Source organism: Ruegeria sp. HKCCD6426 (genome assembly GCF_057221115.1).
Window position 1 is genome coordinate 283400 of sequence record NZ_JBWVBF010000001.1, and the last position, 453770, is coordinate 737169.

Genomic DNA, 453770 nt, shown 5'->3' on the forward strand with positions numbered 1-453770 from the left:
ATCCCCCTGAGGTGGACGTCTGTGCTTCGTTTTCGTGGGACTTCTTCGGGCGTTCAAAGCAATAAAAGCGGGCCTTTCAATTTGCCTAAAGCTGCTGCTTAGCCATCATTGCGCACCATGTTTGTGCGCTGGTGAACTTTGTCCCGCCTGCAGGCAGAGTTATATGCATTCCTGAACGATACACCCAAGGGAGAACAGGCATGAGTTGGAACCCTACCCACAGCGCTGACGGCAAATCGGATAACTCCGCGCTTCAAACACTGATCGTTCCACGCGCCCGCGACCTGGGCGGGTTCGAGGTGCGTCGCGCCTTGCCTTCGGTCAAGCGCCAACTCGTTGGGCCGTTCATTTTCTTGAAGTAAATTCGAAATGGCCCAACCAATTACACATGCTGAGGTTGCTTGGTGTGTGCTTGAGTTGGGTTGATCTCCTCTTTCGTTCATGTCCTTTCCAGCGTCCTCGGTCAAAGACTTAAACCAAGGGTAAAACCGCAGGTGCACTCGACCATGGTAGGCCTCATCTCCATGAGATTGCGGGGAGATATTGGGCCTATCACCCAGGGTGAACCTACCGGAACAAGTAGAGAGACACGAACATGGATGTCAGCAATAGAGGCAAGCCCCTAGCGTTCAGCTATCGGAGGTTCTCGTCTGCTCAACAAAGAGACGGTAATAGTATCAAACGGCAGACCGAGGCTGCGCAAGCGTGGTGTGATGCTAACGGTTATGAACTGTCATCGAGTAATTTCGAGGACCTCGGGGTGTCTGCCTTCAAGGGGGCCAATGCGGAAGTAGGGGCCTTGCGTGGCTTCTTAGAGGCAGTAGAGGAGGGTTCTGTACCGCAAGGCTCCACCCTCCTTGTGGAGTCGTTAGATCGCCTGTCGCGTCAACACTGGCAGCGCGGTCTAGCGTTGCTACAGGACATTGTTGAGAGCGGTGTGAACTTCGTAACGCTGTTCGACGAGAAAATGTTTAAAGCCAATGAGCCTATCGACTTTGCTGATGGCATCATGCTGCTAGTTGGGTTCCAGAGGGCGAATGAGGAGAGCGAGGTAAAGTCGAAGCGACTGACCGCTGCTTGGGGTGCGAACACAGACGAGACACTTGCAGGCAACCGAGTGCGCTCCTCTCAGACACCTGCATGGATCGAGGTAGTTGGTGATCCCAAGACATCCCGAGAGTTCGAGGTGATCGACGCCAAGGCCGCACTGGTCCGTGACGTATTCCAGAGGTTTGCCAACGGTGAACGCCCGGTAGGTATTGCCCGCGATCTGGCCTCTCAAGGTGTCCCCGCGTTGATCCGGGGGCAGTGGCGGGGGCAGACTGTCAGCCAGTTGGTACGCTCCGAGGCCGCGTATGGGACACTCGAGATAGGTCGCAAGATCACACCCAAGGAAAAGGACGGCTCACTACCTATCCCCAAGGGGTTGTACCGTAAGGGTGACCGAGTGATCATCGATAAGGTAAGAGACTATTTTCCGAGGATCGTAGACGAGGACACCGAACGTCGAGTGAGGTTTCGCTTGGAGCAACGCGAGGCCGCTGGTGGAGCCGAGGTCAAAACGACATCACCAGTTGAGCCCATGCGTCGGCAAACTAAAGCGGCACTGACGGGTGTACTTAAGGTTCCCGGTACGGACAGGAACGCCAAGCGCAAAGCCTACGCTCGAACCGCAGCCTACATCGATCCGGTCTTGAACACGTACATTGGAGCCGTGCCTCACATTGATGAAGTTCTTATCGACTACTGGCCGGAAATCAGGAAGGCCAATGCAGTGGAAACTACACCAGAGACCGAGGGCCTCGAGGCTGCACTGTTGGATGCTCAAGGCACACTTGAGTACCTCCAATCGAAACCCGCAGTAACGCCCCGTCTACTGATGGCTGCGCAGGCTGAGGTCGAGGAACTCGAGGCTGAACTGAAACGGATCGCCGAGAGCGTTGGTATGGGCGTAATCGATCTTCCCCGCGATGTGAGCGACCTCGAGCCTCATGAGTTGAACGCGTTGGTGCGGAGAGTTGTTGCTCGGATCGACGTACATAAGGGTGAGGAGATGCGCCTCTCAAAGACACCACGGAAACGCGCTAAAGGCATCAGAGTGCCACACCCCGTCTATGACCTCAGCGTCACCATGCGTAACGGTATTCAGTTAAGCATCGGCAAGGGCCTGAGCGGTCTTAAACCGAGGAGGCCATCAAACGAATTGATCCACTAGGCGACTGAAACAACTACCTTTTGATTGGGCCGAAAAGGCCCATCGAAACACAGCGAACACTTGCGATATAGAGGCGGTTAACATATTGAAAGGGTTGCAAAAACAGCCTTCAGTTGTTCTTGATTTGGTGACTCGCACGGTCTATCCGGGTTCCATAAACATGGTACGGAAGGACACCACAAATGAACCTGAAACATTTCTCGAGCGTCGAAGAAGTCATCAAGTTTGCTATGGATGAAACACTCGCGGAACTCCGCCTGTTCACCAGACCAGAAGCGATGTGCAGCGATGCGGTTAGTGACGATGAATACTACGCGTTGGACGCAAAGATCGACGACCTACAGACGGTGGGACGCGAGATGGGTCTTCGGGTGTGAGCCGGTCCAAACGCCACTCTGAATTGAGGCACTTCTCAAGCGTTTACGAAGTTCAAGAGTTCGCCTTCGACGAAGCAATCAACGCGACACAACGGAACATCCGAGAAAACGTTGAGCGTGATGGTCTCGTGGCAGATGATGATTACAAAGCCTTGCAACGGAAAATCGATGATCTCCTAACAGTAGCGCGGAGCCTGGGGTTACCGCAGTAGGTTACGGCTTGGGTCAATTACTGCGCACTTCTGATATACCCCGGAACGTCTCGACTGGTGTACTACTGGTCGGGACGGGACTACCGGAAGCCCAATGGGATAAGGGGTTTCGAATTACTGCTGACTTATGAGAGAAGAAGAAACGAAAAGTTATATCTATAGGTATCACTCAGAGTTACCCCATAGGTTCAACCCTCAGTATCTCCCGGTGTGATTGATGATGGTGATCACCACCTTTCAATAACACTCTACAACCACCCCGAGTTCTCATCAGGTCCTTAGCCTGATGCTATGGTCGGGAACACACGCTATGTTTCCCCTCTCAGTTCAGTGATCCTCACCGATCACCCATCATCCTAATTCCAACACCACATCGATCTTGGTCCTTTGTTCGATGCTGGTTCAGGTCCCACACGGTTCCCCTCAAAGTACACCCTGCGTGTATTGAGTGGTCGAGCTAGTGGGACCTTTTACCGTTTCACTCCGTCCGTGATGTCTGTTGTCAGCTTGGCACATGGGCGGGTTGATGGGGGTCTCTGTTCCTTGGTGACTGTTTCACAGAGACCCCCAAAGTAATCCCAACGCATAACCCAGCACTAGCATCTAGCGAGGTTATCTTCCAAGGCTACGATGCCGATGGGAATATCTTAGTTCTCGGAGGCAACCAGAGTAACGGTGTGAACATCAAACCGTACAACGCGGGCCGACTTCTGGGGTATCGCAGAGCGCCTGGAACTAACGGCACTGCGGAAACGCTACAAGCACTAAGTTAAACCAAGCAACCAGAGTGAAGGAAACGCAAGAGTCTCGAGGATTTTCCTTAAGCTCAATACCGAGAACTTAGAGGGAGCCAATCTGGCTCCTTCATTTCTCGCAGATCACACTCGACTTTCCGTCAGTCGGCGATGCGGTTAAAACATCTCAACTTAATGACCGCTGAGAGCCCTTTTTGACCGATGCTGCGCGCTTCGCGAATGTCCGGTGACGGGTTTCACGCGTTCAAAGAACTAACCGGTACTACGGAGCGATTAGAAAACCGGATTAGACGTTGGCACTGTGCTTTCAATCCAGCCAAAAGAAAATTATTCAATAACCAAATTACTCTTTTATATCAGATACTCACCCATCTAGACGGCTAGCAACTGCGGTGTTACGCAAACAGCGTAGCGCAAGGAGTTAAAGCTAGTGCAGACACCATTAGACGGAGAACTGGCGTTACTCATGCGCCCCATCCCAAGCACCATGGCAACAGACGAGGAACCTGTGATCATCGGTGGTTTGCCGCGTTTACCTGACGATATGGATTGGCCGCGTCAGGCGGATGGCACTCCAACTCATTTCTTTGCCCAATTCGATCTCAGTCGCCTAAAAATGCAACATGATGGGTGTCAAACCCCTGATTTTCCCGACAAGGGAACGCTCTTTGTGTTTATTCCTCTCGGTGATCAAGGATTTCACTCGGAGTATACCGCTCAGGTTCTCTATACAGCAGCTTCAACATCGGATCTGCCTGAGCGAAGTCCACCTCACGGCATCTACAATGTCCTGGAGCAAGACCCCAGCTATATGCACTCAGACGGAATGACACATGATGGCACAGTCCTATTACGCCGCCATGTTGACGTGTTACCCTTCTATTCACCTCTTCCTACCCTCCAAAATCGCGAACTACGGCAATCCGGAAACGAGGAAGAATGGAAACGCGGCCTTGACGCAGAGAAGGCGCAAGATGACCTCCACCGAAAGAACATCGCTGAGGCGTTGCGTGGGGCGAGGCCACTGAACTCATGGCTTGGCGACTACGCAGCCCAAACGCAGTCTGTTGATGTTCTTCCTTACAGTTACGACCGGCACTTGAGTAAAATCCCACGGAGACAGCGGTATTTCGATCTTGAGATGTTGGATTGGCGTTTTGTTTACGATTGGTCACACTTCTTCTACGGTCGTTGTCTGCGTCGAGCCCGTAAGGAAATGCGGCGCGCAGAGACCAACTGGTTGAGCAAGTGGTTTCGTCCCCGTATCCTGCGTCGTGTGGAAATCCACATCGCCGAGTTTGAGAGTATCAAATACAGTCCAAGTGATGAATTCACGCCACAAGCTTCAGTACAACCTCCTAACGCGTCGGCCCCTTTTGACGAGCAGGTAAAACACTGGCTGCACCTTGCGGCACAGCTAAAAGGACCGCTGTTGCCCCATCTGCGACAAGCTTTCGTAAACATGCTGATCGAGATCGACAGACGCGCAAAGATAAGTGGTTCTAATGGAAATCGACAACCTGCGGAAATTGGGATGCTAGAAAGCTATGTGCGTGGATCTCCGGTTAATTCAGACACAACTTTGACCTATGCATCAGACGCGTTCGCACATGCGTTGCCTAGTGAGCCTGTACATGTCCGGCGGCAAGATGACGGCCTGTCTCAGATCGACCGATGGGACTTGAATTTGGCAAAAGTCTACTCGTCTGCCGCAGCTAAATCTGATTACGCTCGTGCTGTACTAGGAACCACACCGCTTCAATTGTTTGGACGAGGCGATGCGGTTCAAAACGCTGTCGATGACCATATCGGTGATGTCTTATTGATGCAGATTGGCGAGGCTATTGGATTGCCGTTGGATATCGGACCAGACATGGCTCTGCATCTTTGGATCAAGCCTGAAGATCTAAAATCTGGGTGCTTTGATCACGTCGAAACAACTATCGAAATGACTTAGACAATCGGATTAAGGCGCGATTGCAGAGAAGCGGACATCGATGCAACCAGAGTAAACGGCAGGTTCGTCCGCACGGCAGACACAGGCGGATAGCCAAAGGAGCGATCATCAGGAAGGTGATTGTGTCCTACCGCAGGGCCGCTCAGGGTGAGTTCAAGCAACTCCGAGAGATCATCAGGGCCGAGAAGCAAGGTCGGGGTGAACTCTTGAAGGCCCAGGTCAGACGGAACCGCGAGTTGTTCCCGGTGACGGCTGGGGGTGGAACCGTGCGGGTGAAGCGCAGGACGTTTGAGGATTTGCTTAGAGAGAGACGTTGAGTGAACTTGGAGGGAGCCAGTAAGGTTCCCTCCTTTTTGCTATTTTGAGAACACTGCAATTATCTTAGCAGCAGCGGTAGTCAAACCTGCAACTTGTGGCAACGCTGATACTAGCGCGTTCCAGAATGCTTTTACTCTGCTGGGTTTCTGTTCGCCCTCTAGTTCGTCAACTAAATCTCCGAGAGCTTCGCGAGATTGATCGCTCCCGTTTTCGTTCACAAATCCAACGAGTGTTGCGATGGCTTGAGCAAGCTCGGTGTCGGTCTTTTCAATTACGCTATAGGAATTTTGTATGTTGTTTCCGATGACAACATTGGACTTTTCACCTGTGACAATCTTTATACCTGCGCCCAAGTAAGTGTCTTCGTTTATTCTCTCGTTTGCCTTGGCGGTCTCTTCTTTCATCTTTTTTTCCTCAGTCAATTTGCGCATTTCAAACGCATCAAGGATTTCTCCGGGTTTACCAGTATCTTCGAAGGCAACTTGGAGGCCAACCAACCCTACGCCCACAGCTAGAACAAATGAAATGATGGGCACTCCGATTGGAAAATCTTCATAGCTAGGTCCATTGATCCATCTGAGGAATGCAATCCCGCTTGGTAGGCATAAAATAGTCCAAAATAGACCTTGCAAAACAAGTGCCTTTTGGCTGGCTCTGACATAGACTTCGTAGGTCTTTGGATCGTCGACAGATAACTGCGAAGCAAGGTTTCGATAGCGAACCGCTTCCGCGACTTCATGTGCGCTTGGACCTTGATTACTAGACATTAACTAAGCTTTGCTCATTGTGAATGACAGTAATGTACCATAACTGTGAACGCGCCAAAAGTTACTTCGGGCCTGCTTTTGGCTATCTGGTTGGCAACGGAATGAACTCCTGATCATCACCGGGCGGCAGGTGGAACCGTGGATTACTCTCCCAAGCCTCAGCCCGCCATGCCTCCTTGGCTTCCTCGATACGCTCCTTGGAGGACGCCACGAAGTTCCACCAGATATGCCGGGGTCCCTCTAGAGTCTCCCCGCCCAACATCATCACCCGTGCGCCTCTCTCACCGGCCTTCATAGACACCTGGTCACCGGGTCGGAATACCATCATTTGTCCGGCTTCGAAGGTATCCCCAGAGACCTCCACCGACCCCTCTACTACATACACTCCGCGATCCTCATGGTCATCTGGCAGAGGAATGCTGGCACCCGCTTGAAGCACAGCATCAGCGTAAAACATCTCTGCAGGTGTCTTGACCGACGCACGTTCCCCGTAGGCGTTGCCAAGGATTAAACGCACCTCTTTGCCTTCACCTTCCATCAACGGCAGAGCGTCAGCAGGGGCGTGTTCAAAGGTAGGAGCTAGGTCCTCGTGGTCCTTTGGCAGCGCAACCCAAGTCTGAATGCCGAAGAATGGCATAGGGTCCACTTGAGTTTCATCGTCAGTTCTCTCTGAGTGAGTGATACCCCGACCTGCCACCATCCAATTGACGGCCCCCGGTTCGATCCAAGAGTCGGTCCCTAAGCTATCTCGGTGGTGCATACGTCCACGGTAGAGGTAGCTGATGGTCGCTAAGCCGATATGAGGGTGAGGGCGTACGTCCAAACCTTTTGTCGGGAGTAATTCAGCGGGTCCCATTTGATCGAAAAAGATAAAACTTCCAACCATCTGGCGCCTTGGCGCGGGCAGGGCGCGGCGTACCTCGAAGCCACCAATATCGCGGGCACGTGGGATGATCACGGTCTCTATGGCGTCCATGGCGTCACCAGTGGGGCAGTGGTGGTCTAGCGCAGGGTTCCAAGACATAGGGCGTACTCCTTTGGCTATACCCCTAAAATGGCGCAGACGGGAGAAGAGTGAACCCTAAGCATCCCTCAGGGTTCGACGATGATTTCGGTTGCAGGTGTGAGGCCTTTCTGATCGTGCTTTTCTAGAGGACGTTGTAAAGCCTTTGCACTTTTGCCCTGATATCGAAAATCTTTGGAGAGATAGTCCTTCATATGGTCCCGCAATAGCTGCATCTTTAGGTCAGTCCGTAGCTCGTAGATTTCCCGGTCTGTCAGGTCACCAAGGCCTTCTTGAGAAGAGTTGGAGACATCTGTTGCGATAATACTGACCTTCGAAAGGTTTAAGCGCTGCTGGTTGATCCGCATGATCTCAGAAATTAGGACTCTCGCTAGTTTGTATGAGGCCGCGATGATCGCACTCGTGATAACCACATATGGCATCCGAGTCACTAGTATGGATAGTATGCTTACCCCTTCGTTCCTATCTAGCACTGTCGTGAGGTTTGCGGCGTTAAAGACCAAGAGACCGGTGACAAGGACTAAGAGAAAAATCGGAACCGCAGCCATCTTCCAGTAGGTTCGGATGTTTTGCGCACCTTGAGAAACGAATGCGCCAATCTCGGTCGGAAACATGTTTACATCGTCTTGCAGGTCTCGGAGAATTTACCGTTCTTCGGCTATATCAATGGCAAGTTTCTCTCGAACCGTCGATCTCTCGGAAATGGTCTCTTGAATATTACTTCGCCGTTCATCAAGATCAGCAATCGCCTCTTCTCTTTTAGCGATATCTGCCACGAGTGCATTTCTCTCTTCCGTTAATCTTCCGACGTTATTACTCAGTTCGGTTGCATTTTTTTTCGCCTCGTTGATCTCGGCGTTCGTTTCCCGTAATTGTTCCTTTGCTTCCGAAATTCTATTGTTCGCCTGTTCCGCGTCTTCTATCGCTTGATCAGTATTTGAAACGATATCGGCCTTGTAGCGTCCTAAACGACCAACGAGGCGGACGAAAGACTCGAGTTCTCCAGTTTGGAAACCAACCAGTTGTACCCTTGTTATTTTGGTGTCGGTAAACCATTTCTTGGGCGGCTTGAAGGCGACTTCTCGTACCAGTTGGTTAACAGGTGCTCGATAAGTGTTCTGGTCTGATTTTGAAAACTCCTGAACAACTTCCCCTCCTTGAGCAAGGGTCCACTTGAATTCAAATTCATTGAATGAGCTGTAGTTTTCCTCGTTTACTATTACTTCGCTGAGAAAAACCGGTTCCTTGAATGAGTATTCATACCAACGGTTTGAGCCTCCGATAGGTTCAGTAGAACCGGAATTCGCGGCGAGTTTGGCCGTTTTGCGGTCTTTCCCGTGCAGCAAGTCGAATGGTAGCTGCGAACGCGCAGGGACTTTGATGTCCTTGAGTTCCTGCGCCTTTTCGTAAGCCCGCGTTAGGTCCGTTTCTTCTTCCACTGGATCGCCCTACCTAATAAACAATCTGAACGAACCCGAGATTATGACTTAACTTGCTCGGTTAAAACATAATTCTTCCTTGGGTTGGATTTTGAGTACAAAATTCGTGCAGGTAATAAATGCGCGATCCTTCCCGCGATCCCCCCGTGGCCCCCCTTCGATCACTCGGAGATAACTTGGGGTACACCCGCCAGGTACGCCGGATGCTCAGGTGCAGCCATGGAAACCGCCAATTACCTGCTAATTGATAGGTCCTGATGAAAAGATCGAATAAAACTCTTCAACCAGATGGGTCCCGCCGAATTCATCACAGAAGGCGGCATTGATGTCCGCCCGCATCCTCATATCGGGCTCGGTACGGTTACCTATCTGTATCAAGGAGAATTCGAACACCGCGACAGTCTTGGCACTCATCAGATGATCTATCCGGGCGAAGTCAACTGGATGGTTGCAGGGCGTGGTGTCACCCATTCCGAACGCACCAGCGCCGAAACCCGCGGCAAAAGGCATAACCTGTTCGGCATCCAGACCTGGATCGCCCTGCCTGAAGCACATGAGGACATGGCCCCTGATTTCGAACACCACAAACAGGGCGCCTTGCCGGAAATTGAAGACAATGGTGTCAGCGCCCGCCTGATCCTCGGATCTGCTTACGGCGAAACCAGCCCCGTGACGATGCTGTCGGATACCTTCTATCTTGACGTGCGATTGAAACCGGGCGCGTCCTTTCCGTTGCCCGACGACCACGAGGACCGGGGCGTCTATGTCACTCAAGGTTCGGTGGAGATTGTGGGAGACAGATTCGACGAAAGCCGCATGATGGTCTTCCGCCCCGGAGACCACCTCTCGGTCAAGGCTGGGCCGCTTGGAGCACGGCTGATGCTGTTGGGTGGGGCGACCCTGAATGAAGATCGGTACATTTGGTGGAACTTCGTCTCATCCTCGAAAGAAAAGATTGAGAACGCCACTCGTGAATGGAAGGCCGCCGATTGGGCAAACGGTGCATTTCACCTGCCACCGGGCGACGATCAGGAGTTCATTCTGATTTCCGAAGAACTGGAACGCACCCGTCCAAGACTGGCGCGGTAAATACCGTATTGCGCAACGTCAGTTAACGCGCATGCTTGCCTGCCCGAATATTCCCGGTGATCCTTCACCAACGGAAAGAGGGTCGTCATGAAAATCGTGATCGCAGGCGCTGGTAGTATCGGTTGTTTTTGCGGCGGCTTGCTGGCGACAGAGGGTCATGACGTGACCCTGCTCGGTCGCGCACGCGTGCTCGACCCGATACGCGTGCACGGATTAACGGTGACTGACTTTTCCGGATTTCAACGGATCGTACCAGCCAATCAACTGAAGCTGGCTGAACAGCCCGACTGTCTGGAACAGACCGAACTGGTCATTGTGACAGTCAAAACCGGTGCGACGAACCAAATCGCTGGCCTGATTGCCCAATTTGCACCCACCGGCGCTCCAGTTCTGTCCTGGCAAAACGGAATGGAGAATACGCGCATCCTGCGCGACGCCCTGCCGGGCCGTGACGTACGGGCGGGAATGGTGCCGTTCAATGTCGTGCCAACCAGGGACGCAACATACCACCGTGCTACGTCCGGCGACATCGTTATCGAGACCGGAGAAGGGACACTGGCCGCGCGTCTTTCCAATGCCGTTTTGCACATCTCGGAAAGCGACGACATCGAGGCGGTGCAATGGGGTAAGCTTGTCGTCAATCTCAATAACGCGCTCAACGCCCTTTCCGGGATGACCCTGCAAGAGCAATTACTCGACCGGGATTGGCGCCGTCTGATGGCGGATCAGATGACCGAAGCGCTTTCTGTTCTCAAAGCCGCCGGGCATCCCGTGGCCTCGACGACGCCTTTGCCCGCGTGGATGACACCGCATATCCTGCGCCTACCGACGCCACTGTTTTCTCGCATCGCGTCGCAAATGCTGACCATCGATCCCAGCGCCCGGACGTCGATGGCTTATGACCTGATGGCGCGCCGACCGACTGAAATCGACAGCCTGCAAGGAGAAATTATTCGCCAGGGCGCGGTGATGGAAATGCCAACGCCGATTAGCGACCGCGTGGCCGAACTGATCCGGCGATCCCCGACCACATCCTTATCGGTTGGGCAAATCAGGCGCTGATAGTCGCATCACCCGAGTTAGTTAAACGCGGTTAGTATCCAGAAGATCGCCCCGGACAAAACGGCTGCTGCAGGCACCGTCACAACCCAGGCTGCAACGATGGTCATGAAATGGGAGCGGCGCACAAGCTTGCGTCGCTGCCGCTCTTCACGCGCCAACCGCATATCTGCAGGTCGCTGACGATTGGAGTTTTTCCGACGACGGTCAGAGTGCCATTCCCGGTAGAAGCCAACACCGAAGACACCTCCGACGGCAATATGCGTCGAGCTGACCGGCAGCCCCAACCAGCTGGCAACAATCACGGTAATTGCGGCGGATAAAGCCACACAAAAGGCACGCATCGGGTTCAGTTTGGTGATCTGGCTGCCCACCATCCGGATCAGCTTGGGTCCGAATAAAAACAACCCGAAAGAGATGCCAAAGGCACCTATGACCATCACCCAGCTGGGGATAGTGACCTTCGCGGCAAAATCTCCGAACTCTGCCGCGTGTACAATTGCGGCTAGCGGTCCAACTGCATTCGCCACGTCATTTGCGCCATGGGCAAAGCTGAGAAACGCAGCCGAGATTACCAGCGGCAGACCGAACAGCGTCTTCAAAGAGCGGGTGCGGTTCTCCATGCCTTCAGATTTGCGACGCACCCACGGCACGGTCACGGCCCAGACCAGCGCACCCGAGCCCAGCCCGATCAGCAGCGCCATCTCAAGCTCGATCTTCGCGATACGTTTGAGGCCCTTGACCGCCAGATAAGTGGCAAACGCGCCAGCCATGAAGGCCACCAGAATGGGCACCCAGCGTCGCGCTGCGGCGATCTTATCGTCCTGATACTGAATTTTTGACTTTATCAACGCCAGAAATCCGGCGGCGATGACGCCGCCCAATACCGGAGAAATCACCCAGCTAGCCGCAATTTTACCCATTGTGGCCCAATCAACCGCGCCGAGGCCAGCTGCGGCAATACCGGCTCCCATCACGCCGCCGACGACCGAATGGGTCGTGGAAACAGGTGCGCCGATCCACGTTGCCAGGTTGACCCACATGGCCGAGGATATCAGCGCAGCCATCATCGCCCAGATGAATACATTGCTGTTTTGCACGGAAGCCGGATCGATGATCCCCTTGGAAATGGTCGAGACCACATCGCCGCCCGCCAGTAGTGCGCCCGCACTTTCGGCGACGGCAGCAATGGCAATCGCGCCGGTCATGGTCAGCGCATTTGCGCCAACCGCAGGTCCCATGTTGTTGGCTACGTCATTGGCCCCGATATTTATGGCCATATAGGCGCCAAATGCCGCCGCTGCAACGACGATAAGCCCGCCATCCGCACGATCAAACAAAACGGCCGCCAACAACCCGGCCAGTACGATAAACGCCAACGCAATTCCTGGCGCTACCAACGGGCGCGAGACATACGCGTTTGCGCGTTCAACATTTGTGATGCGGTGCAGGTCGCTGTCCAGTGCCTGCCAGCGTGACTTTGACGGGGTATCGGTCATATTCTTCAGAGCGCTGTTGCTTTGGGCTCGCGCGCTATAGCCTAATGGCCGTCTGAGCAAGGTGGTTTTCACAAAAGTGAAGTGAAACCGTTACATTTGCATAAGCAAATCCCGTAATTCCGGCTCACGTACTCGTCCGGCAGCTGTTTCCGGCGAAACCCAGCACCGTTTACGTTGATGGGCCTCGGGGAAATCCTCTGCCAGTTCGGCAACGTTAATGTGATAGACGCAGGTCAACACCTGTTGGGCCGAGCCATCCTTGAGGGTCTTGTAATAGCTGAACTGACCGACAGGTTCTTCTCCGATCGACTCGGCGTGTACACCCGCTTCTTCCCAAGCTTCCTGTCGTGCCGTACCCGCTCCGTCCAACCCATTGATCGGCCAGCCTTTCGGGATTATCCAGCGTCCGGTGTCCCGGCTGGTGATCAGCAGAACTTCGGGCCGCCCGCCCATGTTTCTTGTGCACAGCGCTGCACATTGCACCCGATGCGGGCGCAAGAATAGTGGCCTTGCCACTTCTTCCCATATGTTACGCAGCCATTTTGACATGTTCAGCCTGTTTGGCCTCCTTTGGAGTGCCGGATTACTGCCATTTAATCATACACCAAGAATATCTCAATACGATCGGCCGGATTTGCAGGAAATTGCCCGAAAACCGCTGATATTGTCCGGATATGTACCCTAAAATACATGGAAATCGTCCGCATTGGCAGATTTCGGGATCAACACCCCCGGCGTTTCGCTCGCAAGGTGGGATCGGCCTGTGTGGGGTCTTCGGGCCAAGGGTGTTTGGGATATTGCGCTCGCATATCCTTGCGCACATCCGCGTAGGATCCCGCCCAAAATCCCGGCAGGTCCCGGGTAATCTGTATCGGACGCTGCGCCGGGGACAGAAGGGTGATCTTCAACGGCTCGCCCCCCACGACAGGATGCCGGGTGACGCCGAATACTTCCTGCAAGCGCAGCGAGATTTCGGGCACAGCACCGCTGTAATCAATTGGCACTTTACGCCCCAGCGGCGTCTCGAATGCGCCCGGTGCGCGGCGGTCCAGTTCCTGCGACTGTGCCCAATCCAGCCGCGCGCGCAGGGCGGGCAACAGATCAAATCGCTTCCAGTCATCTGCGTTGCGCACCCCGGAAATCATGGGTAGCAGCCAATCCTCCAGTTCCGCCATCAAGCCCGCAGCCGAGAAATCGGGTAGGTCCACGCCTTCAGCGCGCACCAATTCAACCCGCGCTGCCAGCCGGGCGGCAGCTCCGTCCAACCGAAGGCCCAGGTCGCGCACGCCGTCCAGCATGGCTTGCGCGATGGCATCGTCGGGAACGCCTTTCCAAATGCGATCACTCAGGGTGATCGCGCCAAACCGCTCCTGTTGCCGGGCCACAACCCGACGCTCGCGCTTTGACCAATGGCAACTGTCGACCCATTCGATCTGATCCGCAAACAGGTCTCGGATTTCGCGTTCCGAGATTTGCGCGGCCATCCGAATACGCGCCTCTCGCGGGTTTCCGTCAGTGTCGATGGCAACCAGATAAGGGGCTGCAGCCAGCGTGTCGCCGTTGTCCAGTACGACTCCCTTGCCGCCGGACAGGATATAGCGGGGCAGGTCGCCCTTGCGGCGTTGCCCAATCCGGTCCGGATGTGCCAATGCCGCCATGGCCGCCGGGCTCAGGTCACGGTGCTCGTCCGAGTCCTGTACACGCAACCTTCTGGCTTCGGTCTTGATCCGGTCGACGGCGCCGGGGTTGACCTGCCAACGCCGATTGCGCTGGAAAGCGCGCAGGTCGCGCAGCACTTCCATTCGCAGAGTCAGATCCGCAGGTGCGCCCCTTAGTGGATCACGCTCCGCCATCAATGCGGCCAGAGGCGCAGCACGTGCCCCCGCCCGGACCAACATGTGCCCAAGCCGCGGATGCAGCGGCAGTGCGGCCAACGCGCGCCCGTGATCGGTGATCCGCCCCTTGGTGTCCAGCGCGCCCAGCATGCCTAGCAGGGTGCGAGCCTCTGCCATAGCCCCCTCGGGCGGAGCGGTCAGGAAAGCGAGGTCGCCGGGCCCTGCACCCCAGAGCGCCAGTTCCAATGCCAGTCCCGTCAGATCCGCCGCCTCGATTTCGGCGGGTGGGTAGGCCGCCAGCGCACCGTCTTCACCTTTTGACCAAAGCCGATAGCAAGCCCCTTCGGCCACCCGTCCAGCTCGGCCCGCGCGTTGCGTCGCTTCGGCGCGTGTCACCCGTTCCGTCACCAGCCGGGACATCCCCGAACCGGGATCGAACCGCGCCCTACGTGCCTGACCCATGTCCACGACAACGCGTATGTCCGGGATGGTCAGCGAGGTTTCGGCAATCGACGTGGCCAGCACCACTTTGCGGCCATCTTTGATCGGAGTAATCGCAGCCCGTTGTGCGGCAAAAGGCAGGGCTCCGAACAGCGGGCGGATTGTGCAGTTTTTTGGCAGCCGTCCGTCCAGAGCACCTTCGGCACGGCGGATTTCGCCTTCGCCGGGCAAGAAAACCAGCATCCCACCGCCGGTGCTTCGAGTGTCACGCTCGGCCTGAACAACCAGATCGACCAGCGCGTCTAGGCGCCGAGCTTGTACGCCCATGGGTCGGTCCAGCCAGCGAGTCTCGACAGGATAGCTACGCCCTTCCGAGGTCAACAGTGGCGCATCCATCAATTGCCCGACCGGTCCGGCGTCAAGTGTTGCCGACATCGCCAGTAGGATCAGATCGTCCCGAAGGGCACCCGCCACTTCAAGGCACAAAGCCAGACCCAGATCGGCATTCAGGGACCGTTCGTGGAACTCGTCGAAAATCACCGCACCCACACCGGGCAGATCGGGATCGGATTGCAGCATTCTGGTCAGGATGCCCTCGGTCACGACTTCAATTCGAGTGGATTTAGATACTTTGGCCTCACCGCGAACGCGGTACCCGACAGTCTGGCCGACGGATTCCCGCAGTGTTTCAGCCATCCGTTCGGCGGCGGCACGGGCAGCTAGACGCCGGGGTTCAAGCATCACAATCCGGCCCTGACACAGACCGGCTTTCAACATTTCCAATGGAACCCGTGTAGTCTTGCCCGCGCCTGGTGGAGCTTGCAATACGGCCCGGCTGTGGATGCGAAGGGCGTCCAGCAATTCGGGAATGGCGTCGTCAATGGGCAGGCGTGTCGTCATGCGCGCTTTATCCGCCATCCCATCCATGCCGTCCAGTTCTGCTGTGGCCTTACGATCAGAGCAGTCCCGGAATTGGCTTGAGCGCCGGTCCGGTCCAGAGCCAAACCTGTTGTTTGGTGTGGCAAGTGCTCATCGTGCACTTCAACTTACTCGCGATGGTGACACAGGATGTCGCTTTGCGACGGTGCGGGGCTGGACAAATCACCCGGCGGGGCTGCAAGTAGACATGCCGTTAGAAATTGGGGTTGAAATGAACGTGGACAGCCTTGGTGACAGGATCATAAATGGTGACCGGCGCGCACTTGCACGTGCCATCACGCTAGTTGAAAGCGGACGTGCTGATCATCGCGCGCAGGCCACTGAATTGCTGGGTCAACTGGCGGGGGCTGGGCGTCAATCACTGCGCATCGGTCTTTCCGGTACGCCGGGCGTCGGCAAGTCGACCTTTATCGAAAGCTTCGGCATGATGCTGACAGGGCAGGGATTGCGCGTTGCGGTCCTGGCCGTAGACCCCAGTTCGGCCCGGTCAGGCGGCTCGATTTTGGGCGACAAAACCCGGATGGAGCGACTGAGCCGCGAGAAGAACGCCTTCATACGCCCATCCCCGAGCCAAAGCCATTTGGGCGGCGTGGCGCGGCGCACGCGCGAAGCGATCGCACTGTGCGAGGCCGCCGGATTTGATGTTGTGCTGATTGAAACCGTTGGCGTCGGCCAGTCCGAGACCGTGGTGGCCGAAATGTCCGATCTGTTCCTGCTGCTATTGGCTCCTGCGGGCGGGGACGAATTGCAGGGCGTCAAGCGCGGCATCATGGAAATGGCCGACATGATATTGATCAACAAGGCCGATGGTGACTTGAAATCAACAGCGACTCGCACTTGCGCCGACTACGCCGGGGCATTGCGCCTTCTGCGAAAACGACCTCAGGATCCCGAGGGCTTTCCCAGGGCGATGACCGTCTCAGCTGTTGAAGAGCACGGCTTGGAACAAGCCTGGGACGAAATGCAAGGTCTCACTGCTTGGCGTCGCGAAAACGGTCACTGGGAGCGAAACCGCGCGGTGCAGGCGCAATACTGGTTCGAACAGGAAGTCCGCGCGGCGCTTCTGGCCCGCTTGTCTACCGCGCAGGCGCGGGCCGAAATGGACCGGCTAGGCGGCGAGGTCAGGGCTGGACAGCTCAGCCCTTCGGCTGCGGCAGACCTGATGTTGACCGGACTGATTGAGGATTAGGGACTGCGCATACAGAACTTGTTCGAACTACGGCCCGTCGCACGGCGGGCGCTGCAATCAGGGGTTGAACCTCGTTGCTGACCTGAACAGGGATTGATGATATATCTGTTCGTAAACGCATCTGACCCCAGCTTCAGGAGCCGTCGCCAATGCCGAATATCACCGGGACCAATGGCAATGACGATATCGATGTCACAGATGACAACGGCACCCTGAACGGCGCGCCGCAGGGAACGCCGATTGATAATGTCCGGGGCAGGGGCGGCGACGACCAGATCGATGTCACGGACAGCACGATCACAAACAATGTCCTTGGAAATGGCGGCGATGACACGATCACGGTCACCGACAGCACGGTCGGTGGTCGGGTCGCAGGCGGCGCCGGTTCGGATACGATTACCGTCAGCGGCTCGACCGTTGATGAAATCCGGCTTGGTGCTGATGATGACACGCTGAATTTCAGTAGTACCGATGTGGCCGGGTCGATCAATGGCGGCAACGGGACCGATACGCTCAACCTGCCGACCGGGACGGTGGTAGTCGATGACACGCACGGTACTTTCACGGTTCAGGACGGGGTTGGCTATTCCCTCTCGAGCGGTTCATTCACGTTACCTTCCGGTAAAACTGCCACCTATGATTCGTTTGACGCCGGCACAGGATTTCCCTGTTTCACCTATGGCACCGAGATACTGACGCAAAACGGGCCGGTTTTGATACAGAACCTCAGCATAGGTGATTTGATCCCGACACTGGGGGAAGGGGTGCACCCCATCCGCTGGATCGGGCGTCGTCGTCTGAATGCGCGGTCGCTGGACGACAACCCAAAACTCTTGCCGGTGCGAATCCTTGCCGGGGCGTTAGGCGAGGGTCTGCCGCGTCGCGATCTGCTGGTGTCGCGGCAACACCGGATGCTGGTGCAGTCGAGAATCGTTCAGCGCATGTTCGGTACGACCGAGGTGTTGATCCCGGCGATCAAACTGACTGCTCTGCCCGGAATTTTCGTTGATGAGAGTGTTGAGAGTGTCGAATATTTCCATTTGCTGTTCGATCAGCATCAGGTGATCTTTGCCGAGAATGCGCCAACCGAAAGCCTGTACACGGGTCCCGAGGCCATGAAATCGCTCAACCCTGCAGCGCGATGTGAAATTCTAGAGATTTTCCCTGAACTTGCACGTCTGGATTACACAGCCGACCCAGCGCGACTCATCCCGCGTGGTCAGCAGCAGAAACAGCTGGTTGCGCGGCATCTGAAGAACAACAAGCCGCTGTTGCAGACCCCGATAACGTGAGGAGCGTAAGATTGCGGCTTTGGTGCAAAGAATTCGCAGCATCCGACTTGACCCTTCTGGCGATTCCCACTACACGCATCCAACCAGTTTTCGGGCGCGACCTCGGTTTGCGCCCCTTGTGATTTGGCTGCGGATACAACGCCCGGCCTCCAGAAACAAAGGAAGAAACCATGTCGCGCCGTTGCGAACTGACCGGAAAAGGCCCGATGACTGGCAACAATGTCAGCCACGCCAAAAACAGAACTCGTCGTCGTTTTCTGCCAAACCTGAACGATGTCACCCTGCAGTCGGAAACCCTGGGTCGTGGCGTCAAGCTGCGCATCTCGGCGGCTGCCCTGCGCTCGGTCGACCACCGTGGTGGTCTGGACGCGTTCCTGGCAAAAGCCAAAGACGAAGAGCTGTCTGATAACGCTCTGAAAGTGAAGAAAGAAATCGCCAGGGCGCAAGCCACGGCCTAAGCCTTTCTCCATTTCCAAGATTTTGGCCCTGCACCCCTGTTGGTGCAGGGTTTTTGTTTTGCGCTAAGGGTACTGTCGAACAGTGTTTACGATTTAATATTAATTCGGACTTTTAGGTGACATTGTTCACATATCGCTCGCTGAATGTGAGTTAAGTTTGCTCATATTCAATTAGCGGAGACATCTCAATGCCTATCAAAGTCTTTGATTTTTTGGCTCTGCTACCTGCACTTCTGAGCAAAACCTTCAGTACGTGTGCTCGGATGCAGCGGCGGGTCAATCGGCAACATAACAGCCTGAATGTCGAAAACGTCAAACGCCACAGGCTGGACCCCTGACGCAACGCCGCAGGCGCGCGATATGTTCTTGAAGCCTGGGTTTTCCCCGACCTATACCGCAAGTCGACATGACAACCGTGTATCGCACATTTCTGCCCATGGTCCTGTCTCTGCTGGTCATACTGACCGGTCAGGGCGTTGCGGCTTCGCGTGGGGTTGATCGTACTGTCGGCCAGATGGTGCTGTGCACCGGAACCGGTCCTGTCGTCGTCTATATGAATGAAGATGGCGAGCCGACCGGTGCTCCGCACTATTGTCCGGATTATGCGCTGTCGTTGCTTGGCGCGATTCTTGCATTGCAGCCTGATCTGCCGGCTGCACCCGACCGACCCCGACACGAGTTATCACAACGTTCCGATGGCCTGATTGCCGCCCCGGTACCACAGACGCCGGCAAGGGCGCCTCCTCGCGCTGTCTGATTCCTTCCACTGAATTCAGACACTTTTTGCAAGGAGAGGCATAATGTCCTTCAAATCCAAACTTCTGGCCACGCTGGCCGCCGCATCGCTTGCCACCTCTGCCCTAGCTGGGGGCGAAATCAAGGTCGATGACGTCTATGCCCGGTCATCTGGTAAGAACGCTAAGGCTGGCGCCGCATTCATGATGATCGTCAACCAAGGCGATGCTGAAGACCGCTTGATCGGAGTGACATCGGATGTCGCCGCCCGGGTTGAATTACATACCCACAAGATTGATGAAAACGGCGTTGCCAAGATGGTTCATGTCGAGGAAGGCTTTGCCATTCCGGCAGGTGAAAGCCACATGCTGAAACGCGGCGGTGATCATGTGATGTTCATGGGCCTCACGCAGCCGTTTGAACAAGGTGCGATGGTGCCGGTCACGCTGATCTTTGAGCAGGCAGGTGAAGTGCAGGTCGAAATCCCGGTTGATCTGGAGCGCTAGGACAGCGGCGCGCATTCCAACTAAGGTCAGGCCTTTCTTCGGGCCGAAATCGGGCGTCATCCATACATCAGACCGGGCATTGCCCGGTCTGTTGCGTTATTGGTTGATAGAGCGCATTGCCAACCGGTCACCGGCACGTTTGAAACGAGCAGCCAGGAAGAACATGACCACCGCGATGGCCAAGGCCGAAAAAGCGATTGCCCACCCCAAAGCCACTAGGCCACTGCCGGGCCAAAACAACAGCACCAGCCCGATTATCAGCGCTACAAGGCCCGAGTTTCGCACTGTCGACCGTTCCGGGTCCTTTTCATGCATCTGTGACATGGCCAGCAAAGAACCGATTCCCATGATCAGCGCCCACGCTCCTAGTAGGAAGAAGGTCAGCCGGGCTGCACCCTCTGGCCAGATCAACAGCACCAGCCCAATCAAAATTGCCCCGATCCCCACACCACCGACGACTCCGCAGCGCCCAAATCCCAGCAGGGTCAGGCCTCCATCCAGAACCAGCAGCAGCCCTACTAATCGCAGCAACAATGATATGCTGCCGGTAGGCCAGAACAGCGCTGCAACGCCAACGAACCCTGCCAACAGGCCCCGCAACAGGAAGGTCCACCACAGATTGGCCAGATTATCGCTGAGCGCATCGCGCGACCGGATGCTGACATCATCAAGTATTTCACCACTTCTTGTCTCAGGCTCTGTCATGGGGCTCTCTCGTTTTGGGCTGACTGCAGCATAGACGACCAATTCCCGCTCTGTCTGCTGATTCTGCTGTCAGCGTCGGCCGAGATGCCTGTTCACCCAGCGGGGTACGGTTTCTGAGGCCGGTCCAAATACCGTTTCGTCAAAGCTGGACACTCCGACCGAGGGTTCCAGATTCAGCTCGATGGTCCGCGCACCGGCGGCGATGGCTTCGTGGACGAAGGCGGCAGCTGGGTAGACCTGGCCCGAAGTCCCAATAGCGGCAAAAATCCGGGCCTCGTTCAGGTGGTCATAGATTTCGTCCATGCGGTAGGGCATTTCGCCAAACCACACGACGTCTGGCCGGGCAGAGGATGAGTGACAGGCCGGACACCGCTCGCCCACAGCCATTTCCGGTGGCGCAGTCCAACGATGCTCGCAGGCCGCGCATAGCGCCCCGGCTAGAATGCCGTGCATGTGGATAACACTCTTGGCCCCACCGGCCTCGTGCAGGCCATCGACGTTTTGCGTCACGATTACGACTTCGCCGGGCCAATCACGCTGAAGCGTGGCTAACGCTTCATGCGCCAAGTTGGGCAGTGCCTTTGCTGCCTGAACCCGGCGTGCGTTGTAGAACCCGTGGACCAGCGCGGGATCGCGGGCAAATCCTTCTGGCGTGGCGACATCCTCGACCCTGTGTTTGGCCCATAATCCGTCTTCGTCGCGGAAAGTGCCCAATCCGCTTTCCGCGGAAATCCCGGCTCCGGTAAGAATGACGATCTTTTCCATGTCCCCTCCGCAGGTTAAACCATGCCCCATGACACACCGTATCCTTTTCGTCTGCCTGGGCAATATCTGCCGTTCACCTGCTGCCGAAGGCGTCTTTCGCGCCCGTGCACCGCATCATGAAACCGACAGCGCAGGAACGTCGGGTTGGCATATTGGCGATCCACCCTATGGCCCCATGATAAAAGCCGCGAGGGCACGGGGCATTGACCTCAGCGATCTCAGGGCGCGGCAGTTCACGGCAGAAGATTTCGACCGGTTCGATTTGATCATCGGGATGGACGCCAACAACTTCGCCGATATCGAAGAGTTGCGTCCTGCTGGCAATGACACGCCGGTGCGCCTGCTCACCGATTTTGCGTCACATTCCGGGGCGGACCATGTCCCCGATCCGTATTACACTCGCGACTTCGAGGGCGTGCTGGATCTTATCGAAACGGCGGTTGAGGGGTTGGCAACACACCTAAATCCCTAGGTAGCCATAACTTTCAATCTGTCGCTGAGCCACGGCAGTTGCGTCACCGCGGGGTCAATGATCTGGCTTTGCATCAGCCGCCGGATCATGCCCGCAACTTCCTGCGGAACCTGATCGGACCAATCCGAACGCGTGAACAGTGATATCGTGCGCGAGAACTCTCCGAACGGGGCAGGGTGCACCTCAAGCCCGTCATGGAACCTTGCTGCGCGCATATAGCCCAGCGGCGTGGTAATCGCCCAGCCCAGGCCCCGCGCGACCATCGCCATCAGTGCCAGATGCGAGCCAATCTCGAACCGTTCCTCAAATTCCAATTGCTTCCGCGCAAGGTGTCCTTCGATCTGGCGGCTGATTAGTTGTTCGCGTGCGTAGCGTAGGAACGGCAGATCCTGCATTGCGTTTCCTGCTCCTTTTGGAGCCACCAGAATGAAAGGGTCCTGCACCAAGGGGTACTCGACCACACCTTCCAGTACCTCGCCACTATGAGCCGAGACTGCCATGTGCAGGCGCTGTTCCTCCAAGGCCTGAAACAAATCGAGACTGGACAGGGTGATCAGCTTGAATTTCGACCGCGTCAAACTGTCGGCCAGCAATGTCGCCAACCGCGGCGTCAGATCATTGTCGAAATCGTCGATCAGGCCGATGGACAGAGTGGTCAGGTGCCCAAGATCCATCACGGCCAGTTCGCCTTGGGCCATCTGTAACTCGGCCAGAACCGTTTCCGCGCGCGCCAGAAAGCTACGCCCGGCCTGCGTCAGCCGCATCGGCCGCCGCCCGTGATCCACCAGTTCGGTGCCCAAGGCTTTTTCCAGATTGCGCAATTGCTGGCTGACCGAGGGCTGGCTGAGTCCCGTGATCTCGGCGGCTTGCGCCACCGATCCCGTCCGCGCCAGCGCCTCGAACACTTCAAGGCCCCGCAGGGTCAGCCCTTTCATCACCATCAGATACACCTTTCGCTGCGCCATTTCTGGGGGGCAGACGAGATCAGGTCAAGGATTGAAGGTGTCTTAGCTGCAAACAGCCTGTGCCATTTGGCCGAAGGCCTGATAGCGATCCCACAGCGCATCGTCGCGCGCGCTCTGCGACATCTTCAGCTCCTGCGCCTGATGCGGATCTTTGAACCACTGAGCTACCTTCTTCTGGTCGCTTCGCGTAAGTGCTTGATTGGCGACCCTCTGAATGCAGCTGCACCGATCCCGCGTCGCCGCCGACCGATCCGACGCCAGACACGCCCGTTTGATTTGCGCCGCGTCCACTGCCGGCGCCACTGCCGTCAGCGATGCCGCACAAAATGCGATTAGGAGGAACTGTTTCATGCTCATGCCTCTTTTTTGCCTGCTCGGAGAGATCTGACGCCTCTCTCGGTTTGCGCAGGACTATGAAACAAACGGGGGAAGGGATCAATCATGTGGTGAAATAAAGTGATGGGGCGAGTCGTGAACGTCTCACTCCGTAGGTCGGGCTTCAGCCTGGCATCAGCTACGACAGGAACGGTCGCCACCGCTCGATGGCTTCAATCAAGGCTTCGATTTTCTCTGGGTACTTTGCGGCATATCCCGCCCCGGTAGCGGGGATACCCCACTTGATCAAAGTATCGACCGCAAGATCGCCTTTGCTTGCGCACCACTTGAGAAAGCTTGCCAATCCGGATTTGAACTTAACTAGGATTACCTCAATCCACTCAGGAGGCGGGTTTTGCTCTTCCAGAACCGTTGAGAGTTCTTCGGTGGCTTCCCAGATCAAGGTTATTGAACCAGACAAAAGCTCGTCTTGAATGCTCTCTGGAGGGTTGTTCCCTCCAATGCCATGACGCGCCGTAGGCCGAATGCGAAGACTATCCTTCAAGCCCCGTAGAGCTTTCTCGACCGCCCATCGTGCCTTGATGCGATCGGCCCAAGCGCCTTCTATAGTTACTTGATGCAGAAGCTCACTGCTTATGGGCTCCTGTCCAGTAAAGCTCTTGTACCACTCGAGCCAAAAGGACCAATCCTCGTAGCCCGCTGAGTAAGGCCACTTATTTTCCGTTTCTAGAAAAGGCATTAGTCTTGCTTGATAGAGCGCTTGCCAAGCAGCAGGGGAAGGGCTGTATTCTTCTTTATTCAGTTGTTCGAGGTAAAACTGACGTTGAGGGTGCTCAAAAAGCAGGTCTTCAAGCTTTCTTTCTGCATAGGGCAAGTAACTGTCCAAATTATCTTGGAAAGAAAAACTTTCATCTTCGACAAAGCCATCAAATCTTTCGAGGAGATCGCCAATCCCGTAAAAGTAGACGTTGGTTTGTCGCTGATAAAATTGGCCGCGCTCTATGCCAGTCATTTCGTCAAATTGCCGGTCAGCGTCAGGTCGATAAGATGAGGCCCGGTCGGATGCCAAAGCGTTGTATAGCGCGATCCTTTGCGAACTTGCTGCATGGGAAAGTGCTTCGCGGGGTTTAATCTCATCGCGTTGAAGGAGTGAAAACTGGTGAAGGGTCAGAAGCCCGTGAAGAATACATGCGACTGTGTCGGGTCTCAGCCTGTTTACTTCACCATCTTGAGGGAAGCCGTCGGGTCCGGCCAGGCCAAACGCGAAGATCGTAAATTCACTGATGCGCTTAAGCCTGTTATCCATTTTACGAACCCCAAATCACCAAAATCAATCATGTTGGGTGCATCACGCCTTTGCCTGCTTGACCAACCCACGATTCCTCTACATATCCCCAACCCATGACAGACCTCGCTCATATCCGCAATTTCTCCATCGTCGCCCATATCGACCATGGCAAATCCACCCTTGCCGACCGGCTCATCCAAGAGACTGGAACCGTCAAGGATCGTGACATGAAGGAACAGCTGCTCGACAGCATGGATATCGAACGGGAACGCGGCATCACCATCAAGGCCAACACGGTCCGTATCGACTATACTGCCGACAATGGCGAGCAGTACGTGCTGAACCTGATCGACACCCCCGGGCACGTGGACTTTGCCTATGAGGTAAGCCGCTCCATGCGCGCGGTCGAAGGCTCGCTGCTGGTCGTCGACAGCACCCAAGGCGTCGAGGCGCAGACGCTGGCCAATGTCTATCAGGCCATCGATGCCGATCATGAGATCGTGCCGGTGCTGAACAAGATCGACCTGCCCGCGTCCGATTGTGACCGCGTGGCGGAACAGATCGAGGACGTGATCGGCATCGACGCGACCGACGCCATTCAGGTCAGCGCCAAGACAGGGCAGGGAATCCACGAAACGCTTGAGGCTATTGTTCAGCAACTGCCCGCACCGCAGGGTAGTCTCGACGCGCCGCTCAAGGCGATGCTGGTGGATTCGTGGTACGACGCCTATCTGGGCGTCATCGTTCTGGTACGCATCATGGACGGCACGCTGAAAAAGGGCATGCGGGTCAAGTTCATGTCGAATAACACCCTGCACCATGTCGACCGCGTTGGCGTTTTCCGCCCGGAGATGGAGATGGTCGACTCTCTCGGCCCCGGTGAGATCGGCTTCCTGACCGCATCCATCAAACAGGTCCGCGACACCCGCGTCGGTGACACCATCACCAACGACCGCAACGGCACCGAAGAAGCATTGACAGGCTTCAAGCCCGCGCAACCGGTGGTGTTCTGCGGCCTCTTCCCCGTCGACAGCTCCGAATTCGAAGATCTGCGTGACGCGATCGACAAGCTGGCCCTCAACGACGCCAGCTTTAGCTTTGAAATGGAAACCTCGGCAGCACTTGGCTTTGGCTTCCGCTGCGGCTTTTTGGGCCTGCTGCACCTCGAGGTCATCCGCGACCGCATCGAACGCGAATATGATATCGAGCTCATCACAACCGCACCGTCAGTGATCTACCACGTCTACATGAAAGACGGCGAGATGATCGAGCTGCACAACCCCGCCGATATGCCCGACCCCTCCAAGGTCGACCATATCGAGGAGCCGCGCATCAAGGCGACCATCCTTGTGCCGGACGAATTCCTCGGCGATGTGCTGAAACTGTGTCAGGACCGTCGCGGCATCCAACTGGACCTGACTTATGCGGGCAGCCGCGCCATGGTCGTCTATGACCTGCCGCTGAACGAGGTCGTCTTCGACTTCTACGACCGACTGAAATCGGTGACCAAGGGCTATGCCTCGTTCGACTACCAGATGACCGGCTATACCGAGGATAATCTGGTCAAGATGTCGGTGCTGGTGAATGACGAACCGGTCGATGCGCTCTCGACCATGGTTCACCGCGACCGGGCCGAGATGCGGGGCCGGGCGATGTGCGAAAAGCTCAAGGACCTGATCCCGCGCCACATGTTCAAAATCCCGATTCAGGCGGCCATCGGCGGCAAGGTCATAGCGCGCGAGACCCTCTCAGCGCTGCGTAAGGACGTGACCGCCAAATGCTACGGAGGCGACGCCACGCGGAAACGCAAACTGCTGGACAAGCAGAAGGCAGGTAAAAAGAAGATGCGCCAGTTCGGAAAGGTCGATATCCCGCAGGAGGCGTTTATTTCAGCACTCAAAATGGACAGTTGAATGGCGCGTAAAGCGCCCGTTCGGCTCTATCGTCACCGCGGTTATGTTGGCCGAGACTTGGTGGATTCTAGAATTGCTGACAGACTAAGGAAAGAACTTAGATCTGCTTTGTTAGGAAAAGTCTGGTTTTCCAAGCTAAGTACTCAGAATGATCCATTTGATACTAATCCTTTTTTTGAAGATAGCCCCGTTCGTGAAGTAAAGAATTTCATGGAGGCTTATCGGAGAAAAGCCGGGCGATATGCTTCTTTGCATGCACTGGACTTTGTCGATGCAGCGAAGCAACGAGGTCTAAAGAAATCGCATGCTAAAAGGCATCTAAAAAACTATCAGCTAATGAGGAGATTACTTCGAAAGACATTTGAGGAGTTTCAGGAAAACGCTCTCATATCATGTTTTACCGAAGACCCAGATAACATATTAATGTGGAGCTATTACTCCAATTCGCACAGTTCGTTTTGCTACGAATTCTCGTTAACCGAAGATTCGTTGGAAGCGGGTTCTACGGCTGTAGCGGACATTAGATATGTAACTGAGCGTCCCAGACTTACGACTATTGATATGATGAGGCGTTCAGCGCAGCACGGTGTGCCCTCTGAGTTTCAAGAGTCTCTGGATGATGAAAGACGCGTGGATGACGCTACACTATTGTGTAAGTCGGCTCATTGGTCTCATGAAAAAGAGTGGAGGGCACTAAGAACGCCTGCGTTCAAACCTGGGTTTCATTCAATTTCTCCCTACAGATTAACGCGGGTGATACTCGGTTGTCGAGCAAGCACCGAGCTTTCAAATTTCATACGATCAGAGCTTCCCGAACGAATTCCGATTTCGCAGCATCAATTGCACAACTCTGATTATCGTCTTGAGCTGGAGGAAAAAAACTAAATACGAAGGTGTTGGCAAGTCGGCTTTGAGAGAATGTCTACTAACCCACACGCCCGGCGGCACCGCCGGGCCGCGCCGACCCGCCCCCATGGGGCGGCGCGTTTGCGCCTCTCCTCGGGCCGGCGCTGCCCTCCGTTCTGCTGATCGACCGTCGCAAACGCGTTTGCGCCCCGGCGCTCCGCCCGTTCGAAAGCGAAATTGTCCCGCCGTCAGCCATCCCTCGCCGATCCGCTGCGTCAGATGCTGACGACCTCCGGGCCTGACCCGTTTCATGGTATTCTAATCACACCCCAAAACACGGGAGGATGAATCAATGAAACATCTGTCTCTGGCCGCTGCCTTCTGCCTGTTCGCCGCGCCCGCCTTTGCGGGGCAATGCCCCACCGATATTGCCGCAATCGACGCCGCTCTGGCTGCGAGTCCTGACCTGTCTGAAGAACAGATCACTCAGGTCGAAACATGGCGCGACGAAGGCGCCGCGCTGCACGATGCGGGCGACCATGACGCGTCGGTTGCAACTCTGGCCCAGGCGAAGGAACTGCTTGGCCTGAACTGACCTCATTTCGCCGGCCCGGTTTGGTAAAAGGGCGGCGCGATTGCGCCTCCCATCGGATCGGCGCTGCCCTCAACTCAATTGACCAACCGTTCTGCATAAAGCGCCCATTTTAGACCCACACATCGCAATGTGTTATTGTGTCCGCGAGGAGCCGCGTTCAAGCGGGCTTGATGCTTGTCCAGACGCTTGCAACGCCAGACCCTCAGATATGAGAGGTTATTATGCACAAGTTCTTTCTGACGACCGCAGTCACAGTCCTGAGCATCGGCCTGACCGCCTCGGCGCAGGCAGAAACCTATGATGGGGGCGCCAAGGGCATGGGTGTGAATGCGAACCAGGTCTATGGCATCTCGGATGACCATGCGGTGATCAAGGCTCAGACCGATTACGACAGTTTCGAGGTCGCCTCGGGCCACCCGCTGGAAGGGGCTGCGGGCTCGTGTTTCGGGGCGGTGTTGGTCAATGGGGCCAAGGTTTCGGGCACCGGAAATTGCGTGTTCGATGCGGCGTCGGGAGAAAAGGCGGTGATGAGCTGGACCGCCACGGGCATAGGTGCAGATGGCGCGTTGACGGGTGACTGGACCGTCTCGGGCGGCACCGGAAACTGGGCCAGCGCAACGGGCGGAGGGACCTTTTCGTCGCTTACCGATCCGGACACCAAGAAATTCGTAAACACGATTACCGGCAGTATCACGATCGACTGATTGTGGCCTGATCTGGCAGAAAAGCGCGTGGTCTCGAGACCGTTCGCGTGCCCTTTGCCATGCGACCAGGTTTGGAGTTCCTGCGAAAGATGATACAGTCCCTTCATTCCAAACAGTAATTTAGTGGGGGAAGTGTTATGGACTCGCAGCTACGTTCCGAACTCTCGATGGGTCGTCTGGATCACTACTATCACGTCATGCGGACAACGATCTTTGCCTATGTCGCCATTGCCGCGATCATCGGTTTCGGCCCCGAGGGGGTTTCGCTGGTCCTGATCGTTCTGGTGATTGCAACCGCCGCCTACGGCATTCTCGCCGGAAAGACTGCCCTTGAAGATGTCGAAAACCTGCGGGATGACATGGATGACGACTTTGCGCAGACGAACTTTGCCAAAGGGATAGCGGCCCGAAACATGAAGGGGTTGATCCTGACCTCGAACGTATTCCTCGGCCTCATCGGACTGGTTGAACTGATCGCGATCGTGTTTTGAACCCGGGGCTGGGCCGGTGCCTTTTCGATCAGGCCTGTGTTGAGGGGTAAGTCAGACGACCTTGAGCACGCGATGTCCACGTACCATCTCGACGCCGATGTCGTTGTCTCCGATGTGTTGGGCCATGCCCAGCTTGATTATTTGACGCATGCCCAGACGGACGGGCTTGGTGTGGGTGTCGTCCAGAATGATCTTTGCACTGTTGGTTAGGCAGGGATGGATGGCCAGAAACTCGCGCAGATGTGTGTCCTTGGCGCCGTCCAGATGCAGTAGATCGATCTGCTGTTCGGGATGATCCTGCGCATAACGGGGCAGCTCTATCAGGGAATTGCCGGTGATGAACTCGGCCCGTCCGGGAAACGCCACCTTAAGCCAATCGAAGGCCGCAGGGACATAGATGTCCACCCGCGCCCATGACGGGTCAACCTGATGGCAGATATCAACGCCGGTGACCCGCAAGTTCGGATTCGCGGACAGCGCCAGAAACAGCGAATGGCCGCCGTTCACGCCAACCTCGAACATGTGGCTGGACTGTCGGGCCAACGCGAACAGATTGCGGCGCTTGCCCTCGAAGGCGGGCAACAGCTCGTCCTGCTCGAAACTGGGTGACTTATGTGCGTAAAACAGGTTGCCGTTGAGAGTGGGTTCTGCCTGAGCCGTCCGGAGCGATGTCGCGAGATGCTTGTCCAGCAACCCCAGCGCTGCCTGCCACACAGGGTCGGCAATCATCTCGTCATACGTTTGGAAATTCGGGAACTGCAAATGGTCCAGCACTGTTGCCTCTTTGTCCGTTGCACGAAGCCTTCGGGCAGAGCCTTCAGCGCGTCATGATCTTTTTTGCGGTCCTACCATTCCCACAGGGGAGTGCCTAGTCAATGAACAAGGGACCGACTGGATTGCGTCAATACTGAACCAATTGTTAACCGAAAATGAACTTTACCTTAGGTAACTTGTAACGCATTCGGGCTCTCCCAATCTGTATGCCACACCGAAGATGTTCGCTTTTGAACTCTAAAGGGTCGCATTCAGGAGGAGAGCCCATGACCAGATATTTAACTGCCGGAGCAGCCGCTCTGGCCACGAGCCTCACGCTTGGAACAGCTGCACTGGCCGACAACACGCCAGACCTGCGTGGCACATGGCTAGGGTCGTATACGACCGTTTCGCCCAGCCATACGCACCGCGGCGAAGCCCCCCGGTTCAATCAGGCCGAATGGATGCTGGATGTCCAGATGCAAGAGGACAACGTCTTTTGGGGTCCAAGCAAGTGGCGTCGGGACGGAGATACCGAGTGGAATGAATACGAAGCCACTGGAACGATCAGTCTTGATGGCTCGGGTTCCATCGGGATTGTTGAAACCGCACCGCTGGTGATTGGCGCGAATGCGTTGATTGATGCCCGGTACGAAGACGGCAGGATCTATGCCGATTTCCGTAGCCTGCGTAATGGAACGACCTACAGCACAGTTCTGGAACGTCAGGTGAACTGAAGCTGTTCCGGCCCGGGCGGTTGTAGGGGGTAAGTACCGCTGTGGCGGAGTGTAGTAGGTTGCCCCGGCCGGGTCGGAACGCTTCTCAGAAACGGAACCATCGTCTCCACGGGGAGGAGACGGGCCGGGTGGCCACCGAGCCGCCCGCGATAGGGTTCAGGGTACCACGTGTCAGGATGCGGCGTTCCTCGGCACGAGTCATCTGGATCTTGCGGACCTTCAGCGCGACTTCGCGTGCGGTGAAAAAGGTACTGCCCGGCCCAGGTTCCATTATCGGATCAATACATTCACTGGGCTACACCTCGCGACAATGGCCTTTCCCGACATCCTGCGGATCTCAGCTTTGCTGCGCCTCGGAGACCTTCACTGGCTTGGCCAGCGGTTTGTGATTTCGTGTCAGTGCAGTCTTTGTTCTCGGGTTGTTTGCCGAAGCGGAGTGAAGCCCGGATTTGGCGCAGCTCAGCTGCGCATTGGCGATTCTCCATTCGCACGAATCGAAAAATTGGAGGCTCGAAAGTTGAAAAAGCTGAGCAGTTTTCGCCGAAACAACCGTGCGCAGACCTTCGCACATGCAGAAACGGCCGAGTTTAGTGGTGGTGACCAAAGCCTGAACTTTTCCGGCTTCAACCCTGTGGGGTTTCGCGGATTCTAGAGTTATCCACATCGCTTTCCCGCCGGATATCAACAGTTTATCCCCGTCTAATTTTCATGCTGCAGTGCTATTTTCTTGTCGGATCATGAGGTGAGTGCAACAGTCTGATCACCGCAACGGTTTTTCGGAACCTGAGTGGGACACAAAGGCCAAGGGGGTCGCAGCGGAGAAGGCAGATTTTAGGATTTGTCTGGTTTGCAGCAACTTACCGGTGGTTAATCAGCTGATTTGGGCTTTATGTCCGTATCAAGTGATCAGCCTCTCAGAAGGTCGATGTGTACTGCAGCGCGACATAGTACGCGAAGCAGCGGCTTTGGTCCTCTAGGGGGCTGGGCTACTGGATCGGAGCGCCCCTCGGGCGCGTCGACCCGGCAAGGCGTCAGGAGTGTCCGAAAGGATGCATGCAAAGACCGCGTCTGCGCACCTGACGCCTTTTCCTTTTTTGAACCTCAGGTTCATGCAGGCTACCACTCATCGTCCCTGAAATGGGAACGGGGTTCTTTCGCATGTGCAAAAGAACCCCGTAGAAGTGTCAGATGATGCAATGCCGCGTCTATGCACCTGTACGATTGATGCTACCCTGTTTGGGTGTCAGTCGCAACTATATATTGCGGGTTGCTACGCAGTACCCGCAATATTTCGGCGTAGACTAAATGTTCTCTTGAACGTCTGTGGCTGCGCCCTGAATGGCGTCACCGGCTTTTTCAATATCTTTGCCAGCCCCTTTGGCCGTTTCGCAGGCTGCCAGCGAGAACAGGGCCAGTCCAATCAGAAATGCGCGGATCATGTGTAACTCCATAAGTGATCGTTTCGGTTTGACTAGCAGTTTTCCAAGTTCAGAGCCACAGGTTTTGAAACAACTATTGCTCCCATGACAACAGACGGAACTTGGTGCTGGGTCAAGCTATCAACCCCAAGGCACGCGAGCCCTCAAACCCGCCATCTCCGGTCAGTGTCGGTGCCGGATTACCGCGCCGTGAGCAGTGCTATGCGTAAGGGTTCGTCGGTGCTAAGTTATTTTTCTTGGCAGAACAATTCGTAAACCACCTCGAGTATCCGAAGTGGGCGATCATCGGCCAGACGATAGTAAATGGCCTTTCCGTCGCGCCTGGGAACGACAAGCCCCTCCAGGCGGAGTCTCGACAACTGCTGGGATACAGCGGCCTGACGGGCAGAAAGCAGCTCTTCCAGCTGGGTTACTGATTTTTCTCCGGACACCAAATGGCACAGGATCATCAACCGGCCTTCATGGCTGATAGCCTTAAGGAAATTGGATGCTTTTGTGGCGTTTTCTACCATCTGATCCAAGTTTTGAGTGGTCGTGTCCTGTGAGAATTGGGGAAGAGCCATTTTTCTGTTTCCTTGCAAGTCCTGCGGGTGGTTGGTGCCAATCTGTCCACCCAATAGGCGAGCTATCTTGGTACATGGTTTGATCATGTATTTCCATATGCATGAATCAAAATAACGTGATGGATAGGACAAAATTTCGTGGGTTCGCGGTGACAAAGCTTTGGGGCACGCGCTCCAAGATGGTGCTTTCTTCCGTCCTGGTGTGAAGCGACCGGCGTTTGGTTCACCGCAGAATTCATTGATCGTTCCGGCACCCCTTGCAGCCCCTCGGTGGCGGCACTAAGACTCGGGTAACATCTCTTCGGGTAGGGTCCCGATCCATAGCAAAGCAGGCAGGTCCAGAATGTTCGATCCAGTTGACACTTACATGAACACGCTCGTCCCTATGGTCGTCGAACAGACCAGTCGGGGTGAGCGCGCATACGATATCTTTTCGCGCCTTCTGAAAGAGCGGATCATTTTCATCAACGGCCCGATCCATGATGGGATGAGCCATCTGGTCGTAGCTCAGCTGCTGCATCTTGAGGCGGAAAATCCGAACAAAGAGATCTCGATCTACATCAACTCGCCTGGCGGCGTAGTGACCAGCGGTTTGTCGATTTACGATACAATGCAGTATATCAAGCCGAAATGTTCCACATTGGTAATCGGTCAGGCGGCCTCGATGGGTTCTGTTTTGCTGGCCGGCGGGGAGAATGGCATGCGCTTTTCCTTGCCCAACAGCCGGATCATGGTGCACCAACCCAGCGGCGGCTATCAGGGCCAAGCCAGCGACATCATGATTCACGCAGCTGAGACGCAAAAGCTGAAGGATCGCCTTTATGATATTTACGTGCGTCATACCGGCCAGACCAAAAAGTCAGTTGAAAAGGCATTGGATCGTGACAACTTCATGAGCCCGGAAGAAGCAAAAGAATGGGGTCACATCGACGAAATCGTCGAGAACCGCGCCAAAATGGATGGCGACGAGGCCTGAGTTCAAAACCTCGCGCACGGGGCGTGAGGAACGATTTTGAGATTGTAGCTGCAACAGTGCTGTCCTAAGCTGCAGGCAAAGGCGGCAAACGCGGTCCGGGCGGGCCGCACGTATGGAGCCCGAAAGGTAGAACATGGCGACGAATTCAGGCGGTGACGGAAAAAACACGCTCTACTGCAGCTTCTGCGGCAAAAGCCAGCATGAGGTTCGCAAACTGATTGCAGGCCCGACCGTGTTTATCTGTGATGAATGCGTTGAACTTTGCATGGACATCATCCGCGAGGAAACCAAGGCCAGCGGCCTGAAATCCTCGGATGGCGTGCCGACCCCGAAAGACATCTGTGAGGTGCTGGACGATTACGTCATCGGTCAGGCCACGGCAAAACGGGTATTATCGGTTGCGGTTCACAACCACTACAAGCGTCTGAACCACGCTCAGAAGGCGGGCGGCGATATCGAGCTGGCCAAGTCCAACATCCTTCTGATCGGCCCCACCGGTTGCGGTAAGACGCTTCTGGCGCAGACGCTGGCACGGATTCTGGATGTACCGTTCACCATGGCGGATGCAACCACGCTGACCGAAGCCGGTTACGTAGGTGAGGATGTCGAGAACATCATTCTCAAGCTGCTGCAATCCAGCGAGTACAATGTCGAACGCGCACAGCGTGGCATCGTCTATATCGACGAGGTCGACAAGATCACCCGCAAGTCTGAGAACCCTTCGATCACTCGCGATGTGTCAGGCGAGGGCGTTCAACAGGCGCTGCTGAAACTGATGGAAGGCACTGTTGCCAGCGTTCCGCCTCAGGGTGGGCGCAAGCATCCGCAGCAGGAATTCCTGCAGGTGGATACCACCAATATTCTCTTCATCTGTGGCGGTGCGTTTGCAGGTCTCGACAAGATCATCGCGCAGCGTGGTAAGGGCTCGGCCATGGGCTTTGGCGCAGACGTGCGGGATAATGACGAGCGCGGTGTGGGTGAGATCTTCAAGGATCTCGAGCCGGAAGACCTGCTGAAATTCGGTCTGATTCCGGAATTCGTCGGTCGTTTGCCGGTTCTGGCGACGCTTGAGGATCTGGACGAAGACGCACTGGTCACCATTCTGACAAGTCCCAAGAATGCTCTGGTCAAGCAATATCAGCGTCTGTTCGAGTTGGAAGATGCCGAGCTGGCCTTTACGGAGGACGCTCTGACGGCAATCGCCAAGAAGGCTATCGAGCGCAAAACCGGTGCGCGCGGATTGCGTTCGATCCTCGAAGATATCCTGCTGGATACGATGTTCGAACTACCTGGTCTGAAAAACGTGACCGAGGTTGTGGTCAATGAAGAAGCCGTGACATCAGACACGCAACCGCTGATCATCTATGCAGATGCTGGTCCGGAGTCGGCTTCGGCCGGTTAAGCTCAGTCAGTTTTGAAACCTACGCGGCGCGGCCTTGACCGCGCCGTTTTCTGTATGAGGGTAATGTGGTGATCAAACGCGTATTTTCCGGCGGAGAATTCGAAGCCAAAGTGGGCTATTGCCGCGCCGTCGTGGCGGGTGGCTGGGTTCATGTTGCCGGCACGGTCGGGCAGGGTGATGACGTAGTTCAGCAATGCAAGTCGATCCTGACAACGATTGATAAAGCACTTGCCGAGGCCGGGGCGTCCTTTGCAGATGTCGTGAGAGTGACATACATGCTGCCGGATCGTTCGGAGTTCGAGCCCTGCTGGCCGATCCTGGCGGATGCATTCGGAGCAAACCCGCCGGTAGCTACGATGATCGAGTGCGGATTGATTGACCCCAAATATCGGATCGAGATTGAAGTGACCGCAATCCTGCCTGAATGACGCAGGGTGGCCTCGTGGCACTGGACCTTGGCTTGGCTTTGGTCCATATCTGCGGGGACAGAAATGCCGGAGGCAGCCAATGGGAATCCTGAATACTCTTTTGCGGGCCGTGACATGGTGGAACGGAGCCACCCTGAACACGCAATTTTATACCGCGCGCAAGGGCGTTAAGGTTGGCGAAGACAACGAAGGCAATGTGTTTTATCGCAATGCGGATGACAGCAAACGCTGGGTCATGTTCAATGGTGAGGCCGAGGCCAGCCGGATTGATCCCGATTGGCACGGCTGGTTGCACCGCACCTGGGACGAACCGCCGACGGACAAGCCTTTGCCGCATAAATCGTGGGAAAAGCCGCATCAGGAAAACCTGACGGGCACCGCGCTGGCCTATGCACCGGCTGGTTCGCTGCGTCGCCCTGATCCGATCAAGCGCACGGATTACGAGGCCTGGAGCCCGGAATAGGCAGACACGCATGTCGAACCATACTATGACCGAAGTCCTTGTCGGTGGGGCCGTACTTGCCGGTGCGATCGCCTTTGGTGTCTATGCCAGCCAATCCACCGGGTTGTCGCAGACAAGTAACGGCTACGAGCTTGGCGCGTCCTTTCGTTCGCTCGAAGGTGTGGGCGTCGGCACCGACGTCCGGTTGGCAGGTGTCAAGATCGGGACAGTGACGGATGTCACGCTGAATGCTGACACTTATCGGGCGGACACCAGTTTTTCCGTGGCTGATGACATTCTGATCCCTGATGACAGTGCCATTGTGATTTCCTCCGAAGGATTGCTGGGTGGGAACTTTGTCGAGGTCATGCCGGGTGGATCCCCTTTTTACTTCGAGCCGGGTGATCAGATTGAGGACACACAAGGTGCAGTCAGTCTGATTTCCCTGCTGGTGAAATTCGTGGCCGGGGATGGCAGCGAATGAAGTATGGTCTGCTGACGGCTTTGTTCCTGACTGCGTCCGGTGCCGCCGCGCAACAGAAGGTTGAATCCGGTCCAGGGGCGATGCTGCGTGGCCTGGATAAAGTCAGCGGCCAGACGGTCGATGTCGAAGTGCAAAACGGCCAGACCGCGACGGTCTTCGGGCTGGATGTCGCGCTGGGAGACTGCCGCTATCCGGCTGACAACCCGACCGGCGACGCATTTGCTTATCTGACGATCTGGGAACAGGATAAAGCGCAGCAGTTGTTTGATGGGTGGATGATCGCTACATCTCCTGCGCTGAACGCACTGGATCATGCCCGTTATGACGTCTGGGTAATCCGCTGTATGACGCCCTGAGGGGTCTGGTTCAAAACGGCCGTGAAATCGGCACTTGAATCCAGTGCTTGCTTCAACTCGGAATGATAGTCGGCGCGCGAAATCTCGATGGCGCCCAACGAAGCCAGGTGTGCAGTCAGAAACTGTGTGTCGAACAGGATAAAGCCTGTCTGTCGCAACCGGTCCACCAGATAAGCAAGTGCGATTTTCGAGGCATCGGTTCGCCGCGAAAACATGCTTTCACCGAAGAATGCTGCGCCCAGAACAACGCCATAAACGCCACCGATCAAAGTGGTGTCTTCCCACACTTCAAGCGAATGAGCGTAACCGCTACGATGCAGATGTTGGTACAAACGGCGCAGCTCGGGGTTGATCCATGTGTCCGCGCGATCCGCGCAGCCGTCAACGACGCCAACAAACTCCTGGTCTATCGTGATTGTATACCCACAGGCGCGGATACGGCGTGCCAGACTGCGCGAGATGTGGAACCCGTCCAACGGAAACACCCCCCGGATTTTGGGGTCAACCCAGAACAGATCAGGGTCATTGCGGTGCTCTGCCATCGGAAAGATGCCAATGGAATAACCGTGTAACAGAAGTTCAGGGGACAGGCTCATGCCGGGTTCACCAGGACCGGAGGGCGGGTGCCCTCCGGTCCTGGTTCCTATTGGGCCATGTTCTCCGCAAGCCAGTGCTCCAGCCAGTGGATGTTGTAATTGCCGCTGTGCAGGTCGGGTTCTTGCAGCAGGGCGTGGAATAGGGGCACGGTTGTGTCGATGCCATCCACGATCAGTTCGCCCAAGGCGCGGTTCAGGCGCGCCAGTGCCTCGTCCCGGTCGCGGCCCTGAACAATCAGTTTTGCGATCAGCGAGTCGTAGTAGGGTGGGATCGAGTATCCGTCATACAACGCCGAATCCATCCGCACTCCCAGACCCCCGGGCGCGTGGTAAGCTGTGATCTTGCCCGGGCAGGGCGAGAAGTTGGGCAGCTTTTCCGCATTGATCCGAACCTCGATGGCGTGGCCATTGATCACAAGGTCGTCCTGCCCGAACGACATCGGCTCGCCCGCGGCAACAAGGATTTGTTCGCGCACAAGGTCGACGCCGAAGATGCCTTCGGTCACCGGGTGTTCCACCTGCAAGCGAGTGTTCATTTCGATGAAATAGAATTCGCCGTTTTCATAGAGAAACTCGATGGTGCCGGCACCAATATAGTTGATCTTGGCGACCGCATCCGCACAGACCTTGCCGATCTTGGCGCGTTCTTCCGGTGAGATGCAGGGGCCGGGGGCCTCTTCGAACACTTTCTGGTGGCGGCGCTGCAAGGAACAATCACGTTCACCCAAGTGCACTGCGTGGCCCTTGCCATCACCAAACACCTGAATCTCGATATGGCGCGGTGTGGTCAAGTATTTCTCGATATAGACCTCGTCATTGCCAAAGGCAGCCTTGCCCTCGGCCCGTGCGGTCATGAAGGCACTTTCCATCTCATCGGCGCTCAACGCGACTTTCATGCCGCGCCCACCGCCGCCAGCGGTTGCTTTGATGATGACAGGATAGCCGAATTCCTCACCGATACGCTTGGCCGCAGCCACGTCAGGAACGCCACCATCTGAACCCGGAACGCAGGGCACACCCAGCGCTTTCATCGTTTCCTTGGCGGTGATCTTGTCGCCCATGATACGGATGTGTTCCGCTGTGGGGCCTATGAAGGTCAGGCCGTGATCTTCGACGATCTGTACGAATTCCGCATTCTCGGACAGGAAGCCATAGCCCGGATGGATCGCCTGCGCACCGGTGATTTCACAGGCCGAGATGATCGCGGGCACTGACAGATAACTTTGCGGGCTGGGTGGAGGGCCAATGCACACCGATTCGTCCGCCATGCGCACATGCATCGCGTCGCTATCGGCGGTGGAATGCACAGCAACCGTGGCTATCCCCATCTCGCGCGCAGCGCGGATCACGCGCAGCGCGATCTCGCCTCGGTTGGCAATCAGGATCTTGTCGAACATGGGCCCGCCTTACTCAACAATGACCAGAGGAGTGCCGAATTCCACAGCGTCGCCGTCCGTTACCAGAATCCGTTTGATAGTTCCCGACTTCGGTGCGTGGATATGGTTCATGGTTTTCATCGCTTCGACGATCAGCAGGGTGTCGCCTTCGGACACTAATGCGCCGACACTGATGAACGAAGGCGCGCCCGGTTCGGGTTGCATATAAACGGTCCCAACCATGGGCGAGGTCACCGCGCCGGGGTGGCTGGCCGGATCTTCTTGCGCTGCAGGGGCTTCTGAAACAGCGGCCGCAGCCGGAGCGGCGACAGGTGCGGCCGGAGCTGCTGCAGGAACGGCCACTTGAACCGGGGCGGTAACGGCTTGAGTTGCACGGCTGACACGCACGTTCAGACTGTCTTCCTCGCCATATTCACGCTTGACCTGCACCTCGGTCAGATCATTCTCGCGCAGCAATTCGGCCAATGCCTTGATGAACGCCACATCCGCTTCGTGTCTGGTATCTGTCATGAGTGTCCTCGAAGGTTCCCCTATGGCCCGTCTGTTCCCTGCGGGCTCGGTCTGATTACGCAGGGTTATAAGCCATGCTGTCGGCCATGAAAAGCGCAGTCTGAGCATGAAAAGCGAGGGGTTCGCAGCAATTTTCGGCCACAAATTCTGTCAAAGCGGGGTTCCGGACAATTTGGCCACCAATTCAGGCAATTTCCGCGCCCCGTATTTCTCCAGAAGCCGGGCCCGATAGGCTTCGATCGTGCGGTAACTCAGGCCCAGTTCAACCCCAATTTCCTTGGCAGACAGTCCGCGGCAGGACAAGATTGCGACCTCGCGTTCGCGGGCCGTCAGTTCGACCAGAGGGCGTTCCTCAGAGATGTCCGAAAAGCTCCAGATGCCATGACGGAACGGATCGTCAGGCGTCAGGGACCGACCGCGCGCGCGACACCAGAAAAGATCTCCGTCGCGGCGTCGCATGACCCGTTCGTCCGTGTAGTACCCGGTATCGCGCATCACCTGTAGACTGCGCGCGCCTATGCGTTCCCAGTCGGCCACCGACGGGTAAAGGTGCAGCAGGGGCATATTGCGGTATTCGGTCTCATCACCGCCAAACGTCCGAGCGAATTGCAGGTTGCACCGGCGAATGATCCGGTTTTCCAGTTCTACAAGGCCGATGGGTGCATATTCGAAGGCAGGATCGCTCATATACGTATGGTGACGGGTATTTGTGTGAAAGAGAAGGGGGGCTGACTAGAAACCGCGGATTTCCGGAACGCTGTAATGCTCAACAGGTGTTAAGTTTGTAAACTGTCTTTGAAAATTCAGTTGCAATACGCAATAAACACAAGGTTAATCTGAAAATCAGGGCTGCTTCTCTCACTAACGAGACGCGGTGACACATAGGACGTTGGCATAATGCGCGACACTCTGACCGGCAGTCGGATACGTGAAAGACGGCAGATATCAGGTTTGCGTCAGGCCGAACTTGCGCGGCAGGTCGGAATATCTGCCTCGTACTTGAACCTGATCGAACACAACCGACGTCGTATCGGAGGAAAACTGCTGGTCGACATAGCAGGCGCCTTGTCGGTCGAGCCTTCGGTGTTGACGCAAGGGATCGAGGAAACTCTGATCGCAGCCTTGCGCGAAGCGGCTGCGGATTCAGTAGGTCAACAGGCCGAGGTGGACGGGCTTGAGGAATTTGCCGGGCGTTTCCCCGGCTGGTCCGGAGTGCTGGCGCAGATGCATCGCCGGGTGGTCTCGCTGGAACGCACGGTGGAAACCTTGTCGGACCGTCTGACACACGACCCCCATCTGGCCGCATCAATGCACGAGGTTTTGTCGACCGCTGCTGCGATCCGATCGACTGCGGCCATTCTGGCTGAACCGGGCGAGATTGATGCCGAGTGGCGCAATCGGTTTCATAAAAACTTGAATCAGGATGCAGAACGGCTGGCTGAAAGTTCCAAAGCGCTCGTGACGTTTCTAGATGACAGCGATGGGCAGAGGGACCGGCGCGGTGCGCCTCTAGATGCGGTTGAGGCCTATTTCGCGGATCACGGATTTCACTTCCCAAGCATCGAAACCGGGGGGGATGCGCCCTCGCTTAAGGCATTGGAATCGGCGGCGGCCAAGGAACTCGCCGAGAACTTTTTCCAAGTCTATGCTTCCGATGCGCAAGCTTTGCCGTTGGATGCGTTTTTGACCGCGCTTGACAGATTGGGTCCTGATCCGATGGCGTTGTCCGTCGCGTTCTCTGTCGATTTGGCTGCGGTTCTGCGACGGCTGGCCTTTTTACCCGATGGCGTATTGGCGCGACCGGCCGGACTGGTGATCAGCGATGCCTCGGGCAGTATCCTGTTATATAAACCCACACCGGGTTTCGCTATGCCGCGTCATGGCGAAGCCTGTCCGCTTTGGCCGGTGTTCACGGCGTTGAATCGCCCTCTGGTACCGATCCGCAAGCGCATCGTTCAGTTGGGTCGGACGGCCGCCGAATTCGACTGCTTCGCAATAGCATGGCCGCAGCCGGCAGAGGATTTTGGGATCGAACCGGTTTATCGTTCAGTCATGCTTGTTTTGCCGGTCGAAAACACGGTGCAACCAACCGAAACAGCTGCGCAGGCCGGAGCCAGTTGCCGGATTTGTCCAAAACGCGACTGTGCGTCGCGTCGCGAACCGTCGATTCTGAGCGAAGGTTTTTGACAGTTTCCCGACACAACGCTTAATCTGTCAAAGACAGGTGGCCGGGCGCGCGACCGGTCATGGGGAGGGACTTAAAATATGAGCCGTAAGGTTCTGTTAATAGAGGATGAGCCCAACATTGCAGAGGCGATCCGCTTTCTGCTGACTCGCGAAGGTTGGCAGGTAGAAACCCACGCAGAAGGTGCGGACGCGATACACGTCATTTCGGCGGCCAAGCCGGATCTGGTCATTCTGGATGTCATGTTGCCTGGCAAGAGTGGCATGGATATTCTGCGTGACTTGCGTGAAAACGCTGAATTGCAGGAGCTTCCTGTGTTGATGCTGACGGCACGCGGTCAATCCCGCGACCGGGAAATGGCCGAGCAAGCCGGAGTTAGCCGGTTCATGACCAAACCTTTCTCAAACGCCGAGGTTCTGACGGCGGTCCGCGACCTGCACGCGCAGGCGTCGCGGTCATGAGCGTGTCAGACGGCGAGCAACGGCCATCACCGGCTCGCCCGTCGGTCTTCCTTGAACGGCAAAGCTATCGAAGGCGCCGGCTGGCGGATGCGGCGCGTCTGTTGCCGTTCCTTGGGGGCGCGATGCTTGCGCTACCGCTTTTATGGCCGGACGAAAACGGGGAAGCGGGGGGCGTGCCTCTTTCGTCGGCTATGTTCTATATCTTTGCCTGTTGGGGCGTTCTGATTCTGATAAGCGTGATTTTTGGTTTTGCCGCCAGACGTCTGGCCGCGCGGGAGGGCGCTGCGCAGGAGGCAGATAAATGGCAACGCTGAATGTCCTGATTCTGGTCTGCCTTGGATATGTGGTCCTACTGTTCGGGGTCGCCTTTGCCGCAGATCGCATGGCGGCTGTCGGGCGGGGCAAGTGGCTTCGGTCCCCTTTGATCTACACTTTGTCGTTGTCGATCTATTGCACCGCATGGACATTCTATGGCGCGGTTGGCAACGCCGCGCGGTCGGGATTGGAATTCGTGACCATCTATCTCGGGCCTACACTGGTCATGGTCAGCTGGTGGTGGGGCCTGCGCAAGCTGGTCCGGGTGGGGCGTAGTCAGCGCGTGACATCGATCGCTGACCTGGTCTCGTCGCGCTATGGAAAGTCAAATACGCTTGCTGTTTGTGTGACCGTTTTGGCCGTACTTGGCGGAACGCCCTATATCGCGTTGCAATTGCAATCGATTACGCTGTCCTTTTCGATTTTTGCAGAGGCAGACCCGACGGGCCTGTACCGCGAAGGCTCCAGTGTTTTCTGGGTGGCCGCAGGGCTGGCAGTATTTGCCATTCTGTTCGGCACGCGCAATCTGGATGTGAACGAACGTCACCACGGCGTTGTCACCGCCATCGCGCTCGAGGCGGTGGTCAAGCTGCTTGCTTTGCTGGCCGTCGGTATTTTCGTGGTCTGGGGTGTTGCGGGTGGTTTGGGTCCAATGATGGACCGGATCGACGCGTCCGAAATCGGACAGTGGAATGTGGACGCCGGTCGCTGGACAACCTTCATCTTTCTGTCAGCTGCCGCTTTTGTTTGCCTGCCGCGGATGTTTCAGGTCATGGTGGTCGAGAATGACGACGAAAGCCACCTACGTACCGCCGCTTGGGCCTTCCCCCTGTATCTGTTGTTGATGAGCATGTTTGTCGTCCCCATTGCAGTCGTCGGCCTGGACCTTTTACCCGAAGGTTCGAACCCTGATCTGTTCGTGTTGACCGTGCCTTTATCGCTGGGCAATGAAGCGTTGGCGATGCTGTCATTTATCGGCGGGTTTTCTTCGGCTACATCCATGGTCATCGTGACGGCGATGGCGTTGTCGACGATGGTGTCGAACCATGTGGTCATGCCGATCTGGCTGAATACGCAGGAAGGGTCGGGCTCGGTCTCGGGTGATGTGCGCACCATTGTCCTGATGGCGCGCCGGGTGTCGATAGCGGTGGTTATGGCGCTGGGTTTTTTCTACTACCGCCTGTCGGGCGGAGGGGCCGCGCTGGCGTCCATCGGTTTGGTAGCCTTTGCGGGGATTTCTCAAATTCTGCCGGCGCTGGTGGGTGGACTGTTCTGGCGCGGGGCCACACGAGCCGGAGCGTTGGCCGGGCTCAGCGTCGGGTTTTTTCTGTGGATTTATACGCTGCTATTGCCAGGAATGGGCGGTGGGATCATTCCAATTTCGGTCATTGAAAACGGCCCTTTCGGGTGGGGCTGGCTGCGGCCACAGGCCTTATTCGGGATCGAGGGGATCGACCCGATGGTGCACACGGTTATGTGGTCTCTGTCGCTGAATACCATCGCGTTCTGTGTCACCTCTCTGCTGAGTTTCCCCAGCCCACTTGAGCGTCTGCAGGGGGCGCAATTCGTTGATATATTTGATCATTCCATTGCGCCACGGGGGTGGACCGGATCCGTGGCGCAAAGCGAAGATCTGATGATCATGACCCAAAGGATATTGGGTACTGTCCCCGCACAGGAGTTCTTTCAAGCCGAAGCAGCCAAACAGAACGGTCGGGCTGGTCAACTACCTGAACCGACGCCCGGCTTTCTGGAGCGACTCGAACGCGAGCTCAGCGGCTCGGTCGGTGCGGCCACGGCCCACGCGATGATCGGTCAGATTGTCGGCGGCTCCTCCGTCTCGGTCGAAGACCTGCTGGCTGTGGCTGACGAATCCGCGCAGTTGCTGGAATATTCCAGCGAACTTGAGGAGAAATCCGCCGAGCTGAGCCGCACTGCGCGTCAATTGCGTGAGGCGAACGCGAAGCTGACACAGGTTTCCATGCAAAAGGATGCGTTCCTGAGTCAGGTCAGTCACGAATTGCGAACGCCTATGACCTCGATCCGAGCGTTTTCCGAGATCATGCGAGACACAGACGGGCTGAGCGCAAGCGAACAGACCCGGTACGCGGCAATCATCCATGACGAAGCGCTGCGTCTGACGCGGCTGCTGGATGACCTGTTGGACTTGAGCGTCCTGGAAAGCGGGCAGGTCAGCTTGAACATGGGCGACGGCACCCTGCGCGCGGTACTGGATCGGGCCGTTTCCAGTGCACTGGCAGGAGGCGACCGGGCGCTGAGCGTGCGGCGCGTCCGCTCGGCCGAGCGCATCGCACTGTATACCGACCTGGATCGTCTGGGGCAGGTTTTCATCAACTTGATTTCCAACGCGCAGAAGTATTGTGATGCGACAGAGCCCGCACTGACCATTTCAGCTCATGACGTGGGTGGTCAGGTAGTGATCGATTTCATCGACAATGGTGTCGGCATCCCGTTTGACGCGCAATCGATGGTGTTCGAAAAATTCGCCCGCGTCGGTTCGGATAAGGCCGGAGGAGCGGGGCTGGGGTTGGCGATCTGTCGCGAGATCATGCAGCGGTTGGGCGGCGAGATCACCTATTTGCCCGGACAGGGCGGTGCGGCATTCCGGGTCAGCTTGCCCTTAGCCTATCAGCAGGCGGCGCAGTAAGGGCATAAAGGTATTCGTAACCTTCGACGGGTTACACCGGTTACTGAATCACGAAAAGACGTGAGCGGTTCGATGCCATGACACAACATGCCAATGCAGCTTTGGTGCGCAAGCTTTCAGCGGGGCGAGATAGCGTCGGGGCCGATCCCCGCTCTATTTTGCGTGCGCTGCGTCTGGCCCTTGCGCGATCAGCAGGTGAGCAATTGAACCTGCCCTTGTCTGTGATTGGCATCAAACAGCGGTTGCGTGCTCAGGAAGACCTGCCAGATGTGATTACGGACGGTTGGATGATGCTGCAGTTCGCCTCTACCGAAGGGGCTGCCGCCGCTTGCGTCGACCCGAGCTTTGTCTCTGCCATCGTACAAACCCAAACGATCGGAGAGGTGATGGGTGATCAGCCGCATCCCCGGGCCTTCACGGATACTGACGCGGCCATGGCTGTGCCGCTGATCGAAAATCTGTTTGCCCAGGCGCAAACTCTAGTCGACGCACCGCGGGATATCGTCAGCCTTTCCGGTTACGAATTCGTCTCAAGGGCCGAGGATGCGAGAACGCTGATCTTGGGGATGGTGAATGACAGCTATCGGGTTTTTGACCTGACCGTTGATCTGGCTGGCGGGTTGCGGCAGGCTCAGCTTGCCATCTTTCTACCGGAATTGCCTGCCGCTGAAGGGGAACAGAACGCTGAGGTTTTGGGTGACGGTTTAAGCCTGAGGCAGGCTTCAGGCGTGATGCGGGCCGAGCTGAATGCGATAATTTGCCGGATGTCACTACCGCTTTCTACATTCTCAGGGCTTAAGGCAGGGGATTTATTGCCTCTTACTGGCGCAAGACTGGATCGAATCGACGTTCAAACCATCGACCGTGCAAGGGCATCGGTTGGACGGTTGGGGCAATGTGGCGGCATGCGTGCCGTACGGATCAACGAACAAGCGCCACTGAGAGCTTTACCTGATGAGGTCGACAAACCATTTCTGGAAAGCCGCCCGGAGCAGCCTCAACCGGATTTTCCCAAAGGTGTTTCACAACCCAAGTCCAGCACCGGAAACTCAGACATGCATTTACCAGCAGACATGACCGTCGCCCGAGATAATGGCATGACCAGTACCAGCCCGGATCACATGGTGGCGGAAATTTCCCAGCTGGCCGGCTTATCGGGGCAGGCGGACAACGATGATCTGACGCGCTGATCGGATCAGTCGCGTCCGTTACGTATTTGATCCAGTGCCGGGCGCAGATTGTCCAGCGCGTACCCAGCCTTGCCTGTAGCGTCCAGAATCTCATCGGTGCTCAGTTGGTCACATTGACCCAACGCCCACACGACAGAGCATCGCGTGCCCGAGGCACAATAGGCCAGAACCGGACCGGGGCAGCTTTCAGCCAGATTTTTTTGAAGCGCGACGTTTTCTGGTGTCATGGTTTGGTGCGTCAGTTCCAACACCTCATATTCCATCCCGGCGGCACGCACGGCCTCGCCGATGGCGTCCGACTGCAAGTCCGGTGGAACCTCGGTATTTGGGCGGTTGCAGATCACCTTGACAAAACCTGCCTTGGCAATGGCTGGCACGTCCTCGACCGAGATTTGCGGTGAGACGGCGTAGCGGGGGGTAATCGGGCGAATCTCCATGACGAATGCTTAGGCCGCGTTGGCGAGCCTGTCCAGTTTGGCGCCCAGTTTCGGGGCCGCGAACATTCCTGCGATCATCGCCACCAGAAAGACAGCCCCGCCAACACCGCCATAGCTGAGCGACGCCATCGCTGGACCAGGGCACAGACCAGCCAACCCCCATCCTACCCCGAACAAGACCGAACCAACAATCAGGCGGCGGTCCAGCTCGGGATTAGGTGGGGCAGGGAACTGTCCACCTGCTATTGGTATGCGGCCTTTGGTCAGCCGCCAGGCGACCAACATGGGCAGGATCGCTCCGCCCATCACAAAGGCAAGCGTCGGGTCCCAATTTCCGAACACATCGAGCCAGCCTTGCACCTTGGTGGTATCTGTCATGCCCGAGATCAACAGGCCCGTCCCGAACAAGGAACCGGCAATGACAGCAAGAACGATACGCATCAGATCACCCCCAGGACGTGCCGAAACAGGGTCAGGGTCAACCCGCCCGCAAGGATGTAAAATACCGTGGCCACGATCCCACGCAGCGAAAACCGTGAAATCCCGCAGACGCCGTGACCGGATGTGCAGCCATTAGCGATCCGGGTTCCAACGCCAACCAGCAGGCCCGCGATAACCACAATCGCCAGGTCGCCGGTCAGATGAGTTTGGGCCTGAGGCGCAATCAAGGGGCGCAGCAACAGCGGCATTCCAATCAGACCAGCGACAAAGGCCAGACGCTCGGCCCTGACCTGAACGTCGCTGCGTTGGATCAATCCGCCCAGAATTCCACTGGCGCCCATGATGCGCCCATTGCCCAGAAGAAACACTGCTGCGCCAAGCCCGATCAGCAGACCACCGGCGAGGCCCCATATCCATTCAACGTTCATCCGAATATCTCTTGTTTGCAGATCACAGCTTGTTGACCGGCAGTTTCAGGAACACATCACCCTTTTCATCGGCAGGCGGCATCTGACCTGCGCGCATATTCACCTGCAATGAGGGCAGTATCAGCCGGGGCATAGAGAGGGTCGCATCTCGCGCGTCACGCATCTCGACAAACTCTTCGACGCTTCGACCCTGGCCGATATGTACATTCAGCGCTTTTTGTTCGCCCACAGTGGTTTCCCAAGCGTATTCATCCCGCCCGGGGGCCTTGTAGTCATGGCCGACAAATACCCGTGTTTCATCGGGAAGTGAGAGGATTTTCTGAATCGACAAATACAAGTCCTCTGACGAACCGCCGGGAAAATCACAACGCGCAGTGCCAAAATCCGGCATGAACAGCGTATCCCCGACAAAGGCAGCATCACCGATGACGTAGGTCATGCAGGCGGGCGTGTGGCCCGGTGTATGCAGGACATCTCCACGCATCTGACCGATGTGGAAGCTATCGCCCTCGGAAAACAGCGCATCGAACTGGCTGCCATCGCGCTGAAACTCGGTCCCTTCGTTGAAGATCTTGCCGAAGGTGTCCTGAATCACCACGATGTTTTTGCCAATGCCAATCCGGCCGCCCAACTTCTGCTGTAAGTATGGGGCGGCGGACAGATGATCGGCATGAACATGGCTTTCCAGGATCCATTCGACCTTCAGGCCCTCATCGTTCACATACTCGATGATCTGATCTGCCGAACCGGTGTTTGTTCGACCTGACGCATGATCGAAATCCAGCACGCTGTCGATGATGGCACAGGCCGAGCCTTCGGGCTCTTTCACCACGTAAGAAACTGTGAAGGTGTCAGGGTCGAAAAAGGCTTTCACGATGGGCGTCATTGGGTCCTCCGGCGGGTCAATTCACATATTGATAGCGGAATATGAAGGATGTTCCAAATCACGAGTTGATGTCAATCAAGGCGATTGCCAACTTTTTCGTATAAGAATTAATCGACCCGTGGCGTATCGCCGATTTTTCAGAGAACAGGCGAAAATTTGCGCGATGTTCATCGAGTCTCATGCTGGTCTTAATGTTGTTACCTATATCAGGCAGACTGGCACCATGCGGGAGGATGCAAATGACTGCTCAGGATCTTTTTACCGAAGCGGAACAGCTTGAACGAAAGCTGCAGGATGCGTGTCTGGACACTCGGTTGGCTCTGCAACCAAGCGTCAGCAAAGTTCTCGACAGGATGCGCGCAACGGGTGTTCATATTCCATCGCGCCTGCGGCGTCTGGATGCTGCGCTCTGCGAGGACGCAATTGAGGCGCGATTTGACAATATGCCGGTTTGAACCGGTTTGGTCATCCAAAGGAAATGCCGAGGATGACCATCATCAAGCCAATCACAGACAGAAAAAGTGCGGCCATGTTCCATGGCAGCACACCTTGGACGGCTGCGCGTAATTCGTCGTCCGACAGGCCAGATTTACGTGCCTTCATAACACGTAGAATGCACCAGACCAAGCCAACCAAACCGGCCAAGGACAGGGCGGCCCCGCCCCAGACGATGATGTCGAACATGATTTCCAACGCTTGCCAAAATTCTTTCAACCGCGCTTAACGGATCGGCGTTGCCGGTACAAGTCCGGTGACCCGATTGCATGCTTGCGCCCCGCGCGGCGTCGATGTATCCGGCACATTGCCCGATGACATCGCATCACCAATCAGCCCGTGGGAGAGACGCAGATGGAAGACATCACCGAAGATCAGGCCGCTGCCAATTACCGAGTTACCGCAGGTGAACTGCGCCAATTCGTTGAGCGTATCGAGCGGTTGGAATTGGAGAAAAAAGATATCGCCGACCAGATCAAAGAGGTCTACGCCGAAAGTAAGGCGCGCGGTTACGACGTGAAGGCCATGCGCAGCATTATTTCCCTCAGAAAGCGCGACAAGGATGACATTGCCGAACAAGAGGCCGTCATAGAAATGTATAAAGAAGCGCTGGGGATGTCCTGACGCGTTCTGATTTCCGGCGCTATGCCGGATTCGAGACCAAGACATGATGAAGGCCACGCGCTGCGGTGATGTGTGGCCGACGGGGCGGCGGCCCCGGTTTGACAGGTGAATAGCGCCTCCGATTTCACTGCCAGGCGCGTTAACCGAAGCAGACTTGTGGTGATTTGCTAATCGTCCGTGATATTGTTGGACTTCCCGACGAAACTTCCTAAAGTCCCGAACCGAAGCTCCGGCCTGAACGGTTCGAGCACGATCCGCAGGTATCAACCGATGCAGGAAGTCGCCGAGAAAACCTATGCACTACAACAACAGACCATACGACCAACTGAAAGTCGGCGACCAGGCCGAGCTGACGCGGATCTGCACCGAAGACGACTTTATCGTCTTTGCCTCGAACTCGGGCAGCGACAATTCCATGCAGCCATCGACCGGCGAGGCAGACTCGGCATGTGAGGCCATCGCGCCCGCCTTGTTTGCGGGGGGGCTGATTTCAGCGGTGCTAGGGAATATCCTGCCGGGGGCGGGGACGTCGTACAAGTCGCAGAACTTCGAATTTGGTACACCTGCCCACGCGGGTGAGGAACTGAAGGTTCAGGTCAAGGTGTTGAAAAAGCAGGAGAACCGCGAGGTTGTTCTGGATGCCTGCGTGCTGCGACCCAGCGACGGTGCAGTGATCGTTTCAGGAACGGCTGTCGTCGTGGCACCGGATAGAGAGATGTCATTTCAGGACCTTGAAACTCCTGGTCTTGTGATTCAGCGGCACCGGCACTTCGACGCGTTGCTTGAGCGGTCGCGCGCCTTGGCGGCAATGCAAACAGCGGTGGTCGCGCCGGAAGATCCCAATTCTCTGGGCGGGGTATTGCTGGCTACGCAGGAGACGATCATCGAGCCCATCCTTGTCGGTGACCCTGACAAGATAGCGGCAGCGGCGCGTGAAATTGGCATACCTCTGGGCGACACCGAGATTATACCGGTAGAGGGGCATTTCAAGGCAGCCAATGTGGCCGTTGACCTCGTAGCGGATGGCCGGGCGAAGGCCGTGATGAAAGGCTATCTTCATACCGATGAACTGTTGCGAGCTGCTCTGCGGCGCGAACGGGGCCTTCGGGCCGGGCGGCGATTTACACACGTCTTCGTAATGGACGTGCCCGGACAGTCGAACCTGTTTCTGGTGACCGATGCGGCGATCAATATTGCGCCCGATCTTGAGACCAAGGCCGACATCACGCAAAACGCGATTGATCTTGCGATTTCGCTGGGGATCGAGGTGCCAAAGGCCGCTATCCTGTCAGCGGTCGAGACGGTAAATCCGGCCATACCGTCTTCGCTGGATGCAGCCCTTCTGGCCAAAATGGCGGATCGCGGGCAGATCAAAGGTGGTCTGGTCGATGGGCCGCTGGCGATGGACAACGCGGTCAGTCTGGCGGCAGCCCGGACCAAAGGGATCACTTCGGAAGTGGCAGGGCAGGCCGAGATTCTGGTCGTGCCCAATCTGGATGCAGGTAATATGGTGTTCAAACAACTGAGCCATTTCGCCAACGCTAAGGCGGCGGGTGTAGTTCTGGGGGCCAAGGTTCCTATCATCCTCAACAGCAGGTCGGACGATGACAAAGCGCGGCTTGCTTCCTGTGCTGTTGCGGCACTGCACGCGGAACGGTTGGCCGGCTGAGCGTGTGGATCATATCGTAACTCTGAATGCGGGTTCGTCTTCGCTGAAATTCGCGTTATTCGCGGCCGAAGGCGTCGAGCCCACGCTGATCTGCTCTGGCGCTGTCGAGCGGATCGGTCGACCCACCGCCAATGTCAGCGCGCACATGGCAGATGGCCGGGTGATCGCACATGAGGCCTCAAGTGCGTTGCAAGATCACACAGTCGCAATCGATAGTGTTCTGAGCTTGTTGCAGCGGCATTTTCCCGCGGCAAATGTTGTTTCTGTCGGGCATCGGATCGTGCATGGCGGGCCAGATAACGACGGGCCTATCCTGATCACTTCGGACAGTCTGAATATGCTGGATATGCTGGTGCCCTTTGCGCCCCTGCACCAACCTTTCAACCTGCAGGGCGTGCGTGCCGCGATGGAGACGTTTCCGCTTGCCAGGCAGGTTGCCTGTTTTGATACTGCTTTTCATCGTCACCACCCCTGGGTCAATGATACATTCGCCCTACCCATCGAATATTACGAGATGGGTGTACGGCGTTACGGGTTTCACGGGATTAGTTATGACTACATCTCGGGTCATCTGGCCGAGACGGAGCCGCAGACGTTTGCCGGACGGGTCGTTGTTTCGCATCTGGGTAACGGGGCCTCGATGTGCGGAATGAAGAACGGCAGCTCTATCGGGTCCAGCATGGGGTTTTCCGCCATGGACGGGCTGCCGATGGGTACGCGCTGCGGGCAGATCGACCCAGGCGCGCTTTTGTTCCTGATGCAGCAGAAGGGCATGGGTGCCTCGGAAATCTCGGATCTTCTGTATCGTCATTCCGGCTTGCTGGGCCTGTCTGGTGTGTCCAATGACATGCGCACGCTGGAACAATCCGAGTTGCCAGAAGCCCGGAAGGCTATTGAGTATTTCACTTTTCGCGCCCGTCGCGAACTTGGTGCGCTTACTGCCGTTGTCGGGGGCCTGGACGCTTTGGTGTTCACCGGCGGTATAGGTGAGAACTCAGCCCGGGTGCGAAGCCAGATTTGCGCGGATATGGGATGGTTTGGGATCGAATTGAACGAAGAAGCAAACCAAAGTAACGCCCGAGTCATTTCGTCCGAGTCATCTCGGGTCCAAGTGATGGTTATTCCCACGAATGAAGAGCTGGTCATCGCACGCGCCGCGCTGAACGTTGTGTCTTAGGATTTAGCGTCAATTACGTTGGCAAAAAACCGCCTGTGGTTGGCGAAGTAAGGGCTCTACGGGAAACCCCCAATTTCGCACCGTCGGTGCATGCGCTATCCATTGGGTATTACCAGGGCCGCAAGGCCTTACCACTCTCACTTAATTCCCCTATGGGGGGCTGGCTACTAACCCCCTCGGCCAGCCCCTCAATTTCATTTCAGGATGCCAGGTGATCTGGCGGCTCAAGCGGCCGGGTGTGGATTGTCTTGTAGTATCTGCAGGACAAGTTCTGGCAAATCGGCGCTGTGGGTATAGCTGGCCCGATGCGGCAGGTCCGCGACAGGGGATTTCCGATAACCTTCGGTAAATAGCAAAAACGGTACGCCAGCCCGTTGCGCGGTTTCGGCATCAACTTCGCTGTCACCGACAAAAAGTCTGGGCCCGGAGGCGGGCAAAGCGTCAAAGCTGGCGTGCAGATGGGCCGGGTCCGGCTTTCGCGTGCTCATAGTATCACCACCCAGAACGGCGTCGAAATACCCGGACAGGTTCAGCGCGTCCAATACGTGGCGGGCGGGGGCTTCGGGTTTGTTGGTGCAGACGCCCAGGCTGCAGCCCATCTCGCGCAATTGGGCAAGCGCTTCCGGAACCCCGGGATAAACTGTCGTCCGATCACAGGCGGCAGCGTTGTAATGGCCCAGTGTCACCTTTGTCAGTTCGGAATGACGGTGCCGCGGCAGGCCGCAATGATCCATCGTCCGCTCGACCAGTTTCGGTAGACCATTGCCGACGAATTGCCGGATCGTTGGCTGAGACAGCGGTGTAAGATCCACGTCCGCAAGCATCCGGTTCACCGCCTGTGAAAGGTCGGCCAGGCTGTCGATCAATGTGCCGTCCAGGTCGAAGACAATAGTTGCGCTCATTGAAGGGTCCGCCTCTGATTTCTGTCGGTCTCAGGCCTAAACCGCACAGGTGCCAGAGTGCAACCAGCAGGCAGACAAAAAGGTTTGGAGTCTGGCGCTTGACAATCCCGACTAAAATAATCAGATTAAGACTCAGGAACGGAAAGCCAGCCCAAAAGGGTCAGCCAGATCACGAAAACCATTAACAGATATGGCACTTTGCCCGAAACGCTCTGGAGATGTCCCGATGAACGCGCAAAATCCCACACCGACTCAAGGTTATGCTGTCTCGATGCTGCCGGCCCATAAGGCTGAAGAGCTGACCAAGGGTGGCAATCTGGCTCATATTGAGCTTGGCGATCAGCTCTACACCTTGCGTATCACCCGCGCGGGCAAATTGATCCTGACGAAATGAGCGCGCCATCTTCGCGCGGCGGGGCGGCTGTCGGTCGACTGGCCGATCTGAGCCCGGTTGAAGCCGGTGCGGTCATGTACCTGCGGCTTTGGAGCGACGGAGCGTCGGGTCGCGAGGATGCAGCAAGCGATTTCGATATCGCGCTGGGCTCGGACCGGGGGCAGGCCGCAATGCTTACGCTGGACCGCCTATGTACGCTTTGTTCGCAATATGGTCGCCGTCCGCTGATCCGACACGGGCGAGAGTGTTCCTGCCTTGGCGCGGACGAGAACTGTTTCGCTCAGATGATCGCCGCCGCCTCGGAAGGCGCGCGCGAGGATGCCATGATGATGGCTTCTCTGATCGTGCGACCTGATTTTGCGCCGGCTCTGGCATCCTTGTCCGAGGAACTTGGACTGGTGCTGCGCCGTATGATATCTGCACCCCCCGTGCCGACGACAGGGCATTCTGCACCCTCTGCGGTGTTGCACTGATCGGTACAACAAATCCCCGGCAATTTCCGCCGGGGTTTTGTTTTTCAAGCACTCACGAGACGTAAGGATGCGTCAGCAGCACCCGCATCCCGCGTGGTGATTATCATGCTCGCAAACCGGCGCAGGCGCGTAGTCTTCGACCTCCGACAGTACGTCGCGCAGCACCCAAAGAATCATATCCACATCCTCGGCTTCGATGGTCAGGGGCGGGCGGATTTTAAGGATATTGTCCTTGGGCCCTTCGCTGCCGATCAGGATGCGATGATCGCGCATCCGGTTTTTGACATAGCTACAGATCTCGGGGCTTTCAGAGCCGTCCGGATTAACCAGTTCGATGCCCAGAAACAGCCCCATGCCGCGGACGTCGCCGACATGCTGGAAATCGGCTTCGATTTGTTTAAGGCCGGTCATCAACCGCTCGCCCATGGCTTTGGCATTGTCCTGCAAGCCTTCGTCGTCAACGATGTCCAGCACCTCATTGCCGATCCGGCAGGACAGGGTTGAGCCGCCGAAGGTCGAAAAGAATTCAATCCCGTTATTGAAGCTTTCGGCGATGGCCTTCGTAGTCACTAGAACGCCCAGCGGATGGCCGTTGCCGATGGGTTTACCCATCACCACGATGTCGGGCAGGGCGCCTTGGTGTTCGAAACCGAAATAATAATCTCCTAGCCGTCCAAGGCCTGTCTGTACTTCGTCAGCGATACACACGCCTCCGGCGGCGCGAATTTTCTCATAAACCGCAGGCAGGTATCCTTTGGGCGGGATGATCTGCCCGCCGACCGAAGGGAAGGTTTCCGCGATAAAGCCGGCAAGACCTTGGCCCCTGTCTTGCAGCGCAGAAATCGCTGGGTCCACCAGATCCGCAAACTTCTGCGCACGGTTGGGATCATCACGCCTGAATGAGCCGCGATAATCATCTGCAACTTCGACCAGTTCGACCCAATCGGCCTGACCCACACCGCCGGGCTTGTTGAATTTGTAAGCCGAGATCGCCACTGCCGCGTTGGTGTTGCCATGATACCCGTGATCGGGCGTTACAATGCCCTTTGCCCCGGTATGGGCGCGGGCCAGGCGCAGGGCCAACTCGTTCGCTTCAGTGCCGGAGTTGACGAAAAAGCAGACCTCGAGGTGTTCCGGAAGTTTGGATAGCACTTTGTCGGCAAATGCGGTTTGCGCGGGGTGCAGATACCGGGTGTTTGAATTCATCCTCTTCAGCTGATCCGCCGCCACGGCCTGAATGCGGGGATGTGCGTGACCTACATGCGGGACGTTGTTATAGGCGTCCAGATAGGGGCGGCCCCATTCGTCAAACAGGTGGTGTTTCCAACCGCGTACCAGCATGACCGGGTCGTCATAGGTCAGGCTGAGATTGCCTCCGAAATGGTCATGCCGTCCTTGCAGGACGGCCTGTTTGTCGGTCGGGCGATATAGCACTTTGTCGTCTGGCAGGTTGAGCAGTGCCGCAGGGTTCGGGCATAAGGCGTTCCACAGTTCCATTTCGTCCGGGTCGGCAACGCCAGGCCAGTCTGCATCCATTCCGGCAGTGGTCATGGCCAGCTGGAAATGCACATGGGGCGCCCAGCCTCCATTCTGGCTGGCGTCCCCCAACTTGGCAAAGGCAGCACCTTGCGCCACTGGATCGCCCGGTTTCAGGCGGTCGCAGATCTCTGGGTCCAGATGGCCGTAGAGCGTATAGAAGGGATCCCCTTCAGGTGTTTCGTGATGCAGGATCACAACGCCGCCATAATCGAGGTGATGATCGCGGTTTTCCACAACTTCCACCCGCCCGCTTATCGGCGCGTGCAGGACTGTGCCCGCTTGGGTGAAGACATCCACCGCCAGATGCACCGTGCGCCGGTCCGAGGCCTTCCACGGCCCCTTGCGAAACCCGGGTTCGGCGTAAATCAGACGGGGCTCGTTGTAGTATCCAAGCCAGAGACCATCTCCGAATTCCTCGCCCACGCGCGCGGCCTCGGTTAGCGGCATATGAAACGGATTTTGCGGCCAGGTGGAGTTCTCGACGGATAAAGACCCCATAGGTGCGTCGCTCAGGCTCTGCCCGAATAAATGCGAGAAGTAACCGCGATGATCGGACAGATAGGCATGAATCCGTTCGACTCCATCAACGACGGGCAGCCCACATGCGGTCCTTAGCCGGGCGGACATAAGGCCGCCATTGACGCCGGTATTCTCCAGAAAGCGCCATGCAGGGGCCTGACTGATGGTGACATAAGGGTCATCCGGGTTTTCTACCGCCATCAGGGTCGAATTGACGACTGATACTGCCAATCGCATACGCAGTAGAGGCCAGATAAGATCAACTTCCTCGGGGCTTAGACGATTTGCAGCGTGGTAGCCACGAACCAACGATGCCAGAGCGCGTTCGGGTTTCGGGTGATCCAGCACGACATAAGCCCCGGCGATCGCCAGGTCACAGATACGCGGAGCTGCGCACATATCACCCAGATCGATCAGACCCGAGACGCTGCGGCGTTCACTCAGCTCGCCCTCGACCAGAATGTTGTAGTCGTTGGCGTCGTTGTGAATGGCCTGCACAGGTAAGCGCGAAAGCTCGTCGGAAATCGCGTCGTAATCCCGTACGATCTCCTCCAGTACTGAGCGCCGGCTAGTATCGGAAATGGCGCCTAGTTTGTCCGAAATCCATCCGCCCTGCATCAGATCCCACTTGAAATCTGATCTGTTCAGGCTGTCATGTGTGAACTCGTCCAGAGCCCGATCCGTCGCCCCCAGCACCCGACCCAGTTTGAGAATAAGGTCTTCGGACTTGGGCGCGACTTTGGCGTAACACCGCCCCGGAAGTCGCTCCAATAACCAGGCAAGGCGCGGTTGCCCGTCCTCGTCTGCAATCTCGGGCAGAACATCGCCAATCACGGTCGGAAACACTTTGGGAAATGGAAGCCCAGGAGCCTTCGCCGCGATGTGTGCCAGCGCTTTGATTTGAAGATCGACCAGATCGGGTGCGCAGCCTGCTCGCATGACTTTCAGGACGTAGTCTTGACCGTTTGTCGCCTGCACCAGGAAGTTGAGGTCATATTCCCCATCCAGCCGCGTCAGCCGCGCGTCCAGTCCCCAAACCCCGCTCAAGGCGTTCGCCCAGAATGTCGTCATCTCATTCATTCAAAACCCTGTCTTGTCTTCACCACTTCCCGCTTTCTTCTTTTCAAGAAACCATCGGGGGTAAATTGTCGATTGCGAAAAGGGAGGCGGTGCCCGCTTACCTTAATCCAGCGCCCGCAGACGCTTGAACAGCGAGGATGTATCCCATCGCCCGCCACCCAGTTTCTGCACATCCTTGTAGAACTGATCGATCAGTGCCGTGACAGGTAATGAGGCGCCGGTTTCGTTAGCCATATCCAGACAGATACCCAGATCCTTGCGCATCCAGTCGACCGCGAATCCATGCTCAAAGTGATCATCCAGCATGGTTTCATGCCGGTTCACCATTTGCCAGCTGCCCGCGGCGCCCTGACTGATAACTTCAACCACCGCGCGACCGTCAAGCCCGGCTTTTTCCGCAAAATGCAAGGCTTCGCTCAAAGCCTGGACCAACCCCGCGATGGCGATCTGGTTGCACATTTTTGTCAACTGCCCGGCACCGTTGTCACCCATAAGACGGCAGATTTTTGAATAGACCTGCATCAGGGGGTCAGCCGCGTCATAGGCGGCCTGATCTCCGCCGCACATGATCGAAAGAACACCATTTTCTGCCCCAGCCTGACCTCCCGAAATCGGCGCGTCGACAAACGCAATACCTTTCGCTTTCGCAGCCGCATAAAGCTCGCGTGTGACTTTTTCGGAAACGGTGGTGTGATCGACAAAAACCGTGCCCTCGGACATACCGTGAAAAGCCCCGTCTTCGCCAGTGCAGACCATGCGCAAATCGTCGTCATTGCCGACGCAGGAAATGACGAATTCCGCGCCCTTTGCGGCTTCCTGTGGCGTTGCAGCCATTGCGCCGCCGTGCTCGGCGACCCAAGCCTCGGCTTTGGTGGATGTGCGATTAAAGACTGTAACCTGATGACCTGCGGCCTGAAGGTGCCCCGCCATAGGATAGCCCATGACACCTAGGCCAAGGAACGCGACTTTTGCCATTTGGTGATCCTCTCCCTTGTCCTGCTACTGCTGCCAGCGCCGGAATGTTCAGCACTGACAAAGCAAAGCTCGGACCAAAGGGCAACCCCGAGTTACGCCTGCCCGCCGAGATCCTGAAGGATCGGACAATCCGGGCGATCATCACCTGCACAGGCGTCGATCAGGTGGCCGAGCGTGTCGCGCATTGCCTTCAGATCGGCAATCTTGGCATCAATTTGTGTCAGGTGCTCGCGCGCGATCCGCTTCACGTCTGCGCTGGCGCGGCTTTCATCCTCGTACAGCGCCAGCAGGGTACGGCAATCTTCGATAGTGAATCCCAGCGCGCGGGCGCGGCCCAGAAAGTTCAGCTTGTGAATGTCCTGCTCGCGAAATCGGCGATAGCCGTTGTCGTCGCGCAACGGTTTGATCAAGCTGATCTCTTCGTAATAACGGATCGTTTTAGCAGGCAGCCCGGTTCGGTTTGCGACGTCTCCGATATTCATGAATGAGCCTCCTGCGATGAGAGCGAGCCGTGCGTTTCCGGAACACTCGCGCGAACACGGCGCAGGCGCAGCGCGTTGGAAACGACGAAGACGCTGGACAACGCCATTGCGCCTGCAGCCAGCGCCGGCGACAACAGGTGCCCGCCGAATGGGTATAAAACGCCTGCAGCGACGGGGATCAGCAACGTGTTATAGCCAAAGGCCCAGCCCAGGTTCTGACGGATATTGCGCATGGTTCGGCGGCTGATCTCGACCGCATTTGCCACACCTCGCAAATCGCCCGACATCAGCACCACATCCGCCGTTTCAATCGCCACATCAGTGCCGGTGCCGATAGCAATTCCGATATCAGCCGCTGCCAGAGCCGGCGCGTCATTGATGCCATCGCCAACGAAAGCCACAGTTCCATACTGCTCTCGCAACGCAGTTATTGCAGCCAATTTGCCATCGGGCAGCACTTCGGCTGTGACATGGTCGATGTTCAGCTCATCCGCCAGCGCTTGGGCCGTGCGAGTGTTGTCTCCCGTGACCATCGCCAGCGTCATTCCCATCTCGTGCAGACGTTCCAGGGCGGCACGTGTGCCGGGTTTTATCGGATCAGATACCGCAAGTGCCGCGGCGGGTTGTCCGTCAACCGCGACATATAGCGGCGTAGCCCCTGCGGATGCCAGTTCCGCAGCCTCAGGCGCTAACTTGCTCAGATCGACATCGTTTTGCTCCATAAGACGGTCTGATCCAATCAAAACGTAGCGCCCATCGACCATCGCGCTCAATCCAAGCCCGGTCAGGGACTCGAAATCCGAAATACCCGGCAGTTCTGTCGGTCCGGCGCGTGTAATAGCAGAGGCTATCGGATGCTCCGATCGGGCCTCAACTGCCGCCGCCAGCCGCAGAACCCCGGCCCGGTCAAATCCGCTGTCGGTAATTACTTCAACCAATTCGGGCCGCCCAAGCGTCAGTGTTCCGGTCTTGTCCAGCGCAATAACTCGTGCCTGCTGCAATTGCTGTAACGCGTCGCCCTTCCGGAACAGAACGCCCAGCTCTGCCGCGCGGCCCGTACCTACCATGATCGAAGTCGGTGTCGCCAGACCCATGGCGCAGGGGCAGGCGATGATCAGCACCGAAACACCTGCCACCAAAGCTAGTGGCAGCGTAGGGGCAGGGCCAAACAGCAGCCAGGCCAACACGGTCAGCACGGCAACGCCAATGACGGCCGGCACAAAGCGATGGGTGATCTGGTCGACCAGTCCCTGAATAGGCAGTTTCGCACCCTGAGCCTGCTCAACCATCCGAATAACCTGCGCCAGCACGGTATCTGCGCCCACATGGGTCGCGCGGATTCGCAGCGCTCCGGTACCATTCACGGTGCCGCCGACAACCTCGTCACCGGTCTCTTTGCCTACGGGTACCGGCTCGCCCGTAATCATGCTTTCGTCCACATACGAACTGCCGTCCAGAACCAGCCCATCCACGGGAACACGTTCGCCGGGTCGGATTTGCAAGATGTCATCCACCACAATCTCGGCAATAGGGCGGTCGACGTATACTCCGTTGCGCTCTACGCGCGCGGTGCTGGGTTGCAGCCCGACAAGCTTGCGGATTGCCGCACCAGTCCGACCTTTGGCGCGTGCCTCCAGCAGGCGACCTAACAGGATCAGGACGACGATGACGGCGGCGGCCTCGAAATAGACATTGGCGGTGCCTTGCGGCAGTATCTGCGGTGCGAAAGTTGCGACGACGGAATAGAGATATGCCGCCCCGGTTCCCAGCGCGACCAGTGCGTTCATATCAGGTGCCCACCGCAGCAGTGATGGAACGCCTTTGGCATAGAACACCCGGCCAGGCCCGATCAGCAATACCGAGGTCAAAACGAACTGAATCAGATGGCTGGTCTGAGCGCCGATGTTCGCCTGCACCCAATGGTGAAATGCCGGGATCATATGTCCGCCCATTTCTAACACGAAAACAGGCAGAGCCAGCGCTCCTGCGAACAGTGTTGCGCGGGTGAGTGCGTTGATCTCTTCAGTTTTCGCGGACCGATCGTGATCGTCTTGCTCGCCTGCCGGGTGAGCCGGATAACCGGCTTCGGTCACTGCTTTTGCCAGCGCAGCCGGGTCGGTTACACCTTGGACGTAAGTCACCGTCGCGTTTTGTGCGGCAAGGTTCACGTTTGCATTGACCACACCCGGGCTGGCAATCAGCACCTTTTCAATCCGTGCAACGCAAGAAGCGCAGCTCATCCCATCGATGTGCAAAACGTCTTCCTGCGTGGCCGCTGGGTATCCAGCCGCATCCAGCGCTTTAGCGACGTCGGGAAATTGGCTGTCATATACGATCTGTGCGGTCTCGGTGGCAAAATTGACCGAAGCTTTGCTGACGCCGGGGACCGCCTGCAACGCGTTTTCCACACGTCCAACGCACGAGGCGCATCCCATCCCTGTAACCTTGATCTGAGCGTGGTTTCGTTCCGTCATCCGAGTCGTCCTGATACTGGCAGTTACCCTCAGATGGGGGTTCCAGTCACGGGAAGGTCAAGGGGTATTCGGTGATTTTCTGCGATGTTCTAGCCCGAAGCACCCTTCCGGTGATCCAATTCTGTCTTCAAACGCTCGTTTTCCGCTTGAAGCTGCGCCATCTGCTGCCCCAGATTGTTCAAATGGGGGCGCAACTCGGCTTCGGTAAATCTGGGCGTGATATGGCGCGGGCAGTTCCAATCCAGTGCATCGATATGGATAATCGCGGCGCGCTCTGCCTCGGTCTCTGTGCCTTTGGGGTACAGATCGACCGCGGCATCGGCTCCTTCGGTAAAGGAAACCCGACCCAGAATTTTCAGGCGGCGTTGATTGGCGTAATCCATCAGGATCATCGCAATGCGGTCATTACCATCCAGGTTTCCTCGCGAAATATATTGTTTGTTGCCAGTAAGATCCGCGTATCCGATTGTGTGGTCGTCGATAACCCTCAGAAAGCCGATAGGGCCACCGCGAAACTGCACGTATGGCCACCCCGTTTCAGATACCGTGGCTTGATAGAACCCATCCCGCGCTTCGATAAAGGCTTTTTCATTCGGGCCGATCTTATGGCCCTGTTGCGGGCCGCCCTGGATGAATTTGGCGTATGTCGCGGCAGACCCCATGCGATCCTGATGCGCGCGTACGGCTGGTGTGAAGGTCAGTTGGGAAAAGGCGCGTGGCATGGGTATTCCTTTCGTTGCCCCTGAATTCGGAAGGGATCGGTTCGCTCGACAGTCGATAGATAGGGCGCGATTCCCAGCCTTCTATCCCAGTAGGGTATTTGACCCGGCCTTTGACAAAGGTGTGATAATGCGAGGGGTGCACTGGGCGAATGAAAGACAGAACGTTGCGTACTGGCCTTCGCGGACGCCACGTCACATGGATTGGCTGGAAGCGCGGCAGCGGCTAATTTTGGTGCAATTCCAGTTGAACGAGGTCTCAATGTCTCTTTTTACCAGCACCGCAGCATGGGTCACTGATGAACACCGGATGTTTGCCGAAATGGCGGGCCGGTTCATGGATGATGCCCTTGTACCGAATACCGAGACCTGGGTCGAAAATGGTGTCGTTGATCGCGCGTTCTGGCTGAAGGCTGGCGAAACCGGCTTGATGGCGGGTTCGATTGCCGAGGAATACGGCGGTGTCGGCGGAGGCATGGGGTTTGATGCCGTAACGTTGTACGAGCAAACCGCACGCGGGGACGCCGGATGGGGTTATGGCATTCAGTCCATCGCAACCCATTATATTACCGCATATGGCAGCGACGAGCAGAAACGGAAATGGCTTCCGAAACTCGCCTCGGGCGAGATGGTCGGTGCGCTGGCCATGACCGAACCGGGCACCGGGTCGGATGTGCAGGCGGTGAAGACAACGGCCGAGAAGGATGGGAACTCATACAAGATCAACGGTTCCAAAATATTCATCACCAATGGCCAGTCCGCTGATTTGGTTATCGTGGCGGCGAAGACGGACAAATCTTTGGGGTCGAAGGGTATTTCGCTGATTGTAGTGGAAACCGAAGGCGCTGAGGGATTTCGCAGGGGGCGAAACCTCAAAAAACTGGGGATGAAGGGCAATGACACGGCCGAGTTGTTCTTTGAAGACGTAAAGGTGCCGATGACCAACCTGCTGGGGGCAGACGAAGGGCAGGGGTTTTACCAGCTGATGAAACAACTGCCGTGGGAGCGGTTGACCATAGGGATAATGGCCTTGGGCGCGATCGATTTTGCCATCGCCGAGACGGTGAAATACGTTCAGGAGCGCAAGGCTTTTGGTCAGCGCGTGATGGATTTCCAGAATACGCGTTTCAAGTTGGCAGAGTGCAAGACCAAGGCCGAAGTCCTGCGCAGTTTCGTAAATGAATGTATCGCCAAGCTTGAGGCGGGAGAGCTGGACGCTGCGACTGCCTCGATGGTGAAATACTGGGGCTCTGAAGTGCAGAATGAGGTCATGCATGAATGCCTTCAGCTGTTCGGCGGCTATGGATACATGATGGAATACCCAATTGCCCGGCTTTACGCGGATGCACGGGTTCAGATGATCTATGGTGGTACAAACGAGGTTATGAAGGAGCTTATAGCCCGTTCGTTGGATGTGTAACCGGAACCCGGCGGCTCCCGCCCGTCGTCGATTTTCCTGACGGAACATCTCCTCCCGTTGGGCCGGGCAGGTGCGAGCGCAGCCCGCACCTGCCCGGCCCTCCTGCCGCCCGCAAGACGTAAAGCCGAAGACTGCGCAGCGTCTGCCTGACGGAAGATTGCCGTCCTTCAGGTTGGATGGCATTCTGACCGGGCTTCGAAATCGTACTGAAATGGCCCAACATGACAGAAACTAACAAGGACCGAATCCGAGCCCTGCTCAAAAGCATCGAGACCGGTAACCCCGGCCCTGTCTCTGTGGTGAACGAAGCCAAGTACATTCAGCATAACCCTCAGACCCACGAAGGCAGCGAAGGTCTGGCCGCCTTGTTCAAGCGCTTGTCCGAAACGTCGCCGCGCGTAAATGTTGTGAGGGCATTCGAGGACGGAGCTTACGTATTCGCCCATACGGAGTACGATTTTTCACGCCGCAATATCGGGTTTGAGGTGTTCCGCTTCGAAGATGGGAAAGCGGTCGAACACTGGGACAATATCCAGAAACGGCAGGGCCCGAACAGATCCGGGCACAGCATGGTGGACGGAATTACAGAGGTTAGTGACCCGGACCTGACCGAAAAGAATCGTGCTTTCGTGCGCGCCTTTGTCGAAGCTGTTTTGATTGCGGGCGATATTGACCGGATTGAATCCGACATCGACGCCAGCGTTTTTGCCGAGCACAATCCGCGGCTTACCGACGACCTGGCAGAGTTGCGCCAATCCCTGTCGGCGATGCGCAATGGCGTCAAGATTGTCGACTATCAGCGCGTTCACCGTGTGCTAGCCGAAGGAGATTTTGTCCTGACTGTGTGCGAAGGCATGTTCGACGGCAATCACAGCGCCTTTTATGATCTGTTTCGCGTTGCGAGCGGCAAGATCGTTGAGCACTGGGATACGCTCGAGACAATCGCACCGCGCAGCGAATGGCGGAATGAAAACGGCAAGTTCTGAATGCGGTTGCCTGATGCGAATCTTCCGATCCTATTTGTTCCTGCAGCCATAAGTGGAACGAACTAAGTGGCTCGGACGCGGCCCGTTCCGCCGGCCTGACAAAGTGATAGGCGCCGAGGCTTACGCGTGGCCCGTCCCAAGCCAGCACCAGACGCTTCGTGTACAGATCATCTGTAACCAGATAATCCGGACGAAAAAAAAGCCCAACCCATGGATTGTCGCCTGGACCATGGTCGAAAAGTGATCGAACAGCATTCCGCTGGAGTGCCCTGGGTATCGAACCATCGCCCCTACGCGTCAGGATGGGTGTCGAGATGCAGCAGTGGCGCGGTCATATGAACAGACCTCATACCTTTGCAGCGAATATCACTGGCGAATCTACCCAGCCAGATCAAAGAGTGTCCGAAAGTCCAATTTCCCCAGCCTTGCAAATGAGGTTCAACACAGTGAGACAATTGTTTTGGGTATAAGGTCCAATGGACGCTTGTCACTGGATCCGTCTGCGCCGATGATCCGCCCAGATGCACGAGGTTCAAATTGAGCGATCACGACCAATCCCTGTGGCGAAAAACCTGCGCCGAACACGTCGATGCAATGGCGCTCTCCAGTGATCTGGCGGTAGATCTCGCGGTTATTGGTGGCGGCTACACGGGATGTACTGCTGCGCTGACTGCGGCTCAGGCAGGCGCGTCGGTCTGTTTGCTCGAGGCACAAGAGATCGGGCACGGCGGATCGGGGCGCAACGTCGGGCTGGTGAATGCCGGCCTTTGGATGCCACCGGATCAGATACGGTCTTCTCTGGGGCTTGAGAGCGGCGACCGTCTGATAGAATTACTGTCCACCGCGCCCAACGATGTGTTTCACTTGATCGACACTCACGGCATCGAGTGCGAGCCGGTTCACAATGGAACGCTGCACTGCGCACATTCCGCGGCAGGTTTCCGCGACCTGCAATCACGGTGGGCTCAGCAGACCGCCTCGGGTGCGCCCGTTGTGCTTGTCTCAGCAGATGAGGCGCAATCCAAAACGGGCAGTGCCAGGTTTCACGGGGCGCTTTTTGATCCGCGCGCTGGAACGATTCAGCCTTTGGCTTACGCAAAGGGTTTGGCAAGGGCCGCGACCTTGGCCGGGGCCAAAGTTTTCCAGAACACCCCAGTGCAGTCATTGCAGCGTCAGGATGGGGATTGGGTGCTGAAGACGCCCCAAGGGGCGGTGCGGGCAAGGGCGGTCCTTCAGGCTACCAATGCGTACCATCAAGACCTCGCGCAATCCGCCCCCGCCTATGTGCCGGTCTACTATTTCCAATACGCAACTGCTCCGCTGTCAAACAATTTGCGCGCAAGTATTCTACCCGGCGGGGAAGGGTGCTGGGATACGGGGCTAATCATGACGTCGTTCCGAATGGATCAGGATGGGCGGTTCATCATCGGGGGCATGGGAGACTTGGGGCAGATTGGTCAGGCTGTGCACTCAGGCTGGGTTCGGCGCAAGATGGCAGAGCTCTACCCTCAATTGACCGACCAGCCTTTGATCGAGGGCTGGCATGGCAGAATCGCGATGACTTCGGATCATCTTCCCAAGATTGCCGAGATTGGTCCCAATGCGCTGTCCGTACACGGGTTTTCGGGCCGGGGGATTGGGCCTGGCACCGTGTTCGGTCGAATGATGGCGGAAAGCTTGCTGAACGGGGACCCGTCGTACCTACCGGTGCCCGCCGTTTCGCAGTATCGAGAATCTTGGACAGGTGTGCGTCGCGCCTTTTTCGAAGCAGGCGCGGCGGCAACGCATTTGATAAAGGCGCGATTCTAGGGGCGGGGCCTGTTGTCAGACCGACCGCGTGATCCCTCCATCCACGCGAATGTTCTGACCCGTGATGTATCCACCCCCTTCAGAGGCGAGTAGCGCGACGACCGAAGCGATTTCCTCGTAGCTGCGGCCATAGCGGCCCATGGGGATGCGGGAGCGGAATTCTTCCTTTTCCGGCAGGCTGTCAATAAAGCCGGGCAGGACGTTGTTCATACGAATGTTGTCAGCGGCGTAATGGTCCGAAAACAGCTTGGTAAAGGCTGCAAGCCCTGCACGGAAAACCCCCGAAGTCGGGAATACAGGGTCCGGCTCAAACGCGGCAAAGGTTGAGATGTTGATGATCGACCCGCCGCCCTGAGCCTGCATGATCGGAGCCACGATACGCGTGGGGCGCACGGCATTCATGAAATAGACATCCATGCCAGTGTGCCAGTCTTCGTCGGTCAGTTCCAGAACCTGCGCGCGCGGGCCGTGCCCTGCCGAGTTCACCAGAACGTCAATGCGTCCCCAATGGGCTATGGCCGCGTCGACCAGCTTTTGCAAATCCTCATTTGACTGGTTCGATCCGGTGACGCCGACGCCACCCAACTCTTTTGCCAGTGCCTCGCCTTTGCCGGACGAGGACAGGATGCCGACCTTGAACCCATCTGCCGCAAGACGTCGCGCCGCGTCCGCCCCCATGCCACTACCGCCAGCCGTGATCAAAGCTACTTTGGTCATCTGTATTCTCCAATAGTTGTCAGTCTTGAAAATGGCGTGTGTTGGGCGGTTTGACCAATCAGTTCTTCTGACCGTATGCTGTAGAAAAACTATTGGTTTGGAAAATGGCAGCTCTTCCTCCGCTCAACGCATTGCGTGCTTTCGAGGCTTCGGCCCGGCATCTTAACTTTCGGCTGGCCGCAGAAGAACTGGGCGTTACGCAAGGAGCTGTGGCGCAGCAAGTGCGCGGGCTTGAGGCCCGCCTTGGCACGCCATTGTTCGAACGCATGCCGCGCGGCCTGAGGCTGACCGAGGCCGGGCGCCGGTTTCAAGCGCCGTTGCGCCGGGCATTTCGCCTGATCGAAGAGGCCGTGGATGACCTGTCGGGTCAGCGAAATATAACCATTTCGGTTACCCCAAGCTTTGCTTCGAAATGGTTGGTGCCTCGCCTCAAAGAATTTGTCCGGCTGCACCCTGATATTCTGGTGCAGATCGACGCGCGCGAACGGTTGGCGGATTTTGAAACGGACGGCGTTGATATCGCTGTTCGCCAAAGCCGGGTACCGATAGCGGGTGAAATGAACGCGGTCCCGCTGTTTTCCAACGAGTTTCTTGTCGTCGCGAACCCGGATTTGGCGGCGCAGGTTACAAAGCCCGCCGATTTGATCCAGCATATGCTGCTGAGCGACTCGCATGGGCTATGGCCGCTGTTTCTGGACCGTGCCGGTGTCGAAGGGCGTCCTCGTATGATGAGCTTCAGCCAGACAGCTTTGGCGATTGATGCCGCGATATCGGGCCAGGGGTTTGCATTGGCCAATGCGCCGTTGGTTTCCGCGGAACTTGCTTCGGGAAAGCTGGTGCAGCCTCTGTCTGAAGTGCTGGTCGAGGATTTGGGTTTTTATGTTGTGATCCCCAAACGGCCCCGGCAGCCCGACTTGGTGGCAAAAATGCGCGACTGGCTACTGTCTCAGGTCTGAAGGGTCGCGGCAATCGCTTCGATCCGATTTCGAAGCCAGCGATGGGCCGGGTCGTTGGCAGATCTTTGGTGCCAAACCATGTAAATCGCTACGGAGGGGCACTGAAAAGGGAGGTCTGCGCAGTCCAGCGTGGCCAATGGGCCTTCTTTCATCAGGGCTGTGTCAGTCGAAATCAGGTCGCTGCCTTTCACGAATGAAGGAATCGCGTTGAAATGCGGCAAGGTCACGGTTGGCGGGCGGATTTGACTTTGATCTACCCCACGCATGACTGCGCGTGCGTTGCGGCCATCCGAAAATCGCACTTCGACATGGTCGGCCTGGCAATAGGCCTGCCAGCTATCCGGTGGGTCGCGATGGGCGGCGTCGTAGAAGACCATCAACGGGCTGGTAAACAGCCGCTTCTGGAATATGTCCGGTCCGTCCGGTGGCAGTGGCGTTACCATCAACTGGCATCGGTCGCTGCGCAACAGATCCGGATCCGGCACACCTGAGGGGATGAATTCCAACCTCAGCCGAACACCTTCGGCCCGTGCGGTCCGCAAAAGGTCGGGAAAGATCAGTTCTCGCGGCATGTCGTTGGTGGCGATCTGGATATCGATCTCTTCCGACAGCGGATCAAATGGACGTTCTTCAGTCAAAGCACGCATTGCATCCAGAACCGTTTGCACGGGCTCTTTCAGGGATAACGCCCGTTCGGTCGGGGTCAGGCCCTGACCGGACCGGACGAACAGGGGATCACCCAGAACTTGCCGAAGCTTGCTCAAGGTGTGACTGATCGCCGACTGCGTGACACCAAGATGGTCGGCGGCCTTCGAGACCGAGCTTTCCTCGAGTATTGTCAGAAAGACTCGCAGGACTTTGCCGTCCAGTTCAGTGAAATCAGTTTTCTTCATACTATCTATGATTATTCATGAATGGTTTTGTTGTCTACGACAGGTTAGTGGACGGACAAGAACAGGAGGCGCACGATGGGATTCCGCTTTTTCTCGGACAAGAACAGGCCCGTTCACATGGGCCAGTACCCGCTGGAGCGCTTGGCGCGGCAGGGTGAAATGCCGGATTTGTCCGCAGTGGCAGCAATGCCCGAGTTGAGCTTTCATCGAACCGAACAGCCTGAGAGCATCGTCAACGCGATGGGTGAGTTTCAGGCGATGATGGACGCAATCCGCGATGGCTTTGTAAACTCCGCTTCGGCGGTCATTCCGTCTGATCCGAAGGTCCGGTCCAACCATTTGAAAGCGTTCGGGTATTTCAACGATGCCTCAATGATGGGATGCGGGCCACTGCCGTCAGAAGCTCTGCTGTCTGAACCTCGGCGTAACCCAGATATCGAACGGCTGGCTCACGCCCTGAAAACCCGACAGACCAAAACACTGGCTTCAGGGATCGACGTCATCATGGCCGACCTGAAGGAAAGCATGGAGGCCACGCCCGGTTCGATCGACAGTCATCGGCATGCCATTGTTTTCTTGTACGAATTCAATCGTGATCCGGATTCTGGTGAGCCTGGAGCGGAGTGGATCGTTGACGCGCAGGACCATCGCGCTTGTCTGTTGGCCACCGAAAATGCGGTCGTCATCGCAAATTATATTCGCCTGCTTGGGTTTGACGCACGGGCCCACACGGCAATGTCGTCCGAGGTTGATCTTGGGAAGCTGGCCGTTGCCTGTGGCCTGGCGACAGTCGAAGGCGGAGATGTCATAGCTCCCTGGCTGGGCAAACGCTTTGGTCTGGCTGCTGTCACAACCGAGATGGACATGGCGCATGATCAGCCCCTGCTGCCAATGGCGCAACAGCCATGGTTTCGCACGCAAGGTCCGGCGTGGTGGTTGGGAACGGGTTTTGCAAAGAACGCCCTGAACCGCGACCCCTATGCCAAACGCAGGTATATGGACGGCGCGCATCCGTTCGAGAAACTGAAACGGGTCGACGCCCCCACCACTTACATCGACGAAGAAAACGTTGCCCGCGTGCCCAAGCGGGCAGACATGTTCGCCCGCGCGCAGTTCGGGGATATGGGCAAATCGCTGCAGGACGCAGCCAAGGGCGGATACTATGTCCGTAAATCAGCGCCCAGTTTCGCACAGCGGCGCGCGCTTGGTGCGTTTGTTCTGTTGCAGGATGGCGATAGCGTCGAAGTTACCAAACCCACTGACGCCGAACGCAATGCGGCGAATATCAAGGCGGCGACCTATTTCCTGGGCGTCGATGCCGTGGGTCTTAGCCGTTGTCCGGAATGGAGCTGGTATTCCCACGACGCCACCGGAGAAGAGATCACTCCACCCCACGATCAGGCCATCAGCATGATCATCGATCAGGGCTATGAGACGATGGAGGGCGCCAGCGGTGACGACTGGATCAGCGTCGCTCAATCCATGCGCGCCTATTTGAGGTTTTCGTTGCTGGGCGGCGTAATCGCCCAGCAGATACGCAACCTCGGATACAAGGCCAAGGCGCACACGGTAATGGATGGCGAAGTGCTGCAACCTCCGCTGCTGCTGTTGTCAGGGCTGGGTGAGGTCAGTCGGATTGGTGAGGTTATTCTGAACCCATATCTGGGTCCGCGACTGAAATCCGGTGTTGTGACCACCGACATGCCGATGAACCACGATAAGCCCATAGATTTCGGCCTGCAGACCTTCTGCGAAAGCTGCAACAAATGCGCGCGGGAATGCCCGTCCGGAGCGATCACGGCCGGGCCGAAACTCATGTTCAACGGCTATGAAATCTGGAAATCCGACAGCCAGAAATGTGCCACATACCGGGTGACAACACCCGGCGGGGCCATGTGCGGCCGGTGTATGAAAACCTGTCCGTGGAACCTCGAAGGGATATTCAAAGAACGCCCGTTCCGCTGGGCTGCGATGAAGTTCCCGCAAACGGCCCCCACCTTGGCCAAACTGGATGATGCGGTGGGCAATGGCGGCCTGAACGACACCAAGAAATGGTGGTGGGATATCGAGTTGCAGGCGGACGGCGCGTACCGCCCTACGAACCATCCGCTGAACCGGCGCGACCTGCAAAAAGATCTCGATCTGAAATACGAAGATCAGACCCTGGCCGTTTACCCGGCTTATCTGGCGCCGCATCCCTGGCCTTACCCCTTTGCAATGGACCGCGAGGCCGGGATTGCCGCCTATGAGGCGATGGTCACGGCAGATGAGTACAAGGCCCGAAAGGCTGCCGGGGATATGTCGGTTGTGCATCGCTATCAGATTGCAGGCGACGCCCCGGTAATGCGTGTCGAGCTGACCAAGGTCGACAAGATGACAGCGGACGTGACCAAGTATGAATTCTCTGCCCTTGATGGCGCGCCTTTACCTGACTGGACCGCCGGGGCGCATCTGGACGTTCTAGTCGCGCCTGAATTCCTGCGGCAGTACTCCATGTCCGGTGATCCTGCGGACCGGGCGACTTATCAGATCGGCGTTTTGCGCGAGGACGAAGGGCGCGGTGGGTCCGCTTTGTTGCACCGCATTTTCAATGAGGGGCGCAAGGTCTTCATTTCGAAACCCATCAACCACTTTGAGCTGGATGAAAAGGCGACCAAAACCTTTCTGATGGGCGGCGGCATCGGCGTCACGCCAATGATTGCATTTGCCCATCGTTTGCATGCGCTGGGCAAGGAGTTCGAGCTGCACTACTCGGCCAGCACGCGGGCAGGGGCTGGGTATCTGAATGATCTGGCGTCGATGCCCTGGGCCGATCGAGTACACTATCATTTCTCGGATGAAGGAACCCGCGCTGATCTGAATGCCGTTTTATCTGGCTATCAGGATGGCTGGCATGTCTATACCTGCGGTCCGGATCGCTACATGGATGGTGTCATACGGGCCGCCGAACGGCAGGGATTCCCGGACGAGGCCCGGCATCTAGAATACTTCTCGGTTCCCGAGCAGCCGGAATACGAAAACCATCCCTTCACCCTGCGGCTGGCACAGTCGGGGCGTGAGCTGACGGTTCCGGTCGAAAAAGACGCAGCACAGGTTCTGATTGAGGCCGGGATTCACGTAGATGTAAAGTGCTCCGACGGGATTTGCGGCGTCTGCAAATGTGGTGTGATTTCAGGCGATATAGAGCATCGCGACTTTGTTCTTTCCAACAAACAACGCGAAGCGACGATCATCCTGTGTCAAAGCCGGGCGGCCCAGCCGGAAGGGGTTGTGGAGATCGACCTTTGACCTGCGTTTGGAAACAACCTTCTGAATCATGAATTTTTGGTCGTTCCGGCCATGGACGCGCTGGGGTTGCTGCACTAACGTCCCCCGCGAATCCCAGTGAATCCTGATCCACAGGTACGAGGTAAATTCATGGACTATCACAGCCCCGCCAGTTTCGCCGAAGCCTCGGTTCTGGCTGCAAACGCGACGGGCGTCACCCGGTTTCTGGCCGGCGGTACCGACGTTCTGGTGCAGCTGCGCTCGGATCTGGTAACGCCCGATACGCTGATCGACATAAAGAAAATCAACGGTGTACGCGACATCACTCGCAATGCTGACAGTAGCTGGACGCTGGGCGTGGCGGCGACAGGAGCGGAAATGAGTGAGCATTCCGAGCTTGGTCGCGACTGGCCCGGCGTGGTCGAAGCGATGGATCTGATCGGTTCGACTCAGGTGCAGGGTCGCGCGACGCCGACCGGTAACCTGTGCAATGGTTCTCCGGCTGCCGATTCCGTACCGGCCATGGTCGCTGCAGGCGTGACGGTGACGGTCACGGGTCCTGAAGGAACTCGCGAAGTCGCTGTCGAGGATATTCCAACCGGCCCTGGTAAGACCTCACTGGTCAAGGGCGAGGTTATTGCTGCGGTGAACATCCCGGCGCGCGGTGAAAATGGCGGTGACGCCTATCAGCGGTTCATTCCCCGCACGGAAATGGACATCGCTGTGGTCGGCGTTGGCGTGAATCTGCGTCTGGACGGAGACACGATTACCGAAGCCCGTGTGTCCCTGGGGGCCGTCGCGCCAACTGTCTTGCTGGTCGAAGATTGTGCGAAAGCCATCATCGGGACCACGTTGGATGATGCCGCGCTGGACGCATTGGCCGCCGCTGCTTCTGCCGCGTGCAACCCGATCGATGACAAGCGCGGCACAATCGCATTCCGCACCGAAGTTTCGGGCGTTCTGGCCAAGCGGGTTGCCAAAATCGCCTATGCCCGTGCGAAGGGAGAACAAGCATGAGCAAGTTCCACGTATCCACTACCGTAAACGGCGACGCTGTCGAATATCTGTGCGACGCGCGAGAAACCCTTCTGGATTGCCTGCGTGACAAGCTGAACCTGACCGGTGCTAAAGAGGGCTGCGGAACTGGCGACTGCGGTGCCTGTTCAGTCAGCGTCGACGGCCGTTTGGTCTGTTCCTGCCTGATGCTGGGTGTTGAGGCCGAAGGTAAACAGATCGAAACCGTCGAAGGTATCGCTGACGGCGATGTTCTGCACCCGTTGCAGAAGAAATTCATCGAGTATGCCGCCCTGCAATGCGGTGTCTGCACGCCCGGCATTCTTGTGGCCGCCAAATCTCTGTTGGAGAAAAACCCTGATCCGACCGAGGAAGAGGCGCGCTATTGGCTGGCGGGCAACCTGTGTCGTTGTACTGGCTATGACAAGATCATTCGCGCCGTGATGGACACGGCCGCCGAATTGCGGGAGGCTTCGTAATGGCACTCGACGATCGTAAATCCGTATTCAGTTTTGTTGGTACGCGTCCAGACCGCCCGGACGGGTTGGACAAAGTCACAGGACGCGCCAAGTTCGGCGCGGACGCCTATGCGCCCGGCATGTTGCATGGTGCGATCCTGCGCTCGCCGCACGCCCACGCGCGGATCGTTAAAATTGACGCCTCCAAGGCCGAGGCGCACAAGGACGTCAAAGCCGTGGTCACCCGTGCTGATTTCGCCGATGTGCCGTTCAAGCCCGGTCTGGAAGGTGAATTCTGGAACGTGCTGGAAAACGTCATGGCGGGCGAAAAGGCGCTCTATGACGGACATGCGATCGCTGCCGTGGCCGCGACCTCGGCACTGGCGGCGCGCGACGCGCTGAAACTGATTGAGGTAGAGTACGAAGTCCTGCCTCACGTCACCGACGTCGACAAGGCGATGGCTCCTGACGCACCGGTTATTCGCGAAGGTGCTGCAGATTATTCGGTTCCCGAAGGCATGCACCCGAACGTCGTGCGCTATCACGAAAGCGGTCACGGCGATGTCGAGGCCGGTTTTGCCGAGGCCGATCTGGTCATCGAAGACAGCTTTGTCACCGAGGCAACCCATCAGGGGTATATTGAACCCCACGCCTGTCTGGCGATGCTGGGCAATGACGGTAAGGGCGAGCTGTGGTGCTGCACACAGGGGCATTGGATCGTACAGAAAACCTGTGCCGCGGTTCTGGGCATTGAAACCTCGAACCTGCGGGTCACCGCGTCTGAGATCGGCGGCGGATTCGGCGGCAAGACCACCGTGTTCATCGAGCCGGTGGCATTGGCGCTGAGCCGCAAGGCCAACCGCCCTGTCAAGCTGGTGATGACGCGGTCCGAGGTGTTCCGGGCCACAGGTCCGACCTCGTCGGCGTCGATGGACATCAAGATCGGGATGAAGAAAGACGGTACCATTTCGGCTGCCCAAGGCATTTTCCGCCTACAGGGCGGAGCATTTCCCGGCGCGCCGGGCGACATGACCGCGATGTGTGCCTTTGCGCCCTACAATCTGACCAATGTGCGGCAGGTGGGCTATGACGTGATGGCCAACCGCCCGAAACAGGCGGCTTACCGTGCGCCGGGTGCGCCGATGGGCGCGTTTGCAGTAGAATCCGTGCTGGACGAACTGTGCAAAAAGCTGGGTCTCGATCCAATCGATGTGCGTCTGAAAAATGCCGCCCACGAAGGCACCCGGGCAAGCTATGGCCCAACCTACGAACGCATCGGGCTGGTGGAAACGCTTGAGGCCGCCAAGGCACATCCGCATTATTCGGCGCCTTTGAAGCCGGGGCAGGGGCGCGGGATTTCCTGCGGCTTCTGGTTCAACCACGGCGGCGAAACCAGCGTCTCGCTGGCTTTGTCCGAGGATGGCTCGGCCCAGGTCATGGTGGGTACGCCGGATATCGGCGGCTCGCGCGCTTCGATGGCGCTGATGGCGGCGGAAGTTCTGGGTATTCCCTATGAAAACATCCGTGTGACTGTCGCCGACACCGCATCGCTGGGCTACAACGACGTGTCCCATGGAAGCCGTGTGACCTATGCCAGCGGTCTGGCTACCATCAAGGCAGCCAAGCACGCGGTTGAAAAACTGTGCGAGCGCGCGGCGGCAAGCTGGGGTATCCCGGTGGAAGCGGTCAAATGGGAAAACGGCTGCGCTGTGCCCTCAGGCCCCAATGCCGGTGACTTCGACCCGCGCCCACTGGCCGACATCACCGCCCATATGGGCGCGACCGGCGGCCCGATTTCGGGCCATTTTGAGGCAACACCCGAAGGGGCGGGCGTGTCATTTGGTACGCACATCGTCGATGCTGAGGTTGATCCGGAAACCGGCAAAACCAGCGTCACCCGCTACACGGTCATTCAGGATGCCGGCAAGGCGATCCACCCGACCTATGTGGAAGGCCAGTATCAGGGCGGTGCTGCGCAAGGTATCGGCTGGGCGCTGAACGAGGAATATATCTATGGCGATGATGGTCGCCTGCAGAACTCGATCTTCCTCGACTACCGCATCCCGGTGGCCTCGGACTTGCCGATGATCGATACGGTGATCGTCGAGGTTCCAAACCCGGGCCACCCCTTCGGTGTGCGGGGTGTTGGCGAAACCGGCATCGTACCGCCGCTGGCCGCCATCGCAAACGCGGTCTCGCATGCGGCTGGCGTTCGGATGCGGGAACTGCCGATGTCGCCACCTCGCATCCTCGCGGCGCTCAAGGACAATGGTTGAGGTTCACCTTTGGTCCGGCCTCCGGTCTTTGACCGGGGGCCAGCAGGTGGTCGAAGTTGAGGCCGCCACTACCGGTGAGCTGTTGCGAGAACTGGTGCGCACCCATCCGCAATTGCAGGGACCAATCGATGCCGGCGTGTCGGTTGCAATTGACGGGCGGATCATCGCCACGGGATTGGCTGAGCCGATCCCGGAAGGCGCAGAAGTCTATCTGATGCAAAGGCTGCGAGGTGGCTGATCTGGGATCAGTGCTGCCTGCGTAACCCTTTGTTCTTGATGTGAAAGCCCCTGCGGAACTTGAATGTCCGGGCAGGTTTGTGGACGCGATACTTCGACCCGAATCGCCCCTAATGCCGATATTTGAGGGAGTGTCGGGGCTTCGTGAGATTATACCCCTTTTACTTGTAATTTCGCCATATCGATCGACCATGGTTGCTCGCCAGTTGCCCACGCGGCACATGCGTCTGAACCGGACTGGGCAGCAGGCGCTGCATGGTTCCAATATGCCGGCTGATTGTAGTCGGAGTATGCAGGCTCACCCTATGCCCGGCACGGCTCGCAGGAATTCTATCAAATCCGTCCGACGCCCCGGCCGGATAGGATTGCCCGACTGCGCCAATAGAACCGCCGAATATCAGGATCGCCATGGCAGAAAAGAGCGCGGCTTTCGTCTGAGACCAATAAACCCTGATTACTCTCGGGCGAGATCGGCCAATCACCAGCCGTTTGCAATCGATATACCAAAGGGGGATGGTGCTGCTGGAGAGAATTGAACTCTCGACCTCTCCCTTACCAAGGGAGTGCTCTACCTCTGAGCTACAGCAGCGCTGTGGGCGGGTGATTAGACTCAAACGAAACGCGGCGCAAGGGTGTCTGGACGGTTTTTTGCGTCTCCTGTAGAGAAAGATAATGGCAGACAGAAATTCACCAAAAAAACACGGCAAATCCGGAGATGCGCGCGAAGAACGGCTCAAGGCCGCGCTCAAAGCGAATATGGCGCGGCGCAAGGCGCAGGCCAAGGCGCGGACGGCATCTGGAGACAAGACCGTCAAGGACGAGGATTAAGAGCAGATGGATTCGATTCTGGTGACGGGAAATGGGCCGCTGAACGGCCAGATTCCGATTGCGGGGGCCAAGAACGCGTGTCTGACGCTGATGCCCGCTACCTTACTGAGCGATGAACCGCTGACGCTGACTAATGCTCCGCGGCTGAGCGACATCAAGACCATGACCCAATTGCTGCAGTCGCTGGGGGCAGAGGTCTCGCAGTTGCAGGACGGGCAAGTGATAGCGATGTCCAGCCATGACCTGACGAGCCACACGGCAGAGTACGATATCGTGCGCAAGATGCGGGCGTCCAATCTGGTGCTCGGTCCGATGCTGGCGCGGTTGGGACAGGCCGTGGTCTCGCTGCCCGGTGGCTGTGCCATTGGTGCACGGCCGATGGACCTGCACGTCGAAGGCCTTGAAGCGTTGGGCGCCGAGATCGAACTGAAAGACGGCTACCTTCATGCCAAGGCCCCGGGTGGGCTGAAAGGCGCGGTGCACGAGATGCGCTTTGCCTCGGTGGGTGCAACTGAAAACATCGTCATGGCTGCAACATTGGCCAAGGGGACTACGGTTCTGAAAAACGCCGCGCGCGAGCCTGAAATTGTTGATCTGGTTGAGTGCCTGCGCAAGATGGGCGCACAGATTTCGGGCGAGGGCACCTCGATCATCGAAATTCAGGGCGTCGACCGCTTGCACGGTGCGACGCATCAGGTTGTCACTGATCGGATCGAGTTGGGCACCTACATGCTGGCTCCGGCGATCTGTGGTGGTGAGGTCGAGTTGCTGGGCGGTCGCATGCGGCTGGTCGAATCCTTCGCTGAAAAACTCGATGCCGCGGGGGTGAATGTCGAAGAGACCTCCAAGGGACTGAAAGTGGCTCGCAAGAACGGGCGGGTCACGTCAGTGGACGTGGTGACGGAACCCTTCCCGGGATTTCCAACCGACTTGCAAGCGCAGATGATGGCGTTGATGTGCACCGCCGAGGGGACTTCGGTTCTGGAAGAACGTATTTTTGAAAACCGATTTATGCATGCTCCTGAACTGGTCCGCATGGGCGCGAACATCGAAGTTCACGGAGGCACCGCCACTGTCACCGGAGTCGAAAAACTCAAAGGTGCGCCGGTGATGGCGACGGATTTGCGCGCTTCGGTGTCGTTGATTCTGGCCGGACTGGCGGCCGAGGGCGAAACAACCGTCAGCCGGGTCTATCATCTGGATCGCGGTTATGAACATGTAGTGCGCAAGCTGGAAGGCGTGGGCGCAAAGATTGAACGGATCAAGGGCCAATGACAGACGCAAGTTTCAAGGACGGGCGCGAGGCTCCGCTAAACCTCGGTGCAGAAGACGGTGATGATCTTCAGGTCATCGCGACCCTGACGCAGGATGCCATTTTTCCGGTGACCGAGATGACCTGGCGCCCGTCCGAGGGTCGGTTTGCTTTGTTGCTTAACCGGTTCCGTTGGGAAGACAAAGACGCCGCAACCCGGCGCAATCGGCCATTTGAACGGGTGCAATCCGTACTGGTCTTTGATTCCGTTTTGTCTGTGGCCAGTCAGGGCATCGACCGCAGCGACAAAGATATGGTTCTGTCTCTGTTGTCGGTCGATTTTGAGGCGGGCGAAGATGGCGCCGGTCAGGTTCTGCTGACTCTGGCCGGTGATGGCGCGATCCGCCTGAATGTCGAAGCCATAGATGCCACCCTCAAGGATGTCACCCGCCCATATCGCGCCCCTTCGGGCCATGCGCCGCATCATCCGGACTGAATGAACAACAAGCGCGGCATAGCGCAGGCGTTCTCCCGTCCGCCAGAGGCAACGACCTTGCGTCGGGCAACGGTTTTCGATGTGTTTGCCCTTAGCCGGGTGTTGATCCGCTCGATCACACAGCTATGCGAAGCGGACCATGGGAATGATCCGCAAAACGTGGCGCTGTGGACGGCAAACAAGGACGCAGCGACCATCCGGGGTTGGATCGTGTCCGGCTCGCCGATTTGGGTGGTAGAAACCTTGGGGCAGGTTGTCGCCGTTGGCGGCTTGATCGAAACCGGAAAGATAACCCTGATGTATGTCGATCCTGATCACACAGGATTTGGGGTCGGCTCGCAGTTGTTGAGCCGGCTCGAATGCGAACTTAGCGCGGTTGGGTGCACCGAGGCGCAATTGGATGCTACGCGAACGGCACGTGAATTCTATGCCGCGCGGGGGTGGCATGCGTCCGGTCCACCCGGCGAATGGAACGGGATTTCGCAATTCCCGATGCGCAAATCGCTGCACCCCCCGGTCTGAGGGTTGAGAGCACCCGATCCCGACGATAAGACCCTCTCACCTGTCCGGAGTTTCTGACCATGCCTGTTTTTCTCGACTCAACGTCTGCAGATTTCGAATTCGCCTTTAAGACGCTGCTATCTGCCAAACGCGAGGACAGTCCGGACGTGGATGCCGTTGTTGCGCAGATCATCGAGGACGTGAGGAGTCGCGGCGATGCGGCTGTTATCGAACTGACCGCGAAATTTGACCGGCTGGATCTGACGCCCGAGACAATGGCCTTCAGCTCCACAGAGATTGCAGAGGCCGTGGCTCAGGTCTCACCACAGGACCGCGCGGCGCTGGAACTGGCGGCTGACCGTATTCGTACTTATCACGAAAAACAGATGCCCTCGGATTACGAATGGACTGATGAGGCCGGTGCGACCCTCGGATGGCGTTGGTCGGCGGTTTCGGCTGCGGGTCTCTATGTGCCCGGAGGGCTGGCGTCCTACCCGTCCTCGGTTCTGATGAATGCAATCCCGGCCAAGGTCGCTGGCGTTGAAAGGCTGGCCATAGTGGTGCCAACGCCGGATGATCAGGTGAATCCGTTGGTCCTGCTGGCGGCACAGCTGTCCGGAGTGGATGAGATCTACCGGATCGGCGGCGCTCAGGCGGTTGCCGCGCTGGCCTATGGAACGGAAACCATCGCGCCCGTCGACAAGATCACCGGCCCGGGCAACGCTTTCGTCGCGGCGGCCAAGCGGCGGGTGTTCGGCAAGGTCGGTATCGACATGATTGCTGGTCCTTCGGAAATTCTGGTGATCGCCGACAAGCACAACGACCCCGACTGGATCGCACTGGACTTGCTGAGCCAGGCGGAACATGACGAAAGCGCGCAGTCCCTTCTGATCACTGATGACGCTGATTTCGGCCAGGCGGTGGCGCAGGCAGTGGACAAGCGGCTCGAAACCCTGCAGCGCCGGGCGATTGCCGGGGTCAGCTGGCGCGACTTCGGCGCCGTGATCACGGTGCGTGACCTGGACGAGGCTGCGACCCTGTCCAACCGGATCGCCCCCGAGCATCTGGAGCTCTGCGTCGCTGACCCTGTGGCGCTTAGCGCCAAAACCATCCACGCTGGCGCGATTTTTCTGGGCCAATACACACCCGAAGCCATCGGCGACTACGTTGGCGGGCCGAACCACGTTTTGCCTACAGCCCGATCAGCCCGGTTCTCCTCGGGCCTCAGTGTGATGGACTTTCTCAAACGCACCACGCTCAGCCAGATGACGCCGCAAGCTTTGCGAGCGATCGGTCCCGCAGCTGAGCAACTGGCGCAATCCGAAGGCCTCGAGGCGCATGGGTTGTCGGTTACGGCGCGTTTGAAGCGGTTGAACGGTTGATTTGACGCGAAGGTGTACGGCATTTGGCGTTTCTGAGCGTTGCTCAACCAAATGCGTTGTTATAGGTCTTCGCTGACGAGAAGGATTGTGACCGCTTAGATGACACGCATTTCGCATATCGAACTGGATGACCGCAACCTGCCGCCTCCGACCCCGGAAATCGAGCAGGAGCGCAAGGTGGCGATTTTCGATCTGCTCGAAGACAACTCGTTTGCCTTGCCGCAGCGCGACGATCGGGTCGTACCTGAGGGTCCGTATCATGTGCAGCTGTCGATCAGGGACAAAAGACTGGTTTTCGGCATTGAGACCGAGGCCAGTGAAAAGGCGGCCGAGTTTCATCTGTCGCTTGGCCCCTTCCGGCAGGTGGTCAAAGATTATTTCCAGATCTGCGAAAGTTATTTCAATGCGGTCAAGACCTTGCCGCCCAGCCAGATAGAGACCATCGATATGGCCCGACGTGGAATCCATAACGAAGGCAGTCGCGTTTTACAGGAACGGCTGGAAGGCAAGGCCGAGATTGACACCGACACCGCCCGCCGTCTGTTCACGCTGATCTGCGTGCTGCATTTTGGGGGGTGACGGGTGAAGCCGCTGCCGCAGTCGGTCCTGTTTTGTTGTGACCACAACTCAGTCCGTTCGCCCATGGCCGAAGGTATCATGAAGAAATTCTACGGCACCGGCACTTATGTTCAGTCTGCTGGTGTGCGCAACGATCTCGAAATTGACGGATTCTGCATCGCCGTCTGCCAGGAAATTGACGTGGAACTTTCGCGCCACCGGTCGCGCTCGTTCGATGAGATGGAACAGTGGGGCGATGACCTCAGTTCGTTCGATCTGATCGTGGCGCTATCTCCGGCCAGCCAACGAAAGGCGTTGGAGCTGACCCGGTTTTTCCACCTCGATGTCGATTATTGGCCAATAATGGACCCTTCCGGTCTGGGCGAAACGCGGGAAGAAAAGCTACATCACTATCGACAGACCCGCGATCAGATCATCAAGCATCTGAAAGACAGCTGGGGCGAGCCAACGGAGAACCCATGAACCCGACCGTCAAAACCTATTTCGATGCCTTCAATGCCGGCGATGTAGACGGCATGTTGGCATGCCTGTCCGATGATGTGGCGCACCATGTGAACGAAGGCCACGTTCGCGTCGGCAAGGAAAAATTCGCTGCGTTCTGCGCCCATATGAACCGATGCTACAAGGAAAACCTAACCGACATTGTAGTATTCGAGGCCCAGGGTGGTACCCGCGCGGCGGCAGAGTTCATCGTAAATGGCACCTACCTGGAAACCGATGAAGGCCTGCCCGAGGCCCATGGTCAGACCTATCGCCTTCCTGCCGGCTCGTTCTTTGACCTGAGGGATGGCAAGATCACTCGCGTCACCACTTTCTACAACCTCGCAGATTGGACCAAACAGGTCTCGAATGGCTAGGGTAACCGATATCCGCGCCCTGACTGGAGCAGCTTTGGAGGGCGCTCTGGATGATGTGGCGCGCCTGCGGATCGAGGTGTTTCATGCGTGGCCTTATCTGTACGACGGTGACCTCGAATACGAGCGCAAGTACCTGCAATCCTATCGCGACAGTGACCGGGCGATTGTGGTTGGTGCCTTTGATGGTGACCGGCTGGTCGGGGCTTCGACCGGTGCGCCGCTGACGGATCACGCCGACGATTTTGCGGCCGCGTTCGAAGGCTCTGGCCTGAACCTTGGTGACATCTTCTATTGCGCGGAATCCGTGCTGTTGCCCGGGTATCGCGGGCAGGGTGTGGGTCACAAGTTCTTTGACCTGCGCGAAGCGCACGCCCGCCGTCTTGGGTTCTCGAAATGTGCCTTTTGTGGCGTGCAGCGCTCGGCGGACCACCCAATGAGACCAGAGAACTACAGACCGCTCGACGCCTTCTGGCGCGCGCGGGGATATGAACCGCTACAGGGTGTCGTCGCACAGTTTTCGTGGAAGGACTTGGGCGAAGGCGAGGAAACGCCGAAGCCATTGCAGTTCTGGATCCGGGACATTTAGTACCCTGATTTGCTGACGTCCTCGGATGGCAGGCGATCAAAATCGGAAATTATGATATGGTGGTGCTTTCCGAGGGGGATAGCACGATGAAGAGATATGTTATCGAACGTGACCTGCCCGGTGTGGGTGGGATGTCTGGCGACGAGCTCAGCGGAGCTTCGGCCAAGTCGAATGAAGCGCTTGAAAAAGTCCCTGGTGTTCAGTGGCAGCATTCCTATGTGGCCGGCGACAAGACCTTCTGCATTTATCTGGCGGAAAACGAGGATGCGATTCACAAACACGCGGAGCTCAGCGGGTTTCCAGCCAACACAATTACCGAAATCACCACGATCATTGATCCGACCACGGCACGTTAAACGGTGCTGTACATGCCTGTGTGCACATGGCTAAGGTCCCGCAGATTGTGCACATGGGGACCGCAGAATGAAAATCGCAACCGCCGCCTATCCATTGGACTGGCTTGAAAGCTGGGCTCAGTACGAAGACAAGCTGGCCCGGTGGGTTTCTGACGCGGCCGGGCAGGGGGCGGATCTTCTGGTCTTTCCCGAATATGGCGCGATGGAATTGTCGACCCTTGACGGACCCGCGGTGGCTGGTGATCTGGAGCGCTCGATCCGCGCGGTTTCCGACCGGATGGAGGATGTGCAAAATGCGCATGTCCGTCTCGCGCAAGAATATAAAACGCACATTCTGGGCGCTTCCGCACCTGTGGTGGCCGGACCGGGTCGCCCGGTAAACCGCGCGGCTCTTTATGCGCCTGACGGTGCGCATGACCATCAGGACAAGCAGATCATGACCCGTTTCGAACGCGAGTCGTGGGAAATTGCCCCCGGCGGCCCGCTCAAACTATTCGACACGTCGCTTGGAAAGATCGGCGTCCTGATTTGCTATGACAGCGAGTTCCCCTTGTTGGGTCGCGCGCTCAGCGAGGCTGATTTGATCCTTGTCCCTTCCTGTACCGAAGCGCTGTCGGGATATTGGCGGGTTCGGATAGGCGCGATGTCACGCGCACTGGAAAATCAATGCGTTACGGTCATGGCCTCACTGGTTGGCGACAACGAGTGGTCCGAAGCGGTGGATAAGAACACCGGAACCGGCGGTATTTTTGGCCCACCGGATATTGGTTTTCCCCAGACGGGTGTGTTGGCCGAAGGGGCGCTGAACCAGTCCGGCTGGACCTATGCTGAGGTCGATCCTGCCGCCATCGCCAATGTCCGCGCGGACGGTCATGTACTGAACCGTACGCACTGGGCCGAACAGGATGCCAGAGTCAATTCGGTCACAATGTGCTGTCTTTAGGTGATTCTGCCCTTGAAATAGGGCCAAAATGGGCTCATTTAAGCGCACATCCCTGCAGATTCTGCAGTGCAACGTAATGATGGAGACAACATGGCCAAGGAAGATACGCTCGAATTTCCCGGTGTCGTGAAGGAACTCCTGCCTAATGCGACGTTTCGGGTCGAGCTGGAAAACGGCCATGAGATCATCGCACATACGGCAGGCAAGATGCGCAAGAACCGCATCCGTGTTCTGGCTGGCGACAAAGTTCAGGTCGAAATGACCCCCTATGATCTGACCAAGGGTCGGATCAACTACCGCTTCAAGTAACGCGCAACCCAATGGTGTTTATTCTGGGATCAGGCAGCCCGAGACGGCTGGACCTGTTGGCGCAGCTTGGCGTGCAGCCTGACGCAATTCGCGCACCCGACATTGATGAGACGCCATTGAAAGGGGAGCTGCCGGCTCCCTATTGCAACCGTATCACACGTGCGAAAGTACATGCGGTTCAATCAGATGGCGACGACATCACTTTGTGTGCGGATACAACCGTGGCACTGGGTCGTCGCATTCTGGGCAAACCCGCAGATACCGGTCAGGCGGCGGAATATCTGCACGCTCTGTCGGGGCGCCGTCACCGGGTGATCACTTCGGTCGCGGTTCGGCGTGGCGACAGGGTTCTGCAGCGCGACGTGGTTTCTCAGGTCAAGATCAAACGTTTGTCGGACACCGAGATCAACGCTTACCTCGCCACCGGCGACTGGCAGGGCAAGGCTGGCGCTTATGCCATCCAAGGCCCGGCAGGCGCCTTCATTCCCTGGATTTCTGGGTCTTTCACCGGCATTGTCGGTCTGCCCCTGTCCGAAACTGCCGCCCTGCTGCAAGGGATCGGCTATCCATTGTATCGTGAGGCATCATGAAGGGTCGCACCGTCGTTCTGGACCACATTCAAGACCGTGAGGCTGCGGCTCTGATGGTTGATGGTGTCCTCGAGGACTTTTTGATCGCAACCGACGCTCCGCCACCAGGCACTATCTATCGCGCCCGTGCGGATCGACCCATGAAAGGGCAGGGCGGTATGTTCCTGACCACGCCTGACGGGCCAGCATTTCTGCGGCAGGTCAAAGGTTTGGCTCCGGGCGCGCTGTTGCTGGTGCAGGTGACCGGTTACTCGGAACCCGGCAAGGCGATCCCGGTGACCAATCGCATCCTGTTCAAAAGCCGCTATGCCATCGTGACCCCGGATGCGCCCGGCCTGAATATCTCCCGCAGCATCCGCGACGACGACACACGCGATCGCCTGTTGGAAATCGCACATGAGCAGATGGAAGGAAGTCCTTATGGCCTTATTCTCAGATCCTGCTGCCAAGGCGCCGATAAGGATGAGATCGCCGAAGACATCGCCGCCATGCGTGCTCAGGCCGAACAGGTCATGGATGATCCCGGTACCGAGCCCGAAACGTTAAGTGACGGCGACGGGCCGCATATTCTGGCCTGGCGCGACTGGACTGACCCGGCAGAGTTGGCGACTGAGGCTGGCAGTTTTGAAACCCACGGTATTCTGGATGCACTGGAGACCGTTAGGGGCATTGCCGAACCACTGCCTGGTGGTGGGCACTTGTACATCCAGCCGACCCGTGCGCTTGTTGCCGTCGACGTGAACACCGGCAGTGACGGTTCGCTTGCCGCAGGGACCAAGGCGAACTTCGCGTGCGCCAAGATGCTACCCCGAGCGCTACGCGTGCGCGGACTGGGCGGCCAGATTACACTGGATCTGGCGCCAATGCCCAAGAAAGACCGCCGAGGCTTTGAGTCCGCATTGCGGTCGGCATTCAAATCCGATTCCGAAGAGACAATTTTGGCCGGTTGGACCCCGTTGGGCCATTTTGAGCTGCAGCGCAAACGCGGCCGTATCCCCTTGGCGGAGGTGTTGATATGAGTTGTCCGATCTGTGGTGAAGAGACACAGCGCGTCTTTCGTCCATTCTGCTCGAAACGGTGCGCGGATATCGATCTGGCCAAGTGGTTGAACGGCTCCTACGCCGTGCCGTCGCAGCGTGAAGACGACGTTGAACCCAAGTTGGAACAGGAAGATTTCAAACCGTCCCGCCCGCATTGAAAAAATGTCAAAAAGCCTCTGGACACTGCGGTGTGCAAGTCATAGAAGGCCTCCACCCAACGGCAAACGCCGTTCCCGTGCCCGGGTAGCTCAGGGGTAGAGCAGTGGATTGAAAATCCTCGTGTCGGTGGTTCGATTCCGCCCCCGGGCACCACTTTTCTCCAAGAAAAGCAATGTGTTGACGGTGTGGCCGCTGTTGCACCTCGTTGGTTGATTGCCCGAGACGGTACCGGGACTGCGAATTCGCACCTTACTTTCCATTTATTCGATTGCAAGGAAGATGGCTTTGTCCGGAAAGATCGATCAGGCCGTCAGCAACTTGGCCTGATCGTGGAAGGTATCCTATACGCTACTCAACCGGTTCCGGTTGAACAAATTGAATCCCCATCCAGTCGAGTTCTTCTCGCAGCACGTCTGCAAAGAAACCGAGACCATTCAACAAGTCCGCAGGATCCAGAGCGGCGACCCATTTGCAAATTCAACCTTGTGATCGTCGAGCACGCTTAATGTCGTATGAGCTCGCAATTCAGGCGTCATGCGACACAGGTGTCCGGTGAAGTAAACAAACCGCCGAATGATACAGATTCTAAACTCAGCAAGGCGTACTGGGGAAGTGTGCACGACTTGTGTGGCAATCTGTGTGGCAGTTTTGGGGTTACTCTGCTGAAAACCTACAAAATTTACGATTTTTGGAGGATTTTCTCTTGAAAATGGTGCCCCCACACGGACTCGAACCGCGGACCTACTGATTACAAATCAGAGACACGCATCCCACTACTATTTTTCTACTCTCGTCCACAGCCGTCCACATCCTTCTAAAATACCTTATGATTTACACGCCTTTCTAGCTGTTTACATGTTGTCCCCCAGATAAAAATGTCTACAATCATCCACAGCCATCTACCACAATCCAGCCCAACTTGTCCCCCATGAGTCCCCTGAAGGCGATTTTATGAAAAAGGAACTGAATGACCGATACCTAAAGAGCCTTAAGCCACCGGCAGACGGGCGGATTGAAATATCGGACACAAAGCGCACCGGGTTGAGATTGCGGGTTTACCCTGTCCGCGCGGTGTGGATGTACGAAAAGCGGGTAAAGGGCGGCGCAAAGCGCAAGCATACTTTTGGCACTTACTGCACGTGGTCATCTACTGGAAAGCGTGAGGATGGCGCGCTTGGGTTGGGGGAAGCACGGGCATTGGCCCTAGAGATAGAGGCAGAGGCAGCACGTGGCTTTGACCGTGTACTTGAAGCCCAGCAAACCCGCAGGGATCAGGAACGGGCCGCAGCGACCGCCCAAACTCTGCAAGATGTTCTCGACGTGTATAACGAACTGCACCTTTCCACGCTGAAACGGCAGGATGAAAGAAAGCGCCAACTTGAGGACGCGTTGCGCAATCACCTGTCCCAGCCAATCGGTGACCTGAACCGAGCTAGCCTGCAAAAGCCGATTGATGACAAAGCCAAAGAAGGCAAGATGTTCATGGCGAACAGGATCAGGGCCGCGCTGAAGCACTTCACGCGCTGGGCGTGGCGGCGTGAATACCTAAGTGAGGATGTGGGCGACCGGCTGGAACGCGCCACCAAAGAACAAATCAGGGATCGTGTCCTTAGCCTGGACGAGGTAAGAGCTATCTGGAAGCAAACTTATGAACTAGGTGACCTTTGGGGGCCTCCGGTGCGCATTCTGTTGCTAACCGTTCAGCGCCGCACCTCAATCAACAACCTGCGTAAAAGTGAACTGGAACTTTCAAAGTCCCGGTTCAAAAAAAACACATCACAGGAAAAGAACGACCGGGGGCATATCACCCACCTATCGGCCCCGGCAATGGCCGAGATTCAAGCGGTTCTAACCCGTCATGAGCTGGCGAAGGCCGAGAGGCTTAAAAACAAGAAATCCGGCAAGCCCCCTGCTACATCTGCTACATCTGATTTCCTGTTCACCACCACTGGCCGCACCCCAATTTCCGGGTGGAGTAAAATGAAAGCCCGCCTTGATGAACTGTTAGGCGACGATTTCGAGGCGTGGCGTCTGCATGATTTCAGGACTGCGTTTGCCACCCATATGGCCGAGTGCGGCATTTCTGAATCTGTTGTGGATCGGGTCTTGAACCATGCGGCCACAGGATCGAAGCCAAGCGCTGTTGCCCGCGTTTACAATCAGGCCGAACTGCTGGCTGAGCGTGCAGTCGCATTAGACAAATGGGCAGAGCTGGTAACGCAGGAAAGTGCGGACGTGATTGAGCTAGAAGGGCAGCGGAATGTTTAACCCAACTGGATATGTATCCCTCTATGACATTGCCTCTGAATACCGCAATGCTGGCGTCGGTTGGGATGATTTTGCCGGCCAGATTGGTCAAGTTGAAGCGGTGTCGATTTATAACCCTGGCGAACAGCCGACCCAGGTTTCGCTTGATTTGTTGAGTATGATCCAATGGGGCGAACGGATGGAGTTTGCGTTCATTGATGCAGGTTCAGGCGTGGTTTCACTCGCCAAGATCCGGGACGCAGCAAAAGGCATGAAGCCAGAACTGTTTGTTGGTGTCGCTATTCTGTTTGCCACGGATCAGGCCAACTTGTCAGGGCATCCAATTCCCCCAGATTTTGCACAGAAGTTGGAGCCCTTTGAAGGGCAGCAAATAGTTCTGCCTGAGACTGAAGCAGACAAGCTCATTTTCGCGCTTAAAAATATCAGCACGAAATCACAGCGAAACACGAGCCTGTTGCGCGAAGACGTTGAGCGCGACTATCAAATCTGGCTAAATCAACTCCCCGGGCGCAACCCAACCGAGGCCCAGCGAGACGAATGGTATAAGAGCTACGGGGTTTCTCGGGCGCGTGAGAGAGAGTTGTGGAAAAGGTTTAAACCTGAAGGCGGCTCTAAGCCCGGTCGCCCAATCAAGTCCCCCCAATAATAGTAAACCCCGCCAAAAACTGTCCATTACTGTAAACGGCGGGATTGGCGGGGTTTCCGCGACGTTTTCGGCGGGAATAACGCCTGACACCCTGTGTGCATCGACGCAACACAGAGGTGAGCAGGATGGACAACACAACTCAAATCACCGTTAGGCCGCGCGCCACAGATATCACTGGCGCAGTTACCTACACCGGCATGTCTCGCGCAACTTTGTATGCTGAGATGAAAGCCGGACGCCTTAAGCACGTCAAAATCGGCGGTGCCACTCGTTTTGAATATGACGAGTTAGACCGCTGGTTCGAAGTAAAGACGAGTGAGGCAGCCACATAAACGAAACCCACGCCAACGGGCTTGTTGGACGCGGGCAATTCGTTTTCAGTCTGTGACGGGACTAACCGAAATGTAGCGTGTTCGCAGCCTCGGAGCAAGCTTGAGGAAATGAGCATGAGTTTGAAATATCACTCAATTGACAGTCGCCGCGACCCGGCCAACCAGTTTGGCAACGGGCCGGTTTTTTACCCCAGTAACGACAACACACCGCCGCGCGAGTTACTGCGCGAATACCCGATTGTGGCGCTGCACTGGTACGGCGTGAACGTGGAGGCAGCGGTATGACAGACGACACCAAAAACTCCCAGACAAAAGAGCCGAGCAACACGCTGTATGTGCAGCGATGGGCAGACTTAGATGCACCGACCGAACCGGCGCAGTTCGAGGTTACAAATAGCACCGGCGACAGTCACGTGATCCACGTTGACAGGAAAATGCGCCAGATATTGGAGGTGCTGGACAAGCGGACAGTCTACTGCGCCAGCAGGTGTAGGATCAGCCACTACATTAACCTCTTACGTCATGAAAAGCGCGTTGAAATTGAGACGGACCGTTACAAGAACGACCCGGCGTCAGGACGCATGAGCTACGGCGTTTTCCGGTTGGTCAGCAAGGTGAACCGCATTGATCCACAGGAGGTGCGGTCATGATTACCATCCAGAAAAACACCCGAGAGGAAATCCGCGAATCCCATGAGGAATACAAGGGCCATGACGTTGTGAGCGTCAGGGATTGGTTCGTGACGGATGACGGCGACATGCGCCCGAGCAAAAAGGGGTTGGCGTTCAGCGCCGCCCTGTTGCCCGAGGTCCAAGACGCCCTGTCAGGGATGGCCGCACAGGAAGGGGGTGCTTAATGGGGCACTACAAGAAAAACGAGAAGCGTGGCGAGCACTTTGCCAAACTCGTTCGTACCATGATGGAGACGCCCGCTTGGCGGGCCCTTTCCCCAGTCGCACAGGCTTTGTACCCGTGGATGAAGCTTGAATGGCGAGGCCCAAAGGCTAACAACAACGGCAAGATTCAATTCAGCGTGAGGCAGGCTGCTGAGGCTCTGGGAGTGGCATCGCTCAATACCGCTGCGCGCGGTTTCCATGACTTACAGGCCAAAGGCTTTCTTGTTGTTACGAAGCCGGCCCAGCTTGGCTTGGGGGGTGAAGCCCGTTCGCCGCTCTATGAACTCACCGAAATCGAATTGCCCCATAGTGACCGCAGAGGCGGGCGGATGCTCTATCGGCAGTGGGCACCCGGCAATGATTTCAGCGTCAACAAAGCCGCTGCGCACAACCCCACAGGCAAGGGCGGAAGAATAAAACCCTGTCTCAATTTTGAAGACGTGACCGTCTTAGATTTTGAGACGTGTAAGGAAAGGACGTCTCAAAAATGAAGACAGCACGTCGCAATTTTGAAGACGTAAACGGCCATTTTCGGCGGTCGCACGTCTCAATTTTTAAGACATCCTTATTCTACCAGGGGGTCTGGGGGAAACAGACACCTTTCACAGCAACAATCAAACACAGCGAGGTATGAGCGATGACAGACCAGCGCAAACGGAAAAGCGACTCGGAGAAAGCTGCCCTAGGTGAGATTGCCGCCTCTGGCATTGAACTGGAGGTTGGTAAGAGGCAGGCAACGGAAGCGGAATTGGCAGTCATTGAAGCTGTGCGCGCGAAAAAACGGGCTCAAGTGAGAGCCCCAAGTCTAACTATGAGTTTCGATGAAGAAGGCAAAGAAGTCTTTATCGATCATGAGGATTTGGATGGAATGTCTGGCGCAGCATTAACCATGAATGAGCTTGGGACTTCGGACCCCCGTTTCTACGAGGGCATTATCAAGCAGGTTGCGGGGCTCGGAGATGGCAATAGCCCAATCTCAGCGTCAGCGTCAAACTTTGTATTGTCAGTTGTTGGCAGTGTGAAGCCAGAGGATCACATCGAAGCAATGCTGGCCGTTCAAATGGGCGCAATCCATCAAGCAACTATGATGATGGCACGGCGCTTGAATCATGCCAAACTCATCCCGCAACAGGATGCAGCGGAAAGGTCGCTGAACAAACTGGCTCGTACTTTCACAAGCCAGGTCGAGACGCTCAAAAGATATCGGTCAAAAGCCGACCAAACCGTTCGTGTTGAACGCGTCGTAGTCAAAGAAGGTGGGCAGGCAATCGTGGGCAACGTCCGAAATGGGGGGCGGGGTGATGAATAAAAGTGCCTTCAACCCCATGGAAAGGGCGCACGCAGCCCCAAGATGCACGGCAACGTCAAAACGGACGGGCCTTCCTTGCAAAAACCCTGCTGTACGTGGCTGGTCGGTTTGTCGAATGCACGGTGCGCGCGGTGGTCATGGTCCTGGCAAGGCTAATCCCGCCTACAAACACGGCATGCGAGGCCGAGAGGCTCAGCTTATGAGGAAGGTCATCAATGAGCATGTACGTTTGGCTCGCGAGTTGGGAAGGTTGATTGAATGAACTTTTGCCAGATGGACTAAGATTTCGCCCAATCACCACACGTGTTGCTACCGCCAACAGCCTCGTAAGGTTACGTTGGCAAATTGCCACAAGGTCCAATCTTCAGGACAATCTGTATGGTTGGGCCAGTGCCTTACCAGACCTCCGACTTTTTGGATGGTACAATTTCTTCCTGACCAGCGTTCGCATTCTGTACCCCAAGGGGGAAAGAATGGCCGAACACTACCACCTTGCCCGGTCTTTACGCACCCAGGCTTCTTACAACGTCGATCCTTGTAGGTAAGTAGATGGTTTTCACCCACCAATTGAGACCGGTCAAGTTCTTCAAGGTTCTGAACCCTAACTGTTGAAGTGTTTAGGTGGTTGTTTGCTCCCTTCCAGCGAGCCACCTTCAAATCATCTGATACGCTCTCAAGCTGGTATTCTTTTTCGACAACAGCACGATGGTCTTCCGATGCGAATAGCACGAAATTACTGGTGTCTAGAACGGCAATCAAGTTTCCGCAGCCACAGCCGTCGTCTTCGGCTTCCGAAAATGTTTGGTCTTTGGGGAATAGATCCAGTTGTGGTATTTCGTCGAGCGACAGGTTGCTAATTCGGGAGTTAATGGCATCTGCGTCTCCTGCTTTACCAGAAACTCCAACTAGGCCGCCAAATGTTTTCAAAAATTCGGCGGCATCCATTTCCAATTGAATGTTAGAGGCTTGAAATTTCATCTTATTTTCCTTGCTGGATATGACGATTTCAAATCTTGATTTAATGACGCCCCTCACACTCACGGTTTTCGTTATTGACCGCTTTGCTGGTTGTCGTGGGGCGTCGGTCACATAGTTCGGCCCCAATAGGTGATGTGGAGGACGACGCAGCGCGCTCGCCACTCCTGGTAGACTAACACAATCGATTTTCAGGAGGAAATAATGCTGCTTACTGACAATAACCGGCCCGCTTGAGCCGTGATTTAGCCGCTGGGGTCTCCAAATGCCGGTATCGGCCCCAAGGCTTTCCTATGGTTCCTGATCCTTGCCCATGAACCCCAAAGCGCCCTCATTGTTTAGAATAGTGACTGCCGTATCAAACGCCTCTTGGTCGGAGCTGAACTTATCGTCCCATACGTAGCTGGAACCATCACAATCCACCGCTTCTAACGTCCATACATCTTGGTTTTCCAAGCGATAGATTTCGATTTCAAAGCGATATCCATCAACGAGCACAGACTTGCACTTGTCTGACATTATGAGTTTTGGCTCATCGAGATTCATGACCATGCTGCCTCTGCTTTTCCAGTGCAGGCCTCAGGAGGGAAAAAACTTGAAAGCCAGTTGCCGCGTTTTTCACCTGCGCTTGCTGGTGACCACGTTGAGATGGCCGTGGAAATGCACCCAAGAAGAATCATCAAAATCCATTTGCGCATTTTGGCTCGGCCTTGCAGCTCTTCCTTAGGCATTAACACCTTATTTCTTTTCAATTTGTCTTCTCCATTCTTAGCCGACGCTCTGCATCGTTAAGGCGCAAGACACCTCGCGTTCTTGACAACTAGCGGCCGGCACTTTTGGGAAAGTTACTGAGCGGTCCTACCGCATCCTGTCAAAAAGGAAACTCAAGCGAGATAACACCGATTGCCTGGTCTTCATATTGAGAGTGGAATTCTTTGGTTAGGTAGGTGAAGCCTACAAAAACTGAAACAGCAACAACACGAACTTGCAGCCCCGTCCGCACACGAATTCGTTCGTTTTCCATCTCAACAGCAGACCAGGTTGGAAAGAAATCGCTATGGGTGACGTAGGAATAGTCAGCTCCGATCAAGAATGACAAATCGCCCATCCTATCTGCTCTGTTTGGCGAAGATGGTTGCAAAAAGCCTGAAACAGGATCCCGAACGTAGCGCTCTGCTTCTGCGTAATCCCCCAAAATTACGTCAAAGCCAATTCGACCGAAAGTCTCGTACCCCGCCTGCGCGCCTAGAAACGGACGGATAGATAATTCGTCGTTTAGGCTGTAGCTCCTCGCGATTTCACCAGATACCATACCAGTTACGTCGTCACCTACATGCTCGTGCGGCATGTCTCTCGGAAGATAACCTGCGATACCAGTTGTTTCGTGAAAGCTCTGCTGAAAATCTGCGATATTTGTTTGGTCGCCTGTAAACAAAATTTCAGCACCGAAGTTGTAGTCCAATTTCCCAAACCGGTCGTTCGCAAATGCTCCAAATCCCAGCATTCCGACATAGGGTCGATCAGCATTTGCTGGCTGAGCTTTCGCACCCCAAGGCGAAATGATTTCAGCCCTGCCTCGTAAGTCATGTGCGATACCGCCGGTATTTTCGCCTTCAAAACCAAGGAAAAGCGTGTAGCTCGCAGAACGCCACCTGTCTCTCCCATCTCCAAGAAAGTCATTGGTAAAAAAGCTGGACTTTGTTGGCCCTGAAAATGCAGAGGTCGCCAGAAAGGACGCAACAACAACCAGAAATAATCTCTTCATATACAATACCTCAATTCAACGGGATTCGGGTGATGCAGAACCAATCGTTAGTGAGCAGGAATTAACAGACGAATAAATTTTTTTGCCGCCGAAATAGAGCTTGGGGTCCAAACTTGGCTTCATCTGTCTTGATTTGTTCGCTACCTGCCTGAGTACACGAGAAGTAGCGGGCAACAGACCGGTGCGTTAATTCACTATTATTGTTCTTGCTTAAAAAATGTTTGGAAATTGGTGAAAGGAATCAGCCTTGTTTTGCACGACAACGACACCGTTCGATGTTCAGGACGTATTACCGGTACTTTCAAGGCATTGCGCTGAGGTCGAAACTGCCTGGAAGATTTTACGACCCCATTTTGGAATTCAACTGAGCTTCGGGTGTGGGCGAACCGTATCTGCACCAAATTTTTTTGATGTAGTAGCAATGGGAGCGTTGGTAGAATTGCTCAAGTCGCCTCAGGACATTGATAGAGCAATAGCAATTTCCACGAGTATCGCTGACGAAGTTGCGGTCTGCATGGACCAGTGCGATTCAATACGCCCGTTCAGCAAGCGGCAACAGGATGCAGTTCGGGATTGTCTAAAATCTTTGCTGGATGATTGGTATTTCTGTGAATCAGAAAGATTGGAAGCGCAAATATGTAGAAACGTTGCTATTGTAGTTTCACGTATTTATCAAAGAGTTCAAGGAGGATTGGTTGGAGAGAAATATTGTTCGAGCATTCCTGAAGAGGGGCAGGCATTTGCTTTGAATAAAACCGCGTAAATCGCATACGTTTATTGCCAGGGGATTTAACCCTAAAAGCTATTAATCGAGAATGACCTACGGGTAGAGAAGAACACGACATAAACGATTCATTTGGGGTTTCGAGGGGCGCAGAAATCCGTTCAACACCACCGATAAAATTCTTACTGGGTGCGAAATTTTATTCGTTACAACAAGCCTGTATTGAATCATTCAATGTAAATGATTCCTGTGATTCATTTTGCAACATTCTGCGGGCAACTGCCTTTTCTTCCTCGGTCATTCCTCCCTCATCCAAGAAAACTTCAAAGGCAGCTTGCAGTCCGCATAATAAGTATCTCTGATTTCCGTTTTTAACGTCGCCGATCATTTCAGAAATTGCTTCGACAAACCAATGGGTATTTTTCATGAAGCCCCTCAACTTCTTGTTTTAAGTACCGTAGGGGAACCTTGGTTAACGGCTGGTTAACCAAGGTTTTAATTGCGGGTCATTTTGGCCACACTGTAACTTTGAATCCGAGGATTGCTCGCCTAAGTATGTATTGATTAGTTTCCGGATTGCATCTGCCGTCAGAGACATCCCCTCTGCCCGAAGTCGAAGTTCGGCGTCAGTGGCGCGCTGCAAAAAATCATCACCCATAACGATGGATCCCATTTACAAAATTTTCACCAAGTTGAACTGACCTCCTTAATAAAAGGTAAACTGTCGCTCAATATGAGTAAGTTTGTATGTGTGCAAACAGGTGTAGGCACAACATATATGAAACAGATTGCTTTGTAGATTTGTTAGCCTGTGACTGTTTCTAGGCAAGCAACACTGCAGTAAAAAATTTACTCAATTTGGTCAAATCTGTCAGTGCCCTGCTGGAAAGCCCCAGGCGCCTACTTTTACGAGCTTATCAGTGTTTTGAAAGCAATGTTAACCCTGTTTAACAATTGCTTACCACTCTTCCGGCACGCTCACTAACTATTAACCATGATCCACCACCACTTAGTTCCGCGATGGAATCAAGTGGTGAAACGAATGCTAAGATATATTTTTGCAAACGAGCTGAGCAGCTATCCGACACTGGCAAGCGGCATGTTCAAGGATAGAGCAGATCAGTTCAAAACCAGATTGGGTTGGGATGTTCAGGTAAACGCTCGTGGAGAAGAAAGGGATCGGTACGACGATTTGAACCCGCTTTATGTAATTTGGGAGGAATCCGATGGTTCACACGGCGGATCAATGAGAGTTTTGCCGACGACCGGTCCCGTAATGATAAATGATGTGTTTGGACATCTTACTGGCGGTTACCCAGTACGTGATCCGCTGATTTGGGAGGTCACTCGCTTCTGCTTGTCGCGGAATGCGAGCCCCTTCACAGCCGGTGCTATCATGTTGAGTGGAGGTGAATTGATGGAGAAATTTGGTCTTTCCCATATAGCAGGTGTCTTCGATGCTAGAATGATCCGCATTTATCGACTGATAGGTTCCTCTCCAATAGTTTTGGGTTCTGAAGGGAGCGGGCGTGAGCAAGTTTCTGTGGGGCTTTGGCCGTACTCACCAGAGGACTGCAATCGTGTTGCGGAAAGAGCCGGAATATCTAGGGAACTGTCCAGAATGTGGATCAACACAGCTCTTGGTCGCTTCAAGTCTGAAAAGCCCAAGATTGAGCGCTTTGCGTAGGATGGCTCGCGATAAAAACTTGTCGCTGTTGATCCGTAGGTAGGAAGCCAATGAATCTTGGGAAGGTAAGAAGCTGATAACGCGTGTACTCACGACCCTACAAAACGGTGTGCGACAACTATCTTCGTGAAAAATTGCTTTATTTCCAAATAAAATACCTCGCACTAATTCTTTGCCCGAAAACAGGATTCTTGAAAGATTGCACTGGAGCAACAATGAATCGGAATTGAGTAATGCCATCATATTCCTACAAGTTGAGGCCAGGTGAGGTTTCCAATCGGGTTACCGAGTCCCACTTTGGCGCAAATTTTCGGGAAATGTCCCACAATATTGGTGAAGCATTCGATATGTTAGGTGTCACGCAATTACGATACCCAGCAGGAGCAGCTCAAAAAGAAAACATAACACACCTGGAGAACGGCGAGCTAAATCAGAAGCTCCAAGAGTTTCTGGACTGGGCAGTTGAAAGAGGCACACCATTTACGCTTAGCGTACCCGTGGGAGACTTGCTCGCCACACAGTCGCAAATGCGTGATTTTGTTAACGCAGTATATGACAAATTGGGTGCCAGTAGTAAGCTCCTAAACGCGTTTGAAATAAGCAATGAATACTGGTCCTTTCAGAGCGCTGGCGAATATGGAAAAGACGCATCCAGTGCCGTTACCTACCTCAAGCATGCCATCGATGATTTAAATGATACTCGCGAGAATATAGAAGTTGATCCAAAATTCCTGGTACAAACCGCACCGCCATGGCACGTTGGAAATAGTACCATGGATCAAAAAAACAAAGAAATAATACGGCATTTCGATGCGAACAAAGATTTATCCGACGGTTTACAGGCAACTGTGGCAAGTGAAGCCATCGACGGTATTGTTTCTCACTACTATTATTACAAGGATCATGGCGACGACAATACATTTTCCGATGGGTATTATGAACATCGGGAAATCGGCCCCAGAAAGGATATGTGGGACAAGTATTTTGAGAAGGACCTCGATTACCATATCACAGAATGGAACGTGCAAAATGCCCGTATCGATCAGCAGGGTCTAAAGGCTGCTTCGGTTATCCTAAAGCAATTTGAAAATATGTTGAAGGCAGGAGTCGATGCTGCCGATGTGTGGTCTGTCAGAAATAAGAACTATAATTCTCTGGCAGGTGGAACTTTAGAGGAGAACCCAATCCAACCAACTCCCGCGGGCCAAATCTTCATGTTGATGAAGGAGAGCCTGTTGGGGAAAGACGGAGAAGGATTGTCACTGTTGCATTTGGAGGGCGTTCCTACCAAGAATAGACCAATTGAGTTTAATGCCTACACTGGGCAAGATAAAACAGTTATCTACGTTTCAAATAGAAGCGACGATTTTGATGTATCCGTTGACTTGGATCTAACTGGCCTAGGTGGAAGTAACGCTAGCCTGTCCGTGAGAAAGGTGGGCATCTTAGAAGGGTCAGCGGATGGGTTAAGTGACCGTGCTGCTTTCTATGAAGATGGTAGATTCGTCAAAGGTTCCCGAAATAAGCTTCGGATAATTGACGAAGCCGAAAAGGCAGCAATAGAAGCGAAGTTCTCCAATATTCTTGAACTCGATGTTTACGAAAGATTTTACATCGGGGAATACGGTAACGGCAGCTACCGAACGTATATTCCTGATCCCTCAACGATTCTGTTGAAACCAGGGAAAACTCCGGAAACTGCGACGAGCCTTGATGATTATTATTTTGCGAGTGAGGTGGATATCACTGTCGATGTAGAGCAACTTTCTTTTGCCGATTCTTCGAGTATCCAGTTGGAACTGGACCCATATGAAGTTGTCGAAATAGTACTTCTTCATCCCTCTACTTTTAGGGACTTACTCCTATGCCGTTCGCTCTTCGATTTACAACCCATCTCGGATTTATTTATTGGCGACCAAGACACCGAATTACTCAACAATGGCCTCAGAGAAGAGGCGTTACTTGGGGGCGATAGCTCAGATTCATTTATTTTTCTCGTGGATGAAGAATCGGGCATGTCTCCCAATTCCGAGCCGGAGTTCGATCAATTTGGGAGAGAATTGCGAGAAGCATATTCTGAAGATGCACAATCCTTGTGGGGTGATCGAGAAGTCACAACGGTTTTGGATTCCACTCCTGTTAACATATTGGAATCTAGCATTTTGGTTTTGGATGAAGGTGACTATTTTTTCTGACAAACAACTTGAGGCAGGAGGCGGCTTTTGGCCTCTGCCATAGGTTTTTTTGGTAACTCTGTTTGAGCTGAGGTTTTCATGTCAATGCGTTGAGGAACTCAGCAGGGCAATCTGCGACAACTTCTTCCAAGGGTGCGCAATTTCCTAAAGACGAGACCCCGCACGTGTTTTCTATTACCTAGGATATCAACGATCCGTTTTTATGGTCGCGAGCCCATGAAGGGGCACTGATACGAAGAACGTGCGCAACTAGTCGCTCACGTGTTGCCGCAAGCCCCCACGCAAAGCCCTGATTTCGCTCCTATGCGCGCTGCCCCGTTCTTGTCTTTTTTGGGGTAATATGATACCGTCAATACAGGGAATTGGAGGCAGTTAGTGGTGGGTAACGAAAGGCATACGGAAGGAAGAACTATGGTTAATGCTGCGCGCTGTGATGCGCGTACGCCTGACGGTCCTTGTCAGGTTTTACCTATCAACGGAAAGGGGCGCTGCCGTCTTCATGGGGGGCTGTCGACAGGTGCCAAAACAGAGGAAGGGCGTAAGCGGATAGCAGACGCACAAGTGCGGCGTTGGGGGATACTGGCGCTTGCGATGGAAGCGTATGAGGGATCGGAGGGGACGCAGTGACTGCCTTAGATATACCACACGCAGGAGCATTCCGCGTTCAGCAAAATGCAGAGAACGCCAAGGCTCTTATCGCGAAGGCAAGCAGCTTGTTCCCGCCGGATTTGCTCGAATGGGCTCCTTGGCTGGATGCTTTTGTTGAGGTTGACCCTGGGATGGGGCCGGTTGCGACCCGCATTCTTGAAATTTTGTCCTGGCAGTTATTTGCGCACTGCTCTGCTAGCGGCCCGCACTAGGAAGGATTGATTGAAGATGATTGGAAACGGAAAAAAACAAGAGGGCGGTATTTTCGGGAACATGAACCCGAAGACTAGCCTCGCATTGCAGGGGATTGGATTGGGCCTGACGCAATTGGATGCAGGCCGGGTGCCAAACCTGTCGCCGCTTCACGCTCGGATAGAGCAGCAGGAACGCCAAGCACAGATGCAAGGGGCTATCGGCCCGATGTTAGATGCGATGCCAGCCCACTACCGCCAAGCGCTTGCAGCAATGCCCCCTCAGTTGGCGGCAGAGTACATGCTAAAACACATGATGCCTAAGGAGCCTGCGCAACGTCGCATCATCACTGGCGCTGATGGCTTTAACTATTTCGAAGACGGGCAACGTGTCTTACCGGGTGTAGAGGCTCAGCCAGAGGGTTGGCGCGCGCTCACTACAGAGGAACTCGCGGCCCGTCCGAACCTTGATCCAACAAAGTCCTACCAAGTCGGCCTATCGGGCGCCAACACCGGCAAGATTATGGAGGTTGGCGGGAACGGAACCCATGTGAACGTAACGACAGGCGGTCCGGCGGCGGATCGATATCTTTACGGAAAAGACGCAGGGCTTCCTCAGGGTTGGCGCTATGACCGAGAGACAGAAACAGCGGAACCAATTCCAGGCGGTCCCGCTGCCGTGGAGGCACAAGCTACGGCAGCAGCAAATGAGAAGGCAGAAGCGGCTAAGTCAACATCGGCTCACATCGTGCTTGATGAAATCGGCATGGTGAAAGAACTGATTGGCGGCGAGTCTACATTCTCACCCGCGACCGGGATCACTGGTGGACTTGTATCCAACATCGACAGCACCCGTGCCGGGGCGGTGAAAAACCGTCTGACAACTATCAAGGCCAACATCGGGTTCGACAAGTTGCAGGCCATGCGCGATGCGTCGCCAACGGGCGGCGCTCTGGGGCAGGTATCGGAATTTGAGAACCGGCTGCTTCAGGCCGTGTTCGGAAGTCTGGAACAGGCACAGAGCGCAGAGGACATCATGTACAACCTCGACCGGCTTGAGACGATTTATGGCCGCATCATTAACGAGGGCATTCCTGACGATGAGGCCCGCAAGATGTATCGGGAAATCGAGCTTGGCGACCTTGTAAGCGGCTCAACAGGTGGAGCGCCTGAGACGTTGCAAGCCGGGGTGGTTGAGGATGGTTATCGTTTCCTTGGTGGTGACCCTAGCGATGCAAACAATTGGGAGCAGGTGAACTGATAGCCGGACCTTGGGAAAAGTACAAAAAGCCTCAAGGGAAGCCTTGGGAGAAACACGCCGCAAAAAAGGGTGGGCATCCCTCTGGGGATGGCTCAACGGTTGAACCCTATGATCCGTCTTTGTTTGAGCGCGCCATGACTGGCCTGCGTCAAAGCGGGTTCGTGCCCCGCGCCAATATCCGGGATTTCGAAAGCATCGGTGCAGGGGTTCGCAGCGCAGCAGACACAGCCTTACTCGGGTTTGGTGATGAGTTGATGGCGGCGGGCAACACAGCAACAGGCATTGGCGGTGATTTCGGTGAATTCTCAGCCAATCTTGACCGGCAACAAGCGCGGTCGAAAGCTGCTGACGTCCACTATCCTACAGCCTCAACGGTTGGTGATGTGGCAGGCGTTGCAACAGGCGCAGCAGGCATTGGCAAGCTGGGCATGAGTCTCGCTGCAAAGGCAGCGACGCCGGGTAAAGTGGTTGGTGCGTCCATTGCAGATGGTGCGGGTTACGGGATTTTGGCAGGTTTCGGTCACACCGATGGCAACCTTGAGGAACGCGCGGGCGGCGCGTTAGAGGGTGCAGCAATCGGTGGCGTAACTGGTGGTGCTGCATCTGGTGCCCTGATGAGTGCACCAGCAGTGCAAGGTTACCTGGCCCGCAGGTTTGGTGCGCCTGCATCTCAGGCAGCGGCGCGGGTAAAACAAGCTGTTACCCCCGAAATGGCAACCAAACTGGATGACCTTGGCCCCGATGGTATGCTGATTGACACCATGGGCGAACGTGGGCGGGCTCTGGGCCGCGCTGCGGCCAATTCCAGCCCTGAGGCCCGCGAAATGCTTGAAAGCGCCTCACATGCCCGTATGGCGGGCCAGAGCGACCGATTGACCGACAGCCTGCTAAAGGCGTCCCGCATGGATGCGCCGCAATCGGTTGACGACTTGGTGCAGAGTATTCGCACAAAGACCAAGCCGAGTATTGACGCGGCCTACAACGAAGCCCGTTCCTTGGGTCACGATATCGACCTGAAGGCATTTGATGACCTATTGAAGGATGGCATGGGCAAGAAGGCGCTGAAACAGGGCCAGCGTCTCGCACGGGACCGTATGACGGCGGAAGGCGTCACGGGGGAACCTTCAGCACTGGCGGTGCTCGATGAGACCAAGAAGGCCTTGGATGACATGGCACAGCCTCATTTGGGCCAGAGGCTGAACAACGAGCAATCGATTGCAGCAAAACTGTCCAAGAATATCCGCGAACGAATTGATAACCTGATGCCGGAATATGCAGGTGCAAGGGAACTGGCGGCGCAGCGTTTCGCACAGGAAAACGCGGTACGCCTCGGGGCTGAAGGGGCAAAGCCTCGTGTCTCAGCCGACTATGCGGATCGGGCGCGGATCGCAGCACAGACAAACCCCGATGAGGTGGCGCAGGGGTATGCCGGCGGCAAGATTGACCAGCTACAGAACCGCAGGGACACCCCCGGTGTTGTTGATACCCTCTTTGGTCCACGTCGCCAGCAAGAGGCGATGGTTGCCGCATTGGGGCCGGAGGGGGCCAAAACCGTGCGCAGTCAGATTGCCAATGAACGCACATTTGCAGGAACGCATAGGGCGCTTACCGGAAACTCCACAACCGCCCGCCAGTTGATTGAGCATGGCATATTGTCAGGTGTTGGCGGTGGTGCTGGTTTCGCGACCACAGGCGACCTGCAAGGCGCTGGCATAGGTGCCGCGGGACTCTTGGCTGCAAGACATGGTGGCGGCGCGGCGCTCAGGAAGGTGACAGCAGGCCGTGAGGCGCGTGTTGCCCCTGTCATCGCGGAGCTTCTGACCAGAGGGGTTTTACCCTCGCAGATTAGGGAAGCCGTCACTTCGGCACCTGGGCCTCTCAAGGGGATTTTGGCAAGGGCTCTGATGCTGAACGCCGTAGGGCCTCAGCTCAACGCGGAGAAAAATCGATGACCCATCTTGACTGGACAAGGTTCGCAGTAGGTGGCGCCGCCGCTCGCCCTGACAGCTTTACAGGCTTGCAACCTGAGTTTGCGGCCGGTGTCTACGATATGGTGACAGCGGCACACGAAGCAGGTTTTCCGCTTCAGATTACGTCTGCTTACCGTTCGCCGGAGTTGCAAGGCCAGCTTTATGCCGGCGCGGTAAAGAAATACGGTTCGCCTGAAGCCGCAAGGAAATGGGTCGCGCCTCCGGGCAAGTCTCGCCACAACAGCGGAACGGCGGTTGATTTCGCAGTGAATGGCAGTCTGTTGCGAGATGCGAATAATCCGGCAGCAAAGTGGATAGCAGCGAACGCTGAAAAATACGGCCTGTCCGTCCCTATGTCATGGGAGCCGTGGCAGGTTGAACCGATGGGATCGCGTGACCAGCGTATGAAATTCCCAGGCCCTCAGCAGACACCTTCAGGCATTCTGCCGCCACAGACGGGTCAGCTTGATATGGGTGTGCCCGAAGACCAGGTAAAAAAACGCAATGGCATCCTAGCCGGGATTGGGGAGGAATTGGTTGCCATGTCAGCACCGAGGCAAGCGCCAGTTCAGTTCGCCCCGCGACGGGCAACGCCTATTGAGCCAGCAAGCCGCGACCCGATGGTCGGATACCTGCGGTTCATTCAGTCGATGAAAGCTTAGTAGAGTGCGGTGTAGAGTATCCAGGCCCCGTAGAGCGCGGGGCCTACTATTGCTCCAAGCGCGCCGAGTCCGACAAAGGCATACCCAAGCCAAGAAAGCTGATTGTCTGCGTCTGTTGTTACGCCGATGAATGCCCAGCAAAAGGCCGCAAATATCGAGGCAGAAGCCACAATCACGCAATAGAGTTGAAAAATGGTCAGGTCAGCAATAGTCATACCTACAACATGGACACGGGCAGACAGACTGTAAAGCCCACGCACACGTCGCTTTTTTGAGGCGGTCCATGTGAACCGAGAAATGAGGAATGTTAAGTCGTGTCCCTTTCGTCAGGCGCGCTTATGCGATTCAGCCATCCGAAACCGACAACATGCTTCCTGCCCCGCAGAGCCCTTAATCCGTTGCCGTGGTTGGTGTGGCTTCGTCATTCCCGGCGTCTTCTCCGCCTGACCTCATCATGGACAGAGCCAGGATAAACACAATAACCGCTGCTGCGATAACGATAACGTTTCTGTTCATCTCTATCCTCCCTAGCAGAGAGGTGCCCTACGGCGATGGTCAGCAGGGGATTAAGCCACCTTCTGCGTGTCTGGTGTTGAGTTGGTTAGTTGTTCGTACTGGTCCACTGCGGCCAAATATTCCTCCAGTTTCTGACCTTCGTCGGTATCCGGCTCAGATCCCCACAAGAGTTCAATTTCCAGCAGCGCTGCGCGGTATTCGTTCGGGGTGCGAACAATGGCCATAGTGAATCCTCAAAGTATAAATCAATGTGAGACTCCATACCGGATTGCGCGCGATTCTGATAGGCCTTTCACTCCTCGGAGGAGCATAGGCCATATAGCAGGTATAGCAGATGTAGCAGGGGGTCGGGTTGAAACTGAAAAACCGGGATCTCCGTTTTCTAACGGGAAATAACGGTGGAAATGGCAGATGAAGTCGGAGAGGCGTCCTCTGTTAATACAGGGGAAAAACAGGAGGGGAGGCCATCTGAGGCTGGCAAGTCTGGCAAACGTCGTTCAGACCAAAATTGCTAGGTATTCAGGGGCGCCGTATATGACAGCGGCGGAAAGTAGCATGACTGCCACAGAGGCGTAGTCTGTCAGTTTGCGCGGCTGCTTTTTCGGCTTCATTGTCCACTCAGACCATTTCCTCTGGTCGTCGTTCAGGTTTTCATTGTCCCGATAATTCATAGCCACCTCAACTCACATACCGCTAAACATGGCATGAACAGCACGAAAATGAGGCGAAAATGAGGCGGGGCGGTTCACGAATTCGCGGCCCTCATGTAGCAGGACCAACTGCTGACATGTATTCCCCTTGCAGGGGAAAAGGACAAAATCGACCGCCAGCTCTGGGAGATAGATGAAAACCTGATGCGCTCGGAGTTAGATGAGGTTCAGAAGTCAGAACACTTGGCCAAGCGAAAAGAGTTGTGGGAGTTAAGGCGGAATAACGGAACAAGTTGTTCCGAAAATAACGGTCGTGGCAGACCGGCGGGATTCTCGGGCGAGACAGCTAAATTAACGGGAACAACTCGCCAACAGGTGAACCGTTCTGTTTCTCGTGTCGAAAAAACATGCCAAGAGGCCCGAGACCTGATCCGCGACACTCCGCTGAACAACGGCGAGTTCCTAGGTCGGCCAGTTCCACGACAGGCTATCGCGAAACCCAATGTAGGAAGAAAGGTCACGTTTCACTGCCAACGAGTTTTTCGACGCGCTTCAACACTTTGCCCGCAAGGTCGTTTTTTGCGGTATCGAAAATGCTTTCATAAGGGGTTTCTCGGCTCCTTCTTTTTGACCTTACAGCATCCTCCGTACCTCTCGGCCAAGCTCGTATGTGAATGCTTTTCTGCGGAAATGGATCTGCGAGAATATACGCGGAATCGGTGCGTTGTTCCCACCTTACTTCCGTCACCCCTTTGGGGAGTTCCCGTTCCACACGGGTGAACCCCATAGAATTCAATCGCTGCTCGATGTCTTTTATGCCCGCATCATCACGCTCAAAAAACTGAAAGTACTGTCTCCGAGGTTTTGCCGAGGTGGAAAGGTCTGTGAGGTAGACGACACCCAACCTTTCGGCCTCGGCTGCAAGTTCGGCTTCAATTTCGATTTGGCGAGCAGAAGATGCTTCATACTTTTGCTGGTTAACATCGATGAATGCGGCCATTACCGCGCAGTCAGCGCCCGCGCCTGGGACTAGATGCTTCTCGATACCGCGTCGCGATGCTTCACTAGATCCGCAAAGGATGCAGTCACATCTCTCCTGCGCATGGCCCCAACTGCCGTACGTTTTCTCAATGCTCTTTCTGCTTTCTTCAATGCACATTTTCGAGAAGGCATACTTTGCGTCCGAAAACTCCTCGGAACTTTCAGCTTTGCCCAATTTGTAGCTGGCAAGCCGTATCTCGAGGGGCAAACGTTCAATTAGAACGAATAGTAAGTCGTCAATTCTTCGCTTTAATCGCTGCAAATCCGGGTTTTGCATTGAAGTACTGTATGGCATCAAATTTACTCTATCGATTCAAGCTGAGCTTTCCTTGAATCAAGCCATTTGCCAAGTCCGAATTGTTCTAGCCTTTAGGTGGCCGAGCATGATATCCGGACCTCTTTTTTTAAGGAGACCTGACATGAGCGACTATTCAGCACACGAAGCATTGCACACCGCATACGTTCTAATGGACAGTTATGGTTCGTATGTTGGTGAACATCCTTGGGTGGAGGCCAATCCCGATATTGCGGCGAAGGTAGAGACGGCGATGGAAGCCATGATGGAAGTGTATCAGGCCATTGGGCGTGTGCACTTGAGCAATCTGCCTGACTAAGCTAGTGAGCCGCTCCCTTAGCAGGGGAGCGCATTTGAACGGTTGTACTAAAGTTAGTTGCCCGCAAGTTACCAGTTAGTCAGTTTTCCGTTCGGTAATTGATTATTACCTATTGTTGTCCTATTTTACCTCTACGGAGAACGGAACAATGACAAGCAATGCAAAGACTCACATCGCAGGGACTGTACAGTCCAAGTCTGCCCGCAGAGCAGCGACGGGTAGCTATGTCACGCGTTCTGAGTGCACATGCTCAGAGAAGGTAGCGCCCAAAAAGCCCGCCACATCTCATGCAAGTCGTAAGTCTATCATGGACGCGGCAGGGGCCGCTGAAAAGCGTTTCAAAGGTTCAATGAAGCTGCTGGCTTAATGCCGTTCCAATTACCGTCTGATGTCTCAGAAGTAGACTTTCTACTCGAGGAAGATGTCGTCTTCATTCATGATGAATACGCCCTGCGGACAGGCGGTAGAGCGGGTATGCTCAAGCGTGATGACCTGTTGGGAGCAATTGGCAGGCCCCAACAGGCTGCGCTTTACGATGAAGATGCGGACTTTGTCTTAATCGCTGCCTATTACTGGCACGGGATTTCGGTAAGCCACGGATTTGTGGATGGCAACAAGCGGACAGGTCTACTCTCCGCTGTCGTCTTCCTTCATGTAAATGGCTATGGATTTTCGGCAGAGGAAAATGAGCCGGGAAACATGGTCAATGATTGGATGGAGCGACACGAATTCACGCTCGAACGTTTAGACGCTTACCTCCGTGACCGTTGCTTCATCCTAGAAGAAGATTTGGCGTAAAACGCCGCCCCCCCCTCCAGCTTAAAGCCAGGATCTCCGGTTTCATCAATAAATACGAGCAATCAGGCTGCCTCCTTCGCAGTCATTGGCCTTACTTACCAAGGCTCGGGTAACTCGCTTTCGTCGCCGAACGCGTTGTCCGAGTCGTGGATGTCCCTAACTCCGTCGATATAAGGCAGTCTATCCGCGTAGGCGTCTAGGTCGCGAATGTCGTAAAGCCTGTTCGCCCCACATACCCTTACTGGAATGCCTAAGGTTCGAAGCTTCGACGCTGAAACGCCGAGGTAATGGGCTGCTGCCTTCGCCTGCATCAGGCGGGGTGGAAACTGGAATGTCACTGGTCGCTCTTTTTGACCAAAACTACGCCGGGACCGTTGGCAGTATCGCCGTCGTCCAGAAACTGAATACCTTGAGCCTCCAAGGCTTTCCTTACAGCTTCAGCGTTGGAATGCTGCATACCCCCTTTTTCGGTTTCAAAACGGTTGATGGTGGTGAATGAAACACCAGCAATTTCCGCTAGTTCTCTTGTCCCAATCCTCAAAGCATTTCGGGCCATTCTAAGCTGCTCAGGCGTCATTGTGCAAACCTCGTATGCAATAGTGCTTACAGGGTATTGACATTATGCTTACCCTGTACCTATAATTAATACACAGTAAGCAAAACGGCAAGGTGAGGATTTCCGCCATGTATGACCGTCAGAACATCATGAACCGCGCTTGGTCCATTATGGGCAACCGCAAGTTTCACCGGATCATCTGGCGCAATGCACTGTGGCAGGCATGGGGTGAAGCGAAAGACGCTGTACGCCGCGCCAACATGACCGAGGCGGACCACATCCGCGAAGCCATGACCTTGCTGGACAACAAAGATACATGGACCGAGGCCGACTATCGCAAGCGTGATGAACTGGTATCAGCTCTGAGCGCCGCTCTGGATCACGAAGCGCAGGCTAAGGCCTATGCTGAAAAACGCGACCTGATTGCCAAAGCTAAGGGCCGGTTTGTTTCAGTCACCTTCACCAAGAAAGACGGAACGCAGCGCACCATGCGCGTCCAGCCCGCAGCCCTGCGTCAGCATGTCAAAGGCGATGCAGCGTCCAAAGCGGCCCGGAAGGCCATTCAGACACGCACACGCCGCCATCCTCACCTTCTGCCGGTCTGGGACACCGAGGCACAGGCTCCACGCTCTGTAAATCTCGCAACTGTGTCCCGGATCGCGGCAGACGGACATGTACACACATTCACTCAGTAAGGGGAGCAGTTAATGCCTAAGACCAGCGACTAAATCGAAACCGACGCGGTGACCCTGAATGGTCTGACCAAAGCCCTTGCAGGTCTTTCTTGGGAGGGCCCCAACCCTGAAACATGGGGATCTGTCACTGCCCTGATCCGCACCGTTAACAAGCAAGCGAGCGAGCTTTCCGAAGCCATCGCCCGCCGGCCGGAATAATCCTGAAAGGAGCCACCATGATTGACCGCCGCACCCTGATCCAATCCGCGCCAGTTGCTGCCTTGACCGCTGGTGCAACCGCAGCATCCACTGCAACGACTGACCCGCACATCGCTTGGGTCGCGCGCTGGGTCGAACTACGCGAAGAAATGAATGCACATACTGGTGACCTTGAAGGTGATGACTATCGTTGGCCGGAAGTGCACGACCTTGAGGAAAAAGTGGCCCATACGCAGGCGAAAACTGTGCATGGCCTCATCGCACAGATGCGTATGGCCACGCACCCCGATTACGGTTTGGTTGACGGGTCGTTCACTCCATGCCAGCCCGTTCTGCTGAATTCCATTGCAGCCATCCTTGAAACGCTGACCTGAGAGGAAGCCATGACCGACGACTATCACGGGCAAATGCTGCGCTCGATCCGTGCCGGGGTATCTGGCTTGTCAGCGGCGTTGACGTGGTAGCGCTCAAGGCAATCGGTGCCAGTTAACCCCCGGCCACTCACCAACACTGCAGGAAGCCGCCCCTTGAACCGGGCTGTTTCCCTTTTGTTGATGTCCGCCATGAGCCCTTTGGCGACATTCCTTCGCATGCCCAAGCCATTTCTTTGCAGTGACGTTTTTGCTATACTTACCTTGGTAGTTTGGGGATCTTCCAATGCAATACAAAGAATTCACCGACGCCGAAAAATCCGGATGGGCCGAGGACTCTAAGGCCGACGCATATGTTGACCTTTTCGCACCCATTTCAGACCAACTAATCCCTTCACTCGTGCAAGCGACGCGCGCCGCTCACGACGGCATCGTGCTGGATCTTTGTTGCGGTCACGGGAATGCTGCCGAAGCTCTCGTTACAGCAGGGGCGAAGGTAACCGGGCTTGATTTTTCGCCAGCAATGCTGGCTCGTGCCCGTCGTCGTGTTCCGAACGCCTCGTTTGTTGAAGGTGACGCAGCGAGCCTGCCGTTCGATGACAAGAGCTTCGATGCAGTCGTGTGCAATGTGGGCTTTGGTCATCTACCCGACCCGGATACGGTTCTCGCTGAGATTTCACGGGTTCTCAGACCCGGCGGCGTCGCTGCGATGACTTCTTGGCGCGAACCCGAGCATTCTTCCAGTTTTCAAATTGTTTTTGGAGCAATAAAGGCACACGGCGACCCAGGGCTTGCGCCACCGGCACCTGACTTCCACCTTTTTTCCAAACGCGAGGACGCTAATAATGCGCTTGCGGCGGCTGGATTCTTTGATCCCCAATTTACCGACATCGAGTCCGCGTTTCAATTCAACGACCCGAGCGGCTTTGCAGACGTATTTGAGCATGCGACCGTTCGAGCGGCCATGCTTATCAGTTCGCAGACCTCTGCTGCGCGTGATGCCATTCGTCGGACCATGACACAGCACGTCGCAGATGAATTCGGCGAAGAAAACGGTGGATGGCGTGTTCCATTTCCAGCGACAATGGTGACTGCGCACACGTAGCTTTGGTTACGCTGAGGCTTGGGTGGTCCAATCCGAACCCTGCGTCCGGTTTGTCCGCTAGGCCGACCTTGATGCCGTCTGAACCGACCTGATGACCTACTGATACCATCGGATGACCGCTTCGAGCCCAAAGCGGACATCGCGATACATATCTGATACCCTGTCACTCAGTACCGGCTCGTTGAGGTTTCACTAATGGTCGATCTAGAAAATCTACTTGAAGTGCCGTTCAGAAAAGCGACGGAACGCGACCTTGAGCAAGTTATAACTCTCGCCAAATACACAGTGCCGGGGTTCGTCGAACGACTTTGGCAAAGGTTGGCAGAAGACGGCGAAACAGCAGACGATTTTGGGCGCCGGGCACAAAGCGCATTCATCCATGAGGAAAACACAATTGTCGCGGAAATTGAGGGTAAGTTGGGTGCGATGTTGATTTCCTATCCCATGGCGGAGACGCCAAATCCACACGTTCCCGGCATGGATGAAATGATACGACCCCTTATGAGATTGTTCTCGAAAGCCAAAGGGACTTGGTATTTACACGGTATCGCGACCTATCCAGAGCACTCAGGTCGCGGGTTTGGTTCCAGCCTGATGAATATCGCCGAAGAGCTGGGAAGGGACGCCGGAAAATCGGGAATCAGCCTGGTAGTGATAGACAGCAATCATTCTGCGATAAATTTTTATGAGAGACACGGCTACACCAAAACTGCAACTGAACCTGTGGTTCGGAAGGGATGGGAAACGAATGCCAATAAGTGGCTCTTGATGGAAAAAGAGCTGTACTGAAAGTGGTTTAGAACCGGTAACGTGAAGAGGCAATTTAGTGAGGTCGATTGGAGCGGCCAGACCAAGAGTCATTCGAATAGCAACCCGTTTGTCCGCTTCGCTGCCATTTGCGCCGGGCAAGGTCGTGTTTTCGCCTGCCGTACTGCCGCATGGCTAACCTGAAACCAACATTGTGTTTGATCTCAATATCGGTTGTTTTTTGATGACGGCAAATCAGGATGAAAAAAAGATGAATGAGGTTTTTCCACTAGCGGTTATCGCAGCACTCTTTGTGTTGTCTTTGCTTTGTCTTAAAGCCTCGAGAATTGTTGAGAACTGGAAGCAGGATGTTCGCCCACCAGTCCTCAAAGAGTTTTATTCTGCGCTATTGTCCCGACTTGGGTTGCACTACTTTTCGAGGCACTCGACCGTCTTTGCCTGTTTGCTATGGTTGGCCTTAGCGATTGAATTGTTTTTTGCAGGTCTCAATGCGGCTCTCGCCTACTAATCAAACGCCGTTCTAGACTGTCTATCAACCCCCAATGGGTAAGGATTAGCGAGTTTCGCGGGATTAGCAGCCGTCCCGTCTGTCAAGCACAAAGGGTATCCATACTATGGAGGGGCTATCGGTATAAACGATACCCTTTCCACAATGATGGAAAGATTCGCAGTGAATGGTTCGGGGTCCGACTAAGGCCAAAACTATGAAAAATGTCCCCCATTTGTCCCCCAGGAAACAAACGGCGGCAGGCAATTAAGACTACCTATTCACGTAAGTCGTTGATTTTGAATGGTGCCCCCACACGATTTCAAGCCAAAAAACACTGATCGTCAAAATCCCTTATTGTCAGTGAGTTAACCGGAATTTTCCCCTGCCATCAGGCTTGAAAGTGTCCTAATAGCAGGGATTTCTGTGTACTAATCAGGCGGTGTGAGTGCCCGCTTTCTGATCAAGATATTCCACCAGAACACGATAAGCTGCGCTATTTTGTCCGCGCTTGATCAGACCATGGCGCTTACCTTTGATCTCTTCGATGGCCGAGGCCATCTGATCAGGCTGCACCCATCGGGTGCAACCGTCATCAGGCTGCCCGTAGTATTCGCGGGCCAACCCTCGGGCGACGATAGCGGCCTCTCTAGTGCGGAACCTTCCCATGTTCCGGTAATTGCCATTGACCATGACGAAGGATTTCCAGAGGCGGCGGCTGCGGTCCAGTTTGATACCGGGAATGTCTTGCATGGTGGTCACTCTTCGGAGGTTTCTGGTGGGAATGTTGAGGGATCGTTAGGGTTCGGCCTGAGGTTCTCTCGGGCTGCCACGAAGGCCGTGTGTAGGCGTACTTCGCCGTTTGGGTAGCTGCCGGATGAGGGGCCGATGGTGTCAATCGGATTTCCCCTAACGTTGCACCTTGGGTTGAAGTTCTCAGCGTCTTTCACATTGGGTCGATAAGCGGTCATTGCCTAACCTCGTCTTTAGGGTTTCCGAGAAGGTTCATCTTTCGGGGTGTCCGCGATTGCCTTAAGGCGGTCCTTGTACGCATCCAGCACACCAACACCTGCTTGAAGGCCGTAGGTCCAAGGGTTGGGTTTCTGCACACTGGGTAGGCCGGCGACGGTGCGTGAGTAGTTGGTACCTAGCGCGTCACGCTCGGCACCAATCTGTTCGACGCTGTTGTCGAGGTTCATGTTGATGCGGTCCCGGTTCGTCGCGTGCTGGCTGTAAAGGTCACCTAGAAGAGCGTCGACGCTAAACCCGGTAACGCCACTACCTGAGGCTCCTACCTTGGCAGATGCGACGGCACGTGTAGCGGCGTTCTGGTGGTTTAGCTGTTGCTCAGTCGCGGCTGCAATCTCCTGAGACTGACGCAGATTGAGACGGTCAACACCGTCGACCATATCTTGCCTTGCGATCTCTTTGATGTTGGCATTGGTGGCAGCCTGAGCCTCGGCTTGGGCGCTTGCCTGACCGTAGCCGGAAGCGGCGCTTGCGACCGAAAGGCCAGCGGATACAGCAGAAGCGATAGATGCGACTTTTGCGGTTGGGGCTGCCAATCCAATCGCAGCCTTAAGGGCGGGTAAGATGAGGGGTAAGCTCATTGGATTATCCTTCGAATTGGGGAACCCCTGCCTGCAACAGGACAAGGTAAGAACGGTCGAATTCATCACGGGCTGCGGTTTTTACGCGCTCAGCAATGTCGAGGTTGGCTTTGGCTTCAACGTAGTTCAGAGCCGTCACTTTGGCGTCGATCTCGGAACCTTCAAACTCAGCCATACGGTGCGCCACGGCTTCAATCTCAACGCGGGCATCAGACGCCCTAAGACCAGCCTCTCGGAGTTCCTTATGGGCCGCCCCTAGGGCGGTGATCATGTCGGTGTAAGTCATTGTGTTTTCTCTCTGAGACCCGGAACGCAGAGAGGCCCCAAGCAACCACCACGGGGTAAACCGCAGTAGCCGCTCAGGGCCTCATCAGGGGCGTGTTAAGGGTCAGTTGATGGTGGGGGGAGTAAGGGGTGCGTTGTCCTCGTCCTCGGGGAACTCAGGCAGTTCACCTAGGGCTTCCTTTAAGGCGTTATCACGCCGTGCCTTCTCTTTGGCTTCGGCCTCTTCAGCGTCACGTTTCTTGTCTTCGGAATTAACGAACTTTTGTGCTTCCGCCATCCAGCTTGCTTTAGGCTCAGAGCGAGAGATGACCTCACCAGTAACAGGGTCAATATCAGGGACACCGTTCTTTAGGCCGTCGCGGAACTTCTCTCTCAACAAAGCTCTGATTTCTTCGATGCCTTCGTAGTGGTCGTCACGTTCGCTCATTTGGAACCATATGCTTTCCGCTTGGACTTGGCGGTAAGGTCTGCAACCTGTGCCTCAAGCTCTGCAATCCGTTCCGCATCGGTCTTGGGAAGGACTGCACTTTTCGATGTGTCGGCGTCCTGAGCAGCGGCCTGTCGAAGCATCACGCTACGATGCTTGTTGAACTCGGCGTCCTTGGCTTCCTTGGCAGCCTTCACGGCTTCAGCCACGGGGTCGGCGGGCGGTTCAACTTCAGCGTATGTATAGCCGTAGTATGGGCTGCCCTCTTGGCCTGCGGGAATAGGGCCGGATTCCTGTAAGACCACGTTACCGCGCCGTACAAAGTGGAACTTCATTTCAGACGGTTCCAGCACTTTCTCAACGACATTCAGGGCTGCCTCTTCGGCGTCCTTAGCGCGTTGGTTCACGAGTTCCATATAGGCGTCCTGAACCACGGCCTCAGTGCCACCTGCACGCAAGCGCTCTTGTTTCAGCCGCTCAGCCGTGGCTTCGGCTTCCTTAGCGATGCTCTCAGAGAGTTCCTTAGCAGCGACATCACGGGCCGCCCGCAGGGCTTCTTCCTGCAGTTCATACGAGCGGATACCTTGGGGCAGGAATTGGTCTTGTTCATTCATGGTTAGTAAATCCTTTTCGGGGGGGGTTATGCGTAGACCTTGTCGAGAACGGCTTTGATGCCTGTCATCGACCCATCGGTCAGGAACTCGGCAAAGGCAGCTTTACCTTCAGCCAGAAGTTCGGGGTCGCTTGCTATGACTTGAGCCGCCGTATCGGGGTCCATACCTGCGGCGGCGATTTGTTCGCTCAGGTAGTCAAGACCATCCTCTAGCACATCAGCTATATCGTTAACGGCATCTTCAACAGCCTCATGGGTGGCACCTTCTCCAAGCGCATCGCGGATAGCCTCAACGTCAATCAAGCCGCCGTCTTCAATGGCTTGTCCCAGAATGTCGCCTGTCGCGTCCGCGCCCATGCTGTTGATCAGCGAGTTCACAATTTCTGTGTTCTCTTCACCCAGCAGTTCGTTCAGGTCTTGCGGACCCAGTGCTTTGTCAATGGCGTCATCATCGCCGGAACCATCGGACTTATCTTCAGGTGCTACCTTAGGGTTCACCTCAAGCTGTTCTTTGGTGATCAGGCCAGCGGCCAAAGCGGCCTCAATGGAAGTACGACTAGCGGGGTTGCCGGGTTCAATCTCAATAGTCTGCACGCCGCCATCGTTGCGGATGGTATCCGTCATGCTGTTGGGCGTTTCCTGATCAGCGGTGAACTCACCAGCGCCGGTAACGCCGCTTTCCATACTGATGCCATTAGTGACGCCTTGCGCTTCCATAGCGGCGGCGGCTTGTTCTAGGCTCATGCCTTCATATGGGTTCATTCTCATTCAATCCTTTTCAGGTGTTGGGTTGTGCCTGTGCTTTCTCACGGACGATGCGGTTGAAGTTCCGACGCTTGCACTTCTCGACGGTGTTCTTGATCTGCTCGACCCGCTCGGCAGCGATTTCTCCAGCCGCCAGTTCTGCGTTCAGGCGTTCCTTTAAGGATGGCCCTGAGTTGGGCGCTTTCATGCCCGTGAAGTGACCTTTGGCGTTGCCGTAGATCGTTCTCAGTAGCGCGTTGCTAATGTCCCCGCGAAGGTCCACTCGCTCGGCATCCTCGCCAGCCTCCGTAGCGAAATGAACGCGGACGCGGTTGTATAGGGTGATGGGGTCAACATGGCTCACAACCACCTTCCACAGCGCTTGCTTGTGGTCGCGCCACTCAAAGGAAAACAGGTGGGCGTCTTCCGTCTTGGTAATTTTCCAAAAGTCATCACCGCTATACTCAGCGGTTGGTGCTTGCTTGCTGGGGCGGTTCACCACAACAATACGTTTGGCGTTCATAGTCTTATCCTTTTGTGGGGAGAGTATCGCTGAATACGTCGTCTTCAGAGGCGGCGATGACCTCTAAACTCTTCGCCAAGAGGCCCGCGACAATCTCTTGGTTGCCAAGTTCGAACGGAATTTCTGGATGTGCCTCAGCGAAGCGTTCACGAACAATGTCCAGCAGGACATAGGTGGTTGGCTTCAACCTTACGGGCACGTTCACGGGCAGCTTATGGCCTTCATAGCCAAGGGCGGACCGGCGATCTCTCATCTTGTCCAGCATGCGGCCCACGTCGACGTCCCCGAACATGTCCCTTATGGCGTTCTCTAAGCGGGTCGTTTGCATGCGCCTTATGGGGTGACTGTTGGACCGCAGCGCCTTTTGTTCAGCTTCGTCCTTCTGCATCGGTGTCATGTACCGCTGGCGGGCGAACTCAGTCCTTGCCCTGCGGCCTTTGATTTTGCCGGGAATAAGCACGCGCTTCTTCGGTCCCGTCCTTGGGGGCACCATAGCTTTCGGCATGGTGGTATCCTTTCGAAATAGAAAGACCCCACCTTCGGTCAGAAAGGCAGGGCCAGGTATTTGGGTGTGATGGTGAACCTGACGGGTTTTGCTTAAGCAGCTAACGGCAGCCGTTTAGGTTGGACTGAGTTGAGCCAATCAGTCAGGATGCGTCTCATCCTGTCAGACGGGACATAAACTGTGACGGGTTCCCCTACCCGAACGCGGGAACGATAGAGCCACTGCACCAACTCTGTCAGGGCATATTGTTCGCCCCACTTGTCGGGGTCCTTCTTGAGATAGCTGCACAGAACGGGGTTCGGGTGTTGGTCGTACAGGTAGAAAGCATGTGAACAGTTGATGTAGTCGTTGATGCCTCTGGTCTGGTTGGCAACCCATTGCAGGCCGCCCTTCACTTTCCACTGCCCGTCTGTCTCAGACCAGCGCCCATACAGCCCGGTGCTTTTCATCATCGCACTGGCTTTCCTGCGTTTGTCGGCACCACCATCGAAGTAGAGGTTAGCTGCGCAGGTGATCATGATGTTTTCCTTCGGGGTGCCCCTGAGGGGGCCGTCAAAGTACATCTTGCGGAGCTTGCTGCCCAGCGTCTTAGCGACACCGGGAGGCAGCCGTTTGGTCTGGGCGCTATGGGTCAGCTTCATGGGCTTCCCTTTGACGGTCGGCAGGTCCATCGTTTCGATAGAGATCAGGTCGCGCTGGGCACATATCCAGTCAGCTTCACCTGCCCACTTCTGGACCTCGTAGGTGGCACCTATCCGGTCGAGATAGGCGGCGATCATGCTGCCCTCTGTGAGATAGGTCAGGATTGTCAAGCTTGAGGGTGCCGTAAGCAAAGCCGTGGGGATTGCCAGAACGATAGGCCGACCATCTTCAGCAACGAAGAGGCGACCCCTTAAGGCTTCGTTCAACAGTCGCCCTAAGGTTCCCATCAGGCCGGTATTCGTCATGTACTGAAGCCACTGCGGGTTCGCGGTGACTTTTCGGGTGAACGGGTCCACGCTGGCAAAGCCTGTGTCCAACACCTGTTCCTGAAAGTTTCGCTTGCTGATGGCGGGGCCAATCTCAAGAGGCGTCGGGCATTCGTCGATCACCAGACGGTAGCTATCAAGCAGGCCATCCAACGCGAGACGCTCAAGGCGGATGTAAAGAGCATGCGTGCAGACGATGTTCAGGCCAGCCTTTAGCAGCCCTTCGATGTCTATCGTTTTGTTGGCACCCTCGGGGACCGTGAGCATGGCTTCAGGGGCACCAGATACTATCCTCTGGACTTCTGACAATCGCGGGGTCACCACCAGCACAGGCTTGTGCGTATCGGGGTTCCACTGTTTCAGATCGTTGATGAGTTCGGTGGTCTTTCCTGTTCCGCAAGGACGGTCAATGAAAGTAATCTTGGTCATGTCTACCTTCCTTTCGGTGACAGGGGATTGGGAAGATGGGAGTGATAAAGGAAATGCGGCGGGCGTCCCGGAGCAAACAAAAAAGACGCCCGCCAAGGTCCCCTGACGGCCAAAGGATAAGAAATGCCGCAAGGGCGCATCTAAACCGCGAATGGGGCGGTTCTGTTTGTGCAATAGTGGGGGTGAATTACCCGAACAAACACGCTGAAATGAACTAAGTTACTGAAGATTATTCATATTTACGGAGTTCACCCAGAGAACGCTCAACGTTGTAGTCGTTAGTCTTCCGCAGACCTATCTCATCCAGCTTGTGTTGAGCCGCCTTCTTCTCCCCTTCAGTCGCCGCTGGGTTGTCCCTTAGGGCACGCAGACGTTCGACCTTACGGAGATCGTTGAGGGTCGCCGCTCGGGTGTCGGGCTTGGGGACTGTCTTGGGTTTGTGACCGACCACTTCTTCCAGCGTTTGGCATTCGTTGAAAAATCTCGGCGACGAGACTTTTACCTTTGCCGCTTTCATGTATCGGTTTGCCTGCGGGTAGCTGAACGAACAATGGTCAGCGACCCACGGCTTGAACTGCCCATGCTTGATGTCTGGGCTGTCCTTCACCGCGATCAGTTCTTCTCCGATGTACGCTGCGATTTCCTTAGCGGTGCGACCTAACGCCACCACTTCACGGTGCATTTGGTTGATGGCTTTGGCGCGCACAGCGTCAGCCGTCAGGGCTACCCGCTATGAGATGGAGAGCGAGAAAAGACAAGTTCCTTGTAGAATTCAGTGTCTTCGCGCGTTAACCTTTTGCACGGACGCGCATTTCAACTTGGAGTTTATACTGTGAAGACAATTATCGTTGCTGCTGTTGCAGCCATCATTGCAAGTTCGGCTCTCGCTCATTCAGGCGGGACTAACAAAGACGGTTGCCATAAAAATCACAAAACTGGTGGTTACCACTGCCACTGAAGCAGATGACGAGGTCTCTCCCACATCTGGGGAGGCCTCAATCTCCAGAAAACTCTTCTTTGTTGACCTACAAATGTCCGCAAAAAGCCCTCTCTACCGAATGCAGTGTCTCGTTCGACAGTAAGTGAGCGGTGAAAGCCGACGTTGTAAAAAAATTGTTATTGAGTGGGGATATCGTGTTCAGGCTTTCGCACACATGGCAGAAATTTGTAGAGTAGGTAGTCACCTAATATGATTCAGAACTATGGCTTGTTTTGGTCAAGAGACGGAGTTCATTGGAACTTTGGCCGAGGCGGAAGAGGCGCTTACCGAGGAAGCTTGAAGGGAGAGATCGTTCGGAATCGCAACGCCGAAGTCATCGACTTTCGCGATCAGGTGGGGATTTACTGTCTCTACGACAATAACTTTAAGCTTCTCTATGTGGGGCAAGCGGGTTTTGGTAACGCAACGCTTTTTGACAGACTACGAGCGCACACTGGCAATGATCTAGCAGAGCGATGGACCAAATTTTCATGGTTTGGCCTTAAGCCCGTGCTTTTTGCCGAGCAAGATGCTCCTAGGCTCGTTGACGTACCGCAACTGCAAATCGAGGTCGCCCAAGTTCTAAACAGCCTTGAAGGCATTCTCATCATTGGAGCAGAACCACCTCTCAATAGGCAGGGGCCAAGATTCGGTGAAGCCCAAAAATTTGCCCAACACTGGGACGAGGAACATGTGTACCCGCCTTTACAGGATATGGTGAAATCTATCTATAGTAGGCTACCTGACGAAGAAGAAGGTCAGCAGTGACATAGTGGTGGAAGCGAACGCCGCTGTTGGCTCTCTGCATCCACGCTAAAGCGGCCTAGCAGTTCCCTGAAGGTTGGCATCAGAAGAACTGAAACGTCGCTCCTGATGTCAAACCTGATGACGTGACTGGTAACTTGCCCACCACCGTCCATCCTATTCGCAAACCACTTTGCTCGACCTAAGGCACTCCTCACACCACCAGAGGGGCACCTTAAGTCTCACCTTCCTTTACCCGAGGGTGCCCGAGGCCGCCGCACGTCCTGCCTCAAACTTCTTGTGGTTCGTGAAGGTCAGCCTGTAACGGCCAACATCAACAAATACCTCTCCCGGTCCCTCACGGGTCACCTTAAAGGGCACTGAACGGGCCTCACGCTCGACGAGCAGGTCAAAGGGGCCGACGCAAAAGTCAAAGACGATCATTCTACTATTCCTATTATTGGTAGTTCCGCACCGATGCGATGCAACGCATAGATGAATCCACAAGGAATCGCCGTCAACCCCTTATTTTTATAGCGTTTTCGGGAACTTCCCGCAGGTGGAGAGACCCCCTTTCGGGCAGCGTTGAGGCGCGTCTCTTCGTCTGTGTTTGGGGGGTTACGCCACGGCCTTTAGCTTCCGCATCATTCGCCGCTCGGCATCTGTAGGCACGCCGACTACCGCAAACCTGCTAATGTCTGCTGTGAGCCCAATTCGTTCAATGCTGCGCAGTGCACAAGGGGCAGCTAAACGCCGGAAATGAGAGCCTTCTGGTTTATGGTAGCAGTAGTTCTTCGCGGGATTTAGAAGGAGAGAACTCGCTTCATTACTTACACAGGTAGGGAGCCACGAAACAGGCGACCAATAACTATCCGGTCTTCCTCATGCGTAGGGTTAGAAATCAGGTTGTCTGTGTCCAAGCCTATTCCCGCCATTTGTCTAAACCCTGAAATCACCCTAGTGCCGTCTTGCTCGGCAACTTCGACAACGGGGCATATCTCGAAACCCAGAGCATGAGCGACCCCATATTGCACATATCCACCAACATCTTTTTTTTCGCATTGCTTCAGGAAACCTGAAAAAAGCTCGAATGGCCCCAATTCCTCGTGTGACTTGGCATAGTCGAAGAACTCTGCGGGGTCACTCCCAAAGACGTTCTTCTCGTTAGGAGTTTGAGCGTTGCAAGGGACAACTTCCTCTACACTGATCTCAAAATTCCCATCCGCGAGCTTGGGGGTGATCATATGAGCTGTTACCCTGTTCGCGACAGGACAGAACCCCGTAATCACTATTTTGGCAAATGCATCTTCGGGTTTCTGCTTCAGCTCCGCGATCTTGCTTATTTGGATATGCGCGATCTTTGCGGCCAAATTACAAGCATCCTCAACTGAGAGGAGCGCATTATTGCTTGCAGCAAGGTTCTGAAGAAACGCTGCGGCACTGGTAAAAATTGCTTGTGCAGACAGTGTGCTCCCTGCAAACGCATAGCCTAGCTGCGTATCCTGCACAAAGCCGCCATGGTCGTTAGATCTGGAACGTATGTTCAATATGTTTATTTTTGGGAAAATGTCCGTAATTTCCTGACCTTGAGAGCTGACAACACTGTCAGAAAATAGTTCGAAGCAATTACTCTTCTCGTCGTGGTGGATGTAAATCAACGTCATTTAAAACCTCTTCTCGAAAAATCCCAGGCAGTTTAAAGTCAGATTGGTCTGCAATGGTGGAACGCGAAAAACTACTAAGCATAGCAATGCCTAATTGAGCGAAAGTGATCATTGGCGCAACACTAATGAATGGCAGTTTTGTCCGCACAGCAGGCTTTGGGGCTGTTAGAACCGGGTCAATGTCCTACTGAATATGTCAGATGACCGCTCTGAGCCCAAACCCACTGAGCAGAACCCTAATACTTTGAACTGAATTCGTTTGCTGGCCTTGTGACGAAGCGTGCACCTTCGCATGATACCAGCAACTCACAGTCAGCGAGGCCCTATGAAAAAGATACCCGAAATCCCACTTGTTATGCAGGCAGCTACAATGGAGGCTGAGCGAGCAATTGGCTTCAAGTGGGCTGACGCATCCGTCGGAAAACGCTCGAAAATCGGTGGTAAGCCCGATTTTGTTCAAGCTGAGTATAGGCAAGTTTGCAAGAGCTGCGGTAGTGAAATGACCTTCTACGCTCAGATAGACTCAGTCGGTGATGAAGTGTGCCTCGCAGACGTAGGCATGGTATATGTTTTTGTTTGTTTTGACTGCTTCACAAGCGAGAGTTTTGTGCAAAGCGGATGACCGCTTTGTCCGCGTAGCAGGCTTTGGGGCTGTTAGAACCGGGTCAATGTCCTATTGAATATGTCAGATGACCACTCTGAGCCCATTTTGACAGCTATTCTTCAGCGCAGCCAACGTCGGTTTTGCGACTAGCTTAGGCCCAGCGTTCAAATCAAAACTCAACTTCTTCAACGCCGTGTTTCGCCATTTTTTCGCCCAATCGATTGCCTATGTGCCTATCATGATAGACGAAGAGCACATCCAACACCGAATCTCCAAAGCGACACCGATTACACGTCAATTTATGCGATTTGGCAGTATTTGGCTGCTCACTATGCTAGTGATTATTGCTGCCGCCACTATGAATGAAAGGGCAAAAGGCCTTGGTGTCCACACCCATCCGCCTAACTGGATTTTTCTGATCGCACATTTCTTTGCGTTTATCTCAGCGCCCATTGGAGGCTACTTCCATTTGTATCTGTCGGGTGGGTTTGCCTCCTCCAAAACCAAGTTATCGGCCCTGTTAACGAGTGGTGTGTTTTATGCGATGACGTTGTCTGCACTAGGATGGGGAATACCGAATTTATCCATTCAGCTAGGTTCTCAACCAGTGACGGTGGAGGCTCGGGTGATTGGAGCGTCTGATCTTATTCGTTCGAGATTTAGTGGATGTCGCCATCGCGCCCACTTTGGACCGTGGTACGCATCAGGTGGGAATATTTGTGTTGGTGTCCCTATAGCCAGCATCCTAACCGGCTCGAGCCTTTTGATGCAAGGGCATGGAAATGGTTGGGCTACGCGGGTATCCAGCGTAGAGGAGGTGCGCAGTTAGTTCGTAAAGATGACGGCGAGAATACAAGATGCACCATTTCTGAAATAGCAGCCGTTAAATCGCCTGCTACGAAATCGCACTTAGTCCGCTTAGCTGTCGTCATGGACAGAGGGTGCGCCTACTCTGTCCCCTGCGCGGCACCAGATGGCGTCACTTCACGGTAGATGATGACACGACCTTGAATGATCGTCCAATGTGATACCAAAAGGTGTTGTATTACGGTGACCTGACGGGTTCCTGAGGTTGTGGCAGAAATGTCTACTAAAGGAGTGCAGGTCTGTACGCCCCATTGCACAGACGCCCAGCCGCTCAGAAAAAAGACCGGCCTGCCTAACGTACTCGGCCTACCCCAAGTCTCACCTTATGGTGCCTGATGGTACACGATTAGGACACCTCAAGCGGCGTCAGGTGATTTACAATCCTCGGCACATTGGCGCGAAGGCCAATTAAACAAGGGGTCTGAGTTTAACGTGGTGACGCCCAGCGGTGACATGGTGCCCATGCTCGGCCTCAAAAAGTGGATTGAAGTGTCCCCTGACGGCTGTGTGAAGAGGCGATGATGGGGGGCACCGGGGGGTACGCGCGGCATCTATATATATCTCTAGCATTCACATTTTTTCGCCTTTTCAGGGAAACGCGGATGCTAGGAAAGACCATTGATGACCAGAGGGTTTCCCAGCTTCACCAACACGTTAGCAGCACTTTTTGGGGCCGCCTGTACAGCCAACCTTTAAACTCACCTGTAGGTTCCCCCTACCGATGACACTGATGGCCTCCCCTTAAGGTTCCCTGTCGGCTTGCTGTGGGGCGTCCTGAGGGGCGTGAGATGGTTGATTAGGGTTCGATCATTCTCTTCAATCAACCAAAGCCGAAAGGTTATAAGGTGCCCGTGATGGTGTACCTGAATTATTCAAGTGCCCTATCAGATGCTAACCTTAAGTTGCAGACTTACCTGTTCTTGCGAACATGGTGATGAAGTATCAGCCGGAAGTGATGGCAAGCGATCGTCAATCCTCAATGGGTCTTTCGGAGCGAATGCGACCCTTGAGTGTCCCCTGATGGTGCCCACTAAGAAGGGACTGAACTAAAACTTTTTTCTAACGGGAGCGGGGCCTTAAGGGCCTTATTTATATAGGAAAAATTGACCCCTAGGAGAGTTCATCTCTCCCGATCTTCCCAAATGCCTTTTCCATGTCAGTACGTTCTATATGTGCCGTTCCACCCAATTGTATGGTTTGCTGTTTGGAGTTAACGGTATCCGCCAGATGGCTGAACATCTTTGCCGCCAAGGTACCTTCACCTTCCTTGAGGCGTTCAGCGATGTTTTCCAACGCAAAGATTGCTGTCGTATCCCGCCTTGTTCGGCTCTTGCTTCGCGACAACTTCTTCTTAAGCAATTTTACAGCGGTACTACGAAGTTGCTCCGCCTGCGCTTCGGAAAATTCGGGGGGCAGAAACAATGCGAAGTCGATAAACTCATCGAGTGTGTCGGCATTGGATGCAGCGGCGACCATGTAGGTAACAACGTGGGTCGACTTACCAAATTCGCCCACTAGCTCGTTCAGGACTGCAATTCTCTTCTCCGACCCAGTGGCGGCCTCTACCTCTTGCATCTTTAAAACGATGGGGAGGGCTTCCAATTCTATCCAGTCCGTAACAGCGTCGTTAAGGACAGTGGTGTCATCCATTAGCGTGTTCGCGTTTTTTGCACAGTGTCTCAGATCGGACCCAGTAAAATCAAAACCACGCAGGTCAGCACCGCACATGTTAAGTCTTCTTAGGTCGGAATGCGTGAAGTCATGCTTTGGGTCCAATCCTGATAGCTTCACGAGAAAATCGAAACGCGGGTTGTCACTATTTGAAACGAGTTCAATCGCCTCAAGCTCTTCGGGGGTCAAGATATCCTCAGCAAGCCGCATCATTCTTCTGCAATCTCGCAGCGCGAAATAGCTACAACCGCGTTTGATCCATTTTCATAGCTGATCGCTGCTTCACGCTGGATGGCCCGTTTGAGAATTTGAGAAACAATGGCGTCCTTGTTTTGCCATTCGCTCAGCGCTTTGCCCATCTTGTTTCCACGGCTAGCCGAGACTTTTATCGCGTTCCTAGTCACCTGCACCTCTGCAATGACGGACATGCGGTTCCCGCCCTTTTTCCGCCGCAAGACGCAGAGCCTTGCACTGGGAATAGCCGTGCCGTCGATTTTGGCGTCAACCTTACCCAAAACGTCAGCGGGTTTAATCTCCCAACAGTTGTTCGGCCTAGCGACAACAGGCAAGTCTGTCTTCGACCTAGCGCGATGTCGCGTTACTTTGCTATTCGCTGCACCGCTGAGAGCTGCTGAGCCGTCCACGTTGCCACTAGAAGACAAGCCTACCCCACCGGAAACGCCAATTGCTGCTTCCGTTTCCACCGTGTCATATTCTTCTACCGCTTCGAGAACGCTTTCACCGAAAGTTTCATCAAGGGTAGTTTCGCATCCTTCAAGATTGAGCCGCAGGAAAGCCCGGCTAACGCCCACCTCGTAATCCCTGTCATTGTGCTGATAGTGCATTGTCCCAAATCGCAATCGGCAATTCAGGCTAAAGGTCTGGTCACTTTCCTTTACTTCAAAGCGAAGCTCAGAAAGTTCCGTCAGTGAGTTTTTGTCTTCAGTCTTGAAATTTACTTCAGTCAAATGCCAGCCCTCGCGCGCAATACGCTTTTCACCACAAAATGTAGTACCTCGAAAGCAGTAGTTCAACCGAAGCGACAAGCATCCACCATTTCATCCAAGGTCAGAAGCGACCTGCGCAGTAACTCTTCAGTGGACTTAAAGACCAGCGTTCACCAGCCACTCGCGAACCTGTTCAGTTCGTTCATCGCCGCCATAGACACTCGCCCCTTCACCCTGGATTGAATGACCTAAGCAGCGATCAATGATCACCTGCTCAGCACCCGCAGCACGTAGTTTCGATGCTGCCCTGTGGCGAAGACCGTAAGTGGTGTTGTCGATGCCTAGCGGTTTGATATGTTTGTTATTGAGTAGCCCGGTCAGGCTGTCCGCACCTCTCTCACCCCGGCTGTAGCGCGCAAACAAGGCGTCAGTAGGCTCACCCTCCCCAGCAACTCTTAGCGCCTCCCTAGCGGCTTCCTGAGTGCTTGGCGTAAGGGGTACATCACGGTCACGGCTCTGGGTTTTGAGTTCGCCCCGCAAGGTATTTGCTCGAATGTGGATTATACCGCGTTCTAGATCAACGTCCTGCCTTTCGAGAAAACAAAGTTCCTTAGCATGAACACCAAGGCTCATCAGGGACCACAGAGGCCAGAGTTCGGACGCCATCGGCTTGAGGCGGTCAGAAACCTTGACAAACTCGTCGTCACTCAGGGGCTTCCTTTTGTCGGCCTTTCGGGTAGACGCTTTAGGCAACTCAATGCCATCCAACGGGTTAGCGACCTTGCCCGCCAGATCGTTCTCACGCAGGGCCAAGGTGATCAGCGCCGAGGCTTGCCCTACCTCTCGTTTTATTGTGTCGGCGCTGAGTGGTTCCCCATTGCTCTTCCGATGGGATTTGTACTGGTCGACCAGATCGCGCCCGTGAGCGCGCTTGAGCTTTTCTAAGGGCAACTTATCCAATGGCCCCCAAACAGCCTTCAGGGTCCCCGCTAGGCGGTCCAGACGAGTGCGCTTGGCCTTACTGTCAGCGCAACGAAGGGTTCGATACATGTCAACACCATCGGCCACTGTGGGGGCTGGAGGTTTGGCTTTAGGATTGGTGAGGATTTCCTTAACCATCGGGTCAGGGGTGGTGTCCGCAAGGTGGCCGCGTAACCAAGGGTCGTCTTCATCCAGACCTTTGACGCCTTCCAACAGTCCTGCGGCCTTCAAGGCAGCCTCATGGAACTTTTGGCCGGGGGTTCTGGCGTCCAATCCGGTCAGCCGCTCACGCATTGTCTGAACGGTTTTCTCGAACATAGCGTCAATTGCCGCGTGCTCTTGCACCATCTTCGAACCAGATTTGTTCTTCAGGAACACAATCAGGGTAGCGCTGTCCATTTGATCAGCGATGTCCTTGGGCCAACGGCGACGATACCGCAGGGTCTTGCCGCCACGCAAACTGTCCAGATGCTTAAGCTTGTGATTCACCATATTCTCACCTCTGTGTATTAAAGGTGCCCTCATTTGTGTCCTAATTTCCGGGCTGATAACCCAATGAAATAAGGAAATAAAGGCTATGAGGTGATGATAGTGGTGCCCCCACACGGACTCGAACCGCGGACCTACTGATTACAAATCAGTTGCTCTACCAGCTGAGCTATAGGGGCACTTGGCGTGGATTACTGATTCAGCACAGAGTCTGCAAGCCCGAATTTCAGACATTGTTAGCCTCAGACGGATTTTTTTCTAACCCGCTGCCGAACCGCTTTTGGGGGTGCGTTTGACTGCGTTATGCGCAGGCTGTAACTCGGACAGAGACGCTTGAGAAATTGGGGCTAAATCAAACATGCATGTGGCTATTCACGCCGGCGCTTTGTTTACCGATGAGGGGCGGCTCATCAAGCTGCTTCAGGCGAATGCTGCGTTAGTTGGCCAAAATGGCGGTTCTTTCTGGGGTCCTCGACGCTACAAGCAGATATTCGGACCGGTTCTGAACGTGCCTGGCGGCGGCGATCCAGAACCCAAAACGCTTTCGCGCTTCTTATCGCTCATGCCCGAAGGACGTGCTGTTGATCGGGCGATTCTGTCCTGCGCCGCTTTCATCGGAGAGCAATCGTCTGTTATTGACGGCGGTCAGCTCTATCCCCTGGCCGGTAAACGCATGGCGCATTTGGGCCATCTGTTGGACGGTTTTCCCGTTGAGTTATTTATTAGCTTACGTAATCTCGGCACCTTCATTCCAAGGGTGCTGATGTGGCTTCCCGAGCAGGAACGCCGCAATGTCCTCAGCACAACCGATCTGAGCTGTCTCAGCTGGCTGACCGTGATTGAAGATATTCGTGATCTAGCTCCTGACATCAAAATCACCTTATGGAGTAACGAAGATTCTCCGCTGATTTTGGGTGACATACTGCGTGCCATGGTAGGCTTGCCGGACGACACTCCGTTAACAAACGAGTACGGATTGCTGTCTTCCTTATTGTCGGATTCCGGCAAACACCAGTTGCGTCAGTTGATCGAGCATGAGCCGACACAACGTGGCAAAAAGTTGCGCGATGCGCTGGTCGGAGTTTTTCAGGCGCACGCCTTGCCGGAAGCGATCGAAGAAGAATTGCACTTGCCGGGTTGGAGCGAAGAAATCGTCGAGGCCTTCACTGAGCTTTACGAACAGGACCTGGCGCGGCTGCAGAACATGCCGGACATTCGGTTCCTGAAGCCGTAATGAAGTGGGGCGGCAAACTCGGTCGAGTGACAGTGCGTTCGACGCGCCAATTGGGTGACCGGAGCCTGACTAGAGTTTTGGTGTCGATGCTCATTAACCCTTAACGGCTGACAAAAAAACGAAGCGGCTAGGCCTCATTTCGAAGCGTTACACGTGAAGCGGCTTTGGGCGTACGCTCTGTTTCGATCGGAAGTCTGGCACAACGGCAGGCTGTGATCCTGCGTTGGTCATCCGCGAGGTGGTTGTTTTTTTGCAGGGCTGCTCATTCAAGAAGCTGGCCTGAACGCGAATTTCGCTGTAGACTCTCAATCAGATCCCGAAAACGGGACGTTGACGAGGCAGATAGTGGCGGTATCTCATGACTGAGATGGTGTATGGCGCGGTCCAGAACCAGCGCGGTGAACCGATTCTACCAAAATGGTGGCGGACGATTGATCGCTGGACGATGTCCTGCGTGCTGATCCTGTTTGTCATCGGGCTGTTGCTGGGGCTAGCTTCATCGCCGCCTCTGGCAGGGCGGAACGGGTTCGATCCATTCCACTATGTCGAACGCCAGGCGCTGTTCGGCGGGTTGGCGCTGATTGCTATGCTTCTGACCTCGATGATGTCGCCCACTTTGGTGCGGCGTCTGGCTGTTCTGGGCTTTTTGGCAGCGTTCGTCGCATTGGTTTTCCTACCGATCTTCGGCACCGATTTCGGCAAAGGTGCTGTGCGGTGGTATTCGCTCGGCTTTGCCTCGCTTCAGCCATCGGAATTTCTGAAACCCGGCTTTGTCGTGGTCGCTGCGTGGCTATTGGCTGCGTCGCAAGAGATAAACGGCCCTCCGGGGCGGCTGTGGTCCTTTGCCCTGTGCATGGCCATCGTTGCCATGTTGGTGATGCAGCCCGATTTCGGTCAGGCGTGTTTGATCCTGTTTGGTTGGGGTGTGATGTATTTCGTGGCCGGAGCGCCCATGCTGCTATTGGTCGGTATGGCGGGTTTCGTCGTTCTTGGCGGAATGTTTGCCTATTCGAACTCGGAACACTTTGCCCGGCGTATCGACGGCTTTCTCAATCAGGAGGTCGACCCAACCACCCAACTTGGCTACGCTACAAACGCGATCCGCGAAGGCGGACTGTTCGGTGTCGGCGTGGGTGAAGGGCAGGTGAAATGGTCCTTGCCGGATGCGCACACCGATTTCATCATCGCTGTCGCAGCCGAGGAATACGGCCTGATCTTGGTGCTGATCATCATCGCACTCTATTCGATCATCGTGGTTCGTTCGTTGCTGCGCCTGATGCGGGAACGCGACATGTTCATCCGTCTTGCGGGTACCGGTCTCGCCTGCATGTTCGGTGTTCAGGCGATGATCAATATGGGCGTCGCAGTTCGCCTGCTGCCTGCAAAGGGTATGACACTGCCGTTTGTCAGCTACGGCGGCTCATCCCTGATTGCAGGTGGCATCGCGGTTGGAATGCTGCTGGCGTTTACCCGAAACCGCCCGCAGGGCGAACTTGGCGATATTCTGCGCGGAAGAGGATAATGGGGAAACCTTACCTTTTGATTGCGGCTGGCGGTACCGGGGGCCATATGTTCCCCGCTCAGGCGTTGGCCGAGGCGATGCTTCACAAGGGCTGGCGGGTGCGCCTGTCCACCGATGCGCGTGGTGCGCGTTATACCAGCGGCTTTCCGCATTCCACCGAAATTGTCGAGGCGTCTTCTGCCACCTTCGCGCGCGGCGGGCTGGCTGCAAAGGCGATGGCAGGTCCGAAAATCGCAGCGGGCGTCACCAGCATGGCTTACCAGATGATGCGCGACAGGCCGGACGTGGTTGTAGGGTTTGGCGGTTACCCGTCCATCCCGGCGCTGGGCGCAGCGACCATGCTTAAGATCCCTCGCATGATCCACGAACAGAACGGCGTTCTGGGCCGGGTGAACCAGCTGTTTGCTACCCGCGTCGCGCATGTCGCCTGCGGCGCCTGGCCTACTGACCTGCCCGAAGGCGCGAGTGGCGTTCACACTGGCAACCCGGTGCGCGCCGCAGTATTGGACCGTGCGGCTGCGGGATATATCCCGCCGGGTGAGTATCCGATGTCGATACTGGTGATGGGTGGCTCTCAGGGGGCGCGAATCCTCAGCGACAAGGTGCCCGGCGCCATTGCAGCGTTGCCCGATGGGCTGCGCGCGCATGTCCGCGTTGCCCACCAGGCGCGCGATGAAGATGGCGAGCGTGTCACTGCGTTCTATGCAGATCACGGTATCCTGGCCGAGGTGAAACCTTTCTTTCAGGATGTTCCTCGCCGGATGTCCGAGGCGCAGCTGGTTATCTCCCGCTCGGGTGCATCCAGTGTCGCCGATATCTCGGTCATCGGTCGCCCGTCGATCCTGATCCCCTTCGCTGCTGCTGCTGGCGATCACCAGACCGCCAATGCACGCGGACTGGTGCAGGCAGGGGGGGCGATCATGATCCCCGAAAACGCGCTTGACGTTCCGGCGCTGACAGAGCAAATCACCGCCGTTCTGACAAACCCCGAAGCCGCACAAAAAATGGCCCATGCCGCCCTGTCGGTCGGGGCGCCCGATGCCACCGAGCGTCTGGTCGCCCTCGTCGAGCAATTGGCGCAGAAGGAGACCACATGAATCCAGCAACCAAACTACCGCAAGACGTAGGGCCGATTCACTTTGTTGGGATTGGCGGGATCGGGATGTCGGGCATTGCCGAGGTTTTGCTGAATCTGGGCTATCGGGTTCAGGGGTCCGACCTCAAGGCCTCGAAGATCACTGACCGTCTGGGGGGGCTGGGCGCCGAAATTTTCGTGGGGCAAAAAGCCGAGAACCTAAAGAACGCCGCTGTTGTCGTCACTTCGACCGCGATCAAGCCGGGTAACCCGGAACTGGATGAAGCACGCGCGCAGGGCCTGCCGGTTGTCCGCCGTGCCGACATGCTGGCGGAACTGATGCGCCTGCGCTCGAACATCGCCATCGCCGGGACGCATGGCAAGACCACCACGACGACCATGATGGCCGAGTTGATGGTGGCAGGCGATTTTGACCCGACCGTGATCAATGGCGGCATCATCCACGCCTATGGTTCGAATGCGCGAATGGGGCAGGGCGAATGGATGGTGGTCGAGGCTGACGAAAGCGACGGTTCCTTCAACCGCCTGCCAGCCACAATTGCCATCGTTACCAATATCGACCCCGAGCATATGGAGCATTGGGGCGACTTCGATAAGCTGCGCGACGGCTTTCACGAGTTCGTTTCGAACCTGCCGTTCTATGGCCTTGCTGTCTGTTGCACTGACCATGCCGAGGTGCAGGCGCTTGTAGGGCGCATCACAGATCGCCGCGTACGTACCTATGGATTCAACGCGCAAGCCGATGTTCGCGCCGAAAACCTGACGTACAAAGGCGGCGTCGCGCATTTCGACATCCACCTGCAGTATGAAGGCAAAATGATTGAAGGCTGCACTTTGCCGATGCCCGGTGATCACAACGTCTCGAACGCTTTGTCGGCTGTGGCCGTTGCTCGTCATCTGGGTATGAAAGCGTCGGAAATCCGCGAGGCGCTGGCAAATTTCGGCGGGGTGAACCGCCGTTTCACCAAGGTCGGCGAGATCGACGGCGTTACCATCATCGACGATTACGGCCACCACCCGGTCGAAATTGCCGCCGTTCTTAAGGCCGCCCGTCAAGCGACAGATGGCCGCGTGATTGCAGTTCACCAACCGCACCGCTACTCGCGCCTGTCAAATCTGTTTGACGATTTCTGCACCTGCTTCAACGACGCCGACGTTGTGGCTATCGCCGAAGTATTCGCTGCTGGTGAGGATCCGATCGAAGGGGCTGGTCGAGATGACCTCGTGCAAGGGCTTATCCGCCATGGTCATCGCCACGCACGGGCCTTGTTGGATGAAAATGACCTCGAACGCCTCGTACGCGAGCAAGCTCGTCCCGGCGACATGGTTGTTTGTCTCGGTGCCGGTACCATCAGTGCCTGGGCGAATGGGTTGCCTGTGAGATTGCAGAGGAAACAAGCCGTTTGACGTTGTGGGCCATTTGGGTGCACAACTTTGGGATGTGATTTCGCGCTTGCGATAACCAGCAACGGGCTCGGAGGGGCGAATGCAATTATCTGTCGTCTTTTCAGCCCTTTGGGTTATTTTTGCTACCATCGTGGCGATGCTGCCGATGCGCATGCAATTCCCTCCGGGCCTGATTCTGCTGATTTGTGCTCCGGTTCTGATTGTCTGGTTGGGCTATGATTATGGCTGGTTCATCTCGGTTCTGGGCTTCGCCGGTTTTGTCTCGATGTTCCGCAATCCCATCCGGTATTACTGGCGCAAATGGACCGGACGAGAGGTGCCGGAATGAGCTGGTCGATTGCGCTTGCCGGTCTGTGGGGGTTGGTCGCCAACGTGTTGGCGATGATCCCCAGTAAAGACAACCATTGGACCCGCGCCTATTTTCTGATTGCCGTGGGAGTGCCAATTCTGGGATTTGTCACCTATGAGAACGGTCCCTGGATCGGGTTGGTCGTTCTGGCCGCCGGCATGTCTGTGCTGCGTTGGCCGGTGATTTACATGACCCGTTGGACAAAGACGAAAATGCAGGGCATGAAGGCGACCGACAAATAGCTGGCCAGCTTCAGGAGAACCGCCATGGTGAACGCCACCACACTTGCATATTTGCCTCTCATTTCTTTTGTCCTCGGTGCGGGCGCGGGCTTCGTCGCGGGGCGCTGGATCGGTCTACGCGGTCTGTTGTGGTTGATCGGTTTGACTTCGGCGGCTGGTTTGGTCCTGATCGTCATGCTGGCAAGCATTGGAACGGGTGAAGAAGAAAAAGCCTTTGGACCCCTTGTCTGGCTGACCGCCGGTGTCCTTCCCTTCCTGTTCGCCGTAATCATGGGCGGAGTAGGCGGGCGCAGCCTGGCGGCACGGGCGGGCGCATGAACTTGATGCCTACTACGCGCGGTAGCTTGTCCGAGGCGCGAAAGCTGTCGGATATTACATGGCTGCGCGTTGGTGGACCGGCGGATTATCTGTTCCAACCTGCGGACATCGATGATTTGCAAACATTTCTGCGCGCCTTGCCCGACGAAACTCCGGTTTTTCCTATGGGCGTGGGGTCGAATCTTATCGTTCGCGATGGTGGTCTGCGCGCTGTAGTTATCCGCTTGGGGCGCGGGTTCAACGATATCTCGGTTCAGGGTAACACGGTTACCGCAGGCGCTGCCGCGCTGGACGCGCATGTGGCGCGCAAGGCGGCGGATGCCGGGGTTGATCTGACTTTTCTGCGCACTATTCCCGGTTCCATTGGCGGAGCGGTTCGAATGAACGCAGGCTGTTATGGCAGCTATACGGCTGATGTTCTGCGCAAGGCGACTATCGTCACGCGGCAAGGAGAGGTCGTGGATCTTGCGCCCGAAGACCTGAACTTCCGCTACCGCCAATCCGACCTGCCAGATGGCGCGGTGTTGATATCGGCCCAGTTCGCCGGCCCTTCAGGCGATCCTGAAGAATTGTACGCCAGAATGGAAGCTCAGTTGAGAAAGCGCGATGAAACCCAGCCAACCAGAGATCGCAGCGCCGGGTCAACTTTCCGCAACCCGGCCGGGTTCTCTTCTACAGGCCGGGCCGATGACGTGCACGACCTCAAGGCATGGAAGGTGATCGACGATGCCGGGATGCGCGGCGCAATCCTGGGCGGCGCGCAGATGAGTGAAAAGCACTCGAATTTCCTGATCAACACCGGCGATGCCTCGGCCGCGGACCTCGAAGGTCTGGGCGAAGAAGTGCGAAAAAAGGTTTACGAAACAAGCGGCATCACGCTAGAGTGGGAAATCATGCGGGTCGGTGATCCGCTGACAGATTGAAGCCCCGACCGTTAGACCAAAAACAGGCAATTCAGGCGACGGATCAAAGGCATAACGCAGTACGGACCACCACATAAGGTCCGGGGACATTGAGGCGCACGAACGTGGGTATGTCGAGCAGGACAAACCCCAAAGTGGCGGTATTGATGGGTGGGCCCTCGGCGGAACGCGAGGTGTCTCTCAGCAGCGGGCGCGAATGCGCAGCCGCCCTCAGGGGAGAAGGCTTTGAAGTGGTCGAGCTGGACGCGGGTCCCGACCTCTATGCACGCCTATTGGATATCAAACCGGATGTGGTTTTCAACGCCCTGCACGGCCGCTGGGGCGAAGATGGCTGTGTGCAGGGTCTGCTGGAATGGATGCGCATTCCGTATACGCATTCCGGGGTTCTGGCCTCAGCGCTCGCCATGGACAAACAGCGCAGCAAGGAAATCTACCAGACAGTAGGTCTGCCGATTGTACCCAGCGTGATCGTTCCCAAGGTCGAAGTGATCGAGGTTCACGTCATGGAGCCGCCCTATGTGGCCAAACCCAACAACGAAGGTTCCAGCGTTGGCATCTATATCGTGCACGAAGGTTCCAATGGTCCGCCACAGCTCTCGGAAGAGATGCCGGATCAGGTGATGGTAGAGAAATATGTTGCAGGCCGCGAACTGACAGTAACGGTGATGGGCGACCGCGCTCTGACCGTGACTGAAATCATGACCGACGGCGGCTGGTACGACTACGACGCCAAATACAAGCCCGGCGGCTCGTGGCACGTGTTACCTGCCGATATTCCGCAGGACATCTTTGACCGCTGCATGGATTATGCCGTGCGTGCACATGGCGCGCTGGGATGCCGGGGTGTCAGCCGAACGGACTACCGCTGGGATGACAGCAAAGGGGCGGGCGGTTTGTTCCTGCTGGAAACCAATACGCAGCCCGGCATGACGCCCACGTCGCTGGCCCCCGAGCAGGCTGCCCATCTGGGCATGACGTTTGGCCAACTTTGCGCCTGGATGGTGGAGGACGCCTCATGCGACCGTTGACCGCCACCCGTGCGCCAGTCATCCACCGGGCCAAACCTCTGGCAGGGCCAGATGCGGATTTCCGGTCGGCTGCAGCGGCAGAGCCTGAGGTGCAACCAAAGTTTCGACTACGCGGAGGCGGGTTGTTCGGTCGTTCGGCTGGGCGATCCGATCCCGCGCCGTCGCGCCTGAGCTATCGGTTCCAGCGCTGGATGCTGACGCCAGGTATTCGGCAAGGATTGAAAATCGGCCTGCCTGTCCTGGTCATGGTATCGGGGATTGGTCTCTACCTGGCGTCGGAAGAGCGGCGCCATGCGCTTGAGGCATATGTGGCCGACATTAAGACCTCGATTCAGGAACGCCCTGAATTCATGGTTAACCTCATGGCAATCGACGGTGCGGGCACCTGGCTCTCGGATGATATCCGCGAAGTTGTTCCGCTGGATTTCCCCGTCAGTTCCTGGGACCTGGATGTCGAGCTGATCCGCGACACGATCACAGGTCTCGACCCAGTGAAATCCGCGACAGTCCGAATACGTCCTGGAGGCATTCTTCAAGTCGATGTTGTCGAGCGGCAACCGGTCATTGTCTGGCGAACTCGCGACGGAATTGAGCTACTGGACGACACCGGTGCTCATGTAGATCGCGTCGCGTCGCGTGCCGACCACGCGGGCTTGCCGCTGATTGCGGGCAAGGGCGCGGATCAGCATGTTCCGCAGGCGCTTGAGGTTCTGAAGACCGCCAGCAATCTGGGCAGCCGTGTTCGCGGTCTTGTGCGCATTGGCGAACGGCGTTGGGATCTTGTTCTGGATCGCGGTCAGCGCATCATGCTGCCGACCGATCGCCCGGTTCGTGCGTTGGAACGGGTGCTGGCAGTGAACGAAGTGCAGAACCTTCTGGAACGCGACGTTGCCGTGGTCGACATGCGGCTCGGGCAACGACCGACAATCAGAATGAACAAAACAGCCAGCGAAGCCTGGTGGAATACAAAAGTTACAGTGGACAACGGGCAATAACGACAATGATGACCGATCTTTATCAGTCCCAACGCGCCATGCGCCAGATGCGCCGGCAGGCAATGCAGCGGGGCGTCGTCGCCATTCTGGATGTTGGCAGCTCGAAGATCGCCTGCCTTGTACTGCGTTTCGATGGCGCAGGTCCGCTGAGCGAGGACAACGCCATCGGTTCGATGGCCGGGCAGACCGGGTTCCGCGTGATCGGTGCGGCAACCACACGGTCGCGTGGCGTGCAGTTCGGCGAAGTCACCGCCATGCAAGAGACCGAACGCGCCATCCGCACCGCACTGCAAGCGGCGCAGAAAATGGCCGATATTCGCGTGGATCATGTCATCGCCTGTTTTTCGGGGGCGAACCCCCGCTCTTACGGGTTGGACGCGCAGGTCGATTTGGAAGGGCAACTGGTTACCGAAGCCGAGGTTGGCCGGGTTCTGAACGCCTGTGATGTGCCGGATTACGGGGTAGGGCGCGAAGTACTGCACGCGCAGCCCGTGAATTTTGCGCTCGACAACCGTTCGGGGCTGACCGACCCGCGCGGGCAGTTGGGGCAGTCGCTGGCGGTGGACATGCACATGCTGACTGTGGACGCTGTTTCGATTCAGAACATCGTCCGCTGTATCAAGCGCTGCGATCTGGAGCTGGCTGGTATTGCGAACTCGGCCTACGTCTCGGGCATCTCGGCGTTGGTCGAGGATGAGCAGGAGCTGGGTGCAGCCTGCATCGACATGGGCGGTGGTACGACCAGCGTGTCGATTTTCATGAAAAAGCACATGATATATGCCGATTGTGTGCGGATGGGTGGAGATCACGTGACCTCGGACATTTCCATGGGGTTGGGTGTTCCAGCTGCGGTGGCCGAGCGGATTAAAACCTTCAACGGCGGTGTTCATGCAACCGGCGCCGACGACCGCGATTTGATCGACATTGGTGGCGATACCGGCGATTGGGAGCACGATCGCCGTACCGTCAGCCGCGCTGAACTGATCGGCATCATGCGTCCCCGTGTCGAGGAAATACTGGAAGAGGTCCGTATCCGATTGGATGCCGCAGGCTTTGACCATATGCCGAGCCAGCAGATCGTCCTGACTGGCGGTGGCAGCCAAATCATGGGTCTTGACGGGTTGGCCAGCCGGATCCTGGGTCAGCGTGTGCGCCTGGGCCGCCCGCTTCGCGTCCATGGCTTGCCGCAATCTGCAACCGGACCCAGCTTTTCGTCGGCTGTCGGTCTGAGCTTGTTTGCAGCGCATCCGCAGGATGAATGGTGGGACTTCGAGATCCCGGTAGATACGTATGCGGCCCGCCCGTTTAAGCGCGCTGTGCGCTGGTTCCGTGACAACTGGTAGGGCGCTTTGCAGAGCTCTGGGAGCATGGCTCGTCGCGATGCCCGCGTTTGCGATGGCTCAGACGGCGATCTCACCGGAAGCGTTTCTGAATGCAGCGGTCGGCAAAACCCTGCAATTCTACGAGGTGCGCAGCGGCGATCTGGTCGGAACCGAAGAATTCCTAAGCCGCACAGTCTCGGTCTGGCGCATGCCGAACCGGGATTGCGTTTATGGTCAGATCACAACGCCGAACGGACAGATCTGCTTTCTCTATGACGATGACCCCGACAGAGTACCCGTCTGCTGGTGGCCATTTCTGCATCAGGATCGCCTGATGGTGCGGCTGGCCACTTTTGCAAACGCAGAGATTCAGGAAGTGCGCAATATCTCAGAGCAGGGGCTAAACTGCCCAAGTGCCCCAACCAGTTAAAGAAATGGGTTGCGGCTGACGGGTTTATCCCTCAAAATATCCACAAGGCCCGCAAGAGGCCCGCGGCAGGACACCGAGCAGTTTTGCGCGATAATCGAAAAACTAAATCACATGACGTGTCGCCTGATCCGTGATGTCGCGACCGCTTGTGTTGTGCCGGGTTAGTGTTGTCCCGCAACATCTGGCGATGAAAGCGAAATGCCGCTGTTTTGCGCCTTAATTCCTCCATATTTTGTGGATTTGCGCGATTTTTGGCGTGACGTTTGGGGATTCGAAATGTAGAATCGAACTTGGATAGGTAAGAAAAACACCGCTTTGGCGGGTCAAAAAAACAGGCGGACAGAGCATGACATTGAATCTTTCGATGCCCGGGCACGACGAACTGAAGCCTCGGATTACAGTATTTGGCGTAGGCGGTGCAGGTGGCAACGCCGTCAACAACATGATTGAAAAACAGCTGGACGGCGTCGATTTTGTGGTCGCCAACACTGACGCGCAAGCATTGCAGCAAAGCCAGTCTTCGGCGCGGGTGCAGCTGGGGGTTAAAGTAACCGAAGGTTTGGGCGCAGGTGCGCGACCCACCGTTGGTGCAGCAGCAGCTGAAGAAAGCATCGAGCAGATTGTTGACCACCTTGCTGGCGCGCATATGTGCTTCATCACCGCAGGCATGGGCGGGGGCACTGGTACAGGTGCCGCTCCGATCATCGCACAGGCCGCGCGGGAACTGGGTGTGCTGACTGTTGGTGTTGTGACCAAGCCTTTCCAGTTCGAGGGCGCCAAGCGGATGCGTCAGGCTGAAGATGGGGTCGAGTCGCTGCAAAAGGTTGTCGACACGCTGATCATCATTCCGAACCAGAACCTGTTCCGTCTCGCCAACGAAAAAACCACCTTTACCGAAGCATTCTCGATGGCTGATGACGTTCTGTATCAGGGTGTCAAAGGCGTGACCGATCTGATGGTTCGCCCGGGTCTGATCAATCTCGACTTCGCCGACGTTCGCGCGGTGATGGACGAGATGGGCAAGGCAATGATGGGTACAGGTGAGGCCACCGGTGAAGATCGCGCTGTTCAGGCGGCTGAAAAGGCGATTGCCAACCCGCTGCTGGACGAAATCAGCCTCAAGGGCGCCAAGGGCGTGCTGATCAACATCACCGGTTCGCACGATCTGACCCTGTTCGAACTGGACGAGGCTGCCAACCGTATCCGCGAGGAAGTAGACCCCGAGGCCAACATCATCGTAGGCTCGACGTTGGACACCGTGATGGAAGGCGGCATGCGGGTCTCGGTTGTGGCCACCGGTATCGACGCAAACGAAAAGCACGAAGAAGTGCCGGTCGCCCGCCGCTCGATGTCAGCACCTTTGACGCGTACTGTTTCGGCGGAGGAGTCCGTGCAGGCAGAGGCTCCGGCTGCTGAGGCCGCTGCATCTGAGGGCGACAGCAACATTGCGCCCTCGCTGTTTGAATCGATCGAAGATGTCGAGTTCAATCCCGGTTGGAGTGATGAGCAGCCCGCAGCCGTTGCGCAGGATGATGATGGCCTGCCGCCGCCGGCCTATCAGCCAACCGTGGCGGAATTTGAACCGCAGCCAGAAGCTGAACAGGCTGCGCCAGAGAGCTTTGTAGCGCCTCGTGGTCAATTGCCTGGCACACCGTCCCCCGAAGCGCTTCAGCGTTTGCAGGCAGCAGTAAAGAATGTTCCTGCTGCTCGGGCGCGGATGGCAGCCGAGCAGCCGCAAGAACCTGCGGCTCAGCCCGAGCAGTCAGCCGAAGATCGCCCCCGTTTCGGGTTCAACCGTCTGATCGACCGGATGACAGGTCACGCGGCGGATACACCGGCTCAGCCAGTGCGCCAGCAACCTTCTTTCCGCCAAGCTGACGCTACGGCACCCGCTCGGGAAGAGGCCGACCCCGAGCAGGATCGCATCGAAATTCCCGCGTTCCTGCGCCGTCAGGCTAACTGATACCGGTCACAAAATCTTATTAAGGGGCTGCCATTTGGCGGCCCTTTCTTGTTGTAAAACAGCCTGTTGGGTGGCGGTAAGCAGGGTTTTGCCGATCTGTTACATGCATGTTTCATTCGGTTACAAAGAGTGAGTTGAGCCTTGGCGCCCTCTTCCTTAGTTGGAGTGCAACACAGCCCGATGAAGGCTGGACACCACTCGCTGAGGTTCACATTGCAACATACGCTCAAATCTTCAGTCACGTTCAATGGCGTCGGGCTGCACAGCGGCAAGCCTGCGACGATGATTCTGAAACCGGCAGCTGCCGGGCACGGAATCTGGTTCAAACGGACTGATATCGAGCTGGGCAATGCGCTGGTTCCTGCGATCTATGACATAGTCGAACGCACGCCGCTTTGTACGCGTCTCGTCAACGATGCGGGCGTTTCGGTGTCGACTGTTGAGCACATCATGGCCGCTCTGGCCGGTTGTGGCATCCACAACGCACTGATCGAGATTGATGGGCCCGAAGTCCCGATCATGGACGGGTCGTCGGTCGAGTTTGTGCGCGGCATCATGGCTAAGGGCGTGCGCCGTCAGGCCACGCCGGTTCTGGCCTACGAGGTCCTCAAACCGGTAATGGTAGAACGTGAAGGCGCACGAGCCTGGATCGTTCCGTCCGACGGGCTCGAAATCGAATTCCACATCGACTTTGAAGACGATGCCATCGGCAGCCAAACCAAAACGCTGGATATGCGCAATGGAACATTTGCGCGCGAACTATGTGACAGCCGCACCTTCTGCCGTCGCACCGATGTTGAAGCGATGCGCGAAAACGGGCTGGCCCTGGGTGGAACGCTGGACAACGCTGTCGTTGTGCAGGGCGATGAAGTCCTGACCCCCGGTGGGTTCCGCCACGCCGATGAAGCCGTGCGACACAAAATGCTGGACGCTTTGGGCGATCTGTATCTGGCAGGCGGACCGATTCTAGGACGATTTACTGGTGAAAAGTCCGGCCATTCGATGACGAACACCCTGCTGCGCAAGCTGTTCGAAACGCCCGGTGCGGTGCGTCCGGTGCTGTGCACCCCCGAACAGGCTGCACTTTTGCCGGGGCAGGGCCTTGTACGCAGCGAAATTCCACAGGTTGCGTGATCTGATCACCTTGAAAGACAATTGCGTCACAGCGCGCATAAGGCGTTTTGCACCGGAATTTTATGTGCTAGACCAAGGCCCGATCCGGGGCGAACCCCGTTAAGCAAGACGACAAGGATGGGCGGAATGGTTGGCACCAAAGCGGCAGTCAGATTCGCAGGCGCGGTTCTTCTGGCAGCAACTTTGACGGCATGCGGCGGCGCCGGAGGCCTGTTCGGCAACAAAGGCGCCGATCGCACTCAGAACCTCGAAGGGTACACTCCCGAACAGATTTACACACGCGGCGAATACGAGCTGTCACAGAATCGCTCGGATGATGCGGCTTGGTATTTTTCCGAGGTCGAACGTCTGTACCCATATTCCGATTGGGCAAAGCGAGCGCTGATCATGCAGGCGTTTTCGTTCCATGCGGACGGGAACTATGCCGAAAGCCGCGCAGCAGCTCAGCGGTATATCGATTTTTATCCCGCCGATGAAGACGCGGCATATGCCCAGTATCTGCTGGCGCTCAGCTATTATGACCAGATCGATGAGGTCGGGCGCGATCAGGGTCTGACCTTTCAGGCGTTGCAGGCGCTACGCACGGTGATCGAGGTTTATCCCGACAGTGAATATGCAACCTCGTCGGTTCTGAAATTTGACCTGGCCTTTGACCATTTGGCCGGCAAGGAAATGGAAATCGGACGCTACTATCTGCGTCAGGATCACTACACTGCCGCAATCAATCGGTTTCGTGTCGTGGTCGAGGATTTCCAGACCACGTCCCACACAGCCGAGGCGCTCTATCGTCTGATCGAGGCATATCTCTCGCTGGGTCTGGTGGATGAGGCGCAGTCGGCTGGTGCGATTTTGGGTTACAACTACCAATCGTCTGAATGGTACGATGCAGGGTATCAGTTACTGACCTCGCGCGGTCTGGACCTCAAGAGCCGCGGTAACAATTGGCTCAGCCAGATCTACCGCCAGACGATCAAAGGTGAGTGGTTGTAATCGCCATGGCTTTTGGCTTGGGACGCTAAAGACCCGATGCTGCGCGCCCTTGATATCCGCGACATGCTGATTATTGACCGGTTGGAACTAACGTTCCAGCCGGGCCTGAACGCTTTGACCGGCGAAACCGGCGCGGGAAAGTCGATCCTTTTGGATTCGCTTGGATTCGTTTTGGGATGGCGCGGTCGCGCCGAATTGGTACGGCAGGGCGCCGCGCAGGGGGAAGTGGTAGCTGAATTCGAGCTGCCTGATGATCACCCTGCTCATGCCGTGCTGGCTGAGGCCGGTTTGCCCGGTGGCGAGGAACTGATCCTGCGTCGCGTCAACACGGCTGAGGGTCGCAAGACCGCCTGGATCAACGACCGTCGCTGCTCGGGTGAAGTCCTGCGGGCGCTGTCGGAAACTCTGATCGAGTTGCATGGCCAGCATGACGATCGCGGCTTGCTAAACCCGCGTGGCCATCGCGCGATGCTGGACGCTTACGCCGAGGCCGAAGGCCGGCTGGCCACTGTTCGCGCAACATGGAACGAAATGTCCCGCACCCGTAAGGCACTTGCTGAGACCGAAGCGGCACTTGCCGCCGTTCGCAGCGAAGAGGAATTCCTGCGCCACGCGGTCGCTGAACTGGATCAACTTGACCCACAGCCAGGCGAAGATGCGGATCTCGACGCGCGCCGCCGCATGATGCAGGGGGCGGAACGTATCCGTGATGATGTTGCTCGGGCGTTTGTCCTTTTGGGTGGCGACGGAGCCGAGGGCGCTTTGGCGGATGCTGTGCGCTGGCTCGAAGGTGTTTCTGACAACGCTAATGGCCAGCTTGAGGACCCAATCGCCGCCCTGGGTCGCGCCCTGATCGAATTGGGCGAGGCACAGGACGGGGTAAACGACTGCCTTCAGGCGCTGGACTTCAACCCGGTGGAACTGGAACAGGCCGAAGAACGCCTGTTTGCAATCCGGGCCCTGGCCCGCAAGCACAATGTAGTCCCGGATGAGCTGGGCACATTTGCCGAAACCCTGCGAAACCGCCTGAGCCGACTTGAGGCCGGCGATGCCGATCTGGTGGAAAAGCGGGCTGCGGTAGAGGCTGCTCAGACAGCGTATAACGATGCTGCGCGGGCCCTCAGCACCGCGCGCCGTCAGGCTGCCGGGCAATTGGATGCCGCCGTCATGGCCGAACTTGCACCGTTGAAAATGGAACGCGCAGTCTTTCAGACGGAACTCACCCCTACCGATCCCGGCCCCGAAGGTACCGATGCCGTCGCCTTCACCGTTGCGACCAACCCGGGCGCGCCCTCTGGGCCGTTAAACAAGATCGCGTCGGGCGGCGAACTCAGCCGCTTTCTGTTGGCGCTCAAAGTTTGCCTGACAGGTGACGACAGCGCCCGGACAATGATTTTTGACGAAATCGATCGTGGCGTTGGTGGTGCGACGGCAGATGCGGTGGGTCGACGGCTGGCGTCGCTGGCTCAGGGCGGGCAGGTGCTGGTGGTGACGCACTCACCACAGGTTGCCGCCCGCGCGGCGCATCATTGGCGCGTTCAGAAACAGGTGGCGAACGGGCAGACATTGTCGACCGTCCTGCCATTGTCGGACGCCGACCGTGTAGATGAAATCGCCCGAATGGTTGCGGGTGACACGATCACCGAACAGGCCCGTGCCGCCGCCCGCGCATTGCTGGACGCTTGAAACCACACCTGCTGCAAAAGCGCGTGATCCGACTTTTCTATGCCCCTCGCGTGGCTTAGTAAGAGATACGAGATGTCCGAAGGGCTCAGATGACCCAATCCACCCGCACTGTTCTGCGTAATCAGTTCAATCAGGCCATCGCGGCGCTAAAAGACGCGTGGCGGGTTTTGCGACACCGCGGTCCCAGCCAGGTCCAGTTCTGGTTCATTGCGCTGGCCATCGGGGTTGCGGCGGGTTTCATGGCCTTGGGATTCCGAAAAGCCATCGCTGGTCTGCAGGCCTATATCTACGATACCGAAGACATATTGCTGCTGCACAGTCACGCCGAGAAACTACCTTGGATACTGATCCTGATTACTCCCATTTTCGGCGGGCTGGTCGTGGGGGTTATCCTGCACAAGTTTACCGATGACGGGCGCGTTCGATCCGTTGCCGACGTGATTGAGGGGTCAGCTCTCACTGACGGTCGGGTCGAAACCAAGGCGGGCATCGCCTCGTTCCTTGCCTCGCTCATAACACTCAGTTCAGGCGGATCGACAGGACGCGAAGGGCCCGTTGTGCATATGGCAGGCGTGATCTCGACCTGGGTTAGCAATCGCATCCATGCAGACGGTATCACCGGGCGCGACCTGTTGGGATGCGCCGTTGCAGCCGCCGTATCGGCCAGTTTCAATGCCCCGATCGCCGGGGCGCTTTTCGCGCTCGAAGTCGTGTTGCGTCACTTCGCCGTGCATGCGTTCGCCCCCATCGTCATTGCATCGGTTGCGGGGACCGTGATCAACCGTCTGGCGTACGGCGACGTGACTGAGTTCACGCTGGAAACCCCCGGGTCGCTGCAATTCTATGTCGAGCTACCGGCCTTTCTGATCTTGGGCCTGATCTGCGGACTGGTTTCCCTGCTGCTTATGCGGTCTATCTTTTTCGCAGAAGACATAGGCTCGCATATCCAAAACCGGCTGTCTCTGCCGCGCTGGTTACGCCCTGCAGTGTCGGGGGCAATGCTGGGGCTTCTGGCGATCTGGTTCCCACACATCATCGGCGTTGGGTACGAAACCACAACCCGCGCGCTGGCCGGCGATCTATTGCTGACCACAGCGATACTTTTTGCTGTGGTTAAAACCATAGCGCTGGCCATCACTATGGGCGGGCGCATGGGGGGCGGGGTCTTTTCGCCGTCGCTCATGATCGGCGCACTGACCGGGTTGGCCTTTGGACTAATTGCCACCGGCCTGCTACCGGACGTTTCAGGCACCCACACGCTTTATGCCTTTGCCGGAATGGGGGCCGTGGCGGCGGCAGTGCTGGGCGCGCCAATTTCGACCACACTAATCGTGTTTGAACTGACCGGAGACTGGCAAATCGGTCTGGCCGTCATGGTATCGGTTTCGATGTCCACTGCACTTGCTTCGCGGCTTGTGGACCGTTCATTCTTCCTGACCCAGCTAGAGCGGCGCAACGTTCACCTTGCCGCGGGCCCGCAGGCCTATCTGCTGGCGATGCTGCGCGCGGGCGCGGTAATGCGGCCCATAGGGGATCCGCGTTCGATCACCAAAGACGAGGCGCAAGCGTTGATTGAACAGGGCCTCTGCGTTGAAGCCAGCGCCACGCTTGAAGCCGCCATGCCCTATTTTGACCGAGCGGACGTTCCCTGTATTCCGGTTGTCGTCAGGGACAAAAACGGTGGTGAAGACCCCGTCGGAGCGCTCTTTCATGTCGATGCGCTCAAGGCTTATAACCGGGCATTGGCGGCGACGGCGGCCGAGGAACACTCGTAATCAATCGCCATAAACGCTTGCAGCATCTCCCAGATAATTGTTCCAGGCAAACCAGTACGAGATGTGGCCAGCGACCCGCGGCAGGCGCACGCCATCCGGGCTAACCAAGGCCCCTTCGGTCACTGTCCAGATTTGACCCACCTCATCCTGCAATCCGTCGGCCGACGCCTCGAACCGGTGCGAGGCGCGTTCATAGGCCCTGACAGTTCGCTTGGACGGATCGCCTATCAGGATCAATGGGCGGCCTGCAATGGCGTCGTTGAGTACCGGCTTGCCCTTGAATACCTCAAGTGGCCACGCTCTGGCGGCCCCGAATTGGCGCACGGCAAAAACGTAATCTTTTTGCCGGTGCGTGGATTGATCGACCAATGCCGGGAACATCAGGTCGTTTGAGGCGAAATAATCCCGGTACACGACGCCAGATCCATAATTGCGTCGATGCCCCGTTTTCAAGGACAACACCTTTGTGCTGGGGTGAGAGGTCTTCCAACTGCCCCATTCGGTGATAACGACCGGGCGCTGATTAAGTTCGATACCGCTGTCAGCCAAGGGGCCAACGACTGGCTTACCGGTATACTGGTTCCACAACGAATGGGTCTCTCGATCGAACATCAACTTGTTGGATCGATAGAGAAACCCGGACGAGCCGAAGATCAACGGCTTCTGCCGCCCAGCCACTTGGGTTTCAAACAGAATGCCCGACCCGCAAAGCGTACAATAGGCCAACGCAACCGGGACGTCGCCGATCACTTCGTTGAACATCTCATGCCAGCCCATAATCCGCAGCGGATAGGCCCGAATATCACCTCTGATCGCTACGCCGAAAACCAAGTCGTCATCTTTCAGATAGGTGGCGGATTTCGCAGAAATCAGCTTCGGATTGTCCAGTGACGGGATGCCATCCTTAGCGACCCCGCCCCATGCGATTTCTTCAAACCGGATCTTCATTCGGTTGCGTTGTAGGTACTCCGGGCGCAGGAAAAGGTCGAAATCCTGATCGATGCCAAGCAGCACTTCACGCTTGAAGGGGATGAGCGACGGATGCGGTACGACCTGTGGGTTGCGCTCTTGCCAAAGCATCCATTCGAACCAGTCTGTTCCCAGGTTCTGGCCTGCCAGCGCGTCCATCACCTTGGCGATGTCGCGCTCGCGCCGCCTGCCGTACCGCATTGCCGTCAGCAGTGCGGGAACCACATCCGGATTGCCGCGCTGGGTCAGGAAGGCCATGCCCGCTTCGAAATCAGCGCGACTACCGAAGAGAGTAGACCGAACGGCTTCGAGTACCGGGTTCTCTTGCGCCCTGAGCCCACCCGGAGAGATGAGACCGGCTCCTAGTAAACCTGCAAATTGGCGACGCGTGACTGACATGGCATCCTCCCAAGGGTTCCATGCCCAGCTTGCACGTTTTTTCGCTCACATTCACACCACAGCCGCGTGACCGCGGCGTGACGGGGCTTGGCTCAGAGCCACAATTGGTTAGTGCTGGGTAAACCCTGTCAGGTTTTTTCGGCTGCGCCCTCATCGTCCTGCGCGGGTTCGCCGCCGGATGATCTAAGCGTCAGAGGTGGGTCTTTCACCTCGGCTGCAATGGGGGCAGGGGCAGTTACCGTAGAATCTGCATCTTCGCTGGCCTCACCCGGCCCGGGGACGGGGCGGACTTGCGGGGCTTCCGCGTCCTCGACCAGATTGTCGGTTGGTTCAAGCTCGGCAACAGCTGGCTCCAGTGCCCGGCGGAACACCAGTACATTGCGCCAATTCACGGCCGATCCGGTTAGGCCAGCGCGTTCCTCGCTAGGCAGCAACTCGGCGCGTTGATATTCCCAGCCGTCCTGACCCATCTTGTTCAGCAGTTGCTCGACCGAGTTGGCGAACCGCCCTTCCGGAGTCTTGACGCCCTTGGCCTTGGTGCCCTTTTGCGGGGCGGGAACAACTTTGTATTCGTAGCGCTGCATCAATAGGTCCTGATTTCCATTTCCCGGCACGTTATCATTTTGTAGCGCAGGTAAAAGCGAACTTCACGTACAGGCGAAATTCAGCCCGCACTGTTGCCGGAACCCTGCGCTGCCTTGCCGATCAGAGACAGGCACAGCTCGGTTGCCAGCGCCATATCCTGCACGGAAATCCACTCCAGCGGTCCGTGAATGCACTGCATGCCCGTGAAGATATTGGGGCAGGGCGTGCCGAATTCGGTTAAACGTGAGCCATCCGTGCCACCGCGGATCGGAACCGAAAGAGGCTCGACTCCCAATTCGCGGCACGCATCACGGGCCAAATCGACCGGTGTCATATCTTTTTCCAACCAATAGCGCATGTTGCGATATTGGTGGTAGACCTCGCAGGAAATCTCGGCACGTGGTTCGGTGGCCTGTACGGCGGCGCAGACCTGTCGCACCAAATCGCCCTGCGCCTCCAGCGCGTCCAGTTCGAAATCGCGCAGGATCAGCTTGATCTCCATCTCGGACGACCCGCCATTCATGTCAGTGACATGAATAAAACCTTCACGTTCGTCAGTCACCTCTGGCGTCATCGTCGCCTGAGGCAGGGTCTGCACGATTTTCGCGGCTAGATGCGCTGCATTAACCATCTTGCCCTTGGCCAGGCCAGGGTGGATCGACACACCGGTAATCCGGATTACCACACGGTCGGCCGAAAAACTTTCATACTCAATCTCGCCGACTTCGCCGCCATCCAGCGTATAAGCGAAATCTGCACCCAAATCATTGGGTAGTTGCTCGGTCACGCCGCGCCCAATCTCTTCGTCCGGGGTAAAGGCAACGCGAATCGGGCCGTGGGCGCTGTCTTTGTTCTTCAGAAGGTGTTGCGCCAGAGTCATCAGGATCGACACTCCCGCCTTGTCGTCAGCGCCCAGCAGGGTGGTGCCTGAGGCGGTGATCAGATCATGCCCCATTTTCTCTGCCAGATAAGGATGATCTTTAGGAGACAGCACCAATTCGGGGTCGTCGGGGAAAGTGATCTCGCCGCCGTTGTAACCCTTGATCACCCGCGGTTTGACTCCGGTTGCATTAAACTGGGGCGCGGTATCCACATGAGCAAGAAACCCGATGGTTGGCCCGGGGGCAGTACCCGGTATGGTCGCCACCACAACGCTGTCACCTGTGATCTCAACGTTCTGTGCGCCCATTTCGGTGAGTTCCTGTTGCAGCAAGTTCAGCATGTCGAGCTGGATTGCACTGCTGGGGGTCGAGGCCGAGGTCTCATCGCTTTGACTGTCGATGGCCGCATAGCGCACCAATCGGGTTTCAAGTTCCTGATCAAATCTGTTCTGCATGATACCTTACCTCTCTGGTGCCGATGAAAGAGTGCAAAAAGAAACGGAGTCAAGCCGATGGCCTGACTCCGAAAAACCCTTCAACGATAAGGGGATTACGACCCCAGCTTTTTGCTGACCAATTCATTAACGGCCTTCGGGTTCGCCTTGCCGCCGGTGGACTTCATCACCTGACCGACGAACCAACCCGCCAGTTTCGGGTTCACCTTGGCTTTTTCGACCTGGGCCGGGTTGGCGGCGATGATCTCGTCCAGCGCCGCCTCGATCGCGCCAGTGTCGGTCACCTGCTTCATGCCCCGCTCTTCAACGATCTGAGCCGGATCACCGCCTTCTGTGTAAACGATCTCGAACAGGTCCTTGGCAATCTTGCCCGAAATGGCGTCGGATGCGATTAGGTCGATTACGCCACCCAGCTGCGCCGGAGATACGGGCGACTCGGTAATGTCATGGTCTTCCTTCTTCAGACGGCCGAACAACTCGTTGATGACCCAGTTTGCCGCCAACTTGCCACTGCGGCCTTTGGCGACTTCCTCAAAATACGTGGCTGATTCCACTTCGGCAGTCAGAACCGAGGCGTCATAGTCGGTTAGCCCGAACTCGCTGATAAACCGCGCTTTCTTGTCATCTGGCAGCTCTGGCAGCTTGGCGGCGATGTCGTCCACCCATGCTTGTTCGATCTCAAGCGGCAACAGGTCGGGGTCAGGGAAATAGCGGTAGTCATGCGCCTCTTCCTTCGACCGCATTGAGCGTGTCTCGCCTTTGTCCGGATCGTACAGGCGTGTCTCCTGATCTACCTTACCACCGGCTTCGACGATGGCGATCTGGCGACGCGCTTCGACCTCGATGGCCTGCTGGATGAATCGCATCGAGTTCATGTTCTTAATCTCGCAGCGCGTGCCCAGATGCGAGAAGTCCTGCGTTTCCTGATACTTCTCGTATGCACCTGGCAAACAGATCGACACGTTCACGTCCGCGCGCAGATTGCCGTTTTGCATGTTGCCGTCGCAGGTGCCCAGATAGCGCAGGATCTGACGCAGCTTGACGATATACGCGGCGGCCTCTTCGGGGCCGCGAATGTCGGGACGCGAGACGATTTCCATCAGGCAAACGCCTGTGCGGTTCAAATCAACGAAGGACATATGAGGGTCCATATCGTGGATCGATTTACCCGCGTCCTGTTCCATGTGAATGCGTTCGATCCGCACTTTCCGAGCGGTACCGTCACCCATTTCAACCAGCACTTCGCCTTCGCCCACGATGGGGTGGTAGAGCTGGGAAATCTGGTATCCCTGCGGCAGGTCGGGGTAGAAATAGTTCTTGCGGTCAAAGGCCGACTTCAGATTGATGTCCGCCTTCAAGCCCAGACCGGTCCGGACCGCCTGTTCGACGCAATACTCGTTGATCACCGGCAGCATTCCCGGCATCGCCGCGTCCACGAAGGCCACGTTCGAGTTCGGTTCGGCCCCGAATTGGGTCGACGCGCCCGAGAACAGCTTGGCATTGGACGAGACCTGCGCATGCACCTCCATCCCGATTACCAGTTCCCAATCGTGCTTGGCCCCGGCAATGGTTTTGGGTTTGGGCATTTCGTATGTCAGGTCGAGCATGGCGCGCCTCATTTCCGCAGAAGTCTAAGCCTGCGTATTAGGCCCGCCAGACCCAAGGGGCAAGGGGGAATGGGTGCAAATCGTTGAATTCCCACCGATCAGAAACGGCGCATTCAGTTGCTGGAAAACTGCAACCCAGTGGGCGTGAAGGTTACGCTTTTCCCGCTGCGTAGCTCGTCGCGGAATAGATTGGCAATTGCTCGCATCGCGTCGCGGTGACCTCGTGCGGCGAAACGCTCGGGCGAATGGATGCGGACGCTGTTGTTGAACCCATCTGCTGCGTGGGCCCAGATCAGCGGATGCAGCTCGGTTAGATGATCCCGGATCAACCAGTCGGCGGCTTCACAGATCCGCAATCGAGCGTCATCAGCCTGATCGTTCTGGCCCATATCTTTCTGCAAGGTGATCGCGCAGTAAGCCGCCAACAGGTTGATCATTTGCTGATCCGGACGGCGGGCCACTATGTCTTGCAGACCTTCAAGAAAATACTCGACATCCACGCGTGCACAGGCTTCTGCATCCAGCGCGATCGCATCAAATTGTACCCAAGTATAACCTCCGGCGCCCCAGATACCATGCGTGCGTGCAGCATTCCGCAAGGCCTGAACCTCAAGTTCCTGATAGCCGCCGAACAAGCTGGGCAACAGGTGACTGCCCATAGCACGCATGTGCCGATAGTTGTGCGGATCCAACGCGATCAGGGCCTCAAACTTGTCGGCTACGCGGGTCTGAGCTCGGCTCTGACCTGCAAGAAGGGCGCATTCTGCTGCGGCAATCGCCGGGCTATCCGGTGCGGCGGCGCGGCAAGCGGGAATAAGGGCAGCGGCCCGGTCGAAATGAGCTGCGCAACGCGACCAATGCTGTGGGTGCAACGACGTCTCCCGCGTGGTACCGCGCCATGCCCAGGCCAGATCGATATGCGCAAGCGCGACGACAAGTCCGATCATCGGATCACCTTCATGATCCAACAATTCAGTCTCAAGTTCTGAAATTCCGCATAGCAGGTCATAGTCGATGATAGCGGCGCCTTCGGACAGCGCATGTTCAACGGCCGTCACGACGTCGGCCCGGGCGCCATAGGCCAGCAAGTCGGCAATGGGTTGCCCGCATGGCGCTATTTTGCGCGCCTGATCTGCAGCGTGCATTTCCCGCGACAACTCGGTCCACAAGTCCTGACGAGCCAGATGCCGCCCGCGCTCAATCGCCTGACGACCGACCAGCTCATCCGATCCCGGTTTTGCGACCGGAATGTTGAGCTTTCCATCTTCATAAAGAAGCGCTGCCTCTCTGGGCACTGGTATTTGCGGTACCGCAGAAGGAACTGAGCCAGAAATGCGGGCAGAAAACGCCCTGATAGACCGAAACATAGCGAAACTCGAACTTGAACAAACTTGTAACCCATCCAGTTTGACCAAAATTCGTGAAAAATTCAAGAAAATGCAATGTATTCTGCCTGACTTTGGGACAAACCGGCGCCAAAAGGGGGGATCGTTTCAAAATATCAGGAAATGATGGCGCTCTACAGCGAAACCAGCTTCTTGCAGGTTGTCCTCAAACTGACGATGCGGTGGAAGTGACTCGTCCGGCAGTCTCACCCTTTTGCCGGACTGAAGGATCGCCGAGACGCGGACGGAAAGATCCCAGCGGGTGTCGAACCTGAACCGATCAATCTCTGACAGGTCAAGCTCTCCTTGCCGGTTGCCAGTGTACCAGTGAATGGTATTGGGGCCCAAGACGAGGCCCGCGCTGGTGTCCCGCGCTATATCTAAAACGGCTGGCAGGGTAGGCAGCGCCAACAGCGCCATCAGCCACCAGGCGGCACCCAGAAATATCACCAATCCGATCAGCACAGCATAAACGAAGATCAGGATCACAACCGTGTAGGATGAGCGATTCCTGCGCGTGTACGTGAACGGGTTCAAATCGTCTGTCATGCGTCCAAAATGCGCGATACCATTTCGGTTGTATCCCGCGACAGGTTTGGAGTTTCCGCAATGCGGGTCAGTTGCTGACGCATAAGCGTCTGCCGGCCCTCATCATATCGTTTCCAAGTCTGGAAAGCGCTGCACATCCGGGCTGTGGTTTGTGGATTTACCGGATCCAGTCGGATCAACCAATCCGCCAGCAAGGCATAGCCCGACCCGTCGCTGCGGTGAAACCCTGCATGGTTCATGGCCAGAGATCCCATCAAAGCCCGGAACCGATTGGGGTTTTTCCAGTTGAAATCCGCATGCTTGGTCAAGTTGCGTGCGATATCCGCGGCAGTATCCGGGTGGGCCATCGACACCTGCAACGCAAACCACTTGTCCACCACCAACCGGTCATGCCGCCATTGTTCATAAAATGCCGCCAGTTCTGCTTCGCCCTTGCCCGCGCGCAACAGGCAAGACAGGGCAGTCAGCTGCAAGGTCATGTTGTCAGCGTTGGCAAAGCCTTCAGCCGCCTTGACCCCGCCATCCAACCGCGACGTCAGCGCCAGTGCGGCACTGCCCAGCGCCCGCTTGCCCGCTTGCTCGGCGTCAGGGCTGTATGGGGCATCTACTACTGTTTCACCATGCAGGCGCGGCAACAGATCCTGAACATGCTGTGCTGTGGCTTGGCGCAATGTCTCGACCGCGGTCCAGATTGCCATCGGATCCGGCGTTTCGCGCTGTTGATGCAGCTCAGCAGCCAGTTCCGATTGGGTCGGAAGGCCTAGCATCAATGCCCGGTAGGCCGGGTCCAGACTGTCGTCGCGCAAGACGGCCAAAAGCCCCTCCAGATAGTCCGCATTCGGAGCGATATCCGTAAGGATCATTCCAATCAGCGCGTCCTGCGCCAAGGAACGTCCGGCTTGCCAACGATTGAACGGATCGGTGTCGTGTGCCAGCAGAAAGGCACGCTCTGCGCTGGACTGATCCTGTTCGAGTATCACGGGCGCCGAGAATTCCCGCAGGATTGACGGCATAGGCTTAGCCGCGAGCCCGGTGAAGGTGAAGCGTTGCTCAGCTTCCGTTAATTCCAGGATTTCGGTTTCGCGTACTTCATCGCCGTTTGCGCCCAGTAACCCCACCGCCACGGGAATCACCTGAGGCAGCTTGTCCGACTGGCCCGGTGTCGGCAGCGTTTTTTGACTGAGGGTCAGCGTATACGTACCGTCGACCCATTCTTCGGCTACCGACACACGGGGGGTGCCGGACTGGCTGTACCAGCGTTTGAACTGGCTGAGATTGCGCCCCGTTGCATCCTCGAACACTTTCAGCCAGTCTTCGATGGTGCAGGCCTGCCCGTCATGACGTTCAAAATAGAGATCCAGTGCGCGCGCGTACGCCTCATCGCCCACCAGCCGCTTAAGCATTCCGATAACCTCGGCACCTTTTTCATAGACAGTCGACGTGTAGAAGTTGTTGATTTCCTGAAAACTCTCGGGCCGGACGGGGTGCGACAAGGGGCCGTTATCCTCAGGGAATTGGCGTGCCCGCAAGTCTATCACGTCGTGAATTCGTTTGACCGGGGCCGAACGCATGTCCGAGGTGAATTGGGCATCGCGGAACACGGTCAGCCCCTCTTTCAGGCATAGTTGGAACCAGTCGCGGCAGGTGATGCGGTTTCCGGTCCAGTTGTGGAAATACTCATGCGCAATGATGGCCTCGATCCGTTCGAAATTGGCATCGGTCGAGGTTTCGGGACTGGCGAGAACAGCGGAGGAGTTGAAAATGTTCAGCCCCTTGTTCTCCATTGCGCCCATGTTGAAATCGTCGACGGCGACGATGTTGAAGACATCCAGATCATACTCGCGGCCGTATACGTCCTCGTCCCACTTCATGGACTTTTTTAAGGCTTCCATGCCAAAGGCGCATTTGTTTTCGTCGCCGGGGCGAACCCAGAGGTTCAGTTCAACTTCACGACCAGAGTGTGTAGTGAATTGGCCAGGATGAGTGATCAGTTCACCGGCCACCAACGCAAACAGATAGGCCGGTTTCGGCCATGGGTCGGTCCATTCAGCCCAGCCATTACCGCTGCCCGTAGGGTTCCCGTTCGACAGCAGAACCGGCAGATCACCGTTGATACGCACCGTGAACGTTGACATAACGTCCGGCCGGTCGGGATAGTACGTGATTTTGCGGAAACCTTCCGCCTCACACTGGGTGCAGTACATGCCGTTCGACATGTATAGCCCTTCGAGCGCGGTGTTGTTGCCGGGATCAATCTCGACCACGGCCTCCCAGACGAAAGGGCCATCTGGGACTTCGACTGTCAGGCCCTTGTCCGTTACTTCGGGTGCAATTTCAGCCTCATCAATCGATGCCCGGATCAGTTTCAGGTCTTCGCCATGCAAAAAGAATGTCTTGTCCGTGGCTTCGGGGTTCGGACGAAAGGCAATGCGGGACGTCACTCGGGTGGCGTTCGGGGCAAGGTCAAACATCAAGTGGACGCTGTCGACCACATAACCGAATGGCGTGTAGTCCTTCAGGAAAATGGTTGTGGGGGCAGCATCGCGCATTGGGGGGCCTCGCATCGGTTGTTGCTGGCGCGACGTTATGGGCTCTGGTCCTGGGCTGCAAGCGATGCGGGCGCTTTGGCGTCGGATGGGTGGTTCTTTCGAAATGACCCACGGGAATTTCGCCGAACCGAGATGTGCCGAGTTGCCTATCGGAAATATTCGTCCTAATTGAAGTCCGTATACAGTGGCACACAATCGCGGGAGAAGGCGAAAATGAGCGGCAGAGAAACCCGGAACGGGCTGCAGATTGCCTGGGAGCTGGCGGATTTCATTGAAAACCGGGCATTGCCGGGAACCGGTGTTTCGACCGAGAAAGTCTGGGCTGGTCTAGCGCGCATGGTGGAGGAGCTTGGCCCAAAAAACCGCGAATTGCTGGCAAAACGGGCTGATCTTCAAAGCCGTATCGATGGCTGGCATGTCTCGCACAAGGGACAGAAGCATGACGCCGCCGCATATGAGGCGTTTCTGCGTGACATTGGATATCTGGTCGAGGAGGGCTCGGTTTTCCAGATCGAAACCGCCAATGTCGATCCCGAGATCGCCCTGATACCCGGGCCGCAATTGGTTGTGCCGATCACCAATGCCCGCTTTGCCCTGAATGCTGCAAATGCCCGATGGGGCAGCCTGTATGACGCGCTGTACGGCACTGATGCGATGGGAGACTTTCCTGCGGCCGGTGGTTACGATGCTTCGCGCGGTGCCCGTGTCATTGCGTGGGCCAAGGCATTTCTGGATGAGGCGGTACCATTGGCACGTGGCTCGTGGGTCGATGTCACAGACGTAAGCGTCAACGATGGTGTTTTGACTCCCGCTCTTGTGGATGCTGGCAAGTTCGTTGGTTTTGGTGGCAATGCCGATGCGCCTGAGTTCGTGCTGTTTAAGAATAATGGCTTGCACATTCAGGTCACTATCGATCCGTCCAGCAACATCGGTGCATCCGATCCGGCGGGTATCTCAGATGTACTACTGGAATCAGCGCTGTCCACGATCATGGATTGCGAAGACTCTGTGGCCTGTGTTGATGCTGCCGACAAGGTTGTGGCCTATGACAACTGGTTAGGCCTGATGAAGGGCGATCTGACGGAGGATGTGACCAAAGGCGGCACAACCTTCACCCGCAAGCTTTCAGATGACCTGACATACACAACTGCTGACGGCGCGCCCGCCGCGCTCAAAGGCCGCTCGCTGATGCTGGTGCGGAATGTTGGACACCTGATGACCAACCCTGCGGTTCTGGACAGTGAGGGTAACGAGATCGGCGAGGGGCTGATGGATGCGCTTTGCACAACGCTGATCGCCATGCATGACTTGAAGCACGACGGAGGAAACTCGGTCGCAGGCTCGGTCTATGTTGTGAAACCCAAGATGCACGGGCCCGAGGAAGTCGCGTTCTCGGTCGAAATATTCGATATGGTCGAAGACATCCTCGGCCTGCCACGCAACACCGTGAAACTGGGAATCATGGATGAGGAACGCCGGACCTCGGTGAACCTAAAGGAATGCATCCGAGCTGCGAAATCGCGTGTAGCCTTCATCAACACCGGCTTTCTGGACCGGACCGGTGACGAGATTCACACCGCGATGGAAGCCGGTCCGGTGCTGCCCAAGGGCGATATCAAGAACACGCCGTGGATTGCGTCCTATGAGGATCGCAACGTCGATATCGGTCTGGCTTGCGGTCTGAAAGGCAAGGCGCAGATCGGTAAGGGTATGTGGGCGATGCCTGACCGGATGGGCGAAATGCTCGAGGCCAAGATCGGGCATCCTATGTCGGGCGCGACCTGTGCGTGGGTGCCATCTCCGACGGCGGCCACACTGCATGCGACCCACTATCACAAGGTTGACGTTCTGACGCGTCAGAACGAAATCACGGATGGTGGGCCTCGCGGTACGTTGGACGATCTGCTGACCATTCCGCTGCTGGGTGGCCGCAACCTGGGAAGTGATGAGATCACCCGCGAGATCGAGAACAACGCACAGGGCATTTTGGGCTATGTCGTGCGCTGGGTCGATCAGGGTGTTGGTTGTTCGAAAGTGCCGGATCTCAACGATATCGGCCTGATGGAAGACCGCGCAACCTGCCGGATTTCCTCACAGGCGCTGGCCAACTGGCTGCATCACGGAGTGATCAGTCAGGCGCAGGTCATGGAGGCGATGCAAAAAATGGCCGCTGTGGTTGACCGCCAGAATGCTTCGGACCCGGTCTATCGGCCCATGGCGCCGGGTTTCGATGGCATCGCCTTTCAAGCGGCCTGTGATTTGGTGTTCCGAGGCAGGGTACAGCCATCGGGCTATACAGAGCCTGTCCTCCACGCGCGCCGGTTGGAGTTGAAGGCCAGTCAGTGATAGTAGCGGGGCAAGACCCGAGACACTTTGCAAGAACACATCAGGTAGAGGAACACACACATGGCAGTTTCATTGCGGAAGGCCCGCACCATAATTCGCAAAACCCTTGAAAACGGGCGCGAGAAAGAGCTGAAGCCTTTATCTATCGTCGTGCTGGATGCCGGTGGTCATGTCATCGCATTCGAACGTGAAGACGGCGCGGCCCCGGGGCGGTTCGCAATTGCGCACGGTAAGGCATTTGGCTCGGTCATGCTGGGTATGGCAGGAACGGCGCAAATGCAGCGGGCAGAAGGCCAGGCCTATTTCATGGCAGCCGTGAACGGTGTGTATGGCGGTCAGGTCATACCGGTACCGGGCGGTGTTCTATTGCGCGACCGCAAGGGAGAGGTGATTGGTGCGGTGGGTGTGACAGGTGACACCTCGGACAATGACGCCGCTGCAGCATTGGCAGGGATCGAGGCGGCAGGATTGACCGGCGAAATCTGAATGTTTGTTCAGTTTTAGTTTGCGGTGCGGTTAAACCATGGCCGCGCCGCAACTCGTGACGCAACAGAATTTACAATAACATCGCCAAACATTTCAGCCAGGTGGTGAATGCTTGGAAACAGGAACGCCGGGTCGATGGCCGTATTCATGGTCAGCGTTAGATGAACAAAACAGTTTTACGTAGATAGCAGAAGGCCAGCCACGCTATCACCGCGTGGAAAGATGGAGACACAATAACCTCGACAATGTCCAAAGTCGTAATCATGCCCTGACCCTGTTTTATCAGTCCGCGCAGAGACCCGGAGTAGGTGCAGTTTCTGAAAAGCCATAGTGATTTTGCACGTCTATCGGCAGTTTTTGGATCACCGAAAGCCCGGCGCTGAGCGCTAGCCGCCAGATAGAGTTGTCAGCTACAGATCCAGAACTCCAGCCAATAGGACGCGGTCGGGCGCAACAGAGCGGCCCGTCAACACAAGAAATAGGACTGTTGCAAAGTGCCCAATTGGTTCGCCTTTTGCCTCAATAACCGTTTTTGAGGTCATATCTTTGATGCAGTTATGCAGATGTTGAGAAATTCACAGTGCAAGCTGCGTCCACGCACTTTGAAACATCACGCGATTTTGGCATTAAGGTTCGAGCCGTCTCGAAACTGGGAGAGGATTACATAATGCGTCCGATTGTTGGAATAATCGGCAATTCCTACCTGATGAACGATCAGTATCCGACCCATGCGGGCGGAACGATGAATTCGGATGCCGTGTCCAACGTGGCTGATTGTATCCCGTTGTTGATCCCCGCCGATCCGCGTTTTGTCTCGGTTGAGGAGTTGTTGGAGGTCTGCGACGGTTTTCTACTGACCGGTGGTCGCCCCAATGTCCACCCTGAGGAATATGGCGAAGCTGCAACCGCTGCGCATGGCGACTTTGACCGGGCGCGGGATGCGATCACTCTACCGCTGGTGCGAGCCTGCGCCCAGCGTGGCCAGCCATTTTTCGGGATTTGCCGTGGATTTCAAGAGGTCAACGTGGCGATGGGGGGAACCCTTTATCCGGAAATCCGCGATCTTCCAGGGCGCCAGAACCACCGCATGCCGCCCGATGGAACGCTGGAAGAGAAATTCGCCCTGCGGCACGTCGTGACCCTGACTGAAGGTGGTGAATTCCATCGGTTGTTTGGTGCTTGCGAGGTGATGACAAACACGTTGCACGGGCAGGGCATCAAAACCGTTGGACAAAATATTGTCGTCGATGGTCACGCGCCGGACGGGACCCCTGAGGCAATTTATATCAAGGATTCCCCGGGCTTCACCTTGTCTGTGCAATGGCACCCGGAATGGGACGCGGCGAACGACCCCGTGTCTCGCCCGCTGTTCGAGGCCTTCGGTGATGCGGTGCGAGCCTGGGCGAGTTGCAGTCGCAAAACACATCTGAAGCGACTGGCTTGACCGCGGCGGAAAGACCGGCCCGCTGGAAAGACCGGTCCTTCGGGCTTCGTTAAACCAGCAAGTTGAACTGCTTGTTCAACGGCAATTTGCGCGCTCGTTCGCCGGTCAAATCGAACAGAGCGTTGCCGAGTGCGGGCATGGATGGCGGCGTGCCCGGCTCGCCAGCGCCGCCCATATGCTTGTTGGTTTCCAGCACGCGGACCTCTGTCATCGGCGTCGAATGCATGCGCAGCGCGTCATAGTCGGGGAAGTTGTACTGCTCGACCTCGCCATCGGCGAATGTGATCTCGCCGTGGGCGGCGGCGGACAGACCATAGATCATGCCACCGATCATCTGAGCCTCGACTGTGGCTGGATCCAGCGCGAGGCCCATGTCGCATGCGATCCAGGCCTTGTTGATGCGGATTGTTCCGTCCTCATCCACTACCTCGATCACCTGCGCGACAGGTGTGCCGAAGCTGTAGGTCAGCGCCACTCCGCGTCCGACACCATCGGGAGTTTTGCCTGTCCAGCCGGACATCTCTTGCACGGCTTTAAGGCAACCGGCGGATGGGGCGTGTTCACTGCTGGTAAGTTCCAGCCGGATTTCCAGCGGGTCGCGGCCCGCAGCATGGGCCATTTCATCCAGAAATGTCTCGTGGAAGAATCCGTTATGGCTGTTACCGACTGAACGCCAAAAACCAACAGGAACCTGCAAGTCCGCGATATGGCCGCTGATACGGTAGTTCGGCACGGCATAGGGTTGGTTGAACAGCCCCTCGACCAAAACTTTGTCTGGGCCACCACCAGCCATGCCGGTCATCCGTTCAACTGCCTGATGGGTGCAGGACTGCGAGGCGACTTTGCCGTCAATCAGCACGGCCCTTCCGTCCTTGACCGCTCCGCGCATCCGGGCCATCGCGCCGGGGCGGTAGAAGTCATGACGCATGTCCTCTTCGCGGCTCCATGTGGTTTGAACCGGCGTGCCGGGCATCGCCATGGCGACACGGGTTGCGATCACGCCAAAATCAAATTCACCGCGCCGTCCGAATCCACCACCAAGATAGGTGGTGTGCACCTCGACTGCTTCTGTGTCTAGATTTGCAGCACCTGCGATTTTCATTTGCATAAAGGTTGGGGCCTGATTGCCGCCCCAGAATTCCAGTCGGTCGCCCGAGTAAAGCGCCGTGGCGTTCATCGGCTCCATCGTGGCGTGTGCCAGATAGGGAACCGAGTACTCCGCCGTGATTTCCGTTGCGCCTTCGGGCAATACCTCGACATCGCCGTCGTCACGCATGGTCGAATTGGGCTCTTCATCGAACGCTTTGGCTATATGTTCGAACAGACCATCAGTCTCTGGCGGGTAGGGAGCCTCGCCCCAGTCCACGTCAATCGCCTCGACCGCCTGCATTGCCAGCCATGTGTTGCTGGCAATGACTGCGACGCCGGTGCCCAGATCGACAACCTTTTCTACGCCCGGCATCGTCTCCGCTGCGCTGGCATCAAAGCCGTTCATCTGGCCGCCCAGCTTTGGGTTCATGCGGACCGAGGCAAATCTCAGCCCTTCAGGCCGAACGTCAATTCCAAATTCGGCAGTACCAGTCGACTTGCCCTGGATGTCGATGCGCGGCTGAGATTGACCCAGCAGACGCCAGTTGGCAGGGTCGCGCAGTTCGACCTCGGGCGGTTCGATCTGGCCTGCGGCCTCGGCGAGTTCGGTGTATGGGATGCGGGTGCCATCCGGAGCAACCACCGCGCCGTTTTCGGTTTCCAGTTGCGCACGGTCTACGCCCAATTGATCCGCAGCGGCTTGTTTGAGAGTCTCACGTGCGGTGGCGCCAGCCATCCGCATCCGCTCGAACCCATCTTTCATTGACGTCGATCCGCCGGTGACGTGCAGGCTTAGAACCTTGCCGATCACACCCAGAGCCTCGCCCAGATTGTGCTGAAAATCCGAAACGTCATAGCCTTTGTTTGGCAGACCTTCTCCGATCATCGCCGTATTGTAATAGGCCGCGGCCGCCGGGCCATGCAGAACGCGGATCTGGTCGAGTTCGACGTCCAGTTCCTCGGCGATCAGGGCGGCCCAGGTGGTCATCACTCCCTGACCCATTTCCGCACGCGGCGCGAACAAGGTAACGCCCTGCTGATCGATCAGCACAAATGGGCTCAGCGCGGTCTCGCCCTTGCCCGGTTTAAGGGGGTTGGCTGCTGGGCGGGTGACGTAATAAGCGCCAAAAGCAACACCGCCGATAATTGCAGCCGAGCCGATCAGAAAGGTGCGGCGAACGATTTTTCCAATGCGTGCCATGATTCAGACCTCCTTCAGCTTTGCTGCGGCGTCGTGGATGGCGGCGCGGATACGGGGATAGGTGCCGCAGCGGCACAGGTTGCCCTGCATCGCCTCGTCGATCTCGGCATCGGTAGGGGTTGGGTTGTCCGACAGAAGGGCAGCGGCTTGCATGATCTGGCCAGACTGGCAGTAGCCACATTGCGCGACCTGATTATCGACCCAAGCCTTTTGGATTGTGGCCATCGTGTCCGGTGTGCCCAGCCCTTCGATCGTGGTGACGTCACCCCAGACATCGGATAGCGCCACCTGACACGAGCGCACAGCTTCCCCGTCGATGTGAACAGTGCAGGACCCGCAGGCGGCGACGCCGCAGCCGAATTTCGTACCGGTCAGGCCGACCTCGTCGCGCAGAACCCACAACAGGGGGACATCATCAGGCAGATCGACCTGATGGGCTGTTCCATTGATCTTAAGGGTGGTCGCCATGGCGCACCTCTTTTTGGCTGTGACTGACTGTCTGACATAATTAGCGTAAAGTGTCATTGTGTCAATTGACAAAATAAACAAAAAATGTCAGGGGTTCGACTATGACAAACGTTAGTGAAGATCCCAGACAGGCTGCGATCCTGAATTCGGCATTTCAGGCCTTTGCAACCTACGGTTTTCGAAAAACCTCGATGGATGACATTGCCAAGGGGGCCGGTATGTCGCGGCCTGCTGTTTATCTGCATTACAAGAATAAAGAGGCGATCGTTCGTGAGCTTACCCGGCTGTATTATGGCCAAAAGACCCTTTCAGTGACCGAGGCGCTGGGTGGGGGGGGAACCGTGCCGGAAATTTTGGCACGGGCGATTCAAGTGCAATCCGAGGGTATGGCAGATATTCTGGCCTCCCCTCACGGGCTTGAAATGCTGGACGCCACAAAATCCATGTCTACGGATATTGTCCAAGATGGAGAGGCCAAATTGACAGGCCTTTATGCGGACTGGCTGCGGCGTGAAGATGTCGCCGGCCGCGTGCATCTTCCCGTCGGGCCGGATGAGACGGCCGGGACAATTACTGCGGCTCTGAAGGGGATCAAGATGACAGCCTCAGGAGCCGAGGAATTTGAGCTAAGAATCTCTCAATTGGCGGCGTTGTTGGGCGCCGGGTTGGAGGTCAGGTAACGCGCTGTCGGATTTTGTATTCCGGTTTGTCCCATAGCTTGTTGCCGATGATGTCGGCCAGAATATCGACGGCCTGTTCCACGTCGCTTTCTTCAATATAGAGCGGTGTGAAACCGAACCGCATGATGTCGGGCGCGCGGAAATCCCCGATTACACCGCGTTCAATCAGAGCCTGCATTGCGGCGTATCCTTCCGCAAAACGGAACGAGATCTGGCTGCCGCGCCGGTGTGGATCGCGCGGGCTGGCCAGCTCCAACTCGGGACAGGCAGCTTCAACTCGGGCGACGAACAGTTCGGTCAGTTCGATGGACTTGGCGCGAATGTCGGCCATGTTGGTCATGTCCCAGATGTCCATCGCCGAAGACAACGCTGTCATCTGTATCACCGGTGGAGTACCGACCCGCATCCGTTCAATTCCTGCGCCGGGGCGGTAATCCAGATCAAAAGCAAAAGGCGCCTCATGCCCCAGCCAGCCCGAAAGCGCCGGGCGGACCCGGTCCGTCAGGCGAGGAGCGATATAGATGAAAGCAGGCGCCCCGGGGCCACCATTGAGATACTTGTAAGTACAACCCACGGCAAAATCCGCATTGCAGCCAGACAAGTCCACAGGAATTGCACCGGCAGAGTGCGCCAGGTCCCAAACCGTCACCACGCCATTCGCATGGGCCAGTTCCGTCAGTGCTTTCATGTCATGTATGCGTCCGGAGCGGTAATCAACCTCGGTCAGCATCAAAACGGCGATGTCTTCGGTAATGTGCGAGGCGACATCCTCGGGATTGACCACACGCAACTCGTAGTCATCCCCCAATGATCGCAACAGCCCGTCGGCCATATAGAGATCGGAAGGAAAATTGCCGTTATCCGACAGCACCACCTTGCGTCCCGGATTCAGTTCCAGCGCCGAAGCGACGGCCTGATAAACCTTGATCGACAATGTGTCGCCAACCACAACGCTGCCCGGTTCCGCCCCGATCAACCGGCCGATCCGGTCGCCGAGCCCAGTAGGGAGAGCCATCCAACCCGCTTTGTTCCAGCCGGTGATCAGCATCTGCCCCCATTCTTGGCTCAGCATGTCCTGAACTTTCGCACCCGTCGCTTTAGGCAAAGGGCCCAGAGAGTTCCCGTCCAGATAAATCATCCCTTCAGGCAGGTCGAACATGGCCTTTGTTTTGCTGAAATCGGTCATGGGGTCTCGCGCGTTTGTGTAGACAAGTCTGATCTGTCACCGGCGTACCCGATCCTTCTTGGCCTGTCCATCGGTGTGCCGGCCACGGGCTGCGAGTGCTGCGACACCCTGAGCTTTTGCCTTCGCAATCAGAAAGCGGTAGGACATGACACGAAAGCGACATGCTTTGCGAGATTTTGCAACAGGAGGACATCATGCGCCGGATCGATATTCCGCCCGTCTGGTTGATCGGCTTTGCGTTGCTGGCCTGGTTGCAAGGACGCATGTTGCCGCTTGGCTTGTCGCTTGAGGGCGCTGTTACCAACTTGCTCAGCGGGTTGCTTATCGGTGCGGGGATCATTTTGGCAATTATGGCGATTGTCGAATTTCGTCGACATCGCACGACTGTAATCCCGCACGAGACACCCTCGGCCATGGTGCAGTCGGGCATCTACAAGCGCAGCCGAAACCCAATCTATCTGGGCGACGTGCTGATCCTGGCTGGGCTCATCCTTCGATTTGATGCGGTATTGTCGCTTGTCCTGATACCCGTATTTGTCTGGGTATTGGAGCGGCGCTTTATCGTGCCGGAAGAGAACCAATTGCGCCGAACATTCCGGGTTGATTTCGCCCGGTACGAACGCCAGACGCGTCGATGGATCTGAAGTTGTGCGAAATTTGACACATGCTGAAATGCTGCGCTTGCGAAATAATCTTGCGCAGGATACATCGTCTCTGGAACAACAATACCGACGACCTGCGCGAACGGACACGAAATTAAGGAGATCGCACCGGTGAAGATAGGAACACCAAAAGAGGTTTTTGACGGGGAGAACCGGGTTGCGATGACTCCGGATTCAGCGCGTCAATTGCAAAAGCTGGGATATGAATGCTTGATCGAGAAGGGGGCCGGCGCGGCCGCAGGGTTCTCGGATCAAGCCTATGAGGAAGCCGGTGTCGAGGTCATCAAGACCGCCGCGTCGCTTTGGAAGGCTGCAGATATCGTTGCCAAGGTGCGTCAGCCCAACGAAACCGAGCTGAAGCGTCTGACCAAGGACAAGACGTTGATTTCGTTCTTCAACCCGGCCGGGAATGAAGAGGGAATGGCGCTGGCCAAATCCAAGGGTGCCAACGTGATTGCCATGGAAATGGTCCCGCGCATTTCGCGCGCGCAGAAAATGGATGCGCTGTCTTCCATGGCCAACATCGCGGGTTACCGCGCGGTGATCGAGGCGGGCAACAACTTTGGCCGCTTCTTCACCGGTCAGGTGACGGCTGCTGGCAAGGTGCCTCCTGCCAAGGTGCTGATCGTCGGCGCTGGTGTGGCGGGTCTTGCCGCGATCGGGACGTCCACCTCGCTGGGTGCGATCACCTACGCGTTCGACGTGCGCCCCGAAGTGGCCGAGCAGGTCGAATCCATGGGCGCCGAGTTCGTTTACCTGGACTTTGAAGAGGAACAGCAGGATGGCGCGGCCACCGGTGGCTATGCCAGCGTCCAGTCCGAAGAGTTCCGCAACGCGCAATTGGCCAAGTTCCGCGAACTGGCACCCGAGGTAGACATCGTCATTACCACGGCTCTGATCCCCAACCGCCCGGCACCGAAGCTGTGGCTTGAGGATATGGTCAAAGCGATGAAGCCGGGCTCGGTGATTGTAGACCTTGCAGCCGAGCGCGGCGGCAACGTCGAAGGCACCGTACCGGATGAAAAGGTCGTGACCGACAATGGTGTGACCATCATCGGTTATACGGACTTCCCCAGCCGGATGGCGGCGCAGTCCTCGTCTTTGTATGCGACCAATATCCGGCACATGATGACGGACCTGACGCCCGAAAAGGACGGGCAGGTCAATCATGACATGGAAGACGATGTGATCCGTGGCTCGACCGTGACGTATGAAGGCGAGATCACCTTCCCGCCGCCGCCGCCCAAAGTGCAGGCGATTGCGGCGCAGAAAAAGCCCGAGGTCAAGGAATTAACGGCGGAGGAGAAAAAGGCGCAGGAGATTGCTGCCTTCAAGGCGCAAACCAAGCAACAATTCACTCTGTTGGGTGTCGGCGGCGCGTTGATGCTGCTGGTGGGGCTGATTGCTCCGGCCAGTTTCATGCAGCACTTCATCGTCTTCGTGCTGGCAATCTTTGTGGGCTTCCAGGTGATCTGGAACGTCTCGCATTCGCTGCACACACCGCTGATGGCGATCACCAACGCGATCTCGTCGATCATCATCGTCGGGGCGCTTATGCAGATCGGATCTGGGTCAGTCCTTGTCGTTCTGCTGGCGGCACTGTCGGTCTTCATGGCCGGGATCAACATCTTTGGCGGCTTCCTCGTAACCCGGCGCATGCTTGCCATGTTCCAGAAATCTTAAGGAGGCCGGGCACATGGAATTTGGCTTCACCACTGCCGCCTACGTTGTTGCGGCTGTTCTGTTCATCCTGTCCCTTGGCGGCCTGTCGAACCAGGAAAGCGCCAAGCGTGCGGTCTGGTATGGCATCGTCGGTATGGCGCTTGCGGTTTTTGCCACGCTTGTCGGCCCCGGTGCGGGTCGGTGGCTGCTATCGTTGCTGCTGATCGCAGGCGGTGGCCTGATCGGTCAATACGTGGCGCAGCGGGTGCAGATGACCGAGATGCCGCAGCTTGTGGCGGCTATGCACTCGCTGGTTGGTCTGGCGGCTGTGTTCGTTGGCTACAATGCACATTTTGAGGTCCTGAACGTCGCCGAAATGTTCGCGGTCTCGGATGCATCGAAGGACGTTCTGCTCACGGGTCTCGGAGGGTTTGCCCAACTGATCGCCAAGAAGACCCCGGCCGAAGTGTCGATCCTGCATGTCGAGCTGTTTCTGGGCATCTTCATTGGTGCGATCACCTTTACCGGCTCGGTCGTGGCCTATGGCAAGCTGGCGGGCAAAGTGACCTCGGCGGCGACCAAATTGCCCGGTGGTCACGCGCTGAACGCGGCTGCGGCTGGATTATCGCTGATCTGCCTGTTCTGGTACACGGCATCGGGCAGCTTCTTCCCGCTGTTCCTGATGACGCTGGCGGCGCTGTTCATCGGTTATCACCTGATCATGGGCATCGGCGGCGCCGACATGCCGGTGGTCGTGTCGATGCTGAACAGCTACTCGGGCTGGGCGGCGGCGGCTATTGGCTTCTCGCTAGGCAACGACCTGCTGATCGTGGTGGGCGCGCTGGTGGGCTCGTCGGGTGCGATCCTGTCCTATATCATGTGCAAGGCGATGAACCGTCACTTTGTCAGCGTGATCCTGGGCGGTTTTGGCGGCCCGCAGGGCGAACAGATGGCGGTCGAAGGCGAGCAGATCGCAATCGAAGCAGACGGAGTTGCTGCAGCCCTGAACGACGCTGACAGCATCGTCATCATACCCGGTTATGGCATGGCCGTGGCGCAGGCGCAGCAATCGGTCAGCGAGCTGGTTCGCAAGCTGCGCGCCAAGGGCAAGAATGTCCGCTTTGCGATCCACCCCGTTGCGGGTCGTCTACCCGGCCACATGAACGTGCTGCTGGCCGAGGCGAAGGTGCCGTATGACATCGTTTTGGAAATGGACGAGATCAACGACGACTTCCCGGATACGGATGTGGCGATTGTCATTGGATCGAACGACATCGTGAACCCTGCGGCGCAGGAAGATCCCAACAGCCCCATTGCCGGCATGCCGGTTTTGGAATGCTGGAAGGCAAAGCAGGTCTTCGTGTCCAAGCGCGGTCAGGGCACGGGTTACTCGGGTATCGAAAACCCGCTGTTCTTCAAGGAGAACACGCGCATGTTCTACGGCGACGCAAAAGCCTCGCTTGATAAACTCCTGCCAATGATCGACTGATCTGCGGCACGATCACCAAAGAAAGGCGCTCTATACGGGCGCCTTTCCTGTTTTTGATATACCTTCGGAAAACAGGAGGTGGATCATGGAAAAAGTAAACGGCATTGGCGGTCTGTTTTTCCGCACTCGCGACCCCGAAGCGCTGAGCACCTGGTACGAAAAACACCTCGGCGTCAATCACTACGACCCTGTGCCATGGAAGCAGCGTGAGGGGTACACAGTCTTTGCCCCGTTTGCGCAGGACACCGAATATTTCGGACGCAGCGAGCAACAATGGATGATCAATTTCCGGGTTGATGATCTGGCGGCCATGATCTCCCAGTTGGAAGCCGCCGGAATCGCGGTCGAAACCCGCGCCGAATGGGACAGTGAAATTGGAAAGTTCGCCCGCATTCACGATCCCGAGGGAAATCCGATTGAACTCTGGGAGCCAAATCAATGAGATAGCGTGCTTGTATACCGATGTATTCCTGTAAGTGTATGAAATAAAAAGAGAATTGATGTATTGTGCATGTGTCGTATAGTGCGTCGGACGAAGCGGAGCCCTAAATGACGCCAATAGACGACCATCCCCTGCGCTATGCGCTGGCCAATGAACTGCATGCACGGCCTTTCCCGGTGGCGACAATGCCGTGCACGGTGGTTTTTCTGGCGATCAAGAAACCGGAGGCCGCTGCCGCACGGGATCGCCGTGAGGATTTGGAGCACCTGATCAATCTTCTGGATCGTCACGGCGCACAGCACCCTCAGCCGGATGCCACGCACTACGCCGGTCAGATCGGTCGCCATTGGCTGAAGTGGGAGCAGCATACCGAGTTCGTGACCTACACCGCGATTGCCCAGAACGTGAGTGATCGTGCGTTCAACCCGGCCGATTTCGAGGTCTTCCCGCCCGATTGGCTGACGGCCAGTCCGGGCCAGCGGGTCACCTCCGCAATGGTGCGTGTGATAGAACGTGAGGAGGACGAGGTAGTAAAGTCCAAACTGACGGATTGGTTTGAACCGGAAAGCCTCGCCGTCGCCCGTGTGCTGGATGACACCGCCGTTTGCGCCAGCGATTTTCGTATTGATCCGGCGGGACATATGCGCTTTGCACTGTTTGTGAGCGAAGGCACCGGAGAGCGCAGGACCGGGCGGATTGTTCAGCGCCTGTGCGAGATCGAGACCTACAAAGCGATGTCCATGCTGGGTTTTGCGCGTGTTAAACAGCTGATGCCCCGTATCGGAAAGCTGGACGAAAAGCTGACCCGCTTGATGGGGCAGATGACCGATAACTCGGCGCATCCTGACGAACTGTTGCAGGATTTGCTGTCGACATCGATCGAGCTTGAAACTCTTTCAGCCCAATGCTCATTCCGGTTCGGGGCTACGGGCGCTTATGAGGCCATCGTCAACCAGCGGATCGAGGTCCTGCGCGAAGAACGGTTTGAAGGTGGTCAGAACTTCGCCGATTTCATGATGCGCCGCTATGATCCTGCCATCCGCACCGTGAAATCCACGGAACGCCGCCTTCAGGCGCTTTCGGACCGGGCCATTCGAGCGGGAGAGCTGCTGCGAACGCGCGTGGATGTGGAACGCAGTGCGCAGAACCAAGCGTTGCTGGAAAGCATGGACCGACGCGCCGATCTGGCCCTGCGCCTGCAGCATACGGTCGAGGGATTGTCTGTCGTGGCCATCAGCTACTACGCGGTCTCACTGGTCAGCTATCTTCTTTATCCGCTGACCAAAGTGGGGATCAGCAAAGGGATACTGACAGCGGCCGTCACGGTCCCTGTGGTTCTAGGGGTTTGGTACGGAATCCGCCAAATACGCAAGCGGCTGGAATAAGCACCGTTTGCCAAACGCCTTCAAGCCTGTAGAACAGGCCGCGTTTTGGTGAATTCGGTGAGGGCAATCTTTGATCGGTATTTTGGCCGCATGGCGGGCTGTCGCCGCCATGTTCATCCTGAACGGTGCACTGTTTGGTATCTGGGCATCGCGCATTCCCGCCGTGCGTGACCGTCTGGAATTGACACACGAGGCGTTGGGCTATGGCCTGTTGTTCATGGCAGCCGGGGCCGTTTGTTCTTTTCCGATCACCGGGCGACTGACAGACCGCTTCGGCGCAGTAGTCATCACGCGTGCCGTTGCGGTTCTTTACACGTTCTCTCTGGTATTGTTGGCACTGGCTGGAGAGGTCTGGACGTTGGCCGCCTTCTTGTTCGTCTTCGGTGCCTTTCACGGCTCAATGGACGTGGCGATGAACGCCTGGGCGGCAGAGGTCGAGCGAGCCTATGACAAGCCGTTGATGTCCTCGTTTCACGCGATGTGGAGCCTTGGGGCAGGGTTGGGGGCGCTCAGCGGGTATGTCGCGGTTCAGATGGGCTTGACGGTTATCCTTCATTTTCTGCTGGCCGGAGGTGTCGTCGTCGGGCTTGCTCTTGCTTTGTCGTGGGTGCGCTGGACGTCAAAACGCTCTGAACTGTCCAAGGGATCGGTTTTCGCGTTGCCATCCGGGGCGTTGATTTTGGTCGGGCTTACCGCTCTATGCGGAGCACTTGGCGAAGGCGCCGTCGCGGATTGGAGCGCGATTTTTCTGCGCGATGCTACGGGCGCGGCAGAAAGCATCGCAGCATTGGGCTATGCGATCTTTTCGGTAACGATGGTGGCATTCCGTCTGGCAGGTGGGGTTGTCATTGCTCGATTTGGGCCAGCCGCCACGGCCCGGTTCGGCGGTTTATGCGCTGCGCTTGGTGTGTTTTGCGTAGTGTCCGCTGCAGCTCCGCATCTAGCGCTGGTTGGATTTGCCTTAATGGGTGTGGGCTATGCCGTGATCATGCCACTGGCGTTCAGCCGTGCTGCCAGTGATCCAGAGGTTCCACCGGGGCAGGCAATCGCCAGTGTCGCCACACTGGGATATGGCGGGTTGCTGATCGGTCCGCCGCTGATCGGAATATTGGCTGAGTTGCTGACCCTGCGACTGGCCTTTGCGGTACTCTTGCCGCTGGCGGTCGTGATCGTGGTGTTAGCCGGCGCGCTGAGGCGCGCCAACTGAGTTTGTTTCAGCGTCCGCGAATGCGCGGGTCCAGCGCGTCGCGCAGACCGTCGCCCAGGTAATTGACGCTCAGCACGGTCAGCGAAATCGCCAGCCCGGGCCAGAACACGCGCTCGGGGTATTGCTGCAGGTAGTCGACGCCATCAAACAGCAGGCGGCCCCATGTCGGGAAGTCAGGCGGGAACCCAAGCCCCAAGAAGGACAAAGCGCTTTCAGTGATAATCGCCGTGGCAATGCCCAGCGTTGCGGACACCATGATAGGCGACAGCACGTTGGGCAAGATATGCCGGGTGATGATCTGCGAGTTGCTGGTGCCGATCGAACGGGCGGCCAGCACGAACTCACGCTCCTTGATGGCCAGCACGTCGCCGCGCACAATCCGTGCTGTAGGCATCCACGATGTGATCCCGATGGCGCAAACGATCAGGATGAATATCCCGCGCTCCAACCCGAAGGCCGCAGACAAGGGCTCGCGGAACAGCAGCATCATCACAAGCAGCAGCGGCAATAGGGGCAGGGCCAGGAACAAATCGGTCAGGCGCATTAGCGGACCGTCCAACCGCTTGAAGAACCCGGCCACAACGCCAATGAAAGAGCCCAGGAACAGGGCCAGCAGCATCGCAGTGATACCAACTGAAACCGACGTTTGGCCGCCTGACATCATTCGTGCCATGATATCGCGACCCAGCTGATCGGTACCAAAGGGATGGGCGAGGCTTGGCCCCTGATTGCGTGCCCGGATATCGATCTGTGTTGGATCGATGGTCCACAAGTAAGGCCCCAGATAGACAGCGGCGACGATGAAAATGAACAACACCGCTCCCAGCATCGCGCCCTTATGCGTCTTGAACTGATCCCAAACGTCGCGCCACTGGCTGCGGGGTGGGGTGGCCAGCTCCTCCATCACGTCTGCGGTGGGCAGGGCCGTTGAAGCGGGCGCGAGCCCTTCGTCGGGGACCAGCGTGTCGGTGTGATCCTTATCAGTCATAGCGGATCCTCGGGTCCAGAATGCCATACAGAACGTCTGCGATCAGGTTGAACAGAACGATCAGAACAGCAAAGATGAAGGTCAGGGTTTGCACCATCGGAAGGTCATTGGCCTGAATTGCGCCAATCAACAGTTGACCGATGCCGTTTACCTTGAACACCTGCTCGGTGATGATTGCGCCGCCGAAGATGGCGGGAATACCCAGCGCGATCACGGTCACCACCGGGATCATCGAGTTGCGCAGAACGTGCACCATGACGACGGTATATTCACTCAGCCCCTTGGCGCGGGCGGTGCGGACATAGTCCTGATTGAGGTTATCCAGCATGGACGCCCGCATAAACCGGCTGAGCTGCGCAGTGATCTGAAGGGCCAAAACCATGACCGGCATGATCATCTGTTTCAGCTGCACGACAAAGCTGTCCCAACTGTTCACAACAAGTGTGGTGTCATAGATCGACGGGAACCAGCCCAGCTGCACCGAAAAGATCACGATCACCAGAACGCCCGAGAAGAACGGCGGCACCGAGAACCCGACCATTGAAACGAATGTCCCCATTTGGTCGAACCAGGAGTACTGGCGGTAAGCAGAGTAGATGCCGATGGGAAGGGCGATCAGGATGGCGACCACATAGGCGGTGCCGACAACCCACAGGGTTTGCGGGATACGCTGAACCACGATGTCCATGACGGGCGAGCGGGTCTGCCACGAAATCACACGCAGATCACCTTCTGAGAAGGTTGTGCCGAACATTGCGTCGACCAGCACCTGCGGTTCGATCCAGAAGAACTGCACGATCCATTTCCAGAACCGGATATGCATCGGCTGACCGAGACCAAGCGCCTCGCGCATCTTCTCTTTGACTTCGGGCGGAACAGTGAGCGGTACCTGCGCCATCGGATCGCCTGGTGCGAGCTCGAGGAGCAGGAAAATGACGAGGCTGATGAACAAGAGCGTAGGAACGGCCAGGATCAGTCGTCTTATAGTGAAGTTGAGCATTAAGAGGCGCCTTTGTATGCGTCTTCTTGTTGGTGGAGTATGCGAAATACCGCGCCCCGAACAAGATCAGGGCGCGGTGTATGCAAGACTAGCGCTTACGAACCGGTTTTGCGATACCAATCAGCAGCGTTCCACAGTTCGCTGTCCCACACGTTCAGAACAACACCACCAAGCGTGTTCGAATGTGCCGACAGACGGCCACGGTGCACCAGCGGGATCATGCCGCCGTTTTCAACCATGATGTCGTTCAGACGACGGGCGATTTTCGCACGCTCGTCCGCGCCAGCAGTTTCGGCCAGCTGACCATGCAGCTTGTCGAACTCTTCGTTGCAGAAGCGGCTGATGTTTTCACCCTGCCACTGGCTTTCCGGCTTGGGTGCTTTGTCGCACAGGCCGTTGCCCAGATAGGATTGCGGGTCTGTGCCGTTGAAGGTGTTGGCGTACATCTCAACGTCAGCATAGAACTTCTGGAAGGTGTCAGGCGAACCCGGGTCACCACCGAAGAAGACCGACGCGTTGATGTTGCGCAGCTCGGATTCGATACCGATCTGGCTCCACCATTCTTTGATCAGCGCCTGGAAGTCCTGACGAACAGCGTTGGTCGAGGTCTGATAGACGATCTTCAACGGAACGCCGTCCTTTTCGCGCACACCGTCGCCATCGGAATCAACGATACCTGCATCATCCAGCAGCTTCTTCGCGCCTTCGATGTCCTGTGTGTCACAGGTGAACGTGTCCGAATTGACAGCAGCCGGGGCCGGGACCCAGTTACAGGTGACCTGACCGGCCTGACCATAGCCGATTTCTACCAGCAGCGGACGGTCAATAGCCATCGACATCGCCTTGTAAACCGCAGGATCCGTCAGGAACGGGTGCGGATGCTTGGCGGTCGAACGTTCACCTTCCGGGAGATCGGATGACGGGTTGGTCTGGTTCAGCATGATACGCTCGACCAGCGGGCCGAAGCCTGCAACCGGAGTACCCTTGCCGCCTTCCTGCATTTGCTGGATTACTTCAGGTGCCAGCTGCAGGTTCCAAGCATAGTCGAACTCGCCAGTTTCCATGACGGCGCGACCCGCCGCAGTTGCATCGCCGCCACCCTTGAAGGTCAGCGTTGCGAAGGCCGGTTTTGCCGGATCGCGGTAGTTTTCGTTGGCCTTCATGGTGATCACGTCGTTCGGCTTGAACTCGGTGACGACAAAGGGTCCGGTGCCGATCGGGTTGAAGTTCTCGGTCGTGCATTCGGGGGCTTTCGCGCCCACGCAGTCAGCGAACTGAGCAGCCTGAATGATCGGGCTTTCACCGCCTACGAAGGGGCCATAGGGGAACGGAGTCGGCGCGTCGAAAGTGACTTTTACGGTCAGATCGTCGACGGCTTCTACATTGGTGACGCCTTCAAATTTGGTAACCTGCGCGCAGCCGCCTTCGGGGTGCATGCAGTAATCGGCCGTAAACTTCACGTCAGCCGAGGTGAACGGCGTGCCATCCGACCAGGTGATTCCCGGAGCGATTTTCCAAGTGATCGAGGTCAGATCTTCGCTGACGCCGCCATTCTCAACCGTCGGAATTTCAGATGCCAAAAATGGCACCATGTTGCCGTCTTGGTCGTAGCGGGCCAGAGGCTCGATCACCAGCGAAGCCGATTCCACATCCTTGGTACCGCCTGAAAGAAACGGGTTCAGGATCGAAGGTGCCTGCCAGTAAATGATGCTGACATTGCCGTCCGATCCGCGCTCGGCAAAGGCCATCGGGGCCATAGCCGTGCTGGCGATCGCACCAAGCAAAAGGGTTTTGATTTTCATCATACACTCCATGTTGGACACTTACGTGTCTCGATTATCTCCGCGAGGCCTGCGGACTAGGCGTTGCCGAACTGGGTGGCAAGGTATTGAAAAAAAACGAAAACGAAATTTACGCTTCGTGTTTTCTGCCCTCTCCCAAAAACGGTTACGCGGCGTATCGAAACAGAGTTTCTGAAAATTGCAAGCCTTGCCGCAGCGAAATTCTGCAATGCGTTTGACTTTTCCCGTCTCGCCGCCTTAGCGTTTGGCAACCAAAAAAACATAAGCCGCCAAGGGGAGCGTGCACGTGCTGGATCAGCCAATTGCCCAGATCAAGAAACTACGTGTAGAATTTCAGACAAAGGACGGACCTGTCGTTGGGGTCGAAGACGTCTCCTTTGAGGTACACCCAGGCGAAACCGTTTGTATCGTTGGCGAATCGGGGTCCGGTAAATCGGTATCCTCGCTGTCGCTGATGCGATTGGTCGAGTTCGGCGGCGGCGAAATTGCCGACGGTCAACTGCTGTTTGATCGGCGCGACGGCGAAGAGATGGACCTGTCAAAGGCTGATCAGGATCTGATGAAACAGATTCGCGGTAACGAGATCGGAATGATCTTTCAGGAACCGATGACGGCATTGAACCCCGTGTTTACGGTCGGTCGGCAACTGACCGAAGGGTTGCGAATCCACAAGGACCTGAACAAAGCTGACGCTGAGGCGCGGGCTCTTGAATTGTTGCGTCAGGTTCGAATCCCCGAGCCCGAGCGGCGTCTGAAGCAGTATCCGCACGAATTGTCCGGTGGGATGCGTCAGCGCGTGGTGATCGCAATGGCGATGGCATGCGAGCCGCGCTTGCTTATTGCGGACGAACCGACGACGGCGCTCGACGTGACTATTCAGGCCGAGATTCTCGCGTTGATGGACCGCCTCAAGCGCGAAACTGGCACGGCGGTGATGTTTATCACCCACGACATGGCTGTTGTTGCGCAGATGGCTGACCGGGTTGTGGTTATGTTCCGCGGCAACAAGGTCGAAGAGGGGTCGGTCAACGAAATCTTTGAAAATCCGCAGCACGACTACACCAAATCCCTGCTGGCGGCGGTGCCGAAGCTGGGCGAGATGCGCGGCAAGGCCGCGCCCGAGCCGATGAAGTTGCTGGGCGTCGAAGGGCAGAATACCGACCCGATCCCCGGCACCGAAGAGGTGCTGCTGACGGTCAAGAACCTGACCACAAGGTTCCCGGTCAAGGGCGGGTTGCTGCGCCGCACCATCTCGAACGTGCATGCGGTTGAGGACGTGTCGTTCACGCTGAACCGGGGTCAGACGTTGAGCCTGGTGGGCGAATCCGGCTGTGGCAAGTCGACGGCGGGTCGTTCGATCCTGCGGCTGGTCGAACCCCTGACGGGTGAGGTCAACCTGGACGGCGTCGATATCATCGGGCTCGATCAAAAGGGGTTGCGGCAGGCGCGGCTCGACATGCAGATGATCTTTCAGGACCCGTTCGCCTCACTCAATCCGCAGATGCAGCTTATCGATCAGGTGGCCGAGCCGATGCGGAACTATGGCGTTGCGTCTGGCTCCGAATTGCAGGACCGGGTCGCGAACCTGTTCGACAGGGTGCATCTGCCGCGCAGCTTCATGCGCCGCTTCCCGCACGAGATGTCGGGTGGTCAGCGCCAGCGGATCGCCATTGCGCGTGCTCTGGCATTGAACCCCAAGCTGATCATTGCGGATGAGGCGGTCTCGGCGCTGGATGTGTCCGTACAGGCGCAGGTTCTGAACTTGATGATGGAACTGCAATCCGAGCTTGGCCTCAGTTATTTGTTCATCAGTCACGACATGGCCGTGGTCGAGCGAGTCAGCCACTATGTGGGCGTCATGTATCTGGGGCGGATCGTCGAACTGGGGCCACGTGCACGTGTCTTTGAAAACCCGCAGCACGCCTATACCCAGGCACTGATGAAGGCGGTTCCGATCGCCGATCCGAACAAACGCAAATCGGAAAAAGATTTGAATTTCAAACCGATCCCGTCGCCTATTCATCCGATCGGATACACGCCGGAGCCATCAAACTACCGCGAAGTCGAGCCAGGCCATTTTATCCTGACCACTGACAGCGGGTATTAATCCCTATGGCAGATCGCCTGTCTCCGCTTGAGATCATGACCAAGCTGATCTCATTCCCAACGGTGAGCCGTGTCAGCAACCTGCCGCTGGTGGATTGGGTCGAGGACTACTTGCGCAGCCACGGGATTGAATCCCACCGCTGGCCGGATCCGGATCAACCGCACAAGGCTGCTCTGTATGCCCATGTCGGCCCTTGGACGGAGGGCGCGGTTGTGTTGTCCGGTCACACTGACGTGGTGCCCATAGACGGTCAGCCATGGGATACGGACCCGTTCGTGGTTACCGAAAAGGACGGCAAGTATTTTGGCCGCGGCACCTGTGACATGAAAGGCTTTGATGCGCTTGCCATCTGGGCTCTGGTCGAGGCACAGCACGCCGGCGTAAAACGCCCTCTGCAATTGGCGCTGAGCTTTGACGAAGAGGTCGGATGCACCGGCGCCCCTCCGATGATCAAGGCAATGCAGGGCGTTGTGCCCAAGGGGTCGGCCGTGATCGTTGGTGAGCCGTCGATGATGCAGGCCGTCACGGGCCACAAAGGTGGCTTTGGCTACGACACGCATGTAGTCGGATTTGAAGTTCATAGCTCGATCATGCATACCGGTGTGAACGCGATTATGGAGGCCGCGCCGCTGATCGACTGGGCAAACGCGCAGAATGTCAAGAACATGGCCGCCGAGCCCAGCGAAATTGCCGCGATTTTCAACCCGCCCTGGACCACGTGCCATGTTGGTATGATCGAAGGAGGCACGGCCCATAACATAACCGCCAAAGACTGTCGGTTCATGATGGATTTCAGGGTGGTTCCGGGTGAAGAAGCCGCCGACTGGCGCACAGCTTACATGGATCGTGTGAAAGCTGCCGAGGTTCGGATGCAGGTCGTCCATCCAGAGGCCCGCATTGAAGTTTCGGAAACCTTTGCGGTGCCCGCATTGGTTCCGGAACAAGATGGTGAGGCAGAGGCACTGGTGCGGTCATTGACTGGCGATAATGCCACGCACGTCGTAAGCTATGGCACGGAGGCTGGCCAGTTTCAGGAGGCCGGGTATTCCGCTGTGATTTGCGGCCCGGGCGATATTGCGCAGGCTCACCAGCCGAATGAGTTCATCACCATCGCGCAATTTAACGAAGGCCAGAAATTCATGGAACGTCTGGTGCAGAGGTTAACTCATTAACCAGAACATCAAAAGGAGATCGAAAATGCCCGTCAAGAACCGGCTTGCCGAAATGCATGGTGAGATCACCAAATGGCGCCGTTATCTGCATGCGCATCCTGAGCTGATGTACGACGTGCACGAGACGGCGGGGTTTGTCGTGGATCGCCTTAAGGAATTCGGGGTTGATGAGATCACTCCTGGCATCGGCCAAACCGGTGTTGTCGCGGTGATCAAAGGCCGCGAAGACACCAAGGGCCGCGTGATCGGCCTGCGAGCCGATATGGACGCACTTCCAATCGAAGAAGCGACCGGGCTGGACTATGCATCGACTGTTTCTGGCAAAATGCATGCCTGCGGGCATGACGGTCATACGTCGATGCTGTTGGGGGCCGCGCAATACCTGGCCGAGACGCGGAATTTTGACGGGACGGTTGTGCTGATCTTTCAACCGGCTGAGGAAGGCGGCGCCGGTGGGTTAGCCATGTGTCAGGACGGTTTGATGGAGCGTTGGGGCATTCAGGAAGTCTATGGTATGCATAATATGCCGGGTATGCCTGTTGGAGAATTTGCGATCCGGCCCGGTGCTCTGCTGGCCTCGTCGGATGAATTCGAGATCGTTGTAACTGGCAAGGGCGGCCACGCGGCGGCACCCCATGATGCAGTTGATACAACGCTTGTTGCGTCTCATATTGTGGTGGCTTTGCAATCGGTTGTGTCGCGAACTGTTGATCCAATCAAGCGTGTCGTGCTGACCGTCGGGACGTTTGAAACCGACAGCGTTGCATCGAATGTCATAGCGCATACCGTTCGGTTGCAGGGCACCGTCAGAACTCTCGATCCCGAATACCGGACTATCGCGGAAGAGCGCGTGCGCCGGATTGCCGAAGATACGGCTTCGGCCTTTGGGGCCTCGGCGCAGATGACATGGACACCCGGTTATCCGGTGACGATGAATTCCGAGACCGAAACCACCTATGCCGCGGAAGCAGCGCAGGCGGTATCTGGCAAGGTCAATGACAGCACCGATCCGATCATGCCCTCAGAAGATTTCGCCTACATGCTTGAAGAACGGCCCGGAGCCTACATCTTTATCGGGAATGGGGACACGGCCATGTGCCACCACCCGGAATACAATTTCGACGACGACGCCATTCCTGCCGGCTGCAGCTGGTTTGCTGAGCTGGTGGAACGACGATTGCCCGTCGCATAAATAAGGGAGAATGCCATGCCGATCAAAAACCGCCTTGCACAGTTGCATGAAGAAATCACGGGTTGGCGGCATGACATTCATCAGCACCCTGAAATCCTATATGACACCCATCGCACCAGCGCGTTGGTGGCCGAAAAGCTGAAAGAGTTCGGATGCGACGAGGTCGTAACCGGGATCGGACGCACTGGTGTCGTAGGCGTGATTAAAGGCAAGACCGATACGCAAAGCCGCGTGATCGGGTTGCGCGCCGATATGGACGCGCTGCCGATGCAAGAGCAGACCGGTCTGGACTATGCTTCGAAAACCGAAGGTGCGATGCATGCCTGTGGGCACGACGGCCATACGGCCATGGTTCTAGGGGCTGCGAAGTATCTGGCCGAAACCCGGAATTTCAACGGTACTGCCGTGGTGATCTTTCAGCCCGCCGAGGAAGGCGGAAACGGGGCCGAGGCCATGTGTAAGGATGGCATGATGGATCGTTTCGGCATTCAAGAGGTTTACGCCATGCACAACGTGCCGGGCGTACCCACCGGTCAATTTGCAATTCGGCCTGGTCCTTTACTGGCTGCAGCGGATGAGTTCGACGTTCATCTGGAAGGGCGCGGCGGCCACGCGGCGAAACCGCACGAAACCGTCGATACAACCGTGATGCTGTCCCAGCTGATCGTTGCGTTGCAGACAATCGTGTCGCGCAATGTTGATCCGATTTTGCAGGCGGTACTTTCCGTGACGTCGGTTGACACTTCGTCCAAAGCTTTCAACGTTATCCCGCAGTCGGCGCAGGTTCGGGGTACTGTACGTACCCATTCCAACGAAATGAGGGATCTGATCGAAAAACGGTTGAACGAGGTCGTAGAAGGGATTGCCAACACCTTTGGCGGCACTGCCAAGGTGACTTACACGCGCGGCGTTCCGGTCACGATCAATGCCGAAGAGCAGACAGGCTTTGCTGCCGAGGCCGCCGTCTCGGTCGGTGGCAGCTGTGATGAGGCTCCGATGGTGATGGGGGGCGAGGATTTCTCGTTCATGCTGGAAGAACGCCCCGGCGCATTTATTGTGTTGGGTAACGGCGACAGCGCCGGGCTGCACCACCCCGAATACAACTTTAATGACGAGATCATCCCCGTGGGGTGTTCTTGGTTTGCCGAAATGGTCGAGCGCCGGATGCCGGCTGCTTGAGAGATCGCAGGAGAGAGAAGAGATGCCAGTAAAAAACCGCTTTGCCGAATTACAGGATGAAATCACCGCGTGGCGGCGCGACATACACGAAAACCCCGAGATCCTGTTTGAAACCCATCGCACCAGCGCTCTGGTCGCCGACAAACTGAAAGAGTTCGGCTGTGACGAGGTCGTGACCGGCATTGGTCGCACCGGTGTCGTAGGTGTGATCAAGGGTAAGGCCGACACCAAGGGGAAGGTTGTCGGCCTGCGCGCCGATATGGATGCGTTGCCTATTCACGAGGCGACGGGGCTCGACTATGCCTCAAAAACCGATGGGGCTATGCATGCCTGCGGTCATGACGGACACACAGCGATGCTGCTCGGCGCGGCGAAATACCTGTCGGAGACGCGCAATTTCGACGGGACCGTCGTGGTCATCTTCCAGCCAGCCGAAGAGGGCGGCGGCGGTGGCCGAGAGATGTGCGACGACGGAATGATGGACCGTTGGAACATTCAGGAGGTCTATGGGATGCACAACTGGCCGGGTAAACCAGTTGGCAGTTTCTCGATCCGTCCTGGGTCTTTCTTTGCGGCGACCGATCAGTTCGACATCACGTTCGAAGGGCGGGGCGGTCACGCCGCGAAGCCACATGAGACGGTGGATACGACCGTGATGACTGCTCAGGCGGTTTTAGCGCTTCAGACCATTTCTTCGCGCAATGCAGACCCGATTGATCAGGTGGTGGTGTCGGTAACCTCGTTCGAGACCTCGTCAAAAGCATTCAACGTCATTCCGCAGACCGTTCAGATCAAAGGCACGGTTCGCACCATGAGCAAAGAGATGCGCGATCTGGCCGAGCAGCGGATCAACGAGATTTGCAATGGTGTCGCCGCAACCTTCGGGGGTACGGTGGATGTGACTTACATTCGTGGCTATCCGGTCATGGTGAACAGCGACGAGCAGACTGAATTTGCAGCTGACGTCGCGCGGTCCGTGTCCGGTGATTGCGAAGACGCGCCGCTGGTCATGGGGGGCGAAGATTTCGCCTTCATGCTCGAAGAACGCCCGGGCGCTTACATACTTGTGGGCAATGGCGATACTGCGATGGTGCACCACCCGGAATATAATTTTAACGACGAAGCGATCCCTGCTGGCTGTAGCTGGTGGGCCGAGATTGTCGAGCAGCGGATGCCGGCGGCCTGATCGAAAGCTTGGATGCGAGGGATCAACCTCTCGCACTCCCTATGACGACTTAGCCAGGTGAAGATGGATCTTGCGCGGCGGTAAGGGTCAGCGCCTGACACAGAGTGTCAGTCACCTCATCCAAAGCAGATTTCTGTGTGTTGACGCAGGTCTGTGCCGCATTACGGGCCGCTGCAAGCGCGTTGTTGTCTGATAGCCACAGGGCGATGGCTTCGTTCAGTTCGACTGCCGTGCGCGCTTCGACGGCTCCACCGGTTTCAATCAGCGGGGCAAAGGTTTCGGCGAAGTTGAAATAGCCGGGTCCGGTGATGACAGCGGCCCCAGCCTGTGCGGGTTCAAAGGGGTTGTGGCCTCCGATTTCCTTCAGTGAACCACCCAGAAAAACAATGGGGCATAGGGCATACCAAGTGCCCAATTCACCCAGCGTATCCGCGACGTAAACCTGTGTTTGCGCGGTGATCGGCTGACCTTTGCTTCGCAAGGCGCCAGTCAAAGTCGCATTAGAGATAAGGTCTGTAACCTCGTCCCGACGCTCTGGGTGGCGGGGGATCAGCAGCAGCAGCAGGTCCGGCCAGCGTTTTAGCAGTTCGGCGTGGGCGGCCAGAACGGTTTCTTCCTCGCCAGCGTGGGTCGAACTGGCGATCCAAATCGGACGGCTTGCTATCTGGGACTTGATCTCAGTCAGCGTCGCATCATCGACCGGCAAAGGGTCGGACATGGCCTTGAGGTTGGTTCCGGGGCGCACGCGATCGGCAGGCGCGCCCATACTGAGAAGATTGGCTGCCGTCCTGTCATTCTGTGTCAGAAACACCCGAAATTTGTTCAGAAGAAAGCGCGCGGTCTTGGGTCGTTTCTTCCACCCGGCTACGGATTTCTCCGACAAGCGAGCATTTAGCAATGCCAAAGGCATGTCCCGTTCCGCGCTTTCAACGATCAGCCGTGGCCAGATCTCGCTTTCGACGAATATCCCGGCGTCCGGTTGCCAATGATTCAGAAACCGACGCACAGGGCCCGCAGTATCCAGTGGCGGATACTGATGCCGCGTACGTCGTGGCAACCGTTTTTCGATCAACGCGGCAGAGGTAGGCGTGCCCGAGGTGATCAGAAACTCGGCATCCGGCAACCGGTTTCCCAAGCGTTTTATCAAGCTGAGAACAGAGAGGCTTTCCCCGACGCTGGCCGCATGAAACCAGATCAGGCGACCAGTCGGACGGGGCAGGCTGGCATGGCCAAGCCTTTCTCTTTGACGTTGGGCGGGAACGCCTGCCGTTTCCAACTTTTTGCGAACCGTGCGCCAGACCAGTGGCGACAGCAGAGAAGTTGCCGTGCAATAGGTCTTGTAGATCAGCGTCGGACGCGTGTCCCCTGAGGGCATATCATCCGCCTGTATGGCTCATGTGGCGCGTCATCTGACCATCGACCGCTTGACGGGAGTAATCGAAATCATGTCCCTTGGGCTTGAGGTTGATCGCAGCGCGGATCGCGTGTTCCAGCGGTTCCTCGGTGTTTGGGTGATCGCGCAGCGGACCGCGCAGATCGGCCATGTCTTCCTGTCCAAGGCACATGTACAGCTCGCCCGTGCAGGTCAGGCGCACGCGGTTGCAGCTTTCGCAGAAATTGTGGGACAGCGGTGTGATGAAGCCGATCTTCTGACCTGTTTCCTCAAGCCGGACATAGCGCGCAGGACCGCCCGTGCGTTCGGCTAGATCTGTCACGCTGTAGTGGTTTTCGTATTCCTTGCGCACATCCTTGAGCGACCAATACTGATCCAGACGGTCTTCGTTTCCGATGTCGCCCATCGGCATAACCTCGATCCAGGTCAGATCCATATCACGCTCGGTACACCATTCGGTTATTCGGGGCAGCTCTTCTTCGTTAAAACCTTTCAACGCCACCGCATTGATCTTAATCCGCAGACCGGCTTTTTGGGCCGCGTCGATGCCATTCAACACCTGCTTCAGACGACCCCAACGGGTGATATTGGCAAACTTGTCTTCGTCCAGCGTATCCAGAGAGACATTCACCCGACGTACCCCGGCGGCATAAAGATCGTCCGAGAACCGGTGTAGCTGCGAACCATTGGTGGTCAGCGTCAGCTCTTTCAAAGCGCCACTTTCGAGGTGTCGGGTCATGCTGTTGAAAAACGTCATGATGTTGCGGCGTACCAAGGGCTCGCCCCCGGTGATGCGCAGCTTTTCAACGCCCATGTGGACAAAGGTCGAGCACATGCGGTCAAGCTCTTCCAGCGTCAGCAGGTCTTTCTTCGGCAGAAAGTTCATGTTTTCCGACATGCAATAGACACAGCGGAAATCGCAGCGGTCCGTGACGGAGACGCGGAGATAGGTGATGGCGCGGGCAAACGGGTCGATAAGCGGAGCTGTCATGGCCCATAGGTAAATCGGCAACCCCACCGCGGCAAGAGCGATCTGCGCTTTGGTCTGGTACAGATGGGCGCAGGTCGATAGAAATCGGGCATGAGACATGCGCTGTTGTCACTGATTGTTTTGGTTTCGGGCTGCGATGCGGTTCGCTCAACTTCGGATCGGTTGTTCGGTGGCGCCGAACCGCAGCCAGATACCGTGCCTGTCGTGGCCGAGGCTGAACCCCAGGCTCAGCCCGTAGTTTCAGCTGAAACCGGCTGGACCGGAGCCCGGAGAACGATTGCTGGTTTGGGCGATCCAAATACGCCCGGCCGCTGGCTGCAAACCCCTTTGGTCGAAAGCGAAATCAACGGTCGAATTGTTGTTCCGAAAACCGGTGCGCAGGCTTACGTAGCCCTGGTCCCGGCACCAGGCCCGGCAGGAGGCGGAAGCCGATTGTCGCTGGACGCGATGCGCGCGTTGTTGCTGCCGTTTGACGAACTGGTCGAGCTTGAAGTTTATTCCAACTGATCGCGCAGGTACTTGCCAGCTTCCTTGCGGGCAAAGGGTTTCATGGCGTCGCCGTACTTATTCAAGAACGAAATCACACGCGCTGGGTCATGTTTGGAAAGCTCGCGTAGCCACCAGGCTATTGATTTTTGAATGAACCAATCCCGGTCGGGGACATAACCTGCTGCCCATTCCAGAATGCGGTCGCGTCGAAGAAGGTCTTCGGATTTGGGATGGTTCTGCTTGGTCCAGGGCAGGGTGGCAACCAAAGCTGCACGGCGGGTCCACATGTGATCCGATCTTGTCCAGGCTTCGACCTGATCCAGACGGGCTGGGTCAGCAGTCAGTCGTTTCTGCATGGCCATGCAGGCGTGATCGGCCACGGCCCAGGCGTCGAAGTCCGGCAGCCAGCTCTGCAGCAAATTCCAGACTGCGTCATCCGGCCTGATCCGTGCCTGTGTCAGCAGCTTGGCAGCAGCCAGTCGACCCTCGTGGATGTTGGTTCGCCACAGGGCCTTGCCCAATGTTACCCGGTCGGGTACCGACAATTCCTGCCGCCATGACTTGGTCAAATCGTTCAGAATCGGGTTTGCGACGCCCAGATAGGAGCGCTTGACCTTGTGATAGGCGGCCATTTGCACAGCGCGTTCCGGGTCGGCATGTGCCTTGATCTGATCCAGATAGCCGTCCGGTATCATTTGACGGGAGCCCCGGTGGGTTTGCCGTCGATGGTATTTTGGTTCTTTTCAACCCAATAGGCCCGGATATCGTCGTCCGACTTGCCATCCACCCATTTCTGCATCGTGTCCCGATCCGATTTGTACTCCATGAACGGCACGGCATAGCCACAGGACGTCTGCACGAGGTCAATCGACACGTCATATATCTGGCGTGCGCTGCGGTGATCAGGGAAATACTCGGCAAGCTCGGCCCAGCCGTCATCTGTGGTGTGGATCGTCCGTGCGGTCCCATAAGTACGCAGGATCAGCGGGCGGGTTGTGAATGAGCACCACATCAGGGTCATACGGTTGGTTTCAAGCAAGTGCCCTGCTGTTTCATTTCCACTTCCGGTCAGGTTCATCCAAGCAATTCTGTTCGGTCCCAGAACGCGCAACGAATCCATGCCCTTGGGAGAGATATTGACCCGTCCCTCAGGCCCCGCGGTTCCAACAAAGAACATGTGCTGTTCTTCGATGAACTTACGATGGACATCGTCCAGTTCCGGGAATTGCTTGGCCACCTGTCACTCCACCGTCACGGATTTTGCCAGGTTACGAGGCTGATCCACATCCGTGCCCTTGGCAACAGCGGTGTGATAGGCAAGCAATTGCGCGGGCACCGAATACAGGATCGGGGTCAGGCTTTGGTGGACATGAGGCATTCTTATCGTGCTCCAGACGCCATCCTCGGCCTGTGAGATACCGTCATCATCCGAAACAAGGATCACCTTCCCCTTGCGTGCCATCACCTCCTGCATGTTCGAAACGGTCTTGTCGAAGACGGCGTCGCGCGGGGCCATGACGACGACCGGCATATGCTTGTCAATCAAGGCGATGGGGCCGTGTTTCAATTCGCCGGATGCATAACCTTCGGCGTGTATATAGCTGATTTCTTTCAATTTCAGTGCGCCCTCCATCGCCAACGGGTACATTAGTCCGCGCCCTAGAAACAGGACGTCGCGCGCCTCGGACAAGCGTTGGGCGGATTTCCGGATGGCGGGGTTCTGGTCCAGCGCGGTGTTCAGAACCGAGGGCAATCCGCGCAGGGCTGCGGCGTGATCGGCCAGTTCCTCGTCGGTCAGGGTGCCCCGGTCGGCTGCCGCCTTCAACGCCAGCATCAGCAAAACACTCAGCTGGCAGGTAAATGCCTTGGTCGAAGCGACACCGATCTCAACACCCGCGTGAATCGGCAGCGCGATATCGCTTTCCCGGGCAATCGAGCTTTCTGGGACATTTACGACCGAAACGATCTTGTCCGCTTTGCCTTCGCAGTAGCGCAAGGCTGCTAGTGTATCTGCCGTTTCGCCGGACTGGCTGACGAACAATGCCAGCGTGCGGCCGGGGATCGGGGGTTCACGATAGCGGAACTCGCTGGCGATATCGACCTCGACCGGCATTTTGGCCAGCTGTTCGAACCAGTATTTGGCGGTTAGACAGGCATAGAATGCGGTACCGCAAGCCACCATGGTCAAGCGATCCAACTTGGTGAAGTCCAGATCAGCATCTGGCAACACCACACTGCTGCCTCCGGTCGGCAAGTAGGACCGGATCGCCTCGGCTACAACGACAGGCTGCTCGGCGATTTCCTTTGCCATGAAGTGCTTGTGGCCGCCCTTGTCGGTGCGCGTCTGGTCCAGTTTGATCCGGCGGATTTCGCGGTTGGCGATTTCACCGGCCTCGTTGCGAATTTCCAGCGAAGTGCGTGTCAGAACCGCCCGGTCACCTTCTTCCAGATAGGTGATCCGATCTGTGAGCGGCGCCAGCGCAATCGCATCGGATCCCACGAACATTTCGCCATCGCCGTGACCGACCGCCAGGGGCGATCCCTTGCGTGCTGCAACGATCAGATCGTCCTCACCATCGAACAGAAAAGCCAGTGCGAAGGCTCCGTTCAGACGATCGATTGTTTGGAACGCAGCTTCCACGGGCGACAGACCAGTACGCATATAGTGTTCCGTGAGAAGGGCGACCGTTTCGGTGTCCGTCTCCGTCTTGAAATCGATTCCGTTCTCGGCCAGTTCCTCACGCAATTCGCGGTAGTTCTCGACGATGCCATTATGCACCACGGCCACTGGCCCGGCTTTGTGGGGATGGGCGTTGCTGACAGAAGGGGCGCCGTGGGTGGCCCAGCGTGTATGGCCGATGCCAGATTTGCCGGGCAAAGGTTCATGCACCAGCAAATCGCTGAGGTTGACCAGTTTTCCGACAGCGCGCCGCCGCCCGAGCTGGCCTTTGTTGACCGTCGCGATACCTGCACTGTCGTATCCACGGTATTCCAGCCGCTTTAGTGACTCGACCAGAATGGGGGCCGCCTCGTGCTGGCCTAATACGCCTACAATTCCACACATAATTCAGGCTCCTTTGTCGCGGCGAGCCTTTTTCGCCTTTAACATTTCAAACAATTTACGAGCATAACCGGATTTGTTGTCCTGCCGGGCGCGGGCCACGGCAAGGGCATCGGGCTCGACATCCCGCGTCACTACCGTGCCGGTCGCAGTCATTGCGCCGTCTCCCAATGTGACGGGTGCAACCAGCATCGTGTTGGACCCGACAAAGACACCTTCGCCAATGGTTGTTTTGTGTTTCATCACCCCATCGTAGTTGCAGGTGATCGTACCGGCTCCGATATTTGACGCCGCGCCAACCGAGGCGTCACCGATATAGCTGAGGTGATTGACCTTGGCGCCTTCGGCAATCTCGGCATTCTTGATTTCGACGAAATTTCCGATGCGTGCGTTTTCAGCCAGTTCCGCACCCGGGCGCAGACGCGCGTAGGGGCCCACAATGGCACCGCGGCTGACATGGCAGCCTTCGAGATGGGAAAAGGCTCGGATCGTTGCACCACTTTCGATGGTTACCCCGGGGCCGAAAACTACGTTAGGTTCTATCACGGTGTCGCGGCCGATGATGGTATCTGCGGCCAAATATACCGTTTCGGGAGCCATCAGAGTTACGCCCAGATCCAGCAGCTCATTGCGTGCCCGGGCCTGGAATACGGCGTCGGCAGCAGCCAGGTCCGCCCGCGAATTGATACCTAGTGTCTGGGCTTCGTCACAGGCGACGGCAGTCACTTTCAACTCGCGATTGCGCGCTATCTCGACCACATCGGTTAGATAGTACTCGCCCGCGGCGTTGTCGTTGCTGACCGCGTCAATCAGAGAAAATAACGTTTCGGCATCACACGCCAAAAGGCCCGAGTTGCAGAAGGTTATGGCGCGTTCTTCTTCCGATGCTTCCTTGAACTCGACGATCCGCTCCAGCGCCTCACCATCCATCACCAAGCGGCCGTAACGCGCGGGATCGGCTGCGTTGAACCCCAGAATGACCAGATCGTTTTCAGCCCGGGCCGCGACCATCCGTTCCAGAGTGTCAGGCTGCAAAAACGGGGTGTCGCCATAGAGAACCACGATATCGCCCGAGAACCCCTCCAGCGCTGCGCGGGCTTGGGCGACGGCATGGGCAGTTCCAAGCTGGTCGTCCTGAACCGCAATTTGGGTCGTATCATCTTCGGCGGCGGCCACTTTTCCCACTGCCTCGGCACCGTGTCCGGTAACAATGACGGTGCGTTCAGGCGATAGAACTGCACCGGCGCGCATTGCATGAATCAACATCGGTGCCTGGGCAATTGGGTGCAGAACTTTTGGAATATCCGAATTCATCCTGGTGCCTTTTCCGGCTGCAAGGATGACAAGGGCAATACTCATGAACTCGTTTTCTCTTTTGTTTTGTTGCTGACCGTTTTATCCGCTGGGGGCAAAGTCGCAAGCGGTTCAGCCATCAAAGAAGATTGCCGTTTGCAACAGTACTTGGCGGAAACTCGCCGGAACGGAGGCAGAATGCGTACGGTGATCTTTGATCTCGACGGAACATTGGCGGACACGTCGGGCGATTTGTTGGCCGCAGCTAATCATTGTTTCCGGCAGATGGGTCATGGCGATGTCCTGAACCGTCCGCAGGACGCGGCGATTGCCCTGCGCGGTGGTCGTATGATGCTGACCCATGGGTTGGAAAGGGTCGGGGCCTATGCAGAAAACACAGTGACAGACTACTACCCCGTGCTGCTTGAGGCTTATGCGCAGGCTATTGACACACACACGCAGTTTTATCCCGGCGCGCTTGAGGCGGTAGATGCTCTGAAGGCGGCAGGGTATGGCGTGGGCATCTGCACCAACAAACCCGAAGCACTGGCTGACCTGCTTTTGACCCGCATGGGGGTGCGCGCGCAATTTTCCTCGTTGGTGGGGGCGGATACTTTGCCGGTGCGCAAGCCAAACCCCGAGCCACTGCGCGAGGCCGCACGGCGGGCTGGCGGGCATCCGGATCATTGCGTGTTGATCGGCGACTCTGACACCGACCGCAACACAGCGCGCGCAGCTGGTGTACCCTCGGTGCTTGTCACATTTGGCCCATCCGGTGAAGATATGGCGGCGCTGGAGCCTGAGGCGTTACTGCATCATTTCGACGATCTTTTGGAAATGGTGCCGTGTCTCATCGGTGTTTCTGCATGATCCCTTGACCCTGCTTCGTAGCAGCTCCAAAACTACGCCATGACCGAGATATTCACGGGTAGCTTTACCCAGCAGGAACCCATTCCCGATGAGTCGATCGAAGCCGCTCTGGCCGTTATGCGCCATGGGCGGCTGCATCGCTACAACGTGGCGCCGGGCGAGTTGGGTGAGACCGCATTGCTGGAACAGGAATTCGCGGCGCAGATGGATGCGAAATACTGCTTGGCCGTGGCGTCGGGCGGGTATGCGCTGGCCACAGCGCTGCGGGCGATAGGCGTGCAGCCCGGCGATCCGGTGCTTACCAACGCTTTTACGTTGGCTCCGGTTCCGGGGGCCATTGCCTCAATTGGGGGCAGGCCGGTTTTTGTCGGAGTCACCGAGGACCTGACGATCGATTTGGACGATCTTGAGGCCAAACTGCCTTTGGCGCGGGTGCTGATGCTCAGCCACATGCGCGGACATTTGTGTGACATGGATCGGTTGATGCAGATCTGCGATGCGGCAGGTGTGGTTGTGATCGAAGATTGCGCGCACACCATGGGCGCAGCTTGGCGCGGGCAGATGTCGGGACGGCAAGGGGCCATCGGTTGCTATTCGTGCCAGACCTACAAACACGTCAATTCCGGCGAAGGCGGCTTGCTGATCACCGACGATGAGGAATTGGCAGCCAAGGCGACCATGCTGTCCGGATCATACATGCTTTACGAACGCCATCTTGCAGCACCTGCGCCCGAGGTATTTGAGAGGATCAAATACACCACCCCCAACGTGTCAGGCCGCATGGACAACCTGCGCGCGGCCATTTTACGCCCGCAACTGCGTGATCTCGCCCGGCAGATCCGTCGTTGGAATGAGCGATACGTCAAGATCGAGAATGGGCTGCGCGGCACGCCGGGCTTGACGATTGTCGAACGGCCTGAGACCGAGACATATGTCGGATCGTCCATCCAGTTCTTGCTGCTGGACTGGACGAGCGAGCGCATCACCGAAGTGATCCGCCGTTGTGCGGCCCGAGGCGTGGAACTGAAGTGGTTCGGCGGCGCCGAGCCCAGCGGGTTCACCTCACGCTACGACAGTTGGCGTTATGCGGAGAGTGAGCCCATGCCATCCAGCGACCGTGTGCTGGCGGGAATCATCGATATGCGGGTGCCGCTGACTTTCTCGCTGGAAGATTGTGAGGTGATTGCCCGCATCATTCGGACGGAAGTCGGAGCTGTCTACCAGTCGTAATCCAGCGGAGTGCGCCTGCGGCGCACGCTTTTTTCAATTGGAAATGCCGTCCCTCCGGGGCGGCATTTCTTGTTTGCCCCGCTGGTTCGCCGCAAAGATTGACCGTTTGAGGATTCGCTGTTATTCAGTTATTGAACACTTGTTCATTAAAGTTCAGGGGAGAGCGCGAATGTTTATGGCGACGATGCAATTTGATCTGGGTGAGGACGTCAACGCCCTGCGCGAGATGGTCCACCGCTGGGCGCAAGAGCGGGTCAAGCCAATGGCCGCCGAAATCGATTCCTCGAACGCCTTCCCAAATGAGCTATGGAAGGAAATGGGTGATCTTGGCCTGCTGGGTATTACTGTGCCCGAGGAATTTGGCGGCGCGGGCATGTCCTACCTGGCACATACAGTCGCCGTGGAAGAGGTTGCGCGGGCATCGGCCTCGGTTTCGTTATCCTATGGGGCGCATTCGAATCTTTGTGTCAACCAGATCAAGCTGAACGGGTCTGCCGAGCAAAAGCAGAAATACCTGCCGCGCCTGATATCAGGTGAGCATGTGGGTGCGTTGGCTATGTCCGAACCTTCTGCGGGTTCCGATGTCGTGTCGATGAAGCTGCGAGCTGAAAAACGGAATGATCATTACAGGCTGAACGGAAGCAAATACTGGATCACCAATGGTCCGGACGCGGATACGCTTGTGGTTTACGCCAAGACTGATCCGGAAGCTGGTTCCAAGGGGATTACCGCCTTTCTAATCGAGAAAGAAATGAAAGGCTTTTCGACCTCTCCTCATTTCGACAAGCTGGGGATGCGCGGGTCGAACACGGCCGAGCTGATCTTTGAAGATGTCGAAGTGCCATTCGAAAACGTGCTGGGCGAAGAGGGCAGGGGTGTCGCTGTTCTGATGTCCGGTCTGGACTATGAGCGTGTCGTGCTGGCTGGTATCGGAACAGGGATCATGGCTGCCTGTCTGGATGAAGTCATGCCGTACCTCGCCGAACGAAAGCAGTTTGGCAAACCGATCGGTAGTTTCCAGCTAATGCAGGGAAAGATCGCGGATATGTACACCGCGATGAACTCGGCCCGTGCTTACGTTTACGAGGTCGCTAAAGCCTGTGACCGTGGAGATGTCACACGGCAGGATGCGGCGGCGTGCTGCCTTTACGCCTCTGAGCAGGCAATGGTGCAGGCGCATCAGGCTGTTCAAGCCATGGGTGGTGCAGGCTTCCTGTCGGATGCCGCGGTCAGTCGAATTTTTCGGGATGCCAAGCTGATGGAAATTGGCGCCGGCACAAGCGAAATCCGCCGTATGCTGATTGGGCGGGAAATGATGAACAAAGTGCTCTGAATGAAAACGCCTCGCATACGAGGCAACTGCGAGGCGTTTCAATCATAGGATCAGAAGCGATGGACGTAAGACACGCCAATCAGCCACGGATCGATATCGGCTTTGCCGATGTAGTTGCCGTCCAATGTGACGTCCGAGTTGATGTCGAACCAGCGCACGTTGAGGCGCACGGCACCTTTTTCGGTGACCATATAGTCCAGACCAGCCTGCAGCGAGACACCAAACGAGTCATCAACCTTCAGATCGCCCAGAGGAGACTGTTCGTCGAAGAAGATCGTGTAGTTCAGGCCAGCGCCGACATAGGGCTTCCACGCGCTGTTGGTCGGGATGTGATAGTTCAGCGACAGAGTGGGCGGCAGCTGCTTGACGCTGCCCGCGTCGAGGCTGCCGCCAAGGGTGATGTCATGCTCGAAAGGTGTCGCGGCCAACAGCTCGATACCCAGGTTATCGCGGATGAAATACTCGGCGGTGAAGATCGGGCGAGTATCCGAGTCGATGGTGGCTTTTGCCCCAGCCAGTGTGCCGTTGTCGGATTTCGGGTCCAGGTAGCCGACTCCGATGCCGAGGGTCCAGTCTCCCTGCGACTGGGCCAGAGCCGGAGCGGCCAGAGCGACGAGAGCGGAGGACAGGGTCAAAGCGGCGAGCTTATTGGTCATATTCATGCCTTTACTTCTGTTGATGTGGGTTTTGTGCCGGTCAGACGCGCGTCCGACTCTGATCTGCATCAAGAACGCGCGGAATTTTCGCCGCGCTGTGGCGTTGAAAGCGTCATAAAAACAAGGGTTTGTGGTCGTGATTGGCGCTGAGTGCATACCCGGTTTGCGTCAGGAGGGGGGCTGGGACTTGCCAGCACGCCTGAACATGGCGCGCCAATGTCTGAATCAAGCACCTGAACATGTTGCGCTGATTGATCTCACGTCTTCTCAGATTGTGTCTGTAACGTACGGGCAATTGGCGCGGATGACAGACAGAGTCGCTCAGGCGCTGCTGCGCAAGGTCCAGCCGGGGGACCGGGTAGGTGTTCTGCTCAGCCAGTCTCCGTGGTGTGCCGCGGCGCATCTTGCGATCTGGAAAATCGGTGCGATCTCGGTGCCATTGTTTAAGTTGTTCAAACGTGACGCGCTGGCCTCGCGGGTTGGTGATGCAGGCGCGCGATTGGTTTTGACCGATGCCGAGGGTGCCGCGTTGCTGAGCGATCTGGCGGAACCTTTGCTTGTGGATCAAATCCCAGAGGCTTCTGGCACGGTACCGTTTGTTGACACCGGCCCGGAAGACCCGGCGGTTCTGATATATACGTCGGGGACCACCGGCAGCCCCAAGGGTGCCTTGCACGGGCATCGGGTGTTGACCGGCCACTTGCCGGGCGTGTCGATCAGCCATAACCACCTGCGCGATGGCGATTGCCTCTGGACACCTGCCGATTGGGCTTGGATCGGCGGGCTGTTCGACGTGTTGATGCCGGGTCTGGCGTTCGGCATTCCGGTCGTGGCCGCACGGCTGGAGAAATTCTCGCCTGAGGCCTGCGTTGATGTGATCGAGCAGGGCGGTGTGCGCAACGTGTTCTTCCCTCCGACCGCTCTGCGGATGCTCAAGGCAACGGATCAGTCAATTCCAGGGTTGCGCTCTGTCGCCTCGGGCGGCGAGCCGTTGGGAGCCGAGATGCTGGCCTGGGGCGAACAGGCGTTCGGCCTGACGATCAACGAGTTCTATGGCCAGACGGAATGCAACATGGTCGTGTCCTCCTGCGCCGAGGATTTCCCGGTGCGTCCCGGCTGTATCGGTAAACCGGTTCCGGGGCATGAAGTGGCGGTGATCGACGCGGACGGCCAGAGAACCAACGAGGAGGGCGACGTGGCCATCCGGCGCGGCTCTGCCTCGATGCTGCTGAAATACTGGAACCGGCCCGAGGCAACGGCAGAGAAGTTCCGGGGTGACTGGCTGATCACTGGTGACCGCGGCGTGTGGGAGGGCGATTATCTGCGCTTTGTGGGCCGCGATGATGATGTGATTACCTCGTCCGGTTATCGGATTGGCCCGGCGGAGATTGAGGATTGCTTGTTAACCCACCCGGCAGTGGCGACGGTCGGCGTGGTTGGCAAGCCCGACCCGCTGCGGACCGAGATCGTGAAGGCTTATGTTGTGCTGAAGCCGGGGGGCGAGGCCACAGGCCCGGAACTACAGGATTGGGTCAAGGATCGTCTGGCGCAGTATTCCTATCCGCGCGAAGTGGCGTTTCTTGAGGAGTTGCCGATGACGGTGACCGGGAAGGTGATCCGGAAGGAATTGAGGGCGCGGGCGGTATTGGAAATTGAAACGCAGAAGTGGTCAAAATCATGAATAAGCCATTTTGGTCAATGATAGTTGCACTGCTCGTTCCTGCTGCGGTGCTTGGGGCGGATGATAGCACGGGTCAAGCTTTGGAGCCGGTCACCGGGGTAGAAGACTGGTTCGATGGGTGTACGCAACTTAGCAAAACAACGGTGATGTCTGTTCCAAAGATGACGCTGGATTTGGATTGTGTTGCATCCACCTTGGATTATTGCACAGATAATCAAGAGAACTCTTACCAGGAAATTTGCTACGAGATTTTGATTGAGCACATTCGTCTCAGAAGTGCAGAAATTTCGAAAAAATTACCAGCGATCCCGAACTTAAAGGGCTTCAAGCGCTCCTTTTACGCGAATGCACGGCGGCGAGCAGCCGAAGTTTCTCAAACAGAATGTGACACCGACATGTCTGAAAATAAGTGCCAATTAATAGATGCTGCTACGAAGTGGCTGGATCTGCGATTTGCCGAACGGCTTCTGGAAGGCGAACAAGAATGAAACTCACATCCAAAGCCATGCCCGCCTCCGAGGGCTTCAAGACAAACCGCGCTGCCCATCTGGACGCGCTGGCGCAAATCTCTGCCGCTGCCGAGGCCGCGCGGATGGGGGGTGGTGAGAAATCCCGGGCGCGTCATGAAACCCGTGGCAAGATGCTGCCCCGGCGTCGGGTGGCGAACCTGCTGGACCCGGGCTCTCCGTTCCTTGAAATCGGGGCGACGGCGGCGCATGGGATGTATGGCGATGCAGCCCCCAGTGCCGGTGTCATCGCAGGTATTGGCCGGGTGCAGGGGCGCGAAGTCATGGTGGTTTGCAACGACGCTACCGTGAAGGGCGGCACCTATTACCCGATGACGGTCAAGAAGCACCTGCGCGCGCAGGAAGTGGCTGAGGAAAACCACCTGCCTTGTATCTATCTGGTAGATAGCGGCGGCGCGAACCTGCCCAATCAGGATGAGGTCTTCCCGGATCGCGACCACTTTGGCCGCATATTCTTTAATCAGGCGCGGATGAGCGCCAAGGGCATCCCTCAGATCGCGGTGGTCATGGGGTCGTGTACGGCAGGCGGGGCTTATGTTCCGGCCATGTCCGATGTGACGATCATCGTCAAGGAACAGGGCACGATTTTTCTGGCCGGTCCGCCTCTGGTCAAGGCTGCGACCGGTGAGGTTGTCAGTTCCGAAGATCTTGGTGGCGGCGATGTGCACACGCGTCTGTCAGGTGTGGCCGATTATCTGGCCGAGGATGATGCCCACGCGCTGGCGCTGGCGCGTCGTGCCGTCGGGTCGTTGGGCGGAGCCAATTTGAAGCCTACCCTTCAGTTCGAAGCGCCCGAGGACCCGGCCTATGACCCCGACGAAATTCTGGGCGTGGTCCCCGCCGATCTGCGTACGCCATACGATATCCGCGAGGTGATTGCGCGGCTGGTCGATGGCTCGCGTTTCGATGAGTTCAAACCTCGGTTCGGTGAAACGCTGGTGACCGGCTTTGCCCATGTCAAAGGCTGCCCTGTCGGGATCATCGCCAATAATGGCGTGCTGTTCTCGGAGGCCGCCCAGAAGGGTGCGCATTTCGTCGAATTATGCTCGCAGCGCAAGACACCGCTGGTCTTCCTGCAAAACATCACTGGCTTCATGGTCGGGCGGAAATACGAGAACGAAGGTATCGCACGGCATGGGGCCAAGATGGTCACAGCGGTGGCGACTACCTCGGTGCCGAAAATCACCATGTTGGTGGGTGGTTCGTTTGGGGCCGGAAATTACGGCATGGCGGGGCGCGCCTATCAGCCGCGCTTTCTGTGGACCTGGCCAAACTCGCGCATCTCGGTCATGGGTGGCGAGCAGGCCGCTGGCGTTCTGGCCACCGTCAAACGCGACGGGATCGAACGGCAGGGCGGCACATGGTCCGCCGAGGAAGAGGCCGAATTCAAACGCCCGACGCTGGACATGTTCGAGGAACAATCCCATCCGCTCTATGCTTCGGCACGGCTATGGGATGACGGCATCATCGACCCGCGCAAAAGCCGCGATGTCCTTGCCCTGTCGCTGAGTGCAGCACTGAACGCCCCGATCGAGGAGACACGTTTCGGCGTGTTCAGGATGTAAGATGAGCGATGCATTGAAAAAGCTGAAAGATCGCTTTCCCGGGGCGCAAACTTTCAAGTTCGGTGACAATCGTGCTTTGTGTGATGAATTGCTGGAACTGGTCCGCGTTGGAAAGAAAACTGCAACGTGTGGCGCGCTCAAGGATTTTTCTGATGGGGATGACGAAATGCCGAAGCCCGGCCGACGCGACATCGCGTTGGATTGGGACAACCGGCCTGCTTTGATTATCGAAACGGTCGACGTAACCATCGAAAGATATTGCGATGTATCCGAAGATTTCGCTTTGGCCGAGGGTGAGAATGACACCCTTGACGGTTGGCGCGAAGGACATCGCAGGTATTTCGAGCGAAACGGCGGGTTTGATCCGGAGATGGAACTGGTGTGTGAGCGGTTTCGTCTCGTCGAAGATTTGGCAAGGGAAGGGTGATCGCCAATGTTCAATAAAATCCTGATTGCCAATCGCGGTGAAATTGCCTGTCGCGTCATGGAAAGCGCGCAATCGATGGGTGTCTCCTGCGTCGCAGTTTACTCTGACGCGGATGCTGCGTCGAAACATGTGCAGATGGCGGATGAGGCGATCCATATTGGTGGCGCGGCCCCCGCTGAAAGCTATCTGAAGGGCGACGTGATAATTCAGGCCGCGCTAGACACAGGCGCTCAGGCGATCCATCCCGGCTATGGCTTCCTGTCCGAGAACCCGGAATTCGTAGATGCGGTTGAGGCCGCTGGCCTGACATTCATAGGCCCGTCAGCAGATGCGATCCGCAAGATGGGTCTAAAGGATGCCGCCAAGGTTCTTATGGAGCAGGCGGGTGTGCCGGTCGTGCCGGGCTATCACGGAGACAATCAAGACCCCGAGCATCTGTCGGGTGCGGCGGATGCCATCGGTTATCCGGTGTTGATCAAGGCCGTAGCGGGCGGTGGCGGCAAGGGGATGCGGCTGGTTGAGCGTCCTCAGGACTTTGCTGCGGCGCTCGACAGCGCCCGGGGCGAGGCGCAGACGGCTTTCGGCAACGACGCGGTGCTGGTCGAGAAATATGTCGCCAAGCCGCGCCATATCGAGGTGCAGGTATTTGGCGACGGAACGCACGCAGTGCACTTGTTCGAGCGCGACTGTTCCTTGCAGCGTCGCCATCAGAAAGTAATCGAAGAGGCTCCGGCCCCTGGCATGACGCCAGAGATGCGCGAGGCGATGGGGCAAGCAGGTGTGCGCGCCGCCGAGGCCATTGGCTATAAGGGTGCCGGGACCGTCGAGTTTATCGTTGATGCCTCGGACGGTTTGCGCCCGGACCGGTTCTGGTTCATGGAAATGAACACGCGCCTTCAGGTGGAACACCCGGTTACCGAGGCCATCACCGGCATTGATCTGGTAGAATGGCAGTTGCGGGTAGCTTCCGGAGAGACTCTGCCGAAACAGCAAGATGAGTTGTCCATAAACGGGCACTCGTTTGAAGCGCGTCTTTATGCTGAAGACGTGCCCAAGGGGTTCCTGCCTGCAACGGGAACGTTAACTCATCTGGCGTTTCCGGCAGAGTGCCGGGCCGATAGCGGTGTGAGAGCAGGTGACACCATCAGCCCTTGGTACGATCCGATGATCGCCAAGGTCACTGTTCATGGACCGACGCGTGCCGTAGCGCTGGAAACACTGAACCGTGTGTTGCATCGCACCGAGGTCGCGGGGACAGTTACAAATCTGGCTTTCCTTGGCGCACTTACGCGGCACGCCGGATTTGCCTTAGGCGATGTTGATACCGGGTTGATTGGTCGGGATCTGGATGGGCTGATTCAGGAACCTCCACAATCTTTGACGGCCTGTGTCGCGGCGGCGATAACAGCGTTGAACCTTATCGAAGTTACTGAAGAGACTGGGTTTTCCTTATGGGCTCCGCTGCATCGTGCTGTGCAACTGCAGAAAGGTGCGGAGATCATCGACCTTGATGTTCAGGTCGATGGACCCAACCGGCAAAATTGGCAAATAGGTACTGAAACGGTACTTGCCGAGCGCAGGGGCACACGCTGGACGGTTGGTGGGGCGCCCATGCCGCCTGTCTCGGTCAGCGGATCCGAGGTTACAGTTTTCGAACACTATGGGCAGGTTTTCGAAGTCATTGACCCGCTCGACAGGGACGCCAGTGCAGCTGGTGACACCAATGTGATCGAGGCCCCCATGCCTGGTTTGGTCAAGGCTGTCTTTGCCTCAGCGGGTCAGTCGGTACAGGAAGGGGATCGGTTGGCAATTCTGGAAGCCATGAAAATGGAGCATTCCCTGATTGCCGCACGCGACGGTGTGGTGGCTGAAGTGTTGGCTGAAGCCGGGGCGCAGGTCGAGGCCGGTGCTGCTCTGGTTCGATTGGAAGACGAGTGATCTGTTCCGGCGCTGTGTCTCGTGGCACAGTCGGGCCAAAGGTGATGGAAACAAGACAAATCTGGGAGATGCGCAGAAATGGATGAACGGGTCGAGATTTTCGAAGTTGGTCCGCGCGACGGATTGCAGAACGAACAGCATGAAATCCCGGTGGCCGAGAAAGTGGCGCTTGTGGACTGTCTCAGCCGCGCTGGCTTCAACCGGATCGAAGTCGCAAGTTTCGTGTCTCCCAAATGGGTGCCGCAGATGGCCGGCAGTGCCGAAGTGTTGGCAGGTATCTCTCGTGCAGAGGGCGTGCGATATGCCGCACTGACGCCCAACATGCGGGGATATGAGGACGCGCTTGCGGCCAGAGCGGATGAAATCGCGGTATTCGCGTCAGCGTCCGAAGGGTTTTCCAAGGCCAATATCAACGCGAGCATCGCTGAATCCATCGACCGGTTCGTCCCTATCCTGGAGGCTGCCCGGCACATTGATTTGCCGGTTCGGGGCTACGTTTCCTGCGTCACTGATTGTCCGTATGACGGACCAACCGCGCCTGAGAAGGTGGCCGAGGTGGCCGACAGGCTGTTTTCGCTGGGGTGTTATGAAGTATCGCTGGGCGACACGATCGGACAAGGCACGCCTGACAAAGTGGTGCATATGCTGTTGGCCGTAAGAGAACGGATGCCGATGACCCGGCTTGCCGGGCATTTTCACGACACCAACGGCCGAGCCATCGACAATATTGACGCGGCATTGGCGCTGGGCGTGCGGGTATTCGATGCGGCGGTGGGTGGATTGGGCGGATGCCCTTATGCCCCCGGCGCCTCTGGTAACGTCGCGACCGAGACCGTTGCCGCACATTTGGAGCGGTTGGGGTATCAGACAGGGCTGGATGCGGCAGTTCTGGAAGAGGCCGCGCAGATGGCGCGGGCCATGCGTCAAGACTGAGGGGCAGGTATGTTCGAAACGATCTCATTGACCACCGACGCGCGCGGTGTAGCGACGCTGATGTTGAACCGTCCGGAAAAGCACAACGCGATGTCAGCGCTGATGATTGCCGAGTTGACACAGGCTGCCATTCAGTTGGCCGAAAACGACGCTGTGCGCGTGGTCGTGTTGACCAGCACCGGTAAAAGCTTTTGCGCAGGCGGCGATCTGGGATGGATGCAGGATCAGATGGCCGCTGATCCGGCCACACGCTTTGTTGAGGCGCGCAAACTGGCCGAGATGCTGAACGCGCTGAACACACTGCCCAAACCTCTGATCGGAGCGCTGCAAGGCAATGCCTTTGGCGGTGGAGTAGGGCTCGCCTCGGTCTGCGACGTGGCAGTGGGTGTCGATACTCTGAAAATGGGCCTGACAGAAACGCGGCTGGGGCTGATCCCGGCGACGATTGGTCCTTACGTCATTGCTCGCATGGGTGAAGCGCGTGCACGAAGGGTGTTTATGTCTGCGCGCCTGTTTGATGCCCACGAGGCGGTAGATCTAGGGCTTCTGGCGCAGGTGGTTCCCGCGTCGGATCTGGACAGTGCGGTTGAAGCTGAAATTCTGCCCTATCTGTCCTGTGCCCCCGGCGCCGTGGCCTCTGCCAAGCAACTTGTGCAGGCACTGGGACCGCGCATTGACGACGAAGTGATCGACCACACGATCCGGGCGCTTGTGGACCGCTGGAAAACGGATGAGGCGCAAGAGGGAATCACAGCTTTCTTCGACAAACGAAAACCTGCATGGAATAGTTAGGTTTAACGCTTATTTTCTTGGCTAGGGATTCGCGGAAACTGCGGATTATCAACAATCAATGGCAAGCTCAGAATTAGTCCCCTGCGCGTTTCTGTTCGGTTGACCCTCTGACCCCACACGGATAGAGAATGTCCAGTCAACACGCCAATTGACGGCGCACCCATCCGGGGCATGCGCAGGAAAGGAGCTATTCGTGGAAGACCTGTTGCGGGAATATCTCCCGATCCTGGTGTTTCTGGCCGTTGCTATAGGCCTTGGAATCGTCTTGATTCTAGCGGCTGTGGTGCTTGCCGTCCGCAATCCCGACCCCGAAAAGGTCAGCGCTTATGAATGCGGGTTCAACGCGTTCGATGATGCGCGGATGAAATTCGACGTCCGATTCTATCTGGTTTCGATTCTCTTCATCATCTTCGATCTGGAAATTGCCTTCCTGTTCCCGTGGGCCGTTGGCTTCAAGGACATCAGCGATGTTGGTTTCTGGTCCATGATGGTGTTCCTGGCAGTGCTGACCATCGGCTTTGCCTATGAGTGGAAGAAAGGGGCCCTGGAATGGGAGTGATGACGGGTGCAAACACTGCCGGCGTCGACAAGGAAGTCGCCACCCAGGCCCTGAATGCCGAGCTGCAGGACAAAGGGTTCCTGCTGACTTCGACAGAAGACATTATCAACTGGGCTCGTACAGGCTCGCTGCACTGGATGACTTTTGGTCTGGCCTGCTGCGCGGTTGAGATGATGCATACTTCGATGCCGCGTTACGATGCCGAACGGTTCGGGATCGCGCCGCGCGCGTCCCCGCGCCAATCCGACGTGATGATCGTTGCTGGCACCCTTACCAACAAGATGGCCCCGGCGCTGCGCAAGGTCTACGACCAGATGCCCGAGCCGCGCTACGTGATCTCGATGGGCTCCTGTGCCAATGGTGGCGGCTACTATCACTATTCCTATTCCGTTGTGCGCGGCTGTGACCGCGTCGTGCCTGTGGACATTTACGTTCCGGGCTGCCCTCCGACGGCTGAGGCGCTGCTGTACGGCCTGATGCAGCTGCAGCGCAAAATCCGCCGCACCGGCACCATCGTGCGCTGAGGAGAGAGTTGATGAGCGAAGCACTCAAAGAACTTGGCGCACAGCTGGAACTCAAACGAGCCGATTGCGTGCTGTCATGGGATGTGACCCATGGCGAGCTGAACGTGGATGTGGCTCCGTCGAATCTGGTGGAATTCGTCGAATTCCTTAAAACCGACCAAAGCTGCAAGTTCTCATCGCTAGTGGACATCACAGGCGTTGACTATCCCGAACGCGCCAAGCGGTTCGATGTTGTCTATCACTTCCTGTCGATGTACCAGAACCAGCGCATTCGCCTGCGGGTTTCGATCCGCGAGGAAGACATGGTGCCCTCGATCGTCGACGTTCACCCCTCGGCGAACTGGTTCGAGCGCGAGGTGTTCGACATGTTTGGCATCCTGTTCTCGGGTCACCCGGACCTGCGGCGCATCCTGACCGACTATGGCTTCCGCGGCTATCCGCTGCGCAAGGACTTCCCGACAACGGGTTATACCGAGGTCCGTTATGACGAGGCGCAAAAGCGCGTAGTCTACGAGCCCGTCAGCCTGGTGCAGGAGTATCGTCAATTTGATTTCATGTCCCCATGGGAAGGTGCGAACTACATTCTGCCGGGGGATGAAAAACAGGAGAGCGATTGATGGGCACGCTGTTTTGGCTGATCTGTGCACTGACGACCATTCCGATGCTGAAGCTGCTACCTCATTTCGGCATAAACAAGTATTGGGCGCTTGCATGTATCGTGCCGATTGGTGTGCCGATTTTGGCCTGGATCATGGCAATGAAGCTGCAAGAGTTGGAGCGACGCTGACATGATGGGTGAATTAATCGTTTTAGGCGCACTGGGCGTCTTGCTTGCGGGGGCTGCTGCGAAAGCGGCCGAAGCCGAAAAGGTCCGGGTTCGGGCTGAGGCGAAAAAGAACAAACGAGGGCGTTGATGGACGGCTCAAGATACGACGACGGCAGCACGGACGCGCTGAGCGGAGAACAGAAGATCCGCAACTTTAACATCAACTTCGGCCCGCAGCACCCTGCGGCGCACGGGGTTTTGCGTCTGGTTCTCGAGTTGGACGGTGAGATTGTCGAGCGTTGTGATCCGCATATCGGCCTGCTGCACCGCGGTACTGAAAAGCTGATGGAAAGCCGGACGTATCTGCAGAACTTGCCATATTTCGACCGTCTCGATTACGTTGCGCCGATGAACCAGGAACATGCCTGGTGTCTGGCCATCGAAAAGCTGACCGGGGTCGAGGTGCCGCGCCGGGGATCGCTGATCCGGGTGCTGTATTCCGAGATCGGGCGCATCCTGAACCACCTGCTGAACGTGACCACGCAGGCGATGGACGTGGGTGCTCTGACCCCGCCGCTTTGGGGCTTTGAAGAGCGCGAAAAGCTGATGGTGTTCTATGAGCGCGCCTGTGGCGCCCGCCTGCACGCGGCCTATTTCCGCCCCGGCGGCGTGCATCAGGACCTGCCGCCCGAACTGCTGGACGATATCGAGGCGTGGAGCCACGAATTCCCGAATGTGCTCGACGATATCGACGGTCTGCTGACCGAAAACCGCATCTTCAAACAGCGCAACGCTGATATCGGTGTCGTGACCGAAGAAGACATCCAGAAATACGGGTTCTCGGGCGTGATGGTGCGCGGTTCTGGCCTCGCATGGGATTTGCGCCGTGCGCAGCCGTACGAATGCTATGACGAGTTCGAGTTCCAGATCCCCGTCGGCAAGAACGGCGACTGCTATGATCGCTACCTCGTCCGTATGGAAGAGATGCGCCAGTCATTGCTGATCATCCGTCAGGCCATCGCCAAGATTCGCGACTGTCCCGGCGACGTTCTGGCACGCGGCAAGATCACCCCGCCGAAACGTTCGGACATGAAGACGTCGATGGAGAGCCTGATCCATCACTTCAAGCTGTACACCGAAGGCTTCCACGTCCCCGCAGGCGAGGTTTATGCCGCCGTCGAGGCTCCCAAGGGAGAGTTCGGCGTCTATCTGGTCGCCGACGGCACCAACAAACCCTACCGCGCCAAACTGCGCGCACCCGGTTTCCTGCACCTGCAAGCCATGGACCACGTGGCCGGGGGCCACCAACTGGCCGACGTCGCCGCCATCATCGGCACGATGGACGTTGTGTTTGGGGAGATTGATCGGTGACACCTTATCTACTTTCAGTTGGCTTTGTACTCGCGGCCAGCGCGAGCTTCGCTCAAAACGGTTGGGTGTTGTCGGCAGACGGGAGTGCGGGGGACACTTCCGAAGGCGCGATTTATATTCAAGAACTGTTAGATGGCTATACTGAAGAAGGTTCCGCCGCGCTCTATGATGCAGACTCGCCAGAAGCAAAAATTGAGTTCTGCAAAAGTCGACTGAGCTATGCTGAGCGCTCACTTGCTCAGGTACTTTCGGATTTTGAGTATTCGGTCAGCATTTCTGTTAAGGGCGTTGCTCGCCATAATCTGGGCACCGAATGCACACTGAATTCAACTCGTAAAGCTGAAATCAAACTCGAAGGGCCGACCGAATAATGCTCCGCCGTCTGCACCCCGAACAACCCGAAAGCTTTGCCTTCACAGCTGCCAACCAGCAATGGGCCGAAGCGCAGATCACTAAATACCCCGAGGGGCGTCAGGCCAGCGCGGTCATACCGCTGCTGTGGCGCGCGCAGGAGCAGGAGGGCTGGCTGAGCCGTCCGGCGATTGAATCCGTCGCTGACATGCTGGGTATGGCCTATATCCGCGTGCTGGAAGTAGCGTCATTCTACTTTATGTTCCAGCTGCAACCGGTTGGTTCCGTGGCGCATATTCAGGTCTGCGGTACGACCTCTTGTATGATCTGCGGCGCCGAGGATCTGATTGCGGTTTGCAAAGAAAAGATCGCTGCCAAACCGCACGAACTGTCCGCTGATGGCAAGCTGAGCTGGGAAGAGGTCGAATGCCTCGGGTCCTGTACCAACGCGCCGATGGCGCAGATCGGCAAGGACTATTACGAGGATCTGACGGCCGAGAGCTTTGGAAAGATCCTTGATGATCTGACGGCAGGCAAAGTGCCGACCCCGGGTCCACAGAACGGGCGTTATGCAGCCGAGCCTCTGAAAGGGCTGAGCAGTCTGGCTGAGCATGAAGCAGGCAAACCTCAGTACAATGCGAGTGTCGAACTCGCGACCGACCTGGGCGACACGGTTAAACGTATCGACGGAACTGAAGTTCCGATCCTGACCCCTTGGCTGGGCAAAGACGGCAAGGCAGCTGCGACCAAGGCGGCTCCGAAGCCTCCGAAAGCTCCTGCACCAGCGAAACCTGCAGTGAAGCAGGCAGAAGAGGCCAAGGCCGTCAAGGAAGATCAGCCGGAAATACTGACCGCGGCACGGGACGGCAAGGCGGATGACCTCAAGCTGCTGAAAGGTGTGGGTCCGAAGCTGGAACAGACGCTGAACGAGCTGGGCTTCTATCACTATGACCAGATCGCAAAGTGGACACCGGAACAGGTGGCTTGGGTCGATGCGCGGCTGAAGTTCAAAGGTCGAATCGAACGTGACGGCTGGATCGAACAGGCGGCCAAACTGGCGGCGGGTGAGGAAACCGAATTCGCCAAACGTGCCAAGGAAGACGGCACTTACGAAGATTAAGACGCGATGCCCATCCGGGGCATCTAGGTGAGATGGATAACGACAAGGAACTGGCCATAGCCCGAAAGGGCCGACATATCGGGGTGGTCATCGCCGTGACCATGCTGCTGTGGCTTGCCATGACGTTATTCATCGGCCCCGCGCTAGGGATGCCGGGGCGCTATGCGCTGCTGTTTGATTTTGCCGCTCTGGCAGGATTCATCTATGCGGGCGTCAACATATTTCAACTCTGGCGCATGCGTCAGGACAGCTGAAGGTAACACGCGATGCTGAAGGATCAGGACCGGATCTTTACCAACATCTACGGGATGCACGAGCGCACGCTGAAAGGCGCGCAGGCCCGCGGGCATTGGGACGGCACCGCTGGCCTGATCGGCAACGGGCGTGACTGGATCATCCAGACCATGAAAGACTCAGGTCTGCGCGGTCGCGGCGGCGCGGGATTCCCGACGGGCTTGAAATGGTCTTTTATGCCCAAGGAAAGTGACGGTCGCCCGGCTTATCTGGTTGTGAACGCGGATGAATCCGAGCCCGGCACCTGTAAAGACCGCGAGATCATGCGCCACGATCCGCATACGCTGATCGAAGGTTGTCTGATCGCGTCTTTCGCGATGAATGCGCATACCTGCTACATCTACCTGCGCGGCGAGTACATCCGCGAACGTGAGGCGCTGCAGGCTGCGATTGACGAAGCCTATGACGCCGGTCTGCTGGGTAAGAATGCCGCTGGCTCGGGCTGGGATTTCGACCTGTTCCTGCATCACGGGGCAGGGGCTTATATATGCGGTGAGGAAACCGCCCTGATCGAAAGCCTTGAGGGCAAGAAGGGCATGCCGCGCATGAAGCCACCTTTCCCGGCAGGCGCGGGGCTGTATGGCTGCCCGACCACGGTGAACAATGTGGAATCGATTGCCGTGGTTCCAACCATCCTACGCCGGGGCGCGGATTGGTTCGCGGGCTTTGGTCGCCAAAACAACGCGGGTACCAAGCTGTTTGCGATCTCAGGCCATGTGAACAACCCCTGCGTCGTCGAAGAGGCGATGTCCATCTCGTTCGAAGAGCTGATCGAAACCCATTGCGGTGGCATTCGCGGTGGTTGGGACAATCTGCTGGCGGTAATCCCAGGTGGGTCCTCGGTGCCTTGCGTACGCGGTGAGAACATGCGCGATGCGATTATGGATTTCGATTATCTGCGCAACGATTTGGGATCAGGCCTGGGAACGGCAGCAGTGATCGTGATGGACAAGTCCACGGACATCATCAAGGCGATCTGGCGTTTGTCCAAGTTCTACAAGCATGAAAGCTGCGGTCAGTGCACGCCCTGTCGTGAAGGCACCGGCTGGATGATGCGCGTGATGGACCGTCTTGTCCGTGGCGAGGCCGAGCCGGAAGAAATCGACATGCTGTTCGATGTAACCAAACAGGTCGAAGGTCACACGATCTGCGCCCTCGGCGATGCCGCCGCATGGCCGATCCAGGGCCTGATCCGTAATTTCCGGGAAGAAATCGAAGATCGCATCAAGGCCCAGAAGTCGGGCCGTATGGGTGCAATGGCAGCGGAGTAAACCCAATGGAAGTCTACGCCGACTATTCACATGCAATCGCCTCGCTGGTGGTCTTTACACTGATCGTTCTGTTTCTGTCGCCATTCTCGGCGCTGGCGAAGCAAGGTAAAGGTCTGGCACCGGGGGCGACTCCGGATCAGGATTATTCGGAAAAGGCGTATCGTCTCAACCGCGCCTATCTGAACGGCACGGAAACGCTGCCTGCGTTCCTGACAGTGACTTTGGCCGCCATTCTGCTGGGAGCCAGCCCGCTCTGGGTAAACTTGTTGGCATCCATTGCACTGGTAGCGCGCATCGTCATGCTGGTGATCCATTTGCGTGGACTTGGTGCTCCGCACAGCGGGCTGCGCTCGATTTTCTATGTGGTTGGCTGGGCTTGCATGCTGGTCCTTGGGCTGATGGCATTGGTGGCGGCTTTCTGATGATGAGAGTGAACGTTCAATCTCAACTCTCTTCGCGTCTTTGTACGTCGTTAAAGGGCATGATTGCGGCTAAGCGAGTGACGTTGGTCGGTGCAGCTGCCGTTGTCTCGCTAGTTTCGGCCTGTGGCTCCGCGCCATCCAGTGATCGAGTCCTGTTTGATGGCAAGTCTTTTCGCGCCAGTGCCAAGGCTGTGGACAAGCGGGCAACGCCTGCTGAGTTTCGGGTAACGGTGAGCGGCGTATCGGCATCCTTGGACGGTGCACGCGAAGCTGGCCGATACGAAGGGACAAAATTCTGCATTCAAAATTTCGGCTCGTCCCGTATCGCGTGGTCGGTTGGGCCTGACACCGAACCTCAAAACCTGCGGATTGAAGATGACAAACTGTTATTTGCAGGAACCTGTCGTCGGCCATGAACCGTGTTTCCGCATATCAACGTTTGGCTGGTAGGCTGCTATTGAATAACAGCCCGGTCGCGGCTCGTCTTGAGGAATCCAAGACGAAAGGAAAGCCGATGTCTGCTGTAAAAACGCTCGCGTTAGCCGCAGTGTTAATGGTGCCCGCCGCCGCTGAGGCGAAGCCGCCCTTGAGGAATGTCAAAGAGATCGACAACGAACTCTATTACATCGCCATCGCAAACGAGATTTCAAAGTACTGCTCGTCGATCAGCGGGCGTCGAATGAAGGCGATTGGGGTGATGTGGGGATTACGTTCCAAAGCGAACGATCTGGGCTATTCGGACAAGGAGATCCGGGCTTACGTGGAATCGGACGCCGAGAAGGATCGGATGCGCGCAAAGGGTAAGACTTATCTGGCACAGCACGGCGTAACCTACGAAAATCCTGAAACATTCTGCACGCTGGGTCGGGCAGAGATCGAAAGAAACAGCGCCATTGGCGTGTATTTGAGGGCGAACTAGACGATGTCTGACCTCCGCAAAGTCAATATCGACGGACAGGAAATCGAAGTCGATGGCGCGATGACCCTGATCCAGGCCTGTGAAGAGGCTGGGGTCGAAGTGCCGCGTTTCTGCTATCACGAGCGTCTGTCGATTGCCGGGAACTGCCGGATGTGCCTGGTCGAGGTCGTAGGCGGCCCGCCGAAGCCGGCGGCTTCGTGTGCGATGCAGGTACGTGATCTGCGCCCCGGTCCGGAAGGGCAGGCGCCGGTGGTCAAGACGAACTCGCCCATGGTCAAGAAGGCCCGTGAAGGGGTGATGGAGTTTATGCTCATCAACCACCCGCTCGATTGCCCGATCTGCGATCAGGGCGGTGAGTGCGACCTGCAGGATCAGGCGATGGCCTATGGTCTGTCGGGCACCCGGTTCAAAGAGGCCAAGCGCGCGGTGGACGACCTGAACCTCGGCCCGCTTGTGTCGACCGCGATGACCCGCTGCATCTCATGCACCCGCTGTGTGCGCTTCACCACCGAGGTCGCGGGGATCAGCCAGATGGGCCAGACCGGGCGCGGCGAGGATGCCGAGATCACCTCGTATCTAAATCAGACGCTCGACTCGAACATGCAGGGAAATATCATCGACTTGTGCCCGGTCGGCGCGCTTACGTCCAAGCCCTATGCCTTTACTGCTCGCCCGTGGGAACTGACCAAGACAGAGTCCATCGATGTTATGGATGCCTTGGGTTCCAACATCCGCGTGGACACCAAGGGGCGCGAAGTTATGCGTTTTCTGCCACGCAACCATGACGGCGTGAACGAGGAATGGATCAGCGACAAAACCCGGTTTGTTTGGGACGGTCTGCGTCGTCAGCGGTTGGACCGGCCATATGTGCGCGAAAACGGCAAACTGCGTCCGGCCACATGGCCCGAGGCGCTGACCAAAGCGGCCGAAGCGTTGAAAGGGGCCGAAAAGCCTGCAGGGATCGTGGGCGATCTTGCCCCGGTCGAGGCAGCCTTTGCTCTGAAACAAATGATCGAAGGGCAGGGCGGTGTCGTGGAATGCCGCACTGATGGTTCGAAACTGCCTGCGGGCAATCGCGGAGCATATGTGGGGACGGCCGCGATCGAAGATATCGATGCGGCTGAACGCATTCTTCTGATCGGGACCAACCCGCGCGACGAAGCGCCGGTCCTCAACGCCCGCATCCGCAAGGCCTGGAACCAGGGGGCCGAGGTGGCTCTAGTCGGGCCCGCCGTTGATTTGACGTATACCTACCATCATGTCGGTGATGACCGCGCAGCGTTGCAAAGCGTCGTCGACATGGGCGGCGATGATGAGATCAAAGGCAAGCGCTCGCTGGTCATCATCGGGCAGGGCGCTCTGCAAGAGGCCGACGGCGCGGCTGTTCTGGCTGCCGCGCAGGCGATTGCAGCAAATACCGAAAGTGGCCTGATCGTTCTGCACACCGCAGCTTCACGCGTTGGTGCGATGGATGTCGATGCTACCAACGAAGGCGGCATGGAAGCGGTCAGCGCGGCTGACGTGATCTACAATCTGGGCGCGGACGAAGTCGAAATCGGTGACGGAGCCTTTGTAATCTATCAGGGCAGCCACGGTGATCGGGGGGCACACCGCGCTGACGTGATCCTGCCGGGCGCGGCCTATACCGAAGAAAACGGGTTGTTCGTGAATACCGAAGGTCGCCCGCAACTTGCGATGCGGGCTGGGTTTGCTCCGGGAGAGGCCAAGGAGAATTGGGCGATCCTGCGGGCGTTGTCGGCCGAATTGGGCGCAACACTTCCCTTCGACTCACTGGCGCAGCTTCGGACGGCACTGATCGAGGCGGTGCCTCATCTGGCACGCATCGGCGACGTGACTGAGAACGAGGTGCAGCCCTTGCAGGCCGCGTTACTGGGCAAAGCATCCTTCTGCTACGCGATCAAGGACTTCTATCTGACCAACCCGATTGCCCGTGCATCGCAACTGATGGCCGAGCTTTCGGCGCAGGCCCAGGCCCGCAAAGCCGAAAAGATCGCGGCAGAATGAATCAAACCTGTTTCATATCGCACAGCAGTATGCGCGCCGGATCAGTCGGTGCCGCAGTTGGTGAATTGCTTATGAAACTGAACAAAAAGGGTGGCGTATTGGCAGCGGATGCTGTTTACACCAACGCGCCGACCCAGCCGCAGTTCGCGCAGGCACAAGGCCTTCGCAACGCACGCGGAAAACGGAATACCCACGGTGTGAGGACCAATGGCTGAATTCTTTAACACCCCAGGCGGAATAGCGATCATCATCCTGGCACAAGTGCTTGCAGTTGTGGCCTTCGTGATGATCTCGCTGTTGTTCCTTGTCTATGGCGACCGCAAAATCTGGGCGGCTGTCCAGATGCGCCGTGGCCCCAACGTCGTGGGCGTCTACGGCATTTTGCAATCGGTGGCGGATGCGCTGAAATATGTGGTCAAGGAAGTGGTCATTCCCGCAGGGGCTGACCGGGCCGTGTTCATTCTGGCCCCGATGACCAGTTTTGTTCTGTCGCTGATCGCCTGGGCAGTTATCCCGTTCAACGATGGCTGGGTGCTGTCCGATCTGAACGTTGCGGTGCTGTATGTTTTCGCTGTCTCGTCATTGGAAGTTTATGGCGTGATTATGGGCGGTTGGGCGTCGAACTCGAAGTACCCTTTCCTTGGCTCACTGCGCTCCGCCGCTCAGATGATCTCATACGAGGTTTCCATCGGTCTGATCATCATCGGTGTCATCATCTCGACCGGGTCGATGAATTTCGGTGCTATTGTAGGTGCTCAGGACACCGGATACGGCTTCTTCGGCTGGTACTGGCTGCCGCATTTCCCGATGGTTTTCCTGTTCTTCATTTCGGCGCTGGCCGAAACCAACCGCCCGCCGTTCGACCTGCCCGAGGCGGAATCGGAGCTGGTAGCCGGCTATCAGGTGGAATACTCCGCGACCATGTTCCTGCTGTTCATGGCGGGCGAATACATTGCAATTTTCCTGATGTGCGCTCTGACCACGCTGTTGTTCTTCGGCGGCTGGCTGTCACCCATTCCGGGCCTGCCTGACGGCGTGCTGTGGATGGTCGGCAAGATGACCTTCTTCTTCTTCATCTTCGCAATGGTCAAGGCAATCACCCCCCGTTACCGCTATGACCAGCTGATGCGGCTGGGTTGGAAAGTGTTTCTGCCCTTCTCGCTGGCCTGGGTGGTGTTCGTAGCCTTCGCGGCGAAATTCGAATGGTTCTGGGGCATCTTCGCCCGTTGGAGCGTAGGAGGCTGATATGGCAAATATCGATTATACCCGTGCGGCCAAATACTTCCTGCTGCAAGACTTCTGGGTCGGCATGAAGCTGGGGCTGAAATATTTCTTTGCCCCCAAGGCCACCATCAACTATCCGCACGAAAAGGGTCCGCTGTCGCCGCGGTTCCGGGGTGAACACGCGCTGCGTCGTTATCCCAACGGTGAAGAACGCTGCATCGCCTGTAAACTCTGCGAAGCGGTGTGCCCGGCGCAAGCCATCACCATTGACGCCGAACCGCGCGAAGATGGTAGCCGCCGTACAACGCGCTATGACATCGATATGACCAAGTGCATCTATTGCGGCTTCTGTCAGGAGGCTTGCCCGGTTGATGCCATTGTCGAAGGTCCGAACTTCGAATTCGCCACGGAAACCCGGGAAGAGCTGTTCTACGACAAAGAAAAACTGCTCGACAACGGCGAACGCTGGGAAGCTGAGATCGCTCGTAACCTGGAAATGGACGCACCGTACAGATGAGCGATACTCCCAAAAATCCATTTGAGCAGATGCTCCAGCAGGCACAGGAGATGGCCAAGGCAATGAACCCCGGGCTCGAGAATTTCTCGCCCAAGGGGTTCGAGGCGTTGTGGCCGACCATGCCCAAAGAGGTCATGGAAATGATGTTCGGCAACACCGTCAACAAAGACGGGCTGGATGCCAAAACCCGACTGCTGCTGACGCTGGCCGGGCTGACCTGTCAGGGCGCGCAGGCTGATTCCGCCGTACGCCAGACCGTGCGCCACGCCGTTGAGGCGGGGGCCAAGAAACAAGAGATCGTGGAAACGATCGGTCAGATGTCGGTCTTTGCCGGCATCCCGGCCATGACCCGCGCGCTGGAACTGGCGCAAGAGGCCATGGGCGACAACGAGGATGAGGATCAATGACCGTCTTTGCCTTCTATCTGTTTGCCATCAGCGCCATCACCGGCGGGCTGTTCACGGTGATCAGCCGCCAGCCGGTGCATTCGGTGCTGTGGCTGATCCTGTCCTTCCTGTCCTCGGCGGGGCTGTTCGTGCTGCTGGGCGCTGAATTCGTGGCGATGCTGTTGATCATCGTCTATGTCGGCGCGGTCGCGGTTCTGTTCCTGTTCGTGGTGATGATGCTGGACGTGGACTTTGCCGAGCTCAAGGCCGAGATGGCGCGCTATATGCCGCTGGCCTTGCTGATCGGTCTGGTGATCCTGATGCAGTTTGTCATGGCCTTTGGCGCATGGGACAGCGCGCAAGGTGCCGCGGCCAATCTGGCGCAGCCGGTCCCGGTTGACCGCCACAACACCGAGGCGCTCGGCGTCATTCTTTATGATCAATACTTCCTTCTGTTCCAACTGGCGGGCCTGATCCTGCTGGTCGCCATGATCGGCGCCATCGTGCTGACCTTGCGCCATCGCAAGGACATCAAGCGTCAGGACATCGTCGGCCAGATGATGCGCGACCCGGCCGAGGCGATGGAGCTGAAGGACGTTAAACCGGGGCAGGGACTTTGAGACGATGATCGGACTTGAACACTATCTTACGGTCGCGGCGACGCTGTTCGTCATCGGCATCTTCGGTCTCTTCCTGAACCGCAAGAACGTCATCATCCTGCTGATGAGCATCGAGTTGATGCTACTGGCGGTGAATATCAACCTTGTGGCGTTCTCCAGCTTTCTCGGCGATCTGGTCGGGCAGGTGTTTACGCTGTTCGTGCTGACCGTGGCGGCGGCCGAAGCTGCGATTGGTCTGGCCATTCTGGTCTGCTTCTTCCGCAACCGTGGCACCATCGCGGTTGAAGACGTCAATATGATGAAGGGTTAAGAGAATATGGAAACCACCATCCTCTTTGCCCCGCTGGTGGGCGCGCTGCTCTGCGGGTTCGGTTGGAGATTCATTGGCGAGAAGGCCGCCATGTGGACTGCCACGGGCCTGCTGTTTCTAGCCTGTCTTCTCAGCTGGATCGTGTTCTTCACCTTTGACGGTAACACCGAGCAGATCGAGATCATGCGCTGGATCGAGAGCGGTTCGCTGTCAACAAGCTGGGCCATCCGACTGGATCGGCTAACTGCGATCATGCTGATCGTGGTGACGACAGTCTCGGCGCTCGTGCACCTCTATAGCTTCGGTTACATGGATCACGACCCGCAATGGCGCGAAGGCGAGAGCTATAAGCCACGTTTCTTTGCCTATCTGTCCTTCTTTACCTTCGCTATGCTGATGCTGGTGACAGCGGACAATCTGGTTCAGATGTTCTTTGGCTGGGAAGGCGTGGGCGTCGCATCCTACCTGCTGATCGGGTTCTATTACCGTAAACCGTCTGCAAATGCCGCAGCGATCAAAGCCTTCGTTGTCAACCGTGTGGGTGACTTTGGTTTCGCCTTGGGCATCTTCGCGCTGTTTTTCCTGACGGACAGCATCAACCTCTCGGACATTTTCGCATCGGCCCCGACATTGGCCGAGACGCAGCTGACCTTCCTGTGGGGTGAGTGGACCGCGATCGAAGTAATCTGTGTGCTGCTGTTTATCGGTGCGATGGGCAAATCGGCGCAATTGATCCTGCATACGTGGCTTCCGGACGCGATGGAAGGCCCGACACCTGTGTCGGCCCTGATCCACGCCGCGACCATGGTGACCGCGGGTGTCTTCCTGGTCTGCCGCATGTCGCCGCTGATGGAGTTCGCACCTGGTGCGACTGGGTTCATCACCTTCCTTGGCGCGTCGACGGCGTTCTTTGCCGCAACCGTGGGTCTGGTCCAGACCGACATTAAACGTGTCATCGCCTATTCAACCTGTTCTCAGCTGGGGTACATGTTCGTCGCGGCTGGCGTCGGTATGTACTCTGCCGCGATGTTCCACCTGCTGACGCACGCGTTCTTCAAAGCGTTGTTGTTCCTTGGAGCCGGTTCGGTGATCCACGCGATGCATCATGAGCAGGAGATGACGGAATATGGCGGATTGCGTAAGAAGATCCCGTATACCTTCTGGGCGATGATGATCGGTACGTTGGCCATTACCGGCGTCGGTATCCCGCTGACCACCTTCGGCTTTGCCGGCTTCCTGTCCAAGGATGCGATCATCGAAAGCGCCTATGCGGGCGGAACCGGGTATGCGTTCTGGATGCTGGTGATCGCGGCGATGTTCACTTCGTTCTACAGCTGGCGCCTGATCTTCCTGACCTTCTATGGTGAGGAGCGGGGCGACAAGCATACGCACGAACATGCCCATGAAAGCCCGATGTCCATGCTGGTGCCGCTGGGAGTTCTGTCGCTGGGTGCGATCTTCTCGGGTATGATCTGGTACAGCAACTTCTTTGGCCATGCCGACAAGGTGGGCAAGTTCTACGGCATTCCGATGGCTGAGGCATCGGCTCATGCCGAGGCGGGCGAACACGCAACGGCTGACACAGGTCATAGTGAGGAGACAGCGCAAGCAGACACTGCTCATGCTGATGACGGGCATGGCGAGACAGCTTCTGCTGACGATGGGCACGCTGAAACCGCGTCTCACGGTGAAGAAACCGTAAGCGGTGGCGAGCACCATTATGTCTTTGCAGGTCAGCCTGGTGAGGGCGCCTTGTACATAGCGCCGGACAACCATGTGCTCGATGACGCGCACGCGGCTCCGAAATGGGTCAAGGTTTCACCGTTCGTGGCGATGCTGCTGGGCTTTATCGTCGCCTACTGGTTCTACATCGTGAACACCTCGCTGCCGGCACGGCTGGCCGAGAACCAGCGCCCGCTGTACCTGTTCCTCAAGAACAAGTGGTATTTTGACGAAATCTACGATGCGATCTTTGTCAAACCGACCTTGGCACTGGGCCGCTTCCTGTGGAAACGCGGAGATGGCGGTACCATTGACGGCTTCCTGAACGGTGTTGCCATGGGCGTCGTACCCTTCTTCACCCGCCTCGCAGGCAAGGCGCAGACGGGCTACATCTTTACTTACGCCTTCTGGATGGTTCTGGGCATCGCAGCCCTGATCACCTGGATGTCGATCGGCGGAGGCGCACACTAATGGACAATATCCTATCTATTGTCACCTTCATCCCCGCCATCGCAGCAGGCATCCTGGCCCTGTTCTTGCATGGCGAGGACGTAGCCGCTCAGCGTAACGCCAAATGGGTGGCGCTGGTTGCGACGACCGTGACCTTTCTGGTCTCGATCGGCATCTATACAGGCTTTGACCCCTCAAACACCGGCTTCCAGATGGTGGAAGAGGGCGAGTGGCTGATGGGCCTGAAATACAAGATGGGCGTGGACGGCATCAGCGTTCTATTCGTTCTTCTGACCACCTTCATCATGCCGCTGACAATTCTGGCCAGCTGGCAGGTCACCGACCGCGTCAAAGAGTACATGATCGCCTTCCTTCTGCTGGAAACGCTGATGCTGGGCGTGTTCATGGCGCTGGATCTGGTGCTGTTCTACCTGTTCTTCGAGGCCGGTCTGATCCCGATGTTCCTGATCATCGGCATCTGGGGTGGCAAAGATCGCATCTACGCCAGCTTCAAGTTCTTCCTCTACACCTTCCTCGGCTCGGTGCTGATGCTAGTGGCGATGGTCGCGATGTATGCGGACGCGGGAACCACGGATATCGAAGCGCTGATGAGCCATCAGTTCTCGTCGGAAGGGTTTAGCGTTCTGGGCATCTATATCGTCGGGGGCATGCAGACGCTGATGTTCCTGGCGTTCTTCGCCTCATTCGCGGTGAAGATGCCGATGTGGCCCGTGCACACGTGGTTGCCGGATGCGCACGTGCAGGCGCCGACTGCAGGTTCAGTTGTTCTGGCGGCGATCCTGCTGAAAATGGGGGGCTATGGCTTCCTGCGCTTCTCGCTGCCGATGTTCCCGGTGGGCTCGGCGGTGATGACCGATCTGGTGCTGTGGATGTCCGCGATTGCGGTGGTCTACACCTCACTGGTGGCGCTGGTGCAGGAAGACATGAAAAAGCTGATCGCCTATTCCTCGGTCGCGCATATGGGCTTTGTGACCATGGGAATCTTTGCTGCGAACCAGCAGGGTATTGACGGCGCCATCTTCCAGATGCTCAGCCACGGGTTTATCTCTGCAGCGCTCTTCCTATGCGTTGGCGTGATCTACGACCGGATGCATACTCGCGATATCGAGGCGTATGGCGGTCTGGTCATCCGAATGCCTGCCTATGCGCTGGTCTTCATGCTGTTCACCATGGCCAACGTCGGCCTGCCGGGCACATCCGGGTTCATCGGAGAATTCCTGACCCTAATGGGCGCGTTCCAGGTCAACACGTGGGTAACGGCCGTGGCCGCGACCGGCGTGATATTCTCAGCAGGCTACGCTTTGTGGCTGTACCGCCGAGTTGTCTTTGGCGACCTGATCAAGGAAAGCCTGAAAGCCATTACTGACATGAGCTCACGTGAGCGGCTGATCTTCGCACCGCTGATCGTGATGACCATTCTGCTGGGCGTCTACCCGTCGCTGGTGACCGATGTGATCGGGAACTCGACTGCGGCGCTGATTTCGAACTACGACACGGCTCTGGCCGCGGCTGAGGCCGCGACCCAGGTCGCCTCGCATTAAGGGAGCTTTGGAGACATGATCCAGGCTGATCTGATTGTAATCCTGCCGGAAATCGTTCTGGCAATCTATGCGATGGCGGCGCTGATCGGGGCTGTCTACACCACCAAAGACGGGTTGGCGCCTGTTTTGGTTTGGGCAACTGCGGGGCTGATGGCACTGCTTGCGATCTGGATCGCAACAAATGGCGACGGCACAAACGTGGCGTTCAACGGCATGTTCGTGGATGACGGTTTTGCACGGTTTTCCAAAGTTGCGGTCCTGTTGTCTGCGGCCGCCGTTCTGCTCATGAGCCAGGAATACATGGCGCGCCGTGGTCTGCTGCGTTTTGAATACCCGCTGCTCGTGGCGCTGGCAGTTGTCGGTATGATGATGATGGTCAGTGCAGGCGATTTGATGTCACTGTACATGGGCTTGGAACTGCAATCTCTGTCCCTTTACGTGGTAGCCGCATTGCGCCGAGACAGCGCGAAATCGACCGAAGCGGGCCTGAAGTACTTCGTTCTGGGTGCGCTCAGTTCGGGACTGCTGTTATACGGTGCGTCGCTGGTTTACGGCTTTACCGGAACCACGCTGTTCTCAGGCATCATCCAGACAGTGCACCAGGACGACATCTCGATTGGTTTGCTGTTTGGTCTGGTCTTCCTGATCTCGGGACTGGCATTCAAAGTATCCGCCGTACCGTTCCATATGTGGACGCCTGACGTGTACGAGGGATCGCCCACACCAATCACCGCATTCTTTGCCACCGCTCCCAAAGTGGCGGCGATGGCACTGTTCGCCCGTGTGCTGCATGACGCCTTTGGCGGTGTTGTCAAAGACTGGCAACAGGTGATCGTCCTGCTTTCGGTCCTGTCGATGCTATTGGGCGCGGTTGCGGCCATTGGACAGCGCGACATTAAGCGACTGATGGCATTTTCGTCGATTGCCCATATGGGCTATGCGCTGATTGGTCTGGCGGCAGGTACGGAAATGGGCGTCAAGGCGATGCTGATGTACCTCGCGATCTACGTGACCATGAATATCGGCACCTTCGCTTTCATCCTGATGATGGAGCGCGACGGCAAGCCTGTGACGGATATCGACGCCCTGCGGCAGTATTCGAAACGCGACCCAGGCAAAGCTCTGGCCCTTCTGATCCTGATGTTCAGCTTGGCTGGTGTTCCGCCGATGATGGGCTTTTTCGCCAAATTCGGCGTCTGGCAAGCTGGTGTGGATGCGGGTCTGACCGGATTGGTCGTTGTATCGGCTATCGCCTCGGCCATCGGCGCGTTCTACTATTTGCGGATCGTGTTCTACATGTATTTCGGGGCCGAGAACGAAGACCCGATCGAAACCCGGTCATCGCCTGTTCTGTGGGGCGCATTGATGGGATCGGCAGCGCTGATGTTGATCGGTGTATTCTATCAGTTCGGTATCGAAGGCGCGGCCGCGGCCGCGGCGACGACGCTTGTCAACTGATCTTGAATGTTTGCAGAAAAGGGAGGCTCGGTCGCGCGACCGGGCCTTTTTGACATGAGCGATTGGCCATCGGGATACGGCTTGCACGTCTTGCAGGAAGTTGACAGTACCCTTAGCGAAGCCGCACGGATTGCGCCCACAGCCACCGGTCCGGTGTGGATCATGGCGCATCATCAAACGTCGGCGCGTGGGCGACGGGGCAGGGCGTGGGTCAATCCCAAAGGCAACCTTGCGGCTACCTTGTTGATGCGACCCGAAGGGGACCCGGAGCAGGCCGCACTGCGCAGCTTTGTGGCTGCTCTGGCTTTGTTTGACGCCTGTATAGCGGTTACTGGTCGGGCGGCGGGATTGTCCTTGAAATGGCCGAACGACGTTTTGCTGAACGGTGGCAAGCTGGCCGGAATTCTGCTTGAAAGCACCGGTCAGGGGCGAGGCGTCTCACATCTGGCTATCGGCATTGGCGTCAATCTGACCGAAGCACCCGGCGCCGATACTGTTGAACCCGGTTCTGTCAGGCCCGTGTCCCTACTGTCAGAAACCGGCTCCCATGTAACTGCCGAGGATTTTCTGACCGAGCTGGCTGCGGCTTATGCCCGGTATGAAACGCAGTTTACCACCTATGGTTTCGAGCCCATCCGAACCGCCTGGTTGTCTCGCGCAGCCCGGTTGGGAGAGGTTATCACCGCTCGTGCCGCCGCGTCGGAGACGGTGGGCACCTTCGAAACGGTGGACGCGAGCGGTAACCTTGTCCTAAACACCGCAAAAGGCCGCGTCAGTATACCAGCGGCGGATGTGTATTTCTGAAGGAGGCGCAGATGCTTCTGGCGATTGATTGCGGCAATACCAATACCGTTTTCTCAATCTGGGATGGCGAGCAATTTCTGTGCACGCTACGCACCTCAACCCATCATTCCCGGACGGCGGACGCCTATTTTACCTGGTATTCGACGTTGGTGAAGCATTACGGGATCGAGGCAGACATCACTGACGTGATCATCTCGTCTACGGTGCCGCGGGTGGTGTTCAATCTGCGAGTATTTGCAGACAGGTTCTTTGGCTGTCGCCCGCTTGTCGTGGGCAAACCCGAAACTCTGCTTCCGTTCAAACCACGCGTGGATGAGGGAACTCAGGTGGGACCGGACCGGCTGGTAAACACCGCTGGCGCGTTCGATCGATTTGGCGGAGATCTGATCGTCGTGGATTTTGGTACTGCCACAACATTTGATGTGGTGGCGCATGACGGTGCCTATGTGGGCGGTGTGATTGCGCCGGGCGTGAACCTGAGCCTTGAGGCGCTGCACCTGGCGGCGGCGGCGCTTCCGCATGTCGACATCTCGAAACCACAAAAAGTGATAGGCACCAACACGGTCGAATGCATGCAATCCGGTGTGTTCTGGGGCTATGTCGGCCTTGTGCGAGAGATTTGCGACCGTATTAAGGGCGAATCCGGGGTGCCGATGAAAGTAATTTCGACGGGGGGATTGGCGCCGCTGTTTCAGCAGGCCGCTGATCTGTTCGACGCGTTTGAAGACGATCTGACGATGCACGGACTGACCGTGATCCATCGCTATAACAAGGAAAATGGCTCAACATGAGCAATGAACGACTAATCTACCTGCCGCTTGGCGGTGCAGGTGAAATAGGCATGAACGCCTATGTCTATGGCTACGGAAAACCGGGCGAGGAACGGCTGATTCTGGTCGATCTCGGGGTCGCATTCCCGGATATGGACAGCTCTCCCGGTGTTGATTTGATCTTTGCCGATATCACCTGGTTGAAGGAACGTGCTGATCAGCTTGAGGCGATCTTTGTCACGCACGCGCACGAAGACCATGTCGGAGCGGTCGCACATTGCTACCAATCGCTGGGTGCACCGATCTATGCCCGCGCTTTCACGGCCAACATCGCCCGTCGGAAGATGGAGGAACACGGCCACCCGACCGAGGCAGTGCGGACGGCTTCGGCCTGGCCCGAGCAGGTCAAGGCGGGGCCGTTTACCATTAGTTTCCTGCCCGTTTCACATTCAATTCCTGAAAGCGCGGGTTTGGTCATTGATACGCCTGCGGGCCGTGTCATGCATACGGGCGATTTCAAGCTGGATGCCGAGCCGTTGGTCGGCGAACCGTTTGATCCTGACCTTTGGGCCGAGGTCGCGAAACCCGGTGTCAAAGCGCTGGTTTGTGATAGCACTAATGTGTTCTCGACCCACCCGGGTCGATCGGAATCCGAAGTCGGACCTGAGATTACGAAACTGGTGCAGGAAGCCACCGGCATGGTGATCGCGACCACATTTGCCTCAAACGTGGCGCGGGTAAAAACACTGGCCGAGGCCGGACAACGGGCAGGGCGATCGGTCGTGTTGCTGGGTCGCGCCATGCGACGGATGATCGAAGCCGCGAGTGAGACGGGTATCCTGACAGATTTCCCCCGCGTGATCAGCGCGGAAGAGGCCGTGGATGCACCGCGCCATAGCCTGATGCTGATTGTCACCGGCAGTCAGGGTGAGCGCCGCGCAGCAAGTGCGCAGCTTGCCCGCGGTAAATATAGGGGGCTTGAGGCAAAAGAGGGCGACTTGTTCCTGTTCTCCTCCAAAACCATTCCCGGCAACGAGCGCGGCGTGATCCGCATCATGAACCAACTGAGTGAAAAGGGTGTGGATGTTGTCGATGACAGCTCGGGCCTCTATCACGTCTCGGGTCACGCCAACCGACCGGATCTTGAGAGGGTCCATGCGCTGATCGATCCACAGATGGTTGTCCCGATGCACGGTGAACACCGGCACCTGCGCGAGCACGCCAAGCTGGCCGAGGCTGGCGGGCGCACTGGTATCCTCGCTGTGAATGGAACCATGCTGGATCTGACGGGTAACGCGCCGACAGTCGTTGATTATGTTGAAACGGGACGGACCTATCTGGATGGAACCGTCCAGATAGGTGCGCTGGACGGCGTTGTCCGGGACCGTATTCGCATGGCGCTGAATGGCCACGTTACGGTCACGGTCATACTGGACGAGGAAGACGAACCGCTGGGTGAACCCTGGTGCGATACGATCGGCCTGCCGGAACTGGGCGGTTCCCGTGCGTCCATCGTTGATATTCTGGAAGAAGATCTGAATCAGTTTCTGATGCGCGCCGACGCGAAGACGTTGCGCGACGACGACAAGCTGGAAGAGGCTCTGCGCCGGATTGTGCGGCAAAGCGTCAAAGTCGAGCTGGGCAAGAAACCCGAAGTCACCGCAGTGATCAGCCGGATGCGGTAATGACTTAACCTTCCTACGGCATCGGGAATCCCTTTAGCCGCAGGAACAGGCTTGCTTCTTCATTGTTGAGGAAGAAGGGCACGCTCTGTGGCGGTTCATGTTCAGTCGCGCGGGCGGCGATCTCGGCCAGAACCACTTCGGTGATAAAGGGCAGATCGAAATTACGCGCCTCGCGGATTTTCACCCACTGCAGATGGGACAGCTCGTCCGAAGCGTGAGTGAAGTCATCCAGATCGCCCTGTACTGCGTCCGCATCGACCAGAAAGAACCGCGCATCAAAACGACGCGGACGTCCGGGGGGTGTCAGGGCGCGAAAAACAAATTGCAGAGCGTTTGCCGAAGGTACGAAACCCATCGCAGAAAAGCTCTGCCAATCCTCTGGCGCCGCGCCATCCCAACGTCCTGGCTGTCCGAGGATCAGGCCCGTTTCCTCCCATAATTCGCGAATTGCCGCGACCGCCAGCGCGTTCTCCAGGCCGGGATCGGCCCGATCGGACAATCGTTCAAAGCAGACATCCGGCAAAGGGGCTGCCAAAGGAATTTCGGCGTCGGTGGCATCTACTGCGCCGCCAGGGAATACAAACTTGTTCGGCATGAAAGCCGCAGCAGCTCCGCGCTGGCCCATCAGGATCGACGGGTCGTCAAGCCGATCTCGCAGAACGATCACCGTCGCGGCATTACGAATTGCGGTCTTGTCGACGGTCATGCGGCTTTGCCAAACCCGTGCATACGGCGCGCCCATTGGTAGGCCACGACGACGCCTTTCAGGCGGGGCAACAGAAACAGCGACAGGGCCACGCACCCCACAGAGAACCCAATTGCCATGGTCCAGGGGTCCGGTCGCCAATTCACATAAGAAACATGCAGAGCCGGCGCCAGAAGGTGCCCGACAATCAGAATGGTCAGGTAAGCCGGGCCATCATCTGCTCGGTGGTGAAACAACTCCTGCCCGCAATTGGCGCATTCGTCATTCACTTTGAGGTAGCTGTGCAACAGCTTGCCTTCGCCGCAGTTGGGGCATTTGCACCGAAACCCGCGGAGGATCGCAGGTTTTGTCGGACGCTCGTCCTCAAGGGCGGTGTCGATGGTCTGATCTGTCATTTGGATACTCGCGCGTTCAGATCTGGCCGGTATAGCGGTTGACCGACCCTCTGGGAAAGGGGGTGCGTCGCTTTGCGGCGTCTTGGCAGGACCATAACAGGATTCAGATCTATTTCGAAAGTAGGGCAAGAAAAATTGAATACCTGCGACGGAATTCCGTTGGAGCCCCGTTTTAAGAAGTATCAGCAGCGGCACAGAGCCGCTAAATCAAGGGAACTTTGTAATGAAAAATGCAACTTTTATCTCGGCTATTGTCCTGACTGCTGTCGCAGTGACCGGCACGTCTGTTCTGGCCAAAGGCCCCAAAGATCGCGAACCTGCCACCTTTCAGGAACTTGATGCAAATGGTGACGGCCAGGTGACCGAGGCTGAGATCACGGCCCACCGTCAAGCAAAGTTTACCTCTGCTGACAAGGATGGCGACGGGCAGCTGAGCCTTGATGAAATGCAGGCGGCTGCACAGGCCAGGGCCAATGAGCGCGTTGCTGCGATGTTTGAAAAATATGACGCCAATCAGGATGGGTTTCTGAGCGATGATGAATTGCCCAAACCGCGTAAGATGTCCAAGATGTTTGAACGTATCGACGCCGATGGAAACGGGTCGATCTCGGAACAGGAATATGCGGATGCAAAGGACCGGATGGGGCGCAAGCACAAGCGGCATGGGAAATCGAACACTGACAGCAACTGATGCAGGATGGAGGACCTGACCTCCTATCCGCCCCATGCGCACGGCGATCTTACTGCCGTGCGGCGGCTCAGCGACGCAGAATTGCTGGGCCGGTTTTCCAATGGTGACGCCTCGGCGGCCCGCTTGCTGACGGATCGGCTGGGACCGCGAAGTTATTCCGTTGCACTGCGGATGCTGGGAAACGCGGCCGAGGCCGAAGATGTCACTCAGGAGGCGATGATGCGGTTGTGGCAAATGGCCCCGGACTGGGTGCCGGGACAGGCGCAGGTTTCCACGTGGCTGTATCGTGTGACGTTGAACCTGTGCGTGGACCTGCGGCGCAAGAAACGACCGGATACGCTCGAGGATGGGCTCGAACCAATCGATACAACGGCGAGCGTCGTTGATCGCATGCAGGACACCGCGCGCAAGGATGCTCTGCAAGTCGCGTTGGAGCAATTGCCCGATCGGCAACGTCAGGCTGTGGTGCTTCGGCATATCGAAGAATTACCCAACCCGGAAATCGCTGGGATCATGGGGATTTCGGTCGAAGCGGTCGAGAGCCTGACGGCGCGCGGGAAACGCTCCTTGGCCGCGATTTTGGCAGGGCGACGAGATGAACTGGGGTACGAAAATGGCTGAACACGACGACGAACTGAATCATCTGTTTGCTCAGGCCCGTGAGCATCGTCCGAAGCTGCCTGATGCTCTGGCGGTTCGGATCGAAACCGATGCCGAGGCTGTGCGGTTACAGCGTCTTGCGCCTTCAACACGGCCTGCGCGGTCGATCTGGCGACGGGCGTTGGACAATATCGGAGGCTGGCGCGGATTTAGCGGGCTTGCAGCCGCCAGCGCTGCCGGTGTTTGGATCGGGTTTTCGGCGCCGGCGTTTCTGCCTGACCCCGCGAACTATCTGCTCTCGCAAGAGACGACTTTTCTGGTGGCCGACCTGAATTTGGAAGTGGACTATCTGGAGGATACGGAATGAGTGACAACCCTGCACCCAAGCGCAGATGGATGCCGATCCTTCTTGTGCTTTCTCTGGCGGTAAACCTGCTGGTTGTTGGCGTTGTGCTTGGTACCGCTTTGCGGTTCAAAGGCGGTGATAAGGCACGAATTCCACCAGGTTTCGGCCCCGCGCTGTATTACGCTTTGCCCAAAGCTGACAAGAAGGCGTTACGGGGGCAGTTGTCAGCGATGCGCAGCAAAGGCTCGCACTCACGGACTCAGGACTTTGGCGCTCTGAGTTCCGCGTTGCGCACCGTGCCCTTTGATCCGGCTGCGGTTGAGGTTTTGCTGGAGCAACAAGCACAGGTGACGGCTGACTTGCAGGATGCACTGCATCAGGAATGGTTGGCCCGTGTGACAGCGATGAGCGATGAAGATCGTCTGGTATACGCCGAAAAGTTGGAAGACGTGGTAAAGCGGGGCCCGCACCGGAAGAAGAAGGATCACTAAATTCCAGTCACGCTGCGCTTTTACGGGTTCTAACCTGATTGCGCCCGGCTTGTTTTGCGGCATAAAGCGCCTGATCTGCGGAACGGATCACATGCCCGACCGGATCAGCATCGTTCTGCCAAGTCAATTCTGGTGGCTCACAAATTTTAATACCCACGCTGATCGTAATCGGTATCGACGCCGGATTGTTGGGCAGGTGGAACGGTTCGCTGCTGACACAATCACGGATCACGTCGGCCAGCCGCAATGCCTGCTCTTGTGAGGTGTCCGGCAGACCGACCATGAATTCCTCTCCACCTATGCGGGCCACAAAGCCAGCATTGCCAAGGGTGGATTGCAGTCTATTCGCGACCTCGACCAGAACAAGATCGCCGCCGGCATGTCCAAATCGGTCATTGATGGATTTGAAATGGTCCAGGTCTGCTAACATGACAGCAAAACTTTGCCCGGACTGGAGTGATCGGTTCGATATCTGGTCCATGGCGCGCATAGCATAGCGTCGGTTATGCAGGCCGGTTAAAGGATCTGTCAGGGATTCAATTAGCCCTTCGCGCATCGAGGCGCGTAAACGGTCGTCACGCGTTTTGCGTGCAATCAGCGCATCAAGCCGAAGCGAGATTTCTTCCGCGCTGAAACCGCCCATACAAATTGCATTGGCTCCCCGATCCAAAGCCTCGGCGGCGAGGCTGGCGTTGTGATCCTTCAGAACACCGATCAGTACAGTGTGGCGGGTGCCCCCCCGGGATCGAAGATCTGCCAGGACGTTCAGCCCTGTGGCATCGGCTCCAAGTTCAACGACGATCGCATCTGGGGTCGCTCCGGAAAGTACACTGTGCAGATTTGGTTGGGTATGGCATGCAATGTCGTGACGGGCCCCGTCGGCCAACGCGTTGCGCCACAGGGCGCCAACTTGGGCGGTTTGGGCAAGAACCGCAACTCGGGCAGCCGTAGGAGGAGCGATCAGTGATGCCGCCGGTTCGCCAAATCCGACGGATTGCGGATCGCCTTTGAACCGCATGTCCTGCCGATCGGCACGGGCCCGCAACAGGCTGCGCACGCGGGCCAAAAGCAGGGTATCCTTGAACGGGTGTGCAAGTACATCGTCCATACCATCCGCTAGCGCCTGAAGCCGCGCCGCCTTGTCGTTTTGCGGCACAATAGCGACAATAGGTACATCCACCAGCGCCGGATTCTTCATCATCAGTTTTTTGACGTCTACAGCAGTTCCGTCTGGCAGGCTGTGCGCGGTCAGCACCAAATCGGGCCGTGTTCGTCGCAACAGCGCCGCCAAGCCATCCAACTTCTCACCTTGAACGACCTGATACCAAGCTGCGGTCAACTGGACCTTGAGCATGATTCGATTGGTCGAAACCCCGTCGAGAACAAGTACGGTACCTTGCACGGACATAGCCATTCACCGTTAGATTGCGCGTGTTGCCAAAGTGTTTATGACTCTGGTTAACAAACCCTTTCCATGTTCCAATCCGAGACCAATTAATGCCGATCTCTGCCAATTCTGCCGAAACGCTTGCCCTTAATGTCCTGACTTGGCTTGTAGAAAATGACGAACTGTTGCCGGTTTTTCTGGGTGCAACAGGGGCTTCGGTACAAGATCTGCGAGATCGAGCAGGAGAGGCAGAGTTCTTGACATCCGTTCTTGATTTTCTGGTGCTTGACGATTCGTGGGTGATCGCTTTTTGTGACGCCAAATCCGTTCCCTATGATCTTCCGGGGCAGGCCCGTGCGATTTTGTCCGGGGAATCGGAGATGCATTGGACCTAATCTGCAGGAGATTTCAGCCATGCCAATTGACGCCCTCGTGTTCGACAAGGACGGCACACTTTTTGAATTTGCTGCAACATGGGGTGCGTTCGGACGGACAGTAGTGCTGTCGCTGGCCGATGGAAACCAGGAAAGGGCGGCAGAAATCGGGCGTGCTATCGGTTTTGATATCGTCGAGGAACGATATGAGACCGATAGTGTAGTCATCGCACAAACTGTTGATGAGATTGCAGAAGTTTTGGTTCCCCACCTGGAAAATCATTCCCATCCGCAGATCGTGGACATCCTCAACAATGCATCCGCCGGGTCGCGACAGGTTCCCGCTGTTCCGCTGGCGCCATTTCTTGAAGGATTGCGCAGTGCAGGTATGAAGCTTGGGGTTGCCACCAACGATGCCGAGATGCCCACGCTCGAGCATTTGGCTTCGGTTGGGATTCAGGACCATTTCGATTTTGTTGCCGGCTACGACAGCGGGCATGGGTTCAAACCCGGACCCGGACAGTTGCTGGCTTTTGCCAATCACGTGGATATCGACCCTGCGCGCATAGCCATGGTTGGGGACAGCCGCCACGATCTTGAGGCTGGAAAGGCAGCAGGTATGGTCACGATCGGAGTTCTGACCGGACTTGCCCCAGCCGAAACGCTGGAGCCATTGGCTGATGTGGTGCTGCCGGATATCGGGCACATACCCGGCTGGTTGTCCGCCCATTAACGTCACGGCATTGAATATCGTCGCTTTGAGCCACAAAAACGACAAAGCCTGTCGCATTTAGAGCGGCCAGCCGCCATTCTTCGGGGCTTGCTTGTAAAAAAGCAGGAGCCGGAGGACACAATGGCCGACACAAAGACTTCTCGGCGCCGCGGTGGTGGCCGCGCTGGAGCGGCTGCCCGACGTGGCACCACCGTGATCGAACAGATGCCGTGGAATCCACCGGTCAACACTGACCGGCCGACTGAACCTCTGGGCCCCGAGGGGATCGAAGCCATCCACGATGGCGCGATGCGTATTCTTGAAGAGATTGGCATCGAATTCTACAATGAAGAGGCCATCGGTATTTTGCGCGAAGCAGGGTGCACGATCGACGGTGACAATGTTCGTATGGGCCGTGATTTCGTGATGGAGATGGTGGCCAAAGCACCGTCGAGCTTTACGATCACACCGCGTAATCCGGATCGTCAAATTACAATCGGTGGCCGCAACATGTTGTTCGGAAACGTTTCTTCTCCTCCCAATTACTGGGACATGGAGATCGGCAAGAAGGTTCCCGGCAATCGCCGGATGTGCCAGGACCTTCTGAAGCTGACTCAGTATTTCAACTGTATCCACTTTGCTGGCGGTTATCCGGTCGAGCCCGTTGATATCCACGCCAGCATCCGTCACCTGGATGTGCTGTATGACAAGCTGACCTTAACCGACAAGGCCATGCATGCCTACTCGCTTGGCAAGGAGCGTGTCGAAGATGTCATGGAGATGGTGCGCATCGCCGGTGGGTTGAGTCACGAAGAATTCGAGGCTTCACCGCGCCTGTACACAAATATCAACTCGACCTCGCCGCTGAAGCATGATCATCCCATGATTGACGGCTGTCTTCGCCTGGCGCGGCGCGGCCAGGCAATTGTCGTGACTCCCTTTACCTTGGCAGGCGCGATGGCACCGGTGACGATGGCTGGGGCAGTCGCGCAGTCTTTGGCCGAGTCGCTGTGTGCGATTGCTTTGTTTCAATATGTACGCCCGAGTATCCCCTGTGCCGTTGGAACCTTCACGTCCAATGTGGATATGAAATCGGGTGCGCCTGCCTTCGGGACACCCGAGTATATGCGCTCGACCCAGATGACCGGGCAGATGGCCCGTTTTTATGGCTTGCCCATGCGTTCGTCTGGCGTTTGCGCTGCCAACGTACCTGACGGTCAATCGGTCTGGGAGACGTCGAATTCCCTTTGGGCGGCAGTGCAGTCTGGAACCAATATGGTTTACCACGCCGCTGGCTGGCTGGAAGGCGGGCTGATCGCCAGCCCTGAAAAGTTTATCATGGATTGTGAAGTCCTTCAGCAAATACAAAGGTATATGGACCCTGAGTTGGTTGCGACCGGTCCGGACGAGATCGCTCTGGATGCTATCCGTTCGGTCGGTAACGATGGCCATTTCTTCGGCATCCAACACACGCAGGATCGATACAGCACTGCGTTCTACCAGCCATTTCTGAGTGACTGGAAAAACTACGAAGGATGGGAAGCTGCCGGTGGTATCTGGACCGCCGAACGTGCGCATCACATGTTCAAAGAGATCATCGGGAGCTTTGAGGCGCCTCCAATCGACGATGGTATCCGCGAAGAACTGGCCGATTTCGTTGCTCGCCGCAAAGCCGAAGGTGGCGCGCCCACCGATTTCTGAACGGTGATGAAAGTACCGGAGTGAAACAGGGTAGCATTTGCAGCATTTGCCTGGGAATCTTGGGTGTTTGTTAAGATTTTTGAGATCAGATCGAGTGGCAAGCCAATTAGGGGCGAACCATGCACGGTCTGATCAACAGGGCGATACAATCTTTCGTCTGCGCTACGTACGGGCGCCCCTGCTGGCTGCGTGCAACCGAAAAGGCAGGACTCGGGTTTTCAGAGTTTGAGGCGATGCTGGTATATGACGTCGACATATCAACGCGTGTTCTTGATGCGTTGTGCGCCAATCTGAATCGCCCGCGGGCAGAGTTTCTGGAGGATTTGGGAACTTACCTGGTCTCACATCCCAATATGGAGGATCTGCGCCGGCTTCTGCGATTTGGCGGTGTCACCTACGTTGATTTTCTGCACTCTCTGGACGATTTACCCGATCGTGTCAGGCTCGCGGTCTCAGATCTGGAATTGCCGGCGCTGGAACTGACGGAGAACTCACCAGCGGAATACACATTGTGCTGTTTTCCTGGTCTTCCGGGTTACTCCAGCGTCATGACCGGGGTATTGCGAGCGATGGCCGACGACTATGGCGCACTGGTCATGCTGACCCACGACGGATGCCACGGTGAAGTTGAAGTGATTACCATAACTTTGGTGGAAAGTGCATTCGCCGCAGGTCGCCGCTTCGATCTGGGAGCGCGCAAATCATGATGAAGACGGTCGAGCTTGCGACACTTCTGGAAACTCTGTGCCCGATGTTTGTGCTGGTCGACGAAACCGGAAAAATCGAACAGGTCGGGCCGACATTACAGAAATTGCGACCTAAACAGCCGATGGCAGGCATGGAATTTCTGGACCTCTTCGAGCTGGTCCGGCCGCGATCCGTGACCACCATGCCCGCATTGATGGCCACAGCAGGTGGAAAATTGCATCTCAAGTTTCGGGATGAACCGTGTACGGCCCTAAAGGGTTTGATAGCTCCATTGCCGAATTCTGGCGGGGCTGTAATCAACCTGTCATTCGGGATTTCAATTCTGGACGCGGTGCGAGATTACGCCCTGACCAGTGCAGATTTTTCGGGCACCGATTTCGCGATCGAACTGCTCTATCTGGTTGAGGCCAAATCCGCCGCGATGGAGGCGTCACGCTCGCTGAATCTGCGATTGCAGGGGGCCATGCTAGCCGCTGAAGAGCAGGCCTATACTGACACATTGACCGGGCTCAAAAACCGTCGGGCCATGGATCATATTCTGGGACAGCTGATTTCAACAAAGTCGCGCTTTGCACTGATGCATCTGGATCTGGACTACTTCAAGTCGGTGAATGACAAGCTGGGCCATGCAGCGGGTGATTTCGTGCTGCAGGAAGCCGCGCGAATTATGCTCGAGGAAACCCGCAGCGATGATACGGTTGCACGCATTGGCGGGGACGAGTTTGTTTTGATATTCAAGGGCCTGCTGGACTGTGCACAGCTGCGCGGTATAGCTGGGCGGTTAATCGAAAAACTGCGCGTGCCTATGTCATTCGAAGGTGCAACGTGCTCAGTTTCGGCCAGTATCGGTACTGCCTTGTCAACTCAGTTCGAGAACCCCACAGCAGCCGAACTGCTGCATGCAGCTGACCTTGCACTTTATTCTGCAAAGAGGAACGGGCGGTCATGCCATTGCCTGTATTCCGAGCCGTCGGAAGCTCGGCAATAGAACCTCCACTGCAAATCAGAATTTTACGCTATCGGTCAGTTTGTCCGCGATCTGCTTTTGGATCGTTGGCAATTCGCCAACTGCCGGCATGATCAGCCCAGTGAAATTCGCACGCGCCAGTTCCGAGGGGATGTCTTCGAGGACATGCCCGCCGGTACATGCAAAAAACGGGAGACAGATTGCTTTAGCCCCAACGCCCGATGCGGCTTCGGATATCGAGGGCGGCTGTTCTACAAACCCCACGCGGATTCTGCTAAAAGTGATCAGGTGCTTCAACTTCTCTGCAAAATCCATGGCAACAGCAGCAGGGTTCCGGCTGCGCCCAGAACCGTGTGCCGCCAGGACGAGATCGGTCTCTTCTGGCGACCAGCCATGATCCTCCATTGCGCTTTGAAGCGCGCTTGCGACAAGGGTCGGCAAATCTGGGTCAACTCCCAAGGGATCAAGTATCCTGACCGGCCTTGATCCAATCCGCTTCGGCAGGGCGCTGGTGACAAACCATCCCCGGGCCATGAACAAAGGATAAATTGCCGTGTCCTCTGGTAATCTGTCCAGACAGGTTTCAAGGGCGCCAGGCAATGCCAGAGTTGCGGAGTGAACCGACACCTGAGCCGTCAATGCGTCGACCTTTCCAGCAAAAGCCTCCAAACTCGCCTCAGCCGGAGCTGGGTCCGATGGTTGACCATGGGCGACAATAACGGCGTGCGGCATATTTGGGGCTCCGGCGGTTTATCCTGCGATAGATGTCGCCTTAGGGGGCAGAGTCAATGTGGGAAACAGATTAGTGTCATCCAAGCAGGGTCAGCCACATCCAGACTGTCATGGTTGAGACGGCGGTACCAATCAAAACGGACGAAGCCGCGACCCGCTTCGCTCGATCGTATATGTTGGCAAAGATGTAGGCGTTGAATCCCGGAGCCATTGCCGCCGTCAACACGCCGGAACGGAACAGGTCTTGCGGAAGTGCGAAGGCCGAGCCCAGCAACCAGACGAGGCTTGGATGCAGAACCAAAGCGACGCAGCAAACAAACATGATAGCCCGCAAATCACCTTCAGGCCGGTACATGACCAGAACACCTCCAAGCGCGAACAGGGCGCCGGGTAGGGCGGCCCGGGTCACTAACCCAAGGGCCTCGTCTACGACTTCAGGTATTCCGATCCCGGACAGGTTAACGGCAAATCCAAGGGCGATACCCAATATCAGCGCGTTTTTGAACATGACCGTCAGGACCGACCGGGCCATTTGCGTACCACTATGGCCTCTGTTGCGGATCACTTCCATAACGGTGATCCCAAGGCCGTAGCAAAACGGGGAATGGATAGCGAGGATCGCATAGTTACCGGTCAGGCTTTCAGGCCCGTAGGCGCGTTCCGTGATGGGCAGTCCCAGCAAAACAGAGTTGGAAAACAGGCAACAAAAACCAATAGCCACGCAATCTTCCCACTCGCGGCCAAAAATCAGGCGTGCACCGAGAATTCCAGCGACAAAGCACAGACCGGCAGCCGAGTAAAAGCTGAGCAGAAGGCGAGGGTCGAAGCTGGCGCTTAGGTCAAGGTGAGAGATGGCGAGAAACAATAGGCAGGGGATGGCAAAGCCCTGCGTAAACTTCATCAGCCCATCAATGTGAGATTCTTTGAAATATCCCACACGGGTCGAGACATATCCTGCACCGATCACAAGGAAGACAGGCAAAATGACGTTGATCAGGTTTTGAAGCATGTCATTGCCTTATCTTTGAGGACACTAATGGAAATACTTCATCCTTGCGAAACAGCGGCTTACAGCGCCTGCCGGAGCACGAGGCCATCATGCGCAGGAGTGATGTGGTCAGCGGTTTCCGCCGCCACCGCCGCATAGTCCAGATCGATATGCATATTGGTCAACACGGCCTGTTTGGGTCGAAGGCGCTCGATCCACTCCAACGTTTTTTCCAGATGTGCGTGGGTTGGATGAGGAGAGCGGCGCAAGGCGTCGATGACCAAAGTATCCAGACCTGTGAGGTCAGCCCAAGCTTCATCATAAATATCGGAAACATCGGGAAGATAAACGAGGTTGCCCATCTTAAACCCAAGCGCATCGATTGAGCCGTGTTTGACCTTGATCGGGTGAAACGGGATAGGCCCGCCAGGACCGTTTATCTCAAATGGGCCATCCAAGGACTTCAGATCCAGAATTGGCGGATAGGGAGAGCCTTCGGGCTGCACAAAGGCATAGCCGAACCGTGCCAGCAGCTGGTTCTGAGTGTCGCCATCCGCCCAGACCGGCACGCGCGTCTTCATGTTGAAGACGATCATGCGCAGGTCGTCGATACCGTTCGTATGATCGGCATGGGCATGCGTGTAGACGACGCCATCCAAACGTCCAGTACCGGTATCCAATAACTGGCTGCGCATGTCTGGTGAGGTGTCGATTAGGACCGTTGTGGTGCCATCCGGTCCGTCCCGTTCAACCAGCATCGAACAGCGGCGGCGGATATTTTTCGGGTTCTCGGGGTCGCATTCGCCCCAATGCCCACCAAGTCGGGGCACACCGCCGGATGAACCGCAGCCCAGAATAGTACACCGCAACTCGTTCATGCGGCGGCCTTGTATGATGCGGCCTTGGCGAACAGCCGGTCGAAATTGGCCTGCGTCTGCGCCGCAAATTCAGGATAATCGAGGCCGAACACTTCGGCACCTTTACGGGCAGTGTGGGCGGTGAAGGCGGGTTCATTCCGTTTGCCGCGAAAGGGTGGCGGGGCCAGATAAGGGGCGTCGGTTTCAACGAGTATGCGATCGACCGGAGCGTTGGAAAAGATGTCGCGCAGTTCCTGACTTTTTGGAAACGCCGCGATGCCTGACATGGACAGGTAGAAACCCAGATCAAGCGCCGCTCGCGCCAGATCGGCGGAGGACGAAAAGCAATGCATGACGCAGGAATAGGACGCGATCTTGTGTTCCTCCGCCAGAATACGGGCCATATCATCGTCCGCAGCGCGGGCGTGGATGATAAGCGGTAATCCCGTGCGCTGAGCGGCTTCGATATGCACACGAAGCGACTGTTTCTGCACCGACGCGGACTCGGCGGTATAGTGATAATCCAGCCCGGTTTCGCCGATGCCGACAAATTTCGGATGCCGGGCCAGCGCGACAAGTTCATCGACCGTGACCATAGGCTCATCCGCGGCGCTCATTGGATGGGTGCCAGCGGCGTAGAACACTGGGGCGTGGGCTTCGGCGATGGCCCGGACGGAGGGTTCGTTACGCAGCCTAGTGCAGATGGTCACCATGCGGGTCACACCGGCCTCGACAGCGCGGTCAACGATTTGATCCAGCTGCCCTTCGAAATCCGGGAAGTCCAGATGGCAATGGCTGTCAGTGATTTCTGGGGTGGTGTTCATCTGCTCTGACCGGCGGTTTCCTGTATCTTGAACACCGTATCTAGGACCAGAGCGGCAGGGTCAAGGTTCACCGCCTGACCATGTCGCGCGCGGGCTGTGATCGTGGCAGCGACCTCGGCCCAGTGCCTTGCCTGATGCGGCGTGGCAGAGAGGCGTGCCAGAGTTTTGGCCTCGTTGGGGGCAGCCTCGGGGACAGGGGCCGCGCCGGTCGCTCCGGTCAACGCCAACCGGGACAGGGCCACGTCGATCAGCGTTAACAGCAGTTCGAACCGTTCGGCTGCCCCGCGCTGGGCGGCGGCCTCGGCAAGGGCTAGCGCGCGTTGTCGATCCAGACGGGGCAGGGTGCCCAGAATTGCGATCAGTTCGGTGTATATCTCAAGCCCGCCCAAGTTGATCAACCTTACCGCATCGCCCACGGAACCTGCGGCCAATGCCGCCAGATGATCGGTTCGGTCCGGCAAGTCGGTACCAGTCTGAGCCAGAGCTGTCTGCATATCGTTGCTATCAAGCGGAGATAGTCGCAAAGTACGGCAACGCGACCGAATTGTTGGCAACAGGCGCGAGGGTTGATGCGAAACCAGTAACAAAGTCGTGCGTGCCGGTGGTTCCTCGAGCATTTTCAGCAGCGCGTTCGCGGCGCTGACATTCATCTCATCCGCAGAATCGACGATCACGATACGCCGACCGCCATCCGCTGATGACAGGCCAAAAAACCGACCGAGCTTGCGAATGTCGTCCACCACAATCTCGCCCCTTAGGCGACCCTGATCGTTGAGTGACCTTGTGATCGCCGCCAACCCCGGTTCGGCCCCGGCCTGAATGCGGTGCGAAACCGGGTGGTCCGGGTCAATATCCAGCGTCTGAGGCGGCGGCGGTGCCCCGAAAAGGCCTCCATCATCCGATGGCGGTGTCGCCAGTAAAAATCGAGCTATGCGCCACGCAAGTGTCGCCTTTCCGACGCCACGCGGCCCGGTCAGAAGCCAGCCGTGATGTAGTCGATCCGAGTTATAAGCCGTCAGAAACGCATGTTCGGCCGCATCTTGGCCGACGATGCGTTGGGTTTCGCGCGGATGTGGCGCGCCGGGTGCTTGATCCGGGGAAGGGGTGTCGTCACTCATGAACTGTCTGTCGCAAGGCTGTGGTGACGATTTGTGTCACATCCTGCGCGACGCTGTCCATGTCCCGATTGCCGTCGACCACGCGGAACCGGTTGGCAAACTCGTTAGCCAGCGCCAAGAACCCGGCGCGCATCTGTTGTTGCAATGCCGGTCCGAAATCCTCGAACCTTTCTTCTGCACCCTGTCGACCTTTGGCACGAGACAGACCGATTTTTGGGTCCATATCGATCAGCAATGTCAGATCCGGCTCGCGTCCGATCATCAGGTTGTGCAATTGATCCACCAGCCCGCGCAAATCCCCGCGTGACAGGCCCTGGTACATTCGGGTGCTGTCAGCAAAACGGTCGCAGATCACAATCTTCCCTTCGGCCAGGGCAGGTTCAATCGTGCGCTCCAGATGGTCACGACGGGCAGCGGTGAACAGGAGAATCTCGGTTTCAGCGGACCAACGATCAGGATCGCCCTGCAGAACGAGGTCGCGTATTTCTTCGGCTCCGGCGGAACCGCCGGGTTCGCGGGTCAGAACCACTGGATGACCCGCGTTCCGAAGATGCTCGGCCAGCATCCGAGCCTGCGTGGACTTGCCGGAACCGTCAATGCCTTCGAAGGTCAGAAACAACCCAGCTTGCGTCACATCGATTCCAATGGGTTGTTGATGACGTCCTTCAGTACGATACCACCTACAGTCATCATGCGAATGACAAATCCACCCAGTTCCACATCCTGTGCCGCAACCAGCGGGCGGCGGATTTCTGGCAGACCCTCGGGCTGGATAACCAGCTCGGCCAGCTGCTGCCCTTTTCGGACGGGGGCATTGATCGGCCCCTCATAGACTACTTCGGCTTCAATGTCCTTCGCGCCCAGAACGGGGAACAACAGGGTCAGGTCTTCTTGCGGCACCAGCCCCACGGTTTTTTCCGCGCCCATCCAGACTTTGCCCTGTGCTATCGGCTCTTCCGCGTTGGCAACTGTCCTCTCGACAAAATTTCGAAACGACCAGTTAACCACGGCCTCAGCCTCCTCTGCGCGGCGGGCGGTGCTGTCGAGCCCCGAGAGGACAAAGATCACCCGGCGGTCACCCTGTTTGGCCGACCCGACCAGCCCGTATCCGGCCTCCTGAGTATGGCCGGTTTTCAGGCCGTCCGCGCCGATATCCAGTTTCAGAAGCGGGTTTCGATTGCGCGCATTCGAGGGCGCGCGGCCGTCAAACTCGAACGTTTCTTCCGCAAACAAGGGATAGTACTCGGGAAAGTCCGAGATCAACCGGTTTGCCAGAACGGCCAGATCATGCACGGACATCATATGACCAGCAGCTGGCCACCCGTTAGAATTGGCAAAGTTCGAGTTGTTCATACCCATTTGCTGCGCGCGCTGGGTCATGTAACGGGCGAATCCTGCTTCGGTCCCGTCGGGGCTCAGTGCTTCGGCGATGACCACGCAGGCGTCATTGCCGGACAGAACGATAATGCCACGCAGCAGATCTTCGACCCGGACGCGATCCTGCGTGTTCAGGAACATGGTCGAGCCGCCATAGCTCATGGCGTGTTCCGATACCGGCAGGGTTTCATCCAGCGTCAAACGCCCGTCGCGCAATGCTTCGAACGCGACATACAGTGTCATGAGTTTGGACATCGAGGCAGGCGGCAGCGGCTGGTCGGCTTCTTTGGATAGCAAAACTGTGCCGGTTTTCTGATCCATGACATAAGCTGCCCGGGCTTGTGTATCAAAAGCGTGGACGGGCAGCGCCAGAAGGGCCAGCCCGAGGGCCAAAGTAGTGGATCGCAGAGCGGACAGCATTACGTGCCTCCTGTTTTTCAGTTGCTGGCGGTAAACGCGTCGGTAAAGCCAAGGTCTTTTACATCCGACAGGATTGCTTTGCGGTCAGCCCGGGACTTTGCGGGGCCGACCAACACACGCCAGATCGTGTTTCCTTCGGTCTGTAGTTCACGAATGTCAGGGGTCATGCCATTCCTGCGAACTTTCTCTGCTGCACTTTTGGCATTGGCCTCGACGCTGAACGTGCCAACCTGAACATAAGGTTTGCTGAGCGACGACACGGTCGCTGAGCTGGCCGCAGCCGTCGTGGCAACGGCTGTCGGTTCGGCGGCGTCTATGGCTGCGGCTGCTCCGGCAATCGGGTCCAACGGCGTTTCGGTGATTTCGTCAGGGTCTTTCTTTTGCCACCACTTGCGCTTTGCAGGCGTCTCGGCAGGTGCTGCGACCTCAGGATCAGTTAAAGTTGCGGTCGTTACCGCGTCACTTTGGGCCGCCGAAACAGCAGCAGCGCTGGTTGCAGTTCCAGCCGCTGCGGCACTGGCAGTATCGGCGGCACTGGCGGTGTCATCGGTTTTCTTCTGCCACCATTTCCGTTTGGCAGGCTTTTCCTCAGCATCAGTTGTTTCAGCAACCTCAGCCGGATCCGATTCGGAGTCGTTGGTCGTTGTTGTCGCGACGGCGGCTCCGGCGGCAGCGCCCGCAACGGCGGCACCAGCCGCTGTCTCACCCGCGCCCTCAGTCGGCTTTTTCTGCCACCATTTGAGCTTTGCGGGCTTTTCTTCGGATTCAGCTTCGGCAGCTGCTGCGACATCTGTATCGGTATCTGCCTCTCCATCCGTCGCTTCGCCATCATCGCTAGGTGCGTCCTCGACGGGCGGGGGCGCGATCGTTTCGCGGCGCAAAGCCACCACTTGAATACTTGCCGGGGCACCCGCCAGCATCCCCAGTTCGGCGGCAGCCGACGATGAAACCTGCAACGCTGGGCCGGGCAGATTCCGTTCGCGCCGGAACAGGGCTCCGGTTACTGATTTGTTGTTAGCTGTGTTTTTGATCCGCACACGTTCGGGTTGAGACACGTCCGGGTGGGCGACCCATATGCCACCCAACGACGGTCGCCCGTCCCAAAGCCCGGCTTCGGTCACCTGAAAGACTTCAGGTGCCTCGACGTCCTTCTGTCCGCTGGAAGAAGCTTGCGGAAACAGCTCAATCGCGCCGCCTGTGTCCGCTGTATCGGAAGGTTTTTCCTGGTCAGCGCCGACCGAAGAGTTCAACCCTTCTTCACATCCTGCCAAAGCAGCTATCACCGCGGTCAGAGCAATAAGCCGGTATGGCCCATAGCGTTTGCCAGTCGCTCGATTCATTTCGATATCCCTTGCCTGAAAGGGCCGTATTGGCCGAGCCCCACCGCTTGTCAGCCGGATCTTTTGTCCGGTCTATTGCGGTCTTTCCGATGGATCATAACGCGACCAACTAACCATGGGAAGACCAGCGGTTGCGCTTCGGCAAGATTTCCCCGCTTTATGACTTGCCTCTGGTTGCAACAGCGCTTAGACCCTGCCGTCAAGCGGGGAGGTGGCAGAGTGGTCGAATGCGGCGGTCTTGAAAACCGTTGAACGTGAGAGCGTTCCCAGGGTTCGAATCCCTGTCTCCCCGCCACCTGCACCAGTCTCATTGAAATCGACGTGTTTTCTGGAATTGCAACGCAATTTCCGTGCTTGGTGTGTACGCTCCAATTCCCAGACCATCTGATTGGCTCCAAGAATCCCGCCGTATCGAATTAAAGAAAAAACTTCTTCCTGCAGCGCTCCAAGTGAATGTGAAGTTTGCACAGGTCGGTTAACGTGTAGGTGACACAAATGAGGTCACTGAGGAAAGCCGTCCGCTTGAAATGTGGTAAAAAACAGTAGATTACGGATGTCTTGCGGGTGGGAAAAATGTGTGTGGGTGCGCCAAAGCATCAAGACGAACCGCGATTTTAGACGACGTAGCGTCTCGTGTGAGTGTCCAGAATGGCTTTCTGTATTCTAAATTGATGAGCGTACCGAGATAATCCTGCATCAAACCAAATAGATTGCTACAGCTCACCCCAGATAATGCTTGTTGTTCACAATGTCAGAGAAACAGATAGTAGCAACCAACTTGTTTCTTGAAGTGCGTTCAGCAGCTAAAGAGTGATTGATGAAAAGCCTACTCATCACTGGTCTATTCGCCGCAGTATTCGCATCGCCAGTCATCGCCGATCAATCTTCTGAACTGACGGTTGGAAAAGGTAGGGAGATTTGCCGAAATTACTATGAAAACCGACCATTGGAGGACGCAAAGGATCACAGTGATCTTGGGTTTTGCTTGGGCATCACTCGCGGCGTTTATGTGGTGATGCGAGAGAACTGCAACATTCCCGGTTACGCCGGACTGCTGACGGTAGGGTCGGGTGGTACAAACAAGTCCATTGTACATTCGTTCTACAAAGGGGCGGACGACAGTCCCGATCAGTGGTCGATGCCGTTTACACAGGGATTAGTAGTAGCCTTGATTGAGTCATTTCCCTGCGATCCGGCGTGATCGAATGCGTTCCAGATGCCCAGTGGGCCGGATATACAATTCAAGCTTTGCACAACAAAGCCGCCATTCGGTCAAAATTAGGCAACGACCGCGGCTCACCCGGAAGCTGACTCTCAATCACTATATGTTCTTGAAGTATAACATGGGCAAAGCAGACGTCGGGTTTTGTTAAATTGAACGTCTATTCCGCCAGCGCTTGCTGTATCCGGTCGATCAGAGCTTTTTTTACAATAGAAAATCTTGGTGTCTGAGAAATTTCTTCTAACGTTGCAACCCAAAGCGGGACCCTGATATTGGGAACGTCGTTGGCCAAGCGCACCAGACGAGAATCTCTGTCGCCAACAAAATTGGGCAGAAACGTCTTGCCCGCTCCGGAAGCAGCCATCTGCTGAAGGACCAGGAAACTGTCTGCGCCGTTGGTCATCTCATCGGCTTTTACATTTTCTGCCAACCATCTTGCCGGAAGTGAGTATCCCAAGGCCCCATCGAGTTTCATCCACTTTCGGTTGGACTTCCCATCACTGTAGATGCCGAATGAGAGCTCGCCCGCGCATTCTCCGATGAGACCTTCCTCGAGTCTTATCGACGGGCGCACTGCGATGTCAGCGGTTAGTCTGGTCAGATCGTGATGGCTGTTACCACTGAGCAGGGTCAGTTCCAAGTCAGGGTATTGAGTAGAAATCTTGTTCAGAATCTGAGGCAGAATAAGCTGACAAAAGCTGTCAGTGGATGCGATACGTACTTGTCCGGCAGGGGAACGGTTTGCGCCCACAATTGTTCGCCCCAGGGACAGTACCGCGTCTTCAATACTCTCCATAGCCGAAAGAACTGTCCTGGCTTCGGGGAGCGCTGCGTATCCCGACGGGCTTTTTTGAAAGACTTGGCAGGCGTTTCGTCTCTCGAATGAGGCAACTCTGCGTAAGACCGTCGCATGTGTGACGCCCAATGCAGCAGCTGCTGCATTCAGTGATCCATGCCGGCTGACAGCGAGTACGTAGCGAATATCGTCCCAACTCTCATTGTTCATAAATTAACAAGTGACGTCGAATAACAAACAATTACAAGAAAATTCGTTCAAGCTATGCTTTGACGTATTGAACAGGGAGGCACACCATGATGAAGAAATCCGCGATCTTCGCAGCAGGTTTTTTGTCCGTAGCTGTCATTGGGACAGCCATCGCTCATGAAATTGAAAACCCGGCTGTCAAAGCACGAATATCGATTATGCAGCTCAGAGCTTTCAATCTTGCCATTCTTGGCGGTATGGCCAAGGGAGAGACAGAATATGACGCCGAGGCGGCAACACGGGCTGCGAATAATCTGGTCGCTCTGTCGCAGATCGATCAATCTGCAATGTGGCCCGCCGGATCCGACAATGTATCCGACCCGTCCACGCGCGCTCTGCCCGCGATCTGGGAAAACTTCCCGGACGTCGGAGCCAAGGGCCAAGCCTATGCCGACGCGACTGTTGCGATGCAGGCTGCGGCAGGACAAGATGTCGAAGCCCTGAAGGCGGCGATGGGGCAAATCGGCGGAACCTGTTCGGCATGTCACAAAGCTTACAGAGCACCGGAAAACTAAAGGAGTACTAGCTTTGCGGCGTTTTGTTTCTTTCACCGCCGCTGCTGCACTTTTGGTCGGGCTGGCCGGTTTGGTGCTAACCCGACCACAAAGCGTCGACCAGACTGAACTGGACGGGATCTTGCCTGATCTCAAGAGAGGCGAGGCCGTTTTCTATTCAGCGGGGTGCGCGTCCTGCCACTCTGCCCCTGATGCCAGTGGAGAAGAAAAGCTTGTACTCACCGGCGGACGTCGGTTCGAAACAGACTTTGGCACATTCATAGCCCCCAACATATCCAGTGATCCGGAGGCGGGAATTGGCTCTTGGTCTGCTTTTGACTTGGCCAACGCCCTGACCCACGGGACCGGACCCAAAGGGCAGCACTATTACCCGGCCTTTCCTTACACGTCCTATGCCAACATGACGACGGAGGACATCGTATCGCTACGCGCATTTCTCGGTACGCTACCAGCGGTCGTCATTGAAAGTGACGCCCATGAAATTGACTTCCCATTCAACATTCGTCGTGGATTGGGGGCCTGGAAACTGCTCTTCGCAGAGCCTGGTTGGGTGGTTGAGAGCGAACTGACCGACCAACAGATGCGTGGTCGTTATCTGGTCGAAGCACTTGGGCACTGCGCTGAATGTCACACGCCGCGAAATGGTTTGGGAGGCTTGAAACGTGATCTGTGGCTGACAGGTGCGCCAAATCCAAGCGGAAAGGGACGTATCCCCGGCTTGACTGCTGACCAGCTCGACTGGTCCGAGGTAGACATTGCCGAGTATCTGAAATCCGGGTTCACTCCGGACTACGACAGCGCCGGTGGAGAAATGGTTGAAGTGATTGAGAACACGTCGCGTTTAAGCGATGACGACCGTTTGGCAATTGCGGCGTACCTCAAAGCTGTTCCCGTGCAATGAATTGGCATCCGGGTCGGATTAACCAATTTCCTGGCTGTAAATCGAATGTCTAGAGCTTTCCCCTTAGTCTAATAGGCGGAGCCAAGGTCAGCTTCTGGTCACATTCCAGGATTTATGTAACGCAGCTTTCTGCGCATCTCTGCCGTACGTGATCAGCGCAGCAAATGACTCCTATGCTTGCAAAGGCCGTCGGCACGCGGAGGCAGCACCGCCGTGAAGCCGGTTAGCGCATGTTCAGAACATAATCGCTTAGCTTCGTCGAAAAGCTCGGATTTAAAGGTCTGGTTTGGGCTGTGAGCCGCCACCAACGCGATTTGTAGAGAACGCCGGCTTTGAGCCAAAGTGCAGAATGCTGCAGAATGTGCCAATGGCTACAAATCCGCAAAATTCGACATTGGTTTTATTAAAGACAGCTCATGCTGGGCCTTCGACTAGAACTTCTAATTGCAGCCGTCTTAGGCAGATTTACCTCCGTTCACGCAAAGCAGTTCCATCTCGCATCAACCTATCAGAGTTCGCAATTCGGGTCTGGTCGAGCGGCTTTGCAGGTCGTTTTATTTGTAGTCTTCAAGGGTGAGGCCAAGGATCTTCGACAAGACACCGCCGTGGCGTAGCAAGTCGACCTCTTGAAAGGTACCCACCGCCGCCTTGCAGCGGATCTCGCCGAGCACGCCACCATCGCGCAGCCACTTCACGTTCTTAACCATCCCCGGCACCAGCGTCTCGGGCAGCAGGCTCAGGGCGAAGCGATCCCCAGCACGAATGCCCGCCGTCTCGGGGTCGAACCTGTCGATGATCTGCACGGGCGCCACGCCCATGCCGATCAGGTTGGTGCGGTGAATGCGTTCAAAGCTTTTAGCGACTACGGCGCGGATGTTCAGAAGCGCCACACCCTTGGCGGCCCAGTCGCGGCTTGAGCCCATGCCATATCGGTCACCAGCCAGAATGATCGTAGCCTGTCCCTGATCCGTCAGGGTTTGTGCGGCGTCCGGCAGGGGCAGAACGCGCCCGTCCTCGAGCATGGTCTCAGCTGGGGCCAGCCCCTCTTGCAGGTAGTTCACCGCCAGTTGATTGGTGAAAAGACCGCGCAGCATGACCTCCCAGTTGCCGCGATAAGCGGCGTAGACATTCATGTCCTTGGGGTCGCCCCCCCGCGCGCGCAGCCATTCGCCCGCCAGACTGGCGGGATCCACCAACCCTGCGGGCGAGATATGGTCGGTAGTCATGTCGTCACCCAGTACCATCAGGGGGGCTGCATGATAATCGCCGAGCCGCGAATGCTGGTGTTCGGCGGTGAATTTCGGCCGTCGTAGGTAGCGCGAGGTCGGCTCCCACGGGAAGCGCGCGCCGTCATGGACCTCGATCCCGTTCCAAGCGTCATTGTCGGCGGCGGCGGCAAAGGCAGTGGACACATCGGTCTTGCGATAGCCGGCCTTCAATAGCGCCGCGATCACGGAGGTATTAGGCCAGACGTCGCGCAGAAACACTGACTGCCCGCCCGCCCCAGTACCGATCGGGTCGCACAGAATGTCGCCGAAAATGTCGCCCTTCAGCGCATACGCCACCACCAAGGGGGGCGAAGCCAGAAAGCAGAGGTCCAGTTTCGGGTGCACCCGGCCCGGGAAGTTTCGATTTCCCGATAGGATCGCGCTGATTGCTTTGCCGTCTTGCAGAGCGGCTTCGATCATCTCGGGCAAGGGACCGGAGTTGCCGATGCAGGTGGTGCAGCCATGCCCCACCACATCAAAACCCAGCGCGGACAGATCCGGGATCAACCCCGCGCGTTGCAGGTAATCGCGTGCCGAGGGCGAGCCCGGCGCCATCGAGGTTTTCACCCAGATCGGTACAGTCAGCCCGAGTGCCCGTGCCTTGCGCGCCAGCAGCCCCGCCGCAACCATCATGTAAGGGTCCGAGGTATTGGTGCAGCTGGTGATCGCGGCAATCCCCACCGCGCCATCGGGCACCAGGTCTTCGGCGCGGGGCGCGCGCGACAGCGGACGGTCCAGCGCCGCTTCGATCCGGGCGGCGGCCTGTGCCGGGGCGCAGGTGTCCTGCGGGCGGCGGGGGCCGGAAATGGTCGGGGTAATCGTGGACAGATCAATCTCGATCATCCGGTCGAAACGTGGTGTGCTGTTGGGCTTGAACCACAGGCCGATTGCGCGGAAGGTGGGCTCAATACTGTCGGTCAAGCAGCCAGGCCGCGCGGTGCGCTTCAGATAGGAGACGGTCTCGCCATCCACCGGGAAATACCCGGTTGAGGCACCATATTCCGGTGCCATATTGGCGGTTACAGCACGGGCGTCAGCAGAAAGGGTGGACAGGCCGGGGCCGCAGAATTCGACAAAACTGCCGGTGACATCGAGCACCCGCAACCGGTGCGTTACCTCAAGCGCCAGATCTGTGGGCATGGTGCCCTCGGGCAGTTGACCAGTCAGATGCACGCCCACGACTTCGGGCATGCTCAGCGTCGTGGCTTGGCCGAAAATGACGCTTTCCGCCTCGAGCCCACCAATCCCCCAGCCCAGAACGCCAATGCCGTTAATCATCGGCGTGTGGCTGTCAGTGCCCAACAGCATATCGGGATGCGCCCGACCATCAGCACCGATCTCAAGCACCGTTGCCAGTTGTTCAAGGTTGATCGTGTGCATGATCCCGGTGCCCGGCGGATGCACCGTGACCCCATCCATTTTCTGCGAGGCCCATTTCATGAATCCATATCGCTCGCCGTTACGCGCGAATTCTTTGCGGGCATTGGCTGAGAATGCCGTCTGCGTGGCATAGAGATCCACCGCCAACGAATGATCAACCGAGACATTGACCGGCAGCTTCGGTGAAAGCACCGCCGGATCGCCCCCCGCTTCGTGCACCGCATCGCGCAGCCCGGCAATATCCGCCAGCGCGGGCGTGCAGGTGGTGTCGTGCATCAGGATGCGGTTGGGCATGAACGTGAACTCGAACCCGTCACGCTGCCCCTCCAGCCAAGTATCAAGCGCGCCCAACAGCGCGTCCGACTGGCTGGTTGCGCGCAGGTGGTTTTCGGCCAGAAGACGTAACACAAAGGGCAACCGCTTTAGACGGTCGCCCAGCACATTTGGCAAGTTAGTTACCGTCAGCCGGCGACCCTTTGCATCGATTTCCAACGTGTTAACCATCTTGTCCCCGTTGCGCCCCCGGACGAACCGGAGCCGCACTCACACCAATTTGACCTTGCTATGCAATACTCCATCGGCGTCGCCATAGATCCAGTCGCCCGGCGTAATGGTCACGCCGCCGATGTGAATATCGCAGCCAGCTTTGCCCCAGCCCTCTTTCGCACTTTTCACCGGCGAGGTCGCAAGTGCGAAGATCTGCGTCGCCATCAGCTCGATCTCGGCGCTATCGCGGATGGCGGCGTTGAGAACCAGCCCAGCCCAGCCGTTCTTGATCGCCATCTCCGCAATCATGTCTCCTAGAATGGCAATGCGGGTAGAGCCGCCCCCGTCTACGACCAACACGCGTCCCTCGCCGGGCATTTCCAACTGAGCACGAAGCATCGTGTTGTCTTCAAAACACTTCACGGTCTGCACCGGGGCGGCGAAATGCGGTGCCGTGCCGAAGCGGCGAAACGGCAAGTGAACAAGCGACAGCTTGTCTGCGTGGTCATCAATCAGGTCAGCAGTTTTCATATCGGCCTCACATATTAGAGTAGGTTGCTCTCAGGTCGGCCACGTTGGCCTCGCTAAGGAAGCGCGTCTTTTGTCCGCGCAGTGCTACAAGAAGCTTGGCGGTTTCTTCCAGCTCTTCTGCCGCGCACACGGCCGAGAACAGATCCTTGCCCGAAACCACGGGGCCGTGGTTGGCCAGCAGAACTGCGCCATAGGCGCCTTTAAGGTCGCGGATCAGGTCGCCCGACTTCGGGTCGCCCGGCTTGACATAGGGAACCAATTTCACCGTGCCGACACGCATGACAACGTAGGGTGTCAGTGGTGGGATGCAGTCATTGGGATTGGTGTCATCCAAACAGGACAGCGCGGTCGCCCAGGTTGAGTGCAGATGCACCACGGCACCCGCCTGCGGACGGGTTTCATAGAAGGCCTGATGCAGGAACACTTCCTTGGTCGGACGGTCGCCTGCGACATGGCCGCCTTCCAGATCGATCTTGCTGATCCGGTCGGGATCAATCGCGCCCAAAGTAGAATTGGTCGGCGTCATCAAGATGCCATCGGGCAGGCGGGCTGATACGTTGCCCGCCGTCCCGACCGAGAAGCCCCGCGTGAACAGGGACGCACAAAGATCCGACATCTGTTGGCGAAGGTCTGCTTCGGTGCTCATTTCTGCCTCTCCATGATGCGCAACGCTTTGGCGAAGAAGTCCGGTGCGCCAAAATTGCCCGATTTCAGCGCAAGCGAAATTGGCTGATTGTCACCTAAAGTCAGCACAGGAACGCCGGGATCGATTTCTGCCCCGATGCGCATCGCGGGCGCGCCCAGTTCGCCCGCCACGGCTTGCGCCACCGCACCCGAGGTTTCACCACCCGCCACAACGATCCGGCGATAGCCGCGCTGCACCAGCGTACGGGCGGTGTCGGCAAACAGAGTGTCCAGAGTCTCGGCCACCGCCTCGCGACCGAACTTGGCCTGAATCTCTTTCACCTCTTCGGGGGAACCCGAGGAGTAGACCAAAGGGGCATTGCCGGTGTTCTCGGCGATGAAGCCCAACAGGTCATCCACGGTGACCGTGCCATTCATGACGCCGGGTACGTCGAGGGGATAGGTCGGATGGGCCTTCTGATGTTCGGCCAGCTGGCCGCGTGTCGCCCCGGAACACGACCCCGCCAGAATGGCTTCAGGCCCCGATGTGCCCTCGGCGGTGGGGGTGCTGGCTTCGGCCATGCCGCTACGAATGAAGTTGCGCGGAAGGCCCAGAGCGATCCCGGAGCCGCCCGTTACCAAGGGAACGCCTTGAAGTGCCTCGCCGAGGGTTAGTAGGTGCTCGTCCGAGACAGCATCTGCCACAATATACTTCTCGGCGGAATTCGTTATTGCCGCGCGGATCTGTTCAGGTCCAGCCAGAACTATGGACAGCGGTACGTGGCCGACCGCGTTTTTACTTTGCAGACGCAACCAGCGACGCAGGTCGGGATCAGTCATTGGGGTTAGTGGATGGTTCTGCATCCCGCTTTCGCTCAACAAAACGTCACCCACAAACAGATGTCCCTGATAGACCGTGCGTCCGGTGGTCGGAAAGGCCGGGCAGACCACCACACCGTGCGCGTCCAGCACGGCGGTTAGAGCGTCGGCAACTGGGCCGATATTTCCGTCAGGTGTGGAATCGAAGGTCGAGCAGTATTTGAACAGAATCTGCTCGCAGCCCTGATCCAATAGCCAGTTAAGTGCCTCGAGGCTTTCGTGCACCGCATCTTCGACCGGATTCGAGCGTGATTTCAGGCTGACAACCCCGGCGTCGATATCCGGTGCAGCGGGGCCTGTTGGAACGCCGGGATACTGGGCGGTTCTCAAACCTCCTTCGCCGTCAACGCCTTTGGCCAGGGTGTTGGCAACATCGCTGCCACCAGTGAAATCATCTGCGATAACGCCAATTAGCATGTCTGACCCTCTGTATTGTGTTCGATCCGGCGGCGGATTTCTTCAATCGCGGCCTCCGGGCTGGTCAGGACAGGAACGTCAGTGCATGCGCGCACCGCATCCGCAGCGCTGGCCATGGAAAACTGCGCCAACAGGATGACATCAGCATCGGCGATCATGGCAGCAGTGTCGGCAATCAACCGATCATGAGCGCCGTCGTCACCTACCTTTTTGGCGTCCAGCGCGCCCTCGCAAAAGATCGAGGTGATCTGTGCGGTGCTGCCTTTCTCGCGGGCTGCCTCGCGGAACTCATCCTCCATCCCACCGGCGGCGGGGGGGAAGGTGTACAGCATGACGACGCGGTCCCCGTGGGAGAATGCCGCCTCGAACATGGCTTCGTTGGGTTTCATGACGGGAATACTGGCCTCGCGGTTAGCGCGTTCGATGGCGGAACCGAAGGCCGAGCAAGTGAATAGTACGCCATCTGCGTCGGCAGCTTCAGCATAGCGCGACAGATCGATGATCCGGCGTAGTAAGTCACCTGACAGTTCAGCCGATTTCGCACGATCCAACGAAAGACCCTCTTCAAGGATCGAAATCGTCTCGGCTTCCGGCCAAAGCTTCTCGGCAGCGTCCTCGATGGCATCAATCGCGACTTTTGTAGCGTGGATAAGCGCTATGCGGGGCTGGTCAATCATCTTTGCGTCCTGATAAAATCGGCGACACCACAGCGAGAAGGGCGGTGCCGCTGAACAACTGCGGGCAAGAGTTGCCCGAAAGGAAGAACCTCAAGCCGCAACGTTTTCGTGTGCAACGGCATCTGCGACGAGGGAGCCAAAGGCGTCACAGTTTACGGATCCACCCAAGTCACGGGTGCGGTTTTCCGAGACGTCGATCACGGAGTCCACGGCGTCGGCAATTGCCTGACCCGCATCCATCAACTTCTGGATGCCGCGCTGTTCGCCGAGCCAGGTCAGCATCATGGCCGCCGACAGAATCAACGAGGTCGGGTTGGCGACGTTCTGCCCTTGAATATCCGGCGCCGATCCATGTTGCGCCTGAGCACAGCACAGACCGGTTTCAGCGTTGGCATTGATCGACCCGGCCAGACCCAAGGATCCGGACAGTTCCGACGCCAGATCCGAAAGGATATCGCCATAGAAGTTGGTGGCAACCACGACGTCATAGGCCTCGGGTTTACGCACAAGAAGCGCGGCGAAAGCATCAACGATCAGCTCTTCAGTTTCCACCTCGGGGAAATCCTTGGCCACCTCGCGGAAGCAGTCCAGGAACAGCCCGTCGGTCATCAAGAATGAATTCGCCTTGTGGATCGCCGCGACCTTCTTGTTGCGCTGCATCGCCAGCTTGAATGCTTCGCGGCAAATCCGCATCGAGCCGTGGCGGGTGATCTTGCGTACCGAGAGCGCCATGTCGGGATCGGGCATCATCTCGCCCACACCCTTGTACATGTTGCGGTCGGGGTAGAAGCCCTCGGTGGCTTCCCGCATGATCACCAGATCCATACCCGGCGCCTTGTTCGGGATGAAGCTGCGGGTGCGTGCGGGACGGACGTTTGCATAGAGGTCCAGCCCGATGCGGAAGCCAGCCGACACGTTGCGCCCACCTTCGACAACCGGCGGATAGTCCATGTGTGACTGGGTGCCCAAGATCACGCCGTCAAACTCGGTGCGGGCGCGGTCCAGAACCTCCTCCCGCAGGGTGATGCCGTGGTTCTTCAGGCTGGTAAAACCGCTTTCTTCTTCGTGGAAGGTCAGCCCCAGATCAAAGCGTTTGTTTGCAGCTTCGACAACCTCCAGGGTCGCCGCCATGATTTCCGGCCCGATACCATCGCAGGGCAGTGTCATGATACGCATATTAGTCTCCTATGATCGGCCAATTGGCCTAGTTCGTTGAGGGTGTCGGCTTAGTCGCCGACGAATTCTTCTTGATCGCGCGCGGCTTCCATCCGCTTCTTCATGCGACGCCCCATCAGCATGGGCAGCACGAAGCCGGCGATTGCGACAAGCCACAGGATGATGGCCAGGGGACTGCCGACGAGGATGAACCAGTCGCCATCCGAGATCGTCATGGCGCGGCGCAGGTTTACCTCCATCTGGTTGCCCAGGAGGATGCCAAGGATCACGGGCACCAGAGACACGTCGAGTTTACGCAGAACCCAGCCAGCAATCCCGAAGCCCACCATCAGCATCACGTCAAAGGTCGAGCCTGTGATCGAATAGATGCCCACGAAGGAAATCATCGCGACGATCGGCATCAGGATCCGGGTCGGAACCATCAGCACGCGGGTGAAGATGCCTACCAGCGGGATATTCATGGCCAGCAGGATGAAGTTTGCTAGGAACAACGAGGCGATCAAGCCCCAGACGATGTCCGGGCTTTTCGAAAACAGCAGAGGACCGGGGGTAATGTTCAACTGCAAAAGGACTGCCAGCAGAACCGCCGTGGTCCCCGAACCCGGTACACCCAGAGCCAACATAGGCACCAGCGCACCGCCAGAGGCCGCGTTGTTGCCCGCTTCAGGTGCCGCTACGCCGCGCGGGTCGCCTTTGCCGAAGGTCTTGCCGTCACGGTCAACCGCTTGCTTTTCTAGCGAGTAAGCCAGGAACGAGCCCAGCGACGCGCCCGCGCCCGGCAGAACGCCCGAGAAGAAGCCCAGCCCAGTGCCGCGAGCCATCGAGGGGATACAGCGCTTGATCATGCTGAAGTCGGGCATGATCCGGCCTACCTTGGTCGCGCCAGCCGAGCCGACTGCGCCGCCGCGGTGATGCTCTAGGAATATGAACACTTCGCTTAAGGCGAACAGGCCGACGATCGCGATCAGGAAGTCGATGCCGTCATACAGATGTACGTGGTCAAACGTGAAACGCTGCGAGCCGGTCTGGCTGTCGCTGCCGATCATGGCGATGCCAAGACCCAGCGCCGCGGCAAAGGCCGACTTCGCTTGGTTCGTTGACGAGATACCGCCAAGGGTCGCGAAGGCAACCGTGAACAGCACGAAATACTCGGCCGGGCCAAATAGAAGGGCGATCTTCACCAGCTGCGGGGCCAAAACGACCAGACCACAGGTGGCCACGAAGGCACCTACGAACGAGGCAACGCCGGATAGCGATAGGGCCTCGCCCGCCTTGCCTTGTTTGGCCATTGGATAGCCATCAAGACAGGTCATCATAGCAGGTTCGTCACCCGGAATGTTCAACAGGATTGAGCTGATCCGCCCGCCATACATGGCGCCGTAGTAGACGCTGACCAGCAGGATCAGCGATGCGGTTGGGCCCAGACCCAGCGAGAAAGCGATGGGGATCAGGATCGCTACACCATTGGCCGGGCCAAGGCCCGGAAGTGCGCCCATCAACGTTCCCAGGAAGCAACCGATGACCGCCAGCAGCAGGTTCTGCGGGGTGAGTGCGATAGCAAAGCCATCAGCAAGAAGAGACAGAATTTCCATGGGTATCGCTCCTCAGAAACCAAGTGGACCTTTGGCCAAAGCAAGGCCGAGGATCAGGTGGAAAACGACGTAGATACCAACCGAGGTGCAGCCCCCTGTCACAAGCGACCAAAGGGGTTGCGTCCCCAGACGCCACGTCAGGTAAGCCGTTGCGAATACGGTGGAGATCAGGAAGCCGACTTCGGGAAGCGCCCAGCTGTAAGCGAACATGACTGCCGCCGCGAAGACGATTTCGGCAAACTCGCGCATATGCGGCCATTCTGGTTCGTCATCGGGGCGCAGAATGAAATAGAGCGAACAAAGCGCCACGATGGAACCTACGATATAGGGGAACGCACGCGGACCAACCACATCGACCATGAAGCTGTCTTTGATCGTTGACGCGGCCCAGATATAGAAGATGGCAAGCGCCAAACCAAAGCCGCCAAAGATGCGGTCACTCATTTTCTCCTCCCTTTTTTGATGTGTGGTGGGCTGGCCAGTCTATTCGACCAGCCCCGGTGTCGCGTTATTGGATGATGCCAATCTCTTTCGAGAGCTTGGTCACATCTGCGATGCTGCCAGCCACGAAGTTGTGCATATCGTCGCCGAAGTTGTTGAAGGGTGCGATTGCAGCTTCTTCAAGCGTTGCCTGGAAGCCAGGGTCGGCAACCATGGTCTTGATGGCGTTCGACCAGAACTCTTTCGCTTCGTCTGAGGCGCCTGCGGGCATATAGAGACCACGCCAGTTCGCACCAACGACGTCATAACCAAGCTCTTTTGCGGTGGGGATGTCCGGATAGTTTGCCAGACGTTCGGGTGCCATGATGCCGATGATGCGGATATCACCCGATTCCAAGAAGCCCAGCATTTCCGAGAAGTCACCCGACAGGGCTTCGGTCGCTCCCGAAAGTAGGCCGGTCATTGCTTCGCCGCCGCCGTCAAACGAGACGTATTTCAGCTGCGTGACATCTTCCATTCCTGCTTCGCGTGCCACCAGCATGGGCTTGATGTGGTCGAAGCTGCCAACCGACGAGCCGCCAGCGATACCGACCGAACGCGGATCTTCCAAGATCGCGTCCATCATGTCTTTTAGCGTCTGGAAGGGCGAGTCTGCGCGCACAGCGATAGCGCCATATTCCGCACCGAAGGTCGCCAGAAAGTGTACGTCATCCTGCGTCGCGTCCTCATAGATGCCCTGCGCGATACGTGCGCTGGTCGACATCGACGCTGCAACGATCAGGTTATTGTCTTCATTGCGCTCTTTCGTAACGTGGGCAAAGGCAACACCGCCGCCGCCGCCCGACATATTGGTGACCTGCATCGAATCTTCGATGACACCCAGATCAAAAAGGTATTTGGCGGTTGTACGGCAGATGAAGTCCCAGCCACCACCCGGGTTGGACGGGGCGATGCACTGCGGGCTTTCAGCTTTAAATTCAGCGGATGCGGCACCTACTCCGGCCAGCAAAGCAACGGTTGCGAAAGCGCTTGCACGCGTAAGTTTCTTGAACACGAGGTGGTCCTCCCATTTTTTCGATGTTCGGTAGCGCGAATCTCGCACTGGCAACATTGATTGCATATCAAGCCACAAAAAGCCAATCTAGATTTGCTTTTGTAACGTTAAAAATCCAAATAATGATCATCATCGGCTTGGTATCTCTCGGCGATGATGTCGGTAAATTTCAGAAAATAAATGATATTTGACTCAACTTACTGATCTGTAGAGCTGGCCTTGATCTTGCCTCATGAGCAAAAAACCAATTTTTATTGCCCGCCAACTCGAGAAAGGAGTAGACCTAAATCCAATTTTTTGGTTTTTATAGCTTACAAATCCAGATAACTGGGGAGTTCTCGAAGGTAGGATGCAATCTGAGAAGCAGCACAACACTGTCGAACGGTGATTAGGATGTCAGGACGAACAAGCGAGCTTACTAAGAAGATTTCAAACAGGTTGCTGCATGACATAGTGTCTGGCTCTTTTCTTGCGGGACAGCATGTCAGCGCCCAGCAGGTTGCCGATAGATACGGTGTTTCACGCACGCCGGTGCGTGAGGCTCTGATTCACCTTGAGGACCAGAAGGTGCTCGTCCGGCAACCAAACCGTGGGTACTTTGTTGCAGACAAAATCCCCTCCAAGATCAATACGACCTTGGCCAATGCGTCACCCGAAGGAAATGAAGACTATCAGATCCTTGCCAATGACTGGTTGACAAACCAGATTCCCGAGGACGTCACAGAATATTTTCTGCGACAGCAATATGGCTGGACCAAAACCAAGGTAAACGACCTTCTGGCGCGGGCGTCCCGGGAAGGCTGGGCCGAACGGAAAGAGGGGTACGGCTGGCGTCTTCTGCCGGTTGCCAAAACCCCAGAAGCTTTCGATCAGATCTATAGATTTCGAATGGCGATCGAACCCACTGCCATGCTCGAACCCACTTTTGAGCTCGATCATAAAGTCTTGGATGAACAGCGGCGAATTCAGGAAGGCATGTTGAACATGGACCTGAACTCCGCACCAGACGAGTCTTTGCTGATGAACGGTTCGCTGTTTCATGAAGAGCTTATCAAACTCTCAGGCAATCCATTTTTCCTGATGTCTCTTCAGAGAGTCAACAGGATGCGCCGCCTGATGGAGTACAGGGCTGAAGTCAATCGCGAACGCTTGATCGAGCAATGCTCTGAACATCTCGAGATCCTGTCACTTCTGGAACGCGGCAATGTTGCCGATGCCTCCTACCGTATGCGCCAGCATCTGAGCGGTGCCTTGAAACGCAAATCGCCACTGGCCTGGAGCTGGGCGGCGGACAACCCAATGGAGACCGAACAAAGCCATGTCACAAGACGCTAGAACTCCACCCACGATCCGTTCGATGGCGCTGGTTGCGCATGACCAGATGAAAGATCAGATGATCGATTGGGCGAATGCGCATAAACCCGAACTGTCTAGGATGGAGTTGTTCGGCACCGGCACGACCGGCGGGCGTATCGCCAAAGAGACCGGGTTACCGATCTCCTGTTTGAAAAGCGGCCCACTCGGAGGCGATGCCCAGATCGGTGCAATGATTGCCGAGGGACATTTGGATGCTTTGGTCTTCCTGATCGACCCACTTTCAGCTTTGCCCCATGATGTTGATGTGAAGTCCCTGCTGCGGCTGGCCACTCTTTATAACACTGCTCTGGCCATCAACCCAGCAAGCGCAACATTGATGGTTCGCGCGGCCGGCATTGAAACCGCCGAAACAGCCTGAGGGTTCTTTCTCCGCCCAACCTGCTGAAAATGAATGTCTCCAGCTGGGGCTTTAAGGGGTCATTCAGGCCAATAAAGTCAATGTCGGTTTTGTCCCGCAATGCGGTTACTCACCACAATTCGACGAACGACCGCTCAGAGCCCATACCTGCCGTTCTGCTTCAGTTAAATTAGCTTGCCCCCGGCCGTGGTCGGTGAGAACCTCCTCGATGTGCTATACTCGCGGAACATCCGGATCGGTAACAAGGGGGAGAGACCGATGACCGACAAATGGCTTTTCAAAAGCGAGACCTATGACAATTGCAACTGCGCTATCAACTGCGGTTGCCAGTTCAACTTGCCGACGACCTATGGGACATGCGAGTCCGCCTATGTTGGCGAGATTGTCGGGGGGCACTTCAACGACACGCCGCTGGAAGGGCTCCGCTGGTCTGCGATCTACAAGTGGCCGGGCGAGATTGCTGAGGGTAACGGAAAGGCGCTGATTGTCATCGACGAACGCGCCACTCCTGCACAGAGGGCGGCATTGGAGACAATCCTGCACGGCGAAAGCTGCGCACCGCTGAGCAACGTCTTCGCCGTTTTCGCCTCGACATGTTCGGAATTCTGCGAGACGCAGTTCCTGCCGATCCATCTGGAAAAGAATCTTGATGCCCGAACGGCCAAAGCCGAGATTCCGGGCATACTGACCAGCCGGGGGTACCCGCATATCAACGAGTTCACTGGCGAGACTTTCGACATCGCGCTCGCACGCAAGGCCGGTAGTATCGAGTTCACTTATGCGGAACTGGGCCTTGGCACGACTCAAGTCAAGGGCGAGATCGAGATGGCCTTTAAGGACACTTGGGCTCTCTTTGTTATCCACCATTTCGACCAAGACGGGCTGGTGCGCGAGCGACCGCGGCTGACGGCTTGGCTCGGGGCGTAGGATGCTTGCTTGTAGACTCTGAGTCTCTGACAAGACCCCAAGGGGTCACTGCGGTGTCTGCAACTGGCAGATGGTTCGCGCTAGAATTTAGACTGTATCGAAACAAGAAATGCCGGAAACCGTTTTTTGAAGAAGATCGGGCACACTATCGCTTCAAACGTGGGCTCTATGGTTTGCAATCCTGTCCCGCCGAAAGTCACTCATATTCCTGATTTCTTTGCGCTCGTAACGTGTCCTTTCTGCCGCGAACAAAGAATCGTGTCGTACCACGACTTACAGAGTGCCGATCATCCGATTGATGGAACAGCCGAATGGGTTTGTTCGCCTTGCAAGGGAATAAAAACAATAGCGACGCACCAACTGACTTAACATACAGGCAACCGTATTGACGTCGGCTTTGTCCGCAAAGCGGTCACTTAAGTACGCATCAGCGAATGGCCGGATCATTGCCTTTGATATTCAAACCTATGAAGCCGGCTCGCTGTCAGATTGATCGCAAAGCTCGGATCATATAAACGACCAGTTTTTGTGGGCGTAGTTGAATTCGAGATCAGAATTGGCCCCTACTCGGTGAATCTTCGCGGTAAGTTCACGGCAAATGCAGGCGAGGCAATCTCGCCATTGTGAGTACCGTTCGGGGTATCATTAGGTTTATGACAAAATTTATGATTTAAAAATATACCCTTACTGTATTCTTATGTGCTCCGTGTGGGCGCCACTTAGTAACAAAATTCAATACCTTACGGAGATTTTTACGATCCCGTTCTACGTGCATGCGAATGCAGACATATAGCAAACATTGTGCGATTCACGTTTAGTACATCCGAGCAAAATCCAAATCAGCCAGCGTTATCCGTGCGCCGTCTTCCTTATCCAGCCGCAGAAATCGGTTTACATAAACTCAGCGAGTTCCGTGCCTTCTGGCTCACCTTGAACACCGCTTAAAAACGGGCGGGCGTCAAGAAGCGGATGTCGAGAGAAAAACTATTAAAGTTCAGATAGATACGCAACAGAAAGTATGTTGAATACCAGAGCCAGCCCAACCATCCGCATGCAGCGTTATTTGCCTAATACCGCTTTATGTAGGAATCAGGAACCTCATCGGCATCAATGAAAATTAATACTTTTGAATTACATTTATGCGCCAAATTGTTCGCACACAAATTGCCGTTTGTTGTCAATTTTAGAACAACGTTAACAGAACATGAACAATGTATTCGTTGAGTGTTCAACCGACTTCGTCATACTACCTTTCACCTAACCGAGCGAAACTGGGAACGCTCGGCGACATTGAAGGGGAAACGCATGAACAAGACTGCCATCGAGGTTGCATTGCTTCGTACGCCCGCAATTTTGCAATCCTCGACGAATGCTCGGAGCTGCGAGTTGGTAACTTCAACTAAATCCAATAGTGGTCGCTTCCCTCCGATCGAAAGTGCACTTTTGGCGACAATCCATACCAAGAGTTTGGAAGAGGCATTGAAGGACGGTTGAACCCTAAAATGCATGTCGGTGGTTTTTCGGTTCGTCCTTCCCGGAAAACCAAAAAGTCTAAGCCCGCTCTTTTGACAAGAGCGGGCTTTTCGCATGCAGACGTAACAGGGTCCGAATACGGAGCATAAAGTCAGCGAGATATCCTTGGCCAGTGAGTTGGAACCGACTGGACCAGCCAAATGATCAACGATCGCCTGGCTGGCCCAGCTTGCCTTGCCTCCGTGAGCAGCAGGGCAAAGGTATTAAACGTCAAAGGCCGAGCAGAGATTTCACGGCTGCTTCAACTTCATCTGTCACGGTCTTGTTGGCCGCGTTTTCCAATGCCTCACGCTCTGTGACAGCTTGTCCATCGGCAAGCTCTGTCAGGTCCGCGACCTCGGAAACCGTTTCGTCATACTCAACCGCAGCCTGGTGTTCTTTGGTCAGAGAGTCAGCAGTATCAACTGAACCCTGCAAGTCAGATCTGGCCTGGTCCAGCTCTGCCTCAATGTCAGGGTTGGTCCCCCCGGCATCTTCAAGCGCATTTTCCAATTCAGACACGCGATCCTGTTTGTCCTGCACATCGGACAAGGCCGATTCGAGATCCTGCTCGATTTCCGTGACCGACCGATCGGGCGGTGTCAGACTTTCAAGAAGGGTCTTTTTCTCTTCCAGGTCATCGCGCAATTCATCGCCGACCAAAACCGCATCGCGATAGGCTGCAATGCGACCGACCCGCGAATTCGGCGATGCGTTTGTCAGAGCGCTTTCACTCGCATTTGCAGCGTTCAATGCCCCCAGTTCGGATGGGTGCACTCCTAAAAGTGCGGCCATCTTGTTTCCCTTCGGGCGCGCCTCAGTACGAACTGGTTCTTCCAGATCACGCGTGACGCGGATCGTTTCCTGTTTCGTTTTTGTTACCTTGGTCCGAGTTTTCTTACCGCTAAAGAGTGTCTTCAGGGAGAACCCGCCACCTTTCGCCCCTTTTGTCCGCGAACCTCCGGCAGCAGAACTCTTGCGATTGGAATTTCCAGCAGCTTTCTGACTTTTGGCTTTGTCCGCACCCTGTCCGCCGGCATTGCCATTACCTTTGCCACCGCCGTTGCCATTGCCCCCGCCGTTGCCGCCACTGTTGCCCTTTCCGCCTCCATTTCCTTTGCCTTCCTTTGCGAATGTAACATCAGGAAAAACTAAAGTTCCCACAATCGCGGTCGAGCCTAGCAGGGCTATTGCGATGGCTGCAGCTTTTAACAGGTCTGGTGTCTTGGTATTCATCACAATCCTCGTCAATCAAGCGCATCTGGCTATCGGATTTCTCACGCAGTCAGAGCGCGCTGGAATCAATACCCCACTTTTTTACTTGACCCGATCTTGGTTGAACCCACGCGGAACTGACCGTTCATCATCAGTTCACGTTGCGGTCTGTACATTTACACAACAATTGCACAGTGTAGAGTGCCGAGGATGAAGACTATCTTCGCAATCGTGTTTCTGATTTCCCTACTCCAACCCGGAGAGGGGTATGCGGCTGCGCGTGAGCTAAAGCAATCCGAGCTACGTAAGGCAACTGCATCCGGTACAGCCATTCGTCTGAAATCTGTTATAAAAGGGGTCGAAAAAGCATTTGGCGGCACCCCTGTCGACGCACGTGCATTCCAGGCGGACAAAGTTTATTATCGTATCCTGGTCAAGAAACCCAACGGCAAAATTGTCAGTGTTATTGTCAACGCGCAAACCGGCGTTGTCGTGCCCAATCGTTCCAGTGTCGGACGCCAGATATCTGAAGCTGCCAAGTCGAATTCAAGCAGCTCGGCGAAGGCTACATCGCGCGGAAACTCTGGCAACAAAGGCAATCGCGGCGGCAATGATAACGGAAACGGCCGTGGCAACGGCGGCGGCAACGGTGGCGGCAACGGCGGCGGTAATGGTGGCGGCAACGGCGGCGGTAATGGTGGCGGCAACGGCGGCGGTAATGGCGGCGGCAACGGTGGCGGTAATGGTGGCGGCAAAAAATGATAGCTGAATTATTGTCAGCAGGTCTATAGTTTCAGAGTATGAGAGTTTTATTGGCGGAAGACGAGCCGCACCTTTGCGGCCAGATCAAAAAGCTGCTGAACGCTGAAGGGCGCGTTGTGGACGTTGTTCACAGCGGTATTGACGCCCTTCACATGGGTTCGACCGAACCGTATGACATGATTATTCTCGATATTGGCTTGCCCGATCGCGACGGTATATCCGTGCTACGTGAATGGCGAGGTGCAGGTGTCAAAACACCGGTGCTGATCCTAACGGCCCGAGATGGCTGGAGTCAGCGCGTTGACGGTCTGGACGCAGGTGCCGACGATTATATGACCAAGCCATTTCATATGGCCGAGCTGGCGGCGCGTGTGCGTGCGATCCTGCGACGCCAAAGTGGGCAACTGAACCCGGTGATCGAGATGGGAGATGTCATTCTGGATACCAGGAACGGACGGGTGACGGCAGATGGGATTCCAGTTGATCTGACTGCTCAGGAAATCGCTGTGCTCACATACCTGGCACATAATGCCGGGCGGATGATCTCAAGAACCGAGTTGTCAGAGCATATATATGAGTATGACGGGGACAGGGATTCAAACACTATTGCCGTATTCATTACCCGCTTGCGCAAGAAACTGGGGTCAGACCTTATCACTACGGTGCGCGGTCGCGGATATATGATTAACTCAGCCTGATGTTGTCACTGCGTCAACGGGCATTGCTGGCGGGAATAGCGACCGGAGCAGTGTCCGTCGGAGTGGGCACGCTCGCGGTTTTTTCTTATATTGACTCCAGAGTATCAGATCGTTTCGACACCACTCTGCTAGAGCGGCACACACAACTTGTCGTTGGCTTAAGTGTAACTACGAATGATCCCGATGCTTTGCGAGATCTGATGTTCGACCCGGCTTATGGATCTCCGTATTCCGGGCGTTATTGGCAAGTCACTGGAAATAATGGTGATGTTTTCACATCCGCATCGCTTTTCGATGAGACCATAGACGAGCCCGAAGGGGATTTGGATGTCCTGACCCTCTGGAACACCCTTGGGCCTGACAACGAAGCAATACGAAGTGCGTATCAGAAAATTACCTACGAAGACGGAACCGTTTGGGGTGTAAGCGTTGCAGAGAGCCAGGCCCAGTTGATCGGAGAACGGCGTGCAGCGCAGCAAAACTTGCTGCCGGTGTTCGGCCTTGTCGGGCTGATTGGAGTTGCCGGTTCACTGTTGCTTATGTCAGTTATTCAGGGACCGCTTCGCCGGTTGCAGACGGATGTGGCCCATCGTTGGGAAACGGATGAGGACCTCAACCCTTCAGATTACCCCGGAGAGGTTTCTCCGTTGGTCGATGATCTAAACCAAGTGTTGCGACGCAACCGGGACATTGTATCGGGTTCCCGTAGGCAAGCAGCTGATCTGGCCCACGCTCTGAAAACCCCGGCATCCATCCTGCGGAATGAATTGGTCAGCTTTACTGATTTAGGTGTTCAAACCGAAATCGCGAAAGAGGCTCTTGATCGGATTGATACTCAGCTTGGTCGGTCGTTGGCAAGAATGCGGGCGATGAACACGGCGGAACTCACACATTCGCGAACGGACTTGTCAAACTCCATAAAACGGCTTGTACGATTGTTTACCGTCACGGCGGAAAGGGAAAATAAATCGGTAGAAGTCATGTGTGAACCCGATCTTTGGGTTCGAATGGACGCACAGGATATCGAAGAAGTCATGGGCAACGTGTTGGATAACGCCGTCAAATGGTGCGACAAGGTGGTTCGGGTTTCGGCTTGGCGTAGAGAGCAAAGTATTGAAATTCGAATTGAAGACGACGGGCCGGGAATACCGGAAGCCTCTCGTAGAGAAGTGTTGCGGTCGGGCGGTCGCCTGGACACATCGGTTGCGGGCAGCGGTTTGGGGTTGGCGATCGTAGTTGACTTGTTGAACGCCTACGGCGCTAAGCTCACATTGGATAGATCGAAAACGCTTGGGGGATTGGAAATTCTCGTGGCTATACCTGCAGGGCCTAAGAGAAAATCAACGTGAGGCGACCCTTCTGAAACTCTGGAAAACAGCCTTCCAGCCTTTTCAGAACTTTGCTCTAAACTTTTCCACCTGCAGAACGCACAGACTCACTTCCAGATTCTGCCTTTCGGTTCAGCAGATGCAGCAACTCGACTTGATTTGAAGCCCCTGTCTTGGAAAATATTGAGCTGAGGTGCGAACGGATTGTTGCCGATCCGACAGACAACGTATCCGATATCATCTTGACCGTCATTCCTTCTTTCATCATCGCGCACACCCGGAATTCACATCTGCTAAGTTCCGCGGGGTTACGAGGATCAAGGACAGGAACACAGCTACCGCCATTGACCTCATTCAGAAGGTGATTTCGGACCCGCTCAGAATTGGCAGAAACCGAGCCCGGTAAGCGTCTGCTCCAACCGGACGCAAGTGTTGAAGCCAATATTATCAATAGGTCCAGATCGTGACTTTTGGGTTTATGCCTATAGTGCAATTCAAGATGGTCGACATTCCCACCGCGTGTTTCAAGCGGAACTATTATCACTTCCTCAAAGCCACTTAGCTTTTGATCCTGATAGCTGGGCATCGGCACATTTTCTGCAGCTACCATATCTGAAAATTTCCAAACTGAACCGGCTTTCGCGGTAGAAATGCATTCCCCCATAACCAATTCTACTTGAGTTTGGGGTTGCGAAGGCCAAACCTTCCCCTCTTGAATACAGCAGCGGGCGATATGTTTGACTTTCTGGTTCGTTTTTGAAGTTCGTGCAATTAAAGCCGCGTCGGCACTTAGCAAATGAATTAAATGACTGAGGACGCTTGAAAAGGGTTTATTACCACTCAGCGCTTGCATCCATTCCACGACGAAATTCAAGCTGCTCTGCGCGTTGGCGCCTTTTGGAAAGCTGACACTCATAACCAATTGACCGTTTACTCAAAACATTTCAGCCGAACTCGTGCGACCCTCACTACAATCACAAACTTGTTCAGCTATGGTCGCGTCAGCAACTGATTTTGTGACCTCTTCCATAGGTCGATACGCAGCGGGGCGGTCATTGCGATTCTCGCAAGCTATTGTTTAATAACAATTTAACTTGAGCGCAATCTCGGAACACTCTCTTCTAACCTGCTCCTTTTGTCGATTCAATCAACCCAAAGTTAGATCAACTTTCCGTACAATTAGGAGTCCATAATGTCCATTGTTTCTGATTTCAGTGATTCGCTTTGCATTAATAACTCGTTAATGCGAGGTTCACATATTTCTTCTTAAAGATGTTTTGTTTTTCATTTTAACACTTAAAAGATGCATTACTTTCACTATTGACGGAAGGCGAGCGTATTTGACGCAATTACGGTGATTGAAGAGCTGCTGCAATAAATGCCTGGCTCGCGTTGCAATATCTCGCAACGCCGAAATCAATCTAACCTTTCGGGGGATACATGACTAAATTCATGAAAAAGTTTGTTAAGAGCGAAAGCGGAGCGGCAATTGTAGAATACGGCCTCGCCCTTTTGGTCGTCGCGTCGATTGCCGTTGGTGCATTCACGTATCTTGGTACACAAACCAACGCGAACGTGACTAGTGCATGTGGCGCATTGGGTAGCGCAACCTGCACCACTACGACACCGTAAAGTGCAGCCTCTTCTTAGCAAGAAAGAATTCTGCGCCGCCGTCAAACTGTAGCGGCGCAGAAGTTACCGCCGGGATTTTCGAGAACGCAGGAATACCGACGTTCCAGAATTTGAAAGCGTAACTTTTGGAGTCAGATATGCGTGTCAGACCAATCATTACAACACTCTTCGGAATTGCAATTGCTTCCGGGTCCGTCTTCCTGGCGAAAGATCATATTCAGTTCAAACCCAAGTCCGCCAGTGTGTCGCTGGATGCGGATTTGGTCGAGATTTACGTTGCCAAATCCGAAATAGCCTTTGGCCAGATGATCGAAAAACACCACGTCACGATATACCCTTGGCCGCGCGAGGCTTTGCCAGCCGGCGTTTTCACCCAGATCGACGTACTTGTTCCTGAAAGCCGCAAACAGTTGCGCCGCGCAAAGGGCCGTTTTTACCCGGGTGAGGTAATGTTGATGTCCAAAGTTTCGAACTTCGGTGAAAAAGTCACACTGGTTCAGAAACTAGGAGAAAACACCCGCGCCATGGCCATTGAGGTTGATGCGGTTACTGCGGTGGGTGGTTTCGTTACTCCCGGTGATCGCGTGGATATTGTTTTGACGCAAGGCGCACAGATGGAATTGAGCGCCGTAACCATATTGCAAAACATTCGCGTGATCGGCGTGGACCAACAGTCCGAAGAGTTGAGCGATCAGCCCGAAGTCGCCCGCACGATTACGGTTGAGGTGACGCCTGAACAAGGTCAACGCCTGGCACTGGCTCAAAAAGCCGGAACGCTCAACTTGACCCTGAGAACACTGGATGGTGTCGAAGACGAGCCCATGGAAATGGTTCGCTTGCGGGATCTACTGCAGGAAGAGGGCCCTGTAGAAAAGGTGGAGGCCCAACCAACCGTAAAGTTGCGCCGCGGGACGGAAACCGAAGTTGTGACCATCCAGAGAAAGCGCCCTGAATCCGAGACAACGACAGAATCTGAGCCAGTCGGTGGGTTGGAAATTAACAATCAGACCGACGCTCAGCTGGCGCCTGCGGTCGTGACGCCCGGCGTCAAACCAAAATCTCGTCCGATCGAAGTCAGCCAGCGTTCCGGGCAGTAAGTCCTCGCCATGTTTACTAAAACGATCATATCCAAATTTGCGAAAGAAGAGTGCGGCACCGTCGCGATCCTCTGGGGCACGGCATTTGTAGCGTTTCTTGGCTTCTTTGCGATCACACTGGATGTCGGCCGCTTAAACTCGACGCATGCGGAACTTCAGTCCTTTGCTGACAATGTAGCTCTGGCTGCTGCGGGTGAGTTGGACGGGCAATCTGACGCGATAGCCCGCGCAACGAATGCCGCGGCTAATCTGATCAGCGACAGTCAGACGTTCGCCAACGGGCCAGCCGCTCTCTCAGGGTCGTCCGATTACACGCTCACGTTTCATTCAGCGCTTCCGTTTGATCCAAAAAATCCGGAGAAGTCAGATTTGATCCCGTTGGGTGCGGACGTCACTACAGACCCCCGAGAGGCCAAATTTGCGCAGGTCGTGCTGACGCCAAAATCGATTAGTATGAGCCTTGCCTCGGCGCTGGACAAAATGCTTGGCGGCAGCGGTATTTCCGCGACCAATATCTCAGCTGAAGCCGTGGCCGGATTCTCGAAAGCCGCCTGCGATATTTCACCGCTGATGTTCTGTCTGCCGCCCGATTGGGAAACGTCGCTGACCATCGGCGATCAGATCCTGCTCCGCAGCGGCGGCGAAGGTACTGCCTGGGGACCGGGCAATTTCGGGTTCATTGATCTGGATGAGTTTGGAGACGCGTCGGGCGTATGTAAGAATGAAGGCGGTAACATGTTAGCCTGCCTCATTGCGGCGCAGGAGCAAGTTACTCAATGTGTCTTGACCAACGGGCTGACTACCGCGCCGGGGCAGAAGGTCGGCATCACCAATGCGGCGTTCAACGTTCGCTTTGATATTTACCGCGCCACGCTCAACGGTAAAAAAACCCTACCGCACTATGCGCCAGCTCCGAACGTTATCAAGGGGGTTGAAAAGAATGGCGGCGGCGCCTGCATTCAGGGCAATGAACAGTTTACACCTGATACTACAGCCCTTGGTCGCGACACTTGCATGGCCGCGGGCACTTGTGGGGGCAACAATCGGTTCGGCGACGGCAATTGGGATCGCGCTGGTTACCTCAATCAAAACCACGACCTTGCGGATGGCGTACCAGACGGAGTTGGCAGCCACGATCATCTGCCTCCATTGACCGGATCGGACACGATTTTTGCCGGCACACGATACGGAATGTATCTAAGAGAAATCGCCTACGGAAACACCAACCCGCACTCCGCACCGAATGCGAACGCCATTCTGAATCCCTCCCTTGCTGAAACCGGTCGCCCGATGTGCTCCAATCAAATGTCGAACAAACCGGAACGGCGCGTTGTGACCGCGGCTGGTATTGACTGCTCAAAAAACCCGGTTTCCGGAAAGACCAAAGGCGTACCGGTTACAAAGTTCGTCGCCGTTTTCCTGACCGAACCCGTAGGCGGTAACGGTGACTCACCCCCCAGCTTTGACATCCACGGCGAAGTTGTTGGCTTCCCGGACGTCTCAGGCGTCGGCAGCAGCGGCAATAAGTTCGGCGGTATCTTTCGCGACATCGTACAGTTGTATCGGTGAGGGAGGGCAGAATTATGAGCTTTCATCTGAGAACTCCCTTCCAACGCTTCTCCAAGAGTGACGATGGCGCAATTATCGTGGAATTCGGCCTCGTCATGCCTGTCATGTTGCTGCTGCTGGCGGTGACCTTGGAATCCGCGCGCCTGATGTGGTCATATCAGGCGGTCATTGCCGGCGTTCGGGATGCCAGCCGCTATCTGTCCAGAGTCACGCCGGCGGATATTTGCACCTCTGGCGGGTCCGTCGCGGGGCTGGCCACAACATTGAAAAGTATCGTCGAGGACGACAGGATCGTTACGGATGGAAAAATTCTGTTCCCGCCGAGCATAACAGTCAATTCAGTAACGCCCAGCTTGTCCTGCGTGTCCGGGACTTATCGAATGAACCCAGCCCCAGTTGGGACGGTCAGCGCCAATATCACCATTCAATTTCCGCTGGGTGGCATCCTGTCTCTTTTTGGCAGCGGCGCGACGTCAGTGACGACTGATGTTTCTGACACATCACGGATTTTTGGACAATGAAGAGTTTGCTCGATATCCGCGGGCAATTGCGCCACGCTGGCAATCGCTTCCTGCGAAATGAGAATGGTGGGGTTCTTGTCGAATTCGCTCTGGTCGTTTCGCTGTTTTCCTTCTTGTTCCTGGCGTTGCTGGATTTCGGTCGCCTTTCTTACAGCGGTGTGAACGCTCAAAAAGCCGCTCAACTGGCCGCTCGCATCGCAATCGTTCGAACGCCTGCTTGCCTATACTCTGATGGTAGGATGTTGCCTTCAAATCACAAACGCGGCTCATCTTCATTGTCTCCACCTTTCGGCACCACCCCCTGCAGTGCCTCAGTCGGAGTGTGCGAAGACCCTGGCCCCCTGGAGTGTCAAGGAAACAATAACAATGGCGGCAGTAACACTGCGTCAGAAATTTGGGGCCGCATCAGTCCACTTTTGCCGCCCAGCGCAACGATAGATAACTTGCAGATAATTTATGAGTTCAATCCCAATCTGGGCTTCCTGGGTGGCCCTTACACACCCATGGTCACAGTCGAATTGAACCTTAATGATTTTCAGTTCGTGTCACCGCTGGCCGCGCTGGCAAACGCCGCAGGCGCAACCAACAGCACACTATCTTCGACAGCCGGTTACTCCAATTTCAGCGTCTCGCTGCCTGCTGAAGACCTTGCACTAGGAGAGTCAGGATAATGGATCATAACGTTTCCAATCTGAAGTCACATTCGGTCATGCTTGTTTCCGAAAGGGAGGGCATCGCTCAGATTGTCGCTGACGTCTTTCCGCCCGAAAAAAACAACAAGATCACCGAAAACGCGACTTCTTTCCAAGCCTTGAACGGAACTGCCCTTCAACTTGCGTTCAAACATGACTTAGTAATCTTTGAAATCAACCCTGATGATCTGGGTGAAGTGCAAGCTATCGAGGAGTTGCTGGCACATCGCAACGACGACACGCTATTTGTCGCGCTGACACAGAATGACCTTTCGATCACTAAGGCGCGTGAGTTGCTGAAAATTGGCATTGACGAGGTTCTTCCCCTGTCGATTGACGGCGAGGAGCTGAAAGCAACGATCAGCGAAAGATTTAGCGCGCGCACTGTCCCACAAACTTTAGTCCTGGATGGATCATCTGCGCTTGGCAAAGTGATACCGGTGGCGAAATCTCGTGGCGGTGTAGGCGCTTCAACTGTTGCCGTGAATCTTGCGTGCTCGCTGGTGGGCGGAAAAGGATCCATTTTCCGCAAAACCGAAAAAAGTCGAGTCGCGCTGTTGGATTTTGACCTCCAGTTCGGAAACGCAAACGTGTTTCTGGATATCGAAGACAATGGAGGGTTTCTGCAATTCATAGAAAACGCTGAAGAACCCGACGATCACTTTTTGTCTTCAATACTCCAAAGCCATGCTCTGGGTGTAGATGTTTTGTGCGCGCCTGCTCCGTTGGTTCCGCTTCAGTCGATGCGGCCGGACCTAATCGAAGGTATGCTCGACGTGCTTCAGCGTCGGTACGACTATATTGTGATAGATCTTCCCTGTGCCGTTGTGGAATGGGTCGAACCCATATTCAAGCGCGCGACCCAGCTTGCCTTGGTTACCGAAACAACCGTGCCATGCGTCCGCCAGGCGAGGCGTCTGATCGACTTTTTCCGTGAAGCAAATGTTGGGCTGCCAATGAAAATCATCGTCAACCGCGAGCGGCGGACAATGATCAAGCCAACACATGTTCGCGAAGCCGAGAAGGTGTTGGAAACAAAATTGAAACATTGGTTGCCGGACAACCCGAAGGTGGCCCGCAATTCCGTGGATCTTGGACGTCCGATCGTCGACATGAAACCGCAATCGGATCTGGGAAAAGCGTTGGCAAAGTTGGCTACTGCCGTAATGGCGGACGTACAGCCTGCGGCGACAAAGAACAATTAAAGGGAGATCACCGTGTTCAACGAATATAGATCACGCAGGGCAGCTTCTAAATCGAATGTGCTTACGCTGGAACGGCCAATCGAGAGTCTGCCCGAAACCAAGGTGACCCCTGAACCCATAGACACCGATCTGCAGGCTCACCTGGAGCTCAAAAGCCGCCTACACGGCGAACTTCTTGACCGGCTCAACCTGTCTGTCATCGACAAGGTCGAACGGTCCGAATTGAAGCGCCAGATCGCGTCCCTTGTAACAGGCTTGATCGAGGCTGAGCGCCTGCACCTGAAGTCAGAAGCCTTTACGGCTCTTGTCGAAGAGCTCATCCACGAAGTCATGGGATTGGGGCCGTTGGAGCCACTGCTGGAAGATCCAACCATCAACGACATCCTCGTCAACTCATACGACAAGGTTTACGTCGAACGCTTTGGTTTACTGGAGCCGTCAACTGTTCGTTTTCGCGACGAACGGCACCTGCTGCGGATTATTGACAAGATCGTCAGCAAAGTTGGCCGTCGAATCGATGAATCCCAGCCTTGGGTTGACGCCCGCCTGGAAGACGGCAGCCGGGTCAACGCCATCATTCGGCCTTGTTCAGTCGATGGGCCTGCATTGTCGATCCGCAAATTCTCTCGCAACCCGTTGACAATAAGCCGGCTTGTCGAGCGAAACAGCATGAATGACCAAGCGGCGAAACTTCTCGAAGCGTTGGTGGAAGCGAGGCTCAATGTTCTTATTTCGGGGGGTACTGGCTCGGGCAAAACGACCATGCTGAACGCCGTTTCATCGTTCATCGACGGCAAACAGCGTATTGTGACAATTGAGGATGCAGCCGAACTGCAGCTTCAGCAAAGCCATGTTGTCCGGCTTGAAACCCGCCCTGCTAATTCAGAGGGGCAGGGCGTTATTACTCAGCGTGATCTTGTCCGTAACGCCCTTCGGATGCGTCCTGATCGCATTATCGTCGGAGAAGTTCGCGGTGCCGAGTGTTTTGATATGCTCCAGGCCATGAATACAGGGCACGACGGGTCTATGACTACCGTTCACGCGAACTCGGCGCGTGATGCTCTGAGCCGGGTCGAACAGATGGTGACAATGCTGGGGGCCGACCTGCCGATTAAAACGATCCGATCTCAAATCGCTTCGGCCATTCATATTGTGTTGCAGCTCAGCCGCCTCAGCGATGGCACCCGCAGAGTCGTCAGCATCTCCGAAATTACGGGCATGGAAGACGACACAATCACAATGCAGGACATATTTGTCTTCAAGCGCCGGGGGAAGTCAGAGAACGGAGAAGTTCTGGGAGAGTTTTTACCCACCGGCATCCGACCGAAATGCTTCGATCAACTGGTTTCAGCCGGAATTGATGTGGACACCAACATGTTTATTCGCGGGGCTATGCCATCATGATCGACTTACAGCCAAACACACTGAACATTCTGATTTATATTGCAATTTTTCTAGGCATATTGCTGGCATATGAGGGGTTGCACCAGCTGCTCTTGCGTAAAGAGACGCTTAGCGAAGCGCGAAATCGCCGCATGAAGATGATTCAAAGCGGCGCCTCAACTGATCAGGTTCTTCAGTTGCTGCGGGATCCCGCAATGGTGGCCGCGGGTGACCGGCCCGGATTGATCGCCCGTTTTCGCCGTCTACTGGTTCAAGCGGGGTTGGCAATTAGTCCTATTTGGGTTGTCTCTGCTGCCGCAATCCTCGCAGCGGCGGTTTTTGTTGGTGCATCCCGCTTTATCGTTCCGGAACTCGCTGCGGCCCTGAGCGCAATTGTCAGCTTGGTCCTGCCGATAATCGTGCTGATTGCCATGAAAGAAAACCGGTCAAAGAAATTGACGAAACAGCTGCCAGATGCCTTGGACCTGATGGCTCGGGGTCTCAAAGTTGGTCACCCCGTGGCCGTAACGGTTGGAAATGTCGCCACGGATTTGCCAGACCCCATCGGCTCGGAATTTGGGTTTATTCAAGATCAGATCAATTATGGCGATGACGTCGCGACCGCCTTTCACGATTTTGCAAAGCGCGTTGGAACCGAGGATGCGAACTATCTTGCAGTCAGTATCGGCATCCAGCATGGGACCGGCGGCAATCTCGCACGAATTCTGGGAATTCTGTCTCAGGTCATCCGTGACCGTCAGATTATGCAGAAGAAAATCAAGGCCATTTCTGCCGAGGGACGTCTGAGCAGCCTCATACTTACGATTTTGCCGGTCATTATTTATCTTTCGATCGAACTTTCCACACCAACTTTCTATGGCGACGTTCGCAGCGACCCGTGGTTTCCGTTTTTTGCCTACGTGATTATCGGCCTGACGATTACTCAAGGGTTGCTCTTGAAGCGGCTCGTCAAATTCAAGTTTTAGAAGCGAGCGGAGATATGGATACCATTCAAAACATTCTGAACGACCAAGGCCTTCCCCCGCAGTTACTTCTGCTGTCCGGTCTAGCTGTTAGCGTTTTCTTTGTTGTCCTGGGTCTTTCGGGCATGACTGCCAGTGACAACACAGCGGCGCGGCGCATGCGCGTTGGGTCAGTTTCACAGGCGCACGGGCAGGACTTTGACCTCATTCAAGGTGATGACAGTGACCCGCATGGTTTGTTCAAGGCATTTGTACCAACGTCGAGACAGGAGCGTTCCAAAATCGGAAGGTTGCTGAAACAGGCGGGAATTCAACGAAAGCATGCCATTCGTTCGTTTTATTTCTTCCGTGTGGTTACTGGATTCATCCTTCCGGCAGCTTTCGTAATTGCGTTGGCCTTGCCAATTGAAACGCAAGTTCAACTTGGGATCGCTAGTTATCTGCAAAGTATCACATGGATGACCGCGTTGCAGATCGTGACAGTATTGATGGTTGCTGGGTTTTATGGCCCCGCCCTTTGGCTGCGTTACCGGATTAACAAACGCCGTCAGGCAATCGAACACAGCCTCCCAAATGCACTGGACCTGTTACAAGTGGCGATAGAGGCCGGGTTGGGATTTGATGCGGCGATGGTCCGCGTGTCGCACGAGCTGGCACAAGCGGCCCCGGAAATCTCGCAGGAGTTCTCAATTCTTCAATTGGAACTTCAAGCTGGCAAGGAACGGCAGGTGGCCTTTTTGGACATGGCGGATCGGGTCGGCATTGATGAGGTGAATTCGTTTGCGAATGCGTTTTTGCAGTCCAATCAGTACGGCACCAGCATTTCCGCCTCATTGCGCAGATTTGCGACTGACATGAGGTTGGACCGCGAACTACGGGCGCAAGAAAAGGCCAACCGCCTACCTGTGCAAATGTCAGCCGTAATGGCCATGTGTATGATGCCCGTCTTGTTGTTGATTTGCTTGGCACCAATGTTGATCCGTTGGATTAACATGTTTGGGTGAAGAGCCACAAAGCGACGCTGTTTTGCGTACCGGCAGTATTTCTCGCGCAGCTAATCACACAACGCGTGATTCTCGGTGTTTGTTAGTAGCGAGTGGTTTATCCGACACTGGCCACTTGTCTACCCGCGCTCGGACTTTTCGGCGTCTGTGCCACGGTCGTTGCATTCTGAGGATTTAGAAATCGCTTATTCCGACGCTCACCCTCTGAAGTGAGGCTTTCGACATATGGCTCAGCGATCTCCTCACAAGCAGCTCTAAGGCAGATAGCCACTTGTCGTGCAAACTCTTCGGAGACACTCGCATCGCGCGCGCCTCTTGAAAGGTAGATGTAGGCGATCACCATCGAGGTTTCCGAACACGATTTTTTTATCCGGAATGATCGCACTTCAGCCAAGGCGCAATCAGCCAAACCGCGCGGGTGCTCCCATCGGTTGGCGCGAGCTTGGAACTACCTGACGGGCGCAGCACTTGACTATTACAGGCACTCAGCGATTGAATAGATGCCGGCAAGGTTTCCTTGCACGATCATTTGCGATGGGTCTTTGGGTTTATTGCGTTTTTCAGCGTCCTGCCTATCACTTGTTAGTTATGGGATGTGTTTTAGGTATTAGATGTTAAAGCTAACAGTCCTTTTCCTATACTTGGCTTTACCTGCGCTTTTGGTCATAGGGCCGGTCACCAGAAGCGAAGGATTCCGCTGGGCGTTATCGATTGGATTTCTAACTTTTTTCGTACTTTCCAACTTCCGGCCCACATTTGCAGGACGAGTGTTTCAAGTTGTCTTGGGGACGATACTGGCGCTGCTTAATGCAGCGCTTTCAGCATCGTTTATCATACAAGGTACACCTTTTAATGCTGCGTTTTTTGCGCACCTCGATACTTCGACCCTCAAAATCGCCTGGCAAACGCAAGCCATCGGAGTACTGGCATTTGCCGTTTACGTGCTTGCAGCGCCATTCATAATACTTTGGGCAGGCCGAAACAGAGTGGCAGATAACCTTTTTGACCGACTCCCGCCCAGACGAACCGTTGTGTTCAAGGCCTGCAGTCTTCTACTTTGTGTTGGCCTTAGCTTTCCGATTTCGGCGATAGCACAACACTATATGAACCAAGGCAAAAGTTCCGAGCGGTTGGATGCCACTTTAAGCGAGCTTCAGCGGCAAACCTTACCCGTCAATATCGTAATGTCCGAACGAAAAAACGTGGTGTTGCTTTACCTTGAAAGCCTTGAACAATCCTATTTTGACGAAGCCAGATTCCCCGGCCTTTTACCGGGTCTTTCGAAGCTCCAGAGAGAAGCAATTTCGTTCTCGAATGTGGTTCAGTATCCAGGGACGAGTTGGACGATAGGGGGCTTGGTGGCCAGTCAGTGTGGCATCCCTCTCTTGACCCGCCGAGGTGGGAACTCCGTCCTGGAAAAGGTGGACAATCCCTTCCAAGCATTTGACTGCTTGGCTGAACTCCTCGAAAAAGCTGGATATAATACAGCATTTATTGGTGGTGCCTCCCTGGATTTTGCTGGAAAAGGACGTTTTCTTCGCGACAACGGCTACCAGGTTGCACTGGGTCTGGACGAACTGCCAACCTCGTCCCGCCATAGTTGGGGGATGTTCGATGACGAGCTCTTTGGCCACGCTTGGCAATTGTACGAAGGGTTAACCGAAGACCAATCGCCATTCTTGTTGACTGTTCTGACTTTGGATACCCATCATCCAACGGGGACTCCATCACCAAGTTGCGCACCATATTCGCCGGACGCGTCCTCCATGCTGAACGCTGTACATTGCACGGACCAGTTGGTTCTGGACTTTGTAGAGGCGATCCGGGCGTCCAAGGCAGCGGAAAACACAATCGTGGCGATTTTTTCGGATCATCTCGTGATCGCCGGTGACGTATTGTCTCATTTTGAAGGCATGGAACGCCTTCTGACTTTCCTGTTGCTTGACCCGTCGCGCGACGGTGCGAGCTATTCCGGAAAATCAAGCCATTTTGATGTTGGGCCAACGCTTCTTGAGGCTGCCGGAATGAAAGGGGTCGATTTTACTTTTGGACAATCCCTGCTGACGCACTCGCAGGGTTTCGTGGCAGATCGCAATCTGGTCGAACAAGACATGAATTCGTTTTACGTTGAAATGTTGGTTCAGAACCTGAAGGACGCCAAGTGAAGTCCGGGTTTGGCTCTGAAAACCTTCACATAGTGACAGGTCAAAAGGACATCATATGGGCAAGCGCCTGTAATTGGGCTCAGTTCTCTCTAACAAACGTTTCGAAAGGCGCCCGCAAGCCTCGCTAGCTATTTTGTAGACAGGCTCAACCCAGTCAAAGTCCCGCGGCCAAAAACTGATATTGCAGTTGGTCCCAAGCCGGGAAAACTGCGGCCCTTAGAGACGGGTTCCAATCTCAGGCGGCGAACAATGGAAAGAATGCGCAGTATTCGGCCATTCCAGCGCAAACCGGATGTAAGTGACAAGTAATGACCGCCGTGGTCCACTCGCCACAAACTGACTACTGGTTTAGAGATCTCGGGCTTGTTTGGGCGACCGCCCAACTTAACACGATTATTGGCCACCCTGTTCCAAACGCCAAACGAGGTTGGCTTTAACCGTCGGCCATTCGGACTGGATGATTGAATAAACGGCAGTGTCGCGAACTGTTCCGTTTGCCATGATCATGTTGGATCGCAAAATCCCATCAAGCTTTGCACCGAGCCGTTCGATCGCTCGGCGGCTTTGCATATTGATGAAATGAGTTCGGAATTCGACACAGATGCAACCAAGTTGTTCAAAGGCATGCTGAAGTAGCAACAGCTTGCACTCGGTGTTCAGCGATGTTCTCTGCACGGATTTTCGATACCATGTCGACCCAATTTCCAGCCGGCGATTTGCAGCGTCGATGTTCATATAGGTGGTCATTCCCACGGCGCGACCCGAGGCCTTTTCGATCACTGCGAAAGGGAACATCGAACCTGCCGCGCGCAATGCCAGCCGGCGTTCGATTTCTGCAGGAACATCTTCGGGTTTCGGTACCATCGTGTACCAAAGACGGTGAAGCTCGCCATCCGATGCAGCCTCTGAAAGATCGCTATGATGTCTTTCAGCGAGCGGCTCGACCAAGACGCATCGCCCTTCCGAAGAAAACGGTTCTATCCAATTGGTCATGTCAATATCGTCTCGCAGCAAACCCTAAGCTTTCAATAGTACCCGCTACTTGCGGGTACAATCATGAAACACAACTGCATGGCGGATTGGGTGTATGAAGCGCACTAAGGCTCGGCGTTGTTGAGCAACTTCGCGGTGCCAAACCCTCGGAAAAATCTGCTCACGCCTTGGGCTATATTGTTTTTTCGAAAATGATCGCCGCCTCTGTGGCGACCTTGTCTGATACGTCCTTTGAGGCTTTGATGGCATTTCATTTTATGCCGTCAATGCGCGCTCACAGGAGTTCTGATAGGAGAACAGTTGCAGACATGCGCCGTCAAATCGCGAGATCAAGGCGTGGTTTCCAAAATGGGCGAAATAGCTCGATCTTGGGGCAACGATCCATGACGACTTTCAGGCCGGCATCCTCAGCCAGCTTGGCTGCGCGGTCGTCGTATACGCCGATCTGCGCCCAAAGAACCTTGGCGCCGATTTCAATGGCCTGTTCGGCAATAGCGTAAAGTTCTTCTTTCGGTCGGAAGACCTCGACCATGTCGACAGGGCGGTCAATGTCTCGCAGGGATTGCAGCACCGGGATGCCCCGGATTTCTGTCAACTTCGGATTGGGATTTACCGGGATCATGTCGTAGCCCGTTTCGTGCAGAACTCGCAGTACGCCGTAGCTGAACTTGGTCTTGTCCGCGCTGGCGCCCACCATGGCAATGGTTTTCACCGAGCGCAGGATATCAGACAGGAATTCCTGTGAGTACGCATAGCGATGATCGATGTCGTCGGGCATCTATGTCTCCTTCGGTGTCGCAATATCCGCTTTCAGTTCATGCGGCTCCAGTGGATCGAGAAATGGATTGCGGTACAGTTTGTCGTGACTATCAACACCGATTTCCAGCGTGCAATCCGTCACGGGCCGCGCAATGCATAGCAGAACATAACCCTGCGCGATCTGACGGTTGTTCAGTGCAACCTGTCGGCGTTGATCAACCTCGCCATTCGTCAACTTGGCTGCGCAGGTGATGCAGCCGCCGTATTTGCAGCCATAAGGTAAGTCCACGCCTTGTTCGCGCAATGAATCCAGTAAGGGGCGCTGGGGGGCGACCTCGTAAACAGCACCGCCCCGGTTGGCAATTGTGATGGTGAAGGAATCCGTCACAGCCAGATGTCACTTGTACAATCGCCACCTGGGTAACGGGTCTCGTGGCATCGGCTGGGACCGTTGGGCTCTTTGCCGAAGTCGACGATGAACTCTTCATTGATCTTCATGCCGCCATTTTCAACGTCGCAATCAATTCTCACCATAACTCCGCCTTGCTGGCGGATCTCGGGGTAGAATTGGTTGTCCCACGTCGAAAAAAGCGATGTGGTCACATAGAGCCGCCTGCCGTCTAGTGAAAGCTGAAACATCTGCGGCCCGCCGGCCATCTTTACACCATTGACCTCGGGTGCTTTGCCCAGCAGTCCTCCCATCCAGACCTGACCAGTAAGTTTCGGATTGTGCGGATCGGTGATGTCGTATTGGCGCATGTCCCCATGCAGCCAGTTGTTTAAATACAAGAACTTGTCATCCATCGACACAAGGATCGCAGACATGACGCCCGGCACAGGAATGGGCCACTCGGGGTGAGGTTCATTGTCCACATCAATGATCTTTTCCCACTCCCACTTGCCAGCGTCGGATTTCCAGAAGTGGATCACGTTGGAGCTGAGCGCCGCTCCGCAGAACCCGTGTGTACTGTCAGGATCGTGCAGGAACTTGACTTCCAGCGGGATCAATCCGTCCTCGCCCAAATACATGCTTTCAACCGGGACACGCTTTTCGAAGTCCCAGATGTGCAGCCGCCGCCCGTACTTTAAATGACCGACCTCTTCCAGATCGAAGCCTGGCATGAACGTGTTCGGCGCGGCCCATTCCGAACTGACCATCACGTTGTGCCGCGGCTGGTACCAAAAGTCATAGCCGAAAGGGATGTCGCCCATTGATGCTTCCCACCGCCCCACGATCTCGAAATCTTTGTTGAGGTGCAGATACCCACCTGGCGCCTCGCCCTTGGCGTCGCCCAAAAACGAAATAATGATCTCGGACCCCAGACAGTGCACAGTGTGCGGGCCGGAAAGATCAGTCTTTGATTTGATCTCGGCGCCGTCGATCACTTTGTAGAGCCGAGGAGTGCGTGGGTCCGTCGCGGTATCAACCACGTGGATATTATTGGAGCGCACGCCCGGAACCAGCAGGTATCTGCGCGACATAGAGCTGTCATCGTGGCAGGAAGAACAGGCATTCCACCCCATGTGGTGAAGTTCGTCGCCGATCCCTGGCATCTCCAGGCGGTGGATCACCTGTGAAAAGGTCGGGCTGTTCGGATCGGCGTCCACCGTCGCGAGGTAATCCGGCTTTTGAATGCCGGTCCCCGTGTAGATCGCAATTGTATATAGCAGTTTTTCCCGAGGCGCCCTGATTGCCTCCTGTGGGCTTGCATAGCCAGGTCCGCAGCACGCTCCATCCATTTGCTTACCCCCGGTTGAAACCACTAAACTTAACGAAAATCGAAAATAGATTTATCACAAAGTGAGAAAAAAGTACCTAGAGCGCTGGATAGCGATACAGGAAGTCGTCGGTCAGAAAGGTAGGGTGTCGGGGGCTGACACTTGCGCGCCCTGAAGAACTTGAGGTGGAGTAGGGCGTTATCCGGGGACAGGGATAACTGAATGCTTCGATGAACAGGACACGGAGGTTGCGCGGCTGCCGCTACTTCAGGAGAAACCTGACCGGGCGCCGCTCTCCCAATCGGAGCAGTCGGATCCACGCGGGTGTTGACGTCACTCACATGCAAATAAATCTCTAGCATTACGACTTAATCAGACTACTTGTTTCGGCAATGCCGAATGAAAGTTCCGGGAATTCCGCATTCAAAATAATTCATGCATGTCGCGCTTGATGCACAAGGCAAACACATGTTTCAATTTTAGTGCTTGAGCGGCAAAACTTTCCGCGAGTCAAATAATTGAGAACCTCAAGGTTTTCAAAAAATTATGCGCAGTGGCTAACACCAATCAACAAAATTGCGCGAAATACGTCCAACATGGAGAATTCACATGAACAAAATTTCGATGCTATTGGGTGGCGCTTCGGTAGTAGTCGCCATGCCGGCAGTGGCTGCCGACATCGTTATCGGCGTGCCGAACTGGGCTTCAGTGAACGCCACCGCGCACATCCTGGAACTCATTATCGAAGAAAACCTCGGTCTTGATGTCGAGCTGCAAAATGGCACGAACCCCATCGTATTTGAGGCCATGGACAGCGGTTCGATGCATGTCCACCCCGAAGTCTGGATGCCAAACCAGCAAAACCTGCACGACACCTATGTCAAAGATAACGGCACTGTTGTCATGAACGAAAACCCGGTTCAGGCCGAGCAGGGCATGTGCGTCCCGACTGCAATCGCAGAAGAATACGATATCAAGTCCATTGATGATCTAAGTGACCCAGACAAGATGGCGATCTTCGACACCGATGGAAACGGTACACCCGAGGTCTGGATCGGCGCACCAGGTTGGGCCTCGACCGTCGTCGAAAAGATCCGAGCCAAGTCATACGGCTATGACCAGATATTCGAGCTGACCGAGTACGAGGAAACTATCGCTTACGCCAACCTGGCCAATGCCACAAAGGCAGGCGAGCCGTGGATCGGCTTCTGCTACAGCCCGCATTATATCTTTGTGACTCAGGATCTGACTGTGCTGGAAGAGCCTGCTCATGATCCGGCTTCCTGGACTATCGTTCAGCCCACAGACGACCCAGACTGGCTGGCAAAATCCGAAGCATCGTCGGCTTGGAACGGCGCAACACTCCACCTTCACTATGCCAAGGAGCTGGAAGAAGCCTATCCTGAGGTCGCTGCTTTGTTCCGCAACTACCAGATGCAAGGCGATGATCTGAGCACCATGGGTAAGGCGCTGGCCGTGGACAACGTGGAAGCCGCGGATTTCGCCCGCCAATGGGTGGATGAAAACGAAGACACTGTGATCGGCTGGTTGACCAACTAAATCACTCATCGGAGGGCCGTCGCGACAGATCGCGGCGGCCCTTTTCTGATCTGCCGGGCGAAACTCCGCCATATGGGGGGCAAATGGACGAACCTGTCGTAAAACTTGATAATGTCTGGAAAATTTTCGGCGCGCGGGCCGAGGAAGCCATGGCAGCAGTTCGGGCCGAAGGCATAGGCAAGCCTGAAGTTCTTGAAAGATTTAATTGTGTCGTCGGCGTGCAGGGCGCGACGTTCGAAGTGCCAAGAGGCGAGATTTTCTGTATCATGGGCCTGTCTGGTTCGGGCAAGTCGACGCTGGTGCGTCACATTAATCGCCTGATCGAGCCGACAGCTGGCCGGATCGAAATTCTGGGGCATGACGTCTCAAAGATTTCCGAGGGCGAACTGCGCCGTATCCGGGCGCAACAGATTGGAATGGTGTTCCAGCATATGGCGCTGATGCCGCACCGCTCGGTTCGCGATAACGTGGCTTATCCGCTGGAAATTAGGAAAGTGTCAAAGTCCAAACGCTGGGCGGTGTCTGATCATGCTCTGGGGCTTGTTGATCTGACTGGTTACGAGGATCGCCTGCCCAAAGAATTGTCCGGTGGTATGCAACAGCGGGTAGGGATTGCCCGTGCGTTGGCGTCGGACCCGGAAATTCTGTTGATGGATGAGCCGTTTTCGGCGCTCGATCCGCTGATCCGGCTACAGTTGCAGGATCAGTTCAAAGCGCTGGTGGCTCAGTTGAAAAAGACAACGTTGTTTATCACTCACGACCTGGACGAAGCTATCCGCATCGGGCACCGCATTGCCATTATGAAAGACGGTGTGATCGTGCAGATCGGCACTCCTGAAGACATCGTGATGAACCCCGCCGACGACTATGTGCGCGAGTTTGTTCAGGGCATATCAAAACTCAAACTGGTTAAGGCGCATTCGATCATGGAGCCTCTCGACAGCTATTCCGGGCCGCTTGAGGGCGCACCGCGCGCGGACGAGGGGGCGGATCTGGATCAGCTGATTGATCTGGCCGTGAATACGGAACTGCCGGTTATCATCACGGATTCAGGCAGCGACGTTGGGGTCGTCACAAAGCCGCGTCTGCTGCGGGGTATCCAGGGGGGCAAAAATGACTGATGCAACAACGGAACTGAAGGTCACAGCCGCCTCGGACATCGAAGTAGACCGCGAGGCGCTGGATCGCTCGATTAACGAATTCGTGGGTCCAAACGGAGACTATTACGTTAAGACATTTCACAAGATTCACGATGCGACCAGCGCCGTTCCCAACACATTCAATATGTGGGCGGCCTTGTTGGGACCGTTCTGGTCGGCCTCTCGCGCAATCTGGGGAATGTTCTGGACGTTCCTGATCCTCGAAATCATTGCATGGGTTCAGATCGGGCGTGGTGCCTGGGGCAACCCGGGTGCCGATTTCGCAGAACGGGCCGCAGGTCAGCAAGAACGGGCCGCCGAGCTATTGGCGCGCGCGGCGGACTCCACCGAACAGGCTGACATAGATCGCTTTACCAAGCTGGCCGAAAACATACAGAAAGCGGCCGACACAAGTTTGGAGAGAGCGGCGGCCGCTCAGTCCGAAGCCGCGGGCATTCTGATTACCGGCTTGCTGATGCTGTTGGTGTTCAAGCTGGTTCAGGGCTTCTATGCGGATCGCATCTATGAAAAGCAGTATTCGAACTGGCGGATCGACCCTGACAGCACCGAAAGCGGAAGGTCTACGCGGAATATTGTGTTGGGTGCTATTCTGGTCGCCGCGATTGGGCCACTGATTGTGTACAAGTTCACTGTCAACGCCTCGCTTCCTTTGCTGGATGAGTTTCCAGAGAAAGAAGTCTCCGGGATAATTTTGGGCGAAGGAAACGGAACCCTGTTTTCGGCCTTGGCGAGTTGGATGGAGGCGAAAATTGATGCGGCTGCAGCAGCGGGCGGAGATATTTTCGATGGGATCGTGGCCGGAGTGCGATCGGTTCTGGATGCGCTGACCATTGCTCTGATCGGATCGCCCTGGCCGGTTGTTATGCTGGTGATTTGCGTTACTGCATGGCGCTCGGCGGGGCCACGGGTGGCGATCTTTACTGCATCCTCTTTAGCCTACATCGCATTGCTGGGGTATTGGGACGTGGCGATGGAAACAGTCGCCCTGGTCGGCGCGGCGGTTCTCTTGTGTGTGGTATTCGGTATTCCGCTGGGGATTTGGTTCGGCAAATCCAAACGCGCATATCGCGCAGCGGAACCAGTTTTGGATCTGATGCAAACGCTGCCCGCGTTTGTGTATCTGATCCCGATCATCGCCTTTTTTGGTACCGGGAACCCGCCCGGTATTCTGGCCACCATTATTTTCGGGATGCCTCCGGTTATTCGCCTGACCGCCTTGGGTATGCAAGGCGTGCCTGAAAGCATCAAAGAGGCAGCCGTGGCCTTTGGCGCGTCCAAATGGCAGTTGCTTAAGGATGTCGAAATCCCGTTGGCTCTGCCATCTATCATGACCGGCGTGAACCAGACCATTCTGATGTGCCTGTCTATGGTCGTAATTATCTCGCTGATCGGCGGTGGCGGACTTGGGAAAGAAATCCTCGAGGCGTTGCAATATGCCGCCAAGGGGCCAGGACTTCTGGGCGGGTTCGCAATTCTATTCCTTGCGATGGTCATGGACCGCATTGTCCAAGGTGCCTTCCGGCGTGAAGACGAGAAAATATGATGGCTTTGGCGCCCCGGCTTAACCGGGGGCGTTTTTTTGTTGAAGGGGCGAGACATGACCGATCGTTACGAACAGTCCATGATGGATAACCTTTACTGGTGGGGTGTCCCGACATTGTTCCGGTGCCCTCATACCGGACCCGAGGGCAAGGATATCGCTCTGGTCGGCGTGCCGCATTCGACAGGCAACGGCACGACTGAACGCGATCAGCATCTGGGACCTCGGGCTTTGCGGCATGTCTCGGCCGTGCAACGCCGTGTGCATTCGCTGTTTCAGATCGATCCCTGGGAAAGTGCAAATATCGCTGATGTCGGGGATGTCCCGTTTCCCCGGGCCAACGATAACGAAGATTGCATTGAACGCATCACGGCCTTTTACAAAGACATAGACACAGCGGGCGCGCGCCCCGTATCAGTTGGAGGAGATCACTCGGTCACCGGTGGGATTGTACAGGCGCTGGGCGGCGGCAAACTTGCTGGTGGCGAGCCCGTCAGCTTTCTGCATCTTGATGCGCATACGGATGTGTTCACCAAGGTTGATCACTTTCTGGGCGCCCGCAAATCAGCGGCGCATTGGGGTGCATATCTGGCCGATCAGGGGCAGGTGGATCCCACGCGGTCCATGCAGATTGGGTTGCGGGGGCACCCGCGCAGTCTGGACTGGCTGCAGCCGTCTTACGACTATGGGTATAATATCGTCACGATGCGAGAATTCCGCCAAAGGGGCTTGCCCGACGTTGTTGCACAAACCCGAGAAGTTCTGGGCGATCGCCCGGTTTACATCACCTTCGATCTGGATTGCCTCGATCCAACCGTAGCGCCAGCTGTTTCCAATCTGGAACCCGGAGAGAAGGGCTTCGATATCGATGAAGCTGTCGGTATCCTGCACGCGGCGCGAGGTTTGAACATTGTTGGTGGCGACGTCGTGTGCATGATGCCAACCAAGGATAGTCCGAACAATATTACGGCCCTGACCGCCGCAGCGGTTATGTTCGAGATGATTTCGATGATTGCCGAAAACGTCAGCGCACGGTAGCCCGTCGCGCATCCACTGCCTGTGCCAGCACGCAGAGCAATTCAAACATCAATGAGATTCCAAGCCACGCTGTGCCGCCGTCGGGATCGAAAGGTGGCGACACCTCGACGAGATCGGCCCCGACAAGGTTCAGCCCTGACATTTTTCGAATGACCTGTTGCGCTTGATAGCTGTTGGGACCACCGATTTCTGGCGTTCCGGTTCCGGGCGCATAAGTCGGATCAACAAAGTCGATGTCGTATGTGCAATAACAGGGTTTTGATCCGACGATCCGCCTGACCTCGGTCATCACGTCGTCGATGCCACGGTCGAACAGCTCTTCTATACGAATGATGCGGATGCCCTGTGCCTCGCCCCACTCGACATCTTCGGTGTTGTAGGCTGTGCCGCGAATGCCGACCTGTACAAAACGTTTCGGGTCAACCAGACCTTCCTCGATCGCGCGACGGAACGGTGTGCCATGGGTGAATTTGTGACCTCCGAAATAGCTGTCGAAAAGGTCTGTATGGCTGTCGAATTGAACCAATCCTAGCGGCCCTGATGAGGCGAGAGCCCGTAATACCGGCAGCGTTGTCAGGTGGTCGCCGCCCGCAGTCAACGGAGCGATGCCCTGGTCAACCAGTTCCGAGTAAAACGTTGTAACGCGGTCCAACGTGTCCTGAATGTCCACAGGGTTAGGCGCGACGTCCCCCAGATCAGCGCAATTGACCAAAGAGAAGGGGCTGACGCCTGTGACAGGGTTCATAGCCCGGATCATGGTCGAGTAATCACGCAATTGACGGGGCCCGTGCCTTGCGCCGGGGCGGTTGGTCGTGCCCCCATCCCAAGGAATGCCGACGATAGCCAGTTCTACCTCACCATACCGATCATGGTCGGGGTTCAAGCTTGGCAAGCGCATAAAAGTTGGCACACCTGCAAAGCGCGCAAGCTCCATCGCAGAGACCGGTTGAAAGAAGGATTTCGCCATAATGACCTCTGACACCTGGTGTTCGTTGAACTGACACTATCCCCACAGCTCTTGTTCACAAAACGAATGTTGGGAAGGTGTGCCTATACGCGTAACCTTTAGCGAAACGTCAGGTGACAATTCGAAACCGCCTGCGGATTTCAGCATCCTGTTCAGGTGTGAGGTACGCTGGGTGATGTGTATTCAGAATCCCTTTTGCCTGGTCGCGTGCATTTGTCCAAGCATCCTTGGCACCGCTTATTTCCCACGTCCGGGGTTCATTTCGATCCGCCAGAGAAGGGTAGAAATAATCCCGTTCCATCGCGCTGTAGGTATGGGAGCTGCCAAGAAAATGCCCGTCACCTAATACCGATTGGCAAATAGCATCAAATCCGAGGTTTTCTTCGGTCACCTCAATTCCGCGCAGCGCCCGATACGTGTGGGAATGCATCTCATTGTCCAAGACAAATGCCTCGAAGCTGACCCCCAACAAAGAGGCCGTCATCCCCGAACTTTCATAAATCAGATTGCCACCCGCCAACGCAGCGGCCAGTGACGTCGTGCCTTTTTCCACGCCGTATTGCGCATCGATCGCCTTGGCATCCGTCATTGAGGCAGCAACACCAGAAGGCAAACCCAACCAGTTAATGATTTGCGCTGAAGCTGCGTTGAGAATTGCGGTTTCGCCACTTCCACCTGCAAAGGACCCGGTTCTCAGATCGACGATGAGCGGCCAGTTTGAGAACACCATCGGAAAACCGGATTCGATCGTGTTGACCATAACCAGACTTGCCAATGTTTCAGCCAACGATTGAGCCAGAAAGCCGGCCAGAGTTGCGGGCGCCGTTGCCCCGGCTTGTGCAGCTGTGATGCAGGACATCGGAATATTGTGTCGAATGCACTCATAGACAACTTCAACCGCGTCTTCACCGTATCGCAGCGGCGAAATAACCGGGCTGATATGTGCCTTCAAAAATGGACGTTTGGAAAACTCACCCGACCCGCCAGCGGCAATGTCCAGAAGATCCACGATGGGCGCGACGTGTTCGGCCAAAGTGAAAGACGTTGCAACGGGCTTGGTCGTGTTCTTGATCAGCGCGTAAACCGTGTTCACGTCCAAATCGAAAACATCCGGCACATCCGTGGCGACACAGCACCTTGTAAACCAGCTGACGTTGGCCAGAGTGTCTTGCAGGCGGGTGAAATCATGCAGATCAGCCAGAGTCGCAGGTCGATATACTCCTGTGTCCATATCAAGCGTCTGAACTGCGGCACCTCCGGTTCCAAAATACACACGGTCGCCACCGACCTCGATGGACCGCCTCTCGTCCCGGCCATGCAGCACGAAAGTTTTGGCGGCTGTCTTTACGGAGTTTTTGATCATTGCACGTGGAAAAAGCACCCTGTCCCGTTCTGCTTCAATCGCTCCTGCTGCCAATAGGTCTTTGCGCAACCGATCCGGCACATTGCCCATGCCCAGGGTTTCCAGCAATTTCAGGGCTGTGTCGTAGATCTGCGCAATTTCATCTTCAGTCAGTGGTTTGAACTGACCGCCAATCTGACCTGGCGCGCAAGGATCCACTTCCGGTTTCGCAGCACGTTGCGCGATACGAGCCCGGCGACCGCTTCTCTTGCCTCCTTCAGACGACATCCCTGCTGCGCTCCTGCGTCGATGTTTCTCGCACACTAAAGACAACAAAGTTCGGCCTGCAAAAGTTGCAGTACCATTCTTGAAAACTAAAACCACAGTTTCGATTTTCCAAAACCAGCGAATGTGCCGTTGCTGAGAGGCCGGATTTGTTTCCAAGGTTTGGGCGACGCAGAAGGGAGCGCGCTCGATGAAGTCACGCACAAAAGCCGTTGTCATTGGTGGGGGGATCGCCGGGTGTTCAACACTGTATCATCTGACACAGGAAGGCTGGACTGACGTTGTTCTGGTCGAGCGGAACGAACTGACATCTGGGACGACGTGGCACTCGGCGGCCCAAGTCACCAATTTCGGAATGAACCAGACGATGGTCGGGCTGAAATCCCATTCGATCCGTCTTTACAAGGAACTGGCCGAGGATCCTGACTACCCGATCAATTATCACCACGGCGATGGCGGTATTCGGTTGGCTAACACCGAGGCGCAGATGCAGGGTTACCGCCACTTTGCGTCGATGGCGCGCGGAATGGGTGTGCAATTCGAGGTAATCGACGCCGAGGAATGCGCTCGGCGTCACCCGCTGATTTCCACCAATAACCTGATTGGAGGGCTATGGGACCCGATGGATGGTGACATAGACCCGGCCCAATTGTGCCAGGCGTTGGCGCGGCGTGCGCGCAAAGCTGGCGCAGAGGTCTATCGCAACACTCCGGTTACCGGCTTGATCCAGCATGACGACGACACCTGGACGGTTCAGACCGAGCATGGGGATATCGACTGCGACGTTGTCGTCAATGCCGGCGGTTACCGCGTCAATGAAATAGGCGCGATGATGGGGGTCCACCATCCGGTCTCGTCGATGGAACATCAGTACTTTCTAACCGAAGAAATTCCCGCCATTCGAGACGCCGATCATCGTATGCCTCTGCTCAGGTGTCCGATCAGCGACTACTATTGTCGGCAGGAAAAGAACGGGTTGCTGGTCGGTTTCTATGAACAGGACTGCAAGACCTGGGGTATGGACGGGATCGATCCGAACTTCGTCAACGCCTTGTGCCCTGACGACCTGGATCGGGTGACAGACGTGCTGGAGGGTGCTTTTGAACGGATGCCTGCGCTGATGGAAGTTGGCATTCACACCGTTGTTAATGGGCCAATTACCTACACAATCGATGGGGCGCCTTTGGTGGGCCCTATCCCCGGCAAGCGAAACGCATTCTGCATTATCGGATTGCGCGCCGGTCTGGGTGAAGGGGGAGGGCACGGATGGCTGCTGGCTCAGCAGATCGTGCATGGGGAGGCCTGTTACGACACGTGGTGCCTTGATCCCAGGCGTTTCACAGGACACGCCAACGTAGAGCTGACAGCGTTGAAGGCCATTGAGGACTACCAGAATGAGTTTCGGTTCCACTTTCCTCACGAACACCGCCCGGCTGGGCGCCCGGCCAAGACGACGCCACTGACGCCGATATTCGCCGCAGCAGGGGCTGAATTTACAGTGATCAACGGGTGGGAGCGCGTCGATTACATTAAACCTCACCCAGACTTTTCGCCTACCTTGGGCTTCGATTTTGACGAAACATTCGATGTCGTGGCATCCGAAGTACAAAATATTCAATCGAATGTTGGTTTGGCAGAGGTTAACGGGTTTAACCGGATCGAGATTACAGGTCAGGATCGCCACTCGTTCTTGGATCGCATGTTCTGCGGAACGGTGACCAAACGTGACGGTCGGGTAGGGCTTGGCTACCTTTTGAACCATCGCGGCATGGTCAAGTCAGAGGCAACTGTCGCCAACCTGCCTGCCAGCGACCGGGGCCCATCGCGAGTCTGGTACGGGTCCGCAGCTGCCAGCGAATATCACGACATGGATTGGTTGGCGCAGCATTTGAGGCCGGGTGAAGATGTTCAGCTTCGGAGCCTGACCAACGATCAGACGATCCTCGTCCTTGCTGGCCCAAATGCACGCAGAGTGTTGTCGTCCTGTGCGCGGGGAGATTGGTCTGCAGAAGCGTTTCCGTGGCTCAGTGCGCGGGAGTGTTTCGTCGGAATTGCACCGGCAACCGTGATGAGCGTCAGTTTTTCTGGCGAGCTGGCCTATGAAATTCACGTTCCAAACGCGTCACTTTATGCGGCTTACTTGGCGCTTGAGGAGGCGGGCAGGGCGTTCGGCCTTCGTCTGTTTGGCGCCAGAGCGGTAGAGTCCATGAGAATGGAGAAGGGATTCCTGCATTGGAAGGCGGATTTGATAACCGAATACGACCCCTTTGAAACGGGTTTGGATCGGTTCGTGCACCTTGAAAAGGGGGATTTTGTGGGACGCACAGCGCTGCAGAAACGGCGTCTGAGCGAGCCCCGAAGGCAGTTGATCACGCTACATGTGGATACTGAGCGGGCGCCTGCGCATCCAGGTGCATCAGTGACAGACGGCAACGATGTCGTTGGAACGGTGACATCCGGTGATTGGGGGCATCGAACCGGGCTTAACCTGGCCAACGCATTTGTCGAAAAAACCTACGGTATGGAAGGCAAAAGACTGGAGATCGACTTGTGCGGCGAAATGATTGCAGCAACGGTTATTTCCTCTTCGCCCTATGATCCGAAGATGAAAAGGGTGCGAAGCTAGCTCGTCGACTGCTTATGATTCCGACATCAGTGTGCAGAATTTTGTGGTCAAAAACCTGAGTTCGGCACTGGAAAACCAAGTTTTGCATTGCCGTAGAGCGGTTTCTCTGTTTCGCTTTTTTCGAAAGAGTGGAAACAGTAGGGACCACGCCATTGCAAAAATCTCTGAGCTTACGTTGGCTGGAAGTATTCCAATTGATCGCCAAGTCCGGGTCCGTTCAAAGGGTGGCCGCTGAAACGGGCTTGTCCATCAGCACCGTTTCAAACCACTTGCGTAGTCTGGAAACGGCGCTGGGCGTCGAATTGGTTGACCATGGTCGTCGCCCAATGGGTTTGACACCGGCCGGTGAAGTGTTTTCCAGGTACGTGCGAGAAGGCCTCACTGTGCTAAAGCGCGGCGAGGCGGAAATTCGCTCTGGCAACTGGCAGCATGCGACTGTTCTGCGGCTGGCTTTGATCGACGATTTCGACAATCAAGTAGCGCCTGAGCTGTTTAGATTTCTTGCCCACGCGTTGCCGAGATGCAATTTTCGCCACTTCACTCGCCCCAGCCATGAAATCATTACCAAGTTGCAGGAACACAAACTGGACGCAGGTGTGGCGACCCAGCCAGTCGGCAGAACCGATGGCTTGGTCGAGTATCCCTTGTTGCGTGACCCTTTCATTGTGATCCTTCCAAAAAGCTTCGAAGGGACGGTTGAGGATGTTCTGTCCCCCGGTGCCGAGTTGCCATTCCTGAGATATTCAAGGGACTACACTATCGGCAAGCAGATCGAGATCCAGCTGACCCGTAGCAAATTTAGTTTGCCAAACAGGTTTGAACTGGAATGCAATCAGTCAATTGTAGGGTTGGTGGCAGAAGGCAGTGGTTGGGCGATTACAACAGCTGCGAGCTTCCGGCGTGCAGAACGATTTCACGGCAGCGTCAATGCGCGGCCCTTTCCCGGGCGCAACTTTGTTCGAACCGTTTCGCTATTCACCACCGACGTGTATCCGATCTCCACATCCCTGCTCATTCACAAAGTGCTAAGAAATTTGATAAAGCAGAACTTCTGTGATCCGATATGCAAGAAATACCGTTGGCTCGAAAACGATTTCCGGACACTGCAGAGTGATTTCGAGTGATACGATCCTTAAAATCAAATTCACGCATTTCCAAACTATAGAATAGCCATTCCGTCTTTTTCGAATTCTTCGCCGTGTTTCTTGACCGGTTCGGATTTGCCGCGCTGATTGTCAGCCATGCATATTTGGCGATGATTGGATCAACCTGAGAGGTGATGAGTAACTGGTATGGCGATCACTTACCTAAAACAGGCGAAACCGCCCCCAGTTTCCGAGAGCGCCGACATTCGGGACACCGTTGCTATTATGCTCGCAAATATTGAGCGTGACGGCGAAGACGCGGTGCGTGCTTACTCGGAAAAGCTGGATGGATGGTCTGGCGAGATTGTTTTGCCTGATGAGGCACGCCAAACCGCCTGCGATCGGGTTCCTGAGGACCTCAAACGGGATATCCGTTTCGCCCATGCAAATATTCGTCACTTTGCCGAGGCTCAAATGGCAACGGTTTCGGACTGCGAGATCGAAATTATCCCTGGAATGTTCGCTGGCCAAAAGCAAATCCCCGTGCGCAGCGCGGGATGTTACGTTCCGGGTGGCAGGTACAGCCATGTCGCGAGCGCTCTAATGACAATTACGACGGCCAAAGTTGCTGGGGTTCCCCACATCACCGCCGTATCTCCTCCGCGTGACGGACAGGGGATTCCTGACGCCATCATTTATGCGATGGACTTGGCCGGAGCAGATGTGATCCTGAACCTGGGTGGTGTACAGGGGATCGCGGCAATGGCGGGTGGTCTTTTCGGCACCAAGCCAGCCGATATCCTTGTAGGGCCGGGGAATTCGTTCGTGGCCGAAGCCAAGAGAGTGCTTTTCGGCAAGGTCGGAATTGATATGTTCGCCGGTCCAACCGATTCACTGGTCATAGCCGACCAGACATCTTCCGTAGAAACGGTTGCTTGGGATCTGGTCAGTCAGGCGGAACATGGGGCTGACAGCCCCGTCTGGTTGGTAAGCACCGATCGTGATGTTGCGATGGGAGTTATTGCGCGCATTCCTGAACTGATTGACAGCTTGCCCGAGCCCAATGCCACTGCGGCGCGAGTTGCATGGCGTGACAAAGGGGAAGTCATCCTGTGCCATACGCGTGATGAAGCCGCGCAAGTCGCCGACCAATATGCGCCGGAACACCTTCAGGTTCTGGCCGATGACTTGGATTGGTGGCTAAGACGACTGAGAGTTTACGGGTCACTCTTTCTGGGCAAAGAAACGACAGTGTCATTTGGCGACAAGATATCCGGCCCAAATCACGTCTTGCCGACCAGTGGAGCGGCCAGGTACACGGGCGGGCTGTCAGTTCACAAGTTCATAAAAACAGTAACCTGGCAGAGGTGCGATAGCACTGCCTCGCAGGAATTGGCGGCCAGAGCGGCTCGGATCAGCAGGTCGGAGGGGATGGAAGGTCACGCGCGAGCGGCGGAAATGCGCATGGATAGATCTGAAAAAGACCTTCCGAAAGTGGTGTCTCAAAATTGAAGCATTTGTTTGGGTCGCTGCTTGGTGCCTGGACAAAAGGTCGTGCCGTCTAATTATTCAGGTCCCTTCAAAGCCTCATTCAGTTTCCTTCATCCTCCGAGTCGTGCCACATTAAAGGCGCCAACCATTCCTGGATCGCAGTAATGTCGGAACCCAAACTCAAAGGTTGGAACCATATGCCGGAGGTGCCGCTGAGGGTTTCTCCGTTGTTTAGATGGCCGTTGAAGCCTGTTGAGATCGTGCGCTGGGTTTGGGGCTCATGGCTGCTTATTTCTGAGAAACTGATCATTCTCGGTATCTCTTGCGCCTGCTATTTTTGGTTTAGCCCTTCGTTGGCAGAAACCAAAACGTTCGAGATCGGCTGGATCGCTCAAATCTATGTTCGCAATTTTCTGCTGATCTTCTTTTTAGCCGGAGTTCTTCACTTATGGTTCTACAAATACTCCGCTCAGGGAAATCGGTTAAAATTTGATCCTCGCCCACTGATGGTGAAGGGTAAGCAATTCACTCTTGGCGGCCAGGTTCGCGATAATATGCTATGGACGCTCGGTTCAGGGGTGTTTTTCTGGACAGCTTACGAAGCGCTGATGTTCTGGTCGATGGCCAACGGCTTTGTTCCATCCATCACCTGGGCAGCGAACCCGATCTGGTTTGTAGCGATCTTTCTTCTGATACCACTTTGGGAGAGCTTCTATTTCTACTGGATCCATCGGCTGATCCACTTGCCGTTCTTATACAAGCATATTCATTCGGTACATCACCGTAACATAAACGTCGGCCCGTGGTCTGGACTATCAATGCATCCTGCGGAACACGCGATTTATCTGGGGTCTGTTCTGATACACTTTTTGGCCGGAGCGCACCCGCTGCACATCATTTTTCATCTGCAATACTATACTTTGACGGCAGTCACGACACATACAGGGTTCGAAGGGTTGGTGGTCAAAGATAAAAACCGGCTGGCGCTTGGAACGTTTCATCACCAGATGCATCATCGTTACTTTGAGTGCAATTACGGCTCTCTTGAAATGCCGTGGGACAAGTGGTTCGGGTCGTTCCACGACGGAACTGCGGAGGCCAACGAACTTATGCAAGAGCGTCGTAAGTCGATCTTAAACAAGTAACCGGGTCTTCGGACTTTCATTTAATCCTTCCCCCACTGAACTGGTCCCCAAAACAAAAATCTTTACGGAAGGAGTGATAACGCTCCTTTGGTGTCGAAGTGCTTAGGGAACATTGCGCTCAAAAAGCGAAATACAATTTTTATGGCTTCGGCACGGTCAAATGAATCCGGGTGGAGCAGGTAGTCAGTCCACATTCCTTCCAACATTGCCAAGGTGCCATGGGTAGCGTCACGGGCGACCTGCGATGGTTGGTCGATTTCAGCTTCCTTCGCAATGCGCGCGAAGGCGTTGTAGACCATATTCCGCAGTTTTGCGTCACGCGTGTCTGAAAATGCTGCAATTGTCGCCCTGTTCCGGGCTTCTCCGCGGAATGCGTACCAGATCGACACGCTTTTCTTATTGAGAATGTCTTCACCCAGATCGCCCCGCACGATCATTTCGATATGCTCTTGACCAGTTTGTCCGGTCGTTTCCAGCAAATCGTAAATGCCATTGTAGTACTGCTCAGACGAGTACCGGGCAGCCTCGTCGACAAGGTTATCTTTGCCGCCAAAATGAAGGTGAATCATCCCCCGGGATAACTCTGCTCGCTGAATGATCTCGCTGACCGAAGTTTCCGAAATCCCTTTTTCAGCAACTGAATCGAGTACCGCTTCGATAAGAGACAAGCGGTTTCGCTCTCGTATTTGTTGGCGTTTTCCTGTCATTTCAACCAGCAGTTCTATTTCTTTTCAGTCGTTTAACTTGCGTTCTGGCGGGTTTTGACGAATTGGCCAGCTCCGCCTCTGAAAATATCAGTTGACACAGCTTGCCATAAAATTCCAGATTTAAATGGACGATTGTCCATTTTGTGATGGCGGTCGCCACGCCACCGAAAGCAAAGTTCAGCAGGGAAGCATGGCCGGAGTCTTAAGAAGTGAAACGGGCAAAGGCCTGGCGCTGAGTGCGCCTGCGACGCTGTATGTCGGCCTGCTAGTTGCCGTGCCGCTTTGCATTCTGGTCGCCTACAGTTTCTGGACCCAGACATATGTCGAGGTCGACCGCACACTGACCTGGGCGAACTATCAGGAGGCGTTTACGGACCCCCTGGTGCGCCACCTGATGATCCGATCGGTTGCGATTGCGGGTGCGGTGACTATGGCCACGGTGTGTCTTGCGTATCCGATTGCCTATTTCATCGCGTTTCGGACGCAGAAGAAGACGCTGTGGCTGTTACTGATTACCATTCCATTCTGGAGCAGCTACCTGCTGCGAGTCTTTAGCTGGAAGCTGATTTTAGGGTTCAACGGAGTGATGAACTCAGCCCTGATTTCGATGGGGATGATTCAGGAGCCGCTGACCTTTCTGCTCTACAACGAATTCGCCGTTGTGTTGACGCTTGCGCACGCTTGGGCACCGTTTGCGATCCTGCCGATCTACGTGTCCTTGCAAAAGATCGACCGAAGCCTGCTTGAGGCAGCGACCGATCTCGGCTGCAGTAAGCTTGAGCGGTTTGTTCGCGTAACGCTGCCACTGACCGTTCCGGGCATTATCGCCGCCAGCCTGATTATCTTTATCCCGACCGTTGGCGACTATGTCACGCCCGCATTGGTCGGAGGCTCTCAGGGCAAGATGGTCGCCAACCTGATCCAGGTACAGTTTGGTGCTGCCAATAATTGGCCTTTGGGCGCAACCTTGTCTCTGCTGGCCATGCTTTCGGTGGGATGTGTCGCGATTTTGTTCGTGGTTGTTGTGACTGCGTTGGGCCGGAGGATCAGATGACAAAGGCCATTCGGATCCCCTGGTTGCTGGTCTACGCGGTCGCCTATCTGGTGTTTCTCTACTTGCCGGTTTTGCTGCTGCCGCTGTTTTCGTTCAACGACGGAACTATCGTGGCCTTTCCGCTAAAGGGGTTCACGCTGAAATGGTACGCACAACTCGGTCAGCAGGATACGTTGCTGCAGGCAATGGTGAACTCTCTAATCGTTGGCAGCGTCACGGCCATAATGGCAACCTCGCTGGGCCTGTTCGCCGCACGCGCCTACGTTCGCTATCGGTTCAAAGGGCGCGAGGTGTCCGAAGGGCTGGTCATGCTTCCGCTGGTCATTCCAGGTATCATCGTCGCCAGTTCAATGCTGGTTTTGTTCATCAGCATCGGGCTGAAGCCCTCGCTGACAACCGTGATCCTTGGCCATGTGTTCGTGGCGCTGCCCTTTTCCGTGTCGATCATGAAATCCGCTTTTGACGATTTCGACCAATCGCTGGAGGAAGCGGCATTTGATCTGGGCGAAAGCGTCATCGGGACATTCCGGCGTGTCACTCTGCCTATTGTGGCACCTGGGATCGTCGCCAGCCTTCTGGTCACGTTCACCGTGTCCTTCGACGAATTTGTTCTGGCCTTCTTCCTGTCCGGCAACAGCCCAACGCTGCCTGTCTATATCTGGAGCCAGATCCGCTTCCCGGCAAAACTGCCCAACACGCTCGCGCTGGGGTCACTGCTTTTGCTGTCCTCCGTCCTGCTGCTGCTGATTGCCGAGTATTTCCGCCGCCGTTCCACCCAATCCTCGGATTGAAGCCAAAGGAAACGAATAAGATGAGCGAACAGAACATCATCGAAATTCAGGGCGTGGAAAAACGCTTTGGGACCTTCGTAGCTGTGTCCGACCTGAACCTCAGCTTGAAAGAGGGTGAGTTCTTTTCGCTGCTCGGGCCGTCCGGTTGTGGAAAGACAACGGCCTTGCGCATCATCGCGGGTTTCCAGGATCACGAAGAGGGTGAAATCCGGATTGACGGGCGCACGATGGGCGATGTGCCGGCAAACAAGCGCCCCACCAATATGGTATTTCAAAGCTACGCGATCTTTCCGCATCTGAATGTTGGCGACAACGTCGGGTTTGGTCTGCGGAAGACCAAGCTGTCGCGGAAAGAGATCAAGGAACGCATTGCTGAAGCTCTGGATATGGTGGAACTCAGCGGCTTACAGGATCGCAAGGCCAATGAGCTGTCGGGCGGGCAGCGGCAGCGCGTGGCTCTGGCCCGCGCGCTCGTCATGCGTCCGAAGGTACTGCTGTTGGATGAACCTCTGTCCGCTCTCGACAAGAACCTGCGCGAAGCGATGCAGTTGGAAATGCGCCGTCTTCAACAAAAACTTGGTATTACCTTCGTCATGGTTACGCACGACCAATATGAGGCGATGACTATGTCAGACCGCATTGGTGTGATGTTTGCCGGTCAGCTAAAGCAGGTCGACAAGCCCGAGGTTCTGTATTCCCAGCCCTGTAACCGCGAGGTTGCATCCTTTATCGGCGGAATGAACTTCCTGAATGCCGATGTCATATCCGACAATCCCGACACAATTGACGTTGATGTTCAGGGGTTCGGGAAACTGTCGATTGGGGTGAATCCCAACGTTCCGGTGCATGACAAAAAACTGCTGGTCGGAATTCGACCCGAACAGTTGGAAATCGCGGCGGAGAAGCCGGAAGGGTATGACGCCTATGTCCAGGGTCAGGTGTCGGACGTCGCCTTTTATGGTGAGAGCGTCCACTACTATGTCCGCATAGACGGTCTGGCGAACAGTATCTCGGTCGCCGTCCCAAACTACTTTCACACGGTCGATCACAGCCGCGGCGACACCGTCTGGCTGGGCGTTCAGAACGCCTCGGTGATTGATCTGGGTAAACGTGAATCATGAATTTGTGGGAGGAAAGAAATGAATAAAGCAACACCATTTATGGCGGCAGTGATCGCCACCTTTACGGCAAGCCATGCGCTTGCGAATGCGGCCGACCTGACTGTTTTCGACTGGTCTGGTTACGAGGATCAGGGGTTTTACGGCGATTACGTCGAAAAACACGGCGGTCCGCCCAGCTATACCTATTTCGGCAGCGTGGAAGAGGCGTTTACCAAGCTGCAGTCCGGTTTCGAAGCGGATCTGGCTCATCCCTGCACCGACGCCCTGAGAAAATGGGTTGCGGCGGACCTGATCAAGCCGATCGACACCAGCAAGCTGGAGAATTGGGACAAGCTGATGCCCAAGATCAAAGAGGTCGATGGCATCACGATCGATGGTCAGACCTATATGGTGCCATTTGAGTGGGGCAACACCGGCCTGATTTATCGAACCGACATGATCTCGGCAGATGATGTCTCGCTGCAAATGCTGGCGGATCCAGCGCATCAGGGCAAAGTTGCAGTTCCGGATGCCGCATCTAGCGCGTTTGCGATGGCCGCTTTGGCAACCGGGGCTTCCAGCTATACGGATATGAGCGACGAAGAATTCCAGAAGGCCGCTGATTACCTGCGCGCGATCCATCCGAATGTGCGCTTCTACTGGTCGGACGCCGGTCAGCTCGACCAGGCAATCGCCAGCGGTGAGGTGACACTAGGCTGGGGCTGGAACCAGTCCGAACTGAACCTGATCTGGAACGAAACACCAGCGGTCATGATGCGGGACGTGGACAAGGGAATTGCCACATGGGTTTGTGGGTACGTGCATCTGAAATCTGCCAAGCAGTCGGATGAGCAGGTCTACGACATGCTGAATGCACTGAGTTCAGCCGCAAGTGGCAAATACATCATCGAAAGCTGGGGTTACGCCCATGCCAACGAGGATGCGTTCGCACAGGCAGATCCAGAGCTGATCGAAACTTATGGCTTTGCGGATGTGGACAGCTTCTTTGACGGCAGCTTGTTCTTCGATGCGGTGAACCCCGAGCTTGAAGCCAAGATGCTGAAGGAGTTCGAGCGCATCAAGGCGGGCTTCTAAGTACATCAATCAAAAAAGGCGGGAATGCGTGGGTTGAAATAGCCCTCTCATTCCCAACGACCAATTCCAATTTTTCTGGAGGATGCGCGGCAATGTCAGGCGCTGACGGATACTCTGTTCTCTTCGAACCTGTGAAAATTGGGCCTGTTACGGCCCGAAACCGGTTCTATCAGGTGCCGCACTGTAACGGCATGGGGCATTTGCGGCCTCAGGCCGAAGCCGCAATGCGGGCGATAAAAGCCGAGGGCGGTTGGGCCGTCGTATCAAATCAAGAAACCGAGATTCATCCCACTTCCGACTTATCCCCCTTTGCCGAGAACCGGCTCTGGGACGAGCGGGACATTCCGGCGCTGCGCCTGATGACAGAGGCGGTTCATGCAAAAGGATCGCTGGCAGCCATAGAGTTGGCGCACAATGGCCATCATGCCCAAAACCACCTAAGCCGCGCGCCATTGTTGGCCCCTTCGGAACTGGCCCTGCAAACTGCATACCCAAAGCAGGCCAGAGCGATGGACAAGACGGACATTCGCGAGTTCCGCAAGTGGCACCGCGCCGCCGCGCGACGCTCACGCGAGGCTGGCTTCGACATTGTGTATGTCTATGCCGGGCATCACATGACTTTGTCGCATCATTTTCTGTTGCCTCAGTTCAACGACCGAACCGATGAATATGGCGGCTCGTTGGAGAACCGAGTGCGGCTTACCCGGGAGCTTTTGGAAGAAACCAAAGAAGAAGTCGGAGACGACTGCGCCGTGGCCCTGCGGTTCGCGGTTGATGAAATGTTGGGTTCCGACGGGATGCAGGCACAGGAGGAAGGTCGTGCGGTTGTCGAATTGCTGGCGGAACTTCCTGATCTTTGGGACGTAAACGTTGCCGATTGGAGCAACGACTCGGCAACGACCCGTTTTGAACCGCGCGACGGGTTCCAGACCGCGTATATAGAGTTCGTCAAACAGGTTACCACCAAGCCGGTAGTGGGCGTAGGACGTTTTACTTCACCGGATTTGATGGCCTCACTGGTCAGAAAGGGTGTGCTTGATTTCATCGGAGCGGCCCGACCATCGATAGCGGACCCGTTTTTGCCTAACAAAATCAAAGACGGTCGCATCGAGGAAATTCGAGAGTGTATCGGCTGTAACATCTGCGTCTCATCCGACTCTTTGGGTATTCCAATTCGGTGCACGCAGAACCCGACGATGGGCGAGGAATGGCGTCGTGGCTGGCACCCCGAGATCATCGAAAGCCGCAAGAAAGAAGACTCTGCCCTTGTTGTCGGCGGCGGGCCCGCTGGGTTGGAATGTGCCATGCAATTGGCACGTCGGGGATACGAAGTGACCCTTGCCGAAGGTTGCCCTGATCTGGGCGGGCGCGTTGCTCAGGAATCCGGTTTGACCGGGTTGTCTGCCTGGAAGCGGGTTGCCGATCACAGAATCTATGACCTGCAACAGCGTGGCAACGTTCAGCTGTTTACCGATAGCAGGCTGTCGGCCAACGAAGTTGTTGAGTTGGGCGTGCCAAATGTCTTTCTGGCAACCGGCGCCAGATGGAGGAGGGACGGTCGCGGAAAGTCTGCCTTTGGTGGCATCACGTTGGAAGAGGGCACAAAAGTTTTGACTCCGGACGACATTATGTCGGGTTCATTACCCGAAGGTGGTCCGGTCATGGTTTACGATGATGACCAGGCTTACCTTGGCGGAGTTCTGGCAGATCACTTGGCCCAGGCCGGTCGGGAAGTCCTGTTTGTGACGCCTGCTTCGATGGTTTCACCGTTCACTGAACTGACCCTGGAACAAACCCGAGTACAGCGCAGCCTTCTGGAAAAAGGCGTTCGATTGATCCTGTCTCACACCTTGGCCAGCGCAGGATCCGGCCGAGCGAAGGTGCAGTGCGCGTACACGAGCCAAACTCAAGTCATTGAGTGCGCCTCGGTACTATTGGTGACGCAACGAATGCGAGAGACCGCACTCTATGATGAGCTTCGTGGTCTGACCGAAAGCCCTCTGACGAAACTGGAGGTAATCGGCGATGCTGCAAACCCCGGCTTGATCGCTGACGCGGTTTATTCCGGTCACATGGCCGCTCGGAATTTCGAACGTGATGCAGCCGAAATCGACCGCGAATTGTTCCGTCGGGAACTCATTTCCCTTGAAACTGTATGAGGTGCGCCATGCCCAAAGATGACTTGCAAGTGATGCGCGACTTGATGGAAGCGCAGCGTGAAGGGTTCGCGTTGCCACGCCATTTCTATACGTCTCAGGCAGTTTATGAGAATGATATTCGTAAGTTCTGGAACCGGAACTGGATCTGGGTCGGACATGTAAGCCAAATCGCTGAGCCGGGCGACTATTTCCTATTCGATTATGGCCCTGAGTCTGTGATTGTCGTGCGTGATCGCGAAGGCGAAGTTCGTGCACATTTGAACGTTTGCCGCCACCGGGGATCTCGTGTTTGCCTTGAACGGAAAGGCAAGGCGCGAACCTTCATCTGCCCCTATCACGCCTGGACCTTTGACCTGAACGGCAAGCTTCGAAACGGGCGGTCTATGGGTGCGGATTTTGACCCCGGTGAATACGGCCTGTTCCCGGTTCAGGTGAAGATCTTTCAGGGCCTGATATTCATCTGCGTTTCGGAAGACGCTCCACCGCTCGACGCGGCGCTGAACAATCTGGCGCCGCTGTCAAAGCCGTTCGAGTTTGAAAACCTGAGGGTTGCACATGAGGCGTCGTATCCTGTTCCGGCGAACTGGAAACTGGCGCTGGAAAACTATTTGGAATGCTATCACTGCGCACCGTCCCATCAGGATTATTCGCGCAGCCATTCCCTGAAAGATCCTGCGCAGGTTCTGGAGTTCAGCGGGGCACTGCACGAACGGATGGAGGCAGTTGGCCTTCCGCTGGAAGAACTGGATCTGACCGGTGACAACGCTGTTGCGCCCGGTGCCGATGTCTACTGGCGGCGTTACCCGCTGTTCCCTGGTTATATGACTGGCAGCCGGGATGGCTCTCCTCTGGCGGCGCCTCTCGGTGAGTTGAGCGATCATGATGGCGGGGCCACGGATCTGGGGATCGGTACGCTGAACTACTTCCTCGTCTACGCTGATCATATGGTCGGATACCGGTTTGTACCGCGAGATTTGCAGGAGACGGATATTCAGATCGTCTGGTATGTGCGCGGGGATGCTGAAGAGGGGCGCGACTATGACAAGGATGCCCTGACGTGGCTCTGGCATGTCACATCGCTCGATGACGAGAGGATCATCCGGCACAATCAGGAAGGCGTGAATTCCCACCGTTTCGTACCGGGACCGCTGTCTGAAATGGAGTGGAGCCTTCCTGGCTTCTATCGCAATTACTTCAGCATGATCTGACACGCTGAAAATTCGGAGAACGAACATGACAGAGTTAACTCAGCGCAGAACAAGGCGGCGCGGGGGCGGACGTGAAGCGCGGGCAGCGGTGCGGACCAGCAACGCAGCCTCGAAGGCAATCTGGCCAGGTATTCCGGGTGGACGATACAAGCCTCTATCCGACGCGGACATGGCACGCATTCACGAAGCCGCGCTTAGCATTCTGGAACGCACGGGCATCGGAGACCCCACGCAGGAGGTCCTTGATCTCGTGCTACCCAAAGGGGCGATATTGAATGAACATGGCAGGCTTTGTTTTCCCCGGGCGTTGATGGAGGACCTGTTGGCCAAAGCGGCCAGCGAGTTCTACGTGCACGCGCGCGGATCGCGCGCAGGCAAGGATGATATGCACTGCACCAAGGACAAGGTGTATTACGCAAATTCCGGTACAGCTGTAACCACACTCGACGCGCAAACCCGTAGCTACAGGCCGTCAACGCTCAAGGACATCTACGATTTCACCCGTCTGGTTGACCGGCTCGACAACATTCATATGACCGGAGATACAGTTCTGGCGACGGATGTACCGCAGGATTATGAGCATGATATGAGCATGCTCTACGCCATTCTGGCGGGCAGTGAGAAACCGTCCTGCCTGACATTCCGAACCCGTGAGCACATTCAGGACGCGATCCAAATATTTGATCTCGCGTCAGGTGGCGAGGGTAAGTTCCTTGAAAAGCCGTCTGTCATCTTTGGCGGCTGTCCTATTGTTTCACCGCTCAGGTTCGGGCGGGAAAACCTGGAAATCCTGATCGATACTGCAAAGCTCGGGCTTGTTTGCGACCTCGCCGTACCACCGCAGGCTGGTGCGACGTCACCTGCGCCGTTGGCCGGAACATTGGCACAGGCGGTGGCCGAGACCCTTTCATGTGTAGCGATCGCAAACCTGATCAATCCCGGCACGCCCGTCGTCTTCGCCGCGTGGCCCTTTATCACCGATTTGCGCACCGGGTCGTTTACAGGCGGAAGTGGTGAACAGGCACTGATTTCAGCGGCCGCCATTCAGATGGGCAATTTCTACAATCTGCCGACCAGCGTCGGGTGCGGCATGACGGATTCCAAAATCCCCGATGCGCAATACGGGTTGGAAAAGGCACTTACCTACGCGTTAGCCGCTCATGCCGGGGCCAATCGGCTCTGCGAATTCGGTGGGATGGTTGGAAGCCTGATGGGGTGTAGTTTTGAATCGATGGTCATCGACAATGAAGCAGCTGGCATGATCTCTCGAACGCTTCGCGGTATTGAGGTCAGCGACGAGACTCTGTCGGTTGACGTGATCCATGATTGCGCGATCGATCCCGGACATTTCCTCGGCAACGCGCAGACGCTGCAATTCATGGAAACGGAGTATGTCTACCCGACGCTCATGGATCGGGAGTTGACCGACACTTGGGAAAAGGCCGGACGTCAGGACATGTTTGAACGGAGCCGTGTAATCGTGGACGATATTTTGTCCAACCACTACCCGAACTATTTTGGCAGCAAGCTGGACGAAGAAGTTCGCTCCAGATTTCCGATCAAATTACTACCAGAAGCGATGCGTCCAATGTGAGTGCGGCATTCCGGGTTCGGTACAGGCATTGCTGGCCGAAGATCGTGACCCAATGCCAGCGGAACAGGCTGATACGGCGGTATTCTATTCCATTTCCAACTGTCAGGCCGGTCTGGCCAGCATTTCGTTTGGCAACTCGCTGATCAAACAAGTGGCCTCGGATCTGGCAGCCGAGCTGTCGGGGCTGAAGACTTTCGTCACCTTGTCGCCCATTCCGGGTCTGACCAAGTGGCTGTCTCAGGAGGGCTATGAATGGGATATCGAAAAGCCTGATCAGGTTAGGGCTCTGGCGGCGCATTACCTGCTGAACGCCAAGGGCAGGGGCAACATGCCCTTTGATCCAGTGGCTCGGTTCGACTTGGGTAACGGCGCGCTGGTTCATGCGGTTCATGCCGACGCAGACACATCTGAAAAGGGCCGGGCGCAGTTCGGTGGCACCATGGTCAACTATCTGTATGATCTTGCCCGTGTCGGTCAGAACCACGAACAGTTTGCCACCACACGTGAGGTGATTTCCTCACCCGAGGTCAAATCCATTGCGACTTCTGCAACTCTTACCACGACACAAGAAAGGTAACCCTTATGGCCAATCCTCTCTATGACGGTTTGTTCGGTATCCATGCTGGTAGAGACACACCTTTTTTGCACCTGCTCGACAGGACAATCATTACCCATCAGGATTTCCTGAGTACGGCCGCTCAGATTGCGCATGTGGCCACGCAGTTGGGTTTGAAGCCTGGTGACCGGGTCGCCGCGCAGGTGGAAAAATCACCCGAGGCACTGGCGCTCTATGCTGCTTGTGCGCAGGCCGGTCTGGTGTTTCTGCCACTCAACACGGCTTATACGGTGGAGGAGCTAACTTATTTCATCGAAAACAGCGGCTCGTCCCTGATCGTCTGTGACGCCAAGAACGAAGAGAAACTGGCCTTGGTGGGCGCGCAATTGGGCGCCAAGGTGGAAACCCTGAATGCCGACGGGTCCGGCAGCCTGATGGACCGGGCCGCAGCCATGCCTAATAGCTACGACACGGTGGATCGCGATGGTGATGATCTGGCAGCGTTTCTTTATACTTCCGGCACCACAGGGCGCTCAAAGGGGGCGATGCTGACCCAGAACAATCTGCTGTCAAATGCGAAAACGCTGGTTGAAGAATGGCGTTTCACATCCGACGACGTGCTGCTGCACGCGCTGCCGATCTTTCATACTCACGGACTTTTTGTGGCTACAAATGTCAGTTTGGTCGCGGGCAGCTGCATCGTTTTCATGCCCAAATTCGATTTGGATGAGGTCATCAGTCATATGTCCCATGCGACGGCGATGATGGGTGTGCCCACATTCTATACCCGACTGCTGGATGACACGCGTTTTACAAGAGAACTGGTCGCCCATATGCGCCTGTTTGTTTCGGGGTCTGCACCCTTGCTGGCTGAAACCCACGTGCAGTTTGAAGGTCGTACAGGTCACCGTATTCTGGAACGATACGGCATGACCGAAACCAACATGAACACCTCGAACCCTTATGACGGGGAACGGCGTGCAGGCACGGTGGGCTTTCCGCTACCTGGGATCGAGCTGCAGGTCTGCGATTCCGACGGCAACGCCTTGCCGCAAGGCGAGATCGGCGAGATCGAAGTGCGCGGTCCGAACGTGTTCAAAGGCTATTGGCAGATGCCGGAGAAAACCGCCGCCGAATTGCGCGAATATGGCTTCTTCATCACTGGCGATCTGGGTCGGATTGACGACGATGGCTACGTCCACATTGTCGGTCGCAACAAGGATTTGATTATTTCTGGCGGCTACAACATCTATCCCAAAGAAATCGAACTGGTGTTGGATGACCAGCCGGGCGTTCTGGAAAGCGCAGTGGTTGGAGTGCCGCATTCTGATTTTGGTGAAACGGTACTGGGCGTGATCGTTTCCGAGGCGGGCCAGACGCCCGATCTGGATGCTATTATGGTCGCCGTGCGCGACAGCCTCGCACGGTTCAAGCATCCCCGCGATCTCATCGTGCTGGATGAGCTACCTCGCAACACCATGGGCAAGGTTCAAAAGAATGTGTTGCGCGACCAGTTTAAGGACAGGTTCGTGACCGCATAAATGACACTCCTCGTCCCACGGCCTCTCTCCCGAACAATGCTGTGGGTTACTCTTCAACGGCTGAAGATGCAGTCGATACATCTGCAAGTCGTTGATTTTTCTCTTTTTCAGGAGTTTGAGATATGTACCAGAACATCCTGGTTCCGGTTTCTTCTGATTCAGATCGCGATGCAGAAAGCGCAGTTATAGTTACCCAAGCGCTCTGTCTGGCAGATGGGAACATCACGCTATTGCACGTTGTCGAACATCCGCCTCAATATACCAGTGACCTGTTGCCAGAGAGGCATCTGGAGCACGCCAAAGCCGTGGTTTCGGAGAAACTGGCTCCTTCGTTGAACGGATTGGCGAACGCCCGGATCGAAATAGTCGAGGGACATACGGCTCGGGGAATTCTGGACTTTGCCGTGTCACGCAACGCCGATTGCATTGTGATCGCGAGCCATCGGCCGGGTCTTCAAGACTGCCTGCTGGGGTCTACAGCTGCTCGCGTCGTGCGGTACGCACATTGTGCTGTTCATGTCGTCAGGTAAGTGGGTGGTGTAGGCATTTGGTATAACGTGCGAATGAAGCGGCGACGTTTCACGGTCGCGCAATGGGATGTTTCTGGATTTGATGCCCGTTTTGGGTCAGTTCGGCTCGTCGTCTGATTTAGGGTCCTTGTACCTGTTGAGGTCCAAAATCCCTGCCTGAATTGGAAGGTTCTGGAAAAAGATCGTGTGGATTTGATCGCTGATGGTCCAGAATTCGGGGCTTGTTCTGCGCACGCCATATTTCGCTACAACGCCCATCCAGTCTTTTTGCGACTGCATGGATTTCAAGTCGCCAATGAATGCACTCAGTTGGTTCTGCCGGATTACGAAATAGAAATTTGGATAGCTCCCGAACAGCCCGGGAATGATTGTTAGAACATCTGATTGCGGCTCGCGGCGTGCCGCTTCGTCGAACAGAAAGGCCACATTCTTGTGGGCCTTGTCGTGCGCGAGTGAGTAGACCTCGGTGGTGCCGTCGTCTTTTTTTATCATAAGAACAGACAGGTCCGGCAGAAATTTCACCCAATCTCCCCTCTGGTCTGCAAGTTCACGCAGCATCGGTTCAATGTCACCGTGATTTGATTGTGGGCAGTTTTCTGTTGCACATCTGTTGATTGGGTCGGCTATTGGCCATAGCTCATTCCCGCGTTCCAGCAGGTTGAGTAAAAACTCCTGTTTTGGGGTGGTCGTTGCGAAGTCGATGGCTGACGGAAAACTGTCATCGACGCGGCGCTGGTGCCAATAGGTATGAATGCCGGCAAGAAAGCCTTTGTACCAGTTTTGGTGCATCTCCTGCCGGACTTCCCGCGGCATAAATGTCAGGAACGAATCCTCACTCTCCATACGCAGTTCATCCATGTACAACCGTGTCGCAAGCTGATGCTCGACACGGCCAAAGACATCGTAGCCCGCCACCAGGTCATAGTAGATGCGTTCGAATATCGGATAGTCGATGACCCAGGCGGTTTCGGGAATGCCACCGTGAAATCCGGTCATGGCAGAGGCATTGTCGAAATGGCGAAAAACGGTGATCAGCGCGTTTGGATTAGTGCCGTCGCCATCCCAAATCGCGCTATATCCAAATCCGGTTTCGTGCGCCGGACTGCTCCGATACCGCGCGTCCCGAAAGTTCAGGTATAGAATCTGGTTCTTGTGCGAAAACGTTTGCAAATCACCCAATAATCCCCGGTCGACCTGGGAGACCGGCAGCTCAAGATAAGCGGCGCCTTCTTCCAGATAACTTGGGTCTGTGACCGAAAGATCAGCATCCGGAGCAAGAAAACTGACCCAGAAACGATCTTCGATTACGTCGACCGCGGTCTGACCATGGCAGACCGGGCCACGGATGAAGCTGCGTACGAAGAACAGCGCGTCGTCTAAAAGAAATTGATAGCGGCTGCGTGCAGGCATCTCGGCAAAGGTGCTGAAGGGGCTACCGCCATCCGCGTCCCCGTAGGATGGCAGGTCTACCAGCGTCCACTCGGGTTCCAGAAACAACTCCTGAAACCGCGCCATCCGATCCGGCCCAAACTGATAGACCAGATGCTCCTTGTGCACGATTGTCTCGTCAATCAGCAGCAGCCGGTAGAAGAACGGAATACTTCCTGGGTCATCAAAAGGGCGCCGCGTCGCGATAATGTCGATCTCTTCGCCTTGCGGCGTTGAAGAACGTACAAGTTGAAAGAACCGTCTGGGGGAGTCTTCTTGAAAGTGAATTCGGGCGAGAAACAGGTGCTCGTAGATGTACCGGCTCATCAGCTGGCTACGCATATCCCGCCTGTTCAGGAATGCCTCCCATTCTTTGATCTGTTGCCTGATCTCGTCTGGGATTTCGGAAGGCGTCGAAGACGGTAATGCGCCGCTGCCCAACCAGGACATGAGCACTTGATACTCTTTGTCATCAAGCGGAGCCGTCGCATAGGGCATGCCCGCAAGCGGATGGTTCGTGCGAAAGGCGTCGAACTCGTCCGGCGAAGGGCAGACCAGCGGTCGATCAAGCGCAAGCCCGAGTTCTTTTGGGATTGGTGCGTCGGCTGTCAGCCCATTTTCACGGCCGAGTACGAGGGTTTTTTCAAGTAATGTCGATGTGTCTGCAGGCATCGCGGAATACTGGGTAACCGGATGAAACCCAAGGCCCCTCCATTCGGGCACTGTATGAGCGTCAATCCCAAGTCTGGTAGGCTGTGCATCTGACAATCGTTCAGTGTGGTAGATGGCTGCCTTGCTGCCGCCGCGCAACAAGCCGTCAGGCGATGTCAGTTTCAATTGGCACGGCGCATCATAGCAACTGTGGCAGACGACGCAGCGATTATCCAAGATCCTTTTCACGCTGGCCCAACCCTCGTCCGACGGTGACGTGATCGCCGCCGCCGCGTTCGATTCAGCGGGAACAGAACTCGACTGCGCCGAGGTTTCGCCTGAAACGAGTAGCATAACGGCGAAACCCGTTAAGACCGCAAAAACACGAATCGTTCGAGCATTCAGCATCTATGACCCCTGGCCAGCAAACTCTGGGCACACGCATCGGAGCCGGGCGAAACTGCGCCATTAGGCTCGTTTGAGCGTAGCTTAGTCTTTTTTGTAGACCACTCATTTGCAGTTGTCCTCATTCTTTGCGCCCATGGCCAATTCCGGGGCGACCCGGAAGCGCTTGGGTGGCGGGTGCCGGCGACCGGCGCAGACGGCCATACGCTACCGTTGGGATAGGTTTCGGGCAATTCGCTGACCGCTATTCTGGCGAAGTCGCTTTCTGCAACAGCTTTTCGCATTCCTGCATGTGGCACGTCCTGAATTTGGGAAAAATGCTTGGTGAAGGAGACATTGAAAATGAATAGTTCAGCCCCTGCAATCAGAACCCGCGCCGGTGGTCGGTCTGCCCGTCGCGCGATCCGGACGGCACCTAAATTCGACATGTTGCCCGGTCTTACCCGCAATATTCCGTATTGCGAGGTGATGGATGGCAGCCAGGTTGAACGTATCGACAGTGCCTCGATGGATATTCTTGAGAATGTCGGCGTTCAGTTTCGCGACCCGATCGCGCTGGAGGACTGGAAAAAGGCGGGTGCCAAGGTAGACGGTGAACTTGTGTATCTGGATCGCGGTCTTGTGCGGGAATTGATTGCCACGATCCCGTCGGATTTCACCTATCATGCCCGCGATCCGAAAAAGAATGTCCGTCTGGGCGGAAAGCACTCGATTTTCGTGCCGATGACCGGCGCCCCGTTCCTGCGGGATCTGGAAAATGTACGCCGCAATCCGATGCTTGACGATTTGGCGATGTTCCACAAACTGGCGCATATGATGCCCGCGCTGCACAGTTCGGCGCACCATATTGTTGAGCCCTATGATCACCCGATCAGCCAGCGGCATTTGCGCATTACCTATTCGTCGATGAAATACTCGGACAAGACGTTTATGGGCATGACGACTTCGCCCAAGAACGCCGAGGATGTGTTGGACATGTGCGCCATTCTGTTCGGCGAGGAGTTTCTGGAAACCCATCCGGTCACCACCGGCAACTGCAATGGTAACTCACCTTTGGTCTGGGATGAGACCATGCTGGGTGCGATGCGTGCTTTTTGTCGTCGCAATCAGCCGGTCCTGTGCTCGCCCTTCGTATTGGGCGGCGCAAACACGCCTGCATCGGTACCCGCAACCGTGGCGCAGTTGAACGCCGAGGCGCTGTCGGCGCTGGCCTACACACAGGTTATCCGCAAGGGAGCGCCTGCGATTTACGGCCACTATTTGTCGACCGTGTCGATGAAATCCGGTGCGCCGATGGCGGGCACGCCCGAGATCAGCCTGATGAACTTCATGATCGGTCAGATGGCGCGGCATTACGGTGTACCGTGGCGGACGTCGAACACGTTGGGCGGGGCCAAGACCTTCGACGCCCAAGCCGGGTACGAATCCGCCACAACGTTGCAGGCAGTGGTCCATGCCGGAGCGAACTATATTTGGCACAGCGCGGGATGGAACGAGGCCGGTATGCATTGCTCGGTCGCCAAATTCATTGTTGATGCAGAGCAATGCGCGATGGCTTACCGCATGGCCGAGGGTCCGAAATGGCATGATTTCGATCAGGCCCTTTCGGCGGTACCTGATGTCGGGCCGGGTGGTCACTATCTGGGTCATCCGCACACGCAGGAAAATTTCCAGGAAGCGTTTTTTATGCCCGAACTGTTCGACAACAACTCGATTGAGCAATGGGTAGCCGAAGGCGAAGTGGAGATAACCGAACGTGCTCTGAAACACGCGCGCAAGCTACTGGCCGAGTATGAAGAGCCGAAACTGGATGAAGCCAAAGACGAAGCATTGCTGGACTATATCGCTCGCCGTGAGCGAGAAATCCCAGCGGCAGATGAGCTGAACCAGAACTACTGATCCCTCCCCGAACTTGCCTGCCCAAGAAATTGGGCGGGCTCTTTTCGCAGTGAGGTTCATTAGATGGCTTGGCCGGGCCGGCGTTTCACGGACGAGGTGGCATCCGGTTGGCAGAAAATCAAAAAAGGGGAGGAGACATGGAGCTGGCAGGAAAATCTGCGCTGGTAACCGGTGCGGCGGGTGGCATCGGCGTCTCAATTGTTAAGAAACTACGAGAAGCGGGTGTTCGTGTAGCTGTTGCAGACCGCGCTGTCGACGGGATCGAAGCCGAGGCACAACTGCCCGGGGACTTGCTCGACCAGGGTTACGCGGATGGCTTGCCGCAAGCGGCGGCGGTTTCGCTTGGGGCCCTGGATATTGTGATCAATAACGCAGGTGTAATCTCGCGTGGTCCGGTCACTGACACCTCGGACGCGGACTGGTCGCAGTCCATAGGCGTAAACGTTGAGGCGCCGTTTCGCATTTGCCGTGCCGCAATCCCTATCATGGCGCGCAACGGTGGCGGTGCCATCGTCAATACCGCTTCTTGCTGGGGGTTGAGACCCGGCGGCAATCACGCGCTCTATTGCATGACCAAGGCAGCCATCGCATCCCTGACACAGTGCATGGGGATGGACCATGCCCATCAGGGTATCCGCATCAACGCAGTCTGCCCGAACGAAGTGAACACTCCGATGTTACGCACAGGGTTCGCAAAACGTGGGTTTGATCCTGATACGGCCGTGGCCGAATTGGGGCAGACGGTTCCTTTGGGCCGTATCGCAGAGCCTGAGGATATTGCCGACGTCATCATGTTTCTGGTGTCGGATGCCTCACGCTATTTATGTGGGTCACTGGTCGAGGTTAACGGAGGGAAACCCGTGTCATGAACAGGTTCGAAGGAAAAACCGCGCTGGTCACGGGCGGTCGCAGCGGCATCGGCCGGGCAATTGCGGAGCGATTGAGGCAAGAGGGCGCTCGTGTCTTCACCGCGCAACGCGGAGCGGATAGCGAATTCGAAGGCATTAAGGCGGATTTGAGCGATCCGAGCAGCCCTTACGATGTTGTTTCTCAGGTCGTTAACGCGGCAGGTGGCCTGGATGTGTTGGTGAACAACGCGGGTATGATGCAGGAAGCTGCTGTCGAGGATATGTCTGTCGAAGATTGGCAACGCAATCTGACAGTCAATCTGACTGCGCCTTTCGTGATGATCAAAGCGGCCCTGCCGTATCTGCGCAAAGCTCGTGGAAGCATCGTCAACATCGGGTCCATAGAGGGGCAGGGTTCAAATCCCGGCCACGCGGCCTACTGCGCGTCAAAGGCCGGTTTGCACGGTTTGACACGGGCGATTGCAGTAGATCATGGGGCCGAAGGCATTCGATGCAACGCGGTTGCGCCGGGGTGGATCGACACGGAACTCAATATGGATTTCATCGACTCCATACCGGATCCGGAAGCGTTCCGCCGAAATATCGGGCGCATTCATCCCGTAGCCCGCACAGGCGCGCCGGAAGAGGTTGCCGCATTGGTGGCATTTCTGGCCGCCGAAGAGTCCAGCTTCATCACGGGGCAAGTCTACACCGTCGACGGCGGTCGAATGGCGAAGCTCAGCCTGCCTTGAACTGACCAGAGCACACCCGGACTATTCCTCTCGGGCACGCCATTCTTTCCAGCGCAGAATCATATTGGCACCGATTTCCCGAAACGGTTGCGGCGGCAGGCGTTTCGGCCGTTCCGCCGTCTCGAAAAAGCGGGAGACGGTCGAGCTGTGGCCGCAGGCCAGCTCCGCTGCGGCGATGCCGGTCAGAGTGCCGCGTGCTGTTCCCAACCCGTTCTGAACGCAGCCGGAATAGACGCCGGCCTCTATTTCGCGCGCGACTGACACGCCATTGAGGCTGAGGCACAAATGCCCGGCCCATTGATATTCCATCTGCGTGCCAGCAAGCAGGGGAAACCGCTGATCGAACTTACGCTGCATAACCTTTGCTGCCCGGGCAAGATCAGCCTGAGAGACCTGCATGCCGGGGCGCAACGTCGCGCAGGTGCGAGTGATGATGCGATTACCACCCTGACCGGTGTCTATCCTCCGCACAGTCGTTCCCATCGGGTCGGAGGGCGTCACACCCCAGCGCGGTTGCCCGCCCAGGCGCGACAGGGCGCTGTTGTCCAGCTCCGGTGTCATCACCGCATAGAGGAACAGCTGCATCAACCGTCCACGTTCGATCCCAAAGCTTTCAAGATGGCCGTTGACAGTTAGCAAGACCGCCCCGGCACTGACCGAGCCGCAATCTGTTTTGACCAGCCAGCTGTCGCCCTGTCTTTCGAATCCGTTTACAGCCGAGTTTTCGCAGATCGTGACGCCATCCCTGGCCAGACCGGCACCCAGCCCGCGAATGTAGCCCGCGGGTTGCAGCATCACGGTTCCGGGCGTGTAAAAACCGGACACATAATGCCGCGATCCGGTCAGCTCATGCATTTGCTGCGGGTCCAGCATCTCACTGGTTTCGCCCAACGCTTTCAGGTGTTTGGCATAGCTTTCATTATGTGCCTGGCCCGTTGCGCTGGCCGCACCGTTCACCTTGCCGACCGGGTCAAAAAAATTCCTGTTGATCTGGTAATCCTCGACCGCGCTACCAGCGAATGAAATGGCCTGACGATTCAGCGCGATCATCGCCTTGTCGTCACCCGTTCCGGAGTAATCCGATGAGGACAAATCATGCGGCAGATCGATCATAAAGCCGGAATTCCGGCCAGCGGCACCTTCCGCCAGTCGTCCGGCCTCCAGAACGACAACTTTGGCGTCAGGTTGCAGTTGTCGCAGGCGGCGGGCGGCGGTCAGACCCGCAAAGCCGCCGCCGACCACCACAAAATCAGCTGTAAGGTTCGTGTCCAGCTCGTTCGCCGGGGGCTGGCTACCCAGAATGGAATTCCAGGCAGCTGGCCCGCGATGGACAGGTTGATGCTTAGCGGTATAGCTACTCAATCCACGGCCTCGTCAGCGTCATCAGACAGATCGATCCAGATGGTTTTCAGCTGAGTGTACTGGTCATGCGCGTGGATCGAGTTGTCGCGACCGCCAAAACCGGACTGCTTGTACCCGCCAAACGGAGTCGTGATGTCTCCCTCGCCAAAACTGTTCACTGTCACGGTCCCGGCCCGCAGGGCGCGGGCGCCGCGAATGGCGCGTTTGGCATTGGCTGTGAAGATCGACGCACAGAGCCCATATTCCGTATCATTGGCAATCTTGATGGCTTCGTCAAAGCCCGAAATTTCGATGACGGACAAGACCGGGCCAAAGATCTCCTCACGCGCCAGGACGGTATCGTTGCCGGGCACTTCGACCACTGTGGCTTCGACAAAGCCATTGTTCGCCTTACCGCCAATTACCACGTTTTCGGCCTGCTCCAGATAGCCGCAGACTTTGTTGTAGTGGCCCTCGCTGACCAACGCGCCCATGCGGGTTTCCGGGTCCAGCGGGTTGCCAATGTTCCATTGCTTGGCATGATGGGTGATGCGCTCCAGCAATTCGGATTTGACGTCCCTATGAACGATCAGGCGTGACGAGGCCGAGCAGTTCTCGCCCATGTTCCAGAAAGCGCCGTTGACGACATGCTGCGCTACACGGTCCAGATTTTCGGCATCATTCATAACGATGGCCGGGTTCTTGCCGCCCATTTCTAGCACAACTTCCTTGGCGTTGCTTTCTGCCGAATAGGTCAGGAAGCGTTTGCCGGTCGCGGTCGAGCCTGTGAAGGACACCATGTCAATATCCATATGGCGACCGATAGGCTCACCTACATTGGCACCTCCGCCGGGCACGATGTTCAGGACACCGCGCGGCAGTCCGGCCTCGATCGCAAGTTCAGCAACGCGCAGGGCGGTCAGGGTGGTTTCCGCCGCTGGTTTCACAACCAGCGAACACCCTGCTGCCAGTGCCGGGCCGATCTTCCACGCCAGCATCAGCAGGGGGAAGTTCCACGGCAGCACCAAACCAACGACACCGATAGCTTCACGCACCACCATTGCGATATGATCATCGCTGGCCGGAGAGACCTGATCATAGATTTTGTCGATCGCTTCGGCGTGCCATTTCAAGCAATGGATCGATTCGGGCACATCCACCGTTTCGCAGTCATAGATGGTCTTACCGCTGTCGAGACTTTCCATCACCGCCAGCTCACGCGCATTGCGATTCATCAGCTTGCTCAGCCGGATCAGCACATCCTTGCGCTCGGACGGGTGCATCTTGCTCCAGCGACCATCGTCAAACGCCTCGCGCGCCTTTTCGACCGCGAAATCAACATCAACCGAAGCGCAAGAGGCGATGTCTGTCAGTTTTTCGCCAGAGGCGGGGTTAACGGTTTCAAAAGTCTCGCCCGAAATTGCGGGGCGAAAGCCACCGTCGATAAAGGCGCCGGTTGGCAGGTCCAGGCCTGCCGCGATGGATTTGTATTCGTCCTGTGTCAGCAGATCCATGTTTCTTACCCCTCGGCCACAATATCGGCGATTGTCTTTTTCAGCACACGTGTCACCTGTTCCAGCGCGCGCTTGTCGTCTTTGTTCAGGCCCTTCAGTGGCGCCCGCATCGCGCCCGCATCGATCCCATTCATGGTCACGCCATGCTTGATCGTCTGGATGAACTTTCCACCCTGTTCCAGCACCCGCATCAGAGGCATCATTGCGCTCATGATGCGGCGGCCTTTGGCAAAGCTCCCCTCGATCACACATGCGTTGTAAAGAGCGACGTGTTCCCTTGGCAGGAAATTTGAACCACCGCATACCCAGAAAGGCGCGCCCCAGGCAAAGAACTCCAGCGCCTGGTCGTCCATGCCGCATCCCAATTGGATATGCGGATAGTCGCGCGCAAGCAGGTGAACGCGGTTGATATCGCCCGAACTTTCCTTGATCCCGCAGAAGTTCCGGCTGCGTCCGACGCGGTCGAGGAACTCTTCGCCCATCATCGTGCCGGTGCGATGCGGGTAGTTGTACAGCATCACTGGCAAGTCAGCGGCCTTGTCGATGGTCAGCGCGTTCAGCGCGTTTTCCCGGTCGGTCGGTACCGAATAAGGCGGGCTGGCAAGCAGAATTGAATCCGCGCCTAACTCACGAGCACCGGAAGCAAGTGCAACGGAATCCGATGTCAGCATTGCACCTGTACCGACAACCAGTGGAAGGCGACTTTTCAGGCGTTCGTGAGTGAAGCGGGCCAGTTCCAGACGTTCTTCGACAGTCTGAGCATAGTTTTCACCGGTCGATCCCCCCGAAATCAGGCCATGCACGCCGTTTTCGATCAGGTATTCGATCACGTCAGTCAACGCGTCCCAATTGACGGTTCCGTCGTCGTGATAGGGCGTGACGACAGGGGTATAAATCCCCTCAAATCTGAATATCGGGTTCATTCAGTCCTCATGCTGGTTTTGATCGGGGCAGGGCGCCCATCGGGACGTCCAATGCCTCGGGCATTACGAATAGTTCGATCTGGTCGCGGGAAAGGTTCCAATGGTCTTCGGCCAGCTTTGCCGCCGCTGCATCGTCGCGTGCTTCGATTGCGGCAATGATGGCGTCGTGCTGTTGGCTGGCCTCCGACAGGTTTTCCGACATCTCTGCAGATTGCGGGCGGTAAAAGGTCATGCCGATCCGCGAATGGTCGATCAGCAGGCGATTATACGAAGGCAGCAGATAGATATTACCCGACATCTCACCGGTCACTTCGTGGAAGCGGTTGTTGGCCAGTGCGCGTTCCTCGCCTGACCCGGTGCGCAAGGCGGCTTTGAACGCCTCTTGCGAGTTTTTCAGCTCTTCGATCTGTGCAGGCGTCGCGTTGAGCGCGGCAAGGCGCAGGATAGCGCCATAGATCATTGGCGCTGCCAGGAAGAAGTCGCGCAGCGTCGTATAGGACATCTCGGAAACGCGGGCGCTGCGGTTGGTGCGCAGGTCCAGATACCCTTCACCCGCAAGTTCGCGGAAAACCTCGCGCAATGGTGTGCGAGACAAACCAAAGGCCTCGGACAGTTGCGCTTCGTCCAGATCTTCGCCGGGGTTCAGGCGCAACGTCAGGATCGACACCTTCAGGTGCTCTCTCAACTCGTCCTTCCGCTTTTTTGCCTCGTCTTTCATCGCGTGTCCTCATGTTGCGTTTGCCGGGGTGCCAGAATGACGAATCGTGCGGCAAACACAATCGGCGTTCATGTTGTATCTTGGTAAAATACAACTTGTATACAGAAAAAATTTATGCAGTGTACAGAAAACTGGAGGAGGACGATGCCGGTGGCCAACACCTTGGAAGAACCCGTGATCGATTGCCGAAATCTATGGAAGATCTTTGGAAAACGCGCCGATGAGGCAATGAAAGCCGTTCAGGAGCAAGGGCTTGGAAAGCTTGAAGTTCGGGATCAGTTCAACTGTGTCGTCGGGGTTCAGGAAGCGACGTTCACCGTCAATCGTGGCGAAATATTCTGCATCATGGGGCTTTCAGGCTCTGGCAAGTCCACATTGATTCGCCATGTGAACCGGTTGATCGAGCCAACTTCGGGGCAACTTTTTATCGAAGGGCAGGACGTAAACGCACTGTCAGCCCGCGATTTGCGCGAATTGCGGGCGGAAAAGATCGGCATGGTGTTTCAGAATATGGCGCTGATGCCACATCGCTCTGTTCTGGATAACGTCTCATTCAGTCAGGAGGTGCGCGGCCACGATGCGCGCGAACGCCGCGAAAACGCGTTGCGCGCCATCGACGCAGTGGATCTGACCGGATGGGATCAGAAATACCCCGACGAACTGTCCGGCGGTATGCAGCAGCGTGTGGGACTGGCACGTGCTATCGCCGCTGATCCGGCCATCCTGTTAATGGATGAGCCATTTTCGGCACTCGACCCGCTGATCCGCCGTCAGTTGCAGGATAAGTTCATGTCGCTGTCGGCTGAGATGAAGAAGACGACACTCTTCATCACACACGATCTGGACGAAGCGATCCGTATCGGTGACCGGATCGCAATCATGAAGGACGGCGCACTGGTTCAGGTCGGCACGCCGGAGGACATCGTGACCAATCCGGCCGACGAATATGTAGCGGATTTCGTCGCGGGCATTTCGAAACTGGAACTGATCTCGGCCGGCAAGATCATGGAACCGGTCGAGGCCTTTGAACGCCACAGCGGCCCGATCGATGTCAGCGACTGGCCCGAGGCGCATCCGGATCATTCGCTGGATGACCTCGTGAATCTGTCGATCTCCACTCAACACCCCGTCGTGGTCAAAGCGGACGGCAAGGCCATCGGGATTGTGACCAAGAACGCTCTGCTGCGCGGCATTCAGGGCGACGTGGAAGACGCCAGCAGCCTGAAACACTGAGGACAAAAGACATGGCAGATACGGAATTCAACATTCTCGACCCATTTTCCTCGGTTGATCTGGGACTGGCTGAATCGGCCGACGGCGTGAAGCAATGGGCGATTTCAAATCGCGGGATCATCCAGCCGATCAAGAACTTCTTTAACGACCTGATTGTTGGCATCGACAACGGCCTGAACGCTGTGCCGCCGTTGATCATGCTGCTTTTTCTGGTACTTATCGCGTGGCAGGCCGCGGGCCGGCGGGTCGCTATTCTGGTGGCCATCAGTATGACTGTTCTGGGCTTTTTGTCGCCTAATGCCTGGGGCCTGGCGATGACGACGCTTGCGATCGTCATTTCGGCGGTGATCCTGTGTTTCCTCATCGGTCTGCCGCTTGGCATTCTAGCCGGCAAGAGCGATCGGTTCGAAACCGCGATCCGCCCGATTCTGGATACGATGCAGACCATTCCAGCTTTCGTTTATCTGGTGCCGGTGGTCATGCTGATCGGGATCGGCAACGTTTCGGGCGTCATAGTGACGATCATCTTCGCGCTGCCGCCGCTGATCCGTCTGACATCGCTGGGTATTCGTGGTGTCAACGAATCCGTCGTCGAAGCTGCCCGCGCATTTGGGGCCAATCCCCGGCAGATCCTGTTCAAGGTCGAGCTTCCGCTGGCAACGCCCACCATTCTGGCGGGTGTCAATCAGACAATCATGCTGTCGCTGTCGATGGTCGTGATTGCCTCGATGATATCGGTCAAGGGTCTGGGTAACGAAGTGCTGCGCGCAATGGGTCGGTTGGATGCTGGCAAGGCGCTGGTTGGCGGTCTGGGTATCGTGATCCTGGCCATCGTACTTGACCGCATCACGCAGGGCATGGGGCAGTCCGGACGCGAGCGCGGACACCGCCATTGGCGGCAAATCGGCCCGGTGGGCGCGGTGATGCGCCTGTTCGGAAAAGCCGGAACTTCTTCAATCAACTGAACCCCAGGGAGGGAAACCAAATGTTCAAAACCAATGTGATCGCAACCTTTGCGGCGACCACGATGCTGACCGGCGTCGCATTTGCAGACGATAATCCGGGCACGGGTGTAACAGTGCGCCCCGTGATGGCGCCCTCGGTCGAGGAAACGTTTCAGCATCGCATCCTGTTCTCGGCGCTGGAAGACTTGGGGTACGAAGTTGCTGACCCGCAGGAAGTTGAATACCAGACCATTCATCTGGCCTTGGGTACCGGTGATGGCGATTTTACTGCGGTACACTGGAACAAGCTGCATGATACATTCTTTCAGGAATCTGGCGGCGACGAGGTTCTGGAGAAAGTTGGAACCCTCATTGAAGGTGCTCTGCAGGGTTATCTGGTCAACAAGTCTGCCTATGATGCAGGCGTCCAGAATCTGGGTGACCTGAAAGACCCCGAAAAAGCCAAGCTGTTCGATGCGGATGGCGACGGTAAGGCCGATCTGGCTGGCTGCGTTCCGGGTTGGGGTTGTGAGCGCGTGATTGAACACCAACTGGACGAGTTCGGCCTGCGCGACTCGATTGGGCACAATCAGGGCTCCTACAACGCTATCATCGCGGACACGATTGCACGCAACGCGGCAGGCGAAAACGTTCTGTACTACACCTGGACTCCATACTGGGTATCGGGCGCACTGGTGCCGGGCGAGGATGTGGAGTGGCTGGCCGTTCCCTACTCTTCGTTGCCGGATGGAGAGATCGCGGAAACCACCTTTGACGGTAAGGACCTGGGATTTGCGGTCGACAGCATCCGTGTTGTTGCCACGGATGATTTTCTGAACGCCAACCCCGCGGCCGCAAAGCTGTTCGAAATGGCAAAGATCGACATCAACGACATCTCGGCGCAGAACAAGATGGTGTCCGACGGCGAAGACAACTCGGACGACATCGACCGTCACGTCGAGGCATGGATCGAGACCAACCGCAAGGCTTACGACAGCTGGCTTGATGCGGCGCGTGCTGCCGCTCAATAATGCTAACCAACAGCCAAACACTGATCTGCGCGGGCTGAGGCTCGCGCAGATTCATTCTGAGGAAGGGCGATCATGACCCAGACCCAAACACAGCATTACACCTTCATGCTGGTCGAGGAATTTTCGCATCTGGCGTTCTCCTGCGCTGTCGAACCCCTGCGTATCGCTAATCTTGTTAGTGGGCGGGAATTGTATAAATGGTCCTTTGCCTCGGAAGCGGGTGAAAAGGCCACCTGTTCGAACGGGTCTGTCACACTGGTACATTCCACGTTCGATGATTTGCCCAAATGCAATCAGGTTTTTGTGTTGTCGGGTATTCACATGCGCAATCACGTGTCGCGCACCTTACTCGGCAGTCTGCGCCGAGAACGCGCCAAGGGTACATCAATCGGTGCGCTGTGTTCCGGCGCGTGGGTGCTGGCCGAGGCAGGATTTCTGGACGGCATGCAGGTCGCGATCCACTGGGAATATCATGATGCCTTTATGGAGGCTTTCCCGGAAGTGAACCTTGTTCGCAGTGTTTTTGTTGCGGATGAAAAGCACGTCACGGCGTCGGGCGGCACAGCGACCGCCGATCTGATGTTGCATCTGATCGAACGCGAACACGGCTATGACCTGTCTATCGCTGTGGCGGATCAGATGGTCTATAACGCGGTGCGCAATGCGACCGCCGAGCAGCGTGTGTCGCTTCAATCGCGAAACGGTATGCGGAACACTCATTTGGCGAAGGCGATTCAGATTATGCATGACCGCATCGACGAACCGGTCTCGCCGTCGGTCATCGCCGAGCAGATCGGGATTTCGACCAGGCAGCTTGAAAGACTGTTCGGTAAGTATTTGAACGCATCGCCGAAAAAGTACTTTATGGAAATGCGACTGGAGCGGGCCCGTAACCTGCTTATTCAGACTGAGGCGTCGGTAACGGATATCGCTTTTGCCTGCGGATTCGAAAGCGCTGGGCATTTTTCACGTGTATACAGGGCGACGTTTGGCGTAACACCGATGCTTCAAAAGGGGCGACGCGATTGACTTGAAGAGTGCGGCGTACGGCGTTGTCGACAAAAGAGTAAACGCCAATAACAGTGGCTGGGCATTTGCGCCCTTGGCGGCAACACGATGCCATTTCGGGACAGCGTCAAAAGGCTGGTTTTCGATGGTGTCTCGCGCCTCCAACTTGTGCAGCGACAGGCTTGACGAAACCGTGGCCTCATTGGGTACTAAGGCCACGAACGCGAGTGCAGTGGCTAAAGTCTCAAGCCGTTCTTTCAACCTGTTTAAAATGAGCCAATAGGCGGGCCAAATAGGGTTTCATCTGGCGTAACACCCAGACCTGGACCTGTCGGTCGCTGTATGTGCCCGCTCCTAATGGAGATACCGTGTTCAGGATCGTAGTTACCGTCGATGTATGGTGCGGCGAGCCAAACACCTTCGAGAAGATCGGGCCTGATCGTTGATCCGATTTGCGTGCAGGCTGCGGCAATGATGTCGCCGCCCCAGCTATCATCACAGGTGTGCGGCAGATTGCGCGCCTCACAAATGTCACGGAACGCACGCATGTTCTGCAGACCACCGATCCGCGTGACTTTCATACCGAACCCGTCAACAAGGCCAGTGCCGGCAGCCGAGATCACGGTGTTCAAGTCAATGCTGTTTTCGTCCATGTAGATTCCATGGCTGACCTGTTGCCGGATTTTCCTGAGATCTTCGACGGTATTGCATGGCTGCTCCATTATGAAAGGGATGTCCGGGCACTCGCGGCTGACCCGCAGCGCATCCTGAGTGGTCCAGCCACGATTGCCATCTACTGCCAACCGCATGCCGGAGCCGCCGACGGTTTCCCAAACCTTTCGGATCGTTTCGATGTCAATCTCGACCGGCCGTCCCCCAACCTTGACTTGCAGGCGTGGGTATCCTTCGGCCAATTTCTCACCCGCCAGCCGGGCTATGTCATCCGGTTCGCCAACGCCGGTGGCATAGTATGATGGTACCTGATCGGTCACAGCCCCGCCCAGTAAGTCGGCGACGCTGATGCCCAATGTCTTGCCGATCAAATCATGGGCTGCGATATCAAGGGCTGCTTTGGCATAGTTGTGCCCATTGAGCAGGCTGTTCATGGTGCGGTTCAGCGCTGCTGGCCAGACTTCCGTACCCACCAGCCCGGCAGCCAGAACTTTCAGCGCAGCACGGGCGCCTTCGGCATGTGCCTCGGCATATGTAGGACCAACAGGGCAGGTTTCCCCCCATCCGACTGTGCCATCCTGAGCAACCAGCTTGACCAGGGTTGTGTCCAATGCATAAACTGCGCCGCTTGCCATAGTGTAGGGGCCATTTTTAACGGGTAGGTCGTGTGCGTAAAGGTGGATTTCTTTGATTTTCAAGTTCATGCGTGATGCCTGTGAATTGATGGCGTTTTGGTTTTTCGTCTTTTCGGTTGGATGATTGCGACCTCTTTCTGACAAAGTCGCAAACGGATCGGGGCGTGATTGCGCGCCCCGAAAGTTCACTCTGCAGCAGCTGGTAGAACGCCGGCTTTTTCCGGCTTTCCGTCCCGATAGAGTGCTTTGGCTAGAGCGGCGCACACCAAGCCCATGACTATAGTAAAGCGCAGGGCGCTGATGATCGTTGCATTTCGCAATGCGTCCATCGGGTTGTTCTCGCCAGCGGCCAGAATCAGAGCCCGGGTGACAGCAGTCAGGCCAGACGCCATGGTTCAGCATGTGACAGAGTTATTATTTGGGCCTTGGCCATAACCTCGGGTCCTTTCACGGCTTATTTCGGGGCGCTTCCTTTCGGCAATCCCTGCCAGTGCACTGAATTGATCGTTAGACCTTGGCGGTCGAGCATAATTGTCCAGAATGCGTCTGCGTCTAAACGACCGACATTATCGGCATCTTTTCCGCCCTCATCGAACCACTGCTCGTAGCTGCCATTGTCTTGCAATGGGATTTCACAGGTGTGGTCGGGACTGTTGGGAGAGGTGCACTGATTATGTCGTTGCAGAAGTCAGCCACAAATTTCAGCTAAGGTTTCTGTTTTTTTCGCCTTCGAAGATTCCTGGTTCATGTCGACTGGATTGCAGTCCGGGCATTTCGCAGGGCGGCAATTTCACTATATTTGTCAACGTTTGCTCGCTTTTCGGGAAGCTGATCGTGGCCAGTATCTATCCATCTGGCAATAGACTACGGGTGTCTTTCGACCAATCTGGACTTATTGAAAGCTTCCAACTGTCACTTTTGGACTGACAGTTCAGCGGGAAAGGTCTAGCCTGCGAATACCAAAACAAAAAATCAAAAATCCAACAACGGGAGAAACTACAATGGTAACACGAAAAGACTTATCACGGCGGACGTTATTGAAAGGTGCGGGAGCGGCTGCTTTGGCTGCGCCTTTGTATAGCAAGAGCGCGCTGGCCTCTTCGGGCGAGATCAACATTTTGATGTGGTCTGACTATCTGCCGCCTGCGTTTATTCAGGAATTCGAAACTCTTACCGGGATCAAGGTGAACTATACCGGTATTGGTTCGAACGAAGAAATCATCAACAAGATGAAGGCGACAAAAGGTCAGGGCTTTGACATCGTTTCGCCGACCAACAACCGCTCACTTCAGTGGGAGCCTCTGGAACTGCTGCAGCCGTTCGACATGAACAAGGTTCCGATTGATCTGGTGAACCCGGCGATGGCCAAGATCGGCACCGATGCCTGGGACTTTGGTGGCAGCGGTGCGCATTGGCTGCCGCATATCTGGGGTACCGAAGGCATCGCCTATCGCACCGACCTGTGGCTGCCCGAAGGGGACGCGCCGTCTTATGGCGATGTCTGGTCGGAAGAGAACGCCGGCAAGACCATGGGCCGTGCACATTCGATGATGCTGGGCGCAGGCCTTTACATGGAGCGTGCGGGCGAGATGGAGCCGGGCTCGGTCTGGGCTGCTTATGGCGACGAAGACACCATGCGCAAGGTCTGGGGCCAGATCACAGACTGGTGCGTCGAGCGTAAGAGCCGGATCAAGCTGATCTGGAACGACGCTGACACGCAGAAAAACGGTCTGCTGAACGAAGGTGTTGTTGTCGGTCAGACTTGGGATGGCCCACCGCTGGCGCTCAAGTCTGCGGGCGAACCCGTGCATTATCAGGCACCGGTCGAAGGCGCGATGGCCTGGGTCGACGGTATCTCGATGCCGACAGGTGCCGCGAATATCGATCAGGTCTACGCCTTCATCGACTTTGCGTATCAGGCCAAACCCGCCGGTGTCGCGATTGATAGCCACGGCTACAACTCGCCGGTTCTGGGTGCCGACCAGTATTCCGGTGACACCTACAAGAAGAACTTTGCCGAGGCCTATCCGGGTGACTCGCTGGCCAATCTGAACCCATGGCCCGCCGAGGCGCCGTGGTACGCGGAAACGCGGACTGAGTTCGTCAACAAATTCAAGAGCGCCTGATCGCCTTGACATCGGGCCCCTCGCGGATTGCGGGGGGCCAGTTTCCCGCACGCCGTCCCGGCGTGACGGATAGAAATGTGGCGTGGCCTCGGGCCGTGCTCCAGGGAGATACCAAAAATGAGTGCAGGGGTCGGCGTAGATCTGGAGAACCTGTGGATCCGTTTCGGTGATTTTGTCGCCGTGCGTGATGCGAACGTGAATATCAACGGGGGCGATTTCTTTTCGTTCCTTGGCCCCTCGGGATGTGGCAAGACCACGATCCTGCGCGCGGTGTCGGGCTTTTTGGAGCCCAGCGAAGGCAACGTCCTGATCGGTGGAAACAACATGAGAGGGATCGGACCGAACAAACGCCCGACCGCCCTGATCTTTCAGAATCTCGCGCTGTTTCCGCTGATGAAAGTCTGGGAAAACATTACCTTCTCGATGGAGATCAACGGCGCCAGCGCCGCCGAGCGCCGCAGGCGCGCCGATGAGTTGCTGGACATGATCGCGCTGCCCGACCAGGGCGACAAGCTGCCAAGCGAGCTTTCCGGTGGCCAACGCCAACGGGTCGCCATCGCGCGGGCGCTATGTGCCGAACCGGATGTGTTGCTGCTGGATGAACCGCTTTCGGCGCTGGACCTCAAATTGCGCCAGCATATGCGCACCGAGTTGCGCGAAATCCAGAAGCGCGTCGGCATCACGTTCATCTACATCACCCATGACCAGGGTGAGGCCCTGACCATGTCGGACAGTATCGCGGTGATGAAGGCGGGTGTGATCGATCAGATTGCTGATGGCAAGACCATCTACAACGACCCTGCCACCGCCTTTGCGGCCTCATTCGTGGGTGAAAACAACGTGTTCCGCGGCAAGATCAAGCAGGTCATGGGCAACGAGGCACTGATCTCGACCAACCGTTCGGGCGATCTGGTGGCGCGGATCTCCTCTGCCAATCAGGGCAAGATGCGCGAAGGTGACGATGCGATGATGTTCATCCGCCCCGAAGCTCTGGCGATTGCGCCGGACGGTGCGGCCGGAGATCATTTTGTCAGCGCCCGCGTGAACCATGAGGAATTCGAAGGCAACGTCTTCAACATCTTCACCGAAGGCGATGGCGGTAAAGAGATCAAGGTCTCGTTGCCTAACCATGGCCAATCCTTCGAGGATCACACCGGTCAGACCATCACGCTGGAATACGAGGCCCGCAACGCGGTTCTGGTTCCTGCGGGTGAACTGGCCGCGGAATAGGGGATCAGACACATGCCCCGCTTTTTGAAAGAATTCTTCAACCGAAACGGCATCGGCATGGGATCGGCGATCCTGGGTCTTGTCCTGTTCTGGACCATTGGCCTGATCATCCTGCCACAGCTGTCGATGCTGGACTTTTCCTTCCGTCCGAACCTGCCGCCGCCCGAGATCGGCGGGCCCAAGGACGTCTATACGCTGGAGAACTACAAATACCTCGTCTTCGGCCCCGAAGGCGGTGGTCAGGATTACAACACCGTCGATCTGCGGGTGTTCTTCCGCACGCTGCTCGCGGCGGTCTGCGTGACGATCTTCAACCTGATCATCTGCTACCCGATCGCCTATTACCTGGGTCAGACCAAGGGCAATCACATCCGCATCTTCGCGATCATGCTGATCATCCCTTACTGGATCAACGAGATCCTGCGGGCCTTTGCGCTGCGCATCATCTTTGGCGAGACCGGTGTGTTGAACACCCTGTTCATGGGACTGGGGATCTGGGATGTGCCGTTCGACTTCATCCGCAATGACATCGCGCTCTATGCCGGTCTGGGCTATGCTTATATCCTGCTGATGATCTTCCCGATGTACAACGTGATCGAAAGTCTGGACAAAAACCAGATCGAGGCCGCGCGGGACCTGGGTGCGCCCTGGTGGCGGATCCACTGGCGGGTGGTCATACCCTATGCCAAACCGGGCATCAGCTCGGGGTGTACGATGGTGTTCATGCTGTCTGCCGGGGCGCTGGCCGCGCCGCAGATTCTGGGCGGACCATCGTCCTTGTGGTTCACGCAACTGATCTATCAGCAGTTCAACGACAACAATGACTGGCCGCAGGGGGCCGCCTATGCAATCGTACTGCTGGTGACCTGTATCCTGTTCGTGCTGGCCGTAATGCGCCTGTTCAAGGTGAATATGGGGGATATCGGGAAATGAACAATTCCTTCCTCCGTATAAGCATCTGGGTCTACCTGGCGATCTTCTTCGCCTATCTGCTGGGCCCGCTGGTGATCATGTCGATCACCGCCTTCAACTCGTCCGGTTTCCCCCGGATGAGCCCATGGGAATGTCTGACGTTCGAGTGGTTCGGCGAGCTGTTCCGGGATCAACGCATCCTGAACGGCATCAAGAACTCGGTGATTGTCGGGCTTGGAACGGTGGTACTGTCGGTGGCGATGGGGCTGGCCGGAGCACTGATGCTGACTCAAATCTGGCCCAGGCTGCGCGCGACCTACTATACGATCATCATCGCGCCGATCCTGATCCCGGGCGTTGTTCTGGGTATCTCGACCCTGGTCTTCTGGGACCGGATCAACCGGATGCTGGGGCTGGGTGCGGACAGCTTCCTGTCAAACGGCATCTTCCTGACGGTGATCGGCCAATCCACCTTTATCGCCAGCTACTGCATGCTGGTTCTGGTGGCGCGGCTGCAGCGCTATGACATCGCGCTGACCGAGGCGGCGCTGGATCTGGGCGCGACCCATGCACAGGCGTTCCGCAAAATCCTGCTGCCGTTCATGCGTCCGGCGATTGCTTCAGCTGCGGTGCTGGCGTTCCTGGCATCGTTCGAGAACTACAACACCACCACCTTCACCTTCGGTGAATACCCGACGCTGACGATCGAACTGGCGCAGAAAGTGCGCTATGGCATCACGCCTGCGATCTCGGCCCTGGCCTTCATCATCGTGGCGTTGACCGTGTTCTTCGCCTTGCTGAACGAAGCCAAGCTGAAGCGTCAGGAACTGGTTGCAACGGCGCGCAAGAACGCCACCGTCGAAGAACTGGCGGGCAAGATCAAACTGCCCAGCTTCTTTGCCGGCAATATGGCAGCGGTTCTTGTGGTCGTGTTTGCAGTGGCGACGATCACCATTGTGGGCACTGCAACGGCCTATAACCCCGGCCAGTGCATCGCCAACGTTCGGGAGGAGAAGCGTCTGGAGGCGGAACAACGCATTCAGGAGCTGCGCCAACAGCGCGAAGAACGCAGGCAGCGCCGCTTTGAAGGTGTGTTCACACCGGATCAACTGCGCCCCGGCACCGAGGAAAAGGACACGCCTGCGCCGACAGAGTCCAACAACTCCGGCTTCGGCAACGTGTTCGCTCCAAACACCTTGGGCGGTGACAACGAAGAAAGCGCCCCGGACACCGATGAACAACCTTCAAACAACGGTGGCTTCGGTGGCGTCTTTGACCCCAACAGCTTGAAGAGTACGGATGAGTAGTTTTCTTCCCTAAAGTTGACAAAGCCCCGGTCTCAGGACCGGGGCTTTTTCTTGCTATGAAGACTGAACCAGACTGTCAGCATTGTTTAGGCCACCCGCCTGGTGCGCATCGGTCTACCGAAGCGATGTGCAAGCACGCGAACCTGAGTGCCGAGCGGACTGCAGTACAGGGCATCTGTGTCGACAAAACGGTAGCTGCTGAGCCAGAAAGACACGATATTCGCCAGACTAAGAAAAACGCGCCACGAATTGCGTATCCGCCGAGAGCGCCAAAGCTCAGAATGCAACGAAAATACTATAATTTACGAGGGAAGTGGTAGCCCGTAGGGGAATCGAACCCCTCTTTCCAGGTTGAAAACCTGGCGTCCTAACCGATAGACGAACGGGCCATTTGGGTCTGGCGCAAGCACAAGTGGTAGCCCGTAGGGGAATCGAACCCCTCTTTCCAGGTTGAAAACCTGGCGTCCTAACCGATAGACGAACGGGCCACGCTGGCTTGTGGAGGGCCTTTTACGGTTTACCTAGCACCCCCGCAAGCCGAAAAACGCAAGGCTGTGAAACTTTTTTGACCCTTTGCTTCTTGTGTGTGCAGGCCTGTCAATTTGCCTCGGCCGCGTCCTCAAGCCGAAGCTGTACTGTCTGCCTTCCACCCCAGGAATTCACCTCGAGCCGACCGGCAAAATGAAACCGGGAGCCGCCGTGATTGGCCAGACGGTTTCCCATCGGACCGTCAAAGGCGCCGAAGGCGATGGCGTCCAGGCCGCTGCTCATCCCATCGGTCAGAGAGAGCTTCAGATGCGACTCGCCCACCCGCTTGGCAAATCGGATTTGCAGATCGGGCAGAGCGTATCGTGGGGCAGGGGCGCCAGCGCCAAAAGGTCCAGCCTGTTCGATCTGCTCAATCAGTTCAACCGTCGCCGCGCCCGGCATCAAAGCTCCGTCAAGTTTTATGTCGGCGGGGCCTCGTTCGCCCGCGCCTTGCTTAGCCAGCAACTCGGACAGGCGGGCCATCGCGGGTTCCAACTGGTCGCGCATCACGGTCAGTCCGGCGGCCATCTTGTGGCCGCCACCCCGAACCAGCAGCCCCTCGGCCGCAAGTCTCTGGATTGACGCGCCCAGGTCAACGCCTGATACGGAGCGACCTGAACCTTTCCCTTCGTCTCCGTCGAAACCAATGACTATCGCCGGACGGTTGGCTGTCTCCTTAAGGCGCGACGCGACAATCCCGACCACGCCCGGGTGCCAGCCCTCACCAGCAGCCCAGACCAATGGGGCGTCCAGCCCGCGTTCTTCGGCCTGTTCCAGCGCGGCAGCGCGCACGGCGTTTTCAATATCCCGCCGCTCGGTATTCAGCGCGTCCAGCTTTTCGGACAGAGCCTGTGCCTCATGCAACGAGTCGGTGCTGAGGAGACGCGCGCCCAGATCGGCCTTACCAATCCGCCCGCCTGCATTCACGCGCGGGCCCAGCAAGAAACCCAGGTGATAGCTGTTGGGCGCTGTATCCATCCGCGCCACGTCTGACAATGCCACAAGACCCGGACGCTGGCGCTGAGCCATCACTTTAAGACCTTGCCGCACCAAGGCGCGGTTGGCCTCGATAAGCGGGGCAACATCGGCCACAGTGGCCAGCGCAACAAGATCCAGAAGGGTCAAAAGGTCAGGGCCTTTGATGCCGTCCTCGCGCAGTTGCCGCCCGGCTTCGACCAGCATTAGGAACACAACGCCAGCGGCACAGAGATAGCCCAGATCGCCGCTTTCATCCTGACGGTTCGGGTTCACCACGGCGACGCAATCGGGCAGGGTTTCCCCGCCAAGGTGGTGATCCAGGACAATGACGTCAGCGCCTTCGGCCGCCGCGATCGGTTCATGACTCAACGTACCGCAATCGACGCAGATGATCAGGTCATGGGCCTCTGCAAGTTCCTTCATGGCAGGGACGTTGGGCCCATACCCTTCGTCAATACGATCCGGCACATACAGCGTCGCCTGTATTCCCATCTGCCGTAGCCAGACCAGCAGCAAGGCTGCCGAGCTGCCGCCGTCGACGTCATAATCAGCGAATACTGCGATCCGTTGCCGCCCGCGTACGGCCTGCAGGAACCGCGAGGCAGCGGTTTCCATGTCTTTCATCGCGCGTGGGTCGGGTAACAGTTCTTTCAGCTTGGGGTCCAGAAACGCGCGCGCCTCCATCGCGGGTACGCCCCGTCGCGCCAGGATCTGACACACTGCGGGAGGTAGATCCGTCTGTTGCGCCATCATATCCGCCGCGCGTTCGATCTCGGGCGCAGGGCCAACCCAGCGCCGCCCTGTCAGGGATTGTTCAACACCCAGAAATGCCACGTCTCACCTCATGTACAAAGGCCGGACCCTTTCGGACCCGGCCTTTTCATCCTGTCACAAATATGCCCGCCAGAGACGGCGATGCAAGTCGTTATGCGTTGTCATGCGACCACATTGGGGTCCGATAGGACATCCGCCGTACCGACCCGGTCTTGGACCGCATCAGCAGCGTTGTCGTCTCGACCCAGCCCGGCTCGCGCTTGATGCGGGGCAGCAGCGAACCACCGGTCACACCTGTCGCTGCGAAAATTACGTCTGCCGTTACCATCTCATCGCGTGAATAGACGCGGTCAAGATCGGTGATACCGGCTTTGGTGGCGCGGCCGCGTTCGTCATCGTTACGGAACAGCAGGCGGCCAAAGATCTGCCCGCCCATGCATTTCAGAGCAGCTGCGGCCAGAACGCCCTCGGGCGCGCCGCCTTGACCCATATACATATCAATGCCGGTCACTTCGCTTTCGGCGCAGTGCATGACGCCGGCCACGTCACCATCGGTGATCAGACGGATCGAGGCACCGGTATCGCGCACTTCGGCGATCATTGCTTCGTGACGCGGGCGCTCCAGAATACAGACAGTGATGTCAGCGGGATCACAATCCTTGGCTTTTGCCAGAGCTTCGACACGTTCGCGCGGGGTCATTTCGAGATTGACGACACCTTCAGGAAAACCCGGTCCGACGGCCAGTTTATCCATGTAGACGTCTGGCGCGTGTAGCATCGAACCGCGCGGGCCCATGGCGATAACGGTCAGCGCGTTGGGCATATCCTTGGCTGTCAGGGTCGTGCCTTCCAGCGGGTCCAGCGCGATGTCCACACCAGGGCCTTTGCCCGTACCGACCTCTTCGCCGATGTAAAGCATTGGGGCTTCGTCGCGTTCACCTTCGCCGATAACGACTACGCCGGCGATGTCCAGCAGGTTCAGCTGTTCGCGCATTGCGTTTACGGCTGCCTGATCAGCGGCCTTCTCATCGCCGCGGCCAACCAGCGAGGCCGAGGCCAGTGCGGCCTGTTCCGCCACCCTTGCCAGCCCCAGAGACAGCAGACGGTCATTAAAATCGATCTTGGCAGCGTTCATATTCCGTAATCCTTTGGTCAGCGAAGACGTTCATTCCGGCATAACCTGCCCGTATGGCAGGCCGCAAGGGCTCAGACTTGTTCGATGCGCAGGGCGACGGGTTCTCCGGCGACCACATCCGTGTCGCGCAGCCCGTCCAGCGCGTGATCCAAGGTCGAGCGCGTGGTTTTGTGGGTTACGATCAGCACGGGCGCGGTGCTCTCCGTGTGGCCGTATTGGCGCATCCGATCGATAGATACACCTGCATCCCCCAAAATCGCCGCCACCTTGGCCAACGCGCCGGGTTTGTCCAGCAAGCCCAACCGCAAATAGTAGGGGGCAGGCAAACCGGTCTGTGCTGGCGGAGCGTCCTGAAGGGATGCGGCGGGTCGCCCGAAAGTTGGAATTTGCAAGCCACGCGCCAAGTCACAGACGTCGCCCATGACGGCACTGGCAGTTGGGCCTTCACCCGCGCCAGGGCCGCGCAGAACGATCTGCTCGACCGAGTCGCCTTCGATCACCACCATATTGGTGCCACCCTCAAGCTGCCCCAAAGGCGAGTCGCTGGGCACCAGACAAGGTTGCATCCGCTGCTCCAACCCACGCGCGGTACGCTGCGCCACGCCCAACAGTTTGATGCGATAGCCCATATCGGCGGCCTGATGAATGTCGTCCAGGCTGATGTGCTGGATGCCTTCGATCTGGATTCCATCAAAATTCGGCTTGGTTCCGAACGCGATAGACGACAGCAGGGCCAGCTTGTGTGCTGCATCGATGCCGCCAACGTCGAGATTCGGGTCAGCTTCAAGATACCCAAGCTGCGCGCATTCCTCGAACAGAGCGTTGTATCCCAGTTCCTGTGACTGCATCCGGGTCAGGATATAGTTGCAGGTGCCGTTCATTACGCCCATCACGCGGGTGATGTCGTTGCCTGCCAGACCTTCGGTCAAAGATTTGATCACGGGGATACCACCGGCGACGGCGGCCTCGAACCGGATGACGCGCCCTGCAGCCTCGGCCTGTTCGGCCAATTCCTGACCGTGGATGGCCAGCAGTGCCTTATTCGCAGTGACCACGTCTTTGCCACTGGACAGCGCGGCCTCTACCGAAGCTTTCGCTGGGCCATTCTCACCGCCCATCAGCTCGACGAAGACGTCGATATCGTCGCGTTTGGCCAGTGCGACAGGATCCGTCTCCCACGCGTAATCGGAAAGATTGATGCCTCGGTCTTTATTTGGATCACGCGCCGACACGGCAACGATTTCTATTGTGCGTCCGGTACGGGCTTGCAGCAGATCGGCATGGCGGCGAACAATTCGAACCACACCCACACCAACGGTTCCCAAACCCGCAATTCCAAGCCGCAGCGCCTGTGTCATTCTGTGGGGTCCTTTCCGCTCGTATGTGCCGAATAAGGCTAGTTGCCCTTTGTCGGGTGCCTTAGCGGGTTCGAGACTTGGGTGCAATCCGTCTGGGGTGCGTTACCACCGGGTTTTCGGCGTACCGCTCTTAATTAGTCTGAGCGTTCTGCAACGCTTTGGCTTTGTTGGCCAGCGCCTCACTGCGATCAGTCAGGTCTTTTTCAACTTCTTCAGCTTCGCTGAGAGGGTCAACTGGCGGGCCCAGGGTGCCATCAAGCGGGATAAGTTCGGGGTAGGGCGCTTTGCGCAACGAAGGCGCCTCGCTGCCTTCCAACTCGGGAATGTCAGTGCACGCGGCACAGATAACCAGCAATGGGATCAATAGCAGAGGCTTCATCACGAGCTTTCGAGTTGTGACCTGTGATCCGTGATGCACCTTTTGCACTTGCGGTTCAAGCGGGGTTCTATCTGAACATCTGTTCATATACAGTGAGTCCATGGCGCGTACTCAGGGTTCACATTCCGATATCACCGGCCCCCGCATCCGCGAGGCGGCGCTTTCTTTGTTTGCCCGGCAGGGGTATGCCGCTGTTTCCATGCGACAAATCGCAAGCGAAGTCGGCGTGCAGGCCGGTGCGCTGTACAATTACACTCCGGATAAGCAGAGCCTTCTGTTTCGCCTGATGCAGAACCATATGCAGGATCTGTTGGCAGCTTATGAGGACCTGGACGGTCAAAAAGACCCGCAGGATGCTCTGCGCCAGTTTGTGAGCTTCCACATCCGCTATCACCTGCAGCGCCCTGACGAAGTGTTTATCGCATATATGGAACTGCGAAACCTGAAACCCGAAAACTTCGCCGAGATCGAAGCGTTGCGCCGCCGTTACGAAGACTCGTTGGAGGACATTCTGCGCCAGGGTCAGCAGACCGGGCAGTTTTCAGTCGCTGACACCAAGATCGCCACTTTGGCGGTCATCGCCATGCTGAACGGTGTCATGACCTGGTATCGATCCGGAGGGCGATTGTCTTTGGACGAAGTTGAGCAGGTCTATTGGGATATGGTGCGCAAATCCGTCACCGCCTGACCGGCAAACGGTGACGATGGTTTAATGTGCGGGACGTATGAACGTGCCATTGCGAAGTTCGCGAAATGCTTGTTCAAGCTCGGTTCGCGTATTCATGACGATCGGGCCGTGCCAGGCCACAGGCTCGTTTATTGGGGCGCCCGAAATCAATAGGAAACGAACGCCTTCGGGCCCGGCTTGTACCGTGATTTCGTCCCCGGTTCCAAAGCGAACCAGCGTCCGGTCGCCGGACATGTCGCGGATGTTGACCTCTTGCCCGGCGATCTCCTTCTCCAAAAGCACACCAGTCGGTTGCGACGCATCCGCAAATGCTGCCTGACCCTGAAAAATATAGGCGAAGGCACGGCGATAGGTATCTATCCGGATAGTCTTTTTCACTCCCGCAGGAATCTGAACATCCAGATACTGAGGATCCGCCGCAATACCGTCAACCGGCCCGGACTTCCCCCAGAATTCCCCGACGATAACGCGGACGGTGGTGCCATCATCATCCGTGACGACAGGAATGTCGGCGCTTTGAACGTCCTGATAGCGAGGGGCGGTCATCTTTTGATCAGACGGCAAGTTACCCCACAACTGAAACCCGTGCATCTGGCCGGTTGCATTCCCATTAGGCATCTCCTGATGCAGAATACCTGACCCCGCAGTCATCCATTGCACATCACCGGCCCCCAGACTGCCGTGATTGCCCAGCGAGTCGCTGTGGTCCACAGTGCCAGACAACACATAGGTGATCGTTTCGATGCCCCGATGCGGGTGCCACGGGAACCCGGCCTGATAATCCTCGGGCCGATCGTTTCTGAAATCATCGAACAACAAAAACGGATCCAGCTCGGACGGATCCTGAAACCCGAACGCGCGATGCAGTTTCACGCCTGCACCTTCCATTGTTGGTACGGCCTGGCGGGTTTCCAGTGTCGGTCTTAGGGACATAACGGCCTCCTGTTTGTCTGGCCGCAATCTATGGCATAGGCAGGTCCGATCAATTTGCGCAAATACACCGGCCTTGTGCAAAGGCGCTCAGACCTCTGTCCTTCGGTCGGCAAAGCGGCTAAGGGAAGAGCGCAATTCGGGAGAGTTTTATGAAAGAAGACGTGCTCGCCAGAGTGGAGGCCTCGACCCCCCGGCGCTGGACCGGGGTAGGGATGCTGGCCACTGTTGGAACCCTGGTGATCTATGTCGCTCTGGCGGCGCCGCCGGCGTTGGGATGGCAGGTATTCCTGATCGGTGTGGGGGTCGCGTCGTTTTGGCTGGCGCAACGTATGTGGCTGGCCACGCAGGATGCCATTGAACTGACAAAGACCGAACTGCGCACCCGATCCGGTCACGTGATATGCGCCGTCGCGGATATCGAAACCGTCGAGCGCGGCGTTTTCGCGTTCAAACCTTCTAACGGGTTTTTGGTTACGACCCGCACGGCGGGGGCCAAAGCGTGGGCCCCTGGGCTATGGTGGCGCGTGGGGCGTCGAGTTGGTGTTGGCGGCATGACAGCCGCCGCCGAAACCAAATTCATGTCCGAGATACTGTCGGCGATGTTGGCCGAAAAGGGGTAAGCCTGTCAGCAGGGATCTGATGCGACAATGTTGTCGAAAACCCGAGGGTGTGTGAACACAAAATTGCTCATTGTGAAATCGTCGATCCCGAAGCTGATATTGAACGGTGCGCGGTACTCGTTTGTGGTTTCTACAACGATCATCTTGCCGAAATTGGGCATGGTGGGAAGGCGATCCTTGATGGCCGTAACATCCGCATTCGTCCACTCATTAAATTTTGTACCACGAACACAAGACCACAGAACGTCGTGGCTTTTCGAAGCATCCAGATAGGTCAGATACGAAACGCGCATGGACGCCGGGGAGCGCGTCGCGACGATGGCCTCGATCAGATCAAACATCGTGTCGACATACGTCGCGTTCACCATGTTACGCTCGCGCGAAATAACATCTGCTACAGCGAAGGCGGCTTTGATACTGCGGGAACTTTGCCGATAACTGTCGTAAAACGTGTATGACGCGAAAACCGACCAGAACAGCAACGGTAAAATCAATACCGATTCAACTGTGATAATGCCATGTTCCTGGCGAAAAAAGCGTTTGAGAAAGGACCTGCCTTCACGTTTGTTCGCGTGATCAGTTTGTCGCAACTGGTGTGCCACCTGTGGACCCTCCTGCTGGTACGCTCGTCGATCCTCCGAACGGTTCGTGGACAAACACCGTTGTTGCGTGCAGTTCCCACTGACCATCGGGATTTGCACTCGCAAGTTCACCGATCATCGTGAAGCCCCAAACCGGTGCTATTTCAAGACAAGCCCGGATGATCATCAACTCATTCGAGGTGCCTCGGTCGAAATCAACTAATGCCGGGTCCCGGATATCTACCGGAGTATCCACACAGTAGGGATCAGCCGCGAGCTGGTTTCCGACGCGCGGGTCCACCGACTTCATTTCCAAGGCCAGATTGGTCGAGCAATCGTCCACGAAATGCGTCCTGGTACAAACCATCGTTTTTAACAGGTCATGCGACCACTCGGTTTCACCTGCAGGCAGGCGGTTCAGGCGGACTTCTCGGATCGTTTCGTCCAGTGCACGCTCTAGGTTCGCATGGTTGAAGGAAAGTAATCCTAAATCGATTCCCGACCAGGCGACCCAAACGAAAAAGGGGAACCAGAACAAAAACTCGATCGTCGACGTGCTTCCGTCTTCGTTGCGACGAAACCTGTGAAACCGTTTTCGAAACGATCCGATCATTGGGTCAGCCTCAGGTTCTGAATGGTCGAACTGATCGAGTCAAACACACCAACGATCTGTGCACCGGTCGCCTCGTAGTAACGCCCATCTTCCACGGCGCAATCCTTGAGCATCTGTTTCACGCCGTAGGGTGCCTCAAAGGCGACGGAGAAGATGAGTACTTCTTGTTCTTCTGCTTTGGCGCAAAGCGATTTCACGCGCGGATCCTTGTTCCACTGGCGTAGTTCGGTCGTGGAATCGGCGTCAAATGTGGATGCGTAAGTGGAACCAAACGCATGCCGAAGCATGTTGTAGATTGCGCCTTTCTCGGTGTGGGCCCAGACATCTGGCCAGTCCAAGCGCTCCACAGAATCGCCGCCCACCGGGTGTTTGATGGTCGTGTTTTTGTCCATACTCTGGCACTGGTTATCATAATAACTGGTGCATTCGTACCGGATATAGTCTGTCCCGTTGGTATGCGCATTATCCTGATAATAATCTCTGGTCCAGCGGCTGTCATCATCCAGCTGAATGGTTATCGGCACGTTTGGCCAGGTCCAGCGATTGTTGTCCTCGTCACGGATTGAATACGTGCCTTCACCTTCATTCCAATAGATCATCGACGCGCCGGCATTGTAAGGAGGGTTCACCTTGTGCTGCCGAGTGTTTTCCCCGTCGGTCATAAGCACCAGTACTTTAAGGGTATCCGAGGTTTTATTGCGTCCTGGACGGGTTGCAAACTCGGTCGGAATGGGGGAGCCACTCTGTTGCAGTTGCGCGATCAGCGGCTGAATGCTGTCGTCCAATAGGGTCAGGCCCCATTTCAGGCCCACATCGATGGATGTCCAGCCACTGGCTTTCATATTGGTGATCTTGTTTTTCAGCGTATCGGCATCCTTTTGTAGGATTGCCATTTCACGCTGGTCGGTCGATGTTTCTTTACGGCAAATATTGCTGCTGACCAGCCTGTCTCTGGATCTGTAGTCGCGGCTGTTATTGTCTCTAAAATGAAGCGTTTGGTTGAGATTGCTGCCCTTGCGGATAATGGTGCCACTATCAGGATCGACGATGTCATAGGAATCGAAATCCATTGTCAAGAAATGGGCGCTTTCGAAATCTATACAATTGGCTACTTCATTCGCGCCGACTGTGTTCAACGCATTCATAAAGAATGTAGGGACTGAGACCTGTTCGGAATAGGGAATGATCGAAATGGATAGCTTCCCGTCCTCGGATTTCTCGGTCATTTCGTCAATGAAGTCGTTGGCTGCCTTTTGGAGGTTGGTAAGTTTGGTGCCTTCCATGGAACCAGAGACATCCAGAACCAGTGAAATCTCAACATTACCGATGGATTCTTCTGCGACACTGGTAGCCGTGGTGCCCAGCGAGTCGACACCGCTCCACTGCATGAAATGCGTCGGGATATCCATTTCGGCACTGGCCTCGACCCGGCGTTTACCCTGCAATTGGACCGCTGCCGCGCCACATGTTTCCGGATCAACCTTGATTTCGCCAACGATAAACTGGTCGAGGTTCTCTTTGCTCAGGTAGTCCATGACCACGTCTCGGGGGCACAGGTCCTGATCCAAGTCGGCTGCCGCCAGCACGGCGCGATCCAGGGCGTATTGCAGTCTTACTCTTTCGCGGTCGTACCGCATCATGTCTACGGCAAATCCCGCCGCGATAAATACAATAATAAACAGAAACAGCGCCAGAACCGTCATAGAGCCTTCGTCCGAGGCCGCAAACCTTTGGAGGTGCCGCGAGTATGGGTGTGTGCGACGCGAACTAAAAAATTTTGACTTCCAATCAGAGTTATTCATAACGCATTCCTCTGTCGACCGGGTCTTCCGGAACCAGTTCTCTGCAAGGTTAATAAATTAGCCGTGGATCATGGCGAGATTTGGGCGCGAACGTCACTATACTGCTCTTTTTGCGCAATAATCGGCTTTATTGATATTGGTTATTGGTCATTTGTTTCGATTGAATTGACAATCGCGGCCTTTGAAAACCCAGACGACTCACTTAATCGACCGAAACGGGTTATTCATAAAATGATGAAAAAAAGTGCAGTTGTGGTTGCGGCTTCCAATCAGCGGTGCGACAAAAAGTCATGACAAATGTCATTCGCCGACTCGGAGGACTTTATGACCGGCATCAAAGAACCTAGCTTTCGCGAAAGTGTTGATCTGATGTTCAACAGGGCAGCGTCCCTGATGGACCTGCCGCCGGGCCTCGAGGAAAAGATCCGGGTTTGTAACGCGACCTACACGGTGCGTTTCGGTGTGAGGCTGCGAGGGCAGATCCACACGTTCACCGGATACCGATCGGTTCATTCCGAACATATGGAGCCGGTCAAGGGCGGTATCCGTTTTGCGCTTGCCGTGAACCAGGATGAGGTCGAGGCGCTGGCAGCCCTGATGACCTATAAATGTGCGCTGGTCGAAACTCCGTTTGGCGGCTCAAAGGGTGGATTGTGCATTGATCCGCGGCAATACGAAGAACACGAGATGGAGCAGATCACTCGTCGGTTTGCCTATGAACTGGCCAAGCGCGACCTGATCAACCCGTCTCAGAACGTGCCTGCTCCGGATATGGGGACGGGTGAGCGCGAGATGGCCTGGATCGCCGACCAATATGCGCGCATGAACACGACCGATATCAACTCGCGGGCCTGTGTGACCGGCAAGCCGCTGAATGCTGGCGGGATCGCTGGCCGGGTCGAGGCCACAGGCCGGGGCATTCAATACGCGTTGCGGGAATTTTTCCGTCATCCGGAGGATATCAAAAAAGCGGGATTGTCCGGCAAGCTTGATGGAAAACGGATCGTTGTTCAGGGATTGGGTAACGTGGGGTATCACGCCGCAAAGTTTCTGAGCGAGGAAGACGGCTCCCGCATCATCGGTATCATTGAGTGGGACGGTGCCCTTTACAATCCGGACGGCATTGATGTCGAAGCCGTGCGCCAATGGATCGTCAAACATGGCGGGGTAAAGGACTATCCTGACGCGACGCATTCGGCGGACGGCGCTTCTGTCCTCGAATCGGAATGTGACATTCTGATCCCTGCGGCTCTGGAGGGAGTTATAAACCTGACCAATGCAGAGCGGATCAAGGCTCCGTTGATAATCGAGGCAGCGAATGGCCCGGTCACCGCGGGTGCAGACGAAGTGTTGCGCAAAAAAGGTACGGTGATCATCCCCGATATGTATGCCAACGCCGGTGGTGTGACGGTGTCCTATTTCGAATGGGTCAAGAACCTCAGTCACATTCGCTTTGGCCGCATGCAGCGCCGTCAGGAAGAGGCGCGGCATGAATTGATTGTCAGCGAATTGCAACGTCTGGATCGCTATCTGGGCGATGCCTGGTCGATGTCGCCGAACTTCAAAGCCAAGTACCTAAAGGGTGCGGATGAACTGGAGTTGGTGCGCTCGGGTCTCGATGACACGATGCGGATCGCCTACCAATCCATGAGCGAGGTTTGGCATGCTCGCGCAGACGTCGAAGATCTGCGCACGGCCGCATACATAGTCGCCATCGATCGGGTTGCGAAAAGTTATCGCGCCAAGGGTCTCTGACCATTCGTAAATCGGGCAGTCGGACTATTTTCATTGGTCCGACTGCCCAAGGTCTGCGAATGCATCATAACGTTGCAGAAGAACCCAAGATGATGAATTTTCCCCAAACTTCGGCGGCCATTTTGGCCGCCCTTTCGTTTCTGGTTGGGGCGTAACAGTTGATGGCCCTGCGATATACTAGGGCGGCACTATACTAGGGCGGCACTGTCCTGGAGGGAGATGGGGAGTTTTCCACCAGCCGTGCATTTATACGCGGAGGTGCCATCAACAGGTTTGAAGACGGCTCCTTTGCCGGTGTTTTAGTCGGCTACGGCGACTGTCCCTAAGTTTCCTGGTTGCTTGGAATTCAACCTTGGGAAGATACTCGCGACATTCGCATAGGCGTTCCATTGCGATGAGTGCTTTCCAATGGCTCTGACGTTTTCGTCTCACTCCAATTGCATTGGTACTAAAAAAGTGGTGCTCGCGCGTCCCGTGGGTTTACCTACGGCGTGTTTACGGGGCCGTTGAACCCGAACCTTCAGATTGGTCGGGCATTAGGCGTTTTCTCGACGCAGTTTATTCCAAACCCCGGTATGTCATTGACGGCCTTCGCGGGTGCTGAATTTAACGATGGATTGACCCTGAAAAATGAGGCAGGCCGCGAGATTAGCCAGCAGGGCTATGACACGGTACCGAAACTTGGCGTGGCGTTTCAGCTTCGGTTCTAGCCCTTCTGAAAATTCGTATTTCAGATGGATTTCGTCGCGCAGAGACAAGTCTGAGTCGAAAACAGATGCGGAACGGTTTTGGGACGTTGCTACTGCTGGTCAGAGTTGGTTTGATGCCGACATACCTGCAGGGAGGTTTGAATGCGTTTTTCCGGCTTGCGTGTCCTCAAAGAAGGCCTGACCGGCAACAAAGGTTGGACGCCACACTGGCGTGACCCCGAGCCGAAACCCGAATATGACATCGTCATTATCGGCGGCGGCGGCCATGGTCTGAGCACGGCGTACTATCTGGCCAAGGAGCATGGACTGACAAATGTAGCTGTTCTGGAGAAAGGTTACATTGGCGGCGGCAATGTCGGGCGCAATACGACCATCGTCCGGGCAAACTATTTTTTGCAAGGAAACTCAGAGTTCTATTCGCATTCCTTGAAGTTGTGGGAAGGTCTGGAAGAAGACCTGAACTATAACGTGATGCATTCGCAGCGGGGGATCATCAACCTGTTCCACTCGGACGGCCAGCGCGATGCGGCGGCACGTCGGGGCAACATGATGATCAGCCAGGGCGATGACGCCATCCTGCTGGGCCGTGATGAGCTGCGTGAGATGCTGCCTTATCTGAATTTCAACGACCTGCGGTTTCCACTGTATGGCGGGCTTTACCACCCGCGCGGTGGAACGGCGCGCCACGACGCGGTGGCCTGGGGCTTCGCGCGCGGGGCGGACCAGCGCGGCGTTGATCTAATTCAGAACTGCGAAGTGACTGGAATTGATATCGAAAACGGCGTCGTGCGCGGTGTGCAAACATCTCGCGGTGCGATCCGGGCCAAGAAAGTTGCGATGGTTGTCGCGGGACGATCGGGACAGGTCGCATCTATGGCCGGGATGCGTTTGCCGATCGAAAGTCATGTGCTGCAAGCGTTTGTGACTGAAGGTCTCAAACCTTGCCTTGATCATGTGGTGACCTTTGGCATGGGGCATTTCTATATCAGTCAGTCCGACAAGGGCGGTCTGGTATTTGGCGGCGATCTGGACTTCTATGCCTCATACGCGGCGAGGGGTAACCTGCCCACCGTGGAAAACGTGATGGAGGCCGGAATGGCCCTGATGCCGATGATCGGCAAAGCGCGCGTGCTTCGGTCGTGGGGCGGGATCATGGATATGTCGCCCGATGGCTCTCCGATCATCGATAAAACGGATATAGACGGGCTCTACCTGAACTGCGGCTGGAATTACGGTGGGTTCAAGGCGGTTCCCGGATCGGGCAATGTGTTCGCCCACCTGATTGCGACTGAACAGTTTCACGAGAACGCCACGGGCTTCCGTCTGGATCGTTTCCGTACCGGGCGGGGGATTATTGATGAAGAGGGCAAGGGCTCTCAGCACAATCTGCATTGAGGTGGGGCGATGTCGGGTTTGAGGTTTTCTGAACAGATGAAATTGGGGGCGCGGTCATGAGGATCACCTGTCCGAATTGTGGTGAACGGGATCGGCGCGAGTTCTACTATCGAGGCGCTGCGGTGGATCTGGAGAGACCGGCACCTGATGCTGGCACGGAAGCATGGGACGACTTTGTCTATCTGCGTGACAATCCCGCAGGCGCAACGCGTGAGCTTTGGTATCACGAGGGAGGCTGCGGCGCGTGGATTGTCGTCACGCGGGATACCGTCACACACGAAATGCTGGGGGCGCAGCTTGCGTCGGAGGCGCGCTCATGAGGATCGCTGGCAAAGGTCTGATTGACCGCTCTGAAACGGTACCATTTGTCTTTGACGGCGTCAGTTACACCGGATTTCGCGGTGATACGCTGGCCTCAGCCCTATTGGCCAATGATGTACGTCTTATGGGGCGGTCGTTCAAATACCATCGCCCTCGGGGAGTATTGACGGCGGGCAGCGAAGAGCCAAACGCGTTGGTGACCGTTGGCGACGGCGGCGCACAAGATCCGAACGTTCGCGCCACAATGCAGGAGATCTATCCGGGGTTGGACGCACGCAGCCAGAATCGGTGGCCCAGTCTTGGGTTTGATCTGATGTCGATCAATGACCTTGCGGCCCCATTTTTGGGGGCAGGGTTTTATTACAAGACCTTCATGTGGCCCAAAAGCTTCTGGGAAAAGCTCTACGAGCCAGTGATCCGCCGCGCCGCTGGGCTTGGAGCGTTGTCCGGGCAGGACAATACCGACAAATATGAAAGCGCGTACGCATTCTGCGACCTTCTGGTGATTGGAGCCGGTCCAGCTGGTTTGATGGCCGCGTTGGTCGCAGGTCGCGCCGGAGCGGATGTCATTCTGGCGGATGAGAGCGCCCGCATGGGCGGGCGCCTGTTGGCCGAAACCTATGAGGTTGACGGCAAACCGGGTCATGTCTGGGCAGATGAGGCTCTGGCCGAATTACGGGCCATGGACAATGTCCGACTGATGAGCCGCACCACAATTGCGGGTGCATATGATCAGGGCACCTTTGCCGCGTTGGAGAGGGTATTGCACCATACGGATCGCCGCCCGAATGGCGCACCGCTCGAGACCTATTGGCGGATCGTGGCAAAGCGGTCCGTTCTGGCAGCAGGTGCTTTGGAGCGTCCGGTGGCGTTTCGCGACAACGACCGGCCGGGGATCATGACTGCCGGTGCTGTGCGGGCCTATTTGAACCGGTGGGGCGTCAGCCCGGGCCGGAATGTGACCGTTTTCGGCAATACCGATGACATTCACCGCACAGCGCGCGATCTGCTGGACGCTGGTATCCATGTCGCCGCCGTGGTTGACAGTCGCCACGACGCGCCTTTGTCAAACGACTATCAGGTACTGCGCGGGGCACAGGTCTGCGGTAGTTCCGGCGGTAAAGGGCTGGAGGCGATCACAGTGCGCCGTGCCAGCGGAGAGGAGCGCATTCACACGGATTGTTTGGCTATGACCGGCGGCTGGAACCCCTCGGTTCATTTGACCTGCCACATGAATGCCCGCCCGACGTGGCAGCGTGATATTGCCGCCTTTGTGCCTACCCAGGGTGCGGTGCCTGGGATGGTTGCCGCAGGGGCATGCAACGGATCTTTCTCGACCGCGTCCTGCCTGCAGGAAGGGATTTCCGCTGCCGAAACCTCGCTGGCCGAGTTGGGAATGAAGGCGCCAAAAGTGGTAGCGCCTGAGGCCGAAGACGTACCTTACGAGATATCCCCTCTCTGGGCGGTGCCCGGTAAAGGGCGGGCCTGGCTGGATTTCCAGAACGACGTCACGGTAAAAGACGTCAAACAGGCTGCGACCGAGAATTTCCGGTCGGTCGAGCATATGAAACGCTATACCACCCAAGGCATGGCGACCGATCAGGGAAAAAACTCGAACGTCGCTGCGCTGGCTATCCTGGCCGATGCAACCGGCCGAGGCATACCGGAAACCGGAACCACGACGTTCCGTCCACCGTATTCACCCATCGCCATGGCCGCACTGGGGGCAGGGGCCGAGGGCGCGGGTTTTAAGCCGCAACGCTTCACGACTTCTCACAAGGCATCTGTTGCGCGGAAGGCCCCGATGATCGAGGCGGGCTTGTGGTACCGCCCCAGCTATTTTCCGTGCAAGGGCGAGACGATCTGGCGGCAATCCTGTGACCGTGAGGTCAACATGGTGCGGCAGGCGGTGGGTGTGTGTGATGTTTCGACGCTGGGAAAGATCGACATACAAGGGCCGGATGCCGGGGTGTTTCTGGATTTCGTCTACACCAATATGTTCTCGAGCCTGAAAGTGGGGCGTGTCCGCTATGGTCTGATGCTACGCGAGGACGGGTTTGTCATGGACGATGGCACCACCGCGCGGTTGGGTGAAACCCATTTCGTGATGACCACAACCACCGCTGGGGCGGGGGACGTGATGAAACATCTTGAGTTTGTACATCAGGGCCTGCGGCCCGATCTGAATGTTTCATTCACATCGGTGACCGAACAATGGGCGCAGTTCGCAGTTGCTGGACCAAAATCGCGCGAACTGCTGAATGGCATTTTGGACGAACCCATCGACGACGATAACTGGCCGTTCATGGCCTGTGGTCCAGTCGAGCTTCTCGGTGTCCAGGGTCGCCTGTTCAGGATTTCGTTCTCGGGCGAGCATGCCTATGAGATTGCCGTGCCTGCGCGGTACGGTGCCAACCTGTTCGACATTCTGACCGAGCGGGCCGAGGCGCTGGGCGGTGGGTTGTACGGGATGGAAGCGCTGAACGTCCTGCGGATCGAAAAAGGCTTTATCACGCATTCCGAAATCCACGGGCGAACGACGGCTTACGATGTCGGGATGGGCCGGATGGTCTCGCAGAAGAAGGACTGTATCGGCAAAACCATGTCCGAACGACCAGGGCTGGAAGAGCCTGGTCGCGAGCGGCTGGTGGGCCTTAAACCGATTGGTGAAAGCAAGCAGCTGTTGGCCGGCGCGCATCTGTACAACGAAGAGGCTGAGCCCGTGCGGACTAGCGATCAGGGGTACATTACGTCTGTCTGCTATTCGCCAACGCTGGAGACGATGCTGGGGCTCGGTTTTCTTGCCGATGGGCCGGAGCGGTACGGAGAAGTCGTCAAGATGGTGGATCACCTGCGCGGCGTGACGACATTGTGCGAAGTGGTGAACCCGGTCTTCTTTGACTCGGACGGAGGGCGTGTGCGTGGATAAACTAGTTGCCAAATCGCCCTGTGATGGGCTGTTGCCACTGACCGTCGGCTCCGTGACGTTAACCGAAGAGGATGCGGGTGCGATCCATTCGATCTCGCCATTGGATGGGCGGAAAAAAGCCTTGTCAGATATGATGAAGGCCACGCATGGGATGACATACCCGGCAGCAAATCGTGCCACTGGCAAAACGGGTTCACGTGCTGTTTGGTTCGGAAATGCTCAGGCGATGCTGATGGGCCCCGTGCCGGATGCGTCTCTGGCCCAACTTGCTGCCATTGTGGATCAGTCTGATGCTTGGGCAGTTGTTCGTCTGGAAGGCGAAGGGGCCGAGGATGTTCTGGCGCGGCTGGTCCCAATCGACGTGCGGGCTATGCATTTCAAGCGCGGCCACACGGCGCGCAGCCTGCTGTTTCACATGACCGCGTCGATTACTCGCGTCGGGGAAAACGCATTTCAAATCATGGTGTTTCGATCCATGGCTGAAACTCTGGTTCACGATTTGAAAAGGGCGATGGAAGGTGTCGCCACACGCAGGTAAGCTGCGCCCAATGAAATGATTCCGGGAGACCCCCATGTTGCGTATCGCCATCGCTGCGATTTTGCTGGCCACGCCTCTGGCCGCTCAGGAGACCAAAGAGCAGAGCTGCAAGTATCAGTCCGACGTAGTCGCCGCGATCCAGCAGGCGCGGCTTGACCGGGTCAAGGAACGCGACGTGGCGCAGGCGGTAGCTGACACTGGCCCGACCTGGCCTGAGAACTACAATTCGGCAATCCCACTGATCACGCCTTGGGTCTACGAGCAAAAAATGCGCGATGTCCGCAAAAAGGACCTTGGTGCGGCCTGGTTGGAGCTTTGCTTGCAGCAATAATCCACAGCCTTGCCATTTCCTTGTGGACAAACGCGCGTCAATGCCTTGGCGCGCGTTGTTGTTTCTGTCAGGTTTGACCTATGTCACTGCCCCCTGGATTTCTGGATGAACTGCGCACCCGGCTGAGCCTGTCTCAGGTCGTGGGTCGTAAAGTCATGTGGGACGCGCGCAAGTCCAACCAGGGCAAGGGCGATATGTGGGCACCTTGTCCATTCCATCATGAAAAGACAGCCTCGTTTCATGTCGACGACCAGAAGGGCTTTTATTATTGCTTCGGCTGCCACGCAAAAGGCGATGCGATCAGCTTTGTGAAGGAGACCGAGAATGTCTCGTTTATCGAGGCGGTCGAGATACTTGCGCGTGAGGCCGGAATGCCAATGCCGGCGCGTGACCCGAAAGCGCAAGAAAAACAAGACCGGCGCTCTCAGTTAGCTGAGGTGATGGAGCAGGCGGTGCAGTTCTTTCGCCTGCAGCTCAAAACCGGGGCGGGGGCGGATGCCCGCGATTACCTGACGCGTCGCGGGCTGAATGCGCAAGCGCTCGACCGGTGGGAGATCGGCTTTGCTCCGGATGGCTGGCAAGGCCTTTGGGATCACTTGCGCGGCAAGAACGTGGCCGAAGATTTGATTCTCAGGGCGGGTCTGGCAAAGCCGTCGAACAAAGGCAAAAAGCCTTACGACACGTTCCGCAATCGAATTATGTACCCGATCCGCGACCCGCGTGGACGGTGTATTGCGTTTGGTGGCCGGGCAATGGACCCGAATGACAATGCCAAATATTTAAACTCGCCCGAAACCGAGTTGTTCGACAAAGGTCGTAGCCTTTACAATCAGGGACCGGCCCGTCAGGCGGCGGGCAAAGGCCAGCCACTGATCGTGGCGGAAGGATATATGGACGTGATCGCGCTGGCCGAGGCGGGTTTTGGGGCTTCAGTGGCGCCGCTTGGCACTGCGATCACGGAACACCAGCTTCAATTGCTCTGGCGTATCTCGGATGAACCAATCATCGCTTTGGACGGCGACACGGCGGGTCTGCGTGCAGCGATGCGGGCTGTGGATCTGGCACTGCCGCTGTTGGAGGCAGGGAAATCTCTGCGCTTTGCTCTGATGCCCGAGGGTAAAGATCCCGACGACCTGCTGCGCGCGGAAGGTGCAGGGTCTGTGCAGGCCGTGCTGGATGGAGCTATCCCGATGGTCAAGTTGCTATGGCAGCGCGAAACCGAAGGGAAGGTTTTTGACAGTCCAGAGCGTAAGGCGGCGTTGGACAAGTCCCTGCGCGAAAAAATAAAGCTGATCCGAGATCCGTCAATTCGCTCGCACTATGGGCAGGAAATCAAGGACCTGCGCTGGCAGCTGTTTCGACCGCAGCGCCAATCTCAGAACAGACCGTGGCAGCCGCGAGGCAAATGGCAGCCCCCTAAACAACCGGCTACACCGGGTGCGCGGACTTCGTTCCTTGCCTCATCTGAGAATGCAGATATCCAGCTGCGCGAGGCGGCTATCCTGGCCATCGCCATCCTTAATCCCAAAGTTGTCGTGCAATTTGAACATCAGCTGGAAGAAATGGAGTGTCAGGACCCAGACCACGCTGCCTTGCGCGAAGTTATTCTGCGGCATGCTATCGATGACCCGGACAACCTGGAAGACCACATTGTTAGAACTTTGGGGCCTCTGGCCCTTGAAAATCTGCTGGCCCTTCGCCATGTCGCAGTGATCCCCTGTGTGTTCAAACCAGGCGACGTTGAAAAGGCCGAGATGACGCTGGCCGAGGAACTCGCAAAAATCAAAGCGCTCCGGGGGTTGGATGCTGAGATTGCCGAAGCCGAAGAGGAACTGTCCGATCTGGCGGATGAGGCGTTGACGTACCGGCTGGCTCAGGCCGCCGAGGAACGCAATCGCACCAGCCGCAGCCAGAATGAGGACAGGGCCGTTTTTGACATTGCTGACAATGGCGCGCGAATCAATCGCGACGAGAAAGATGCGTTTAAGGCGATCATGTCAGGCATCAATTTTGAACGGAAACGCCGGTAAGTGGTGTTTTCGTAAGGCACTGGAAAAGAAAAACGGGTAAACGGGTGGCCGAATCACTTCTACGCGCTAATGATTCGGTTCAAACGAATCACCCATCCCTGCAGGAGCATTGAATGGCCGCCAAGGATACGAACGAAGACCGCAAATCCGACGAGCAGGAACAGGAAATCTCGCTGGACATGAGCCAGGCCAACGTCAAGAAGATGATCGCCGAGGCTCGCGAGAAAGGTTACATCACCTACGACCAGCTCAATCAGGTTCTGCCGCCTGATCAGGTCAGCTCGGAACAGATCGAAGACGTTATGTCGATGCTGTCCGAAATGGGCATCAACATCATCGAAGATGAAGAGGCCGAAGAGGAAGAGAATAAGGGCTCGACCGAACTGGTAACCACCGACACCAACCGCGAGGTTGCCCTGTCGAGTGGACAGACCGAGAAACTAGACCGTACCGATGATCCGGTGCGCATGTATCTGCGTGAAATGGGGTCGGTCGAACTGCTGAGCCGCGAGGGCGAGATTGCCATCGCCAAGCGGATCGAGGCCGGTCGCAACACCATGATTGCCGGGCTGTGCGAAAGCCCTTTGACCTTCCAGGCGATCACCATCTGGCACGACGAATTGTTGTCTGAAGACATTCTGTTGCGCGACGTTATTGATCTGGAAACCACGTTCGGCAACCAGTTGGACGAAGACGGTGATGTCGAAGAACCAGTGGTCGACACATCGGCAGTGCAGGCTGCTAAGCCCGCCAAAGAAGATACCGGTCCTGAATTGGATGCGGACGGAAATCCGATCGCCAGTGACGACGACGATGATGAAGACGACCAGGCCAACATGTCTCTTGCGGCCATGGAAGCCGCACTGAAAGATCAGGTTCTGACCACGCTGGAGCGGATCTCGACAGACTTTTCGATGTTGTCAGAGATGCAGGACAGCCGGATTTCGGCCACGCTGAACGAAGACGGCACTTTCAGCGCGAAGGACGAAGAGACCTATCAGAAGCTACGCGCCGAGATTGTTGAACTGGTGAATGGTCTTCACCTGCACAACAACCGGATCGAGGCTCTGATTGACCAGCTATATGGCATCAACCGTCGTATCATGTCGCTGGACAGCTCAATGGTGAAGCTGGCCGATCAGGCTCGTATTAACCGTCGCGAGTTCATCGATGCCTACCGCGGGCGCGAGCTGGATCCGAACTGGCTGGCCGAAATGGCCGAAAAGCCGGGCCGGGGATGGCAGATGTTCATCGAACGCTCGACCGGGAAGGTCGAGGAACTGCGTAACGACATGGCTCAGGTCGGTCAGTACGTCGGTCTGGATATCCCGGAGTTCCGTCGCATTGTGCAGCAAGTTCAGAAGGGCGAAAAAGAGGCGCGCCAGGCCAAGAAGGAAATGGTCGAAGCCAACCTGCGTCTGGTGATTTCGATCGCCAAAAAGTACACGAACCGCGGCTTGCAATTCCTTGATCTTATTCAGGAAGGTAATATCGGCCTGATGAAGGCGGTGGATAAATTCGAATACCGCCGCGGGTACAAGTTCTCGACCTACGCGACTTGGTGGATTCGCCAGGCAATCACACGCTCGATCGCGGATCAGGCTCGGACCATTCGTATTCCGGTGCATATGATCGAAACGATCAACAAGCTGGTGCGCACCGGTCGCCAGATGCTGCATGAGATCGGCCGCGAGCCGACGCCGGAAGAACTGGCTGAAAAGCTGCAGATGCCGTTGGAGAAGGTTCGCAAGGTGATGAAAATTGCCAAGGAGCCGATCAGCCTCGAAACGCCAATCGGTGACGAGGAAGACAGCCAGCTGGGCGATTTCATCGAGGACAAGAATGCCGTTCTGCCACTGGACAGCGCCATTCAGGAAAACCTCAAAGAGACGACCACGCGGGTTCTGGCATCGCTTACTCCGCGGGAGGAACGTGTTCTTCGGATGCGATTTGGCATCGGGATGAACACCGACCACACGCTTGAAGAGGTCGGTCAGCAGTTTAGCGTGACCCGTGAGCGTATCCGCCAGATTGAGGCCAAGGCCTTGCGCAAGCTGAAACATCCCAGTCGATCGCGCAAGCTGCGGTCTTTCCTGGATCAGTAAGATCAAAGGCGCCTCGGTCGAGGCGCCTTTTTCTTTTGTCCGTTTGGCCGGAGCGCTCACGATGTCCGAACGTGAATTCAATTTGGCGAGAATTCACAAGTCTGGCGTTCAGGAGATTTCTATATCGCGTGTGTCCACTCATGGGACAGGCCGGGGCGAGGTGGCGACACTGTTGACCCCCGGCCACCCTCAACTTCTGGGCAGAGGGTGATCAATCCGTTTTCGAAATGTACTGGGGGCCTGGCCGGTCCAGCGTTTGAATGCCGTGGAAAACGCGGCCTGATCGGCATACCCCAGCGAGTATGAAATCTCGGATAGGGCCATGCCGTTCTTCAGAAATGTCTGGGCGAGGTCACAACGCAGATCCTCGACAATTTCGCGATAGCTGGTGCCTTCGTTTGCCAGACGGCGTGCAAGCGTACGGGGGCTGAGCGCAAGGCTGGCGGCGGCCTCATCGGAGTGCAAGACCTTGCCCGGCATCGAACGTGTTATGAGCCCTTCAACTTGGGCTCGGGTCTTCTCTTTGAGTGAGCGCCGTTCGGTCAGCAACCGCTCGCCATACTCCAGCAAATGGGAGCGCAGGCTTGGGTCGTAGGTTGGAATGAGCAGATCAAGCGAAGATAGCGACAAGATGATTTCCATCCTCTCGGCACCAAAGGTGACCGGAAATCCGCCGATCTTTTCGTAATCTCCTACGTGGTGGCCGATTTCATGCTGAAAACGCATTTCGATTGGATGCAGTTTCACCGTTGTCAAAGCGCGCATCCGAGCGACAGCGGCAAACAGAAGAAATTCCGTCCGGCGGTGGTATCGAGAAAAACTGGAATCCTTCCAGTCGACCTCGAGAGATGCAGCATTTCCGGCTTCACGCAACCTAAACACCAAGGCCGGATCGATTATCCAGTGGAAGCGCGAGGTGTTTTCGATGACCTGTCTCAGGTCTCGCGAATACTTACTGATATAGGCTGTCACGCTGGATGAGGTGCGGAACTCCAATCCTGCCCGGGCCCCGAAGGTAATATCCTGAACCGCGTCACAGGCATGTCGAACAAACAATGCCTCTTTGTGGGCGCTATAACTTTTGGCTGGCGGGGCGATATCTGCTCGGCTCAGCTCGCAATTGCTCAGAACTTCATCCGTAAGTGCAGGATTGCACGCATATTGATCCAGCGTTCTGGTCAATAATTGAATTCTTGAAATATCAACATCCATCATTCTGTCTGACAGGTAAATTCCTTCCCTTCAAACTTACTTGCAAACGGGTGTTCACTGCCAGCGTTTGTCACTGCAATCGGCGCGTACAGCCAATATTCCAACTCGGTTGTCATCTACTCACAAGGAATTGTCCGTTACCCGAATGAACCGTGTAACGTTGTTTCCTAAATAACCGCTGTTGTCGGGTAAGTGCCTTTTTGGGGATGAGGTCAGAGCCTGATTGAGCGGCCTACCACCCCGTTCAAAATGGTTCCCCGGCACGCCCTCTTATCAGCTGATGATGGTGATCGGTCCCGCTGTGTCGCATTGCCGATCGCAGTTTTGCATGCAATGTTTCGAGCGTAAAGCGCGGTAATCACGTGTGAATTCATGCAGCAGACTATCTGTAACCGGAACCTGATCGTCTTTGACGGTGAATGTGTCCTTTGTTCGGGATTCTTCCGTTTCATGCTGCGCCATGACAGGCACAGGCATTTCCGCTTTGCAACTGCGCAGTCCCCGTTAGGACGGCGCCTGTACACCCGCCTCGGTTTGCCGACGAGAGATTTTGAGACCAATCTGGTTATCGTTGATGGGACCGTTCACCAAAGACTGGACGCCTTTGCGGCTGCGATGCAGGCCTTGCCAGGGGCTTGGAAGGCGCTGTCACTGTGCCGATTTCTACCAGAATCTGTGAGAGATCCGCTCTACCGTCTCATTGCGCGCAACAGGTACCGGATATTCGGGCGATATGAGACATGCCTTGTCCCCGACAGCGCGCTCATGTCCCGGTTCGAACCAGATGGATACTGATAACCTGGCAGATCCATTCCTGCGCGCCTTACCGCAATCGGAGACGCTGCCTAAGGCCGTGAAGGACCTGCACAGCCAGCCCTGTCGATATTCCGGACGATGCTCAATAGTCCGGGGCAGAGGCATCCTCACTGCTTTGGCATTGCGGATCGGAGGGTTCCCTCCGTCAGCAGATGACGTGCCTGTGATTGTGACCGTCCTGAAGGACAAACAACAGTGGGCTTGGACGCGTGAATTCGCGGGCCATCAGACCCGCTCGCGCCTGCGGTGCGATCCGGGTGCTGGTTTGGTGCGTGAAGATATCGGTGGCCTGACAATATGGATGCGACCAGCCCTGTCAGAAGGCAAATTGTCCGTTGAAATAGAGGGTCTTAAACTACTCGGGGTTCCGTGTCCCCGATTTCTGCTGCCACGTTCATCCTCTGTTGAATGGCAGGACGAACATGGTCGGTTTCGGTTCGATATTTCGGCCGAACTGCCAGGTTGGGGGCATCTAATCCGCTATCAGGGATGGTTAACGCGCGATCACGTATTTCAGCACGGGACCTGACTTGATTGTGAGACGTTCTGTCTGGTGGCATGTGGCAAACTAGTTATGCGACAGAGCGAAATAGGAAAGGTATTGGCAATGAAACAGATTCTCTTTTGCGCTATTGCAGCTGTGCTTACGCTGAGCGTTCCTGGTACGGCGACTGCGGCCCGCAACGGGTATCAGACCGAAGCGATCAACAGCACAGATTTCGAAGTCATTCCACGATCTCGCCGCGATACTGACGGGTATTGGTGTGCGGCTGCGGATTTTGCCCGCCGTAATCTGGGTGCGGGCTGGCAGCAAAGAATCTACGTGCTGCGCGGCTATGGTCCCAGTGTGACGACAGGGCGTCGAACGGCCGTTCAGTTTTCGTTGAAAATGCCGGCAAATGTGGCACAGCAAGGCAGTATCACAGCAGGCTTCCAGCCCGGTTACAGCATGTCGGTGCAGGGCGCAAATGGGCGGTGCAACGTTCGCCGGTCCTTCAACTAAGCTATAGGAATAAGGACGGGTGCAAACCGAATTCACGATCCGGACACAGGGCGCAGGGCTGTATGAATTCACCGGCCTTGTGCGGCCGTGGCTGCGCCCTGCCACGGACGGGCTGCTAACGCTTTTTGTGCGTCACACTTCTTGTTCATTGTTGGTCCAGGAAAATGCCGATCCAGAGGTCCAGACTGACCTGCAGGCATTTTTCGACCGACTAGTCCCTCCGTCCAATCACCCTGCAATGTCCTATTTGCGTCATACTTATGAGGGGCCGGATGACATGCCGGCTCATATCAAAGCAGCTATGATGCCAGTGTCTTTGTCGATCCCGGTCACGGGCGGTCAACCGGTTCTGGGCACATGGCAGGGGATTTACCTGTTCGAACATCGCAATGCGCCGCACGCGCGAAAGGTCGCTGCGCATTTCGCCTGACCCCTTTATCTTGCGTTTCAAATTTCCGACTACCCAAACTATAGCGGGTGCCCTATAGTTGTGGATAAGTAAGCCGAAGTGCTTACAACAAGAGGCGGAACTAGGGACGAGGAGACGGCGGATGCGCTGCCCGTTTTGCGGAAATATCGACACTCAGGTCAAGGATTCACGTCCGGCAGAGGATCACGTCGCGATCCGCAGGCGGCGGTTCTGTCCGGCCTGCGGTGGCAGGTTTACCACCTACGAACGGGTACAATTGCGCGACCTTGTCGTGATCAAAACCAACGGAAAACGTGAAGATTTCGACCGGGACAAACTGGAACGCTCGATCCGGATTTCGATGCAGAAAAGGCCCATAGAACCGGATCGGATTGATCAGATGATCTCGGGGATCGTGCGGCGTTTGGAAAGCATGGGCGAAACGGATATCCCGTCTAACAAAATCGGTGAAATCGTAATGGAAGCGCTGGCCCGGATCGATACCGTGGCCTATGTTCGGTTCGCGAGTGTCTACAAAAACTTCCAGGCGGCCGATGATTTCGAGGAGTTCGTCCACGAGTTGCGCCCGCCGCAGCCCACAACGGACGAGTGAGCGAAACAGATAAGCGATACATGGCGCTGGCCCTGTCACTGGGGCGGCGCGGACAGGGGGTGTGCTGGCCCAACCCGTCCGTCGGGTGTGTCATCGTGCGCGATGGCCGCATCATAGGTCGCGGCTGGACGCAGGCGGGCGGGCGCCCTCACGCGGAAACTGAGGCTTTGGCACAGGCAGGTTCTGCCGCATGGGGAGCAACGGCCTATGTGTCGCTGGAGCCTTGTGCCCACCACGGCAAAACGCCGCCTTGCGCGCAAGCTTTGATTAATGCGGGTGTCGTAAGAGTGGTTTCGGCCATCGAAGACAGCGATCCGCGTGTGGCTGGGCAGGGCTTTGCCATGTTAAACGACGCAGGGATCGAGGTCACAACTGGCGTGCTAGCCGATCAGGCTGCCCGGGATCATGCCGGGTTTTTCCTTAAAACAGAACAGGGCCGTCCCTTTGTAACCTTGAAGCTTGCCAGCAGTTTCGACGGGCGGATCGCGACGGAAACCGGCCACAGCAAGTGGATCACCGGGCCTGAAGCTCGACGCGCTGTTCACGCAATGCGTGCGCGTCATGACGCAGTGATGGTTGGAGCCGGGACCGCAAGGGCAGATGATCCGTCACTGACCGTGCGGGATATTGGTGTAACGCAGCAGCCCGTGCGGGTTGTCGTGTCGCGCCACCTTGAATTGCCGTTGATGGGACAGCTTGCCCGGACGGCGTCGGATATTCCTGTGTGGCTGTGCCACGGTCCGCACCCGGATGCCGAACGAGCCCGTGCATGGGAGGGGCTGGGTGCTCGATTGGTGCCCTGTGCATTGCAGGATCATCACATAGATCCTGCCGATCTGTTGCACCAGTTGGGGCAGGCCGGGCTGACGCGAGTGTTCTGTGAAGGCGGATCAGCCCTGGCTGCGTCACTGCTGGCCGAGGACCTGGTGGATGAGCTGGTCGGCTTTACCGCGGGGCTGGCTATCGGTGCCGAAGGTTTGCCGGCGGTCGGTGCGCTGGGTCTTGAGAAACTGGACAATGCACCCCGGTTTGATCTTATCGAAACTCAGAATGTTGGGGGTGATATTCTGCATCGGTGGGCGCGAGCCACGCGCTAGCGCCATAAATGTGAATGGCTCGCCAGAGCGCCCTGCAACTTGGATAGCAATCTGGTCAGGGCGCCGGTCGGTACCGAATACCCTTGGGCCAAACGATCAACGATCACCTCGACCGGACAGAGTTGCCCTGTGACTGGATCCAGATAGCGGGGATAGTCGATCAAAGTCGCATGAACCAATCCCATCAACGATGGCCGGGCGCCGCGTCTGGCCGGAACTGCACCCAGATCGGTCGTCAGCCCCCATCCGGCATAAAAAGGTGCCCCGAGAGTGGTCACCGGCACGCGACGGAGCAGGGCTTCAAACCCCAGTAGCGATGTCATGGTCCAGACCGCATTCACCTGCGTCAGCAAAGCCGCCGGGTCAGTCTCTCTGACGACGACATCGGCCAGATCGGCCGCGCCGATCCCGCCATCCCGCAAACCGGCTTCCACATCCGGGTGTGGTTTGTAGATCAGTATTGCGTCCGGGTTCGCGTCACGTGTCGCGCGCAGAAGGTCAAGGTTGGTCCGTACGTCACTGGTGCCAGTCAAGATCGACGCGTCATCTTCAACCTGTCCCGGAACAAGAATGCGGTGCCCTTTGGGCAGGGCAGGTGTTGCGCCACCTGTATTGTATTTACTCAGACCCTGCGCCAGCAAATCAGCGACCAAGCGTTCGGCGCGGCGCTGCTGGTCGGGGCGCAGGTTTTCCCGGGCGGCGATCAGGTCTTCCAGCCGGCTTGGTCGGGTGGGGTCGTAATAGATCCCCAAATCATCCGCCACCAACGACATTGGCGGTATTAACTGAGCGCCAAGCCCCCGCGACCGCAGAAAACCGTCCTCGATCCGAACGGCGTCATGCGTATCCTTGGCCCGGCTGGCCCAGACCATGTGCGGCTGTGTTGCGGGCGCTGGTGGCTCGGCTGTGAACCGAACCTTTCGGTACTGCCCGAACATTCGCTGAAGATGCGGTCTTTTCCACAGGCGCATTCCAGAGGCAGTCCAACCTTTGTGGTCCTCGCGCCATGCGCGGGTCTGCGCTTCGAACGTGTCCAGCACTGTTTCGAATTCGCACAGCTGATCGCGGTAAGGATCGTACCAAGTGGGATAAAGGATCATCGCAGCCGCGAAAAGCTGCGCGCGCGTCAGGTTGCGCTGACGGCGGGCGAGCGGGGTTTCATCCTGCGTGAGTCCCCAGCCTGCATAGAATGGCTGCCCAAAGACCCGAGGTTTGTGGCCTGCCAAAATGGCCTCAAACCCCAGCTGCGAGGACAGGGTGTAGACGCCGATCGCCCCCTCAAGAAGGGGCCAGGGGCTGATAGGGGTGTCCAAAACCGATACCCGAGCGTTCAGGTCCTGATCAGAATAATACCCGCCGCGGTGACCGGCCAACGTTTCGGGGTGAGACTTGATTACGATCCGTGCACCTGGGTTTTCCTCCTGCGCGATAAACAGCATCTCAAGGAAACGCGCACGGTTACCTCCGCTTGCAGTCACGGCGGCATCGTCCTGCGTTTGATCCACAACCAACACATAGCCGGGATCGGGGGCCGGCAGATCCAGATCAAAAGCAGAGTACTTACTCAGGTGCAGTTCACGCAGTCGCTCGATCCCACCGCGTGCGCGGTCCAATAACACCGTGTTGTCCAATGGATGTGTGGCCAGTAAACGCTCCAGATCAGAGGACGCAGACGGGTCGAAATGCACGCCTGTCTGGTCCAGCAACAGACCCATTGGGGCTTCTCCACTGCGCCCAGGGTGCAGTGACCTGAGGAATGCATCTTCGACGCGCAGTACGGGTACATCCCGTTTTTTGGCAATACCAAGCCCGCGATGCGCGGTTGGGCTATTGCCCCAGACGCCAACTTTGTCGTCCGGCTGAGGCAGGCCAAGACGGATGTCGTACCCGGCCAGAGCAAGAATGCGTCGAACCCGTCGCTGCGTCAGAAATCCGCCATTGTAAACGAAAAGCCGGGAACGTCTGTCCCCGGCTATAGCTTCCTGTTCAGGAAACACGCGTCAACCGCCCGTCAAAGTCGCCACATTCGCAAACGGGGTTAGTCCGCCCGCGATCAGAGAGACCGACTTGGACCACTGCGCATAAGGTGCCTCAGTAACATAGATTGTATCGTCATCGCGGATAACGAAATCACGGGCGATGAAAAGACCATTGGGCGCGGTCAGGTTCAACAAATAGATCACGCGTTGGTCACCCTGAAGGTTCGGCTGCCCCATAACGTTGCGGGCGATGTCCTGACGCTCTTTGCGCAGAACAAAGATACCGGTTGGGTCCGAGGACAGCGACTGCAGGCCACCCACCTGCGCCAAGGCCTCAAGCGCCGACAGATCCTGACTTTCGAACGCTACACGGGATTGCCCGCCCGTAGCCCCTAGCGCGATGTAAGACCGACTGTCTTCTTCTACCAGAATTCGATCTCCACCTCGCAGTGCGATGTCGGTCTCCGGTTTCCGGAACAAGTCTTCGTACCAGATCGTTCCCTTTTTTCCGTTACGGATCACGGTGACCAGCGCAATGTCCGTGGCAACAGACACGCCACCAGCATTGGCCAGCATGCCAGAAAGAGTGCGCGTTGGCTGTTCGATTGGGTAAATGCCTGGGCCACCAATGGTTCCCGTCAGCGACACAGAAGACCCGTTGCCCGCCACCCGGCGTACCTGAACCTGCGGGTCGGGGGTTTGTTCTTCCAGTTTCTTGGAAATCTGGTTGCGCAATTGCTCGGGCGTATTGCCCGCCGCGCGAAGGCGACCGGCGTAGGGGACAAAGATATAGCCCTCGCTGTCGACCTGCACTTCATCCAGTGAAGTGGCACCGCCGGTTTCGCTGGTCAGTAGGCCGTCGTCCACGTTTTCCCAGATCGTGAGCCCAAGAACATCCCCAGGCCTCACTGTATCTGCTGTTACGCTCTGTGCGTTTCGAAAGGATTGAGAGAACCCATAATGCGGTATTGCTGAAGTCGCCTGCGCCACGCGATCATCTACTTCCACTACAAACGCGTTGCCACCGTTTTCGGTAGATCCGGACAGAATTTCAGATTTGTTCGGTCCGGATTTTGGAAGCTGGCACGCCGTCAACAGGCCACAAACAACCACAAGGGACGCTGCCCGTACCCATTGGTTTCGAGATCGCTGCACTGCCGATTTCCCTCAGTCGTCTTTGTTGTGTTTTATTGTTTCGCGTAGGTTACTCGTTTCGCCACACAACTTCCAGCCACAGGTGGCATGCTCTAGCTTACGATTTTCAACTGTGGCGTCATGGTCGCGTTGCCGGCGAGAATGGCTTGGTACGGATCTTGCGACCGCAGCATCATGTCCACTGCCCGTCGCAGCAATTGCCGTCGTCCGCGCCTGGAATAAAACCCGCCGGGAACCTGACTGGTGCTTAGCAAAAAGCGGCGATACTTTTGATAGGCATCGTTGTCCGGTGGGGTAGGGGCCGCAAAAAACGACTCGACTGGCTGTTTTGATACGAACTCGGGCTTGTTGTAGACGGATCGGCCAAAGCTGCGCAAAGGAATACCGCGCCATAAGACCTGTTGGCCGGCTGTCGAGTTAATCGTAACGGCCGAGCTGGCCTGATCCAGCAAACGTGCCAGTTTCCCACCAGGTACATAGTGAATGCGATCTTTGATCCCGTGGGCCCTGGCTGCCTCGCGAACCCTTTTTCGCAAGGGCTCACGATGGTTTTCCAGCGGATGTTCTTTGATCACGAGGCGATGATGCGCCGGAGCGCCGCGTGCAAATCCGGCGATAATTTGTTCGACGAACTCGGCCATGGTGGAATAATCCGAATGCTCCTGGACCGAGCTGTCATGGCCCAATTGCAACAACACGAGGTGATATGGAAACCCGCTTTGGCAAACGCGCGCTGTAGCCCAGCCGCGTTGCAGACGATGAAAGGGCATCAGGGACAAACGCTTGAAGTATAACCTGAATTCTTTTGAGACAGGCAAATCCCTATGGCGTCGAAAATTGCGATAGCGGCCATTCCTGAACAGAACGAACCAGTGATACAGAGCTCCGTAAAAGATGTGTTCTCGCATGTCGCCCCAATGTGAAGGCGGTGGTGGTGTCGGTTCGTCCGAATGCGCCATTGCCTCATTGATCTGACCGACGCTCAGGTCTGTCAGGAGGGAGTTGCCGTTGGATCCGTTGCGTTCATAGGTGACCCACCAAGGGCGCAGGTATCCTTCCTCGAATACATGAATGGTAACGCCTATGCGTTGGGCGACTTCAACGGCACGGGCATGTATAGGACGTGTGTCACCATAGAGCGCGATATCCGTTACCCCATGGGCGTCTATCAGATCGTTAAGGGTGTCTGACCATTCCTCTAGGCGACCGCGGAACGGGATATAGCTGCTTCGATCAGACCAGAAAGCCTGATCGCCGGCGTTGAACCCGACCCGCAACACGGTCGCGCCCGAAGCCCGTAACATTCGACCTAGGGCGCTGAAAAACGGGCCGTGCGGTCCCTGAAGAAACAGAAAAACGCGCGCATCTGGTACGGTTTCAAATGGTGGCATGGGGGCTGCTCAAATCTTGTTTATTCCCGAAACTATGCCTGTTTGCGCCATTCCGGGCAAGGCGGGGCTTGCCCGAACGGTCGCTTGGGCTTACCTCGGCTCTGAAACCTAGACGCAAGAGGGTTAATAGAATGTTTACAGGGATCGTTACCGATGTCGGCACCATTGCCGAGCTGGATCAGCAAGGTGATCTGCGCGCGCGGATCACAACCAGCTACGACACGGCAGGCATCGACATCGGCGCGTCTATTGCCAGTGATGGAGTTTGCCTGACCGTCATCGCGTTGGGCGACGATTGGTATGACGTGCAAATCAGCGCCGAGACGGTCTCGAAAACCAATCTCGATGTTTGGAAGGTCGGCAAGCGGGTCAACCTGGAGCGGGCGCTTAAAGTTGGCGACGAATTGGGCGGTCATATCGTTTCGGGGCACGTAGATGGTGTTGCCGAAGTTGTCGCGGTCGAAGACGAGGGAGACAGCACGCGGGTCACGCTACGCGCACCGCAGGATCTGGCACGATTCATCGCCCCCAAAGGGTCTGTTGCGTTGAACGGCACCTCGCTGACGGTCAATGATGTGAATGGTCGCGACTTTGGGATCAACTTTATCCCGCACACCAAAGAGGTCACAACCTGGGGAGAGGTTGCGGAAGGTGATCGGGTGAACCTGGAAATTGACACGTTGGCCCGATATGTGGCGCGTTTGGCCGAAGCCTCTTGACCTCAGGTGGAAGGGCCAAACAGCAATGTCAGCTTTTTGGCCAGCCACCACAGAAAGAGCGCCAGGGCGGTTGATACATAACCATCAACTGCATAGTGCCAGGCCAGATGTACCGATCCAAGCATGATTATGGCCGCAAAAGCGGTCAGCGCCCAGCCCAGCCAGCGGTAATAACTGAATCCGTAAAGGGCCAGCAGGACGCTGCATGCGACATGCATACTTGGCATGGCTGAAATCCCGCGAACAGGGCCGTCGTTGAAATGCCCATCCAGCAGCAATTGATGCCATTCCAGCGCCCATACGGGGCTGACCTCGTGGGATTTGTGGAGCAGTTCCACAAGTGGAACAAAAGTGTCTCCGAACCCGAAAATCTTGTAGTAAACCGGGCCGACCGAAGCGAAAACTGTAGCCAACAGGTTTCCTCCGACAGACCAGCACAATGTAAAAGCCACCAGATATGCCATGCTGCGGTTCGGATCACGACGATCAATGCAGGCGAGACATACCGACATAAAGATCAGAAGGAACCAGACATTGTAGGCCAGGTTGATGAAGGTCGTCACATAGGGTGATCCAAGAACAGGCCAAAGCAGTGTCCACGGGTCATTTCCACCGTGCAGAAACCGGTCCAACTGCGCGAAAATCGGATCCCAGGAATACGGGTTTATGGATGGAATTTCGTCCTTGAGGTAGGAGAATGTGACGATCAAAAGAACGATGCTCAGGTAACCGGCGATCGCATCAGATACGTGTTTCCGATTTGCCAGGATCGCGCGAGCATCTGCCATCATCCAATGAATCGGTTTTGCCGGTTTGGCGATAAAGATTGCAACGGCGAGCCGCCACAGCAGAAAATTAGAAACTATGAGCATAAAGAGTAAGCGCGCAGCCCGCCAGATTTTGGGAGAGACCTCTGCCCAGAACGACATGCCAAGATACAGACTAACCGCGATACCTGCCAAAAGATGAAGGCCCACGACAACAAGCAACAGTCTGTTTCGCCATAGAACTCCAGGCACTCCATAACTGGATGCTGGCAGGTCGGTAGAATTAAACACTGTCAAATTCCTGGAAACGTTTTCTCCTTATCCTAATGGAATGTTTCAGGGATCGGGCGGCCCAAAGGCTGAATTGCGGCGTTTTGTGGGCAAATTCCCGGGCATTGCCGATTGCATTCAACAATGCGTTCTGGCCAAACGTTTCGCAACAGGTCTAGAGGGCGCCTAATATCAACCCAATGGCGGCGGCCAGATACGTTCCTTCCTTCAGGCTTCCGTTCAGGTTGGAATGTTGCAATCCGGATATTCCCTGTCGCAAGCGGGCTGGTCTTTGCGGGCGTGGTGGTCTATCCCGCCTTGCAAACATGCTCTTGTGAAAGGCTGCCCCATGAGCTTTGAAACCCCCGGACCGGTCGAGGCCGAGCTGCGCGATGCGATCAGCCCGATCGAGGACATCATCGAAGAGGCGCGCAAAGGCCGGATGTATATTCTGGTCGATCACGAAGACCGTGAGAATGAGGGCGATCTGGTGATCGCAGCAGAATTCGCCGACGCGGATGCAATCAATTTCATGGCGACTCACGGTCGCGGTTTGATCTGCCTGCCGATGACCGCCGAACGGATCGACAATCTGGGCCTTCCGATGATGGCGGTGAACAACTCGTCGCGCCATGAAACCGCGTTTACGGTTTCCATCGAAGCACGCGAGGGTGTCAGCACCGGTATCTCGGCGGCTGATAGGGCACTGACAGTAGCGACTGCGATCAACGAACAAAACACAATGGCGCATATCGCGACACCTGGCCATGTTTTCCCGCTGCGGGCCAAGCGAGGTGGGGTGCTGGTACGCGCGGGCCATACAGAGGCGGCGGTCGATATCTCTCGGCTGGCGGGACTGAACCCCTCGGGCGTGATCTGTGAAATCATGAAGGCTGACGGCACCATGGCGCGCTTGCCGGATTTGGTCGAAATCGCCAAAGAACACGGCATGAAGATCGGCACGATCAGCGACTTGATCTCGTACCGCTCTCGTAACGACAATCTGGTGGTCGAGACCTCGCGCGAGGTTGTGAGTTCGGAATATGGTGGCGAATGGGAGATGCGGATTTTCACAGACCAAACCCACGGGATCGAACATGTGGTTATGATCAAAGGCGATATCACCACGCCCGAACCTGTCCTTACCCGAACCCATGCCCTGCACGAAGCACCTGATATTCTGGGCCTTGGCCCTAAATCCCCGCAGGAACTGCCCCGCGCGATGGAGAAGATCGCCGAAGAGGGGCGCGGCGTGGTCTGCCTGTTCCGCCAGCCCCGAAACTCTCTCTACGCGGCCGAGGATGAAGGCCCGCGGACGATCAAACAAACCGGTCTTGGCGCGCAGATCCTGTCCAAGATGGGTGTTCAGGAACTGGTGCTACTGACCGACGCACCGGAAACGGTATATCTTGGGCTCGACGCCTTTGGCCTGTCCATCGTCGGAACCCGTTCCATTCTCAAGGATGACTGATCGTGGCTGAACAAGACAAACATGGCGTCCTGCCCACGCCGACATTCGATAAACCGGTGAAACTGCTGATCGTTGTGGCACCGTTCTATCGCACCATCGCCGACAATCTGGTAGCGGGTGCAAAAGCCGAGATCGAAGCAGCGGGCGGAACCTGCGAAGTGGTCGAAGTTCCCGGCGCGCTGGAGATCCCTACCGCCATCGCTATGGCTGACCGCCAGTGCAATTTCGACGGTTATGTCGCGCTGGGCTGCGTGATCCGGGGCGAGACTACGCACTATGAAACCGTCTGCAATGATTCCAGCCGGGCAATTCAGCTCATGGGGCTTCAGGGCCTGTGCATCGGCAATGGCATCCTGACTGTGGAAAATGACGATCAGGCAGAAGTCCGCGCCAATCCTGAAAAGATGAATAAAGGAGGCGGCGCGGCCGCTGCGGCCTTGCATCTGATCGCACTCAGCCGTAAGTGGGGCGCTTCGAAAAAGGGCGTCGGTTTCAAGCCGCCGTCCGAGTCCATCCTTGTGGCGGGCGACAGCAACGGATCCACAACCGCATGACTAAGACAGACGCGCCGAAACCGGCCAACCAGAAACGCCTGATGAAATCCGCCGCCCGGCTTTACGCCGTGCAGGCGCTGTTTCAGATGGAACAGTCGGGCCAGACGACCGAGCAGGTCGTGAACGAGTTTCTGGATCACCGGTTTGGCGCCGTCTACGAAGGCGAAGAAATGCTGGACGGTGACCTCTCGGTCTTCCGTAAGCTTGTCGATGATGCGGTGAATTATCAGGCTCCGATCGACCAGATGACCGACCGGGCTCTGGTCGCCAAATGGCCAATCTCGCGCATCGATCCTACCCTGCGCGCGGTATTCCGTGCGGCCGGGGCTGAACTGACCCAAGGCGACACACCACCCAAAGTCGTGATCACCGAATTTGTCGACGTGGCCCGTGCCTTTTTCCCGGAAGGGAAAGAGCCTAAGTTCGTCAACGCCGTGCTGGATCACATGGCGCGCGAGGCCAAGCCCGAGGCGTTCTGACGCCTTTACCCGGATTAGATATGCGCTAAGCTGAATGTCATCGCGCAAGGAGGTCCACCATGCCCAAACTGATCCGTCTTTATATCACTCAGGTTGCATGGGGCTTTGTCATCTCGGCGGTCTTTGTCGGCGTGCTACTGGCGCTCAATGTTGCGAATCTGCGCTATCTGATCACCGGCTCGGACATCGGGTTTATTGCGCTGTTGATGATCTGGTTCATGAACGGGATTGTTTTTGCCGGGGTGCAGTTCGCCTATGCGATCATGAGCATGGCTGAAAAACCGCGAGGTCCGCGCCGGGGAACACCGGTGGTCCACAGCTTTGAACCCGCTCTGGCAAAGCAGGAAGCCCGCGCAGGGCGCTGAACTTCAAGAAAAAATGTGGCGGGACCGCCAGTCAACCGTGCGGTTTGATTCCCGAGGACCTGTATGTACAGGTGGGCGCCAGGTAATCAGGCCAGGACCTGAACAGAGCCAGCCCCCTCGGAATTGCTTAAGGCCACCAGAATGCTACCATTCACAAGAAGGGCAGAACCCGCCACGCGCCTAAGTAGGGCGTGAAGCGGGTTCGCACAAGGGGTTATGCATCAACAGTTTCGTGCAGAGCAGTGCGCATCTTGCCAAAATGCTCGTCCCAGCCGTTGTCCAGAGCAAGGATCAGGCCAAAAGCCTCGGCGCCCTGTGGCAGGCCTTCGTGCAGCAAGCCAAGCCGAGTGCCGCCCGCAACCGGCTCCAGTGTCCATTTGACCACGCTGACAGCATCGCCCATGGGTTTCACAGTAAAGGTATATTCAAGATACTCAGGCCGCCGCGCCGCGCGAACCTCACCCCAGATCAACAGGTCTCCGCTGGTGGTTCCGAACATTTCAAGCTTTTGACCATTCGCCAACCGGCGTTCGGGCTTGTGGAACCACTCAGCCAATCGGTCGGGTTCGGTTAGGTAGTCCCAAACCGTCTCAGGGTCCGCGCGCAAGAAGATTGTCTTTTGCAATACAGCGTCAGTCATTTCTTTTCCTTTCAATTGCGTCTTTCAGATTGGCAAGGCGGTCATCCCAGAACCGGTCGAAGTATTTGAGCCAGTCCAGAACGGGCGCCATTCCCGCTGGTTCCAGTCGGTTGATGCGTTCGCGGCCCTTGGCCTCGATCTTGATCAGGCCGCCATCCGACAGAACTGTCAGGTGTTTCTTGACCGCTGCACGGGTCATGTCGAATTGGTTGGTCAGCTGGGCGATGGTCATGTCCTGACCGGCCAGAATGCGAACGATGTCGCGCCGCGTCGGATCGGCGAGGGCGCGAAATGCGTATTGAGTTTGTTGATCCATGAGGTTTCTCATATGCAATACCATTCGGTATCATTTAAATAGAATACCAAATGGTATCATGTCAAGTGCGCAGGTGGCCTTGATTTTTGTTCACTAATTGTTCACATTTTCAATCATGACTTTGGAGCTGCAACCCGGACAGAAGCTTGCGCGCGGTGTTTCACGACATCTTGCGTCGCATGGTTATGTTTCAATTGAGGAATTCGTGCCGGCGCGGGGGCTGCGGGTGGATGTGATGGGGCTGGGGCCGAAGGGGGAGATCTGGGTGATCGAATGCAAATCCAGCCGCGCTGACTATCAGTCGGATTCGAAATGGCAGGGCTATCTGGAATGGTGTGATCGGTTTTTCTGGGCCGTGGATACGGAGTTTCCGACCGACCTGCTGCCACCCGAAACCGGCTTGATCATCGCCGACGCTTATGATGCCGAGATTCTACGTATAGGACCGGAAGCCAAACTGGCCCCAGCGCGACGCAAGAAGATGATTCAGAAATTTGCCGTGGATGCTGCTCGCAGATTGCAGGCTCTGCGAGACCCGCGGGTTTAGGCGTTCAGCCTTTGACCGCGCGCGCAGCCTGTGCCGCGGCGCGAATCTCATCAGCGATTTCCTCAGCCTCTTCGGGATCGAAGTCCATTGGAATCTCGATGCCGGTGCCTTCGATGAAAAGACGCACCATCCCCTGATCTGTCGGGCCGATCTGCAGGTTTGCTTCGATGTCGCGTTCGGTATTGATGCCCATATGCGCCTCCGGGGACTGAGCGTTTGTGCTAACGCGCAGTGGGTTGAGAATCAAGCGGCCTATGCGCTCAAATAGGGTATGGACGACATCATAATCAGACGGTTCCGGGCGGATGATGCGCCTTGGCTGGTCGAGCGTCACGGAACGCTCTACGCCTGCGACGAAGGGTTCGACGACAGTTTCGCCACATTGGTGGCACGTATTCTCGAAGAATTCGTTGCCAATCATGACCCGAGCCGAGAGCAGGGCTGGATCGCCGAAAGGTCCGGAATCCGGCTGGGGAGCATCTTTTGCGTATCTCAGACCGATCAGACCGCCAAACTTAGGTTGTTTCTGTTAGAGCCGCAGGCGCGCGGGCAGGGGTTGGGGAAACGTCTGCTGACGACATGCATGGCGTTCGCGCGTGAATCTGGATACCATGATATGGTCTTGTGGACGCACGAAAGCCACGCGGCAGCCTGCGCGCTTTATCGAGCGTTCGGATGGCAGTTAATCGACAGCAAACCTGTGCATTCATTTGGGGTCGATCTGGTCGAACAAAGCTGGAGAATTCGGCTTTAATCCTCTTGCAATCCCTGCACACGTTCGCTACATCGCCCCTCACGAGTGCCGCCTTAGCTCAGTTGGTTAGAGCGCTGGATTGTGGATCCAGAGGTCCCCTGTTCAAGCCAGGGAGGCGGTACCATCTTCCCGGGCTAATTTGTTGATTGCATAGTGTTCGCGGATCGATCCGGTGATGGCAACAAACTGCATCTTGAAGGCGCGATGAGACATGCCGGAAGCTAAAACCACAGATATCCAGAAAAGCGCACGCCTGTCCGTTGCTCCGATGATGGATTGGACGGATCGGCATTGCCGGTACTTTCACCGGCTTCTGAGCAACGAGGCACTGTTGTATACCGAAATGGTTACCGCTCCTGCGCTTGTACGAGGTGGAGCTTTTCACCTGTTGGATCACGATCTGTCGGAGCATCCGGTAGCCTTGCAACTGGGCGGTTCTGACCCGAAAGAGCTGGCTCAGGCCGCCAAGTTGGGTGCGAATGCGGGTTATGACGAAATCAATCTGAACTGTGGGTGCCCGTCGGATAGAGTGCAGTCGGGCACGTTTGGCGCCGTGCTGATGAAAGACCCCGGACGGGTGGCTGAATGCGTCGCGGCGATGCGCGAGGCCGTGGAAGTCGAGATCACAGTGAAATGCAGAATCGGTGTTGATGAGCAAGAACCGCAAGAGGTTTTGCCCACCTTCCTCGACCAGATACAGACAGCCGGGTGTCAACGCGTCACCATCCATGCGCGCAAGGCTTGGTTGCAGGGGCTAAGCCCCAAGGAAAACAGAGATATTCCGCCGCTGGACTATGATCTGGTACATCGGATGAAAGCGGCGTTTCCCGATCTTCATATCTCGATCAATGGCGGTATCACATCGCTGGAACAGGCCCGCGTGCATCTGGATGCGGGGTTGGATGGCGTCATGGTCGGACGCGCGGCTTATCACCAACCCACTGACATCTTGGCTGAAGCAGATGTGCAGATATTCGAAACCGGGTACGCGACAGATCCGATGGACACGGTCCATAAAATGCTACCCTATATCGAACAGCATATTGCCGAAGGCGGACGTCTGCACCAGATCACCCGGCACATGCTGGGCTTGTTTGCCGGTCGTCCCGGGGCACGTGGTTGGCGCAGAACGTTGTCCGAAGGCGCGGTGCGCGATCATGCGGGTACCGAAGTGGTGTTGCAGGCCCTTGCCTGCGTAGAGCCACTGTCGCAGGTGGACCGCGCCGTTTGACACGGCCTTTGGACGAATTGGGGGGATAATGACCGAGACAATGTTGCTGGCCCAGATGTTGGGCCTTTTGCTTGTGATCGGCGCATTGGCCGGCGTATTGGCCGGCCTCTTGGGTGTTGGCGGTGGGATCGTTTTGGTCCCAGCATTTTTCTATACGTTTCAGACGCTTGGCTATGGCGGGCCGCAACTGATGCAGATGTGCCTGGCGACCTCGCTGGCAACGATTATCGTGACCTCGATTCGGTCTGTGCTTGGTCACAACAAAAAGGGCGCGGTGGATTGGGCTATTCTGCGCGGCTGGGGCCCGGGAATTGCTGTGGGCGCAATAATTGGGGTTCTGGTTGCTTCGGCATTGCGGACTGAGATGCTGCAGGCGTTGTTCGGTATTCTGGGTATGGTGATTGGCGCCTATCTGGGGTTGGGCCGTTCGGAATGGCGTTTGGGCGACGCGATGCCAAAAGGGCTGCGACGGGCCGGGTTGTCCCCGTCGGTTGGGTTCCTGTCAGTGCTGATGGGGATCGGAGGTGGCAGTTTTGGTGTGCCGCTGATGAGCCTCTACAACACGCCAATTCACAGGGCCGTAGCGACAGCCGCCGGGTTTGGAGTGATCATCGCGGTCCCATCGGTTTTAGGTTTTCTGTTCCTCAATATCGCGCCGGAACACCGCCCTCCGTTGACTATCGGGGCGGTCAACCTGGTGGCCTTTGGCATAGTTGTTACGATGACGATGATCACTGCGCCTTGGGGCGTGAAGCTGGCGCACGCGATGGACCCCAAGCCACTGAAGCGCGTGTTTGCCGTTTTCCTGACCCTTGTCGCTCTGAACATGCTGAGAAAGGCGTTTGGATGGTAAACGCTTTTTGGGACCGGGGTTGGGTCAGATTTCCTTATGAGGCGGCGCTGGCCGAATGGGTCGCACATGCGTTACCTGCGGCCCGCGCTTCAGTAACCGATACGGCAAACGCCGAATGGCATGACTGCGAAGGGACATGGTTCATCGGCGTTGACGCTATGGACAATGATGCGCAGGGCAGGGTGGCCAACTCGCCCCCTCTGTCTGGTGCGGCGATTGACTTCGCCGCGCTGCATTACGGCCGGATCGACCTGCACAAGGGGCAAGTTTCGGTGATCTATCCGGGCTATCCCCGGCCCCGTCGGGGAGAATCCGAAGCAGCGTCGCGGTATCGGAGCAAGCGGGACGCGGCCCATGTGGATGGGCTGAAACCCACCGGGCCCGAACGGCGCCGGCAGGTCGATGAACCGCACGCATGGATACTGGGCATTCCTCTGACCAAGGTCAGCGCGGACGCAGCGCCTATGGTTGTTTGGGATGGTAGTCACAAAATTCTGGGCGCGGCATTTCGAAAGGCCCTGGCCGGTGTGCCACGCGATGAATTGGCACGCACCGACATTACTGACATCTATCAGGCCGCACGAAAAGAGGCTTTTGAAGCCTGTCCGCGCATCGAATTACCCGCCCGTCCGGGCGAGGCTTATCTGCTGCATCGCCACTGCCTGCACGGTGTTGCACCCTGGGGTGAGAACGCGACGGCTGGGCCCGACGGACGGATGATCGCCTATTTCCGGCCCGAGTGTCCGGGCGGTGTAGCCGAATGGCTCGAATCCTCGTAACCTCCTGCCATTCTTATGGCTTTGGAGAGATTTTCGATGATTACCGTCCACACGAACTCCGATGGCGCCCTGATCGAGGTTGAATTGTCCGGCGAGGTCACGAGCGCAGATTACGCAGCCACACTGGTCCCCGCGATTGAGGCAGCACTGGAGGATCACGACGCCGTGCGTCTGCTGGCGATCATGATGCCCGAGTTCAAGGGGTACGATCTGGGAGCAGCCTGGTCCGATACCAAACTGGGGCTCAGCCACTGGCGTGGGTTTGACCGTATCGGAGTAGTGGCCGATCAAGGATGGGTCCAGACCAGCATCCGGCTCGCCGCACCGATCCTGCCCTGTCCGGTCCACGTGTTTGGCATGGATGAACTGGAGGAGGCCCGGCGATGGATGCGTGAATCCCTTGGCGCGATCCATGTTACCGATCTGGGCGGGCCGTGTGTCCAGATTAAACTGATGGGCAAGCTGGATTCTGAGGAATACAAACAGGCACATACGGATCTCGATGCCATGCTACGTGACAGGGGCGGGTTTCGACTGTTGATCGACCTGCGGGAGTTTGATGGTTGGCAAGGGCTTACGGCTATGGCCGCGCATTTCCGACTGGCGGCGGGCCATATTGGTATGCTGGATCGGGCGGCGATTGTCGGCGACAAGAACTGGCAAAAAATGGCGCAGCGCATGGCTAGCCACGTTCTGGGTACGCGGACGCAGTATTTCTCTGCCGATGAGTTCGAAAACGCCAAAGCCTGGCTTGCGGCTGGTTGAGCCAGGATAATCAGGAAAGATAAATTGCGACGACGGGTTGGCGCGCTGCGCTCTGGCCTGAAAGGTGTGGCATACCCAAGCGTCGGTGTCAGGGAAGGTCTCTCTCTCCAACCCCAAACTACTCAACAATTGAAGTTGACGTTACGGAAGGCAAAAAACCACTGGTGCCTTTCTTGAATGATTGATCGAAAAGCTTCAATTGTTCGTTTGTCCGCCCTCGGATTTCAAGGGTCAGGCATCGTAACTGTGCCACGTCGCTGTGGGTTGCCACTCACTCACGCTAAAGCACCAGAACTCTTCCCCCCTCGGAGTTCAGGTCTGACTTGCAGCGACGTTGGTCATACATTTTGGCACCCGAAATGGCACTCAATTCTATTTGGAAACGCATATTCTCAAAAAAGTCGATGGTCCTGCCAATACCATTCGATTTTATATCCGAATCCAAGGAACAGAAGCCGCAACCGACCAATCAGACGGAACTTGTCGAGCTGTTCGGAGCAGAGTTGCGCGCGCATGAAGATCTTCACAACACTTTGACGAAAGATCGGCAGTCAGAAACGCAAAGCTGAATGCGCCGGGCTTACGATCCGTTCAGTCGCGCAGACCGACCGCCGCGGCGTTTGGCCAGACGGGGCTTGCGCACAGGCAAGTCCTGCATGATTTCGGCCCGCTCGGAGCTGTCCATTTTTGACCACCGGGAAATCTCGTCGATGGTGCGGTAACAACCGGTGCAGATGCGTTCGGTCGGGTGGACGACACAGATCTGGATACAAGGGCTTTCGACCTCGTTCCGTTTCCAAACCATGTTTGTCATCAGCGTAATCCGATCCGTTAAAGAAAGCGCAGTCTGTCCAGCGCTCCTTGCAGGATATAGCCAGCCGCAACGTGATCGATAACCTGTCCGCGACGTTTTCGTGTCGTATCCGCCTCCAGAAGTGCTTTTTCTGCAGCTACCGTGCTGAGGCGCTCGTCCCAGAATCCAATCGGCAGATCGGTTAAACGCATTAGATTCCGGGCGAATGCACGGGTCGACTGGCATCGGGGACCTTCCGAGCCGTCCATGTTCCGAGGCAGGCCCAGAAGGATGCCGCCGATCTCACGATCAGTCACAATCTCGATCAGGCGGGCAGAATCCAGAGTGAATTTCTTGCGCCTGACAGTCTCCAACGGGCTTGCCACTGTGCGCATCCTATCCGAGACCGCCACACCGATAGTCTTTTCACCCAAATCCAGCCCCATCAAGGCTGTCATCGGGGACAGAGCTGCAGCGAACTCTTCGAACGCGTCGTGGATCATTGTGCGATACCAGCCTGCAATGCGGCAGCATCGATCATCTCGAGTGCGGCAGTATCTCCTGCAAAGACAACCACGGCTTCGTCCCTGATATCAATCGCGCGCTGAGCTTGCCCCAGAACCCCAAGCGCTGCGATCAGGCGCGCCCATTCTTCGGGCGAGCCCCCCTCAGTCGCCAGACGATCTGATAACTGGTCCACCATGCCCTGAATCATCTCTTGCCGTTCTTCCGGGCTCAGATCCGCGGCGGCTTGCATATCGTCCTGCGAAGGTCCGGGCTCGGGTGCGGCGCTCATGCTGGGCGCGTTGAAGACGCCTGCACGAAAGGCCAGATCGTCGAGCTGTCCGCGGATCGCTTGAACCCAAGGCGCCCCGGGCGGAGAATCGCGCAAAGTGTCCACCCACACCCGGTAGGCCATATCGGGTCGCCCGATCTGAGCCAGCATCTGGCCCCAATAGTACCGTGCTGGCCCAAGGTTCGGGTCGCGCTCAAGGGCCTGGCGCAGGGCCTCTTCTGCGTCTGGCGAGACATATCCACCTGCCGCAAGGATCATCATTTCCCCAAGATCGGCATAGGCTTCGGCGGTGGCGGCGTCGCCAGACAAGTCGATAACGCGCTGCTGCGCCTCATATCCGGCTTTGAAGTTTCCTGCGTTGGTTTCGTGCTGGGCCAGCAGAACATGGCCCTGCAGGTCGTCAGGACGCTGAGCCACCGTGTCACGCAACTGGGTCAGAAGGGCGGCATAGCTTTCTTCCAGCTCTGGCGTCTGGACCGGGGGTACCAGTCCTTCGGCTTCAGATTGACTGGGACGATTTTCCCGCAATTCTTCAGCCAGTTCCATACGTGCGGACAGCGGCATGTCAGGAAAGCCCGCGGCGCCGAATTGACGATACATGGCCAGCGCACCGCCTATCAGAATGGCAGCCATCACCAGCAACGTAACCAAGGATACCGTTCGCGACGGACCGCTATCGTCAGATTCGCCGCGCATCTGTGTGTCGGCGGCCAGAATACGGCGCGATATTTCAGTGCGCACACGATCTGCATCAGCTTTGCCAATCACGCCGCGTGCCAGATCGCGGTCAACACTGGCCAGCTGTTCCCGGTATACATTCAGGTCATAAGAAGCCGTCGGCTTACCTCTCCGGCGACCGCGCAGCATGGAATATCCAAGAAATCCTGTGATCAGTAGTGCAATCAGGAAGATGAGAACCGAGAACGTCATGGTCCCTCCAATATGGTTGCCCTGACTTAGACCTGTCAGCCCGGCGAAAAAAGGGACAAATGGCCGCGAAAGGCGTTCATGTCGCAATAGTGCGATATTGCGACGTTGCATGGCGCGGGTAAAATGCCATCACACTGCATATCTGCGCCCAATCACCGAAGACCGGACGGATTCGCTCATGAAACACTATTCAGCCTTTGCTGTGGCGCGTGAGGCGCTGCGTTATCACACCGGATGGGAGCGCGCTTGGCGTTCGCCCGAGCCGAAGAAACGTTATGACGTCATCATCGTCGGCGCGGGTGGCCACGGTTTGGCAACCGCGTATTATCTGGGCAAAAACTACGGCATCCAGAATGTCGCTGTGATCGAGAAAGGTTGGCTGGGCGGTGGCAACACCGGTCGGAACACGACGATCATCCGCTCCAACTATCTGCAGGACCCCTCGGCGGCGATCTACGAAAAGGCCCGCAGCCTGTACGAAGATCTGAGTCAGGATCTGAACTATAATGTCATGTTCAGCCCCCGCGGCGTGATGATGTTGGCCCAGACCCAGCACGAAATTCGCGGCTATCAGCGTACGGCCCATGCCAACGCGCTGCAGGGGGTAAAGACCGAATGGATCACCCCTGAGCGCGTCAAAGAGCTGGTTCCGATCATCAACCTCGACGGTCCGCGCTATCCGGTGCTGGGCGCACTCTGGCAAGAACGCGGCGGCACTGCCCGTCACGATGCTGTGGCCTGGGGCTATGCCCGGGCGTGTTCCAACATGGGCATGGACATCATCCAGCAATGCGAAGTGACGGGCGTACGTTCGGATAACGGTCGCGTCGTTGGCGTGGACACCACCAGAGGCGCCATCGAGTGCGACAAGCTGGGCATCGTGGTTGCCGGTCATTCCGGTCAGCTGGCCGAAATGGCGGGCTTCCGTCTGCCGCTTGAGGCGATTGCATTGCAGGCGCTGGTCTCGGAACCGATCAAACCCTGCATGGACGTGGTCGTCATGGCCAACACCGTACACGGTTACATGTCTCAGTCTGACAAGGGTGAGATGGTGATCGGCGGCGGCACCGACGGGTTCAACAACTACACCCAGCGCGGTTCGTTCCACCATATCGAGGAAACCGTGCGCGCTCTGGTCGAGACATTCCCGATGATCTCGCGCCTGAAAATGCTGCGCCAGTGGGGCGGCATCGTGGATATGACCGGTGACCGGTCTCCGATCCTGTCGAAAACGCCGCTGGGCGGCTGCTTTATCAACTGTGGTTGGGGCACGGGCGGTTTCAAGTCGATCCCGGGCTCGGGCTGGGGAATGGCGCAGCTGATGGCCACGGGCCATTCGCCGCTGACCGAAGCTTTCTCGCTGGACCGGTTCAAAGAGGGCCGCTTCATCGATGAAAGCGTCGCCGCCGGGGTGGCGCACTGATGTCAGTCTTCGAAACCCATTTCGTGGGCGCTACCCGAGCATCTGGTGGCGGTGGATCGTGGTTCAATGACCTTCTTTTCCTCGGATCGGAAAACGAAAAAGGCGATCAGTCCAAAGACGGCAAGCGTGCCCACGGCGGTCAACACAATGGTCAAAATATCCATGCTCTCAACTTGGGCGTGTGGTCACTAAATTTCAAGCGAGGAGTGGCATCATGCTGATCCTGAATTGCCCCTACTGTGGCGTAGACGCCGAAGAAACTGAACTGTCCGCCGGTGGCGAGGCACACCTGAAGCGTTTCGGTCCGGGCTCGTCAGAAGACGAATTCCACGACTATCTGTTCATGCGCGAAAACCCCAAAGGCGTTCATTTCGAACGCTGGCGCCACAGCAATGGCTGCGGCAAGTGGTTCCACGCCGCGCGTTGCACGCAAACCCTCGAAGTGTTCGGAACGTATTCCGCCCAGACCACCGAGCCGCCGCAAGAAATCAAGGACGCAATCACTGCAAAGCGCCCCGGCTGGACGTGGAGAGAGTACGAATGATCCGCGCCGCCATCCATAATTTCGCCTGCGAAAGGTCCGCAACATGAGCACCCGTCTCGCAAAACAAGGCCGGCTGATTGACCGGTCGAAACAGGTCACCTTCTCCTTCAACGGCACCTCGATGCAGGGCTATGAAGGCGACACGCTTGCCTCAGCCTTGCTGGCCAACGATCAGATGATGATGGGCCGCTCGTTCAAATACCACCGCCCACGCGGCGTTGTCGCCAGCGGTGCGGAAGAGCCCAACGCCTTAGTCGGTCTGGGGCAGGGCAGCCGGTTCGAGCCGAACCAGCGCGCCACCACGACTGAACTGTTCAACGGTCTGACGTCGGTTTCGCAGAACCATTGGCCGAACCTGGAATTTGACATTGGTGCCGTAAACACGGCTTTCGCTCGGTTCCTGCCAGCAGGGTTCTATTACAAGACGTTCATCCACCCAAAGCCGTTCTGGAAGCACGTCTATGAACCGATCATTCGTCAGTCCGCCGGTTTGGGTAAAGCGCCGGACAAGGAAACTCTGGATGCGGACACTTATGAACACTTCTATGCCTTCACCGATGTTCTGGTGATCGGCGGTGGTGTCGCTGGTCTGCAAGCTGCCAAGGCGGCGGCGCAATCCGGTGCCAAGGTTCTGCTGATCGAGCAGACCGCGCATTGGGGCGGTCGTGCTCCGGTTGATGGTGGCACTATCAATGACGAGCCTGTGGATAAGTTCGTGGAACAAACTGTTTCCGAATTGGAAGCAATGGACAACGTCACAATGCGTTCGCGGTGCATGGGCGCAGGCGTCTATGACCACGGTTATGTACTGGGCTATGAGCGCCTGAACGATCACAAGCCGGGCACCCAAGGTCCACGTCATCGCCTGTGGCGCATCCGGGCCAAACAGGTCGTCACGGCCACTGGCGCCATCGAACGTCCGCTGTCCTTTGCGGGTAACGATGTGCCGGGCGTGATGCTGGCCTCAGCCATGCGCGACTATGTCGTGAACTGGGGCGTAACCCCGGGTGAGCGGGTGATTGTCGCAACCAACAACGACGACGCGTATCGAACGGCGATCATCCTCAAACAGGCGGGCGTGGATGTATTGCGTGTTGTTGACGCCCGCGCCGCGGCTGGACCGCTGGCAGAAGAGGCGCGCCAACTGGGTATTCGCGTCGATCCCGGCAAGGCCATAGCCAAGGTCAAAGGTGGCAAGCGCGTCAAGAAGGTTGCGATCTGCAATCAGGAAGGTGTTGGCGGCGCGCGCGAAGAGGTCGAGGCTGATGCCGTCGCCATGTCGGGCGGCTGGTCTCCGGTTGTTCACATGTGGTCCCATTGCGGCGGTAAGCTGATTTGGGATGACGCCAATGCGCATTTCCGCCCTGATCCGTCGCGTCCTCCCTTGGGTGCAGATGGCGAAGGGTTCGTTCTGGCTGCAGGATCCTCGAATGGACCGCTGGTGCTGGGTGACGTTCTGACCGACGCGCACGCGGCAGGTAAGGCTGCAGCGAAGGCCGCCGGCTTCAAGCCCAAGAACACTAAAGCACCGCAAGGCGAAACGTCGGACGAGGCGCCGATGGAAGCTGTCTGGCTGATGCCCGCAAACGCCGAAGTTCAGCTGCGTATGAAATCGTGGCTCGACTTCCAGAACGACGTCAAAGTGTCCGACGTCCAGCTGGCTGCGCGTGAAGGTTACGAGAGCGTCGAACACACCAAGCGATACACCACGCTGGGAATGGCGACTGATCAGGGTAAATTAAGCAACATCAATGGATTAGCTATCCTTGCTGATGCATTGGAATCGGAAATCCCGAAAGTTGGCACCACGACGTTCCGCCCGCCCTACACCCCTATCTCGATGGGTGCGATTGGTGGCGAAGCCCGCGGCGACGTGTTCCAACCGATCCGTCAAACGCCGATGCACAACTGGCACGACAAGAACGGCGCCGATTGGGAGCCGGTCGGTCACTGGCGCCGGACCTATGCCTATGTCCGTCCCGGCGAATCCGTGCATGACGCCGTGAATCGCGAAGTGAAGAACACCCGCGAAAACCTCGGCCTGCTGGACGCCTCGACATTGGGCAAACTGATCGTCAAAGGCCCGGACGCAGGCAAATTCCTGGACATGATGTACACCAACATGATGTCCACGCTGAAGGTCGGCAAATGCCGCTATGGTCTGATGTGCTCGGAGAACGGCTTCTTGATCGACGACGGCGTTGTCGCCCGCATCGACGAAGATACCTGGCTGTGCCACACCACGACCGGCGGGGCCGAGCGCATCCACGGTCATATGGAAGAGTGGCTGCAAACCGAATGGTGGGACTGGAAAGTCTACGTCGCCAACGTGACTGAGCAGTACGCTCAGGTCGCCGTGGTCGGTCCTAACGCCCGCAAGGTGTTGGAGAAATTGGGCGGCATGGATGTTTCGAAAGAAGCGCTGCCGTTTATGGAATGGCGCGATGGCAAAATCGGTGAGTTCGATTGCCGCGCTTATCGAATCTCGTTCTCGGGTGAGCTGTCTTATGAAATCGCGGTTCCTGCCAGCCAGGGTCAGGCGTTCTGGGACGCTCTGATGGAGGCAGGCAAAGAGTTCGGTGTCATGCCTTACGGTACCGAATGCCTGCACATCCTGCGGGCCGAGAAGGGCTTTATCATGATCGGGGACGAGACCGACGGCACCGTGATCCCGCAGGATCTGGGGCTGCACTGGGCACTCTCGAAAAAGAAAGAGGATTACCTTGGCAAACGGGCGCATTCGCGCAGCCATATGGCTGATCCGGAACGCTGGAAACTGGTTGGTCTCGAGACTGTGGATGGATCGGTTATTCCCGACGGTGCTTATGCAGTAGGCGAGGGTGTCAACGCCAACGGTCAGCGCAACATGATCGGACGTGTGACCTCGACCTACTATTCAGCCAACCTGGGCAAAGGCATCGCTATGGGCCTGATCAAGCACGGTCCGGACCGGATGGGTGAGATTGTCGAGTTCCCTGGCACCGACGGCAAAACCTACAAAGCAAAGATCGTGGATCCGATCTTCTTCGACAAGGACGGGGAGAAGCAGAATGTCTGAACCCATCAGCGCACTGAACCACGCCAGCTATGACGGTATCGCCAAGGTCGAAGAATGCGGCCTGCAGGGCATGATCACGTTGCGCGGCGACCTGTCGGACAAGGTTCTGGCCAAGGCCGTCAAAGACGCTACTGGAAAGAAAGTCCCGGGCCAGCGCGAAGCTGACGTAGATGGCGACACGGGTGTCTGCTGGATGTCGACCGACGAATTGCTGGTTCTGGTACCATATGCCGAAGTCGAGGCGAAACTGGCCGCAATGACCAACGCGTTGAGCGGTGTTCACGCGCTTGCGGTTAACGTCTCGGACGCGCGCGCCGTGTTTCGTATCTCGGGCAGCAACGCGCGCGAGGTTTTGGGTAAGCTGGCCCCGGTCGAACTGTCGGTTGAAGCATTTCAGCCCGGCCAGATCCGCCGCTCGCGATTGGCGCAAGTTGCGGGTGCGTTTTGGATGGACGATGCCGAGACTTTTCGCGTGGTCTGTTTCCGCTCGACGGCGGACTACGTCTTCAAACTGCTCAGGGTTGCGGCGCAACCGGGCAGTGAGGTCGGATTCTACTGACATTCGTTTCAGGAAAAAATGACAAGGCCGCCCGTTAATTTGGGCGGTCTTTTTTCTTTGGTCTGAGAATTCCAGCCTAAACGCCGCTAAAATCTGCCCCTTTGACCGCAGCTCTTAGGAAGCGACGATCTGCCGCGATAACGAGAACTTCACGAGTACTTTTCGCGTATTGCGGGCACGAAAAGTGCAGCCTATGGTCATTTGAATCTTGATGCGAAATCATAGGAAAATCAATTAGATCATGGGAATACGTAAAGGTTTAGTAGTGGCTCTTGCACTATCTATTGGGATGCCAGTCGCAGTTGTTTCAGAAACGTATAAAGAAAGTTTTGAATGCACATTTGACCGTGGGGTCGCAAAACGGCCGACACCCGTGCGTATTGTGTTTTCGCTGGATGAGTTTGGACGTTCTGCTCTACTGCACGAGGTAGAAATTCCAAAAGTCGCTACAATGGTCGGATCGGGTAAGATCAATAGCAACAGTATCCGCCGACTGTCCTTTACCTGGTCCGGACAGAATTACACGTACAGCGTGGGTGGCCGCAGTTCCTCCTTCAATGGAGCACCAGCGGGGACTGTGGACCTGCGTGAAACCGATTTCACGGTTTTCTTGGATAGACGCACAATGAAGGCGACAACACGCTCAGCAGATTTGAGCGAATTTGTGCCCTTATACGGAAATGCCAAAGGCAGTTGCCGCGAGATTCCTACGCTAAATTAGGAATTAACGGAATACACGCGTGTGAAAACACCATTTGTTGCAGTCGTTTCGGGCCTTGTAGTCACCCCAGATGTCGTGAATTCGAAATCAAACCTCTGCCGCTTACGCCGCGCGGGACGTGTTCGCGGATGGCAGGTGTGCAGAAATCCCTGCGCCAAAAAAAACAGGAGAAATAATCAATGAAACTTGGAATTCTTGCCCTGACGCTGGGGCTTACAGCCGCTGCGGCACAGGCCGAAGTGCGTAATTACGATTGCGAATTACACAGTATCCAGGCACAGGGATGGATTCCGCCTCGGGTATTGCTCAGTGTGAATGCGGAAAACAAGCAGGCGCGCGTTATCGATGGCGCGATCATGCAAGCAAATGACCTGGCCGGACGGGATGAAGAAACGCCCATGAATGCCAAGTTCAAGACGACCCGGCAGGGCGAATACCAGATGGCGTGGAAGGTCACGTTGTCGTCGAGCACTACACGGAAATTCCGGGTCGCATATACTGCCAAGCTGGACCCTGGCACCAATAAATTCAGCATGCGCGCCAGTTTCCCGATGGACAATTTGACAAACAAGCCAAAAGGCGTCGGAAACTGCAAGCTGGTCAAGTCACCGTCATTGTTCTAGGGCGTAGGGCATATACCAAGAAAGCGCGTTTTGCGCGCTTTCTTGAGACAGAACAAATTTCAGGCTTTGAACAAAAGTGTTCCGTAGGTGTTCAAAGCCTCGTCGGAAAGGAGCTTCTGCGAGTCCACAAGGTCACCGGTTTCGTCATAAACCTCTGAATAAAAAGACAAGCTGTCCAGCAGCGCGGTCATTTTCTCACGTCGCTCAAGCCCGGCGAGAAGCGGTGCGTGTAGCGAGAGGTATAGCGTCGGGCGCGTTGTTTTCAGCCAAGGCACAAGGGTTGGCAAAACAAAGAATTCCGCGCCCTCAATATCCATCTTGACCAACGAGATGCCCGACAGGTCATTTACCGCCTCGAACTTATCCCAAGCGATAGTCAATGCATCGGTGCCATGGTCACCATCATGCAGCAAAGAACTGGTGGAATCCCCGGGCTCGCCACGCACCGAGGCCATTCGAGCCACCCCGAACTGATCCGATAGGGCCACGCCAAAGGCCGAGACATTGCGGATGTCGTTCAAGTCCAGATTCCACGCTAAGTGCCGGAATGCAGTTGGGTCGGGCTCAAAACACCATACATGCCGCGCTCGACGAGCTCCGTAAAGAACGGTCGGGCCGATCCATGCGCCGATGTCCAGGTAGTCGTTGTCGGGCGACAGGTACTTGTCCAATACAGCGAAGGTTTCAGGTTCCCAGGCGCCTGCAGTTGCCTTGCGCCAGAATTTCGAATGATAGGGGTCCAGGCGGAACGGCTCACCATTCAGGTTGCCCGCATAGTATCCGCGGGCGCGGTAGAACATCTTGCGCGCCTGTGTCAGCATCGCGGACCTCCGGGTTTTCTTGTCTCGGCTCTTGACCTGCGGCAGTTGCCAAAGCATTTAACCATGGGAACCGCAACTTACATTTTTAACAGGGGGCCGACATGGCTTTTGAACTTCCTGATCTTCCTTATGCACATGACGCGCTGGCAGCCAAGGGTATGTCCGCGGAAACATTGGAATATCACCACGATCTGCACCACAAGGCCTATATAGACAACGGCAACAAGCTGATCGCCGGAACCGAGTGGGACGGCAAGTCGCTGGAAGAGATCATCGTCGGCACTTACGACGCTAATTCTGTTGCGCAGAACGGTATTTTCAACAACATCAGCCAGCTGTGGAACCACAACCAATTCTGGGAGATGATGGGCCCCGGCGCAGCTGCCATGCCCAGCGAGCTGGAGAAGGCTTTGACCGAAAGCTTCGGTTCGGTTGACGAATTCAAATCGCAGTTCAGCGCTGCTGGCGCCGGTCAATTCGGCTCGGGCTGGGCTTGGCTGGTCAAGAACGCGGACGGCTCACTGGCTGTGACCAAAACCGAGAACGGCGTGAACCCGCTGTGCTTTGGTCAGACCGCTCTGTTGGGCTGTGACGTGTGGGAGCACTCCTACTACATCGACTTCCGCAACAAGCGACCGGCTTACCTGTCGAACTTCCTCGACAATCTGGTGAACTGGGAAAACGTCGCATCGCGGATGTAATTCCTAGACCCGGACAGGGTCTTGCAGGGGCTGCTGGCGGAAACGTCGGCGGCCTTTTTTGTTGCTCGCGGGCACCGGTAAAATCCTGCCGATGAACCAATCTTAATCTTCCGCCTTCTTTGAGTGGCGCCCCGCGATGCCTACCTGTCACCTGCGGGAGGGAGAAACCCGTCAACGAAAAGAACGATCCGGGCGGCGCGCCAGAAACCCCTGTGCGCGCAACAGGTTAGATGTGCCCGAAGGCCGAGGGATAGTCACGTAAAACCAATCAGGGAGATCACAATGGCCGCACTTGAACAGGGAACCTGGGTCATCATAGCCGACGGAGAAAAGGCATTGGTGATGGAGAACATTACTGACGCACAAGACCCCAATCTGGTCGTCGTTTCTGTCGAGGAACCAGATGTTCAGCATACTAAACCCAACGACCGGGCTGGTCGCCGATATGACTGCGGGCCAAAGCAGAAATCAGCGGTCGAGGAAGATACATGGAAAACCCAAGCTAAGTCTCTGTTCGTTCAGGATGTGGCTAACCTGTTGAACCGAAAAGGTTTGAAAGGGGCATACAAACGGCTTGTTCTGGTCGCGAGCCCGCATGTTCTGGGCCTGCTGCGCCGCCGACTGCATACCGAAGTTCTGGCCAAGGTGATTGCCGAAGTTGATAAAACGCTGACCAATCACCCCCTGCACAAGGTCGAAAAGATACTCAGCGCCAAGCTGGCCAGACCTGCCTGACCCAAATCGCAACGGGCGGCATGGACCGCCCGTTTCCATTTTCAGGTCAGCATGTCGCGCAGCTTGGACATAGCGGCCTGAGGGGTGTCAACCCAAGTGATGAACTCTGCCAGGGACCCGTCTGCGAAACCCTGATCGATGACATGGTTCAGCAATGTATGTAGGGCATCCCAGTACCCATCGACATTCATCACCAGAATGGGTTTGTCGTGTAGACCCAACTGGCGCCATGTAAGCGCCTCGAACAGCTCATCCAGAGATCCGGGGCCGCCCGGCAGAACCATAACGGCGTCCGCGTTCATGATCATGACCTTCTTGCGCTCGTGCATCGTTTCAGTGACAACGAAACGGGTCAGGTCGGTTTTGCCAACTTCACGTTGCAAGAGGTGCACGGGAATAACGCCGAAGGTGTCTCCACCGGCGGACTGTGCTGCGCGGGCAACTTCCCCCATCAGGCCTACATCGCCGGCACCGTAAACGAGACGCCAATCTTCACCGGCCAAAAGGGTTCCGAACTGTCGGGCGGCTTCGGCATAGGCTGGGTTCGCGCCGTTTCGTGACCCGCAATACACACAGACGGATTTCTGGGACATGGAATGGGGTCTCCGGGCTTGTATTAGAGGTTTTGACCCCTGATAGCGGGATTGATAGGTTGGCTCAACCGTCACGCAGAATGTGTGGAAGTCAAAGCATTTGCGCTGCGGAGTGAAAGGAAAATAATGGACGCCAAGTCTGGAAGCGGAAGCTTCAGTACATTCATCTGGGGGGTGATTGCTGGAATCGTCGCATTGGTCGCAGCAGGTGCGTTGTACCTGAGCGGCATGCTGGGCAGTAATCAGGACACGACCGTGCCATCGAAGGCGGAAGTTGAGTCACCACAATCCACTGACGAGTCTGTATCGGAGACCGGCGATGCGACGTCCGATGCGGCGCAGGATTCCGCGCCAGTGACGGAAGAAACCGCACAAGTGGCGGATGAAACTGCAACCGAAACACCTGAAACCCCTGTTGACGAGCCAGCCAGCGACACTGAGACGCCTGAAGTCCAGCCTGCCGACACACAGGCCGTAACTCCTGTTGCGCCTGTTCTGGACCAAATATTCGTCGAAAAGGACGGAAACACTCTCTTGTCCGGCAGCGCCGACCCCGGCTCGGATGTCGACGTGGTGCTGGATGGGGAAACTGTGCACAGCTTTACCGTGGACGAAACGGGCCAGTTCGCCGTGTTTCTTTTGATCCCTTTTGCCGAAACCGCCCGGGGGCTGGTTCTGGAATCGCGGGGCGGAGATCAGCCGGTCCGTTCGGATGACTACCTGATCGCAGCATTGCCCGCGCCTGAACCAGACGCCGCACCAGTTGAAACTGCCGAAGCGACGGCTGTCGAAGAGGCCGAGCCTCAGACTTCTGAAGCCGAACCTGCGGAACCGGAAGTTGCCAGTGCAGTGCCTACAGAGGACACTGAAGAGGCTCCGACCCAGGAACAAGCTGAGAGTACCGCGGAACCTGCGGATACAGCCGAGCCCGAACAGGACCGGCAGGTCGCTATTCTGCGCTCGGGCGAAGAAGGCGTCGAACTTGTGCAACCTCCTGCCGTGCAAACCATACCGGCCGAGCAAGTGGAGTTGGACACGATCGGTTATTCGGACGACGGCGATGTCGAACTGACGGGGCGGGTACAGGAAGGGTCGGCTGTCCGCCTTTATCTGAACAACCGCCTGGTAGCCGATGTGTCACCAGCAGAGGACGGTAAGTGGCGCGGTGAGCTCGAAGGTATTGACCCCGGTGTATACACACTGCGCGTTGATGAGGTTGCCACCGACGGGACCGTCGTCAGCCGACTGGAAACGCCGTTCAAACGCGAGCCTGTCGAGTCTCTGCGTATCACCGAAGAGGCAACTGATGATGCTGAGACGCCCGTCGAACCCCCAGCTATCAAGGCGGTTACTGTGCAAAAGGGCGATACGCTCTGGGCCATTTCCCGTGAACGGTTTGGTGATGGTATCCTGTACGTCAAGCTGTTCGAAGCCAATCGGGATTCGATCCGTGACCCAGACTTGATCTATCCGGGACAGATTTTCACTATTCCCGAATGAAAATGTTGCCTCTGGCCCAACAGGGTCGGGGGCCTATCTCTGACCGCAGTTAAGGTACGTGATGAGGCGAACAACCCCGATGCATTCTGATGACATGCCTGAACCGGACGAGCGCCGTTCGGGCTGGCGAACCATTCGCAAAGTCGCGCCATACCTTTGGCCCGACGACGAGCCATGGGTTAAACGCCGTGTGGTGTTGGCCATGGTCATGCTGGTTCTGGCCAAGCTGATCGCCGTCTATACACCGATCCTGTACAAAGGCGCAGTCGACGGGCTGGCGGGTGAGGGCGTGCCGCCGCTGGCGCTGGGTGCCGTCGGGCTGACAGTGGCTTACGGCGTTGCGCGGATGATGACGGTTGGATTTCAGCAGCTGCGCGATGCCCTCTTTGCGCCGGTCGGTCAACGGGCGCTGCGCGCGCTGGCGCTCGAAACCTTTCAGCACATCCACCAGCTGTCGATGCGGTACCACGTATCCCGACGCACTGGCGGTCTGAGCCGGATTATCGAGCGTGGAGTTAAAGGCGTGGAATTCCTGTTGCGATTCATGCTGTTTTCCATTGGGCCGCTGATCCTGGAGCTGTTGCTGGTTGCGATTATCCTGATGTGGTTGTTCGACGTCTGGTACCTGGTCGTCGTAGCCGTGACCATCGCGCTCTATATCTGGTTTACCTTTGCGGTAACCGAATGGCGCGTGAAGCTGCGGCGCGAAATGAACGATCAGGACACTGAAGCCAATCAACGTGCCATCGACAGCTTGCTGAACTTCGAAACTGTCAAATATTTCAACGCGGAAAAGCGCGAAGCTGAACGGTATGACGTGTCGATGAAAGCCTATGCTGGGGCGGCGTTGAAAACGGCGTATTCGCTGGCTTTCCTGAACTTTGGCCAGTCCATGCTGATCACCGCCGGGTTGGTTGGCGTAATGGTTCTGGCTGCTTTCGGGGTGCAGAATGGGTCGTTGACTGTGGGTGATTTTGTTATGGTCAATGCCTACATGATCCAAATCACCGTGCCGTTGAACTTTCTGGGGACGGTCTACCGTGAAATCCGCCAATCTCTGGTGGATATGGGGCAGATGTTCGACCTTCTTGGTCAGCCTGCGGAGGTCACCGACAAGCCGGGCTCTCCGGACCTGAGCATCAACGGAGGCGAAGTCACGCTGGAAGATGTCCGCTTTGGATATGAGGCGGACCGAGAGATCCTTAAAGGCGTATCCCTGACTGTACCGGCGGGGCAAACTGTTGCCATTGTCGGCGCGACAGGGTCGGGGAAGTCAACCATAGGGCGGCTGTTGTTCCGGTTCTACGACGTGACGGGTGGCGCGTTGAAAATCGACGGGCAGGACGTGCGGGACGTGGCCCAGACCAGCCTGCACGCCTCAATCGGTGTGGTACCGCAGGATACGGTGCTGTTCAATGACACGATCCGCTATAATATCGCTTACGGCCGCGACGGAGCCTCGCAGGCCGATGTGGAAGCTGCCGCTAAGGCGGCCCAAATCCACGATTTTATCTCGTCGCTGCCCGAAGGTTATGAGACCACGGTGGGCGAACGTGGGCTGAAGTTGTCCGGGGGCGAGAAACAGCGCGTAGGCATCGCGCGCACCCTATTGAAGAACCCTCCGATCCTGCTGTTGGACGAGGCGACTTCGGCGTTGGACACGGATACGGAGCAGGACATCAAGGATGCACTGGCCCGTGCCGGCGAGGGGCGGACGGTGATCACGATTGCCCACCGTCTCAGCACTATTGCCGAGGCCGATCAGATTGTCGTTCTGGAACGTGGCGAAATCATCGAACAAGGCACACATGATGAGTTGCTGTTGCGCGAGGGCCGGTACGCACAGCTATGGAGTCGCCAGCAGGCTGACGCTCAGGCGGCCTGATTCAATCCTGCATTTGTGCTATGATCGGACGCGGATCAGCGGAGGATTTTTTATGCGCGGATCATTGCAAAGGAAACTTACGCAGGCTTTTACAGCCCTGCTACTTAGCTCGGGTCTGGCAGCAGCGGACCCGATCGAAGGCGTCTGGAAAACTGAACCTGATCGCAAGAACCTGATCTCTCATATCAAGATCGCTGCCTGTGGCGACAAGTTCTGTGGACAGATACTCTCGGCCTATGACGCGTCAGGCAAGGAAGTGCAGACGCCAAACATCGGCAAGAAGTTGTTCTGGGATGTGACCAGCGAAGGCGGGGGGAAATATGGCGGCGGTGACTTCTGGGTTCCAATGATCAATGTCGATGTTTCGCCCCAAATGACATTGTCCGGGAATTCTCTCTCCGTACGAGGGTGCGAGCATGTTGTGTGTGCGCATCAGACCTGGACACGCCTGAAACCCTGAGGTTCGGGTTTTCCCGCAACGCGCCGTGTCTCAGGGTGATTTCCGACCAATTATCTGAATCTCTGTCTTAATAAAATTCAAGTTGACCAAACCCAATGGTCGCATATTACCGAAGAACGCTAACCCCAGCACGCAGTCCGCGTGACATGAGGCACGAGTACAAGGGAAAACCTGATGAAGAAATTTTTTGCGGCACCGATGATCGGTGCATTACTTCTGGCGTCCGCGGCCCAGGCCGAAGATCTGGCGTTTTTGCTGGCGAATGAAAGCAGCGCGGACCTGGTGGGGTTCAACGTTTCGCCTGCTTCTTCGGACCAGTGGGAAGAAAACCTGCTGCAGGGCGACTACATTGCACCGGGATACGAGATCGATGTTCTGATCGCGGATGGGCAAACGACCTGCATCTACGACATCCGAGGGGAGTTTTCTGACGGATCGACAGCTGAAGACTACAGTTTGGATCTGTGCGAACTCGGCGAGTACGTATTCGCAGATTGATCCCAATCCTTTTATTGGAAATGGCGAGCCCTCAGGGCTCGCCATTTTTTTATTCCGCAGCCTTTAACGGATGCGAGGGGGGATCAGAAGGAGGATCGAGCTGTTCCCGATCCGTCCGGTCCTTACCAGTCGGCACCTCGTCGCCATCCCACAGGATTTCCGTGGTTTGCATGTCGCGGGCAGACCTGCCGATTGCCATGTCTTGCGCGATCTTGCTGGCCCGGCCCGCTGTCACGCGTGCCAGCAGTTTGCCCAGCCAGATGGCATAAGTGGTCACCCAAACGCGCAGCGCCAGGAACGACGGCGTCACGATCAGCGTCAGCACGGTGGCAATGCCCAGACCAAATACAACCGCGGTCGCAAGCTGCTTCCACCACAGCGCGGTGGGGCTGTCGATGGAGTAACCGCCGTTGATGAAGTCCAGTGACAGTCCGAACATCATTGGGGTCAGACCCGCCATAGTGGTCAGCGTGGTCAGCAGAACTGGCCGGATGCGCGATTCAGCCGTGCGTATGATCGCTTCTATCCGGGGCATGTAGGTGCTGTATTCCTGGTAGGTATCGATCAGAACAATGTTGTTGTTCACCACGATCCCCGCCAGCGCCACGATGCCGGTACCGGTCATGATGATCGAGAACGGCTGTTGCATGACCATCATCCCGATCAACACCCCGGTCGTGGAAAGCACGACGGCCAGTAGAACCAGAACCGAGTTGTAGAACGAGTTGAACTGCGCCAGCAGGATCACGAACATCAGGCCCAACGCACCCATGAATGCGTTAACCAGGAAGGCACCGGATTCTTCCTGATCCTCCTGATCGCCTGTCCATTCCCAGCTGATGGTGTTGCCAAAGGGATCGCTTTGCAACCATTCTGTCAGCACGGCGATCCGCTCATTTGGGTTGATAAGCGCGAACCGGGCGTCGCCGCTGTCAATGACCGACTGCAGGGCGCCCAGGTTTTCGGCCTCGGTCAGTTGGAACAGCTCATAGTCCTGGCCATCCGCGCTGGTCACAACAGGACCCGTAGCAGTTAAGCCCTCGGCCACTTCACGTACAACAGCCAGTCGCTGTTCGCTGCCATCCGGACCGTCGATCACAACCTTGTTCAACCCGGGTTCAACATCCGCCTTAACATCATAGTAGCGTTGCTGATTCACGCGGTTGATCTCGGCAAGTTTGGGAACCGGCTGACGGCTGACAAAGTTCGACAACGGAACCAACCCGTCCGGCGTGCGCACCTTGAGCGTGTCCAACGTGGACAGAACCCGGTCATTCTCAGGCAGTCGAACGCGGATTTCGATCTCTTCATCCGTGGTGTCCGGACGCATCTCGCCCAGCAGAATGCCGCGCGTGACCAACTGGACCATGGCGCCGACCGTTGCCACATCTGCGCCAAAGCGGCCTGCCTTGGCGACGTCAACGTCGATCTGCCAGTCGATGCCTGGAAGGGGCAGGGTGTCTTCGATCTTGATCAGGCCGGGCGTTTGCTCGAACGCTTCACGTGCCGCGGCCGTGGCAGTGTTCAGTTCTTCCCAACCTTCACCTTTGATCCTCAGATGCACCGGCTTGGCCGAAGCGGGGCCCTGCTCCAAAGGCAAGATTTCGACCACGATACCGGGCAGCTTGGCCAGTTCCGAGTTCAGCTGATCGATCACGAAGTCGCCGTCATAGTCCGGCGCCACGACGTGCCGGTCGAATAGCCCGCCAAAAACCGGTTCCGAGATGTTCGGGCGATCTTCCCATGGGATGATTTCGAACTGGACACGACCCACGGTATCGGCCGGAGCCTGTGCACCGCCGTTATTCTGGTTCAGACCGCCTTCGCCGGCAAACGAGAACACGTTGATCACAGCAGGATGTTCAGCGATCACCTGTTCAGCCGCCAGAACCATCTGGTCCTTCTCGGCCAAAGAAATGTTTCCGCGGGCACGGACATAGGCAGTGGCTTGTTCCGGTTCGCTTTCAACGAAGAACTCGACGCCCCGGTTGTTTTCGCCATAGGCCGTCATGACCGTGAACACGGCAAAGCCAACCGCTACAAGAGAAACGATCGGCATTATCGGATTGCCGACGAGGAACTTGATGACGTAGCCGAAGGGCGTGTGTTCCTTGGCTGTGTGCACGCGTTCTTCGACATGACGTTCAATCTTGGCGGCGCTCAGGGTCACCGATCCGGCGAAGGCACCGAAGAGGAACAGCAGAGCACCGGCGAGCGAACCTCCGGGCAACAGATAATCCGGATTGAGTGTCTGCATCGCGCCAAGAAAGATCATGTACAATGATGGTGGCACCATGATCGCGCGGACCCACCAAGGCGTGCGCGCACGTAGCCAGACCGATGTATGCTCAAAAACCCGGCTGAGACGCCCGGATACACCACCCATGACGGGCAGGTAAATCAAGGCAACGATCAGCGAGGCTGAAAGAACAAAGATCAGGGTAACCGGCAGCATACCCATGAACTCACCCGGTACGCCGGGCCAGAACAGCATGGGCAGGAAGGCACAGAGCGTCGTCGCCGTAGACGACACGATAGGCCAGAACATCCGCTGCGCCGCCTCGACATAGGCGTGCATCGGGCCGACACCCTCTTTGATGCGTTTATCCGCGTATTCCACCACAACGATGGCACCGTCAACCAACATCCCAACGGCCAGAATCAGACCGAACATTACGATGTTCGAAATGCTGACGCCCATCACGGCGAGGAAGGCGAAACACAGCAGGAATGAGGTCGGAATCGCGAAACCAACCAGCAGTGCGGCCCGGGTGCCCAACGAGGCCAGAACCACGATCATCACCAACGCGATGGCTGTCAGAACCGAGCCTTCCAACTGGCTGACCATTGAGCCCACGATGCGGCTCTGGTCGTTCGAAGTGCCGACATCGACTGCGGCCTGCATCTCGGGCGGCCACTTGGTCTGAGCGGTTGCGACGGTTTCCTTAACCAGCGCAACGGTGTCGATAAGGTTAAAACCTTTGCGCTTGACCACCTGCAAAGCCACTGTCGGTTCGCCATCAAAGCGTGCAGTGCCCTCGCGGTCTTCGAATGTGTAATTGATCTGCGCCAGCTCACCCAGTGTTACCACCCGGTCGCCATTGACCTTAATCGGCAAGCCATAGACATCCTGTGCGGTCTTGAAGGATGAGGGGATCTTGACCGAGAATGTGCCTTGCGCTGTTTCCACCTCACCTGCAGCGATCAGTTGGTTGTTGTTTCTAACCACATTGATCAGTTCGTCAGCGGTGACGTTGTAGGCTTCAAGCCGAAGCGGGTCGATCACGACCTCGAGCATCTCGTCGCGGTTTCCGGCAATCCCGGCCTCGAGCACCGCGTCCAGCGCTTCAAGCTCGTCCTGCAAATCCTTGGCAATGCGCGCCATAGTGCGTTCGGGCACGGCGCCGGTCAGGTTGACGATGACGATGGGGAATTCCGAGAAATTGATTTCGGTCAGCGTATATTGCTCGGCCCCGTCCGGAAAATCGGCCTGAGCAGTGTTCATTGCATCGCGCACGTCCGCAGTGATGGCCGTTTTGTCCCAGCCAAAATCGAATTCCAGCGCGATCCCCGCATAGCCCTCGGCAGCGGTGGCGGTCATTTCTTTGAGACCGTCCAGATCCGCCAGTTCTGTCTCCATCGGCTTGATCAGCAGGTTCTCACTGTCTTCTGCTGAAATGCCGGGGAATTGAACCGATACGAACAGGGCCGGGATCTCAATATCCGGTTCGCCTTCTTTGGGCAGGTTCACATAGGCGAACCCGCCAACAATCAGCGAAATCGCGATAAACGCAAGGACCATTCGGGCCCGGCCAGCGGCCCAGCTGACAATACCCGTCATTGCGACGCTTCCTGATACGTGGGCGCAACTGTGACGCCACTTGTTACGAATTCCTGACCGACAACGATGACATCAGCCGTTTCCGGCAAACCGCCAACCCAGACGCCTTCTACCGTGTCACGCAGCAGTTGGATCGGCATGAAATCGACCACATTCCCGGTGCTGACAGTACGAACGCCCAACTTACCTTCATTGTTAAGGGTCAAGGCGGATTGTGGCAGCAGATGAGCCTTCACACCTTCGGCAGCGATCTGAATGTTCGCAGTCTGACCGTCCCGGATCAGCAGTTCAGGGTTTGGAACAGTGATCTCGACTTCGAAAGTGCGGGTGGTTTCATCGGCCGAGCGGCTGAGGAACGTAACGCGCCCCTCGACCTGCAATCCGGTCACCAATTGCGCCGACGCCATCGACCCGACGATGATCCGGTTCACTTCTGTTTCCGGAACAAATCCTACCAGCTTGATCGGGTTCAGCTGAATGACCGTTGCACAGAGCGATCCGGGCTGCATAAGGCTGCCCAGCTCGGCCGCGTCACTTTCCAGAAGGCCTTTGAATGGCGCTTCGATTGTCAATCGGTCCATTTCCCGCTGGGCAGCTGCAACCGCGGCCTGAGCGGCCTCGATCCCGGCTTGTGTGGCTTCCAGTCCGGCTTCGGCGGATTTGATCCCGGCTTCCGCCGTGCTCATCTCGGCCTCGCTGGATATCCGGCGGGTTTCCGATCCGAATCCGGTTTCCGACAGTTTCCGCGCAGCTTTCAGATTGATTTCGGCCTCGGCCAACCGGGCATGAGATTCGAGCAGTCGGGCCTCGGCCTCGGGCACGCGGCTTTCTGCTTCGAGCAGGGCCGCCTTTGCCTCAGCTAAGCTTGCGGGGCGGGTGCCCGGATCAAGCTCGCACAATAGATCACCCGCTTCGACGAATGTACCTTTGCGTTTGGGTTCCGACAAAACGGTCGATACCGTCTCGGCCAGCACTTCGACCTGCCGGTTCGCTTTGGTCTGACCGCGTAGCTGTACAGCGCTGCCTATTTCGCGCGCGGTCGAACGAAGGGCCACCACACCAATGGCGCTGGGCGCCTGCGTGGATGAGGCGTCAACGGCCTCGGTTGATGTCTCGGCCTGATCGTCGCCACGACCGGCAAATGCAAATAACGCGTCGCGTTCGAACACGAGAAAAAACAATGCAATGATAACCAATACGGCGTTGACAATTGAAATCAAACGCATGTGGTGCCTTTCCAGATATTACGGCCAACCTGACATTGGCATGTGAGCCTTGAAATGGGGTCAGGTTTCCGACTTGTCCATACTAAACTGAATAGTTCGGTTTACTTTTTTTGGCAAGAGCTGCGCCTGTCAGGGCAAATGTGTAAATTCGGGCACTTGGCTTGCCGGAGGCGGCGCGGTATGACATGGCGCTAGAAAGCCAGATACTTAGCCTGGGGGCAGGGATGAGCGACGCCGACAGTTTCATTGAAGAAGTCACCGAAGAGGTGCGCCGCGACCGCATGTATCTGCTGCTGCGCCGTTGGGGCTGGGTCGGCGTTGTCGCTGTAATTGCCATTGTGGGTGGTGCTGCGTTCAACGAATACCGCAAGGCACGCGACGCCGCGCAAGCCGAGGCGCTGGGAGATGCGATTCTATCTTCGCTGGCAGAAAACGACTCTGCTGAACGGGCCGCCAGCTTAGAGGCCGTCGCAACGCTGTCGCCCGGTGGTGAAGCTGTTCTGAATATGCTGCTGTCGGCTTCGCAGATCGAGGCCGGGTCGCAAGAGGAGGCAGTGAGCAGCCTGAACGCTATCGCCACGCAAGGCGATTTGCCGGAGATCTACCGCGCGATTGCTAGCTTCAAGGCGTTGCTGCTGCAAACCGATACGCTGCCGGCCGCGGATCGTCGTCAACAGTTCGAAGCATTGGCCATACCCGGCGCGCCCTTGCGGTTGCTCGCCGAAGAGCAGCTGGCGTTGATCGACGTGGCCGAGGGCGAAACGCAGGCGGCGCTGGATCGGTTGCAGGCTTTGCGACAGGACGCGGAGGCGGGCGTTGATCTGCAGCAACGCGCCGCGCAATTGATCATCGCGTTGGGTGGCAAGCCCGAACCGGTCGCGGGACAGCAAGGCTGATCCGGCGGCAGCAACAGGGAAAAAAGACAGGCGAGTGCGAATAATTATGGTAACAAGACTTTTCTCACGCTTCGGGATGCCCGCTGCTGCGATCGCCTTTACAACGCTGAGTGCCTGTGAGGAACCCGAAGTTATTCTGCCTGGCGCGCGTGAAGACATTCGTGCCGTTGAAGATAATGAACTCGTGGAAACGCGTGGGGCCAAGCCGATCAGCTTGCCAGCGCAAACGCGGAATGCCAATTGGTCACAGAGTCCCGGAACACCTGCGTTCCGCACGACGCACGCGGCGCTCGGCGCTGCGCCGCAACGGATCTGGTCAACACCGATTGGCGCTGGGGATTCGCGTAAACAGCGGATCACAGCCGAACCCGTTATCGCAGGCGGCCTGATTTATACGCTGGATTCTGGTGCGACGGTCACAGCTGTCACGCAACAGGGGCAAGTTGCGTGGAGCACCGGTCTGATCCCACCGACCGAGAAAGACAACCAGGCGACAGGAGGGGGCCTCGCTTATGCAGATGGGGTCCTTTATGTCTCGTCCGGGTTTGGACGCCTGACAGCGCTGGATGCAACGACAGGTGCACAACGCTGGCAAAAACGGTTGAATGCGACAGGCAGCGGCGCGCCAATGGTCAGCAACGGCCTTCTCTATCTGGTGTCCGGGGACGAAACCGGCTGGGCGGTCAACACCAAGGACGGGCGCATCGCGTGGCAGATCGAAGGCACACCCAGTGTTGGTAACGTATTGGGCGCTCCGGCTCCGGTTCTGGCCTCAGATCTCGCGGTTTTTGCTTTTGGATCGGGCGATATCGCGGCCACGTTCCGCAAAGGTGGCATCCGGCGTTGGAACGCATCGGTTGCGGGTGGTCGCCGCGGTCGCGCGGCCGCTCAAGTCGTTGACGTAACCGGCGGGCCGATGGTGGTGGGTAGCTCGATCTATATCGGCAACCACTCCGGTCGCACAGTTGCCTTTGACGCAAGTTCTGGCGAGCGGAACTGGACAGCTGCCGAAGGTGCAGTGGACATGGTTTGGGTCGTGGGAAACAGCGTGTTTCTAATCAGTGACCGCAACCAGCTGGTGCGCCTGAATGCGGCGGACGGCTCGATCGTCTGGACACAGGACCTGCCGGGGTTCGTCAAGGACAAGCCGGGTCGACGGGGCGCGATCTATGCCCATTACGGTCCGATCCTGGCTGGCGGGCGAATTGTCGTAGCCTCGAACGACGGTTACCTGCGCTTCTTCAACCCAGTTGATGGCGCGCTTGTCTATCAGGCAGAAGTACCCGGTGGAGCTACCACCACGCCCGTCGTGGCCGGGCAGACACTGTACGTTGTCTCGACCAAGGGTGATCTACACGCTTTCCGTTGACGACGAGATGCGCTAAATGGCGCGTCTGAGTCTTGAAAGTTGAGTATCATGTCGCTGACCCTCGCCATCGTGGGGCGCCCGAATGTGGGCAAATCCACTCTGTTCAACCGCCTTGTGGGCAAACGTCTGGCATTGGTCGACGACCAGCCCGGCGTGACGCGCGATTTACGCGAAGGCGAAGGGCGTCTGGGCGATCTGCGATTTACCGTGATCGACACTGCGGGGCTTGAGGACGCAACCGATGACAGCCTGCAAGGCCGAATGCGGCGCCTGACCGAGCGCGCGGTGGACATGGCCGACGTATGCCTGTTTATGATCGACGCCCGCGTAGGTCTTACACCGACCGATGAGATGTTCGCCGAAATTCTGCGCAAGCGGTCCAAACATGTGATTCTGGCTGCCAATAAAGCCGAAGGCAATGCAGCGGATGCAGGTGTGCTCGAGGCTTACAACCTGGGTCTTGGGGAGCCGGTACGCCTGTCTGGCGAACATGGCGAGGGGATGACGGACCTCTATTCGCAACTGATGCCTCTGGCCGATGCTGCTGAAGAGCAGGCGGTTGATAATACGCCGGAAACAGATATCGAACTGGACGAAGACGGCGAGGGCGAAACGCCGTTGATATCGGACGCAAAGCCATTGCAGGTTGCCGTCGTCGGACGCCCGAACGCGGGAAAATCCACGCTCATCAACCAGATCATGGGCGAAGACCGGCTGTTGACTGGTCCCGAAGCAGGGATCACCCGCGATGCCATTAGCCTGCGGGTTGATTGGGCGGATCCGGACGGGGAAAGCACGCCAATGCGTATCTTTGATACGGCGGGTATGCGTAAAAAAGCCAAGGTGCAGGAAAAGCTCGAAAAGCTCTCGGTGTCGGACGGGCTGCGTGCCGTCAAATTTGCCGAGGTCGTCGTCGTACTGTTGGATGCAGAGATTCCTTTCGAGCAACAAGACTTGCGCATCGCAGATTTGGCTGAACGTGAGGGTCGCGCCGTAGTCGTCGCCGTAAATAAATGGGACGTCGAAGAGAATAAGCAGGAGAAACTGCGCGATCTCAAAGAATCATTCGAGCGTCTGTTGCCTCAATTGCGTGGCGCGCCGTTGGTCACAGTTTCAGCAAAAACAGGTCGGGGGCTAGAGCGTCTGAGGGCTGCGATTCTGCGGGCCCATGACGTCTGGAACCGTCGCGTGCCGACCGCAGCGCTGAACCGTTGGCTCACCGCCATGCTGGAACAGCACCCGCCTCCAGCCCCTCAGGGCCGCCGGATCAAGCTGCGCTATATGACACAGGCCAAGACCCGACCGCCGGGCTTCGTGGTTATGTGCTCACACCCCGACAAGATGCCGGCCAGCTACTCGCGGTATTTGGTCAATGGTTTGCGCGAGGATTTTGATATGCCCGGTACACCGATCCGGCTGACTTTGCGCGGGCAGGGCGACAAGAACCCGTATAAAGGACGCCGCAAGAAAAACGCCGGCGCACTGGCCAAACATCTCAAGGGCAAGGCGTAACTGCGCTAATTTTCAGCATTTTAGCCGCAGGGGCGTGACAGACCCCCGGCATCGCGTTAGCATTCATGTGTGTGCATTTGTTATGCGCGCGCCGCTTGTTTGCGACCAGTGCGCGCTTCAATTAAAATTGGATTTGGACCAAGCCATCGTGGAGAGAGGCCTGGATGGACCTGAGAGACTATACAAGACAATACGCTGTTCAGGATAACAGGCTGGCAGCGCTGAGTTATTTTGGAACGTTTGCGGTGTATTTCACCTCGCTTGCCTTGGCGATTATTTATGTCGATCGCTGGTACATCATGGTACCTGCCGGCGTGGTTTTCGCCTTTTCCGCTGTACGCCTTTATGTTCTGCAACACGATTGCGGTCACCACTCTCTGTTCGAGACGCGCCAGCAAAACGAATGGGCTGGGCACGGGTTGTCGCCTTTCACCTTTGCGCCGTTCGAAGTGATGAAGCAAAACCATAACCTGCACCATTCGGGTATCGGGAATCTGGAACACCGCGAAACAGGTGAAATCCATACAATGACACTACGCGAATGGAACGCGGCGGATTGGAAAACGCGTTTGTTCTACAGGCTTTATCGCAACCCATTCATCCTGGTCCCGGCGGGGGCGTTGTTTACCTATTTCATCCGTTACCGCTGGCCGAAAAACACGGTTAGGTTCGGGGTAAAGGGGGTATTGCTGCACAACTTGTCCATCGTGATCTTTTTGGGGCTGCTGTTTCTGATCGCAGGAACCACGGGCATTCTGGTCTGGCTGGTGTTTTCCCTTCTGGGCGGAATGCTGGGAGTGTTCCTCGTCTATTTGCAGCACAATTTCGAGGACACCTACTGGGACCGGCGTCCGGAGCTGGACCCGAAACTGGCGGCATTGCAGGGCTCGTCCGCGCTGGATTTCGGCTGGTGGTTCGATAACGCTGTGGCGTGCATCACGTTGCACGACATCCATCACTTCAACGCGCGCATTCCGTCCTACCGGCTGCGTGCATGCCACTATAATCTGCCGCCTGAATACACTCCGCGCCGGATCAAATTCCCCGAGGCCGTGGCGGCTTTGAACCTCAAGCTTTGGGATGAAGACACGAAACGTCTTGTTCCCTTCCCAAAAAAGACGTCGGATCAGCAACTGGCCCGTAGCGGCTGAAGTGACGCAAGCCCGGCGGCTGTACGTTCTTGTGAAAATGAATATGCCACGTACACACGTGGATATGAGGAGACAACGAAAGGACCCGCAATGACCGCAGTAACAAACGTGCGCGGCGTAGGAAAAGCGCTGGCACAGGCATTGAGCGCAATTGGCTACAAAACTGCTGAAGATCTGGCCAAAGCGAAGCCCGAGGAACTGGTCAATGTCCCTCGCATCGGTGCCGCAAGAGCTTCTTCTCTGATCGCGGCGGCACAAGAGGCCGCGGGTGCAAAGCCTGTGGTCAAGCCAGCCACACGGCGCGCGCCCGCTCGCAAACCGGCTACGCGAAAACCAGCAGCCCGTCGAACAGCTTCACGGAAAACGGCAGCGGCGCAAAAGGCCGAGGCTGAACGCAAAGCGGCAGAAGAACGCGCGGCGGCTGAACTGGCAGCCGCCGAAGCCAAAGCCAAGAAAAAGGCGAAAGCCAAGGCCAAAGCCGAGAAGGCCGCCAAAAAGAAGTCGGAGATGGAAGCCGCCTTCAAGAAAGCCAAGGAAAAGATCAAAGAAAAGTCCAAGAAAGATAAGAAGGACAAGAAGTCGAAGAAGGACGAGAAAAAGAAAACGGACAAAAAGAAGTCGCACGGTAAGAAAGACAAGAAAAAAGCGAAGAAGTAATCCTTCTTCGCCTCGTTCGGTAAAGGCCGGCGCCCTTACGGGCCGCCGGTTTTTATTGTGCCAGGGTTCCGTCCAGCTGCAGCGTCAGCTTGCCGCCCAGATAGGGGGACAGAACTTTGGGCAAGGTAACCGTGCCATCCGAGTTCTGACCGTTCTCCAGCACAGCAATCAGGCAGCGCCCAACCGCCAACCCCGAGCCGTTCAGTGTGTGAACATATTCCGGCTTGCCGCCAGCCTCGGGACGGAAACGAGCGTTCATACGGCGGGCCTGAAAATCACCGGTGGTCGAGACCGAGCTGATCTCGCGATAGGTGTTTTGTCCAGGCAGCCACGCCTCGATATCGAAGGTCCTGCGCGCGCCGAATCCCATGTCGCCAGTGCACAGAACAACGGTGCGATAGGGGATACCCATCTGTTCCAGCAGATCCTCGGCACAGCGCAGCATGCGCTTTTGTTCATCGTCGGATTTGTCTGGATGGGTAACCGACACCATCTCGACCTTTTCGAACTGATGCTGACGCAGCATTCCGGCCGTGTCTTTGCCCGCGCTGCCGGCCTCAGACCTGAAACAGACCGTGTGTGCGGTCTTACGGATGGGCAGGGCAGCTTCGTCCAGAATGTCACCTGCCACCGAATAGGTCAGCGTGACCTCGGAGGTCGGGATCAGCCACCACCCATTCGTTGTTTGATAGCTATCATCGCCGAACTTCGGCAACTTGTCGGTGCCATACATCGCCTCATCGCGGACCAGCACGGGTGTCTGGGTTTCAGTCAGCCCGTTCTTATCGATGTGCGTGTCGAGCATGAATTGCGCCAGCGCACGGTGAATGCGGGCGACGCCTTTGGACAGGTTCACAAAGCGGCTGCCGCTGGTCTTGGCAGCGGTTTCGAAATCCATGGCCGCTGCGACGGCTGGGATGTCGTAGTGCTCTTTCGGGGTAAAATCGAACTCGCGCGGTGTGCCCCAGCGATTGACCTCGACATTGTCATCTTCGTCTGCGCCCTGAGGAACATCATCGGCGGGAAGGTTGGCAATGCGAGCCAGCTGATCGGTTAGCAGAGCGTCCAGATCCTTGGCTTCGGTTTGCATCCGAGCTACTTCGGCCTTTTTCTCGGCCACCAGTGCGCGCAGACGTTCGAACTCGGCCTCGTCGCCGCGCCCTTTGGCGGCACCGACTTCTTTCGACGCTTTGTTCTGTTCAGCTTGCGCAGTTTCAGCGGCAAGAATTTTGGCGCGACGGCTTTCGTCCAGCCGCAGAAGATCTGACGACACCGGCGCGTCCCCACGGCGCGCAAGGGCGGCGTCGAAGGCATCGGGGTTTTCGCGAATGGCGCGGATGTCGTGCATGTCTCAGATCCTTAAATGCGGGAATCACTAAATCCGCTTATGCACCATCTGGCGGGCAGGGTGTAGCTGCAGGATACGCAAAATATGCTTACTTCCCGGCATCCTCGCCGGAGTTGTGCGCCAAGTGGCCATCCCATGCCTCAGAGGGGATTTTCGGCTCGGGCGGGTCCGCCATGTAGGATGGGGTCATGATCTGAACATTGTTCTCGTTAAACACAGCGACGATATTGCGATGCAGATCTGACCGGATCTTAGGAATGATGCTGCCGCGGGTTGTGTAGCCGTTGATCTGATAGTTGATCGCGTAATCTGCCAGCGCGGTCCAAAGAACGAAGGGTTCCGGCTTGTTCTTGATCCCCTTTGTCCGACAAGCTGCTTCGATCAGCATTGCCTCAACTTTCTCGGGCGGTTCTTCGTAACCGATCCCCACCGTGGTGTGGAGTAAAAGCCCGCTTCCATCCGTCTTCTTCGAGAAATTGATAACGTCAGAGTTCATCAGCTGTGCGTTGGGTATCGAGATGAGTTCATTCTTGATGGATTTCAGGTGTGTTTCCATCAGCTTGATCTGCACGACGTCACCAATATGATCGCCGATCTGGATTCGATCCCCAATCGAAGTGGATCTGCGGTAGATGACGAAAAGACCGGCCAGCATGTTGCTCACAACGGAGTTCGCACCAAGGGACAGCATCGCGCCCACCAAAATTGTCAGGCCCTGAAACGCGGCGGAGTCCGATCCGGGAATATAGGGTACTGCGAACACCAGTGCGATAAGAATGACTATGACCCGTGCGATATTGAAGGTCGGGTTCACCCAATGTTTTTCAAAGTCGCCCAGATCGAACGTTCCGGCTTCGACTGCGTCAAAGAAAACGCGCATACCCTTGATGACATACATGGTAACCCACGTGATCAAACCCAGCATGATCAGGTTTGGCAGATAGCTGATGATGCCTTTGGCGATTTGCAGGACCGGTTCGGTCAGATAAGTCAGCAAAATCTGGGCAAAATACCGAGTTTCGGCAAAAGCCAGTAGGATGAAGGACAGGTAATAATAAAACCCTAGAAAGAAGATGGTTAGCAGAAAAAAATTCAGACCGTAGCGGATCAGTGCGGCCATTGCCTCGGCCTGTACAGTTTCGGCCGTAGCGGTTTCGACGTCTTTCAGATACCGCCGAACGAACCGCAAGGTACGCCGTCTGATCCGGCGATGCAGCCATAGGATCACTACGACAAACAAGGCAAATGCAAGCGTCCAACCGGCTGCTTCAATCGCGCCGGACACGCGCGCCTTGTCGGTTCGGTTGGCGCGGTAGGCTTCAATGGATTCCTTGATTGCATTGCCGTGCAACAAACTCAGAACGCTGAGTTCCATTTGGTCCAACTCGGAGTCTGCGTCCGTCACGATCGAGATTCTGGTGCCGTCAGCCAGAATCCGAATTCCAAACTCGGTCTCTTCAAAGGTTATTACTACGGTCTTGGCATCAGAGGCTTCGGCGACTTCAATGATCTTGTTCTGCACATCCTCTGCGCGCTCGGGGGCGGGCAGGGCGCTAGAGCCGCGGAGCTGGAACAGGGTTTCCCCATCCACAATAACCGGGGCCATGAATTCATCCGATTCCTCAGCTTCGGGTTCAGCGATGACAGGGGGCGCTTCTTGTGCCGAAACCGGACTGACAAGCCATAACCCCAACGCCAGCGAAGCCAGGAAATAAGACAGCAAAAGGAAAGGCTTGAATGGTTTTAGCATTTGTCCCCCTATGCAGTGACTATACTCAACTTGACTGATGTGCCTAGGACATATCTGCAACGGTTTGCCTGATCCTGCAGGGCCGCAAGGACGCCGCCGCACATTGCGGTGCCGCCTTTGCTTGCAAACGTCTGGTTCAAGGCATAGGTTCCCGCCAAATTTGCGGAGAGCCCTCCGCAACACCAGAACAAAGGAATATCCCATGGAAGGTGGCGCAATCGCCCAGTTTCTCCCGCTGATCCTGATTTTCGCAATCATGTATTTCCTGCTGATCCGACCGCAGCAAAAGAAAATGAAGGAACACAAGGCCATGGTCGACGCGCTGCGTCGTGGAGATCAGGTCGTCACGCAGGGTGGTTTGATCGGCAAGGTCGCCAAGGTCAAAGACGACGGCGAGGTTGAGGTCGAGATTGCAGAGGGCGTCAAGGTGCGCGTTGTTCAGGCAACCATTTCTCAGGTCCTGAACAAGACAGAACCGGCGAAGTAAGTTCGCACTGCAATCCCTTGAAAAGGCAGGGTAATGCTGCAAATTGACACCTGGAAGCGGGTTCTGATCTGGTCGGTCTGTGTGATCGGCCTGCTCATGGCCCTGCCGAATGCGTTTTATACGCGCGTCGAGCAATCGAACGACGCCAAGGCTGCTATCGAGCTTGGTATCGACACCCCCGAAATGCAGGCCGAGGCGGGGCAGTGGCCGAACTGGCTGCCGTCGTCACTGGTTAATCTTGGCCTCGATCTTCGGGGCGGCGCGCATCTTTTGGCCGAAGTTCAGGTCGGCGATGTCTACGAATCCCGGATGGAGGCAATGTGGCCTGAAATTCGCGATGCGCTGCGCGACGAACGGGCGACTGTGGGCACCATCCGCAAGCAACCTTCGGACCCGGATGAGATTCGGATCAAAATCAGCCAACCCGAGGGCATGTCACGCGCGCTGGAAGTCGTGCGTGGTCTGGCCCGTCAGGTACAGACCCTGACCGGCGTTGGCGCAACCGATATCGAGGCGCGGGCTGAAGGCGATACGATCGTCGTGCAACTTTCCGAAGCCGAAAAACTGGCATCGGACGACCGCACCGTACGTCAATCGCTAGAGATCGTCCGCCGCCGGATCGATGAGGTAGGCACGCGCGAACCGACCATTCAGCGCCAAGGCTCCGATCGTATCCTGATCCAGGTGCCGGGCATCGGAAGTGCAGGTGAGCTGAAAGAGATCATCGGCACCACGGCCCAGCTGACCTTCAACCCGGTCGCCGGGCGTGGCACCGACCCGGACGCCGTACCGGGGATAGGTGAAAAAATTGTACCCTCGATCGACGAAAACGGGGTGTTTTACACGATCGAATCCGCCCCCGTCGTGACCGGTGAGGAATTGGTGGACGCGCAACCCTCGTTTGACCAGAACGGTCGCCCGGCGGTCAGTTTCCGGTTCAATACTTCTGGTGCCCGCAAATTCGGTGATTACACGCTGGAAAACATCGGCGCACCTTTTGCCATTGTTCTGGATGACGAAGTGATCTCGGCCCCTGTAATCCAAAGCCATATTCCGGGCGGCTCGGGTATCATCACTGGTAACTTCACTGTCGAGGAAAGCACCAATCTGGCCGTTCTTCTACGTGCAGGTGCCCTGCCTGCGGGGCTGGAATTCCTCGAAGAACGCACCATCGGCCCCGAACTGGGGCAGGACAGTATTGATGCGGGCAAGGTGGCAACCATCGTGGCCTTTGTTGCCGTTTTGACTTTCATGGCACTCAGTTATGGAATGTTCGGTATCTTCGCCAACATTGCGTTGATCATCAATGTGGGCCTGCTGTTTGGTCTGCTGTCGATGATCGGGGCCACGCTGACCCTTCCTGGTATCGCCGGTATCGTTCTGACGGTCGGTATGGCCGTCGATGCAAACGTGCTGATCTTTGAGCGTATCCGAGAAGAACTGAAGTCCGCCAAGGGGCCGGCAAGGGCGATCGAGCTTGGTTATGAAAAGGCATTGTCTGCTATTCTGGATGCCAACGTGACGACCTTCATCACTGCTGTGATCCTGTTTGCGATGGGTAGTGGTCCTGTGCGCGGCTTTGCCATCACTCTGGGCCTGGGCATTCTGACTTCGGTTTTCACTGCGATCTTTGTGACGCGTCTGATAATCGTGATGTGGTTCGAACGCCGCCGACCGAAAATGATCGAGGTTTGACATGAGACTAAAACTCGTACCCGAAAACACCTCGTTCGATTTCTTCAGCCGCTGGAAGATCTGGCTGGGCATTTCCGGTCTGATGATGGTCGTGGCCTTCACGTCCTTCATGCTGCAGGGGCTGAACTTCGGCATCGACTTCCGGGGTGGCACCACAATTCGGACGCAATCCACGCAAGAGATCGATGTCGGCGCGTATCGCGGTGCCATCGCCCCGTTGGAGCTTGGGGACGTGACCATTACCGAGATTTTCGACCCGACCTTTGGTCCGGATGAAAACGTCGCAATGATCCGCATTCAGGCTCAGGAGGGTGCCGAGGCCGTGTCGGCGGCGACAATCGTGGCGGTTGAAGAGGCTCTGACGGTTGCCGCTCCGGATATCGAATTCGTGTCGGTGGAATCAGTAGGCCCCAAGGTTTCGGGTGAATTGATCCAGACAGCCGTCCTTGCCGTGACTTTGGCGATCGGAGCAGTACTGGTCTATATCTGGCTGAGATTCGAATGGCAGTTCGCGTTGGGCGCGGTGGCTGCTTTGGTGCATGACGTGCTTCTGACCATCGGGATCTTTTCCGAGCTGCAGATACGGTTCGATCTTGCCATTATTGCGGCGCTTTTGACTATCGTCGGCTACTCGCTGAACGACACCGTGGTTGTGTTCGACCGCGTGCGCGAGAACTTGCGGAAGTACAAGAAGAAAGACCTCAAAGAGGTCCTGAACATCTCGATCAACGAAACGCTCAGCCGGACTGTGATGACATCGGTTACGACTCTGCTGGCGTTGATCTCGCTTTATGTGCTGGGCGGGGACGTGATCCGCGGGTTCGTCTTTGCGATGATCTGGGGCGTGATCATAGGGACATACTCCTCGGTCTTCGTGGCGTCGACGATCCTGCTGTGGCTCGGCGTCAAGCGCGACTGGTCCAAACCGTCGAACACGGCGGGCAACCAGTTTGCCAACGTCGATGCCTGAGTTTTTTGGCCAGCCCCTCTTGGGGCTGGCCTTCATTGCACTCGCCGCGCTCATGGGCGGTCTGGTGCGAGGATTTTCCGGCTTCGGAACGGCACTGATCTTTCTGCCGGTCGCTGGCCAATACCTGAGCCCGTTTAACGCATTAATTGCGCTTACTTTCATGGATATGTTCGGCCCGCTGCCGAACTTGCGCCGCGCATGGAATGATGTCAGCAAGCCCGACCTTGCGCGATTGCTGGTCGGTTGCGCTTTGATCTTACCGGCTGGGCTGTGGTTGCTAACGCAAGTTTCGCCCGAAGCATTCCGTTACGCGGTCAGTCTGATCTCGCTGTCCATGGTGTTGATGCTGATCCTCGGTCTGCGCTACCGAGGTGCAGTGTCACGCGGAATGGTTGCCTTCATTGGCGGCGTGGCAGGGTTTTTGGGTGGGATTGCGGGTATCCCTGGTCCAGCGGTTATTCTGTTCTACATGGCGCGTCCACTGCCGGTTGAAGTGATCCGGGCCACCATATTCTTGTTTCTGTTTGCCTTCGATTTTCTGATCCTTGGGTATCTGTCGGGAATGGGTCGCGTAACCCTTGCTGCCGCTGGGCTCGGTCTTTTTCTGGCCATTCCGAATATGGCCGGGAATTGGATGGGCGGGTGGTTGTTCCGACCCGAACGGGAAGGGCTGTACCGGGGCGCTTCATATCTTGCGATTGCGGCAGCGGCCTTGTCCGGCCTGCCGCTTTGGGGCTAGAAGAACCACATGCGATTGAATGAGATCACCTATAACAACGCCGTTCCGATCGACGGCTATGGCCCGGGCTTTTTCCGTATTGGCGGCCAGGTTCATGAGGGGCCTGTCCTGACCGGGCCCACTGGCACCGCCAACTGGGGCGGATACTCTGATCAGGCACCATTGCTTGATTTGTCCGACCATGTGGATGTTCTGTTCATTGGTACCGGTACGGATCTGTCCCATATCCCTGCGGACCTACGAAACGCACTGGAAGAGGCCGGGGTGGGCGTTGAGACAATGAACTCGCCAGCAGCTTGCCGTACTTATAATGTGCTGTTGTCTGAAGGCCGCCGTATCGCTGCGGCTCTGATACCGGTTTGAGCTACGGGTGCCACCTGCGGCAAATCCGACCTTTTGCCTGTGACAGCAATCGGCTAAGCGGAACCTCATGACACTGACCGTAACCGATCTGGCCATCACCCGTGGCGGCATTCCCGTACTCGAAGGGCTGAACTTTGTCCTAGAGCCGGGCAAGGCCCTGATTTTGCGCGGGCCAAACGGCATCGGAAAAACAACTTTGCTGCGGACACTGGCGGGGCTGCAGCCACCGTTACAAGGCCGGATTGAAGGTGCCGAGGATCAGATTGCATACGCCTCTCATTCCGATGGGCTAAAGCCCACGCTGACCGTGACCGAGAATCTCACGTTTTGGGCAGCTGTTTTTGGCACAAAAAGCATTCAGCCTGCGCTGGACGCGTTCGATCTGAACGAACTGTCGGACAGGCACGCAGGCAATCTGTCTGCAGGGCAAAAGCGGCGGCTAGGTCTGGCGCGGATGCTGGTGACAGGGCGCCCGATTTGGATGCTGGACGAACCAACGGTTTCGCTCGACCGCAATGCCGTTCAGATGTTCGCAAATGCTGTACGCTCACACTTGGGGCAGGGCGGCTCGGCGCTGATTGCCACCCATATCGACCTCGGGCTGGACGGTGAGGTGCTGGATGTCGGCCACAACAAGGCCAAGCCGAAACCCATCGACGACTTTGACGGAGGTTTCCTGTGATCGCCCTGTTGCTGCGCGACTTGAAACTGGCCTTCCGCGCGGGCGGAGGATTTGGTCTGGGTCTGGCATTTTTCCTGATCGTTACCGTGCTTGTACCGTTCTCGGTTGGTCCGCAATCCTCGCTGCTGTCGACCATCTCGCCGGGTGTGCTGTGGCTGGGCGCGCTTCTGGCCTGCCTGCTGTCGCTGGATCGCCTGCTGGCGCTGGATTGGGAAGATGGATCGCTGGATCTGCTTGCCACCGCCCCATTGCCGTTGGAATCGGTTGTGACGATCAAGGCGCTGGCCCATTGGCTGACCACCGGCTTGCCGCTGGTCCTGGCTGCTCCGTTTCTAGGCGTGCTGTTGAATTTGCCAGTGCCGGGGTTCTTCTGGTTGGTGATCTCGTTGCTGATCGGCACTCCGGCCATGAGCGTCATCGGTACCTTTGGTGCGGCTCTGACGGTCGGTCTGAAGCGCGGCGGACTGCTGCTTTCTCTTTTGGTTCTGCCCCTTTATGTCCCGACGCTGATCTTTGGTGCCGAGGTCGCCCGTCGCGGTGCTACAGGCATGGAAACGCAAACTCCGTTGCTGATGCTGGCCGGGATCACCGCTGCGACCGTCGCGCTGCTGCCCTTTGCCAGCGCTGCAGTATTGCGCATCAATCTTCGTTAACTCAATCAATCTTGACTGAGGTCAATTGAGAACACCACAGAGTCGGACTAGATAAGGCCCATGTCTATCGCAGCCAAAGCCAACGCCCTCTGGGAATACGCCAACCCGAGGAAGTTCCTCGCCACCAGCGAGCGGATACTGCCGTTCTTCTGGATCACTTCTGCCGTCTGTCTGGCTGTGGGGTTGACCTGGGGGTTCTTCTTCACGCCGGACGATTACAAGCAGGGATCGACGGTCAAGATCATCTACCTGCATGTACCTGCGGCACTGATGGCGATCAATTGCTGGCTGATGATGCTGGCGACGTCGCTGGTGTGGCTGGTACGGCGCCATCATGTCAGCGCATTGGCCGCGCGTGCCGCAGCCCCGATCGGTATCGTCATGACGCTGATTGCGTTGGCGACGGGGGCTATCTGGGGCCAGCCGATGTGGGGCACCTGGTGGGCTTGGGATCCACGCCTGACTTCATTCCTGATCCTGTTTTTGTTCTACCTGGGCTATGTCGCGCTTTGGGAAGCCATTGAAGACCCCGATACCGCTGCCGATCTGACTTCGGTCCTGTGTCTGGTCGGCTCGGTCTTTGCTTTGCTCAGCCGTTACGCGGTGAACTTCTGGAATCAGGGCTTGCATCAGGGGGCTTCGGTCATGCGGACCGCCGCAGTGACTGGTGCAGATACCGAGGAAAAGGTTAGCAATATCTACTTCTACCCTCTGCTTCTGTGTATCGTTGGCTTTGTACTGCTGTTCATTGCGCTGGTGTTCTATCGCACCGGCACTGAAATTCGGGCGCGCCGGATCAAGGCGTTGCTTGCACGGGAAAGGGTGAACGCATGATTCCCGATCTGGGCAAATATTCTGACACGGTCCTGTCAGCCTATGGGGCATCAATCTTACTGCTGATTGCTTTGGTGGTTTTCAGCGTGATGCGAGGTCGCAAGGTTCGGGCAGAGATGGAGAAGGTCGAGCAGAGGATGACTCGCAATGGCTAAGATCTCACCCCTGATGATTGCGCCGCCGCTGATCTTCGGCGCCTTCGCTGTTCTGGCGGGGATCGGTATGTTTCGCGACGATCCGAATTCACTGCCGTCTGCCCGCGAAGGTCAGCCAGCACCGCCGGTGGTCCTGACTGAGTTTGCCGGCAAACCTGGCTTTGATGATGAAACGCTGCGCGATGGCGAGGTAAAGCTGGTCAACTATTGGGCCAGCTGGTGCGCACCATGCAGGGTTGAGCATCCCAACCTTCAGGCGCTGTCGGACGAAGGTATTCCGGTCTATGGCATCAACTACAAGGACAAGTTGGACAATGCCGAGGCCTTCCTGACGGAATTGGGCGACCCCTACCGGGCCATAGGTCGGGATGAAAAAGGCCGCATGGGCCTCGACTGGGGCGTTTACGGCGTTCCGGAAACCTATGTGATCGACGGTGACGGAACGATCATCCTAAGATTTGCCGGCCCGGTTACACAGCGTGTGATCGAAAATACGATCCGACCAGCTCTGAAGAAAGCCGCGGGCGGCTGACTACAAGCTTTCATTTTCCTACAATCTGTACCCACCCGTTACAGACACAGTCTCGCCTGTAATGAATGCAGCATCGTCCGAGGCTAAGAAGCGGACGACCTTTGCAATGTCGGCGGGCACTCCGGCGCGGCCCAGTGCCGTCTCCGCCACGAACTTGGCCGTCAACTCGTCTGACCGTGTGGCTTCGGGAGTGTTGATAGCGCCGGGTGCGACGGCGTTGACGCGAATACCGTCCGGTCCAAGCTCTTTCGCCATTGCCCGTGTCCAGAGGTTCAGGGCGGCTTTGCTGGCCCCATAAGTGGCCGCGTCCCGCGGCGGCAAAACTGCATTCATGGAGGAAATGCTGACAATAGCCGCGCCCCGTTTCAAATGCGGCAACGCAGCTGACAAAAGTGCAGCCGGGGCCAAAAGGTTCAAGTCCAGAATCGCCCGGTGATCGTCGAACGTGAAATCCTCTTTGGGCGTCATCTTCACAAGACCCGCGTTGTTTACAATTACGTCAAGACGCCCGAACCGCTGCAAGGTTTGATCAATCACCGTTTCGGCCTGGTCTGATTGTGTCAGATTAGATCTTATGGGCAAAGTGTCGTCGCTTAGAAGGGCATCCGCTGGAGGCGTGGAATTCCAAGTGAAAACCACGCGGTGATCGCGTTTCAGGTCTTCGACAATTGCGCGACCGATGCCGCGTGATCCGCCAGTGATCAAAGCTACCTTTTCCATGACGGACAAAAGATCGGGAAAACGTTCGGGATTCAATGCTGGTTTTCAGACTAATATCGAAAGCGGTAAGTGCGCTGGCTTCAGCTACCTTCGCAACAGAATCCAGATCATTGCCGCGATGAAGGCAAAGGTTACGAGATTCATCAGGGTATCTGTAAGATCACCGATCAACATCGTGCTTTCCTTCCTCTCGCAGTCCGCGGATCAGGCAAACCATCAGCAGCACCGAGATAAACACAAATGGCAAAGCACCCAGAGAGATCAGGATTTTCACCGAGTCTACAGAACCTGACAGGATCATGGCCACGCTTAGAAGGCCCAGCAATGCGCCCCAGATCAGTCGAACGCGTGGCGGTGGGTTTTCATCTCCTCCGGTCGAAAAGGTGCCTAAGACAAATGCCGCACTTACAACGCTGGTGACAATGAAGAGAAACGCAGCCAGCACCGTCGCCAAGGTCGTAACCAGTGACAGCGGTAGCCGGTCGAGTAGGGCAAAGGTGACACGCTCGATATTCGTCTGTGTCAGGGTCAGCAGCTCACCTGCGCCTTCTAAAGCTTCAAACAAGCCGATCCCTCCGAACGCGCCAAACCAGAGTATGGAAAACAACGTCGGAGCGAACAAAACACCGATCACGAATTCGCGTATTGTCCTGCCGCGAGAGATGCGGGCGACAAATACGCCCACGAACGGCCCCCAGGCAATCCACCAGACCATGTAGGTCAACGTCCAGTCGCTGAACCATTTGGCAACGTCATCGCCAAAGAAGGTATAAGTCTGGAACCCTCTGGGAATAACATTGGTAACGTAGTCTCCGAATCCCTGAACGACTGTATTCAATAGGTATTCCGTTGGACCTAGAATCACGGTGTAGGCGACAAGGCTGACAGCGATCAGCATCGCGGCGTTCGACAGCCGCGCCATGCCCTGACCCAGATCGATCAGTAGGGCAGGAATATACGCGGCCACCATGGCCACAAATACAGCACCTATCAGAAGTGTGCCGACCGTATCCAACCCGCCCATGACAGCTATGCCATCTGCGACCTGAAACACGCCCATTGCCATCGAGCCGCCGACACCGATGGCAATGGCAACAATTGCCATGAAGTCAGAAAACCACCCGACCTGCTCAGCCCATCGTTCGCCCGGAAACAAGCTTTTAATAGGCGCGCTGACCATCATGCTGGTGCCGCGCCTAAAGCTGAAATACGCAATCGTAAGCGCGGTGGACCCGTAGATCGCCCAAGCGTGTAAACCCCAGTGAAAATTGGTCGCGAGCATGGCTTGCTGCGCAGCTATGAAGTCCGGGGCCTTTGTCGAAATGAAACTGAAGTGAGTTAGTGGCTCGGCCACAGCCCAAAACAGCAGGCCGACGCCCATGCCGGCAGAGAACAACATTGAAATCCATGTAACAGTGGAAAACTCTGGTTCCTCATCGTCCCGGCCAAGGCGAATTTTGCCATAAGGGGAGAAAGCCAAGACCAAACAGCCGATCAGCATACCCGAGGCTGCAAGCATTACGAACCAGCCACGGCTGTGGAAGGTTTGTTGAACGATGCCGTTCGCCCAGGTCACCAAGCTTTGAATGTCCACGACGCCCCATATCCCGATCACTGCAATGACGCTGAGTGAGCAGACCAACAAGGCGTTTGGCTTTTCCATACTATTGATTTTCCGAAGTTAACCTTGCTCGAACACTTTCAGATTTTCGAATGAATGACCAGAAAACAATAAAACCCCCGGCGCGAGACCGGGGGTTTGAACTTGTTGCTATGCCGCTGAATTAAGATGCCTTGGCAAGATTCCGTAGCACGTACTGCAGCACACCGCCGTTTTCGATGTACTCGATTTCGGGCGCGGTATCGATCCGGCATTTCAGGGTGATGGTCTTCTCGGTTCCGTCACCGTAGACGATGGTGCAGGGCACTTCCTGCAGCGGCTCGACCGAGTCCAGACCGTGGATCGAGACTGTTTCGTCGCCTTTCAAGCCCAGCGACTTGCGGGTATCGCCGCCGGTGAATTCGAACGGGATAACGCCCATGCCAACCAGGTTCGAGCGGTGGATTCGCTCAAAGCTCTCGGCGATCACAGCCTTGACGCCCAGAAGCGCTGTTCCCTTGGCCGCCCAGTCACGTGAAGACCCGGCGCCATACTGTTCGCCACCAAACACGACCAGCGGAGTGCCGTTGGCCTGATGTGCCATCGAAGCTTCAAAGACCGAGGTCTGCTCGCCATCCGGGCCCTTGGTGTAGCCACCTTCGACACCGTCCAGCATCTCGTTCTTGACACGGATGTTGGCAAAGGTGCCGCGCATCATGACTTCGTGGTTGCCGCGGCGCGAGCCGTACGAGTTGAACTCGCGCGGCTGCACTTGGCGCTCGGTCAGGTAATTACCGGCGGGCGTCGTCGTCGCGAAGGAACCAGCGGGCGAAATGTGGTCGGTGGTGATCATGTCGCCCAGGATCAGCAGAACTTTTGCGCCATCGATATTCGAGATGGTGCCCGGCTCGGCCCCCATGCCCTGGAAGTAGGGCGGGTTCTGGATGTATGTCGAGGTCGGCGGCCAGTCATAGGTTTCCTGCTGCGGAACTTCGACTTCTTGCCACTTTTCGTCGCCTTTGAAGACGTCTGCGTATTTCGACTGGAACGCTTCGCGGGTTACGGTCTGTTCGACCAGCTCGGCGACTTCCTGTGTCGTGGGCCAGATGTCTTTCATATAGACGTCGTTGCCATCCTTGTCCTGACCGATCGGTTCCGATGTCAGGTCGATATCCAGCGTACCGGCCAGCGCGTAGACCACGACCAGCGGCGGCGAGGCCAGATAGTTGGCGCGGACGTCTGGCGAGATACGGCCTTCGAAGTTCCGGTTGCCCGACAGAACCGACGTCGCGACCAGATCACCTTCGGCAATGGCTTCCGAGATTTCTTGCTGGATCGGACCCGAGTTGCCGATACAGGTGGTGCAGCCATAGCCGACGAGGTTAAAGCCGATCTTGTCCAGATCCTCCTGCAACCCAGCGGCCTCAAGATAAGCAGACACAACCTGCGATCCGGGCGCCAGCGAGGTTTTCACCCAAGGCTGACGATTCAGACCCAACGCGGCCGCTTTGCGTGCCACCAGGCCTGCACCAATCATCACGTAGGGGTTCGAAGTGTTGGTGCACGAGGTGATCGAGGCGATCACGACCTTGCCCGATTCCATGGTGTAGTCTTCGCCTTTGACAGCGACTTCCTTGCCCATCGGACGCTTGAAGGTCTCTTGCATCTCTTTGGTGAAAGCGGTTTTGGCGTCGGTCAGCGCGACATAGTCCTGCGGGCGTTTCGGGCCCGAGATCGCGGGAACGATGGTGCCCATATCCAGCGAGAGGGTGTCGGTGTAGACCGGTGCGTAATCCGCGCCTCGCCAGAACCCGTTTTCTTTGGCATAGGCTTCGACCAGCGCGATACGGTCTTCGTCGCGGCCGGTATTACGCATGTAGCGCAGCGTTTCGCCATCGATCGGGAAGAAGCCGCAGGTCGCGCCGTATTCCGGTGCCATGTTGGCGATGGTTGCGCGGTCGGCCAGCGGCAGACGGTCCAGACCTTCGCCGTAGAATTCGACGAATTTGCCGACAACGCCTTTTTCGCGCAGCATTTCCACGACTTTCAGAACCAGGTCCGTGCCTGTGGTGCCTTCGACCAGCGCGCCGGTCAGTTCAAAACCCACAACTTCGGGAATCAACATCGAGATCGGCTGACCTAGCATCGCGGCCTCGGCCTCGATCCCGCCGACACCCCAGCCGAGAACGGCCATACCGTTGACCATCGTGGTGTGGCTGTCGGTGCCGACCAGCGTATCGGGGTAGGCAACTTCGTCCCCGTTCTGGTCCGTATCGGTCCAGACGGTCTGCGCCAGATATTCCAGATTCACCTGGTGGCAAATACCGGTACCGGGGGGCACAACGCGGAAGTTGTTAAAGGCGTTCTGGCCCCATTTCAGGAACTGATACCGTTCCATGTTGCGTTCGTATTCGCGATCCACGTTCATCTGGAACGCGCGCGGGTTGCCGAACTCGTCGATCATGACCGAGTGGTCGATGACCAGGTCAACCGGGTTCAATGGGTTGATCTTCTGCGCGTCGCCGCCCAGACCTTTGATCCCGTCACGCATCGCTGCCAGATCCACAACGGCGGGAACACCGGTGAAGTCCTGCATCAGTACGCGGGCAGGGCGATAAGCGATTTCGCGTGGGTTCTTGCCCCCTTTGGCGCCCCACTCGGCAAACGCCTTGATATCGTCGACCGAGACCGAGAAACCGTCATCCTCGAACCGCAGCATGTTTTCTAACACCACTTTCAGCGCGGCGGGGAGTTTCGAGAAATCACCCAGACCGGCTTCTTGTGCGGCGGGGATCGAATAATAGGAAATGGACTTGCCATTCACGCTCAGGCTGCGGCGTGTCTTGGCGGTATCCTGTCCGACTTTGATGGGCATCTGTGGCCTCCCTCTCAAATGACGTGGAATATGGGATTCGCTGGGGGCTATCTGCATCACCAAAGCCGCTGGTTCAAGGTCCAACAGGCCAGGTGCGGCAATTTTTGTATACCATTGCACACATTTTTTCGTGTGAAGGGCTTAACCGGCCTCAAGAAACCTTGATTGGTGGGTGAGATACTATCAGTTTAGGTATTGGGTATCACCCATCAGGCTGAGTTCAATCATGTTCAAACCCGCCGCAATTGCGCTTGCTTCCCTGTTCCTTGTTCCTGTCGCCCAGGCCGAATCCGACCCGGTGGTGGTTGAGCTGTTTACGTCGCAGGGCTGCTCGTCCTGCCCTCCGGCGGATCGGATCATGCATGATCTGGCCAAGCGCGATGATGTGATCGGTCTGGCGCTGCATGTGGACTATTGGGACTATATCGGTTGGAAGGACGAATATGCCGATCCCGATCACACGAAACGCCAGCGCGCTTATGCGCGCGAAGGGGGGCGTTCGATGATTTACACGCCGCAGATGGTGATCAATGGACAGCAGGACGTTGTGGGTGCCAAGAAACGGGAATTGGACCGGATCATCAACGCGCATTTGACCGCCGCCCCCGAGACCCAAGTCAACGCAGAACGCACAGGCAATGAAGTTGCCGTCGACGTTATACCTGTCGACCTGCCCGAGGGCGAAGTCTACGACGTACGGATTGTGCAGTACTCACCAATGCGCCACGCTTCGATCCGCCGTGGTGAATTGGCTGGGCACGAGTTGGACTACGCCAACGTGGTGGAAAGCTGGCAGATTGCAGGGCAATGGGATGGCAGTGCGCCGCAAAGATTTACGGCCACGTTGTCCCACGATTTTCCTGCTGTTGTTCTGATACAGCGGGCTGGGCACGGGCCGATCGTTGCAGCGGCACGTGTCAGATAGTCAGGGCATGTCTTTGGGATTAACGCCCAGCCCTCTCCAGGATTTCCAGCGCCGGTGGATCCAGAACCACTGGCCCATGTGTTTACGAACCATCGTTTCGAGGTCGTCATTGGTGAATTGCGTCATGGTCTTGGGATCGGTATGCGGAACCGGATCGTGCAGAACGATTTCAAAATCGATGCCGTTGGGCTGACGGACAGCATAGCAGGGGATCAGGACAGCCTTGTACTTGATCGCCAATTCCGCGTTCAGAACCGAAGTCACGGCGGGTTTGCCGAAGAATGTCAGTTCCTCGCCACCCTGCGCATGAAGGTCTGACACAATGGCTATAATACCGCCGCTTTTAAGGGTGCGTACCATTTCGACCATGCCCCGGCGGCCCTGTTCAAACATCGGAGAGCCGGTTTTGTAGAAGGCGTCCACGTACATATCGTTGAAATAAGGATTGGCCATACGGCGATACAAACACCCGATGGGTTCACCACTGCGGGCTTGTAAGGCGACCCGCGCCGCAAGGTAGTGACCGAAATGCGCGGTAATAAACATGACAGGCCGGCCCTCCGCCGCGGCCTTGTCAAACGCCTCGATACCCGGACCTGAAATTTTCGCTTTGGTCTGCCGTTCAATGAACCCTTTGGGCGAAAAATGCTCCATGATCGCGCGGCCCGCGTTGTCCGGTACCGCACGGCAGATGAGTTTGACTTCTTCTTCGGACAGGTCCGGACAAGTGAGTTTCAGGTTGCGCCGCACGCGGGTACGAAATCCGACCACAGGTGCCAGCCACCGCATGATCGCCCCCATTGCTGCGATACGCCGCTCGTAGGGGAGCAGGCTCATACTGCCGATCGCGCCTTTCAGGAACAGATTGGCAATGTAGTATTTTCCAAGCTCAAATCGGCTCAGTTCCGACTTTTCTGCGGGCATGGGGAGGACTCACCAAGTATTGGGATTTGCGGCACAAGACATACCTTCCCCGCCAGCCGTTCACAAGTGTCCGTAATCTGCCGGTGCCCACATCGTTCAGTCGGCGCTGTCATCTTCCTCGATCAAGGCAATCGTGCCCTCGTCCAGTAATGCTCGAACTGTGGCGACGATGTTTGACATGGCGTCTTCAGCGTCAGACCGCTTGACCTTGCCGCGGTCGGACATTTCCTCGCGCAGATTGTCGGCCATGCGTGCGGACATGTTTGACAGCAAGAAATCGACTGACGCCAAATCATCCTCGGCGCTTGCGCCGGCCAATGCGGTCACCAAAACGGGTTGCTCAATTCCACGCAGGATTGCCGGGACATCGCGCGGTTGAATGCGGTTTGGAATATGGGCGAAGATAAAAATGGATTTGCGAACAGTAGTGGCGAAATCCGTATCCTCTTCGTCCAGAGCGGTTAGCAATCCGTCCCTTGTCGTCGCCGCCGACTGGTTCAGGATTGCGCCCACACGTGCGCCTGGACCCTCCTTGAATGCCGGGCTAGGGCGCTGATCCAGCTGGGCAGCCAGAGACCAGCCGATCCGCTCCACGGCTTCCGGCGTGACGTTGGCTGTTTTCGATACCGCATAGGTGATCCGTCGCGCGACAGGGCCGGGCAGATACCCCAGCAGCTTTGCGGCCTTCGCCGTCTCAAGCTTTGAGAGCATTACAGCAGCGACTTCGGTGCTTTCGGCCTGCGCCATTTCGGCCAGGTCCTCCACCTGTACTTCGCGCAGCCGTTGCCACGGGTCGCCAATTTGCCGAACACCGGCCACTTTGCGCAGCCGTGCTGCTGTCGCCGGCGCGATCTTACCGTTGACCGCGTCCAGCGCGCCTGCAAGTCCGTGGGGAAAGGACAGCCCAACACTGTCCAATGCGTCCGCGAACTCCCGTGCCACTACAGCCAACGTGGCCCGGTCCACCAATCCCATGCGCCCCAATTGGTGCGTCAACTGTTCCTGAAGCGGATCGGGAAGTTCTTCCAGCGGTATGTCCGCGCCCTCGTTCAAAAGCAGCCGTACAATAACAGCTGCTTTTTCTTGGCTGTTCAGCGACCGCGGGACAACCTGAGGCGTGTCGTCTTCATCGCCGACGACCGGGGCCTGTGCGCCCGGCGCCATCTGTACCAATGCGTTCGTATCCTGCATCTGCCTGTCATGCCAAATTGCGCGTTGCAGGCAGATTACAGAGAGTCGGGTAAAGAAACCCTGAACCCTAGTAGCTGTAGGTCAGCCCTGTTCGGATCGCTTCGCGGAGGGATGTTTCCGCCCATGTTCCTTCGCCGCCGCGCGCTTTGATTTCGCGCCACTGCGCAATCGCGAGGTCAGTTTTTCCTTCGGAAACAAAGCCCTGACCCATATAGCTGCGGGCCAGAACATTATCGGGGTTGGCCGTAATGGCGTCTTCATAATACGCATTAGCCAGCGCCAATTCGCCCATTTTCCGATAGGTGAAGCCCCAATAGGTCAACACGCGGTCATCATTCTGATCCATGATGCGCAGGATGTCTTGGGCATGTTCATACTGCCCGGCATAAGCTAGCTCGCGCACGGCGTCATACAATTGCTCTTCGGAGAAATTGGTCTTGTTCGGTTTAACACACCGCCCCCGTGTCTCGTCATAGACGCGGCCAAACAGACATTTTTTGGTGGTGTTGGTCGGTTTTGGCGGGCTGCTGTCTCCGCCGCCTGCGGCATGGGCAATGGGCGCAAAGGCAAAAGCTTGAAGGGCAATTGCTGAAACTAATACAAGACGCATTTTCCTACTCCGTTCTCGGGGCTGCTTTTAGAAGGATAGTGTGATCTTCAAAAAAGCTAACAACCCAATGGTCGCTTTTATTCACAAGTAGGAAAGAAAATTGTCAGCTGTTGGCGATTTTCATGCAGCTTTGGGATTCAGTGTCCCAAAATGTGCCTTCTGCACAGGATTGGGTCTGCTTTGAATGTGCGCTGCAGGCAAATCCAGTCGAAGCTGCAAATACTAAAGCCAATGAGCAGAGTAGAGTTCGGACCATAGTGTTTCTCCTTTGCGGAAAATGCACCTAGAGGGTACCCGATTTTTTCCTATCTGGCAAAGAACAAGGCCTGACCCGCAAATTGCAGCCAGGCCTTGCCGAAATCACTAACAGCTTGGGCTTAATCGCCGAACACGCGCGCGAAAATCGTATCAACGTGCTTGGTATGATAGCCGAGGTCGAACTTTTCTTCGATCTCATCAGCGCTCAGGGCTGCCGTCACATCCGCATCGCCCAGCAATTCGGTTTTGAAATCCTTGCCTTCTTCCCAAACTTTCATCGCATTGCGCTGGACCAGACGATACGCATCCTCACGGCTGACACCGGCCTGAGTCAGGGCCAGCAGAACGCGTTGGCTCATGACCAAACCGCGGAACTTGTTCATGTTAGCCAGCATGTTTTCAGGGTAAACTACAAGTTTGTCGATGACGGAGGTCAGGCGCGACAAAGCAAAGTCCAGCGTTACGGTGGCGTCGGGGCCGATATTGCGCTCGACCGAGCTGTGGCTGATGTCACGCTCGTGCCACAGGGCCACGTTCTCCATCGCGGGTACGACGGCCATGCGGACCAGACGGGCCAGCCCGGTCAGGTTCTCGGTCAGCACCGGGTTCCGCTTATGAGGCATCGCGGACGAGCCCTTTTGACCTTTGGAGAAGAACTCTTCGGCCTCCAGCACCTCGGTCCGTTGCATGTGGCGGATTTCGATAGCGATATTTTCAATGCTGCTGGAGATGACACCCAGTGTTGCAAAGAAGGCCGCGTGGCGGTCGCGTGGGATCACCTGAGTGCTGATCGGTTCCGGCACCAGTCCCAGCTTGTCGCAGACATGTTCTTCGACCTGCGGATCGATGTTGGCAAACGTGCCGACCGCGCCCGAGATGGCGCCAGTTGCGATCTCGGCACGGGCGTCGCGCATACGGGACAGGTTGCGGTCCATCTCGGCATAGAAGCGGGCGAAAGTCAGGCCCATGGTGGTGGGTTCAGCGTGGATCCCGTGGCTGCGGCCGATCCGGATGGTTTCCTTGTGCTCTATCGCACGGCGCTTGAGCGCGGCCAGTAGCCCTTCGAGATCGGCGATCAGGATATCGGCGGCGCGGGTCAGTTGCACGTTGAAACACGTGTCCAGAACGTCCGAGCTGGTCATGCCCTGATGCACAAAACGGGCTTCGTCGCTGCCTACATGTTCGGCCAAGTGTGTGAGGAACGCGATGACGTCGTGCTTCGTAACCGCTTCGATCTCGTCGATACGCGCCACATCGAATTCCACATCCTTGGCTTTCCACACGGCCTCGGCGTTTTCGCGCGGGATAACGCCCAGATCAGCCATGGCATCGCAGGCATGGGCCTCGATCTCGTACCAGATGCGGAACTTGGTCTCGGGCGACCAGATGGCGACCATTTCAGGGCGGGAATAGCGGGGAATCATTGGCGGCAGCACCTTTTTATGGTTGGGATGAGGCGTTGGCGCGGGGTTTAAACCCGCGGGCACAAGGGAACAAGACGCGAGTGCGGGTATGAGACGGTTTGCCCTGATTTTGTCGATATGGCCGGGATTTCTGGCAGCTGAAGAGTTCCGCACGCTGACCGGCGATGAAATTCTGACTGCGCTGTCTGGTCAGAAACTGGATTACGGCGAAGGCATTTGGCAGACCTTCGACGAGACCATGCTGACGCAATACTTCTCAGGGCGCCCAAGTGCAGGACGATGGGCGGTACGCGAGGATCGGTACTGCTCACTCTGGCCGCCATCGGATCTGTGGGCCTGCTATGACATGCAGCAAAGTGGAGACAAGATCCGGTTCATCGACGACAACGGGGGCACGACCGACGGGACATTCGTCAATTGATGGCACCGAGAGCACTTGCCGAATTTGCAGGCGATTGGAGCCTCACACGAACCATACGCGACGCCTTTGCCGGGCAGGTGGTTCAGGCTGATGGGCAAGCGGTCCTGCGCGCAAGGGACGACGGGCTTGTCTATGAAGAAGAGGTCACGCTGTACATTCCCAACCAGCCCGCCATGAAAGGTACGCGCAGGTATTTGTGGCGCGACGCTGGGGACGAGATAGCGATCCATTTTGACGACAACCGCTATTTTCACGCGCTAAAACTGGGTGTACCGCATCCGGAAGACCATCATGATTGCCCGCCAGACAGTTATGAGGTGCGGTATGATTTTTCTCGATGGCCGCGATGGAATGTCCGCTGGACGGTGTCAGGACCCAGAAAATCCTATAAAATGGATACGGAGTATGTGCTGCGATAGCGTAATCATCTTGCAGTAAAGGCTGCGACAAGTCATTGCTATCGCAGAATTCGGGTTCGCTGAGGGAGAAAGCACAATGAATGCAAATGTCTTAGCCAATGCAATTGGCCCGCGCGAGGGGACAGCTCTGCGCGTGAAACAAGCGGTTCTGGTGGCTTTGGGTATCGTTGCCCTCGCCATTGCTGCCAAGATCAAAGTGCCGATGTGGCCGGTTCCGATCACCATGGGCACCTTTGCTGTGCTGACGATCGGCACTGCGTATGGCGCACGTCTGGGTCTGGCAACCATGCTGGGTTACCTGCTGATTGGCGCATTGGGTTTCGATGTCTTCGCCGGCTCGTCGGCTGAGAAATTTGGTCTGACCTACATGATGGGTGGCACTGGCGGCTACCTTGTTGGTTACCTGATGGCTACCGTTTTGCTGGGTGCCCTGGCTGCGCGAGGCTGGGACCGGTCGGTTGGTAAATTGGCGCTGGCGCTGGTGCTGGCCAATATTCTGATTTACGTGCCGGGTCTGCTGTGGCTGGGCCAGCTCTATGGTTGGGACAAGCCGATCCTGGAATGGGGCCTGACCCCGTTCCTGCTGGGTGATGCGATCAAACTTGCGCTGGCAGCAGTGCTGATCCCCGGCCTTTGGAAACTGGTAGGCGACGCGCGCGCCTAATCCAGCAAAACACGCGCATTCGTAACCCGCGGCCGATGCATTTCGGGCGCGGGTTTTTTGTTGCCACTCCAATGTCCTACTGGACAAAACGCAGGCTTGCGGGCCAATCTGGTGCCTGAGAAATGATCAGGTTTTTGAGATATGGATATTTTTTTTAGATCAGCACTCGCCGCGTGCGCTGCGGTGTGGCTGGGTGGCGTGGCCCCGTCTTGGGCCGATACACCGGTCACTTATACGGACGAAGGCCGCGCGCTGTTTCGTTTTGTCGTTCCGGATTTTTGGGCGTTGCGAACGGGTGGACCGCGTGAAATCGAGGATACCGAACTGGGCGACCCCAGAGCCGTGGCGCGGGTCATGGGGGTCAGGCCGGTCACTGACGACAATGTTTGGATGGGGTTCGTTTCGCCCTCGGGCGTGGCGAATATCGACGACGGACTGCAATATCTCGGGGATATCGACAAGTTTCTGGTGAAAGAGCCAACCGTGACCGGCACCAGCAACACCCGGATCGGCGGATTGCCTGCACGCGTGATCCGCGGCACTGGCAGCCGAGATGGCCGCGGGATAAATTTTACCGCGACCGTAATCGATTTGCCGCGAAACCGTGTGGCCATTGTTGTCGCTATCCTGCGCGATGGGGCCGATCCGGCCTATGTAGACGACTTGAACGCCGTTTTTGCGTCGTTCCGGTCCGCGCAGTAAGGAGGCTCGGATGACACGCAAATTCCTGAGACGAACTGTTCTGGCACTGGGACTGGGGGCTTCGACGCTAACGCTCTCGGCCTGCGACGGAGTATCAGTGGGTGTTGGCTATGGGTATGACCCGTTTTATGACTCGATGCTGTGGAATGACTATTACCACGACGTAAACGTTGATGTGAATCTTCCCGACCGGCCAGATCGGCCCACTAAGCCTCCTGTAGGTAAACCGCCGCCGCGCCCAACGCCTCCGATCGCGAAGCCGCCGGCACGTCCGCGTCCTCCGGTCGCGCGCCCACCCACAGCCCGACCACCGATCCATCGCCCGGCACCGCGTCGGCGTTAAAAGCAAATGGGCCGCAGATGCGGTCCATTTTTTTGAAGAGCCTCTAGGCAATCAGTTCCGTCGTAATTTGCGCCGAACCTTCCAAAGTTCGATGCACCGGGCATTTGTCCGCAATTTCCAGCAGCTTGGCTTTCTGGTCCTGATCCAAAGGACCTTCCAGTCGGATTTTGCGACGGAATTGATCCACTTTGCCGTCTCCGTTCATACCTGCATCCTGCGCATGCACCTTGTTGTGACACACATCGACAGTGATCCCGGTCAGGGGCCAGCGTTTACGGCGGGCATACATGCGGATCGTCATGGACGTGCAGGCCCCAAGACCGGAAGCAACAAAGCCATAGGGCGACATTCCCCGGTCGGTACCGCCATAGGAGGCGGGTTCGTCTGCAACCGCGTGGTGACGGGGACCCGACTGAATGTCCTGCAGATAGCCGGCAGGGTCGACTTCGGTCACCCGTACAACGCCTTCAGGGGCACCCGGTGGCGGAGCCGGAGGAGAGAGCCTGACATATCGCGATACCCAGGCCGAGATCACCTCGGCGGCATACTCAGCATCTTCGGCACGCGTGATCAGATGATCCGCATCATCAAGGGTCACAAAACTCTTTGGGTGTTTCGCGGCCAGAAAGATGGCGCTGGCGTTGTCGATGCTGACGGTCTCATCCCGTGGCGCATGCAGGATCAAGAGCGCGGCTTTGAGCTCGGCGATAGCTGATTCCAGCGCGGTTCTTGAGATGTCGTCCACGAATGCCTTTCCAATGCGGAAAGGGCGGCCGCCTAGCATGACCTCAGCGCTGCCTTCCTGTTGGATCTCGGACAGCGCCGCTTCGAAATGATGGGAAACGTGGCTCGGGTCGGCAGGGGCGCCCAGGGTCACGACTGCCTTGACCGACGGTATGTCCGCCCGCGCGCGTAGCACCGCCGCGCCGCCCAGAGAATGACCGATCAGAAGGGCCGGGGGCATGTTCCTGCCAGCTAGGTATTGTGCGGCTGCGATCAGGTCTTCGACATTCGAAGTGAAGGTTGTGTTGGCGAATTCTCCGTCGGAATGGCCAAGCCCGGTGAAATCGAAACGCAGCACCGCAATACCCATTGCAGCCAATCGCGCCGAGATGCGCCGAGCCGCCGGAATATCTTTGGAACAGGTGAAACAATGCGCAAACAACGCCGTAGCAAGAACTGGCCCATCCGGCAAATCAAGTCGCGCGGCAAGCCGATTGCCGTCATGACCGGCAAATGTAGTGCGTTCGGTGGGCATGGCAGTTCCTTACATCTCGGGGTGAGGACAATACTGTGTACATTGGTCGTGCGTCTCAACCCCAATGTAAGAACCGTCACGGTAAGGTGAGCAAAGTGCGAGTAAGCGGTTGAAGCCACTTCGGAACTACCGTTTTCGTATCTTCAAAATTTGTGATGAAAGGTCGATCAAATATTCGATTTAATTAAGTGATGTGGGCTCTCATGTTAAGGCTGTCCGATTTGTTCAGCCAAGGAGGCCTAAATGGCACATATTGCTTCAGCGCGGCGTATCGCGATTTTGCGCCCGGATCTTCTGGTCATTATTGCGGTGACTGGAATTGTTGGATTTACACTTGGTCAGAATTGGCCGCCAAGCAATTCCACCAAGCATGAAGTAACAGAAACAGTATCCGAGGACTGGCACGGCAACGTACGACGATCGAATTGGTCGAACTGAGGCGTCATGCCAGACCCATCAGCTGTGGATCAAAAGGATATTTGGTCAGGTTTTCATAACCATCCTCGGTGATGAGAACCTGATCTTCCAGCTTGATCGAAAAATCCCCTCCAACTTCACCGACGCAGGCCTCGACACACAGGACCATGCCGGGTTCCAACGGGTAGTCATACGAGCCCGCGACCGCACTGTCGGGATAGGCGACCAGAGGCCATTCGTCACAGAGGCCCACGCCATGCATCAGGCAGCCGTATTTCTGCGCCTGAAACTTGTCGTCCAGCTTATGCGCGTTGGCCGTCAGTTCCGGGATCATCACGCCGGGTTTCAACATCTCCATATTTGTCATGATATGCTCGTGTGCGTGCTGCATGGCATAGATCATGTCAGCGCGTGGCTTTTGATCTCCGATCCACCACGTGCGCGAAATATCGATACAGATGCCGTAAGAGCCGATCAGGTCGGTATCAAAGGCAACGATTTCGTTCTGTTGCGTGATCCGGGGGCCGCATTCCTGAAACCACGGGTTTGTGCGCTGACCTGAGGCCAGAAGACGGGTTTCGATCCACTCCCCGCCGCGGCGAATGTTTTCAGCGTGCAGAACCGCCCAGATGTCATCCTCAGAGGTTTGTCCGTTGCCCACATTGGCGCGGGCGAACACTTCCATCTCGGCCACAGCCGTTTCACAGGCGTGGTTGGCGCATCGCATGGCCAGGATCTCATCCGGTCCTTTGATGGCGCGGGTTTTTTCGGTCAGCTCTTCGCCTTCCATGATCTCAAAGCCCTGCGCCTCGAGTGCGCGTAGACCGTGCAGCATGATTTTGTCTACACCCAGCCGCTTGTTACCGCCGCCATGTTCATCGATCAGGGTTCGCACCTCGTTCGAAAAGATATCTGCAGCTACGTCCACCTTGTCGCCGCGATCGAAATAGAACAAGTCAGCGCCCGAGCGTTGCTCGCGCACCAGAGGGTTGAATTTGGATAAGAAGGGCGAGTTCTTGTAATCCCAGATCACCATGTAACCATCGGCGCAAACCAGAACAGCCCGGAACGGGTTATGGGAATTCCAAAGCTGCATGTTCGTGCTGTCGGTTGCGTAACGAATGTTCAGCGGGTCGAACATCAAAAGCCCGCTATAGCCACGATCCACAATTCCTTGGGTCAGCCGTTTCCAGCGATATTCCCGCATGCTTTCAAGGTTCGGCAGCGTCAGGCCAGCTGCGGCCCACTCCGAAAAGGCCAGTTGGGTTGGCCCGATCTCAATTCGGTTGTTGTCGTTCGGAGTTCCGTCGCCGAGCACAGATCCTCGGGTCGGATCAATTTTACGAGTGTCCCTGTAGTGCCGGTTCATAGTGGGCCTCCCTGCGTATTACTCCGACCGTGGAGAACCACAGTACTTGAGTCGCGGTGATTTGCGACGGGGCGGGGGTCGCTTTTTGACCGACAATTCAATTGTTGAGTGATAGATCAGTACCATGACGACCATTTTGCAGACCGACATCCCCTACGACCCGCTCATTGAACAAAAGTTGCCCGGTATCCAGCCTGCGAGCATGGAAACCTGGCTGCATCAAGACGAGGCGTTTGCTGCCCAGATGCGACGGCGCAAGACACTGTTGGAGACGCATCGTGCCGATGTTTTGGCAATGGACCCTTCGTCCAAACCCGCCGCACAGGAGTTGCTGGAAACTGTTTTGCTGCACGCTTATCCGGGGGCCAATGACCAGGTCACGCGCGCAGACGGTGTTGTAGTTGCCATTGACAGAGACAACCCGCTAGAGACCCTGTGCCTGTTGGTGCAGGAGGATTTTTGCATTCTGCAAAAGCAGGGCGAGGAGCACATCCTGACGGGGGCTATCCTGTGTTTTCCTGCCAGCTGGTGTTTGTCCGAGAAATTCATGCGGCCGCTGATTGGAATCCACCAGCCTGTCGAAAGCTACGATGCCAATATCGCTCGTCGGGTGCAGCGCCTGTTCAATGGTATTCAACCCGGCCGCCCCATTTGGCGTTTCAATGCGCTCTGGTATCAGGACGCCGAGCTTTTCCAGCCACGAAGCACCGCAAACCGGCGTGAAATCCGTGATAAGGAATCCGCCCGTTACCTGCGCAGTGAACGGCAAACTCTCTTGCGCTTGCCGCAGACCCAGGCGGTTGTGTTTTCAATTCACACCTATGTTCTGCTGGCAGATCACTTGGCCAAAACAGAAAACCCCGCCTGACGGCGGGGCCTCCTAGGAGGGTCTTGGTAATTTGATTACATGCTGATTGCGTTCACCACGCCGGCAATTGCGCCGCTTGTGTTTAAGCCGAAGATGGCCATGGTCAAAGCTAGGACCTGAGTGTTGAGCCGGAAATCCTCGCCGCGGATCAGGTTGACAGCGGCCATCGAGATGGCAACAGGGGCCGATACGCTGGCCAATGCGCCTGTCATGCCCCAACTGGTCAGCCGCAGGATGTCGCTTGGTCGCTCATCCTCTAGTTCTGACGGCTCCGAGTCATTCAACTTCAGGGGCGCCACGGGTTCAGTGCGAAAGGCGATACTCAGCAGTTGATCGTCGGTCAATTGGATGGGACGAGGCTTGGGTTTAGCCATTTCCACGACGTCGGCAACAGCATCAGGAATTTCGAGGCCGGCAAACTGTCCGCTGACCGCACTGAAGATCTGCTTGCGGTCTCTGGGCTTTCGGGGGGCAAGTGTATCGAAGGCACTGAGAAATTGTTCAAGAGTCAGAACCGTATTTGGTGAAAGCCATTCGATCCTCTGGGTCGAACAGATGTCGACCATGCGGTACAGAATCACAACCAGCATCATCTCGGATACTTCAGTATCGTCCAACAGCTCTGACACCGGGGCAATGTTCAAGGTCAAACGGTTACGGGGGCGAGAGGGTGTAGAACGCGTCAGAGTCTTGAGGCCAGCGGCGCGATCCATCCTCTCGTAACGGTCGGTTTCCTCGGTACCCTCCGTCTCCAATGACAGGCGCACCAGATACTGGCTTGAGACGACACTGGCCTCGGATGCGCTGAGCAACGTTTTGCGTTCAACCAGGTGACCGTAGTCTTCTAGCGTGGTTCCAACGATGTCACTGAACCGCTCAAGCGCGCGATCTGCATCGCCGTTGAACTGAAGACCACCATGGTATCTGTGCTTTGCAGTCACAGCGTTTTCCTTTGTGCGTTCACTCTGCAACAGGATGTTATCCAGCGATAAGGGGGAGAATTTGACGAAAATGGAAAAAAAAGAAAATTCGGCACTATTGATTACGTCTTGGAAACCAAAGGAATTAAGGCTTTTCCCATCTACTGTGGCAGCAATGTGGCTAAATCAGGGAGCGACCGTGTTCGAAACCAGATCGAGCTAGTTGTCGATTCGTTGCGCCATTATGGCAATGGACTGCTGATAGACGGTTGCGGCGTTCCACTGTTCTATTACTTTGAAATTCGGTTGCCCCTGTTGATAGCCACGACCCCGTTTCCACCCTTTCTTACGCAAGAAATTTGCAGTTGAGGCTAAAGCATCGGTCATATTGTAGAAGTCCACGCGCCGGTCTCCTGTGGCATCCACACCATAGGTTAGCGCATTGCCGGGAAGAAACTGTGTATGACCCAATTCGCCATGTTTTGCCCCTTTTGTTGCCACTGTGATACTGCCCGCATCGACCAGTTTCAGTGCCCCAATTGCATGGGGGACGAAGAACTCGGATCGGCGACAATCATAGGCCAGCGTTGTTATTGCTGAAACAACCTGGCTGTCTCCCATGAAGTTTCCAAAGCCTGTTTCCATACCGTGAATGGCAATCAGAATGCCGGCTGGTACCCCGTATTGGTTTTCCAGCGCAGCGTAGAATTGTGGGTTGGCCGCCTTGCGCTTGCGGCCTTGTGCCACGATCGTATTTGCACCACGTACCTGCATGAACTTGTCCAGCGAGTACTTGAAACTCTTCTGGTTGCGATCCGCTGCAATGGTGCGCGTTGCATATTGCGCCTGCGCTAAGGCTTGCAGCCCCTTTTTCTTGACGCCGGCCTTGCGCGCTTGATTGGAAAAGTCTTTTTTCCACTCCTCAAATCCGCTGCCTGTGTTTCCGCATGGGGCGGCCAGAGCCGAAATAGGCAGGGTAAGTACAAATGCAATAAACAAAGCGATGCGCGACATGAACGTTTTCCTTAGGGCCAGCCTATTCAATTCGGGGCTCGCGTTTTAGTTGTGACAATAACAACAAGCGCCCACTCGAAGCGAGTTGCGCTTACAAACCGCGCTGCAAGTCGTCTGCGGTTAATACGGGTTGGATCTCGATTGAGGCGTCCAGAGCAGCAAATAATGGCTCGTTGATGACAGGCATACGGGCTTGATCGCTTTCTTCAAATATCACGATGCCCATGCGTTTACCGTGCTCCAGTGCAAAGTAGGCTGCTTCTGCGTCGACCTCTTTTACCAGTGCTTCAATCGCTTGTCCCAGCGTTCCGTCCCTTTCGGCCTGATTGCCTTTTTCCACTGGGATCGTGAACTTTAACATAAGGCGCATCGCATTCTCCCTAAGTCCTAAAGTTTGTCGTAGGGTGAAAGGCTCTGACGTTCCGATGTTTCAGTCAAGGCGGGTGCCTGAGGAACAACAAAAGGGCGCCCAAGAGGCGCCCTTTCAATTCTCCGCTAACCCCAAAGTTTAGCAGCTGTAGTACATGCCGTATTCAACCGGGTGCGGGGTGTGCTCGTAGGTTTCGACCTCTTCCATCTTCAGTGCGATGTAGCCATCGATCTGGTCTTTGGTGAACACGTCGCCCTGCAGCAGGAAGTCGTGATCGGATGCCAGAGCCTCCAGCGCTTCGCGCAGCGAGCCGCAAACGGTCGGGATGTCGGCCAGTTCTTCGGCAGGCAGATCGTACAGGTTCTTGTCCATGGCTTCGCCCGGATCGATCTTGTTCTTGATGCCGTCCAGACCGGCCATCAGCAGAGCTGCGAACGCCAGGTAGGGGTTTGCGGCCGGATCGGGGAAGCGAGCCTCGACGCGCTTGGCTTTCGGGCTTTCAGTCCATGGAATACGGACGCAACCCGAACGGTTACGAGCCGAGTAGGCGCGCAGAACGGGGGCTTCAAACCCGGGGATCAGACGCTTGTAGCTGTTGGTCGCCGGGTTGGTGAAGGCGTTCAGTGTCTTGGCGTGCTTCAGGATGCCGCCGATGAACCAAATGGCTTCGTCCGACAGGTCAGCGTATTTGTCACCCGCGAACAGAGGCTTGCCGTCTTTCCAGATCGACATGTTCACGTGCATGCCAGTGCCGTTGTCGCCCGCGATCGGCTTCGGCATGAAAGTGGCCGATTTGCCGTAGGCGTGCGCAACGTTGTGGATGACGTACTTGTACTTCTGCAACTCGTCGGCCTGTTTGGTCAGGCTGTCGAAGATCAGACCCAGCTCGTGCTGGCACGAAGCAACCTCGTGGTGGTGCTTGTCGACCTTCATGCCCAGACGCTTCATGGTCGACAGCATTTCCGAACGCAGGTCCTGCGCTTCGTCGATCGGGTTGACCGGGAAGTATCCGCCCTTGACGCCCGGACGGTGGCCCATGTTGCCCATCTCGTATTCGGTGTCGGTATTCCACGACGCGTCGGTTGCATCAACTTCGTAGGATACTTTGTTGATTGTGTTCGAGAAACGGACGTCATCGAACAGGAAGAATTCGGCTTCGGGGCCCATATAGGCAACGTCGCCGATACCCGATGCTTTCAGGTAAGCTTCGGCTTTTTGAGCGGTTCCGCGCGGGTCACGTTCATAAGCTTCGCCGGTGTCGGGCTCAACAACCGAGCAGTGCACGCAGATAGTTTTTTCCGCGTAGAAGGGATCGACATAAGCGCTGTCGGTGTCGACCATCAACTTCATGTCGGATGCTTCGATCGACTTCCAGCCCGCGATGGACGAACCGTCGAACATGAAGCCTTCTTCCAGGAAGTCCTCGTCAACCTGATCGGCCATCAGGGTGACGTGCTGCAGCTTGCCGCGCGGGTCGGTGAAACGAACATCGACGTATTCGGCGCCTTCGTCCTTGATCAGCTGAAGAACTGCGTCCTTGCTCATACTCTCTATTCCTCTACTTGGAGTGTTCGATTACAGCGCTTCCGAGCCGGTTTCACCGGTCCGGATGCGAATGGCTTGCTCAACGGGCGAGACAAAGATCTTGCCGTCGCCGATTTTGTCGGTTTTCGCGGCCGAAACGATGGCCTCGATGGCGGCATCGACCTGATCGTCGTCCAGAACGACCTCGACCTTCACCTTGGGCAGAAAGTCGACCACGTATTCCGCACCGCGATAGAGTTCGGTGTGGCCTTTCTGACGGCCAAACCCTTTGACCTCGATCACGCTGAGGCCCTGGACACCCACGTCCTGCAGCGCCTCTTTCACTTCGTCCAGTTTGAACGGCTTGATGATCGCTTCGATCTTCTTCATCCCGGGCTCCCTATAACACTTGTCAGGAAGGCACTGATCACGTCTAAGATCGGTCGGCAATCTGATTGCGAAAATGGCGGCACGCGCGTGCCGAGAAAACAGGCGGCAGGTGAAATTTTGATCGACTTGCACAAAAAATAATCAAAATTGAATCGCTGAGGGATTTGAGATGACGGAATTGCTGACAGCTGCGCAAATGCGGGCCATCGAATTGGCCGCGATTGAGTCTGGTGAGGTAACCGGGCTGGAGCTCATGGAGCGGGCCGGGCTGGGCGTTGTCGAGGCGATATTTGAAGAGTGGCCGGAACTGGCAAAATCGCCTGGCCGGGCTGTGGTTCTGTGCGGGCCGGGGAACAATGGCGGCGACGGCTTTGTTGTTGCGCGGATGTTGCGTGAGTTGGGCTGGGAGGTGGAAGTTTTTCTGTATGGCGATCCCGAAAAGCTGCCTCCGGATGCGCGTACGAACTATGAGCGCTGGATGGAGCAGGGAGTGGTCTCGAAGTTGTCCATGCCTTCACCAAATAAAAGTGAAATTGACCTATTGGAGAAGCGCGCTGCCCGCACGTTCAGCGCAGCTGGTCCTGAGTTGATTATAGACGCGTTGTTCGGCACCGGGCTTACGCGCTCGATTGGCGGTTTAAAAAATACTCTCGAGGTCATCCAGATTTGTTCAGAGGTTAACGTCGATCCTTGGTGGCCGAGGGTCGTTTCAGTCGACGTTCCGTCTGGGCTCTGCGCCGATAGCGGCAAGGCGTTGGGGGATGAAGGTGTTTTGGTAGGCGCGAACCTCACAGTTACTTTTCATGGCAAGAAACTTGGCCACAATCTTAGCGAAGGACCCGAATACTGCAGAAAAACAGTAATATCGGACATTGGACTATCTTCTCCCGGGAAGACTGGTTCGATTTCGCGAAGGGCTTTGATAGAACATCATGGCGAAAGAAGGCTGGGCAGGGTTCTCAGTGTTCTAGTGGATGAAAGCCGTTTGTCGCCATATCTCCCCAAGGAGCCATTCGAACACAAGTACACCCACGGTCACGCGCTCATCCTCTCAGGCGGCTCAGCCAAAACCGGGGCCGCGCGGCTGGCGGCACGGGGGGCTTTGCGCATTGGGGCAGGGTTGGTGACCCTGGCGGTGCCTCCGGCCGCTCAGATGGAGGTTGCTGCACAGGTGACGGCCATAATGTTGCAGCGGGTTGAAGGCGCGGATGGCTTGACCGACCTGCTGAAGGATGAGCGGTTGAACGCCCTTTGCCTCGGTCCGGGGCTAGGTATAGAACGCGCGCGGGAGTTGGTGCCGGCTGCCCTAAGTGCCAAACGTGCAACGGTTCTGGACGCCGACGCGCTGACGGCGTTTGCGGATGATCCGGCGGCGTTGTTCTCTCAACTCCACGACACCTGTGTTTTGACGCCGCATGGGGGAGAGTTTTCGCGGTTGTTCCCGGACATTGCCGAGAAGCTGTCGGAAACACCAACCAAAGGCCCGGCCTATTCCAAGGTGGATGCCGCGCGTGAGGCCGCAAAACGGGCAGGATGCGTGGTGTTGTTCAAAGGACCAGACACGGTGATCGCTGCGCCGGACGGGCAGTGTTCGATCAATGCTGCGGTGTACGAACGCGCAGCTCCTTGGTTGGCGACCGCAGGTTCGGGCGATGTGCTGGCAGGCTTTATTGCCGGGCTTCTTGCTCGCGGGTTCAGCCCCATGCGGGCGGCGGAAACAGCGGCCTGGCTGCATGTGGAATGCGCATGTCAGTTTGGGCCGGGCTTGATAGCTGAAGATCTTCCCGAGCAGCTTCCTTTGGTATTCAGGGAACTTGATATCTAGCAATGATCGGCAATTAGTGGCCGATAGCGTGAGAAAGCAGCAAACTTTCGCCGCCGCATCCCGCCAGATGCATAGCGGGTGTTTGCAAGATGCAGAGCTCGGCGTCAGAATTTGCTTGAGCTTGTTGTGAGTCCGAAGGTCGAGAATTGGTAAGCTATTGAAAACAAATTATAAATTTTGTCACTCTGTGGACGGGTTGTGGCGAAAATGCAATGAAGGCGGAACTTGAAGAGGCCATCTCTGGAAACTCAATTATCTGTGAACGATTTGGCAAGTACATAAAAACCCTGAACCATTCATGGTGAACGACATGACAGTGAATTATAAACGAACTTCGATTGCAGCCGTTCTGGCCGCAACGACGGCGATCCCCGCGGCGGCAGAGCTGAAATACGAGAACAACAGCGGCGGATATGTGCTGCTGTATGGTCAGTTGGACCCGGTGATTGTCTCCGTGGATGATGGCGTGCAAACCGAAACACGTCTTTTGGATAATGACCTGTCCAACAGCCGCGTTGGCTTGCGCCTGATGCAGCCCTATGGCAGCAACGAATTCATGTTTCGCTTTGAAAGCGGATTGGGTTTACCAAGTACTGGCACGGCCAACCAGAATGGCACCAATACCAACGGTTGGACCCGTGAGGACATCCGCCATTTGGATTTCTCATTAATGGGTGGGTACGGCAAGTTTTCGGCGGGCCAGGGTAGCATGGCTTCGGATGGAGCTGCTGAAGCTGACTTGTCCTATGTCGGGACCGCCTTGTATTCGTTCACTAGTGATGAAAACGGCGCATTTTTCTATCGCGATCCGAATGGCATGCTGAGTAATATCACTGTCGGCGCCTCTTCCAGCAATTTTGACGGCGGGCGCCGGGGCCGCATTCGTTATGACACGCCTGATTTCAACGGGTTTTCGGGAGCGATTGCCTATGGCCAAAACGTCCTTTCCAGTAGCGACGATGATGACTATTACGACTTAGCCATTTCTTACGGTAATACCTTCGCGAATGGCGTGGAGTTGGCTGCAAGCATCGCCTATGCCGTGCGCGATTTCGACGACGGATCGGGTGAGAGTAGAAATACGATCGGCTCGGCCTCGGTTCTGCTGCCTAGTGGTCTCAGTTTTACAGGAGCCCTAGGTACACGAGACGACACATCCGCGGGTGCTAGTGATCCGGATTATTGGTACACGAAAGTTGCTTACGAGGGGGACTGGATCTCTTGGGGCAAAACCGGCGTTGGTATCGATTATTTTGACGGGTCGGATTTCGAAAACAGCGGTTCCAGCACCAAGTCTTGGGGTATTGCGGTCGTGCAGCGGATCGACAGCATCAATACCGACGCCTACTTGAAATATCGAAACCATGACTTCGATGACACAGTCGACTTTGACAAAAACGAAGCTTGGGTATTGGGCGCACTCTGGAAGTTCTGATCCCCTGATGGAATGATAAAAAACGCCCCGGTCTGATCCGGGGCGTTTTTTTGTTCAAATTGACGGCAAAACAAGGCTGATCCGGCCTTTGCCCCTTGCACGTGGACGGTGGGGCAAATAGAAGGCGTCAAATTTGCCCGGCGCGCCGTTTTGCGCGCCCCGAATCCTATGGGGACTACCATAATGCAGGTTACCGAGACGCTGAACGAAGGTCTGAAACGCGGCTACAACATTGTCGTATCCGCTGCTGAGCTGGACGAGAAGGTCAACGAGAAGCTGACCGAAGCGCAGCCCGAAGTCGAGATGAAGGGTTTCCGTAAAGGCAAGGTGCCAATGGCGCTGCTGAAAAAGCAGTTTGGTCAGCGCCTGTTGGGCGAGGCCATGCAGGAAACCATCGACGGTGCCATGAACAAGCACTTTGAAGACAGCGGCGAGCGCCCCGCGCTGCAGCCCGATGTCAAGATGACCAACGAGGACTGGAAAGAAGGCGACGATGTCGAGGTCGCAATGTCCTATGAGGCGCTGCCGGAGATTCCCGAAGTTGACCTGAAGTCGGTCGAGCTGGAAAAGCTGGTTGTAAAAGCTGACGACGCTGCTGTTGAAGAAGCACTGAACAACCTGGCGGAAACTGCGCAGGATTTCAAAGCACGCCGTAAAGGGTCAAAGGCGAAAGATGGCGATCAAGTCGTGATCGACTTTGTTGGCAAGGTTGACGGCGAAGAGTTTGAAGGTGGCTCGGCTGAAGACTACCCGCTGGTTCTGGGTTCGAACAGCTTCATCCCCGGTTTTGAAGAGCAGCTGGTCGGTGTGAAGGCCGAGGAAGAAAAAGACGTCAACGTCTCCTTCCCCGAGGAATACGGAGCCGAGCATCTGGCCGGTAAAGACGCTGTCTTCAACTGCACCGTGAAAGAAGTGAAGGAGCCAGTCGCCGCCGAGATCAACGACGAACTGGCAACCAAGTTTGGCGCGGAAGATTTGGCAGCCCTGAAGGGTCAGATCTCTGAGCGTCTGGAGGCGGAGTACACCGGTGCGGCGCGTGCGGTAATGAAGCGTGCGCTGCTGGATGCGCTGGACGCCAAAGTATCATTCGACCTGCCGCCGTCGCTGGTTGAGGCAGAGGCCAAGCAGATCGCACATCAGCTTTGGCACGAGGAAAACCCTGAGGTCGAAGGCCACGATCACGATCCGATCGAGCCTACTGAAGAGCACAACAAGCTGGCCGAGCGTCGCGTGCGCCTGGGCTTGCTGCTTGCCGAGTTGGGCCAGAAGGCAGAGGTTGAAGTTACCGATGCCGAGATGACCCAAGCGATCATGAACCAGGCGCGCCAGTACCCTGGTCAGGAACGTCAGTTCTTCGAATTCGTGCAGCAGAATGCCCAGATGCAACAGCAACTGCGGGCACCGATCTTTGAAGACAAGGTTGTCGATTACGTTTTCGAATTGGCTCAGGTCTCGGACAAGGAAGTCAGCAAAGACGACCTGCAAAAAGCCGTTGAGGCACTGGAAGAGGAGTAATCCTCTTCCCGCTCCTAACCTAAGGGGCTTAAAAAGAAGCGGAGCCGCCTGACATTGGGCAGCTCCGCATGGGGTGGCTTTTGTACTTATGAGGTGAGGGGGTCAGGCCTCATGAGCAAAAGCACGGGGGGTTTTTAGCAGAGCGGTCTTCTGCTCTGGCGTGAAAGTGTCAGACAGGGCTTCGATCAGTTTCAGAACAGCCTGTCTTTCGTCTTCGGTTTTCGCGGCGCTCATCTGCTCGACGAAGTACTTCTCGAGATCTGTAAGCGGTTTGTGGTCACGATTTGCGGGGCTTTGCTCGGCTGCTTTCTTGGCTGCGAACAACTCCAGTGCCTTCTCTTCGTCGATGAAGACATCTTCGTGAATTCCAGCGAATTCTCGAACTCCGGAAATGCGTTCTTCCGTACAATCAAGCAATGCAGCGAGGGCCGCGACCTTGCCCATCGGCACCGTCTGTCCAACGTAGTCGTATGGCGCGCAGTTCGATCGCTTGAGAACACGGTCCATGACTGGGTCGATCACGGTAATGATGTCCTTAATACCCGCACTGCGGGCATATTCCAGCGAACCGATCATTAGCTCGCACGTGGCATAGGACACTGAGTTCTTTTCTTTGCCGCGGGTCAGACGCTGCGTGTCTACGCAGAAGCGTGTGGATTCCCACATCGTAGCGCTTCGGATCGGTGCTTCGCCACACAGGATTGCTGAGAAAACATCAGACAACATGTGCGGACCAGTAGTCTGGAGTGCACGCACGGCTGCGACGACATTCCCCCCGTCGTCGAGACCGATCACATATGCAGGATCCAGATGATCGAACTGGTCGATTTCCTTGCCGTCTTCGATATTAACGTCCCAACCGAGACGTCCGCCGAAAACTCTGGCTCTCAATTCGAACATGTCGTCGAGAACCTCGCTGAACAGATGTCTGTTCAACCCGTCAACTACTAAGATCATATCATCCCCCTTCGAGTGGTATGTCGGTGAAATTAACGTTACCGGTTTTCCACAGCGAATCTATTGGGGGATTCCCGTAATCTTGCGCTTTTCAAGCCTCAAATTTGGTGATTTTGGCTTTATCCAGGGTAGATTAGCCCGATTCCGATCGCCCGACCGACCGCCTGAGGCGTCGTCAATGCGTTCAACTTTTCGCGGGAGGAGCGCAAATGCACCTCAACCGTGCGGTGGGAAATCGACAGAATATCTCCGATATCCTGCTGCGATTTACCGGCCGCGGCCCATTGCAATATCTCCAACTCACGGCTGGACAAGGTGGGGTGGTACAACATCCGGCTAAGGGTGTCGGATGTCATGACGTTGTCATGTATGTGTACGGCCAGAGATTGGAGCTCACTGATTACGTTGGGAACCAGTTTCTTCCACTCATCGCGGCTGCAATCGCGCGTCGCGCTCAGCAAACCGATATCGCCATATGGTCCGCGAACTGGAATGGTTATCCCTTGATCCGGGATGCCGAAATCGTGCGCGTCCCGGAAAACTCGTTGAAAATCCTTGCTGCGTTCGAGCCGACTCCAGTCCACGGGCGCAATACTGCGTTGGCTCATGTGCAATGTCGGGTCGATCAGGTGCAGGCCCTGCTCCTGATAATGCGCTTTCCAGTCATCGCCATAAGTTACATGCCCATGGATGGAACCCGCAGCTGGGTTCATGCCCGCATAGGCAGCGTGGTCCATTTCGAATTTGTCGCAGACCTGCTTAAGGAACTCATCGTAATGAGTATCCTCTTGGGGAAGGGTGCTGAGATCTACAATATCCATAAGGTTAACTACCTAAACCCGACTTAACGGGCGACCCCAATTACGCCAGGACAAACGATCCCACCCACCTAGCGTTGTTCAAAACACCATATTTTCAGTCATATGACAAGAACATGTGGCAAATGTCTGCCTTTTAAGAATCAATGTGCTCTAATTGCACGATTTTTTGCAGTCATAGCGTGAAATTTAATGCGCGGACACGCCTTGGGTACGGAATTCCGGTATAGGCCCATCTGATTATGAGTGTGCTTTTAATTCATGTTGCGCACAATTTGAGCTTAATCGGAACTCGACACCAATCCGGTTTCAACCAGCATGCCCCGTTTCTTGGCCTCGGGGTAATAGCCCTTGGCATAGAGGAAAATGGCGCGCTGTTGGTCGCCGTCGGACAGCAGCCAGGCGCCGCGTAAGTATTTTCCCGCGAATTCCAGATTGGTATCAGCGTCCAGCAGCCCCTGAGCGTTGCCGCGATACCCCATGGATCGAGCAGTTGCAGGAAGGACTTGCAGCAGCCCGTAATATGGGCGGTTCACGGCCCAGGGGCGGTGTGTACTTTCGCGGATCGCCAGTTTGTGGACCAATTCCCGCGGAAGTTCATACTCATCCGCCCACTTGTTAATCGAGGCGCGCAATTCAGGCGTTTCATTGGGATAGAGCGGAGGGTTAAAGTTGTCCGTGCTATCTGATTTGTCAGGCCCGCCGCAGGCCGCGAGAGGCGCGATCAGAAATATGGTCAGCAGGCTGCGACGAAGCATATTTGCCATACAATTTCTCCCTATCGTCGATCGGATCATAGGCGGGAAACACTTGACTGCAAGCGGAAGGCTTGGTTCTGGCAGAAACTTGCGCGGGATACGTGTATAAAAAAGGCCGCGCTGAAACAGCGCGGCCTTGGATCACGATATTGCCAGCCCGATCAGGCTTTTGCTTCGTCTTCTGCTGGTGCCTCTTCGGTGACCAGATCATCATCTTCCGAAGCGGCCGAGCCGATGTCGTCGAACAGTTCGGCGATTTCGAACTCAGCAGCGGCTTCTTCTTCTGCGGCCAGCTCCTGGATCGATTTACCCGATGCCTGCAGTTCGGCTTCTTCTTCCGAACGGGCGACGTTCATCTTGATTTCGACCTCAACCTCGGGGTGCAGTTTGACTGCAACCGAGTGCACGCCCAGATCTTTGATCGGAGCAATCAGGATGACCTGTTTCTTGTCGACGGTGAAACCAGCTTCGGTGGCGGCGTCTGCGGCGTCACGCGGAGTGACCGAACCGTACAGAGCGCCGGCATCCGATGCCGAGCGAATCACGATGAACTGCTGACCGTCCAGCTTTTCAGCCAGCGCTTCAGCTTCTTTCTTGGTTTCCAGGTTGCGGGCCTCAAGCTGCGCTTTCTGGGCTTCGAACGACGCGATGTTCGCCTCGGACGCGCTCAGCGCTTTGCCTTGCGGCAGCAGGAAGTTGCGGGCAAAGCCGGGCTTGACGTCAACGACGTCGCCCATCTGTCCCAGTTTCGCAACGCGTTCCAAAAGGATAACTTGCATGTCAGTCTCTCCTTACTTCACGGCGTAGGGCAGCAGGGCGAGAAAGCGGGCGCGCTTGATAGCACGGGCCAGTTCACGCTGCTTTTTCGCCGAAACGGCGGTGATGCGCGAAGGAACGATCTTGCCACGCTCAGAGATGTAGCGCTGCAGCAGACGGGTGTCTTTGTAATCGATCTTCGGCGCGTTGTCGCCCGAGAACGGGCAGACCTTGCGGCGGCGGAAAAATGGTTTTGCGGCCATGGTTTAAGTCCTTTCGTCAGGCGTTGATCAACGGCGCTCGCGGCGGCCTTCGCGCTCATCGCGCTTCTGCATCTGGACCGAGGGGCCCTCGGCATGCTCGTCGACCTTGATGGTCAGAACGCGCATAACGTCGTCATGCAGGCGCATCAGGCGTTCCATCTCCTGAACGGCGCCAGCGGGGGCGTCGGTCTTCAGGAAAGAATAGTGACCCTTGCGGTTTTTGTTGATCTTGTAGGCCATTGTCTTGACGCCCCAGTACTCGCTGTCGACGACGTTGCCGCCGTTGTCAGCCAGAACGGTGCCGAAATGTTCGACAAGGCTTTCTGCCTGCGCGTTGGACAGATCCTGACGCGCGATCATTACATGCTCATACAGTGGCATGTGCACTCCTGTTTATATCAAGGCGCATTTCAAAGACGGGGCCATCCGGTCCTTCGCGACCCTGCCACGAGAGGCTGCGCGATTCATACGTATTGCGAAGGAAGGCCTCGTATACACGTTTATTCGCCCGGGGCAAGCCCTGCCACATATGCCTTTGAGACGCCGCCCAATTTCCTTTGAGCCGCCCAATTCCTGACGCTTTTCGCCCCGAGGTTGTTCATTAAGCCGGGAGCACCCGGACCATCGGAACCAAAGACAGGGCGAGACAAATGGCCGTGACGAATACGAATACATTCAAGCAAGCCGCGCCCGGCGCCGCTTTTGACAAATCCGTACCTGTGCTGATCACATTTGCTCCGAATTGGAAAGCTCGGATGATCCTGTTCCGTGTGATTGGTGCTTTCATGATCGTGTCTGCATTTTCCATGTGGCTGATGCCCGGATCCGTGATGGGGACTGACGTTTGGCCGATCAAACTGGCTGCATCTCTTATGTTTCTGATTGCCGGTGTCAGCTTGCTGACCATTGAAATTCTGGACGATCGTCCTGATGCCTATTTCGACCCGATCCGTCGCGAGGTGCGTATTCTCCAGAAGAATGAAAACGGTCGCCCCCAGACAGTTCTGCGCCGCAGCTATGACTCGCTGGGTGGTGCGCGCTTTGATGAGGGGCAGGTTGAACTGTTCGATGTCGATGGAAGCTTGCTTATGAAATTGCCGCTGGAATCGGCGGATGTCAGCCGAGCGCTGAAAGGGCAATTAAGCCAAAACGTACCGATATTTGCCTAAACTCCGTTCTGTTCAAAAAGGAACAGAGGTTGTTGATTAATATGGCTTGTGTGCCGCCTCTTGGCGGCACATTTTTCTTGTTGAGCAACCCACCCGGTTTGCACAACAAATTTGCGGAGATTGTTATGAGATCCACACTTTTTGCCACCACGTTATTCACCGCCGCGATCTTGGCGCCAACAGTGTTTGCGGAAACCTGGAAATTAGATCCGGGGCACACTGAAGTTCGCGTGTACTACTCCCACGCTGGATTTTCACGGCAATCCATCGAATTTGGTACGGTTGAGGGCGAACTGGAATTTTCAGAAGGTGCTGTTGACGATGCAAAAGCCAATTTCAGCATTCCAGTAAATAGCGTTGTAACCGGGAATGATAAGTTCAATTTGGACATACTGAGCGAACCTTTGTTCAACGAAGCGAACTTCCCGATTGTCCAATTCGTCTCGACTTCGGTTGAACAGACAAGTGACAATACACTGACGGTTGTTGGCGATCTGATCATTAAAGATATTTCGAAGCCGGCAACTTTTGATGTCACCGTTAATGGGTATGGCGATCATCCCGTTGGGCAGTACATTGACTACAACAAAGGCCAGTGGCTGGGCATCACAGCGACCACCATGATCAAGGCCTCGGAGTGGGATATGGGCGCGTTTTTTCCACCCAATGGTGACGAACTCGAGATAGTGATCAACGCGGAACTGAAGGCTCAGTAGTCGATTGAGGTTCGCGCTTCTTTAAGCGGCGTGGACCGAGGAAGTTCCAGCGCAATTCGCTGGCAGCACGTTGTCAATGACATTTCCGCTGCTGTCGGCGGATGTCAGCCGAACATTAAAGCCCAATCGAGCCAAAGCGTAACTACTTTCCCCTAAATTCTACTCTGTTCAAAAAAGAACAGAGGCTGTGACAAAATTGGACTTGTGTGCTGCCACTGCACAGCACATTTACCTTTGAGCAACCCAACAGGATTGCTCTTAGACACACTTAAAACAAAGCGGAGATTGTCATGAAATCCACCCTTCTTGCTGCTGCTCTTGCCGTGTCGGCGACGTCGGCATTTGCCAGCGCCGAGAAATACGTCCTGGATCCCAGCCACAGCCAAGTCGTCTTCAACTACTCCCATCTGGGTTATTCGACCACTACTGGCATGTTCTCGGGCTTTGAAGGCGAGATCATGTTTGACCAGGAAAACCCCGCTGAGTCGAGCGTGACCGTATCTATGCCTGTCGTCGAGATGATCACTGGCTGGAAGCCGCGCGAGGATCACTTTATGACCGAGGATTTCTTCGGTGCCGCCGAAGGTGATTTGGTTACTTTCACCTCGACTGGAATCGAAGTCACGGGCGAAAACACTGCTAACATCACTGGTGATCTGACGATGAATGGCATCACCAAGTCGGTTGTGTTGGATGCCAAGTTGAATCAGGTGGGTGATCACCCTATGGCTGGAAAGCCTTGGGCGGGCTTTGATGCGACCACGACTTTGGTGCGCAGCGATTTCGACCTGGGCCAGTTTGCACCGTTTGTGAGCGACGAGGTGGAAATCAAGATTTCCATTGAAGCGCAAAAGGACGAAAAAGCCGGTTCATAACTGGTTCATAATAGTAGCTGTGAAGCCGCCGGAGCCAGCAGCTCCGGCGGTTTTTTTTATTTGCCTCTGATTGCGGTCAATTCGACAGAAACTGCAACCGCGAAGGCCAGAGAATCTTCCTTTGGCTGAGATGTCCCGACGTCGAAATCCAAACGATTGAGATCAACAGAACCTGACATGCTTGCCGTGTCGTCTTGCAGGTCGAGTGTGAACGGCAGAATGATGTCCAGCGTTTTGTCGCGGATTGTGAGTGAGCCGCGGGCTTCGTAACCGGTTTCGGTCTTAAAGAGGTCAGCTTTGAACGAAGCGGTCGGGAAACTGGCAACGTCAAAGAAATCAGCGCCCTTGGCCTGATCCGAGACGGTGCCCAAACTCAAAGACCCAATGGAAATGGTGACGTCTACCGAACCCGCCAGGCCGGGGTCGGCCGGGTCTTCGAAGGCAATTGCTGCAGTCCAGTCGGTAAAAGTGCCAGTGACCAGGCTGCCAAGCTGCGTGATAGTGATGGAAAGCGTCCCGTCTTCAACCTTCCAATCAGATTGTACTTCAGTGAGTTCTACAGAGTCACCCGCAGCGTCCGAATGGGGCGACAGAACGCCGATTGACCATCCGCCAGCGATTATCGCTGCCCACGCGGCGACGGCTGCCACAAGCGGAAGGGCAGAGTGTTCTTGCCAAGGCGGCTCGGGCGCGTCTGACCGACCCGGCAACATGCGTCTGAGTGTGCTGTCCTTATCGACCACGTGGTGTTTCAACGCGCCCATGATGTGCAGGACGAGTGAACCGACCAGCACCCAGATGAACAGCCAGTGCAGGCCAGCAGTTACCTCTGACAAATAAGCGGATTTGGGGACGAAAGGCAGGTTCTGACTGAACGGCCACAGGATCGGAGCAAACCCTTCGGCGGAAGCATGGTGGAGCCAACCCGTCAAAGGCACCAGAACAAGCGAGGCATAGAGCATCCAGTGTATCGTTTCGGCGACAAAGGCTTCGGGTTTGTTCTCGGCATTCAGGAGTCCCGGCTTTTGTTGCGTCACCGCCCAGAGTATTCGGGCGAGAGCGACAAAGAAAACTGTCACCCCGACAGTCTTGTGTACCGAAAACAAGCGTGCCGCCCGAGCGATGTCGTCTTCGGTCGTCGGGATGGACGGGTCAAAGACAGCATGGGCCAGGTTTTCGGCGACCCAGCCCAGTGGCAAAGCAGTGATAATCAGCAAAGCGGTCAGCCAGTGGAAGGTCTTAGTTACGCTGCCGTAACTGGAAAGGGTGTTGGTCGAGGCCATTAGGGGAACGCTCCGAGATTCGTTGGGTGTGCTCAACCTAAGGCTGGCGCGAATGGACACAAGTATGAGTGAACGCACAACGTGGGTGCCCATATGCAGAACGCAGGCAGCGCTTGTGCCAGACGGTCAGTCAGTTTACACCCCGCCGCAACCTGACGTCATCCAAGAGGCAACAATGACACGCGCGTTCGTTTTTCCGGGGCAGGGCGCCCAGACCATCGGAATGGGAAAGGCACTGGCCGAGGCATACCCCGCCGCCCAGGCCATTTTTGACGAAGTTGACGAAGCCCTAGGAGAAAACCTGAGCGCACTGATCTGGGACGGCGAAATCGCCGATCTGACTCTTACCCAAAACGCGCAGCCTGCACTGATGGCCACTTCGATGGCCGCGATGCGTGCACTGGAAGCCGAAGGCGTTTCGATTTCGGATGCTGCCTTCGTGGCCGGGCATTCTTTGGGAGAATATTCTGCTCTGGCTGCTGCGGGATCGCTATCAGTTGGTGATACGGCTCGTCTGCTGCGAACACGTGGCCGGGCGATGCAAAGCGCAGTACCGGTGGGCGAAGGCGCCATGGCTGCCATACTGGGTCTCGATCTGGATACCGTGCGCATAGTCGCGGAAGAAGCTGCGCAAGGTGAGGTCTGTCAGGCCGCTAACGACAATGACCCGACGCAGGTCGTTGTCTCAGGATCGAAAGCCGCTGTCGAACGCGCAGCTGATATTGCCAAAGAGAAGGGCGCCAAGCGGGCGGTAATGCTGCCAGTCAGTGCTCCGTTCCATTGCGCACTGATGCAGCCAGCTGCTGACATGATGGCCGAGGCTTTGGCCGATGTACAGATCAACGCTCCGGCCGTGCCTTTGGTGGCCAATGTTCGGGCCGAAGCTGTTACCGATCCTGATGTGATCCGCACCCTGCTGGTCGAACAAGTTACCGGGTCGGTACGCTGGCGGGAAAGTGTACAGTACATGGGCGCTCAGGGCGTGACTGAAATATGGGAAATCGGTGCCGGTAAGGCACTGTCAGGCATGATCCGCAAGATCGACCGCGCCATTGCAGGCAAAGCGGTTGGAACACCCGAAGATGTTCAAAAGGCCATTCAGGTCGCAGAGTAAGCACAGAATACGTCTGAAAAGGCGAAATGAGAGGAAAGTCGAATGTTTGATTTGACAGGTAAGAACGCGCTGATTACCGGCGCTTCGGGCGGCATCGGGGGCGATATTGCGCGTGCCCTGCATGGCGCCGGCGCAACGGTTGGGTTGTCTGGTACCCGTGTTGAACCCTTGCAGGCCCTTGCTGACGAACTTGGCGAGCGCGCACATGTCCTGCCTTGCAATCTGAGCGACCCCGAAGCTGTTGAGGCCCTGCCAAAGCAGGCGGTAGCGGCAATGGGTTCGGTTGATATTCTGGTGAACAACGCAGGCATCACTCGGGACAATCTGTTCATGCGCATGTCGGATGAAGATTGGCAGAGTGTGATCGACGTGAATATGACGGCCACCATGAAACTGTGCAGGGGCGTCATTCGCGGCATGATGAAGAAGCGCTGGGGCCGGATCGTAAATATCTCCTCGGTTGTTGGCGCGATTGGCAATCCTGGTCAGGCGAACTACGCGGCTTCCAAAGCGGGCGTGGTCGGGTTTTCCAAAGCGCTCGCGCATGAGGTTGCAACTCGGGGAATTACCGTGAACGCGGTGGCTCCGGGCTTTATCACTACGGCGATGACCGAAAAACTGACGGACGAGCAGAAGGCTGGTCTGCTGCAGCAGGTTCCCGCGGGTCGCATGGGGGAGCCGGAAGAAATCGCGGCAGCGGTTATGTATCTGGCCAGCCCCGAAGCGGGATATGTTACCGGAAGCACCTTGCATGTGAATGGCGGCATGGCCATGTTGTAATCGCAGTTCGGGGCAGATGCGAAAGCGTTTGCCTTGAGCGTTGTCTGTGCTATAGGCGGCGCACATGCATAGGGACCGGTCGATTTGGCCGGTTCTCTGATTTCCCGGGTATCCGGGACCCAAACCGCCCGGAACGGGCAAACCAAGGCCACCGTGAGTGGGCGATGGACAGAACCGGGCAAACCGCCCTGATAAGGAATGAGGAATAGACATGAGCGACGTCGCAGATCGCGTTAAAAAGATCGTTGTTGAGCACCTGGGTGTGGAAGAAGACAAGGTTGCGGAAAACGCCTCCTTCATCGACGATCTGGGTGCAGACAGCCTGGACACTGTTGAGCTGGTTATGGCTTTCGAAGAAGAATTCGGCATCGAAATCCCTGATGACGCAGCCGAGACCATCCAGACTTTCGGCGACGCGGTCAAATTCATCAGCGAAGCCTCTTAAGAGCATCGAATCTGATAAAAAGCGGCGCTTCCCAGCAACGGAGGCGCCGTTTTTTTGTGCCTTACCGGAATTTATCCTTGCGTGGTGAACGGGCGGTTCGCACTCTGACCTATGAGGCATAGTTCCGAGCGGGCAAGGGCATGATAAGATCCACCCCGATGATAAATACGGCGCGTCTGACGCTGTGCGCGATGCGACCCGAGGATTTCGGGCGGTTTGCGGAAATCTGGCGCGACCCTGAGGTTGTGCGCCATGTTGGCGGCATTCCGCGTTCGCGAGGCGAGGCATGGGAATCGTTTCTCCGAAATGCCGGGCATTGGCAGATGACCGGATTCGGACAGTGGGGCGTGGTGCTTCAGTCGAATCGCACGTTGATTGGTCAGGCCGGATTCTTTTATGGAAATCGTGATTTAGGTTCAGACTTCGACTCGCACCCCGAAGCCGGTTGGGTATTCGCCCCGGAAGGGCAGGGGCAGGGATACGGGTACGAGGCCGCAAAAGCCGCACATGACTGGTTTGACAGGGTTATTCCCGGACCTTTGGTGGCGCTGGTCGATACGGCAAACATGCCGTCTCGGAAACTGGCGATCAAACTGGGGTACGAACTTTTACGCGAAACGGAATACAGAGATACACCAGTGCACCTGTTTCGCCGGAACGGTCCACCCGCATTGGTGTGAAACATGTCCCGCGCTGCGATGCCGCAAAATGAACCAACTGTGCCGATCTTATGAGATTCAGGACCAGTTTCTGCATGTATGGTATCTTGAAGTTGCAGAATGATTCAGCGGAGGATTTGGGTCATGATGATTTATCCCACTATGGAGTTGCAGAACGGTCGGTGCGTGACACTGGAAAAAGGCCGTCTGGATGAGGCAATGATCTGGCATGTGGATCCGGTTGAAACAGCGCGCAGTTGGTCTGCAGCGGGTGCCGAATGGATGCACCTGACCGATTTCGATGCGATCGAAGGGCGGGACACCAATGAAGAGCTGGTCGAGGAGATCATTCGCACAGCCGAGATGCCCGTGCAGTTGGCAGGCGGCATGCGCACGCGCGAGCGGATAGAGCATTGGATTGACAAGGGTGCCGGACGTATCGTGGTCGGAACCTTGGCGGCACGCGATCCGCATCTGGTCAAGGAGCTGGCCAAACTCTACCCCGATCAGATCGTTCTGGCTGTTGATGTATGGCAAGGATACGTGATGACCGAAGGGTGGCGCAGCCAGAGCGCGTTTACCGCAGACGCCTTCATTGAAGCCTTCGCGGATGCGCCGTTCTCGGCAATCGTGGTCACGGATATCGACAGCGACATGGAAGATGTTGAGGCGCAGCTGGGCCTGATCTCGGGGTTGGCAGAAAAGTCCCGTACACCGGTGATTGCGAGCGGCGTCGTGCGCACGGCGGATGATATTTCCCGGTTGGCGTATATTCCGAACATATCCGGAGTCATCGTCGGTCGCGCGTTGTTCCGTAAAACACTGACTGTGAACGAAGTTCTGGCAGTTGCGAAAACCGCGCACGAGCCAGTGGCCCAGTTTCAGTAAGTCGGAACAAACAATAGAGAACCGCCCCTTGCCCTTTACGGCAAGAGGCGGCTTTTTTATTTCCACGAGAATTATTCCTGTACGGGGCTGTCATAGTTGGTTTGAGCAACATGATGCCGGAAGGGATTGTGCCGAAGCTCTTGCCCCCGGACCCCGGGCCGGGGTATGAGCGGTTCTCATAACAGGAAGCAGGCAAGAGGCATTTCATGCGCAGAGTCGTTGTTACCGGTCTGGGATTGGTCACTCCTTTGGCTAGCGGGGTCGAGGAAACCTGGTCACGGCTGCTGGACGGAGAGTCCGGCGCGGGCCCGATTACCCTGTTTGATGCCGAAGCAAGCGGGGTCACCACGACCTATGCCTGCGAAGTGCCGCGGGGAGATGGCACGAACGGTACGTTCAACCCCGACGATTGGATGCCGCCGAAAGAGCAGCGCAAGATCGAAGATTTTATTCTGTATTCGGTTGCCGCGGCCGAGATGGCCTGTAGAGACGCGGGTTGGTTGCCGGAGGACGAAGAAGATCGCCTGCGGACCGGTGTTCTGATTGGATCGGGGATCGGTGGCCTGGGGTCCATTGCCGAAACCGCGAACCTGATCCGCGACAAAGGTCCGCGTCGGGTCTCTCCATTCTTTATTCCGGGCGCACTGATCAATCTGGCCTCGGGGCAGGTGTCAATCCGGTTTGGCTTCAAGGGTCCAAACCACTCGGTCGTGACAGCCTGTTCGACAGGTGCCCATGCCATTGGTGACGCTAGCCGTATCATTCGAGCAGGCGAAGCCGACGTCATGATTGCGGGCGGCGGTGAGGGCTGTATTTGCGAAATCGGGATTGCCGGGTTTAACTCGTGCAAGGCGTTGTCGACCAAATTTGCCGACAATCCGCAGGCAGCCAGCCGTCCTTATGATGTGGATCGCGATGGATTCGTGATGGGCGAAGGGGCCGGCGTTGTGGTTCTTGAAGAATACGAACACGCCAAGGCACGCGGGGCCAAGATTTACGCCGAAGTTCTGGGCTATGGGATGTCGGGCGACGCCTATCACATCACTGCACCGTCCGAAGATGGCGACGGTGCCGAGCGTTCCATGAGGGCCGCACTGCGCAGTGCCGGCCTAGAGCCGACAGATCTGGATTACATTAACGCTCATGGTACTTCCACCATGGCGGATACGATCGAACTGGGAGCGGTAGAACGTCTGTTGGGTGATCATGCCAGCGAGGCGACCATGAGCTCGACCAAGTCGGCAACCGGACACCTGCTGGGTGCCGCGGGGGCCATCGAGGCTATCTTCTCGGTCCTTGCCATTCGTGATCAGGTTGCGCCTCCGACGATCAATCTGGACAACCCTGCGGTTGAAACAGCAATCGATCTGGCACCGAATGCCAAGCGCGAACGTGAGATCAATGTGGCCCTGTCGAACTCGTTTGGGTTTGGCGGCACCAACGCAAGTGTGATCTTCGGAAAGGTAAGCTAAATGTGGCGGGCTCTGGCTTCGAACATGCTGACCATTTTGGTGGTCAGCCTGTTCCTGTTTGGTGGCCTGATCCTGTGGGGGCAGTCGCAGTACAAGGCTGAAGGGCCCTTGGAAACCGCGATCTGTCTGCAGGTGAAAAGCGGATCCAATATGACGCGGGTCAGCCGCGACCTTGAGGATCAGGGGGCCATCAGCAATGCCATGATCTTTCGAATGGCGGCGGATTACGCGGACAAGTCTCAGCAGCTGAAAGCCGGTAGCTTTCTGGTGCGGGAGGGCGCGACCATGGAGCAGATCGTCGAAGAGATTACTCACAGCGGCGCCAGCACCTGCGGAACAGAAATCGAATACCGTATCGGTGTGACCCGAGTACAGACACGCGTACGCGAGTTGGACCCGGCAACGCTAAACTTTGTCGAAATCGCGTCATTTGTTGTTGGGGACGAAGAAGCCCCGGAGATATATGCGGATAAGCGCGGAGCCGCTGATACACGCTATCGCGTTTCCCTGGCGGAAGGTGTCACCAGCTGGCAGGTTGTCGAGGCTTTGAAATCGGTGGAAGTGCTGGAAGGCGAAGTAGCCGAAATCCCGCCCGAGGGGACGCTTGCACCGGATAGCTATGAGGTCACCCCCGGTGAGGATCGAACTGCAATTCTGCAGAACATGGCGCAGAAGCAGCAACTGCGGATCAACGCCGTATGGGAATCTCGTCAGGACGGCCTGCCGATTGAAAGCCCGGAAGAAATGCTGATCCTAGCCTCAATCATCGAGAAGGAAACGGGTGTTCCGGAGGAGCGTGGTCAGGTGGCCAGTGTATTTGTGAACCGCCTGAATCAGGGAATGAAGCTGCAAACAGACCCGACGGTAATCTATGGTGTCACCAAGGGGCAAGGGACCCTGGGACGTGGGTTGCGTAGAAGTGAGCTTCGACGCGCAACACCCTGGAATACATATCTGATCGACGGTTTGCCGCCCACGCCGATTGCGAACCCAGGGTTGGCAAGCCTGCAGGCGGCTGTTGCCCCTGAGGCTACCGATTTTGTGTTCTTTGTCGCTGACGGCACGGGCGGTCATGCTTTTGCGGAAACGCTGCAAGAGCACAACAGGAACGTCGCCAAATGGCGGGAAATCGAGGCTCAGCGGAACTCGGGTAACTGACGCAGGTCCGGTTCGTTCTTTTGCCTACTGGAATTTACTTGGGGTGATCTCTTCGGCAAACGAGCTGCTTGCCGAAGAGACCCAAGTCCTATGCAGCGGAACGACGTCGCGGGCGGCGGCGCTTTGATGGCGCAGGTTGCTGCCCGCCTGAGGCGGCCTTAGGTTTGAACCCGCGCCGGCGGTTGCCTTGATTACGCGCTGGTTTCTTGGTCTCCACAAACTCGGGCATTGTGCCGCTGGCCACTGGGATTTCGATTTTCATCAGCTTCTGGATCTGACGCAGCAAATCGACTTCTTCGGCTGAGCAAAATGCGATGGCTTCGCCTTCCCGTCCGGCGCGGGCGGTGCGGCCGATGCGGTGGACATAATTGTCGGGCACTTCGGGCAGATCGTAGTTGATTACGTAGGCGACGCCGGGGATATCAATCCCGCGTGCTGCCACGTCAGTTGCCACAAGGACATTGATTTCACCCGCGCGGAAGGCCTTGATTGCACGGTCACGCTGTCCCTGGCTCTTGTTGCCATGGATCGACGCTGCGTTGTAACCGTCGGCTACAAGGCCTTTCATCAGTTTTTCAGCACCGTGTTTGGTGCGCGAGAAGACAAGCGTCAGTGCGTCCATGTCCTGTGACAGGATCTTGCGCAGCTTTTCCGGCTTCCCGGGCTTGCTGACAAAATGGATGGATTGAGTGATTTTGTCTGCGGCCTTGCCCGGAGGTGAAACCTGCACGCGCTGAGGGTTGGTCAGGTAGGCGCGGCTGAGTTCCTCCATCTGTTTGGGCATGGTGGCCGAGAACAGCATGGTTTGTCGCGGGGTGCCAAGCTGCGGAGCGATCCTGCGCAGCGCATGAATGAAGCCCATATCCAGCATCTGGTCAGCTTCGTCGAGAACAAGGTGCTTGACCGAGCTGAGGTCAACGGCGCGGCGATCCATCAGGTCGATCAGGCGTCCGGGTGTCGCGACGAGGATATCAGTTCCGCGCGACAGGAACATGATCTGTTTGTTGATCGATTGCCCGCCAACAACAGTGGCGACGCGCAGTTTGGTGTTCTTGGTCAGGTTGCGCAGACTATCCGCGATCTGGTTGACCAGTTCGCGGGTGGGCGCAAGGATCAGAGACTTGGCCATTTTGGGCGCGGGTTTGCCGGGTTGGGCCAGCAGGTGATCGATTAATGGCAAGCCAAAGGCCAGTGTTTTTCCGGTCCCCGTTTGGGCCAGGCCAAGGATGTCATGGCCGCTCAGGGCCAGCGGGATGGCCTGGTTCTGGATAGGGGTGGGCTGAGAAAAGTTAGCACGTTTCAGTGCGTCGTTCAGGGCCGGCGCAAGGCCGAGCATGTCGAAGTCGAACAAATAGCATTCCTTTGTGACCCGCTGCCGAAAAAGGGTCAGGGGACAAGAGTGACAGGCCACGCAATGCGCGCGACCAGCAAGGGTTTAGCGAGGCCTCGGAACGTGCAGGCGAACCCTGCATCATCCGGCCGTCGCATCAAGAACCCTGCGTGAATGGGAACTGAAGAAAGTATGAGGCGCTGTGGGGCCGCGCTTGCGGCCCGCCGATGCTCACGCGTCAGCGCCGTGTTGACCGGCACATGAGGCCTAAGCGCGAGAATGTCAAGCTTTAGTGTGAATTACAGGCGCCGACGCTGTTACGCCTGATCCCAGCGATTGACGACCGTATTTGATGCATGGCGCCTTTTCTTAGTACTCAGTCTTTTGACCTGTTGCCGAAGGTCATTCTGGAAAGCACATCATGACCGTCTACCAAACGGTGCTTTATTACAGCTGCGACGTGAACGACGGTCAAGGCAAGCATGGAATAGGCGAGCCACTTGTGAAGAAATTCCATCGCATCTTCGAGATTTAACCCCCAGAGGGTTTTCAATGTTGGAAAGACCTTTGGCATAGAAAGACCAAACCACTTTGCTCCATGCCCTCCAAAGTCAATTTCGGCCCAGCCAACAACGATAGTTGCTAAAGGCAGGAGATACAGTCCGAAATGCCCGAAGTGTGATCCTACTTTTTCCCACCGCGCGAACGATACGGGAAGTGGTGGTAGTGCGTTGGTCAATCGGACCACTATACGCACCACCAGCAGCACAAAAAGCGTCACACCGATAGAGATGTGAAGTCGAAACAAAAGTTCCTCGACTGCTGAGTCATCGGGTACCAATGACGTCATCGCAAATCCGCATACCCACATGAAGATGAAGCCGGCGGCCAGAATCCAGTGTAATACTCGTGCTGATAGTGCGTAGCGTTCCATTTTACTTCCGTTAACTAAACTTCGAAGGCCCATTGCCATGAGGCATTGCGAGCTGCCATCGGAGATACGTGAAGTAGCCGGATTGCGCGTAGGCGGCTAGAAAAATTCGCGAACGGTTACTTCTCGACCACTCACGGATCAACTGCTAAATATCAGTGATGAATTTTGTTAGTGTGCAAATTGCTGAACACGGCCGGAGGGCCGTTGTGAACAAGGTGCTTTTGGTCACATTGGTTGGCGCTGGATTCGCGGTAGTCCTCGAGCCCGATCACACAGAAAACCTGCCGTTTCTTGCCGCTTTTGGTTTATGGGCAACTCACATTCTGTTTGCGGCGGCTATTTTTCTAACCGGAGTTTGGGTGCTTGAGAGATGCGGCGCGCGCTCAACTGTTTCGGTTGGTCTTTCAGCATTGGCATTGCCTTTTATTTTTGCGCCCATTTCACTGATTTTGGATTATGGATTTGGGCACCCGGATGATGAGCTTGTGGCAGGGGCGTCACTGGCCGCGGTTTATTTTGGCGAAGTGGTGGCGGTTGCGCCGGTGACTTTAATCATTGCAGCCATTGTTGCGTTCGCCCTGCACCTGCGCAGCGGCTCTGTCGTGGAAGAGACCTCAGCTTTCCCAGATACCCCATCATTGAGGAGCCTGATCGAAAACGTTCCCCATACATTGGGTGATAACATAATCTGCGTTCACGCTCAGGATCATTATGTTGAAATCATTACCACTGAAGGACGTGCCCTGGTTAACGAAAAATTTGGGTCGTGCGTGGACAGACTAAGGCCTTTAAAGGGAATACAGTGTCACAGATCTCATTGGGTCAGTCTGGACCACGTCAAGGAACTCACCCGATCAGGAAGCGCGTTTCTATGCGTTCTAAGCAACGGAGATGCTGTACCTGTCAGTCGTAGAAGGTACTCTGATTTGAAGAAAAGGTTGTGAGCGCAGATTGTTTCTTTCGCACTTGCATTGTTGTGTTCCGTTTCGGATGAGATGGTTAACGAGCTAGGACATTGAGTGTAGAAGCTTCTTTTTTGGAACCACTCTCATTACTTCTGCTAATACTTCAGTGATATGGTGGTGAATGGGAACGGTCATCCCTGAGTATTAAAAAAACATTAAAACGTAGGGCGTTACCCGTTGCTTCAGTGTTGCGCCAAACATTGACCTAGCGGGCGTTTTCACGTATAAGTTGTGCCATGCTAGAAGAAGTGGGCAACGGCCCCGGGGCGACCCGGTGGCCGTTTTTCGTTTCTCTCGTGCGGAAAAACTCACGCATGAGGTCACAGGCAAACATGACTTTGATTACCCCGGAAGAGCGGATATCTCAGACGGCTGAATTGTTGCAGTCTCTTGAAAGATCCATTCGCGATCTGCGCCAGGCAGCGGAAGAACTGCGCAGGCAGATCGGAACCGGGGAGGATGCAGACCTGGCTGGTTCAGCCAAACAACTCGGGCAGCTGGAGGGGCTGATCCGAAGTTGTCAGAAAGTGGAGACAAGCTTTGTCGAACAACATCACAGACAAGCCGGAATTGCCCAAGGGGGGTATGCGCTCGACCTTGAGCGCGCTCGATTTGAAGTCGGGTGCAGGTTGGCTCGCCTCCGCCGATGCTGCGGTGCGGGACAGATTTCTGAGTGAGATCGGGGAGGGGGGGCTGTGCGCCCTCCCTTTCCTGTTCGAGTTCTGGGCGTTGCCGCATCAATTGCCGCCCAAGGGTGTTTGGCGATCCTGGGTGATCATGGGCGGGCGCGGGGCAGGCAAGACGCGGGCTGGCGCTGAGTGGGTGCGGTCTGTGGTCGAGGGGTCTTTGCCGTTGGATAAGGGGGCGGCGTGTCGTGTGGCCTTGGTTGGTGAGACCTTTGATCAGGTGCGCGATGTGATGATCTTTGGCGATAGTGGGATATTGCAGTGCTCGCCGCCAGATCGGCGACCTGTTTGGAAGGCATCGGAACGGAAACTGGCCTGGCCCAACGGGGCCGAGGCACAGGCGTTTTCGGCGCATGATCCCGAGGGGTTGCGCGGCCCTCAGTTCGATGCGGCTTGGGTGGATGAGCTGGCCAAGTGGAAGAAGGCGGGCGAGACCTGGGACATGTTGCAGTTTGCGTTGCGGTTGGGAGAAAGGCCGCGGGTCTGTGTGACCACGACACCGCGCAATGTGAAAGTTTTGAAAGATTTGTTGGCTTCTCCGTCAACGGTCGAGACCCACGCGCCGACCGAGGCGAACCGGGCCAATCTGGCGGAGTCGTTTCTGGCGGAGGTGCGGGCGCGCTATGCCGGAACGCGGCTGGGGCGGCAGGAGTTGGACGGGGTGCTGCTGTCGGATGCGGAGGGCGCTTTGTGGACGGGCTCGATGCTGGAGGCGGCGCGCTGTGCGCAGGTGCCCGATTTGGATCGGATCGTGGTGGCACTGGACCCGGCGGTGACGGCGGGGTCGGATGCAGATGCCTGTGGGATCGTTGTTGTGGGCGCGCAGGTGCAGGGGCCTCCCAAGGAGTGGCGCGCCTATGTGCTGGCGGATCGGACGGTGCAGGGCGTTGGCCCGGCGGGTTGGGCGCGGGCGGCGATTGATGCGATGGACGAATTCGGGGCCGAGCGGCTGGTGGCCGAGGTCAATCAGGGCGGGCAGTTGGTGGAAGAGGTCGTGCGGCAGGTGGACCCTCTGGTGCCTTATCGGGCGGTACGAGCCTCACGCGGGAAGGTCGCGCGAGCGGAGCCTGTGGCGGCATTGTACGAGCAGGGGCGGGTTTCGCATGTGGCCGGGCTGGACGCGCTGGAGGAACAGATGTGCCAGATGACCGCGCGGGGATTCGAAGGGCAAGGCTCACCCGACCGGGTCGACGCGCTGGTCTGGGCGCTGCATGAGCTGGTTGTGGGACTTGCGGGGGCGTATCGGCGGCCTAGGGTGCGGAGTTTGTGAGTTTGGGGTTCGCGGATATGCGCAGGCACCTTAGATGCATAGAAAGAATTATCATGTTGAAACAATGCTATACCTATGCAAGTCACAACGCATGGAAAACAAGAGTGACCTTCGAGCTCAAAGAGGAAAGCCAACTAAGCGTCAGCGATGGAAAGCGGGCGCCATAGTCGAGATTCCTTTGGGTAATGAATGCTGGGCCTATGGACAGTTGGGCGAAGAGTATTTTGTTGCTGTATTCGAAGGATGCTTTTCCACACAACCTTCAGTAGAAAAGCTGCTTCAACGACCAATCCTGTTCAAGAGCTGTGTCTACCGGGACGTCGTCAGTCGCGGCTATTGGCTCAAAGTTGGCCAGGCCGAACCTCGCCAGGACGTCCTGCAAGAAGACTATCGCTTCAAGCAAGACAGGATAACTGGCGCATTATACCTTCATCATTCGGATTTTTCGCATCAGGGGTATGAAAATCCCGCACTTCTTAGTGAGTGTTGTGGATTGGAACCTGCGGCCATCTGGGAAGCAAGCCACGTTGAAGACAGGATAATTGCAAATCGCGATGGGAAGTTATGCAAATGGGTGGAGAGCCTTGCAATTGACGTTGCCAAAGTTCCCGCTTCTCAGAATGATCTACACTGATTTTCGGTTCGGCATCTCCTCAATAGGCCCAACACTATGAGTTCAGATTTACGAGAACTTCAAAAAGCAGTCTGCAACGAGTTTAATGTAGAACCTTACGAGGCATTCCTCGGCGATAAAGTCGGGATATCACAATCGGCGCTGGACGGAGTGCTCCCACTCAACGGACTTAGACATCCCTACACCTCTGGTACAACTGGTTGGTACTTGTGGGGAGGGGAAGAACTTTCTGATGCAGCCGACTTTTTTAAGCCTCTTCATGTGGGTCACTTACAAGAGCGTTGCAAGCTGAGCTTGAAGTACCTTCTGTTGCCAGCTGGCTGGCGGTTTTTGACCGATGGTTCGTACGAAGATATTTGGTTTGATGCGAGCCTGCTCAATATCTGAACCGTTGCCCAACCCCCGTACGCCCTATTCCCGAGGCTTAAACTTCTTTCCGTCATAACTCCTTTCAACAAGCCGGGCAGAGCGGCGGCAGAAAGGAGCACAGATGGTATTCGATTTCTTGCGTCGTGGATCGGCTGGGGAAACGCCCGAAGCAAAGGCGAGCGCGGCGGGGCCGGTGGTCGCGTGGCAGACGGGTGGTCGCGTGGCGTGGAGCCCTCGGGACACGGTGTCACTGACGCGGACGGGGTTTTCGGGGAACCCGGTGGGGTTTCGCTCGGTCAAGCTGATTGCTGAGGCGGCGGCTGCGTTGCCCTTGGTCTTGCAAGATCAGGCGCAGCGCTATGAGGTGCATCCGATCCTGAGCCTGATGCGGCGTCCGAATGCGGCGCAGGGGCGGGCGGAGTTAATGGAGGCCTTGTTCGGGCAGTTGCTGTTGTCGGGCAACGCTTATGTCGAGGCGGCACAGGCCGAGGAGGGCTTGCCGGTTGAGCTGCATGTGTTGCGATCCGACCGGATGAGCGTAGTGCCGGGTGCGGATGGGTGGCCCAAGGCGTATGACTATGCGGTCGGTGGCAAAAAGCATCGGTTTGCGACGGAAAACATCTGTCATATCAAGTCGTTCCACCCGCAGGATGATCATTACGGGTTCTCGCCGATGCAGGCGGCGGCGATGGCGATTGATGTGCATAACAGCGCGTCTCGGTGGTCGAAATCGCTGCTGGACAACGCGGCACGGCCCTCTGGGGCGCTAGTGTGGAAGGGCGGCGATGGCCATGGGGTGATGGCCGAGGATCAGTTTCGTCGTCTTTCAGATGAGATTGAGCAGAACTATCGCGGGGCGCGCAATGCGGGTCGTCCGATGGTTCTGGAAGGGGGGTTGGATTGGAAGCCGATGGGTTTCTCGCCCTCTGACATGGAGTTTCAAAAGACCAAGGAAGCCGCCGCCCGCGAGATCGCACTGGCCTTTGGGGTCCCGCCGATGCTGCTGGGGATCCAAGGCGACGCGACCTATTCGAACTATCAGGAGGCCAATCGGGCGTTCTATCGCCTGACCGTGCTGCCCCTGGTGACGCGGGTGGCGGCGGCAGTGTCGGAATGGTTGGCAGGCTTTACCGGCGAGGAATTGATACTGAAACCGGATATGGATCAGGTGCCTGCCTTGGCTGCTGAGCGGGATGCACAATGGGCGCGGGTCAATCGGGCTGAGTTTCTGACGGACGCGGAAAAGCGGTCTCTGCTGGGGCTTCCGGAGCGTTCCGATGTCTGAGGGGTATCCTCCGTTCGACTGCGCGCCGGGCCTGCGTCTGGCCGCGCATGAGCGGGTGGCTGAAATTCAGCACGCACATCTTTGTCGGCGGCTGGATCAGATCGAAGAGATGATGGAGCGACTGGAGCGACGGTTATGGCTGACGGTCTATGGCGTGGCGGCGGTGATATTGGCGCAGGCGTTTCAATCATTCCTTGTAGTAACACCATAAGTTCAGTGGGTTACATGGAGAAGTTTATGGATTTGGAACACAAATTCGCCCGGTTCGGCGATGGATTGTCGGTGACCGAAGATGCGGTGATCGAGGGCTATGCCAGCCTGTTTGGTCACGTCGATCAGGGTAGCGACGTGGTGCAGAAAGGTGCTTATAGCGCCTCGCTGGCTGGGCTGTTGAAGACAGGTCAGCGCGTCAAGATGTTGTGGCAGCACGATCCGGCGCAGCCTATTGGCGTTTGGGACGAGGTGCGTGAGGACGACAAAGGCCTGTGGGTCAAGGGTCGTCTGCTGGAAAGCACTCAGAAGGGCTGTGAGGCGGCCGAGCTGATCCGGGCGGGTGCCATTGACGGGCTGTCGATCGGTTACCGTACCAAGCGGGCTGTGAAGAATGACAAGGGCCAGCGGCTCTTGACCGAACTGGAGCTGTGGGAGGTGTCGTTGGTGACTTTCCCGATGCTGCCCAGTGCGCGGGTGGCGGCGAAGGGTATCGACCCTGATGCCGAAGAGACCCTGCGCAGTATTGCCGAGGTGTTTGACCACGCCCGGCAGGAGCTGGCGCGAACCTAGCGCGCCTCAAACCCACCCCCAAGAAGGAAGAGCTGATGAGCAAGACCGAAACCCCGGCCTTGACCGGAGAGGGTGTGCCCCTGGTTCAGGAGGTGAAGCAGGCGATGACTGGCTTCGTGAATGAATTCAAGAGCCTGAAGGCCGAAGTTAAAACAAAACTGCAACAAACAGAAGAGCGACTGACTATGCTGGATCGTAAATCAACCATCGCGGCGCGTCCGCATCTTGCAGCCTCGATCCTAGAGGGCGCGCCGCATCAAAAGGCCTTTGACGCCTATGTGCGTTCTGGTGACGATGATGCACTGCGCGGGCTTGAGATGGAGGCCAAGTCCCTGTCGAGCGCAGTGAATAGCGACGGCGGTTACCTGGTCGATCCGCAGACCGCGGAGATCATCAAGTCGGTGCTGAAGTCCACCGCTTCGATCCGTTCGATTGCGTCGGTGGTGAATGTCGAAGCGAACTCGTTCGATGTGCTGATCGACCATACCGATGTGGGCGCGGGCTGGGCTGACGAAGCTTCGGCAGCAACCGAGACGGCGACCCCTTCGATCGATCGCATCTCGATTGCACTGCATGAGTTAAGTGCATTGCCCAAGGCCTCGCAACGTCTGCTGGATGACAGTGCGTTTGATGTCGAGGGCTGGCTCGCCGGTCGCATCGCTGACAAGTTCGCCCGCGCCGAGGCGGCGGCGTTCATCTCGGGTGATGGCGCGGACAAGCCAAAGGGTATTCTGGATCACGCCAAGGTGGACAATGACGTCTGGGCTTGGGGCAATCTGGGCTATGTGCCGACCGGTATCGACGGCGGTGTCGATGCGGATGCAATTGTCGATGTGGTCTATGCACTTGGCGCGCAGTACCGCGTCAACGGTACCTTCGTGATGAACTCGAAAGTCGCCGGTTTGATCCGCAAGCTGAAGGACAGCGACGGCCGCTTCCTGTGGTCGGACGGTCTGGCCGCCGGTGAGCCTGCGCGTCTGATGGGCTATCCGGTGCTTATCGCCGAAGACATGCCTGATGCGGCGACCGACAGTTTCTCGATTGCTTTTGGCGACTTCCAGGCGGGCTACACCATTGCCGAACGTCCCGATCTGCGCGTGTTGCGTGATCCGTTCAGCGCCAAGCCGCATGTCCTGTTCTATGCGACCAAACGTGTCGGCGGCGATGTAAGCGATTTTGCTGCGATCAAGCTGGTGAAATTCGGCACCGCCTAAGCGGTGACGGATCCGGGGCGCGGGGTAACCCGTGCTTCGGGCGGCGGGCGCGGGCCGGGGTGAGATCCCCCGCGTTGTCTAGCTGCTCCCCTCCGTCCGAGCAACGTGGGGCGGCGCGTGCCCGTCAAATTCCAAGGATGCGGCCCGGAGGGGTCCGAGATTGCGGAGTGAATGGATGATGTTGATCGAAGAAACCGCCATCGCGGATGTGGTGCTGCCGGTGGATCAGTTCAAAGCGCATCTGCGGCTGGGCACTGGTTTTGCCGAGGGCGATGTGCAGGACGAGGTACTAAAGGGATTTTTGCGCGCGGCGATTGCGGCGGTTGAAGCCCGCACCGGCAAAGTATTGATCGAACGAGGTTTTTCGTGGGGCCTGAACGGCTGGCGCGATCAGTCAGGCGAAGTTCTGCCAGTGGCCCCTGTGAATTCTGTCGATGCGGTGACGCTGACGAATGCGGTGGGT

General features: G+C 56.5%; 454 protein-coding genes, 7 tRNA genes and 5 pseudogenes (1 of these 466 cut by a window edge). 297 read left to right on the top strand and 169 right to left on the bottom strand.

Features of this window, described 5'->3' with window-relative positions; genetic code table 11:
* Window positions 1-200 precede the first annotated feature (200 nt).
* From AC2TDA_RS01365 to AC2TDA_RS01380, 4 genes and pseudogenes are all read left to right on the top strand, one after another.
* Window positions 201-353, top strand: a pseudogene (locus tag AC2TDA_RS01365) (pirin family protein); the annotation flags it as partial.
* 242 nt (window positions 354-595) lie between these two features.
* Entirely contained in the window at window positions 596-2215 is a 1620-nt protein-coding gene (locus AC2TDA_RS01370; RefSeq protein ID WP_480878456.1) for a recombinase family protein, read from the top strand.
* Between the two features lie 182 nt (window positions 2216-2397).
* Window positions 2398-2592, top strand: a complete 195-nt coding sequence (locus AC2TDA_RS01375; protein WP_480878458.1) for a hypothetical protein — start codon at window positions 2398-2400, stop codon at window positions 2590-2592.
* Between the two features lie 1397 nt (window positions 2593-3989).
* Window positions 3990-5516, top strand: coding sequence for a DUF1963 domain-containing protein (locus tag AC2TDA_RS01380; protein WP_480878460.1), 1527 nt, complete (start codon window positions 3990-3992; stop codon window positions 5514-5516).
* A gap of 356 nt (window positions 5517-5872) precedes the next feature.
* On the opposite strand, the gene AC2TDA_RS01385 is transcribed toward AC2TDA_RS01380, so the two are convergent.
* The 4 genes from AC2TDA_RS01385 to AC2TDA_RS01400 all read right to left on the bottom strand — a co-directional run bounded on the left by AC2TDA_RS01385 (window position 5873) and on the right by AC2TDA_RS01400 (window position 9064).
* Window positions 5873-6601, bottom strand: coding sequence for a hypothetical protein (locus AC2TDA_RS01385; protein WP_480878462.1), 729 nt, complete (start codon window positions 6599-6601; stop codon window positions 5873-5875).
* An 82-nt stretch (window positions 6602-6683) separates the two neighbouring features.
* Window positions 6684-7625, bottom strand: coding sequence for a pirin family protein (locus AC2TDA_RS01390; RefSeq protein ID WP_480878464.1), 942 nt, complete (start codon window positions 7623-7625; stop codon window positions 6684-6686).
* 68 nt (window positions 7626-7693) lie between these two features.
* Window positions 7694-8239, bottom strand: coding sequence for a hypothetical protein (locus AC2TDA_RS01395; RefSeq protein WP_480878465.1), 546 nt, complete (start codon window positions 8237-8239; stop codon window positions 7694-7696).
* Window positions 8240-8269: 30 nt separating this feature from the next.
* Window positions 8270-9064 (bottom strand): hypothetical protein, encoded by a 795-nt coding sequence (locus AC2TDA_RS01400; protein WP_480878467.1) that lies wholly within the window; start codon window positions 9062-9064, stop codon window positions 8270-8272.
* 279 nt (window positions 9065-9343) lie between these two features.
* Here AC2TDA_RS01400 and AC2TDA_RS01405 point away from each other — a divergent pair.
* A pseudogene (locus AC2TDA_RS01405) lies at window positions 9344-10153 on the top strand (pirin family protein); the annotation flags it as partial.
* A gap of 87 nt (window positions 10154-10240) precedes the next feature.
* On the top strand, window positions 10241-11215 hold the full coding sequence (locus tag AC2TDA_RS01410) for a 2-dehydropantoate 2-reductase (RefSeq protein ID WP_480878469.1): 975 nt from the start codon (window positions 10241-10243) through the stop codon (window positions 11213-11215).
* A gap of 17 nt (window positions 11216-11232) precedes the next feature.
* Here the strand turns inward: AC2TDA_RS01410 and AC2TDA_RS01415 are convergent, their stop codons facing one another.
* From AC2TDA_RS01415 to hrpB, 3 genes are all read right to left on the bottom strand, one after another.
* Window positions 11233-12711 carry an inorganic phosphate transporter gene (locus AC2TDA_RS01415; RefSeq protein WP_480847606.1) on the bottom strand — a complete coding sequence of 493 codons (1479 nt, stop codon included), beginning with the start codon at window positions 12709-12711 and terminating at the stop codon, window positions 11233-11235.
* Window positions 12712-12801: 90 nt separating this feature from the next.
* Entirely contained in the window at window positions 12802-13260 is a 459-nt protein-coding gene (locus AC2TDA_RS01420; protein WP_480847605.1) for an NUDIX hydrolase, read from the bottom strand.
* A 173-nt stretch (window positions 13261-13433) separates the two neighbouring features.
* A complete protein-coding gene (gene hrpB, locus AC2TDA_RS01425; RefSeq protein WP_480878471.1) occupies window positions 13434-15887 on the bottom strand; it encodes an ATP-dependent helicase HrpB in 2454 nt (817 codons plus the stop codon).
* A 250-nt stretch (window positions 15888-16137) separates the two neighbouring features.
* On the opposite strand from hrpB, the gene meaB reads away from it, so the two are divergent.
* From meaB to AC2TDA_RS01450, 5 genes are all read left to right on the top strand, one after another.
* Entirely contained in the window at window positions 16138-17115 is a 978-nt protein-coding gene (gene meaB, locus AC2TDA_RS01430) for a methylmalonyl Co-A mutase-associated GTPase MeaB (protein WP_480847864.1), read from the top strand.
* Between the two features lie 149 nt (window positions 17116-17264).
* Window positions 17265-18407 (top strand): Hint domain-containing protein, encoded by a 1143-nt coding sequence (locus tag AC2TDA_RS01435; protein ID WP_480878473.1) that lies wholly within the window; start codon window positions 17265-17267, stop codon window positions 18405-18407.
* 170 nt (window positions 18408-18577) lie between these two features.
* Window positions 18578-18865, top strand: coding sequence for a 50S ribosomal protein L28 (gene rpmB / locus AC2TDA_RS01440; RefSeq protein WP_480878475.1), 288 nt, complete (start codon window positions 18578-18580; stop codon window positions 18863-18865).
* A gap of 406 nt (window positions 18866-19271) precedes the next feature.
* Window positions 19272-19622 carry a hypothetical protein gene (locus AC2TDA_RS01445; RefSeq protein WP_480878477.1) on the top strand — a complete coding sequence of 117 codons (351 nt, stop codon included), beginning with the start codon at window positions 19272-19274 and terminating at the stop codon, window positions 19620-19622.
* Between the two features lie 43 nt (window positions 19623-19665).
* Window positions 19666-20106: a copper chaperone PCu(A)C gene (locus AC2TDA_RS01450; protein WP_480878479.1), complete on the top strand. Its 441-nt coding sequence runs from the start codon at window positions 19666-19668 to the stop codon at window positions 20104-20106.
* Between the two features lie 96 nt (window positions 20107-20202).
* On the opposite strand, the gene AC2TDA_RS01455 is transcribed toward AC2TDA_RS01450, so the two are convergent.
* Together AC2TDA_RS01455 and AC2TDA_RS01460 are read right to left on the bottom strand one after the other, a co-directional pair.
* Window positions 20203-20811 (bottom strand): HdeD family acid-resistance protein, encoded by a 609-nt coding sequence (locus AC2TDA_RS01455; RefSeq protein ID WP_480878481.1) that lies wholly within the window; start codon window positions 20809-20811, stop codon window positions 20203-20205.
* A 69-nt stretch (window positions 20812-20880) separates the two neighbouring features.
* On the bottom strand, window positions 20881-21576 hold the full coding sequence (locus AC2TDA_RS01460) for an NAD-dependent deacylase (RefSeq protein ID WP_480878484.1): 696 nt from the start codon (window positions 21574-21576) through the stop codon (window positions 20881-20883).
* A gap of 28 nt (window positions 21577-21604) precedes the next feature.
* Between AC2TDA_RS01460 and AC2TDA_RS01465 the strand changes: the two genes are divergently transcribed.
* Entirely contained in the window at window positions 21605-22048 is a 444-nt protein-coding gene (locus tag AC2TDA_RS01465; RefSeq protein ID WP_480878485.1) for a low molecular weight protein-tyrosine-phosphatase, read from the top strand.
* On the opposite strand, the gene AC2TDA_RS01470 is transcribed toward AC2TDA_RS01465, so the two are convergent.
* The 3 genes from AC2TDA_RS01470 to AC2TDA_RS01480 all read right to left on the bottom strand — a co-directional run bounded on the left by AC2TDA_RS01470 (window position 22045) and on the right by AC2TDA_RS01480 (window position 24655).
* Window positions 22045-22989 carry a LysR family transcriptional regulator gene (locus AC2TDA_RS01470; RefSeq protein ID WP_480878487.1) on the bottom strand — a complete coding sequence of 315 codons (945 nt, stop codon included), beginning with the start codon at window positions 22987-22989 and terminating at the stop codon, window positions 22045-22047. The genes AC2TDA_RS01465 and AC2TDA_RS01470 overlap by 4 nt on opposite strands.
* Before the next feature lie 66 nt (window positions 22990-23055).
* Entirely contained in the window at window positions 23056-23364 is a 309-nt protein-coding gene (locus AC2TDA_RS01475) for a hypothetical protein (RefSeq protein ID WP_480847595.1), read from the bottom strand.
* Window positions 23365-23527: 163 nt separating this feature from the next.
* The gene (locus AC2TDA_RS01480; protein WP_480878489.1) at window positions 23528-24655 is read right to left on the bottom strand and encodes a hypothetical protein; all 1128 of its coding nucleotides are present in this window, start codon (window positions 24653-24655) and stop codon (window positions 23528-23530) included.
* Window positions 24656-24750: 95 nt separating this feature from the next.
* Between AC2TDA_RS01480 and lepA the strand changes: the two genes are divergently transcribed.
* The 5 genes from lepA (at window position 24751) to AC2TDA_RS01505 (ending at window position 29186) form a co-directional block, all read left to right on the top strand.
* Complete coding sequence (gene lepA, locus AC2TDA_RS01485) at window positions 24751-26550, top strand: translation elongation factor 4 (RefSeq protein ID WP_480878491.1); 1800 nt, start codon at window positions 24751-24753, stop codon at window positions 26548-26550.
* Entirely contained in the window at window positions 26551-27435 is an 885-nt protein-coding gene (locus AC2TDA_RS01490; RefSeq protein WP_480878493.1) for a DUF2971 domain-containing protein, read from the top strand.
* A gap of 313 nt (window positions 27436-27748) precedes the next feature.
* Window positions 27749-27991, top strand: coding sequence for a hypothetical protein (locus AC2TDA_RS01495; RefSeq protein ID WP_480878495.1), 243 nt, complete (start codon window positions 27749-27751; stop codon window positions 27989-27991).
* A gap of 221 nt (window positions 27992-28212) precedes the next feature.
* Complete coding sequence (locus AC2TDA_RS01500; protein WP_480878496.1) at window positions 28213-28695, top strand: hypothetical protein; 483 nt, start codon at window positions 28213-28215, stop codon at window positions 28693-28695.
* Window positions 28696-28832: 137 nt separating this feature from the next.
* Window positions 28833-29186, top strand: coding sequence for a hypothetical protein (locus tag AC2TDA_RS01505; RefSeq protein ID WP_480878498.1), 354 nt, complete (start codon window positions 28833-28835; stop codon window positions 29184-29186).
* Between the two features lie 51 nt (window positions 29187-29237).
* Here AC2TDA_RS01505 and AC2TDA_RS01510 read toward each other — a convergent pair whose 3' ends face one another.
* A complete protein-coding gene (locus AC2TDA_RS01510; RefSeq protein ID WP_480878500.1) occupies window positions 29238-29960 on the bottom strand; it encodes a class I SAM-dependent methyltransferase in 723 nt (240 codons plus the stop codon).
* 266 nt (window positions 29961-30226) lie between these two features.
* Here AC2TDA_RS01510 and AC2TDA_RS01515 point away from each other — a divergent pair, with 266 nt between their 5' ends.
* Window positions 30227-30676, top strand: coding sequence for a hypothetical protein (locus AC2TDA_RS01515; protein ID WP_480847588.1), 450 nt, complete (start codon window positions 30227-30229; stop codon window positions 30674-30676).
* A 337-nt stretch (window positions 30677-31013) separates the two neighbouring features.
* Here the strand turns inward: AC2TDA_RS01515 and AC2TDA_RS01520 are convergent, their stop codons facing one another.
* The 3 genes from AC2TDA_RS01520 to AC2TDA_RS01530 all read right to left on the bottom strand — a co-directional run bounded on the left by AC2TDA_RS01520 (window position 31014) and on the right by AC2TDA_RS01530 (window position 32678).
* The gene (locus tag AC2TDA_RS01520; protein WP_480896843.1) at window positions 31014-31340 is read right to left on the bottom strand and encodes a hypothetical protein; all 327 of its coding nucleotides are present in this window, start codon (window positions 31338-31340) and stop codon (window positions 31014-31016) included.
* Between the two features lie 637 nt (window positions 31341-31977).
* The gene (locus AC2TDA_RS01525) at window positions 31978-32115 is read right to left on the bottom strand and encodes an entericidin A/B family lipoprotein (RefSeq protein ID WP_480847587.1); all 138 of its coding nucleotides are present in this window, start codon (window positions 32113-32115) and stop codon (window positions 31978-31980) included.
* A 227-nt stretch (window positions 32116-32342) separates the two neighbouring features.
* Window positions 32343-32678 (bottom strand): ArsR/SmtB family transcription factor, encoded by a 336-nt coding sequence (locus AC2TDA_RS01530; protein ID WP_480878503.1) that lies wholly within the window; start codon window positions 32676-32678, stop codon window positions 32343-32345.
* Between the two features lie 343 nt (window positions 32679-33021).
* Here AC2TDA_RS01530 and AC2TDA_RS01535 point away from each other — a divergent pair, with 343 nt between their 5' ends.
* From AC2TDA_RS01535 to AC2TDA_RS01560, 6 genes are all read left to right on the top strand, one after another.
* Complete coding sequence (locus AC2TDA_RS01535; protein WP_480847585.1) at window positions 33022-33654, top strand: ATP-dependent Clp protease proteolytic subunit; 633 nt, start codon at window positions 33022-33024, stop codon at window positions 33652-33654.
* Window positions 33655-33787: 133 nt separating this feature from the next.
* The gene (gene clpX, locus AC2TDA_RS01540) at window positions 33788-35056 is read left to right on the top strand and encodes an ATP-dependent Clp protease ATP-binding subunit ClpX (RefSeq protein ID WP_480847584.1); all 1269 of its coding nucleotides are present in this window, start codon (window positions 33788-33790) and stop codon (window positions 35054-35056) included.
* 68 nt (window positions 35057-35124) lie between these two features.
* Window positions 35125-35484, top strand: a complete 360-nt coding sequence (locus AC2TDA_RS01545) for a RidA family protein (protein WP_480847583.1) — start codon at window positions 35125-35127, stop codon at window positions 35482-35484.
* Between the two features lie 79 nt (window positions 35485-35563).
* Complete coding sequence (locus AC2TDA_RS01550) at window positions 35564-35947, top strand: NADH:ubiquinone oxidoreductase subunit NDUFA12 (RefSeq protein ID WP_480847582.1); 384 nt, start codon at window positions 35564-35566, stop codon at window positions 35945-35947.
* A 10-nt stretch (window positions 35948-35957) separates the two neighbouring features.
* On the top strand, window positions 35958-36410 hold the full coding sequence (gene mlaD / locus AC2TDA_RS01555; RefSeq protein WP_480847581.1) for an outer membrane lipid asymmetry maintenance protein MlaD: 453 nt from the start codon (window positions 35958-35960) through the stop codon (window positions 36408-36410).
* The gene (locus AC2TDA_RS01560; protein ID WP_480878504.1) at window positions 36407-36766 is read left to right on the top strand and encodes a DUF2155 domain-containing protein; all 360 of its coding nucleotides are present in this window, start codon (window positions 36407-36409) and stop codon (window positions 36764-36766) included. The genes mlaD and AC2TDA_RS01560 overlap by 4 nt, the downstream gene beginning before the upstream one ends.
* On the opposite strand, the gene aat is transcribed toward AC2TDA_RS01560, so the two are convergent.
* The 4 genes from aat to AC2TDA_RS01580 all read right to left on the bottom strand — a co-directional run bounded on the left by aat (window position 36730) and on the right by AC2TDA_RS01580 (window position 39956).
* On the bottom strand, window positions 36730-37362 hold the full coding sequence (gene aat, locus AC2TDA_RS01565) for a leucyl/phenylalanyl-tRNA--protein transferase (RefSeq protein WP_480878506.1): 633 nt from the start codon (window positions 37360-37362) through the stop codon (window positions 36730-36732). The two genes, AC2TDA_RS01560 and aat, sit on opposite strands and share 37 nt — an antisense overlap.
* A gap of 47 nt (window positions 37363-37409) precedes the next feature.
* Window positions 37410-38759, bottom strand: coding sequence for an acetyl-CoA carboxylase biotin carboxylase subunit (gene accC, locus AC2TDA_RS01570; protein ID WP_480847578.1), 1350 nt, complete (start codon window positions 38757-38759; stop codon window positions 37410-37412).
* Between the two features lie 9 nt (window positions 38760-38768).
* On the bottom strand, window positions 38769-39269 hold the full coding sequence (accB, locus tag AC2TDA_RS01575) for an acetyl-CoA carboxylase biotin carboxyl carrier protein (RefSeq protein ID WP_480878508.1): 501 nt from the start codon (window positions 39267-39269) through the stop codon (window positions 38769-38771).
* Between the two features lie 150 nt (window positions 39270-39419).
* Window positions 39420-39956, bottom strand: coding sequence for a helix-turn-helix transcriptional regulator (locus tag AC2TDA_RS01580; RefSeq protein ID WP_480847576.1), 537 nt, complete (start codon window positions 39954-39956; stop codon window positions 39420-39422).
* Window positions 39957-40166: 210 nt separating this feature from the next.
* Between AC2TDA_RS01580 and AC2TDA_RS01585 the strand changes: the two genes are divergently transcribed.
* From AC2TDA_RS01585 to AC2TDA_RS01605, 5 genes are all read left to right on the top strand, one after another.
* A complete protein-coding gene (locus tag AC2TDA_RS01585) occupies window positions 40167-41456 on the top strand; it encodes a helix-turn-helix domain-containing protein (RefSeq protein ID WP_480878510.1) in 1290 nt (429 codons plus the stop codon).
* A 78-nt stretch (window positions 41457-41534) separates the two neighbouring features.
* Window positions 41535-41915, top strand: coding sequence for a response regulator transcription factor (locus AC2TDA_RS01590; protein ID WP_480878512.1), 381 nt, complete (start codon window positions 41535-41537; stop codon window positions 41913-41915).
* On the top strand, window positions 41912-42229 hold the full coding sequence (locus AC2TDA_RS01595; RefSeq protein ID WP_480878513.1) for a hypothetical protein: 318 nt from the start codon (window positions 41912-41914) through the stop codon (window positions 42227-42229). The genes AC2TDA_RS01590 and AC2TDA_RS01595 overlap by 4 nt, the downstream gene beginning before the upstream one ends.
* Window positions 42217-44898, top strand: coding sequence for an ATP-binding protein (locus AC2TDA_RS01600; RefSeq protein ID WP_480847572.1), 2682 nt, complete (start codon window positions 42217-42219; stop codon window positions 44896-44898). Before AC2TDA_RS01595 ends, AC2TDA_RS01600 begins: the two co-directional genes overlap by 13 nt.
* 77 nt (window positions 44899-44975) lie before the next feature.
* On the top strand, window positions 44976-46088 hold the full coding sequence (locus AC2TDA_RS01605; protein ID WP_480878515.1) for a FliM/FliN family flagellar motor C-terminal domain-containing protein: 1113 nt from the start codon (window positions 44976-44978) through the stop codon (window positions 46086-46088).
* A 5-nt stretch (window positions 46089-46093) separates the two neighbouring features.
* On the opposite strand, the gene AC2TDA_RS01610 is transcribed toward AC2TDA_RS01605, so the two are convergent.
* From AC2TDA_RS01610 to AC2TDA_RS01625, 4 genes are read right to left on the bottom strand one after another with little or no spacing between them, the layout of a single operon-like run.
* Window positions 46094-46525 (bottom strand): protein tyrosine phosphatase family protein, encoded by a 432-nt coding sequence (locus AC2TDA_RS01610; protein WP_480878517.1) that lies wholly within the window; start codon window positions 46523-46525, stop codon window positions 46094-46096.
* Between the two features lie 9 nt (window positions 46526-46534).
* Window positions 46535-46966 (bottom strand): DUF6691 family protein, encoded by a 432-nt coding sequence (locus tag AC2TDA_RS01615; protein WP_480878519.1) that lies wholly within the window; start codon window positions 46964-46966, stop codon window positions 46535-46537.
* Complete coding sequence (locus AC2TDA_RS01620) at window positions 46966-47394, bottom strand: YeeE/YedE family protein (RefSeq protein ID WP_480847568.1); 429 nt, start codon at window positions 47392-47394, stop codon at window positions 46966-46968. The genes AC2TDA_RS01615 and AC2TDA_RS01620 overlap by 1 nt, the downstream gene beginning before the upstream one ends.
* Window positions 47395-47416: 22 nt before the next feature.
* A complete protein-coding gene (locus AC2TDA_RS01625; RefSeq protein ID WP_480878521.1) occupies window positions 47417-48280 on the bottom strand; it encodes an MBL fold metallo-hydrolase in 864 nt (287 codons plus the stop codon).
* A gap of 239 nt (window positions 48281-48519) precedes the next feature.
* Here AC2TDA_RS01625 and AC2TDA_RS01630 point away from each other — a divergent pair, with 239 nt between their 5' ends.
* Window positions 48520-48735: a hypothetical protein gene (locus AC2TDA_RS01630; RefSeq protein WP_480847566.1), complete on the top strand. Its 216-nt coding sequence runs from the start codon at window positions 48520-48522 to the stop codon at window positions 48733-48735.
* A gap of 10 nt (window positions 48736-48745) precedes the next feature.
* Here the strand turns inward: AC2TDA_RS01630 and AC2TDA_RS01635 are convergent, their stop codons facing one another.
* The gene (locus AC2TDA_RS01635) at window positions 48746-48964 is read right to left on the bottom strand and encodes a hypothetical protein (protein WP_480847565.1); all 219 of its coding nucleotides are present in this window, start codon (window positions 48962-48964) and stop codon (window positions 48746-48748) included.
* A gap of 165 nt (window positions 48965-49129) precedes the next feature.
* On the opposite strand from AC2TDA_RS01635, the gene AC2TDA_RS01640 reads away from it, so the two are divergent.
* The 3 genes from AC2TDA_RS01640 to AC2TDA_RS01650 all read left to right on the top strand — a co-directional run bounded on the left by AC2TDA_RS01640 (window position 49130) and on the right by AC2TDA_RS01650 (window position 52245).
* Window positions 49130-49399: a DUF2312 domain-containing protein gene (locus tag AC2TDA_RS01640; RefSeq protein ID WP_480847564.1), complete on the top strand. Its 270-nt coding sequence runs from the start codon at window positions 49130-49132 to the stop codon at window positions 49397-49399.
* A gap of 295 nt (window positions 49400-49694) precedes the next feature.
* Window positions 49695-51068 carry a bifunctional enoyl-CoA hydratase/phosphate acetyltransferase gene (locus AC2TDA_RS01645; RefSeq protein WP_480878523.1) on the top strand — a complete coding sequence of 458 codons (1374 nt, stop codon included), beginning with the start codon at window positions 49695-49697 and terminating at the stop codon, window positions 51066-51068.
* Window positions 51069-51072: 4 nt separating this feature from the next.
* Window positions 51073-52245 carry an acetate/propionate family kinase gene (locus AC2TDA_RS01650; protein ID WP_480878524.1) on the top strand — a complete coding sequence of 391 codons (1173 nt, stop codon included), beginning with the start codon at window positions 51073-51075 and terminating at the stop codon, window positions 52243-52245.
* A 224-nt stretch (window positions 52246-52469) separates the two neighbouring features.
* Here AC2TDA_RS01650 and gph read toward each other — a convergent pair whose 3' ends face one another.
* Window positions 52470-53147 carry a phosphoglycolate phosphatase gene (gene gph, locus AC2TDA_RS01655; protein ID WP_480847561.1) on the bottom strand — a complete coding sequence of 226 codons (678 nt, stop codon included), beginning with the start codon at window positions 53145-53147 and terminating at the stop codon, window positions 52470-52472.
* A 226-nt stretch (window positions 53148-53373) separates the two neighbouring features.
* Here gph and hemP point away from each other — a divergent pair, with 226 nt between their 5' ends.
* Together hemP and AC2TDA_RS01665 are read left to right on the top strand one after the other, a co-directional pair.
* Complete coding sequence (gene hemP, locus AC2TDA_RS01660) at window positions 53374-53541, top strand: hemin uptake protein HemP (RefSeq protein WP_170651215.1); 168 nt, start codon at window positions 53374-53376, stop codon at window positions 53539-53541.
* Window positions 53538-54014, top strand: coding sequence for a hypothetical protein (locus tag AC2TDA_RS01665; RefSeq protein WP_480847560.1), 477 nt, complete (start codon window positions 53538-53540; stop codon window positions 54012-54014). Before hemP ends, AC2TDA_RS01665 begins: the two co-directional genes overlap by 4 nt.
* A 72-nt stretch (window positions 54015-54086) precedes the next feature.
* On the opposite strand, the gene AC2TDA_RS01670 is transcribed toward AC2TDA_RS01665, so the two are convergent.
* The 5 genes and pseudogenes from AC2TDA_RS01670 to AC2TDA_RS01690 all read right to left on the bottom strand — a co-directional run bounded on the left by AC2TDA_RS01670 (window position 54087) and on the right by AC2TDA_RS01690 (window position 61805).
* A complete protein-coding gene (locus tag AC2TDA_RS01670; protein ID WP_480878526.1) occupies window positions 54087-57152 on the bottom strand; it encodes an aminotransferase class III-fold pyridoxal phosphate-dependent enzyme in 3066 nt (1021 codons plus the stop codon).
* Window positions 57153-57254: 102 nt separating this feature from the next.
* A pseudogene (locus tag AC2TDA_RS01675) lies at window positions 57255-58133 on the bottom strand (NAD(P)-dependent oxidoreductase); the annotation flags it as partial.
* A gap of 86 nt (window positions 58134-58219) precedes the next feature.
* The gene (gene cueR, locus AC2TDA_RS01680) at window positions 58220-58609 is read right to left on the bottom strand and encodes a Cu(I)-responsive transcriptional regulator (protein ID WP_480847557.1); all 390 of its coding nucleotides are present in this window, start codon (window positions 58607-58609) and stop codon (window positions 58220-58222) included.
* Complete coding sequence (locus AC2TDA_RS01685; RefSeq protein ID WP_480878528.1) at window positions 58606-61083, bottom strand: heavy metal translocating P-type ATPase; 2478 nt, start codon at window positions 61081-61083, stop codon at window positions 58606-58608. Before AC2TDA_RS01685 ends, cueR begins: the two co-directional genes overlap by 4 nt.
* Before the next feature lie 89 nt (window positions 61084-61172).
* Complete coding sequence (locus AC2TDA_RS01690; protein WP_480878529.1) at window positions 61173-61805, bottom strand: pyridoxamine 5'-phosphate oxidase family protein; 633 nt, start codon at window positions 61803-61805, stop codon at window positions 61173-61175.
* 259 nt (window positions 61806-62064) lie between these two features.
* Between AC2TDA_RS01690 and AC2TDA_RS01695 the strand changes: the two genes are divergently transcribed.
* From AC2TDA_RS01695 to AC2TDA_RS01705, 3 genes are all read left to right on the top strand, one after another.
* Window positions 62065-63222, top strand: coding sequence for an acyl-CoA dehydrogenase family protein (locus tag AC2TDA_RS01695; protein WP_480878532.1), 1158 nt, complete (start codon window positions 62065-62067; stop codon window positions 63220-63222).
* A gap of 221 nt (window positions 63223-63443) precedes the next feature.
* On the top strand, window positions 63444-64208 hold the full coding sequence (locus AC2TDA_RS01700; RefSeq protein ID WP_480847550.1) for a nuclear transport factor 2 family protein: 765 nt from the start codon (window positions 63444-63446) through the stop codon (window positions 64206-64208).
* 537 nt (window positions 64209-64745) lie between these two features.
* Window positions 64746-66017 carry an NAD(P)/FAD-dependent oxidoreductase gene (locus tag AC2TDA_RS01705; protein WP_480878533.1) on the top strand — a complete coding sequence of 424 codons (1272 nt, stop codon included), beginning with the start codon at window positions 64746-64748 and terminating at the stop codon, window positions 66015-66017.
* Between the two features lie 15 nt (window positions 66018-66032).
* Here the strand turns inward: AC2TDA_RS01705 and AC2TDA_RS01710 are convergent, their stop codons facing one another.
* Window positions 66033-66734 carry an SDR family oxidoreductase gene (locus AC2TDA_RS01710; protein WP_480878535.1) on the bottom strand — a complete coding sequence of 234 codons (702 nt, stop codon included), beginning with the start codon at window positions 66732-66734 and terminating at the stop codon, window positions 66033-66035.
* 104 nt (window positions 66735-66838) lie between these two features.
* Between AC2TDA_RS01710 and AC2TDA_RS01715 the strand changes: the two genes are divergently transcribed.
* A complete protein-coding gene (locus AC2TDA_RS01715) occupies window positions 66839-67690 on the top strand; it encodes a LysR substrate-binding domain-containing protein (RefSeq protein ID WP_480878537.1) in 852 nt (283 codons plus the stop codon).
* On the opposite strand, the gene AC2TDA_RS01720 is transcribed toward AC2TDA_RS01715, so the two are convergent.
* Window positions 67681-68583: a LysR family transcriptional regulator gene (locus tag AC2TDA_RS01720; protein ID WP_480878538.1), complete on the bottom strand. Its 903-nt coding sequence runs from the start codon at window positions 68581-68583 to the stop codon at window positions 67681-67683. The genes AC2TDA_RS01715 and AC2TDA_RS01720 overlap by 10 nt on opposite strands.
* 75 nt (window positions 68584-68658) lie before the next feature.
* On the opposite strand from AC2TDA_RS01720, the gene AC2TDA_RS01725 reads away from it, so the two are divergent.
* The 5 genes from AC2TDA_RS01725 (at window position 68659) to AC2TDA_RS01745 (ending at window position 75836) form a co-directional block, all read left to right on the top strand.
* Complete coding sequence (locus AC2TDA_RS01725; RefSeq protein ID WP_480878539.1) at window positions 68659-71871, top strand: reductive dehalogenase; 3213 nt, start codon at window positions 68659-68661, stop codon at window positions 71869-71871.
* A 129-nt stretch (window positions 71872-72000) separates the two neighbouring features.
* Window positions 72001-72867, top strand: coding sequence for an FAD binding domain-containing protein (locus tag AC2TDA_RS01730; RefSeq protein ID WP_480878541.1), 867 nt, complete (start codon window positions 72001-72003; stop codon window positions 72865-72867).
* Entirely contained in the window at window positions 72864-73343 is a 480-nt protein-coding gene (locus AC2TDA_RS01735) for a (2Fe-2S)-binding protein (RefSeq protein ID WP_480847535.1), read from the top strand. The genes AC2TDA_RS01730 and AC2TDA_RS01735 overlap by 4 nt, the downstream gene beginning before the upstream one ends.
* On the top strand, window positions 73343-75598 hold the full coding sequence (locus AC2TDA_RS01740; protein ID WP_480878543.1) for a xanthine dehydrogenase family protein molybdopterin-binding subunit: 2256 nt from the start codon (window positions 73343-73345) through the stop codon (window positions 75596-75598). The genes AC2TDA_RS01735 and AC2TDA_RS01740 overlap by 1 nt, the downstream gene beginning before the upstream one ends.
* Entirely contained in the window at window positions 75591-75836 is a 246-nt protein-coding gene (locus AC2TDA_RS01745; RefSeq protein ID WP_480847532.1) for a MoaD/ThiS family protein, read from the top strand. The genes AC2TDA_RS01740 and AC2TDA_RS01745 overlap by 8 nt, the downstream gene beginning before the upstream one ends.
* Window positions 75837-76349: 513 nt before the next feature.
* Here AC2TDA_RS01745 and AC2TDA_RS01750 read toward each other — a convergent pair.
* Window positions 76350-76424: transfer RNA gene (locus AC2TDA_RS01750), tRNA-Thr, on the bottom strand.
* An 83-nt stretch (window positions 76425-76507) separates the two neighbouring features.
* Between AC2TDA_RS01750 and AC2TDA_RS01755 the strand changes: the two genes are divergently transcribed.
* The 24 genes from AC2TDA_RS01755 (at window position 76508) to AC2TDA_RS01870 (ending at window position 91163) form a co-directional block, all read left to right on the top strand.
* Complete coding sequence (locus AC2TDA_RS01755; protein ID WP_480847530.1) at window positions 76508-76663, top strand: hypothetical protein; 156 nt, start codon at window positions 76508-76510, stop codon at window positions 76661-76663.
* A 6-nt stretch (window positions 76664-76669) separates the two neighbouring features.
* Window positions 76670-77938: a UDP-N-acetylglucosamine 1-carboxyvinyltransferase gene (gene murA / locus AC2TDA_RS01760; RefSeq protein ID WP_480847528.1), complete on the top strand. Its 1269-nt coding sequence runs from the start codon at window positions 76670-76672 to the stop codon at window positions 77936-77938.
* A complete protein-coding gene (locus AC2TDA_RS01765; RefSeq protein ID WP_480878546.1) occupies window positions 77935-78411 on the top strand; it encodes a DUF2948 family protein in 477 nt (158 codons plus the stop codon). The genes murA and AC2TDA_RS01765 overlap by 4 nt, the downstream gene beginning before the upstream one ends.
* Complete coding sequence (locus AC2TDA_RS01770) at window positions 78412-78933, top strand: GNAT family N-acetyltransferase (protein ID WP_480878549.1); 522 nt, start codon at window positions 78412-78414, stop codon at window positions 78931-78933. It begins immediately after the preceding gene.
* A 59-nt stretch (window positions 78934-78992) separates the two neighbouring features.
* The gene (gene hisD / locus AC2TDA_RS01775; RefSeq protein ID WP_480878551.1) at window positions 78993-80294 is read left to right on the top strand and encodes a histidinol dehydrogenase; all 1302 of its coding nucleotides are present in this window, start codon (window positions 78993-78995) and stop codon (window positions 80292-80294) included.
* A 99-nt stretch (window positions 80295-80393) separates the two neighbouring features.
* On the top strand, window positions 80394-80873 hold the full coding sequence (locus tag AC2TDA_RS01780; protein ID WP_480847521.1) for a UPF0262 family protein: 480 nt from the start codon (window positions 80394-80396) through the stop codon (window positions 80871-80873).
* A gap of 3 nt (window positions 80874-80876) precedes the next feature.
* Window positions 80877-81335 carry an arsenate-mycothiol transferase ArsC gene (locus AC2TDA_RS01785; RefSeq protein WP_480847519.1) on the top strand — a complete coding sequence of 153 codons (459 nt, stop codon included), beginning with the start codon at window positions 80877-80879 and terminating at the stop codon, window positions 81333-81335.
* A complete protein-coding gene (locus AC2TDA_RS01790; RefSeq protein WP_480847517.1) occupies window positions 81332-81730 on the top strand; it encodes a ketosteroid isomerase-related protein in 399 nt (132 codons plus the stop codon). The genes AC2TDA_RS01785 and AC2TDA_RS01790 overlap by 4 nt, the downstream gene beginning before the upstream one ends.
* A complete protein-coding gene (locus tag AC2TDA_RS01795; protein WP_480878553.1) occupies window positions 81723-82316 on the top strand; it encodes a GNAT family N-acetyltransferase in 594 nt (197 codons plus the stop codon). The genes AC2TDA_RS01790 and AC2TDA_RS01795 overlap by 8 nt, the downstream gene beginning before the upstream one ends.
* An 86-nt stretch (window positions 82317-82402) precedes the next feature.
* A complete protein-coding gene (locus AC2TDA_RS01800; protein WP_480878555.1) occupies window positions 82403-82672 on the top strand; it encodes a DUF4242 domain-containing protein in 270 nt (89 codons plus the stop codon).
* A gap of 67 nt (window positions 82673-82739) precedes the next feature.
* A complete protein-coding gene (locus AC2TDA_RS01805; protein ID WP_480847512.1) occupies window positions 82740-83615 on the top strand; it encodes a carbon-nitrogen hydrolase family protein in 876 nt (291 codons plus the stop codon).
* A gap of 90 nt (window positions 83616-83705) precedes the next feature.
* A complete protein-coding gene (gene infA, locus AC2TDA_RS01810; RefSeq protein ID WP_005978431.1) occupies window positions 83706-83924 on the top strand; it encodes a translation initiation factor IF-1 in 219 nt (72 codons plus the stop codon).
* Between the two features lie 11 nt (window positions 83925-83935).
* On the top strand, window positions 83936-84514 hold the full coding sequence (locus AC2TDA_RS01815) for a Maf family protein (protein WP_480878557.1): 579 nt from the start codon (window positions 83936-83938) through the stop codon (window positions 84512-84514).
* Window positions 84511-85533 (top strand): ribonuclease E/G, encoded by a 1023-nt coding sequence (locus AC2TDA_RS01820; protein ID WP_480878559.1) that lies wholly within the window; start codon window positions 84511-84513, stop codon window positions 85531-85533. The genes AC2TDA_RS01815 and AC2TDA_RS01820 overlap by 4 nt, the downstream gene beginning before the upstream one ends.
* Entirely contained in the window at window positions 85530-85712 is a 183-nt protein-coding gene (locus tag AC2TDA_RS01825; RefSeq protein ID WP_480878560.1) for a DNA gyrase inhibitor YacG, read from the top strand. The genes AC2TDA_RS01820 and AC2TDA_RS01825 overlap by 4 nt, the downstream gene beginning before the upstream one ends.
* Window positions 85713-85791: 79 nt before the next feature.
* Window positions 85792-85866, top strand: a tRNA-Phe gene (locus AC2TDA_RS01830).
* Between the two features lie 798 nt (window positions 85867-86664).
* Window positions 86665-87981: a tyrosine-type recombinase/integrase gene (locus AC2TDA_RS01835; RefSeq protein WP_480878563.1), complete on the top strand. Its 1317-nt coding sequence runs from the start codon at window positions 86665-86667 to the stop codon at window positions 87979-87981.
* The gene (locus tag AC2TDA_RS01840; RefSeq protein WP_480878564.1) at window positions 87974-88627 is read left to right on the top strand and encodes a hypothetical protein; all 654 of its coding nucleotides are present in this window, start codon (window positions 87974-87976) and stop codon (window positions 88625-88627) included. Before AC2TDA_RS01835 ends, AC2TDA_RS01840 begins: the two co-directional genes overlap by 8 nt.
* Before the next feature lie 125 nt (window positions 88628-88752).
* A complete protein-coding gene (locus AC2TDA_RS01845) occupies window positions 88753-88959 on the top strand; it encodes a helix-turn-helix domain-containing protein (RefSeq protein WP_480878566.1) in 207 nt (68 codons plus the stop codon).
* Between the two features lie 114 nt (window positions 88960-89073).
* Window positions 89074-89244, top strand: a complete 171-nt coding sequence (locus AC2TDA_RS01850) for a hypothetical protein (RefSeq protein ID WP_480878567.1) — start codon at window positions 89074-89076, stop codon at window positions 89242-89244.
* Window positions 89241-89609: a hypothetical protein gene (locus tag AC2TDA_RS01855; protein WP_480878569.1), complete on the top strand. Its 369-nt coding sequence runs from the start codon at window positions 89241-89243 to the stop codon at window positions 89607-89609. Before AC2TDA_RS01850 ends, AC2TDA_RS01855 begins: the two co-directional genes overlap by 4 nt.
* Window positions 89606-89815, top strand: coding sequence for a transcriptional coactivator p15/PC4 family protein (locus AC2TDA_RS01860; protein WP_480878571.1), 210 nt, complete (start codon window positions 89606-89608; stop codon window positions 89813-89815). The genes AC2TDA_RS01855 and AC2TDA_RS01860 overlap by 4 nt, the downstream gene beginning before the upstream one ends.
* On the top strand, window positions 89815-90345 hold the full coding sequence (locus AC2TDA_RS01865) for a hypothetical protein (RefSeq protein WP_480878573.1): 531 nt from the start codon (window positions 89815-89817) through the stop codon (window positions 90343-90345). The genes AC2TDA_RS01860 and AC2TDA_RS01865 overlap by 1 nt, the downstream gene beginning before the upstream one ends.
* A gap of 146 nt (window positions 90346-90491) precedes the next feature.
* A complete protein-coding gene (locus AC2TDA_RS01870) occupies window positions 90492-91163 on the top strand; it encodes a hypothetical protein (protein ID WP_480878575.1) in 672 nt (223 codons plus the stop codon).
* A gap of 309 nt (window positions 91164-91472) precedes the next feature.
* Here the strand turns inward: AC2TDA_RS01870 and AC2TDA_RS01875 are convergent, their stop codons facing one another.
* From AC2TDA_RS01875 to AC2TDA_RS01885, 3 genes are all read right to left on the bottom strand, one after another.
* On the bottom strand, window positions 91473-92141 hold the full coding sequence (locus tag AC2TDA_RS01875; protein WP_480878577.1) for a hypothetical protein: 669 nt from the start codon (window positions 92139-92141) through the stop codon (window positions 91473-91475).
* Window positions 92142-92429: 288 nt separating this feature from the next.
* The gene (locus AC2TDA_RS01880; RefSeq protein ID WP_480878579.1) at window positions 92430-92690 is read right to left on the bottom strand and encodes a hypothetical protein; all 261 of its coding nucleotides are present in this window, start codon (window positions 92688-92690) and stop codon (window positions 92430-92432) included.
* A gap of 319 nt (window positions 92691-93009) precedes the next feature.
* Window positions 93010-93903, bottom strand: a complete 894-nt coding sequence (locus tag AC2TDA_RS01885) for a lipid A-modifier LpxR family protein (RefSeq protein ID WP_480878581.1) — start codon at window positions 93901-93903, stop codon at window positions 93010-93012.
* 247 nt (window positions 93904-94150) lie between these two features.
* On the opposite strand from AC2TDA_RS01885, the gene AC2TDA_RS01890 reads away from it, so the two are divergent.
* Window positions 94151-94666 (top strand): hypothetical protein, encoded by a 516-nt coding sequence (locus tag AC2TDA_RS01890; RefSeq protein WP_480878582.1) that lies wholly within the window; start codon window positions 94151-94153, stop codon window positions 94664-94666.
* A gap of 160 nt (window positions 94667-94826) precedes the next feature.
* Here AC2TDA_RS01890 and AC2TDA_RS01895 read toward each other — a convergent pair whose 3' ends face one another.
* Window positions 94827-95054: a hypothetical protein gene (locus AC2TDA_RS01895; protein WP_480878583.1), complete on the bottom strand. Its 228-nt coding sequence runs from the start codon at window positions 95052-95054 to the stop codon at window positions 94827-94829.
* A 615-nt stretch (window positions 95055-95669) separates the two neighbouring features.
* Here AC2TDA_RS01895 and AC2TDA_RS01900 point away from each other — a divergent pair.
* The 6 genes from AC2TDA_RS01900 (at window position 95670) to AC2TDA_RS01925 (ending at window position 103241) form a co-directional block, all read left to right on the top strand.
* Window positions 95670-96314, top strand: a complete 645-nt coding sequence (locus AC2TDA_RS01900) for an acyl-homoserine-lactone synthase (protein ID WP_480844855.1) — start codon at window positions 95670-95672, stop codon at window positions 96312-96314.
* A 233-nt stretch (window positions 96315-96547) separates the two neighbouring features.
* On the top strand, window positions 96548-98509 hold the full coding sequence (locus AC2TDA_RS01905; protein ID WP_480844856.1) for a calcium-binding protein: 1962 nt from the start codon (window positions 96548-96550) through the stop codon (window positions 98507-98509).
* Window positions 98510-98920: 411 nt separating this feature from the next.
* Window positions 98921-99136 (top strand): HGGxSTG domain-containing protein, encoded by a 216-nt coding sequence (locus AC2TDA_RS01910; RefSeq protein ID WP_480878585.1) that lies wholly within the window; start codon window positions 98921-98923, stop codon window positions 99134-99136.
* A 243-nt stretch (window positions 99137-99379) separates the two neighbouring features.
* Entirely contained in the window at window positions 99380-100609 is a 1230-nt protein-coding gene (locus tag AC2TDA_RS01915) for a hypothetical protein (RefSeq protein ID WP_480878586.1), read from the top strand.
* 134 nt (window positions 100610-100743) lie between these two features.
* Window positions 100744-102561 (top strand): hypothetical protein, encoded by a 1818-nt coding sequence (locus tag AC2TDA_RS01920; RefSeq protein WP_480878588.1) that lies wholly within the window; start codon window positions 100744-100746, stop codon window positions 102559-102561.
* Window positions 102558-103241 carry a M15 family metallopeptidase gene (locus AC2TDA_RS01925; protein ID WP_480878591.1) on the top strand — a complete coding sequence of 228 codons (684 nt, stop codon included), beginning with the start codon at window positions 102558-102560 and terminating at the stop codon, window positions 103239-103241. Before AC2TDA_RS01920 ends, AC2TDA_RS01925 begins: the two co-directional genes overlap by 4 nt.
* Here AC2TDA_RS01925 and AC2TDA_RS01930 read toward each other — a convergent pair.
* From AC2TDA_RS01930 to AC2TDA_RS01945, 4 genes are all read right to left on the bottom strand, one after another.
* Window positions 103238-103456, bottom strand: coding sequence for a hypothetical protein (locus AC2TDA_RS01930; RefSeq protein ID WP_480878593.1), 219 nt, complete (start codon window positions 103454-103456; stop codon window positions 103238-103240). The genes AC2TDA_RS01925 and AC2TDA_RS01930 overlap by 4 nt on opposite strands.
* A gap of 175 nt (window positions 103457-103631) precedes the next feature.
* Window positions 103632-103757, bottom strand: coding sequence for a hypothetical protein (locus tag AC2TDA_RS01935; RefSeq protein ID WP_480878596.1), 126 nt, complete (start codon window positions 103755-103757; stop codon window positions 103632-103634).
* 50 nt (window positions 103758-103807) lie between these two features.
* Window positions 103808-103981, bottom strand: a complete 174-nt coding sequence (locus AC2TDA_RS01940) for a hypothetical protein (RefSeq protein WP_480878598.1) — start codon at window positions 103979-103981, stop codon at window positions 103808-103810.
* Between the two features lie 943 nt (window positions 103982-104924).
* Window positions 104925-105743 (bottom strand): hypothetical protein, encoded by an 819-nt coding sequence (locus AC2TDA_RS01945; RefSeq protein ID WP_480878600.1) that lies wholly within the window; start codon window positions 105741-105743, stop codon window positions 104925-104927.
* A gap of 124 nt (window positions 105744-105867) precedes the next feature.
* Here AC2TDA_RS01945 and AC2TDA_RS01950 point away from each other — a divergent pair, with 124 nt between their 5' ends.
* On the top strand, window positions 105868-106062 hold the full coding sequence (locus AC2TDA_RS01950; protein ID WP_480878602.1) for a hypothetical protein: 195 nt from the start codon (window positions 105868-105870) through the stop codon (window positions 106060-106062).
* 366 nt (window positions 106063-106428) lie between these two features.
* Window positions 106429-106860, top strand: a complete 432-nt coding sequence (locus tag AC2TDA_RS01955; protein WP_480878604.1) for a type II toxin-antitoxin system death-on-curing family toxin — start codon at window positions 106429-106431, stop codon at window positions 106858-106860.
* A 334-nt stretch (window positions 106861-107194) separates the two neighbouring features.
* Here AC2TDA_RS01955 and AC2TDA_RS01960 read toward each other — a convergent pair whose 3' ends face one another.
* Entirely contained in the window at window positions 107195-107437 is a 243-nt protein-coding gene (locus tag AC2TDA_RS01960; RefSeq protein ID WP_480878606.1) for a helix-turn-helix domain-containing protein, read from the bottom strand.
* Window positions 107438-107544: 107 nt separating this feature from the next.
* Here AC2TDA_RS01960 and AC2TDA_RS01965 point away from each other — a divergent pair, with 107 nt between their 5' ends.
* The 4 genes from AC2TDA_RS01965 to AC2TDA_RS01980 all read left to right on the top strand — a co-directional run bounded on the left by AC2TDA_RS01965 (window position 107545) and on the right by AC2TDA_RS01980 (window position 110574).
* The gene (locus AC2TDA_RS01965; protein ID WP_480878607.1) at window positions 107545-108111 is read left to right on the top strand and encodes a hypothetical protein; all 567 of its coding nucleotides are present in this window, start codon (window positions 107545-107547) and stop codon (window positions 108109-108111) included.
* A 215-nt stretch (window positions 108112-108326) separates the two neighbouring features.
* Entirely contained in the window at window positions 108327-108683 is a 357-nt protein-coding gene (locus tag AC2TDA_RS01970) for a hypothetical protein (RefSeq protein ID WP_480878609.1), read from the top strand.
* A gap of 283 nt (window positions 108684-108966) precedes the next feature.
* Window positions 108967-109785, top strand: coding sequence for a class I SAM-dependent methyltransferase (locus AC2TDA_RS01975; RefSeq protein WP_480878610.1), 819 nt, complete (start codon window positions 108967-108969; stop codon window positions 109783-109785).
* Window positions 109786-109980: 195 nt separating this feature from the next.
* Complete coding sequence (locus tag AC2TDA_RS01980; protein WP_480878612.1) at window positions 109981-110574, top strand: GNAT family N-acetyltransferase; 594 nt, start codon at window positions 109981-109983, stop codon at window positions 110572-110574.
* Between the two features lie 901 nt (window positions 110575-111475).
* Here AC2TDA_RS01980 and AC2TDA_RS01985 read toward each other — a convergent pair.
* The 10 genes from AC2TDA_RS01985 to AC2TDA_RS02030 all read right to left on the bottom strand — a co-directional run bounded on the left by AC2TDA_RS01985 (window position 111476) and on the right by AC2TDA_RS02030 (window position 117850).
* On the bottom strand, window positions 111476-111793 hold the full coding sequence (locus AC2TDA_RS01985; protein WP_480878614.1) for a hypothetical protein: 318 nt from the start codon (window positions 111791-111793) through the stop codon (window positions 111476-111478).
* A gap of 233 nt (window positions 111794-112026) precedes the next feature.
* Complete coding sequence (locus AC2TDA_RS01990) at window positions 112027-112650, bottom strand: virion core protein, T7 gp14 family (RefSeq protein ID WP_480878616.1); 624 nt, start codon at window positions 112648-112650, stop codon at window positions 112027-112029.
* A 4-nt stretch (window positions 112651-112654) separates the two neighbouring features.
* Entirely contained in the window at window positions 112655-112936 is a 282-nt protein-coding gene (locus AC2TDA_RS01995) for a hypothetical protein (RefSeq protein ID WP_480878618.1), read from the bottom strand.
* Window positions 112937-113038: 102 nt separating this feature from the next.
* Window positions 113039-113362 (bottom strand): hypothetical protein, encoded by a 324-nt coding sequence (locus tag AC2TDA_RS02000; protein WP_480878620.1) that lies wholly within the window; start codon window positions 113360-113362, stop codon window positions 113039-113041.
* Window positions 113359-113976: a hypothetical protein gene (locus AC2TDA_RS02005; protein ID WP_480878622.1), complete on the bottom strand. Its 618-nt coding sequence runs from the start codon at window positions 113974-113976 to the stop codon at window positions 113359-113361. Before AC2TDA_RS02005 ends, AC2TDA_RS02000 begins: the two co-directional genes overlap by 4 nt.
* 26 nt (window positions 113977-114002) lie before the next feature.
* Window positions 114003-114737: a hypothetical protein gene (locus AC2TDA_RS02010; RefSeq protein WP_480878623.1), complete on the bottom strand. Its 735-nt coding sequence runs from the start codon at window positions 114735-114737 to the stop codon at window positions 114003-114005.
* 16 nt (window positions 114738-114753) lie between these two features.
* Window positions 114754-115242: a hypothetical protein gene (locus AC2TDA_RS02015; protein WP_480878626.1), complete on the bottom strand. Its 489-nt coding sequence runs from the start codon at window positions 115240-115242 to the stop codon at window positions 114754-114756.
* 4 nt (window positions 115243-115246) lie between these two features.
* Window positions 115247-115747: a hypothetical protein gene (locus AC2TDA_RS02020; RefSeq protein ID WP_480878628.1), complete on the bottom strand. Its 501-nt coding sequence runs from the start codon at window positions 115745-115747 to the stop codon at window positions 115247-115249.
* Between the two features lie 92 nt (window positions 115748-115839).
* Window positions 115840-117144: a DEAD/DEAH box helicase family protein gene (locus tag AC2TDA_RS02025; protein ID WP_480878630.1), complete on the bottom strand. Its 1305-nt coding sequence runs from the start codon at window positions 117142-117144 to the stop codon at window positions 115840-115842.
* A 229-nt stretch (window positions 117145-117373) separates the two neighbouring features.
* Window positions 117374-117850, bottom strand: a complete 477-nt coding sequence (locus AC2TDA_RS02030) for a hypothetical protein (protein ID WP_480878632.1) — start codon at window positions 117848-117850, stop codon at window positions 117374-117376.
* A 126-nt stretch (window positions 117851-117976) separates the two neighbouring features.
* Between AC2TDA_RS02030 and AC2TDA_RS02035 the strand changes: the two genes are divergently transcribed.
* Together AC2TDA_RS02035 and AC2TDA_RS02040 are read left to right on the top strand one after the other, a co-directional pair.
* Window positions 117977-118102 (top strand): YHYH domain-containing protein, encoded by a 126-nt coding sequence (locus tag AC2TDA_RS02035; protein ID WP_480878634.1) that lies wholly within the window; start codon window positions 117977-117979, stop codon window positions 118100-118102.
* A 318-nt stretch (window positions 118103-118420) separates the two neighbouring features.
* Complete coding sequence (locus AC2TDA_RS02040) at window positions 118421-118891, top strand: GIY-YIG nuclease family protein (RefSeq protein WP_480878636.1); 471 nt, start codon at window positions 118421-118423, stop codon at window positions 118889-118891.
* 228 nt (window positions 118892-119119) lie between these two features.
* Here AC2TDA_RS02040 and AC2TDA_RS02045 read toward each other — a convergent pair whose 3' ends face one another.
* Window positions 119120-119311 (bottom strand): hypothetical protein, encoded by a 192-nt coding sequence (locus AC2TDA_RS02045; protein WP_480878637.1) that lies wholly within the window; start codon window positions 119309-119311, stop codon window positions 119120-119122.
* 386 nt (window positions 119312-119697) lie between these two features.
* On the bottom strand, window positions 119698-120531 hold the full coding sequence (locus AC2TDA_RS02050) for a hypothetical protein (protein WP_480878639.1): 834 nt from the start codon (window positions 120529-120531) through the stop codon (window positions 119698-119700).
* Window positions 120532-120856: 325 nt separating this feature from the next.
* On the opposite strand from AC2TDA_RS02050, the gene AC2TDA_RS02055 reads away from it, so the two are divergent.
* Both AC2TDA_RS02055 and AC2TDA_RS02060 read left to right on the top strand, forming a co-directional pair.
* Window positions 120857-121153, top strand: a complete 297-nt coding sequence (locus AC2TDA_RS02055; RefSeq protein ID WP_480878641.1) for a hypothetical protein — start codon at window positions 120857-120859, stop codon at window positions 121151-121153.
* Window positions 121154-121373: 220 nt separating this feature from the next.
* Window positions 121374-121964, top strand: a complete 591-nt coding sequence (locus tag AC2TDA_RS02060) for a hypothetical protein (protein ID WP_480878642.1) — start codon at window positions 121374-121376, stop codon at window positions 121962-121964.
* A 1148-nt stretch (window positions 121965-123112) separates the two neighbouring features.
* Here the strand turns inward: AC2TDA_RS02060 and AC2TDA_RS02065 are convergent.
* The 4 genes from AC2TDA_RS02065 to AC2TDA_RS02080 form a co-directional block, all read right to left on the bottom strand.
* On the bottom strand, window positions 123113-123862 hold the full coding sequence (locus tag AC2TDA_RS02065) for a pentapeptide repeat-containing protein (RefSeq protein WP_480878643.1): 750 nt from the start codon (window positions 123860-123862) through the stop codon (window positions 123113-123115).
* Between the two features lie 20 nt (window positions 123863-123882).
* Window positions 123883-124641, bottom strand: coding sequence for a hypothetical protein (locus AC2TDA_RS02070; RefSeq protein WP_480878645.1), 759 nt, complete (start codon window positions 124639-124641; stop codon window positions 123883-123885).
* A gap of 135 nt (window positions 124642-124776) precedes the next feature.
* Window positions 124777-126093: a tyrosine-type recombinase/integrase gene (locus AC2TDA_RS02075; RefSeq protein WP_480878647.1), complete on the bottom strand. Its 1317-nt coding sequence runs from the start codon at window positions 126091-126093 to the stop codon at window positions 124777-124779.
* Between the two features lie 100 nt (window positions 126094-126193).
* Window positions 126194-126269: transfer RNA gene (locus AC2TDA_RS02080), tRNA-Thr, on the bottom strand.
* A 179-nt stretch (window positions 126270-126448) separates the two neighbouring features.
* Here AC2TDA_RS02080 and AC2TDA_RS02085 point away from each other — a divergent pair.
* From AC2TDA_RS02085 to AC2TDA_RS02165, 17 genes are all read left to right on the top strand, one after another.
* Window positions 126449-127324, top strand: coding sequence for a hypothetical protein (locus tag AC2TDA_RS02085; RefSeq protein ID WP_480878648.1), 876 nt, complete (start codon window positions 126449-126451; stop codon window positions 127322-127324).
* Between the two features lie 358 nt (window positions 127325-127682).
* Window positions 127683-128846: a putative lipid II flippase FtsW gene (gene ftsW, locus AC2TDA_RS02090; RefSeq protein WP_480846377.1), complete on the top strand. Its 1164-nt coding sequence runs from the start codon at window positions 127683-127685 to the stop codon at window positions 128844-128846.
* Entirely contained in the window at window positions 128846-129943 is a 1098-nt protein-coding gene (locus tag AC2TDA_RS02095; RefSeq protein WP_480878649.1) for a UDP-N-acetylglucosamine--N-acetylmuramyl-(pentapeptide) pyrophosphoryl-undecaprenol N-acetylglucosamine transferase, read from the top strand. The genes ftsW and AC2TDA_RS02095 overlap by 1 nt, the downstream gene beginning before the upstream one ends.
* Window positions 129940-131349, top strand: a complete 1410-nt coding sequence (gene murC / locus AC2TDA_RS02100; protein ID WP_480878651.1) for a UDP-N-acetylmuramate--L-alanine ligase — start codon at window positions 129940-129942, stop codon at window positions 131347-131349. The genes AC2TDA_RS02095 and murC overlap by 4 nt, the downstream gene beginning before the upstream one ends.
* A 79-nt stretch (window positions 131350-131428) precedes the next feature.
* Window positions 131429-131677 carry a DUF2484 family protein gene (locus tag AC2TDA_RS02105; RefSeq protein ID WP_480846380.1) on the top strand — a complete coding sequence of 83 codons (249 nt, stop codon included), beginning with the start codon at window positions 131429-131431 and terminating at the stop codon, window positions 131675-131677.
* Window positions 131674-131940: a DUF2484 family protein gene (locus tag AC2TDA_RS02110; protein WP_480846381.1), complete on the top strand. Its 267-nt coding sequence runs from the start codon at window positions 131674-131676 to the stop codon at window positions 131938-131940. The genes AC2TDA_RS02105 and AC2TDA_RS02110 overlap by 4 nt, the downstream gene beginning before the upstream one ends.
* Window positions 131941-131964: 24 nt before the next feature.
* The gene (locus AC2TDA_RS02115; RefSeq protein ID WP_480846383.1) at window positions 131965-132258 is read left to right on the top strand and encodes a hypothetical protein; all 294 of its coding nucleotides are present in this window, start codon (window positions 131965-131967) and stop codon (window positions 132256-132258) included.
* Window positions 132255-133181: a UDP-N-acetylmuramate dehydrogenase gene (murB, locus tag AC2TDA_RS02120; RefSeq protein WP_480878652.1), complete on the top strand. Its 927-nt coding sequence runs from the start codon at window positions 132255-132257 to the stop codon at window positions 133179-133181. Before AC2TDA_RS02115 ends, murB begins: the two co-directional genes overlap by 4 nt.
* 110 nt (window positions 133182-133291) lie before the next feature.
* Entirely contained in the window at window positions 133292-134209 is a 918-nt protein-coding gene (locus AC2TDA_RS02125; protein WP_480878653.1) for a D-alanine--D-alanine ligase, read from the top strand.
* The gene (locus AC2TDA_RS02130; RefSeq protein ID WP_480878654.1) at window positions 134197-135204 is read left to right on the top strand and encodes a cell division protein FtsQ/DivIB; all 1008 of its coding nucleotides are present in this window, start codon (window positions 134197-134199) and stop codon (window positions 135202-135204) included. The genes AC2TDA_RS02125 and AC2TDA_RS02130 overlap by 13 nt, the downstream gene beginning before the upstream one ends.
* Before the next feature lie 8 nt (window positions 135205-135212).
* Window positions 135213-136547, top strand: a complete 1335-nt coding sequence (gene ftsA, locus AC2TDA_RS02135; RefSeq protein WP_480878960.1) for a cell division protein FtsA — start codon at window positions 135213-135215, stop codon at window positions 136545-136547.
* A gap of 37 nt (window positions 136548-136584) precedes the next feature.
* Complete coding sequence (locus AC2TDA_RS02140; protein ID WP_480878655.1) at window positions 136585-136956, top strand: hypothetical protein; 372 nt, start codon at window positions 136585-136587, stop codon at window positions 136954-136956.
* A 346-nt stretch (window positions 136957-137302) separates the two neighbouring features.
* Window positions 137303-138919, top strand: a complete 1617-nt coding sequence (gene ftsZ / locus AC2TDA_RS02145) for a cell division protein FtsZ (protein WP_480878656.1) — start codon at window positions 137303-137305, stop codon at window positions 138917-138919.
* Window positions 138920-139132: 213 nt separating this feature from the next.
* Window positions 139133-140053 carry a UDP-3-O-acyl-N-acetylglucosamine deacetylase gene (gene lpxC / locus AC2TDA_RS02150; protein ID WP_480878658.1) on the top strand — a complete coding sequence of 307 codons (921 nt, stop codon included), beginning with the start codon at window positions 139133-139135 and terminating at the stop codon, window positions 140051-140053.
* Window positions 140054-140179: 126 nt separating this feature from the next.
* Entirely contained in the window at window positions 140180-141043 is an 864-nt protein-coding gene (locus AC2TDA_RS02155) for an outer membrane protein assembly factor BamD (protein WP_480846393.1), read from the top strand.
* 36 nt (window positions 141044-141079) lie between these two features.
* A complete protein-coding gene (gene recN / locus AC2TDA_RS02160) occupies window positions 141080-142729 on the top strand; it encodes a DNA repair protein RecN (RefSeq protein WP_480878659.1) in 1650 nt (549 codons plus the stop codon).
* Between the two features lie 89 nt (window positions 142730-142818).
* A complete protein-coding gene (locus AC2TDA_RS02165; RefSeq protein WP_480878661.1) occupies window positions 142819-144504 on the top strand; it encodes a chloride channel protein in 1686 nt (561 codons plus the stop codon).
* Here the strand turns inward: AC2TDA_RS02165 and AC2TDA_RS02170 are convergent, their stop codons facing one another.
* From AC2TDA_RS02170 to pepN, 7 genes are all read right to left on the bottom strand, one after another.
* Window positions 144505-145872 (bottom strand): DUF3179 domain-containing protein, encoded by a 1368-nt coding sequence (locus AC2TDA_RS02170; RefSeq protein WP_480878662.1) that lies wholly within the window; start codon window positions 145870-145872, stop codon window positions 144505-144507.
* 128 nt (window positions 145873-146000) lie between these two features.
* On the bottom strand, window positions 146001-146456 hold the full coding sequence (locus AC2TDA_RS02175) for a DUF4177 domain-containing protein (protein WP_480878663.1): 456 nt from the start codon (window positions 146454-146456) through the stop codon (window positions 146001-146003).
* 80 nt (window positions 146457-146536) lie between these two features.
* A complete protein-coding gene (pepT, locus tag AC2TDA_RS02180) occupies window positions 146537-147793 on the bottom strand; it encodes a peptidase T (RefSeq protein WP_480878664.1) in 1257 nt (418 codons plus the stop codon).
* 95 nt (window positions 147794-147888) lie between these two features.
* On the bottom strand, window positions 147889-149400 hold the full coding sequence (gatB, locus tag AC2TDA_RS02185) for an Asp-tRNA(Asn)/Glu-tRNA(Gln) amidotransferase subunit GatB (RefSeq protein ID WP_480846401.1): 1512 nt from the start codon (window positions 149398-149400) through the stop codon (window positions 147889-147891).
* A gap of 113 nt (window positions 149401-149513) precedes the next feature.
* Window positions 149514-150695 carry a hypothetical protein gene (locus tag AC2TDA_RS02190; RefSeq protein ID WP_480878665.1) on the bottom strand — a complete coding sequence of 394 codons (1182 nt, stop codon included), beginning with the start codon at window positions 150693-150695 and terminating at the stop codon, window positions 149514-149516.
* Window positions 150696-150893: 198 nt separating this feature from the next.
* On the bottom strand, window positions 150894-151334 hold the full coding sequence (locus AC2TDA_RS02195) for a hypothetical protein (RefSeq protein WP_480878666.1): 441 nt from the start codon (window positions 151332-151334) through the stop codon (window positions 150894-150896).
* Window positions 151331-153883 carry an aminopeptidase N gene (gene pepN / locus AC2TDA_RS02200; RefSeq protein ID WP_480878667.1) on the bottom strand — a complete coding sequence of 851 codons (2553 nt, stop codon included), beginning with the start codon at window positions 153881-153883 and terminating at the stop codon, window positions 151331-151333. The genes AC2TDA_RS02195 and pepN overlap by 4 nt, the downstream gene beginning before the upstream one ends.
* Window positions 153884-154096: 213 nt before the next feature.
* On the opposite strand from pepN, the gene AC2TDA_RS02205 reads away from it, so the two are divergent.
* The 3 genes from AC2TDA_RS02205 (at window position 154097) to AC2TDA_RS02215 (ending at window position 158159) form a co-directional block, all read left to right on the top strand.
* Window positions 154097-156229 (top strand): malate synthase G, encoded by a 2133-nt coding sequence (locus AC2TDA_RS02205; protein ID WP_480878668.1) that lies wholly within the window; start codon window positions 154097-154099, stop codon window positions 156227-156229.
* Between the two features lie 60 nt (window positions 156230-156289).
* Window positions 156290-156715, top strand: a complete 426-nt coding sequence (locus AC2TDA_RS02210; RefSeq protein WP_480846406.1) for a GlcG/HbpS family heme-binding protein — start codon at window positions 156290-156292, stop codon at window positions 156713-156715.
* A 664-nt stretch (window positions 156716-157379) separates the two neighbouring features.
* On the top strand, window positions 157380-158159 hold the full coding sequence (locus AC2TDA_RS02215) for a gamma-glutamyl-gamma-aminobutyrate hydrolase family protein (protein ID WP_480878961.1): 780 nt from the start codon (window positions 157380-157382) through the stop codon (window positions 158157-158159).
* A 49-nt stretch (window positions 158160-158208) separates the two neighbouring features.
* Here AC2TDA_RS02215 and AC2TDA_RS02220 read toward each other — a convergent pair whose 3' ends face one another.
* Both AC2TDA_RS02220 and AC2TDA_RS02225 read right to left on the bottom strand, forming a co-directional pair.
* Window positions 158209-160449, bottom strand: a complete 2241-nt coding sequence (locus AC2TDA_RS02220; RefSeq protein WP_480878669.1) for a xanthine dehydrogenase family protein molybdopterin-binding subunit — start codon at window positions 160447-160449, stop codon at window positions 158209-158211.
* 3 nt (window positions 160450-160452) lie between these two features.
* A complete protein-coding gene (locus AC2TDA_RS02225) occupies window positions 160453-160917 on the bottom strand; it encodes a (2Fe-2S)-binding protein (protein ID WP_480846409.1) in 465 nt (154 codons plus the stop codon).
* A gap of 101 nt (window positions 160918-161018) precedes the next feature.
* On the opposite strand from AC2TDA_RS02225, the gene AC2TDA_RS02230 reads away from it, so the two are divergent.
* Window positions 161019-161597, top strand: coding sequence for a TetR/AcrR family transcriptional regulator (locus tag AC2TDA_RS02230; protein ID WP_480878670.1), 579 nt, complete (start codon window positions 161019-161021; stop codon window positions 161595-161597).
* Here AC2TDA_RS02230 and kynU read toward each other — a convergent pair.
* A complete protein-coding gene (gene kynU, locus AC2TDA_RS02235) occupies window positions 161590-162783 on the bottom strand; it encodes a kynureninase (RefSeq protein WP_480878671.1) in 1194 nt (397 codons plus the stop codon). The two genes, AC2TDA_RS02230 and kynU, sit on opposite strands and share 8 nt — an antisense overlap.
* A 194-nt stretch (window positions 162784-162977) precedes the next feature.
* Between kynU and AC2TDA_RS02240 the strand changes: the two genes are divergently transcribed.
* The 6 genes from AC2TDA_RS02240 (at window position 162978) to AC2TDA_RS02265 (ending at window position 169630) form a co-directional block, all read left to right on the top strand.
* Window positions 162978-163427, top strand: coding sequence for a methyltransferase family protein (locus AC2TDA_RS02240; RefSeq protein ID WP_480846413.1), 450 nt, complete (start codon window positions 162978-162980; stop codon window positions 163425-163427).
* 129 nt (window positions 163428-163556) lie between these two features.
* Window positions 163557-165128 (top strand): Re/Si-specific NAD(P)(+) transhydrogenase subunit alpha, encoded by a 1572-nt coding sequence (locus AC2TDA_RS02245; protein ID WP_480878672.1) that lies wholly within the window; start codon window positions 163557-163559, stop codon window positions 165126-165128.
* Between the two features lie 13 nt (window positions 165129-165141).
* Window positions 165142-166596, top strand: a complete 1455-nt coding sequence (locus AC2TDA_RS02250) for an NAD(P)(+) transhydrogenase (Re/Si-specific) subunit beta (protein WP_480878673.1) — start codon at window positions 165142-165144, stop codon at window positions 166594-166596.
* Window positions 166597-166681: 85 nt separating this feature from the next.
* The gene (locus tag AC2TDA_RS02255; protein WP_480846417.1) at window positions 166682-167038 is read left to right on the top strand and encodes a VOC family protein; all 357 of its coding nucleotides are present in this window, start codon (window positions 166682-166684) and stop codon (window positions 167036-167038) included.
* A gap of 107 nt (window positions 167039-167145) precedes the next feature.
* Entirely contained in the window at window positions 167146-168423 is a 1278-nt protein-coding gene (locus AC2TDA_RS02260; protein WP_480846418.1) for a DUF3422 family protein, read from the top strand.
* 70 nt (window positions 168424-168493) lie between these two features.
* Window positions 168494-169630, top strand: coding sequence for an MFS transporter (locus AC2TDA_RS02265; protein ID WP_480878674.1), 1137 nt, complete (start codon window positions 168494-168496; stop codon window positions 169628-169630).
* A 7-nt stretch (window positions 169631-169637) separates the two neighbouring features.
* Here the strand turns inward: AC2TDA_RS02265 and AC2TDA_RS02270 are convergent, their stop codons facing one another.
* The 3 genes from AC2TDA_RS02270 to AC2TDA_RS02280 form a co-directional block, all read right to left on the bottom strand.
* Window positions 169638-170618, bottom strand: coding sequence for an ABC transporter permease (locus tag AC2TDA_RS02270; RefSeq protein WP_480846421.1), 981 nt, complete (start codon window positions 170616-170618; stop codon window positions 169638-169640).
* Window positions 170611-171618 carry an ABC transporter permease gene (locus tag AC2TDA_RS02275; RefSeq protein ID WP_480846423.1) on the bottom strand — a complete coding sequence of 336 codons (1008 nt, stop codon included), beginning with the start codon at window positions 171616-171618 and terminating at the stop codon, window positions 170611-170613. Before AC2TDA_RS02275 ends, AC2TDA_RS02270 begins: the two co-directional genes overlap by 8 nt.
* Before the next feature lie 95 nt (window positions 171619-171713).
* Window positions 171714-173420 carry a peptide ABC transporter substrate-binding protein gene (locus AC2TDA_RS02280; RefSeq protein ID WP_480846424.1) on the bottom strand — a complete coding sequence of 569 codons (1707 nt, stop codon included), beginning with the start codon at window positions 173418-173420 and terminating at the stop codon, window positions 171714-171716.
* Between the two features lie 286 nt (window positions 173421-173706).
* On the opposite strand from AC2TDA_RS02280, the gene AC2TDA_RS02285 reads away from it, so the two are divergent.
* From AC2TDA_RS02285 to AC2TDA_RS02305, 5 genes are read left to right on the top strand one after another with little or no spacing between them, the layout of a single operon-like run.
* Window positions 173707-175527 (top strand): ABC transporter ATP-binding protein, encoded by a 1821-nt coding sequence (locus tag AC2TDA_RS02285; protein ID WP_480846425.1) that lies wholly within the window; start codon window positions 173707-173709, stop codon window positions 175525-175527.
* Window positions 175528-175532: 5 nt separating this feature from the next.
* A complete protein-coding gene (gene argE, locus AC2TDA_RS02290; RefSeq protein ID WP_480878675.1) occupies window positions 175533-176699 on the top strand; it encodes an acetylornithine deacetylase in 1167 nt (388 codons plus the stop codon).
* A 25-nt stretch (window positions 176700-176724) separates the two neighbouring features.
* Window positions 176725-177891 carry a M20 aminoacylase family protein gene (locus tag AC2TDA_RS02295; RefSeq protein WP_480846427.1) on the top strand — a complete coding sequence of 389 codons (1167 nt, stop codon included), beginning with the start codon at window positions 176725-176727 and terminating at the stop codon, window positions 177889-177891.
* Between the two features lie 15 nt (window positions 177892-177906).
* Window positions 177907-179070, top strand: a complete 1164-nt coding sequence (locus tag AC2TDA_RS02300) for a M20 aminoacylase family protein (protein ID WP_480878676.1) — start codon at window positions 177907-177909, stop codon at window positions 179068-179070.
* Between the two features lie 22 nt (window positions 179071-179092).
* Complete coding sequence (locus AC2TDA_RS02305) at window positions 179093-180256, top strand: M20 aminoacylase family protein (RefSeq protein WP_480846430.1); 1164 nt, start codon at window positions 179093-179095, stop codon at window positions 180254-180256.
* 49 nt (window positions 180257-180305) lie between these two features.
* Here the strand turns inward: AC2TDA_RS02305 and AC2TDA_RS02310 are convergent, their stop codons facing one another.
* Together AC2TDA_RS02310 and moaA are read right to left on the bottom strand one after the other, a co-directional pair.
* Window positions 180306-181631 carry a 3-deoxy-D-manno-octulosonic acid transferase gene (locus AC2TDA_RS02310; RefSeq protein WP_480878677.1) on the bottom strand — a complete coding sequence of 442 codons (1326 nt, stop codon included), beginning with the start codon at window positions 181629-181631 and terminating at the stop codon, window positions 180306-180308.
* Between the two features lies 1 nt (window position 181632).
* Window positions 181633-182640 carry a GTP 3',8-cyclase MoaA gene (gene moaA / locus AC2TDA_RS02315; RefSeq protein ID WP_480878962.1) on the bottom strand — a complete coding sequence of 336 codons (1008 nt, stop codon included), beginning with the start codon at window positions 182638-182640 and terminating at the stop codon, window positions 181633-181635.
* A 90-nt stretch (window positions 182641-182730) separates the two neighbouring features.
* On the opposite strand from moaA, the gene AC2TDA_RS02320 reads away from it, so the two are divergent.
* Window positions 182731-183147, top strand: a complete 417-nt coding sequence (locus AC2TDA_RS02320; protein ID WP_480878678.1) for a hypothetical protein — start codon at window positions 182731-182733, stop codon at window positions 183145-183147.
* Here the strand turns inward: AC2TDA_RS02320 and AC2TDA_RS02325 are convergent.
* Genes AC2TDA_RS02325 through glmU form a run of 4 tightly spaced genes read right to left on the bottom strand, consistent with a single transcriptional unit; the run spans window position 183135 to window position 187549 of the window.
* Window positions 183135-183824 (bottom strand): DNA alkylation repair protein, encoded by a 690-nt coding sequence (locus tag AC2TDA_RS02325; RefSeq protein ID WP_480878679.1) that lies wholly within the window; start codon window positions 183822-183824, stop codon window positions 183135-183137. The genes AC2TDA_RS02320 and AC2TDA_RS02325 overlap by 13 nt on opposite strands.
* Entirely contained in the window at window positions 183821-184366 is a 546-nt protein-coding gene (locus tag AC2TDA_RS02330; RefSeq protein ID WP_480878680.1) for a pyridoxamine 5'-phosphate oxidase family protein, read from the bottom strand. Before AC2TDA_RS02330 ends, AC2TDA_RS02325 begins: the two co-directional genes overlap by 4 nt.
* Before the next feature lie 3 nt (window positions 184367-184369).
* Complete coding sequence (glmS, locus tag AC2TDA_RS02335; RefSeq protein ID WP_480878681.1) at window positions 184370-186193, bottom strand: glutamine--fructose-6-phosphate transaminase (isomerizing); 1824 nt, start codon at window positions 186191-186193, stop codon at window positions 184370-184372.
* A 3-nt stretch (window positions 186194-186196) separates the two neighbouring features.
* Window positions 186197-187549: a bifunctional UDP-N-acetylglucosamine diphosphorylase/glucosamine-1-phosphate N-acetyltransferase GlmU gene (gene glmU / locus AC2TDA_RS02340; RefSeq protein ID WP_480878682.1), complete on the bottom strand. Its 1353-nt coding sequence runs from the start codon at window positions 187547-187549 to the stop codon at window positions 186197-186199.
* A 132-nt stretch (window positions 187550-187681) separates the two neighbouring features.
* Here glmU and AC2TDA_RS02345 point away from each other — a divergent pair, with 132 nt between their 5' ends.
* The 3 genes from AC2TDA_RS02345 (at window position 187682) to AC2TDA_RS02355 (ending at window position 190916) form a co-directional block, all read left to right on the top strand.
* The gene (locus AC2TDA_RS02345; protein WP_480878683.1) at window positions 187682-188353 is read left to right on the top strand and encodes an HAD-IA family hydrolase; all 672 of its coding nucleotides are present in this window, start codon (window positions 187682-187684) and stop codon (window positions 188351-188353) included.
* A gap of 39 nt (window positions 188354-188392) precedes the next feature.
* A complete protein-coding gene (locus tag AC2TDA_RS02350) occupies window positions 188393-189583 on the top strand; it encodes a DegT/DnrJ/EryC1/StrS family aminotransferase (protein ID WP_480878684.1) in 1191 nt (396 codons plus the stop codon).
* A 169-nt stretch (window positions 189584-189752) separates the two neighbouring features.
* Window positions 189753-190916, top strand: a complete 1164-nt coding sequence (locus tag AC2TDA_RS02355) for an isovaleryl-CoA dehydrogenase (protein WP_480846444.1) — start codon at window positions 189753-189755, stop codon at window positions 190914-190916.
* A 50-nt stretch (window positions 190917-190966) separates the two neighbouring features.
* Here AC2TDA_RS02355 and AC2TDA_RS02360 read toward each other — a convergent pair whose 3' ends face one another.
* Complete coding sequence (locus AC2TDA_RS02360) at window positions 190967-191572, bottom strand: OmpW/AlkL family protein (protein ID WP_480846960.1); 606 nt, start codon at window positions 191570-191572, stop codon at window positions 190967-190969.
* A 136-nt stretch (window positions 191573-191708) separates the two neighbouring features.
* Here AC2TDA_RS02360 and AC2TDA_RS02365 point away from each other — a divergent pair, with 136 nt between their 5' ends.
* The 18 genes from AC2TDA_RS02365 (at window position 191709) to AC2TDA_RS02450 (ending at window position 206113) form a co-directional block, all read left to right on the top strand.
* Window positions 191709-193253: an AMP-binding protein gene (locus AC2TDA_RS02365; RefSeq protein WP_480878686.1), complete on the top strand. Its 1545-nt coding sequence runs from the start codon at window positions 191709-191711 to the stop codon at window positions 193251-193253.
* Window positions 193250-193741: a hypothetical protein gene (locus tag AC2TDA_RS02370; protein WP_480878687.1), complete on the top strand. Its 492-nt coding sequence runs from the start codon at window positions 193250-193252 to the stop codon at window positions 193739-193741. Before AC2TDA_RS02365 ends, AC2TDA_RS02370 begins: the two co-directional genes overlap by 4 nt.
* A complete protein-coding gene (locus AC2TDA_RS02375) occupies window positions 193738-195345 on the top strand; it encodes a carboxyl transferase domain-containing protein (protein WP_480878688.1) in 1608 nt (535 codons plus the stop codon). Before AC2TDA_RS02370 ends, AC2TDA_RS02375 begins: the two co-directional genes overlap by 4 nt.
* A gap of 1 nt (window position 195346) precedes the next feature.
* Complete coding sequence (locus AC2TDA_RS02380) at window positions 195347-195772, top strand: ASCH domain-containing protein (protein ID WP_480878689.1); 426 nt, start codon at window positions 195347-195349, stop codon at window positions 195770-195772.
* Between the two features lie 6 nt (window positions 195773-195778).
* Window positions 195779-197710 (top strand): acetyl/propionyl/methylcrotonyl-CoA carboxylase subunit alpha, encoded by a 1932-nt coding sequence (locus AC2TDA_RS02385; protein ID WP_480878690.1) that lies wholly within the window; start codon window positions 195779-195781, stop codon window positions 197708-197710.
* Window positions 197711-197788: 78 nt separating this feature from the next.
* The gene (locus AC2TDA_RS02390) at window positions 197789-198643 is read left to right on the top strand and encodes a hydroxymethylglutaryl-CoA lyase (protein ID WP_480878691.1); all 855 of its coding nucleotides are present in this window, start codon (window positions 197789-197791) and stop codon (window positions 198641-198643) included.
* 9 nt (window positions 198644-198652) lie between these two features.
* Entirely contained in the window at window positions 198653-199435 is a 783-nt protein-coding gene (locus AC2TDA_RS02395) for a crotonase/enoyl-CoA hydratase family protein (RefSeq protein WP_480878692.1), read from the top strand.
* 193 nt (window positions 199436-199628) lie between these two features.
* Window positions 199629-199994 carry an NADH-quinone oxidoreductase subunit A gene (locus AC2TDA_RS02400; RefSeq protein WP_480846456.1) on the top strand — a complete coding sequence of 122 codons (366 nt, stop codon included), beginning with the start codon at window positions 199629-199631 and terminating at the stop codon, window positions 199992-199994.
* Complete coding sequence (locus AC2TDA_RS02405) at window positions 199985-200518, top strand: NuoB/complex I 20 kDa subunit family protein (RefSeq protein WP_010442777.1); 534 nt, start codon at window positions 199985-199987, stop codon at window positions 200516-200518. Before AC2TDA_RS02400 ends, AC2TDA_RS02405 begins: the two co-directional genes overlap by 10 nt.
* 11 nt (window positions 200519-200529) lie before the next feature.
* Window positions 200530-201135 carry an NADH-quinone oxidoreductase subunit C gene (locus tag AC2TDA_RS02410; RefSeq protein WP_480846457.1) on the top strand — a complete coding sequence of 202 codons (606 nt, stop codon included), beginning with the start codon at window positions 200530-200532 and terminating at the stop codon, window positions 201133-201135.
* A complete protein-coding gene (locus AC2TDA_RS02415) occupies window positions 201135-201305 on the top strand; it encodes a hypothetical protein (protein WP_480846458.1) in 171 nt (56 codons plus the stop codon). The genes AC2TDA_RS02410 and AC2TDA_RS02415 overlap by 1 nt, the downstream gene beginning before the upstream one ends.
* A gap of 1 nt (window position 201306) precedes the next feature.
* Window positions 201307-201432, top strand: a complete 126-nt coding sequence (locus AC2TDA_RS02420) for a hypothetical protein (protein WP_480878693.1) — start codon at window positions 201307-201309, stop codon at window positions 201430-201432.
* Window positions 201432-202655, top strand: coding sequence for an NADH-quinone oxidoreductase subunit D (locus AC2TDA_RS02425; protein WP_480846460.1), 1224 nt, complete (start codon window positions 201432-201434; stop codon window positions 202653-202655). Before AC2TDA_RS02420 ends, AC2TDA_RS02425 begins: the two co-directional genes overlap by 1 nt.
* Window positions 202652-203026 carry a hypothetical protein gene (locus AC2TDA_RS02430; protein ID WP_480878694.1) on the top strand — a complete coding sequence of 125 codons (375 nt, stop codon included), beginning with the start codon at window positions 202652-202654 and terminating at the stop codon, window positions 203024-203026. The genes AC2TDA_RS02425 and AC2TDA_RS02430 overlap by 4 nt, the downstream gene beginning before the upstream one ends.
* Window positions 203026-204126: an NADH-quinone oxidoreductase subunit NuoE gene (gene nuoE / locus AC2TDA_RS02435; RefSeq protein ID WP_480878695.1), complete on the top strand. Its 1101-nt coding sequence runs from the start codon at window positions 203026-203028 to the stop codon at window positions 204124-204126. The genes AC2TDA_RS02430 and nuoE overlap by 1 nt, the downstream gene beginning before the upstream one ends.
* Window positions 204127-204158: 32 nt before the next feature.
* Window positions 204159-204380, top strand: coding sequence for a DUF5337 domain-containing protein (locus AC2TDA_RS02440; protein WP_480878696.1), 222 nt, complete (start codon window positions 204159-204161; stop codon window positions 204378-204380).
* Between the two features lie 12 nt (window positions 204381-204392).
* Window positions 204393-205691, top strand: a complete 1299-nt coding sequence (nuoF, locus tag AC2TDA_RS02445) for an NADH-quinone oxidoreductase subunit NuoF (RefSeq protein ID WP_480878697.1) — start codon at window positions 204393-204395, stop codon at window positions 205689-205691.
* A 5-nt stretch (window positions 205692-205696) separates the two neighbouring features.
* On the top strand, window positions 205697-206113 hold the full coding sequence (locus tag AC2TDA_RS02450; RefSeq protein ID WP_480846466.1) for an MAPEG family protein: 417 nt from the start codon (window positions 205697-205699) through the stop codon (window positions 206111-206113).
* A 22-nt stretch (window positions 206114-206135) separates the two neighbouring features.
* Here the strand turns inward: AC2TDA_RS02450 and AC2TDA_RS02455 are convergent, their stop codons facing one another.
* Window positions 206136-206414 carry a hypothetical protein gene (locus AC2TDA_RS02455; protein ID WP_480878698.1) on the bottom strand — a complete coding sequence of 93 codons (279 nt, stop codon included), beginning with the start codon at window positions 206412-206414 and terminating at the stop codon, window positions 206136-206138.
* Window positions 206415-206627: 213 nt separating this feature from the next.
* On the opposite strand from AC2TDA_RS02455, the gene AC2TDA_RS02460 reads away from it, so the two are divergent.
* The 14 genes from AC2TDA_RS02460 to AC2TDA_RS02525 all read left to right on the top strand — a co-directional run bounded on the left by AC2TDA_RS02460 (window position 206628) and on the right by AC2TDA_RS02525 (window position 220565).
* Window positions 206628-207032, top strand: a complete 405-nt coding sequence (locus AC2TDA_RS02460) for a DUF5333 domain-containing protein (RefSeq protein WP_480878699.1) — start codon at window positions 206628-206630, stop codon at window positions 207030-207032.
* A 3-nt stretch (window positions 207033-207035) separates the two neighbouring features.
* Window positions 207036-209057, top strand: a complete 2022-nt coding sequence (gene nuoG, locus AC2TDA_RS02465) for an NADH-quinone oxidoreductase subunit NuoG (protein WP_480878700.1) — start codon at window positions 207036-207038, stop codon at window positions 209055-209057.
* Between the two features lie 71 nt (window positions 209058-209128).
* Complete coding sequence (locus AC2TDA_RS02470; RefSeq protein WP_480896844.1) at window positions 209129-209272, top strand: hypothetical protein; 144 nt, start codon at window positions 209129-209131, stop codon at window positions 209270-209272.
* Window positions 209265-210302: an NADH-quinone oxidoreductase subunit NuoH gene (gene nuoH / locus AC2TDA_RS02475; protein ID WP_480846470.1), complete on the top strand. Its 1038-nt coding sequence runs from the start codon at window positions 209265-209267 to the stop codon at window positions 210300-210302. Before AC2TDA_RS02470 ends, nuoH begins: the two co-directional genes overlap by 8 nt.
* Before the next feature lies 1 nt (window position 210303).
* Complete coding sequence (gene nuoI / locus AC2TDA_RS02480) at window positions 210304-210798, top strand: NADH-quinone oxidoreductase subunit NuoI (RefSeq protein ID WP_480846471.1); 495 nt, start codon at window positions 210304-210306, stop codon at window positions 210796-210798.
* Entirely contained in the window at window positions 210795-211205 is a 411-nt protein-coding gene (locus AC2TDA_RS02485) for a carboxymuconolactone decarboxylase family protein (RefSeq protein ID WP_480846473.1), read from the top strand. The genes nuoI and AC2TDA_RS02485 overlap by 4 nt, the downstream gene beginning before the upstream one ends.
* Window positions 211202-211804 (top strand): NADH-quinone oxidoreductase subunit J, encoded by a 603-nt coding sequence (locus AC2TDA_RS02490; protein ID WP_480878702.1) that lies wholly within the window; start codon window positions 211202-211204, stop codon window positions 211802-211804. Before AC2TDA_RS02485 ends, AC2TDA_RS02490 begins: the two co-directional genes overlap by 4 nt.
* A gap of 4 nt (window positions 211805-211808) precedes the next feature.
* Window positions 211809-212114 (top strand): NADH-quinone oxidoreductase subunit NuoK, encoded by a 306-nt coding sequence (gene nuoK, locus AC2TDA_RS02495; RefSeq protein WP_005984024.1) that lies wholly within the window; start codon window positions 211809-211811, stop codon window positions 212112-212114.
* Between the two features lie 6 nt (window positions 212115-212120).
* Window positions 212121-214307, top strand: a complete 2187-nt coding sequence (gene nuoL, locus AC2TDA_RS02500) for an NADH-quinone oxidoreductase subunit L (RefSeq protein ID WP_480878703.1) — start codon at window positions 212121-212123, stop codon at window positions 214305-214307.
* Window positions 214307-215848 (top strand): NADH-quinone oxidoreductase subunit M, encoded by a 1542-nt coding sequence (locus AC2TDA_RS02505; RefSeq protein ID WP_480878704.1) that lies wholly within the window; start codon window positions 214307-214309, stop codon window positions 215846-215848. The genes nuoL and AC2TDA_RS02505 overlap by 1 nt, the downstream gene beginning before the upstream one ends.
* A gap of 15 nt (window positions 215849-215863) precedes the next feature.
* The gene (nuoN, locus tag AC2TDA_RS02510) at window positions 215864-217306 is read left to right on the top strand and encodes an NADH-quinone oxidoreductase subunit NuoN (protein WP_480846478.1); all 1443 of its coding nucleotides are present in this window, start codon (window positions 215864-215866) and stop codon (window positions 217304-217306) included.
* 54 nt (window positions 217307-217360) lie between these two features.
* Complete coding sequence (locus AC2TDA_RS02515; protein WP_480878963.1) at window positions 217361-218110, top strand: biotin--[acetyl-CoA-carboxylase] ligase; 750 nt, start codon at window positions 217361-217363, stop codon at window positions 218108-218110.
* 11 nt (window positions 218111-218121) lie between these two features.
* Window positions 218122-218901 (top strand): type III pantothenate kinase, encoded by a 780-nt coding sequence (locus AC2TDA_RS02520; RefSeq protein ID WP_480846479.1) that lies wholly within the window; start codon window positions 218122-218124, stop codon window positions 218899-218901.
* A complete protein-coding gene (locus AC2TDA_RS02525; RefSeq protein WP_480878705.1) occupies window positions 218898-220565 on the top strand; it encodes a ribonuclease J in 1668 nt (555 codons plus the stop codon). The genes AC2TDA_RS02520 and AC2TDA_RS02525 overlap by 4 nt, the downstream gene beginning before the upstream one ends.
* A gap of 13 nt (window positions 220566-220578) precedes the next feature.
* Here the strand turns inward: AC2TDA_RS02525 and AC2TDA_RS02530 are convergent, their stop codons facing one another.
* Both AC2TDA_RS02530 and AC2TDA_RS02535 read right to left on the bottom strand, forming a co-directional pair.
* Window positions 220579-221271: an NUDIX hydrolase gene (locus tag AC2TDA_RS02530; protein WP_480878706.1), complete on the bottom strand. Its 693-nt coding sequence runs from the start codon at window positions 221269-221271 to the stop codon at window positions 220579-220581.
* On the bottom strand, window positions 221268-221666 hold the full coding sequence (locus tag AC2TDA_RS02535; RefSeq protein WP_480846483.1) for a DUF983 domain-containing protein: 399 nt from the start codon (window positions 221664-221666) through the stop codon (window positions 221268-221270). The genes AC2TDA_RS02530 and AC2TDA_RS02535 overlap by 4 nt, the downstream gene beginning before the upstream one ends.
* A gap of 223 nt (window positions 221667-221889) precedes the next feature.
* Here AC2TDA_RS02535 and AC2TDA_RS02540 point away from each other — a divergent pair, with 223 nt between their 5' ends.
* Genes AC2TDA_RS02540 through AC2TDA_RS02555 form a run of 4 tightly spaced genes read left to right on the top strand, consistent with a single transcriptional unit; the run spans window position 221890 to window position 223794 of the window.
* On the top strand, window positions 221890-222357 hold the full coding sequence (locus AC2TDA_RS02540) for an EF-hand domain-containing protein (RefSeq protein ID WP_480846484.1): 468 nt from the start codon (window positions 221890-221892) through the stop codon (window positions 222355-222357).
* Between the two features lie 6 nt (window positions 222358-222363).
* Window positions 222364-222978 carry an RNA polymerase sigma factor gene (locus AC2TDA_RS02545; RefSeq protein WP_480878707.1) on the top strand — a complete coding sequence of 205 codons (615 nt, stop codon included), beginning with the start codon at window positions 222364-222366 and terminating at the stop codon, window positions 222976-222978.
* Window positions 222971-223324, top strand: coding sequence for a hypothetical protein (locus tag AC2TDA_RS02550; protein WP_480878708.1), 354 nt, complete (start codon window positions 222971-222973; stop codon window positions 223322-223324). The genes AC2TDA_RS02545 and AC2TDA_RS02550 overlap by 8 nt, the downstream gene beginning before the upstream one ends.
* On the top strand, window positions 223321-223794 hold the full coding sequence (locus AC2TDA_RS02555; RefSeq protein ID WP_480878709.1) for a periplasmic heavy metal sensor: 474 nt from the start codon (window positions 223321-223323) through the stop codon (window positions 223792-223794). Before AC2TDA_RS02550 ends, AC2TDA_RS02555 begins: the two co-directional genes overlap by 4 nt.
* 7 nt (window positions 223795-223801) lie before the next feature.
* Here the strand turns inward: AC2TDA_RS02555 and AC2TDA_RS02560 are convergent, their stop codons facing one another.
* Window positions 223802-225202, bottom strand: a complete 1401-nt coding sequence (locus AC2TDA_RS02560; protein WP_480878710.1) for a diguanylate cyclase — start codon at window positions 225200-225202, stop codon at window positions 223802-223804.
* 89 nt (window positions 225203-225291) lie between these two features.
* Here AC2TDA_RS02560 and AC2TDA_RS02565 point away from each other — a divergent pair, with 89 nt between their 5' ends.
* The 5 genes from AC2TDA_RS02565 to AC2TDA_RS02585 all read left to right on the top strand — a co-directional run bounded on the left by AC2TDA_RS02565 (window position 225292) and on the right by AC2TDA_RS02585 (window position 229664).
* Complete coding sequence (locus AC2TDA_RS02565; protein ID WP_480846489.1) at window positions 225292-225576, top strand: DUF3572 domain-containing protein; 285 nt, start codon at window positions 225292-225294, stop codon at window positions 225574-225576.
* A 19-nt stretch (window positions 225577-225595) separates the two neighbouring features.
* Window positions 225596-226288, top strand: coding sequence for an HAD family hydrolase (locus AC2TDA_RS02570; RefSeq protein ID WP_480878711.1), 693 nt, complete (start codon window positions 225596-225598; stop codon window positions 226286-226288).
* Window positions 226289-226408: 120 nt separating this feature from the next.
* Window positions 226409-227968, top strand: a complete 1560-nt coding sequence (locus tag AC2TDA_RS02575; RefSeq protein WP_480878712.1) for a trimethylamine methyltransferase family protein — start codon at window positions 226409-226411, stop codon at window positions 227966-227968.
* A 119-nt stretch (window positions 227969-228087) separates the two neighbouring features.
* Window positions 228088-228675 carry a heme NO-binding domain-containing protein gene (locus AC2TDA_RS02580; protein WP_480878713.1) on the top strand — a complete coding sequence of 196 codons (588 nt, stop codon included), beginning with the start codon at window positions 228088-228090 and terminating at the stop codon, window positions 228673-228675.
* Entirely contained in the window at window positions 228672-229664 is a 993-nt protein-coding gene (locus tag AC2TDA_RS02585) for a diguanylate cyclase domain-containing protein (RefSeq protein ID WP_480878714.1), read from the top strand. The genes AC2TDA_RS02580 and AC2TDA_RS02585 overlap by 4 nt, the downstream gene beginning before the upstream one ends.
* Before the next feature lie 15 nt (window positions 229665-229679).
* Here the strand turns inward: AC2TDA_RS02585 and AC2TDA_RS02590 are convergent, their stop codons facing one another.
* The 8 genes from AC2TDA_RS02590 to AC2TDA_RS02625 all read right to left on the bottom strand — a co-directional run bounded on the left by AC2TDA_RS02590 (window position 229680) and on the right by AC2TDA_RS02625 (window position 237299).
* Window positions 229680-230375 (bottom strand): CbiX/SirB N-terminal domain-containing protein, encoded by a 696-nt coding sequence (locus tag AC2TDA_RS02590; RefSeq protein WP_480878715.1) that lies wholly within the window; start codon window positions 230373-230375, stop codon window positions 229680-229682.
* A 76-nt stretch (window positions 230376-230451) separates the two neighbouring features.
* Window positions 230452-231384, bottom strand: coding sequence for an AEC family transporter (locus AC2TDA_RS02595; protein ID WP_480878716.1), 933 nt, complete (start codon window positions 231382-231384; stop codon window positions 230452-230454).
* 59 nt (window positions 231385-231443) lie between these two features.
* Window positions 231444-232241: an MBL fold metallo-hydrolase gene (locus AC2TDA_RS02600; protein WP_480846497.1), complete on the bottom strand. Its 798-nt coding sequence runs from the start codon at window positions 232239-232241 to the stop codon at window positions 231444-231446.
* Window positions 232238-233044 carry a TatD family hydrolase gene (locus AC2TDA_RS02605; protein WP_480846499.1) on the bottom strand — a complete coding sequence of 269 codons (807 nt, stop codon included), beginning with the start codon at window positions 233042-233044 and terminating at the stop codon, window positions 232238-232240. Before AC2TDA_RS02605 ends, AC2TDA_RS02600 begins: the two co-directional genes overlap by 4 nt.
* Complete coding sequence (locus AC2TDA_RS02610) at window positions 233041-234162, bottom strand: DNA polymerase III subunit delta' (protein ID WP_480878717.1); 1122 nt, start codon at window positions 234160-234162, stop codon at window positions 233041-233043. Before AC2TDA_RS02610 ends, AC2TDA_RS02605 begins: the two co-directional genes overlap by 4 nt.
* The gene (gene tmk / locus AC2TDA_RS02615) at window positions 234155-234796 is read right to left on the bottom strand and encodes a dTMP kinase (protein ID WP_480878718.1); all 642 of its coding nucleotides are present in this window, start codon (window positions 234794-234796) and stop codon (window positions 234155-234157) included. Before tmk ends, AC2TDA_RS02610 begins: the two co-directional genes overlap by 8 nt.
* Window positions 234793-235959 (bottom strand): D-alanyl-D-alanine carboxypeptidase family protein, encoded by a 1167-nt coding sequence (locus AC2TDA_RS02620; protein ID WP_480846503.1) that lies wholly within the window; start codon window positions 235957-235959, stop codon window positions 234793-234795. The genes tmk and AC2TDA_RS02620 overlap by 4 nt, the downstream gene beginning before the upstream one ends.
* Window positions 235960-235976: 17 nt before the next feature.
* Window positions 235977-237299: an SPOR domain-containing protein gene (locus AC2TDA_RS02625; protein ID WP_480878720.1), complete on the bottom strand. Its 1323-nt coding sequence runs from the start codon at window positions 237297-237299 to the stop codon at window positions 235977-235979.
* Window positions 237300-237504: 205 nt separating this feature from the next.
* On the opposite strand from AC2TDA_RS02625, the gene AC2TDA_RS02630 reads away from it, so the two are divergent.
* A tRNA-Ser gene (locus AC2TDA_RS02630) sits at window positions 237505-237594 on the top strand.
* A gap of 522 nt (window positions 237595-238116) precedes the next feature.
* Window positions 238117-238500, top strand: coding sequence for a Rap1a family protein (locus tag AC2TDA_RS02635; protein WP_480878721.1), 384 nt, complete (start codon window positions 238117-238119; stop codon window positions 238498-238500).
* A 181-nt stretch (window positions 238501-238681) separates the two neighbouring features.
* Here AC2TDA_RS02635 and AC2TDA_RS02640 read toward each other — a convergent pair whose 3' ends face one another.
* Together AC2TDA_RS02640 and AC2TDA_RS02645 are read right to left on the bottom strand one after the other, a co-directional pair.
* A complete protein-coding gene (locus AC2TDA_RS02640) occupies window positions 238682-239272 on the bottom strand; it encodes a LysR substrate-binding domain-containing protein (protein ID WP_480878964.1) in 591 nt (196 codons plus the stop codon).
* Between the two features lie 90 nt (window positions 239273-239362).
* A pseudogene (locus AC2TDA_RS02645) lies at window positions 239363-239527 on the bottom strand (helix-turn-helix domain-containing protein); the annotation flags it as partial.
* 86 nt (window positions 239528-239613) lie between these two features.
* On the opposite strand from AC2TDA_RS02645, the gene AC2TDA_RS02650 reads away from it, so the two are divergent.
* Both AC2TDA_RS02650 and AC2TDA_RS02655 read left to right on the top strand, forming a co-directional pair.
* Complete coding sequence (locus AC2TDA_RS02650; protein ID WP_480846508.1) at window positions 239614-240081, top strand: c-type cytochrome; 468 nt, start codon at window positions 239614-239616, stop codon at window positions 240079-240081.
* Between the two features lie 13 nt (window positions 240082-240094).
* Complete coding sequence (locus tag AC2TDA_RS02655; protein ID WP_480878722.1) at window positions 240095-240982, top strand: c-type cytochrome; 888 nt, start codon at window positions 240095-240097, stop codon at window positions 240980-240982.
* Between the two features lie 554 nt (window positions 240983-241536).
* Here the strand turns inward: AC2TDA_RS02655 and acnA (AC2TDA_RS02660) are convergent.
* From acnA (AC2TDA_RS02660) to AC2TDA_RS02700, 9 genes are all read right to left on the bottom strand, one after another.
* Window positions 241537-244134 carry an aconitate hydratase AcnA gene (gene acnA / locus AC2TDA_RS02660; RefSeq protein WP_480878723.1) on the bottom strand — a complete coding sequence of 866 codons (2598 nt, stop codon included), beginning with the start codon at window positions 244132-244134 and terminating at the stop codon, window positions 241537-241539.
* Between the two features lie 39 nt (window positions 244135-244173).
* A complete protein-coding gene (gene rraA, locus AC2TDA_RS02665; RefSeq protein WP_480878724.1) occupies window positions 244174-244647 on the bottom strand; it encodes a ribonuclease E activity regulator RraA in 474 nt (157 codons plus the stop codon).
* A 7-nt stretch (window positions 244648-244654) separates the two neighbouring features.
* Complete coding sequence (gene otnC, locus AC2TDA_RS02670; protein ID WP_480878725.1) at window positions 244655-245293, bottom strand: 3-oxo-tetronate 4-phosphate decarboxylase; 639 nt, start codon at window positions 245291-245293, stop codon at window positions 244655-244657.
* Window positions 245290-246567 carry a 3-oxo-tetronate kinase gene (gene otnK / locus AC2TDA_RS02675; protein WP_480878726.1) on the bottom strand — a complete coding sequence of 426 codons (1278 nt, stop codon included), beginning with the start codon at window positions 246565-246567 and terminating at the stop codon, window positions 245290-245292. The genes otnC and otnK overlap by 4 nt, the downstream gene beginning before the upstream one ends.
* Window positions 246561-247244: an aspartate/glutamate racemase family protein gene (locus AC2TDA_RS02680; RefSeq protein WP_480878727.1), complete on the bottom strand. Its 684-nt coding sequence runs from the start codon at window positions 247242-247244 to the stop codon at window positions 246561-246563. The genes otnK and AC2TDA_RS02680 overlap by 7 nt, the downstream gene beginning before the upstream one ends.
* A 90-nt stretch (window positions 247245-247334) precedes the next feature.
* Window positions 247335-248420 carry an isocitrate/isopropylmalate dehydrogenase family protein gene (locus tag AC2TDA_RS02685; RefSeq protein ID WP_480878728.1) on the bottom strand — a complete coding sequence of 362 codons (1086 nt, stop codon included), beginning with the start codon at window positions 248418-248420 and terminating at the stop codon, window positions 247335-247337.
* A 50-nt stretch (window positions 248421-248470) separates the two neighbouring features.
* Window positions 248471-250012: a tripartite tricarboxylate transporter permease gene (locus AC2TDA_RS02690; protein WP_170400881.1), complete on the bottom strand. Its 1542-nt coding sequence runs from the start codon at window positions 250010-250012 to the stop codon at window positions 248471-248473.
* Between the two features lie 12 nt (window positions 250013-250024).
* Entirely contained in the window at window positions 250025-250456 is a 432-nt protein-coding gene (locus tag AC2TDA_RS02695; protein WP_480878729.1) for a tripartite tricarboxylate transporter TctB family protein, read from the bottom strand.
* 64 nt (window positions 250457-250520) lie between these two features.
* On the bottom strand, window positions 250521-251507 hold the full coding sequence (locus AC2TDA_RS02700; protein ID WP_480846520.1) for a Bug family tripartite tricarboxylate transporter substrate binding protein: 987 nt from the start codon (window positions 251505-251507) through the stop codon (window positions 250521-250523).
* 393 nt (window positions 251508-251900) lie between these two features.
* Between AC2TDA_RS02700 and AC2TDA_RS02705 the strand changes: the two genes are divergently transcribed.
* The 4 genes from AC2TDA_RS02705 to AC2TDA_RS02720 all read left to right on the top strand — a co-directional run bounded on the left by AC2TDA_RS02705 (window position 251901) and on the right by AC2TDA_RS02720 (window position 255663).
* The gene (locus tag AC2TDA_RS02705; RefSeq protein ID WP_480878730.1) at window positions 251901-252842 is read left to right on the top strand and encodes a GntR family transcriptional regulator; all 942 of its coding nucleotides are present in this window, start codon (window positions 251901-251903) and stop codon (window positions 252840-252842) included.
* A complete protein-coding gene (locus AC2TDA_RS02710; protein ID WP_480846523.1) occupies window positions 252826-253242 on the top strand; it encodes a methylglyoxal synthase in 417 nt (138 codons plus the stop codon). Before AC2TDA_RS02705 ends, AC2TDA_RS02710 begins: the two co-directional genes overlap by 17 nt.
* 258 nt (window positions 253243-253500) lie before the next feature.
* A complete protein-coding gene (locus AC2TDA_RS02715; protein WP_480850466.1) occupies window positions 253501-254169 on the top strand; it encodes a DUF1326 domain-containing protein in 669 nt (222 codons plus the stop codon).
* A 1305-nt stretch (window positions 254170-255474) separates the two neighbouring features.
* The gene (locus AC2TDA_RS02720; RefSeq protein ID WP_480878732.1) at window positions 255475-255663 is read left to right on the top strand and encodes a hypothetical protein; all 189 of its coding nucleotides are present in this window, start codon (window positions 255475-255477) and stop codon (window positions 255661-255663) included.
* Window positions 255664-255912: 249 nt separating this feature from the next.
* On the opposite strand, the gene AC2TDA_RS02725 is transcribed toward AC2TDA_RS02720, so the two are convergent.
* On the bottom strand, window positions 255913-256917 hold the full coding sequence (locus tag AC2TDA_RS02725) for a hypothetical protein (protein WP_480878733.1): 1005 nt from the start codon (window positions 256915-256917) through the stop codon (window positions 255913-255915).
* Window positions 256918-257106: 189 nt separating this feature from the next.
* Here AC2TDA_RS02725 and AC2TDA_RS02730 point away from each other — a divergent pair, with 189 nt between their 5' ends.
* From AC2TDA_RS02730 to AC2TDA_RS02740, 3 genes are read left to right on the top strand one after another with little or no spacing between them, the layout of a single operon-like run.
* Entirely contained in the window at window positions 257107-257658 is a 552-nt protein-coding gene (locus AC2TDA_RS02730; protein ID WP_480878734.1) for a PepSY domain-containing protein, read from the top strand.
* Between the two features lie 50 nt (window positions 257659-257708).
* Window positions 257709-258356, top strand: a complete 648-nt coding sequence (locus tag AC2TDA_RS02735) for a response regulator transcription factor (protein ID WP_480846527.1) — start codon at window positions 257709-257711, stop codon at window positions 258354-258356.
* Complete coding sequence (locus AC2TDA_RS02740) at window positions 258356-259705, top strand: ATP-binding protein (RefSeq protein ID WP_480878735.1); 1350 nt, start codon at window positions 258356-258358, stop codon at window positions 259703-259705. Before AC2TDA_RS02735 ends, AC2TDA_RS02740 begins: the two co-directional genes overlap by 1 nt.
* Before the next feature lie 55 nt (window positions 259706-259760).
* Here the strand turns inward: AC2TDA_RS02740 and AC2TDA_RS02745 are convergent, their stop codons facing one another.
* Complete coding sequence (locus AC2TDA_RS02745) at window positions 259761-260600, bottom strand: helix-turn-helix transcriptional regulator (protein ID WP_480878736.1); 840 nt, start codon at window positions 260598-260600, stop codon at window positions 259761-259763.
* Between the two features lie 536 nt (window positions 260601-261136).
* On the opposite strand from AC2TDA_RS02745, the gene AC2TDA_RS02750 reads away from it, so the two are divergent.
* From AC2TDA_RS02750 to AC2TDA_RS02795, 10 genes are all read left to right on the top strand, one after another.
* Entirely contained in the window at window positions 261137-261316 is a 180-nt protein-coding gene (locus AC2TDA_RS02750; RefSeq protein ID WP_480846531.1) for a Flp family type IVb pilin, read from the top strand.
* Window positions 261317-261453: 137 nt separating this feature from the next.
* Window positions 261454-262413, top strand: coding sequence for a Flp pilus assembly protein CpaB (gene cpaB, locus AC2TDA_RS02755; RefSeq protein ID WP_480878737.1), 960 nt, complete (start codon window positions 261454-261456; stop codon window positions 262411-262413).
* A 9-nt stretch (window positions 262414-262422) separates the two neighbouring features.
* Window positions 262423-263982: a TadE/TadG family type IV pilus assembly protein gene (locus AC2TDA_RS02760; protein WP_480878738.1), complete on the top strand. Its 1560-nt coding sequence runs from the start codon at window positions 262423-262425 to the stop codon at window positions 263980-263982.
* 14 nt (window positions 263983-263996) lie between these two features.
* Window positions 263997-264503, top strand: coding sequence for a TadE/TadG family type IV pilus assembly protein (locus tag AC2TDA_RS02765; protein ID WP_480878739.1), 507 nt, complete (start codon window positions 263997-263999; stop codon window positions 264501-264503).
* Entirely contained in the window at window positions 264500-265174 is a 675-nt protein-coding gene (locus AC2TDA_RS02770) for a TadE/TadG family type IV pilus assembly protein (RefSeq protein WP_480878740.1), read from the top strand. The genes AC2TDA_RS02765 and AC2TDA_RS02770 overlap by 4 nt, the downstream gene beginning before the upstream one ends.
* Window positions 265174-266400, top strand: a complete 1227-nt coding sequence (locus AC2TDA_RS02775) for a CpaE/TadZ family protein (RefSeq protein WP_480878741.1) — start codon at window positions 265174-265176, stop codon at window positions 266398-266400. The genes AC2TDA_RS02770 and AC2TDA_RS02775 overlap by 1 nt, the downstream gene beginning before the upstream one ends.
* A 12-nt stretch (window positions 266401-266412) precedes the next feature.
* Complete coding sequence (locus AC2TDA_RS02780; RefSeq protein WP_480878742.1) at window positions 266413-267804, top strand: TadA family conjugal transfer-associated ATPase; 1392 nt, start codon at window positions 266413-266415, stop codon at window positions 267802-267804.
* Entirely contained in the window at window positions 267801-268769 is a 969-nt protein-coding gene (locus AC2TDA_RS02785) for a type II secretion system F family protein (RefSeq protein WP_480878743.1), read from the top strand. The genes AC2TDA_RS02780 and AC2TDA_RS02785 overlap by 4 nt, the downstream gene beginning before the upstream one ends.
* Window positions 268770-268783: 14 nt before the next feature.
* Window positions 268784-269770, top strand: coding sequence for a type II secretion system F family protein (locus AC2TDA_RS02790; RefSeq protein WP_480878744.1), 987 nt, complete (start codon window positions 268784-268786; stop codon window positions 269768-269770).
* Window positions 269771-270381: 611 nt separating this feature from the next.
* Window positions 270382-271935, top strand: coding sequence for a sulfatase-like hydrolase/transferase (locus tag AC2TDA_RS02795; RefSeq protein ID WP_480878745.1), 1554 nt, complete (start codon window positions 270382-270384; stop codon window positions 271933-271935).
* A 393-nt stretch (window positions 271936-272328) separates the two neighbouring features.
* Here AC2TDA_RS02795 and AC2TDA_RS02800 read toward each other — a convergent pair whose 3' ends face one another.
* The 4 genes from AC2TDA_RS02800 to AC2TDA_RS02815 all read right to left on the bottom strand — a co-directional run bounded on the left by AC2TDA_RS02800 (window position 272329) and on the right by AC2TDA_RS02815 (window position 275427).
* Window positions 272329-272928, bottom strand: a complete 600-nt coding sequence (locus AC2TDA_RS02800; RefSeq protein ID WP_480878746.1) for a GNAT family N-acetyltransferase — start codon at window positions 272926-272928, stop codon at window positions 272329-272331.
* 316 nt (window positions 272929-273244) lie between these two features.
* Complete coding sequence (locus tag AC2TDA_RS02805; RefSeq protein WP_480878747.1) at window positions 273245-273706, bottom strand: CoA-binding protein; 462 nt, start codon at window positions 273704-273706, stop codon at window positions 273245-273247.
* Complete coding sequence (locus tag AC2TDA_RS02810) at window positions 273707-274075, bottom strand: 2Fe-2S iron-sulfur cluster-binding protein (RefSeq protein ID WP_480878748.1); 369 nt, start codon at window positions 274073-274075, stop codon at window positions 273707-273709.
* Window positions 274072-275427: a selenium-binding family protein gene (locus AC2TDA_RS02815; RefSeq protein WP_480878749.1), complete on the bottom strand. Its 1356-nt coding sequence runs from the start codon at window positions 275425-275427 to the stop codon at window positions 274072-274074. The genes AC2TDA_RS02810 and AC2TDA_RS02815 overlap by 4 nt, the downstream gene beginning before the upstream one ends.
* A 588-nt stretch (window positions 275428-276015) precedes the next feature.
* Between AC2TDA_RS02815 and AC2TDA_RS02820 the strand changes: the two genes are divergently transcribed.
* The 4 genes from AC2TDA_RS02820 to AC2TDA_RS02835 all read left to right on the top strand — a co-directional run bounded on the left by AC2TDA_RS02820 (window position 276016) and on the right by AC2TDA_RS02835 (window position 280704).
* Window positions 276016-276966 (top strand): ABC transporter substrate-binding protein, encoded by a 951-nt coding sequence (locus tag AC2TDA_RS02820; RefSeq protein WP_480846550.1) that lies wholly within the window; start codon window positions 276016-276018, stop codon window positions 276964-276966.
* A gap of 83 nt (window positions 276967-277049) precedes the next feature.
* Window positions 277050-278087: a quaternary amine ABC transporter ATP-binding protein gene (locus AC2TDA_RS02825; RefSeq protein WP_480846551.1), complete on the top strand. Its 1038-nt coding sequence runs from the start codon at window positions 277050-277052 to the stop codon at window positions 278085-278087.
* Window positions 278080-279669, top strand: coding sequence for an ABC transporter permease (locus tag AC2TDA_RS02830; RefSeq protein ID WP_480878750.1), 1590 nt, complete (start codon window positions 278080-278082; stop codon window positions 279667-279669). The genes AC2TDA_RS02825 and AC2TDA_RS02830 overlap by 8 nt, the downstream gene beginning before the upstream one ends.
* A 54-nt stretch (window positions 279670-279723) precedes the next feature.
* On the top strand, window positions 279724-280704 hold the full coding sequence (locus AC2TDA_RS02835) for an arginase family protein (protein WP_480878751.1): 981 nt from the start codon (window positions 279724-279726) through the stop codon (window positions 280702-280704).
* Here AC2TDA_RS02835 and speB read toward each other — a convergent pair.
* Both speB and AC2TDA_RS02845 read right to left on the bottom strand, forming a co-directional pair.
* Complete coding sequence (speB, locus tag AC2TDA_RS02840; RefSeq protein WP_480878752.1) at window positions 280691-281671, bottom strand: agmatinase; 981 nt, start codon at window positions 281669-281671, stop codon at window positions 280691-280693. The two genes, AC2TDA_RS02835 and speB, sit on opposite strands and share 14 nt — an antisense overlap.
* Before the next feature lie 109 nt (window positions 281672-281780).
* On the bottom strand, window positions 281781-283301 hold the full coding sequence (locus AC2TDA_RS02845; RefSeq protein WP_480878753.1) for a trimethylamine methyltransferase family protein: 1521 nt from the start codon (window positions 283299-283301) through the stop codon (window positions 281781-281783).
* A gap of 187 nt (window positions 283302-283488) precedes the next feature.
* On the opposite strand from AC2TDA_RS02845, the gene AC2TDA_RS02850 reads away from it, so the two are divergent.
* The 4 genes from AC2TDA_RS02850 (at window position 283489) to AC2TDA_RS02865 (ending at window position 289645) form a co-directional block, all read left to right on the top strand.
* Window positions 283489-285924, top strand: coding sequence for a GcvT family protein (locus AC2TDA_RS02850; RefSeq protein ID WP_480878754.1), 2436 nt, complete (start codon window positions 283489-283491; stop codon window positions 285922-285924).
* 128 nt (window positions 285925-286052) lie between these two features.
* Window positions 286053-287048: a LysR family transcriptional regulator gene (locus AC2TDA_RS02855; RefSeq protein WP_480878755.1), complete on the top strand. Its 996-nt coding sequence runs from the start codon at window positions 286053-286055 to the stop codon at window positions 287046-287048.
* A gap of 168 nt (window positions 287049-287216) precedes the next feature.
* The gene (gene hisD, locus AC2TDA_RS02860) at window positions 287217-288521 is read left to right on the top strand and encodes a histidinol dehydrogenase (protein WP_480878756.1); all 1305 of its coding nucleotides are present in this window, start codon (window positions 287217-287219) and stop codon (window positions 288519-288521) included.
* 143 nt (window positions 288522-288664) lie between these two features.
* Window positions 288665-289645: a sterol desaturase family protein gene (locus AC2TDA_RS02865; RefSeq protein ID WP_480878757.1), complete on the top strand. Its 981-nt coding sequence runs from the start codon at window positions 288665-288667 to the stop codon at window positions 289643-289645.
* Between the two features lie 62 nt (window positions 289646-289707).
* Here AC2TDA_RS02865 and AC2TDA_RS02870 read toward each other — a convergent pair whose 3' ends face one another.
* Window positions 289708-290352, bottom strand: a complete 645-nt coding sequence (locus AC2TDA_RS02870) for a TetR family transcriptional regulator C-terminal domain-containing protein (RefSeq protein ID WP_480878758.1) — start codon at window positions 290350-290352, stop codon at window positions 289708-289710.
* 190 nt (window positions 290353-290542) lie between these two features.
* On the opposite strand from AC2TDA_RS02870, the gene AC2TDA_RS02875 reads away from it, so the two are divergent.
* The 10 genes and pseudogenes from AC2TDA_RS02875 (at window position 290543) to AC2TDA_RS02920 (ending at window position 301980) form a co-directional block, all read left to right on the top strand.
* Window positions 290543-291406 carry an ABC transporter permease gene (locus tag AC2TDA_RS02875; protein ID WP_480878759.1) on the top strand — a complete coding sequence of 288 codons (864 nt, stop codon included), beginning with the start codon at window positions 290543-290545 and terminating at the stop codon, window positions 291404-291406.
* Window positions 291403-292197 (top strand): ABC transporter permease, encoded by a 795-nt coding sequence (locus AC2TDA_RS02880; protein ID WP_480878760.1) that lies wholly within the window; start codon window positions 291403-291405, stop codon window positions 292195-292197. Before AC2TDA_RS02875 ends, AC2TDA_RS02880 begins: the two co-directional genes overlap by 4 nt.
* A 20-nt stretch (window positions 292198-292217) precedes the next feature.
* Window positions 292218-293318: an ABC transporter ATP-binding protein gene (locus AC2TDA_RS02885; protein WP_480878761.1), complete on the top strand. Its 1101-nt coding sequence runs from the start codon at window positions 292218-292220 to the stop codon at window positions 293316-293318.
* An 18-nt stretch (window positions 293319-293336) separates the two neighbouring features.
* The gene (locus tag AC2TDA_RS02890) at window positions 293337-294392 is read left to right on the top strand and encodes an ABC transporter substrate-binding protein (protein ID WP_480846568.1); all 1056 of its coding nucleotides are present in this window, start codon (window positions 293337-293339) and stop codon (window positions 294390-294392) included.
* A gap of 92 nt (window positions 294393-294484) precedes the next feature.
* Complete coding sequence (locus AC2TDA_RS02895) at window positions 294485-296551, top strand: oxidoreductase (protein ID WP_480878762.1); 2067 nt, start codon at window positions 294485-294487, stop codon at window positions 296549-296551.
* A gap of 8 nt (window positions 296552-296559) precedes the next feature.
* Window positions 296560-297759 (top strand): aromatic ring-hydroxylating oxygenase subunit alpha, encoded by a 1200-nt coding sequence (locus tag AC2TDA_RS02900; RefSeq protein ID WP_480878763.1) that lies wholly within the window; start codon window positions 296560-296562, stop codon window positions 297757-297759.
* A gap of 25 nt (window positions 297760-297784) precedes the next feature.
* A complete protein-coding gene (locus AC2TDA_RS02905) occupies window positions 297785-299353 on the top strand; it encodes a trimethylamine methyltransferase family protein (RefSeq protein ID WP_480846572.1) in 1569 nt (522 codons plus the stop codon).
* Between the two features lie 4 nt (window positions 299354-299357).
* A pseudogene (locus AC2TDA_RS02910) lies at window positions 299358-299930 on the top strand (malonyl-CoA decarboxylase domain-containing protein); the annotation flags it as partial.
* 5 nt (window positions 299931-299935) lie between these two features.
* Window positions 299936-301450 carry a malonate--CoA ligase gene (locus AC2TDA_RS02915; protein WP_480878764.1) on the top strand — a complete coding sequence of 505 codons (1515 nt, stop codon included), beginning with the start codon at window positions 299936-299938 and terminating at the stop codon, window positions 301448-301450.
* Between the two features lie 122 nt (window positions 301451-301572).
* Window positions 301573-301980: a universal stress protein gene (locus tag AC2TDA_RS02920; protein WP_480878765.1), complete on the top strand. Its 408-nt coding sequence runs from the start codon at window positions 301573-301575 to the stop codon at window positions 301978-301980.
* Window positions 301981-302076: 96 nt separating this feature from the next.
* Here the strand turns inward: AC2TDA_RS02920 and AC2TDA_RS02925 are convergent, their stop codons facing one another.
* Complete coding sequence (locus AC2TDA_RS02925; RefSeq protein WP_480878766.1) at window positions 302077-304467, bottom strand: fatty acid cis/trans isomerase; 2391 nt, start codon at window positions 304465-304467, stop codon at window positions 302077-302079.
* A gap of 339 nt (window positions 304468-304806) precedes the next feature.
* On the opposite strand from AC2TDA_RS02925, the gene AC2TDA_RS02930 reads away from it, so the two are divergent.
* From AC2TDA_RS02930 to AC2TDA_RS02940, 3 genes are all read left to right on the top strand, one after another.
* Window positions 304807-306363 carry a trimethylamine methyltransferase family protein gene (locus tag AC2TDA_RS02930; RefSeq protein WP_480878767.1) on the top strand — a complete coding sequence of 519 codons (1557 nt, stop codon included), beginning with the start codon at window positions 304807-304809 and terminating at the stop codon, window positions 306361-306363.
* A 137-nt stretch (window positions 306364-306500) separates the two neighbouring features.
* On the top strand, window positions 306501-307232 hold the full coding sequence (locus tag AC2TDA_RS02935) for an SDR family NAD(P)-dependent oxidoreductase (RefSeq protein WP_480878768.1): 732 nt from the start codon (window positions 306501-306503) through the stop codon (window positions 307230-307232).
* The gene (locus AC2TDA_RS02940; protein ID WP_480878769.1) at window positions 307229-307963 is read left to right on the top strand and encodes an SDR family NAD(P)-dependent oxidoreductase; all 735 of its coding nucleotides are present in this window, start codon (window positions 307229-307231) and stop codon (window positions 307961-307963) included. Before AC2TDA_RS02935 ends, AC2TDA_RS02940 begins: the two co-directional genes overlap by 4 nt.
* 21 nt (window positions 307964-307984) lie before the next feature.
* Here the strand turns inward: AC2TDA_RS02940 and AC2TDA_RS02945 are convergent, their stop codons facing one another.
* Genes AC2TDA_RS02945 through AC2TDA_RS02960 form a run of 4 tightly spaced genes read right to left on the bottom strand, consistent with a single transcriptional unit; the run spans window position 307985 to window position 312459 of the window.
* Window positions 307985-309325 carry an NAD(P)/FAD-dependent oxidoreductase gene (locus AC2TDA_RS02945; protein WP_480878770.1) on the bottom strand — a complete coding sequence of 447 codons (1341 nt, stop codon included), beginning with the start codon at window positions 309323-309325 and terminating at the stop codon, window positions 307985-307987.
* The gene (locus AC2TDA_RS02950) at window positions 309322-310818 is read right to left on the bottom strand and encodes an aldehyde dehydrogenase (RefSeq protein ID WP_480878771.1); all 1497 of its coding nucleotides are present in this window, start codon (window positions 310816-310818) and stop codon (window positions 309322-309324) included. The genes AC2TDA_RS02945 and AC2TDA_RS02950 overlap by 4 nt, the downstream gene beginning before the upstream one ends.
* Window positions 310819-310823: 5 nt before the next feature.
* Window positions 310824-311741, bottom strand: coding sequence for a dihydrodipicolinate synthase family protein (locus AC2TDA_RS02955; protein WP_480878772.1), 918 nt, complete (start codon window positions 311739-311741; stop codon window positions 310824-310826).
* A 7-nt stretch (window positions 311742-311748) separates the two neighbouring features.
* On the bottom strand, window positions 311749-312459 hold the full coding sequence (locus tag AC2TDA_RS02960; protein ID WP_480878773.1) for a GntR family transcriptional regulator: 711 nt from the start codon (window positions 312457-312459) through the stop codon (window positions 311749-311751).
* A gap of 144 nt (window positions 312460-312603) precedes the next feature.
* Here AC2TDA_RS02960 and AC2TDA_RS02965 point away from each other — a divergent pair, with 144 nt between their 5' ends.
* The 4 genes from AC2TDA_RS02965 to AC2TDA_RS02980 all read left to right on the top strand — a co-directional run bounded on the left by AC2TDA_RS02965 (window position 312604) and on the right by AC2TDA_RS02980 (window position 316696).
* Window positions 312604-313692 carry a quaternary amine ABC transporter ATP-binding protein gene (locus AC2TDA_RS02965; RefSeq protein WP_480878774.1) on the top strand — a complete coding sequence of 363 codons (1089 nt, stop codon included), beginning with the start codon at window positions 312604-312606 and terminating at the stop codon, window positions 313690-313692.
* An 11-nt stretch (window positions 313693-313703) separates the two neighbouring features.
* Window positions 313704-314657, top strand: coding sequence for an ABC transporter permease (locus AC2TDA_RS02970; RefSeq protein ID WP_480878775.1), 954 nt, complete (start codon window positions 313704-313706; stop codon window positions 314655-314657).
* A gap of 20 nt (window positions 314658-314677) precedes the next feature.
* Window positions 314678-315667, top strand: a complete 990-nt coding sequence (gene proX, locus AC2TDA_RS02975; RefSeq protein ID WP_480878776.1) for a glycine betaine/L-proline ABC transporter substrate-binding protein ProX — start codon at window positions 314678-314680, stop codon at window positions 315665-315667.
* A gap of 72 nt (window positions 315668-315739) precedes the next feature.
* Window positions 315740-316696, top strand: a complete 957-nt coding sequence (locus AC2TDA_RS02980) for a GlxA family transcriptional regulator (protein WP_480878777.1) — start codon at window positions 315740-315742, stop codon at window positions 316694-316696.
* A gap of 245 nt (window positions 316697-316941) precedes the next feature.
* On the opposite strand, the gene AC2TDA_RS02985 is transcribed toward AC2TDA_RS02980, so the two are convergent.
* Together AC2TDA_RS02985 and AC2TDA_RS02990 are read right to left on the bottom strand one after the other, a co-directional pair.
* Window positions 316942-318051: a mandelate racemase/muconate lactonizing enzyme family protein gene (locus tag AC2TDA_RS02985; RefSeq protein WP_480878778.1), complete on the bottom strand. Its 1110-nt coding sequence runs from the start codon at window positions 318049-318051 to the stop codon at window positions 316942-316944.
* A gap of 116 nt (window positions 318052-318167) precedes the next feature.
* A complete protein-coding gene (locus AC2TDA_RS02990) occupies window positions 318168-318374 on the bottom strand; it encodes a hypothetical protein (protein WP_480878779.1) in 207 nt (68 codons plus the stop codon).
* Between the two features lie 609 nt (window positions 318375-318983).
* On the opposite strand from AC2TDA_RS02990, the gene AC2TDA_RS02995 reads away from it, so the two are divergent.
* The 4 genes from AC2TDA_RS02995 (at window position 318984) to AC2TDA_RS03010 (ending at window position 323557) form a co-directional block, all read left to right on the top strand.
* Window positions 318984-320108 carry an extracellular solute-binding protein gene (locus tag AC2TDA_RS02995; RefSeq protein ID WP_480846594.1) on the top strand — a complete coding sequence of 375 codons (1125 nt, stop codon included), beginning with the start codon at window positions 318984-318986 and terminating at the stop codon, window positions 320106-320108.
* A 117-nt stretch (window positions 320109-320225) separates the two neighbouring features.
* A complete protein-coding gene (locus tag AC2TDA_RS03000) occupies window positions 320226-321338 on the top strand; it encodes an ABC transporter ATP-binding protein (protein WP_480846596.1) in 1113 nt (370 codons plus the stop codon).
* Window positions 321339-321350: 12 nt separating this feature from the next.
* Entirely contained in the window at window positions 321351-322271 is a 921-nt protein-coding gene (locus AC2TDA_RS03005) for an ABC transporter permease (RefSeq protein ID WP_480846598.1), read from the top strand.
* On the top strand, window positions 322268-323557 hold the full coding sequence (locus AC2TDA_RS03010; RefSeq protein WP_480846599.1) for an ABC transporter permease: 1290 nt from the start codon (window positions 322268-322270) through the stop codon (window positions 323555-323557). Before AC2TDA_RS03005 ends, AC2TDA_RS03010 begins: the two co-directional genes overlap by 4 nt.
* A 314-nt stretch (window positions 323558-323871) precedes the next feature.
* On the opposite strand, the gene AC2TDA_RS03015 is transcribed toward AC2TDA_RS03010, so the two are convergent.
* The 6 genes from AC2TDA_RS03015 to AC2TDA_RS03040 all read right to left on the bottom strand — a co-directional run bounded on the left by AC2TDA_RS03015 (window position 323872) and on the right by AC2TDA_RS03040 (window position 328709).
* Window positions 323872-323946, bottom strand: a tRNA-Glu gene (locus AC2TDA_RS03015).
* A gap of 24 nt (window positions 323947-323970) precedes the next feature.
* Window positions 323971-324045: transfer RNA gene (locus AC2TDA_RS03020), tRNA-Glu, on the bottom strand.
* A gap of 109 nt (window positions 324046-324154) precedes the next feature.
* Entirely contained in the window at window positions 324155-325897 is a 1743-nt protein-coding gene (recJ, locus tag AC2TDA_RS03025) for a single-stranded-DNA-specific exonuclease RecJ (RefSeq protein WP_480878780.1), read from the bottom strand.
* 91 nt (window positions 325898-325988) lie between these two features.
* Window positions 325989-326972: a class II fructose-bisphosphatase gene (gene glpX, locus AC2TDA_RS03030; RefSeq protein WP_480878781.1), complete on the bottom strand. Its 984-nt coding sequence runs from the start codon at window positions 326970-326972 to the stop codon at window positions 325989-325991.
* Between the two features lie 71 nt (window positions 326973-327043).
* Entirely contained in the window at window positions 327044-328330 is a 1287-nt protein-coding gene (locus AC2TDA_RS03035) for a homoserine dehydrogenase (RefSeq protein WP_480846603.1), read from the bottom strand.
* Between the two features lie 130 nt (window positions 328331-328460).
* Complete coding sequence (locus tag AC2TDA_RS03040; RefSeq protein WP_480846605.1) at window positions 328461-328709, bottom strand: hypothetical protein; 249 nt, start codon at window positions 328707-328709, stop codon at window positions 328461-328463.
* Between the two features lie 100 nt (window positions 328710-328809).
* On the opposite strand from AC2TDA_RS03040, the gene AC2TDA_RS03045 reads away from it, so the two are divergent.
* A complete protein-coding gene (locus AC2TDA_RS03045) occupies window positions 328810-329397 on the top strand; it encodes a TetR/AcrR family transcriptional regulator (protein WP_480846606.1) in 588 nt (195 codons plus the stop codon).
* A 21-nt stretch (window positions 329398-329418) separates the two neighbouring features.
* Here AC2TDA_RS03045 and AC2TDA_RS03050 read toward each other — a convergent pair whose 3' ends face one another.
* A complete protein-coding gene (locus AC2TDA_RS03050) occupies window positions 329419-330330 on the bottom strand; it encodes a pirin family protein (RefSeq protein WP_480878782.1) in 912 nt (303 codons plus the stop codon).
* Window positions 330331-330479: 149 nt separating this feature from the next.
* On the opposite strand from AC2TDA_RS03050, the gene AC2TDA_RS03055 reads away from it, so the two are divergent.
* Window positions 330480-330950: a hypothetical protein gene (locus AC2TDA_RS03055; RefSeq protein ID WP_480878783.1), complete on the top strand. Its 471-nt coding sequence runs from the start codon at window positions 330480-330482 to the stop codon at window positions 330948-330950.
* Window positions 330951-330955: 5 nt separating this feature from the next.
* Here the strand turns inward: AC2TDA_RS03055 and AC2TDA_RS03060 are convergent, their stop codons facing one another.
* From AC2TDA_RS03060 to AC2TDA_RS03070, 3 genes are all read right to left on the bottom strand, one after another.
* Entirely contained in the window at window positions 330956-331318 is a 363-nt protein-coding gene (locus AC2TDA_RS03060) for a hypothetical protein (RefSeq protein ID WP_480878784.1), read from the bottom strand.
* A gap of 208 nt (window positions 331319-331526) precedes the next feature.
* Window positions 331527-332144, bottom strand: coding sequence for a TadE/TadG family type IV pilus assembly protein (locus tag AC2TDA_RS03065; protein WP_480878785.1), 618 nt, complete (start codon window positions 332142-332144; stop codon window positions 331527-331529).
* On the bottom strand, window positions 332141-333847 hold the full coding sequence (locus AC2TDA_RS03070; protein ID WP_480846613.1) for a Tad domain-containing protein: 1707 nt from the start codon (window positions 333845-333847) through the stop codon (window positions 332141-332143). Before AC2TDA_RS03070 ends, AC2TDA_RS03065 begins: the two co-directional genes overlap by 4 nt.
* Window positions 333848-334270: 423 nt before the next feature.
* On the opposite strand from AC2TDA_RS03070, the gene AC2TDA_RS03075 reads away from it, so the two are divergent.
* The 8 genes from AC2TDA_RS03075 to rpoD all read left to right on the top strand — a co-directional run bounded on the left by AC2TDA_RS03075 (window position 334271) and on the right by rpoD (window position 346060).
* The gene (locus AC2TDA_RS03075) at window positions 334271-335701 is read left to right on the top strand and encodes a Glu/Leu/Phe/Val family dehydrogenase (RefSeq protein ID WP_480846614.1); all 1431 of its coding nucleotides are present in this window, start codon (window positions 334271-334273) and stop codon (window positions 335699-335701) included.
* Between the two features lie 851 nt (window positions 335702-336552).
* On the top strand, window positions 336553-337806 hold the full coding sequence (locus AC2TDA_RS03080) for a sarcosine oxidase subunit beta family protein (RefSeq protein WP_480878786.1): 1254 nt from the start codon (window positions 336553-336555) through the stop codon (window positions 337804-337806).
* A gap of 56 nt (window positions 337807-337862) precedes the next feature.
* Window positions 337863-338126, top strand: a complete 264-nt coding sequence (locus AC2TDA_RS03085) for a sarcosine oxidase subunit delta (protein WP_480878787.1) — start codon at window positions 337863-337865, stop codon at window positions 338124-338126.
* Window positions 338123-341056 (top strand): sarcosine oxidase subunit alpha family protein, encoded by a 2934-nt coding sequence (locus AC2TDA_RS03090; RefSeq protein ID WP_480878788.1) that lies wholly within the window; start codon window positions 338123-338125, stop codon window positions 341054-341056. The genes AC2TDA_RS03085 and AC2TDA_RS03090 overlap by 4 nt, the downstream gene beginning before the upstream one ends.
* Entirely contained in the window at window positions 341049-341594 is a 546-nt protein-coding gene (locus tag AC2TDA_RS03095) for a sarcosine oxidase subunit gamma (RefSeq protein ID WP_480878789.1), read from the top strand. The genes AC2TDA_RS03090 and AC2TDA_RS03095 overlap by 8 nt, the downstream gene beginning before the upstream one ends.
* Before the next feature lie 34 nt (window positions 341595-341628).
* Complete coding sequence (locus AC2TDA_RS03100) at window positions 341629-341925, top strand: hypothetical protein (protein WP_480878790.1); 297 nt, start codon at window positions 341629-341631, stop codon at window positions 341923-341925.
* An 80-nt stretch (window positions 341926-342005) separates the two neighbouring features.
* On the top strand, window positions 342006-343955 hold the full coding sequence (gene dnaG / locus AC2TDA_RS03105; protein ID WP_480878791.1) for a DNA primase: 1950 nt from the start codon (window positions 342006-342008) through the stop codon (window positions 343953-343955).
* Window positions 343956-344068: 113 nt separating this feature from the next.
* Window positions 344069-346060, top strand: coding sequence for an RNA polymerase sigma factor RpoD (gene rpoD / locus AC2TDA_RS03110; RefSeq protein WP_480878792.1), 1992 nt, complete (start codon window positions 344069-344071; stop codon window positions 346058-346060).
* A 189-nt stretch (window positions 346061-346249) separates the two neighbouring features.
* On the opposite strand, the gene AC2TDA_RS03115 is transcribed toward rpoD, so the two are convergent.
* Window positions 346250-347242 (bottom strand): helix-turn-helix domain-containing protein, encoded by a 993-nt coding sequence (locus tag AC2TDA_RS03115; protein ID WP_480878793.1) that lies wholly within the window; start codon window positions 347240-347242, stop codon window positions 346250-346252.
* Between the two features lie 402 nt (window positions 347243-347644).
* Here AC2TDA_RS03115 and AC2TDA_RS03120 point away from each other — a divergent pair, with 402 nt between their 5' ends.
* From AC2TDA_RS03120 to ribD, 6 genes are all read left to right on the top strand, one after another.
* Complete coding sequence (locus AC2TDA_RS03120; protein ID WP_480896845.1) at window positions 347645-348067, top strand: thiol-disulfide oxidoreductase DCC family protein; 423 nt, start codon at window positions 347645-347647, stop codon at window positions 348065-348067.
* A complete protein-coding gene (locus AC2TDA_RS03125; protein ID WP_480878794.1) occupies window positions 348057-348617 on the top strand; it encodes a DUF4166 domain-containing protein in 561 nt (186 codons plus the stop codon). Before AC2TDA_RS03120 ends, AC2TDA_RS03125 begins: the two co-directional genes overlap by 11 nt.
* A gap of 78 nt (window positions 348618-348695) precedes the next feature.
* Window positions 348696-349091, top strand: coding sequence for a hypothetical protein (locus tag AC2TDA_RS03130; protein WP_480846625.1), 396 nt, complete (start codon window positions 348696-348698; stop codon window positions 349089-349091).
* A gap of 19 nt (window positions 349092-349110) precedes the next feature.
* The gene (locus AC2TDA_RS03135) at window positions 349111-349521 is read left to right on the top strand and encodes a secondary thiamine-phosphate synthase enzyme YjbQ (RefSeq protein ID WP_480846627.1); all 411 of its coding nucleotides are present in this window, start codon (window positions 349111-349113) and stop codon (window positions 349519-349521) included.
* Window positions 349522-349642: 121 nt separating this feature from the next.
* Window positions 349643-350113: a transcriptional regulator NrdR gene (nrdR, locus tag AC2TDA_RS03140; RefSeq protein ID WP_480469369.1), complete on the top strand. Its 471-nt coding sequence runs from the start codon at window positions 349643-349645 to the stop codon at window positions 350111-350113.
* Window positions 350110-351210: a bifunctional diaminohydroxyphosphoribosylaminopyrimidine deaminase/5-amino-6-(5-phosphoribosylamino)uracil reductase RibD gene (gene ribD / locus AC2TDA_RS03145; protein WP_480878795.1), complete on the top strand. Its 1101-nt coding sequence runs from the start codon at window positions 350110-350112 to the stop codon at window positions 351208-351210. The genes nrdR and ribD overlap by 4 nt, the downstream gene beginning before the upstream one ends.
* On the opposite strand, the gene AC2TDA_RS03150 is transcribed toward ribD, so the two are convergent.
* From AC2TDA_RS03150 to AC2TDA_RS03160, 3 genes are all read right to left on the bottom strand, one after another.
* The gene (locus tag AC2TDA_RS03150; RefSeq protein WP_480878796.1) at window positions 351207-353207 is read right to left on the bottom strand and encodes a capsular polysaccharide biosynthesis protein; all 2001 of its coding nucleotides are present in this window, start codon (window positions 353205-353207) and stop codon (window positions 351207-351209) included. The two genes, ribD and AC2TDA_RS03150, sit on opposite strands and share 4 nt — an antisense overlap.
* 3 nt (window positions 353208-353210) lie before the next feature.
* Window positions 353211-354344: a polysaccharide biosynthesis/export family protein gene (locus tag AC2TDA_RS03155; RefSeq protein WP_480846630.1), complete on the bottom strand. Its 1134-nt coding sequence runs from the start codon at window positions 354342-354344 to the stop codon at window positions 353211-353213.
* Window positions 354345-354436: 92 nt separating this feature from the next.
* On the bottom strand, window positions 354437-355735 hold the full coding sequence (locus AC2TDA_RS03160; protein WP_480878797.1) for a capsule biosynthesis protein: 1299 nt from the start codon (window positions 355733-355735) through the stop codon (window positions 354437-354439).
* Window positions 355736-355866: 131 nt separating this feature from the next.
* On the opposite strand from AC2TDA_RS03160, the gene AC2TDA_RS03165 reads away from it, so the two are divergent.
* Window positions 355867-356454 (top strand): riboflavin synthase, encoded by a 588-nt coding sequence (locus AC2TDA_RS03165; RefSeq protein WP_480878798.1) that lies wholly within the window; start codon window positions 355867-355869, stop codon window positions 356452-356454.
* A gap of 2 nt (window positions 356455-356456) precedes the next feature.
* Here the strand turns inward: AC2TDA_RS03165 and AC2TDA_RS03170 are convergent, their stop codons facing one another.
* Window positions 356457-357512 (bottom strand): phosphatase PAP2 family protein, encoded by a 1056-nt coding sequence (locus tag AC2TDA_RS03170; protein ID WP_480878799.1) that lies wholly within the window; start codon window positions 357510-357512, stop codon window positions 356457-356459.
* A 328-nt stretch (window positions 357513-357840) separates the two neighbouring features.
* Here AC2TDA_RS03170 and ribB point away from each other — a divergent pair, with 328 nt between their 5' ends.
* From ribB to AC2TDA_RS03190, 4 genes are read left to right on the top strand one after another with little or no spacing between them, the layout of a single operon-like run.
* Entirely contained in the window at window positions 357841-358962 is a 1122-nt protein-coding gene (gene ribB, locus AC2TDA_RS03175; protein WP_480878800.1) for a 3,4-dihydroxy-2-butanone-4-phosphate synthase, read from the top strand.
* 2 nt (window positions 358963-358964) lie between these two features.
* Window positions 358965-359516 (top strand): 6,7-dimethyl-8-ribityllumazine synthase, encoded by a 552-nt coding sequence (locus AC2TDA_RS03180; protein ID WP_480846638.1) that lies wholly within the window; start codon window positions 358965-358967, stop codon window positions 359514-359516.
* Window positions 359513-359995 (top strand): transcription antitermination factor NusB, encoded by a 483-nt coding sequence (gene nusB, locus AC2TDA_RS03185; protein WP_480846639.1) that lies wholly within the window; start codon window positions 359513-359515, stop codon window positions 359993-359995. Before AC2TDA_RS03180 ends, nusB begins: the two co-directional genes overlap by 4 nt.
* A gap of 59 nt (window positions 359996-360054) precedes the next feature.
* Window positions 360055-360360, top strand: a complete 306-nt coding sequence (locus AC2TDA_RS03190; protein ID WP_480878801.1) for a hypothetical protein — start codon at window positions 360055-360057, stop codon at window positions 360358-360360.
* 214 nt (window positions 360361-360574) lie between these two features.
* Here the strand turns inward: AC2TDA_RS03190 and AC2TDA_RS03195 are convergent, their stop codons facing one another.
* Both AC2TDA_RS03195 and AC2TDA_RS03200 read right to left on the bottom strand, forming a co-directional pair.
* A complete protein-coding gene (locus AC2TDA_RS03195; protein ID WP_480846641.1) occupies window positions 360575-361000 on the bottom strand; it encodes an SRPBCC family protein in 426 nt (141 codons plus the stop codon).
* Entirely contained in the window at window positions 360993-361316 is a 324-nt protein-coding gene (locus AC2TDA_RS03200) for an ArsR/SmtB family transcription factor (protein WP_480878802.1), read from the bottom strand. Before AC2TDA_RS03200 ends, AC2TDA_RS03195 begins: the two co-directional genes overlap by 8 nt.
* Before the next feature lie 115 nt (window positions 361317-361431).
* Here AC2TDA_RS03200 and AC2TDA_RS03205 point away from each other — a divergent pair, with 115 nt between their 5' ends.
* On the top strand, window positions 361432-361863 hold the full coding sequence (locus AC2TDA_RS03205; protein WP_480846966.1) for an MmcB family DNA repair protein: 432 nt from the start codon (window positions 361432-361434) through the stop codon (window positions 361861-361863).
* Between the two features lie 4 nt (window positions 361864-361867).
* Here AC2TDA_RS03205 and AC2TDA_RS03210 read toward each other — a convergent pair whose 3' ends face one another.
* The gene (locus AC2TDA_RS03210; RefSeq protein ID WP_480846643.1) at window positions 361868-362056 is read right to left on the bottom strand and encodes a DUF6324 family protein; all 189 of its coding nucleotides are present in this window, start codon (window positions 362054-362056) and stop codon (window positions 361868-361870) included.
* 78 nt (window positions 362057-362134) lie between these two features.
* On the opposite strand from AC2TDA_RS03210, the gene AC2TDA_RS03215 reads away from it, so the two are divergent.
* The 6 genes from AC2TDA_RS03215 to AC2TDA_RS03240 all read left to right on the top strand — a co-directional run bounded on the left by AC2TDA_RS03215 (window position 362135) and on the right by AC2TDA_RS03240 (window position 366245).
* Complete coding sequence (locus AC2TDA_RS03215) at window positions 362135-362617, top strand: N-acetyltransferase family protein (protein WP_480878803.1); 483 nt, start codon at window positions 362135-362137, stop codon at window positions 362615-362617.
* A 47-nt stretch (window positions 362618-362664) separates the two neighbouring features.
* Window positions 362665-362741, top strand: a tRNA-His gene (locus tag AC2TDA_RS03220).
* Window positions 362742-362828: 87 nt separating this feature from the next.
* Window positions 362829-363848 (top strand): tRNA dihydrouridine(20/20a) synthase DusA, encoded by a 1020-nt coding sequence (gene dusA, locus AC2TDA_RS03225; protein ID WP_480878804.1) that lies wholly within the window; start codon window positions 362829-362831, stop codon window positions 363846-363848.
* Window positions 363849-363876: 28 nt separating this feature from the next.
* On the top strand, window positions 363877-364701 hold the full coding sequence (locus AC2TDA_RS03230) for a sulfite exporter TauE/SafE family protein (protein WP_480846646.1): 825 nt from the start codon (window positions 363877-363879) through the stop codon (window positions 364699-364701).
* A complete protein-coding gene (locus AC2TDA_RS03235; RefSeq protein ID WP_480878805.1) occupies window positions 364695-365480 on the top strand; it encodes a hypothetical protein in 786 nt (261 codons plus the stop codon). The genes AC2TDA_RS03230 and AC2TDA_RS03235 overlap by 7 nt, the downstream gene beginning before the upstream one ends.
* Window positions 365481-365516: 36 nt before the next feature.
* A complete protein-coding gene (locus tag AC2TDA_RS03240; RefSeq protein ID WP_480846648.1) occupies window positions 365517-366245 on the top strand; it encodes a SpoIIAA family protein in 729 nt (242 codons plus the stop codon).
* Window positions 366246-366825: 580 nt separating this feature from the next.
* Here the strand turns inward: AC2TDA_RS03240 and AC2TDA_RS03245 are convergent.
* The 3 genes from AC2TDA_RS03245 to ccmI are packed head-to-tail and all read right to left on the bottom strand — an operon-like array spanning window position 366826 to window position 368764.
* The gene (locus tag AC2TDA_RS03245) at window positions 366826-367059 is read right to left on the bottom strand and encodes a DUF1289 domain-containing protein (RefSeq protein ID WP_480878806.1); all 234 of its coding nucleotides are present in this window, start codon (window positions 367057-367059) and stop codon (window positions 366826-366828) included.
* Window positions 367060-367076: 17 nt separating this feature from the next.
* Entirely contained in the window at window positions 367077-367541 is a 465-nt protein-coding gene (ruvX, locus tag AC2TDA_RS03250; RefSeq protein ID WP_480846650.1) for a Holliday junction resolvase RuvX, read from the bottom strand.
* Window positions 367538-368764, bottom strand: a complete 1227-nt coding sequence (ccmI, locus tag AC2TDA_RS03255; protein WP_480878807.1) for a c-type cytochrome biogenesis protein CcmI — start codon at window positions 368762-368764, stop codon at window positions 367538-367540. Before ccmI ends, ruvX begins: the two co-directional genes overlap by 4 nt.
* A 178-nt stretch (window positions 368765-368942) precedes the next feature.
* Here ccmI and AC2TDA_RS03260 point away from each other — a divergent pair, with 178 nt between their 5' ends.
* Window positions 368943-370187 carry a sarcosine oxidase subunit beta family protein gene (locus AC2TDA_RS03260; protein WP_480846652.1) on the top strand — a complete coding sequence of 415 codons (1245 nt, stop codon included), beginning with the start codon at window positions 368943-368945 and terminating at the stop codon, window positions 370185-370187.
* Window positions 370188-370189: 2 nt separating this feature from the next.
* On the opposite strand, the gene AC2TDA_RS03265 is transcribed toward AC2TDA_RS03260, so the two are convergent.
* Window positions 370190-370351, bottom strand: coding sequence for a hypothetical protein (locus tag AC2TDA_RS03265; RefSeq protein ID WP_480878808.1), 162 nt, complete (start codon window positions 370349-370351; stop codon window positions 370190-370192).
* A 50-nt stretch (window positions 370352-370401) separates the two neighbouring features.
* Here AC2TDA_RS03265 and AC2TDA_RS03270 point away from each other — a divergent pair, with 50 nt between their 5' ends.
* The 5 genes from AC2TDA_RS03270 (at window position 370402) to AC2TDA_RS03290 (ending at window position 375692) form a co-directional block, all read left to right on the top strand.
* Window positions 370402-370731: a sarcosine oxidase subunit delta gene (locus AC2TDA_RS03270; protein ID WP_480878809.1), complete on the top strand. Its 330-nt coding sequence runs from the start codon at window positions 370402-370404 to the stop codon at window positions 370729-370731.
* Window positions 370732-370774: 43 nt separating this feature from the next.
* Complete coding sequence (locus tag AC2TDA_RS03275) at window positions 370775-373789, top strand: sarcosine oxidase subunit alpha family protein (protein WP_480878810.1); 3015 nt, start codon at window positions 370775-370777, stop codon at window positions 373787-373789.
* On the top strand, window positions 373782-374348 hold the full coding sequence (locus tag AC2TDA_RS03280) for a sarcosine oxidase subunit gamma (protein WP_480878811.1): 567 nt from the start codon (window positions 373782-373784) through the stop codon (window positions 374346-374348). The genes AC2TDA_RS03275 and AC2TDA_RS03280 overlap by 8 nt, the downstream gene beginning before the upstream one ends.
* Window positions 374349-374589: 241 nt before the next feature.
* The gene (locus AC2TDA_RS03285; protein ID WP_480878812.1) at window positions 374590-375069 is read left to right on the top strand and encodes a hypothetical protein; all 480 of its coding nucleotides are present in this window, start codon (window positions 374590-374592) and stop codon (window positions 375067-375069) included.
* A gap of 179 nt (window positions 375070-375248) precedes the next feature.
* Window positions 375249-375692 carry a hypothetical protein gene (locus tag AC2TDA_RS03290; protein ID WP_480878813.1) on the top strand — a complete coding sequence of 148 codons (444 nt, stop codon included), beginning with the start codon at window positions 375249-375251 and terminating at the stop codon, window positions 375690-375692.
* 59 nt (window positions 375693-375751) lie between these two features.
* On the opposite strand, the gene AC2TDA_RS03295 is transcribed toward AC2TDA_RS03290, so the two are convergent.
* A complete protein-coding gene (locus AC2TDA_RS03295; RefSeq protein ID WP_480878814.1) occupies window positions 375752-376513 on the bottom strand; it encodes an FkbM family methyltransferase in 762 nt (253 codons plus the stop codon).
* A gap of 101 nt (window positions 376514-376614) precedes the next feature.
* On the opposite strand from AC2TDA_RS03295, the gene AC2TDA_RS03300 reads away from it, so the two are divergent.
* Both AC2TDA_RS03300 and AC2TDA_RS03305 read left to right on the top strand, forming a co-directional pair.
* Entirely contained in the window at window positions 376615-377214 is a 600-nt protein-coding gene (locus AC2TDA_RS03300) for a superoxide dismutase (protein ID WP_480878815.1), read from the top strand.
* Window positions 377215-377496: 282 nt separating this feature from the next.
* A complete protein-coding gene (locus AC2TDA_RS03305; RefSeq protein ID WP_480878816.1) occupies window positions 377497-377949 on the top strand; it encodes a host attachment family protein in 453 nt (150 codons plus the stop codon).
* 41 nt (window positions 377950-377990) lie between these two features.
* On the opposite strand, the gene AC2TDA_RS03310 is transcribed toward AC2TDA_RS03305, so the two are convergent.
* Window positions 377991-378542: an LOG family protein gene (locus tag AC2TDA_RS03310; protein WP_480878817.1), complete on the bottom strand. Its 552-nt coding sequence runs from the start codon at window positions 378540-378542 to the stop codon at window positions 377991-377993.
* 126 nt (window positions 378543-378668) lie between these two features.
* Here AC2TDA_RS03310 and AC2TDA_RS03315 point away from each other — a divergent pair, with 126 nt between their 5' ends.
* From AC2TDA_RS03315 to AC2TDA_RS03330, 4 genes are all read left to right on the top strand, one after another.
* A complete protein-coding gene (locus tag AC2TDA_RS03315; RefSeq protein ID WP_480878818.1) occupies window positions 378669-380042 on the top strand; it encodes a LysM peptidoglycan-binding domain-containing protein in 1374 nt (457 codons plus the stop codon).
* A 79-nt stretch (window positions 380043-380121) separates the two neighbouring features.
* Window positions 380122-381927, top strand: a complete 1806-nt coding sequence (locus AC2TDA_RS03320) for an ABCB family ABC transporter ATP-binding protein/permease (protein ID WP_480846669.1) — start codon at window positions 380122-380124, stop codon at window positions 381925-381927.
* 52 nt (window positions 381928-381979) lie between these two features.
* The gene (locus AC2TDA_RS03325) at window positions 381980-382387 is read left to right on the top strand and encodes a DUF2147 domain-containing protein (protein WP_480878819.1); all 408 of its coding nucleotides are present in this window, start codon (window positions 381980-381982) and stop codon (window positions 382385-382387) included.
* 174 nt (window positions 382388-382561) lie between these two features.
* Window positions 382562-382885 carry a hypothetical protein gene (locus tag AC2TDA_RS03330; RefSeq protein WP_480846673.1) on the top strand — a complete coding sequence of 108 codons (324 nt, stop codon included), beginning with the start codon at window positions 382562-382564 and terminating at the stop codon, window positions 382883-382885.
* 49 nt (window positions 382886-382934) lie between these two features.
* Here AC2TDA_RS03330 and AC2TDA_RS03335 read toward each other — a convergent pair whose 3' ends face one another.
* Together AC2TDA_RS03335 and AC2TDA_RS03340 are read right to left on the bottom strand one after the other, a co-directional pair.
* On the bottom strand, window positions 382935-386726 hold the full coding sequence (locus AC2TDA_RS03335) for an efflux RND transporter permease subunit (RefSeq protein WP_480878820.1): 3792 nt from the start codon (window positions 386724-386726) through the stop codon (window positions 382935-382937).
* Window positions 386723-387952: an efflux RND transporter periplasmic adaptor subunit gene (locus AC2TDA_RS03340; protein ID WP_480846675.1), complete on the bottom strand. Its 1230-nt coding sequence runs from the start codon at window positions 387950-387952 to the stop codon at window positions 386723-386725. The genes AC2TDA_RS03335 and AC2TDA_RS03340 overlap by 4 nt, the downstream gene beginning before the upstream one ends.
* A gap of 224 nt (window positions 387953-388176) precedes the next feature.
* Between AC2TDA_RS03340 and AC2TDA_RS03345 the strand changes: the two genes are divergently transcribed.
* From AC2TDA_RS03345 to AC2TDA_RS03365, 5 genes are all read left to right on the top strand, one after another.
* Window positions 388177-388848 carry a hypothetical protein gene (locus AC2TDA_RS03345; RefSeq protein WP_480846676.1) on the top strand — a complete coding sequence of 224 codons (672 nt, stop codon included), beginning with the start codon at window positions 388177-388179 and terminating at the stop codon, window positions 388846-388848.
* A 46-nt stretch (window positions 388849-388894) separates the two neighbouring features.
* Window positions 388895-390217 (top strand): PQQ-like beta-propeller repeat protein, encoded by a 1323-nt coding sequence (locus AC2TDA_RS03350; RefSeq protein ID WP_480846678.1) that lies wholly within the window; start codon window positions 388895-388897, stop codon window positions 390215-390217.
* Window positions 390218-390265: 48 nt separating this feature from the next.
* Window positions 390266-391729 (top strand): ribosome biogenesis GTPase Der, encoded by a 1464-nt coding sequence (gene der / locus AC2TDA_RS03355; RefSeq protein WP_480846679.1) that lies wholly within the window; start codon window positions 390266-390268, stop codon window positions 391727-391729.
* 164 nt (window positions 391730-391893) lie between these two features.
* Window positions 391894-392880 (top strand): fatty acid desaturase, encoded by a 987-nt coding sequence (locus tag AC2TDA_RS03360; RefSeq protein WP_480878821.1) that lies wholly within the window; start codon window positions 391894-391896, stop codon window positions 392878-392880.
* Between the two features lie 90 nt (window positions 392881-392970).
* Window positions 392971-393537: a helix-hairpin-helix domain-containing protein gene (locus AC2TDA_RS03365; RefSeq protein WP_480878822.1), complete on the top strand. Its 567-nt coding sequence runs from the start codon at window positions 392971-392973 to the stop codon at window positions 393535-393537.
* 52 nt (window positions 393538-393589) lie between these two features.
* On the opposite strand, the gene serS is transcribed toward AC2TDA_RS03365, so the two are convergent.
* Window positions 393590-394885 (bottom strand): serine--tRNA ligase, encoded by a 1296-nt coding sequence (gene serS, locus AC2TDA_RS03370; RefSeq protein ID WP_480846684.1) that lies wholly within the window; start codon window positions 394883-394885, stop codon window positions 393590-393592.
* 88 nt (window positions 394886-394973) lie between these two features.
* On the bottom strand, window positions 394974-396635 hold the full coding sequence (locus AC2TDA_RS03375) for a mechanosensitive ion channel family protein (protein WP_480878823.1): 1662 nt from the start codon (window positions 396633-396635) through the stop codon (window positions 394974-394976).
* A gap of 202 nt (window positions 396636-396837) precedes the next feature.
* Here AC2TDA_RS03375 and yajC point away from each other — a divergent pair, with 202 nt between their 5' ends.
* The 10 genes from yajC to AC2TDA_RS03425 all read left to right on the top strand — a co-directional run bounded on the left by yajC (window position 396838) and on the right by AC2TDA_RS03425 (window position 403745).
* Window positions 396838-397122, top strand: coding sequence for a preprotein translocase subunit YajC (gene yajC, locus AC2TDA_RS03380; protein ID WP_480846687.1), 285 nt, complete (start codon window positions 396838-396840; stop codon window positions 397120-397122).
* A gap of 33 nt (window positions 397123-397155) precedes the next feature.
* Entirely contained in the window at window positions 397156-398817 is a 1662-nt protein-coding gene (secD, locus tag AC2TDA_RS03385) for a protein translocase subunit SecD (protein WP_480878824.1), read from the top strand.
* Window position 398818: 1 nt separating this feature from the next.
* Complete coding sequence (gene secF / locus AC2TDA_RS03390; RefSeq protein WP_480846690.1) at window positions 398819-399787, top strand: protein translocase subunit SecF; 969 nt, start codon at window positions 398819-398821, stop codon at window positions 399785-399787.
* Window positions 399780-400526 carry a TSUP family transporter gene (locus AC2TDA_RS03395; RefSeq protein WP_480878825.1) on the top strand — a complete coding sequence of 249 codons (747 nt, stop codon included), beginning with the start codon at window positions 399780-399782 and terminating at the stop codon, window positions 400524-400526. Before secF ends, AC2TDA_RS03395 begins: the two co-directional genes overlap by 8 nt.
* Window positions 400527-400535: 9 nt before the next feature.
* The gene (locus AC2TDA_RS03400) at window positions 400536-400889 is read left to right on the top strand and encodes an Mth938-like domain-containing protein (protein WP_480878826.1); all 354 of its coding nucleotides are present in this window, start codon (window positions 400536-400538) and stop codon (window positions 400887-400889) included.
* A gap of 67 nt (window positions 400890-400956) precedes the next feature.
* Complete coding sequence (ccmA, locus tag AC2TDA_RS03405; RefSeq protein ID WP_480878828.1) at window positions 400957-401571, top strand: heme ABC exporter ATP-binding protein CcmA; 615 nt, start codon at window positions 400957-400959, stop codon at window positions 401569-401571.
* Window positions 401568-402224: a heme exporter protein CcmB gene (gene ccmB, locus AC2TDA_RS03410; RefSeq protein WP_480846697.1), complete on the top strand. Its 657-nt coding sequence runs from the start codon at window positions 401568-401570 to the stop codon at window positions 402222-402224. The genes ccmA and ccmB overlap by 4 nt, the downstream gene beginning before the upstream one ends.
* Window positions 402225-402284: 60 nt before the next feature.
* On the top strand, window positions 402285-403058 hold the full coding sequence (locus AC2TDA_RS03415) for a heme ABC transporter permease (protein ID WP_480846698.1): 774 nt from the start codon (window positions 402285-402287) through the stop codon (window positions 403056-403058).
* Window positions 403055-403213, top strand: coding sequence for a heme exporter protein CcmD (ccmD, locus tag AC2TDA_RS03420; RefSeq protein ID WP_480846699.1), 159 nt, complete (start codon window positions 403055-403057; stop codon window positions 403211-403213). Before AC2TDA_RS03415 ends, ccmD begins: the two co-directional genes overlap by 4 nt.
* Window positions 403206-403745, top strand: coding sequence for a DsbE family thiol:disulfide interchange protein (locus tag AC2TDA_RS03425; RefSeq protein ID WP_480878830.1), 540 nt, complete (start codon window positions 403206-403208; stop codon window positions 403743-403745). Before ccmD ends, AC2TDA_RS03425 begins: the two co-directional genes overlap by 8 nt.
* A gap of 18 nt (window positions 403746-403763) precedes the next feature.
* Here AC2TDA_RS03425 and AC2TDA_RS03430 read toward each other — a convergent pair whose 3' ends face one another.
* The 3 genes from AC2TDA_RS03430 to acnA (AC2TDA_RS03440) form a co-directional block, all read right to left on the bottom strand.
* Complete coding sequence (locus AC2TDA_RS03430) at window positions 403764-404465, bottom strand: SDR family NAD(P)-dependent oxidoreductase (RefSeq protein ID WP_480878967.1); 702 nt, start codon at window positions 404463-404465, stop codon at window positions 403764-403766.
* Window positions 404466-404625: 160 nt separating this feature from the next.
* Window positions 404626-406128, bottom strand: a complete 1503-nt coding sequence (locus AC2TDA_RS03435) for a BCCT family transporter (protein ID WP_480878831.1) — start codon at window positions 406126-406128, stop codon at window positions 404626-404628.
* Window positions 406129-406249: 121 nt separating this feature from the next.
* On the bottom strand, window positions 406250-408940 hold the full coding sequence (gene acnA, locus AC2TDA_RS03440; RefSeq protein WP_480878832.1) for an aconitate hydratase AcnA: 2691 nt from the start codon (window positions 408938-408940) through the stop codon (window positions 406250-406252).
* 226 nt (window positions 408941-409166) lie between these two features.
* On the opposite strand from acnA (AC2TDA_RS03440), the gene AC2TDA_RS03445 reads away from it, so the two are divergent.
* Window positions 409167-409865, top strand: coding sequence for a DUF1223 domain-containing protein (locus AC2TDA_RS03445; RefSeq protein ID WP_480878833.1), 699 nt, complete (start codon window positions 409167-409169; stop codon window positions 409863-409865).
* Here AC2TDA_RS03445 and AC2TDA_RS03450 read toward each other — a convergent pair whose 3' ends face one another.
* From AC2TDA_RS03450 to purB, 4 genes are all read right to left on the bottom strand, one after another.
* A complete protein-coding gene (locus AC2TDA_RS03450; protein ID WP_480878834.1) occupies window positions 409866-410789 on the bottom strand; it encodes a lysophospholipid acyltransferase family protein in 924 nt (307 codons plus the stop codon).
* Between the two features lie 96 nt (window positions 410790-410885).
* A complete protein-coding gene (locus AC2TDA_RS03455; protein ID WP_480878835.1) occupies window positions 410886-411980 on the bottom strand; it encodes a flagellar motor switch protein FliG in 1095 nt (364 codons plus the stop codon).
* Window positions 411981-412047: 67 nt separating this feature from the next.
* A complete protein-coding gene (locus AC2TDA_RS03460; protein ID WP_480846708.1) occupies window positions 412048-412590 on the bottom strand; it encodes a tetratricopeptide repeat protein in 543 nt (180 codons plus the stop codon).
* Window positions 412591-412967: 377 nt separating this feature from the next.
* Window positions 412968-414272 (bottom strand): adenylosuccinate lyase, encoded by a 1305-nt coding sequence (gene purB, locus AC2TDA_RS03465; protein WP_480846710.1) that lies wholly within the window; start codon window positions 414270-414272, stop codon window positions 412968-412970.
* 88 nt (window positions 414273-414360) lie between these two features.
* Between purB and AC2TDA_RS03470 the strand changes: the two genes are divergently transcribed.
* The 5 genes from AC2TDA_RS03470 (at window position 414361) to AC2TDA_RS03490 (ending at window position 416821) form a co-directional block, all read left to right on the top strand.
* Window positions 414361-414693 carry a hypothetical protein gene (locus AC2TDA_RS03470; RefSeq protein WP_480878837.1) on the top strand — a complete coding sequence of 111 codons (333 nt, stop codon included), beginning with the start codon at window positions 414361-414363 and terminating at the stop codon, window positions 414691-414693.
* Entirely contained in the window at window positions 414693-415112 is a 420-nt protein-coding gene (locus AC2TDA_RS03475) for a DUF6314 family protein (protein WP_480878838.1), read from the top strand. The genes AC2TDA_RS03470 and AC2TDA_RS03475 overlap by 1 nt, the downstream gene beginning before the upstream one ends.
* Before the next feature lie 76 nt (window positions 415113-415188).
* Entirely contained in the window at window positions 415189-415776 is a 588-nt protein-coding gene (locus AC2TDA_RS03480; RefSeq protein WP_480846715.1) for a biotin transporter BioY, read from the top strand.
* A 141-nt stretch (window positions 415777-415917) separates the two neighbouring features.
* The gene (locus AC2TDA_RS03485; RefSeq protein ID WP_480878839.1) at window positions 415918-416478 is read left to right on the top strand and encodes a hypothetical protein; all 561 of its coding nucleotides are present in this window, start codon (window positions 415918-415920) and stop codon (window positions 416476-416478) included.
* Between the two features lie 10 nt (window positions 416479-416488).
* Window positions 416489-416821, top strand: a complete 333-nt coding sequence (locus tag AC2TDA_RS03490; protein ID WP_480878840.1) for a hypothetical protein — start codon at window positions 416489-416491, stop codon at window positions 416819-416821.
* 43 nt (window positions 416822-416864) lie between these two features.
* Here AC2TDA_RS03490 and AC2TDA_RS03495 read toward each other — a convergent pair whose 3' ends face one another.
* Window positions 416865-418079: a bifunctional alpha/beta hydrolase/OsmC family protein gene (locus AC2TDA_RS03495; RefSeq protein ID WP_480878841.1), complete on the bottom strand. Its 1215-nt coding sequence runs from the start codon at window positions 418077-418079 to the stop codon at window positions 416865-416867.
* A gap of 243 nt (window positions 418080-418322) precedes the next feature.
* Here AC2TDA_RS03495 and AC2TDA_RS03500 point away from each other — a divergent pair, with 243 nt between their 5' ends.
* Window positions 418323-418517, top strand: a complete 195-nt coding sequence (locus AC2TDA_RS03500) for a hypothetical protein (RefSeq protein WP_480846720.1) — start codon at window positions 418323-418325, stop codon at window positions 418515-418517.
* A 4-nt stretch (window positions 418518-418521) separates the two neighbouring features.
* Here AC2TDA_RS03500 and dddP read toward each other — a convergent pair whose 3' ends face one another.
* Window positions 418522-419865 (bottom strand): dimethylsulfonioproprionate lyase DddP, encoded by a 1344-nt coding sequence (gene dddP / locus AC2TDA_RS03505; RefSeq protein WP_480878842.1) that lies wholly within the window; start codon window positions 419863-419865, stop codon window positions 418522-418524.
* A 124-nt stretch (window positions 419866-419989) separates the two neighbouring features.
* Between dddP and AC2TDA_RS03510 the strand changes: the two genes are divergently transcribed.
* Entirely contained in the window at window positions 419990-420733 is a 744-nt protein-coding gene (locus AC2TDA_RS03510) for a heme-dependent oxidative N-demethylase family protein (protein WP_480878843.1), read from the top strand.
* Between the two features lie 35 nt (window positions 420734-420768).
* Here the strand turns inward: AC2TDA_RS03510 and AC2TDA_RS03515 are convergent, their stop codons facing one another.
* The 5 genes from AC2TDA_RS03515 to AC2TDA_RS03535 form a co-directional block, all read right to left on the bottom strand.
* Complete coding sequence (locus AC2TDA_RS03515) at window positions 420769-421674, bottom strand: hypothetical protein (protein ID WP_480846723.1); 906 nt, start codon at window positions 421672-421674, stop codon at window positions 420769-420771.
* Between the two features lie 198 nt (window positions 421675-421872).
* A complete protein-coding gene (locus AC2TDA_RS03520) occupies window positions 421873-422667 on the bottom strand; it encodes a lytic murein transglycosylase (protein WP_480878844.1) in 795 nt (264 codons plus the stop codon).
* 91 nt (window positions 422668-422758) lie between these two features.
* Entirely contained in the window at window positions 422759-423037 is a 279-nt protein-coding gene (locus tag AC2TDA_RS03525; protein WP_480846726.1) for a hypothetical protein, read from the bottom strand.
* Window positions 423038-423175: 138 nt separating this feature from the next.
* The gene (gene glnA / locus AC2TDA_RS03530; RefSeq protein ID WP_480878845.1) at window positions 423176-424582 is read right to left on the bottom strand and encodes a type I glutamate--ammonia ligase; all 1407 of its coding nucleotides are present in this window, start codon (window positions 424580-424582) and stop codon (window positions 423176-423178) included.
* Window positions 424583-424612: 30 nt separating this feature from the next.
* Window positions 424613-424951, bottom strand: coding sequence for a P-II family nitrogen regulator (locus AC2TDA_RS03535; protein WP_170325301.1), 339 nt, complete (start codon window positions 424949-424951; stop codon window positions 424613-424615).
* Window positions 424952-425120: 169 nt separating this feature from the next.
* On the opposite strand from AC2TDA_RS03535, the gene AC2TDA_RS03540 reads away from it, so the two are divergent.
* From AC2TDA_RS03540 to tig, 3 genes are all read left to right on the top strand, one after another.
* Window positions 425121-426776 (top strand): NAD(P)H-hydrate dehydratase, encoded by a 1656-nt coding sequence (locus AC2TDA_RS03540; protein WP_480878846.1) that lies wholly within the window; start codon window positions 425121-425123, stop codon window positions 426774-426776.
* A gap of 310 nt (window positions 426777-427086) precedes the next feature.
* A complete protein-coding gene (locus AC2TDA_RS03545) occupies window positions 427087-428211 on the top strand; it encodes a porin (RefSeq protein WP_480846731.1) in 1125 nt (374 codons plus the stop codon).
* 183 nt (window positions 428212-428394) lie between these two features.
* Window positions 428395-429726, top strand: a complete 1332-nt coding sequence (gene tig, locus AC2TDA_RS03550) for a trigger factor (protein ID WP_480846733.1) — start codon at window positions 428395-428397, stop codon at window positions 429724-429726.
* A 102-nt stretch (window positions 429727-429828) separates the two neighbouring features.
* Here the strand turns inward: tig and AC2TDA_RS03555 are convergent, their stop codons facing one another.
* The 6 genes from AC2TDA_RS03555 to rpsF all read right to left on the bottom strand — a co-directional run bounded on the left by AC2TDA_RS03555 (window position 429829) and on the right by rpsF (window position 433659).
* Window positions 429829-430683 (bottom strand): acyl-homoserine-lactone synthase, encoded by an 855-nt coding sequence (locus tag AC2TDA_RS03555; protein WP_480846734.1) that lies wholly within the window; start codon window positions 430681-430683, stop codon window positions 429829-429831.
* A gap of 119 nt (window positions 430684-430802) precedes the next feature.
* Window positions 430803-431504, bottom strand: a complete 702-nt coding sequence (locus AC2TDA_RS03560) for an autoinducer binding domain-containing protein (protein WP_480846735.1) — start codon at window positions 431502-431504, stop codon at window positions 430803-430805.
* A gap of 278 nt (window positions 431505-431782) precedes the next feature.
* A complete protein-coding gene (locus AC2TDA_RS03565; protein WP_480878968.1) occupies window positions 431783-432259 on the bottom strand; it encodes a transglycosylase SLT domain-containing protein in 477 nt (158 codons plus the stop codon).
* A 161-nt stretch (window positions 432260-432420) separates the two neighbouring features.
* A complete protein-coding gene (gene rplI, locus AC2TDA_RS03570) occupies window positions 432421-433038 on the bottom strand; it encodes a 50S ribosomal protein L9 (RefSeq protein ID WP_480846737.1) in 618 nt (205 codons plus the stop codon).
* A 12-nt stretch (window positions 433039-433050) separates the two neighbouring features.
* A complete protein-coding gene (gene rpsR, locus AC2TDA_RS03575) occupies window positions 433051-433278 on the bottom strand; it encodes a 30S ribosomal protein S18 (protein ID WP_005982441.1) in 228 nt (75 codons plus the stop codon).
* A gap of 27 nt (window positions 433279-433305) precedes the next feature.
* A complete protein-coding gene (gene rpsF / locus AC2TDA_RS03580) occupies window positions 433306-433659 on the bottom strand; it encodes a 30S ribosomal protein S6 (RefSeq protein ID WP_039970775.1) in 354 nt (117 codons plus the stop codon).
* 269 nt (window positions 433660-433928) lie between these two features.
* Here rpsF and AC2TDA_RS03585 point away from each other — a divergent pair, with 269 nt between their 5' ends.
* The 3 genes from AC2TDA_RS03585 (at window position 433929) to AC2TDA_RS03595 (ending at window position 436038) form a co-directional block, all read left to right on the top strand.
* On the top strand, window positions 433929-434447 hold the full coding sequence (locus AC2TDA_RS03585) for a hypothetical protein (RefSeq protein WP_480846739.1): 519 nt from the start codon (window positions 433929-433931) through the stop codon (window positions 434445-434447).
* Between the two features lie 29 nt (window positions 434448-434476).
* Window positions 434477-435163, top strand: coding sequence for a YceI family protein (locus AC2TDA_RS03590; RefSeq protein WP_480878847.1), 687 nt, complete (start codon window positions 434477-434479; stop codon window positions 435161-435163).
* A gap of 290 nt (window positions 435164-435453) precedes the next feature.
* Entirely contained in the window at window positions 435454-436038 is a 585-nt protein-coding gene (locus AC2TDA_RS03595) for a YceI family protein (protein ID WP_480846741.1), read from the top strand.
* Between the two features lie 56 nt (window positions 436039-436094).
* On the opposite strand, the gene AC2TDA_RS03600 is transcribed toward AC2TDA_RS03595, so the two are convergent.
* Entirely contained in the window at window positions 436095-437321 is a 1227-nt protein-coding gene (locus AC2TDA_RS03600) for a cytochrome b/b6 domain-containing protein (protein ID WP_480878848.1), read from the bottom strand.
* A gap of 175 nt (window positions 437322-437496) precedes the next feature.
* On the opposite strand from AC2TDA_RS03600, the gene fabD reads away from it, so the two are divergent.
* The 7 genes from fabD to mltG all read left to right on the top strand — a co-directional run bounded on the left by fabD (window position 437497) and on the right by mltG (window position 443837).
* Window positions 437497-438435 (top strand): ACP S-malonyltransferase, encoded by a 939-nt coding sequence (gene fabD / locus AC2TDA_RS03605; protein WP_480878849.1) that lies wholly within the window; start codon window positions 437497-437499, stop codon window positions 438433-438435.
* A 42-nt stretch (window positions 438436-438477) separates the two neighbouring features.
* Window positions 438478-439215 (top strand): 3-oxoacyl-[acyl-carrier-protein] reductase, encoded by a 738-nt coding sequence (fabG, locus tag AC2TDA_RS03610; protein ID WP_480878850.1) that lies wholly within the window; start codon window positions 438478-438480, stop codon window positions 439213-439215.
* A gap of 211 nt (window positions 439216-439426) precedes the next feature.
* Entirely contained in the window at window positions 439427-439660 is a 234-nt protein-coding gene (locus AC2TDA_RS03615) for an acyl carrier protein (protein WP_008756330.1), read from the top strand.
* Between the two features lie 140 nt (window positions 439661-439800).
* Window positions 439801-440340 carry a GNAT family N-acetyltransferase gene (locus AC2TDA_RS03620; protein ID WP_480846746.1) on the top strand — a complete coding sequence of 180 codons (540 nt, stop codon included), beginning with the start codon at window positions 439801-439803 and terminating at the stop codon, window positions 440338-440340.
* A gap of 123 nt (window positions 440341-440463) precedes the next feature.
* A complete protein-coding gene (locus AC2TDA_RS03625; protein ID WP_480878851.1) occupies window positions 440464-441207 on the top strand; it encodes a 1-(5-phosphoribosyl)-5-[(5-phosphoribosylamino)methylideneamino]imidazole-4-carboxamide isomerase in 744 nt (247 codons plus the stop codon).
* Window positions 441208-441413: 206 nt separating this feature from the next.
* A complete protein-coding gene (gene fabF, locus AC2TDA_RS03630) occupies window positions 441414-442679 on the top strand; it encodes a beta-ketoacyl-ACP synthase II (protein WP_480846749.1) in 1266 nt (421 codons plus the stop codon).
* Entirely contained in the window at window positions 442680-443837 is a 1158-nt protein-coding gene (gene mltG / locus AC2TDA_RS03635; RefSeq protein ID WP_480878852.1) for an endolytic transglycosylase MltG, read from the top strand.
* A gap of 88 nt (window positions 443838-443925) precedes the next feature.
* On the opposite strand, the gene AC2TDA_RS03640 is transcribed toward mltG, so the two are convergent.
* Both AC2TDA_RS03640 and AC2TDA_RS03645 read right to left on the bottom strand, forming a co-directional pair.
* Complete coding sequence (locus AC2TDA_RS03640) at window positions 443926-445188, bottom strand: DEAD/DEAH box helicase (RefSeq protein WP_480878853.1); 1263 nt, start codon at window positions 445186-445188, stop codon at window positions 443926-443928.
* 355 nt (window positions 445189-445543) lie between these two features.
* Window positions 445544-446101, bottom strand: a complete 558-nt coding sequence (locus AC2TDA_RS03645) for a cytochrome b (protein WP_480846753.1) — start codon at window positions 446099-446101, stop codon at window positions 445544-445546.
* 206 nt (window positions 446102-446307) lie between these two features.
* On the opposite strand from AC2TDA_RS03645, the gene AC2TDA_RS03650 reads away from it, so the two are divergent.
* From AC2TDA_RS03650 to AC2TDA_RS03690, 9 genes are all read left to right on the top strand, one after another.
* Entirely contained in the window at window positions 446308-447045 is a 738-nt protein-coding gene (locus tag AC2TDA_RS03650) for a LytTR family DNA-binding domain-containing protein (RefSeq protein WP_480846755.1), read from the top strand.
* A 606-nt stretch (window positions 447046-447651) separates the two neighbouring features.
* Window positions 447652-449022 carry a DNA-packaging protein gene (locus AC2TDA_RS03655; protein ID WP_480878970.1) on the top strand — a complete coding sequence of 457 codons (1371 nt, stop codon included), beginning with the start codon at window positions 447652-447654 and terminating at the stop codon, window positions 449020-449022.
* Window positions 449023-449113: 91 nt separating this feature from the next.
* Window positions 449114-449656, top strand: coding sequence for an Imm26 family immunity protein (locus AC2TDA_RS03660; protein WP_480878854.1), 543 nt, complete (start codon window positions 449114-449116; stop codon window positions 449654-449656).
* A gap of 36 nt (window positions 449657-449692) precedes the next feature.
* A complete protein-coding gene (locus AC2TDA_RS03665) occupies window positions 449693-450043 on the top strand; it encodes an immunity protein Imm33 domain-containing protein (RefSeq protein ID WP_480878855.1) in 351 nt (116 codons plus the stop codon).
* A gap of 103 nt (window positions 450044-450146) precedes the next feature.
* Entirely contained in the window at window positions 450147-451310 is a 1164-nt protein-coding gene (locus AC2TDA_RS03670) for a phage portal protein (RefSeq protein ID WP_480878856.1), read from the top strand.
* Window positions 451303-451521 (top strand): GTA head formation protein, RCAP_rcc01685 family, encoded by a 219-nt coding sequence (locus AC2TDA_RS03675; RefSeq protein WP_480846761.1) that lies wholly within the window; start codon window positions 451303-451305, stop codon window positions 451519-451521. The genes AC2TDA_RS03670 and AC2TDA_RS03675 overlap by 8 nt, the downstream gene beginning before the upstream one ends.
* A 26-nt stretch (window positions 451522-451547) precedes the next feature.
* Entirely contained in the window at window positions 451548-452093 is a 546-nt protein-coding gene (locus AC2TDA_RS03680) for an HK97 family phage prohead protease (RefSeq protein WP_480846762.1), read from the top strand.
* Between the two features lie 35 nt (window positions 452094-452128).
* Window positions 452129-453307, top strand: coding sequence for a phage major capsid protein (locus AC2TDA_RS03685; RefSeq protein ID WP_480878858.1), 1179 nt, complete (start codon window positions 452129-452131; stop codon window positions 453305-453307).
* A 175-nt stretch (window positions 453308-453482) separates the two neighbouring features.
* Window positions 453483-453770 carry the start of a head-tail connector protein gene (locus AC2TDA_RS03690; RefSeq protein WP_480878859.1) on the top strand. Its footprint extends 312 nt past the window's final position, so the window shows 288 of its 600 coding nt (coding positions 1-288); it begins with the start codon at window positions 453483-453485; the stop codon falls past the right edge of the window.

Coding starts and splice junctions, on each gene's coding strand:
- AC2TDA_RS01370 (WP_480878456.1), top strand. CDS start 596: ATGGATGTCAGCAATAGAGGCAAGCCCCTAGCGTTCAGCTATCGGAGG.
- AC2TDA_RS01375 (WP_480878458.1), top strand. CDS start 2,398: ATGAACCTGAAACATTTCTCGAGCGTCGAAGAAGTCATCAAGTTTGCT.
- AC2TDA_RS01385 (WP_480878462.1), bottom strand. CDS start 6,601: ATGTCTAGTAATCAAGGTCCAAGCGCACATGAAGTCGCGGAAGCGGTT.
- AC2TDA_RS01390 (WP_480878464.1), bottom strand. CDS start 7,625: ATGTCTTGGAACCCTGCGCTAGACCACCACTGCCCCACTGGTGACGCC.
- AC2TDA_RS01395 (WP_480878465.1), bottom strand. CDS start 8,239: ATGTTTCCGACCGAGATTGGCGCATTCGTTTCTCAAGGTGCGCAAAAC.
- AC2TDA_RS01410 (WP_480878469.1), top strand. CDS start 10,241: ATGAAAATCGTGATCGCAGGCGCTGGTAGTATCGGTTGTTTTTGCGGC.
- AC2TDA_RS01415 (WP_480847606.1), bottom strand. CDS start 12,711: ATGACCGATACCCCGTCAAAGTCACGCTGGCAGGCACTGGACAGCGAC.
- AC2TDA_RS01420 (WP_480847605.1), bottom strand. CDS start 13,260: ATGTCAAAATGGCTGCGTAACATATGGGAAGAAGTGGCAAGGCCACTA.
- hrpB (WP_480878471.1), bottom strand. CDS start 15,887: ATGACGACACGCCTGCCCATTGACGACGCCATTCCCGAATTGCTGGAC.
- meaB (WP_480847864.1), top strand. CDS start 16,138: ATGAACGTGGACAGCCTTGGTGACAGGATCATAAATGGTGACCGGCGC.
- AC2TDA_RS01435 (WP_480878473.1), top strand. CDS start 17,265: ATGCCGAATATCACCGGGACCAATGGCAATGACGATATCGATGTCACA.
- rpmB (WP_480878475.1), top strand. CDS start 18,578: ATGTCGCGCCGTTGCGAACTGACCGGAAAAGGCCCGATGACTGGCAAC.
- AC2TDA_RS01445 (WP_480878477.1), top strand. CDS start 19,272: ATGACAACCGTGTATCGCACATTTCTGCCCATGGTCCTGTCTCTGCTG.
- AC2TDA_RS01450 (WP_480878479.1), top strand. CDS start 19,666: ATGTCCTTCAAATCCAAACTTCTGGCCACGCTGGCCGCCGCATCGCTT.
- AC2TDA_RS01455 (WP_480878481.1), bottom strand. CDS start 20,811: ATGACAGAGCCTGAGACAAGAAGTGGTGAAATACTTGATGATGTCAGC.
- AC2TDA_RS01460 (WP_480878484.1), bottom strand. CDS start 21,576: ATGGAAAAGATCGTCATTCTTACCGGAGCCGGGATTTCCGCGGAAAGC.
- AC2TDA_RS01465 (WP_480878485.1), top strand. CDS start 21,605: ATGACACACCGTATCCTTTTCGTCTGCCTGGGCAATATCTGCCGTTCA.
- AC2TDA_RS01470 (WP_480878487.1), bottom strand. CDS start 22,989: ATGGTGATGAAAGGGCTGACCCTGCGGGGCCTTGAAGTGTTCGAGGCG.
- AC2TDA_RS01475 (WP_480847595.1), bottom strand. CDS start 23,364: ATGAAACAGTTCCTCCTAATCGCATTTTGTGCGGCATCGCTGACGGCA.
- AC2TDA_RS01480 (WP_480878489.1), bottom strand. CDS start 24,655: ATGGATAACAGGCTTAAGCGCATCAGTGAATTTACGATCTTCGCGTTT.
- lepA (WP_480878491.1), top strand. CDS start 24,751: ATGACAGACCTCGCTCATATCCGCAATTTCTCCATCGTCGCCCATATC.
- AC2TDA_RS01490 (WP_480878493.1), top strand. CDS start 26,551: ATGGCGCGTAAAGCGCCCGTTCGGCTCTATCGTCACCGCGGTTATGTT.
- AC2TDA_RS01495 (WP_480878495.1), top strand. CDS start 27,749: ATGAAACATCTGTCTCTGGCCGCTGCCTTCTGCCTGTTCGCCGCGCCC.
- AC2TDA_RS01500 (WP_480878496.1), top strand. CDS start 28,213: ATGCACAAGTTCTTTCTGACGACCGCAGTCACAGTCCTGAGCATCGGC.
- AC2TDA_RS01505 (WP_480878498.1), top strand. CDS start 28,833: ATGGACTCGCAGCTACGTTCCGAACTCTCGATGGGTCGTCTGGATCAC.
- AC2TDA_RS01515 (WP_480847588.1), top strand. CDS start 30,227: ATGACCAGATATTTAACTGCCGGAGCAGCCGCTCTGGCCACGAGCCTC.
- AC2TDA_RS01520 (WP_480896843.1), bottom strand. CDS start 31,340: ATGTGGATAACTCTAGAATCCGCGAAACCCCACAGGGTTGAAGCCGGA.
- AC2TDA_RS01525 (WP_480847587.1), bottom strand. CDS start 32,115: ATGATCCGCGCATTTCTGATTGGACTGGCCCTGTTCTCGCTGGCAGCC.
- AC2TDA_RS01530 (WP_480878503.1), bottom strand. CDS start 32,678: ATGGCTCTTCCCCAATTCTCACAGGACACGACCACTCAAAACTTGGAT.
- AC2TDA_RS01535 (WP_480847585.1), top strand. CDS start 33,022: ATGTTCGATCCAGTTGACACTTACATGAACACGCTCGTCCCTATGGTC.
- clpX (WP_480847584.1), top strand. CDS start 33,788: ATGGCGACGAATTCAGGCGGTGACGGAAAAAACACGCTCTACTGCAGC.
- AC2TDA_RS01550 (WP_480847582.1), top strand. CDS start 35,564: ATGGGAATCCTGAATACTCTTTTGCGGGCCGTGACATGGTGGAACGGA.
- mlaD (WP_480847581.1), top strand. CDS start 35,958: ATGTCGAACCATACTATGACCGAAGTCCTTGTCGGTGGGGCCGTACTT.
- AC2TDA_RS01560 (WP_480878504.1), top strand. CDS start 36,407: ATGAAGTATGGTCTGCTGACGGCTTTGTTCCTGACTGCGTCCGGTGCC.
- aat (WP_480878506.1), bottom strand. CDS start 37,362: ATGAGCCTGTCCCCTGAACTTCTGTTACACGGTTATTCCATTGGCATC.
- accC (WP_480847578.1), bottom strand. CDS start 38,759: ATGTTCGACAAGATCCTGATTGCCAACCGAGGCGAGATCGCGCTGCGC.
- accB (WP_480878508.1), bottom strand. CDS start 39,269: ATGACAGATACCAGACACGAAGCGGATGTGGCGTTCATCAAGGCATTG.
- AC2TDA_RS01580 (WP_480847576.1), bottom strand. CDS start 39,956: ATGAGCGATCCTGCCTTCGAATATGCACCCATCGGCCTTGTAGAACTG.
- AC2TDA_RS01585 (WP_480878510.1), top strand. CDS start 40,167: ATGCGCGACACTCTGACCGGCAGTCGGATACGTGAAAGACGGCAGATA.
- AC2TDA_RS01590 (WP_480878512.1), top strand. CDS start 41,535: ATGAGCCGTAAGGTTCTGTTAATAGAGGATGAGCCCAACATTGCAGAG.
- AC2TDA_RS01595 (WP_480878513.1), top strand. CDS start 41,912: ATGAGCGTGTCAGACGGCGAGCAACGGCCATCACCGGCTCGCCCGTCG.
- AC2TDA_RS01600 (WP_480847572.1), top strand. CDS start 42,217: ATGGCAACGCTGAATGTCCTGATTCTGGTCTGCCTTGGATATGTGGTC.
- AC2TDA_RS01605 (WP_480878515.1), top strand. CDS start 44,976: ATGACACAACATGCCAATGCAGCTTTGGTGCGCAAGCTTTCAGCGGGG.
- AC2TDA_RS01610 (WP_480878517.1), bottom strand. CDS start 46,525: ATGGAGATTCGCCCGATTACCCCCCGCTACGCCGTCTCACCGCAAATC.
- AC2TDA_RS01615 (WP_480878519.1), bottom strand. CDS start 46,966: ATGCGTATCGTTCTTGCTGTCATTGCCGGTTCCTTGTTCGGGACGGGC.
- AC2TDA_RS01620 (WP_480847568.1), bottom strand. CDS start 47,394: ATGAACGTTGAATGGATATGGGGCCTCGCCGGTGGTCTGCTGATCGGG.
- AC2TDA_RS01625 (WP_480878521.1), bottom strand. CDS start 48,280: ATGACGCCCATCGTGAAAGCCTTTTTCGACCCTGACACCTTCACAGTT.
- AC2TDA_RS01630 (WP_480847566.1), top strand. CDS start 48,520: ATGACTGCTCAGGATCTTTTTACCGAAGCGGAACAGCTTGAACGAAAG.
- AC2TDA_RS01635 (WP_480847565.1), bottom strand. CDS start 48,964: ATGTTCGACATCATCGTCTGGGGCGGGGCCGCCCTGTCCTTGGCCGGT.
- AC2TDA_RS01640 (WP_480847564.1), top strand. CDS start 49,130: ATGGAAGACATCACCGAAGATCAGGCCGCTGCCAATTACCGAGTTACC.
- AC2TDA_RS01645 (WP_480878523.1), top strand. CDS start 49,695: ATGCACTACAACAACAGACCATACGACCAACTGAAAGTCGGCGACCAG.
- gph (WP_480847561.1), bottom strand. CDS start 53,147: ATGAGCGCAACTATTGTCTTCGACCTGGACGGCACATTGATCGACAGC.
- hemP (WP_170651215.1), top strand. CDS start 53,374: ATGAACGCGCAAAATCCCACACCGACTCAAGGTTATGCTGTCTCGATG.
- AC2TDA_RS01665 (WP_480847560.1), top strand. CDS start 53,538: ATGAGCGCGCCATCTTCGCGCGGCGGGGCGGCTGTCGGTCGACTGGCC.
- AC2TDA_RS01670 (WP_480878526.1), bottom strand. CDS start 57,152: ATGAATGAGATGACGACATTCTGGGCGAACGCCTTGAGCGGGGTTTGG.
- cueR (WP_480847557.1), bottom strand. CDS start 58,609: ATGAATATCGGAGACGTCGCAAACCGAACCGGGCTGCCTGCTAAAACG.
- AC2TDA_RS01685 (WP_480878528.1), bottom strand. CDS start 61,083: ATGACGGAACGAAACCACGCTCAGATCAAGGTTACAGGGATGGGATGC.
- AC2TDA_RS01690 (WP_480878529.1), bottom strand. CDS start 61,805: ATGCCACGCGCCTTTTCCCAACTGACCTTCACACCAGCCGTACGCGCG.
- AC2TDA_RS01695 (WP_480878532.1), top strand. CDS start 62,065: ATGTCTCTTTTTACCAGCACCGCAGCATGGGTCACTGATGAACACCGG.
- AC2TDA_RS01700 (WP_480847550.1), top strand. CDS start 63,444: ATGACAGAAACTAACAAGGACCGAATCCGAGCCCTGCTCAAAAGCATC.
- AC2TDA_RS01710 (WP_480878535.1), bottom strand. CDS start 66,734: ATGACCAAAGTAGCTTTGATCACGGCTGGCGGTAGTGGCATGGGGGCG.
- AC2TDA_RS01715 (WP_480878537.1), top strand. CDS start 66,839: ATGGCAGCTCTTCCTCCGCTCAACGCATTGCGTGCTTTCGAGGCTTCG.
- AC2TDA_RS01720 (WP_480878538.1), bottom strand. CDS start 68,583: ATGAAGAAAACTGATTTCACTGAACTGGACGGCAAAGTCCTGCGAGTC.
- AC2TDA_RS01725 (WP_480878539.1), top strand. CDS start 68,659: ATGGGATTCCGCTTTTTCTCGGACAAGAACAGGCCCGTTCACATGGGC.
- AC2TDA_RS01730 (WP_480878541.1), top strand. CDS start 72,001: ATGGACTATCACAGCCCCGCCAGTTTCGCCGAAGCCTCGGTTCTGGCT.
- AC2TDA_RS01735 (WP_480847535.1), top strand. CDS start 72,864: ATGAGCAAGTTCCACGTATCCACTACCGTAAACGGCGACGCTGTCGAA.
- AC2TDA_RS01740 (WP_480878543.1), top strand. CDS start 73,343: ATGGCACTCGACGATCGTAAATCCGTATTCAGTTTTGTTGGTACGCGT.
- AC2TDA_RS01745 (WP_480847532.1), top strand. CDS start 75,591: ATGGTTGAGGTTCACCTTTGGTCCGGCCTCCGGTCTTTGACCGGGGGC.
- AC2TDA_RS01755 (WP_480847530.1), top strand. CDS start 76,508: ATGGCAGACAGAAATTCACCAAAAAAACACGGCAAATCCGGAGATGCG.
- murA (WP_480847528.1), top strand. CDS start 76,670: ATGGATTCGATTCTGGTGACGGGAAATGGGCCGCTGAACGGCCAGATT.
- AC2TDA_RS01765 (WP_480878546.1), top strand. CDS start 77,935: ATGACAGACGCAAGTTTCAAGGACGGGCGCGAGGCTCCGCTAAACCTC.
- AC2TDA_RS01770 (WP_480878549.1), top strand. CDS start 78,412: ATGAACAACAAGCGCGGCATAGCGCAGGCGTTCTCCCGTCCGCCAGAG.
- hisD (WP_480878551.1), top strand. CDS start 78,993: ATGCCTGTTTTTCTCGACTCAACGTCTGCAGATTTCGAATTCGCCTTT.
- AC2TDA_RS01780 (WP_480847521.1), top strand. CDS start 80,394: ATGACACGCATTTCGCATATCGAACTGGATGACCGCAACCTGCCGCCT.
- AC2TDA_RS01790 (WP_480847517.1), top strand. CDS start 81,332: ATGAACCCGACCGTCAAAACCTATTTCGATGCCTTCAATGCCGGCGAT.
- AC2TDA_RS01795 (WP_480878553.1), top strand. CDS start 81,723: ATGGCTAGGGTAACCGATATCCGCGCCCTGACTGGAGCAGCTTTGGAG.
- AC2TDA_RS01800 (WP_480878555.1), top strand. CDS start 82,403: ATGAAGAGATATGTTATCGAACGTGACCTGCCCGGTGTGGGTGGGATG.
- AC2TDA_RS01805 (WP_480847512.1), top strand. CDS start 82,740: ATGAAAATCGCAACCGCCGCCTATCCATTGGACTGGCTTGAAAGCTGG.
- infA (WP_005978431.1), top strand. CDS start 83,706: ATGGCCAAGGAAGATACGCTCGAATTTCCCGGTGTCGTGAAGGAACTC.
- AC2TDA_RS01815 (WP_480878557.1), top strand. CDS start 83,936: ATGGTGTTTATTCTGGGATCAGGCAGCCCGAGACGGCTGGACCTGTTG.
- AC2TDA_RS01820 (WP_480878559.1), top strand. CDS start 84,511: ATGAAGGGTCGCACCGTCGTTCTGGACCACATTCAAGACCGTGAGGCT.
- AC2TDA_RS01825 (WP_480878560.1), top strand. CDS start 85,530: ATGAGTTGTCCGATCTGTGGTGAAGAGACACAGCGCGTCTTTCGTCCA.
- AC2TDA_RS01835 (WP_480878563.1), top strand. CDS start 86,665: ATGAAAAAGGAACTGAATGACCGATACCTAAAGAGCCTTAAGCCACCG.
- AC2TDA_RS01840 (WP_480878564.1), top strand. CDS start 87,974: ATGTTTAACCCAACTGGATATGTATCCCTCTATGACATTGCCTCTGAA.
- AC2TDA_RS01845 (WP_480878566.1), top strand. CDS start 88,753: ATGGACAACACAACTCAAATCACCGTTAGGCCGCGCGCCACAGATATC.
- AC2TDA_RS01850 (WP_480878567.1), top strand. CDS start 89,074: ATGAGTTTGAAATATCACTCAATTGACAGTCGCCGCGACCCGGCCAAC.
- AC2TDA_RS01855 (WP_480878569.1), top strand. CDS start 89,241: ATGACAGACGACACCAAAAACTCCCAGACAAAAGAGCCGAGCAACACG.
- AC2TDA_RS01860 (WP_480878571.1), top strand. CDS start 89,606: ATGATTACCATCCAGAAAAACACCCGAGAGGAAATCCGCGAATCCCAT.
- AC2TDA_RS01865 (WP_480878573.1), top strand. CDS start 89,815: ATGGGGCACTACAAGAAAAACGAGAAGCGTGGCGAGCACTTTGCCAAA.
- AC2TDA_RS01870 (WP_480878575.1), top strand. CDS start 90,492: ATGACAGACCAGCGCAAACGGAAAAGCGACTCGGAGAAAGCTGCCCTA.
- AC2TDA_RS01875 (WP_480878577.1), bottom strand. CDS start 92,141: ATGAAATTTCAAGCCTCTAACATTCAATTGGAAATGGATGCCGCCGAA.
- AC2TDA_RS01880 (WP_480878579.1), bottom strand. CDS start 92,690: ATGGTCATGAATCTCGATGAGCCAAAACTCATAATGTCAGACAAGTGC.
- AC2TDA_RS01885 (WP_480878581.1), bottom strand. CDS start 93,903: ATGAAGAGATTATTTCTGGTTGTTGTTGCGTCCTTTCTGGCGACCTCT.
- AC2TDA_RS01895 (WP_480878583.1), bottom strand. CDS start 95,054: ATGAAAAATACCCATTGGTTTGTCGAAGCAATTTCTGAAATGATCGGC.
- AC2TDA_RS01900 (WP_480844855.1), top strand. CDS start 95,670: ATGCTAAGATATATTTTTGCAAACGAGCTGAGCAGCTATCCGACACTG.
- AC2TDA_RS01905 (WP_480844856.1), top strand. CDS start 96,548: ATGCCATCATATTCCTACAAGTTGAGGCCAGGTGAGGTTTCCAATCGG.
- AC2TDA_RS01910 (WP_480878585.1), top strand. CDS start 98,921: ATGGTTAATGCTGCGCGCTGTGATGCGCGTACGCCTGACGGTCCTTGT.
- AC2TDA_RS01920 (WP_480878588.1), top strand. CDS start 100,744: ATGACTGGCCTGCGTCAAAGCGGGTTCGTGCCCCGCGCCAATATCCGG.
- AC2TDA_RS01925 (WP_480878591.1), top strand. CDS start 102,558: ATGACCCATCTTGACTGGACAAGGTTCGCAGTAGGTGGCGCCGCCGCT.
- AC2TDA_RS01930 (WP_480878593.1), bottom strand. CDS start 103,456: ATGACTATTGCTGACCTGACCATTTTTCAACTCTATTGCGTGATTGTG.
- AC2TDA_RS01935 (WP_480878596.1), bottom strand. CDS start 103,757: ATGAACAGAAACGTTATCGTTATCGCAGCAGCGGTTATTGTGTTTATC.
- AC2TDA_RS01940 (WP_480878598.1), bottom strand. CDS start 103,981: ATGGCCATTGTTCGCACCCCGAACGAATACCGCGCAGCGCTGCTGGAA.
- AC2TDA_RS01945 (WP_480878600.1), bottom strand. CDS start 105,743: ATGCCATACAGTACTTCAATGCAAAACCCGGATTTGCAGCGATTAAAG.
- AC2TDA_RS01950 (WP_480878602.1), top strand. CDS start 105,868: ATGAGCGACTATTCAGCACACGAAGCATTGCACACCGCATACGTTCTA.
- AC2TDA_RS01955 (WP_480878604.1), top strand. CDS start 106,429: ATGCCGTTCCAATTACCGTCTGATGTCTCAGAAGTAGACTTTCTACTC.
- AC2TDA_RS01960 (WP_480878606.1), bottom strand. CDS start 107,437: ATGACGCCTGAGCAGCTTAGAATGGCCCGAAATGCTTTGAGGATTGGG.
- AC2TDA_RS01965 (WP_480878607.1), top strand. CDS start 107,545: ATGTATGACCGTCAGAACATCATGAACCGCGCTTGGTCCATTATGGGC.
- AC2TDA_RS01970 (WP_480878609.1), top strand. CDS start 108,327: ATGATTGACCGCCGCACCCTGATCCAATCCGCGCCAGTTGCTGCCTTG.
- AC2TDA_RS01975 (WP_480878610.1), top strand. CDS start 108,967: ATGCAATACAAAGAATTCACCGACGCCGAAAAATCCGGATGGGCCGAG.
- AC2TDA_RS01980 (WP_480878612.1), top strand. CDS start 109,981: ATGGTCGATCTAGAAAATCTACTTGAAGTGCCGTTCAGAAAAGCGACG.
- AC2TDA_RS01985 (WP_480878614.1), bottom strand. CDS start 111,793: ATGCAAGACATTCCCGGTATCAAACTGGACCGCAGCCGCCGCCTCTGG.
- AC2TDA_RS01990 (WP_480878616.1), bottom strand. CDS start 112,650: ATGAGCTTACCCCTCATCTTACCCGCCCTTAAGGCTGCGATTGGATTG.
- AC2TDA_RS01995 (WP_480878618.1), bottom strand. CDS start 112,936: ATGACTTACACCGACATGATCACCGCCCTAGGGGCGGCCCATAAGGAA.
- AC2TDA_RS02000 (WP_480878620.1), bottom strand. CDS start 113,362: ATGAGCGAACGTGACGACCACTACGAAGGCATCGAAGAAATCAGAGCT.
- AC2TDA_RS02005 (WP_480878622.1), bottom strand. CDS start 113,976: ATGAATGAACAAGACCAATTCCTGCCCCAAGGTATCCGCTCGTATGAA.
- AC2TDA_RS02010 (WP_480878623.1), bottom strand. CDS start 114,737: ATGAACCCATATGAAGGCATGAGCCTAGAACAAGCCGCCGCCGCTATG.
- AC2TDA_RS02015 (WP_480878626.1), bottom strand. CDS start 115,242: ATGAACGCCAAACGTATTGTTGTGGTGAACCGCCCCAGCAAGCAAGCA.
- AC2TDA_RS02020 (WP_480878628.1), bottom strand. CDS start 115,747: ATGCCGAAAGCTATGGTGCCCCCAAGGACGGGACCGAAGAAGCGCGTG.
- AC2TDA_RS02025 (WP_480878630.1), bottom strand. CDS start 117,144: ATGACCAAGATTACTTTCATTGACCGTCCTTGCGGAACAGGAAAGACC.
- AC2TDA_RS02045 (WP_480878637.1), bottom strand. CDS start 119,311: ATGATCGTCTTTGACTTTTGCGTCGGCCCCTTTGACCTGCTCGTCGAG.
- AC2TDA_RS02050 (WP_480878639.1), bottom strand. CDS start 120,531: ATGACGTTGATTTACATCCACCACGACGAGAAGAGTAATTGCTTCGAA.
- AC2TDA_RS02055 (WP_480878641.1), top strand. CDS start 120,857: ATGAAAAAGATACCCGAAATCCCACTTGTTATGCAGGCAGCTACAATG.
- AC2TDA_RS02060 (WP_480878642.1), top strand. CDS start 121,374: ATGATAGACGAAGAGCACATCCAACACCGAATCTCCAAAGCGACACCG.
- AC2TDA_RS02075 (WP_480878647.1), bottom strand. CDS start 126,093: ATGGTGAATCACAAGCTTAAGCATCTGGACAGTTTGCGTGGCGGCAAG.
- AC2TDA_RS02085 (WP_480878648.1), top strand. CDS start 126,449: ATGCATGTGGCTATTCACGCCGGCGCTTTGTTTACCGATGAGGGGCGG.
- ftsW (WP_480846377.1), top strand. CDS start 127,683: ATGACTGAGATGGTGTATGGCGCGGTCCAGAACCAGCGCGGTGAACCG.
- AC2TDA_RS02095 (WP_480878649.1), top strand. CDS start 128,846: ATGGGGAAACCTTACCTTTTGATTGCGGCTGGCGGTACCGGGGGCCAT.
- murC (WP_480878651.1), top strand. CDS start 129,940: ATGAATCCAGCAACCAAACTACCGCAAGACGTAGGGCCGATTCACTTT.
- AC2TDA_RS02105 (WP_480846380.1), top strand. CDS start 131,429: ATGCAATTATCTGTCGTCTTTTCAGCCCTTTGGGTTATTTTTGCTACC.
- AC2TDA_RS02110 (WP_480846381.1), top strand. CDS start 131,674: ATGAGCTGGTCGATTGCGCTTGCCGGTCTGTGGGGGTTGGTCGCCAAC.
- AC2TDA_RS02115 (WP_480846383.1), top strand. CDS start 131,965: ATGGTGAACGCCACCACACTTGCATATTTGCCTCTCATTTCTTTTGTC.
- murB (WP_480878652.1), top strand. CDS start 132,255: ATGAACTTGATGCCTACTACGCGCGGTAGCTTGTCCGAGGCGCGAAAG.
- AC2TDA_RS02125 (WP_480878653.1), top strand. CDS start 133,292: ATGTCGAGCAGGACAAACCCCAAAGTGGCGGTATTGATGGGTGGGCCC.
- AC2TDA_RS02130 (WP_480878654.1), top strand. CDS start 134,197: ATGCGACCGTTGACCGCCACCCGTGCGCCAGTCATCCACCGGGCCAAA.
- ftsA (WP_480878960.1), top strand. CDS start 135,213: ATGACCGATCTTTATCAGTCCCAACGCGCCATGCGCCAGATGCGCCGG.
- AC2TDA_RS02140 (WP_480878655.1), top strand. CDS start 136,585: ATGCCCGCGTTTGCGATGGCTCAGACGGCGATCTCACCGGAAGCGTTT.
- ftsZ (WP_480878656.1), top strand. CDS start 137,303: ATGACATTGAATCTTTCGATGCCCGGGCACGACGAACTGAAGCCTCGG.
- AC2TDA_RS02155 (WP_480846393.1), top strand. CDS start 140,180: ATGGTTGGCACCAAAGCGGCAGTCAGATTCGCAGGCGCGGTTCTTCTG.
- recN (WP_480878659.1), top strand. CDS start 141,080: ATGCTGCGCGCCCTTGATATCCGCGACATGCTGATTATTGACCGGTTG.
- AC2TDA_RS02165 (WP_480878661.1), top strand. CDS start 142,819: ATGACCCAATCCACCCGCACTGTTCTGCGTAATCAGTTCAATCAGGCC.
- AC2TDA_RS02170 (WP_480878662.1), bottom strand. CDS start 145,872: ATGTCAGTCACGCGTCGCCAATTTGCAGGTTTACTAGGAGCCGGTCTC.
- AC2TDA_RS02175 (WP_480878663.1), bottom strand. CDS start 146,456: ATGCAGCGCTACGAATACAAAGTTGTTCCCGCCCCGCAAAAGGGCACC.
- pepT (WP_480878664.1), bottom strand. CDS start 147,793: ATGCAGAACAGATTTGATCAGGAACTTGAAACCCGATTGGTGCGCTAT.
- gatB (WP_480846401.1), bottom strand. CDS start 149,400: ATGCTCGACCTGACATACGAAATGCCCAAACCCAAAACCATTGCCGGG.
- AC2TDA_RS02195 (WP_480878666.1), bottom strand. CDS start 151,334: ATGACAGACGATTTGAACCCGTTCACGTACACGCGCAGGAATCGCTCA.
- pepN (WP_480878667.1), bottom strand. CDS start 153,883: ATGCGCGATGCTGCCCCCACAACCATTTTCCTGAAGGACTACACGCCA.
- AC2TDA_RS02205 (WP_480878668.1), top strand. CDS start 154,097: ATGAGCGGCAGAGAAACCCGGAACGGGCTGCAGATTGCCTGGGAGCTG.
- AC2TDA_RS02210 (WP_480846406.1), top strand. CDS start 156,290: ATGGCAGTTTCATTGCGGAAGGCCCGCACCATAATTCGCAAAACCCTT.
- AC2TDA_RS02220 (WP_480878669.1), bottom strand. CDS start 160,449: ATGGCACGCATTGGAAAAATCGTTCGCCGCACCTTTCTGATCGGCTCG.
- AC2TDA_RS02225 (WP_480846409.1), bottom strand. CDS start 160,917: ATGGCGACCACCCTTAAGATCAATGGAACAGCCCATCAGGTCGATCTG.
- AC2TDA_RS02230 (WP_480878670.1), top strand. CDS start 161,019: ATGACAAACGTTAGTGAAGATCCCAGACAGGCTGCGATCCTGAATTCG.
- kynU (WP_480878671.1), bottom strand. CDS start 162,783: ATGACCGATTTCAGCAAAACAAAGGCCATGTTCGACCTGCCTGAAGGG.
- AC2TDA_RS02240 (WP_480846413.1), top strand. CDS start 162,978: ATGCGCCGGATCGATATTCCGCCCGTCTGGTTGATCGGCTTTGCGTTG.
- AC2TDA_RS02250 (WP_480878673.1), top strand. CDS start 165,142: ATGGAATTTGGCTTCACCACTGCCGCCTACGTTGTTGCGGCTGTTCTG.
- AC2TDA_RS02255 (WP_480846417.1), top strand. CDS start 166,682: ATGGAAAAAGTAAACGGCATTGGCGGTCTGTTTTTCCGCACTCGCGAC.
- AC2TDA_RS02260 (WP_480846418.1), top strand. CDS start 167,146: ATGACGCCAATAGACGACCATCCCCTGCGCTATGCGCTGGCCAATGAA.
- AC2TDA_RS02270 (WP_480846421.1), bottom strand. CDS start 170,618: ATGACTGATAAGGATCACACCGACACGCTGGTCCCCGACGAAGGGCTC.
- AC2TDA_RS02275 (WP_480846423.1), bottom strand. CDS start 171,618: ATGCTCAACTTCACTATAAGACGACTGATCCTGGCCGTTCCTACGCTC.
- AC2TDA_RS02280 (WP_480846424.1), bottom strand. CDS start 173,420: ATGAAAATCAAAACCCTTTTGCTTGGTGCGATCGCCAGCACGGCTATG.
- argE (WP_480878675.1), top strand. CDS start 175,533: ATGGCAGATCGCCTGTCTCCGCTTGAGATCATGACCAAGCTGATCTCA.
- AC2TDA_RS02295 (WP_480846427.1), top strand. CDS start 176,725: ATGCCCGTCAAGAACCGGCTTGCCGAAATGCATGGTGAGATCACCAAA.
- AC2TDA_RS02300 (WP_480878676.1), top strand. CDS start 177,907: ATGCCGATCAAAAACCGCCTTGCACAGTTGCATGAAGAAATCACGGGT.
- AC2TDA_RS02305 (WP_480846430.1), top strand. CDS start 179,093: ATGCCAGTAAAAAACCGCTTTGCCGAATTACAGGATGAAATCACCGCG.
- AC2TDA_RS02310 (WP_480878677.1), bottom strand. CDS start 181,631: ATGCCCTCAGGGGACACGCGTCCGACGCTGATCTACAAGACCTATTGC.
- moaA (WP_480878962.1), bottom strand. CDS start 182,640: ATGACAGCTCCGCTTATCGACCCGTTTGCCCGCGCCATCACCTATCTC.
- AC2TDA_RS02320 (WP_480878678.1), top strand. CDS start 182,731: ATGAGACATGCGCTGTTGTCACTGATTGTTTTGGTTTCGGGCTGCGAT.
- AC2TDA_RS02325 (WP_480878679.1), bottom strand. CDS start 183,824: ATGATACCGGACGGCTATCTGGATCAGATCAAGGCACATGCCGACCCG.
- glmS (WP_480878681.1), bottom strand. CDS start 186,193: ATGTGTGGAATTGTAGGCGTATTAGGCCAGCACGAGGCGGCCCCCATT.
- glmU (WP_480878682.1), bottom strand. CDS start 187,549: ATGAGTATTGCCCTTGTCATCCTTGCAGCCGGAAAAGGCACCAGGATG.
- AC2TDA_RS02345 (WP_480878683.1), top strand. CDS start 187,682: ATGCGTACGGTGATCTTTGATCTCGACGGAACATTGGCGGACACGTCG.
- AC2TDA_RS02350 (WP_480878684.1), top strand. CDS start 188,393: ATGACCGAGATATTCACGGGTAGCTTTACCCAGCAGGAACCCATTCCC.
- AC2TDA_RS02355 (WP_480846444.1), top strand. CDS start 189,753: ATGTTTATGGCGACGATGCAATTTGATCTGGGTGAGGACGTCAACGCC.
- AC2TDA_RS02360 (WP_480846960.1), bottom strand. CDS start 191,572: ATGACCAATAAGCTCGCCGCTTTGACCCTGTCCTCCGCTCTCGTCGCT.
- AC2TDA_RS02370 (WP_480878687.1), top strand. CDS start 193,250: ATGAATAAGCCATTTTGGTCAATGATAGTTGCACTGCTCGTTCCTGCT.
- AC2TDA_RS02375 (WP_480878688.1), top strand. CDS start 193,738: ATGAAACTCACATCCAAAGCCATGCCCGCCTCCGAGGGCTTCAAGACA.
- AC2TDA_RS02380 (WP_480878689.1), top strand. CDS start 195,347: ATGAGCGATGCATTGAAAAAGCTGAAAGATCGCTTTCCCGGGGCGCAA.
- AC2TDA_RS02385 (WP_480878690.1), top strand. CDS start 195,779: ATGTTCAATAAAATCCTGATTGCCAATCGCGGTGAAATTGCCTGTCGC.
- AC2TDA_RS02390 (WP_480878691.1), top strand. CDS start 197,789: ATGGATGAACGGGTCGAGATTTTCGAAGTTGGTCCGCGCGACGGATTG.
- AC2TDA_RS02395 (WP_480878692.1), top strand. CDS start 198,653: ATGTTCGAAACGATCTCATTGACCACCGACGCGCGCGGTGTAGCGACG.
- AC2TDA_RS02405 (WP_010442777.1), top strand. CDS start 199,985: ATGGGAGTGATGACGGGTGCAAACACTGCCGGCGTCGACAAGGAAGTC.
- AC2TDA_RS02410 (WP_480846457.1), top strand. CDS start 200,530: ATGAGCGAAGCACTCAAAGAACTTGGCGCACAGCTGGAACTCAAACGA.
- AC2TDA_RS02415 (WP_480846458.1), top strand. CDS start 201,135: ATGGGCACGCTGTTTTGGCTGATCTGTGCACTGACGACCATTCCGATG.
- AC2TDA_RS02420 (WP_480878693.1), top strand. CDS start 201,307: ATGATGGGTGAATTAATCGTTTTAGGCGCACTGGGCGTCTTGCTTGCG.
- AC2TDA_RS02425 (WP_480846460.1), top strand. CDS start 201,432: ATGGACGGCTCAAGATACGACGACGGCAGCACGGACGCGCTGAGCGGA.
- nuoE (WP_480878695.1), top strand. CDS start 203,026: ATGCTCCGCCGTCTGCACCCCGAACAACCCGAAAGCTTTGCCTTCACA.
- AC2TDA_RS02440 (WP_480878696.1), top strand. CDS start 204,159: ATGGATAACGACAAGGAACTGGCCATAGCCCGAAAGGGCCGACATATC.
- nuoF (WP_480878697.1), top strand. CDS start 204,393: ATGCTGAAGGATCAGGACCGGATCTTTACCAACATCTACGGGATGCAC.
- AC2TDA_RS02450 (WP_480846466.1), top strand. CDS start 205,697: ATGGAAGTCTACGCCGACTATTCACATGCAATCGCCTCGCTGGTGGTC.
- AC2TDA_RS02455 (WP_480878698.1), bottom strand. CDS start 206,414: ATGCAGAATTTTGTCCCTTCGTATCGGCCAGCTTCGCGTGCACCGTCC.
- AC2TDA_RS02460 (WP_480878699.1), top strand. CDS start 206,628: ATGTCTGCTGTAAAAACGCTCGCGTTAGCCGCAGTGTTAATGGTGCCC.
- nuoG (WP_480878700.1), top strand. CDS start 207,036: ATGTCTGACCTCCGCAAAGTCAATATCGACGGACAGGAAATCGAAGTC.
- AC2TDA_RS02470 (WP_480896844.1), top strand. CDS start 209,129: ATGAAACTGAACAAAAAGGGTGGCGTATTGGCAGCGGATGCTGTTTAC.
- nuoH (WP_480846470.1), top strand. CDS start 209,265: ATGGCTGAATTCTTTAACACCCCAGGCGGAATAGCGATCATCATCCTG.
- nuoI (WP_480846471.1), top strand. CDS start 210,304: ATGGCAAATATCGATTATACCCGTGCGGCCAAATACTTCCTGCTGCAA.
- AC2TDA_RS02485 (WP_480846473.1), top strand. CDS start 210,795: ATGAGCGATACTCCCAAAAATCCATTTGAGCAGATGCTCCAGCAGGCA.
- AC2TDA_RS02490 (WP_480878702.1), top strand. CDS start 211,202: ATGACCGTCTTTGCCTTCTATCTGTTTGCCATCAGCGCCATCACCGGC.
- nuoK (WP_005984024.1), top strand. CDS start 211,809: ATGATCGGACTTGAACACTATCTTACGGTCGCGGCGACGCTGTTCGTC.
- nuoL (WP_480878703.1), top strand. CDS start 212,121: ATGGAAACCACCATCCTCTTTGCCCCGCTGGTGGGCGCGCTGCTCTGC.
- AC2TDA_RS02505 (WP_480878704.1), top strand. CDS start 214,307: ATGGACAATATCCTATCTATTGTCACCTTCATCCCCGCCATCGCAGCA.
- nuoN (WP_480846478.1), top strand. CDS start 215,864: ATGATCCAGGCTGATCTGATTGTAATCCTGCCGGAAATCGTTCTGGCA.
- AC2TDA_RS02515 (WP_480878963.1), top strand. CDS start 217,361: ATGAGCGATTGGCCATCGGGATACGGCTTGCACGTCTTGCAGGAAGTT.
- AC2TDA_RS02520 (WP_480846479.1), top strand. CDS start 218,122: ATGCTTCTGGCGATTGATTGCGGCAATACCAATACCGTTTTCTCAATC.
- AC2TDA_RS02525 (WP_480878705.1), top strand. CDS start 218,898: ATGAGCAATGAACGACTAATCTACCTGCCGCTTGGCGGTGCAGGTGAA.
- AC2TDA_RS02530 (WP_480878706.1), bottom strand. CDS start 221,271: ATGACCGTCGACAAGACCGCAATTCGTAATGCCGCGACGGTGATCGTT.
- AC2TDA_RS02535 (WP_480846483.1), bottom strand. CDS start 221,666: ATGACAGATCAGACCATCGACACCGCCCTTGAGGACGAGCGTCCGACA.
- AC2TDA_RS02540 (WP_480846484.1), top strand. CDS start 221,890: ATGAAAAATGCAACTTTTATCTCGGCTATTGTCCTGACTGCTGTCGCA.
- AC2TDA_RS02545 (WP_480878707.1), top strand. CDS start 222,364: ATGGAGGACCTGACCTCCTATCCGCCCCATGCGCACGGCGATCTTACT.
- AC2TDA_RS02550 (WP_480878708.1), top strand. CDS start 222,971: ATGGCTGAACACGACGACGAACTGAATCATCTGTTTGCTCAGGCCCGT.
- AC2TDA_RS02555 (WP_480878709.1), top strand. CDS start 223,321: ATGAGTGACAACCCTGCACCCAAGCGCAGATGGATGCCGATCCTTCTT.
- AC2TDA_RS02560 (WP_480878710.1), bottom strand. CDS start 225,202: ATGTCCGTGCAAGGTACCGTACTTGTTCTCGACGGGGTTTCGACCAAT.
- AC2TDA_RS02565 (WP_480846489.1), top strand. CDS start 225,292: ATGCCGATCTCTGCCAATTCTGCCGAAACGCTTGCCCTTAATGTCCTG.
- AC2TDA_RS02570 (WP_480878711.1), top strand. CDS start 225,596: ATGCCAATTGACGCCCTCGTGTTCGACAAGGACGGCACACTTTTTGAA.
- AC2TDA_RS02575 (WP_480878712.1), top strand. CDS start 226,409: ATGGCCGACACAAAGACTTCTCGGCGCCGCGGTGGTGGCCGCGCTGGA.
- AC2TDA_RS02580 (WP_480878713.1), top strand. CDS start 228,088: ATGCACGGTCTGATCAACAGGGCGATACAATCTTTCGTCTGCGCTACG.
- AC2TDA_RS02585 (WP_480878714.1), top strand. CDS start 228,672: ATGATGAAGACGGTCGAGCTTGCGACACTTCTGGAAACTCTGTGCCCG.
- AC2TDA_RS02590 (WP_480878715.1), bottom strand. CDS start 230,375: ATGCCGCACGCCGTTATTGTCGCCCATGGTCAACCATCGGACCCAGCT.
- AC2TDA_RS02595 (WP_480878716.1), bottom strand. CDS start 231,384: ATGCTTCAAAACCTGATCAACGTCATTTTGCCTGTCTTCCTTGTGATC.
- AC2TDA_RS02600 (WP_480846497.1), bottom strand. CDS start 232,241: ATGAACGAGTTGCGGTGTACTATTCTGGGCTGCGGTTCATCCGGCGGT.
- AC2TDA_RS02605 (WP_480846499.1), bottom strand. CDS start 233,044: ATGAACACCACCCCAGAAATCACTGACAGCCATTGCCATCTGGACTTC.
- AC2TDA_RS02610 (WP_480878717.1), bottom strand. CDS start 234,162: ATGAGTGACGACACCCCTTCCCCGGATCAAGCACCCGGCGCGCCACAT.
- AC2TDA_RS02620 (WP_480846503.1), bottom strand. CDS start 235,959: ATGCTGTCCGCTCTGCGATCCACTACTTTGGCCCTCGGGCTGGCCCTT.
- AC2TDA_RS02625 (WP_480878720.1), bottom strand. CDS start 237,299: ATGAATCGAGCGACTGGCAAACGCTATGGGCCATACCGGCTTATTGCT.
- AC2TDA_RS02635 (WP_480878721.1), top strand. CDS start 238,117: ATGAAAAGCCTACTCATCACTGGTCTATTCGCCGCAGTATTCGCATCG.
- AC2TDA_RS02650 (WP_480846508.1), top strand. CDS start 239,614: ATGATGAAGAAATCCGCGATCTTCGCAGCAGGTTTTTTGTCCGTAGCT.
- acnA (WP_480878723.1), bottom strand. CDS start 244,134: ATGGTTAACACGTTGGAAATCGATGCAAAGGGTCGCCGGCTGACGGTA.
- rraA (WP_480878724.1), bottom strand. CDS start 244,647: ATGAAAACTGCTGACCTGATTGATGACCACGCAGACAAGCTGTCGCTT.
- otnC (WP_480878725.1), bottom strand. CDS start 245,293: ATGAGCACCGAAGCAGACCTTCGCCAACAGATGTCGGATCTTTGTGCG.
- otnK (WP_480878726.1), bottom strand. CDS start 246,567: ATGCTAATTGGCGTTATCGCAGATGATTTCACTGGTGGCAGCGATGTT.
- AC2TDA_RS02680 (WP_480878727.1), bottom strand. CDS start 247,244: ATGATTGACCAGCCCCGCATAGCGCTTATCCACGCTACAAAAGTCGCG.
- AC2TDA_RS02685 (WP_480878728.1), bottom strand. CDS start 248,420: ATGCGTATCATGACACTGCCCTGCGATGGTATCGGGCCGGAAATCATG.
- AC2TDA_RS02690 (WP_170400881.1), bottom strand. CDS start 250,012: ATGGAAATTCTGTCTCTTCTTGCTGATGGCTTTGCTATCGCACTCACC.
- AC2TDA_RS02695 (WP_480878729.1), bottom strand. CDS start 250,456: ATGAGTGACCGCATCTTTGGCGGCTTTGGTTTGGCGCTTGCCATCTTC.
- AC2TDA_RS02705 (WP_480878730.1), top strand. CDS start 251,901: ATGTCAGGACGAACAAGCGAGCTTACTAAGAAGATTTCAAACAGGTTG.
- AC2TDA_RS02710 (WP_480846523.1), top strand. CDS start 252,826: ATGTCACAAGACGCTAGAACTCCACCCACGATCCGTTCGATGGCGCTG.
- AC2TDA_RS02715 (WP_480850466.1), top strand. CDS start 253,501: ATGACCGACAAATGGCTTTTCAAAAGCGAGACCTATGACAATTGCAAC.
- AC2TDA_RS02720 (WP_480878732.1), top strand. CDS start 255,475: ATGAACAAGACTGCCATCGAGGTTGCATTGCTTCGTACGCCCGCAATT.
- AC2TDA_RS02725 (WP_480878733.1), bottom strand. CDS start 256,917: ATGAATACCAAGACACCAGACCTGTTAAAAGCTGCAGCCATCGCAATA.
- AC2TDA_RS02730 (WP_480878734.1), top strand. CDS start 257,107: ATGAAGACTATCTTCGCAATCGTGTTTCTGATTTCCCTACTCCAACCC.
- AC2TDA_RS02740 (WP_480878735.1), top strand. CDS start 258,356: ATGTTGTCACTGCGTCAACGGGCATTGCTGGCGGGAATAGCGACCGGA.
- AC2TDA_RS02745 (WP_480878736.1), bottom strand. CDS start 260,600: ATGAGTGTCAGCTTTCCAAAAGGCGCCAACGCGCAGAGCAGCTTGAAT.
- AC2TDA_RS02750 (WP_480846531.1), top strand. CDS start 261,137: ATGAAAAAGTTTGTTAAGAGCGAAAGCGGAGCGGCAATTGTAGAATAC.
- cpaB (WP_480878737.1), top strand. CDS start 261,454: ATGCGTGTCAGACCAATCATTACAACACTCTTCGGAATTGCAATTGCT.
- AC2TDA_RS02760 (WP_480878738.1), top strand. CDS start 262,423: ATGTTTACTAAAACGATCATATCCAAATTTGCGAAAGAAGAGTGCGGC.
- AC2TDA_RS02765 (WP_480878739.1), top strand. CDS start 263,997: ATGAGCTTTCATCTGAGAACTCCCTTCCAACGCTTCTCCAAGAGTGAC.
- AC2TDA_RS02770 (WP_480878740.1), top strand. CDS start 264,500: ATGAAGAGTTTGCTCGATATCCGCGGGCAATTGCGCCACGCTGGCAAT.
- AC2TDA_RS02775 (WP_480878741.1), top strand. CDS start 265,174: ATGGATCATAACGTTTCCAATCTGAAGTCACATTCGGTCATGCTTGTT.
- AC2TDA_RS02785 (WP_480878743.1), top strand. CDS start 267,801: ATGATCGACTTACAGCCAAACACACTGAACATTCTGATTTATATTGCA.
- AC2TDA_RS02790 (WP_480878744.1), top strand. CDS start 268,784: ATGGATACCATTCAAAACATTCTGAACGACCAAGGCCTTCCCCCGCAG.
- AC2TDA_RS02795 (WP_480878745.1), top strand. CDS start 270,382: ATGTTAAAGCTAACAGTCCTTTTCCTATACTTGGCTTTACCTGCGCTT.
- AC2TDA_RS02800 (WP_480878746.1), bottom strand. CDS start 272,928: ATGACCAATTGGATAGAACCGTTTTCTTCGGAAGGGCGATGCGTCTTG.
- AC2TDA_RS02805 (WP_480878747.1), bottom strand. CDS start 273,706: ATGCCCGACGACATCGATCATCGCTATGCGTACTCACAGGAATTCCTG.
- AC2TDA_RS02815 (WP_480878749.1), bottom strand. CDS start 275,427: ATGGATGGAGCGTGCTGCGGACCTGGCTATGCAAGCCCACAGGAGGCA.
- AC2TDA_RS02820 (WP_480846550.1), top strand. CDS start 276,016: ATGAACAAAATTTCGATGCTATTGGGTGGCGCTTCGGTAGTAGTCGCC.
- AC2TDA_RS02825 (WP_480846551.1), top strand. CDS start 277,050: ATGGACGAACCTGTCGTAAAACTTGATAATGTCTGGAAAATTTTCGGC.
- AC2TDA_RS02830 (WP_480878750.1), top strand. CDS start 278,080: ATGACTGATGCAACAACGGAACTGAAGGTCACAGCCGCCTCGGACATC.
- AC2TDA_RS02835 (WP_480878751.1), top strand. CDS start 279,724: ATGACCGATCGTTACGAACAGTCCATGATGGATAACCTTTACTGGTGG.
- speB (WP_480878752.1), bottom strand. CDS start 281,671: ATGGCGAAATCCTTCTTTCAACCGGTCTCTGCGATGGAGCTTGCGCGC.
- AC2TDA_RS02845 (WP_480878753.1), bottom strand. CDS start 283,301: ATGTCGTCTGAAGGAGGCAAGAGAAGCGGTCGCCGGGCTCGTATCGCG.
- AC2TDA_RS02850 (WP_480878754.1), top strand. CDS start 283,489: ATGAAGTCACGCACAAAAGCCGTTGTCATTGGTGGGGGGATCGCCGGG.
- hisD (WP_480878756.1), top strand. CDS start 287,217: ATGGCGATCACTTACCTAAAACAGGCGAAACCGCCCCCAGTTTCCGAG.
- AC2TDA_RS02865 (WP_480878757.1), top strand. CDS start 288,665: ATGTCGGAACCCAAACTCAAAGGTTGGAACCATATGCCGGAGGTGCCG.
- AC2TDA_RS02870 (WP_480878758.1), bottom strand. CDS start 290,352: ATGACAGGAAAACGCCAACAAATACGAGAGCGAAACCGCTTGTCTCTT.
- AC2TDA_RS02875 (WP_480878759.1), top strand. CDS start 290,543: ATGGCCGGAGTCTTAAGAAGTGAAACGGGCAAAGGCCTGGCGCTGAGT.
- AC2TDA_RS02880 (WP_480878760.1), top strand. CDS start 291,403: ATGACAAAGGCCATTCGGATCCCCTGGTTGCTGGTCTACGCGGTCGCC.
- AC2TDA_RS02885 (WP_480878761.1), top strand. CDS start 292,218: ATGAGCGAACAGAACATCATCGAAATTCAGGGCGTGGAAAAACGCTTT.
- AC2TDA_RS02890 (WP_480846568.1), top strand. CDS start 293,337: ATGAATAAAGCAACACCATTTATGGCGGCAGTGATCGCCACCTTTACG.
- AC2TDA_RS02895 (WP_480878762.1), top strand. CDS start 294,485: ATGTCAGGCGCTGACGGATACTCTGTTCTCTTCGAACCTGTGAAAATT.
- AC2TDA_RS02900 (WP_480878763.1), top strand. CDS start 296,560: ATGCCCAAAGATGACTTGCAAGTGATGCGCGACTTGATGGAAGCGCAG.
- AC2TDA_RS02905 (WP_480846572.1), top strand. CDS start 297,785: ATGACAGAGTTAACTCAGCGCAGAACAAGGCGGCGCGGGGGCGGACGT.
- AC2TDA_RS02915 (WP_480878764.1), top strand. CDS start 299,936: ATGGCCAATCCTCTCTATGACGGTTTGTTCGGTATCCATGCTGGTAGA.
- AC2TDA_RS02920 (WP_480878765.1), top strand. CDS start 301,573: ATGTACCAGAACATCCTGGTTCCGGTTTCTTCTGATTCAGATCGCGAT.
- AC2TDA_RS02925 (WP_480878766.1), bottom strand. CDS start 304,467: ATGCTGAATGCTCGAACGATTCGTGTTTTTGCGGTCTTAACGGGTTTC.
- AC2TDA_RS02930 (WP_480878767.1), top strand. CDS start 304,807: ATGAATAGTTCAGCCCCTGCAATCAGAACCCGCGCCGGTGGTCGGTCT.
- AC2TDA_RS02935 (WP_480878768.1), top strand. CDS start 306,501: ATGGAGCTGGCAGGAAAATCTGCGCTGGTAACCGGTGCGGCGGGTGGC.
- AC2TDA_RS02940 (WP_480878769.1), top strand. CDS start 307,229: ATGAACAGGTTCGAAGGAAAAACCGCGCTGGTCACGGGCGGTCGCAGC.
- AC2TDA_RS02950 (WP_480878771.1), bottom strand. CDS start 310,818: ATGGATCTGCTGACACAGGACGAATACAAATCCATCGCGGCAGGCCTG.
- AC2TDA_RS02955 (WP_480878772.1), bottom strand. CDS start 311,741: ATGAACCCGATATTCAGATTTGAGGGGATTTATACCCCTGTCGTCACG.
- AC2TDA_RS02960 (WP_480878773.1), bottom strand. CDS start 312,459: ATGAAAGACGAGGCAAAAAAGCGGAAGGACGAGTTGAGAGAGCACCTG.
- AC2TDA_RS02965 (WP_480878774.1), top strand. CDS start 312,604: ATGCCGGTGGCCAACACCTTGGAAGAACCCGTGATCGATTGCCGAAAT.
- AC2TDA_RS02970 (WP_480878775.1), top strand. CDS start 313,704: ATGGCAGATACGGAATTCAACATTCTCGACCCATTTTCCTCGGTTGAT.
- proX (WP_480878776.1), top strand. CDS start 314,678: ATGTTCAAAACCAATGTGATCGCAACCTTTGCGGCGACCACGATGCTG.
- AC2TDA_RS02980 (WP_480878777.1), top strand. CDS start 315,740: ATGACCCAGACCCAAACACAGCATTACACCTTCATGCTGGTCGAGGAA.
- AC2TDA_RS02985 (WP_480878778.1), bottom strand. CDS start 318,051: ATGAACTTGAAAATCAAAGAAATCCACCTTTACGCACACGACCTACCC.
- AC2TDA_RS02990 (WP_480878779.1), bottom strand. CDS start 318,374: ATGGCGTCTGGCCTGACTGCTGTCACCCGGGCTCTGATTCTGGCCGCT.
- AC2TDA_RS02995 (WP_480846594.1), top strand. CDS start 318,984: ATGGTAACACGAAAAGACTTATCACGGCGGACGTTATTGAAAGGTGCG.
- AC2TDA_RS03000 (WP_480846596.1), top strand. CDS start 320,226: ATGAGTGCAGGGGTCGGCGTAGATCTGGAGAACCTGTGGATCCGTTTC.
- AC2TDA_RS03005 (WP_480846598.1), top strand. CDS start 321,351: ATGCCCCGCTTTTTGAAAGAATTCTTCAACCGAAACGGCATCGGCATG.
- AC2TDA_RS03010 (WP_480846599.1), top strand. CDS start 322,268: ATGAACAATTCCTTCCTCCGTATAAGCATCTGGGTCTACCTGGCGATC.
- glpX (WP_480878781.1), bottom strand. CDS start 326,972: ATGAACGCTGCCAAGATCGATTTTAATGACCGTCTGCTGTCTCTGGGG.
- AC2TDA_RS03035 (WP_480846603.1), bottom strand. CDS start 328,330: ATGACACAGGCGCTGCGGCTTGGAATTGCGGGTTTGGGAACCGTTGGT.
- AC2TDA_RS03040 (WP_480846605.1), bottom strand. CDS start 328,709: ATGAAGCCTCTGCTATTGATCCCATTGCTGGTTATCTGTGCCGCGTGC.
- AC2TDA_RS03045 (WP_480846606.1), top strand. CDS start 328,810: ATGGCGCGTACTCAGGGTTCACATTCCGATATCACCGGCCCCCGCATC.
- AC2TDA_RS03050 (WP_480878782.1), bottom strand. CDS start 330,330: ATGTCCCTAAGACCGACACTGGAAACCCGCCAGGCCGTACCAACAATG.
- AC2TDA_RS03055 (WP_480878783.1), top strand. CDS start 330,480: ATGAAAGAAGACGTGCTCGCCAGAGTGGAGGCCTCGACCCCCCGGCGC.
- AC2TDA_RS03060 (WP_480878784.1), bottom strand. CDS start 331,318: ATGGTGAACGCGACGTATGTCGACACGATGTTTGATCTGATCGAGGCC.
- AC2TDA_RS03065 (WP_480878785.1), bottom strand. CDS start 332,144: ATGATCGGATCGTTTCGAAAACGGTTTCACAGGTTTCGTCGCAACGAA.
- AC2TDA_RS03070 (WP_480846613.1), bottom strand. CDS start 333,847: ATGACGGTTCTGGCGCTGTTTCTGTTTATTATTGTATTTATCGCGGCG.
- AC2TDA_RS03075 (WP_480846614.1), top strand. CDS start 334,271: ATGACCGGCATCAAAGAACCTAGCTTTCGCGAAAGTGTTGATCTGATG.
- AC2TDA_RS03080 (WP_480878786.1), top strand. CDS start 336,553: ATGCGTTTTTCCGGCTTGCGTGTCCTCAAAGAAGGCCTGACCGGCAAC.
- AC2TDA_RS03085 (WP_480878787.1), top strand. CDS start 337,863: ATGAGGATCACCTGTCCGAATTGTGGTGAACGGGATCGGCGCGAGTTC.
- AC2TDA_RS03090 (WP_480878788.1), top strand. CDS start 338,123: ATGAGGATCGCTGGCAAAGGTCTGATTGACCGCTCTGAAACGGTACCA.
- AC2TDA_RS03100 (WP_480878790.1), top strand. CDS start 341,629: ATGTTGCGTATCGCCATCGCTGCGATTTTGCTGGCCACGCCTCTGGCC.
- dnaG (WP_480878791.1), top strand. CDS start 342,006: ATGTCACTGCCCCCTGGATTTCTGGATGAACTGCGCACCCGGCTGAGC.
- rpoD (WP_480878792.1), top strand. CDS start 344,069: ATGGCCGCCAAGGATACGAACGAAGACCGCAAATCCGACGAGCAGGAA.
- AC2TDA_RS03120 (WP_480896845.1), top strand. CDS start 347,645: ATGCAGCAGACTATCTGTAACCGGAACCTGATCGTCTTTGACGGTGAA.
- AC2TDA_RS03125 (WP_480878794.1), top strand. CDS start 348,057: ATGGATACTGATAACCTGGCAGATCCATTCCTGCGCGCCTTACCGCAA.
- AC2TDA_RS03130 (WP_480846625.1), top strand. CDS start 348,696: ATGAAACAGATTCTCTTTTGCGCTATTGCAGCTGTGCTTACGCTGAGC.
- nrdR (WP_480469369.1), top strand. CDS start 349,643: ATGCGCTGCCCGTTTTGCGGAAATATCGACACTCAGGTCAAGGATTCA.
- AC2TDA_RS03160 (WP_480878797.1), bottom strand. CDS start 355,735: ATGCCACCATTTGAAACCGTACCAGATGCGCGCGTTTTTCTGTTTCTT.
- AC2TDA_RS03165 (WP_480878798.1), top strand. CDS start 355,867: ATGTTTACAGGGATCGTTACCGATGTCGGCACCATTGCCGAGCTGGAT.
- ribB (WP_480878800.1), top strand. CDS start 357,841: ATGAGCTTTGAAACCCCCGGACCGGTCGAGGCCGAGCTGCGCGATGCG.
- nusB (WP_480846639.1), top strand. CDS start 359,513: ATGACTAAGACAGACGCGCCGAAACCGGCCAACCAGAAACGCCTGATG.
- AC2TDA_RS03190 (WP_480878801.1), top strand. CDS start 360,055: ATGCCCAAACTGATCCGTCTTTATATCACTCAGGTTGCATGGGGCTTT.
- AC2TDA_RS03195 (WP_480846641.1), bottom strand. CDS start 361,000: ATGACTGACGCTGTATTGCAAAAGACAATCTTCTTGCGCGCGGACCCT.
- AC2TDA_RS03200 (WP_480878802.1), bottom strand. CDS start 361,316: ATGGATCAACAAACTCAATACGCATTTCGCGCCCTCGCCGATCCGACG.
- AC2TDA_RS03205 (WP_480846966.1), top strand. CDS start 361,432: ATGACTTTGGAGCTGCAACCCGGACAGAAGCTTGCGCGCGGTGTTTCA.
- AC2TDA_RS03210 (WP_480846643.1), bottom strand. CDS start 362,056: ATGGGCATCAATACCGAACGCGACATCGAAGCAAACCTGCAGATCGGC.
- AC2TDA_RS03215 (WP_480878803.1), top strand. CDS start 362,135: ATGGACGACATCATAATCAGACGGTTCCGGGCGGATGATGCGCCTTGG.
- dusA (WP_480878804.1), top strand. CDS start 362,829: ATGCCGGAAGCTAAAACCACAGATATCCAGAAAAGCGCACGCCTGTCC.
- AC2TDA_RS03230 (WP_480846646.1), top strand. CDS start 363,877: ATGACCGAGACAATGTTGCTGGCCCAGATGTTGGGCCTTTTGCTTGTG.
- AC2TDA_RS03235 (WP_480878805.1), top strand. CDS start 364,695: ATGGTAAACGCTTTTTGGGACCGGGGTTGGGTCAGATTTCCTTATGAG.
- AC2TDA_RS03240 (WP_480846648.1), top strand. CDS start 365,517: ATGATTACCGTCCACACGAACTCCGATGGCGCCCTGATCGAGGTTGAA.
- AC2TDA_RS03245 (WP_480878806.1), bottom strand. CDS start 367,059: ATGACAAACATGGTTTGGAAACGGAACGAGGTCGAAAGCCCTTGTATC.
- ruvX (WP_480846650.1), bottom strand. CDS start 367,541: ATGATCCACGACGCGTTCGAAGAGTTCGCTGCAGCTCTGTCCCCGATG.
- ccmI (WP_480878807.1), bottom strand. CDS start 368,764: ATGACGTTCTCGGTTCTCATCTTCCTGATTGCACTACTGATCACAGGA.
- AC2TDA_RS03260 (WP_480846652.1), top strand. CDS start 368,943: ATGAAACACTATTCAGCCTTTGCTGTGGCGCGTGAGGCGCTGCGTTAT.
- AC2TDA_RS03265 (WP_480878808.1), bottom strand. CDS start 370,351: ATGGATATTTTGACCATTGTGTTGACCGCCGTGGGCACGCTTGCCGTC.
- AC2TDA_RS03270 (WP_480878809.1), top strand. CDS start 370,402: ATGCTGATCCTGAATTGCCCCTACTGTGGCGTAGACGCCGAAGAAACT.
- AC2TDA_RS03275 (WP_480878810.1), top strand. CDS start 370,775: ATGAGCACCCGTCTCGCAAAACAAGGCCGGCTGATTGACCGGTCGAAA.
- AC2TDA_RS03280 (WP_480878811.1), top strand. CDS start 373,782: ATGTCTGAACCCATCAGCGCACTGAACCACGCCAGCTATGACGGTATC.
- AC2TDA_RS03285 (WP_480878812.1), top strand. CDS start 374,590: ATGGGAATACGTAAAGGTTTAGTAGTGGCTCTTGCACTATCTATTGGG.
- AC2TDA_RS03290 (WP_480878813.1), top strand. CDS start 375,249: ATGAAACTTGGAATTCTTGCCCTGACGCTGGGGCTTACAGCCGCTGCG.
- AC2TDA_RS03295 (WP_480878814.1), bottom strand. CDS start 376,513: ATGCTGACACAGGCGCGCAAGATGTTCTACCGCGCCCGCGGATACTAT.
- AC2TDA_RS03300 (WP_480878815.1), top strand. CDS start 376,615: ATGGCTTTTGAACTTCCTGATCTTCCTTATGCACATGACGCGCTGGCA.
- AC2TDA_RS03305 (WP_480878816.1), top strand. CDS start 377,497: ATGGCCGCACTTGAACAGGGAACCTGGGTCATCATAGCCGACGGAGAA.
- AC2TDA_RS03310 (WP_480878817.1), bottom strand. CDS start 378,542: ATGTCCCAGAAATCCGTCTGTGTGTATTGCGGGTCACGAAACGGCGCG.
- AC2TDA_RS03315 (WP_480878818.1), top strand. CDS start 378,669: ATGGACGCCAAGTCTGGAAGCGGAAGCTTCAGTACATTCATCTGGGGG.
- AC2TDA_RS03320 (WP_480846669.1), top strand. CDS start 380,122: ATGCATTCTGATGACATGCCTGAACCGGACGAGCGCCGTTCGGGCTGG.
- AC2TDA_RS03325 (WP_480878819.1), top strand. CDS start 381,980: ATGCGCGGATCATTGCAAAGGAAACTTACGCAGGCTTTTACAGCCCTG.
- AC2TDA_RS03330 (WP_480846673.1), top strand. CDS start 382,562: ATGAAGAAATTTTTTGCGGCACCGATGATCGGTGCATTACTTCTGGCG.
- AC2TDA_RS03335 (WP_480878820.1), bottom strand. CDS start 386,726: ATGACGGGTATTGTCAGCTGGGCCGCTGGCCGGGCCCGAATGGTCCTT.
- AC2TDA_RS03340 (WP_480846675.1), bottom strand. CDS start 387,952: ATGCGTTTGATTTCAATTGTCAACGCCGTATTGGTTATCATTGCATTG.
- AC2TDA_RS03345 (WP_480846676.1), top strand. CDS start 388,177: ATGAGCGACGCCGACAGTTTCATTGAAGAAGTCACCGAAGAGGTGCGC.
- AC2TDA_RS03350 (WP_480846678.1), top strand. CDS start 388,895: ATGGTAACAAGACTTTTCTCACGCTTCGGGATGCCCGCTGCTGCGATC.
- der (WP_480846679.1), top strand. CDS start 390,266: ATGTCGCTGACCCTCGCCATCGTGGGGCGCCCGAATGTGGGCAAATCC.
- AC2TDA_RS03360 (WP_480878821.1), top strand. CDS start 391,894: ATGGACCTGAGAGACTATACAAGACAATACGCTGTTCAGGATAACAGG.
- AC2TDA_RS03365 (WP_480878822.1), top strand. CDS start 392,971: ATGACCGCAGTAACAAACGTGCGCGGCGTAGGAAAAGCGCTGGCACAG.
- serS (WP_480846684.1), bottom strand. CDS start 394,885: ATGCACGACATCCGCGCCATTCGCGAAAACCCCGATGCCTTCGACGCC.
- AC2TDA_RS03375 (WP_480878823.1), bottom strand. CDS start 396,635: ATGCTAAAACCATTCAAGCCTTTCCTTTTGCTGTCTTATTTCCTGGCT.
- yajC (WP_480846687.1), top strand. CDS start 396,838: ATGGAAGGTGGCGCAATCGCCCAGTTTCTCCCGCTGATCCTGATTTTC.
- secD (WP_480878824.1), top strand. CDS start 397,156: ATGCTGCAAATTGACACCTGGAAGCGGGTTCTGATCTGGTCGGTCTGT.
- secF (WP_480846690.1), top strand. CDS start 398,819: ATGAGACTAAAACTCGTACCCGAAAACACCTCGTTCGATTTCTTCAGC.
- AC2TDA_RS03395 (WP_480878825.1), top strand. CDS start 399,780: ATGCCTGAGTTTTTTGGCCAGCCCCTCTTGGGGCTGGCCTTCATTGCA.
- AC2TDA_RS03400 (WP_480878826.1), top strand. CDS start 400,536: ATGCGATTGAATGAGATCACCTATAACAACGCCGTTCCGATCGACGGC.
- ccmA (WP_480878828.1), top strand. CDS start 400,957: ATGACACTGACCGTAACCGATCTGGCCATCACCCGTGGCGGCATTCCC.
- AC2TDA_RS03415 (WP_480846698.1), top strand. CDS start 402,285: ATGTCTATCGCAGCCAAAGCCAACGCCCTCTGGGAATACGCCAACCCG.
- ccmD (WP_480846699.1), top strand. CDS start 403,055: ATGATTCCCGATCTGGGCAAATATTCTGACACGGTCCTGTCAGCCTAT.
- AC2TDA_RS03425 (WP_480878830.1), top strand. CDS start 403,206: ATGGCTAAGATCTCACCCCTGATGATTGCGCCGCCGCTGATCTTCGGC.
- AC2TDA_RS03430 (WP_480878967.1), bottom strand. CDS start 404,465: ATGGAAAAGGTAGCTTTGATCACTGGCGGATCACGCGGCATCGGTCGC.
- AC2TDA_RS03435 (WP_480878831.1), bottom strand. CDS start 406,128: ATGGAAAAGCCAAACGCCTTGTTGGTCTGCTCACTCAGCGTCATTGCA.
- acnA (WP_480878832.1), bottom strand. CDS start 408,940: ATGCCCATCAAAGTCGGACAGGATACCGCCAAGACACGCCGCAGCCTG.
- AC2TDA_RS03445 (WP_480878833.1), top strand. CDS start 409,167: ATGTTCAAACCCGCCGCAATTGCGCTTGCTTCCCTGTTCCTTGTTCCT.
- AC2TDA_RS03450 (WP_480878834.1), bottom strand. CDS start 410,789: ATGCCCGCAGAAAAGTCGGAACTGAGCCGATTTGAGCTTGGAAAATAC.
- AC2TDA_RS03455 (WP_480878835.1), bottom strand. CDS start 411,980: ATGCAGGATACGAACGCATTGGTACAGATGGCGCCGGGCGCACAGGCC.
- AC2TDA_RS03460 (WP_480846708.1), bottom strand. CDS start 412,590: ATGCGTCTTGTATTAGTTTCAGCAATTGCCCTTCAAGCTTTTGCCTTT.
- purB (WP_480846710.1), bottom strand. CDS start 414,272: ATGATTCCCCGCTATTCCCGCCCTGAAATGGTCGCCATCTGGTCGCCC.
- AC2TDA_RS03470 (WP_480878837.1), top strand. CDS start 414,361: ATGAGACGGTTTGCCCTGATTTTGTCGATATGGCCGGGATTTCTGGCA.
- AC2TDA_RS03475 (WP_480878838.1), top strand. CDS start 414,693: ATGGCACCGAGAGCACTTGCCGAATTTGCAGGCGATTGGAGCCTCACA.
- AC2TDA_RS03480 (WP_480846715.1), top strand. CDS start 415,189: ATGAATGCAAATGTCTTAGCCAATGCAATTGGCCCGCGCGAGGGGACA.
- AC2TDA_RS03485 (WP_480878839.1), top strand. CDS start 415,918: ATGGATATTTTTTTTAGATCAGCACTCGCCGCGTGCGCTGCGGTGTGG.
- AC2TDA_RS03490 (WP_480878840.1), top strand. CDS start 416,489: ATGACACGCAAATTCCTGAGACGAACTGTTCTGGCACTGGGACTGGGG.
- AC2TDA_RS03495 (WP_480878841.1), bottom strand. CDS start 418,079: ATGCCCACCGAACGCACTACATTTGCCGGTCATGACGGCAATCGGCTT.
- AC2TDA_RS03500 (WP_480846720.1), top strand. CDS start 418,323: ATGGCACATATTGCTTCAGCGCGGCGTATCGCGATTTTGCGCCCGGAT.
- dddP (WP_480878842.1), bottom strand. CDS start 419,865: ATGAACCGGCACTACAGGGACACTCGTAAAATTGATCCGACCCGAGGA.
- AC2TDA_RS03510 (WP_480878843.1), top strand. CDS start 419,990: ATGACGACCATTTTGCAGACCGACATCCCCTACGACCCGCTCATTGAA.
- AC2TDA_RS03520 (WP_480878844.1), bottom strand. CDS start 422,667: ATGTCGCGCATCGCTTTGTTTATTGCATTTGTACTTACCCTGCCTATT.
- AC2TDA_RS03525 (WP_480846726.1), bottom strand. CDS start 423,037: ATGCGCCTTATGTTAAAGTTCACGATCCCAGTGGAAAAAGGCAATCAG.
- glnA (WP_480878845.1), bottom strand. CDS start 424,582: ATGAGCAAGGACGCAGTTCTTCAGCTGATCAAGGACGAAGGCGCCGAA.
- AC2TDA_RS03535 (WP_170325301.1), bottom strand. CDS start 424,951: ATGAAGAAGATCGAAGCGATCATCAAGCCGTTCAAACTGGACGAAGTG.
- AC2TDA_RS03540 (WP_480878846.1), top strand. CDS start 425,121: ATGACGGAATTGCTGACAGCTGCGCAAATGCGGGCCATCGAATTGGCC.
- AC2TDA_RS03545 (WP_480846731.1), top strand. CDS start 427,087: ATGACAGTGAATTATAAACGAACTTCGATTGCAGCCGTTCTGGCCGCA.
- tig (WP_480846733.1), top strand. CDS start 428,395: ATGCAGGTTACCGAGACGCTGAACGAAGGTCTGAAACGCGGCTACAAC.
- AC2TDA_RS03555 (WP_480846734.1), bottom strand. CDS start 430,683: ATGATCTTAGTAGTTGACGGGTTGAACAGACATCTGTTCAGCGAGGTT.
- AC2TDA_RS03560 (WP_480846735.1), bottom strand. CDS start 431,504: ATGGATATTGTAGATCTCAGCACCCTTCCCCAAGAGGATACTCATTAC.
- AC2TDA_RS03565 (WP_480878968.1), bottom strand. CDS start 432,259: ATGCTTCGTCGCAGCCTGCTGACCATATTTCTGATCGCGCCTCTCGCG.
- rplI (WP_480846737.1), bottom strand. CDS start 433,038: ATGCAAGTTATCCTTTTGGAACGCGTTGCGAAACTGGGACAGATGGGC.
- rpsR (WP_005982441.1), bottom strand. CDS start 433,278: ATGGCCGCAAAACCATTTTTCCGCCGCCGCAAGGTCTGCCCGTTCTCG.
- rpsF (WP_039970775.1), bottom strand. CDS start 433,659: ATGCCACTGTATGAGCATGTAATGATCGCGCGTCAGGATCTGTCCAAC.
- AC2TDA_RS03585 (WP_480846739.1), top strand. CDS start 433,929: ATGGCCGTGACGAATACGAATACATTCAAGCAAGCCGCGCCCGGCGCC.
- AC2TDA_RS03595 (WP_480846741.1), top strand. CDS start 435,454: ATGAAATCCACCCTTCTTGCTGCTGCTCTTGCCGTGTCGGCGACGTCG.
- AC2TDA_RS03600 (WP_480878848.1), bottom strand. CDS start 437,321: ATGGCCTCGACCAACACCCTTTCCAGTTACGGCAGCGTAACTAAGACC.
- fabD (WP_480878849.1), top strand. CDS start 437,497: ATGACACGCGCGTTCGTTTTTCCGGGGCAGGGCGCCCAGACCATCGGA.
- fabG (WP_480878850.1), top strand. CDS start 438,478: ATGTTTGATTTGACAGGTAAGAACGCGCTGATTACCGGCGCTTCGGGC.
- AC2TDA_RS03615 (WP_008756330.1), top strand. CDS start 439,427: ATGAGCGACGTCGCAGATCGCGTTAAAAAGATCGTTGTTGAGCACCTG.
- AC2TDA_RS03620 (WP_480846746.1), top strand. CDS start 439,801: ATGATAAGATCCACCCCGATGATAAATACGGCGCGTCTGACGCTGTGC.
- AC2TDA_RS03625 (WP_480878851.1), top strand. CDS start 440,464: ATGATGATTTATCCCACTATGGAGTTGCAGAACGGTCGGTGCGTGACA.
- fabF (WP_480846749.1), top strand. CDS start 441,414: ATGCGCAGAGTCGTTGTTACCGGTCTGGGATTGGTCACTCCTTTGGCT.
- mltG (WP_480878852.1), top strand. CDS start 442,680: ATGTGGCGGGCTCTGGCTTCGAACATGCTGACCATTTTGGTGGTCAGC.
- AC2TDA_RS03645 (WP_480846753.1), bottom strand. CDS start 446,101: ATGGAACGCTACGCACTATCAGCACGAGTATTACACTGGATTCTGGCC.
- AC2TDA_RS03655 (WP_480878970.1), top strand. CDS start 447,652: ATGCGCTCGACCTTGAGCGCGCTCGATTTGAAGTCGGGTGCAGGTTGG.
- AC2TDA_RS03660 (WP_480878854.1), top strand. CDS start 449,114: ATGGAAAACAAGAGTGACCTTCGAGCTCAAAGAGGAAAGCCAACTAAG.
- AC2TDA_RS03665 (WP_480878855.1), top strand. CDS start 449,693: ATGAGTTCAGATTTACGAGAACTTCAAAAAGCAGTCTGCAACGAGTTT.
- AC2TDA_RS03670 (WP_480878856.1), top strand. CDS start 450,147: ATGGTATTCGATTTCTTGCGTCGTGGATCGGCTGGGGAAACGCCCGAA.
- AC2TDA_RS03675 (WP_480846761.1), top strand. CDS start 451,303: ATGTCTGAGGGGTATCCTCCGTTCGACTGCGCGCCGGGCCTGCGTCTG.
- AC2TDA_RS03680 (WP_480846762.1), top strand. CDS start 451,548: ATGGATTTGGAACACAAATTCGCCCGGTTCGGCGATGGATTGTCGGTG.
- AC2TDA_RS03685 (WP_480878858.1), top strand. CDS start 452,129: ATGAGCAAGACCGAAACCCCGGCCTTGACCGGAGAGGGTGTGCCCCTG.